General features: G+C 65.6%; 404 protein-coding genes, 4 pseudogenes and 1 riboswitch (1 of these 409 cut by a window edge). Of the genes and pseudogenes, 196 read left to right on the forward strand and 212 right to left on the reverse strand.

The window, feature by feature from the left end:
• The first annotated feature begins 71 nt into the window (after positions 1-71).
• A complete protein-coding gene (locus tag C8C94_RS16720) occupies positions 72-449 on the forward strand; it encodes a DUF4398 domain-containing protein (protein WP_055398468.1) in 378 nt (125 codons plus the stop codon).
• A gap of 108 nt (positions 450-557) precedes the next feature.
• Positions 558-1,478, forward strand: coding sequence for an OmpA family protein (locus tag C8C94_RS16725; RefSeq protein WP_055398498.1), 921 nt, complete (start codon positions 558-560; stop codon positions 1,476-1,478).
• 31 nt (positions 1,479-1,509) lie between these two features.
• Here C8C94_RS16725 and C8C94_RS16730 read toward each other — a convergent pair whose 3' ends face one another.
• Together C8C94_RS16730 and C8C94_RS16735 are read right to left on the reverse strand one after the other, a co-directional pair.
• Positions 1,510-2,466, reverse strand: coding sequence for a transposase (locus C8C94_RS16730; protein ID WP_121421500.1), 957 nt, complete (start codon positions 2,464-2,466; stop codon positions 1,510-1,512).
• 327 nt (positions 2,467-2,793) lie between these two features.
• Positions 2,794-3,810 carry an aldo/keto reductase gene (locus C8C94_RS16735; protein WP_121421501.1) on the reverse strand — a complete coding sequence of 339 codons (1,017 nt, stop codon included), beginning with the start codon at positions 3,808-3,810 and terminating at the stop codon, positions 2,794-2,796.
• Positions 3,811-3,994: 184 nt separating this feature from the next.
• Between C8C94_RS16735 and C8C94_RS16740 the strand changes: the two genes are divergently transcribed.
• The gene (locus tag C8C94_RS16740) at positions 3,995-5,449 is read left to right on the forward strand and encodes an ATP-binding protein (RefSeq protein ID WP_121421502.1); all 1,455 of its coding nucleotides are present in this window, start codon (positions 3,995-3,997) and stop codon (positions 5,447-5,449) included.
• 281 nt (positions 5,450-5,730) lie between these two features.
• Here C8C94_RS16740 and C8C94_RS16745 read toward each other — a convergent pair whose 3' ends face one another.
• Together C8C94_RS16745 and C8C94_RS16750 are read right to left on the reverse strand one after the other, a co-directional pair.
• On the reverse strand, positions 5,731-6,336 hold the full coding sequence (locus tag C8C94_RS16745; protein WP_121421503.1) for a YdeI family protein: 606 nt from the start codon (positions 6,334-6,336) through the stop codon (positions 5,731-5,733).
• A gap of 64 nt (positions 6,337-6,400) precedes the next feature.
• Entirely contained in the window at positions 6,401-7,228 is an 828-nt protein-coding gene (locus tag C8C94_RS16750; RefSeq protein WP_121421504.1) for a sigma-70 family RNA polymerase sigma factor, read from the reverse strand.
• Positions 7,229-7,387: 159 nt separating this feature from the next.
• Between C8C94_RS16750 and C8C94_RS16755 the strand changes: the two genes are divergently transcribed.
• The 4 genes from C8C94_RS16755 to C8C94_RS16770 all read left to right on the forward strand — a co-directional run bounded on the left by C8C94_RS16755 (position 7,388) and on the right by C8C94_RS16770 (position 11,031).
• Positions 7,388-7,741 (forward strand): FlxA-like family protein, encoded by a 354-nt coding sequence (locus C8C94_RS16755; protein ID WP_121421505.1) that lies wholly within the window; start codon positions 7,388-7,390, stop codon positions 7,739-7,741.
• A 124-nt stretch (positions 7,742-7,865) separates the two neighbouring features.
• Positions 7,866-9,185, forward strand: coding sequence for a flavin-dependent oxidoreductase (locus C8C94_RS16760; RefSeq protein WP_121422921.1), 1,320 nt, complete (start codon positions 7,866-7,868; stop codon positions 9,183-9,185).
• A gap of 68 nt (positions 9,186-9,253) precedes the next feature.
• On the forward strand, positions 9,254-9,853 hold the full coding sequence (locus C8C94_RS16765; protein WP_121421506.1) for an ATP-dependent Clp protease proteolytic subunit: 600 nt from the start codon (positions 9,254-9,256) through the stop codon (positions 9,851-9,853).
• 128 nt (positions 9,854-9,981) lie between these two features.
• Positions 9,982-11,031, forward strand: coding sequence for an ISAs1 family transposase (locus tag C8C94_RS16770; RefSeq protein ID WP_121421507.1), 1,050 nt, complete (start codon positions 9,982-9,984; stop codon positions 11,029-11,031).
• A 120-nt stretch (positions 11,032-11,151) separates the two neighbouring features.
• On the opposite strand, the gene C8C94_RS16775 is transcribed toward C8C94_RS16770, so the two are convergent.
• From C8C94_RS16775 to C8C94_RS16810, 8 genes are all read right to left on the reverse strand, one after another.
• A complete protein-coding gene (locus C8C94_RS16775; protein ID WP_121421508.1) occupies positions 11,152-12,105 on the reverse strand; it encodes a Gfo/Idh/MocA family oxidoreductase in 954 nt (317 codons plus the stop codon).
• Positions 12,106-12,118: 13 nt separating this feature from the next.
• Positions 12,119-12,985, reverse strand: a complete 867-nt coding sequence (locus C8C94_RS16780; protein WP_121421509.1) for a class III extradiol dioxygenase subunit beta — start codon at positions 12,983-12,985, stop codon at positions 12,119-12,121.
• A 2-nt stretch (positions 12,986-12,987) separates the two neighbouring features.
• Entirely contained in the window at positions 12,988-13,428 is a 441-nt protein-coding gene (ligA, locus tag C8C94_RS16785; RefSeq protein WP_055398479.1) for a protocatechuate 4,5-dioxygenase subunit alpha, read from the reverse strand.
• Between the two features lie 4 nt (positions 13,429-13,432).
• Complete coding sequence (locus C8C94_RS16790) at positions 13,433-14,362, reverse strand: amidohydrolase family protein (protein WP_121421510.1); 930 nt, start codon at positions 14,360-14,362, stop codon at positions 13,433-13,435.
• A gap of 34 nt (positions 14,363-14,396) precedes the next feature.
• Complete coding sequence (locus C8C94_RS16795; RefSeq protein ID WP_121421511.1) at positions 14,397-15,404, reverse strand: tripartite tricarboxylate transporter substrate binding protein; 1,008 nt, start codon at positions 15,402-15,404, stop codon at positions 14,397-14,399.
• A gap of 97 nt (positions 15,405-15,501) precedes the next feature.
• Positions 15,502-16,185 (reverse strand): 4-carboxy-4-hydroxy-2-oxoadipate aldolase/oxaloacetate decarboxylase, encoded by a 684-nt coding sequence (ligK, locus tag C8C94_RS16800; RefSeq protein WP_121421512.1) that lies wholly within the window; start codon positions 16,183-16,185, stop codon positions 15,502-15,504.
• Position 16,186: 1 nt separating this feature from the next.
• Positions 16,187-17,221 (reverse strand): amidohydrolase family protein, encoded by a 1,035-nt coding sequence (locus C8C94_RS16805; RefSeq protein WP_121421513.1) that lies wholly within the window; start codon positions 17,219-17,221, stop codon positions 16,187-16,189.
• Between the two features lie 35 nt (positions 17,222-17,256).
• A complete protein-coding gene (locus C8C94_RS16810) occupies positions 17,257-17,949 on the reverse strand; it encodes a substrate-binding domain-containing protein (RefSeq protein ID WP_121421514.1) in 693 nt (230 codons plus the stop codon).
• 170 nt (positions 17,950-18,119) lie between these two features.
• Here C8C94_RS16810 and C8C94_RS16815 point away from each other — a divergent pair, with 170 nt between their 5' ends.
• Complete coding sequence (locus C8C94_RS16815) at positions 18,120-19,070, forward strand: LysR substrate-binding domain-containing protein (protein ID WP_121421515.1); 951 nt, start codon at positions 18,120-18,122, stop codon at positions 19,068-19,070.
• Between the two features lie 105 nt (positions 19,071-19,175).
• Here C8C94_RS16815 and C8C94_RS16820 read toward each other — a convergent pair whose 3' ends face one another.
• The 6 genes from C8C94_RS16820 to C8C94_RS16845 form a co-directional block, all read right to left on the reverse strand.
• Entirely contained in the window at positions 19,176-20,123 is a 948-nt protein-coding gene (locus C8C94_RS16820; protein WP_233573601.1) for an NAD(P)-dependent oxidoreductase, read from the reverse strand.
• 14 nt (positions 20,124-20,137) lie between these two features.
• On the reverse strand, positions 20,138-21,100 hold the full coding sequence (locus tag C8C94_RS16825; protein WP_055398486.1) for a tripartite tricarboxylate transporter substrate binding protein: 963 nt from the start codon (positions 21,098-21,100) through the stop codon (positions 20,138-20,140).
• Entirely contained in the window at positions 21,100-22,419 is a 1,320-nt protein-coding gene (locus C8C94_RS16830; protein ID WP_055398487.1) for a TRAP transporter large permease, read from the reverse strand. Before C8C94_RS16830 ends, C8C94_RS16825 begins: the two co-directional genes overlap by 1 nt.
• Positions 22,416-22,904 carry a TRAP transporter small permease gene (locus tag C8C94_RS16835; protein ID WP_121421517.1) on the reverse strand — a complete coding sequence of 163 codons (489 nt, stop codon included), beginning with the start codon at positions 22,902-22,904 and terminating at the stop codon, positions 22,416-22,418. Before C8C94_RS16835 ends, C8C94_RS16830 begins: the two co-directional genes overlap by 4 nt.
• Positions 22,905-23,006: 102 nt before the next feature.
• Positions 23,007-24,044 carry a TRAP transporter substrate-binding protein gene (locus C8C94_RS16840; RefSeq protein WP_121421518.1) on the reverse strand — a complete coding sequence of 346 codons (1,038 nt, stop codon included), beginning with the start codon at positions 24,042-24,044 and terminating at the stop codon, positions 23,007-23,009.
• 215 nt (positions 24,045-24,259) lie between these two features.
• Positions 24,260-25,048 carry a GntR family transcriptional regulator gene (locus C8C94_RS16845; RefSeq protein WP_055398490.1) on the reverse strand — a complete coding sequence of 263 codons (789 nt, stop codon included), beginning with the start codon at positions 25,046-25,048 and terminating at the stop codon, positions 24,260-24,262.
• 289 nt (positions 25,049-25,337) lie between these two features.
• Here C8C94_RS16845 and C8C94_RS16850 point away from each other — a divergent pair, with 289 nt between their 5' ends.
• Together C8C94_RS16850 and C8C94_RS16855 are read left to right on the forward strand one after the other, a co-directional pair.
• Positions 25,338-26,393: an aromatic ring-hydroxylating dioxygenase subunit alpha gene (locus C8C94_RS16850; RefSeq protein ID WP_121421519.1), complete on the forward strand. Its 1,056-nt coding sequence runs from the start codon at positions 25,338-25,340 to the stop codon at positions 26,391-26,393.
• Positions 26,390-27,355 carry a PDR/VanB family oxidoreductase gene (locus C8C94_RS16855; protein ID WP_121421520.1) on the forward strand — a complete coding sequence of 322 codons (966 nt, stop codon included), beginning with the start codon at positions 26,390-26,392 and terminating at the stop codon, positions 27,353-27,355. The genes C8C94_RS16850 and C8C94_RS16855 overlap by 4 nt, the downstream gene beginning before the upstream one ends.
• Positions 27,356-27,653: 298 nt before the next feature.
• On the opposite strand, the gene C8C94_RS16860 is transcribed toward C8C94_RS16855, so the two are convergent.
• The 3 genes from C8C94_RS16860 to C8C94_RS16870 all read right to left on the reverse strand — a co-directional run bounded on the left by C8C94_RS16860 (position 27,654) and on the right by C8C94_RS16870 (position 33,834).
• Positions 27,654-28,004, reverse strand: coding sequence for an HPF/RaiA family ribosome-associated protein (locus C8C94_RS16860; RefSeq protein ID WP_121421521.1), 351 nt, complete (start codon positions 28,002-28,004; stop codon positions 27,654-27,656).
• A 279-nt stretch (positions 28,005-28,283) separates the two neighbouring features.
• Positions 28,284-30,293: an adenylate/guanylate cyclase domain-containing protein gene (locus tag C8C94_RS16865; protein WP_121421522.1), complete on the reverse strand. Its 2,010-nt coding sequence runs from the start codon at positions 30,291-30,293 to the stop codon at positions 28,284-28,286.
• The gene (locus C8C94_RS16870) at positions 30,265-33,834 is read right to left on the reverse strand and encodes a TonB-dependent receptor domain-containing protein (RefSeq protein WP_121421523.1); all 3,570 of its coding nucleotides are present in this window, start codon (positions 33,832-33,834) and stop codon (positions 30,265-30,267) included. Before C8C94_RS16870 ends, C8C94_RS16865 begins: the two co-directional genes overlap by 29 nt.
• Positions 33,835-34,128: 294 nt before the next feature.
• On the opposite strand from C8C94_RS16870, the gene C8C94_RS16875 reads away from it, so the two are divergent.
• Positions 34,129-35,004, forward strand: coding sequence for a gamma-glutamyl-gamma-aminobutyrate hydrolase family protein (locus tag C8C94_RS16875; protein ID WP_121421524.1), 876 nt, complete (start codon positions 34,129-34,131; stop codon positions 35,002-35,004).
• Between the two features lie 9 nt (positions 35,005-35,013).
• On the opposite strand, the gene C8C94_RS16880 is transcribed toward C8C94_RS16875, so the two are convergent.
• Positions 35,014-35,955, reverse strand: a complete 942-nt coding sequence (locus tag C8C94_RS16880; protein WP_199731282.1) for a LysR family transcriptional regulator — start codon at positions 35,953-35,955, stop codon at positions 35,014-35,016.
• A gap of 58 nt (positions 35,956-36,013) precedes the next feature.
• Between C8C94_RS16880 and C8C94_RS16885 the strand changes: the two genes are divergently transcribed.
• The 4 genes from C8C94_RS16885 (at position 36,014) to C8C94_RS16900 (ending at position 39,653) form a co-directional block, all read left to right on the forward strand.
• The gene (locus tag C8C94_RS16885) at positions 36,014-36,361 is read left to right on the forward strand and encodes a protocatechuate 4,5-dioxygenase subunit alpha (RefSeq protein ID WP_121421525.1); all 348 of its coding nucleotides are present in this window, start codon (positions 36,014-36,016) and stop codon (positions 36,359-36,361) included.
• A gap of 12 nt (positions 36,362-36,373) precedes the next feature.
• Complete coding sequence (locus C8C94_RS16890) at positions 36,374-37,219, forward strand: class III extradiol dioxygenase family protein (protein ID WP_121421526.1); 846 nt, start codon at positions 36,374-36,376, stop codon at positions 37,217-37,219.
• A 136-nt stretch (positions 37,220-37,355) separates the two neighbouring features.
• Positions 37,356-38,648 (forward strand): putative DNA modification/repair radical SAM protein, encoded by a 1,293-nt coding sequence (locus C8C94_RS16895; RefSeq protein ID WP_121421527.1) that lies wholly within the window; start codon positions 37,356-37,358, stop codon positions 38,646-38,648.
• 15 nt (positions 38,649-38,663) lie between these two features.
• Complete coding sequence (locus tag C8C94_RS16900) at positions 38,664-39,653, forward strand: TIGR03915 family putative DNA repair protein (protein ID WP_233573495.1); 990 nt, start codon at positions 38,664-38,666, stop codon at positions 39,651-39,653.
• Here the strand turns inward: C8C94_RS16900 and C8C94_RS16905 are convergent.
• Both C8C94_RS16905 and C8C94_RS16910 read right to left on the reverse strand, forming a co-directional pair.
• On the reverse strand, positions 39,547-40,548 hold the full coding sequence (locus C8C94_RS16905; protein ID WP_121421528.1) for a pyridoxamine 5'-phosphate oxidase family protein: 1,002 nt from the start codon (positions 40,546-40,548) through the stop codon (positions 39,547-39,549). The genes C8C94_RS16900 and C8C94_RS16905 overlap by 107 nt on opposite strands.
• A complete protein-coding gene (locus tag C8C94_RS16910; RefSeq protein ID WP_121421529.1) occupies positions 40,545-41,186 on the reverse strand; it encodes a glutathione S-transferase family protein in 642 nt (213 codons plus the stop codon). Before C8C94_RS16910 ends, C8C94_RS16905 begins: the two co-directional genes overlap by 4 nt.
• Positions 41,187-41,303: 117 nt before the next feature.
• Here C8C94_RS16910 and C8C94_RS16915 point away from each other — a divergent pair, with 117 nt between their 5' ends.
• Entirely contained in the window at positions 41,304-42,227 is a 924-nt protein-coding gene (locus C8C94_RS16915; protein ID WP_121421530.1) for a LysR family transcriptional regulator, read from the forward strand.
• Positions 42,228-42,528: 301 nt separating this feature from the next.
• On the forward strand, positions 42,529-43,098 hold the full coding sequence (locus C8C94_RS16920) for a PleD family two-component system response regulator (protein WP_121421531.1): 570 nt from the start codon (positions 42,529-42,531) through the stop codon (positions 43,096-43,098).
• A gap of 59 nt (positions 43,099-43,157) precedes the next feature.
• Here the strand turns inward: C8C94_RS16920 and C8C94_RS16925 are convergent, their stop codons facing one another.
• A complete protein-coding gene (locus C8C94_RS16925) occupies positions 43,158-43,751 on the reverse strand; it encodes a TetR/AcrR family transcriptional regulator (RefSeq protein WP_121421532.1) in 594 nt (197 codons plus the stop codon).
• Between the two features lie 136 nt (positions 43,752-43,887).
• On the opposite strand from C8C94_RS16925, the gene C8C94_RS16930 reads away from it, so the two are divergent.
• Both C8C94_RS16930 and C8C94_RS16935 read left to right on the forward strand, forming a co-directional pair.
• The gene (locus C8C94_RS16930) at positions 43,888-44,724 is read left to right on the forward strand and encodes an SDR family oxidoreductase (RefSeq protein WP_121421533.1); all 837 of its coding nucleotides are present in this window, start codon (positions 43,888-43,890) and stop codon (positions 44,722-44,724) included.
• A 44-nt stretch (positions 44,725-44,768) separates the two neighbouring features.
• A complete protein-coding gene (locus C8C94_RS16935) occupies positions 44,769-45,902 on the forward strand; it encodes a thiolase family protein (protein WP_121421534.1) in 1,134 nt (377 codons plus the stop codon).
• Between the two features lie 13 nt (positions 45,903-45,915).
• Here the strand turns inward: C8C94_RS16935 and C8C94_RS16940 are convergent, their stop codons facing one another.
• The 6 genes from C8C94_RS16940 to C8C94_RS16965 all read right to left on the reverse strand — a co-directional run bounded on the left by C8C94_RS16940 (position 45,916) and on the right by C8C94_RS16965 (position 49,986).
• Positions 45,916-46,392, reverse strand: a complete 477-nt coding sequence (locus C8C94_RS16940) for a peptidylprolyl isomerase (RefSeq protein WP_121421535.1) — start codon at positions 46,390-46,392, stop codon at positions 45,916-45,918.
• Between the two features lie 90 nt (positions 46,393-46,482).
• A complete protein-coding gene (locus tag C8C94_RS16945; protein ID WP_121421536.1) occupies positions 46,483-47,565 on the reverse strand; it encodes a pirin family protein in 1,083 nt (360 codons plus the stop codon).
• A 287-nt stretch (positions 47,566-47,852) separates the two neighbouring features.
• Complete coding sequence (locus C8C94_RS16950; protein ID WP_055397674.1) at positions 47,853-48,221, reverse strand: DUF1428 domain-containing protein; 369 nt, start codon at positions 48,219-48,221, stop codon at positions 47,853-47,855.
• A gap of 89 nt (positions 48,222-48,310) precedes the next feature.
• The gene (locus tag C8C94_RS16955) at positions 48,311-48,802 is read right to left on the reverse strand and encodes a DUF1579 domain-containing protein (protein WP_370449747.1); all 492 of its coding nucleotides are present in this window, start codon (positions 48,800-48,802) and stop codon (positions 48,311-48,313) included.
• 60 nt (positions 48,803-48,862) lie between these two features.
• Positions 48,863-49,522 carry a glutathione S-transferase family protein gene (locus tag C8C94_RS16960; protein ID WP_121422923.1) on the reverse strand — a complete coding sequence of 220 codons (660 nt, stop codon included), beginning with the start codon at positions 49,520-49,522 and terminating at the stop codon, positions 48,863-48,865.
• A gap of 35 nt (positions 49,523-49,557) precedes the next feature.
• Positions 49,558-49,986, reverse strand: coding sequence for a VOC family protein (locus C8C94_RS16965; protein ID WP_121421538.1), 429 nt, complete (start codon positions 49,984-49,986; stop codon positions 49,558-49,560).
• A gap of 138 nt (positions 49,987-50,124) precedes the next feature.
• Between C8C94_RS16965 and C8C94_RS16970 the strand changes: the two genes are divergently transcribed.
• Positions 50,125-50,808 (forward strand): TetR/AcrR family transcriptional regulator, encoded by a 684-nt coding sequence (locus tag C8C94_RS16970; protein ID WP_121421539.1) that lies wholly within the window; start codon positions 50,125-50,127, stop codon positions 50,806-50,808.
• On the opposite strand, the gene C8C94_RS16975 is transcribed toward C8C94_RS16970, so the two are convergent.
• The 3 genes from C8C94_RS16975 to C8C94_RS16985 form a co-directional block, all read right to left on the reverse strand.
• Entirely contained in the window at positions 50,805-51,617 is an 813-nt protein-coding gene (locus C8C94_RS16975; RefSeq protein ID WP_121421540.1) for a cupin-like domain-containing protein, read from the reverse strand. The two genes, C8C94_RS16970 and C8C94_RS16975, sit on opposite strands and share 4 nt — an antisense overlap.
• Positions 51,617-53,074 (reverse strand): metal-dependent hydrolase, encoded by a 1,458-nt coding sequence (locus C8C94_RS16980; RefSeq protein WP_121421541.1) that lies wholly within the window; start codon positions 53,072-53,074, stop codon positions 51,617-51,619. The genes C8C94_RS16975 and C8C94_RS16980 overlap by 1 nt, the downstream gene beginning before the upstream one ends.
• A 214-nt stretch (positions 53,075-53,288) precedes the next feature.
• On the reverse strand, positions 53,289-54,269 hold the full coding sequence (locus C8C94_RS16985) for a YafY family protein (protein WP_121421542.1): 981 nt from the start codon (positions 54,267-54,269) through the stop codon (positions 53,289-53,291).
• A gap of 141 nt (positions 54,270-54,410) precedes the next feature.
• On the opposite strand from C8C94_RS16985, the gene C8C94_RS16990 reads away from it, so the two are divergent.
• From C8C94_RS16990 to C8C94_RS17000, 3 genes are read left to right on the forward strand one after another with little or no spacing between them, the layout of a single operon-like run.
• Complete coding sequence (locus C8C94_RS16990) at positions 54,411-55,139, forward strand: NIPSNAP family protein (protein ID WP_121421543.1); 729 nt, start codon at positions 54,411-54,413, stop codon at positions 55,137-55,139.
• 19 nt (positions 55,140-55,158) lie between these two features.
• On the forward strand, positions 55,159-55,782 hold the full coding sequence (locus C8C94_RS16995) for a glutathione S-transferase family protein (protein WP_121422924.1): 624 nt from the start codon (positions 55,159-55,161) through the stop codon (positions 55,780-55,782).
• Between the two features lie 48 nt (positions 55,783-55,830).
• The gene (locus C8C94_RS17000; RefSeq protein ID WP_121421544.1) at positions 55,831-56,352 is read left to right on the forward strand and encodes a hypothetical protein; all 522 of its coding nucleotides are present in this window, start codon (positions 55,831-55,833) and stop codon (positions 56,350-56,352) included.
• Between the two features lie 141 nt (positions 56,353-56,493).
• On the opposite strand, the gene C8C94_RS17005 is transcribed toward C8C94_RS17000, so the two are convergent.
• Positions 56,494-57,393, reverse strand: coding sequence for an oxidoreductase (locus tag C8C94_RS17005; RefSeq protein ID WP_121421545.1), 900 nt, complete (start codon positions 57,391-57,393; stop codon positions 56,494-56,496).
• Between the two features lie 171 nt (positions 57,394-57,564).
• On the opposite strand from C8C94_RS17005, the gene C8C94_RS17010 reads away from it, so the two are divergent.
• Both C8C94_RS17010 and C8C94_RS17015 read left to right on the forward strand, forming a co-directional pair.
• A complete protein-coding gene (locus C8C94_RS17010; protein ID WP_121421546.1) occupies positions 57,565-58,539 on the forward strand; it encodes a LysR family transcriptional regulator in 975 nt (324 codons plus the stop codon).
• Positions 58,540-58,731: 192 nt separating this feature from the next.
• Complete coding sequence (locus tag C8C94_RS17015) at positions 58,732-59,244, forward strand: SRPBCC family protein (protein WP_055401106.1); 513 nt, start codon at positions 58,732-58,734, stop codon at positions 59,242-59,244.
• Between the two features lie 38 nt (positions 59,245-59,282).
• On the opposite strand, the gene C8C94_RS17020 is transcribed toward C8C94_RS17015, so the two are convergent.
• Both C8C94_RS17020 and C8C94_RS17025 read right to left on the reverse strand, forming a co-directional pair.
• On the reverse strand, positions 59,283-60,158 hold the full coding sequence (locus C8C94_RS17020) for a hypothetical protein (protein WP_233573496.1): 876 nt from the start codon (positions 60,156-60,158) through the stop codon (positions 59,283-59,285).
• Positions 60,159-60,274: 116 nt separating this feature from the next.
• The gene (locus tag C8C94_RS17025; RefSeq protein ID WP_121421547.1) at positions 60,275-61,075 is read right to left on the reverse strand and encodes an SDR family oxidoreductase; all 801 of its coding nucleotides are present in this window, start codon (positions 61,073-61,075) and stop codon (positions 60,275-60,277) included.
• Between the two features lie 140 nt (positions 61,076-61,215).
• Here C8C94_RS17025 and C8C94_RS17030 point away from each other — a divergent pair, with 140 nt between their 5' ends.
• Positions 61,216-62,139 carry a LysR family transcriptional regulator gene (locus C8C94_RS17030; RefSeq protein ID WP_121422926.1) on the forward strand — a complete coding sequence of 308 codons (924 nt, stop codon included), beginning with the start codon at positions 61,216-61,218 and terminating at the stop codon, positions 62,137-62,139.
• 191 nt (positions 62,140-62,330) lie between these two features.
• Here C8C94_RS17030 and C8C94_RS17035 read toward each other — a convergent pair whose 3' ends face one another.
• From C8C94_RS17035 to C8C94_RS17050, 4 genes are all read right to left on the reverse strand, one after another.
• Entirely contained in the window at positions 62,331-62,906 is a 576-nt protein-coding gene (locus C8C94_RS17035; protein ID WP_055401110.1) for a hypothetical protein, read from the reverse strand.
• Between the two features lie 184 nt (positions 62,907-63,090).
• Positions 63,091-63,342: a hypothetical protein gene (locus C8C94_RS17040; protein ID WP_055401112.1), complete on the reverse strand. Its 252-nt coding sequence runs from the start codon at positions 63,340-63,342 to the stop codon at positions 63,091-63,093.
• A 167-nt stretch (positions 63,343-63,509) separates the two neighbouring features.
• Complete coding sequence (locus C8C94_RS17045; RefSeq protein WP_121421548.1) at positions 63,510-63,995, reverse strand: GNAT family N-acetyltransferase; 486 nt, start codon at positions 63,993-63,995, stop codon at positions 63,510-63,512.
• 63 nt (positions 63,996-64,058) lie between these two features.
• Positions 64,059-64,937, reverse strand: coding sequence for a PA4780 family RIO1-like protein kinase (locus tag C8C94_RS17050; protein WP_121421549.1), 879 nt, complete (start codon positions 64,935-64,937; stop codon positions 64,059-64,061).
• A 192-nt stretch (positions 64,938-65,129) separates the two neighbouring features.
• Here C8C94_RS17050 and C8C94_RS17055 point away from each other — a divergent pair, with 192 nt between their 5' ends.
• Positions 65,130-65,972, forward strand: a complete 843-nt coding sequence (locus tag C8C94_RS17055; protein ID WP_121421550.1) for a hypothetical protein — start codon at positions 65,130-65,132, stop codon at positions 65,970-65,972.
• A 150-nt stretch (positions 65,973-66,122) separates the two neighbouring features.
• Here C8C94_RS17055 and C8C94_RS17060 read toward each other — a convergent pair whose 3' ends face one another.
• From C8C94_RS17060 to C8C94_RS17070, 3 genes are all read right to left on the reverse strand, one after another.
• On the reverse strand, positions 66,123-66,545 hold the full coding sequence (locus C8C94_RS17060; RefSeq protein ID WP_121421551.1) for a hypothetical protein: 423 nt from the start codon (positions 66,543-66,545) through the stop codon (positions 66,123-66,125).
• A 358-nt stretch (positions 66,546-66,903) separates the two neighbouring features.
• Entirely contained in the window at positions 66,904-67,683 is a 780-nt protein-coding gene (locus C8C94_RS17065; protein ID WP_233573497.1) for a tRNA-uridine aminocarboxypropyltransferase, read from the reverse strand.
• Complete coding sequence (locus tag C8C94_RS17070; protein WP_121422928.1) at positions 67,680-68,288, reverse strand: class I SAM-dependent methyltransferase; 609 nt, start codon at positions 68,286-68,288, stop codon at positions 67,680-67,682. Before C8C94_RS17070 ends, C8C94_RS17065 begins: the two co-directional genes overlap by 4 nt.
• A 124-nt stretch (positions 68,289-68,412) precedes the next feature.
• Here C8C94_RS17070 and C8C94_RS17075 point away from each other — a divergent pair, with 124 nt between their 5' ends.
• Together C8C94_RS17075 and C8C94_RS17080 are read left to right on the forward strand one after the other, a co-directional pair.
• On the forward strand, positions 68,413-69,648 hold the full coding sequence (locus tag C8C94_RS17075) for a helix-turn-helix domain-containing protein (protein ID WP_121421552.1): 1,236 nt from the start codon (positions 68,413-68,415) through the stop codon (positions 69,646-69,648).
• A gap of 120 nt (positions 69,649-69,768) precedes the next feature.
• Entirely contained in the window at positions 69,769-70,455 is a 687-nt protein-coding gene (locus C8C94_RS17080) for a hypothetical protein (protein ID WP_121422929.1), read from the forward strand.
• Between the two features lie 40 nt (positions 70,456-70,495).
• Here the strand turns inward: C8C94_RS17080 and C8C94_RS17085 are convergent, their stop codons facing one another.
• Complete coding sequence (locus C8C94_RS17085; protein WP_055401124.1) at positions 70,496-70,885, reverse strand: VOC family protein; 390 nt, start codon at positions 70,883-70,885, stop codon at positions 70,496-70,498.
• 172 nt (positions 70,886-71,057) lie between these two features.
• Between C8C94_RS17085 and C8C94_RS17090 the strand changes: the two genes are divergently transcribed.
• Complete coding sequence (locus C8C94_RS17090; protein ID WP_121422930.1) at positions 71,058-71,657, forward strand: flavin reductase family protein; 600 nt, start codon at positions 71,058-71,060, stop codon at positions 71,655-71,657.
• Positions 71,658-71,689: 32 nt separating this feature from the next.
• Here the strand turns inward: C8C94_RS17090 and C8C94_RS17095 are convergent, their stop codons facing one another.
• The 3 genes from C8C94_RS17095 to C8C94_RS17105 all read right to left on the reverse strand — a co-directional run bounded on the left by C8C94_RS17095 (position 71,690) and on the right by C8C94_RS17105 (position 74,655).
• Complete coding sequence (locus tag C8C94_RS17095) at positions 71,690-72,031, reverse strand: DUF1330 domain-containing protein (RefSeq protein WP_055400741.1); 342 nt, start codon at positions 72,029-72,031, stop codon at positions 71,690-71,692.
• Between the two features lie 188 nt (positions 72,032-72,219).
• On the reverse strand, positions 72,220-73,629 hold the full coding sequence (locus tag C8C94_RS17100; RefSeq protein WP_121422931.1) for a DUF2130 domain-containing protein: 1,410 nt from the start codon (positions 73,627-73,629) through the stop codon (positions 72,220-72,222).
• A 105-nt stretch (positions 73,630-73,734) separates the two neighbouring features.
• Positions 73,735-74,655: a LysR family transcriptional regulator gene (locus C8C94_RS17105; protein ID WP_121422932.1), complete on the reverse strand. Its 921-nt coding sequence runs from the start codon at positions 74,653-74,655 to the stop codon at positions 73,735-73,737.
• Positions 74,656-74,771: 116 nt separating this feature from the next.
• Here C8C94_RS17105 and C8C94_RS17110 point away from each other — a divergent pair, with 116 nt between their 5' ends.
• The 3 genes from C8C94_RS17110 (at position 74,772) to C8C94_RS17120 (ending at position 78,009) form a co-directional block, all read left to right on the forward strand.
• On the forward strand, positions 74,772-75,608 hold the full coding sequence (locus C8C94_RS17110) for a pirin family protein (protein WP_121421553.1): 837 nt from the start codon (positions 74,772-74,774) through the stop codon (positions 75,606-75,608).
• Between the two features lie 82 nt (positions 75,609-75,690).
• Positions 75,691-76,335, forward strand: a complete 645-nt coding sequence (locus C8C94_RS17115) for an NADPH-dependent F420 reductase (protein WP_121421554.1) — start codon at positions 75,691-75,693, stop codon at positions 76,333-76,335.
• Positions 76,336-76,653: 318 nt separating this feature from the next.
• On the forward strand, positions 76,654-78,009 hold the full coding sequence (locus tag C8C94_RS17120; protein WP_121421555.1) for an MFS transporter: 1,356 nt from the start codon (positions 76,654-76,656) through the stop codon (positions 78,007-78,009).
• 782 nt (positions 78,010-78,791) lie between these two features.
• Here the strand turns inward: C8C94_RS17120 and C8C94_RS17125 are convergent.
• A complete protein-coding gene (locus C8C94_RS17125; RefSeq protein WP_121421556.1) occupies positions 78,792-79,550 on the reverse strand; it encodes a tyrosine-protein phosphatase in 759 nt (252 codons plus the stop codon).
• 127 nt (positions 79,551-79,677) lie between these two features.
• Between C8C94_RS17125 and C8C94_RS17130 the strand changes: the two genes are divergently transcribed.
• Positions 79,678-80,520 carry a helix-turn-helix domain-containing protein gene (locus C8C94_RS17130; protein ID WP_233573498.1) on the forward strand — a complete coding sequence of 281 codons (843 nt, stop codon included), beginning with the start codon at positions 79,678-79,680 and terminating at the stop codon, positions 80,518-80,520.
• Here C8C94_RS17130 and C8C94_RS17135 read toward each other — a convergent pair.
• From C8C94_RS17135 to C8C94_RS17160, 6 genes are all read right to left on the reverse strand, one after another.
• Complete coding sequence (locus tag C8C94_RS17135; RefSeq protein WP_121421558.1) at positions 80,481-80,819, reverse strand: DUF2834 domain-containing protein; 339 nt, start codon at positions 80,817-80,819, stop codon at positions 80,481-80,483. The genes C8C94_RS17130 and C8C94_RS17135 overlap by 40 nt on opposite strands.
• A 149-nt stretch (positions 80,820-80,968) precedes the next feature.
• On the reverse strand, positions 80,969-81,319 hold the full coding sequence (locus C8C94_RS17140; protein WP_121421559.1) for a DUF4124 domain-containing protein: 351 nt from the start codon (positions 81,317-81,319) through the stop codon (positions 80,969-80,971).
• A 71-nt stretch (positions 81,320-81,390) separates the two neighbouring features.
• A complete protein-coding gene (locus tag C8C94_RS17145; protein WP_233573499.1) occupies positions 81,391-81,993 on the reverse strand; it encodes a YbhB/YbcL family Raf kinase inhibitor-like protein in 603 nt (200 codons plus the stop codon).
• Between the two features lie 115 nt (positions 81,994-82,108).
• A complete protein-coding gene (locus C8C94_RS17150) occupies positions 82,109-82,885 on the reverse strand; it encodes a helix-turn-helix transcriptional regulator (protein WP_121421560.1) in 777 nt (258 codons plus the stop codon).
• 89 nt (positions 82,886-82,974) lie between these two features.
• Positions 82,975-83,205 carry a hypothetical protein gene (locus tag C8C94_RS17155; RefSeq protein WP_233573500.1) on the reverse strand — a complete coding sequence of 77 codons (231 nt, stop codon included), beginning with the start codon at positions 83,203-83,205 and terminating at the stop codon, positions 82,975-82,977.
• Positions 83,205-86,141 (reverse strand): DNA topoisomerase III, encoded by a 2,937-nt coding sequence (locus tag C8C94_RS17160; RefSeq protein WP_121422934.1) that lies wholly within the window; start codon positions 86,139-86,141, stop codon positions 83,205-83,207. The genes C8C94_RS17155 and C8C94_RS17160 overlap by 1 nt, the downstream gene beginning before the upstream one ends.
• A 131-nt stretch (positions 86,142-86,272) precedes the next feature.
• Between C8C94_RS17160 and C8C94_RS17165 the strand changes: the two genes are divergently transcribed.
• The 3 genes from C8C94_RS17165 to C8C94_RS17175 are packed head-to-tail and all read left to right on the forward strand — an operon-like array spanning position 86,273 to position 88,528.
• Positions 86,273-86,875 carry an SET domain-containing protein gene (locus tag C8C94_RS17165; protein WP_121421562.1) on the forward strand — a complete coding sequence of 201 codons (603 nt, stop codon included), beginning with the start codon at positions 86,273-86,275 and terminating at the stop codon, positions 86,873-86,875.
• Positions 86,872-87,735: a biotin--[acetyl-CoA-carboxylase] ligase gene (locus tag C8C94_RS17170; protein WP_121421563.1), complete on the forward strand. Its 864-nt coding sequence runs from the start codon at positions 86,872-86,874 to the stop codon at positions 87,733-87,735. Before C8C94_RS17165 ends, C8C94_RS17170 begins: the two co-directional genes overlap by 4 nt.
• A gap of 46 nt (positions 87,736-87,781) precedes the next feature.
• Positions 87,782-88,528: an SPOR domain-containing protein gene (locus tag C8C94_RS17175; protein ID WP_121421564.1), complete on the forward strand. Its 747-nt coding sequence runs from the start codon at positions 87,782-87,784 to the stop codon at positions 88,526-88,528.
• Between the two features lie 45 nt (positions 88,529-88,573).
• Here the strand turns inward: C8C94_RS17175 and C8C94_RS17180 are convergent, their stop codons facing one another.
• The 5 genes from C8C94_RS17180 to C8C94_RS17200 form a co-directional block, all read right to left on the reverse strand.
• Positions 88,574-89,575, reverse strand: a complete 1,002-nt coding sequence (locus tag C8C94_RS17180; RefSeq protein ID WP_121421565.1) for an MBL fold metallo-hydrolase — start codon at positions 89,573-89,575, stop codon at positions 88,574-88,576.
• 106 nt (positions 89,576-89,681) lie between these two features.
• Positions 89,682-91,133, reverse strand: coding sequence for a sensor histidine kinase (locus C8C94_RS17185; protein WP_121421566.1), 1,452 nt, complete (start codon positions 91,131-91,133; stop codon positions 89,682-89,684).
• Between the two features lie 76 nt (positions 91,134-91,209).
• On the reverse strand, positions 91,210-91,884 hold the full coding sequence (locus tag C8C94_RS17190; RefSeq protein ID WP_055394601.1) for a response regulator transcription factor: 675 nt from the start codon (positions 91,882-91,884) through the stop codon (positions 91,210-91,212).
• Between the two features lie 139 nt (positions 91,885-92,023).
• Complete coding sequence (locus C8C94_RS17195; RefSeq protein WP_121421567.1) at positions 92,024-92,953, reverse strand: N-formylglutamate amidohydrolase; 930 nt, start codon at positions 92,951-92,953, stop codon at positions 92,024-92,026.
• Between the two features lie 121 nt (positions 92,954-93,074).
• Positions 93,075-94,040, reverse strand: a complete 966-nt coding sequence (locus tag C8C94_RS17200; RefSeq protein WP_121421568.1) for a tripartite tricarboxylate transporter substrate binding protein — start codon at positions 94,038-94,040, stop codon at positions 93,075-93,077.
• Between the two features lie 108 nt (positions 94,041-94,148).
• Between C8C94_RS17200 and C8C94_RS17205 the strand changes: the two genes are divergently transcribed.
• The 3 genes from C8C94_RS17205 to C8C94_RS17215 all read left to right on the forward strand — a co-directional run bounded on the left by C8C94_RS17205 (position 94,149) and on the right by C8C94_RS17215 (position 95,970).
• On the forward strand, positions 94,149-95,126 hold the full coding sequence (locus tag C8C94_RS17205) for a LysR substrate-binding domain-containing protein (RefSeq protein ID WP_121421569.1): 978 nt from the start codon (positions 94,149-94,151) through the stop codon (positions 95,124-95,126).
• A 70-nt stretch (positions 95,127-95,196) separates the two neighbouring features.
• Positions 95,197-95,427 (forward strand): helix-turn-helix domain-containing protein, encoded by a 231-nt coding sequence (locus C8C94_RS17210; RefSeq protein ID WP_121421570.1) that lies wholly within the window; start codon positions 95,197-95,199, stop codon positions 95,425-95,427.
• A 15-nt stretch (positions 95,428-95,442) separates the two neighbouring features.
• Positions 95,443-95,970, forward strand: a complete 528-nt coding sequence (locus C8C94_RS17215; protein WP_121421571.1) for a Clp protease N-terminal domain-containing protein — start codon at positions 95,443-95,445, stop codon at positions 95,968-95,970.
• Positions 95,971-95,976: 6 nt separating this feature from the next.
• Here C8C94_RS17215 and C8C94_RS17220 read toward each other — a convergent pair whose 3' ends face one another.
• A complete protein-coding gene (locus C8C94_RS17220) occupies positions 95,977-96,489 on the reverse strand; it encodes a MarR family winged helix-turn-helix transcriptional regulator (RefSeq protein ID WP_121421572.1) in 513 nt (170 codons plus the stop codon).
• Positions 96,490-96,630: 141 nt separating this feature from the next.
• On the opposite strand from C8C94_RS17220, the gene recA reads away from it, so the two are divergent.
• Together recA and recX are read left to right on the forward strand one after the other, a co-directional pair.
• Positions 96,631-97,707 (forward strand): recombinase RecA, encoded by a 1,077-nt coding sequence (gene recA, locus C8C94_RS17225; protein WP_121422935.1) that lies wholly within the window; start codon positions 96,631-96,633, stop codon positions 97,705-97,707.
• Between the two features lie 82 nt (positions 97,708-97,789).
• A complete protein-coding gene (recX, locus tag C8C94_RS17230; protein WP_121421573.1) occupies positions 97,790-98,269 on the forward strand; it encodes a recombination regulator RecX in 480 nt (159 codons plus the stop codon).
• A gap of 33 nt (positions 98,270-98,302) precedes the next feature.
• On the opposite strand, the gene C8C94_RS17235 is transcribed toward recX, so the two are convergent.
• Positions 98,303-100,996 carry a chemotaxis protein CheW gene (locus C8C94_RS17235; RefSeq protein WP_121421574.1) on the reverse strand — a complete coding sequence of 898 codons (2,694 nt, stop codon included), beginning with the start codon at positions 100,994-100,996 and terminating at the stop codon, positions 98,303-98,305.
• Positions 100,997-101,159: 163 nt separating this feature from the next.
• On the reverse strand, positions 101,160-102,092 hold the full coding sequence (argC, locus tag C8C94_RS17240; RefSeq protein ID WP_121421575.1) for an N-acetyl-gamma-glutamyl-phosphate reductase: 933 nt from the start codon (positions 102,090-102,092) through the stop codon (positions 101,160-101,162).
• Between the two features lie 215 nt (positions 102,093-102,307).
• Between argC and sucC the strand changes: the two genes are divergently transcribed.
• The 9 genes from sucC (at position 102,308) to C8C94_RS17285 (ending at position 113,769) form a co-directional block, all read left to right on the forward strand.
• Complete coding sequence (sucC, locus tag C8C94_RS17245; protein WP_121421576.1) at positions 102,308-103,468, forward strand: ADP-forming succinate--CoA ligase subunit beta; 1,161 nt, start codon at positions 102,308-102,310, stop codon at positions 103,466-103,468.
• Positions 103,469-103,483: 15 nt separating this feature from the next.
• Positions 103,484-104,380: a succinate--CoA ligase subunit alpha gene (gene sucD, locus C8C94_RS17250; RefSeq protein ID WP_056056609.1), complete on the forward strand. Its 897-nt coding sequence runs from the start codon at positions 103,484-103,486 to the stop codon at positions 104,378-104,380.
• A 359-nt stretch (positions 104,381-104,739) separates the two neighbouring features.
• Positions 104,740-107,370 (forward strand): CHASE2 domain-containing serine/threonine-protein kinase, encoded by a 2,631-nt coding sequence (locus C8C94_RS17255; protein ID WP_121421577.1) that lies wholly within the window; start codon positions 104,740-104,742, stop codon positions 107,368-107,370.
• A 17-nt stretch (positions 107,371-107,387) separates the two neighbouring features.
• On the forward strand, positions 107,388-108,176 hold the full coding sequence (locus C8C94_RS17260) for a Stp1/IreP family PP2C-type Ser/Thr phosphatase (protein ID WP_121421578.1): 789 nt from the start codon (positions 107,388-107,390) through the stop codon (positions 108,174-108,176).
• A 44-nt stretch (positions 108,177-108,220) separates the two neighbouring features.
• Complete coding sequence (locus tag C8C94_RS17265; RefSeq protein WP_121421579.1) at positions 108,221-108,874, forward strand: FHA domain-containing protein; 654 nt, start codon at positions 108,221-108,223, stop codon at positions 108,872-108,874.
• 63 nt (positions 108,875-108,937) lie between these two features.
• Positions 108,938-111,199, forward strand: a complete 2,262-nt coding sequence (locus C8C94_RS17270; RefSeq protein ID WP_121421580.1) for a CHASE2 domain-containing protein — start codon at positions 108,938-108,940, stop codon at positions 111,197-111,199.
• Between the two features lie 28 nt (positions 111,200-111,227).
• On the forward strand, positions 111,228-112,019 hold the full coding sequence (locus C8C94_RS17275) for a 3',5'-cyclic-nucleotide phosphodiesterase (protein WP_121421581.1): 792 nt from the start codon (positions 111,228-111,230) through the stop codon (positions 112,017-112,019).
• 311 nt (positions 112,020-112,330) lie between these two features.
• A complete protein-coding gene (locus tag C8C94_RS17280; protein ID WP_121421582.1) occupies positions 112,331-112,858 on the forward strand; it encodes a pilin in 528 nt (175 codons plus the stop codon).
• 95 nt (positions 112,859-112,953) lie between these two features.
• The gene (locus tag C8C94_RS17285) at positions 112,954-113,769 is read left to right on the forward strand and encodes a hypothetical protein (protein ID WP_147433271.1); all 816 of its coding nucleotides are present in this window, start codon (positions 112,954-112,956) and stop codon (positions 113,767-113,769) included.
• A 61-nt stretch (positions 113,770-113,830) separates the two neighbouring features.
• On the opposite strand, the gene C8C94_RS17290 is transcribed toward C8C94_RS17285, so the two are convergent.
• The 6 genes from C8C94_RS17290 to moaC form a co-directional block, all read right to left on the reverse strand.
• Entirely contained in the window at positions 113,831-116,902 is a 3,072-nt protein-coding gene (locus C8C94_RS17290) for a fused MFS/spermidine synthase (protein WP_121421584.1), read from the reverse strand.
• Positions 116,903-117,116: 214 nt separating this feature from the next.
• On the reverse strand, positions 117,117-118,982 hold the full coding sequence (locus tag C8C94_RS25485) for a hypothetical protein (RefSeq protein ID WP_147433272.1): 1,866 nt from the start codon (positions 118,980-118,982) through the stop codon (positions 117,117-117,119).
• A 137-nt stretch (positions 118,983-119,119) separates the two neighbouring features.
• On the reverse strand, positions 119,120-120,076 hold the full coding sequence (locus tag C8C94_RS17295; RefSeq protein WP_121421585.1) for an acyltransferase family protein: 957 nt from the start codon (positions 120,074-120,076) through the stop codon (positions 119,120-119,122).
• Between the two features lie 101 nt (positions 120,077-120,177).
• Complete coding sequence (locus C8C94_RS17300) at positions 120,178-120,906, reverse strand: bifunctional 2-polyprenyl-6-hydroxyphenol methylase/3-demethylubiquinol 3-O-methyltransferase UbiG (protein WP_121421586.1); 729 nt, start codon at positions 120,904-120,906, stop codon at positions 120,178-120,180.
• Positions 120,896-121,825 carry a glycosyltransferase family 2 protein gene (locus C8C94_RS17305; RefSeq protein WP_121421587.1) on the reverse strand — a complete coding sequence of 310 codons (930 nt, stop codon included), beginning with the start codon at positions 121,823-121,825 and terminating at the stop codon, positions 120,896-120,898. The genes C8C94_RS17300 and C8C94_RS17305 overlap by 11 nt, the downstream gene beginning before the upstream one ends.
• Before the next feature lie 47 nt (positions 121,826-121,872).
• Positions 121,873-122,364, reverse strand: coding sequence for a cyclic pyranopterin monophosphate synthase MoaC (moaC, locus tag C8C94_RS17310; RefSeq protein WP_121421588.1), 492 nt, complete (start codon positions 122,362-122,364; stop codon positions 121,873-121,875).
• A gap of 156 nt (positions 122,365-122,520) precedes the next feature.
• Between moaC and C8C94_RS17315 the strand changes: the two genes are divergently transcribed.
• Positions 122,521-124,029, forward strand: a complete 1,509-nt coding sequence (locus C8C94_RS17315) for a M48 family metalloprotease (RefSeq protein ID WP_121422936.1) — start codon at positions 122,521-122,523, stop codon at positions 124,027-124,029.
• Here C8C94_RS17315 and C8C94_RS17320 read toward each other — a convergent pair.
• The 3 genes from C8C94_RS17320 to C8C94_RS17330 form a co-directional block, all read right to left on the reverse strand.
• A complete protein-coding gene (locus C8C94_RS17320) occupies positions 123,997-124,350 on the reverse strand; it encodes a phage holin family protein (protein ID WP_055394559.1) in 354 nt (117 codons plus the stop codon). The two genes, C8C94_RS17315 and C8C94_RS17320, sit on opposite strands and share 33 nt — an antisense overlap.
• Before the next feature lie 86 nt (positions 124,351-124,436).
• On the reverse strand, positions 124,437-124,895 hold the full coding sequence (locus C8C94_RS17325; protein WP_121421589.1) for a hypothetical protein: 459 nt from the start codon (positions 124,893-124,895) through the stop codon (positions 124,437-124,439).
• A 78-nt stretch (positions 124,896-124,973) separates the two neighbouring features.
• Complete coding sequence (locus C8C94_RS17330) at positions 124,974-125,708, reverse strand: TerC family protein (protein WP_055394555.1); 735 nt, start codon at positions 125,706-125,708, stop codon at positions 124,974-124,976.
• 488 nt (positions 125,709-126,196) lie between these two features.
• On the opposite strand from C8C94_RS17330, the gene C8C94_RS17335 reads away from it, so the two are divergent.
• Both C8C94_RS17335 and C8C94_RS17340 read left to right on the forward strand, forming a co-directional pair.
• Positions 126,197-126,637 carry a DUF3717 domain-containing protein gene (locus C8C94_RS17335; RefSeq protein ID WP_121421590.1) on the forward strand — a complete coding sequence of 147 codons (441 nt, stop codon included), beginning with the start codon at positions 126,197-126,199 and terminating at the stop codon, positions 126,635-126,637.
• Positions 126,638-126,732: 95 nt separating this feature from the next.
• On the forward strand, positions 126,733-127,038 hold the full coding sequence (locus C8C94_RS17340; protein ID WP_055394551.1) for a hypothetical protein: 306 nt from the start codon (positions 126,733-126,735) through the stop codon (positions 127,036-127,038).
• 75 nt (positions 127,039-127,113) lie between these two features.
• On the opposite strand, the gene C8C94_RS17345 is transcribed toward C8C94_RS17340, so the two are convergent.
• Both C8C94_RS17345 and purB read right to left on the reverse strand, forming a co-directional pair.
• The gene (locus C8C94_RS17345; protein WP_008903834.1) at positions 127,114-127,674 is read right to left on the reverse strand and encodes a YaeQ family protein; all 561 of its coding nucleotides are present in this window, start codon (positions 127,672-127,674) and stop codon (positions 127,114-127,116) included.
• Positions 127,675-127,753: 79 nt separating this feature from the next.
• Positions 127,754-129,133, reverse strand: a complete 1,380-nt coding sequence (gene purB / locus C8C94_RS17350; protein WP_121421591.1) for an adenylosuccinate lyase — start codon at positions 129,131-129,133, stop codon at positions 127,754-127,756.
• A 119-nt stretch (positions 129,134-129,252) separates the two neighbouring features.
• On the opposite strand from purB, the gene C8C94_RS17355 reads away from it, so the two are divergent.
• From C8C94_RS17355 to C8C94_RS17390, 8 genes are all read left to right on the forward strand, one after another.
• Positions 129,253-129,867: a glutathione S-transferase N-terminal domain-containing protein gene (locus C8C94_RS17355; RefSeq protein WP_055394547.1), complete on the forward strand. Its 615-nt coding sequence runs from the start codon at positions 129,253-129,255 to the stop codon at positions 129,865-129,867.
• A gap of 69 nt (positions 129,868-129,936) precedes the next feature.
• On the forward strand, positions 129,937-130,653 hold the full coding sequence (locus C8C94_RS17360) for a TetR/AcrR family transcriptional regulator (RefSeq protein ID WP_121421592.1): 717 nt from the start codon (positions 129,937-129,939) through the stop codon (positions 130,651-130,653).
• A 179-nt stretch (positions 130,654-130,832) separates the two neighbouring features.
• A complete protein-coding gene (locus C8C94_RS17365; RefSeq protein ID WP_121421593.1) occupies positions 130,833-131,420 on the forward strand; it encodes a TRAP transporter small permease in 588 nt (195 codons plus the stop codon).
• A 23-nt stretch (positions 131,421-131,443) separates the two neighbouring features.
• Positions 131,444-132,724 carry a TRAP transporter large permease subunit gene (locus tag C8C94_RS17370; protein ID WP_121421594.1) on the forward strand — a complete coding sequence of 427 codons (1,281 nt, stop codon included), beginning with the start codon at positions 131,444-131,446 and terminating at the stop codon, positions 132,722-132,724.
• Between the two features lie 73 nt (positions 132,725-132,797).
• Positions 132,798-133,802, forward strand: coding sequence for a TRAP transporter substrate-binding protein (locus C8C94_RS17375; RefSeq protein ID WP_055394539.1), 1,005 nt, complete (start codon positions 132,798-132,800; stop codon positions 133,800-133,802).
• Between the two features lie 83 nt (positions 133,803-133,885).
• Complete coding sequence (locus C8C94_RS17380; RefSeq protein WP_121421595.1) at positions 133,886-134,794, forward strand: shikimate dehydrogenase; 909 nt, start codon at positions 133,886-133,888, stop codon at positions 134,792-134,794.
• Positions 134,795-134,830: 36 nt separating this feature from the next.
• Entirely contained in the window at positions 134,831-135,730 is a 900-nt protein-coding gene (locus tag C8C94_RS17385; protein ID WP_121421596.1) for a VOC family protein, read from the forward strand.
• Between the two features lie 15 nt (positions 135,731-135,745).
• Complete coding sequence (locus C8C94_RS17390; RefSeq protein ID WP_121421597.1) at positions 135,746-136,651, forward strand: sugar phosphate isomerase/epimerase; 906 nt, start codon at positions 135,746-135,748, stop codon at positions 136,649-136,651.
• A 30-nt stretch (positions 136,652-136,681) separates the two neighbouring features.
• Here C8C94_RS17390 and C8C94_RS17395 read toward each other — a convergent pair whose 3' ends face one another.
• The 15 genes from C8C94_RS17395 to glnE form a co-directional block, all read right to left on the reverse strand.
• The gene (locus tag C8C94_RS17395; RefSeq protein ID WP_121421598.1) at positions 136,682-137,137 is read right to left on the reverse strand and encodes a nuclear transport factor 2 family protein; all 456 of its coding nucleotides are present in this window, start codon (positions 137,135-137,137) and stop codon (positions 136,682-136,684) included.
• Positions 137,138-137,142: 5 nt separating this feature from the next.
• A complete protein-coding gene (locus tag C8C94_RS17400) occupies positions 137,143-137,925 on the reverse strand; it encodes an SDR family oxidoreductase (RefSeq protein ID WP_121421599.1) in 783 nt (260 codons plus the stop codon).
• Entirely contained in the window at positions 137,922-138,464 is a 543-nt protein-coding gene (locus C8C94_RS17405) for a DUF3833 domain-containing protein (RefSeq protein WP_121421600.1), read from the reverse strand. Before C8C94_RS17405 ends, C8C94_RS17400 begins: the two co-directional genes overlap by 4 nt.
• Positions 138,465-138,490: 26 nt before the next feature.
• Positions 138,491-139,786 carry an MFS transporter gene (locus C8C94_RS17410; RefSeq protein WP_121421601.1) on the reverse strand — a complete coding sequence of 432 codons (1,296 nt, stop codon included), beginning with the start codon at positions 139,784-139,786 and terminating at the stop codon, positions 138,491-138,493.
• Positions 139,783-140,280, reverse strand: a complete 498-nt coding sequence (locus tag C8C94_RS17415) for a chalcone isomerase family protein (protein ID WP_121421602.1) — start codon at positions 140,278-140,280, stop codon at positions 139,783-139,785. The genes C8C94_RS17410 and C8C94_RS17415 overlap by 4 nt, the downstream gene beginning before the upstream one ends.
• A gap of 89 nt (positions 140,281-140,369) precedes the next feature.
• A complete protein-coding gene (locus C8C94_RS17420) occupies positions 140,370-141,593 on the reverse strand; it encodes a cyclopropane-fatty-acyl-phospholipid synthase family protein (protein WP_121422937.1) in 1,224 nt (407 codons plus the stop codon).
• A 26-nt stretch (positions 141,594-141,619) separates the two neighbouring features.
• Positions 141,620-142,411 (reverse strand): DUF1365 domain-containing protein, encoded by a 792-nt coding sequence (locus tag C8C94_RS17425; RefSeq protein WP_121421603.1) that lies wholly within the window; start codon positions 142,409-142,411, stop codon positions 141,620-141,622.
• Positions 142,408-143,727 carry an NAD(P)/FAD-dependent oxidoreductase gene (locus tag C8C94_RS17430; protein ID WP_121421604.1) on the reverse strand — a complete coding sequence of 440 codons (1,320 nt, stop codon included), beginning with the start codon at positions 143,725-143,727 and terminating at the stop codon, positions 142,408-142,410. Before C8C94_RS17430 ends, C8C94_RS17425 begins: the two co-directional genes overlap by 4 nt.
• Positions 143,728-143,971: 244 nt before the next feature.
• Positions 143,972-144,565: a glutathione peroxidase gene (locus C8C94_RS17435; protein ID WP_233573502.1), complete on the reverse strand. Its 594-nt coding sequence runs from the start codon at positions 144,563-144,565 to the stop codon at positions 143,972-143,974.
• Positions 144,566-144,887: 322 nt separating this feature from the next.
• On the reverse strand, positions 144,888-146,093 hold the full coding sequence (locus C8C94_RS17440; protein ID WP_121421606.1) for an HD-GYP domain-containing protein: 1,206 nt from the start codon (positions 146,091-146,093) through the stop codon (positions 144,888-144,890).
• A 92-nt stretch (positions 146,094-146,185) separates the two neighbouring features.
• A complete protein-coding gene (locus C8C94_RS17445; RefSeq protein ID WP_121421607.1) occupies positions 146,186-149,293 on the reverse strand; it encodes an efflux RND transporter permease subunit in 3,108 nt (1,035 codons plus the stop codon).
• A gap of 12 nt (positions 149,294-149,305) precedes the next feature.
• On the reverse strand, positions 149,306-150,505 hold the full coding sequence (locus C8C94_RS17450; protein WP_121421608.1) for an efflux RND transporter periplasmic adaptor subunit: 1,200 nt from the start codon (positions 150,503-150,505) through the stop codon (positions 149,306-149,308).
• A gap of 71 nt (positions 150,506-150,576) precedes the next feature.
• Positions 150,577-152,013 carry an efflux transporter outer membrane subunit gene (locus C8C94_RS17455; RefSeq protein WP_121421609.1) on the reverse strand — a complete coding sequence of 479 codons (1,437 nt, stop codon included), beginning with the start codon at positions 152,011-152,013 and terminating at the stop codon, positions 150,577-150,579.
• Positions 152,010-152,738 carry a TetR/AcrR family transcriptional regulator gene (locus C8C94_RS17460; protein WP_121421610.1) on the reverse strand — a complete coding sequence of 243 codons (729 nt, stop codon included), beginning with the start codon at positions 152,736-152,738 and terminating at the stop codon, positions 152,010-152,012. Before C8C94_RS17460 ends, C8C94_RS17455 begins: the two co-directional genes overlap by 4 nt.
• Positions 152,739-152,843: 105 nt before the next feature.
• Positions 152,844-155,591, reverse strand: a complete 2,748-nt coding sequence (glnE, locus tag C8C94_RS17465; RefSeq protein ID WP_121421611.1) for a bifunctional [glutamate--ammonia ligase]-adenylyl-L-tyrosine phosphorylase/[glutamate--ammonia-ligase] adenylyltransferase — start codon at positions 155,589-155,591, stop codon at positions 152,844-152,846.
• A 98-nt stretch (positions 155,592-155,689) separates the two neighbouring features.
• On the opposite strand from glnE, the gene C8C94_RS17470 reads away from it, so the two are divergent.
• The 4 genes from C8C94_RS17470 to C8C94_RS17485 all read left to right on the forward strand — a co-directional run bounded on the left by C8C94_RS17470 (position 155,690) and on the right by C8C94_RS17485 (position 163,479).
• Entirely contained in the window at positions 155,690-159,850 is a 4,161-nt protein-coding gene (locus C8C94_RS17470; RefSeq protein WP_121421612.1) for a YhdP family protein, read from the forward strand.
• Positions 159,850-160,665 (forward strand): carbon-nitrogen hydrolase family protein, encoded by an 816-nt coding sequence (locus tag C8C94_RS17475; RefSeq protein WP_121421613.1) that lies wholly within the window; start codon positions 159,850-159,852, stop codon positions 160,663-160,665. The genes C8C94_RS17470 and C8C94_RS17475 overlap by 1 nt, the downstream gene beginning before the upstream one ends.
• Positions 160,662-162,707, forward strand: coding sequence for a nitrogen regulation protein NR(II) (locus C8C94_RS17480; RefSeq protein ID WP_370449748.1), 2,046 nt, complete (start codon positions 160,662-160,664; stop codon positions 162,705-162,707). Before C8C94_RS17475 ends, C8C94_RS17480 begins: the two co-directional genes overlap by 4 nt.
• Positions 162,708-162,849: 142 nt before the next feature.
• Positions 162,850-163,479 carry a response regulator transcription factor gene (locus C8C94_RS17485; RefSeq protein WP_121421614.1) on the forward strand — a complete coding sequence of 210 codons (630 nt, stop codon included), beginning with the start codon at positions 162,850-162,852 and terminating at the stop codon, positions 163,477-163,479.
• A gap of 41 nt (positions 163,480-163,520) precedes the next feature.
• Here C8C94_RS17485 and C8C94_RS17490 read toward each other — a convergent pair whose 3' ends face one another.
• The 3 genes from C8C94_RS17490 to C8C94_RS25750 all read right to left on the reverse strand — a co-directional run bounded on the left by C8C94_RS17490 (position 163,521) and on the right by C8C94_RS25750 (position 164,548).
• Positions 163,521-164,168, reverse strand: a complete 648-nt coding sequence (locus tag C8C94_RS17490; RefSeq protein WP_055394716.1) for an OmpA family protein — start codon at positions 164,166-164,168, stop codon at positions 163,521-163,523.
• A 78-nt stretch (positions 164,169-164,246) separates the two neighbouring features.
• A complete protein-coding gene (locus C8C94_RS25990; RefSeq protein WP_255424242.1) occupies positions 164,247-164,375 on the reverse strand; it encodes a hypothetical protein in 129 nt (42 codons plus the stop codon).
• The gene (locus tag C8C94_RS25750; protein ID WP_199731485.1) at positions 164,372-164,548 is read right to left on the reverse strand and encodes a hypothetical protein; all 177 of its coding nucleotides are present in this window, start codon (positions 164,546-164,548) and stop codon (positions 164,372-164,374) included. Before C8C94_RS25750 ends, C8C94_RS25990 begins: the two co-directional genes overlap by 4 nt.
• Here C8C94_RS25750 and C8C94_RS17495 point away from each other — a divergent pair.
• Positions 164,481-165,704, forward strand: a complete 1,224-nt coding sequence (locus tag C8C94_RS17495; RefSeq protein ID WP_121422939.1) for a murein transglycosylase A — start codon at positions 164,481-164,483, stop codon at positions 165,702-165,704. The genes C8C94_RS25750 and C8C94_RS17495 overlap by 68 nt on opposite strands.
• A gap of 114 nt (positions 165,705-165,818) precedes the next feature.
• On the opposite strand, the gene C8C94_RS17500 is transcribed toward C8C94_RS17495, so the two are convergent.
• From C8C94_RS17500 to C8C94_RS25995, 3 genes are all read right to left on the reverse strand, one after another.
• On the reverse strand, positions 165,819-166,262 hold the full coding sequence (locus tag C8C94_RS17500; RefSeq protein WP_121421615.1) for a hypothetical protein: 444 nt from the start codon (positions 166,260-166,262) through the stop codon (positions 165,819-165,821).
• 4 nt (positions 166,263-166,266) lie between these two features.
• Positions 166,267-166,512 carry a hypothetical protein gene (locus C8C94_RS17505; RefSeq protein ID WP_055402226.1) on the reverse strand — a complete coding sequence of 82 codons (246 nt, stop codon included), beginning with the start codon at positions 166,510-166,512 and terminating at the stop codon, positions 166,267-166,269.
• A 616-nt stretch (positions 166,513-167,128) separates the two neighbouring features.
• Complete coding sequence (locus C8C94_RS25995; protein WP_255424243.1) at positions 167,129-167,260, reverse strand: hypothetical protein; 132 nt, start codon at positions 167,258-167,260, stop codon at positions 167,129-167,131.
• Positions 167,261-167,357: 97 nt separating this feature from the next.
• Between C8C94_RS25995 and C8C94_RS17510 the strand changes: the two genes are divergently transcribed.
• Positions 167,358-167,912 (forward strand): hypothetical protein, encoded by a 555-nt coding sequence (locus C8C94_RS17510; protein ID WP_147433274.1) that lies wholly within the window; start codon positions 167,358-167,360, stop codon positions 167,910-167,912.
• A 142-nt stretch (positions 167,913-168,054) separates the two neighbouring features.
• Here the strand turns inward: C8C94_RS17510 and C8C94_RS17515 are convergent, their stop codons facing one another.
• The 4 genes from C8C94_RS17515 to C8C94_RS17530 form a co-directional block, all read right to left on the reverse strand.
• The gene (locus tag C8C94_RS17515) at positions 168,055-169,815 is read right to left on the reverse strand and encodes an MFS transporter (RefSeq protein ID WP_121421616.1); all 1,761 of its coding nucleotides are present in this window, start codon (positions 169,813-169,815) and stop codon (positions 168,055-168,057) included.
• A gap of 107 nt (positions 169,816-169,922) precedes the next feature.
• Complete coding sequence (locus tag C8C94_RS17520; RefSeq protein ID WP_121421617.1) at positions 169,923-171,407, reverse strand: DUF3999 domain-containing protein; 1,485 nt, start codon at positions 171,405-171,407, stop codon at positions 169,923-169,925.
• Positions 171,404-174,352 (reverse strand): DUF2339 domain-containing protein, encoded by a 2,949-nt coding sequence (locus tag C8C94_RS17525; protein ID WP_121421618.1) that lies wholly within the window; start codon positions 174,350-174,352, stop codon positions 171,404-171,406. Before C8C94_RS17525 ends, C8C94_RS17520 begins: the two co-directional genes overlap by 4 nt.
• A gap of 386 nt (positions 174,353-174,738) precedes the next feature.
• A complete protein-coding gene (locus C8C94_RS17530; protein ID WP_094289647.1) occupies positions 174,739-175,224 on the reverse strand; it encodes an Lrp/AsnC family transcriptional regulator in 486 nt (161 codons plus the stop codon).
• Positions 175,225-175,412: 188 nt separating this feature from the next.
• Here C8C94_RS17530 and C8C94_RS17535 point away from each other — a divergent pair, with 188 nt between their 5' ends.
• From C8C94_RS17535 to C8C94_RS17560, 5 genes are all read left to right on the forward strand, one after another.
• Positions 175,413-178,988, forward strand: a complete 3,576-nt coding sequence (locus tag C8C94_RS17535; RefSeq protein WP_121421619.1) for an indolepyruvate ferredoxin oxidoreductase family protein — start codon at positions 175,413-175,415, stop codon at positions 178,986-178,988.
• 301 nt (positions 178,989-179,289) lie between these two features.
• Entirely contained in the window at positions 179,290-179,625 is a 336-nt protein-coding gene (gene yajC, locus C8C94_RS17540) for a preprotein translocase subunit YajC (RefSeq protein WP_055400362.1), read from the forward strand.
• Between the two features lie 161 nt (positions 179,626-179,786).
• The gene (gene secD, locus C8C94_RS17550) at positions 179,787-181,670 is read left to right on the forward strand and encodes a protein translocase subunit SecD (protein WP_121421620.1); all 1,884 of its coding nucleotides are present in this window, start codon (positions 179,787-179,789) and stop codon (positions 181,668-181,670) included.
• A gap of 12 nt (positions 181,671-181,682) precedes the next feature.
• A complete protein-coding gene (secF, locus tag C8C94_RS17555; protein ID WP_121421621.1) occupies positions 181,683-182,633 on the forward strand; it encodes a protein translocase subunit SecF in 951 nt (316 codons plus the stop codon).
• Between the two features lie 17 nt (positions 182,634-182,650).
• Positions 182,651-185,023 (forward strand): DUF1631 domain-containing protein, encoded by a 2,373-nt coding sequence (locus C8C94_RS17560; protein WP_121421622.1) that lies wholly within the window; start codon positions 182,651-182,653, stop codon positions 185,021-185,023.
• Positions 185,024-185,086: 63 nt separating this feature from the next.
• Here C8C94_RS17560 and dprA read toward each other — a convergent pair whose 3' ends face one another.
• Positions 185,087-186,274, reverse strand: a complete 1,188-nt coding sequence (dprA, locus tag C8C94_RS17565) for a DNA-processing protein DprA (protein ID WP_121421623.1) — start codon at positions 186,272-186,274, stop codon at positions 185,087-185,089.
• Between the two features lie 87 nt (positions 186,275-186,361).
• Positions 186,362-187,579 (reverse strand): LysM peptidoglycan-binding domain-containing protein, encoded by a 1,218-nt coding sequence (locus C8C94_RS17570; RefSeq protein ID WP_082437542.1) that lies wholly within the window; start codon positions 187,577-187,579, stop codon positions 186,362-186,364.
• Between the two features lie 199 nt (positions 187,580-187,778).
• Between C8C94_RS17570 and def the strand changes: the two genes are divergently transcribed.
• The 12 genes from def (at position 187,779) to C8C94_RS17630 (ending at position 198,025) form a co-directional block, all read left to right on the forward strand.
• Positions 187,779-188,288 (forward strand): peptide deformylase, encoded by a 510-nt coding sequence (gene def / locus C8C94_RS17575; protein ID WP_121421624.1) that lies wholly within the window; start codon positions 187,779-187,781, stop codon positions 188,286-188,288.
• A gap of 23 nt (positions 188,289-188,311) precedes the next feature.
• Positions 188,312-188,803: a hypothetical protein gene (locus C8C94_RS17580; protein WP_121421625.1), complete on the forward strand. Its 492-nt coding sequence runs from the start codon at positions 188,312-188,314 to the stop codon at positions 188,801-188,803.
• 31 nt (positions 188,804-188,834) lie between these two features.
• Positions 188,835-189,902 (forward strand): methionyl-tRNA formyltransferase, encoded by a 1,068-nt coding sequence (locus tag C8C94_RS17585; protein WP_121421626.1) that lies wholly within the window; start codon positions 188,835-188,837, stop codon positions 189,900-189,902.
• A complete protein-coding gene (locus C8C94_RS17590; RefSeq protein ID WP_055400344.1) occupies positions 189,899-190,723 on the forward strand; it encodes an AzlC family ABC transporter permease in 825 nt (274 codons plus the stop codon). The genes C8C94_RS17585 and C8C94_RS17590 overlap by 4 nt, the downstream gene beginning before the upstream one ends.
• Positions 190,723-191,061 carry an AzlD domain-containing protein gene (locus C8C94_RS17595; RefSeq protein ID WP_121421627.1) on the forward strand — a complete coding sequence of 113 codons (339 nt, stop codon included), beginning with the start codon at positions 190,723-190,725 and terminating at the stop codon, positions 191,059-191,061. Before C8C94_RS17590 ends, C8C94_RS17595 begins: the two co-directional genes overlap by 1 nt.
• 238 nt (positions 191,062-191,299) lie before the next feature.
• A complete protein-coding gene (locus C8C94_RS17600) occupies positions 191,300-192,499 on the forward strand; it encodes a phosphoglycerate kinase (protein ID WP_121421628.1) in 1,200 nt (399 codons plus the stop codon).
• 209 nt (positions 192,500-192,708) lie between these two features.
• Positions 192,709-193,398, forward strand: a complete 690-nt coding sequence (locus C8C94_RS17605) for a hypothetical protein (RefSeq protein ID WP_055400342.1) — start codon at positions 192,709-192,711, stop codon at positions 193,396-193,398.
• Positions 193,395-193,952 carry a FlgO family outer membrane protein gene (locus C8C94_RS17610; RefSeq protein ID WP_055400340.1) on the forward strand — a complete coding sequence of 186 codons (558 nt, stop codon included), beginning with the start codon at positions 193,395-193,397 and terminating at the stop codon, positions 193,950-193,952. Before C8C94_RS17605 ends, C8C94_RS17610 begins: the two co-directional genes overlap by 4 nt.
• A 191-nt stretch (positions 193,953-194,143) precedes the next feature.
• Positions 194,144-194,971, forward strand: a complete 828-nt coding sequence (gene pyrF, locus C8C94_RS17615; RefSeq protein WP_055400338.1) for an orotidine-5'-phosphate decarboxylase — start codon at positions 194,144-194,146, stop codon at positions 194,969-194,971.
• Between the two features lie 56 nt (positions 194,972-195,027).
• Complete coding sequence (locus C8C94_RS17620; protein ID WP_121421629.1) at positions 195,028-195,924, forward strand: LysR family transcriptional regulator; 897 nt, start codon at positions 195,028-195,030, stop codon at positions 195,922-195,924.
• A gap of 125 nt (positions 195,925-196,049) precedes the next feature.
• The gene (locus tag C8C94_RS17625; protein ID WP_121421630.1) at positions 196,050-197,024 is read left to right on the forward strand and encodes a tripartite tricarboxylate transporter substrate binding protein; all 975 of its coding nucleotides are present in this window, start codon (positions 196,050-196,052) and stop codon (positions 197,022-197,024) included.
• Complete coding sequence (locus C8C94_RS17630; RefSeq protein WP_121421631.1) at positions 197,021-198,025, forward strand: succinylglutamate desuccinylase/aspartoacylase family protein; 1,005 nt, start codon at positions 197,021-197,023, stop codon at positions 198,023-198,025. The genes C8C94_RS17625 and C8C94_RS17630 overlap by 4 nt, the downstream gene beginning before the upstream one ends.
• 119 nt (positions 198,026-198,144) lie before the next feature.
• On the opposite strand, the gene C8C94_RS17635 is transcribed toward C8C94_RS17630, so the two are convergent.
• Positions 198,145-199,119: an EamA family transporter gene (locus C8C94_RS17635; protein WP_228897157.1), complete on the reverse strand. Its 975-nt coding sequence runs from the start codon at positions 199,117-199,119 to the stop codon at positions 198,145-198,147.
• The gene (locus C8C94_RS17640) at positions 199,116-199,556 is read right to left on the reverse strand and encodes an acyl-CoA thioesterase (RefSeq protein WP_055400328.1); all 441 of its coding nucleotides are present in this window, start codon (positions 199,554-199,556) and stop codon (positions 199,116-199,118) included. Before C8C94_RS17640 ends, C8C94_RS17635 begins: the two co-directional genes overlap by 4 nt.
• 259 nt (positions 199,557-199,815) lie before the next feature.
• On the opposite strand from C8C94_RS17640, the gene C8C94_RS17645 reads away from it, so the two are divergent.
• The 4 genes from C8C94_RS17645 to C8C94_RS17660 all read left to right on the forward strand — a co-directional run bounded on the left by C8C94_RS17645 (position 199,816) and on the right by C8C94_RS17660 (position 205,566).
• The gene (locus tag C8C94_RS17645) at positions 199,816-201,798 is read left to right on the forward strand and encodes a methyl-accepting chemotaxis protein (RefSeq protein WP_121421632.1); all 1,983 of its coding nucleotides are present in this window, start codon (positions 199,816-199,818) and stop codon (positions 201,796-201,798) included.
• A 144-nt stretch (positions 201,799-201,942) separates the two neighbouring features.
• The gene (locus C8C94_RS17650) at positions 201,943-203,595 is read left to right on the forward strand and encodes a class I SAM-dependent DNA methyltransferase (protein ID WP_121421633.1); all 1,653 of its coding nucleotides are present in this window, start codon (positions 201,943-201,945) and stop codon (positions 203,593-203,595) included.
• A 35-nt stretch (positions 203,596-203,630) separates the two neighbouring features.
• A complete protein-coding gene (locus C8C94_RS17655) occupies positions 203,631-204,962 on the forward strand; it encodes a restriction endonuclease subunit S (protein WP_199731283.1) in 1,332 nt (443 codons plus the stop codon).
• 112 nt (positions 204,963-205,074) lie between these two features.
• Positions 205,075-205,566 (forward strand): hypothetical protein, encoded by a 492-nt coding sequence (locus C8C94_RS17660; protein WP_158603833.1) that lies wholly within the window; start codon positions 205,075-205,077, stop codon positions 205,564-205,566.
• Positions 205,567-205,610: 44 nt separating this feature from the next.
• Here C8C94_RS17660 and C8C94_RS17665 read toward each other — a convergent pair whose 3' ends face one another.
• Complete coding sequence (locus C8C94_RS17665) at positions 205,611-206,366, reverse strand: conjugal transfer protein TraN (RefSeq protein ID WP_121421635.1); 756 nt, start codon at positions 206,364-206,366, stop codon at positions 205,611-205,613.
• An 86-nt stretch (positions 206,367-206,452) separates the two neighbouring features.
• Here C8C94_RS17665 and C8C94_RS17670 point away from each other — a divergent pair, with 86 nt between their 5' ends.
• Both C8C94_RS17670 and C8C94_RS17675 read left to right on the forward strand, forming a co-directional pair.
• Positions 206,453-209,734, forward strand: a complete 3,282-nt coding sequence (locus C8C94_RS17670; protein WP_121422942.1) for a type I restriction endonuclease subunit R — start codon at positions 206,453-206,455, stop codon at positions 209,732-209,734.
• 1 nt (position 209,735) lies between these two features.
• Entirely contained in the window at positions 209,736-210,458 is a 723-nt protein-coding gene (locus C8C94_RS17675) for a M48 family metallopeptidase (protein WP_233573503.1), read from the forward strand.
• An 81-nt stretch (positions 210,459-210,539) separates the two neighbouring features.
• On the opposite strand, the gene C8C94_RS17680 is transcribed toward C8C94_RS17675, so the two are convergent.
• Complete coding sequence (locus C8C94_RS17680; protein ID WP_121421636.1) at positions 210,540-211,928, reverse strand: ATP-binding protein; 1,389 nt, start codon at positions 211,926-211,928, stop codon at positions 210,540-210,542.
• Positions 211,925-212,686, reverse strand: a complete 762-nt coding sequence (gene ompR / locus C8C94_RS17685; protein WP_121422944.1) for a two-component system response regulator OmpR — start codon at positions 212,684-212,686, stop codon at positions 211,925-211,927. The genes C8C94_RS17680 and ompR overlap by 4 nt, the downstream gene beginning before the upstream one ends.
• A 212-nt stretch (positions 212,687-212,898) precedes the next feature.
• On the opposite strand from ompR, the gene C8C94_RS17690 reads away from it, so the two are divergent.
• Positions 212,899-213,495, forward strand: a complete 597-nt coding sequence (locus C8C94_RS17690) for a hypothetical protein (protein WP_121421637.1) — start codon at positions 212,899-212,901, stop codon at positions 213,493-213,495.
• A 53-nt stretch (positions 213,496-213,548) separates the two neighbouring features.
• Positions 213,549-214,520 carry an alpha/beta hydrolase gene (locus tag C8C94_RS17695; protein ID WP_121421638.1) on the forward strand — a complete coding sequence of 324 codons (972 nt, stop codon included), beginning with the start codon at positions 213,549-213,551 and terminating at the stop codon, positions 214,518-214,520.
• Between the two features lie 67 nt (positions 214,521-214,587).
• Here the strand turns inward: C8C94_RS17695 and uvrA are convergent, their stop codons facing one another.
• Positions 214,588-217,638, reverse strand: a complete 3,051-nt coding sequence (uvrA, locus tag C8C94_RS17700; RefSeq protein WP_121422945.1) for an excinuclease ABC subunit UvrA — start codon at positions 217,636-217,638, stop codon at positions 214,588-214,590.
• A 579-nt stretch (positions 217,639-218,217) separates the two neighbouring features.
• Here uvrA and C8C94_RS17705 point away from each other — a divergent pair.
• From C8C94_RS17705 to C8C94_RS17760, 12 genes are all read left to right on the forward strand, one after another.
• A complete protein-coding gene (locus tag C8C94_RS17705; RefSeq protein ID WP_233573504.1) occupies positions 218,218-218,964 on the forward strand; it encodes an N-acetyltransferase in 747 nt (248 codons plus the stop codon).
• Complete coding sequence (locus C8C94_RS17710; RefSeq protein ID WP_121421640.1) at positions 218,961-219,479, forward strand: phage tail protein; 519 nt, start codon at positions 218,961-218,963, stop codon at positions 219,477-219,479. Before C8C94_RS17705 ends, C8C94_RS17710 begins: the two co-directional genes overlap by 4 nt.
• Positions 219,480-219,491: 12 nt before the next feature.
• Entirely contained in the window at positions 219,492-220,007 is a 516-nt protein-coding gene (locus tag C8C94_RS17715; protein WP_121421641.1) for a phage tail protein, read from the forward strand.
• Positions 220,008-220,022: 15 nt separating this feature from the next.
• Positions 220,023-220,565, forward strand: a complete 543-nt coding sequence (locus C8C94_RS17720; protein ID WP_121421642.1) for a phage tail protein — start codon at positions 220,023-220,025, stop codon at positions 220,563-220,565.
• A gap of 52 nt (positions 220,566-220,617) precedes the next feature.
• Complete coding sequence (locus C8C94_RS17725) at positions 220,618-224,115, forward strand: S-layer family protein (protein WP_121421643.1); 3,498 nt, start codon at positions 220,618-220,620, stop codon at positions 224,113-224,115.
• 215 nt (positions 224,116-224,330) lie between these two features.
• Entirely contained in the window at positions 224,331-224,708 is a 378-nt protein-coding gene (gene cysC, locus C8C94_RS25910; protein WP_233573604.1) for an adenylyl-sulfate kinase, read from the forward strand.
• Positions 224,709-225,011: 303 nt separating this feature from the next.
• Positions 225,012-226,190 carry an MFS transporter gene (locus tag C8C94_RS17735; protein ID WP_121421644.1) on the forward strand — a complete coding sequence of 393 codons (1,179 nt, stop codon included), beginning with the start codon at positions 225,012-225,014 and terminating at the stop codon, positions 226,188-226,190.
• Positions 226,191-226,318: 128 nt separating this feature from the next.
• Positions 226,319-226,879, forward strand: coding sequence for a single-stranded DNA-binding protein (gene ssb, locus C8C94_RS17740; RefSeq protein ID WP_055400317.1), 561 nt, complete (start codon positions 226,319-226,321; stop codon positions 226,877-226,879).
• 314 nt (positions 226,880-227,193) lie between these two features.
• Entirely contained in the window at positions 227,194-227,769 is a 576-nt protein-coding gene (locus C8C94_RS17745; RefSeq protein WP_055400315.1) for a hypothetical protein, read from the forward strand.
• 86 nt (positions 227,770-227,855) lie between these two features.
• Positions 227,856-228,569 carry a Bax inhibitor-1 family protein gene (locus C8C94_RS17750; protein ID WP_121421645.1) on the forward strand — a complete coding sequence of 238 codons (714 nt, stop codon included), beginning with the start codon at positions 227,856-227,858 and terminating at the stop codon, positions 228,567-228,569.
• Positions 228,570-228,991: 422 nt separating this feature from the next.
• Positions 228,992-230,632: a hypothetical protein gene (locus C8C94_RS17755; RefSeq protein WP_233573505.1), complete on the forward strand. Its 1,641-nt coding sequence runs from the start codon at positions 228,992-228,994 to the stop codon at positions 230,630-230,632.
• Positions 230,633-230,878: 246 nt separating this feature from the next.
• Positions 230,879-232,120, forward strand: coding sequence for an ISL3 family transposase (locus C8C94_RS17760; RefSeq protein WP_121419550.1), 1,242 nt, complete (start codon positions 230,879-230,881; stop codon positions 232,118-232,120).
• 130 nt (positions 232,121-232,250) lie between these two features.
• Here the strand turns inward: C8C94_RS17760 and C8C94_RS17765 are convergent, their stop codons facing one another.
• From C8C94_RS17765 to C8C94_RS17800, 8 genes are all read right to left on the reverse strand, one after another.
• Positions 232,251-236,573 (reverse strand): cellulose biosynthesis protein BcsC, encoded by a 4,323-nt coding sequence (locus tag C8C94_RS17765; RefSeq protein WP_233573506.1) that lies wholly within the window; start codon positions 236,571-236,573, stop codon positions 232,251-232,253.
• A gap of 90 nt (positions 236,574-236,663) precedes the next feature.
• The gene (bcsB, locus tag C8C94_RS17770) at positions 236,664-238,988 is read right to left on the reverse strand and encodes a cellulose biosynthesis cyclic di-GMP-binding regulatory protein BcsB (protein WP_121421647.1); all 2,325 of its coding nucleotides are present in this window, start codon (positions 238,986-238,988) and stop codon (positions 236,664-236,666) included.
• 30 nt (positions 238,989-239,018) lie between these two features.
• Complete coding sequence (gene bcsA / locus C8C94_RS17775; protein ID WP_055400303.1) at positions 239,019-241,205, reverse strand: UDP-forming cellulose synthase catalytic subunit; 2,187 nt, start codon at positions 241,203-241,205, stop codon at positions 239,019-239,021.
• Positions 241,202-241,984 carry a cellulose biosynthesis protein BcsQ gene (gene bcsQ, locus C8C94_RS17780; RefSeq protein WP_055400301.1) on the reverse strand — a complete coding sequence of 261 codons (783 nt, stop codon included), beginning with the start codon at positions 241,982-241,984 and terminating at the stop codon, positions 241,202-241,204. The genes bcsA and bcsQ overlap by 4 nt, the downstream gene beginning before the upstream one ends.
• Positions 241,981-242,517 carry a cellulose biosynthesis protein BcsP gene (gene bcsP / locus C8C94_RS17785; protein ID WP_121421648.1) on the reverse strand — a complete coding sequence of 179 codons (537 nt, stop codon included), beginning with the start codon at positions 242,515-242,517 and terminating at the stop codon, positions 241,981-241,983. Before bcsP ends, bcsQ begins: the two co-directional genes overlap by 4 nt.
• Before the next feature lie 44 nt (positions 242,518-242,561).
• Positions 242,562-243,038, reverse strand: coding sequence for a cellulose biosynthesis protein BcsD (bcsD, locus tag C8C94_RS17790; RefSeq protein WP_233573507.1), 477 nt, complete (start codon positions 243,036-243,038; stop codon positions 242,562-242,564).
• A gap of 332 nt (positions 243,039-243,370) precedes the next feature.
• Complete coding sequence (gene mnmA / locus C8C94_RS17795; protein WP_121421649.1) at positions 243,371-244,501, reverse strand: tRNA 2-thiouridine(34) synthase MnmA; 1,131 nt, start codon at positions 244,499-244,501, stop codon at positions 243,371-243,373.
• Positions 244,498-245,439, reverse strand: a complete 942-nt coding sequence (locus C8C94_RS17800; protein ID WP_055398073.1) for a LysR family transcriptional regulator — start codon at positions 245,437-245,439, stop codon at positions 244,498-244,500. Before C8C94_RS17800 ends, mnmA begins: the two co-directional genes overlap by 4 nt.
• Positions 245,440-245,618: 179 nt before the next feature.
• Here C8C94_RS17800 and C8C94_RS17805 point away from each other — a divergent pair, with 179 nt between their 5' ends.
• The 3 genes from C8C94_RS17805 to C8C94_RS17815 are packed head-to-tail and all read left to right on the forward strand — an operon-like array spanning position 245,619 to position 248,877.
• Positions 245,619-246,710 carry a 4-oxalomesaconate tautomerase gene (locus tag C8C94_RS17805; protein WP_121421650.1) on the forward strand — a complete coding sequence of 364 codons (1,092 nt, stop codon included), beginning with the start codon at positions 245,619-245,621 and terminating at the stop codon, positions 246,708-246,710.
• Between the two features lie 39 nt (positions 246,711-246,749).
• Positions 246,750-247,748, forward strand: coding sequence for a Bug family tripartite tricarboxylate transporter substrate binding protein (locus C8C94_RS17810; protein WP_370449749.1), 999 nt, complete (start codon positions 246,750-246,752; stop codon positions 247,746-247,748).
• A gap of 55 nt (positions 247,749-247,803) precedes the next feature.
• Positions 247,804-248,877, forward strand: coding sequence for a porin (locus tag C8C94_RS17815; RefSeq protein ID WP_121421651.1), 1,074 nt, complete (start codon positions 247,804-247,806; stop codon positions 248,875-248,877).
• Between the two features lie 7 nt (positions 248,878-248,884).
• Here the strand turns inward: C8C94_RS17815 and C8C94_RS17820 are convergent, their stop codons facing one another.
• The 4 genes from C8C94_RS17820 to C8C94_RS17835 are packed head-to-tail and all read right to left on the reverse strand — an operon-like array spanning position 248,885 to position 253,105.
• Positions 248,885-249,718 (reverse strand): SDR family NAD(P)-dependent oxidoreductase, encoded by an 834-nt coding sequence (locus tag C8C94_RS17820; RefSeq protein WP_121421652.1) that lies wholly within the window; start codon positions 249,716-249,718, stop codon positions 248,885-248,887.
• A complete protein-coding gene (locus C8C94_RS17825) occupies positions 249,715-250,509 on the reverse strand; it encodes a citryl-CoA lyase (protein WP_121421653.1) in 795 nt (264 codons plus the stop codon). Before C8C94_RS17825 ends, C8C94_RS17820 begins: the two co-directional genes overlap by 4 nt.
• 17 nt (positions 250,510-250,526) lie before the next feature.
• The gene (locus C8C94_RS17830) at positions 250,527-252,044 is read right to left on the reverse strand and encodes a class I adenylate-forming enzyme family protein (RefSeq protein WP_121421654.1); all 1,518 of its coding nucleotides are present in this window, start codon (positions 252,042-252,044) and stop codon (positions 250,527-250,529) included.
• Between the two features lie 29 nt (positions 252,045-252,073).
• Positions 252,074-253,105 carry a tripartite tricarboxylate transporter substrate binding protein gene (locus C8C94_RS17835; protein ID WP_121422949.1) on the reverse strand — a complete coding sequence of 344 codons (1,032 nt, stop codon included), beginning with the start codon at positions 253,103-253,105 and terminating at the stop codon, positions 252,074-252,076.
• A gap of 104 nt (positions 253,106-253,209) precedes the next feature.
• On the opposite strand from C8C94_RS17835, the gene C8C94_RS17840 reads away from it, so the two are divergent.
• The 5 genes from C8C94_RS17840 (at position 253,210) to C8C94_RS17860 (ending at position 259,098) form a co-directional block, all read left to right on the forward strand.
• Positions 253,210-254,037, forward strand: a complete 828-nt coding sequence (locus C8C94_RS17840) for an IclR family transcriptional regulator (RefSeq protein ID WP_121421655.1) — start codon at positions 253,210-253,212, stop codon at positions 254,035-254,037.
• Positions 254,038-254,257: 220 nt separating this feature from the next.
• Positions 254,258-255,250, forward strand: coding sequence for a LysR substrate-binding domain-containing protein (locus tag C8C94_RS17845; protein WP_121421656.1), 993 nt, complete (start codon positions 254,258-254,260; stop codon positions 255,248-255,250).
• A 192-nt stretch (positions 255,251-255,442) separates the two neighbouring features.
• A complete protein-coding gene (gene tcuA / locus C8C94_RS17850; RefSeq protein WP_121421657.1) occupies positions 255,443-256,909 on the forward strand; it encodes an FAD-dependent tricarballylate dehydrogenase TcuA in 1,467 nt (488 codons plus the stop codon).
• Positions 256,896-258,077, forward strand: a complete 1,182-nt coding sequence (gene tcuB / locus C8C94_RS17855; protein ID WP_121421658.1) for a tricarballylate utilization 4Fe-4S protein TcuB — start codon at positions 256,896-256,898, stop codon at positions 258,075-258,077. Before tcuA ends, tcuB begins: the two co-directional genes overlap by 14 nt.
• Positions 258,078-258,117: 40 nt before the next feature.
• Positions 258,118-259,098 (forward strand): tripartite tricarboxylate transporter substrate binding protein, encoded by a 981-nt coding sequence (locus tag C8C94_RS17860; RefSeq protein WP_121422950.1) that lies wholly within the window; start codon positions 258,118-258,120, stop codon positions 259,096-259,098.
• 44 nt (positions 259,099-259,142) lie between these two features.
• Here C8C94_RS17860 and C8C94_RS17865 read toward each other — a convergent pair whose 3' ends face one another.
• Positions 259,143-260,087, reverse strand: a complete 945-nt coding sequence (locus tag C8C94_RS17865; protein WP_121421659.1) for a LysR substrate-binding domain-containing protein — start codon at positions 260,085-260,087, stop codon at positions 259,143-259,145.
• Positions 260,088-260,193: 106 nt separating this feature from the next.
• On the opposite strand from C8C94_RS17865, the gene C8C94_RS17870 reads away from it, so the two are divergent.
• A complete protein-coding gene (locus C8C94_RS17870; protein ID WP_121421660.1) occupies positions 260,194-261,078 on the forward strand; it encodes an N-formylglutamate amidohydrolase in 885 nt (294 codons plus the stop codon).
• A gap of 21 nt (positions 261,079-261,099) precedes the next feature.
• Entirely contained in the window at positions 261,100-262,098 is a 999-nt protein-coding gene (locus C8C94_RS17875; protein ID WP_121421661.1) for a tripartite tricarboxylate transporter substrate binding protein, read from the forward strand.
• 76 nt (positions 262,099-262,174) lie between these two features.
• Here the strand turns inward: C8C94_RS17875 and C8C94_RS26075 are convergent, their stop codons facing one another.
• The 6 genes from C8C94_RS26075 to C8C94_RS17905 form a co-directional block, all read right to left on the reverse strand.
• Positions 262,175-263,836, reverse strand: a complete 1,662-nt coding sequence (locus C8C94_RS26075) for a DUF692 family multinuclear iron-containing protein (RefSeq protein WP_121421662.1) — start codon at positions 263,834-263,836, stop codon at positions 262,175-262,177.
• A 152-nt stretch (positions 263,837-263,988) separates the two neighbouring features.
• Entirely contained in the window at positions 263,989-264,282 is a 294-nt protein-coding gene (locus C8C94_RS17885) for a hypothetical protein (protein ID WP_121421663.1), read from the reverse strand.
• Positions 264,283-264,429: 147 nt separating this feature from the next.
• Entirely contained in the window at positions 264,430-264,918 is a 489-nt protein-coding gene (locus C8C94_RS17890; RefSeq protein WP_121422951.1) for an NUDIX hydrolase, read from the reverse strand.
• A 35-nt stretch (positions 264,919-264,953) separates the two neighbouring features.
• Positions 264,954-265,454 carry a GNAT family N-acetyltransferase gene (locus tag C8C94_RS17895; protein WP_121421664.1) on the reverse strand — a complete coding sequence of 167 codons (501 nt, stop codon included), beginning with the start codon at positions 265,452-265,454 and terminating at the stop codon, positions 264,954-264,956.
• A 17-nt stretch (positions 265,455-265,471) separates the two neighbouring features.
• On the reverse strand, positions 265,472-266,176 hold the full coding sequence (locus tag C8C94_RS17900; RefSeq protein WP_121421665.1) for a riboflavin synthase subunit alpha: 705 nt from the start codon (positions 266,174-266,176) through the stop codon (positions 265,472-265,474).
• A 78-nt stretch (positions 266,177-266,254) separates the two neighbouring features.
• Positions 266,255-267,610, reverse strand: a complete 1,356-nt coding sequence (locus tag C8C94_RS17905; protein ID WP_121422952.1) for an esterase-like activity of phytase family protein — start codon at positions 267,608-267,610, stop codon at positions 266,255-266,257.
• A gap of 189 nt (positions 267,611-267,799) precedes the next feature.
• On the opposite strand from C8C94_RS17905, the gene C8C94_RS17910 reads away from it, so the two are divergent.
• Positions 267,800-268,051: a hypothetical protein gene (locus tag C8C94_RS17910; RefSeq protein ID WP_121421666.1), complete on the forward strand. Its 252-nt coding sequence runs from the start codon at positions 267,800-267,802 to the stop codon at positions 268,049-268,051.
• 99 nt (positions 268,052-268,150) lie between these two features.
• Here C8C94_RS17910 and C8C94_RS17915 read toward each other — a convergent pair whose 3' ends face one another.
• The 7 genes from C8C94_RS17915 to C8C94_RS17945 form a co-directional block, all read right to left on the reverse strand.
• Positions 268,151-269,527, reverse strand: a complete 1,377-nt coding sequence (locus tag C8C94_RS17915) for an MATE family efflux transporter (protein WP_121421667.1) — start codon at positions 269,525-269,527, stop codon at positions 268,151-268,153.
• Positions 269,524-270,045 carry a L,D-transpeptidase gene (locus C8C94_RS17920; RefSeq protein ID WP_121421668.1) on the reverse strand — a complete coding sequence of 174 codons (522 nt, stop codon included), beginning with the start codon at positions 270,043-270,045 and terminating at the stop codon, positions 269,524-269,526. The genes C8C94_RS17915 and C8C94_RS17920 overlap by 4 nt, the downstream gene beginning before the upstream one ends.
• A gap of 6 nt (positions 270,046-270,051) precedes the next feature.
• Positions 270,052-271,758, reverse strand: coding sequence for an NAD(P)-binding protein (locus C8C94_RS17925; RefSeq protein ID WP_121421669.1), 1,707 nt, complete (start codon positions 271,756-271,758; stop codon positions 270,052-270,054).
• Between the two features lie 149 nt (positions 271,759-271,907).
• Positions 271,908-273,470 carry a polyamine aminopropyltransferase gene (locus C8C94_RS17930; protein ID WP_199731284.1) on the reverse strand — a complete coding sequence of 521 codons (1,563 nt, stop codon included), beginning with the start codon at positions 273,468-273,470 and terminating at the stop codon, positions 271,908-271,910.
• Between the two features lie 50 nt (positions 273,471-273,520).
• Positions 273,521-273,742, reverse strand: coding sequence for a DUF350 domain-containing protein (locus C8C94_RS17935; protein WP_055398038.1), 222 nt, complete (start codon positions 273,740-273,742; stop codon positions 273,521-273,523).
• Positions 273,743-273,840: 98 nt separating this feature from the next.
• Complete coding sequence (locus C8C94_RS17940; protein WP_055398036.1) at positions 273,841-275,331, reverse strand: DUF4178 domain-containing protein; 1,491 nt, start codon at positions 275,329-275,331, stop codon at positions 273,841-273,843.
• Between the two features lie 104 nt (positions 275,332-275,435).
• Positions 275,436-276,488: an SPFH domain-containing protein gene (locus tag C8C94_RS17945; RefSeq protein WP_055398033.1), complete on the reverse strand. Its 1,053-nt coding sequence runs from the start codon at positions 276,486-276,488 to the stop codon at positions 275,436-275,438.
• A 280-nt stretch (positions 276,489-276,768) separates the two neighbouring features.
• Here C8C94_RS17945 and C8C94_RS17950 point away from each other — a divergent pair, with 280 nt between their 5' ends.
• Positions 276,769-277,035: a DUF2061 domain-containing protein gene (locus C8C94_RS17950; protein ID WP_121421670.1), complete on the forward strand. Its 267-nt coding sequence runs from the start codon at positions 276,769-276,771 to the stop codon at positions 277,033-277,035.
• Positions 277,036-277,252: 217 nt separating this feature from the next.
• On the opposite strand, the gene C8C94_RS17955 is transcribed toward C8C94_RS17950, so the two are convergent.
• A complete protein-coding gene (locus C8C94_RS17955) occupies positions 277,253-277,558 on the reverse strand; it encodes a flagellar basal body protein (protein ID WP_055398029.1) in 306 nt (101 codons plus the stop codon).
• A gap of 67 nt (positions 277,559-277,625) precedes the next feature.
• Positions 277,626-278,576, reverse strand: a complete 951-nt coding sequence (locus tag C8C94_RS17960; protein ID WP_055398026.1) for a LysR family transcriptional regulator — start codon at positions 278,574-278,576, stop codon at positions 277,626-277,628.
• A gap of 129 nt (positions 278,577-278,705) precedes the next feature.
• Here C8C94_RS17960 and C8C94_RS17965 point away from each other — a divergent pair, with 129 nt between their 5' ends.
• From C8C94_RS17965 to C8C94_RS25490, 6 genes are all read left to right on the forward strand, one after another.
• Positions 278,706-280,067 (forward strand): aspartate aminotransferase family protein, encoded by a 1,362-nt coding sequence (locus tag C8C94_RS17965; protein ID WP_121421671.1) that lies wholly within the window; start codon positions 278,706-278,708, stop codon positions 280,065-280,067.
• Between the two features lie 138 nt (positions 280,068-280,205).
• Entirely contained in the window at positions 280,206-281,723 is a 1,518-nt protein-coding gene (locus C8C94_RS17970) for a CoA-acylating methylmalonate-semialdehyde dehydrogenase (RefSeq protein ID WP_121421672.1), read from the forward strand.
• 242 nt (positions 281,724-281,965) lie between these two features.
• Entirely contained in the window at positions 281,966-284,308 is a 2,343-nt protein-coding gene (locus C8C94_RS17975) for an NADP-dependent malic enzyme (RefSeq protein WP_121421673.1), read from the forward strand.
• Between the two features lie 154 nt (positions 284,309-284,462).
• Entirely contained in the window at positions 284,463-284,870 is a 408-nt protein-coding gene (locus C8C94_RS17980) for a ribonuclease domain-containing protein (protein WP_055398013.1), read from the forward strand.
• A gap of 140 nt (positions 284,871-285,010) precedes the next feature.
• Positions 285,011-285,436, forward strand: a complete 426-nt coding sequence (locus C8C94_RS17985) for a barstar family protein (protein WP_010464776.1) — start codon at positions 285,011-285,013, stop codon at positions 285,434-285,436.
• Positions 285,415-285,627: a hypothetical protein gene (locus C8C94_RS25490; RefSeq protein WP_147433275.1), complete on the forward strand. Its 213-nt coding sequence runs from the start codon at positions 285,415-285,417 to the stop codon at positions 285,625-285,627. The genes C8C94_RS17985 and C8C94_RS25490 overlap by 22 nt, the downstream gene beginning before the upstream one ends.
• 194 nt (positions 285,628-285,821) lie before the next feature.
• Here the strand turns inward: C8C94_RS25490 and rsmA are convergent, their stop codons facing one another.
• The 3 genes from rsmA to C8C94_RS18000 are packed head-to-tail and all read right to left on the reverse strand — an operon-like array spanning position 285,822 to position 290,446.
• Complete coding sequence (rsmA, locus tag C8C94_RS17990; RefSeq protein WP_121421674.1) at positions 285,822-286,601, reverse strand: 16S rRNA (adenine(1518)-N(6)/adenine(1519)-N(6))-dimethyltransferase RsmA; 780 nt, start codon at positions 286,599-286,601, stop codon at positions 285,822-285,824.
• 30 nt (positions 286,602-286,631) lie between these two features.
• Positions 286,632-288,047, reverse strand: coding sequence for a peptidylprolyl isomerase (locus C8C94_RS17995; RefSeq protein WP_121421675.1), 1,416 nt, complete (start codon positions 288,045-288,047; stop codon positions 286,632-286,634).
• 26 nt (positions 288,048-288,073) lie between these two features.
• Positions 288,074-290,446 carry an LPS-assembly protein LptD gene (locus tag C8C94_RS18000; protein ID WP_121422954.1) on the reverse strand — a complete coding sequence of 791 codons (2,373 nt, stop codon included), beginning with the start codon at positions 290,444-290,446 and terminating at the stop codon, positions 288,074-288,076.
• Positions 290,447-290,610: 164 nt separating this feature from the next.
• Here C8C94_RS18000 and C8C94_RS18005 point away from each other — a divergent pair, with 164 nt between their 5' ends.
• The 3 genes from C8C94_RS18005 to C8C94_RS18015 all read left to right on the forward strand — a co-directional run bounded on the left by C8C94_RS18005 (position 290,611) and on the right by C8C94_RS18015 (position 294,068).
• Complete coding sequence (locus C8C94_RS18005; protein ID WP_121421676.1) at positions 290,611-291,753, forward strand: aminoglycoside phosphotransferase family protein; 1,143 nt, start codon at positions 290,611-290,613, stop codon at positions 291,751-291,753.
• Between the two features lie 90 nt (positions 291,754-291,843).
• Positions 291,844-292,581, forward strand: coding sequence for a 16S rRNA (uracil(1498)-N(3))-methyltransferase (locus C8C94_RS18010; RefSeq protein WP_121421677.1), 738 nt, complete (start codon positions 291,844-291,846; stop codon positions 292,579-292,581).
• Positions 292,582-292,913: 332 nt separating this feature from the next.
• A complete protein-coding gene (locus C8C94_RS18015) occupies positions 292,914-294,068 on the forward strand; it encodes a diguanylate cyclase (protein ID WP_228897118.1) in 1,155 nt (384 codons plus the stop codon).
• A gap of 28 nt (positions 294,069-294,096) precedes the next feature.
• Here C8C94_RS18015 and C8C94_RS18020 read toward each other — a convergent pair whose 3' ends face one another.
• Positions 294,097-295,386 carry an acyl-CoA dehydrogenase family protein gene (locus C8C94_RS18020; protein WP_121421678.1) on the reverse strand — a complete coding sequence of 430 codons (1,290 nt, stop codon included), beginning with the start codon at positions 295,384-295,386 and terminating at the stop codon, positions 294,097-294,099.
• Between the two features lie 197 nt (positions 295,387-295,583).
• Between C8C94_RS18020 and C8C94_RS18025 the strand changes: the two genes are divergently transcribed.
• Positions 295,584-296,354, forward strand: a complete 771-nt coding sequence (locus tag C8C94_RS18025) for an SOS response-associated peptidase (RefSeq protein ID WP_055395818.1) — start codon at positions 295,584-295,586, stop codon at positions 296,352-296,354.
• 40 nt (positions 296,355-296,394) lie between these two features.
• On the opposite strand, the gene C8C94_RS18030 is transcribed toward C8C94_RS18025, so the two are convergent.
• The 9 genes from C8C94_RS18030 to C8C94_RS18070 all read right to left on the reverse strand — a co-directional run bounded on the left by C8C94_RS18030 (position 296,395) and on the right by C8C94_RS18070 (position 305,319).
• Complete coding sequence (locus tag C8C94_RS18030) at positions 296,395-297,642, reverse strand: branched-chain amino acid ABC transporter substrate-binding protein (protein WP_121421679.1); 1,248 nt, start codon at positions 297,640-297,642, stop codon at positions 296,395-296,397.
• Between the two features lie 67 nt (positions 297,643-297,709).
• Entirely contained in the window at positions 297,710-299,350 is a 1,641-nt protein-coding gene (locus C8C94_RS18035; RefSeq protein WP_121421680.1) for a long-chain-fatty-acid--CoA ligase, read from the reverse strand.
• Between the two features lie 163 nt (positions 299,351-299,513).
• A complete protein-coding gene (gene ubiD, locus C8C94_RS18040; RefSeq protein WP_121421681.1) occupies positions 299,514-301,001 on the reverse strand; it encodes a 4-hydroxy-3-polyprenylbenzoate decarboxylase in 1,488 nt (495 codons plus the stop codon).
• A 66-nt stretch (positions 301,002-301,067) separates the two neighbouring features.
• Positions 301,068-301,664 carry a UbiX family flavin prenyltransferase gene (locus C8C94_RS18045; RefSeq protein WP_121421682.1) on the reverse strand — a complete coding sequence of 199 codons (597 nt, stop codon included), beginning with the start codon at positions 301,662-301,664 and terminating at the stop codon, positions 301,068-301,070.
• A complete protein-coding gene (locus tag C8C94_RS18050) occupies positions 301,657-302,070 on the reverse strand; it encodes a putative zinc-binding protein (RefSeq protein WP_121421683.1) in 414 nt (137 codons plus the stop codon). The genes C8C94_RS18045 and C8C94_RS18050 overlap by 8 nt, the downstream gene beginning before the upstream one ends.
• Before the next feature lie 2 nt (positions 302,071-302,072).
• Positions 302,073-302,609 (reverse strand): SCP2 domain-containing protein, encoded by a 537-nt coding sequence (locus tag C8C94_RS18055; RefSeq protein WP_121421684.1) that lies wholly within the window; start codon positions 302,607-302,609, stop codon positions 302,073-302,075.
• A gap of 17 nt (positions 302,610-302,626) precedes the next feature.
• The gene (locus tag C8C94_RS18060) at positions 302,627-303,247 is read right to left on the reverse strand and encodes a hemolysin III family protein (protein ID WP_055395829.1); all 621 of its coding nucleotides are present in this window, start codon (positions 303,245-303,247) and stop codon (positions 302,627-302,629) included.
• Positions 303,248-303,265: 18 nt separating this feature from the next.
• Positions 303,266-304,228, reverse strand: a complete 963-nt coding sequence (locus C8C94_RS18065; protein WP_121421685.1) for a U32 family peptidase — start codon at positions 304,226-304,228, stop codon at positions 303,266-303,268.
• 38 nt (positions 304,229-304,266) lie between these two features.
• Positions 304,267-305,319: a peptidase U32 family protein gene (locus C8C94_RS18070; protein ID WP_199731285.1), complete on the reverse strand. Its 1,053-nt coding sequence runs from the start codon at positions 305,317-305,319 to the stop codon at positions 304,267-304,269.
• A gap of 240 nt (positions 305,320-305,559) precedes the next feature.
• On the opposite strand from C8C94_RS18070, the gene C8C94_RS18075 reads away from it, so the two are divergent.
• Positions 305,560-306,744 (forward strand): MFS transporter, encoded by a 1,185-nt coding sequence (locus C8C94_RS18075; RefSeq protein WP_121421686.1) that lies wholly within the window; start codon positions 305,560-305,562, stop codon positions 306,742-306,744.
• Here C8C94_RS18075 and C8C94_RS18080 read toward each other — a convergent pair.
• Positions 306,730-307,656 (reverse strand): LysR family transcriptional regulator, encoded by a 927-nt coding sequence (locus C8C94_RS18080; RefSeq protein ID WP_121421687.1) that lies wholly within the window; start codon positions 307,654-307,656, stop codon positions 306,730-306,732. The genes C8C94_RS18075 and C8C94_RS18080 overlap by 15 nt on opposite strands.
• Before the next feature lie 157 nt (positions 307,657-307,813).
• Between C8C94_RS18080 and C8C94_RS18085 the strand changes: the two genes are divergently transcribed.
• Together C8C94_RS18085 and C8C94_RS18090 are read left to right on the forward strand one after the other, a co-directional pair.
• Positions 307,814-309,184, forward strand: a complete 1,371-nt coding sequence (locus C8C94_RS18085; protein ID WP_121422957.1) for a M20/M25/M40 family metallo-hydrolase — start codon at positions 307,814-307,816, stop codon at positions 309,182-309,184.
• 212 nt (positions 309,185-309,396) lie between these two features.
• Positions 309,397-309,879 carry a YidB family protein gene (locus tag C8C94_RS18090; RefSeq protein ID WP_121421688.1) on the forward strand — a complete coding sequence of 161 codons (483 nt, stop codon included), beginning with the start codon at positions 309,397-309,399 and terminating at the stop codon, positions 309,877-309,879.
• Positions 309,880-309,953: 74 nt separating this feature from the next.
• Here C8C94_RS18090 and C8C94_RS18095 read toward each other — a convergent pair whose 3' ends face one another.
• The 5 genes and pseudogenes from C8C94_RS18095 to otnI all read right to left on the reverse strand — a co-directional run bounded on the left by C8C94_RS18095 (position 309,954) and on the right by otnI (position 317,063).
• Positions 309,954-310,832, reverse strand: coding sequence for an alpha/beta hydrolase (locus C8C94_RS18095; RefSeq protein ID WP_121421689.1), 879 nt, complete (start codon positions 310,830-310,832; stop codon positions 309,954-309,956).
• Positions 310,833-310,987: 155 nt separating this feature from the next.
• Positions 310,988-312,468 (reverse strand): annotated as a pseudogene (locus tag C8C94_RS18100) (M20 family metallopeptidase).
• Positions 312,469-312,652: 184 nt separating this feature from the next.
• Positions 312,653-313,909, reverse strand: a complete 1,257-nt coding sequence (locus C8C94_RS18105; protein WP_121421690.1) for a diguanylate cyclase — start codon at positions 313,907-313,909, stop codon at positions 312,653-312,655.
• 120 nt (positions 313,910-314,029) lie between these two features.
• The gene (locus C8C94_RS18110) at positions 314,030-316,090 is read right to left on the reverse strand and encodes a methyl-accepting chemotaxis protein (RefSeq protein WP_121421691.1); all 2,061 of its coding nucleotides are present in this window, start codon (positions 316,088-316,090) and stop codon (positions 314,030-314,032) included.
• A gap of 142 nt (positions 316,091-316,232) precedes the next feature.
• Positions 316,233-317,063 carry a 2-oxo-tetronate isomerase gene (gene otnI, locus C8C94_RS18115; protein ID WP_121421692.1) on the reverse strand — a complete coding sequence of 277 codons (831 nt, stop codon included), beginning with the start codon at positions 317,061-317,063 and terminating at the stop codon, positions 316,233-316,235.
• A 191-nt stretch (positions 317,064-317,254) separates the two neighbouring features.
• Here otnI and C8C94_RS18120 point away from each other — a divergent pair, with 191 nt between their 5' ends.
• Together C8C94_RS18120 and C8C94_RS18125 are read left to right on the forward strand one after the other, a co-directional pair.
• Positions 317,255-317,725: a MerR family transcriptional regulator gene (locus C8C94_RS18120; RefSeq protein ID WP_108498589.1), complete on the forward strand. Its 471-nt coding sequence runs from the start codon at positions 317,255-317,257 to the stop codon at positions 317,723-317,725.
• 72 nt (positions 317,726-317,797) lie between these two features.
• Positions 317,798-318,439 (forward strand): NAD(P)H-dependent oxidoreductase, encoded by a 642-nt coding sequence (locus C8C94_RS18125; RefSeq protein WP_121421693.1) that lies wholly within the window; start codon positions 317,798-317,800, stop codon positions 318,437-318,439.
• On the opposite strand, the gene C8C94_RS18130 is transcribed toward C8C94_RS18125, so the two are convergent.
• From C8C94_RS18130 to C8C94_RS18145, 4 genes are all read right to left on the reverse strand, one after another.
• Positions 318,417-319,553 carry a glycerophosphodiester phosphodiesterase gene (locus C8C94_RS18130; RefSeq protein WP_121421694.1) on the reverse strand — a complete coding sequence of 379 codons (1,137 nt, stop codon included), beginning with the start codon at positions 319,551-319,553 and terminating at the stop codon, positions 318,417-318,419. The genes C8C94_RS18125 and C8C94_RS18130 overlap by 23 nt on opposite strands.
• A gap of 68 nt (positions 319,554-319,621) precedes the next feature.
• Positions 319,622-320,206 (reverse strand): methionine biosynthesis protein MetW, encoded by a 585-nt coding sequence (metW, locus tag C8C94_RS18135; protein WP_108498592.1) that lies wholly within the window; start codon positions 320,204-320,206, stop codon positions 319,622-319,624.
• Positions 320,203-321,333, reverse strand: coding sequence for a homoserine O-acetyltransferase (locus C8C94_RS18140; protein ID WP_121421695.1), 1,131 nt, complete (start codon positions 321,331-321,333; stop codon positions 320,203-320,205). The genes metW and C8C94_RS18140 overlap by 4 nt, the downstream gene beginning before the upstream one ends.
• Positions 321,334-321,465: 132 nt before the next feature.
• Positions 321,466-322,032: a TMEM165/GDT1 family protein gene (locus C8C94_RS18145; protein ID WP_121421696.1), complete on the reverse strand. Its 567-nt coding sequence runs from the start codon at positions 322,030-322,032 to the stop codon at positions 321,466-321,468.
• A gap of 16 nt (positions 322,033-322,048) precedes the next feature.
• Positions 322,049-322,234: riboswitch (yybP-ykoY riboswitch) on the reverse strand.
• 333 nt (positions 322,235-322,567) lie between these two features.
• Here C8C94_RS18145 and C8C94_RS18150 point away from each other — a divergent pair.
• Entirely contained in the window at positions 322,568-322,957 is a 390-nt protein-coding gene (locus C8C94_RS18150; RefSeq protein ID WP_121422959.1) for an RNA-binding protein, read from the forward strand.
• Positions 322,958-323,229: 272 nt separating this feature from the next.
• Positions 323,230-323,769 (forward strand): RNA-binding protein, encoded by a 540-nt coding sequence (locus C8C94_RS18155; protein ID WP_121421697.1) that lies wholly within the window; start codon positions 323,230-323,232, stop codon positions 323,767-323,769.
• 132 nt (positions 323,770-323,901) lie between these two features.
• Here C8C94_RS18155 and C8C94_RS18160 read toward each other — a convergent pair whose 3' ends face one another.
• The 4 genes from C8C94_RS18160 to C8C94_RS18175 form a co-directional block, all read right to left on the reverse strand.
• Entirely contained in the window at positions 323,902-324,681 is a 780-nt protein-coding gene (locus tag C8C94_RS18160) for an SDR family oxidoreductase (protein ID WP_121421698.1), read from the reverse strand.
• 27 nt (positions 324,682-324,708) lie between these two features.
• Positions 324,709-325,332, reverse strand: coding sequence for an LPS export ABC transporter periplasmic protein LptC (gene lptC, locus C8C94_RS18165; RefSeq protein WP_121421699.1), 624 nt, complete (start codon positions 325,330-325,332; stop codon positions 324,709-324,711).
• 67 nt (positions 325,333-325,399) lie between these two features.
• Positions 325,400-325,963 (reverse strand): HAD family hydrolase, encoded by a 564-nt coding sequence (locus C8C94_RS18170; protein ID WP_121421700.1) that lies wholly within the window; start codon positions 325,961-325,963, stop codon positions 325,400-325,402.
• Between the two features lie 120 nt (positions 325,964-326,083).
• The gene (locus C8C94_RS18175; protein WP_121421701.1) at positions 326,084-327,085 is read right to left on the reverse strand and encodes an SIS domain-containing protein; all 1,002 of its coding nucleotides are present in this window, start codon (positions 327,083-327,085) and stop codon (positions 326,084-326,086) included.
• Between the two features lie 125 nt (positions 327,086-327,210).
• Here C8C94_RS18175 and C8C94_RS18180 point away from each other — a divergent pair, with 125 nt between their 5' ends.
• The gene (locus C8C94_RS18180; protein WP_055401241.1) at positions 327,211-329,196 is read left to right on the forward strand and encodes a monovalent cation:proton antiporter family protein; all 1,986 of its coding nucleotides are present in this window, start codon (positions 327,211-327,213) and stop codon (positions 329,194-329,196) included.
• A 219-nt stretch (positions 329,197-329,415) separates the two neighbouring features.
• Here C8C94_RS18180 and C8C94_RS18185 read toward each other — a convergent pair whose 3' ends face one another.
• Positions 329,416-332,469, reverse strand: a complete 3,054-nt coding sequence (locus C8C94_RS18185) for an EAL domain-containing protein (protein WP_121421702.1) — start codon at positions 332,467-332,469, stop codon at positions 329,416-329,418.
• A gap of 194 nt (positions 332,470-332,663) precedes the next feature.
• Between C8C94_RS18185 and C8C94_RS18190 the strand changes: the two genes are divergently transcribed.
• Positions 332,664-333,218, forward strand: coding sequence for an adenine phosphoribosyltransferase (locus C8C94_RS18190; RefSeq protein WP_121421703.1), 555 nt, complete (start codon positions 332,664-332,666; stop codon positions 333,216-333,218).
• Positions 333,219-333,258: 40 nt separating this feature from the next.
• Here C8C94_RS18190 and C8C94_RS18195 read toward each other — a convergent pair whose 3' ends face one another.
• The 7 genes from C8C94_RS18195 to rpmH all read right to left on the reverse strand — a co-directional run bounded on the left by C8C94_RS18195 (position 333,259) and on the right by rpmH (position 339,212).
• The gene (locus tag C8C94_RS18195; RefSeq protein ID WP_055401235.1) at positions 333,259-334,176 is read right to left on the reverse strand and encodes a hypothetical protein; all 918 of its coding nucleotides are present in this window, start codon (positions 334,174-334,176) and stop codon (positions 333,259-333,261) included.
• Between the two features lie 110 nt (positions 334,177-334,286).
• Entirely contained in the window at positions 334,287-334,778 is a 492-nt protein-coding gene (locus C8C94_RS18200; protein WP_055401233.1) for a Crp/Fnr family transcriptional regulator, read from the reverse strand.
• Positions 334,779-334,921: 143 nt separating this feature from the next.
• Positions 334,922-336,346 carry a tRNA uridine-5-carboxymethylaminomethyl(34) synthesis GTPase MnmE gene (mnmE, locus tag C8C94_RS18205; RefSeq protein ID WP_121421704.1) on the reverse strand — a complete coding sequence of 475 codons (1,425 nt, stop codon included), beginning with the start codon at positions 336,344-336,346 and terminating at the stop codon, positions 334,922-334,924.
• 146 nt (positions 336,347-336,492) lie between these two features.
• Complete coding sequence (gene yidC / locus C8C94_RS18210) at positions 336,493-338,202, reverse strand: membrane protein insertase YidC (RefSeq protein WP_121421705.1); 1,710 nt, start codon at positions 338,200-338,202, stop codon at positions 336,493-336,495.
• Entirely contained in the window at positions 338,199-338,492 is a 294-nt protein-coding gene (gene yidD / locus C8C94_RS18215; RefSeq protein ID WP_121422960.1) for a membrane protein insertion efficiency factor YidD, read from the reverse strand. The genes yidC and yidD overlap by 4 nt, the downstream gene beginning before the upstream one ends.
• A complete protein-coding gene (locus C8C94_RS18220; RefSeq protein ID WP_121421706.1) occupies positions 338,489-339,004 on the reverse strand; it encodes a ribonuclease P protein component in 516 nt (171 codons plus the stop codon). The genes yidD and C8C94_RS18220 overlap by 4 nt, the downstream gene beginning before the upstream one ends.
• A 73-nt stretch (positions 339,005-339,077) precedes the next feature.
• Positions 339,078-339,212: a 50S ribosomal protein L34 gene (gene rpmH / locus C8C94_RS18225; RefSeq protein ID WP_005798102.1), complete on the reverse strand. Its 135-nt coding sequence runs from the start codon at positions 339,210-339,212 to the stop codon at positions 339,078-339,080.
• Between the two features lie 431 nt (positions 339,213-339,643).
• Between rpmH and dnaA the strand changes: the two genes are divergently transcribed.
• The 4 genes from dnaA (at position 339,644) to C8C94_RS18245 (ending at position 345,947) form a co-directional block, all read left to right on the forward strand.
• Positions 339,644-341,068 (forward strand): chromosomal replication initiator protein DnaA, encoded by a 1,425-nt coding sequence (gene dnaA / locus C8C94_RS18230; protein WP_121421707.1) that lies wholly within the window; start codon positions 339,644-339,646, stop codon positions 341,066-341,068.
• A 130-nt stretch (positions 341,069-341,198) separates the two neighbouring features.
• The gene (dnaN, locus tag C8C94_RS18235) at positions 341,199-342,317 is read left to right on the forward strand and encodes a DNA polymerase III subunit beta (RefSeq protein WP_055401227.1); all 1,119 of its coding nucleotides are present in this window, start codon (positions 341,199-341,201) and stop codon (positions 342,315-342,317) included.
• Positions 342,318-342,460: 143 nt separating this feature from the next.
• Entirely contained in the window at positions 342,461-345,076 is a 2,616-nt protein-coding gene (gene gyrB / locus C8C94_RS18240; protein ID WP_055401225.1) for a DNA topoisomerase (ATP-hydrolyzing) subunit B, read from the forward strand.
• A gap of 16 nt (positions 345,077-345,092) precedes the next feature.
• The gene (locus tag C8C94_RS18245) at positions 345,093-345,947 is read left to right on the forward strand and encodes a DUF3800 domain-containing protein (RefSeq protein ID WP_121421708.1); all 855 of its coding nucleotides are present in this window, start codon (positions 345,093-345,095) and stop codon (positions 345,945-345,947) included.
• Positions 345,948-346,112: 165 nt separating this feature from the next.
• On the opposite strand, the gene C8C94_RS18250 is transcribed toward C8C94_RS18245, so the two are convergent.
• Both C8C94_RS18250 and C8C94_RS18255 read right to left on the reverse strand, forming a co-directional pair.
• Positions 346,113-347,063 (reverse strand): helix-turn-helix transcriptional regulator, encoded by a 951-nt coding sequence (locus C8C94_RS18250; RefSeq protein WP_121421709.1) that lies wholly within the window; start codon positions 347,061-347,063, stop codon positions 346,113-346,115.
• A gap of 381 nt (positions 347,064-347,444) precedes the next feature.
• A complete protein-coding gene (locus C8C94_RS18255) occupies positions 347,445-348,206 on the reverse strand; it encodes an NYN domain-containing protein (protein WP_121421710.1) in 762 nt (253 codons plus the stop codon).
• Positions 348,207-348,277: 71 nt separating this feature from the next.
• Here C8C94_RS18255 and C8C94_RS18260 point away from each other — a divergent pair, with 71 nt between their 5' ends.
• From C8C94_RS18260 to C8C94_RS18285, 6 genes are all read left to right on the forward strand, one after another.
• Complete coding sequence (locus tag C8C94_RS18260; RefSeq protein WP_121421711.1) at positions 348,278-349,774, forward strand: DUF3375 domain-containing protein; 1,497 nt, start codon at positions 348,278-348,280, stop codon at positions 349,772-349,774.
• Positions 349,774-350,520: a DUF4194 domain-containing protein gene (locus C8C94_RS18265; protein ID WP_199731286.1), complete on the forward strand. Its 747-nt coding sequence runs from the start codon at positions 349,774-349,776 to the stop codon at positions 350,518-350,520. The genes C8C94_RS18260 and C8C94_RS18265 overlap by 1 nt, the downstream gene beginning before the upstream one ends.
• The gene (locus C8C94_RS18270; RefSeq protein ID WP_121421712.1) at positions 350,517-353,819 is read left to right on the forward strand and encodes an ATP-binding protein; all 3,303 of its coding nucleotides are present in this window, start codon (positions 350,517-350,519) and stop codon (positions 353,817-353,819) included. Before C8C94_RS18265 ends, C8C94_RS18270 begins: the two co-directional genes overlap by 4 nt.
• Complete coding sequence (locus C8C94_RS18275) at positions 353,816-354,997, forward strand: Wadjet anti-phage system protein JetD domain-containing protein (protein WP_121421713.1); 1,182 nt, start codon at positions 353,816-353,818, stop codon at positions 354,995-354,997. The genes C8C94_RS18270 and C8C94_RS18275 overlap by 4 nt, the downstream gene beginning before the upstream one ends.
• Positions 354,998-355,013: 16 nt before the next feature.
• On the forward strand, positions 355,014-355,427 hold the full coding sequence (locus C8C94_RS18280; RefSeq protein ID WP_121421714.1) for a YkgJ family cysteine cluster protein: 414 nt from the start codon (positions 355,014-355,016) through the stop codon (positions 355,425-355,427).
• 137 nt (positions 355,428-355,564) lie between these two features.
• Positions 355,565-356,311 (forward strand): DUF72 domain-containing protein, encoded by a 747-nt coding sequence (locus C8C94_RS18285; RefSeq protein ID WP_121422962.1) that lies wholly within the window; start codon positions 355,565-355,567, stop codon positions 356,309-356,311.
• 11 nt (positions 356,312-356,322) lie between these two features.
• On the opposite strand, the gene C8C94_RS18290 is transcribed toward C8C94_RS18285, so the two are convergent.
• Positions 356,323-356,625 (reverse strand): acylphosphatase, encoded by a 303-nt coding sequence (locus C8C94_RS18290; protein WP_121422963.1) that lies wholly within the window; start codon positions 356,623-356,625, stop codon positions 356,323-356,325.
• Positions 356,626-356,695: 70 nt separating this feature from the next.
• On the opposite strand from C8C94_RS18290, the gene C8C94_RS18295 reads away from it, so the two are divergent.
• The 3 genes from C8C94_RS18295 (at position 356,696) to C8C94_RS18300 (ending at position 358,677) form a co-directional block, all read left to right on the forward strand.
• On the forward strand, positions 356,696-356,941 hold the full coding sequence (locus C8C94_RS18295; protein ID WP_121421715.1) for an ATP-binding protein: 246 nt from the start codon (positions 356,696-356,698) through the stop codon (positions 356,939-356,941).
• 71 nt (positions 356,942-357,012) lie between these two features.
• Positions 357,013-357,159: a hypothetical protein gene (locus C8C94_RS25660; RefSeq protein WP_158603834.1), complete on the forward strand. Its 147-nt coding sequence runs from the start codon at positions 357,013-357,015 to the stop codon at positions 357,157-357,159.
• Positions 357,160-357,285: 126 nt separating this feature from the next.
• The gene (locus tag C8C94_RS18300) at positions 357,286-358,677 is read left to right on the forward strand and encodes a homoserine dehydrogenase (protein ID WP_121421716.1); all 1,392 of its coding nucleotides are present in this window, start codon (positions 357,286-357,288) and stop codon (positions 358,675-358,677) included.
• 179 nt (positions 358,678-358,856) lie between these two features.
• Here C8C94_RS18300 and C8C94_RS18305 read toward each other — a convergent pair whose 3' ends face one another.
• Positions 358,857-359,483 carry an FMN-binding negative transcriptional regulator gene (locus C8C94_RS18305; protein WP_121421717.1) on the reverse strand — a complete coding sequence of 209 codons (627 nt, stop codon included), beginning with the start codon at positions 359,481-359,483 and terminating at the stop codon, positions 358,857-358,859.
• 1 nt (position 359,484) lies between these two features.
• Positions 359,485-359,964, reverse strand: a complete 480-nt coding sequence (locus C8C94_RS18310) for an OsmC family protein (protein ID WP_121421718.1) — start codon at positions 359,962-359,964, stop codon at positions 359,485-359,487.
• A 108-nt stretch (positions 359,965-360,072) separates the two neighbouring features.
• Here C8C94_RS18310 and C8C94_RS18315 point away from each other — a divergent pair, with 108 nt between their 5' ends.
• Complete coding sequence (locus C8C94_RS18315) at positions 360,073-361,533, forward strand: PLP-dependent aminotransferase family protein (protein WP_121421719.1); 1,461 nt, start codon at positions 360,073-360,075, stop codon at positions 361,531-361,533.
• A gap of 1 nt (position 361,534) precedes the next feature.
• Here the strand turns inward: C8C94_RS18315 and C8C94_RS18320 are convergent, their stop codons facing one another.
• Positions 361,535-362,644, reverse strand: coding sequence for an MBL fold metallo-hydrolase (locus C8C94_RS18320; RefSeq protein WP_121421720.1), 1,110 nt, complete (start codon positions 362,642-362,644; stop codon positions 361,535-361,537).
• Between the two features lie 152 nt (positions 362,645-362,796).
• Here C8C94_RS18320 and C8C94_RS18325 point away from each other — a divergent pair.
• The 3 genes and pseudogenes from C8C94_RS18325 to C8C94_RS18335 form a co-directional block, all read left to right on the forward strand.
• Positions 362,797-363,411, forward strand: a pseudogene (locus C8C94_RS18325) (TetR/AcrR family transcriptional regulator); the annotation flags it as partial.
• A 210-nt stretch (positions 363,412-363,621) separates the two neighbouring features.
• Positions 363,622-364,149, forward strand: a complete 528-nt coding sequence (locus C8C94_RS18330) for a gamma carbonic anhydrase family protein (protein ID WP_121422964.1) — start codon at positions 363,622-363,624, stop codon at positions 364,147-364,149.
• Positions 364,150-364,338: 189 nt separating this feature from the next.
• Positions 364,339-366,207 (forward strand): radical SAM protein, encoded by a 1,869-nt coding sequence (locus C8C94_RS18335; protein WP_121421722.1) that lies wholly within the window; start codon positions 364,339-364,341, stop codon positions 366,205-366,207.
• 15 nt (positions 366,208-366,222) lie between these two features.
• On the opposite strand, the gene C8C94_RS18340 is transcribed toward C8C94_RS18335, so the two are convergent.
• Positions 366,223-367,302 (reverse strand): ankyrin repeat domain-containing protein, encoded by a 1,080-nt coding sequence (locus C8C94_RS18340; RefSeq protein ID WP_121421723.1) that lies wholly within the window; start codon positions 367,300-367,302, stop codon positions 366,223-366,225.
• A 49-nt stretch (positions 367,303-367,351) separates the two neighbouring features.
• Between C8C94_RS18340 and C8C94_RS18345 the strand changes: the two genes are divergently transcribed.
• The gene (locus C8C94_RS18345; RefSeq protein ID WP_121421724.1) at positions 367,352-368,041 is read left to right on the forward strand and encodes an HAD family phosphatase; all 690 of its coding nucleotides are present in this window, start codon (positions 367,352-367,354) and stop codon (positions 368,039-368,041) included.
• A 64-nt stretch (positions 368,042-368,105) separates the two neighbouring features.
• Here the strand turns inward: C8C94_RS18345 and C8C94_RS18350 are convergent, their stop codons facing one another.
• Together C8C94_RS18350 and C8C94_RS18355 are read right to left on the reverse strand one after the other, a co-directional pair.
• On the reverse strand, positions 368,106-368,405 hold the full coding sequence (locus C8C94_RS18350) for a hypothetical protein (protein ID WP_121421725.1): 300 nt from the start codon (positions 368,403-368,405) through the stop codon (positions 368,106-368,108).
• Between the two features lie 105 nt (positions 368,406-368,510).
• On the reverse strand, positions 368,511-369,872 hold the full coding sequence (locus C8C94_RS18355) for a hypothetical protein (protein ID WP_233573509.1): 1,362 nt from the start codon (positions 369,870-369,872) through the stop codon (positions 368,511-368,513).
• Positions 369,873-370,100: 228 nt separating this feature from the next.
• Between C8C94_RS18355 and dinG the strand changes: the two genes are divergently transcribed.
• The 5 genes from dinG to C8C94_RS18380 all read left to right on the forward strand — a co-directional run bounded on the left by dinG (position 370,101) and on the right by C8C94_RS18380 (position 375,494).
• Complete coding sequence (gene dinG / locus C8C94_RS18360) at positions 370,101-372,263, forward strand: ATP-dependent DNA helicase DinG (protein WP_121421726.1); 2,163 nt, start codon at positions 370,101-370,103, stop codon at positions 372,261-372,263.
• A gap of 62 nt (positions 372,264-372,325) precedes the next feature.
• Entirely contained in the window at positions 372,326-372,685 is a 360-nt protein-coding gene (locus tag C8C94_RS18365) for a zinc ribbon domain-containing protein YjdM (protein ID WP_121422966.1), read from the forward strand.
• Between the two features lie 246 nt (positions 372,686-372,931).
• A complete protein-coding gene (locus tag C8C94_RS18370; protein WP_121421727.1) occupies positions 372,932-373,435 on the forward strand; it encodes a pyridoxamine 5'-phosphate oxidase family protein in 504 nt (167 codons plus the stop codon).
• Between the two features lie 297 nt (positions 373,436-373,732).
• Entirely contained in the window at positions 373,733-374,158 is a 426-nt protein-coding gene (locus C8C94_RS18375; RefSeq protein WP_121421728.1) for a CopG family transcriptional regulator, read from the forward strand.
• A gap of 64 nt (positions 374,159-374,222) precedes the next feature.
• Entirely contained in the window at positions 374,223-375,494 is a 1,272-nt protein-coding gene (locus C8C94_RS18380) for a PHB depolymerase family esterase (RefSeq protein ID WP_121421729.1), read from the forward strand.
• A gap of 30 nt (positions 375,495-375,524) precedes the next feature.
• On the opposite strand, the gene C8C94_RS18385 is transcribed toward C8C94_RS18380, so the two are convergent.
• Together C8C94_RS18385 and C8C94_RS25755 are read right to left on the reverse strand one after the other, a co-directional pair.
• Positions 375,525-375,809 (reverse strand): hypothetical protein, encoded by a 285-nt coding sequence (locus C8C94_RS18385; protein WP_121421730.1) that lies wholly within the window; start codon positions 375,807-375,809, stop codon positions 375,525-375,527.
• 357 nt (positions 375,810-376,166) lie between these two features.
• Entirely contained in the window at positions 376,167-376,460 is a 294-nt protein-coding gene (locus C8C94_RS25755; protein ID WP_199731287.1) for a M28 family peptidase, read from the reverse strand.
• Between the two features lie 124 nt (positions 376,461-376,584).
• Here C8C94_RS25755 and C8C94_RS18395 point away from each other — a divergent pair, with 124 nt between their 5' ends.
• The 4 genes from C8C94_RS18395 (at position 376,585) to C8C94_RS18410 (ending at position 378,790) form a co-directional block, all read left to right on the forward strand.
• A complete protein-coding gene (locus tag C8C94_RS18395) occupies positions 376,585-377,196 on the forward strand; it encodes a PolC-type DNA polymerase III (protein ID WP_121421731.1) in 612 nt (203 codons plus the stop codon).
• Positions 377,197-377,373: 177 nt separating this feature from the next.
• A complete protein-coding gene (locus tag C8C94_RS18400; RefSeq protein ID WP_121421732.1) occupies positions 377,374-377,955 on the forward strand; it encodes an NnrU family protein in 582 nt (193 codons plus the stop codon).
• A gap of 103 nt (positions 377,956-378,058) precedes the next feature.
• On the forward strand, positions 378,059-378,316 hold the full coding sequence (locus tag C8C94_RS18405) for a DUF3297 family protein (protein ID WP_121421733.1): 258 nt from the start codon (positions 378,059-378,061) through the stop codon (positions 378,314-378,316).
• 3 nt (positions 378,317-378,319) lie between these two features.
• Positions 378,320-378,790 carry a ribonuclease HI family protein gene (locus C8C94_RS18410; RefSeq protein WP_255424244.1) on the forward strand — a complete coding sequence of 157 codons (471 nt, stop codon included), beginning with the start codon at positions 378,320-378,322 and terminating at the stop codon, positions 378,788-378,790.
• 54 nt (positions 378,791-378,844) lie between these two features.
• On the opposite strand, the gene C8C94_RS18415 is transcribed toward C8C94_RS18410, so the two are convergent.
• The 4 genes from C8C94_RS18415 to C8C94_RS18430 all read right to left on the reverse strand — a co-directional run bounded on the left by C8C94_RS18415 (position 378,845) and on the right by C8C94_RS18430 (position 381,637).
• Positions 378,845-380,137, reverse strand: a complete 1,293-nt coding sequence (locus C8C94_RS18415) for an RNA polymerase sigma factor (protein ID WP_121421734.1) — start codon at positions 380,135-380,137, stop codon at positions 378,845-378,847.
• Positions 380,138-380,183: 46 nt separating this feature from the next.
• Complete coding sequence (locus C8C94_RS18420; protein WP_121421735.1) at positions 380,184-380,591, reverse strand: VOC family protein; 408 nt, start codon at positions 380,589-380,591, stop codon at positions 380,184-380,186.
• A 71-nt stretch (positions 380,592-380,662) separates the two neighbouring features.
• Positions 380,663-381,199 (reverse strand): SRPBCC family protein, encoded by a 537-nt coding sequence (locus C8C94_RS18425; protein ID WP_121421736.1) that lies wholly within the window; start codon positions 381,197-381,199, stop codon positions 380,663-380,665.
• A 24-nt stretch (positions 381,200-381,223) separates the two neighbouring features.
• Positions 381,224-381,637 carry a YciI family protein gene (locus C8C94_RS18430; RefSeq protein WP_121421737.1) on the reverse strand — a complete coding sequence of 138 codons (414 nt, stop codon included), beginning with the start codon at positions 381,635-381,637 and terminating at the stop codon, positions 381,224-381,226.
• A 236-nt stretch (positions 381,638-381,873) separates the two neighbouring features.
• Between C8C94_RS18430 and C8C94_RS18435 the strand changes: the two genes are divergently transcribed.
• The 4 genes from C8C94_RS18435 to C8C94_RS18450 all read left to right on the forward strand — a co-directional run bounded on the left by C8C94_RS18435 (position 381,874) and on the right by C8C94_RS18450 (position 389,369).
• Positions 381,874-384,681 carry a WG repeat-containing protein gene (locus tag C8C94_RS18435; protein ID WP_121421738.1) on the forward strand — a complete coding sequence of 936 codons (2,808 nt, stop codon included), beginning with the start codon at positions 381,874-381,876 and terminating at the stop codon, positions 384,679-384,681.
• Between the two features lie 192 nt (positions 384,682-384,873).
• Entirely contained in the window at positions 384,874-386,898 is a 2,025-nt protein-coding gene (locus C8C94_RS18440; RefSeq protein WP_233573510.1) for a TonB-dependent siderophore receptor, read from the forward strand.
• Positions 386,899-386,901: 3 nt separating this feature from the next.
• The gene (locus C8C94_RS18445; RefSeq protein WP_055393673.1) at positions 386,902-387,447 is read left to right on the forward strand and encodes a YfiR family protein; all 546 of its coding nucleotides are present in this window, start codon (positions 386,902-386,904) and stop codon (positions 387,445-387,447) included.
• A complete protein-coding gene (locus C8C94_RS18450) occupies positions 387,444-389,369 on the forward strand; it encodes a bifunctional diguanylate cyclase/phosphodiesterase (RefSeq protein WP_121421739.1) in 1,926 nt (641 codons plus the stop codon). Before C8C94_RS18445 ends, C8C94_RS18450 begins: the two co-directional genes overlap by 4 nt.
• 19 nt (positions 389,370-389,388) lie before the next feature.
• Here the strand turns inward: C8C94_RS18450 and C8C94_RS18455 are convergent, their stop codons facing one another.
• Positions 389,389-389,751 (reverse strand): YciI family protein, encoded by a 363-nt coding sequence (locus C8C94_RS18455; protein WP_055393669.1) that lies wholly within the window; start codon positions 389,749-389,751, stop codon positions 389,389-389,391.
• A gap of 412 nt (positions 389,752-390,163) precedes the next feature.
• On the opposite strand from C8C94_RS18455, the gene leuA reads away from it, so the two are divergent.
• The 3 genes from leuA (at position 390,164) to C8C94_RS18470 (ending at position 393,750) form a co-directional block, all read left to right on the forward strand.
• Complete coding sequence (leuA, locus tag C8C94_RS18460) at positions 390,164-391,843, forward strand: 2-isopropylmalate synthase (RefSeq protein ID WP_121421740.1); 1,680 nt, start codon at positions 390,164-390,166, stop codon at positions 391,841-391,843.
• 132 nt (positions 391,844-391,975) lie between these two features.
• Positions 391,976-392,482, forward strand: coding sequence for a C40 family peptidase (locus tag C8C94_RS18465; RefSeq protein ID WP_121421741.1), 507 nt, complete (start codon positions 391,976-391,978; stop codon positions 392,480-392,482).
• 167 nt (positions 392,483-392,649) lie between these two features.
• Positions 392,650-393,750: a 3-deoxy-7-phosphoheptulonate synthase gene (locus C8C94_RS18470; RefSeq protein WP_055393663.1), complete on the forward strand. Its 1,101-nt coding sequence runs from the start codon at positions 392,650-392,652 to the stop codon at positions 393,748-393,750.
• A gap of 29 nt (positions 393,751-393,779) precedes the next feature.
• Here the strand turns inward: C8C94_RS18470 and C8C94_RS18475 are convergent, their stop codons facing one another.
• Both C8C94_RS18475 and C8C94_RS18480 read right to left on the reverse strand, forming a co-directional pair.
• Complete coding sequence (locus C8C94_RS18475; protein WP_176887660.1) at positions 393,780-394,238, reverse strand: PaaI family thioesterase; 459 nt, start codon at positions 394,236-394,238, stop codon at positions 393,780-393,782.
• On the reverse strand, positions 394,235-394,678 hold the full coding sequence (locus tag C8C94_RS18480) for a MerR family DNA-binding transcriptional regulator (protein WP_121421742.1): 444 nt from the start codon (positions 394,676-394,678) through the stop codon (positions 394,235-394,237). The genes C8C94_RS18475 and C8C94_RS18480 overlap by 4 nt, the downstream gene beginning before the upstream one ends.
• A gap of 333 nt (positions 394,679-395,011) precedes the next feature.
• On the opposite strand from C8C94_RS18480, the gene C8C94_RS18485 reads away from it, so the two are divergent.
• Positions 395,012-399,898, forward strand: a complete 4,887-nt coding sequence (locus C8C94_RS18485) for an EAL domain-containing protein (RefSeq protein ID WP_121421743.1) — start codon at positions 395,012-395,014, stop codon at positions 399,896-399,898.
• Between the two features lie 1,036 nt (positions 399,899-400,934).
• On the opposite strand, the gene C8C94_RS18490 is transcribed toward C8C94_RS18485, so the two are convergent.
• Positions 400,935-401,531 carry a Spy/CpxP family protein refolding chaperone gene (locus tag C8C94_RS18490; protein ID WP_121421744.1) on the reverse strand — a complete coding sequence of 199 codons (597 nt, stop codon included), beginning with the start codon at positions 401,529-401,531 and terminating at the stop codon, positions 400,935-400,937.
• A 416-nt stretch (positions 401,532-401,947) separates the two neighbouring features.
• Here C8C94_RS18490 and C8C94_RS18495 point away from each other — a divergent pair, with 416 nt between their 5' ends.
• From C8C94_RS18495 to C8C94_RS18505, 3 genes are all read left to right on the forward strand, one after another.
• Complete coding sequence (locus C8C94_RS18495; protein WP_121421745.1) at positions 401,948-403,012, forward strand: recombination-associated protein RdgC; 1,065 nt, start codon at positions 401,948-401,950, stop codon at positions 403,010-403,012.
• A gap of 213 nt (positions 403,013-403,225) precedes the next feature.
• Entirely contained in the window at positions 403,226-404,311 is a 1,086-nt protein-coding gene (locus C8C94_RS18500) for an acyltransferase (RefSeq protein ID WP_147433276.1), read from the forward strand.
• 114 nt (positions 404,312-404,425) lie between these two features.
• On the forward strand, positions 404,426-406,357 hold the full coding sequence (locus C8C94_RS18505; RefSeq protein ID WP_147433277.1) for an acyltransferase family protein: 1,932 nt from the start codon (positions 404,426-404,428) through the stop codon (positions 406,355-406,357).
• Positions 406,358-406,407: 50 nt separating this feature from the next.
• On the opposite strand, the gene C8C94_RS18510 is transcribed toward C8C94_RS18505, so the two are convergent.
• The 9 genes from C8C94_RS18510 to C8C94_RS18550 form a co-directional block, all read right to left on the reverse strand.
• On the reverse strand, positions 406,408-408,273 hold the full coding sequence (locus tag C8C94_RS18510) for a beta-galactosidase (RefSeq protein ID WP_121421748.1): 1,866 nt from the start codon (positions 408,271-408,273) through the stop codon (positions 406,408-406,410).
• 199 nt (positions 408,274-408,472) lie between these two features.
• Complete coding sequence (locus C8C94_RS18515; RefSeq protein ID WP_121422970.1) at positions 408,473-409,207, reverse strand: gamma-glutamylcyclotransferase; 735 nt, start codon at positions 409,205-409,207, stop codon at positions 408,473-408,475.
• A 173-nt stretch (positions 409,208-409,380) separates the two neighbouring features.
• On the reverse strand, positions 409,381-410,178 hold the full coding sequence (locus C8C94_RS18520) for an enoyl-CoA hydratase/isomerase family protein (RefSeq protein WP_121421749.1): 798 nt from the start codon (positions 410,176-410,178) through the stop codon (positions 409,381-409,383).
• 86 nt (positions 410,179-410,264) lie between these two features.
• Positions 410,265-412,067: a long-chain fatty acid--CoA ligase gene (locus tag C8C94_RS18525; protein ID WP_121421750.1), complete on the reverse strand. Its 1,803-nt coding sequence runs from the start codon at positions 412,065-412,067 to the stop codon at positions 410,265-410,267.
• Positions 412,064-412,882: an ABC transporter ATP-binding protein gene (locus C8C94_RS18530; RefSeq protein WP_121421751.1), complete on the reverse strand. Its 819-nt coding sequence runs from the start codon at positions 412,880-412,882 to the stop codon at positions 412,064-412,066. Before C8C94_RS18530 ends, C8C94_RS18525 begins: the two co-directional genes overlap by 4 nt.
• A gap of 13 nt (positions 412,883-412,895) precedes the next feature.
• Entirely contained in the window at positions 412,896-414,077 is a 1,182-nt protein-coding gene (locus C8C94_RS18535) for an ABC transporter substrate-binding protein (RefSeq protein WP_121421752.1), read from the reverse strand.
• Between the two features lie 17 nt (positions 414,078-414,094).
• Positions 414,095-415,132, reverse strand: a complete 1,038-nt coding sequence (locus C8C94_RS18540) for a branched-chain amino acid ABC transporter permease (RefSeq protein ID WP_110960613.1) — start codon at positions 415,130-415,132, stop codon at positions 414,095-414,097.
• A gap of 176 nt (positions 415,133-415,308) precedes the next feature.
• Entirely contained in the window at positions 415,309-416,187 is an 879-nt protein-coding gene (locus C8C94_RS18545) for a branched-chain amino acid ABC transporter permease (protein ID WP_121421753.1), read from the reverse strand.
• Positions 416,187-417,050: an ABC transporter ATP-binding protein gene (locus C8C94_RS18550; RefSeq protein WP_121421754.1), complete on the reverse strand. Its 864-nt coding sequence runs from the start codon at positions 417,048-417,050 to the stop codon at positions 416,187-416,189. Before C8C94_RS18550 ends, C8C94_RS18545 begins: the two co-directional genes overlap by 1 nt.
• 156 nt (positions 417,051-417,206) lie before the next feature.
• On the opposite strand from C8C94_RS18550, the gene C8C94_RS18555 reads away from it, so the two are divergent.
• Positions 417,207-418,046, forward strand: coding sequence for a TetR/AcrR family transcriptional regulator (locus C8C94_RS18555; protein WP_121421755.1), 840 nt, complete (start codon positions 417,207-417,209; stop codon positions 418,044-418,046).
• 66 nt (positions 418,047-418,112) lie between these two features.
• Here C8C94_RS18555 and cueR read toward each other — a convergent pair whose 3' ends face one another.
• Entirely contained in the window at positions 418,113-418,631 is a 519-nt protein-coding gene (cueR, locus tag C8C94_RS18560; RefSeq protein ID WP_233573511.1) for a Cu(I)-responsive transcriptional regulator, read from the reverse strand.
• A 36-nt stretch (positions 418,632-418,667) separates the two neighbouring features.
• Positions 418,668-418,871 carry a heavy-metal-associated domain-containing protein gene (locus C8C94_RS18565; RefSeq protein WP_121421756.1) on the reverse strand — a complete coding sequence of 68 codons (204 nt, stop codon included), beginning with the start codon at positions 418,869-418,871 and terminating at the stop codon, positions 418,668-418,670.
• Positions 418,872-419,041: 170 nt separating this feature from the next.
• Between C8C94_RS18565 and C8C94_RS18570 the strand changes: the two genes are divergently transcribed.
• The 4 genes and pseudogenes from C8C94_RS18570 (at position 419,042) to C8C94_RS18580 (ending at position 424,176) form a co-directional block, all read left to right on the forward strand.
• Positions 419,042-421,303 (forward strand): cation-translocating P-type ATPase, encoded by a 2,262-nt coding sequence (locus C8C94_RS18570; protein ID WP_121421757.1) that lies wholly within the window; start codon positions 419,042-419,044, stop codon positions 421,301-421,303.
• 120 nt (positions 421,304-421,423) lie between these two features.
• Positions 421,424-422,986 (forward strand): annotated as a pseudogene (locus C8C94_RS18575) (methyl-accepting chemotaxis protein); the annotation flags it as partial.
• 123 nt (positions 422,987-423,109) lie between these two features.
• A pseudogene (locus C8C94_RS25925) lies at positions 423,110-423,418 on the forward strand (CZB domain-containing protein); the annotation flags it as partial.
• Between the two features lie 170 nt (positions 423,419-423,588).
• Entirely contained in the window at positions 423,589-424,176 is a 588-nt protein-coding gene (locus tag C8C94_RS18580; RefSeq protein WP_121421759.1) for a hemerythrin domain-containing protein, read from the forward strand.
• Positions 424,177-424,433: 257 nt separating this feature from the next.
• Here C8C94_RS18580 and C8C94_RS18585 read toward each other — a convergent pair whose 3' ends face one another.
• Entirely contained in the window at positions 424,434-425,537 is a 1,104-nt protein-coding gene (locus C8C94_RS18585) for an alkene reductase (protein WP_121421760.1), read from the reverse strand.
• Positions 425,538-425,707: 170 nt separating this feature from the next.
• Here C8C94_RS18585 and C8C94_RS18590 point away from each other — a divergent pair, with 170 nt between their 5' ends.
• Positions 425,708-426,934, forward strand: a complete 1,227-nt coding sequence (locus C8C94_RS18590; RefSeq protein ID WP_121421761.1) for a YbfB/YjiJ family MFS transporter — start codon at positions 425,708-425,710, stop codon at positions 426,932-426,934.
• A gap of 165 nt (positions 426,935-427,099) precedes the next feature.
• Here C8C94_RS18590 and gstA read toward each other — a convergent pair whose 3' ends face one another.
• Entirely contained in the window at positions 427,100-427,708 is a 609-nt protein-coding gene (gene gstA, locus C8C94_RS18595) for a glutathione transferase GstA (protein ID WP_121421762.1), read from the reverse strand.
• 355 nt (positions 427,709-428,063) lie between these two features.
• Here gstA and C8C94_RS18600 point away from each other — a divergent pair, with 355 nt between their 5' ends.
• Both C8C94_RS18600 and C8C94_RS18605 read left to right on the forward strand, forming a co-directional pair.
• Positions 428,064-431,030, forward strand: coding sequence for a hypothetical protein (locus C8C94_RS18600; protein ID WP_121421763.1), 2,967 nt, complete (start codon positions 428,064-428,066; stop codon positions 431,028-431,030).
• A 4-nt stretch (positions 431,031-431,034) separates the two neighbouring features.
• The gene (locus C8C94_RS18605; RefSeq protein WP_147433278.1) at positions 431,035-431,463 is read left to right on the forward strand and encodes a hypothetical protein; all 429 of its coding nucleotides are present in this window, start codon (positions 431,035-431,037) and stop codon (positions 431,461-431,463) included.
• Between the two features lie 422 nt (positions 431,464-431,885).
• Here the strand turns inward: C8C94_RS18605 and C8C94_RS18610 are convergent, their stop codons facing one another.
• The 5 genes from C8C94_RS18610 to C8C94_RS18630 form a co-directional block, all read right to left on the reverse strand.
• On the reverse strand, positions 431,886-432,659 hold the full coding sequence (locus C8C94_RS18610) for a class II aldolase/adducin family protein (RefSeq protein ID WP_121421765.1): 774 nt from the start codon (positions 432,657-432,659) through the stop codon (positions 431,886-431,888).
• Between the two features lie 189 nt (positions 432,660-432,848).
• Complete coding sequence (locus C8C94_RS18615) at positions 432,849-433,574, reverse strand: Ig domain-containing protein (protein WP_121421766.1); 726 nt, start codon at positions 433,572-433,574, stop codon at positions 432,849-432,851.
• On the reverse strand, positions 433,571-435,190 hold the full coding sequence (locus tag C8C94_RS18620; RefSeq protein ID WP_147433279.1) for a tail fiber domain-containing protein: 1,620 nt from the start codon (positions 435,188-435,190) through the stop codon (positions 433,571-433,573). The genes C8C94_RS18615 and C8C94_RS18620 overlap by 4 nt, the downstream gene beginning before the upstream one ends.
• A gap of 110 nt (positions 435,191-435,300) precedes the next feature.
• Positions 435,301-436,920 carry a tail fiber domain-containing protein gene (locus C8C94_RS18625; RefSeq protein ID WP_158603835.1) on the reverse strand — a complete coding sequence of 540 codons (1,620 nt, stop codon included), beginning with the start codon at positions 436,918-436,920 and terminating at the stop codon, positions 435,301-435,303.
• A gap of 164 nt (positions 436,921-437,084) precedes the next feature.
• Entirely contained in the window at positions 437,085-437,540 is a 456-nt protein-coding gene (locus tag C8C94_RS18630; RefSeq protein ID WP_121421769.1) for a carboxymuconolactone decarboxylase family protein, read from the reverse strand.
• A gap of 218 nt (positions 437,541-437,758) precedes the next feature.
• On the opposite strand from C8C94_RS18630, the gene C8C94_RS18635 reads away from it, so the two are divergent.
• Complete coding sequence (locus tag C8C94_RS18635; RefSeq protein WP_158603836.1) at positions 437,759-438,214, forward strand: DUF4265 domain-containing protein; 456 nt, start codon at positions 437,759-437,761, stop codon at positions 438,212-438,214.
• 25 nt (positions 438,215-438,239) lie between these two features.
• Here C8C94_RS18635 and C8C94_RS18640 read toward each other — a convergent pair whose 3' ends face one another.
• Positions 438,240-439,163, reverse strand: coding sequence for an RNA polymerase sigma-70 factor (locus tag C8C94_RS18640; RefSeq protein WP_121421771.1), 924 nt, complete (start codon positions 439,161-439,163; stop codon positions 438,240-438,242).
• A 155-nt stretch (positions 439,164-439,318) separates the two neighbouring features.
• On the opposite strand from C8C94_RS18640, the gene C8C94_RS18645 reads away from it, so the two are divergent.
• Together C8C94_RS18645 and C8C94_RS18650 are read left to right on the forward strand one after the other, a co-directional pair.
• Entirely contained in the window at positions 439,319-439,777 is a 459-nt protein-coding gene (locus tag C8C94_RS18645) for a DUF4087 domain-containing protein (RefSeq protein ID WP_228897030.1), read from the forward strand.
• Between the two features lie 106 nt (positions 439,778-439,883).
• Positions 439,884-440,252: a VOC family protein gene (locus C8C94_RS18650; protein WP_121422973.1), complete on the forward strand. Its 369-nt coding sequence runs from the start codon at positions 439,884-439,886 to the stop codon at positions 440,250-440,252.
• 31 nt (positions 440,253-440,283) lie between these two features.
• Here the strand turns inward: C8C94_RS18650 and C8C94_RS18655 are convergent, their stop codons facing one another.
• The 4 genes from C8C94_RS18655 to C8C94_RS18670 form a co-directional block, all read right to left on the reverse strand.
• Positions 440,284-440,562, reverse strand: coding sequence for a YkgJ family cysteine cluster protein (locus C8C94_RS18655; RefSeq protein ID WP_121421772.1), 279 nt, complete (start codon positions 440,560-440,562; stop codon positions 440,284-440,286).
• Between the two features lie 79 nt (positions 440,563-440,641).
• Positions 440,642-441,253, reverse strand: a complete 612-nt coding sequence (locus C8C94_RS18660) for an NADPH-dependent FMN reductase (protein ID WP_121421773.1) — start codon at positions 441,251-441,253, stop codon at positions 440,642-440,644.
• A gap of 110 nt (positions 441,254-441,363) precedes the next feature.
• The gene (locus tag C8C94_RS18665) at positions 441,364-441,891 is read right to left on the reverse strand and encodes a DUF1772 domain-containing protein (RefSeq protein WP_121422974.1); all 528 of its coding nucleotides are present in this window, start codon (positions 441,889-441,891) and stop codon (positions 441,364-441,366) included.
• Between the two features lie 53 nt (positions 441,892-441,944).
• Positions 441,945-442,544, reverse strand: coding sequence for a Crp/Fnr family transcriptional regulator (locus tag C8C94_RS18670; protein ID WP_233573512.1), 600 nt, complete (start codon positions 442,542-442,544; stop codon positions 441,945-441,947).
• A 151-nt stretch (positions 442,545-442,695) separates the two neighbouring features.
• Between C8C94_RS18670 and mnmG the strand changes: the two genes are divergently transcribed.
• The 11 genes from mnmG to C8C94_RS18725 form a co-directional block, all read left to right on the forward strand.
• Positions 442,696-444,675: a tRNA uridine-5-carboxymethylaminomethyl(34) synthesis enzyme MnmG gene (gene mnmG, locus C8C94_RS18675; RefSeq protein WP_121421775.1), complete on the forward strand. Its 1,980-nt coding sequence runs from the start codon at positions 442,696-442,698 to the stop codon at positions 444,673-444,675.
• Positions 444,672-445,349 (forward strand): 16S rRNA (guanine(527)-N(7))-methyltransferase RsmG, encoded by a 678-nt coding sequence (rsmG, locus tag C8C94_RS18680; protein WP_121421776.1) that lies wholly within the window; start codon positions 444,672-444,674, stop codon positions 445,347-445,349. The genes mnmG and rsmG overlap by 4 nt, the downstream gene beginning before the upstream one ends.
• A gap of 108 nt (positions 445,350-445,457) precedes the next feature.
• The gene (locus C8C94_RS18685) at positions 445,458-446,072 is read left to right on the forward strand and encodes a LysE family transporter (RefSeq protein WP_121421777.1); all 615 of its coding nucleotides are present in this window, start codon (positions 445,458-445,460) and stop codon (positions 446,070-446,072) included.
• A 42-nt stretch (positions 446,073-446,114) separates the two neighbouring features.
• Complete coding sequence (locus tag C8C94_RS18690) at positions 446,115-446,927, forward strand: ParA family protein (protein WP_121421778.1); 813 nt, start codon at positions 446,115-446,117, stop codon at positions 446,925-446,927.
• Between the two features lie 34 nt (positions 446,928-446,961).
• Positions 446,962-447,504: an alpha/beta hydrolase gene (locus C8C94_RS18695; RefSeq protein WP_121421779.1), complete on the forward strand. Its 543-nt coding sequence runs from the start codon at positions 446,962-446,964 to the stop codon at positions 447,502-447,504.
• On the forward strand, positions 447,501-447,782 hold the full coding sequence (locus C8C94_RS18700; RefSeq protein WP_121421780.1) for a hypothetical protein: 282 nt from the start codon (positions 447,501-447,503) through the stop codon (positions 447,780-447,782). Before C8C94_RS18695 ends, C8C94_RS18700 begins: the two co-directional genes overlap by 4 nt.
• 20 nt (positions 447,783-447,802) lie before the next feature.
• Entirely contained in the window at positions 447,803-448,099 is a 297-nt protein-coding gene (locus tag C8C94_RS18705; protein ID WP_121421781.1) for a cupin domain-containing protein, read from the forward strand.
• A gap of 38 nt (positions 448,100-448,137) precedes the next feature.
• A complete protein-coding gene (locus C8C94_RS18710; protein WP_010465109.1) occupies positions 448,138-449,055 on the forward strand; it encodes a ParB/RepB/Spo0J family partition protein in 918 nt (305 codons plus the stop codon).
• A gap of 500 nt (positions 449,056-449,555) precedes the next feature.
• Positions 449,556-450,638 (forward strand): hypothetical protein, encoded by a 1,083-nt coding sequence (locus C8C94_RS18715; RefSeq protein ID WP_233573513.1) that lies wholly within the window; start codon positions 449,556-449,558, stop codon positions 450,636-450,638.
• Positions 450,639-450,648: 10 nt separating this feature from the next.
• Entirely contained in the window at positions 450,649-451,392 is a 744-nt protein-coding gene (locus C8C94_RS18720) for a class I SAM-dependent methyltransferase (RefSeq protein ID WP_121421782.1), read from the forward strand.
• Positions 451,393-451,719: 327 nt separating this feature from the next.
• Positions 451,720-453,226: the 5' portion of a COG3014 family protein gene (locus C8C94_RS18725; RefSeq protein WP_121421783.1), read on the forward strand. The gene runs 20 nt beyond the window's last position; the window shows 1,507 of its 1,527 coding nt (coding positions 1-1,507); the start codon lies at positions 451,720-451,722; its stop codon lies off the right edge, out of view.

The raw sequence follows: 453,226 nt of genomic DNA on the forward strand, positions 1-453,226 counted from the left end.
AACACCGCTGGCTGCCCGCCCGAAACCTCGGTGCGGCACATCCCACAACCTCCACAGGAGTCCACCACACCATGCATTCATCCGCACTGATCCGCACCGCCACAGCGGCACTCGCACTGGGCGCACTGGCCGCCTGTTCCTCCACCCCCGCACCCACCGAGCAAATGGCCGTGAGCCGCACCACCGTGAACCGCGTTGCGGCTGCCCCGGCTGTGGCCACCAGCGCCCCCGTGCAGTTGCAACAAGCGCGCGAGAAGCTCATGCAGGCCGAAAAAGCCATGGCTGAAAAGGACTATGTGGCCGCGCGCCGCCTGGCCGCTGAGGCCGAGGTAGATGCCCGCGTGGCCGAAACCCGCGCCGACGCCGCCAGCAATGCCGCCAACCTGACGCAAGTGCAAGACGGCATCCGAGCGCTGCAAGAAGAAATCAACCGCCGATCGCCGCGCTAGGCCAGCGCCAGACGTTGGAGCCCTAGCGCCCAACCTGGCTTCGACTCACGCCCAACACCGTTGAGGCCCCGCGATTGACCTCCCCCCCATTTCAAGGAACACCTGACCATGCATCGCTTTTTTCACCGAACCACCGCCCTGTGCACCAGCCTGATTGCCGTAGGCCTGTTGGCCGCCTGCGCCAGCACCACCCCATCGCCCGCGCTGGAAGAGGCCCGTACCGCAGTGAGCACCGCTGCAGGAGACCCGGCCGTCAACCAGTACGCGCAGCTCGAACTGAAGCAAGCCACCGACGCACTGGCCAAGGCCGACCGCGTGTGGGCCGATGACCGCGACACGTCCGAGACCAACCACTTGGCATACATCGCCCGCCAACGCGCCGAGATCGCCACCAACGCGGCCCGCGCGCGCCAGCTCGATGCCAACATCCAGCAAGCGGGCAGCGAAGCCGACCGCATCCGCCTGCAGGCCCGCACCCAAGAGGCTGACGCAGCCCGCCTGCGCGCCCAGCAAGCCCAACAACAGGCGATGAGCGCAGAGCAACGTGCGGCCCAACAGCAGGCCCAGGCCACGGCCGCCATGGCCCAGGCCAACGCCGCACAAGACCGTGTGCGCGCCCTCGAAGCACAACTGCGCGAACTCGAAGCCCAACAAACCGAACGCGGCCTGCTGGTCACTCTGGGCGATGTGCTGTTTGCCTTCAACAAGGCCGAGCTCTCCGCCCAGGCCGGCCCGCGCCTGGACAAGCTGGCCAACTTCCTCAAACAGTTCCCGGACCGCAAACTGCTGATCGAGGGCTACACCGACAGCGTGGGTAGCGACAGCTACAACCAGGACCTGTCAGACCGACGCGCCCAAGCCGTGCGCGACGCGCTGGTGCAGCGCGGTGTGGACACCAGCCGCATCACCGCACGCGGCTACGGCAAGGCCCACCCCGTGGCCGACAACGCGTCGCCCGAAGGCCGTGCGATGAATCGCCGCGTGGAGATCGTGATCGCCGATGACAAGGGCAACCTGCGCGGCAGGTAGAGAACACCCCCCTGAGCAACCGTCTTGGAAGTCAAGCGCAATGATGATTTGGATTCCAAGTGCAGCCGTGCTTGGCGATGGCGTTGAGCATCGTCAGCAGCTTGCGCATGCAAGCCACCAAGGCGACCTTCTTGCGCTTGCCTGCGGCCAGCAAATGCTCGTAGTACGGCTTGAGCACGGGGTTGTAGCGAACCGCCGTGAGCGTGGCCATGTAGAGCGTGCGACGCACTTGGGCACGACCTCCCCAGATGGAGCGCTGACCGCGCATTTGCCCGGAGTCCCGATTGAGCGGAGCAACCCCAACCAAGGCTGCCACGCGGCGGCGGTCGAGTTTGCCAAGCTCGGGCAACTCGGCCAGCAACACCGCCACGCTGGCTGCGCCAATGCCAGGCACGCTGGTAAGCGCCTGAGCCAGTTGGGCGTGATGGTGCTGCACATGGGCTGCCACCTCCGTGTCGCTATCTCCAAGCTCCTGCTTGAGGAATTCGATCACGCGCTCAATGCTAGGCCGCGCAGCCGCGTGCGAGATACGCAGTCGCTGGCGTTCACCGGTGAGCATTTGCACAATCTGGCGGCGGCGCAGTACCAGAGCCTGCAGCTGCTGCAATTGGGCATCGGCCAGAGGCTTGACGAAGCGCTCACGCTCGGGATGCTGATGCAGCACCCGCGCGAACGCAGCGAGCATGTGGGCGTCCAGCGCATCGGTCTTGGCCAGTGCTCCCATGGCGCGGGCAAAGTCGCGAGCCATGCGGGGGTTGACCACAGCTGTGGGCAGCCCCGCAGCCTGCAGCGCGCAGGCTGCCTCGAACTCATAGCCGCCAGTGGCCTCCAGCACCACCAGCGCAGGCCCCAAGGCGGTCAACTGGCTGCACAAAGACTCGATGCCATGGGCATCATTGCTCGCTTGCCAAGTCTTGGCCTGGGCACTGCTGGCCACCTCCAGAGTCTGGCTGGAGACGTCGATACCGATAAAAACAGAGTCGGACATGTCCTTTCGCTCCCATCCTTGTCTATGCGAACTAAAAGTTCCTACAACCGTTCGGGTTGCAAGAAAGGACGGTCCGGCCCAGGTGCCCAAAGCTCAGGGGCGGGCTTAAATCAGATTAACCCAGAGGCGCGTCGGGCTACCTGTGCCAGTCCGAGCCCCAAAGATACAAGGCGCTGCGCGCCTTCCCCCTTCTCTCGAATCGCTGGCGCGATTCGGGAAGGGGGACACCGCCAGCGCGGCGGGGCGGCCCTTGCGCGGCGGCCGCGACTTTAAGCCATGCCAGTTTCGGCGGCCAATATCAATAGAACGGAACGAAGATCGCTCTGCTCAGGCGCGGTCTTCAAACGTTTCCGTATCCACTTCGCGCGCGCTCTGGGCGTTGTAGCGATTGCCCACCACCGTGCGCTCATTGATCAGCGCGCCCAGACGCTCCATGGTGGCCGCATCCAGTCGCACGTTCACGGCACCCAGGTCGTCGTGCAGATGCTCCACGTTCGTGGTTCCTGGGATGGGGATGATGTGCTCGCCTTGGTGCAGCAGCCACGCCAGGGCCAGCTGGGCGGGTGTGCAGCCCACATCGCGTGCAATCGCCTGGTAGCCATCGAGCAGCTTCAGGTTGGCCGCATACGCCTCGGGTGCAAAACGCGGCATGGCACGGCGGATGTCCTTGGCGTCCAGCGTGCTCACATCGGTCAAGCCGCCACACAAGAAACCCCGCGCCACCGGGCTGAACGCCACAAAGGCCACGCCCAATTCTCGGCAGGCGTCGAGCACGGCAATCTCGGGGTTGCGCGTCCACAGCGAATACTCGGTCTGCACCGCCGTGATCGGGAACTCGGCATGCGCGCGGCGCAGCGTGGCAGCAGACACCTCGGAGAGACCCACAGTGCGAATGTGCCCGCGCCGCACCAGCTCGCCCAGTGCGCCTACGCTTTCCTCAATTGGCACGCTCTTGTCCCAGCGGTGCAGGTAATACAGGTCGATCACATCGGTCTGCAGGCGGCGCAGGCTGTCTTCGCAGGTCTTTCGCAGCGTATCGGGCCGCCCGTCGATCACGCGCACCAGCTTGCCGTCACCCGCCACATCCACGCCCTGCATGCCGCATTTGCTGGCCAGCGTGAAGCGGCTGCGGTGCTGCTTCAACACACGGCCCACCAGGTTTTCGTTGGCTCCAAAGCCATAGAGCGTGGCGGTGTCGAACAGCGTCACGCCCGCATCAAGTGCAGCCAGCAGCACGCGCTCGCCCTGCTCGGCAGACACCGGCGCGCCATAGGCGTGCGACAGGTTCATGCAGCCCAGGCCAATGGCCGAGACGGAGAAAGGTCCAAGGTTTCTTTGTTGCATGCCGCGAGCTTACGGCAAGCGCGGCAACCCAGCGGGTGGCTCGGGCTTGGGCTTTTGGGGCGGGTGTGACGACGACTGCGGCAGGAATGCAAAAAGTCCCGGCAGACCATAGCTATTTCCGTCCGCTTGCATCCGGTGAAAATGAAGGTCGTTTTACCCACGAAGCCGCCTTCGACTCCTCACCATGAACTCTGCTCGCGACAGCGCCCTCATCGACCAATTACGTGCCGAATCGGCCGAGACGCCATGGCTGGAGTTCAAGAGCAACAACACCGACCCTGAGATGATCGGCAAGCGCTGCTCGGCCCTTGCCAATTCGGCGCGCATCGAAGGACGAGACATGGCTTACATGGTGTGGGGTGTAGATGACGAGAGCCACGCCATCATCGGCACCGACTTCAAGCCCGACGCCAAGAAGGTAGGCAACCAAGCTCTATCTTTGTGGCTAGCCAACAGTTTGCAACCCAGCATTGCATTCAACTTTCGGACTGTCGCGCATCCGCAAGGCCGCGTCGTGCTACTGGAAATTCCGGCAGCTACAGGCGCACCGGTGGCATTCAACGCCGTGGCTTACATTCGCATCAGCAGTGCAACGCCTCGCCTTACAGACTACCCCGACCGCTATCAACAACTGATCGAGCGGCTGCGACCCTACCGATGGGAGCAAGGCATTGCTCGCCAGTACGCCAGCGGGGACGAGGTGCTGAGCCTGCTCGACTACAGCCAGTATTTCCGCCTGACGGGGCAGCCGTTGCCGGACAACCGAGCAGGCATCTTCGACAAGTTGGAGGCAGACCGCCTGATCGTGCGCGACGTGGGCGAGCGCTGGAACATTACCCATCTTGGCGCCATCCTGTTCGCAGTGCGTTTGAACGACTTCGAGGCCAGCTTGGCACGCAAAGCGGTGCGCTTTGTGGCGTACAGCGGCAAGAATCGAGCGAGCCCCGTGACCCACCGGCTTGACGGGCAGCGGGGCTATGCAGTGGGGTTCGAGGGGTTGATCGACTACGTGAACAACCTGCTCCCCAAAAACGAGCACATTGGTGCAGCCCTGCGGGAAGACCGCCCCTTGTTTCCCGGTATCGCGGTACGGGAATTGGTGGCCAACGCGCTGATCCATCAGGACATGACCATTACCGGCGCTGGCCCGCAGATCGAGCTGTTCGAAGATCGATTGGAAATTAGTAACCCGGGCGCCACACTGGTGCTGCCCGATCGCATGATCGACCTACCTCCACGCTCGCGCAATGAGGCACTGGCCTCGCTGATGCGTCGCATGCGCATGTGCGAAGAACAAGGCAGCGGGCTGGACAAGGTGGTACAGGCCTGCGAGGTATTTCAGTTGCCGGCCCCGCTATTCCGGACGGAGGGCGACGCAACACAGGCTGTGCTGTACGGGCCACGCAGTTTTGCCGAGATGACGCAGGACGAGCGGATGCGCGCTTGCTATTTCCATGCGGTACTGAAGTTCCTCAGTGGTGACAAAATGAAGAATGCCAGCCTGTGTGCCCGATTGGGCATTGCCACAAAAAACGCAGCCCAAGCGACTGCAGTGATCAATCGAGCGCTGGACGCAGGCCTGATCCGGGTGGCAGATCCGGATCACCCCAGAGCAGGCTATGTTCCGCATTGGGCTTGAAGCTTCTTGATCGGGTTTTGATTTATCCGGGCAGGCGAACCATACAAGAGCACACAACTCTTTATAAATCAACGACTTACGAAAATTTTTGGAAGTTATTTTTCTTGATCGGGTTTTGATACCTTAACCGCTGCGCCCATCGCATAAGCAAGGTTGCACCCGGCACAAAGCATATAGAGCCACGCCCGGCCAAGCAAAGCCGTTGAGCGTGCAGCCCATGTTGGCAAGCGCGGCAATCGACCGGATGAGTCGAGCTTGTGGGGATGGCTATGGCTTGGCGGCTAGCCCCGCAGCGGAGGCCGCTTCGCCCACAGCTCAATGCGCTCACCCGCAGCGCAGGCGGCCACCAACTCCGCAAACCGTGCCTCGCGGGTCGCATCGCGCTTGGCGGATGTGACCCAGTGCAGCATGCTCTTGCGATAGCTGGGTGGCGTGGACTCCTGAAAAAACCGCCACGCGGCCTTGTTGCGCTGGAAGGCGCGCTGCAGCGACGCCGGCAGCTCGACCACTGCCGCCTGCTCGTGGGAATAGATGGCCGACTTGTGCGCCTTGCGGTGGGCAAAGGCCGCGAGCCCCGCGGGCGTCATGCGGCCCGCCGCCTGCAACTGCTCCACCTTGGCGATGTTGACAGCGCTCCAGATGGACGACGGCTTGCGCGGGGTGAAGCGGATCGAATACGCGTGCTCGTCAATGCGCCGCCGGATGCCATCGATCCAACCAAAGCACAGGGCTTCGTCCACCGACTCCGACCAGCCCATGCTGGGGCGGCCCGAACCCACCTTGTGAAAGCCCACCAGCAACTCCGGCGCGCTATCTGCATGGCGCTCCAGCCACTGGCGGAACGCCTTCGGGGTGGCAAAGAAGGTGGGGGTGGTCTGGGAGGCCATGGTGCTGCGAACGTCTTTTTGTGCAAGCGGGCGGCTGGCAATTGCTGTTGTGCGGGTGCGTCGGCTAGGCCACCACGCCTTCGTGTGCCAGCTCGGCGCATGGCCCCAGGGGCAACACGCACAGTGTCACGCCATCCAGCGTAAGCACCAAACCCAGTTGCCCGCCTACCTGCACCACACCACCCGCCTTGGCCCGTGGGCGTCGGGCTTGGTGCTGCAACGGGAGCACGGCATGCACCGCACCATGTATGGCCAATGCACTGACCGGCGGCTGGCGCAGCAGGGCCCACAGGCCCTGTGCGTCCCGCGATTGCAGCGACTGCAGGTACAGGCGCAGCACCGCAGGGTCGGCGTCCTTGGATTCATCGCGCCCATCACCACGGCGGGCCTCCTCTTCGGCCCGCCGCAGGCGTTGCAACGCGCGGCGCAATTGCTGGCGGCTGGCCGCTTCCGTCCGGCCGGTAGCCTGCGCCAGCTCGGCGTGGCTGGCATCGAACACCGCATGCAGCAGCACCGCAGCCCCCTCCACGGGCGTCACACACGCCGCCAGTCGCCGCAGCGCGAGCGTGGCTTGCTGCGCCAGCGCGGCATCGGCCTCTGCCGAAGGCGCGACCGAAACGAGGGCATCCCCTTGCGCTGCCTGGATGGTCTCTGCCGCCCACTGCGCCATCCACTGACGGCGACGCAGTCGATCAATGGCCAGGTTGCGCACCACCGTCAGCAGCCACGCCTGGGCCGCATTGAGCGCCGGGGCGTTGGCCTCCAGCGCACGCACATAGGCGTCCTGCACGGCGTCCTCGGCCTCGACCGGGCCCAGCAGGCGCGTGGCGGCACGCAGCAGGGTGCTGCGGCTGGCGTTCACCAGCGCCATCAGGTGTTCATCGTTCTGCATCGGGGCATGGTGCCACAGGCTGACGCAGGCCGCACATCGGCAGACAATGGCTCGCAGGCTGTTGTCACTACCTCCGTCACATGGGTTGGCGGCGTTCAACAGCCCGCAGCGCGAGGGGGCGGCCGGTCAACTTTCCCTGCGCCTTGCCGATAACCAGGGATGCAAATTGCCAGCACCACCTCCACCACCGGCACGGTCTCTTCCTCCAGTGGCAGCAGCGACATCGCCAAGCTGCAAAAGCAGCTGCGCGAGCTGACCGAGCAGCTCAAGGGCTTGGCCAGCTCCGACATGGATTCCAAGGCCAAGCAACAGAAGGCCAAGTTGCTGCAGGCCCAGATTCAGATGGTGCAAGCCCAGATCACGGCAATACAGCGCGCGCAACAGCAAGAGCAGCAACGGGCCCAGGCAGCGAAGGCCGAGGGCGCTGCGGCCAGTGCCGCGCAGCAGCAGAAGGCCGTATCCGCAAAGAATCAACCCGCTGGACTGGGCAACAACGTCGATACCTACGCCTGACAAGAATGGCTTGCTGAGGGGGCGCTCCCAGCCTGCAAGACCCCGCACCCGGCATGCACCAGCGCCGCATTCGCCTGCGGCGTCCGCGACAAGCTCCGCCCGCCATTGCATGGACAATCTCGGCATGTCTGGCGCACCTACTACCACTTCACCCCCCTCTTCCGTCCACCCCGTCTTGATCGCCGGTGGTGGCATTGGTGGCATGGCCACTGCCCTGACCCTGCACCAGATCGGCGTGCCCTGCATCGTCTTTGAATCGGTGTCGGAGCTGCAGCCGCTGGGCGTGGGCATCAACCTGCAGCCCAACGCTGTGCGGGAGCTGCACGACCTGGGGTTTGGCAACGAAGTGCTGGACACCATTGGCCTGCAGGCGCGCGAATGGGCCCTGGTGGGCCGCAACGGGAACGAGGTGTACGCCGAGCCACGCGGGCTGGAGGCGGGCTACCACTGGCCGCAGTATTCGGTGCACCGGGGGCAGCTGCAGATGATGCTGTTCAACGCCGTGCGAGAACGCCTGGGTGACGATGCTGTGCAATTGGGACAGCGGGTGGTGGGCTACCGGCAAGATGCCGACGGTGTGACGACGATCATCGAGACACGCGATGGTGAACGCCGGGAAGTGGACGGATCGCTGCTGATCGCCGCCGATGGCCTGCACTCGGCCGTGCGGGCGCAGATGCACCCCACGCAGCCGCCCATCCAGTGGGGCGGTGCCATCATGTGGCGCGGCACCACGCCGGGGGTGCCGGTGCGAACGGGCGCTTCGTTTGTGGGCGTGGGCTCGCTGCGGCACCGTGTGGTGTTCTACCCCATCACACCGCCCGACCCGGCCACAGGGCTGGCCACCATCAACTGGATCGCCGAGATCACGGTGGACAACCAGGGCGGCTGGCAGCAGGGCGACTGGAACCGGCGTGTGGCGCTGGAGGAATTCGCTCACCACTTTGACGGCTGGAACTACAGCTGGCTCGACGTGCCCGCCATGCTGCGCGGCGCCAAGGACATTTTTGAGTACCCCATGATCGACCGCGACCCCGTGCCCACCTGGGTGGACGGCCGCGTGGCGCTGCTGGGCGACGCGGCGCATGTGATGTACCCCGTGGGCTCCAACGGCGCCAGCCAGGCCATCGTGGATGCGCGCGTGCTGGGCGCACAGCTGATTGCGCAGGGCGTGGGCCCGCAGGCGCTGCGTGCCTATGACGACCAGCTGTGCAAGGACATCTCGGCGCTGGTGCTGCGCAACCGGGGCTCCGGCCCCTTTGGCCTGCTGGGGCTGGTGGACGAACGCTGCGGCGGGGTGTTCGACCACATCGACGACGTGCTGCCGCGCGAAGAGCGCGAAGGCTTCATGGCGCGCTACAAGGCGGCGGCGGGGTTTGCGATCGAGACGCTGAATGCGGCGCCGCCCACCATCGCGCCGGGGCAGCGCGTGGCCGCAGGCTGAGGGGTGTCACGCCCGGCGTGTCTCGTTCGTCATGGCAGTCCTGTCACTCTTTTCAAGGACCTGCCCCCATGGACACGCCAGACACCAACACCCCACCTGCCACCCCAGGCTCCGAGCCACGCACGTCGTACCTGGAAGAAAAGGCCTTCAAGGCCCGCACCCTGCTGGTCTTCGGCACCATCACCGACACCCTGGCCGCCGATGTGGCGCGGCGGCTGATTGCGCTGGATGCCGAGAGCGCCGAGCCCATCGACATGCTGGTGAGCTCGCCCGGTGGGCACCTGGAGTCGGGCGACACGATGCATGACCTGGTGCGCTTCATCACCGCGCCGGTGAACATGATCGGCACCGGCTGGGTGGGCAGCGCGGCGACGCACCTGTACCTGGCGGCGCCGCGCGAGCGGCGGTTCTGCCTGCCCAACACGCGCTTTTTGATCCACCAGCCCAGCGGCGGCGCAGGTGGCCCGGCCAGCGACATTGCCATCCAGGCGCGGGAGATCGTGAAAGCCCGCGAGCGCATTGCGCGCACCATCGCCCGGCAGACGGGCAAGCCGCTGGAGGTGGTGCTGGCCGACATCGAACGCGACCACTGGCTGTCGGCCGAAGAGGCGGTGGACTACGGCCTGGTCTCGCGCATCATCGAGAACAAGGCCGCGTTGAGGGCGTGACGCTGCCCCATCGAATTGCTATCAAAACAATAGCTTATAGCGCTTGATACCAGGGCAATCGCATCTAAAAGTGCGCCTTAAACCCGGCGACACTGCAGCGCTTGAGTCATTTGCCAAACGCTGTTGAGATGAGCCTGCTGCAATACCTGCAAAACATCCCCGATCCCCGCGTGCAGCGCACACGCCGCCATGAACTGCAATCGATCTTGGTAGTGGCGCTGTGCGCCACCATTGCAGGCGCAGACAACTGCGTAGAGATGGCCGAGTTCGGCCAGCAGCACCAAGACTGGTTTGAGCGCTTGGTGCCACTTCCCTCTGGCATTGCCTCGCACGATACCTTTGCACGGGTGTTTCGCCTGCTCGATGCCAACGAGTTGGAGCTGGCCTGTCAACAATGGCTCGCCCAGGTGGCAGGCAGGGTGCACGGCACGGTGGCTATTGACGGTAAAAGCGTGCGCGGCAGCAGCAAAGGAGATGCTCGCAGGCCACTGCACATGGTCAGCGCCTGGGCAGCTGACATGGGATTGCTGCTGGGCCAGTGCAAGGTCGATGGCAAGAGCAACGAGATCACGGCCATCCCCGAGTTGCTGCGCTTGCTGCACCTCAAAGGCTGCATCGTCACCATTGATGCCATCGGCTGCCAAAAGAGCATCGCCCAGCAACTGCACGAGCATGGCGCGGACTATGTGCTGTCGCTCAAGGGCAATCAGCGGCACATGCACCAAGTGGTGCAAAAGCACTTTGAAGGCAAGGGTAGCCAAGAGCGCTTCGATGAGAACACCTATACCGAGAGCTGCAGCGGGCACGGGCGCCAGGAACTACGCAGCTACCGACTCAGCCCTGTGCCCGAGGCGTTGCAACGAGCGGCAGCCCACTGGCCGGGGCTGGCCAGCGTGGTGCAGGTCGTGCGCCAGCGCCAGCAGGCGGGCCAGCCGGACAGCGAAGAGGTGAGCTACTACATCAGCAGCCTGCCTGCGCATACCCAGGCACATGTGCTGGCGCACAGCATCCGCGCGCACTGGAGCGTGGAGAACCAGTTGCACTGGAGTTTGGATGTAGCGATGCGCGAGGATGCGGCACAGTCATACAAGGATCAAAGTCCGCACAACCAAACGGTGCTGCGACGCATGGCGCTGCAGGTGCTCAAGAATGACACCTCGGTGAAGATCGGCCTGTAGGCCAAGCGCAAGCGGGCGGGGTGGAGTCTGGGTTATTTGGAACTCCTCTTGGGCATCGCCGTTTAGATGCGATTGCCCTGCGCTTGATACACAGGCGGTAGCGGCCGGTTTCTCTTGAAATCAGCCTGCGTTGAGCTGCAGCTCCAGGTTGTGCAGCACCTGGTAGCACGGCAGCACCTGCGCCACGCTGGCGTTGGGCTCGCGGCCTTCTTTGATGGCGGCGAAGAACTCGCGGTCCTGCAGCTCAATGCCGTTCATCGACACATCGACCTTGCTCACATCGATCTTCTCTTCCTTGCCGTTCACCAGGTCGTCGTAGCGCGCGATGTAGGTGGCGGTGTCGCCGATGTAGCGGAAGAAGGTGCCCAGCGGGCCGTCGTTGTTGAAGCTCAAGCTCAGCGTGCAGATGGCGCCGTTGGCCGCCTTGAGCTGGATGCTCATGTCCATCGCAATGCCCAGCGTGGGGTGGATAGGACCCTGGATGGCGTTGGCCTTCACGATGGGGCTGCCCGCCTGGTAGGCGAACAGGTCCACGGTGTGCGCAGCGTGGTGCCACAGCAGGTGGTCCGTCCAGCTGCGGGCCTGGCCCAGCGCATTCATGTTGGTGCGGCGGAAGAAGTAGGTCTGCACATCCATCTGCTGGATGTTGAACTCGCCCGCCGTGATTTTCTTGTGTACGTACTGGTGGCTGGGGTTGAAGCGGCGGGTGTGGCCACACATGGCCACTAGGCCGGTCTGCTTTTGCAGGGCAACAACCTTCTCGCCATCGGCCAGCACGTCGCACAGCGGGATCTCGACCTGCACGTGCTTGCCCGCTTCCAGGCAGGCGATGGTCTGGCTGGCGTGCATCTGCGTGGGCGTGCACAGGATCACTGCGTCCACTTCCTTGATGGCCAGGCTGTCGGCCAGGTCAGTGGTGACGTGCTTGATGCCGTACTTGTCGGCCACTTCCTGGGTCTTGGCCAGGTCGCGGCTGATGAGGGAGACGACTTCAACGCCGTCAATGTTCTTGATGCCGTCCAGGTGCTTGATGCCGAAGGCGCCAGCGCCTGCGAGTGCGACTTTGATGGTCATGGTGTGTGTCCTTTTACGTGTTCTCAAGAATCAGATGGCCCACGGCGGTGTTGGACGCGGGCACATGGTAGAAGCGGTGCGCCAGCTTCGGTGGCTTGCCACCGGCCACGTCAGCCATCGCGCCACGCGCGATGAGCCACATCACCAGCTCGATGCCCTCGCTGCCCGCTTCACGCACGTAGTCGATGTGCGGAATGCTGGCGGCGGCCTCGGGGTCGTTGATGAGCTTGTCGAGAAAGGCGTTGTCAAACTCCTTGTTGATGAGGCCTGCGCGCGGGCCCTGCAGCTGGTGGCTCATGCCACCCGTGCCCCAGATGTGCACGTTGATGTCTTCGTCGTAGCTTTCCACGGCCTTGCGGATGGCCTGGCCCAGGTTGTAGCAGCGGCGGCCGCTGGGCACGGGGTACTGCACCACGTTGACGGCGAACGGAATCACCGGGCAGGGCCAGGCGCCCTTCACGGGGTCTTGTTCGCCAAACATCAGCGACAGGGGCACGGTCAAGCCGTGGTCCACGGCCATCTTGTTGACGATGGTGAGGTCAAAGTCCTGCTGGATGACCGACTGCGCAATGTGCGCGGCCAGGTCAGGATGACCAATGACCTTGGGCACGGGGCGCGGGCCAAAACCTTCATCGGCCACTTCATATTCGGCAGCGGTGCCGATGGCGAACGTGGGGATCAGGTCCAGGCTGAAGGCCGTGGCGTGGTCGTTGTAGACCAGGAAGATCACGTCGGGCTTGTGGTCCTTGATCCACTGCTTGCCAAAGTCATAGCCCGCGAACACGGGCTTCCAGTAGTCCTCGTGGGTCTTGCCCAGGTCCATGGCCGCGCCAATGGCTGGCACATGCGATGTGAACACGGAGGCGGTGATTTTGGCCATCGTCAAATTCCTTTCTTGCCCGCGCTGCCTTGCGGCTGGCGGTGGGCCTGAGCGTCGCCATCTTCGCCCACGTAGCGGTTGCCTTCGGCGCTGCGGCCGCCGTTGATCATCATGTTGCGGTATTCCTCTTCGGTCATGCCGGTCATGCTGCCCGCCATCTGCTGAAAGCTCTTGCCGTCGGTCGAGCCGATCTTGGCCAGGAAGTAGATGTTGCCGCCCAGGCGAATGCACCAGTTCAGGTCGCGCGCCAGCACGGCCTGCTTCTGCTCTTCGGTCATCGCCCATTCGTCCAGGTAGGCACGTTCGTTGGCCTTGAAGCGGACGCGGTTCTCGGCCTTCATCAGGCTCATGCAGAACTGGTTGAGCCAGTAGCCCTTGCGGCTTTGCTCGGCGTCGAAGATGGTCGTGCCAGGCACATCCAAGTAGGGTTTATCGAGCGACATGGTGTCAGTCCTCCACGGTGACTTCTTCGGGCCAGTACAGGCGCATGGGGTTGTCCACCAGCAGCTTCTTTTGCAACTCCGGTGTCGTTGCGATGTGCGGAATGAAGTCCACCAGCAGGCCGTCGTCGGGCATGTGGTCCTTGAGGTTGGGGTGCGGCCAGTCGGTGCCCCAGAGCACGCGGTCGGGGAACTCCTCGACCACGCGGCGGGCAAAGGGCACCACGTCCTGGTACGCGTTCTGCTCGCCATTCAGAGCCTTGGGGCCCGTCACGGAGAGGCGCTCGGGGCAGCTCACCTTGCTCCACACATTGGGGTGCTGGCGCATGAACTTCAGGAACAGCTCGAACTCCGGCCCATCCACCGGCTTGTTCGCATCGGGGCGGCCCATGTGATCCACCACCACCGTGGTAGGCAGGGCGGTGAAGAAGTCCCACAGCTCGGGCAGGTCCACCGCTTCAAAGTAAATCACCACATGCCAGCCCAGCTGGTGGATGCGCGCGGCAATCTCCATCAGCTCGTCCTTGGGCGTGAAGTCCACCAGGCGCTTGACGAAATTGAAGCGCACGCCGCGCACACCGGCCGCGTGCATGGCCTGCAGTTCTTCATCGCTGACCGAACGCTTGACGGTGGCCACGCCACGCGCCTTGCCGCCCGAGTGCACCAGCGCATCGACCATGGCGCGGTTGTCCGCGCCGTGGCAGGTGGCCTGCACCACCACGTTGCGCGAAAAACCCAGGTGGTCGCGCAGCGTGTACAGCTGGTGCTTGCTGGCATCGCAGGGCGTGTACTTGCGCTCGGGGGCGTAGGGGAACTCGGCCCCGGGGCCGAACACGTGGCAGTGGGCGTCCACCGCACCGGCAGGCACCTGGAACCGGGGCTTGCTCGGGCCCGCGTACCAGTCGAGCCAGCCAGGGGTTTTTGTGAATTCGCTCATGCGCGTACTCCTTGGTTTCTTGCAGGCTCGCAGATCAGTCGAGCGACACGTTGGCCTTGCGGATCACGTCGCCAAAACGCTGGCTCTCGTCCTTGACGAACTGGTTGAACTGCGCGCGGGTGGTGGGGAACTGCTCGTAGCCAAAGGTCTTGAACTTCTCGGCCACTTCGGGGCCGGTCAGGGCCTGTTCGATGTCTTTGCGGATCTTGTCGGCCACGGCGGCGGGCAGGCCGGGCGGCACGGCAATGGCGTTCCAGCCCGTGACGGCAAAGTCCTTGGGGCCACCCGATTCGGCCACGGTGGGCACGTCGGGGAACTCGGCCGAGCGCTGGGGTCCGGCAAACGCGAGCAGGCGCAGCTTGCCAGCGCGGTACAGCGGGCCTGCGGTGGCGGCGCTACCCAGTGCAAAGTCGATCTCGCCGGTGGAGACCGAGGTGTAGAGCTGCGTGGTCTCCTTGAAGATCACGTGCTCCATCTGCGTGCCGGTGGCCGATTCGAACAGCTCCGAGCCCAGGTGCACCGGGTTGCCCACGGACCAGCTGCCGTAGTTGAGCTTGCCAGGTCGCGCCTTGGCGTCGGCCACGATATCGGCCACGGTCTTGTACTTGCTGCCCGTGCCCACGGTGAAGAAGAAGTGCGTCTTGAACAGCGGCAGCAGCGTGTCGAAGTCCTTGGCGGGGTCGTAGGGCAGCTTCTTGAACAGGCTGGGGTAGGCGGCCAGGTGCACGTTGTCCAGGATGAGCAGGTCGTGGCCGTCCTTGGCGCCGCGTTTCCAGGCGTCGATGGCGATGAAGCCGTTGCCGCCGGGGCGGTTTTCCACGATCACGCCCGTGCCCCAGGTGCGCGAGAGCTTGTCGGCCACCAGGCGGGCCACGCCGTCGGGGCCGCCGCCCACGGGGAAGGGGCTGATGATGCGCACCTGCTTGGTGGGGAACTGCTGCGCGGCAGCGAATTGCGGAGCCAAAGCTGCGGCCGCGGCCACGCCCAATGCCAGGGACAACGTGCGGCGGAGACGGAAAGAGGGAGACACAGAGAACGTCATGGAATACAGAACAGAAGAATAACGATAGCTATAAAATTAATAGCTACTAGCGCTTATTGAATAAGCGCTAGAGGCCAAAAAGACTTGAGACCGGGGTTCAGTCGATGTACCTGAGGCCTGCCTTCTCCAGGCCGGGGCGCATGTTGTACATATCCAGGCCCAGCACGCCGCTGGCCAGCTTGGCGCGCTTCTCGCCTTCAAAGCTTTCGCGCTTTTGCGCGGCGGCCAGGGTCTCGACCGCGCGGGCGGCAGGCACACACACCACGCCGTCGTCGTCGGCCACGATCACGTCGCCCGGCGTGACCAGCGCACCAGCGCACACCACGGGGATGTTGACCGAGCCCAGCGTGGCCTTGATGGTGCCCTTGCTGCTGATCGCGCGGCTCCACACGGGGAAGTTCATCTCCTGCAGCGTCTTCACGTCGCGCACACCGGCGTCGATGATGAGCGCGCGGGCGCCACGGGCCTGGAAGCTGGTGGCCAACAGGTCGCCAAAATAGCCGTCGGTGCACTCCGAGGTGACGGCTGCCACCACGATGTCGCCGGGCTGGATCTGCTCGGCCGCCACATGCATCATCCAGTTGTCGCCGGGCTGCAGCAGCACGGTGACGGCTGTGCCGCTGACCTGCTGGCCGCCGTAGATGGGGCGCATGTAGGGCTTGAGCAGGCCCACGCGGCCCATGGCCTCGTGCACGGTGGCCGAGCCGAGGGCAGCCAGGCCGTCAGCGGCTGCGCGGTCGGCACGGGTGATGTTGCGGTAGACAACGCCAAGTTCAAACATGTCAGAGCCCCTTTGCCTTCAGGCGTGAATCGAGTCGGGAGAAAACACGGCGCGTGTTGGCTTCGTAGATCTGGTGCTTGTCTTCGGCACTGAGGATCTTGGACGCCTCGATATAGCGCTTGGTGTCGTCGTAGTAATTGCCGGTGGTGGGGTCGATGCCCCGCACCGCGCCGATCATTTCGCTGGCAAACAGCACGTTCTTCACCGGGATCACGGTGTTGAGCAGGTCAATGCCGGGCTGGTGGTACACGCAGGTGTCGAAGAACACGTTGTTCATCAGGTGCTCGTCCAAGAGCGGCTTCTTCATTTCCTGCGCCAGGCCCCGGAAGCGGCCCCAGTGGTAAGGCACCGCGCCGCCGCCGTGCGGGATCAGGAACTTGAGCGTGGGGAAGTCCTTGAACAGATCGCCCTGGATCAGCTGCATGAAGGCCGTGGTGTCGGCGTTCAGATAGTGCGCGCCGGTGGTGTGAAAGCACGCGTTGCAGCTGGTGCTCACGTGGATCATGGCGGGCAGGTCGTACTCCACCATCTTTTCGTAGATGGGGTACCAGTGCTTGTCGGTCAGCGGGGGGCTGGTCCAGTGGCCGCCGGAAGGGTCAGGATTCAGGTTGATGCCCACGGCGCCGTATTCATGCACGCACTTTTCCAGCTCGGGAATGCATGTGGCGGGATCGACACCGGGGCTTTGCGGCAGCATGGCCACGGGCACGAAGTGGTCGGGGAACAGCGTGGAGACGCGGTAGCACAGCTCATTGCAGATAGCCGCCCAGGTGCTGGACACATTGAAGTCGCCGATGTGGTGGGCCATGAAGCTCGCGCGCGGGCTGAACAGCGTGATGTCGCTGCCGCGCTCTTTCATCAGCTTGAGCTGGTTGGTCTCGATGGACTCGCGCAGCTCGTCGTCGCTGATGTGTAGGTCTGCCACTTTGGGCATGGCCGCCGGGTCTTTGATGCCGGCGATCTGCGCATTGCGCCAGTTCTCCAGCGCCTTGGGGGCCGTGGTGTAGTGGCCGTGGCAGTCGATGATGAGGCTCATTTTTGGGTGCTCCTGGAAGGTGTTCTTGTGATTGGTCAGGCAGGGGTCATGCCCTGCTTTTGCTTGGCTTCGGCCGCAGCGGGCGAAGCCAGGTAGGCCAGCAGTGCATGCGCGGCATCCACCTGCTGCGACAACGCGCCGATGCCCGCTGAAAACGTGGTGGTGATCTGGATGGCCGGTGGCAGCGGGCCCACGATCTGGATGCCCTGCACATGCAGCAACTCGCTCAGCTGCTGAAAGCCCAGCGCCACCTCGCCCTTGGCCACCAGCGAGCCCACCGGCACCCCGGGAGGCGCCTGCACCATGCGCGGTGCGATCTGTTCGGCAATGCCCCAGCGCTCAAACAGCTTGGCCAGTGCCACGCCACTGGGGCCGGTGGACAGGCTGATGCTGGGCGCGGCCAGCACGGCTTGGCGCACTGCGTCTTCGGTGCGGATGTCGGGCAGCGGTGCGCCTGCAGGCACGGCCACGGCCACGCCAGAGTGCACCCAGTCCACCTTGCTGCCGGGCAGCAGGTGGCCTGCGGTCAACAGCTTGTCGATGGCGTCGGCAGCGAGGATGACCACGTCGAACACCTCGCCTGCCGCCACGCGCTTGGCCGCATCCACACCACCCACCGATTCGATGGTGGCCTGGGTGCCCGATTGCTGCGCAAACCCGGACACCAGTTCGGCCAGCACCTGGCGCGTGGCCATGGACGAAATGCCGCGAATTTCTGGGGGGGTCATGTGTGTCTCCTGCCGGGCTGCGGGTGGCCCGCGCGTTGCGTGCGCTGGGGTTCCATGGCGCTGATTGTGGTCAGCGCTGGACCAAACAAGAAGGCGGCACCGGCACTACCAGATATATCATTCCGTGATCGTTGACTTGGAGCTATTCAAATAGCAGAGAGCATTCCCCCATGGACCTCAAGCAAATCGAATACTTTGTGCGCGTGGCCGAGCTGGGTAGCTTTACCCGGGCTTCGGTGGTGCTGGACATTGCCCAGCCCGCCCTGAGCCGCCAGGTGCGCCTGCTGGAGGTGGAGCTGCGCCAGAACCTGCTGGTGCGCAATGGCCGGGGTGCCACGCCCACCGAGGCGGGCAAGCTGCTGCTGGAGCATGGGCGGGGCATCCTGCACCAGGTAGAGCGTGCGCGCGAAGAGCTGGGCCGCGTGCGCGGCGCCCTCGCCGGGCGTGTGGCCATTGGCCTGCCGCCCAGCATTGCCAAGGTGCTGACCGTGCCGCTGACCCGCGCCTTCCGCGTGAAGCTGCCCGATGCGGCGCTGGCCATCAGCGAAGGGCTGTCGGTGGCCATGCGCGAGTCGCTGACCACAGGGCTGCTCGACATTGCGCTGCTCTACAACACGCCCCCTGCGCCGGGCATCGAGATCACTGCTCTGCTGGAGGAAGACCTGTTTCTGGTGCAGCGCCGCGCCGTGGGCCAGAGCGAGGCGGAGGCCGATACCCTGGCCCGCACGCCCCTGCCGCTGGACGAGCTGCCCCGCTTTCCGCTGGTGATCCCCACACGCCCCAACTCGATCCGCATGCTGGTGGAGTCTGAACTGGCCGCGCGCGGCAAACGCCCCCAGATCAGCCTGGAGATCGACGGTGTGGCCGCCATCCTGGACCTGGTGGCCGATGGCGCGGGCTGCGCGGTGCTGCCCATGAATGCGGTCACCACGTCGGGCAAGCCCGAGGTGTTCATTACGCGGCCGATTCTGAGTGCGAGCATGGATGGCGAGGACAGCGCACGGCTGCGCAGCAAGCTCTTTTTGGCAGTGAGTTCGCAGCGCCCGGCAACGCTCACGCAGCAAGCGATGGCGGAGCTGATTCGCAGCACCTTGCAAGCGTTGTACAGGAGCCCCCCCTGAGGCGCTGCGCGCCCCGGTGCAGCCGCCCGAGGTGGCAGCTCTTCGCGAACATCCAAGCCTGTGCAAGCAGGCTTGGAGCAGAGGCCCATCAAAGGAAGCGAGGCGTCAGCCCCCGGCCGCCGGTGATGACAAACTTTCTAACAAACGATCCGCATAGTCCTGCCAGCGCGCGTCCTGGGGCAGACCTCGAAAGATGCCTTCGCGCGCCAGGTCGGCCACCCACTGCTGCTTGTCGGCGATGGCTGATGCCATCAGCGGCGCCATGCCTGCTTCACCCACGGTGCGGGCCGACTCGCGCATCTCTTCGGCGCGGCGCTGGCCGTGCTGCACCACGCGGCTGAAGAAGTAGCTGCCCTGCTTTTGCCAGTCGATGGACGGAAAGGTCTCAGCCAAGGTGGGCAGCACATGGTCTTCCACACCGTAATGGCGGGCCGTGGCATAGCTCTCCATCACCAGCGCCTCCAGCCCCTTGATCATCACGCTGCGACACATCTTGATGGCACTGGCCACGCCCAGCTGGTCGCTGACCGGCTTGGCGTCCATGCCCCACCCGTGCAACACAGGCGCCAGCGTGGCGGCGTTGGGGCCTCCGAGCAGCATGGGGACGGCGATGCCATAGGGCGGCACCGACGTCATCACCCCCGCCTCGACGTACCGGGCGCCACGCGCATGGATCAACGCGGCGGCCTGCTGCTTGGTACCGGGGGATGCGGAATTGAGGTCCAGAAAGAACGCGCCAGGCGCAATGTGCAGCGCCACCGCCTCGGCCACCGCCAGCGTGTTGCTGGCCGTCACGGCCGACACGATGAGCCGGCGCCCGGCGCACAGGGCCGCAACGCTGTCGGCCGCAACCGCGCCCGCCACCTGTGCGTGAGCGAGCGGCTCGGGGCCCTTCGCAGGGTCGATGAACTTCAGGTCCCATACCGCCACATCGCTCACACCGGCTTTGCGCAGGCCCGCTGCAAAGATACGGCCCACCTCGCCGTAGCCGACGATACCCAGGCGGTCCACCCGGTCCACAGGGGGCAAGACTGGGTTCTCTTCGGTCTGCATGGTGCTATCAGGTTTCATTGCTTGGGGATGCCCGCGCGCTCCATCACGGCGCGCCAGCGGTCGATGTCGGTTTTGAGCAGGGCAGCGGCCTGCTCGGGCGTGGAGGTGCGGGGCTCGACGTTGAGCGCGCGCAGCTGCTGCTGCACGGCGGGTGTCGCCACGGTGGCCACCACCTCGCGCTGCAGCCGGTCCACCACCGCGCGCGGTGTGCGCGAGGGCACGGCCAGCGCGTTCCATGAAGCGGCCACAAAACCCTTCACGCCCAGCTCCACCGCCGTGGGCGCATCGGGCAACACCACAGAGCGCTGCTCGCCCGTGACCGCCAGAACGCGCAACGCCCCGGCGCGCACCTGCGGCAAGGTGGGGCCCAGAATCTCCACGCCCACATCCACCTGCCGACCCCGCAGCGCGGTGATGAGTGCGGGCGTGCCGTTAAACGGCACCACCTGCGCATCAATGGCCGCGCTGCTTTTGAACAGCTCGGCCGCCAGGTGCTGGGTGCTCCCGATGTTGATGCTGCCGATATTGAGTTGGCCTGGATGGGCCCGCGCATGCGCCAGCAGTTGGGCCAGCGTGCGGTGGGGCGAATCGGCTGGTACCAGCACCGCGATATCGAAGAAACCCAGCGTGCTGACCGGAGCGAAGTCGGCCAGCGTGTCGTAGGGCAGCGACTTGAAAAGGCTTGCGGATACCGCCGTGCCGTTGGACAGGAGGAACAGCGTATGCCCGTCGGGCTCCGCGCGTGCGACCGCATCGGCAGCCGCCACGCCCCCGGCGCCGGGGCGGTTGTCGATGACCACGGGCTGCCCCAGCCGCGCGGCCAGCCCCGTTGCCACAGCGCGTGCAGTGAGGTCACCCACGCCGCCCGCCGCAAAGGGCACCACGATGCGCAGCGCCTTGGTTGGAAATGCGGGCTGCGCACGCAGCACGGTGCAGGGGGTGAGGCCCAGCGCGAGGAGTGCTGCCCGGCGATCCATCAGCCGACGAACTGCACCAGCCACAAGGAGATGGGCGGAAACACCAGCAGCAGCGTGGTCCGCACCACATCGCTGGCGAGGAAAGGCATTACGCCCTTGTAGCTCTCAGCGATGGGTACGTCTTTCGCAAGGCCATTGACCACGTACACATTCAGGCCCACGGGCGGCGCAAGCAAGCCAAACCCCACCGTCATGAGCACCATGATGCCAAACCAGATGGCTGTGTGCTCCTGCGACATGCCGAAGTCCAGGCCCATGATCACCGGGAAGAAAATGGGGATGGTCAACAAGATCATGGACAACTCGTCCATCACCGCACCCAGCACCACGTAAAAGAGCAGGATGCCGGCCACCACCATATAGGGCGAAACGTTCCAGCCCTGGATCAGGCCCGCCAGCTGACCAGGCACCTGCGTCAATGCGAGCGCCGTGTTCATCATGTCGGCGCCAATGAAGATCATGAAGATCATGGCGCTGGCAGACGCGGTGGACAGGAAACACTGCTTGATTTTCTCCAATGTCAGTTCGCGCTTGAGCAGCGCCGCAAGGAAGGTGCAGGCCACGCCTACCCCCGCGCCCTCGGTGGGTGTGAACAGGCCGCCATAGATGCCGCCAAACACCACCAGGAACACGATGGCAATGGGCAGCACGCCCAGCAGGGCCTGCAAGGACATCTTGGGAAGATCGACGGTGTGGTCCGGCGCATGGCCGGGGCGGATGCGCACGTAGATCGCAATCGCGATCATGTAGCCCAGCATGGCGATGATGCCGGGGATGGTGGCCGCAGCAAACAGCTTGGCGATGTTCTGCTCGGTCAGGATGGCGTAGATCACAAGGGGCACCGAGGGCGGGATCAGAATGCCCAGCGTGCCTCCCGCCGCCAGCGTGCCGGTGGCCAGGCGGCCGGAGTAGCCGTGCCGCTTCATCTCGGGCAGCGCCACCGACGTGATGGTGGCTGCGGTGGCAATGGACGAGCCGCAAATGGCGCCAAAGGCCGCACTCGCCGCCACCGCTGCCATGGCCAGCCCGCCCTTGAAGCGCGCCATGAGCACGCTGGCAAACTGGAACAGCGCCTTGGAGATGCCTCCCTGCGTGGCGAAGTTGCCCATGAGGATGAACAGGGGGATCACCGACAGGTCATAACTCGCAAACCGCGCAAAGGCCAGGCCGTTGAGGTTGTTGAGAAACGGCGGTAGCCCTACCTGGTAGAGGTAGCCAAAGGCACCAGCGCCAAACATCGCCGCCGCAATGGGCACACGCACCACCATGAGCGCAAGCATCACACCAAAAATCGAAAGAGCGAGGGCCAGCGGGCTCATGCGGCATCCTCTTCTTCAATTTCAATGTGCGCCGGGCCGAAGGCCTGCACCAGGGCAATCACCCCCGTCAGCAACAGGGGCGGCACCATGGCAGCGTACGTGATCCATTCAGGAAACCCAAGCATCATGGTGGTGGTCATGGAGTTGCGGGCACTGAGCCCACCTGTGGCCGTGCGCCAGGCCAGCACGAGGAACATAGCCGATAGCAGCAGTGCGCCGAAGCGGTCCAGCCGGGCATTCACGGCCGAGGAGGCCCGGGCGGTGAAAAAGTCCACGATGATGTTCTGGCGGCGCAACTGGCACCAGGGCATGAACAGCGCGATCGCGGCCCCTGCGGCCACGGCCGTGAGTTCGTAGTCGCCCAGGACAGTCCAGCCTGTGGTGTTGCGGCCCACAATGCTCGCACAGGTGACCAGCGTCACCCCCGTGAGAATGACCCCGGCCAGCACCGCGCAAGCCTGGGCGAGAAATGATAGGAACTTCAAGGCAGGGTCCTGTCAAAAAATCAAACCGATCCATTCCGGTACCCACCAGAGCGGATCGGCATGGAGCAGCGCAACCGGGTGCGCCTGGCGACACCGCCGAGGTTATCGGCTGTGCTTTTCGATCAGGGCCCGCGCCTCAGCAGCAAGCTTGGCACCGTCGATGCCCTTGCCCTTCACCTCGTTGATCCAGTCGGTTTCCACACTGGCAGCCGTGCGGCGCCAGCGCTGCGTCTCGGCCAGGTCCAGGGCCACGATGTTGTTCTTGGCGCGCTCGGCAATCTGGCGGCCCACCTTGTCGCCCTCGTCCATGGCGCGGCCAAACATGGCGGCGGTCTCGATGCCGGAGTTCTTGTCGATCACGGCCTTGAGATCGGGCGGAAGCTTGTCATAGCTGGCCTTGTTCATCGAGAACGCAAAAGTCTGCGTGTACAGGCCTTCCTTGCCAGCAAAGGTCGTGTGGTTGCGCACCAGCTCGGTCACCTTGAGCGACGGCGTCACCTCCCACGGGATGGTGGTGCCGTCGATGGTGCCCTTGCTCAGCGCATCGGTCACCGCAGGCACGGGCATGCCCACGGGCGTGGCGCCCAGCTTGGTGAGCATGTTGCTGATGATGCGCGAGCCACCGCGCACCTTCATGCCGCGCAGGCTTTCCAGGCCGGTGACGGGCGTCTTGGTATGGAACAGGCCAGGGCCGTGGGTGTGCACGGCGATCAGCTTGACGTCCTTGAACTCATCGGCCGCGAACTTCTCGACGTATTCCTGGATGGCGCGCGAAGACGCTTCAGCGTTGCCGCTCATGAAGGGCAGCTCGAACACTTCCGTCTTGGGGAAGCGGCCCGGGGTGTAGCCCAGCACCGTCCAGGTGAAGTCCACCACGCCATCGCGCGCCTGGTCAAACAGCTGTGGCGGCGCACCGCCCAGCTGCATGGCGTGGAACAGTTGCACCTTGATCTTGCCGCCCGACTCGGCCTCGACCTTCTGGGCCCAGGGCACCAGGGCCTTGGCCGGGATGGTGGCCTGGGGTGGGAGCATCTGGTGCAGCCGCAAGGTCACGGTCTGCGCCATGGCACTGCCAGCCACCGTTGCCAGGGCCGCCGCCCCCAGGGCCGTCAATGCGGCGCGTCGCTTGAAGAAGTTCATTTTTTGTCTCCGGTCTCGATTTATCTGCACATCTGCGAGGCCACACCCCAGGGCCGCAGAGAACCTGCGGCATGGAGCAGGACACTGTCCCGCCCCCACTGTGCATGCAGTCGCATCCACATGCCAGTTCTATGACGGACTTTCAGCTATGCCGTAACGTTATGAAACCGGTGAAACCCGCAGACCTGCAACCCTCGCGCTTGGTGGGTTGTCCGTCACCCCCGCCGAATGAGCGTGAGGGCGGGCATGTCGGCATGCACCTGCCCACCGGCCTGGCCCGACAAGGCTGCACGCAGGTTGCGCTGCGCGAGGCGCGAATGCTCGCGCATGATCGCCTCGGCCCGCGCGCCCTCGTGGTGCTCAATGGCGTCCAGCAGCTGGCGATGCTGGTCTTGGGCCACCACCAGCAAGTCGCGCGCCTGCGGCGAATGGGTCTGCACCATCACAAAGGCCGAGGGCGACGCAAAAGGCAAGCCCTTGACCCGCTCAAGCTCCCGCGCCACCACATCGCTGCCCACCATGCGGCCCAGCAGCAGGTGAAAACGTGCGTTCAGCTCCACATAGCGCGAGAAACCCACGTCGTCCAGCGTGGAAGGGGCCAAGGTGGTGTCGATGGCATCCAGGCAGGCATGGGCGTCGGCCAGCACGGCGGCATCCACCCCGCGCTCGGCCGCCAGGCGCGCGGCCAGCCCCTCCAGCGTGCCGCGCAGTGCAATGGCGTCGGCCACATCGGTTTCGGAAAAGGTGCGCACGGCGTACCCGCCCCCGGGCAGCAGCTGCAGCAGGCCCTCTTGCTCCAGCCGCATGAGCGCGGCGCGGATGGGCGTGCGCGACACCCCCAGCTTCTCGACGATGGCCAGTTCGGCAATGCGCGCACCGCCCGGCAACTCGCCCGCCAGGATCATTTCACGCAGGCGCAGCTGCGCCTTCACCGACTGCGAAGCGCCACCTTCGGCAGCGTCGCCCGGGGCGGAATCCGCCAGGAGGGGCTCAGAGAGGTTCATGTGGAGTGTGCGGAGAGGTGATCAGAAAAAACCATGCAACTAAGGCTTGGGTCAGCCCGGCAACCCATTAATGTATACAAACAAAAACTAACCCAACTAAAAAATTCAAAAAATAGCTTCAAAAACAATGACATATGCGATATACCAATTCGCAATAGCTGCTTTTCAACGATTGAATGTATACATCGAACGGCCTTTTTTGCACAATCCGCTTCACAACACCAAAGCGCTGAAGGCGGCCTGCGGGCCAGGCCAACAACATCCCACCACCCCACGGAGAGAGACAAGCATGTTTCCCAAAAACGCCTGGTACGTAGCCTGCACCCCTGACGAGATCGCCGACAAGCCCCTGGGCCGCACCATCTGCGGCGAGAAGATCGTCTTCTACCGCCCCGCGCCCGACCAGGTCGCCGCGCTGGACGACTTCTGCCCCCACCGGGGCGCACCACTGTCGCTGGGCACGGTGTGCGAAGGCCACCTGCAATGCGGCTACCACGGCCTCAGGGTGGAATGCACGGGCAAGTCGGTGTCCATGCCCGGCCAGCGCGTGCAAGGGTTCCCCAAGGCGCGCAGCTTTCCGGTGGTGGAGCGTTACGGCTTCATCTGGGTGTGGCCCGGCGACGCCGACAAGGCCGACCCCGCCACCATCCACCACCTGCCCTGGGCCAACAACCCCGAATGGGCTTACGGCGGCGGGCTGTACCACATTGCCTGCGACTACCGCCTGATGATCGACAACCTGATGGACCTGACGCACGAGACCTACGTGCACTCCACCAGCATCGGCCAGAAGGAAATCGACGAGGTGCCCTGCAAGACCCGCGTGGAGGGCGACGAGGTGATCACCAGCCGCTTCATGGAAGGCATCGAAGCGCCGCCCTTCTGGAAGATGGCGCTGCGCATGAACGGCCTGCCCGACGACCAGCCGGTGGACCGCTGGCAGATCTGCCACTTCACACCACCCAGCCATGTGCTGATCGAGGTGGGTGTGGCGCTGGCGGGCAACGGCGGCTATGACGCCCCGGCGGACAAGAAGGCATCGAGCATCGTGGTGGACTTCATCACGCCGGAGACGGACACCTCCATCCACTACTTCTGGGGCATGGCGCGCAACTTCAAGCCGCAAGACCCCTCGCTCACCACGCAGATCCGCGAGGGCCAGGGCAACATCTTTGCCGAAGACCAGGACATGCTGGAGATGCAGCAAGAGAACCTGCTGCGTTACCCCGACCGCAAGCTGCTCATGCTGAACATCGACGCAGGCGGCGTGCAGTCGCGCAAGATCCTGGACCGCATCATCGCGGCCGAGCAGGCCGCCGCTGCACCCCAGGCGGTGGCCGCATGACAGCGCAGGAAACGATCCAGGTCCGCGTCGTCAAAAAGCAGGCCGAGGCCGAAGGCATTGCCAGCTTCGAGCTGGCGCGCGTGGACGGCGCCGCACTGCCCCCGTTCAGCGCGGGTTCGCACATCGATGTGCACCTGCCCGGAGGTTTGACGCGGCAGTATTCGCTGTGCAACGCCTCGCACGAATCGCACCGCTACCGCATTGCCGTGCTGCGCGATCCAGCGTCGCGTGGCGGCTCGGTCGCCATGCACGACAGCGTGCACCAGGGCGATGTGATCACCATCAGCACACCCCGTAACCACTTTGCGCTGCACCCAGCGCAGCGCACGGTGCTGCTGGCCGGTGGCATTGGCGTCACGCCGCTGCTGTGCATGGCCGACCGGCTGGCGCGCACGGGCGCCGACTTTGCGCTGCACTACTGCACGCGCTCTGCCGAACGCACGGCGTTTGCTGCCGAGATCGCCGCATCGGCCATGGCACCGCGTGTGCATTTCCATTTCGATGCGGGCCCGGCCGAACAGAAGCTGGACATTGCCGCTGCGCTGGCCGCGCCAGGGCCCGACAAGCGCCTGTATGTATGTGGACCGGCAGGCTTCATCGACCACGTGGTGAACAGTGCCAAGGCCCTGGGCTGGGCGCAGGACCACATCCACCTCGAATACTTTGGCGCCCCTGCGCAGGACACCTCGGGCGATCAGGGCTTTGACGTGCGCATTGCCAGCACGGGCAAGGTCTACGCGATTGCGCCCGATGTGTCGGTGGTGGAAGCCCTGCGCAAGGAGGGCATCGACATCCTGACCTCGTGCGAGCAGGGCGTGTGTGGCACCTGCCTCACGCGCGTGCTGGAGGGCGAGGTGGACCACCGCGACATGTACCTGACGGACGAAGAAAAGGCAGCCAACGAACAGTTCATGCCCTGCTGCTCGCGCGCGCGCAGCAAGCTGCTCGTGTTGGATTTGTGAAGTTGAACACCCCCTGAGTCGCCTGCGGCGGCGTCCCCCGCGTGGGGCTCGCGGGGGTTTGGCTGAAAACTCCTGAATTGATAGCTTCTAGAGATGTCCTGCATAACCCTCGCGAGTCGGTGGTAGTGCGGATCGGGATGGGGCGCAAGGCGTCTTTTGGCAGCCAATAGCCGGGCTATTGGCAAGAAAAGCAACGCAGCGAACCGCCCGAGGCCGCGCTATCACAGACCGCAGGGAGTTATGCAGGTCATCCCTAGCGCTTATCCATCAAGCGCTAGCAGCCAATTTCACTCAAAACTCACTCTTCCACCGTCGTGCGGATCGTGTCGCGGCCGTGCCGGTCTTTGACGCGGCCCAGGTCGGTGTCGAGCGCGCGGGCCAGTTTGTCCACAGCGCCGATGAAGGCATTGGCCATCTTGTCGGCTTCGTCGGTCACAGTGACGGGCTGGCGGCCGGTCACGCGGGCCTCGATGCGGCAGCGTTTGTCATTGGCGCCGGACTTGCCCGCATCCAGATCTGACAGAAACACCTCCAGCCGCGTGATGTGGTCCTGAAAGCGCGTGAGGCGGCTCTTGGACTCGTCCGTGATCCATTGCGCGAGCGACTCGCCGCCGTGGATGTGGTCGTCGGTGTTGACTTGTACTTGCATCAGAGTTCCTTTCAGATGACGTTGCTCAGGGGTCCATGATGGCACCGCAGGCCTTGACCCCGGTAAACACATGTCAAAACATCCTCAGAACCTGTTCAAGGTCTTTTCGGGGATCGCATTGGAGTGCCATCGGGAGGAGTGGATGCTTCAGATGCGCCGCATGGGCTCGTGCCCATGCAAGCAGCCGGGGCGCCAAAGCTCCGAGTTCATCGGCCCGATTTCACTCCAACCCTTCGGGCAAGTGCCTTGTGCGACCCCGAAAAGACCTTGAACAGGCTCCTACAACTTGTCCAGCGCCACGGCGGGCGACCAGTCGCTGCCAGCGGGCAAGGCGCGCGCCTCTGCCACGCGCTGCTGCAGGCGCAGCGCCGCCGCATCCCCAGGCACGCGTGCCAGCACCTGCGCCAGATAGCCGCTGGCACCGTCCCAATCGCGCGCGTGGAAGGCACTGAGCGCGGCCAGGCTGGCATCCCGCACAGCGACATCGTCACACGGTGTGAACACACGCACGGGCTCGGTTTTTCCCTTCACGACCACATCATCGAGCGCGCGCAGAGCCACCGAGGAAGGCAGCTGCGCGGCGGTGGCGGCAGAGAGCAGGATGCCGGTGCCAAAGGCCTTGTTGGCGCCCTCCAGCCGTGCGGCCAGGTTCACCGCATCGCCAATCGCGGTGTACGAAAAGCGCTGCTCCGACCCCACGTTGCCCACCACCACCCGCCCCGTGTGCAGGCCAATGCGCATGTGGATGGGCGGCAGGCCCCGCGCACGCAGGTCGGCCACCAGCACCTGCATGGCCTGCTGCATGGAGATGGCCGCAGTCACCGCGTGCTCGGCGTGCTGCGGGTCGTCGAGCGGCGCCCCCCAAAAGGCCATCACCGCGTCGCCGATGAACTTGTCCACCGTGCCACCCGTGGCGTGCACGATGGGCGTCATGGCGTTGAAATACGCGGTGAGCACTTCCACCGTCTGCTCGGCACTGAGCTGCTCGGACAGCGTGGTGAAGTTGGCCAGGTCGGTGAACATGAGCGTGACCTCGCGCGCCTCGCCGCCCAGGCGCATCAGCTCGGGCTGCGCAATGAGGCGCGAGACCACGGCGGGCGGCACATACTGCGCAAACATCACCCGCGTCTGTCGCGCGCGCCGGCGCACAAAGGCATAACCCGCCAGCGCCGCTGCGCCGTAGACCGCCACTGCCGCCGCCGCAGGCAGCAAGGGCGGCCACCACAGCTGAAAGCGCCCGAACAGCCACCACGAGGCCCCCGCTATCGCCGCCACCAGCGCCGCCGCCAGCGCTGCGGCGCCCGCCGGGTGCAGCCTGCGGTTGCCCCACAACAGCAAGGGCACCAGCAACAGCACGAGCGCCAGCGTCCAGCCATCCGAAACACTGCGCAGCCCGGCCCCCATGAGGTAGTTGTCCACCAGCGTGGCCTGCAGTTCCACGCCGGGAAACAGGCGCTCGCCCCCTGCGGTGCCAAACGGTGAATTGAACAGGTCGGCCTGCGACCGCGACAACTCGGTCGCGGTGCGCGCCGAGCGCCCCACCAGCACGATCTTGTTCTTGAAGAAGCCCGCTGGCAGCAGGCCCGGCTCCAGCGCCTGGTAGTAAGAGCGCGTGTCAAACGTGCCGCGCGGGCCCCGGTAGCCGATCCAGTCGAAGTGGCGCAGCACCGGCAGCTTGCCGCGCGCCTCGGCCGCGCGCTGGGCCAGCCGCAGGGCAAAACCCTCGCGCGCCACGGGCACACGGCGCACCACAAAGTCATCGTCGGGCTCCACCCCGGCATCGCCCGCATCGGCTCCGGCGTCCAGAAACCGCTGCAGTGGCATCACGTCCAGCCACAGCGCAGCGTTGCTGCTGTCGATCTTTTCACGGGTGGCGGCCAGCACCACGGGGCCGGTCTCTGCGATGGCCTGCGCCAGTGCGGCATCTTCGGCTTCGGTTGATGGGTCGGCGAACACGATGTCCAGGCCCACAGCGGCGGCACCCTCGTCGTGCAAACGCTTCAAAAGCGCTGCATGCACGCTGCGCGGGAAGGGCCAGGTGTGTTGCAGCTCTTGAAACGTGGGTTCGTCAATCGCCAGGATCACCACGGGCAGCGCCGTGCGCTGCGGCGCAGTCCAGGCCGTGAGCACGTCGAAGGTCTTGAACTCCAGCGCGTGCCAGGTGCGGCTGAACGTGGCCGCCCCCACCAGCAGCAGCGCCAGCGCGCAGGCTGCCAGCGCGTAGACCTGTTGCTGGCGCCGGACCGCTGGCGATGCGGAATCAGAAGCGGTAGCGCGCGTCCAGAACATACCGGGTCTTTCTGCGGTCTGACTTCGGCGCCCACAGGTTCAATGCGGCCACCCCCACCACCCAGTGTTTGTCCTGCGATTCCCAGAAACCCATCAGGTCCAGGCCCCAGCCGGGTGCCATGCGCGTGAGGTTTTCCTTGTCTTCAAAACGCTCCGACCGGTACACCGCACGGCCGCTGACATAAAACCGCTGCGGGCTGACCCAGGTGGCGCCCAGCACTGCGGTGTGGCGCGGAATGTAGGGGATGCGCCCTGCCGGCCCCTCCGTGTCGTAGATATGGCTTTCGCTGCCCTGGTAGAGGTACTTGGCGTAGCCCGACCAGCGCCGGTTGAACATGTGGTTGACACCGGCACCCAGTGTCTTGAGGGTGCCAGCATCGAAGCTGGGCGTGTCTTCCAGCAGGTCGGTGGTGGAAAGGTTGACCAGCTGGACGTTGCGCATTTCTTCCAGGAACGGCAGGCTGGGGGTGCGCAGGTCTACGCCTACGGTACCGGGGTTGCGCACCCGCAGATGGTCTGCGCGCAGGCTCAGGAACGTATTGGCTCCCAGTTCCATGCCCAGTTGCGCCACGGTGCGCTTGTGGCGGCCACCAGCTTCCACCAGCCGGTCTTCCACGGGAATGCCTGCCGTTTCCACGCTGGTGAGGGTGGAAACGCTGAGTGGCCGCAGCCAGTCCTGGTAGGCCATGCGCACGGTGGTGCCTGCGGCGGGTTGCCACACCATGCCTACGCGGGGGGTGACGACGCGCTCCATCTCTGCGCGGCCAGCAGTTTCTTCGGTAAGTACATCAAGGTTCGCCAAGTAGTAGCTGGTGAGGCCATCGACGCGGTGGCGAATCTGCTGAAGCCCCAGTGCGGCGTCCAGGTTCAACGCGGCGTCCAACCGCTGGGTGGTCGCCAGGGTGAGGCCGGTATACCGCCGGTCAATCCGGTTGTAGCCCAACGCAATCAAATAGTCCGTGTAAAGCCCCACACCGGGGATGTCGGCCGCCACCACGCTTTCGCCTGCCAACACATTGTTCTGCCGCTCACGCACGTGCTCCAGCGCAAGGCTCCAGCGACTGCCCGGTGCCGTGTCCACGGTGTGGCGCAACTGCAGATCGGTCAACTGTTTACGTGGTGCAGTGCTGAAGTTTGTCACCGTCACCAAAGGCGGGTCGATATACGCCGTGGGGTAACGCAGATACTCGTTGTTTTCCACGCTGCGGCCCAGCTTGATCCATGTCTGCTCCGTCGGCCCCCAGCGGTACGCCAGGCCCAAAGCGCCCTGGCTGTTTGTGTTGTCGATGGACGTCTCAGGCAGGTTCTGGCTCCGCATGCGGGCCTCGAACTGGTTCACATAGGCAAACAGATTGATGCGTTCCGTGGGCTGCATGCCAACACCTGCAGTCACGGCGCGCCCGTTCAGATCGCCATAGCCACCCCGCACCGCCGGGGCCTGGTTGTTCAGCAGATCAAACGGCAACTCGCTCACGCTGACCGACTGCGCCTTGAAGAACCAGGAAGTGGGCACATAGCTGTTGTTCATGCCATTGAGCGTGATGGCCGGTGCACGCGACCGTGCATCCTCCTTGTCCAGCGTCACCCCCACCGCCCCATGCGCCCCGGGTTGCTGCAGCAGCGACGAATACCGTTGGCTTGCGCCGAACGCCATCGGGTCCGTAAGAAACCCCTGGAATAGCGCCGAGTTCTTGTTGAACTCACCCGCATACCGGTCCGCCAGAAACAGGTGGCTGCCGCCCCAGTAGGGATAGAAGCTCTGCTGCGCCAGCTCCAGCGCCCAGTCTTCCATGCCAAAGAAGGCCATCGAGGCACCCAGGTTGGCGCTGCCCTTCTGGTCGTTGGCCACCTGGTTGAGCGACTTGAGGTAGGGCATGCGTTGCACCGCTGCGCGCGCAGCCTCCACCGCTTCGCCGGGCTGGAACAGGTCGGTGTGGATCTGTGCGAGCAGCATGTAGGGCACGGGGTCCTTGTCGTCCAGGCTGCTGGCCTGGCGCAGCGTGGCCAGTGCGTCCTGGGGGCGGCCGAGCTGGTAGTACGCCACGGCCGTCCAGGTCTTGGCGCGGGCGTAGCGGGGCTCCATCACACCCGCGCGCAAAAAGGCATCCAGCGCCGCCTGCGGGTTGCCCTGCTTGAGGTGCAGCAGCCCCTGGCCGGTGAGTGCCACGTAGTCCGCCGGGTTGTCGCCCAAAGCGGTGGCAAAGGCTTGGCCCGCCTCGGTGAACTGGTTGGTGAAGGTTTCCAGCGTGCCCAGTTCGCCCCAGGCGTCGGGGTTTTGGGGCGACAGCGCCAGCGCCTGCTGCAGATTGGCGCGGGCGGGGCGGGCGTCTTCGCGTTCGGTGTGGGCACTGCCCAGGCCCTGCCAGCCCCGGGCGTCTTGCGGCGCGAGCTGCGTGGCCTCGGTGTACGCACTCAGCGTGCCGGGGGCATCTCCCCGGCGGCGGGCCAATTCAGCCCGCACCATCGCAAGCTCTGCATGCGCCGTGCCCTGTGCCGGAGCCAGCGTGGCGGTGGCCTCGTCCACGCGGTCGCTCAGCAGTTGCACCCGGGCCAGCTGGGCCACCAGGGCCGGGTGCGCGGGCCAGCGCTGCAGGGCGGCGCGCAGCGTGGTGGCCGCAGCGGCCGCGTCGCCTTCCATGAGCAACACGTCCGACTGCATGAGCCAGACCGGCAGCGGGGCGGCCGGCGTGGCCGCCTGGCGGGCCAGCTGTTCGCGCGCAGCGAGGACATCGCCCGCCTGCAGCGCGATGGCAGTCTCCATCACGGCCACCCAGGGTGCGGGTGCGCTGCCGTTTGCTTTCGCCTGCGCCAGCGCGGCACGCGCGGCGGGCAGATCGCGGGCCACCAGCGCGGTGTGCACCGGGGCCAGCGCTTCGGGCACGGTCTCGGCGGCAAGGTGCGGCAGCGGGTCGGCGCGCAGGGCGTTGACCCACTGGATGCGGTCGCGCGGCTGGCTCAGCACCAGCTTGACCGGTGCCTTGCCCACTTCGGCATAGGCGGCCTCGTTGGCGCCCACCGACACCTGCCCCTGCGCATTGGAGAACTCCACCGTGCCCGACAGCACGGTCAGCAAGGTGCGGCCGTCGTCCTCCACGCTGATGTCCCAGTCGGTGCCCCGGATCGCCGCCGTGGCCGCCGGGGTTTCCAGGTTCAGCCGGGAGCCATCGGCGCGGCGCGTCTGCGTCCAGGCCCGGCCCGCGTTGAGCAGCAGCGTGGTCACCGGCTGGGCGGGTGTGGCCACGCCCTTGACCTGCAGCACCGTGTTCTGGTGCAGGCGCAGCTGGGTGTCGTCGGCAAACAGCAGGGCCATCCGCGCGGCTTGCCGGGTGCGCACGAAATCGCCCGTGGCGAGGGCCTGGGCCGGGCGAGCGGGCTGCCAGTCGGCTGCAGCTGCGGCACGCTGGTCGCCCGTGCCCTGCAGGCTGACGATCTCGGCGGCAGCACCTGCGGGCACAGCGGCCTGGGCCAGCAGCGGCCAGGCCAGGGCGGTCAACGTGGCCAGCGCCGTGAGCGCGGGCAGGCAATGCTTCTTGTGGGACATGTCGTGGGCTTTCGGGGAAGGCTGGAGGGGCACCACCTGGCGCAGCCTCCCTGGCGCCCGGCGAGCAGAAATTATGGCCAGCCCACCGCCCCAACCGGCCTCTTGCGAGACACCGCACGGTTGCATTTTCATGAAGAAAGCCACATTTCGTAGCACTGCTTTACCGGCGGCAGGCCTCGCGCAGCCCTGCACGGCCCCTTCCTACAGACGTGGCGCGGGGGCGGTGCTACAAATTGGTAACCCAAGATTGCATTGATCACACGCCCCGCGCGTGTTCCCTGGAGCCCACCACCCATGCCCGCCGCCCCCCGCCTCAAGATTGGCCTGTCCGCCTGCTTTCAACACGCCGACCCCGCCCGCCCGTTGTTCACCGGCAAGACGCTGCAGTACGTCGAGCAGTCCATCGCCCACTGGCTCATGTCGGCCGGTGCCATGGTGGTGATGGTGCCCTGCCCCACGGGCGAGACGGCACGCGGTGACGTGACGCTGGACCACTACGCCGAATGGCTGGACGGCATCGTGATGCACGGTGGCGCCGACGTGTGGCCGGGCAACTATGGCGAGGAGCCCCTGCGCGAAGAGTGGGTGGGCGACCGCGTGCGCGACCTGTACGACCTGGCCGTGGTGAAAGCCTTTGCCCAGGTGGGCAAGCCCATCTTTGGCGTGTGCCGGGGCCTGCAGCTCATCAACGTGGCCTTTGGCGGCGCGCTGTACCAGGACATCGAGACCCAGCACCCCGGTGCGCAGCAGCACCGCAACGCCAGCACCTACGACCAGCACTTTCACGACATCCACATCCTGCCCGACTCGCACCTGGCCAAGCTGTACCCCAACATGCCGCGCGCGCGGGTCAACAGCATTCACCACCAGGGCATCAAGCGAGTGGCGCCCGAGTTTGTGGTCGAGGCCCTGAGCGAGCCCGACGGCGTGCCCGAGGCGATTCGCCTCAAGCCCGCGCCGGGGCGCGGCTACATCGCCGCCACGCAATGGCACCCGGAGTTCCACAAGCAGGGTTCAGACACGCTGGACGACACGGCCATCCTGAATGACTTTCTGGCGGCGTGCGAACAGGCCAAGGCCCACCCACGGCCGGTGCTGCGCCCCGCGCCTTCGTTGCGGGAACGGGCGGCGCGACGGCTGCGCAAGGCACTGTCACGGCAGCGCGACTGACCCTGCGGGTCAGGCTCCTTCCACAGGCAACACAGCGGCCAAGACATCTTGCAGCTGCGCCCGCAGCCAGCGGTGTGCCGCGTCTTGCTGGTAGCGCACATGCCAGATCAGGTACATGGGCAGACTGGGGCAGGCCACGGGCACCGGCACGCCCGCCAGCGCGGCCAACGCGGTGCGCCCCATCAGCGACGGCGCTGTAGTGAGCAGCGAGGTGCCCCGCACAAACGCGGGCAGCGCGGCAAAGCCCGGCACCCGCACCACCAGGCGGCGGCGCACGCCACGTGCTTCCAGTTGCCGGTCCAGTTCCAGCCCCCGGTGCACCTCGTAAGCCACCGTGGCGTGGTCCGCCCCCAGGTACTCCGCCTCTGAGGCCGGAGCGCTGCGCACGGCCGGGTCATAGAAAACGCGGTATTGGTCTTCAAACAGACGCTTCTGCACGATGTCGGTGCCCTCGGGCGGGCGGGGGCTGATAACCAGTTGGCACGCGTCCGAGCGCAGCAGCACGGCGCTGGGCGCGCCGCTGGGCACGATGCGCAGCGTGACGCCCGGTGCGGCAGTGCGCAGGCGCGCGGCCAGCGCGGGCAAAAGCAGGTCGCGCTGAAAGTCGTTGGCGGCGATGGTCAGCTCGGTCTGCCAGGCGCTCGGGTCAAACTCGGCCCCTTGGGCAAACCGCTGCATCTGGTGCAGCATGTCACGCGCGGGCTGGGCCAGGGCCTCGGCCCGGGCGGTGGGCACGATGCCGCGCCCGCGCTTCACAAACAGCGGGTCGCCGGTAATGGCACGCAACTTGTCGAGCAGGTGGCTCACGGCCGACTGGGTGACGCCCAGGCGATCAGCCGCCGCCGTGATGCTGCCCGTCTCCAGCACGGCCAGCAGCAGCTTCAGCAGGTGTCCGTCCAGCGCTGATCCATCGAAATTGCTCATGCATTCGATGATGTTTTGAGGCTTCATCTTTGGCAATGCCGTCGCGACACTGCGGGCTGACTTACATCAAGCCCCGGAGACTTCCATGCCTTCCCCACTGCCCCCGATCCCCGGCACCACGCCGTTCGATGGCGACCAGGCCCGCAAGGGCTATGCGCTGAACAAGATGTGCTTTTCGTTCAACGACGAGGCCAACCGCAAGGCCTTTCTGGCCGACGAAGAGGCGTACATGAAGAAGTACGGCCTGAACGAGCAGCAGGCCGCCGCCATCCGCGCCAAGAACGTGTTGCAGCTGATTGCCGCGGGCGGCAACGCCTACTACCTGGCCAAGTTCGCGGGCATCTTCAAGCTGGACATGCAGGACATCGGCGCGCAGCAGACGGGCATGACCAAAGACGAATTCAAGGCCAAACTGGTCGCAGCGGGCAAATAAGGAGACAAACCCATGGCACAACTCATCGGCGGCCTCGGCACCTCGCACATCCCGGCCATTGGCAACGCGATCCACAAGGGCTTGCAAAGCGACCCTTACTGGAAGCCTTTCTTCGATGGCTTTCCCCCCATCCGCCAGTGGCTGGGCGAAAAGCAGCCCGACGTGGTGGTGATGTTCTACAACGACCACGGGCTGAACTTTTTTCTCGACAAGATGCCCACCTTTGCCGTGGGCGCAGCAGCGCAATACAACAACGCCGACGAAGGCTGGGGCATCCCCACGCTGCCGCCCTTCCCGGGCGAGGTGGACCTGTCGTGGCACCTCATCAACACGCTGATCGACCAGGAATTTGACGTGACCACCTGCCAGGAGATGCTGGTGGACCACGCCTGCACGCTGCCGCTCAAACTCTTCTGGCCCGAGGGCGATTGCCCCGTGACGGTGGTGCCGGTGTGCATCAACACCGTGCAGTTCCCGCTGCCATCGGCCAAGCGCTGCTACGCCCTGGGCAAGGCCGTGGGCCAGGCGATCCAGAGCTGGGACAGCAACAAGAAGGTGGCAGTAATTGCGTCAGGAGGCCTCAGCCACCAGCTCGACGGCGAGCGCGCGGGCTTCATCAACAAGGCGTTTGACCTGCAGTTCATCGAAAGCCTGACCAGCAACCCCGAATGGGCCACGCAGTTCAGCGTGCACGAACTGGTGGAAAAAACCGGCACCCAGGGCGTGGAACTGCTGATGTGGCTGGCCATGCGCGGGGCGCTGTCCACCGCCAGCGCGGGCGTGCGGCGGGTGCACAGCAACTACCACATCCCGATCTCGAACACGGCGACCGCAGTCATGGCACTGGAAACGGTCTGACCTCGTCAAGTTCAAGCCTTTTTGGCTGCCTGCACCTATCCATCATGCGCAAGCAGCTATCAATTCAGGAGTATTGACCTCCGCCAGCTTTCCCACAGGCTGGCGTCAGACATTGTATTTACTGTAAATTCATACAGTGAATTTACAATCCAAACTCGCCATCCTGGCCGACGCCGCTAAGTACGACGCCTCGTGCGCATCCAGCGGTGCTGCGCCGCGCAACTCGGTGGACGGGCGCGGCATGGGGTCCACCGAGGGCATGGGCATCTGCCACAGCTATGCGCCGGACGGGCGGTGCATCTCGCTGCTCAAGATTCTGCTCACCAACTTCTGCCAGTACGACTGCCTGTACTGCGTGAACCGCGTGACCAGCAACGTGCCCCGGGCGCGCTTCACGGTCGATGAGGTGGTGCAGCTCACGCTGGACTTTTACCGCCGCAATTGCATCGAGGGGCTGTTTCTGTCCAGCGGCATCATCCAGAGCCCGGACTACACCATGGAGCAGGTGGTGGAGGTGGCCCGCGTGCTGCGCGAAGAGCACGACTTTCGCGGCTACATCCACCTCAAGACCATCCCCGATGCAGCGCCGGAGCTGATGGAGCGGGCTGGCCGTTATGCCGATCGCCTGTCCATCAACATCGAGCTGCCCACGGCCGAAGGCCTCACGGCCCTGGCGCCAGAAAAAGACAGCGCCGCGATTGACCGCTCCATGGCCCGCATGGCGGTGCACATCGGCGAGTCGCGCGCCGCGCGCAAAGAGCAGGCTGCACAGGCCATCGTGTCGATGCCCCAATCGCGCACCACGCGCCGGGCCAGCGTGCCGCACTTTGCGCCCAGCGGGCAGAGCACGCAGATGATCGTGGGGGCCGATGCCACCAGCGACCGCATAATCCTCGCCACCAGCGCGCGGCTGTACGGCGTGCACCGGCTGCGGCGCGTGTACTACTCGGCCTTCAGCCCCATCCCCGACGCGGCCCGCGCCCTGCCACTGGCCGCGCCACCCACGGTGCGCGAGCACCGGCTGTACCAGGCCGACTGGCTGATGCGCTTTTACGGTTTCACCCACGACGAGATCGTGCCGCCCAGCCAAGGCAACCCAGGCAGCCAGGCCGGCATGCTGGCGCTGGACATGGACCCCAAGCTGGCCTGGGCGCTGGCGCACCGCGAGCGTTTTCCGGTCAACCTCAACACCGCCCCGCGCGAACTGCTGCTGCGCGTGCCCGGCTTTGGTGTGCAGACGGTGGAGCGCCTGCTGGCCGCGCGCCGCGTGCGCCGCCTGCGGCATGCGGACCTGGCGCGGCTGCATGTGCCGCTGAAGAAAGTGCTGCCCTTTGTGGAAGCGGCCGACTACCGCCCCGGCCGTGCGCTGGACGCTGCCGACCTCGCCGCGCAGTTGACGCCGCCGCCGGTGCAGCGCAGCCTGTTCTGAGCTGGAGCGGCACGGATGCAGCGCCACACCATCACGCTGGACCACGCCACCGACTGGCCCGGTTTTCGCCAAGCGGCACGCGCCCTGGTGCACGCCAACGTGCCTCCGCAGGCTGTGGACTGGCGCTGCCAGGCGGATGCCGCTGAGGACCTGTTCGCGCCCGAGCCTGCAGCCAGCGACACCCGGCCCAGCCCAGCCCCCGATGCGCCGCCGCTGCGCGTACCGCCCGACTTTGTGCACCTGTGCGAGCAGCTCATCCTGCACCGCGACCGGGGCCGCTTTGCGCTGATGTACCGCCTGCTGTGGCGCATGGCGCAGGGCGGCCATGAAGCCGACAGCGCGCGACACGACCCGCTGGACGCCGACCGCATGTTGGCCCACCACATGGCCCGTGCCGTGGGGCGCGACAAACACAAGATGCACGCCTTTGTGCGCTTTCGGCCCGTGGTGGAACCCGACGGCCAGACCCTGCACATGGCCTGGTTCGAGCCCGACCACTACATCACCGTGGCCAACGCGGGTTTTTTCATCCGCCGCTTCACACAGATGCGCTGGGCCATCCTCACCCCCGACGCCAGCGTGCGCTGGGACGGCCACCAGCTGCACACCGGCCCCGGCGCGCAGCGCAGCGACGCGCCGCCGCCCGATGCGGGCGAGGCGCTGTGGCTCACCTACTACCGCCACATCTTCAACCCCGCGCGGCTCAAGCTGGCCATGATGAAGAAGGAGATGCCCACGCGCTACTGGCACAACCTGCCCGAGGCCGCGCTCATCACCGAGCTGGCGCAGACAGCGCACGAGCGCAGCGCCAAGATGGTGGAGGCCGAGGCCACCGTGCCGCGCAGGCGCATCGCGGGGACAACGGCACCCCGTGCGCGGCCCGCTGGTGGTGCCCCACTCAGTCCAGCGCCGCCTCGCGCATCACCCGGAACTGAGGGGCCGACACCGGCGGTGTCCAGCGCCACGGCAGCACCTGCGGCCGCCACAGGGCGCGCAACACCGTGAGCCGCAGCACACGCTGTGCGCCGGGCCAGGCAGTACGCGCTGCGCGGTCCCACAGCACCTCGGCCTGCGCGGCAATGTGCAGCAAGCCGCCCTCTTCATAGTCCACCACCAGCAAGCCTGCCAGCGGGTGCAGCGCAAGGTTGCCCAGGGTGTTGAAGAACTGGTTGCCAGGGTAGTCCGGCAGGCTCAGCACCACGCCGGCCTCCGTGTGCGCCACCTGCACAAAGCCTGGCTCGCCGCCCCGGTGCGATACATCCACGCCTTCGCTGTGCCCGGCACCAGGGCGTGGCGCCGAGGCACTGGCAATGAACAGGGTGTCGGCACGCTGCACGCGCGCAATGGCGTCGGCGTCCAGTCCGGCGCCCAGCCACTGCACCGGGCCCGGAGCGGCCAGCGCAGCGCGCAGGCCTGGCTGCCGCGCCTGGATGTATTTGGGGCAGTTGCCAAAGCTCTGCACCACCTGCACGTCCAGGCCGCTATCGCCAAACGCTGCCACCCGCCCGTTCATGCGGTTGCGCCGCCGCGTGTGCGGCTCCAGCCCCAGCACGCCCACGGCCGCGCCAGGCGCCAGGTGTGTGAGCACCGGGTCCTGGGAATCCGGCGCGGTCGCGATCTCCATGCGCTGCGCATCGGGGGTGTGCACAAACCCAGGTGGGCCAGCGAGCATCGTGGCCCACGGCTGGCCTTGTTCATCCAGCGTCCCCAGCAGCAAGGTGGGCAGCTTTTCAAACAGCTCACGGTGCTGGTCGGGCATGTGGTCGCGCAGCACCATCGCACCCACGGCCGCCATGCGCTCGCGCACACCCACGCGCGCCTGCAAGGCCTGCTCACCGGGGTGGAATGCCTCGGGCGGCACCGGCACCACAACCGATGCAGCGGGCACGGTGGCTGTCATGCCGCCACCTGCTCGGCAGCGGGCAGCTGGTCGGCCAGCACCGGATAGCCCGGCAAGGCCTGCATGCGCGCCACCCAGGCCGCAATGCGCGGGTAGGCATCCAGCGGCAGCCCCGCCAGGTGGGCCTGCGAGGTGTAGCTGACCATGGCCACATCGGCCAGGCTGGGCGCTGAACCCCCGAGCAACCAGGCCCGCCCCTGCAGTTCGTCCTCCATGAAGGCGAGCAGGCGCTTGCCGGTGGCCTGCGCCACCTCGTTCACGGCACGGCCCGTCAACGTCGCAAAGCGCGGCCCTCCGATGCCCGGCGCCAGAAAGCCCGCCGCCAGGCTGAACCAGCGCTGCAACTGAGCCTGCCCCACGGCGTCTTGTGGCAGCCAGGCACTGCCGGGGGCGTAGCGCTGCACCAGGTACACCAGGATGCCATTGCTGTCACTCAGCACCTGGCCCGCGTCCACCAGCACGGGCACCTGGCCCAGCGGGTTGAGCGCCAGAAACTCCGCGCGCTGGTGTTCGCCGCGCAGCAGATTCACATCAATCAGTTCATAGGGCAAGCCGAGCAGGGACAGCATCAGCTCCACGCGATGGCAATGGCCCGAGATGGGCATGCGGTACAGCTGGAGCGGGGTGGAGGGGAACATGGTGAAGCCTCGTCGGTGGGTGAGTGAAAAGATGGCTCGACGATATCTATTGCAATCTGCGATGTGAATAGCCAATCACCGCTTTTCATAATTGCGGCATCCGCAATAATGGGTCGCATGGACTACCTCGACACCTTGCGCTGTTTTGTGACCGTGGCCGATGCGGGCGGCTTTGCCGTGGCAGGCCGTCGGCTGGGCTGCTCCGCCACGGCCGTCACGCGCGCCATTGCGGCGCTGGAGGCGCGGCTGGGTGTGCTGCTGTTCCAGCGCAGTACGCGTTTGGTGCGGCTGACCGAAGCGGGCGAGCGCTTTTTGCAGGACTGCCGCCCCATCCTGAACGACCTGCACGAGGCCGAGCAGGCAGCCAGCGGTGCACAGGCCGAGGCCCAGGGGCTGCTGTCCATCACCGCACCGCAGATGTTCGGCATCCAGCACGTGGCGCCCATCGTGCAGGGCTTTTTGCACGCCCAGCCGCGTGTGCAGGTGCGCACGCTGTTCGTCAACCGGCTGGTGCATTTGCTTGATGAAGGCATGGACGTGGCCATCCGCATCGCGCACCTGCCCGACTCGGGCCTCACTGCGGTGCAGGTGGGCGCGCTGCGCCGCCTGGTGGTGGCGTCACCCGCCTACCTGGCGCAACACGGCGAGCCCCGGCACCCCGACGAGCTTGCCGCGCACCGCGCCATCGGCTTCTCATTCGATGCGCGGGCCGTGGCGCCCTGGAAGTTCAAGGACGGCGCCACGGGCCAGCCGCAGTTTGCGTGGATCAGCAACAGCAACGAGGTGGACATCGCCGCTGCCGAAGCAGGCCTGGGCCTCACGCGCTGCCTGGCCTACCAGGCCGCCGCCAGCCTGCGCGCGGGGCGGCTGCGCATCGTGCTGGCCGAGCACGAACTGCCGCCCGTGCCCGTGCACATCGTCTACCCCGCCGGGCGGCGCGCACCGGCCAAGGTGCGCGCGTTTGTGGAGTTTGCGCGCGAGCGGCTGGCGGCAGAGCCGGTGCTGCGCGGGCGTGGGCTGGTGCGCGGCGGTGCGCAGTGACAGGCCATGCTTCGAGTATTTTTGGCCTCTAGCGCTTATCTATCAAGCGTTGGTAGCTATCAATTTTGAAGTTTTTGCGAGGCGACGTTGTTCGACTGGGATGGGACCGTCGCCCGCTCTTTCACCATGACACGGAACACGCTACCCGGAGCGGCGGCCGCATCTGGAATACTTGCGCCCTGTGGACACGAGATGTGCGAACGCGCCCGTCACTTACCCATCCAGCGGCCATCCGCTGGAACCCAGCGAACGCAATGACCCGCCGCCCGCCATCCAAGAACGAAAGAAACGAGACAGCACCATGAGCATCTTCGACCGGCTTCTGGGCAGTGTGCGCAAACCGACGGGGAAGCCCGAAGCCCCCGCCGTCCCACCAGCGGCACCCGTGGAACGCCGCCAGCGCAAACGCGTCAACGCCCGCAAGGGCACCACGGTGCTGATCATTGACGACTCGCCGACTGTTGTGGCCGTGCTGCGCAAGGCACTTCGATCTGCAGGCTATGACACCCGCGAGGCGCTCGACGCCGAGCAGGGCCTCGCCCTGATCGCAGAGGAAGCGCCCGAACTGATCTTCCTCGACATCATCCTGCCGGGCATGAACGGGTTCAACGCGCTGCGCGCGATCCGCAAATTGCCCGCTTCGCAGCACATCCCCGTGATCATGATCAGCGGCAACGAGCATGCCACCGAGCAGTTCTACGCCAACCGTATCGGCGCGGACGATTTCATGAAGAAGCCGTTCTCGCGCCACGAGATCTTTGCCCGCATCGAGGCGCTGCTCGACGAGCAGTTCGTCCCCCGGCGCAAGGTGGACGCCGCGCCAACCTCCCCGCCCACTGCGGCCGCTCCAGCCACGCCCACCGCGCCCTGAGATGCAGGCCGATCACGCCGCTTTCTCAGCCGCGATCACATGAACAGCCCTCCAGGGTCTCAAGCTGCAGGTGGTGCACAGACGCGCAGCGCCGCCGCCGTGGCCTGCAGGATCTCGTCCGAAAGGTCCGAATCGTCCACCGCGCGCGCCAGCACCATGGCGCCGACCATGCTCGCGTAGTCGGCCAGCGCGCGCTGGCGTTTGGCCGCCTTGGTGCGGCCGGGCATCAGCGTAGCCAGGGCGTCCACCTGTTTTTGCACCCCATCGGTCACGGCCTGCCGCACGGCGGGGCCCTGGCGCGCGGCGTCGCTGCCCAGCGCGGCCAGCAGGCAGCCGTGGCCGGGCGCGTCGCGATGTCGGGCTGACAGGTAGGCAGATTCCACCGCTCCCAGCGGGTCTTGCCCGTTGTGTGCAGCGTCGCGCGCCAGCGCAGCCCAAGCGGTGTGCAGCTTGCCCAGCGCGCGTTCGGTGGCCTGCGCCATGAGGTCGTCCTTGGATGCAAAGTGGCCATAGAAGCCACCGTGCGTCAGCCCCGCGCTCTTCATGAGGTCGGCCACGCCAATGCCATCGAAACCTTTCTCACGGAACAGCTGCGCGGCCGTGTCCAGGATGCGCTCGCGGCTTTCTGCCATCTGTTCCTTGCTGACTTTCATCGCATTCCCCTTGTTTGCTGCGCTGTCTGAAATCACCCGCTTGACATTTTAAATGATGATCGTCATATAATTCAAACATGATGATCATCATGTAAAACATCTTTCGCCTTTTTCTGTTTTCTTCAGGAAGCCTTTCATGTCCATTGCTGCATCCCATTCATCCCGCACCTCTATGCCCTCCCTGGGCACGGCTGTTGTCACCGGCGCATCGTCCGGCATAGGAGCGGTGTATGCCGACCGCCTGGCCCGGCGCGGCTATGACCTGGTTCTGGTGGCCCGCGACGCTGCACGCCTGACGGCTCTGGCCGACCGCCTGGCACGCGAGACCGGCGTACGCACCGAGGTGCTGCAGGCCGACCTGACCAACCCCGCCGACCGGGCCCGCGTGGAGCAGCGCCTGCAGTCGGACGCCAGCATCACCTTGCTGCTCAACAACGCAGGCATGGCCGTGAGCGGCACGTTCCTCGAGTCCGACATCGATGCGGTGGAACGCATGATTGCGCTCAATGTGGTGGCGCCCACGCGGCTTGCAGCGGCCGTGGCCAAGGGGTTTGCAGCACGCAAGGCGGGCACGCTGATCAACATCGCATCGGTGCTGGCGCTGGTGCCCGAGATGTTCAGCGGCACCTATAGCGGCACCAAGGCCTATGTGCTCAACCTCTCCAAGTCACTGCAGGCCGAACTGGGCCGCCATGGCGTGCGCGTGCAGGCTGTGCTGCCGGGCGCTACACGCACGGAGATCTGGGATCGCGCGGGCACACCCATCGCCCACCTGCCGCAAGAGATGCTGATGGATGTGGACACCATGGTGGACGCAGCGCTGGCAGGCCTGGACCAGGGTGAAGAGGTGACCATCCCGTCGCTAGAAGCCGTGCATGAATGGACCGCACTGGAAGACGCCCGCCGCGCGCTGGGCCCCTTCCTGTCGCTGCGCGACCCGGCACGCCGCTACCTGGCTGCCGCTGTCGCCTAACCCGCAACCCACCCCACCAAATGTCACCCCCGAAAGGCATCCCCATGAAAGCCCTGATCACCGCCTATGCCCGCTCGCCCTTTCACTTTGCGCGCAAGGGCGCGCTGGCCGGCATGCGCCCTGACACCCTGGCCGCACAGGTGGTCTCCGGCCTGCTGCAGCGCACCGGCATTGACCCCTCCACACTCGAAGACGTGATCGCCGGCTGCGCCTACCCCGAGGCGGCGCAGGGCAACAATATCGCGCGCATCGTGTCGCTGCTCGCGGGCCTGCCGCAGGAGCTGGGCGGCATGACGGTCAACCGCTTCTGCGGCTCGTCCATGTCAGCCATCCACATCGCCGCCGCGCAGATCGAGGCAGGCCTGGGCGAGGCATACCTGTGCATCGGCGTCGAGTCGATGACCATGGTGCCGCAGGGCGGCTTCAACTTCTCGCCCCACCCCGCGCTGTACGAACACAGCGACGCCTACATCAGCATGGGCGAGACGGCCGAGAACGTGGCGCAACGCTACGCGGTGACGCGCGCCGACCAGGAGGCGCTGGCCGTGGCATCGCACCGCAAGGCGGCCGCCGCGCGCGATGCAGGCCGCCTGCAGGCCGAGATCGTGCCGATCACGCTGGCATCCGGCGACATGGTGGCGCAGGACGGATGCATCCGTCCCGGCACCACGCCCGAAGCCCTGGCCGCGTTGCGCCCCGCGTTCAGGGACGATGGCGTGGTCACCGCAGGCACCTCATCGCCATTGACCGACGGCGCCGTGGCCGTGCTGGTCACCACCGAAGCGTATGCCACCCGCCATGGCTTGGCGCCCCTGGCCCGCATCCTGGCCATGGCGACTGCGGGCGTGGACCCCGCCTACATGGGCATGGGCCCGGTGCCCGCCACGCGCAAGGCACTTGCGCGCGCAGGCATTGCGGCGCAGGACCTGGATGTGGTGGAAATCAACGAAGCGTTTGGATCACAGGCCCTGGCCTGCATCCGCGAACTGGGCCTGCGCGAGGACGCGATCAACCTGGACGGTGGCGGCCTGGCCATCGGCCATCCGCTGGGCGCCACAGGTGCGCGCATCACCGGCAAGGCGGCGGCGCTGCTGCAGCGGGAGAAGGGCCGCTATGCGCTGGCAACGCAGTGCATAGGCGGCGGGCAGGGGATTGCGACGGTGCTGGGGGCCGTGTAGCAATCTTTCGTGATCAGTGCTGGTGGCCGTGTGCCCCGTGCACATGGCGGTGTGCAATTTCTTCAGCACTGGCAGCGCGCACTTCGGTGACCTTGCAGCTGAACTTCAGCGCCTGCCCGGCCAGCGGGTGGTTGCCGTCCAGGTGCACTTCGGGGCCCTTGATCTTGACGACGTTGAACAGGGCGGGCTGGCCGTCAGTGCCCATGCCCTGCAGCTGGCCGCCCACCTTCACGCCCGGGGGGAACTCGGTCTTGGGGATGGTGCGCACCAGGCTTTCGTCGCGGGCGCCGAAGGCGTCTTCCACGGCCAGGTCCAGCGCGGTGGTGAAGCCGACGGCCTGGCCTTCGAGGGCGGCTTCGACCTTGGGGAAGATGTTTTCATAGCCGCCGTGCAGGTATGACAGGCTGCCCGCGTCCAGCGGCTTGCCCTGCGGTGTAGTGACCTTGTACGTGATGGTGACGGCGGTGTCTTTGGTGATGTTGGTGGCCATGGTGGTATCTGCTTGCGCTAAAAGCGTGCATTGTCCACGAGGCGCCCGGTGGCCGCCGGGCACCTCGGGGGCGGGGCGCGCCGCCCCGGCTTACGCGCCAGCCGTCGCCTCTGCCGGCCGCTCTTCTTCCGCCTGCCCCGGATACCGCGCAAACCGCCGTGCCTCGGTGCCATGCACCGGGTCCTGCTGGGCCCAAGGCCACCCGCCGAACTGGGTGCGGCGGTAGTCGTTCATGGCCTGCATGATCTCCGCCTGCGTGTTCATCACAAACGGGCCGTACTGCGCCACGGGCTCGCCAATGGGGCGGCCCTGCAGCACCAGGCATTCGACGGCGGTGGTACCGGTGTTGGTCAGGGTCCAGTCCTCGGTGGCCCGCACCTGCAGCGCGGCGTGGCGGTCCACGTCTTGCGGGCCGACGCGCAGGCTGTCGCCCACAAAGAAGTACAGCATGCGCTGCGTGGTCTCACCCTTCGCCGCAGGCAGTGTCCATTCAGCACCGGGCTCCAGGTGCAGCGTCCAGATGGCGACGTCGCCTTCGGGCTGGGAGGCCCAGGATTCGGGCGGCGGCGACAGCGGATCGGGCGCGCCGGGCAGCGCACCGGCCACCACCGTCACCGTGGTGGCGCGGCTGGCGGCGTCGTGGTGCACCAGGCGCGGGATGCGCTCGTTCCACAGCATGGTGAAGTGCGGCGCCACCATCTTGCTCTTCGCGGGCAGGTTCAACCAGATCTGGAACAGCTCCAGAGGGTTGGGCTCCGTGGCGTTGAGCAGCGGGAACATCTCGGAATGCACGATGCCCTTACCAGCGGTGACCCACTGCACATCGCCGCCACCAAAACGCGCGGCCGCGCCCAGCGAATCGGAATGGTCGATGAGGCCCTTGCGCACCAGCGTCACCGTCTCAAAACCCCGGTGCGGGTGGCCCGGAAAGCCCGGCACGGTGTCGCCGTGGTACATGCTCCAGCCGTCCTTGCCGCTGAAGTCGCTGCCGATCTGGCGGTCTTCAATCGGCACGGCGGGGCCGAACGCTGCGTTGCCTGCGGGGTAGGCATCGTCGTGGTGGGCGCAGAAAAGAAACGGGTCGAGCGTGGGCCACTGCGGACCGAGCAGCTGGGCGCGCACGATGGGCACCAGAGCGGTGCTTGCAGTAGCAGCAGGTGTGGGCGACGACATACGGGGGCTCCTCATGTTGTGCACCGCCACGATCGGGCGGTATGCCTGTGGAATATGGAGCCTATGGTGCCTGAGCAGAAGTGCTGTGGGTGGAACAGTGCGATGCGGCGGGCAGGACAGTGGGGGCTTGCACCGCGCGCTCTTACAGAACACCCAGGGATGACCTGCATAACTCCCTGCGGTCTGTGATAGCGCGGCCTCGGGCGGGTTGTGCAGGACATTCCTAGCCAAGTCCGGCCCTGGCGCTTGTCCACCAAGCACCGATTGCTATCAGTTTCGACGGCTGATCAAGCCTTCACCTCCACCACCTGTTCAAAGCCGCCGAAGATCATGCGTTTGCCATCAAAGGGCATGGGAGGGTTGCCGGGTTGGGACGGGTCCATACGCGGGTCTTCCATCATCTTCTTCATGCCCGCGTCGCGCGTGGCTTTGTCGGGCCATTCGACCCACGAAAAGGCCACCGTCTCCTCGGCCGTGGCCTGGACCGCGCGGCGGAAATCGGTGACTTTGCCGTCGGGGACGTCGTCGCCCCAACCTTCGATCACACGGATCGCGCCCAGCTCGATGAACATCGCGTCGAAATGGCGCGCGTGCTCAATGAACTTCTGCTTGTTGGCGGTGGGGACCGCGATCACGAAACCATCGATGTAGGACATAGCTTGACTCCTGTGAGGTTGACCATGGGATGCGCCCGCCTGTGGGCGCCACGTATTCGTTCGGTGGACGCGGACCGGGGCTCGCCCCATCACTTGCGCCGGTACGTTGCCTGCATCATCTGCGACCAGCTGCCATCCGGCTGCAGCCCGAACGATGTCAAGGTGCGTTCGTTTGCGCTCACCAGCGTGATCACGTCGCGGTAGCGGGCGGTCTTGCCGTCGTCCTTGAAGCTGGGGCCTTCGGTCTCCAGCGTCAGCACCTTCTGGCTGGCATCGAGCGTGCCTTCGTACACGAACATGTGGGTCATCATCGAGCCCACCCAGGTGCCGCGAAACACGCTCTTTTCGGGGTCGTAGCCCAGCGTCATCAGCATGTGGGCTTCGCCCCCGCCGGGCATAGTGCCCGTGCCTTCGCACAGCACCCACAGGTCGCCCAGGGCGCGCACATGCTCGGAGCCGGTGGATTGCTCTTGAGCGGGGGCGCCGGACTCGCCGGGTGGAGCGTCGCAGTTGGCGTCGCTGGTCCAGTCGCCAATCAGCTGCTGCAGCCAGCGGTGCATGGCGTGGGGTTCGACATTCATCATTTCGGTCTCCTTGGTAGTTGGGGTTTGGCAATTCAGTCAGCTTGGGGGTCGATCCCGTCAATCACGGTCTGGCGCCCCGAGCGGAAAGTAGTGGCGGTAGGGGCGGCCGCCCTCCACGGCTTGCGCAAATGAGGGTCGCGCCAGCAGTCGCGCGCGGTAGGCGCGCAGCAGGGGGTAGCTGGCGGCAATGGGGTGCGTCCAATCGGCATAGAACAGCGCGGGCGCCGCTGCGCAGTCGGCCATCGTGAAGCCGTCGCCCGCAGCCCAGGTGCGGCGGGCCCATTCGCCTTCCAGCCATGCATAGGCCTTCTCCAGCTTGTCGGAGGCCCAGGCCACGCCGTCAACGCGCTTGGCGGGGTCGCCAGTCAACGCAGCGTTCACCGCGTGCTGGACGGGTGCCATCACGTGCAGGTCAAAGAAGCGGTCCATGAAGCGCACCTGCAACGCCGCTGCAGGGTCGGCCGGTATCAGCTGCACAGGCCCCGGGTGGGCCATCTGCAGGTGCTCGATCACGATGCTGCTTTCCACCACCGTGTGATCGCCATCCACCAGAAGCGGAAACTTTGCCAACGGCCAGCGGCGCAGCCATTCGGGCGCATGGTTGCCCGGCGCAGCGGGGTCGAGATTGCGCAATTCAAAGGGAGTCCCGTTTTCATACAGCGCAGTCAGCACCTTCTGGGTGTACGACGAGAAAGGGTGTCCATAGAGGGCGAGCATGGCAGTACCTGTGTTGGGGCTCTGGTGCGCTTCGCTCATTCGGGCGCCACCACCATCCACGGCACGCCAAAGCGGTCGGCCACCATGCCGAAGGCCTGCGAGAAGAAGGTCTTGGCCAGCGGCATCTGCACCTGGCCACCGTCGGCCAGCGCATTGAACAGGCGCTGGGCCTCCGCTTCGCTCGCGGGGCTCAGCGCCAGCGAGATGCCCTGGAAGCTGGCCTTGCCCGACCCCATGCCGTCCGATGCCATCAGCGTCGTCTCGCCCACGGTGAATTCGGCGTGCATGACCATCTCGGGCGTGGGGCCTGGGCCGCTGCCGTCGGCGCAACCCTGTCCTACAGCGGGCCCGGGGTTGTCCTTGTAGCGCATGAGGGTGCCGACCTTGGCGCCCAGGGCACTGCGGTAGAAGTCCAGCGCTTCCTCGCAACGGCCTTCAAACATCAGGTAGGACTCGACTTTCATGGGGTCTCCTTGCAAACCAGGCCGTTCATCGCATGAAGGCCTGGGAGGGTCATAAAAAAAGAAAGTGTCCACCTCATTGTGAACACCGTCCACAAACAATAGCAAAGATAATGGACAGTGTCCACATCCAAGTCCGCCATGCCCGTAACCAATCGCAACGCCCCCGCCGCTAGCACTGCCAAGACTGCCAGCGCAGGCCCCGCCCCGCGCGCCACCTACCGCCATGGCGACCTGCGGCGCGCGCTGCTGGACGCCGGTGTCGAGCTGGCCCGACAGGGTGGCCCCGACGCTGTGGTGCTGCGCGAGGCCACACGCCGCGCGGGGGTGGCGCCCAACGCGGCCTATCGCCACTTTGCCAACCGCGACGATTTGCTGGCCGCCGTGCGCGCCGCCGCCGTGGCCGCTGCCGCGCACTTCATGGAGGCCGAACTGGCCCAGGTACCCACCACCGGCACCCGCACCGAACAGGCCCACGCCAAGGTGCGCGCCGTGGGCGCAGGCTACATGCGGTTTGCGCATGCCGAAACGGGCTTGTTCCGCACCGCGTTCGGAGGCCGCTTCACCGTGCAGACCCATCCCGACCCGGCCATGGGCGGCGCCACGGGCCTCAATCCTTTTCAGCACCTGAGCGCCGCGCTGGATGACCTGGTCACCGCTGGCGCCCTGCCAGCCGAGCGCCGCCCCGGCGCGGAGTACCTGGCATGGTCCACCGTGCACGGTATGGCGCTGCTCAGCATTGACGGGCCACTGCGCGGCACGCCGCAGCCCCTGCTGGACGGGCTGGGGCAGCGGCTGCTGGACATGGTGGAGCGGGGGATTTAGATCCGCGCCGGATGGCAGGTGCAGTGCCCACGCCGCCACAGGCCTGCAAGATGCGCCCCCTGCACAGCCTGGCGCCACGCCCACTGCGCGTACACCGTCGTGCGGGTGCCAAAAAACCCGCTCAGCAATACGCTGGGGGTGTGGTTCACCACTTCATGCCACCAGCGCGCGGGCACATAGAGCACGTCCCCGGGCTCCAGGTCCACCACCCAGGCGTCGCCTGCAACAACACCTCGGTCCACCACGGCATCAGCATTCAGTGAAGCCAGGGCCGCCCAGCGGTCATGCTTGGCGGCAACGGCACCCAGCCGCTCCACCGCCCCGGGGCGCAGCAGATAAAAGCGCTTGCGCCCCACCAATTGCACGGCAAGGTTGTCGAGGTAGTCGTGGTGCAAGCCCGTTCTGGCCCCTGCGGGGCCGATCCAGGTCTGGGCATCGTGCAGTGCCCCGGGCGGAAACAGCTCTTGCGGACGCACATCGGCGCGCAGCGTGGGAAAGGCACCCAGAAGATTGAACTCCTTGAGGTACAGCGGCGCTTCGCCGGCGGTGGCGGGGCCTTGCAGGGACTGGAGATAAGCGCCCAGAGTGGAAGACTGGAACACGGTGGCGCCCAGCTCGCGGTTGCCCTGCACCAGCCGCACGGGCATGTCGGGGGCCAGCGCCCCCAGGCGCTCCCAGGTCCACTGCGCCACTGCGGGCCAATGGGCCGCGCGCTGGCGCAACACACAGGGCTCGCGGCGGCCGACGGCCTCGGCCACGGAAACTGCCTGCGCGCCCAATGGCTCCCACGCGCTTTCATGGTCTGCCATCACAGCCCCCTGGCCATGCAGCGTTGCATCCCCCGCAACCAGGGCAGTGGCACATGGCGCCACAGCGGCGCCAGGGACGACAACGGGATGCGCCCCCGCACCACCACCCCGTAGTCCAGCGACGCGGCATGCGGAAAGTAGTCTGGCTTGCAGGCCACGATGGTCTTGAAGCCCTTTTGCCAGTAGTAGCGCAGCTGCGGGTCTTGCGGCATGCCCCGGCGGGTGGCGTAGACGTACGACTCCACCGGGGCATGGGTCTCGCTCCTGCGCCAGCGGGCCAGGCCCGGCACGGGCGAGCCCAGGTAAATCTGGCGCCAGCCAGCCTTCAGCGCACGCGGCCAGAAGAACGCAAAGATCGCCTCCACCCCTTGCGGGCTGACGCTGCTCAGACTGATGCCAAACAGGTCACGGCTGGGCTGTGCCCCGTCCTGGCTTCCAACCTCCGCGCAATCGGCCCAGGTGCGGGCGCTTTGCAACTGTGCCGCTGAAATGGGCTTGAGGAACAGCGAGGCCAGCGCCTCGCCCGTGCGCGGGCAGAACGCCCCCATGCACAGCTGCGGGTGGGCCGCGATGCGTTGCGCCATGGCCTGCGCGCTGGCGGCCTGGTCGTCGCTCCACTTCCGGTGCTCCAGCACCAGCAGGCGGGGAATGTCGTGGGCCTGCAGCGGGCGCACTTCGATGCGGGTCTTCTCTGCGTTTCGGCCCGCGTGCGGCGCTGGCACCAGGCGGTGCAGCGGCAGCCCGTAGCCCAGCCACCCCACCGCCATGCGGGCCAGGCCCATGCCCTGCCGCAGCACAAACTCCGCCGCAGACCGGACACCACCCCCCCAGGTCAACCGGCCCTGCGCGCGATCGGTCTGAAAGAAGTCCCAGGTGTGGCGCGCCACATCGCCCAGCAATATCAGGGACGCCAGCACATACAGCCCCAAACGGCGCCCATAGCCCACCTGGCCCACCTCATTGAGAAGGCGCAGCGCCACGCCATGGTGCGCCACCTCTTCTTCGCAGTGCCAGCGCCACAGGCTGGACTGGCGGGACGCGTTGTGAACCAGCCAACCCTCGCCGCGCAGTGCCTGGCGCGAGATCAGCGCTGTCAGGTATTCCAGCGCCGCCGCCAGGGCCAGGCGCTCCTTCCAGGCCAGCGCCTGCTCCAGGCCCTGCACGGCGCGCCCGATGCGCGCCTCCAGGGCCACGGCGTTATAGCCCTGGGCCGCCAACTGCGTGTTGTACAAGCGGTGCGCGCGCTGGTGGGCGCGCTCCTCGCGGACGAACTGCGCCACCTCTTCCTGCAAGGGCACCCCTTCGGGCAGGCGCGTGGCAGCGTCTTCCATCGCCCGGATCACAAACTGCTCCCCGGAGGGCAGCAGCAGCGAAAACGCATTGAACAAATACGAACGAAAGGGGGTCTGGTTCCAGAACCGCTCGGACGCCCCCGACACCACCATCACTGTTTGCATCACCGCAGGCCATTGTTAAAGCCTGTTGAAGGTAGTGGGGGCACGTGTCGCGCATGTGACACCCCCAACACTACCCAACCGGCAGGGCGGCTGCAGTGGCAGGGCACGGTCTGCGGTGAAGTGCCTGCTCAGCTTCAGAATATTTTTAGGCCCTCGCGCTTATCTACATTGCGCAAACAGCTGCAAATTTAATAGCAACCCCTTACAACCCAGATCACGGCAATCCATACAGGCGCGCCGTGGCCACCACCCGCTCCATGAGCGCGCGGCGCAACGCCGCAGGCCGTAGCACCTCCACCTGCGGAGACAGCCGCATGAGTTGCCCGCAGGCGTGTTCCACCGACTCAATGGGAATGGTGACGGCCACGCGCCCGTCCTTGCGGCGGGGCGGCGGGGCCGCAGCCACCGCGCGGGCCACGGCGCTGCTGAGCGCGCGCAGGCCCTTGAGCCCGGCCGGTGTGGCCAGCAACGCCGCCTCGCCGGTGTAGATCCCTGCTTCAAAACGCTGGATCGACTGCGCCCAATAGCTGGCCAGGTCAAACCGCGCCGGGCGGCGCACGGGTGTGGCCAGCGCCGTGGCAGCCCGGATGTTCGACACGCGGTAGGTGCGCGGTCCGCCTTCTGTCGTACCGGCAGGCCCTGCCACCAGGTACCAGACACCCGCCTTGAGCACCAGCCCCAGCGGGCTCACCGTACGCTCCACCGTGTCGGCCCAGCTCTCGTAGCGCATCGCGATCTGGTGACCGCTCCACACCGCAGCGGCCACGGTGGGCAGGTGGGGCGTGGGGTCGCTCTCGCGGTACCAGTCCACCGGGTCCAAATGCAGGCGGGTGCTCACGCGCTGGGCGTCTTCGCGCCACGAAGCGGGCAGCGACGACAAAAGCTTCAGCCGCGCGCCCTCCACATCGCCGCCCAGCCCCAGGTCCTGCGCGGGCCCGGGCAGGCCGCTCAAGAACACGGCCTGCGCCTCGGAAGGCGTGAGCCCGGTGAGCGTGGTCTTCCAGCCTGGCAGCAGCGCAAAGCCACCGTTGCGCCCACGCTCGGCATAGATGGGCACACCGGCCGCGCTGAGCTGGTCCACATCGCGGTACAGCGTGCGCACCGAGACCTCCAGCGCCTCGGCCAGCGCCTGCGCACTCATGCGGCCCTGGGTTTCGAGCAGCATCTGAAGGGACAACAGGCGGCTGGCGCGCATGGGCAGGCAGGTTGTGCGGGTAACTGGGGGGGTACTAGGGTGAAGGCGAAAGATAGCGCAAATACCTGCCATAGGTTGGCAGGTATTGCGGCGCAGACTCCGATCATGAGCTTGTCTTACCCCCACGAACCCGGAGCCCGCATGCCCACCGCCGACCACCACCCCATCGTCGAACTGCGCCAATACACCCTGCACCCAGGGCAGCGCGACGCACTGATCGACCTCTTCGACCGCGAGTTCGTTGAAACACAGGAGGCCCATGGCATGCGCGTGCTGGGCCAGTTCCGCGACCTCGATCAGCCCGACCTGTTTGTCTGGCTGCGCGGCTTTGCCGACATGAACGCACGCCGCCGCGCGCTTGAAGCCTTCTATGGCGGCCCCGTGTGGGCGGCGCACCGCGCTGCCGCCAACGCCACCATGATCGACTCTGACAACGTGCTGCTGCTGCGCCCCGCGTGGCCCGGGGCGGCGTCCACGTTGCCGCAACACGCCCGGCCCGCGCCGGGCGCCACAGGCACTGCGGCGGGTGTGCTGGACGCCACGGTGTTCTATCTGCACGAGCCCGCCACCCCGGCCTTGCTGGACTATTGCCGCCACCGCATGGCCCCCGCGCTGCAGCGCGGCGGCGCGCGCCAGGTGGCGTGGTACAGCACCGAAGCCAGCCCCAACACCTTTCCCCGCCTGCCGGTGCGCGGGGGCGAGCATGTGCTGCTGGGGCTGGCGCTGTTTGGCGATGCAGCGGCGCTGCAGTCCTTTGCCAACAGCGGCGCCTGGGCGCGGGACGTAGCCCCGGGGCTTGCCCCCTGGCTGGCCCGGGCGCCCGAGGCGCACCGGCTGCAGCCCACGGCGCGCTCGGCGTTGCATGCCTGATCGCAAAGGAGAAGAGCCCATGTCCACACCCGCCTCCCTGCTGCTGTACGGCGCCGCAGGTTCCGGCCACTCGTACAAGGTTCGGTCGCTGCTTTTACTGACTGCCACCCCGCACCGCTACCAGCCCATTGCGCTCGATACGCCCCGGGCCGAGCGCCCCGCAGACTTTGTGGCCGCCAGCCACTTCGGTGAAGTGCCGGTCCTCGTCGATGGCGGCACCGCCTATTGCCAATCCAATGCCATCCTGCTCCATCTGGCGCAGCGCACCCGCGCCTTCTGCGGCGCTGCGGCGGAAGGGAGCGCCATCCTGGAATGGCTTTTCTGGGAGACGAACCGCATTGGCTTCAGCGTGCCCAACCTGCGCTTTGCAATGCGCTGGGCGCCACAGCCTGGCGAGGTTCTGGCGTACCTGCGCGCACGCGCCATGGCAGACCTTGCCACGCTGAACGAAACACTCGCAAGCTCGGCGTTCCTGGTGCCCTCCGGCCCCACCATCGCAGACCTCGCCTGCTCGGCCTATCTCTTCTGGCTGCCCGAAGCGGGCCTCGCCGCCGAAGACTTCCCCTGCGTGTCGCGCTGGCTGAATGCTCTGCGTGCCCTGCCCGGCTGGGTTCATCCCAACGAGGCCATGGCGTCGCCCTGATCGTCGTTCTGATCCTTCTCCCCTCACGCAACCAGGTCACCGAACACCATGCAAGACACCATCACAACCCCGACCACTGGCCACCACGCCGCCCGCGACTTCGACTTCCTCATGGGCTCCTGGCACATCCGCAACACGCGCCTGGTGCACCGGCTTCAGGGCTGCAACGACTGGGAGGTGTTCGACGCCACCGGCACCGCACGCCCGCTGCCCGGCGGCATCGGCAACTACGACGACTTCATCACCGCCACCTGGAAGCCCGGCTTTGTGGGCATGGCGCTGCGCGTGTTCAGCCCTGAGGCACAGCGCTGGAGCATCTACTGGCTCGACAACACCACCGGCGGCGTGGACGCGGCCACCGGGCTGCTGCATCCGCCCGTGGTGGGCGGGTTTCGCGATGGCGTGGGCATCTTCGAAGGCCAGGAGAACTTCGAGGGTCGCCCCGTGCGCGTGCGCTTTGAGTGGTCGCAGATGCACACCGGCGCACCGCGCTGGCAGCAGGCTTTTTCGGACGACGGTGGGGCCACCTGGGAAGTCAACTGGGTGATGGAGTTTGCGCGGCCGGTGTGAGGCCCTGCACACCATTGCAGGGGTGGGCGGCTGGCACGGCATCCGCCATTCCATCCAACCACACCATCGCCACTGATTGAGAACAAAAATAGCATCCAGCGCTTATCCCATAAGCACTAACAGCTATTAAATCAGGAGCTTTTATCCAGCAGACAGCGCCTGGGCCTCCTCACGCTCCTGCACCGGAAAATCCGTGGACGCCGCTACGGCCCGCCACTGCGCGGTCTCTTGCGCCACGAAGGCATGCGTGTCGGCAATGGTCTGCAGCGTGTCGGTGCCCAGTGGCAGGCGCAGCGGCGGTGTGGGGCTGGCCACCAGCTTCATCACGGCCTGGGCCAGGCGCACGGGGTCGCCAGGCTGGTTCAGGTTGATGCGGCGCGCAGCCTCGCGCACGGCGCCCGCGCTGGCGGCGTAGTCGTCCAGCACACGTGGCGCCACGGCCAGCGAGGCACCATCAAGGAACTCGGTGCGGAAGTACCCGGGCTGCACCGCCGTGGCATGGATGCCCAGCGGTGCCAGCTCGGCGTGCAGCGCCTCGGTCAGGCCTTCCACCGCGAACTTGGTGGCGCAGTACACGCCAAAACCGGCACTGGAGCGCACGCCACCCAGCGACGAGATGTTGATCACGTGCCCTGCGCGGCGCGCGCGCATGGCGGGCAGCACGGCCCGGGTCACATGCAGCAGGCCGAACACGTTGGTGTCGAACAGTCGCAGCACTTCGTCGGCGGTGGATTCCTCCACCGCACCCAGCAGGCCGTAGCCCGCGTTGTTGACCAGCACGTCGATGCGGCCAAAGTGCTCCAGCGCGGCGCCCACTGCGTGGCGCGCCTGGGCTTCGTCGGTCACGTCGAGCGCCACAGGCAACAGTGCGTCGCTGGGGCCCAGGCGCCTTTCAATCGACGCGGCGTCGCGGGCCGTGGCGACCACGGCGTCGCCCTGGGCGAGCGCCGCCTCGGCAATGCGGGCGCCAATGCCGCGCGAGGCGCCGGTAATCATCCAGACGCGGGGGAAGGAGGAAGGGAGAGCAGTCGAAGCCGTCATGGCGGAAGTCCTTGAAAGGGATTGAAAGCGGGGCTCTGGCAAACGCAACACGCTGAGATGCAAAGGCGCGGCCATGGAGGTGAACTGTAGGCAGACCATTGCCATCGCACTAGCCCATAATTGCTGACTTCATTCACAAGTAAAACTTGCCAATATCTCGGAACGGACACCATGGCCATCAATGAACTGCGTGCCATTGCCACGTTTGCCAAGGCCGCCGAGCTGGGCAGCCTGCGGCAGGCGGCCTCGGCCCAGGGCATCACCCCGCAGGCCGCCAGCCTGGCGCTGGGGCAGCTCGAATCGCACCTGGGCGTGCGGCTGTTCCACCGCACCACGCGCAGCCTGAGCCTGACCGAGGAGGGGCGCCAGTTTCTGGAGGCCGCGCAGCCGGGCCTCGCGACCCTGCAGCGGGCGGTGCACGGCGCGCGGCGCGGGCGCGAGGAGATTGCGGGGCCGCTGCGCATCGTGGCACCACGCTCCATCATGCTGGAGGTGGTCTGGCCCGTGCTCGACGTGTTCTGCCGCCGCCACCCGCTGGTGGAGCCCGATGTGCAGCTGGACGACCGCATCGGCAACTGGGTGGAGGACCGGGTGGACGTGGGTTTCCGCTCGGGCTACCCGCCCGAGGGCGGCGTGATTGCGCGGCGCCTGATGGCGCTGCAGCTGGTGGTGTGCGCCACGCCGGACTACCTGGCCCGGCATGGCACACCCACCCGCATCGAAGACCTGGCGCAGCACCGCTGCAGCGGGTTTCGCCACCCCACCACCGGCAAGCCCATGCCGTGGGAGTTTCAGGTGGGCGATGACATCGTGGCCCATGCCATACCGCCAGCGTTCTGCGTCAACGACATCGAGCTGGAAGCGCGCGCGGTGCTGGGCGGCCACGCCATCGGCCAGCTTGTCGGCGTGACGGCGGCGCCACTGGTGCGCAGCGGGCAACTGGTGCCCGTGCTGACCGAATTCGTGCCCCAGCACCTGGGCCTGTACGTGTACTACGGCAGCCGGGCGGCGCAGCCGGCCCGCGCGCGCGCCTTCATCGATCTGGCGGTGGAGATGCTGGCCGACAACCCGGCGTTCGGACTGAGCGTGCAGGAGCTGCGGGGCCCGGCTCCAAAGCCCCGGCGACGCAAAGCTTCGGCCACCTGAACGGGCGCAGGCCGCCGATGGCTGCCGTGTGCGCCCGCCGCGTTGGCGCACAGCGTTTTCGCCCGGGAAAGGGGCGATTGCGGGTCATATCGCAAACAGTCCGTTGCGGAGAAGGGTATTTATCGGTGTGGTCGCACGCCCTACAGTGACTTGACTGCCCGAGAGGGCGGAAGCAACGCACCGGATTCACCCATGACCACCTTCTCTGCCACGGTCCAGACACACATCAAGGCCTCCCCGGCACTGGCGTTCCAGCACATCGCGCCCATTGACCCGCGCGCCCTGTTCACCGGCTACGGGCCTTTGCCCGCAGTGATCGGCACGCGCGACCAGACGGGCGCCTGGGACACGCCGGGGCAGACGCGCACCGTGGCGCTGTCCGACGGCAGCGTGGCCGAAGAAAGGCTCAAGCACTACCACCCGGCGCAGTACTTCAGCTACACCGTCAGCGGCTTCACCGGGGCACTGCGCTGGCTGGCCACCGGGGCCAATGGGGCCTGGTGGTTTGACCCGCAGGCGGGTGGCACGCAGACCACGGTGCGCTGGCGCCACGCGTTTCATCCCCGCTCCAAATGGGCCGCGCCGGTGCTCTGGCTGCTGGCCAACGTGCTGTGGCGCGGCTACATGCGCAAGGCGCTGCGGCTGGCCAAGATGCAGATCGAGACCCCACTGCGTGCGCCCGGAGGCCCAGCGATTTCAGCCTGAGGCGGCCCTCATCCGACCCGACGACTGCCCACCACGGCTCAGTTGCTTTTGGCTTCGAAGAATGGCGTGCCCTGAATGGCCGACGGGCTGACGGTAAACGTTCTCAGGGGCTCCAGGGGCGGGGTCTCGCCTGGTTTCGGCGCAGGGCGCGGGGCGCCAGGATTCAGCGCGGGGGCTATGCAACCCGTGCGCACTGTTTGCACCACTTCAGGGTCCAGCGCCCGGCGTTTGCCCAGGCGGCTGCCTGACAGAAACAGCATGTCTCCTTTCAGCTCGGCCCGCTGGCTCATCAGCGGCAAGGCCTGCAGCGGATCAAACCCCACACGCACTGAATTGGCACCGTCCAGCCGGTACTGCACCACCTTCACGACCGCTGGCTTGCCCGGGGCTTCCTCCACCACGTCGCCCAGGTAAAAGTAGCGCACGGCCTCTGCAGGCAGTGGGGGCAGCGGATAGTTTTCAGACCAGCTACTGTGGTCCGGGCCAAACAGCGGGCGCAGCGTGGCCGGGGCCTTGTCATCCGCCGACACCGCAAACACCGGCGCGCGGGCACTGGACAGCGTGGGGCCGTGGAAGTCGAACTCCACCATGGCGCCCAGCGCTGCCACCTTGCGGGCGTAGGCCGGGAACAAGGTCTGGTCCTGCCGCACCTGCTGTAGCCGGACTCCGCTGCCTTCCGCCTTCCAGCGGCCCGCCATCAGCATGTCCAGCACCCCGCCCGTCACCGCAAAACAAAAGGTGTTGTCGTCCAGCAGCGCCAGTTGCGTGATGGTGTCCACGGAACGCCCCCGGTATTCGCCCACATAGCCCGACTCGGCGGGCGTGGCGGCGTGCAGGGAGACGCTGACCGTCAGCGCGGCCAACGCTGCTGCAAGGGCGCAGGCATTGCGCAAAGTGCGGAGGGTGAGGTTCACAAAAGGGTCCCAGGTGGAAGGGTGGGCCACTATATCGCCCTGGGCGCAACCCGCGCGCGCAACGCCACCCACCAGCACAAAGTCCCCAAAGTCCCGCGAGCCAGAGCTACCTTGGCTCAGGCAGCAAACCCGCCATCGATGAGCAGGCTGGCCCCGGTCACCATGCCCGACTCCGGCCCCGCCAGATAGGCCACCATGCCCGCGATCTCTTCGGGGTGGGCATGGCGGCCGAGCGCCATCATGCCGTGCATGTTGCTGGCCAGGGGGCCGTCGGCGGGGTTCATGTCGGTGTTGACCGGGCCGGGTTGCACGTTGTTCACCGTGATGCCACGCGGCCCCAGGTCGCGCGCCAGCCCCTTGGTGAGGCCCACGATGGCGGCCTTGCTCATGCCATAGACGCTGAAACCTGCCCATGGCACACGGTCGGAGTTGGTGCTGCCGATGGTGATGACGCGGCCATAGGCACCGCCCTGGCCCATGTGGCGCACGGCAGCCTGCGTGGCCACAAACACCGCGCGCACGTTCACGTTGAGCGTGTGGTCGAAATCGGCGAGGGCAAAGCTGTCGATCTCGCCCGCCACCGCCACGCCGGCGTTGTTGACGAGGATGTCCAGGCGGCCCAGCGTGCGCGCGGCCGTGTCGATGGCTTGCGTGAGGGCGGCGGCGTCTGCACTGTCGGCGCGCAGCGCCAGGGCCTTGCCGCCGGCCGCTTCAATAGCCGCCACCAGCGCCTGCGCGGGAGCTTCGGAGCTGCTGTAGGTGAAGGCCACGGCCGCTCCGTCGCGCGCCAGGCGCTGGACGATGGCGGCGCCGATGCCACGCGCGCCGCCGGTGACAAAGGCAACCTTGCCCGCCAGCAGGCGTGACGCGCTGGCAGGCAGCGTTGTGGGGGCGGATGTATCGGGCACAGAAGACATGGTGTTTTTCCTAAAAAAATCAGATGGTTGAAAAGGTTCTTCACGGAACCAGGAACACCTGCAGTTTCAGAAAAACATTGCTTTGCGGGTAGCCATGAATGGGCTGGATCTATTTCAACCTGCAGTTGAAAATGCAAACCATGCAACCCCTGAGCCACCTCGAATCGTTCGTCAAATCCGCCGAGTGCGGCAGCTTCTCGGCCGCCGCGCGGCTCATGGGCCTGACGCCTGCCGCCGTGAGCAAGAACGTCGCGCGGCTGGAGGCAGGCCTGGGCGTGCGGCTGTTCCAGCGCAGCACGCGGCGCCTCACGCTCACCGAAGGCGGGCAGCGCCTGCTGGCGCAGATCAGCCCGCCGCTGACCGCGCTGGCCGATGCGGTGGACCACGCGGCCGAGGCCGAGCAGCAGCCTGCGGGCACGCTCAAGGTGAGCATGGGCCAGGCGTTTGGCCGCGCTTACATCGTGCCGCTGCTCACCGAGTTTTTGCAGCGCTACCCGGCCATCCAGCCCGACTGGCGCTTTGAGAACCGCCAGGTGGATCTGATCGGCGAGGGTTTTGACGCCGGCATTGGCGGTGGCCTGAACCTGAACCCCGACATGGTGGCGCGCACGCTGGGGCCGATCCACCTGGTGGTGGTGGCCGCCCCCGCGCTGCTGCAGGGCCGCAAGGCGCCGCGCCACCCGGCAGACCTGGCGCAGTGGGACGGCATTGCGCGCCGCGCCATCCGCACGGGGCGCGTGCCGGTGACCACGCTGCGCAACAAGGCGGGCGACGCTGCAGCGGCAGTGTTCCGCCCCCGCATCGTGTTCGACGACCCCGAGGCCATGTGCCAGGCCGCGCTGATGGGCCTGGGCCTGGCCGTGCTGCCCATGCCGTTTGCGCAGCCCTGGCTGGCGCGCGGCGACCTGGTGCGGGTGCTGCCGGGCTGGTGGGCGGATGCAGGGCCGACATCGCTGTACTACCCCAGCAAAAAGCTGCTGCCAGCGCGCACGCGGGTGTTTGTGGATTTTGTGGTGGAGCAGTTCGCGCTGCGCGGGTTTGCGCAGCGGGTGCGGGGCGATTGAGCGCAAGCCCCTGCGCGAGACTGACCTGCGCAACCTGCGCCACCCTCGGCCCAGCCTTGGTGGGAGAGGGCGGGGAGAGGGAGAACAAGCGCGGCGCCCCCGAAGCCCCGTCTCCCCCACCCGCTCCCACGAGGGGAAAGGGAGTTAACCCCGGCGCTGCGGCGATGGAAGGCGGCCGTGCCCAGCGGGCGTCATGGCTGCTTGCCCACAAACGCCACGGTGAGCCCCTTGGCCGTCACCGTGATGGGCCCGGGCTGCAGCCCCAAGCCGTCGAACATGGCCGTGTCCTGCGGGCGCAGCTGGTGCAAGGTGACTTCGCGCAGGGATTGTTCGGCCAGCACGGGGGCATAGGCATTGATCAGTTCGGTGACGGCCGGTTTGAGCGTGGGGAAATCCAGCCGCCCCAGCCGGATCTGGTGGGCGCGCAGCGTGCGGTCACTGGCTTCATAGCGCAACGCAAACTCCACATCGAACGTGCCCGCGTGGCTGCGCCGCAGCGCAGCGCCCGCCGCGTCCACCGCCATGACGGCGCCCAGGCGATTGACCTCAGGCAGCAGGCGCAGGCGCGGGGGTTGCAGGGTGAGATCGAACAGGCCTTGCACCGGCACACTGCGCGGGAACTTCGTGGCCACCATCTCCTGCAGCTGCGCGAGCGGCACGGTGTAGCTGGGCTGGGCCCACGCGGCACGCCCTGCCAGCAGCAACGCGGCGCCGCCCAGGGCCAGGCCGCTGCCGGTGGTTCTCAGAAATCGTCTGCGGTGCAGCATGAGGCTATCTCCTTGATAGGCCTGTGTGACACGCACGAGATGAAAAGGTGCCCCATTTGTGGGCCATGGCTGTGTATCCGTTCGCACAGCCCTGCAAGCCGTTCGCAGCCATGGGTTGGAACCCAAAATGACCGCTGGCGCTTATCCAACAAGCGCTGACCTCTCTCCATGGAGATGCGATTGCTTATCGCCCCACCACCGACCAGCCTGCCTTCTGGTTGCCCTTGTCGTTCTCATACTCCCACGCCGTGCCGCAGCGGTCGCACACATAGCGGGTGATGGTGACGGAGCCCGTCTCGCGGTCTTCCTTGCGGTTGCCGCGCTGCACCAGCTCGGCGTGGCCCGGCGCTTTGCGCCAGTTGCGCTGAATGCCCTGGCAGGGCTCGCACAGCGCCATGGGTTTGAGTTCGTTCTGTCGGGCCAGGTCTTTGGTCATGGGGTGTCAGCCGTCGTGGGCCGGTGTGGGTGGGTTTGTCTGCTGCGGGGCGGCTACTGTAAGGCACCTGCGGGTGCAAAGACACAGCGTGATGGCTGAATTACAAGCAAAATCAGCCTCTAGCGCTTTATACACAAGCGTAACCAGCTATCAAATCAGGAGTTGCCTTAGCCCATCACCAGCGCCTTGGCCATGCGCGCGTTGTGCAGCACCACGCCCGCGCGCTCCACCTGCTGGCGCGCTTCCACCGCGAAGCCCTGGGCGGCAAAAAAAGGCTCGGCCGTCAGGCTCACATGGGCGTTCAAGCGGGTGATCCCGCGCTGCACCGCCTGCGCGTGGAGGTGTGCCATCAGCGCCCGGGCCACGCCCTGGCCTGCAAACGCCGGGGCCACAAAAAACATGTCGATGGTGCCGCTGGCCTGCAGATCGGCAAACCCAGCTATCGCCCCGCCGTCAATGGCTTGCGCGATGAAAGGCTTGTTGGCCCGCATGCGCTCGGCCCATTGCGCGGCGTCGTACTCCAGCGGCGCCCAGGCGGCCAGCTGTTCGCTGGTGTAGTCCTTGTTGGCCAGGCTATGCACCGAGGCATGAAAAACGGCGCGCAACGCGGGTTCGTCGCCAGGGCAGAAGTTGCGGATGTGGAAGGAAGACATGGCGAGCGAACTGCCGAGAAAAAGAGGCGCGATGGTGCCACAGCGCTGCGCGGTGGAGAAATCTCAGCCCGCCGCCATGCGCAGCCTGCGCGCTGCATCTTCGTCGCGCGCGTCGTCGATCTCGCGCAGCACGGCTTGCATGTCCACATCAACATGCTGCGGCGCGTAGCGGCCTGTCAAAGGCGTCTCGTTGCTCAGCAGGCCGCTCTGGTACAGGCTCCAGATCTCGGGGCCGTATTGGGTGGCGCGCAGCTCGGGGGCAAACTGGCCGAAGAAGTCGCGCAGGTTGGCCACGTCGCGCAGCAGCATGCGCTGGGCGTGGTTGTTGCCCGCAGCGTCCACGGCCTGGGGCAGGTCGATGATGACGGGGCCATCGTGGCCGGCTTCTCCACCTTCTGCGCCCGGCAGGTGGGCCAGCAGGATGTTGAACTCCGACAAGTCCCCATGCACCACGCCCGCACACAGCATGCGCACCACCTCGGCCACCAGCGTGGCGTGGTGGGTGCGCGCGTCTTCGGGGGTAAAGCTCACATCGTTCAGGCGCGGGGCGGCGTCACCGTGGGCGTCGGTCACCAGCTCCATGAGCAGCACGCCGTCATGAAAGTTATAGGGCTGCGGCACGCGCACGCCGGCAGCGGCCAGGCGGTAGAGCGCATCGACCTCGGCGCTTTGCCATGCGGCCTCTTGCTCTTGCCGGCCAAACTTGCTGCCCTTGGCCATGGCGCGGGCCGAGCGTGAGTTCTTGACCTTGCGGTTTTCGGTGTAGTCCACCGCCTGCCGAAAGCTGCGGTTGTTGGCCTCTTTGTAGATCTTGGCGCAGCGCGTTTCATCACCACAGCGCACCACATAGACCATGGCCTCCTTGCCGCTCATGAGCTGCCGGACCACGGTGTCGATCAGGCCTTCCTCAATGAGGGACTGCAGGCGGGGGGGAGCTTTCATCGGGTCAGTGCGGTAGAGGGGGAATGGTCCATTGTCGTTGCAAGGCCACAAGAGCACGGCGTGCCCAAGGCCTTGAACGACAATCCGACGGCTTTTCAGTGTGATGACGGGCCGCCCCTGGGCACGCCGCCGTTCCACCGCCTTCTCTTTTTCTTGCGCCGTACCAGGCGCTGCCGCCCGGAGACACCCCCCATGCCCTTCGCCATTGCGCTCCCCGCCACCGCCCCGCGCGCTGCTGTGTTGGTGGGGCTTCTGATCGGGGGCGTTGCGGTTTCGCAGCCTGCGGCGGCTGCCGGGTTCCGCCAGGGTGCCTATGCGGACTCCTTGGGCAGCACCGCAGTGGTGTGCGTGACAGCGCAGCACATGGCCAGCCTGACGGCCCCCGCCTGGAAGAACGCCATGCAGCAGCGCGGCATGGACTGCACGGTCAGCGAGTCTGACCAACCCATGCCCGGCCATGAGACCTGGAAGGCCCGCTGCGTCGCCCCTGCCCAAGGCGCCAGCGCCGCGCATCTGTACCAGTTCACCGTGCACGCCGATGGCGAGCAGCTCGTCATCGACAGCGGCATGCAGACTTCGGCGGGCCGGCAGATGATGAAGACGGCCTTTTTCGGCACCTACCAGGGGGCGTGTGCGCCCGGCACCCCACCCCTGGACGTGTGGGCCTACCTGGATGGCACGCACGGCATGGGGACACCTGCGCAGGCCGACGCACGCAAGGCGGTCGCCATCGACCTGATCCGCTGCGGCAATGTGTTCAACGGCCTGTCGCTGAGCGTGGCAAAAGCCCGGCAAGAAGGCATGCGCGCCGCTGCGGCGGCCATGCTGGAAGCAGCGGTGGAGCTGCACCCGGGCGAGGGCGACTTCCACGTCGACGCGCTCAAGAAATCGGCGCCCGAAGTGTCGGCCGAACTGGTTGGTACGTCGGCAGAAAAGAAGTTTGCGCTGTACCAGACCTGCAGCCCGTATCTGGAACCAGACGGCATCACCAAGGCGGTACAAAGCCGCGTGGCCGCGGGTGCCACCCCACGCTAGTGGGGTGTTGCACGCTATCCGGCACGTAGAACGGCGATTCGTTCGCAACTGCCGCACCCTGATTCAGGCACCTCACGGCGCCTACAAACACCAACGCCCCGCACCACGCACAGTGGTGTCGGGGCGCTGCTTGGGGCTAGGAGTCTGCGCTTATTTGTCCAGCTCGGCGGCCAGCATGTCCCAGCTGGGGTACGAGCTTTCATCGAGAGTGATCGCACCCTTGCCTGCGGCAAACTTGAAAGCGGTGGTGCCGGTGCGGGCAAATTCCAGGGTCTTGAGTTGGCACACTGCGGCCTTGGAAGAGGCATCGTTGCAGTAGCGCGGGGCGTTGTCCACGATGGTGCCGGCCGCGTAGCGCACCTGGCGCAGATGGTCCACGGTCTGAAAGCTGTCCTGCTTCACATCCATCTTCACATCGCAGCCGCACGATTGCTTGAGGGTGCTGGCGGCGGTTTTCAGCGCGGGGGCCACCTCGGCAGCAAAAAAGTCGCGCTCGGCCTTGCCGGCATGGGCCAGCGATGCGACAGCCAGGCTGAGGGTTGCGACGAGCAACAGGGGGATCTTGTTTTTCATGGTTCTCCAACGGGTTGGCTTTGGGTGTGCAGGCCCCTGCCCCTCCCGGACAGACGGGCCGCGCCAGAGGTGGTGGCGCCAGCGCCGAATTTTGCGGGGGGCCAGGTGCAGCGCTTGTAACAACGCGGTAACAGCGCATGCTTTTTGGGCAACAGGTCATGCACGCACGCGGCCCGGCAGTCCGAGGGGCGATGGCTCAGAGGCTGAGAGTTTTTTAGCCGAGCCCGAAAGGCGCGCGAAAACGCCTCGGATCTAGGCACAAAGCACAGCCATAGCTCGGGCTAGGGCGAGCATGTGCAACGACGAGCCGGGGCGTTTCGGCGTGCAAGGCGAGCATGGATAAAAGACTCTCAGACTCTCAGCCGCGGCCCTGCGCCAGAAGCCGGAGCCGTGCGTGCGCCGCCCCGTTCACGTCCGGCGGCAGCTGGTGCTTGGCCTGCAGGTAGTGGTGGGTGAACACGTCCAGGTACGCCTCCAGCGCCTGCGCGGCCTGCAGCTCGCCCGCCAGCTCCAGGCACAGCGCGCCCACCTCGGAGGTGCAGAAATGGTCCGTGCGCGTGGAGCGGCGCAGGTGGTAGCGTGAGAGCTGCTCGGGCTGCAGGCTCAGCACGGGCAGACGGTCCAGGTACGGGCTTTTGCGGAACATCTTGCGTGCCTCGGGCCAGGTGGCATCGAGCAGGATGAACAGCGGGCGCTTGCCCGTCGGCTCGGTGCTGCCCACCTGCGTGACCACGCGCCCAGGCTCCACAAACTCACCCGGAAACACCACATACGGCTGCCACTGGGGGTCTGCCAGCAGCGCCAGCAGGTCGGGGTGCACCTCGGTGCGCGCCCAGCCAAACGCGTAGGTGTCGGCCACCACATCGGCAATCAGCCAGCCGGTGTTGCTGGGCTTGAGCGGCTCGATGTCCGCCATCAGCAGGCACATGCCCGCGCGCGTGGGCAGCACGGGGCGCAGCGCGCAGATGCAGTGGCTGGGCACCAGGCGGCAGCCCGCGCAGCGCTCGCCCTTGGGGCCGCCGCGGGCCAGAAAAGGTTTGGCGCTGCGGGCCAGGCGCTCGGTGCGCAGGCGCGATACCGCATGGGGCGGGCACGGCACCGCCTGCGGCTGGAGCGGCGGCACAGGGGTCGTCGTCACTGCCCGCCCGCCTGCTCCAGCGCAAACAGCGGCAGCTCGGCCCGGCGGCTGAGCCACACGCCGCCACCCAGTTCGATGGCGCCTTCGCGCAGGCCACGTCGGTACAGCTCGGCACGGTGGCGGAATACGCGGCTGTCGGTGATCTCTTCGTCGATGATGTCGCGCTCAAAATCCTCGCGCGACACGGCCTCGACATACAGCGCGCCCTTGGTCAGGCGCCCCAGGTTGAGTAGCGCGGCCTTCAAGTCCGGCGGGCTCAGGTAGGGCAGCACGCCCTGGCAGATGACCAGGTCATACGGCGCATCAGCCGCATAGTCCACCACCGAGCCCTGCTGCCAGCCAAAGCGCTCGCACAGGTAGGGGCTGAACTCCACGCCCTGGTAGCTGGCCTCTGGAAAATGCTGCGCCACGATGCCCTTCCACAGCCCGATGCCGCAACCCACATCCAGCACGCGGTTCACCGGCACGCGCAGGTACTTGAGGTAGCTGCACACGAAGGTGCCCAGGCGCTCCATGTGCGCCGGGTCCACCACGCTCGTTTTTTTGTCGAAGTAAAAGCGCTGGTAGTAGGCCTCGTCAAAAGTGGTGGCGCTGGCGGATTTCAATGGCGGGTCCTTGTGTCTTTTGGTGGGATGCGCACCACCCATGGTGCGACCGTGCGAAGCGTCCAAGTATCCACCACGTGTTCTCACACACCATCCCAAAGGCACGCTGCGTTAGTCTGTCGCCATGGATTCGCTGATCTCCGCCGCCGCCCGCGCGCTGGCCGCAGGCGACGCCCTGGCCGCCCTGCAGCGCGTGGCCCTGCGCGACGACCCACCGGCCCTGGCCCTGCGCGGCATTGCCATGGCCCAGCTGGGCGAGCACCCGCGCGCCCGCGATCTGCTGCGCCGCGCCGCACGCAGCTTTGGCACGCACGAGCCCGTGGCCCGCGCCCGCTGTGTGGTGGCCGAGGCTGAGGTGGCCCTGGCCCAGCGCGACCTGGGCGGGCGAGCGCAGGCGCTGATGTCGGCAGGGGCTACGCTGCAGGCCCACGGCGACATCGCCAATGCGCTGCAGGCACGGTTGGTGGCAGCGCGCACGCTGATCCTGCTGGGCAAGCTGGACGAAGCATCGGCTGCGCTGGCAGGCGCTCCCACCACCGACGCCACAACGCGACTGCCCCCTTCCCTTGTCGCGGTGGCCGAACTTGCCGCCGCAGAGCTGGCCCTGCGGTCACTGCACATCGGCGCAGCACGCACCGCCCTGCAACGCGCGCAACAGGCTGCCGCCCAATCCGGCGTGCCCGCGCTGCTGACCGAGGTGGCGCAGGCCCATGCGTTGCTCGAACAGCCCGCTGCGCGCTGCCTTGCGAACGGCGCCGAGCACACGCTGCGGCTGGACGACGTGGCCGCGCTGCTGGCGTCCCCCGCGCTGTGGGTCGTGGACGCCTGTCGCCACGGCGTGCGCGCGGGCGAGGTGTGGCACCCGCTGGCACGCCGCCCTGTGCTGTTTGCGCTGGTGCGCGCGCTGGCTACCGCGTGGCCGGGCGGCGTGGACCGCGAAGCCTTGATCGCCAACGTGTTCCGCACCCGCCACCCCGACGAAACCCACCGCGCCCGCCTGCGGGTGGAAATCGGCCGCCTGCGCGCCCTCATCGCTCCGCTGGCCGGGGTGGAGGCCACGCCGCGCGGCTTTGTGCTCCGGCCCCACGGCGGACGCACTGTGGCCGTGCTGGCCCCGCCGGTGGAGGGCGAGCAGGGCGCGCTGGTGGCGCTGCTGGCCGACGGTGCGGCATGGTCCACATCCGCCCTGGCGCTGGCCCTGGGCGACAGCCAGCGCACCGTGCAGCGCGCGCTGGCTGAACTGGAAGCTACCGGCCGCGTGCGCGCCATCGGCCAGGCGCGCGCACGCCGCTGGCTGGCCGCGCCCCTGGTGGGATTCACGACGATCTTGTTACTCCCCACCGCGCAGCCGATTGCCTAAAGTGGCTTCACCGCCCAACGCACAGCGCCCTTGCCGTGCACCGGGTACCTACCCTTAGGAGCTACCGAGATGACCACAGCCACCCCTACCGCCACCCACGACACCGCCTGCGGCAGCGACATGGCGGGCACCCCGCCGTCCACCAAAAACCCGCCCATTGCGGCCCGCCAACCCGCCGAGGTCGTGCGCGAATACGGCCCCTTTGGCGGCGCCAGCACCATCCACGGCGTGACGCACGATGGCCAGCGGGTGTGGGCCGCCACGGGCGAACACCTGGTGGGTTTTGACCCGGCCAGCGGCGCCACCACCCGCACGCTCAACGTGGTATGCGACGCAGGCACCGCGTTTGACGGCACGCACCTGTACCAGATCGCCGAATCACGCATCGACAAGATCGACCCCGCCACGGGCCGGGTAGTGGCCACCATCCCCGCACCGGGCGGCGGCAACGATTCAGGCCTGACCTGGGCCGAAGGCAGCCTGTGGGTAGGCCAGTACCGTGACCGCAAGATCCACCAGATCGACCCGGCCACAGGTGCGATCCGCCGCACCATCGAATCCAACCGGTTTGTGACCGGTGTGACCTGGGTGGACGGCGAGTTGTGGCACGGCACCTGGGAGGGCGAAGAAAGCACTCTGCGCCACATCGACCCCACGAGCGGCGCCGTGCTGCAGCAGCTCGATATGCCGCAAGGCGTGGGTGTGAGCGGGCTCGAATCGGATGGGGCCGGGCTGTTCTACTGCGGTGGTGGCGGCAGCGGCAAGGTGCGCGCCGTGCGTCGGCCCGGCGCACACACGCCCGCTTGAAGATCAGAAAACCGATGCGCTGAGCCGGTCGGCCCGGCCGTCACGCCGCTGGCTTGGGTGGGCGGTGCAACGCGCAGATCTTGTTGCCGTCCGGGTCGCGCAGGTATGCCAGGTAGAGCTTGCCGCCAGGGCCTTCGCGGTAGCCCGGTGGGTCTTCGCAGGTGGTGCCACCGTTGGCCACACCGGCCGCGTGGAACGCATCGGCCTGCTCGGGCGACTGCATGGCAAAGCCGATGGTGCCGCCATTGGCAAAGGTGGCGGGCTCGCCATTGATGGGGGTGCTGATGCAGAAGGTGCCGGTGGGGCCCCGGTAGAAATACCGGTTTTTGTTGGCGACACCCGGGGGCACACCGATGGTGCCGAGCAGCGCGTCGTAGAACTTCCGGGACACCTCCAGATCGTTCACACCGACCATCACATGACTGAACATAGCTTCTTGTCTCCGTAGTGCCCCGGGGGGCGGTGGTTGATAGGCCCGGGGATGTTACCGGCCCTGCACCCACCCGGCGCGCACGCTGGCGACACGGCCACACACGGCAGTCTGGTTTCAGATCAAAATGCCATCTACCGCTTATCCAAAATGCGCCACCAGCTATGAAATCATGAGCAACCCCGGACCACAACATTCGCCCCTGAGCCCCCACATCGCCCCCGTCCCCCTCGACAAAGCCTACCGCCTGCTCAACCACGGCCCCACGGTGCTGGTGTCGGCAGAGCATGCGGGCCAGCACAACGTGATGGCTGCATCGTGGGCCTGTGCACTGGACTTTGCACCGCCCAAGGTGACGGTGGTGCTCGACAAAGCGACACGCACGCGCGAGCTGGTGGAAGCCAGCGGCGAGTTCGCATTGCAGTTGCCCACCCTGCCCATGGCGGCGATGACCGTAGCCCTTGGCACCGACAGCGCCAAGACCCACGCCCACAAACTGCAGCAGCACGGCGTGGAGCTGTTCCACGCCCCTGGCCATGCCACCCCGCTGGTACAGGGCTGCGCCGCCTGGCTGCTATGCCGCGTCATCCCCGAGCCCCACAACCAGCAGACCTACGACCTGTTCATCGGCGAGGTGGTGGCCGCCTGGGCGGACGAGCGCGTGTTCCACCACGGGCACTGGGAGTTCGACACCGCGCCCGATGCGCTGCGCACGCTGCATTACGTGGCGGGTGGGCAGTTTTATGCGACGGGGGCGTCGGTGACGGTGTAGCCCCGGGCCCGTGTCTGTGCCCGGAGGAGCATTCAGGCCTTGACTCCCAGCTTGGCCAGCAAGGACTCTGCGCGGTAGTTCGGTTCCGCCACCCCATCCAGCAGAAACACCGTGGATTGCGCGTGCTGCGCACGCAGTGGAATCAGCTCGGCATAGGCTGGCGATTCGTACCAGGCACGCGCCTGCTCCATGGCCGGGAAGCTGATGATGATGCAGTCCCCATCGAACACGCCTTCCTTGACCTCTGCCCGGGTGCCATGCACGAGGAAGGCCCCGCCATAAGGCGTGAGGGTCGCGTCGATGCGCTGCAGGTAGGTGACGATATCGGGGCCGAATTGCAGATTGCTCAACAGGCCAACGGCATAGGCAGACATAACTGGGGCTCCTTTCTGGTCTCTCAGTGAGTTGGTTGGCTGCGGTTTCGGTGTGCATGCACAGACGCAGCGCGCGTCTTCAATGCCGCTTTACGCTGGCAACCGACCCGCGAGGACCACTGTAGAAAAAGGCGCTCCGCTTGGCGATTACCTCAGAGGTCAAGGTTTGGCGCCACGATGCTCTTGCATCACTCCCCGTCCAAAAGCCCCACCTGCTTGAGCTCTGCAAACTTGGCCGCCATCGTCGGGTTGCCGCGGGTCAGCTTCTTGATCGTGAGGTCTTCTGCCTTGTCGTTGGCCAGGCGCAAATTGTTGGCCGACTTGTGCAGCGCCTCCTTGGTCTTCTCCAGGTCCTTGATGGCCTCGTCAATGCGCCGCACGGCCTCCTCAAACCCGTCTGACGCCAGGCGCCAGTTGCGCCCAAACGCGCCCTTGAACTCCTCCAGCTGCGATTCGAACTTGGTGATGTCCAGGTTCTGCGCCTTCACCAGCGCCAGCTCCGACTTGTACTGCAGCGACTTCATCGCAGCGTTGCGCAGCAGCGTGATGATGGGGATGAAGAACTGCGGCCGCACCACGTACATCTTGGGATAGCGGTAGAACATGTCCACGATGCCGGTGTTGTACAGCTCGCTTTCGGGCTCCAGCAGCGACACCAGCACCGCGTACTCGCAGCCCTTTTCATTGCGGTCCTTGTCCAGCTCTTTCAAGAAATCTTCGTTGCGCTTCTTGGTGGCGGTCTCGTCGCTCTCGTTCTTCATCTCAAACATGATCGAAACGATCTCGTTGCCCGCCTCGTCCGCATCGCGAAAGATGTAGTCGCCCTTGCTGCCGCTGCGTGCGTCGTTGTCCTTCTCGAAATACGCACGGGGGAATGCCGTGGCGCGGATGCGGTTGAACTCCGTCTCGCAGTGCTGCTCCAGCGTCTCGCCCACCATCTTGGTCGACAGGCGTGCCTTCATGTCCCGCAGCCGCGCAATCTCGCCGTCACGGTCGCGCAGCTGCAGGGCGAACTGCTCCTTAATGGCGGCCTCCTCCAGCTGCTTTTTCACCACCACCAGGTTCAGGTCGTTCTTGAGTTCATCGCGCTCCCGCGCCACTACCGTGACTGCCTCGGTCACCGCCAGCCTGCGCACTACCTCGCCTGCTTCCAGCTGCGATTTCAGCTGCTGAATCTCCGCGTCCTTTTGGGCAGCCACACCTTGCAGCTCCTGCGCCAGCCGGGCTTGTGCCAACTGGTCCGCTGCCTGCTGCGCCTGCCGCGCACGCTCCAGTTCATTGGCCAGCGCATCGCGCTGCTTTTCTACCGCGCTCAGGGCGTGCGCCACCGCCAGGTCGCGCTCCACCGCGCCTGCATCCAACTGCGCCTTCAGAGCTTGGATCTGTGCATCCTTGGCGGCTGCCGCCTTCTGCAGCTCATTGGCCACCTGGGCCTGCGCCAGCGCCACCGCATTGCGCTTGTCCTGCTCGGCCAGCTCCAGCCGCTCGTGCAACTGCGCATGGAAATCTGCGTCGCGCACCTGCTTGAGGATGTCGGCGTAGCCGGTCTCGTCCACCTTGAAGGCCTTGTTGCAGTGGGGGCAGATGATGTCGTGCATGGCGGTCACCGTGTGTCGTGTTGCGTTGGTGGGGGAGCATAGCGGGCAGGAGCATGAGCGGATTCATGCTGCATCAGCCGAAAGTCTGCGGCGGCAGTTCCTGCATCAGCCGCAAGTCTGCGGCGGCAGTTCCTGCATCGCGCCCATCTTGCCGATCACCAGGTCCATGAAGGCAGACACCGCCAAGGGCAGGTAGCGCCGGCTGGGGTACACCATGTGCACGCCGTGGCCCTGCCGGTGGTACTGCGGGAGCACGGGCACCAGCAGGCCAGCGCGCAGATCGCGCTGGGTTAGCGTGGAGGGCAGCAGTGCAATGCCCAGGCCCGCCAGCGCGGCCTTGCGCAAGGCCTGCGCCGTGTTGCCACTGAAACGGCCCGCCACCTGCACCTCGGCCTGCGCTCCATCCGGTCCTGTCACGCGCCAGGTGGCCTTGCCGCTGGGGTGGCTGAACACCAGGCAGTCGTGGCCTGCCAGGTCTTGCAGCGTGTCCGGCACGCCCTGGCGGGCCACGTAGGCCGGGCTGGCCACCAGGCCGTCGTTGCCCGCATCCAGCACCTTGCGGGCAAAGAGGCTTGAGTCCTCCAGGATGCCGCCCCGAAGGGCCACATCAATCCGGTCTGTAATCAGGTCGGCGCGCCCGTCGCTCAGTACAAAGTCCACCCGCACCTTGGGGTGGGCTGCCAGAAACTCGGTCAGCCACTCCATCGCAAAGAAATCAAAAAAATCGGCCGGTGCCGCCACCCGCACCAGGCCACTGGGCTCCCGGTTCACCGCCAGCAACTCCTCGCCCGCATCCATCAGCCCCTCTACCGCGCCACTGCAGCGCTCCAGAAACACCTGGCCCGCGCTGGTAAGCGTGAGATGGCGGGTAGAGCGCTGCATCAGCCGGGTGCCCAGCTGCGCTTCCAGCTGCTGCACCCGGCGGCTCAGGGTGTTGGGCGGCACGCCCAGGCGGCGCGCAGCCTCGGCAAAGCTGCCACAGCGCACCACCTGCACAAAGATGGCCACGTCGTTCAGATCCAGCATGGTCGTGCTCATTCATTCAATTAATGGACGAGTTCAATCATATTGCACCATCTAGTCAATCAATCGATGAATTTTTAAGCTACAGGCATCAGTTCAACACCTCCAAGGTTCTCTTGATGTCTGCACCCGCCACAGCCCCCCGCGCCATCGCCCACCGCACCCGTGGCACCGCGCACGGCCCCATCACCCGTCTCATGAGCCCCGGGGACCTGGGCCAGGTGCTCAAGCCCTTCATCTTTTTGGACCTGGTCCACTTTCAGCCCGGCGCCGCGCAGCAGGGCTTTGGCATGCACCCGCACTCGGGCATCGCCACCGTCACGTTCTTGTCAGAAGGCGATGTGCGCTACGAAGACAGCACCGGCCAAGCGGGCCTGCTGCCTGCGGGCGGTGTGGAATGGATGCGGGCGGGCAACGGCGTATGGCACACCGGCGCCCCCGTGGGCGACACACCGGGCCGGGGCTTTCAGCTGTGGGTGGCCCTGCCCGCCGCGCTGGAAAACGCCCCCGCCCAGAGCCAGTACCTCGCCCCCGGGCTGGTGCCCCAGGTCGGCCCGGTGCGTGTGCTGCTGGGCGAGTACGGCGCAGCGCACAGCCCGGTGGCGGCGCCCGAGGGCATGACCTATCTGGCCGTGCAGTTGGCCCAGGGTGAGCGCTGGACCTACACCCCGCCCCCCGGCCACACCGTGGCATGGGCAGCAGTGGCCACCGGCGCGCTGACGGCAGGCGAAGCCATTGACGCTGGCGAGCTGGTGGCGTTTGAGCCCAGCAGCCAGGGCATCGACTTTGTGGCCCCCCAGGCCACCAGCTTTGTGCTGGGCTCTGCCGTGCCACACCCGCACGACCTTGTCATGGGCCGCTACTCGGTGCACACCAGCCCGGCCGCACTGGCACAGGGCGCCACAGAAATCCGGCGCATTGCCACGCAACTGCGCCAGGCCGGGCGGCTCGGGTAGTCGTCTAGCCCTTCCATCACGCTTTCTCACCTCACCCCTTCCACCTCACTTCAACCCACTTCATTTCAACAAGGAAAACATCATGAACATCGGCATCATCGGTTCTGGCGCTCTCGGCTCCAACGTGGCCCGCGCATTGGCCAACAAGGGCCTGTCGGCCACCCTCTCCACCCGGCGCGGTCCGGAATCTTTGGCCCCGCTGGTGGCCGAACTGGGCCCCACCATCAAGGCGGGCACCGTGGCAGAGGCCGCAGCCGCAGACATCGTGCTCATCGCCGTGCGCTGGGAAGACCTGGGCCAGGCCCTGGGCCCCCTGCCCGCCTGGAACGGCCGCATCGTCATCGACGGCACCAACCCCGTGGCATTTCTGGACCCCAACTCGCCCGACGCCCAAGACCCCACCAACCCGCTGGCGGCCTACGGCATCAAGGCCATCGACCTGGGCGGGCGCTCGTCCAGCGAAGTGTTCAGCGAATTCGTGCCCGGCGCCCGCGTGGTCAAGGCGTTCAACCACCTGGATGTGAACGTGCTGGCCCAGCCCCAAGTGTCTGGCGGCCAGCGCGCCATGTTCTACGCAGGCGACGATGCCGCAGCCAAGGCCGAAGTGCGCAAGGTGCTGGACGCCATCGGCTACTTTCCGGTGGACCTGGGCACGCTGGCGGTGGGCGGGCGTTTGTCGGAGCTGCCGTTTGGCGCGTTGTCGAGCACGCAGTTCATCAAGATTTGAGCGGGGTGCCTGCCCAGGCACTTTCAGGGCCCCAGGTGCACCTTGTCTAGCCCAAGGTACCTGGGGTCTAGGCATTTATTGCAAGCGCTGGTCACCGCCGAATTGGTATCCATGGAGGAGGTGTCGGGGCAGACTCCCTCAGCCCCGTGGGTGTGGCGCTGTGAGACTTGGGTTTTGGATCGCTGGATGACAACACGCTGGAGATGGCGCTGACCGCGATGGACACTGAATACCAGCGGGAAGATGATCGGGATCATTGGCCATGTGGATGCGTTGACGGAGCGGCGTCATGCGCAGATCAGGGTTAAATTGCACCGCATGCCTACCACCCCTGCTTCTGCACACATCGCCGCCCCGGCATCCCTCATCGATTCACCCCAAGCCGCCTGGCGACTGCTGACCACCCTAGGCCTCGTGGTGCTGGGCAACAGCAGCATGTATGTGGTGTCGGTGGTGCTGCCGGCCGTGCAGGCCGAGTTCGGCGTGGGCCGCGCGGATGCATCCCTGCCCTACACGCTGATGATGGTGTGCCTGGGGCTGGGCGGGCTGTGGACGGGGCGGATGGCCGACCGGCATGGGCTGATGCCGGTGCTGTGCGTGGGGGCGGTGGCGGTATGTGGCGGCTTTGTGTGGGCGGGGCTGTCGGGCAGCATCTGGATCTTTGGGCTGGCGCATGGGTTGATGGGGCTGGTGGGCAGCTCGGCCACGTTTGCGCCGTTGATGGCCGACACGGCGCTGTGGTGGAACAAGCGGCGGGGCATTGCGGTGGCTATTTGCGCCAGCGGCAACTACATTGCCGGTGCGCTGTGGCCGCCCATCGTGCAGCACGGCATCGAAGCCATTGGCTGGCGCCATACCTATGTGCTGATGGGGCTGGTGTGTGGCGCGGGCATGCTGCTGCTGGCGCTGCGCATGCGCCAGCGGGCGCCGATGGTGCTAATGGATGCTGCGGCCGTGGTGCCTGCGTCGTCGTCACCTTCGGCAGGGGGTGCTGCACTGGGTGCTGCTGCTTCACCAGCGACTGCGTCCGCACCTTTGGTTCCCTTGGCACTGGACCGCAGCCGCCCGTTTGGCTTGCGCCCGGTACACGCGCAGTTGCTGCTGTGCGTGGCGGGCGTGGCGTGCTGTGTGGCCATGGCGATGCCGCAGGTGCACATCGTGGCCTATTGCACCGACCTGGGTTTTGGCGCGGCGCGGGGGGCCGAGATGCTGTCGCTGATGCTGGCGTGCGGCATTGTCAGCCGCCTGGTGTCGGGCGTGATCTGCGACCGCATTGGCGGCGTGCGCACGCTGCTGCTGGGGTCGGCGTTGCAGGGGGTGGGGCTGATGCTGTTTTTGCCGTTTGACGGGCTGGTGCCGCTGTATGTGATCTCGGCGATGTTCGGGCTGTTCCAGGGCGGCATCGTGCCTGCGTACGCCATCATCATCCGCGAGTATTTCGCGCCGCAAGAGGCGGGCGCCCGGGTGGGCGCGGTGATCATGGCCACGCTGATCGGCATGGCGCTGGGGGGCTGGATGTCGGGCTGGATTTTTGACGTGACGGGCAGCTACCAGGCGGCGTTCATCAACGGCATGGGGTGGAACCTGCTGAACCTGTCGATCATGGGCTGGCTGTACTGGCGGGTGCGGCGCCAGGGCGCGACTGGGGGACGGATGCAGCCCAGTGCGGGGTGAGTGTGGCGGGCGCTAGTGTGGTGTTGCACGCTTGACGGCACATTGAAAACCGATGGATTTTTGGTCAGGGCAAGGCGCAAACCACAGCGATACCCGTAGGTATCGCGCGGATTTGCAACGCAACCCTGGCCGAAAAGACGCGGTTTTAAGTGCCGGATAGCGTGCAACACCGCACTAGGGGCTTGCTGGCCCTGCGCCGCCTTCATTTCGTTGAGAATTTTGATCAAATAGGCCTCTAGCGCTTGGTAGTCAAGCGCCAGCAGCTATTGATTTATGAGCAATTGAGCGCTGCAGCATTCGCTCAACAGGCCCCGGCAGGTGCAACCCGATTTTTTTATCGGCCTGCACCTGCCGGGGCCCCACGGGACCGCAGTAGCAGCTGCGGTCCCTGAGCAGGTCGTCGTTGCCTTCGACCCTGTGTTCGGGCTGCTCAGCAAGGCGTTTCTCACCAGGCTGCATGCCTTCATCCCGAAGGTATGCGCCCGGTGCTAGTAGCAACCCTGTCTGTCGCCTTTGCTGTCAGCCTCTCCTCCCTGTTCCCGCCCTTGTGTGCATTTGTTACTTGACTGTAGGGGGTGAGGGAGCGCGGCACAACCTGCGAAAGTTGGTAGGTACGGCGGGCTGTGCGGGGCGAGAGTACGGCAAAAAGAATCAGCCAACATGGCTCTATCGCCTTGCTGTATTGCATTGGCAGCTTCTGCTTTGATAGCAAACGGAATTTGCACGGCACAAACCCACGTACAGGGTGCCGCGCGATTCTTCGAGGTCTTGATGCGAATTGGCTACACCGCCGCCTGCAGATAGCGCCCCGCCAGCTCTGTCTGCGCGGCGGCGTCCACGCCCAGCACGTCCACCAGATACGGCTGCAGGCCGCCAAACTCGGTGTCTACCTTGTGCAGGGCGGCGTCCAGAAATTCTTCTTGCACGCGCCACAGCACGGCCAGCACTTCCTCGGGCGCGTGGCTGCCCATGCCTTCGGGGCGGCGGTAGAGGGTGTTGGTGAGCAGGTAGTCGTGCATGACCACGTCGCGCGGCACGCCCAGGGTGAGCAGGATGAGGGCGGCGGCAAAGCCGGTGCGGTCTTTGCCAGCGGTGCAGTGGAAGACGGTGGGGGTGTCGCTGGCCAGCAGCAGCTTGAACAGTTCGGCAAAGCGCGGGGCGTTGTCGTGCACAAAGCCGCGGTAGGTGTCTTGCATGAGCCCCACGGCGTCTTGCGCGGTGAGCTGGCGGCCGGTGCGTTGCAGGTCGAGCGCGCGCTGCACCACGGTGGGCTCGATGGCGAGCGGGTGGTAGGCGATGCCGGGCAGCGCGTAGGCATAGGCAGCGCTTTCGGCCTTGCCGCGAAAGTCCACTGCGCGGGCCACGCCCAGTTGGGCCAGCAGGGCCTGGTCCTCGGGGGTCAGGGCGGCGAGGTGGTCCGAGCGAAAGATGCGCCGCCACTTCACGGGCCGCCCGCCCTGGCCGGTGTAGCCGCCCAGGTCCCGAAAGTTGGTGGCGCCTGCGAGGGGGAGGGATCGGGTGGGGGCTTGCTCTTGCTGCATGGTGCGGGCGGGGAATGTGGTGGGTGGGGGTGTTGAAGCAACAAGGATAGTCGGGCGGTGCGGCAGGCGCATGTCGCACGGGTGGCTGGAGGAATGCATGGGGTGCGACCGTGTGCAGAATCCAGGCATGCAGCGTTTTGTGCCCGTGCCCTCTGATTTGCAGCCCTGGCTGATGGCGGGGGTGGTGGTCGACGCCCCGGCGGAGCTGGCGCAGTCGCATTTTCCGGCGATGGTGTCGAGCATGCTGGTGGTGCGGCTGGCCGGGCAGGTGCATTGCCGGGGCGCACTGGTGCCGCCAGCGGCCTGGATCAGCGCCAGCACCACGGCCACGGTGTACGAACACGGTGGGCCGGTGCGGGCCGTGGGGCTGGTGCTGCAGCCTGAAGCCGCGGCGGCGCTGTTTGCCAGCGCACGCGGTTTGGTGAACACGCTGCGGCCGCTGGCAGAACTGGTGGGCCCTGGGTGGACCGAGGTGGAGCACGGCGTGCATGCTGCGCGGGATGATGCCGCGCGGATCGCGGTGCTGTGCCAGTTCGTCCGGCAGCTGGTCGCACCGCCGTCACCGTGTGAAGCACGGCGACTGCAAGCCCTGGCCCTCTTGCAGGCGGCCCACGACGATGCCCCAGGCGCGGATCAGCACATGGGCCTGAGCCAGCGGCAGTTTGAACGACGCTTTGTGGCGCACTGGGGCATGGCGCCCAAGCAGTTTCAGGTGATTGCGCGGCTGAACAGCACGCTGGGCAACGCCCTCGCCACGCCCGGCGGCACGGTGGTGGACCTGGCGGCCGACCAGGGCTACTACGACCAGTCGCACATGGCGCGCGATGTGCGCAGGCTGGCGGGCCACCCGCTGCAGGCCCTGGTGCAGGGCACGCGCAGCCCGCTGACCGCACACTGGCCCTTGCAGATTGGGGCACAGACCCTACCGAATCAACCTGCCCCACCCTTGGAGCCCACGCGCAAGCGCTGAGCCAGGTACAGCGGCATCACAAACGCGAGGCCAATGCCAAAGCAGGCCGCGATGTAAGCCCAGCGCCACGCGCCCAGGCTGCGGTCTGCCGCCACCCAGGCGGAGAACGCCACGGCGGCCAGGTACACGTCGCAGGTGATGCCGGTGGTCAATGCATTGGCAAAGGCATCGCGCCAGAAAACGTCGGGCATCACGCTGCCACCCGCCAAAAAATACACGGTGTTGAAGTACCAAGGGACGGCCAGACCCAGAAGGGCCAGCAGAAGAAAAAATGCGCGCAGGCGGGTGTGGTTTTGCATCGGTGCATCTGGCCCTCGAAAGAGAAAGAGAGAGGCCTTGGGTAGTGAATCAATGCACCGATTGAATCCGCGCAGCCCCCTGGCGGGCTAGGAAAAAAACGACATGCCTCGCACCGGCGGACGAGCCGCTGCACGCCATCTTCATGAACTTACTGCGCGCGCGGCAGCGATGTCACAGCGCCATCCACCGGCAGCTCCTGCGTGCCCTTGGGGCAGGGCTGGTCGGTGTAGGTCGTGCGGCCGTCCTTCACGCACTTGCGCGGCTGCAGGGCCACGGGCTCAGACGCTCCACTGTTCGCAGAGCGGGCCTGTGCGGCAGGCTGCTGCTTGCCGGGCGGCAAGGTGTCGGGGCCGGGGCGGGTGATCTTCTTCCAGGCCTGCTCGGTCCATGGCCCGGCGTGGGGCAGCCACTGGTCGGCCGTCCACCATGCGGCGGTTGCGGCAGCCAGCAGCAGTGCGGCCAGGATGGACCAGAGGGTGCGTTCGCGGGTGCTGCGCATGGGGTGGGTCTGTGGTGTGGTGGGTGACCACCAAGCTTAAAACATCACGACGCCCACCCGACCACGCGGTATCACGGCTGCTTGCCTTTGGCCGCAGGGCGCCCGTAGCGCGCCGTGAGCGTGGCCTTGCCCAGGCTGTTGGCGTTGATCATGTAGCCGGCCAGCGCGGCGGTAGCGTCGGCAGGCAGGTCCAGGCGCGGCACCTTGAGCGCGTGCACGGTGAAGATGTAGCGGTGCGGCGCATCGCCTTCGGGCGGGCAGGCCCCACCCCAGGCGGCCACGCCGTAGTCGATGCGCACATGGCTGGCGCCTGCGGGCAGCTTGGCGCCGCCGGCAGCACCCGCGTCGGGCCGAAGCTCGGTGGTGCTGGTGGGGATGTTGACCACCGACCAGTGCCACCAGCCCGAGCCTGTGGGGGCATCGGGGTCGTAGGCGGTGACGGCGAAGCTTTGGGTGCCTGCGGGTGCACCGCTCCAGCGCAGGGCGGGTGATTGGTTGTCGCCCGCACAGCCAAAGCCCTTGAACTCGAAGCGCTGGGGCAGTGTGCTGCCTTCGGCAAAGTCGGGGCTGGTGAGCGCGAAGGCCTGGGCGTGGGCGGCAGGGGCCAAGCCGATGGTAGCGAATGCTGCGATGGCGGCGCCAACGCGAAGGGGGCGTGAAAGTGGGTGGGTCATCTGAAAAGCTCCTTGCAGTAGCGGTGTGAGACAAGGGCTTGATGGTGCTGCGCGCCGCGCCTTCGCATTGGCCCGGCGGCGTCAATGGCTGTGCGCTGCGCGTCAGCCGCAGCCATCAGGGCCGCAGCTGCGAAGGCGGAAAGCCGAAACGTTCGCGGAAGGCCGCGCTGAAGCGGCTGTGCGATTCATAGCCGCAGCGGGCCGCAATCTCGGACACCTGCAGCGTGGAGCTTTGCAGCAGCACCAGCGCCGTCTCCAGCCGCACATCGCGCAGGCACTGGCTCACGGTCTCGCCCTCTTGCGCCAGGCGGCGCTGCAGGGTGCTCGCGCTGGTGGCAAACGCGGCGGCGATGCGCTCCACCGTCCAGTCGGCCTGCGGGCTGGGGCCGACCAGGCGGCGCACGCGGTCAGCCCAGCCCAGCTCGCCCGGCGGGGCGAAGACGATGCCCGCCTCGGCCAGCATCAGCAGCACTTCGAGCGCTCGGTGTTCGCGCAGTGCCTGCGAACTGGCATCGCTCTCCAGCGCGGCCACGGCGCGCGTGAAACTGTCTTCAAAGGCGGCGTCGGCCGCCAGGCCTGCGCAGCCCTGCACCGGCGGGACGGCTGCAAACTGGCCGAACTGGCGGTGGAACTGCTCCACCAGCTCGGGCGCAAAACACAGGAGCCGCGCCACATAGCGGCCCTGGGGCGCCGGGTCGTTCACCACCTCCCACTGCGCGCCACGCGGCAGCACAAACACCCGACCGCGGGGGTAGCGGTGGCCGCCGCCGGGCGTGACCAGGTGCTTGGTGCCCGAGACCACCCAGCCCACCGAATCCATACGTACGGTGACGGTGTGGATGCGGTGGTGGACCGTGGTGGCAATCTGCAAGGACAGTGCGGGTTCGCCCATCGTTCTTTCCCCTGGGGCTCAAGCGCCATCATCTGCGCAGCGCTGTGCCGGATGATGGCAGTCTTCACCCGACAGCAGCACAAGCACCGTCAGCGCGTGCGCTCTTTCGTTACGCCGACATCGATGTCGCCAAACACGGTAACGCCGCTGGCACCCTGAGGCTGCTGCTGGCTGGCAGGGTCGCCGGAGCGCGCGGAGCCTGCGGTACTGCTGCAACCACCCAGCACACCGACAACCGCCAAGGCCACCAGCGCGGTGCGCCAGAAGCCTTGTGCGAACCGTGCGGGCGATGCTGCGTGTTCCGTGTGGAGCGGCTGCATCATTCGCCGCCCAGGTGGTTGCCCAGAATGCCCGCCAGCTCGAACATGCCCGCGCTGTCCTTGCCGAACACGGCGCGCAGCTTGTCGTCGGCGACGATGGTGCGCTTGTCCTTGGGGTCTTGCAGGTTGTGGGCCTTGATGTATTCCCACATCTTCTTCACGGCCTCGGGGCGCGCCACGGGTTCGTTGCCGATCACGGCAGCCAGCGCGGCACTGGGGGCCTTGCCAGCGGCGGCCTTGCGCGGTGCCTTGGTGGCAGCGGTCTTGGTGGCCGGGGCCTTCTTGGCTGCGGCAGGTTTGGCGGATTTTTTGGCTGCAGCGCTTGTCTTTCCTGCCTTGGCAGCTATCGTTTTAGCAGCAGCGCCTGCCGCAGCAAGTTTACGGGGCGGGAACTTGCTCGGCGCAAACTCAAAGTTGACCTTCCCCGCCTCCTTGTCCCACGCCAGGTGGGCCTTGAAGGCGCGGCGCGTGCGCATGCTCACGAACTTGTCGAGCAGGTCGGTCTTGCCGGTGTCCAGCAGCTTGGTCATCTGCTCGCGCTCCACAGGCTGTTGCAGGATGATCTTGCCGCTTTTGAAGGTGCAACTCGGTGTGGGCTGCGCAGCGGTGGGCACGGCCTTGCTGCACACGTAGTTGCTGCCGTGCTCGTGCACTTCCGATCCGCAGATGGGGCAGGCACCCAGCGACGCGTCTTCAAACTCGACGATCTCGCCAGATTCTTCGCCCTTCTTGTCGTCGCCAAAGTCGAATTCGAGCTTGTAGTTGTGCGCTTCGTCGTCGTACTTGATGACGATCTCGGACGTGAAGGGCCAGCCCGCCTTGGAGCGGAAGCCTTCCAGCGGGCCGATCTTCTTGTCGCGCAGCAGGGCGTTGGCCTCTGCGGTTTCAAACGTGCGGCCTGCGGGCGACTTGCCAAAGCTGAAGCCGCAGCCTTCCGAGCCGGGCTTGCCCACGCAGGCAAAGCGGCGGTAGTTCTCTTTGACCACGCCGCCGCAGTTGGGGCACGGCGATTCGAGCGTGGCGTAGTCGCCGGGGATGGTGTCGCGGTCGTATTCCTTGGCCTTCTTGACCATGCGCTCGGTCATGGCGGCGATCTCGGCCATGAAGGATTCGCGGCTGAGCAGGCCCTTTTCCATTTGCGAGAGCTTGAACTCCCACTCGCCGGTCAGGTCGGCGCGGCAGAGTTCTTCGACCTCCAGCCCGCGCAGCAGCGTCATCAGTTGAAACGCCTTGGCCGTGGGGATGATCTCGCGGCCTTCGCGCAGCATGTACTTTTCAGTCAGCAGACCTTCAATGATGGCCGCGCGCGTGGCTGGCGTGCCCAGGCCTTTTTCCTGCATGGCTTCGCGCAGTTCGTCGTCGTCGATCTGCTTGCCCGCGCTTTCCATGGCGCCCAGCAGCGTGGCTTCGGAATAACGTGCGGGCGGTTTGGTCTTGAGGCCCTTGGGGTCCACCTGCAGGGTGTTGACCATTTCACCGGGCTTCACGGGCACCAGGTTCTGGCCCTTGTCGCCGTCCCTGCCGCCTTCGACCTCGTCGGCCGCTTCCTTGCCGTAGATGGCCAGCCAGCCCGGCTTGACCAGCACCTTGCCTTCGGTCTTGAAGCTGTGCGGGGCCACGGTGCTGATGCGCGTGGTCACCGTGTATTCAGCGCTGGGGAAGAACACCGCCATGAAGCGGCGCACGACCAGGTCGTACAGCTTTTGTTCGGCCTCGCTCAGCCCGCTGGGCGCCTGCAGCGTGGGGATGATGGCAAAGTGATCGCTCACCTTGCTGTTGTCAAAGATGCGCTTGGACGGGCGCACGTAGTTGTTGTTCAGCGCGGTGAGCGCGTGCGGCGCCAGGTGGCGCATGCCGCTGTCGGCCAGCATCTCGAAGGTCTGCTTGGCCACGGGCAGATAGTCTTCGGGCAGCGCGCGCGAGTCGGTACGTGGGTAGGTCAGGGCCTTGTGGCGCTCGTACAGGCTCTGCGCCAGCGCCAGCGTGGTCTTGGCCGAGAAGCCGAACTTGCCGTTGGCCTCACGCTGCAGGCTGGTCAGGTCGAACAGCAGGGGCGAGGCTTGCGTGGTGGGCTTGCTCTCTTCGGTGACGGTGGCCTGCTTGCCGCGCACGGCGTTGGCAATGGCCGTGGCTTCGGCGGCAGACCACACGCGGTCGGCGCGGGCTTCCACATCCTCGCCCTTCTTCCACTTGGGGTCGAACCACTTGGCGGGGTATTCACCGGCCTGCGCACCGAAGGTGGCGTGGATTTCCCAATAGTCGCGGCTGATGAACTTGCGGATCTTTTCTTCGCGCTCCACCACCAGCGACAGGGTGGGCGTCTGCACCCGGCCCACGGTGGTCAGGAAGAACCCGCCGTCGCGCGAGTTGAACGCCGTCATGGCGCGCGTGCCGTTGATGCCCACCAGCCAGTCGGCTTCAGAGCGGCTGCGGGCTGCACTGGCCAGGCCCGCCATCTGCTGCTCGGTGCGCAGGGCGTCAAAGCCGTCCCGGATGGCCTGGGGCGTCATGGACTGCAGCCACAGGCGCTTCACAGGCTTGCCCAGGGGCTTGGCGCCGCCAGCGTATTGCTCGATCAGGCGGAAGATCAACTCACCCTCGCGGCCCGCGTCACAGGCGTTGATGAGTTGCGTCACGTCCTTGCGCTTGGCTTGCTTGACCACGGCGTTCAGGCGCGTCTTGGTCTTGTCCACGGGCTTCAGGTCGAAGTACGGCGGGATCACGGGCAGGTGCGCAAAGCTCCACTTGCCACGCTTCACGTCAAACTCTTCGGGCGCCTGGATTTCTACCAGGTGGCCCACGGCGCTGGTGACTACATAGCGGTCGTTCTCGAAGTGGTCTTCGTGCTTGTCGAACTTGCCGGCCACGGGGGTCAATGCGCGCACGATGTCTTGCGCGACAGAGGGTTTTTCTGCAATTACCAGGGTCTTGGTCATTTTGGGGCTCTCGCCAGTCATTCTGGTTGCCCGGGTTCCGGGCGCTTCTACAATTCGGGTCTCACGCGCATGCACACGCATACACGCGCACGCACACATGTGTGCACTATCAAGTTAACAGAGTTTTTGCCATGCCCCGCTCCGCATCGCCTGCCGCCCCCACCCTTGCACCGGGCCGCCGCATCCAGACCCGGCGCTCTGGCGTCCATGGCAAGGGCGTGTTTGCCGTGCAGGATATTGCGGAAGGCGAAGTCCTTGTGGAGTACACGGGCGAAGTGATTGGCTGGCAGGAAGCGCAGGACCGGCACCCACACGACCCCCTGCAACCCAACCACACGTTCTACTTTCATGTGGATGAAGACCACGTGATCGACGCAAAGTTCGGCGGCAATTCGTCGCGCTGGATCAACCACAGCTGCAACCCCAACTGCTACGCCGATGAGCGGGAAGGCCGCATTTTTATCACCGCGCTGCGCAATATCAAGGCGGGCGAAGAGCTGAACTACGACTACGGCCTGATCATCGAAGAGCGCTACACCAAGAAGCTCAAGGCCGAATACCCCTGCTGGTGCGGCAGCAAGAACTGCCGGGGCACGCTGCTGGCGCCCAAGCGCGGCTGGGCACCACCGGTGCCGTTGCCACCATCCAAACCCTCTCCAACCAAGTCTTCCGCCAAAAAAGCCAAAGCCCCCAACGCGCCTTCAACCACCAAGCCACGGGGCCGAAGCCAGTGAGCGCCGCCTCCCCCATCCGCTGGCCCGCCGAGGCCATCTGGGAAGCGGTGTCACCGCTGTTACCGGGCTTTACCGTCGAGGTGCTGCCCACCATCGACTCCACCAACACCGAGCTGATGCGCCGCGCGCGCAACGGCCAGTGCGAGCCCACGCTGCTGGTGGCCGAGCAGCAGACCGCCGGGCGCGGGCGGCTGGGGCGGGTGTGGCAAAGCGATGTGGGGGCTTCCCTCATGATGTCGCTGGGGCTGCCGCTGGCGCCGCAGGATTGGTCGGGTCTCTCGCTCGCTGTGGGGGTGAGCGTGGCTGAAAGCCTGCAGCCCGTGCTGCCCGCTCTGGGCGCCGACCAGCCCGCGCGTGTGGGGCTCAAGTGGCCCAACGACCTCTGGCTGGGCGGCGCGGCGGGTGACCGCAAGCTGGGCGGCATCCTGGTGGAGACTGCTAGTTTTGTGGCGCCCCAGGCGGCTTCTGCTGCAACGGCCAGTGCCAGCACCGCACGGTATGTGGTGGTGGGCATCGGCATCAACGTGCTGCCGCGCAGCGCCGAGGGCATGAGCATGCCGCCCGGCAGCTTGCAGGACGTAGAGCCCGGCTTGGACGCCCCCACCGCGCTGCTGCGCATCGTGCCGCCACTGGTGGCCATGCTGCGCTCGTTTGAAGGCTACGGGTTTGGCCCCATGCAGCCCCGCTTTACAGCCCGCGATGTGCTGCAGGGCCGGGCCGTGACGCTGAGCGACGGCCACACCGGCACGGCGCACGGCGTGGGGGACGATGGTGCGCTGCTGGTGCACACTGCGGGCGGCATGCAAGCCATCACGAGTTCCGAAATCAGCGTGCGGCCCACTGCGGTGCCTCCGGTGTGAAGAAGCTCCCTTTGTTGATCTCGATGTTCCTGAAAGGCCGCGCTCCATGCTACGTCTTGCCGTGATCGCACTGCTGCTGGCCAACGCGGGCTACTACGCGTGGTCGCAAGGGCTGCTCAAGGACTGGGGCTTTGCCCCCGAGGAACAGGCAGAGCCGCAGCGCATGAACCAGCAGATCCGGCCCGAGACGCTGCAGATCCTGCGTGTGAACCCCAGTAAAACATCTTCCTCTTCCTCCTCCTCTTCTTCTTCGTCCTCCCCCCCACCCGCTCCCTCCACCCCCGGCACGGCCACCGCATCGGCCGACGTGGCGTCTTCCGCCGCTTCCTCCCCACCCCCTGCCGATGCCGCCGAATGCCTGCAGGCCGGTGTATTTGACGAGCGCCAGGCCGACGCCCTGCGTACCGCCGCCGCCAACCTGCCACCGGGCAGCTGGCTGCTGGAGCCCACGCCCATCCCGGGCCGCTGGATGGTCTACATGGGCCGCTTTGAAGACCTGGAAACGCTGGACCGCAAACGCGCCGAACTGCGGGCCCGCAAGGTGGACCACGACCGGGCAGGCGGCACACTGGAGTACGGCCTCTCGCTCGGCCGTTTTTCGTCCAAAGAGGCCGCAGAGCGCGAACTGGCCAACCTGGGCAACAAGGGCGTGCGCACGGCCCGCGTGATCCAGGAGCGGCCCGAGTCCCCCGGCTTCACGCTGCGCCTGCCCGCCGTGACCGACGCACTGCGCCCGCAGTTCGACGCGCTGCGCAGCGCCATGGCGGGCAAGACGCTGCGCAACTGCGCGTAACGGCAGCAGCTGCGATGGCGGGGCCATCGCTTGCGCCGCCGGTTGTCACATCGGGACGGCGCGCGTCTCGCCGTGGCGCATGAGCCAGACCCGGTCCTGCGCCAGGCCGCGCTGCGCCAGCGCTGCGGCCACGTCGCGCGGCGGGTGGTCAAACGCCTCCTGCGTCAGCATGAACGTGCCCCAGTGCACGCCCATGGCCTGCTTGGCGTCCACATCCAGCATCAGCTGCACGGCGTCCTCGGGGTTCACGTGCATGGGTTTCATGAAATCGCGCGGCAAGTAGGCGCCGATGGGCAGGGCCAGGAAATCGACTGCCCCCAGGCGCTGGCGGATGGCCTTGAAGTCGTCGCTGTAGCCCGTATCGCCCGGAAACAGAAAACGCCAGGGGTCCCCAGCGTCCGGGCGCGCCCATTCCAGCGCGTAGCCGCCCCACAGCGAGGCGTTGGTATCCCACGGGGTACGGCGGCTCCAGTGCTGGGCGGGCGTGAAGTGCACCCGCACACCCGGGGCGATGTCGGTGTGTTCCCACCAGTTCAGCTCGGTCACGGGACCCATGCCGCGTTGGGCGAACCAACCTCCCAGGCCCAGAGGCACCACAAAACGCGGCGATTGGCCCGCGTCGCGCAGGCGGCGCAAGGTGCCGTAGCACAGGTGGTCGTAGTGGTTGTGCGAGATCAGCACCACGTCGATGGGCGGCAACTGCTCGGGGGTCAGCGGTGCCGGTACGCGGCGTGGTGCGCCAAAGCGGCCGAGTGGCCCGGCAAAGCCGCACAGTGTCGGGTCCATGAGCACGTTCAGGCCCGCCACCTGCAGCAGGATGGACACATGGCCCAGCCAGGTGATGACCGGTGCCTGCGGGCGCTGCGCCAGGCGCGCGTGGTCCACGGGCGCGCTCCACTGCCGGGCAAAGGCTTCATAACCCCCGGCGGGGTCCGAGCGGGGTTTGAAATCGCCGCGCAGCGAGCGCCACACCATCTCGTACCAGGGGAAATTGCCAATGACGACGCCGGGATGGGTGTTGGCAAAACGGCGGGGTGATGGGGTCATGGTGGCGGCTTCGGGTCAAAGAGGTCGCATGATGCCGCAGCCCAGTGCGGGGCGGTGGGGTGTAGTGCATCGCCCCTGTGGCGTGCCCGTATTCGGGCGTTGCTGTTCAGCCGCCCGCCACCTCATCGCGCGCGGCAAAACGCACGCTGAAGCGCGCGCCCGGCGGCTGCTGGCCCGGGCGTGCGTCCTCCAGCGTGACCTCCGCCTCGTGCTTGCGCGCAATCTCCAGCACGATGGGCAGGCCCAGACCGGAGCCGTCGGCCTCGCTGCCCAACGCACGGTAGAACGGCTGGAACACCAGTTCGCGTTCGGCTTCAGGCACGCCAGGGCCCGAGTCTTCGACCTGCAGCAGCAGCACATGGCCAAACGTGTCGGCCAGCACCCGGGCGGTGACCACGCCGGGCTTGTCGGGCGTGGAAGGGGTGTAGTTGAGGGCGTTGTCCACCAGGTTGCGCACCAGTTCCTTGAGCAGCGTGGGGTTGCCGTCGAGCATCACGCCGGACGAGCCCGGCTCTGCACCGTCGTAGCCCAGGTCGATGTGCCTTTCCAGGGCGCGGGGCACCGAGTCGCGCACCACCTCGATGGTGAGCCGGGCCAGGTCGCAGGGCTGGCGCGCAAAACCCACGCCGCTGCCCTCGGCGCGCGCCAGCGCCAGCAGCTGGTTGACGGTGTGTGTGGCGCGGATGCTGGAGCGGCCAATCTGCTGCAGCGAGCGCTTGAGTTCCTCGGTGCTGGTGCCCTCGCGCTGGGCCAGGTCGGCTTGCATGCGCAGGCCTGCCAGGGGCGTCTTGAGCTGGTGCGCCGCGTCGGCCAAAAAGCGCTTTTGCGTGGCCAGCGAGTCGTTCAGGCGCTGCAGCAGGTCGTTCACCGAGGCAACGAGGGGCGCCACTTCGAGCGGCACCGTGCGGTCGTCCAGCGGGGAGAGGTCGTCGGGGTTGCGCGCGCGGATGCGCTGCTCCAGCTGGTTGAGCGGCTGGATGCCCCGCGCCAGCGCCAGCCACACCAGCAACACGGCCAGCGGCAGGATCACGAACTGCGGGAGCATCACGCCCTTGATGATTTCGGTGGCCAGCACGCTGCGCTTTTCGCGCGTTTCTGCCACCTGCACCAGCGCCACGGGGGTATCTGGCAAGGGCAGGCGCACCCAGATGTAGGCGACGCGGATCTCAATGCCGCGCATTTCGCCGTCGCGCAGGCGCACCTCGCCGGACATGGGCACCTCGTCGGCGGGCGGCTCGGGCAGCTCGCGCTCGCCGGAGAGGAACTCCCCGCCGGGGCCCAGCACCTGGTAGTAGACGATGTCGGACTCATCGGCTCGCAGGATCTCGCTGGCAGGCTGGGGCAGGTTGAACTGCACCTTGTTGCCCGCCACGCCCACCAGCTGGGCGAGGGCGTGGGCGTTGTATTCGAGCGCCCGGTCAAACGGCTTGTTGGCCAGGCCCTGCGCCACCAGCCAGGTCAGCGCCAGGCTGACGGGCCACAGCAGCAGCAGCGGCGTGAGCATCCAGTCGAGGATTTCGCCGAACAGGGATCGCTGCTCTCGCTGGAATATTTTCAAGGCGCTTGCCGTGGTGGTTTTGAATGAAATTGGCCTCTAGCGCTTATCCATCAAGCGCAAGCAGCTATCATTTTTACTATCCTGGAATCTTCTCAAGGCAGTAACCGAGGCCGCGCACGGTGGCGATGCGGATGGGGCCACCCTCGATCTTCTTGCGCAGGCGGTGGATGTAGACCTCGATAGCGTTGTTGCTGACTTCTTCGCCCCACTCGCACAGGCGCTCCACCAGTTGCTCCTTGCTCACCAGGCGGCCCGCGCGCTGCAGCAGCACCTCCAAGAGGCCCAGCTCGCGCGCCGACAGCTCGATCATCTTGCCGTCGATGGTGGCCACTCGGCCGGCCTGGTCGTACACCAGCGGACCGTGTTTGATGGCGCTGCTGGTGCCGCCCATTCCCCGCCGCGTGAGGGCGCGCACGCGGGCTTCGAGCTCCTGCAAGCTGAAGGGCTTGGCCATGTAGTCGTCGGCGCCAAAGTCCAGGCCCTTCACACGCTCTTCCACGCTGTCGGCAGCGGTGAGGATGAGCACGGGCAGGGCCGAGCCTCGGCCGCGCAGCTTTTTGAGCACCTCCAGCCCGTGCATCTTGGGCAGGCCCAAGTCCAGGATGAGCAGGTCGAATTCGTTGTTGGTCAGGAGCGCTGCATCGGCCTCGGTGCCGCTGGCCACGTGGTCCACCACGGCTCCCGAGGCGCGCAGGGTGCGCAGCAGGCCATCGGCCAGCACCTGGTCGTCTTCGGCAATGAGAATGCGCATGCGTTGTCTCCTGGTGGGGTGGCGGCGGTCTGGTGCCGCGCCTGTGCCACGATTTTAGGCGCCGCAGTGCCCCGCTGCGCCGAGAACACGGCGCCTGTGGCGCGCGTGTTCCCCGGCGGCCTTGCCAGTGAGCACAAGGTTAGCGCGGGTCGTGCGCCAGCAGCTTGCTGACCAGGGTTTTCAGGTCGGCCTGCAAGCGCACCATGCCCTCGGGCACCTGCGCCAGCGTGCGCTCGTCCATATAGAGCTTGCGGTTGATCTCGACTTGGATGCTGTGGCGGTGCTGCGCAGGGTTGCCATAGCGGCGCACCAGCTCCACGCCTTTGTAGGGGTGGTTGTATTCCACGCTGTAGCCACACGCGCGCAGGTGATCGCAGATCAGTGCGGACAGCGCGGGGCTGGCCGTGGTGCCGTCGCGGTCGCCCACCACGAAATCGGCGTGTTCGAGGCCCGGAAACTCGGTGGCAAAGCGCCCGGCCACGGCGGGCATGGAATGGCAGTTGAGGTGGATGCTGTAGCCGTGGCGCGCATGGGCGGCATCGATGGCCTGGGCAACTGCCGCGTGGTAGGGGCGCCAGCATTGGTCGATGCGCGCACGCACTTCGGCCACGGTGAGCTGTCGGTGGTAGATGGGCTCACCCTCGTCGGTGAACTTCCAGATCAGGCCCTTGCCCAGGCGCACCTTGCTGAGCACCTTGGGGTCGGTGGAAATGGGGTCGGTCCATTCGCCGTCGATCAGGCAGGTATCCAGCTCGGTGGTGTCGCGGTTGGCATCCAGGTAGATGCGGGGGAAGTGGGCCTCGACCCAGGCCACGCCCAGCGCCGGGGCAAAGGCGTAGATTTTTTCGACGTGGGTATCTTCCGCACGGCGCAGGGTGGCCAAGGCGAGGGCGGAGCCAAAGTCGGCGGGGTACTGAGTGCCGCTGTGGGGAGAGTCAAGCACCAGCGGTGTGCTGCCGGACACCGCAGTGACGGTGGCAGATGGTTGCGTGGCCTGCCCGGGTGAACCGGTGGCTCCCGGTTGGGCGTGCTGAAAGCGGTGGTGGATCAGTTTCAAGGCTGAATGCATAGGCAGAGTGTGCGCAAAATGGGGCGGCTGGCCTAGCCGTCCAGACCGGGCGAAGACCATGGTTATCCCTGTGACGGTCTTCCCCGGCTATGGCCGCCGGGCCCGCGGGCCCGGTGTGGGTTCAATCGAGCACCACCTTGGCGTAGGCGGCAACACCCTTCATTTTCTCGATCTCACGGGCGATCTGTGCGGTGAATTCCTTGGAGGTTGTACCGGAGGGGTACAGGCCCTGACCCGCCAGGCGTTCGCGCACGGCAGGTTCCTTGAGGGCCTGGGCCACGGCCTGCTGGATGCGGTCTATGGCCGCGGCGGGCGTCCCCGCCGGGGCCACCATGCCAAACCAGGAGGGCTCGTTGGCCTGTTTGTAGCCCACCGCAGCATAGGTGGGCACATCGGGCAGGACTTCCAGCCGCACCGGCCACGACACGGCCAGCGCCCTGAGCTTTCCAGCCTTGATGTGGGGCAGCGAGGAAGCCACCTGGTCAAAGTACACCCCCACCTGGCCAGCCAGCACGTCGTTGATGGCCGGACCCGCACCGCGGTAAGGGATGTGAACCATGGAGACACCTGCGCTGCGCTTGAACAGCTCGCCCCACATGTGTCCGATGGTGCCGTTGCCCGGAGTGGCATAAGCCACTTTGCCGGGGTTGGCCTTGAGATAGCTCACCAGCTCGGCGAGGTCTTTGACGGGCAGGACGGCCGGGTTGACCACCACCACGCCGGGCGCTTTCACGATCTCGGTCACGCCCACAAAGTCCTTGATTGGATCGTAAGGCAGCTTGCTGTACACGGCAGGGTTCACACCGTGGGTGGACAACGTGGCCACGCCCAGGGTCAGACCGTCCGCAGAAGCCCGCGCCACTTCAGCCATGCCGATGGAGCCGCCTGCGCCGCCCCGGTTTTCCAGCACCACGGGCTGCTTGAGGATGCGGGCCAGTGACTCCTGCAAGCTGCGGGCGGTGATGTCGGTAGCCCCGCCGGGGGGAAAGGGCACGATGATACGCAGAGGCTTGACCTCTTGCGCCAAGGACATTCCAGGAACGAAAGATACAGCGGCCAGCGCTGAAAGCATGTGACGGCGTTGCATGGGTTCTTCTCCTATAAGGAGCGACAAGGTTAAGTGAGGCATACACAACCGCCAAGCAATGGATACGCCTGATAACATTCCATTGTGGAATGATTAAATCCAACAACCATGTCCTCTCTTCGTCGGCTGTCGCCCCCTTTGCACCTGTTGCGCGCGTTTTCCATGGTCACGCGGTTTGGTAGCGTCTCGCGCGCTGCCGAGGCCTTGCACCTCACGCAAAGCGCGGTCAGCAAGCAGGTCAAGGAGCTGGAGGGCTGGGTGGGCGTGGCATTGTTTGAGCGCAGCCGCAAGCGCTTGGCGCTGACGCCCGCGGGCGAACGCTACGAGAAAGCCGTGCGCGCTGTGCTGGCGCAGCTGGAGGCCGCCACCCTGGAGCTGATCACCAGCGACGACGGTGGCGGGGCGCTGCACCTGTCCAGCCTGCCCACGTTTGCGGCCAAGTGGCTCATCCCCCGCCTGCCGCAGTTCCAGCAGCTTCACCCGCAGGTCACGCTGCACTTCGTGCCCTACGTGCACAGCTACGACTTCGAGCGGCCCGAGCTGGACTGCTCCATCCTGTTCGGTGAAGGCCACTGGCCCGGCGCACACGCGCACTACATCACGGGCAATGAGGTGGCCTTGATCGCCCCGCGCACCCGCGTGGCCGACTGGACCATCGACACGCCAGGCGATGTGGCCCACCACACACTGATGCGCCACGTGACGGTGCCTGAAGCATGGCTGCGCTGGAGCGAGACGCACGGGGTGGAGGCCCTCATCGACCCGCTGGCTGGGCCGCAGTTCGACCAGTTCCAGACCATGATCCGCGCGGTGATGGCCGGCATGGGCCTGGCGCTGGTGCCGCGCTGCCTGGTGCAGGATGAAATCACGGCGGGCCTGGTGCGCGAGCCCCTTGCCGACCATCCGCTGCGCGGCGGCTACCGCAGCGACATGGGCTACTGGTTTTGCTACCCGGAGGGCCGCACGCAGCTGCAGGCGCTGCAGTGCTTTCGACAGTGGTTGCTGGCGTGTGAATCGCCCGGGGGTGAGACAGTGCTTTCGCCACCCACACCGGGTGCAGGGCCGATCGCGCTCGCTCCGCGGTGACGCCTTGCTGACAACAGGCCGTCGTCAACATGGGTTGACGAGAGAGATGTTCGTCAACTATAGTTGACGAATGCAAGCGCCACCCGCACTCCCCTCACCCGACAACCCCGAGGCCGCGCTGGCTGCCGTAGTCGCCTTGCGGCTGATGGCCGACCGGCTGGAAGCCGCCGCCGTGGCTGCGGCGCTGGAGCAAGGGTGGTCGTGGGCACAGATTGCCCAGGCCCTGGGCGTGAGCAAGCAGGCAGCGCACAAGCGCCTGTCACCCCACATGCCCCAGGCCCCACAGCGCCCCCGTTCTTGAGAAGGAGTTATCACCATGTTTCGCCAATTGCAGCACCGCTTCCAGAGCATGCGCACCCTGAGCCGCCTGTGCACCGGCGCCGAGGCACATGCCCGCGCAAGCGGCCAAGCCGCACCGGGGGCAGAGCATTTTTTGCTGGCCGCCATCGACCTTCCCGACGGGTCGGCCCGGCGTGCGCTGGAGAGCGTGGGCGTCGCACCCGCCGCCGTGCGGGATGCGATCGAGCAGCAGTACCGCGATGCGCTACGCAGCGTGGGGCTGGATGCAACCCTGCCGCAGGCGCCAGCCCTCGCGCCACCGGCCCCAGGCCTCTACCGGGCACAGCCATCGGGCCAGGAGGTCATGCAGACGCTGGCGCGCTCCCGCAAGAGCCAGGGCGGCCCCCTTCTGGGCGCCCACGTGGTGGCAGCCGTGGCCACCATGCCGCACGGCGTGGCGGCACGCACGCTGCGTGCCATGGGCATTGACGCTGACCAGCTGGTGGCAGCGGCGCAGGCCCAGGTGTCAACGGCAACAGCAACCGCAACGGGTACAGCCGACTAGCCGGGTTCAGCGCATCAACATGCCCGCCCCATCGCCGCCCGCATAGGCTTCCAGCCCAATCGCCACCACAGTGGCCACGTCATGGCCCACTTCGGCCCGGAACTCGGCCTCCGCCTGCGCCACAGCATCGCGAAACGCCTGCAGCCAGGCCAACCCCGTGGACGTAAAACACACGCGGCGGGCGCGCGCGTCCAGCGGGTCGGCCTCGCGCGTGACCAGGCCCCAGGCCTCGCACTGGTCCACCAGGTTGGCCATGGCCTGCTTGGTCATGCCCGCGCGCAGGGCCAGGTCGGTCAGTCGGTCGCCCTGCAAGGCCAGATGCCGTGTGATGTGCACGTGCGCGGCCGTCACCTGGTCGCGCGCCGCCAGGTTGGACAGCGCCAGCGGCACCTCCACATTGCGCGCCATGAGCTGCAGCACGCGCGCGTCAAAACGCCGCATGGCGTGGCCGAACAGGCGACCCAGGTGGGTCTGGCGCCAGCCGTCTTCGGCAGGGGATGGAAGGGGCGAATCAGGCATCACCGAATTGTCAGGCAAACTGACTAAATTATCCTTGAAGACCTTGCAACGGCTCGCATAAACTACTGTTCAAGCATCCAGCCTGTGATTAATCGCAGAGCAGTGCAAACATCCAACCTGTTGTTTTTCAAGGAGTTTCTCATGGACGTCGCAGTCAAAGGCACCAACCCCGCATTGCCCGTGAACACCGAAAAGGCCAAGGCCCTGGCCGCTGCGCTCGCCCAGATCGAGAAGCAGTTTGGCAAGGGCACGATCATGCGCCTGGGTGAAGGTGAGGTGATCGAGGACATCCAGGTTGTCTCCACCGGCTCGCTGGGCCTCGATATCGCGCTGGGCGTGGGCGGTCTGCCCCGTGGCCGTGTGGTCGAGATCTATGGCCCGGAATCGTCGGGCAAGACCACGCTCACGCTGCAGGTGATTGCCGAGATGCAGAAGCTGGGCGGTACCTGCGCGTTTGTGGATGCCGAACACGCGCTGGATGTGCAGTACGCCCAGAAACTGGGGGTGCAACTGTCCGACCTGCTGATCAGCCAGCCCGACACCGGCGAGCAGGCGCTGGAAATTGTGGACAGCCTGGTGCGCTCCGGCGCCGTGGACCTGATCGTGGTGGACTCGGTCGCCGCGCTCACGCCCAAGGCCGAAATCGAAGGCGAGATGGGCGACGCCTTGCCCGGCCTGCAGGCCCGCCTGATGAGCCAGGCGCTGCGCAAGCTGACCGCCACGATCAAGAAGACCAATTGCATGGTCATCTTCATCAACCAGATCCGCATGAAGATCGGCGTGATGTTCGGCTCGCCCGAAACCACCACCGGCGGTAACGCGCTCAAGTTCTATGCCTCCGTGCGCCTGGATATCCGCCGCACCGGCACCATCAAGAAGGGCGACGAAGCCATCGGCAACGAAACCAAGGTCAAGGTGGTCAAGAACAAGGTGTCTCCCCCGTTCAAGACAGCAGAGTTCGACATCCTGTTTGGCGAAGGCATCAGCCGCGAGGGCGAAATCATCGACATGGGCGTGACCGCCAAGATCGTGGAAAAGAGCGGTGCCTGGTATGCCTACAACGGCGAAAAAATCGGCCAGGGCCGCGACAACGCGCGTGAGTTCCTGCGCGAGAACCCCGACCTCGCCCGCGAGATCGAGAACAAGGTGCGCGAAGGCCTGGGCATTGCGCTGCTGCCTGGCGCACTGCAGGCCCCTGCCGCCACTGCGGACGAGTGAACTCCGAAATTTCAAGCAAAATTGGCTGCTAGCGCTTGATTGGCAAGCACCAGCAGCTATTAAATTTGAAGCAAATAGATTCATGGGGTTCACCACGCTCTCGCTCAAGGGCCGGGCCCTGCGCCTGCTAAGCCAGCGGGAGCATTCCCGCAGCGAGCTGGCCGCCAAGCTGGCGCCCCATGCAGAGAGCCCCGAGGAGCTGGCCGCCCTGCTGGACCTGCTGGTGGAGCAGGACTGGCTGAGCGACAAGCGCGCGGCCCAATCCCTGGTGCACCGCCGTGGCCCCCGCCTGGGTGCAGCCCGCCTCGTTCGGGAACTGCGCAACCGGGGAGTGGCCGATGAGCTGGTGCGCGAGGCCACGGCCCCGCTGCTGGCCACCGAGGTGCAGCGTGCCCGAGAGGTATGGCAGCGCAAGTTTGGCCAGGTGCCGCTGGACATGAAAGAACGCTCGCGCCAGGTCCGCTTCCTGATGGCACGCGGCTTCACGATGCATGCCATCCAGAAAGCCATTGGTGGCGATACGGGCGGCGACACGAATGACGAGAACCCTTGCGCCACCTGACCCAACCGGGCAGCGTCCACAAGCCAGCCCCGGTCAGCGCTGTGTTGTCAACTCTGCAGAGGTACTGCTGGCTGAGGGTGCCGCAAGCACCTCGGGTGGCAAGGGTACCCACCGGGCATCCAGGCCATTGGGGTCCACCACATACACGATGGCCTGCCCCGAGCCTCGATCGCTCAGGATGCCCGTGATCCATGGGGCATGTGCGGACACGCTGCCCGGCACAGGGTGCACGTTGTCCTGCGACACCACGCCCACCAGACGCTCCACCAACAGCACCACCGGGCGGCCTTGGCTCTTGACCACGACCGCCACGGCCCGCCGAGGGTCGGCCAATGCAGACAGGCCCGCAATGCGGCAGGCGTCATAGGCGGGCGCCATGCGGGTGCCGCCTTCGTGGGCAATCTCCAGCATGCCGGCCAGCTGCGCCGGGCCCGGCACCTGCACCAGGCGCGCGGCCGACATGGCCTGCTGCACGTGCATGCTGTCAATGGCCAGCAGCAGGGCGCCACAGGCCACCACACCATAGCGGCGCACATTGCCGCCCGCCCCCTGCACAGATGACTGCGGCAAGGCCAGGGCACCGCCGCTGACCACGGCGGGCTGCACGGGCATCAGCAATACGGAGTACACGGGTTCCCGGTATCCATCGTCGCGCTTGAATTCCCGGTATCCGGTGCTGACCGCCACACCCGCCAGATAGTCCTGCCCTTGCCAGTGCACGCGCTGCGCGGTGGCGGGCAGGACCGACGCAGTCGCCGCAGAGGAAGTTCTTGCGCCCTGCCCGGGCTGCCGCCCTGCGGCGGCGGGTGGCACTGCGGCCCGTGCGATATCTGCCACAAAAGGCAACACAGGTTGCGCACCGCCCAGAGCGGCATCCGGGCCATCCTCGTCGGCGCTGGCCAGCACACGCCCCTGCGCATCGGTGAAGAAGCCGCGCATGCCCTGGCCCTGCGGCAGGGCGTCGCACAGCACGGCCTTCAGCTCGGTGGCGCAGTTGAAGGCCAGCGCGATGCCGCCCACCACCGGGCCGCCCGGCGCAGCGCGCAGCGCGGCGCAGTACACATAGGCGGGCAGCCCATCGGCCAGCGCCTGGGGCTGCATGGGCGACACGGCGTAGGCCTGCGAACCTTGCAAGGCCAGGGTGCGCCGGACCAGGTCGGCATCCAGCTGCAGGTCGGCGGGCAGCGTGTTGGCATCGCAGGACACGGCCACCACGAGCCCCTGGCGGTCAAACAGCGCCACGCGCCGGTACACCGTGTAGAGGCTGTTGAGGTGCGCGAGGATCTGTGCCGCGCGCTGTGCTGCAGCGGCTGATTGCCCGGGCGCGCCCCGCGCCTGGATGTCACCCAGCGCATGGGCCAGTTCTTCGGACAGCGCCCACCAGCGGCAGTCGTTGGCGCGTTCGTAGAGGTTGCGGTCCATGATGCGGACCGCCAGGCCCGCATGGGCCTTCATCTCGGCGCGGCGCCCTGCCAACAGCAGTCCGCGCAGTTCCTGGATGGCACCGTCGAAGACGGCAATGGTGTCCTTGCCCGTGCGCCCGATCTGGTCAAACACGGCATGGATCGACGAGCCTGCACTCACTGCCGATTCGGCCACCTTGCCATTCCAGATCACGCGGGTAAGCCCTTCTTCGATGGCGCGGGCGCGTTCCACAATGGCGCGCAGCATGGGATCGTCCACCTCCATGCGCGCTGCCTCAGCCGTCGCCGGCGCGCCACCGCCCCCTGCCGACTCCTGCATACCTTGCTCGCCCTTGAACGCCGCATCCAGCCGCACCAGCGCCACCGCCCGCCAGGGCAGGCCTTGGTAGCCCTGGTAGCCCCGGGTGGTGCGCGCCTGCGCCAGGTAGTCGTGGCCCCGGTGGGTGCAGGGGCGGGCGTCAAGCGACTGCAGAGAGCCAGTGACCACGACCTCGCCCACTGAGAATTCAGCGGGCTTGCTGGACGCAATGACACGGTCACTGCCATCCACGAGCAGCAGCGCCACGCGGTCCTCGGGGTCGCGCAGGTCGGCAAAGATCGACTCCAGCTCGGAATGGAGTCCAAAGCGCAGCACCACGGCCCCGCAGGCGCGCCCCTGCGCCGATACAACGCGGTGCACATACAGCAGCAGATCGCCTTCGCCGGGATACCAGTCCGAGGCACCGTAGTGCTCGCCATAACCGGGCCTGTCCATCGCACCCCGCCACCACGAGGGCTCCTGCACAACCAAGGCCTCAGTCACCTGCCGGTCTTGCAGGCCCAGCAACGGATGGGCACAGGCATCCAGCAGCAGGATGTCGTCATAGACGGTGTATTTGGCGCGGTACTCTTGCAACCGCTGGCGCAGCAGCGTGGCGGCATCGGGGTCGCCTTGGACTGCCGCAGCCTCCACAAAAGCCACCAGCGGTCCATCGGTGGCGATGAAGCCGACATCGGCCGTGCGCTCGAAAAGGTTGCGCACCAGAATATCGATGGCCACCTGGGCGCGGGACGCCAGGTCGCCCATGCGGTTGCTCAGGTGGGTGGTGGCAATGTGCTCCACCATCTCCTGGGCCAGCGTGGCGAATGCGGTGCGCGTCTGGTCCAGGGTATGCAGGAAACCCGCCGCCTCGCCCGGGCACACGATGCGTGCAGTGGTGTCGATGACCTCCCAGCGAAGATCCAGGCGCTGCAACGCAGCTTCGAGCTTCTGCAGCGACCGCATCTGCGGCGCCACGATGTCATAAGACAGTGGAAAACCCATCAGCCCCCCCAAACATACGGCGTGCGCCAGTGGGCCTGGCGTGGTCAGCGGTCTGGAATCAGCTTAAACGATTCCGCCAGGGACGCCCACAGAAAAAACGCGCCAGGTCTGGCGCGTCGAAAACCTGCCGGGCAGACAGGAGTGTGGGGAAACCCGTAGCGGTTCAGAGACCGAGCATCAGCTGCAGGTTCTGCACTGCGGCGCCACTGGCGCCTTTGCCCAGGTTGTCCAGGCGCGCAATGACCACGGCCTGCCGGTATTGCTCGTTGGCAAACACGCGCAGCTCCAGCTTGTTAGTGTCGGTCAGCGTGTCGGCGGCGAGCTTCAAATCATCGGTGGGCGGCAGTACGCTGACCCACTGCTCGGGCGTGTTGGTGCGGCTGTAGTGACCGGCCAGCGCGTCGTGCAGGTCGCTGGCCTTGGGGGCTCCGGGCAGCAGGTCCAGGTGCAGCGGCAACTGCACCAGCATGCCCTGGCGGAAGTTGCCCACGGCGGGGATGAACACCGGGCGGCGTGTGAGGCCGGTGTAGCGCAGGATCTCGGGGATGTGCTTGTGCGTCAGGCCCAGGGCGTAGGCCTCATACGGCGCTGCAGTGCCTGCCTCGTACGCTTCAATCATGGTGCGGCCGCCGCCGGAATAGCCCGACACCGAAGGCAGGCTCAAAGGGTAGTCCGCAGGGATCAGGCCGGCGTCCACCAGCGGGCGCAGCATGGCAATCGCGCCCGTGGCGTAGCAGCCGGGGTTAGAGACACGGGTGGCGTCGCGCACCGCCTGCGCCTGCGATGCAGCGAGTTCTGGAAACCCGTACACCCAGCCATCGGCCGTGCGGTGGGCCGTGCTGGCGTCGATCACCTTGACCTTGCGGCCCGAGCTGCGCTCGATCTCATCGACCATCGCCACGGTGTCGCGTGCCGCATCGTCGTGCAGGCACAGCACCACCAGGTCGACCCCCGCGATCAGGTCGCGCTTGGCGGCCGGGTCTTTGCGCAACTCGGGCGCAATGCTGACCAGCTCGATCTGCGGCATGGCCTGCAGGCGCTCGCGGATCTGCAGGCCCGTGGTACCGGCTTCGCCATCGATAAAGACTTTGGACATGAAGGTGCTCCTGCAAAAAGGCGGCAGCGGCTGCCGGAATAGAAAAGAGAAAAAGGGGGGATGGGAAGCCTACCAGCCCAGCCCAGGGTGTAAGTTAGGCACAAGGATGGTGCGTTGCAACATGATACAGTCGCGGGTTGCCATGTCCCAAGCCCGCGGCCAGACATCTGTTCATGGTAAACGGGTAACTACCACCCTTCCCTGAGAGAGACCTCATGAAGATTCACGAATACCAAGGCAAGGAAATCTTGCGCAATTTTGGTGTGCCCGTTCCGCGTGGCATTCCCGCATTCACGGTGCAAGAAGCCGTTGAAGCAGCCCAGAAGCTCGGCGGCCCCGTGTGGGTGGTCAAGGCCCAGATCCACGCCGGTGGCCGTGGCAAGGGCGGCGGCGTGAAGGTTGCCAAGACCATTGACGACGTGAAGGCACGCGCCAGCGACATCCTGGGCATGCAGCTGGTCACGCACCAGACCGGCGCTGAGGGCCAGAAGGTCCGCCGCCTGTACATCGAAGACGGCGCCGACATCAAGAACGAACTGTATGTGTCGCTGGTCACCGACCGCGCCACCCAGAAGGTCGCCCTGATCGCTTCGAGCGAAGGCGGCATGGACATCGAGGAAGTGGCCCACTCCACCCCCGAGAAGATCATCACCGAGATGATTGACCCGCTGACCGGCATCACCGAAGAACAGAGCCGCAAGGTGGCAGCCGCCATTGGCCTGACCGGCGCCTCCATCGACCAGGCCGTAGACATCTTCGCCAAGATCTACAAGTGCTACATGGACACCGACGCGTCGCTGGTGGAAATCAACCCCCTGAACTGCGACTCCAAGGGCAACCTGATGGCCCTGGACGCAAAGTTCAACTTTGACGCCAACGCGCTGTTCCGTCACCCCGAAATCGTGGCCTTCCGCGATCTGGACGAAGAAGATCCAGCCGAAGTGGAAGCCTCCAAGTTCGACCTGGCCTACATCAGCCTCGATGGCAACATCGGCTGCCTGGTGAACGGCGCCGGCCTGGCCATGGCCACCATGGACACCATCAAGCTGTTCGGCGGCGAACCCGCCAACTTCCTGGACGTGGGCGGCGGTGCCACCCCCGAGAAGGTGACTGAAGCCTTCAAGATCATGCTGAAGAACCCCAAGGTCGAAGGCATTCTGGTCAACATCTTCGGCGGTATCATGAAGTGCGACACCATCGCCACCGGCGTGATCACCGCTTGCAAGGCCGTGAACCTGAATGTGCCGCTGGTCGTGCGCATGAAGGGCACGAACGAAGAGCTGGGCAAGAAGATGCTGGCCGAGTCTGGCCTGCCCATCATCGCTGCAGACACCATGGCCGAAGCTGCGACCAAGATCGTTGCTGCCGTCAAGTAAGCCCGGAGAATACACATGTCGATCTACATCAACAAAGACACCAAGGTCATCACCCAGGGCATCACGGGCAAGACGGGCCAGTTCCACACCGAAAAGTGCCAGGAATACGCGAACGGCAAGAACTGCTTCGTGGCGGGCGTGAACCCCAAGAAGGCGGGCGAGTCGATCTTCAACATCCCGATCTACGCCTCCGTCAAGGAAGCCGCCCAGCAGACCGGCGCCACCGTGTCGGTGATCTACGTGCCTCCAGCAGGCGCTGCAGATGCCATCTGGGAAGCCGTGGAAGCCGACCTGGACATGGCCATCTGCATTACCGAAGGCATTCCGGTCAAGGACATGCTGATGGTGCGCAACAAGATGAAGGCCAAGGAAGCTGCTGGCGGCAAGAAGACGCTGCTGCTGGGCCCCAACTGCCCTGGCCTGATCACGCCTGACGAAATCAAGATCGGCATCATGCCCGGTCACATCCACCGCAAGGGCCGTATCGGCGTGGTGTCCCGCTCGGGCACGCTGACGTACGAAGCCGTGGCCATGCTGACCGAAGTCGGTCTGGGTCAATCGAGCGCCGTGGGCATTGGTGGCGACCCCATCAACGGTCTCAAGCACATCGACGTGATGAAGGCTTTCAACGACGATCCAGACACCGACGCCGTGATCATGATTGGCGAAATCGGCGGTCCTGACGAAGCCGAAGCCGCCCAGTGGTGCAAGGCGAACATGAAGAAGCCTATCGTGGGCTTCATCGCTGGCGTGACGGCCCCTCCCGGCAAGCGCATGGGCCACGCTGGCGCGCTGATCTCTGGCGGTGCCGACACGGCCGACGCCAAGCTGGCCATCATGGAAGAGTCGGGCTTCATCATCACCCGCAATCCTTCGGAACTGGGCAAGCTGCTCAAGGCCCAGCTGAAGTAAATCTCGCTGCGCCCGTCCGCGTCACCGCGGACACCTTGGGCTTGAGGGCTCGCAGAGGAACGCGAACTCCAAAAAAAGCGTCCGGAACCAAGGTTCCGGGCGCTTTTTGCATGGGTGGGCCAAAGTGTGCCCGGGTGGCTCGTCGCATTCGGGTGACAAAAATGACACACCCGATTCATGCGTCCTGCCTGCCCCGACAAGAACCGCCATCGAATCCTCGATGAACCACCCGTCGCATGCGGTTGGGGGTCACACCAAGCCCCCTGCAGCCCCGGCTTAAATATTGCTTTGAACAGCTCTCAATACAGAGAGTGGAATATCAGCAAGTGGGACGAACAACCTCGGGGCGGTGGCTTGGCATGTGGCGTACCGATGGTTTGCGGGGCGCATTGGCTGCGGCGGTGCTGGTTGCACTGTGCGCAGCCACGGGTGTGTTCAAGTGGCTGGAGTACCGCGTGTATGACGCTGCGACCAGCATCCACACGCCAGCCCCGTTGCCTGAAATTGCCATCATTGGCATCGACGATGCCAGCCTTGAAAGCTTGGGCAACGGCCCCTGGTCACGAGATGTCTACGCCAAGCTGATCGATCAGCTTTCGGCGGCTGGCGCCAAGACCATTGTCCTGACCCCGTCTTTTGCCGAACCCCAGTCCGACCGTGGCCTTGCCTACCTTCGCAAAATGCGGGACACGATGGCGCGGGCGGGGGACACATCCCCGCTGGCGACGGAGTTGAGCCGCACCGTAGACGAGGCGGAGAAGGCTCTGGATTCTGACGCGCGCCTCGCCGCCAGCATCCAACGGGCCGGCAACGTATTCCTGGCTTCGCGCTACACCCTGGCGGGCGGTGCCCGCACGCCGCTGCCCGCCTATGCGCACCGCAGCGTTTTGCCGAACCCTGCGAGCTTTGCGATCCCCGCCACATCGGCGCAAAACCCGGTAGCCGGGATCGGTTCGGTGGCGGCAGGCGTTGGTCATCTTTCGGTCGCCCTGGACGAAGATGGTCACCTTCGCGGCATTCCCCTTCTGCTGCGGTACGACGACGTCGGCGTGCCCTCCTTGGCCTTGCTCGCGGCGAGGCACAGTCTGCATCTGGGCCAAAACGAACTGCGGGTTCAGACGGAGCCTCAGGGCATTCGCATGGGTGGGCTGCACGTTGTGACCGACGGTTCGGCGGTGATGCACCCGCGATTTCACGCAGCGCCGGACGGTGCCTCCGCATTCCCTGTGGTGTCTTTTGCCCAGGTATCCAGCGGCAAGATTCCGCCGCAGGACTTCAAGGACAAAGTGGTACTGGTGGGTGAGACAAGCAACGCGCTGGTCACCCCATGGGTCCAGTCCAGCGCGCGCACGATGTATCCCGTGGAGATGCTGGCGCAAACGCTGTCGGCCATACGGCTGGGCCTCGGGGTGCAACGACCTGAGTGGGCATGGACGGCGTCCTGGGGCAGCGCACTGGGAGCATTGCTCTTTGTTGCGCTGGCCCTTCCGAGACTCTCTCGTCCAGCCGGGGGAGTGCTGGGCGCAGGGCTCCTGCTCCTGCTCGTCGCCACTGAGTGGGGCCTGCTGCGTTACGCAGGGCTCTGGATTCCTTTGGCGCCCGGCGTGCTGGCTTTGTTGGGAGGCATCACAGCCTTTGCCGTGCTGGGCAAGCTCGGCGCAAGAGGTACACCCCCATCAGCGGAAACCGCCGAAACCGATCGCATGATGGGGCTTGCGCTGCAGGGGCAGGGCCAATTGGACATGGCCTTCGAGCGCTTGCGCCGGGTGCCGCCCAGCGATGCCCTGATGGACAACCTGTACCACCTGGCGCAGGACTTTGAGCGCAAGCGCAACTTTGCCAAGGCCAAGTCCGTCTACAAACACATCCTGCAGCACAACAAGGGATACAAGGATGCCCATGCACGGTACAAGCGTGTGCGGGCGCACCTGCAGAAGGAAACTGGCGCCCCGTCCAGCACACCCGCATCGATTCCCCCCACCCCAGCGCCGCGCCTGCCAGGTGATGCCGCAACCGGCATACCGATGCTGGGCCGCTATCAGATAGACAGGGAGATTGGCAAAGGGGCGATGGGCGTGGTCTACCTGGGAAGAGACCCAAAGATTGGACGCGTGGTTGCCATCAAGACCCTGGCGCTCGGCGAAGAGTTCGAGGGCGACGCACTCATCGATGCCAGAGCCCGGTTCTTTCGCGAGGCAGAAACAGCGGGGCGCCTGCAGCACCCCTGCATCGTGACGATCTTTGATGCTGGCGAGGAACACGATCTGGCCTACATCGCCATGGAGTTCCTCAAGGGCGCAGACCTGGCGCGGGCCTGCCATGCTGGGCATCTTCTACCGGTGGCCACGGTGCTTTCCATCGGAGCGCGCGTTGCCGAGGCGCTGGACTACGCCCACGCGCACAACGTGGTGCACCGCGACATCAAGCCTGCCAACATCATGTTCGACGCCGCCACGGATGCCGTGAAGGTGACGGATTTTGGCATTGCACGCATCACGGATTCCAGCAAGACACGCACAGGACTGGTTCTGGGGACCCCGAGTTTCATGTCACCGGAGCAACTCGCGGGCAAGAAGGTGGATGGCCGGTCAGACCTCTACTCATTGGGTGTCACGTTGTTTCAGCTGCTGACGGGCTCGCTGCCGCTGCGCGGGGAGTCGATGACGGAGCTGATGCACAAAATCGCCAACACGGAGGCGCCCGACATTCGGCAGCTGCGCCCCGAGCTTTCCCCCGCCGTGGCGCGCGTGGTGGCCCAGGCCCTTCAGAAACGCCCGGAGGCCCGGTACCAGACGGGCCGGCAATTTGCCGCCGACCTGCGGCAGGCGGGCGTGGCAGCCGGACAGGCGGGATCGCCGGAGCCGGGAGCAGTCGTCTATGATGCGGACCGCGATGCAACAGGGCATGAAATGGCGGATTTTCAGAGAACCGTGATGGAGCAACCCGCTGGGCGGGGCGCGGCATCCCCGCCGATTTCAGGCGCCCGATGACGCTCGCCCCAACATCCATGACCTACGAATTTTTCGCACGCACCGACAAAGGCCGCGTGCGCACCAATAACGAAGATGCGGTGGCGGTCGACCGGGATGCTCAGGTCGCCATCCTCGCCGATGGCATGGGCGGATACAACGCTGGTGAAGTGGCAAGCGGCATGGCCACCACGTTCATCCGCACCGAGATGGCCCGCTGGTTGGGGCAGGCCGGCAGCACTCCCCAATCGACCGACGTGCGGCGAGCCCTGGAGATCTGCGTCGAGAACGCCAACCATGCCATTCTGGGTGCCTCGCTTTCCAACCCCCAATATGCGGGAATGGGCACCACGCTGGTGGTCGGGGTTTTCCACGGCAGCCGCCTCATCCTCGGACATATTGGCGACTCCCGCTGCTATCGCCTGCGCGATGGCACCCTGCAACAGATCACACGCGACCACTCCTGGCTCCAGGAACAGGTTGATGCCGGCCTGCTTACAGCGCAGCAAGCCGCGCTGTCGTCCAATCGCAATCTCGTTACCCGTGCGCTGGGCGTAGAACCCAATGTCATGATGGAAGTCAACGAGTTTCAGGTGGCCCCCAATGACTTGTTCCTAATGTGTTCAGACGGCCTCACGGACATGGTCGCTGACTCAGACTTGGCGGAGCTGGTGCGAACACCACTGCCTTTGGAGGAAAAAGCCACATTGCTCATCGACACTGCCAATGCGAACGGTGGGCGTGATAACGTCAGCGTACTGCTGGTGCAAGCGGCTGCGGGGGGCAAGAAACGCGGCCTTATGTCCCGATTGCTAGGGGCCGCGTAAGTGGCGCCGACTACAACAATTACTCATCACATCAGGAGTGGATCATGCCCAGAATGATCGTTTCAATCGACGGGGTTGTCATCAAGGAAGTGCAACTGACCAAAGAGCGCACTACGCTCGGCCGCCGCCCTTACAACGACATCGTGATCGATAACCTCGCCGTGAGCGGCGAACATGCCGTCATTCACATGGCAGGCCAGGATGTGGAAATTGAAGACCTGGGGAGCACCAACGGCACCTACGTCAACGCCAAGGCTGTCAAGCGCCAGGAACTGCGCAATGGCGACACCGTTGAGGTGGGCAAGTACAAGATCCGTTTCCTGCACGAGGCTGAAGGGCAAAACTTCGAGAAGACCATGATCTTCAAACCGGGAATGGTGCCTCCGTTGGGCACGGCCTCCCGGCCTGCCCCGCTGGGTGCTGCCACTGCCCCGCCCATCTCCGGGGTCATCCGTGTGATGTCTGGTGCCGCTGCGGGACGGGAAGTGTCGCTGCAAAAAGTGGTTACCACCATCGGCAAACCTGGCGTTGCCGTGGCCTCCATTACCAAGCGGCATCAGGGCTTCGTGCTGGCCCATGTCGAGGGCCCCGACATGCCTCTGCTCAATGGTGCTTCCATCGGCACATCTCCTGTACCTCTCAAACACGGTGATCGGCTGGAGTTGGCAGGTACGGAAATGCAGTTCGAACAAAGCTGACGGCCGCACCCGGGCCTCGCGCCCCATCTGGCAATTTATCTGCCGACCTTGTCGCCGGAACCCATGCAATCCAGACTCTTGCATCTGTTCCGACGGCACGCTCGCCGCACGGCAGTCACCCTGATTCCGTTAGCGTTTGCACTGCTGCACATTTCAGGCGCCCTTCATCTCCAGGTGCTGGAGCGGCTCGAAAACATCATCTACGACACCCGGCTGCGTGCGACCATGCCGCGTACGCTGGACGAGCGCATCGTCATCGTTGATATTGACGAAAAAAGCCTTGATAGGGTGGGGCATTGGCCTTGGGGACGGGACAAGCTTGCTGCTTTGACGCAGGAGCTGTTTGAACGGCAACAGGTCGCGCTGGTGGGGTTTGACGTCCTCTTCGCGGAAGCAGACGGAAGCTCGGGTCTCGCAAACTTGGAGCGTTTGGCCAAAGGGCCTTTGCGGGCGCAGACGGGCTTCAAGGAACAACTGGCGCGCCTGGCTCCCGCTCTTGACTACGACGCACTCTTTGCCCGCGCTCTGCAAGGCCGACCTGCGGTTCTGGGCTACTACTTCACCAGTGACCGGGACGGGAGAACAAAAGGTGTTCTACCCCCTCCTGCCTTGCCCACCGAGAGACTTCGTGGTCTCCCATTGCGGGCCACCTCCTGGGGTGGATACGGCAGCAACATTGAAAAACTGGCCAATGCTGTGCCTGCTGCGGGTTTTTTCAACTCGGTTACCGATGACGATGGCGTAGTCCGTTCCCTTCCTCTCCTTGCGGAGCACCAGGGAAAGTACTACGAATCCTTGGCGCTTGCGATGTTTCGCACTCTGCTTGGCTTGCCGGAAGTACATCCCAACTATGTCAGCGCCGTCCCCCAAGGCACCCACGACACCTTGCACAGCATCGTGCTGCGCCAGCATGGCCGCGAACTTGCGCTGCCTGTAGACGACCGGCTAGCAACACTCATACCCTTTCGCGGCCCCGGCGACGTGAGCGGAGGGTCATTCCGCTATGTTTCCGCGTCGGATGTACTGGAGGGCAAACTGCCTGCCAACAACCTGCAAGGCCAACTGATTCTGGTGGGCTCAACAACCCCCGGTCTGCTCGACCTGCGCGTAACCCCCGTAGGCCGAACCTATCCCGGCGTGGAAACCCACGCCAATATGCTGTCCGCCTTTCTTGACGGCAAAAGCATCGTGCGACCGGACTACGCGGTAGGCTTTGACGCTGCACAGCTGCTCTGCGCAGGTGTTTTACTGGCCGTCGCCCTGCCCGCGCTGTCAGCCACCTCGGCGGTGCTTCTTAGCCTGGGGGTCGTTGCAGCGCTGGCAGGCCTCAACCTGTGGCTCTATCTGGCTCAAGGCTTGGCAATGCCACTGGCGACGGTAATCGTGATGGCGGTACTGGCATTCGCGCTCAACATGGTCTACGGCTACTTTGTAGAGAGCAAATCAAAACGTGAGTTGGCGGCCCTTTTCGGCACCTACGTCCCCCCCGAGCTGGTGGACGAAATGGTCAAGGAACCCGAGAACTACAGCATGGAGGCCACGAGCAGGGAGCTGACGGTGATGTTCTGCGACATGCGCGGATTCACCGCCATGTCGGAACGGATGGAGCCTTTGCAATTGCAGGCTCTTCTGAATGACGTATTCAGCAAACTCACGCACATCATTCGCGGCCACCGTGGCACCATCGACAAATACATGGGCGACTGCGTGATGGCGTTCTGGGGCGCTCCCGTATCCACACCCGACCACGCCCACCTGGCTGTCTCTGCCGCCATCGACATGGCGAGCGCCATTGCGCAGATCAACGAAGGCCATCGCCAGCGGGGGCTGCCTGACATTGGCGTCGGCATCGGTCTGAACACCGGGATGATGTGTGTGGGCGACATGGGTTCGGACATCCGTCGCAGCTATACGGTGATCGGCGACGCGGTCAATCTGGGATCGCGCCTGGAGGGGCTGTCAAAACACTACGGCACATCCATCGTCGTGAGTGCGAGCACACAAAGATTGGCACCACAGTTCGCGTGGCAGCAGCTGGACCTGGTCCGGGTTAAAGGCAAAGCGCAGGCGGTGGCCATTTACCGGCCCCTCTGCAAACTCGAGGCGTTGACCGAATCGCATGCGAAGGAACTGAAAAGTTGGAGCCAATTCCTGGCAGCCTACAAAGCCCAGGATTGGGCACAATGCGAGCATTGGCAATTGCGCTTTAAGGCATACAGCCCGGACAGCGTGCTTTACCGCTTGTACGGAGACCGGGTAACGCACTTGCGGAAACAGCCATTTGTCGCGAATTGGGACGGCGCCACCAATTTCGACAGTAAATAGTCGGGCCAATAAACTCTGAAAGCTACCCATGAAGGTTCGCGTGCTCGGATGCTCCGGCGCCATCGCCAAAGACTGCCGCACGACCTCGTTCCTGATTGACGACAACATCCTTATTGATGCTGGAACGGGAGTAGGAGACCTCACGCTAGAGGAGATGAGCAAGATCGACCATGTGTTCCTGACACATTCGCACCTGGATCACATTGCGGCGTTGCCGCTGATGCTCGACGCAGTGACCTCAATGCGCAGCGCGCCCGTCCGGGTCCACGCTCTATCGGGCACTATTGCCGCCTTACAGGCCCATGTGTTCAATGACGTCATCTGGCCTGACTTTAGCGCCATCCCGTCGGCTCACCAGCCTTTTATGCGGTACCACACCATCCGGACGGGCCAGCAGATCAATGCGGGCGGCATTCTGATCGAGGCTCTGCCGGCCTTGCATACCGTTCCCGCAGTGGGATATGCAGTACGCGGCGCCGACGGCTGGTTGGCGTTCAGTGGGGACACTGGGCGCAACCCTGCGTTCTGGACTCGCGTTAACGCTTTGCCAGTTGCCCTCCTTATTATCGAAACCGCGTTCAGTAACCGCGAAGTCGAGCTTGCTAACCGTAGTTTGCATCTGTCGCCTTCCACCTTGGCCGAAGAGCTCACTAACATACTCCCGGGCCAGCGGTACCCAATCTATATCACCCACGCAAAACCTTCGGAGACTGGACTCATCATGGAAGAGATTCGAGAGTTTGAAGTGCATATGCCCCAAGGGTTTACAGCACCGCACAACATTCGTTGGTTGCAAGCGGGTCAGAAGTTTGTTGTATAGCCACGGGCTGAGCAAACGAGCGGACTGCTGCGACTTGTTTGTGCATGTATAGCGATGGACTACGATGAACCCCGGTTTGGTCGCACCCGCGCCATCCGGTACCCACGACATCGCAGACGTGGCGGGGAGAAATCTGACATTCTTGATCGGTCAAAAATGTCACTCATCACAACAATGGACACACCCCGTTACAACACTCGTCCTTTTTGCCGCAAACTGGTGCCAGCTGCTGTCTGGCACGAAAACTGCGTCAGATCTGCAACCTGATATGTTCTTCAGGTTCAATTGCAATTGACCTCCAAGGAGTTTTTATGAAGCGTTTCATGCAAAAGGGTTTTACCCTGATCGAACTGATGATCGTTGTGGCGATCATCGGTATCTTGGCTGCCGTGGCGCTGCCTGCCTACCAAGATTACACAGTCCGTGCGAAGGTCTCTGAAGCAGTCATCGCAGGCTCTTCCGTCAAAGGCATGTTTAGCGAAGCATTCCAAACCGATGGCACGCAGGGACTGATCAACGCGGCAACTGCTTACGATGCCGTTCCCATTGCGGAAAAGTCTTCGAAGTACGTACAGAATATCGTTGTCAATAAGGCCTCGCCATGGACGATCACCGTTCAGGTTGATGCAACTGCCGCAAACGGTATTCCCACGGGTCTGGATGGTCAAACGATCACTTTTTCTCCAAATGTGAACGGCAAAACTCCAGCAGTCACTTCTCAAGGTGCCGTAGATTGGGCTTGCGGCTCTGTGACGACTTTGAATGCTGCAGCCCGCAAGTTGGCTAACGTTGCGAAGGGCACGTTGCCCGCCAAGTACGCTCCTTCCGAGTGCCGTTGATTTTCTTGCGCTGAACTGCGCTGGAATTTTGGTTTTCACAACGCCCGCTTTTGCGGGCGTTGTTGTTTACTTCGAGCTTTTTTAAGTTTCCACATATGACTACGCGAAGTCTGCCAGTACTTGTTCGTCTTGCAGAAACCTTGCCTTGGGCATTCCGCCACTTACTGCTGTCGTTGACGATTGCGGGGGCGACTTCTGTATTGGTTTTCGGCGTCTGGTTTCCCACGCCCTACCGCGAAGTTTCGGGTGGGCTTGCGCTGTTTGTCTTAATGTTGGGAGTGGACGTGGTCTGTGGGCCATTGCTGACCCTGCTGCTGCTGCATCCATCCAAGTCACGCAAGGCGCTGGCCGTGGACATAGCATTGATCGCCTGCGTGCAGCTTGTAGCATTGGCCTATGGCCTGCACACGCTGAGTCAAGCACGGCCGCTGGCCGTGGTTTTCGAGGTAGACCGTTTCCGGGTTGTGACGATTGCCGACATTCTTGAGCGCGATTTGGCGGCCGCGCCGCCCTGGGTACGTCCCTGGAGCTTTAAGCCGCCTCAAGTGCTGGGTACGCGCACAGCCCGCAGCGGCGTTGAAAAACTCGACAGCGTCGATGCATCACTTCAGGGAATAGAGCCAGCACAACGGCCTAGCTGGTGGCAAGACTATCTCCTGAGTGCTGCCAGCGCCAAGGAGCGGTCCTTGCCGCTGAGCGCGCTGCAACAGCTCAATCCCGGACGAATCCACCATATTCAGATGGCTGCGGCCCAGGCCGCACAGGCGCCGCAACCGGGGGAAACCAGTAGTCCCAACGCGCTGCGCTGGCTGCCGCTGGTGAGTCGCCAGGCGATGGATTGGGTAGTACTTTTAGACCCTGCCACTGCACGCATCCGTGGCTATGTAAAAGCAGATGGCTTCGGATCCTGATGCCTCTTTGTGGGCGGAGCTTAATGCATGACAGGTACGGAAATTTAGAGCTCTAACGTAATCAGCGCACGGGAACTTCGACCTGTCGCGCTGGCGCTGTTGCTTCAGTGTGGCTTTGAGCGATCGCCACTAGTAGCCCCAACCCGGTGGTCTGATTGGCATCCAGCGTTACCTTAGGGCCGTACGACTCCGCTGTTTGCAGCAACTGGTCCCAGCGTTTCTGGTGGGCTAGGCTGTACAGCACGGCTGAAAGCGCCATTGAGCTGAAGTCTGTTTGCAGGGCAGCGATCTGCGGTGGCCGTTCAAGCCATTGTTGGCCAAACTTCTCCATTGCTGCATAGTCTCGTCGCGCATGGGCATCCAATATCTCAAAAACGGCTCTGAACTCGACGGGCATACTGACACATCGGGCCCACTCAGGCTCAATCAGAACGCCTCGGAGCTCTTGAGTGCTCAAGTGCCCGAGAGTCCGCTCTGCTAGTTCGCGTAAACGCAAAGAAAATGAAGATGTTCGCTGGGCGCTCCAAGTTGTAGAGCATTCCGCTAGCAAGGCTTTTATCTGCAGCGCAGGGAGTGTGGCCTTGTCGTTCAGCCGCCCATCGGCGTGTTCTTTTATAGTCTGATTGCGCATTGCGCCTGCCAATGCGCGCGCTCGAAGGGTGTAGACGTCAGCGATGAAGTGATCCAGCGGTGAGGGCGACATCTCTGCCGGCAAAGGCAGGCGCACGGCCAGCGTTTCCAGCAGCTGCGGCAGATAAAAGGGCAAAGTTAAGATTCCGTCGGCAGAAGATTTGAGGTAGCGCGCTTTGGGCGCATGCAGACCAAGTACAGGGTAAAAGTCAGAATTGGTAGGCAGGCTGCCGTAGTAACGGGCGATGCCGCGCAGCAAATCGGCATTGGCGACCTTCCGAAATGCCAATCGTTGCGTGCTGTCCAGCTGTAGCCGTGCGAGCTCTGCCTTCAGCTGGGGCGACTCCAGAACCCGCTGGGCGTCCAACTCTGGAAGTGGGCCGTTTTTGGTGGCGATGATCAGTAGATCTGTGGTGTTGGACAGCCAGGCACCGTAGTCGCTGAACGACGATGTAGTGAGTCCCTTCAATATGGAAGCGACCAGCTGGTCGTTGATCTCGTAGAGCTGCACCCACTGTACAAACAGACCGTTGTCAGTCAAATGGCTGGGGATGAACCGATAGAACTCCTCGGAAAAAAGCGCTCCAACGCCGCTGATCCAGGGGTTTGATGGCTCAGAAATAATAATGTCGTACTGCTTTTTCTGACCGGAAAAGTACGACTTGGCATCGTCAATGACGATACGCGAGCGTTTATCGGTATAAGCCCGCTCTACGCGGGGCCCGAAAGATCGCGCGCCTTCCACCATAGCTTGCTCAATCTCAATGGTGTCCACCCCCTCCAGGCGCGGGTCGCCGAGCAGCGTGTGGGTGGTAAGGCCCGAGCCGAATCCGATGACGCCGACTTGTTTGGGCTCGTCCAACATGGCCAGCGGCAGGACTGCCGCCATGGTCATCGTGGGCTCGTCGTCGGATGGCGGCACGTCACCCTTCATTTGAATGGCTGCATCCGGCTTGCCATTGGTTGATATGCTGAGGCCGCCATTTTCAGAGAGCACGGCCGCTACGCTCGCGGTTTTGCCATCCTTGTAATAAAGAATGCGATCGTCATTGAAAAGACTAGATCGCCCGTGCCGGTACACGCCCGAAGCCATGGTCATCGGGTCAAACGGTATGCGCACGGCCAGTATGAGTGCAACGGCCGCCAGCCCTGCTGCAATTCCAAAGCGCAGCATGGAGCGCTGATCCTGAACCTGCCCCCGCAGCAGGAACAAGCCAATGCCGATGTCCACCAGCGCCGCAATACACAACGCCAATTTAAGCCCTACAGAGGGAATCAGCAGGTGAATGGCGACCAACACGCCGAGGATGGAGCCCAGGGTGTTCCAGGCATATACCCGTCCAATGGACCGTTCGCCGTGCCCGGCACGGAGCAACGCTACCGTGAACAGCGGCAAGGTGGTACCTGCAAAAAAAGCGGCGGGCATCATGATGGCGATGGCGATGGTGGCGGTGCCCAGGTTGAACAGCGTATAACCGCCATCGGTTTTGGCCAGTGCCTGCATCAGCCAACCCACCCACGCAAAGGCGTTGGCGTAGACGGCCAGCGAAGCCAGTGCGGCGATGCCCATGAGAACCTGCATCCAGCCCACCAGTCGCAAAGGAGACGAGGTGCTGTCCGCGTGCCTGCGCACCCAGAGCCCGCCGAGCGCGATACCCGCAATGAAGGATGCCAGCATCAGCTCGAAAGCATGCATGGTGCTGCCCACGGCCATGCTGAGCATCCGGATCCAGATGATTTCATAGGCAAATGACGCCGCGCCGGACAAGGCAGTGCCAAACAGCACAGTGCGCAGCAAGGCGTTCTTACGCAGTGATTGTTCCGGCGCAATTGCACCCACAACCGCCGGAGCAGGGATAGGCTCGGGCTCCCTAGCCAGCCACCATGCCAGCGCCGCCACACCGAAGTTCAAAACCCCCGCTGTGACCATAGCACCTGGCAGCCCAACCCAAGGCAGCAGCACAAACACGGCTGCCAGCGCCCCGATCGCGGCGCCGATACTGTTAGTGAAATACAGCCCGCCGAGAAGATTGCCAGCGCTGCCCGGATAGCGCCGGATCAGGCCACCGCTCATCAGCGGGAAGGTCATGCCCAGCAATATCGTCTGGGGAAGGATAAGCAGGGCTGCTATGCTCCATCGGGCGATATCCACTGCCACTGGCGAGCCCAATGCGGGAATCAGGGTGTCGTAGCTGAAACCCGCCACGCCAGTAAACACCTGATGAAACACTAGGCCGAGCACGCCGATGATGGCCTCAATGACCGCATAGCCGCGAATCAGGTTTCGCCACTTCTGGCCGGCCCGGGCAATCCAAGCCGCCCCGGCCGCCATACCGCCCATGAAGATGGCTAACACCAGAGCCTGCGCATAGGCTGCATGGCCCAGGAAAAGTCCCAGATAGTGAGACCAGATGGATTGGTAGATGAGCCCCGCAAAACCCGAAAGGATAAATATAGCAAGCAGCCCGCCCCGCTGGCGGTTCTTTGTGATCTCGGAACTCATTCGTTGTCTCTCTCGGGTATGTTGCAGTTTAAAGATTGCAGCAAGATTGATGCCGTATGCAAATTTACTGCACCATCAGACAGGCGATTCTCGCTGCAGACGGGGGGATTGAACTCTACCAATGCCCGGCTCATCGCACTCGGATACAGAGCGAGTTTGGCGTCACACACCACGGCCCAGCCGACCTCAACTCCGCGCTGGGGCGAGTTACGCTTCATTCAAGGTTGTCTCCGGGCGGCTGCCGATGCCCCCACGGTGTCAGCAGGGCGCGGCATGCGGAGGACGGGGCCGCAGCATCCAACGCAATGAAAGTATAGGGATGGGTCTGACTTTGCATCAATACACATAGACGGTCTCGAGTTTGGCGTGTGGCAGTGGCATCTTGAGCCTCGAGCACGATCTCGAACTTCATGTCCTGGACCGCAGGGTTTTCTAGACGTGCCTGAGCCGTCACTTTGGATGACACCAATCTTGATGGCGCCCAGCCGGCCAATATCAGAAGATGTCCAGCGCCTTCCGAAGGCGCCGTACCGGATACATGCAATTGCTTGCCCTTCACATGCATCTCGGGACTAGGCCCTCGGTAGGCATCTGCCAGTGGGTGCATGCCTGGCAACAGTAGCCCCTTTTCGGACTGCGCCCTGGCAAGTGCTGCCTGACGCTCACCCATTGTTAGCGACAGGAATGACCGAAAGCAGTTGCAGAGTGCGTCCCAGACCTGCACCCCCGCTTGCTCGGCAGGGTCGCTGGAAATGGCACGCAGAAATTTCGGTGGGTTGCCCACAGCGTGGCCGCTGCGACGCAACGCTTCGTGGGCGGCGTAAGTCACAAACGTAACGTAGCCCGCACCGTTGAACTCTGCTGGTACCCAATGTGTTACCTCCGAAGTCGGCTGCAAAATCGTCCTTGAATGGGCGTCGAACAGCGCTTCCCGCTGCTGATCGTCCGGGCGCAGGATAGTCATTTGCCACACGGCCAAAGTTGAAAAAAGCAGGCAGGCGAACCACTGCATGCGGCGGAGCGGGCCCTTCCATGGCGCGGCCCATACCAAACAAACCAGAATCCATGGGGCCCAGAGATAACGTGCGTGTAGCGCCCACGGCGGATCACTGCCCGCCAACACAACCAGGGGCAGTAGCGTAACGACAACCGCGGACGCGCATACCGCGACCCAAGCGCTTGAATAGCGTACTCTTGCAAACAATGAGATGCAAACTAGTGCCAGGGCTGCCAGGCCGTGTACACCTTCTCCAAACAGGACGCTAGGAATCGAAGCGAGACTGCGCATAGCATTAGTAACGTTCCAACTGCTTACGCCGCCGCCATAGTAGCCCCCTGCACCGTCAAAAACATGCAAGCGCGCCAGGGTGTACGCCAAGGCAACCAGCATGGCTGGCGCAGCGCAAACCGCAACTCTGCGCGCTGATGGCACGAACACCCATGGCACAACAAGCCACATCAATATCCAGGGGACATAGATCTCCTTACATAGACATGCCAATCCATAAAGCAATGCTCCAGCAAGGCTCATGCCCAGAGCGTTACCTTGGGCAGTTTCCCCGGCATTGACAGCGCGTATCTGCAATACAAGTCCGAAGCTAGCAAATACCAGCCCGTCAATGTAGTGCCCCACCATCAATTGCTGAGCCATCTGAGCTGCCGGGACGCCGACCAACAACAAAGCCGGGGTCGCCCATGCGCGATGTGCCGGAAGCCACTGCCGCAAGAGCACGTACAACCCAGCAGCTGCAGCCCAAAGTGACAGAAGGTGATGGGCGTAATACCAGCGTACGTTGGCACCAAAGAGCGCGCTATTGACGTAGTACAAAAAAAGATTCCATGGAGCGAACTGGTTGCCTGAAACCGATCGCATGACCTCTGGATCAGAAAACACACTGGTCCACGGATACTGAGTCGTATGGAGCAGATGCATCCCGTCGTCCCAGCGCCACGAGCCCGACAAAGCACTATGGTGAAGTGCGAGGACGAGCAAGGCCAAGCAAAGTAACGCAAGGCCATCCGAGTATGGCTGTTGAAGCTTTATGTGCGCGGCAGACGAAGATTTGATACCGTGGGACATATGTGAATGGCGGAGTCATCGATAGGCGTGTTGCAGGGCATATGTGCAACTATTGCCACGCTACTTGCCCGTACATCCGTTAGCTGTCACATTCCGGGCAATGTCATGCGGGCTCCGAAGTTCTTTTAAGTACCCACTTACAATATTATTTTTAATTTGCGATTCACCTTCACCAAAAGCATCGATGCAAATACGGAAAAGAAAATCACCACCAAGGTCAGCAATGAACCTGAAATATCGACAAATACAAAAACCAAATGAATAACAAATACATGAATAAAATAAATCGCTGAAGAATACTCAGAGAGCCTTTTCCCACGACCTTCAAAATGTAACTTCAAAGTCAAAATGAAAATAGCAGGACACACCAATGCGAGCGATACATAATTATCAAACTCTCCATCGCGGCTTGGCTGGGTAAAATTCAAATATGATTCAGACATTAATAGCACGCCCCCTACAGCCACTCCCAAAAAAGCAGAGCGAAGTGATACACAGTCTTGAATTGAATATTTATTAATCAAATAACCGATACAGAAAAAAGGGAATGAAAAAAATACAGCATTTCTATGGGATGGATGAAAATTAAATGCGGCATCATACACTGTGCCGGAGAGCATATGGTAGTTTCCGGCGTACTGGATCATCACACCAAGCACAAACGCCATTGCAGCAAGGGTCATCATTAGTTGGGGACTTCTGTTTTTTAGAAATACCATTAACAATGCCGCCCCCAGCATGCCAGAGATATACCACAAATGCCAATATCCAATCAAAAAAATAGAAACCATCTGACCGACTGCAAAAAAACCCCCATCCGGAAGATCAATCCAGAAATATGAATAAAAACCCATCCATATCAAATATAGAACCGCGCCCCTCTTAAACCAGGCAGACTGGCAATTTTTTTCTGTTGCGACAAAGAAATAAAATCCGTTAATCATCAAAAACAACGGAACCGCAATCCTAAAAATTCCATTAACCGCAAGATAACTAGCCAATTTATTAAATTCACTCAAAAATTCAGTGTGCAAACCGACCACCATGATGGCCAAGCAAATTTTGAGAACATCCAGGGAGGTGTTTCTGAGCAAATCAAACTTTCGACAGAGCTTGTCAATTCAATTTATAAATAATGAAAATTTTGAATCACGCACAGCACTAAAAAATACTTCAACTGGTGAGTTCGAAATATCTACCGACGAACCAACACAGCAATGATGGACGCTCCCCAAGGAAAAGTGTGTTGGCGTAACCAGTGTGCTTCTGACGCAAAAACGCACTGGAGCAACGAATTAATCCAGTGCGCAGGTAAGCGGGTATCACTGTGCGGGTTGCTCTTGGAAAGAAGTCGCTGTTTGATGCGATGTGCTACCACCAGAGGTAACAGCCAAGTGTTGAAGTGACCTAATCGCTGGACTTGCCATCCAGACTGCTCGGCGAGAGCGCGCAAGGATCCAGCACGATATCTTCGCTGATGATGGTGAACAATGTCATGCCCACTCCAAAGCCACTGGTATGCCGGAACGGTCAGCACCAAGTGCCCGCCGGGTTTGACAATTTTCAGAATACTCTGAAGCGAGGCAAAATCGTCAGGGATATGTTCCAGCACATCAAAAAGGCACACAAGATCAGCTGAAGACAGAGGGGGGAGATCGTAGGGTAAATGTCCCGGCAAAACACTGCAAGCATTGCATTTTTCTGCATATCTGCGAGCAAACTGATCCATTTCCACCGCTGTAACTGCTCCGAACTCCTGCAACATTGCAATATTACCCCCCGTTCCACATCCAAGTTCCAAAATCTGCGGGGTGGCAGGTAATGGTAACGCCTGCAAGACGCTTCGCAAAATTGCCCGCCGAGCGACGAACCACCAGTGTTCATACTCAAGCCGGGCCATTTCCTTGTAGACTTCAGGTGACATCGTGGGGATATATTGAGCGGACTATGTATATAGGTCTTTGCTTAGACTCAGCGTGAATTCGACCGATATATTCCCCCAAAACACCTATTCCGATCAATTGCACTCCGCCCAAGAACAAGATAGCAGTGAGAAGGGATGCATATCCCGGCACATTCACCCCGCCCAACAAAGTGTAAATCACGATAAATATACCATGACAAAATGATGCAAAAGCCACAATAAAACCAATATAAGTCCAAATTCGAAGTGGAGCAGTGCTAAATGAAGTGATACCCTCCAGGGCGAAGTTCCATAATTTCCAAGCTGAAAATTTTGTAGTACCTGCTGCACGAGGTTCACGAACATAGTCGACAATAGTGGTCTGAAAGCCTACCCACGAAAGCAGCCCTTTCATGAAGCGACGACGCTCAGGAAGCCTTTGAATAGCGCGTATCACCTTACGGTCCAACAACCGGAAATCGCCGACATCTGCAGGTATTGGCCTCTCAGCTACAACGTTGTGAAGGCGATAAAAAGCATGCGAGGTACTTCGCTTGAGCCAACTATCGTTGGAACGGTCCTTGCGTCGGGCCAGCACCACTTCATTGCCTGAGAGCCAACGGGTGATCATTTCCGGGATCAGTTCGGGAGGATCTTGTAGATCGGCATCAATAAGGATAACCGCAGCACCTCTCGAGTGATCGATAGCAGCCGAGAGCGCGGCCTCTTTTCCAAAGTTGCGAGACAAATCAATAACACGCACAGCCGGATTTATTCGGGCATGCGCACGCAGCAACTTCAGCGTATCGTCAGTACTCCCATCATTGACGCAAACAATTTCATATGCCATACCCAGGCTCTGCATAACAATCGCCACCCTTTCAATGAAGGAGTCAACTACGGCGGCTTCGTTATAAAAAGGGCATGCAAGTGAAATCATGAATAATTTTCTGGCCTATGTTTTTAGGGTCCGTCCGGCGCACCCATTCAGCCCAACGCAACAAAACTCCCCGACTTCCCCCCCCGCTTCTCCGCCACCCGCACCCCGTTGATCACCATCCCCCGATCCACCGCCTTGCACATGTCATAGATGGTGAGCAGTGCCACCTGCACCGCCATCAACGCCTCCACCTCCACCCCGGTCGGCCCCACGGTCTCAACGGTGGCGGTGCATCGCACGGCCTGTTCGGCGGGGAGTAGTTCAAACTCCAAGGCCACGCGTGTCAGTGCCAAGGGGTGGCACAGCGGGATCAGATCGCTGGTCTTCTTGGCCGCCATGATGCCTGCTAGGCGGGCAATGCCCAGCACGTCGCCTTTCTTGGCGGTGCCTGATTCGATGAGCGCCAGCGTCTGCGGCTGCATGTCGATACGCCCTTTGGCGACGGCCACGCGGTGGGTCGCGGCCTTGGCGCCAACGTCCACCATGTGGGCTTGGCCTTGGGCATCGAAGTGGGTGAGGGGTGAGGCGGGGGTGGACATAGACAATGGAGCGAACGTTTTTGGGGCGAAGGCATCATAAGGCGTTAGTCGTACAGGGCAAGCCCGGTGCATGGCCCTGAGGGTGGACAAAGGACCTTCGTGCAAAAATTTCAACAAAAATGGCTTGTAGCGCTTGTTCAGAAAGCGCTAACAGCTATAATTTTTATAGCAAACAGCATTTTGTACGCACCAGTGGCGAGTGCCCAGACGGCCTTGCCCACCCTCGGCGACCCCAGCGACCTCACCACCAGCGCCGAGCGCCGCCTGGGCGACCGCATCATCCGCGAACTCTACAGAGACCCCGACTACATCGACGATCCCGTCATTGCCGACTATGTGCAAGGTATCTGGCGCCCTTTGATGGCTGCCGCCAAGGCGCGCGGGGAGCTCTCGCCGGAGCTGGATGAGCGCTTCGCGTGGGAGATCCTGTTGGGGCGCGACCGCACGGTGAACGCGTTTGCGTTGCCGGGCGGCTATCTGGGCGTGCACCTTGGCCTGATTGGGGTCGTTACCACCCGCGACGAGCTGGCCTCGGTGCTGGCCCACGAGCTCAGCCACGTCACCCAGCGCCACATCTCGCGCCTCATCACCCAGCAAAGCAAGCAGACGCCCCTGCTGCTGGGGGCGATGATTCTGGGCGCGCTGGCGGCCAGCAAGAATCCGGGCGCCACGCAGGCGCTGGTGGTGGGGGGGCAGGCGCTGGCCATGCAGAACCAGCTGAACTTTTCGCGCGACATGGAGCGCGAGGCGGACCGCATTGGCTACGGCCTGATGGCTCCTGCCGGGTTCGCGCCGCAGGGCTTTGTCAGCATGTTTGACAAGCTCCAGCAGGCCAACCGGCTCAACGACAACGGTTCGTGGCCATATCTGCGCAGCCACCCGCTGACCACCGAGCGCATGGCAGACATGCATTCGCGCCTTCCGCCCGGAGAGGCTGCCGCAGCGGCCACAGTGCCATCGACCTTGGAACACGCCATGGTTGCAGCGCGTGCCCGGGTATTGGCCAACCCCGGCGTGGACACCTTGCGCCAGTGGATTGCCGAGCCGCAAGGTTCCGGTTTTGCAGCCCTGCCCGCCTCCCGGCGCGTGGGCGTGCTGTACGCGGCTGCGCTGGGCAGCAACCAGCTTCGAGACGCTGCAGGTGCACGCGCTGCCGCAAAGAAGCTGGAGGACCTGGTGCGCAATGATGCCGCGGCCCACCGACTGGCAAAGCTGCTCGCCGCCGAGATCGAACTGGCAGCAGGCGACGCTGCGGCCGCTGTCAACGCACTGGCTGCCGATGCGAACAACACCAGCAGCGGCAGCAGCAGCAACCGGCGCCCTGAACTGGTTTTGCGCACACAGGCCTTGCTGCGCGCCGGGCGCGCTGGTGAAGGAACCAGCGCCCTGCAGACCTGGGTGGCCACGCACCCCCGGGATGCGACGGCGTGGCAGCTTTTGGCGTCCACCTGGCAGGCTCAAGGCCAGGCACTGCGCGCAGTGCGCGCCGAGGCAGAGGCCCACGCCGCGCGCTATGACTATGCGGCTGCGGTAGACCGCTTCAAGGCGGGCCAGGATCTGGCACGGCGGGGTGGACCGCAGGTGGACCACATTGAGGCGTCCATCATCGACACCCGGCTGCGCGCGGTGGAGTCACTTCTTCGCGAACAGGCCGCCGAGCGCTGATTCAATCAGCACACCCAGCAGCGAATAGATCAGCGACCCAAGCAGTGCCGCGCCGAAGCCATTGACGTGGAACCCGTCCAGTACGCTGGCGGCGGCCCAGAACATGAGCGCGTTGATGACGAAGAGAAAAAGGCCGACGGTGACGATGGTGACCGGCAGCGTCAGCACCACCAGCACGGGCCGCAACACCACGTTGAACAGGCCAATGACAAAGGCCGCGATCAGCGCGGAGGTGAAGCTCTGCACTTCCACACCGCTGTAGACATAGGCCACAAACAGCAGCGATGCAGCGCTGAGAAGCCATTTCAGGAGGAGTTTCATGGCCGGAGAATAGCACCGGCCGAGGGAACCAAGAAATGCGCAAAACGGGAGCCAAGCCCCTGGCAGTCAGCCCCCGCGCTGACTGCCTATTCGAAAGCCAGCATCCACAACGCTCCGCAACCCGTGAGCAGGCTGCCCAGCGTTCCTGGCATTGGCGACCAGCCTTTGTCCAGGCGCACAGGCGCAGGCTCCTGGGCCAAATCCGTCTTGGGCCGGCGCGCATCTACCACCTGGGCCATGGAGGCGCCTGCAGCCTGCAACTGATCGGTCAGCTCCGCCAGCGGCCCCTTGGCAAGTACGGTGGTCACTCTGTCCGTGGGGACCCGCAGCACGGGAAGGATCTGGGCAAACAGCTTGTCAGCCCACTTGGCGCGCCAGTTTTCACGGGCGCTGTGGCTTACCCACTTGCTGATGCGATGGGTCATCCGTGGCGCGCAGGCCACCAGCACCCATTGTGTTCTCGCGGCCGCGTCGCGCGCGAACAAAGGTGCCAGCACCTGCTGCGCATAAACCGCGTCGTCCACATACACGATGACTCTGTCCATACCGACTCCCATTGAGGACCAAGGACAAAAGGGGGCATAGAGCCCCCTTTTGTAATGGTCGGTTCCGTATGTCTGCCTTTAGCCCTGCTGCTCGGCAGGTGCCGCCGCCGCGCGGCGCGCAACGATGATCTTGCCAGCCAGCAGAACCAGCAGCGCACCCGCCACGCTGGCACCGTACTTGATCATGTCTGTCTGTGGCAGTTTCAGCATCCACTGCCACTTGTCGGGGTTCGAGAAAGCAGGGTCCGTCACCAGCATGCCGCCAGCGATCCAGCCCAGCAGCATGCCGCCCGCCGTGATGATCATCGGGAAACGCTCCATGAGCTTGATGACCAGCTGGCTACCCCAGACGATGATCGGGATAGAGATCAGAAGGCCCAGCACGACCAGCAGGAACTGGTGCTCGCCCGCATTCTGCGCAGCGCCCGCAATGGCGATCACGTTGTCCACGCTCATCACCAGGTCGGCCACGATGATGGTCTTGATGGCGGCCAGCAGCTTGTCGCTGCCTTGGACGTCACCGTGGCCCTCTTCATCGGGAGCCAGCAGTTTGACGCCAATCCACACCAGCAACAGCGCGCCCACGAACTTGAGGAACGGCAGCGCCAGCAGGGTCATCGCAAAGGCGATCAGGATCACACGCAGAACAATGGCCCCGGCAGTGCCCCAGATGATGCCCTTGGTACGCTGGGCCGGAGGCAGCTTGCGGCAGGCCAGCGCGATGACCACCGCGTTGTCGCCGCCCAGCAAGATATCGATGATGATGATCTGGCCGAGTGCGAGCCAGAATTCGGGCGAAGCCAAAAAGTCCATAAATTCCTCAGTATCAATACACGCGAAGGGGGAGTTCGCCGCCACTGTAGCGCCGAGTCCACCCAAGGGATAAAGGGCCTGCGGTCGGGGGATCAAGGACTGCCCTGACAGGGCAAGCAACGAAAGGACGGCCTTGATCAGCCCCAGCGGGCCCATCAAAGGTCTTGCTCAGCCCGGCGCCCTTGCGGTATGCGCTGAACCCGGACCGCCGGAAGCGATGTTTCGCTTCGTACTGACGACGGTTCCGATGCCTCGCGCCCCCACGCACCAAAATTTGGCAATGCCGGAATGCAAGTCGGGAGCTACTCCCCTTCGAAGCGTCGATTGGAACATCGCCCGCACGGTCGCGCAAGGGCAGCATGGTTGTGGTTATTGCGTACACGCCCCCTCAAGGGCCGCCAAAAAGGGGCCGAAGCTCCCTGCAAAACACCTTTGCCAGGGTTGCCTTGTCCGCGCGGCTATGATCCAGCCCCTTCGCTCAAACCTCCATGGCCGCCATCCACATCACCGACATCGAAGCTGCCATCAACCACTGGCGCAGCCGGGTGCCTTCGCCCGACGGAGTCTCCCTGGCCCCGGAGATCCGCGCGCTGGCTGAGGTCTATGCGCAGATGGTGTTCCGGCGCGAGGACGTGGTGGAAGAAGACCGCCTGCCCCCGGATGCCCTGGATGCCTGGCATGCCTGGTACAGCACCACGCCCGACACACCCTGTATCGCCATCTGCTCCACCAGCCAGGGCGACGACCTGTGCAAGGGGTGCGGGCGCACGTTTGACGAAGTGCAGTTCTGGCCCGCGATGGGCCCTGCCGAAAAACGCGCGGTGTGGCGACGCATCACGCTGGAGCACTCTGCGTGGCGGTTCAACCGCTATGCAGAACGGGCGGCCGAAGGGGTTTCCAAAGCGCCGGCGCCAGCGGGCGCGGCGTAACCCGTTCATTTTCTTTTCAACACGTCGCCCCGCCTCGCAAGCGTGCAAACACGCGGGGGCTGTACGCCCGGCGGTCAAACGGCTATGGTGGGCCCATGCTGCGCCTCACCCAAGCCCCGAACATCGCCATCGCCACGCTGTGGGCGGACTTGTTGTGCGAAGCGGGCATGACGGCCTCCGTGCAGCGCCAGTATCTGGGTGCCGCAGCGGGGCACCTGCCGCCGGACCAGTGCCTGCCCGAAATCTGGCTGGACTACGACGAACACGCCACCCGCGCACGCGCGCTGCTGCAGGAGCTTCAGGATTTGCCACAGCGCCGCTGGGCATGCCAGTGCGGCGAGACGGTCGAAGGCGGATTCGAGCAGTGCTGGCAGTGTGGCGCGCTCATGCCACGAGACTGAGTCAGAAACTACCAAATTGATAGCTGTTAGCGCTTATCCATCAAGCGCCAGAGGCCATTTTGACCAGTATTCCAGTCACTTCCAGCGCACGGGCTCCACATGCACACTGCCCTGCGTGCTGCTCAGGGTGATCGCGCCTTCCTGCACCGTAGCCTGCAGTTGCATGCTGCGCTCGGCCAGTTGCGCCAGTGCCTGGGATGCCTCCGTGGGGATGCGCCAGACCTGCAGCTTTTCCAGGCGTGACAGTTTGGTCTCGATGCCTTTCCACCAGATCTCGGCGGCGTGGTTGAAGCAGTAGACGATCACAGAATCGGCCTTGCTGCAGGCCTTGGTGAGCGGCTTGTCTTCGGGCTGGCCCACCTCAATCCACACGCGCTTGCGGCCGGTGAAGTCGGTCAGTGAGGCATCCGGGTCATCCGGGTCCGACAGACCCGCACCAAATGCCAGCGTGGCGTCGCCGTTGCAGAGGTCGTTGAGCTGGTGCGCCTGGATGGCCAAAGCAGCCAGCCGGACCATCATGCGCTCGTCGGTCTCGCTGGGGTGGCGGGCCAGCGTGAGGGCGTGGTCAGCGTAGTAGCCGTGGTCGATGTCGGCGATCTGGAGGTTCGCCTTGAAGATGGTGGATTTGATGGCCATGCAGCCTCACTACTAAATAGATAGCTGCCAGCGCTTTATCTACAAGCGCTGGAGGCCAGAAAGGCTATAAATCTGCAGGCTAGACGCGCCGTGCGAGTTCGGCGGCTTTGCCCACATAGCTGCCGGGCGTCATGGCCAGAAGACGGTCTTTTTCGGCCTGGGGGATTTCCAGCGAGGCGATCAGGCCGTGCAGCGCCTCGGCGGTCACGGTCTTGCCACGGGTCACTTCCTTGAGCTTTTCGTAAGCGCCCTGCACACCAAAGCGGCGCATCACCGTCTGGATGGGCTCGGCCAGCACTTCCCACGAAGCATCCAGGTCTTCGGCCAGCGCTTCTTCGTTCAGCTCCAGCTTGTTCAGGCCGGTCAACAGCGAGGCATAGGCCAGCGCCGCGTAGCCCAGGGCCACGCCCATGTTGCGCAGCACGGTGCTGTCGGTCAGATCCCGCTGCCAACGGCTGATGGGCAGCTTTTCAGACAGGTGCTTGAGCAGCGCGTTGGCCAGGCCCAGATTGCCTTCGGCGTTTTCAAAGTCAATCGGGTTGACCTTGTGCGGCATGGTGCTGGAACCAATCTCGCCCGCCTTCAGGCGCTGCTTGAAGTAGCCCAGGCTCACGTAGCCCCAGATGTCGCGCGAGAGGTCGATCAGGATGGTGTTGGCGCGGGCCACGGCATCGAACAGCTCGGCCATGTAGTCGTGCGGCTCGATCTGGATCGAGTACGGCTGGAAGGTCAGGCCCAGGCCCAGCGGCTCGGGTGTTTCGATGACCTTCTTGCTGAAGGCTTCCCAGTCAAACTCAGGCCAGGCGGACAGGTGGGCGTTGTAGTTGCCCACAGCGCCGTTCATTTTGCCCATGATCTTGACGGCGGCGATCTTCTCGCAGGCCGTTTGCAGGCGCATCACCACGTTGGCCATTTCCTTGCCCACGGTGGTGGGGCTGGCGGTCTGGCCGTGGGTGCGGCTGAGCATGGGCACGTCGGCAAAGGCGTGCGACATTTCGCGCAGCTTGAGCACGATGCGGTCCAGGCCCGGCAGGATGACCTGGTCGCGGCCCGAACGCAGCTGCAGCGCATGGCTGGTGTTGTTGATGTCTTCGCTGGTGCAGGCAAAGTGCACAAATTCGGAGGCCTTTTCCAGCTCGGGGCGCGCCTCGAACTTGCTCTTGATCCAGTATTCGACGGCTTTGACGTCGTGGTTTGTTGTTTTTTCGATCTCTTTGATGGCGGCGGCGTCAGCTTCGGAGAAGTTCTTGATCAGGCCGAGCAGATAGGCGCGGGCGCCCGTGGTCAGGGGCTTGAACTCGGCAAAACCGGCATCCGACAGGGCAATGAACCAGGCCACTTCCACCTGCACACGGCGGTGCATGTAGCCGTGTTCGCTCATGATGGGGCGCAGGGCGGCAAGTTTGCTGGCGTAACGGCCGTCAAGCGGCGACAGGGCGGTAATGGTGGACAGGCTCATGGCGCGCCATTGTAGGCGTGGTGTGTAAGCGCCACGCAGCCGTCAGCTTGCGGGCGGGCAGCTGCCGATAGAATCAATCTCGAATCGTTCAGCCTATCCCGCGCCCTGGAAGACACACCATGAAATTGATCGGAGCCACCGCCAGCCCCTACGTGCGCAAGGTACGTATCGTGATGGCCGAGAAAAAGCTCGACTACCAGTTCGTGCAAGAAAACGTCTGGGCAGACGACACCCATATTTCCACCTCCAACCCCTTGGGCAAAGTGCCCTGCTTGGTAATGGAAGGCGGCGAGGCCGTTTTTGACTCCCGCGTGATCGTCGAATACCTCGACACCCTGTCGCCCGTGGGCAAGCTGATCCCGTCGCAAGGCCGCGAACGCGCCGAGGTCAAGACCTGGGAGGCACTGGCCGATGGTGTGATGGATGCCGCCATCCTGGCCCGCCTGGAAGCCACCTGGGCCCACCGCAAGGACAGCGAGCGCAGCCAGGCCTGGATCGACCGCCAGCTGATCAAGGTGAACGACGGCCTCAAGTCCATGAGCCAGGGCCTGGGCGACAAGCCGTATTGCAGCGGCATCCACCTCAGTCTGTCCGACATTGCCGTGGGCTGCGCCCTGGGCTGGCTGGAGTTCCGCTTCCCCGACATCGCCTGGCGCAGCGAGTACCCCAACCTGGGCAAGCTGCTCGACAAGCTGATGCTGCGCCCGAGCTTCGCCGATACCAAGCCGTCCTGAGCGGCCAGCGAGAGCGGGCATTGGTTTTTTGAACCCCCTGCGCCGGGCTTGCCGTATGCTTGGGCGCTTATGAACGAAATGGTTCAAAACCCTCCGAAACCCGGTGATGTACGGGCCACCCGCCAGCGCGCAGCGCGCGAGGCCGCCACCACGCCCGGGGCGGACCGCGTGCGCGTCAACGACCCCGACCGCACGATGGCCAACATCCTGCAGGTGGCCACGGCGGAGTTTGCCGACAAGGGCCTGGCTGGGGCGCGCATCGACGAGATCGCGGCATTGACCAGCACCAGCAAGCGCATGATCTACTACTACTTCGGTAGCAAGGAAGGTCTGTATGTGGCGGTGCTGGAGGAGGCCTACCGCCGCATCCGGCGCATCGAATCGGAACTGCACCTGGAAGACCTGGCACCCGAGCAGGCCCTGCGCACGCTGGTGGGGTTCACGGTGGACTACCAGCTCGCCAACCCCGACTTCATCCGCCTGGTGATGAACGAGAACATGCACCGGGGCGAGTTCATCAGCAAGTCGGCCACGATCCAGGAACTGAACATCCCCGTCATCCATGCCGTGCGCGATGTGTACCAGCGTGGTGTGGCGGCGGGCGTGTTCCGACCGGACGTGGACCCGGTGGACCTGCACATGTCCATCTCGGCCCTGTGTTTCTTCAACGAGGCCAACCGCCACACCTTTGGCGCAATTTTCAAGCGCTCCCTCGACACCCCTGCCGCCACGGCGCAACGCCGTGAATCGATCATCGAGATGATCGTGCGCTTTCTGCGGCCCTGACCCTCCCGGCCTGGGCGCGCACACCGGCCCGCGTCAAAAAGCTCCTCATCAGCACCCTGCGCGCGCCGTGCATGGCTGCGTGCTGCCATGACAAACCATGCAGGGTTTGCACCTAGATCAAATACTAACCAGTTCGTACAAAATTCTTTCAGCGTTTCAATACAACGACTGGAGACACCATGTTTGCACTGGCCGACCGCGTGCTGCGGGGATACACCCGCGTGCTGGATGTACTGGCTGGCCTGTGCCTGGCGGTGATGGTGGTGCTGGTATTTGGCAATGTGGTGCTGCGCTACACCCTGAACTCCGGCATCACGGTGTCGGAAGAGCTCTCGCGCTGGCTGTTCGTGTGGCTGACCTTCATGGGCGCCGTGGTCGCGCTGCGCGAACACGGCCACCTGGGCACGGATGCGCTGGTGTCGCGCCTGCCCGCTGCGGGCAAGAAGGCCTGCCTGGTGCTGGCACAGATCGCCATGCTTTATGTGTCGTGGCTGCTGCTCAGTGGCAGTTGGGCCCAGATGCTCATCAACTGGGAAACCGAAGCGCCCGTGACCGGCGCCTCGGTGGGCATCTTCTACGCCAGCGGCGTGCTGATGGGCGGGTCGGGGATTGCCATCTTGCTGCACGACCTGCTGCGCACCCTGTTCGTTCCGCTGGCTGAGCACGAGCTGGTCATGGTGCAGGAGAGCGAAGAACTGGCGGCCCTGGCGCACCGCCCTGCGGGCACCGATGCATCCCACGAAGCGCCCGGCAACCACCGCCCCTGAACCCTCCGCACAGGCTCTCCACCATGACCGTCACCATCTTCCTCGGCTCCCTGCTGCTCGCCATGGCGATCGGCATTCCCATCGCGTTTGCGCTGCTCATCAGCGGCGTGGCGCTGATGTGGCATCTGGACCTGTTCGATGCGCAGATCCTGGCGCAGAACGTGATCAACGGCGCCGACAGCTTTCCGCTGCTGGCCGTGCCCTTCTTCATGCTGGCGGGCGAGATCATGAATGTGGGCGGCCTGTCCAAGCGCATCGTGAAGCTGGCGCTCACGCTGGTCGGCCATGTGCCCGGCGGCCTCGGCTATGTGGCCATCATGGCGGCGGTAATCCTGGCTGCCGTGTCGGGCTCGGCCGTGGCCGATGCTGCAGCGCTGGCCTCCCTGCTGCTGCCCATGATGGTGGCTGCGGGCCACAACAAGGAACGCTCGGCCGGGCTCATTGCGTCGGCCGGCATCATCGCCCCGGTGATCCCGCCGTCCATCGGTTTCGTGATCTTTGGCGTGGCGGCCAACGTGTCTATCAGCAAGCTGTTTCTGGCAGGTATCGTTCCGGGCATCCTGCTGGGGGTGGCGCTGGCCCTCACCTGGTGGTGGCTGGTGCGGCGCGAAGATGTGGCGCCCCCCAAGCGGGCCACCCGTGCCGAACTGGCCGTGGCCCTGCGCGAAGCCGTGTGGGCGCTGGGCCTGCCCATCATCATCCTGGTGGGGCTGCGCATGGGTGTCTTCACCCCCACCGAAGCCGCCGTGGTGGCCGCCGTGTATGCGCTGTTCGTGTCCATGGTGGTCTACCGCGAGCTGAGCTGGCACCAGCTGGCCGATATCTTCCGCGCCTCGGCCCGCACCAGCGCGGTGGTGATGTTCCTGGTGGCTGCCGCCATGGTGTCTGCCTGGCTGATCACCGTGGCCGACCTGCCCTCCAAGGTCATCGGCATGCTGGAGCCGTTCATGGGCAACCCAACGCTGCTGCTGATCGCCATCATGCTGCTGGTCATGGTGGTGGGCACGGCCATGGACATGACGCCGACCATCCTCATCCTTACGCCCGTGCTGATGCCGGTGGTCAAGGCTGCAGGCATCGACCCGGTGTACTTCGGCGTGCTCTTCATCATCAACAACGCCATCGGGCTCATCACCCCACCCGTGGGCACGGTGCTCAACGTGGTGGCCGGGGTGGGGCGCATGTCCATGTCGCAGGTCACACGCGGCGTCACGCCCTTCATGCTGGCCCAGTTGGCCGTGATGTTCCTGCTGGTGCTGTTCCCCTCCATCGTCATGGTGCCGCTGCGCTGGTTGAGTGGTTGACCCCCATCTGCGCCCCGGCCCTTTTCTTTCCGCTCCGTTTCTGCCCCGCCTAAAAACCCAAGGAGACATTTCCATGAAGCTGCTCAAAACCCTGCTCGCCACCGCCCTCGTTGCCGCGTCGCTGCTGTCCGCCGCGCATGCCCAGGAGCGCACCATCAAGTTCGCCTTCCAGAACCAGAAGGACCACCCGCAGGCCCAGGGCGCGCAAAAGTTCGCCGACCTGGTGGCGGCCAAGACCGGCGGCCGCATTGCCGTCAAGCTCTTCCCCGGCGGCACGCTGGGTGGCGACCTGCAGACTGTATCGGCGCTGCAGGGCGGCACGGTGGAAATGACTGTGCTCAACGCCGGTATCCTGGCCGCCCAGTCCAAGGAATTCGGCATCTACGACTTCCCGTTCCTGTTCGCCACGCCCCAAGAGGCCGATGCCGTGACCGATGGCCCCTTCGGCAAGAAGCTGCTCGACAAGCTGCAGGCCAAGAACCTGGTGGGCCTGGGCTACTGGGAGCTGGGTTTCCGCAACCTCACCAACAGCAAGAAACCCATCACCAAGGCCGAGGACATCGCGGGTCTCAAGATCCGCGTGATCCAGTCGCCGATCTACATCGACCTCTTCAACGCGCTGGGCGCCAACGCGGTGCCCATGCCTTTCCCCGAGCTGTACACCGCCATGGAACAGAAGGCCGTGGACGGCCAGGAGAACCCGTTCTCCACCATCCTGTCGTCCAAGTTTGCCGAGGTGCAGAAGTACCTCACCGTCACGCGCCACATGTACAACCCCCAGGCCGTGATCGTGAGCAAGAAGTTCTGGGACAGTCTGAACCCCGCTGACCAGAAGGCGCTGAACGACGCCATGGCCGAAGCCACGACCTTCCAGCGCGGCGTGTCGCGCGTGCAGGCCAACGTGGCGCTCGAAGACCTCAAGAAGGCGGGCATGCAGGTGTCCGAGTTCTCGCCCGCCGAGCTGGACAAGCTGCGCGCCAAGGTGAAACCCGTCGTTGAAAAACACAGCGAGAAGGTGGGCGCCGAGACCGTGCAAGAGGTCTATTCCACGCTGGCCAAACTGCGCGGCGGCAAGTAAGCCACCACTGCAACCCCTGCGCTGCCGTGCGGTGAACACACCACCAACCCGGCAGCGCGCTCACCCCGCATTCCGCCCGCCCCATGAGCCTCCAGCTCCTCGATCCCCCGGTCATCCCCACCACGTCCACCATGTCTTCCACTAGCCCCCGCAAGGTGCTGATCGGGCTGATCGGCGCCGGCATCCAGAAGTCGCTGTCGCCGGCCCTGCACGAGGAAGAGGCGCGCCACCACGGCATGCGCCTGCACTACCAGCTCATCGACCTGGACCGCTCGGCGTCGTCGGCGGAGCATCTGCCCACGCTGTTGTCGGCGGCGCGCATCATGGGCTATGCGGGCTGCAACGTGACCTACCCCTGCAAGCAGGCCGTGATCCCGCACCTCGACAGCCTGTCGGAAGAAGCGCGCGCCATGGGCGCAGTGAACACGGTGGTCATCCGCGACGGACAACTGGTAGGACACAACACCGACGGATCGGGCTGGGCCTGGGGCTTTACCCGCGCGTTGCCCGGCGCTGACCTGCGCCGCGTGGTGCTGCTGGGCGCGGGTGGCGCAGGCGCCGCCATTGCGCACGCCGTGCTGCGGCTGGGCGCCGAGCACTTGAGCATCGTCGATGCGCAACCCGAGCGTGCGGCGCAGTTGGCAGCCGACGTGAATGCGCTCTACGGAGCCCGTGCCGAAGCCTCCGACATCCAATCGGCCATGGCGCAGGCCACCGGCCTGATCCACGCCACGCCCACGGGCATGGACAAGCTGCCCGGCCTGCCGCTGGATGTGGGCCTGCTGCGCCCCGCCATGTGGGTGTCCGAAGTCGTTTACTTCCCGCTCGACACCGCCCTGTTGCAGACCGCACGCGCGCTGGGCTGCCGGGTGTCGGACGGCGGTGGCATGGCCGTGGGCCAGGCCGTGGGCGCGTTCGAGCTGTTCACTGGCGAGGCCCCGGATGCGGCCCGCATGGACGCGCATTTTCGCCGCCTGGTCAGCGCCCGCTGACCCGTTCCGTGCACGACAACACAAGGAGCTGAACCCATGAGCACCCCGATGGTGGCCACCCGCGAAGCGCTGGGCGACATGCCCAACCCCCTGGGCCTGCAGGGCATCGAGTTCATCGAATACGCCACCAGCCGCCCGCAGGCGCTGGGCCAGGCGCTGGAGCGCATGGGCTTCCAGCCCGTGGCACGCCACCGCTCGCGCGAAGTGCTGCTGTACCGCCAGGGTGACATGAACATCATCGTCAACGCGCACCAGGACACCGAACGCACCGGCGTGCATGCGCCGCCCGCACTCACGGAAACACCGGTGCTGGCCGCCATCGCCTTCCGCGTGAGCAATGCAGCCGCAGCATTTCGCCGCGTGCTGGAACTGGGCGCGTGGGCCGTGCACACCGAGGTCGAGGTGATGGAGCTGAACATCCCCGCCATCCACGGCGTGGGCGCGAGCCGCATCTACTTTGTGGACCGCTGGAAAGAGTTCTCGATCTACGACGTGGACTTTGTGCCCATCCCCACCGTCAACCCGCGCCCGCCCGCGCTGCAGGGCCTGCACCTGTTTGGCGTGGTGCAGTACATCGGCCTGGGCCGCGCAGCAGACTGGATTCACTTCTACGCGGAGTTGTTCGGCTTTGCCGAGCTGGCACCTGACCAGTCGTTTGGCGTGCTCACCCATGGCCGCATCCTGGCCAGCCCCTGCGGCACGCTGCACTGGCAGCTGATTGAACCGCTGGTCGATGCGCTGGATGCCGACCCCGAGGAGCTGCTGCAGCGCGTGGCCTTTGGCACACCCGACGTGCTGGCCACGGTGCAAGCGCTGCGTGCGCGCGGCGTGGAGTTTGTCGAGTCGCCCACGGGCGTGCACACCGGCACGCGCGGTGCCCTCACGCGCGCCGACACCGCATCGCCCAGCTTCGAGCTGGTGCTCGACGCCCGCTGAGCCTGGAGACCGCCCATGCGCCAATCCACCATGCAACGCAACATCGCCGATTTCGGCATGGACACCATCAGCCTGGCGGGCCCACTGGAGGCCAAGCTGGCCGCCGTGAAAGCCGCCGGCTTCGGCCAGATCATGCTGGCCGCGCGCGACATCGTGGGCCACCCTGAGGGCATCAAAGCCGCTGTGGACGCGGTACGCAACAGTGGCCTGCGCGTGACGGGCTTTCAGGTGTTGCGCGACTTCGAGGGCCTGTCGGGCCACCTGCACAGCTACAAGGTGGACATTGCCAAGCAGATGATCCTGATGGCGCGCGACCTGGGCGCGCCCGTGCTGCTGGCCTGCAGCTCCACCTCATCCCACGCCACGGCCGATGCCGAGGCGATTGCGCGCGACCTGCGCAAGCTCGCCCTGCTGGCGCTGCCCCATGGCATCCGCGTGGCGTTTGAAGGACTCTCGTGGGGACGGCACATCAACGAGGTGCACCAGGCCTGGGCTGCAGTGGAGCAGGCCGATTGCCCCAACCTCGGTCTGGCCATCGACTCGTACCACCAGTTCGCCACCAGCACGCCACTCTCGGCCCTGGAAGACGTGGACCCCGCCAAGATCTATCTGGTGCAGCTGTCAGACTTCATGTGGCAGGAGACTCGCACGATGCAGGAGCGCATCGAGACCGCGCGGCACTTTCGCGTGTTCCCTGGCGAGGGCGTGCACAGCCAGGCCCTGGCCGAGCTGGTGCGCACGCTCGATGGCATGGGCTACCAGGGCGACTACAGCTTCGAGGTTTTCAACGACGACTACCAGCAGCTGCCGCTGCCTTATGTGGCGCAACGCGCGTGGAACAGTGCGCTGTGGCTGGCGGAGGGGGTGCTGCAGCGCGCCGTGCCGCTGCCCGGACACCCGCGCATCAAGACCCTGGCGTGACCAACAGGTCGAAGCGGCAGCGGCCAACGATCAGCTGTTGGCGCGCTTCTTGAGCCAGCGCATCAGCGCGCCCACCACGGGCAGTTTTTCGTACAGCTCTTCGGCCGCGTCCCAGTAGTCGCGGTGCAAGGTCACCAGGCCTTGTTCGTCCAGCACCAGGTGCGAGGCGCCGCGCACGGTCTGCATCACGCCCTTCTCAAAGTTCTTGAAGGCAAACAGGAAATCCCAGGTCAGAAAACATTGCTGACCCTGCACCACGCGGCCGGTGACCACAAAACGCGGCTGCTCCAGTGCCTCGAACATGTGAGCAAAAATGCCCTGGATGGCGGGCATGCCCACCACCTCGTTGAACGGGTCCTTGAAGCGCGCCTGAGGCGCATAGAACTGGCCGATGGTCGCCACATCGGCGGGCGACAGGTTTTCAAAGAACGCAATGACGCGCGTAACGGATTCTTCCGTAGCGATCGTGGTTTCCGGTGGGTACATACAGTTCAAAGACCTGTGAATTTGCGAACCGCCGGAAAGTACCACCGATACGGCAGCACGCGCAGCAGTTTCATCACCCGGGTGAAGCGCTTGGGAAAGTGGATGTCGAAATGCCCCCGCTCCCAGCCCTGCACGATGGCCGCCGCCGCTGCTTCGGGTGAGATGAGGGCCGGCATGGTGAAGTCGTTGCCCGCCGTGAGCGGCGTGGCCACAAAGCCCGGGTTGATCACGCTCACGCCCATACCCAGGTCATGCAGGTCCAGGTAGAGCGCCTCGGCCAGGTTGATGAGCGCGGCCTTGGTGGGGCCATAGGCCAGGCTCTTGGGCAGCCCCCGAAAGCCCGCCACGCTGCTGATCAGGCTCACATGGCCCGGGCGCCCGGCCTGCGCTGCGGTCAGCATGGCGGGCAACGCACCAGCCAGCACATGCAGCACGCCGTTGTAGTTGATCTGCTCGTGGCGCAGCATCACGTCCAGATCGAAGTCGGTGGCGCGCATGTCGCGGTAGTAGCCCGCGCAATAGCACACCATGTCGGGAACACCACCCGCCAGCACCTGCGCGGCGGCGGCCTGCACCTGTGCCGGTTCGGCGGTGTCAAAAGCCAGCGCCGTGCTGCCGGGGTGCTGCCGGGCAAAGGCGTTCAGCGCATCACCACTGCGCGCCGACACGATGACCTGCGCGCCGCGCGCATGCAGCGCAGCCGCTGTGGCCCGGCCAATGCCGCTGCTAGCCCCGATGAGCCAGGCCCGGCGGCCATGCCAGTCGCGCAGGGGAGGATTGAGGCTCATGGTGCGCGTTTGGTGAAGGACAGGGTGATCTCGCCCAGGCGAAATCCGAACTTACTCATGGTGGCGCGGTTGAGCATCACACGGTCATCGATGAGGTACATCCAGTCGTCCAGGTCCACGTTGTAGACCTTGCCATCCACAGGCAGGGCCAGCGTGTAGTTCCAGCGGAAGGCATTGCCACGCGTCTGGCCGTTGGCCGTACCCACCACATCGTCGGCGGTGCCGGTGTAGCGGCCGTCGGCATGCTTCGTCAGCCGCCAGATGCGGCGTTGCGTGGTGCCGTCGGAGTAGGTGAAGGCTTCGTCGAGCACGCCCTCGTTGCCTTTCCAGCTGCAGTCCATGACCACGGTGAAGCGCTTGACGATCTGGCCGCTGCGGTCCTGGAAGATGCCGTAGGCGTCGATCTTGCCGTTGAAATACTGGGCCAGGTCCAGCACCGGTTTTTCGCTGGCGTAGCCATCGAGGTTCTGGCTGGCGCAGCCAGACAGCACCACAGGTGCGGCCACAGCGGCCGAAAGGAGGAGACGTCTTTGCATCATGGTGGTGGGCCTTGGTCGGTTCGAATTCAAACAATCGCCGCGCCACGCGGGCGCCGCAGAATGAGGAGATAGAGCGCGGCCGCAGCGGTGAACTTGAGCACGCAGGGCAGCACCGCATAGGCCAGGCCGAGGGTCTGCAAACCGTCATCGCTTCGCATTCCAGGGCTGTAGCCCAGCCATCCCAGCAGGGGCAGCGCCAGGCCTGCCGCCAGTGCCAGGTTGAGCTTGGTGGCAAAGTTCCACCAGCCAAAGTACGCGCCCTCGTGCTGGCCACTGTCGCCCTCGGCGGCAATCACGCCAGCCAGCAAGGCGCTGGGCAGGGCCAGGTCGGTGCCCAGGGCCACGCCGGACAGCGCGCAGACGACGAGAAACGGCACCACATCACCCGCGCCCAGAAACGCAGTCCACACAAACACGGCAATCGCCAGCAGCATGCCCGCCAGCCAGGTGCGCGCCAGGCCCCAGCGCGCCACGGCATGCAGCCACAGCGGGATGGACAGCGCAGCGCACACGAAATAGGCCGCGAGGAACATGGGCTCCTGCGCGGGCGGGGCCTGCAGCCGGTCCTGAATAAAAAACAGCACCAGCGTGGCCGGTATGGCGCTGGCAATGCCGTTGAGCATGAACACCGCCAGCAGGCGGCGGAAGGCAGGGCGGCCCCAGGGCCGCCACAGGCTGGCGCGCTGCGGGGGGCGGTACACACCGGCCACGGCGACACCCGCATGCGCTGCGGGGCGCGGGGCTCTGGTCCAGGCCCACCAGCCTAGCAGCAGGGTGATGGCAAACACACTGAGCATCATCGGCAGGCCCAGCAGCGCGGGCAGCACCGATGCCAGTACCACGCCGACCAGTGCAGCACCCTCGCGCCAGGCCACGATGCGGCCACGCTGCAGCTCGTCACCGCCCAAGCGTGCGCCCCAGGACTGGTGTGCGATGCTGAGCTGGCTGTAGGCGGTGTAAGTGATGAGCAATGCCACCAGTGCCCAGGCAATGAGCGCATCGGCCCCGCGCACCAGGGGAAAGAACAGGCTGGTCAGCCCCAGTGCCAGCACCACCGCCGACACTGCGCCCACCGCCAGTACGGCGCGCACCGAACGGCCGAAGAGGTAGTCAGACAGGCGGCCCAGCAGCGGGTCGGTGAACGCATCAAACAGCCGCGCCGCCAGCAGCACCGAGCCCAGCGTGGCCAGTGGCATGCCAAATTCGCGCGCATAGTGGTTGGGCAGCAGCACATACAGCGGCAGCGCCACAAACGCCAGCGGCAAGCCCAGCAGCCCATAGGCCAGGCCTGCGCTGGCGCGGATGGGCTGCGTGGAGGTCATGGTTGGCCTGCAGTGCGGGTGGCGGCCAGCAATTCCTGGCGCAGCCCTGGTTCGGAGGTCTGCGGAGACAGCCAGATGCCAAAGAACAGGCGCGAGAACTCGGCGTCCGGCACCTCACCGACGACACGCCCCGCCATCTTGAACACCGCACCCACGCCCGGCTGGTGAATGCCCAGCAGGCGGTCGCCCGACTTCACATCCGGCAACGCGGCCTGCAGCGCCTGCTGCCAGCGCGTGGCCTGTTGGGGCGTGAAGCTGCCCACGCGGCGCATCTCTTCCAGTGAGCGTTTGGCGATGGCCTCGGCCGTGAAGTCGCGGTGGTAGGTCAGCTCCAGCGCCAACGGCTGGGCGCCGTAGTTGTCTGCGTCAAAGCCGGGCTGCACCCACAGGCGGGCGCGGTAGATCTCGAAGCCCAGAAACCGGAGCACGCCCTGGCCCGCCAGGCGCACGCCTGACAGGGGCGTGGCGGTGGCCGACTCTGCCGCCTGGGCCATTGGCACGGCCTGCGCGATAGCGGAATTTGAATAAAAACAGGCTCCAGCGCTTATCCATAAAGCGGTAATAGCTATGTTTTTCATAGCATTCAATCCTTCGCCAGCGTGTACTGCACCAGGTCGATGTTGCTCATCGCAAATGCCGCTTCGCAGTACGCCAGGTAGAACTCCCAGATGTGCAGGAAGCGCTGGTCAAACCCCAGCTGCAGGATTTGCGTGCGCTGCGCCAGAAAGCGCTCGCGCCAGCGCTTGAGGGTTTCGGCGTAGTCCTGGCCAAACGCAAACTCGTCGACCACGCGCAGGCCTGCCGCCTCGGCCTCTCGGCGGAACTCGCGCGGACACGGCAGGCAGCCTCCGGGGAAGATGTACTGCTGGATGAAATCCGTGGAACTGATGTAGCGCTCGAACAGGCTGTCGTCGATCACGATGCTCTGGATGCAGGCCTTGCCACCGGGCTTGAGCAGGCGGTTCACCGACTGGAAATAGGTGGGCCAGTATTCGCGGCCCACGGCCTCGACCATCTCGATGGAGCAGATGGCGTCGTACGGGCCGTCCTGGATGTCACGGTAGTCCTGCAGGCGCAGGTCGGCGTGCTCGGCCACCCCCTGCTGTGCCATGCGCTTTTGCGCGAATGCGAGCTGCTCAGTGGAGAGTGTCACTCCCGTCAGGTGGGCGCCGAATTCCACGGTCGCCATCTCGGCCAGCGCGCCCCAGCCACAGCCAATTTCCAGCACCCGAGAATTTGGCTGCACCCCCGCCATGCGCAGCGCGCGGCGCACCTTGGCGTGCTGGGCTTTGCGCATGTCGCCGCCTGCATCGCCCTCGAACCAGGCGGACGAATAGTTCATTGTGTCGTCCAGCCAGAGTTCGTAGAACGCGTTTCCCAGGTCGTAGTGGGCGTGGATGTTCTTCTGGCTGTTGGCGCGTGTGTTGCGGTTGAGCAGGTGTTTGATGCGATACAGCAGACGCCCGGCCCAGGTGCCGTAGATCACGCCTTCCACCTGCTGGCGGTTGGCGATGAAGAGCTTGAGCAGGTCGGTCAGGTGCGGCGTGGTCCAGTCGCCCGCGATGTAGCTCTCGGCAAAGCCGATGTCGCCCGACCGGAGTGCGGCACTGCACACGTTCCAGTTCTTGAGCGTGATGGCCGCCGAGGGGCCATCACCGTGGCCGAAGTGCTGCAGCGTTCCGTCGGGCAGCTGCACCGTGAGGTGGCCATGCTGCAGGCGCTGCAGCAGCTTGAGCGCCGTGCGGGCGGCAGCGGGGGTGCCAGCGGGCAGGGCCAGGGCGGTGCGGGGGGCGGTGGTGGAGTTCATGGCGGCGTTCTCGTTCGTCATGGAATTCAGCGGGTCACGATGGATGCAGGCGCCTCGGGCTTGCGGTGGAAACGCACGCGCTTGAGCCACAGCTGCAGCGCGTGCCAGTGAATGCGGGCAATGATGGCCAGCGTCATGGCGGGGTAGCCCCAGAGCGCCTGGCGCAGGGTCTGCGGGGTGATGGCCTGCAAGGTGCCGCTCACGCTGGTCTGGAGGAGTGGGCCGGTGTCGTCGTCGTGGTCGATGCGCACCACAGTGCGGCCCGCGTCCTGCGCCCCCGCCTCGGTGCGCATGAAGCGGAACCGGTAGCCCCCGTTCACCTCGCAGAACGGCGAGACGTGGAACACCTTGCGCGCCTGCTGTTCCACGCCGTACTGCGGCGCATCGAGCAGGTAGCAGTGGCGCTCGCCAAAGGTGTTGTTGACCTCCACCACGATGGCGCGCAGGTGGCCGTCGGCGCGGTGGCAGTACCAGAAGCTCACGGGCTTGAAGGTGTAGCCCAACACACGCGGGTAGCAGTGCAGCCAAACCTCGCCGGTGGCGTCGGTGATGCCTTCGGTACGCAGCAGCTCGTCCAGCCAGGCCAGCGCACCACCCTGTGCGGCACTGCGGCCGTCGCCGTGGTCCACGTCATGGAAGCTGATGGCGCCACGCCGGTTCACCGCCAGCGCGCTGCCCAGGCCGGGCAGGCTGCGCATGGGCAGCATCAGAAAAAACGTGGAGTAGGCAAACGCATGCCGCCGGGGCCTCAGCCGCGTGTGGCGCACCTGGCCGAAGCCGATGAGGGGCGCTGCGGGTGGGGCCGGGGCGTGGCTCACGCAGCCTCCGCCAAAGGCGCTGGCAGGGCCGCCAGCAGTTGCTCGGCCACGGCCAGGCCGGACTTGAGGCCGTCTTCGTGGAAGCCGTAGCCCGTCCAGGCGCCGCAGAACCAGGTGTGCTGCTGCCCTTGCAGCTTGCCCACCTGCTGCTGCGCGCGGATGGCGGCCATGTCGAACACCGGGTGGGCGTATTCGTAGCTGCCGATCACGTGTTCGGGCGCTATGTCGCGCACCGGGTTGAGCGACACCACCACAGGCTGCGCAAAGGGCACGGGCTGCAACTGGTTGATGAGGTAGTGCAGGCACACGCGGGCCGACTCGCGGCTGCGCTGCGGGGCACGTTCGTAGTTCCACGCGGCCCAGGCGGCGCGGCGCTCGGGCAGCACGGACGTATCGGTGTGCAGCACGGCGCGGTTGGCCTGGTAGCGAACGGAACCCAGCACCGCGCGCTCGTGCGGCGTGGGCTGTGCCAGCAGGGCGAGCGACTGGTCCGAATGGGTGGCCAGCACCACCTTGTCAAAGTGCTCGGTGTGGCCTGCAGTCACCACGCGCACACCGGCGGCGTCACGCTCGATGCGGCGCACGGGGGTGTTCAGGCGCTTGTCGGCAATGCCTGCGACGATCTTGTCCACATAGTGACGCGCACCGCCAGACACCGTCCACCACTGCGGCCGGTTGCTCACCTGGATCAGGCCATGGTTGTGGCAGAACCGGATCATGGTGGCCACGGGGAATTTCAGCATCTGGTCGGTGGGACAGCTCCAGATGCAGCCCAGCATGGGCAAGAAGTACCAGTCACGGAAGGCGTCGCCAAAGCGGTGCTCGCGCAAGAAGTCTCCCAGGGGCTGCATCAGCGCGGCCTCGGCCTGCTTTTCGGCAATGCGCGTGCAAAGCTTGTTGAAGCGCAGCAGGTCGCGCAGCATGCCCAGAAAGCGCGGGTTGACCAGGTTGGAGCGCTGGGCAAACACGGTGCTGAGATTGGTGCCGCTCCACTCCAGCGCGCGGCCGCCGCCAGGGCCGCTCAGGGCGCCCGGCGCCTGCACCGAGAACGACATGTCCGACTTGGCGGTCTCCACGCCCAGCTCGGCCAGCAGGCGGATCAGTTGGGGGTAGGTGCGCTCGTTGAACACCAGAAAGCCGGTGTCCACGCCGTGGGTGACTGGGTTGCCTGACGCATCGGGCAGGGTGACATCGACGGTGTGGGTGTGGCCACCGAAGTAGTCGCCCGCCTCAAACAGCGTGATGTCCGCCTGGCCGCGCAGCTGGTGCGCGACCGAGAGCCCCGAGATGCCGGAGCCGATGATGGCGATTTTCATGACCGGCTCCCTCTGGCCGGTGCACGGAATAAAAAGGTTGCGAAGCGTCCCGAAACGAATAAGAGAGGGAGGGAGGAGAAGCGCTCCAGGAGGTCAGTCGGAACCCGGGGGCCCGAAAGGCTTCGCAACGTTAAAACTGTACGCTGCGCAATCGTCTTGCGCAATGGATAGAGTGGGGTCACGCTGGCGAAGTTCCAGAGGCTCACTGTATTTTTTTTCAAGAAATGTAAAGAAGTCATGGCGGTCACCGGGGCACAGGCTGGTTCAGCTGTTGTTCGATGGCCCGCACCAGGCCCTTGTTGTCTGGGGCGGTCAGGCTGGAGTAGCTGTCCACCAGCTTGCCGTCGCGGCCTAGCAGGTATTTGTGGAAGTTCCAGCGCGGCGCTGTGCCCGACAGCTGCGCCAGTTGCTGGAACAGCGGCGAAGCCTCGGGGCCCTTCACGCTGCTCTTGGCGAACATCGGAAATTTCACGCCAAAGGTGTTTTCGCAGAAGTCAGCAATCTCCTTGTTGCTGCCTTTTTCCTGGGCAAAGTCGTTCGACGGGAAACCCAGCACCACCAGGCCCTTGTCTTTGTAGCGGGCGTACAGCTCCTCCAAGCCCTTGTACTGGCCCGTAAAGCCACAGAAGCTGGCCGTGTTCACCACCAGCACCACTTTGCCGCTGTACTGGCACAGCGACTGAGGCTTTTCGTCCTGCAACCTCGCAAACGTGTGCTGCAGCGTGGCCGGGCAGCTTTCGGAACCCGCCGCGCGGACCGGGGGGGCATAGCCGACCGCCACCGCAACCAGCAACAGAAGGCTGGCGGCCGAAAGAAAGTGTCTTTTAGAGGTGTTCATAGGACTTGGGATCGCAGTGGGTGTGGGCAATTTAACCATTCCATCATTTTTTGTCCACATGAGTTTTTATTTGGACTGATTGGTTTACGGGAATGGGAACCGCTCGGATTCAAAGTCCTGCAAAAGGAAAGGGTATTGCGGGCGCGCTCGGGAACGGGGCGACAGGTGTCGCACGGCTGAAGGTTTGCCATCGTGGTGGCAAGAGAGGGGGAGTTCCGGGCACAAGCTGCCCGCCAGTGGCGCTGGGCGCCGTTGGGTGGCGTGGGCCTGCGCCAGCCCACCCGCTGCAGGTGGGGGGATGCGCCCGCAGCCCGGCGCGGGGTCAGACCAGGTTGAGCAGGCGGTCCAGCGAGAGCTTGACTCTCACGTCCTTGAAAGCCACCACGCCCGTGACCTTCCAGGGGGGCATGCCGGTGTCACGCGGAATGGGCTCGCCCGTGGGCATGCCGTCACGGTTGGTCACCACCGCCACCTTGGGCGTGGTGGCCGTGGTGCCCCGGCGAACGACCACGCCCACCTCCTGGCTGGCCAGCCGCACGAAGGCCCCGGGCGGGTATACACCCAGGGTCTTGACGAGCGCGGCACCAGCCTCGTCCACCTGGTGCTCTTCGTCGTAGTAGCTGGCCTGCATGGCCGCCGTGACGGGCATGGGCAACCGGGCCGCGCGAGGTGCCATGCGGGCGCCAAAAATGTCGGCACGCTGCAGCAGGCGGGCCATTTGCTGGGCCTCCGTCTTCTTGGCCAGCGGGCCGGGGGTGCGGTGGTGGTGGGAGCGCACCGCCTCCAGCCACACCGGGTCGGCCACGCCGAGCGTGCGCAGCAGCGCCTCGGAACGCTCCGCGTGGCTCTCGACCGCCGCAATCTGCTGGGCGGTGAGCGGATGGGTCTGCTGGGCCAGCTGGTCCTGCAGCTCGGACATGGCTATGTTCATGGAGAGCGCCGCGTGGCCCAGCTGCTGCACGCGGGAGGCGGGCCAGCGCAGCATCTCGCGCGCCACCACCATGCACACACAGCACACCAGCATCGAATGCGTGGCGCTGTACATGCGCGTTTCCTGCGCAGACAGGTAAATCAGGCCCAGCAGCGTCGCGTCGGGCGTCTGCTCGCAGTGGCGGGCCAGCTCGTCGTGCAGCGTCTGGAAGCGCCCGCCAAAATCAGCGGGCGAAGGTGCACGCAGCAACTGTGTGGCACGCAACTGCAGTTCGGGCCAGTCAGGCAGCGTCTTGCCAGTGCGGCCCCGCCCTCCTGCGTCGTCGGCCGCCGTCATCTTCATCGCGGCAATTTCGCCCAGGTTGGTGTCGGCGATCAGCATGCGCTGCAATTGCGCGAGGTAGGCCCGGTGGCTGTCACCGGACTCATCGGTATCCACACACAGCTGCCGCCCCCGGCCCACCATCTTGGCCAGCTCTTCCCGGGTGCGGATGACATAGCCTTTTTGCGCCAGCAACACGCCATCAGCACCCCGCAGCACAAACGGCAGAGGGTGGCCCAGCTGGATGGATTCGATGTTCAGGCTGACGAGGTTCATGGTGGTCGTTACATTATCTAACGGCCACACGCCCGGCTAAGCCGGGGCAACCCCGGGGATTGCCTGCTTTTTCAAGCAACCACCGGCCTCCATCATCCCGCTGGGGGTGTAGCGGGCGCCTCTGGGGCGGGCACCGGGTGGGCACCCCGCAAGCGCCGCAGCATGCGACCAAACCACTGCCCCAGATCATCCACCCCCGTGAACACGGCGGGGATGACCAGCAGGCTCAGCAGCGTGGACGTGATCAGCCCGCCAATCACCGCCACCGCCATGGGCGAGCGGAAGCTGGCATCCGCCGCACCAATGCCCAGCGCAATCGGCATCATCCCCGCACCCATGGCCAGCGTGGTCATGATGATGGGCCGTGCGCGCTTGTGGCAAGCGTCGATCAGTGCCTCAAAGCGCGTCATGCCATGCTCGCGCCGCGCCAGGATGGCGTATTCCACCAACAGGATGGAGTTCTTGGTGGCAATGCCCATAAGCATGATCAGCCCGATGAGCGAGGGCATCGAGAAGCTCTTCTGCGCGATCAGCAGGCCCACGAACGCCCCGCCTAGCGACAGCGGCAGCGCCGCCAGGATGGTGACCGGGTGGAGGAAGTCCTTGAACAGCAGCACCAGCACGATGTAGATGCACAACACCCCGGTCAGCATGGCCAGGCCGAAGCTGGCGAACAGCTCCCCCATCATTTCGGCATCGCCAATGGTGATCTGGCGCACGCCCGGCGGCAGGTTCTGGATGGAGGGCAGCGCTTCGACCGCCTTCGTCACGTCGCCCAGCGGCTGGCCTGACAGCTCGATCTCAAAGTTGACATTGCGCGCGCGGTCATACCGGTCCACCACGGCCGGTCCGCCGCTGAACTCGAGCGTGGCCACCTGGCCCAGCATCACTGGGCCTTTGCTGCCCGGCACCGACAGGCGCTCCAGCAGCGACAGGTCCTTGCGCGCGTCGTCCTGCAGCTTGACCACGATCGGCACTTGGCGCGAGGCCAGGTTGAGCTTGGGCAGCGACACGTCGTAGTCGCCCACGGTCGCAATGCGCAGCGTTTCGGCAATCGCGCTGCTGGTCACCCCCAGGTCGGCGGCGCGCGCAAAGTCCGGGCGCACCGCGATCTCGGAGCGCACCAGGCTGGCGGTGGAAGAGATGCTGCCCAGGCCCGGGATGGTGCGCAGGTCCTTCTCGACCGCCAGCGCGGCCGAGGTCAGCGCCTGCGGGTCGTCGCCCGAGAGCACCAGCACGTACTTCTCGCCGGAGCCCCCCAGGCCCACCTTGCTGCGCACGCCCGGCAGCGTCTCCAGCGCGGCGCGGATCTGGTTCTCGATGCCCTGCTTGCGCGGCCGGTCGCCGCGCTCGGCCAGCAAGATGGTGAGCGTGGCCTTGCGCGTTTCGGCATTGGCGCTGCCCATGAACGGGTCGCCACCGGCCGAGCCCCCACCGATGATGGTGTACACGCTTTGCACATGGTCCACCTTGGCGATGCGCTGGCGCGCGTCCTCGGCCACGGCGCGGGTCTGGGCCAGCGTGGCGCCAGGTGGCAGCTCCAGGTACACCTGGGTCTGCGAGTTGTCATCGGCCGGGATGAAGCCCGTGGGCAGCAGCGGGATCAGCGCCAGAGAACCGATGAAAAACGCTGCCGTGGCAATGAAGGTCATCCAGCGGTGTTTGATGCACCAGGCCGCCCAGCGCAGGTACACCGTCATCCAGCGCGGGTCCTTGTGCGTGTCCACGATGGGTTTGAGGATGTAGGCCGCCATCATGGGTGTCAGCACCCGCGCCACCACCAGGCTGGCAAAGACCGCCAGCGACGCCGTCCAGCCGAACTGCTTGAAGAACTTGCCCGCAATGCCGCTCATGAACGCGGTGGGCAAAAACACCGCAATCAGTGTGAACGTGGTGGCCACCACGGCCAGGCCAATTTCGTCGGCCGCCTCCATGGCCGCCTGGTAGGGCGTCTTGCCCATGCGCAGGTGGCGCACGATGTTCTCCACTTCCACGATGGCGTCATCCACCAAAATGCCCACCACCAGCGACAGCGCCAGCAGCGTGATCACGTTGATCGAGAAGCCCAGCCAGTGCATGCCGATGAACGCCGGGATCACCGACAGCGGCAGCGCCACAGCCGACACGAACGTGGCGCGCCAGTCGCGCAAAAAGAGCCACACCACGAGCACGGCCAGCAACGCGCCTTCGTACAGCAGGTGCATGGAGCCGTCGTACTCCTCCTGCACAGGCTGCACAAAGTTGAAAGCTTCGGTGATCTCCAGATCGGGGTGCTGAGCGCGAATTTCCTTGAGGGCCGCCTGCACCGCAGAGCCGACTTCCACCTCGCTCGCGCCCTTGCTGCGCGCTACCTCGAAGCCCACCACGGGCTTGCCGTTGAGCAGGGCCAGGGCGCGCGGCTCGGCAATCGTGTCTGTCACCGTGGCCACCTGATCGAGCCGCACATGGCGGCCGTCGGACAGTGCCAGCGTGAGCCCTGCGAGCTCCTGCGCCGACTGCACCGTGGCCAGGGTGCGTACAGGCTGTTCGCTGCCGCCCAGGTCGGTGCGGCCACCGGCACTTTCGGTCTGCACCAGCCGCAGCTGGCGCGAGACATCGGCCGCCGTGGCGTTCAACGCCTGCAGCTTGACCGGGTCGAGCAACACATGCACCTCACGCTGCACACCGCCCACGCGGTTGACCGCGCCCACACCCCGCACCGTGAGCAGCTTCTTGGCCACGGCATCGTCCACAAACCAGGACAGCGCCTCGTCGTCCATGCGGGTGGAGGCAATAGTGAACGCGAGCACCGGCTGCGCGGCCAGGTCCATCTTGGTCACGATGGGGTCGCGCACGTCGCCAGGCAGGTCACCGCGCACGCGGGCCACGGCAGAGCGCACGTCGTCCAGCGCTTCCTGCGTGGGCTTTTCCAGGCGGAACTCGGCCGTGATGGTGGCGCCACCGTCCTGCACCTTGGTGTAGATGTGCTTCAGGTCTTGCAGCGTGGCGATGCTGTTTTCAATCTTGCGCGCCACATCGTTTTCGAGCTGCGCGGGCGAGGCGCCGGGCAGCGCCACGGTCACGGAGATCGTGGGCAGGTCAATGTCCGGAAAGTTCTGTACCTTCATGGCGTTGAACGACAGCAGGCCGCCGAAGGTCAGCAGCACAAACAGCATCAGCGCCGGTATGGGGTTCTTGATCGACCAGGTGGATACATTCATGTCGAATGCTCCTCAATTGATAGCTGTTTGCGCTTTATTGGTAAGCGCTAGAGCCATTTTTTGCTTGAAATCCGGAGCTTGCGAGGTGCTGCTGGCGGGCGGCGTGCTCACCACCCGCACCAGATCGCCGTCGTTCAGGAAGCCAGCGCCACGCACCGCTACCGAGGCATTAGCGTCCAGACCCGAGAGCACCTCGACCCGGTCAGCCACGCGGCGGCCCGTCTGCACCTTGCGCATTTGCACACGCTGCTCGGCACCCACCACAAACACGTACGAGAAGCCGTCGCGCACCACCAGCGCCTCTTGTGGCACGGTGAGTGCATCGCTGGCGCCCAGCGCGAACTCACCACGCGCAAACATGCCCGCACGGAAGTCTGTGTTCAGGGGTAGATCAACGTACACCAGCGCATTACGCGTCTGCGGGTCCACCGTCGGCGCAATCATGCGCACCGTGCCTTCTGCCACCGCACCACTGGCCGCCGTCACGCTGACCTTGGCGCCCGGCGCAATGCGGCGCAGCTCGGTAGACGTGACTTCAGCGCGCCATTCGAGGCGCCCCTTGCGCACCATGCGGAACAGCTCGGTGCCCGCGCCCACCACCGCGCCCACGGTGGCCGTGCGGGCCGAGATCACGCCGCTGTCGGGCGCCACCACCTGGGTGTACTTCAGACGCAACTGCTGTGCGTTCAGCGTGGCCTTGGCCGCCTCCACGCGAGCCTGCGCGGTCTTCTCGGCCGTGGTGTACTGCTGGATCTGCTGCTGGCTCAAGGCGCCCGTGGCCTGCAGCGAGCGGGCCCGGTCGGCATTGGCAGCGGCTTCGGCCGCATTGGCCTGGGCTTCGAGCAGGCTGGCGCGGACCTGGGCCACATCGGCCTGTACGGTTTCGGCAGAGAAAGTTGCCAGCACCTGGCCGGCCTTGACCACGTCGCCCACGTTCACACGCACGTCGGTCAGGCGCAGACCGTTGCTCTCGGCGCCAATGCTGGCCTCTTGCCAGGCGGCCACATTGCCATTGGCCGCCAGGCGCAGCGGCACCGAGGTGCGCTGGGGTTGGGCCGTGCTCACGGTGAGCGCGGGGCGGGGCTGGCCCGCCTTGGGCTCATCGGCGGCGCGCGATGCGCTGGAGAACACCAGGGCGCCACCGGTGGCCAGTGCGCAGGCAGCGATAACGGCGAAGGCCGTGGGAGAAATCTTGAAACCTTGCGTTTGCATTGTGTGTATCCGTTCATCCAGTCGGTGTCAGGAGAAAGGGTGAGCGATCAGCCCACCCCCCGGTTTTTCATTCAGCGTGCGGCGGTAGCCGCAGCAGAAGGGGAGGCTGCCGTGGTGGTGGTCTGCCCGTCCCATCCACCGCCTGCGGCGCGGTACAGCGCAACCCAGGCGGCCTGGCGTTCATGCTGCAGCGCGATCAGCGCGTTCTCGGCCGCCAGGGATGTGCGCCGTGCGTCTTCCAGCTCCACCAGACTCGCCAGGCCGCCGCGCCAGCGCGCTTCGGTGGCATCGAAAGATGTGCGATAGCCCGCAGCCGCCGTTCGCGCGCTGGTGCTGCGCTCGGCCGTGCTCTGCAGCCGCACCAGCGCCTGTTCGACCTCGCTCACGGCCTGGCGCACCTTGGCGCGGTAGAGCGCGGCGGCTTCGTCATAGCGCGCCTGCGCCGCGTCCACCTGCGCGCCGCGCCGGCCACCATCGAACAGCGGCACGCTGAGCGCCAGCGGGCCGATGGTCCAGGTGTTCAAGTCGGTGGTCACGCCACCGCTGCGCACCCACGCCGTGCCCACCGAGCCGCTGAGAGACAGGCGCGGGTAACGCTGGGCCTGGGCGCTGCCCACTTCGGCACTGGCAGCGGCGACTTCGCGCTCGGCGTTGTACACATCAGGGCGCTGGGCCAGCACCTGGGCGGGTAGCGTGGCGATGGCGAACAGGGTGTCGGGGGCTGTGGCGGCAGGCGTGGACAGGCGCGAACGCAGCGCCGGCTCCTCCCACCCGGTCAGTGCCACCAGGGTCTTGACCTCCACATCGCACTGCATGCGCTGCTGCGATGCACGCGCCTGCGCTTCGGCGGCACTGGCTCGGGCCAGGGCAGCCGTGGCGGGCGCCGTGAAGCCGGCGCGTTCGCTAAGACCTGACAGGCGCGAGGTTTCGCCACGCGACTGCGCATCGCGCTCGGCCACGCGCAGCTGCTCCAGGCAGGTGCGCAGGCTGCTCGTCTGCTGCGCCACCTCGGCGGCCACGCTCACGCGCGCCTCGTGCCACAGCGCCTGTGCGCCCGCCAGCCGCTCATCGGCAGCGGTCTTGGACGCGCGGTTCGCACCAAAGAGGTCAATCTCCCAGCTCGCCTGCAGCCCGGCCTGCGCCGTGGTCGCGATGCCTGCAAGCTGTTCGTTGAAACCTCGGCTGGCGCTGGCCTGCGCATCGAGCGACGGCAGCAGCGCGGCGCGGCTGGCCACCTGCGTGGCCCGGGCCTGCGCAATGCGGGATTGGGCCTGCGCCACACCGGGGCTGACGGCCTGGGCCGCGTCGATCAACTCCACGAGCAGCGGGTCGCCCAGCTGCGTCCACCATCGGGTCAGATCCCCCAAAGAGCCCTGGTGCGGCAAGGGCGCCTGCCACGCCACAGGTGGAGTGGTGGGCACTTGGGCGGGAGGCGCTGTGATGGCACAGGCGCCCAGGGCCAGGGGCAGGCAGGTGGCCCAGAAGAATCGGGTCTTGCTCAAAGTCATGCGTTGGATTCCTTGTGCGAATTCCGTGAAGTACTGCGGCGCGCGGGCTGTTGTACGGCCTGCCGCCTGGCGATCTCGCCCTGCACCATGCTCAGGGCGTAACCGGTCAGCCGGTCCACCCATTCGTCCACAGCCCCAGACCCCGCCAGCTGCGGTGCAATAGCCTGCAGCGGGTCGCGCTGGGTCCACATCTGCATAACCAGCCCGGCCAGCGAGAAGGCGAGGCGGTGCATGTCGTCGTCCACCTCGGCCACGCCCATGTGGCGGCACAGCACCTCAACCAGGGCGAGGTGGGGGGCACGGCACTCGCGCTCAATGAGCTCTGGCCACACATGGGTGGGGTCCAGCAGCTCGCGCACATGCAAGCGCAGCGACTGGGTCACGAGGTCATCGTGCTTGAGCGGCTCCAGAAAGCCACCGAAGTAGGCGGCCAGCGCCTGCTGCAAGGTCAGCGCAGGGTCGGCAAACACCGGGATGAGGTCGCTGCCGCTGCCGAAGGGCTCGTAGAACGTGGCTGTGTAGAGGCGCGCCTTGTCGCCAAAATGGTAGGCGATCGCTGCCACGTTGGTGCCGGCGGCTTCGGCAATGGCACGCACCGAGGTCTGTGCAAAGCCCCGCTCGGAAAACAGCTGCAGCGCGGCGCGCAGCAGGCGCACGCGCGTGTCTTCTCCGTCGCTGCGGGCGGTGCGCTGGGCTGCGGGAATGAAATGGGCGCCGAAACTCATGGCACCGGATTACACACCAGAATTCAAACAACCGTTTGAATTAGCGATGCCACGCGGAAAATTCAGCCCGCAAAAATGCAACAAAACGTCACACCTTGGTGCGACTCAACCGAACACGGACCTCCACAGGGCCAGCACCGCATCGCGCTCGGCCAGCAGTGCGGGGGGGGCAACCTGGGTGGGCGCCTCGTCCAGGCGCGCCACGTGTTGCACGCGCCGCAGTTCGCGGTACGCATCCGCAGCCGCCACACCCACGCCAGGGGGCAACAGCCCCACCTGCTCGGCGCGCTGCAGCAGCGCGATGTTGCCCACATTGCCCACCAGCTCCGGGTGGTTTGCAGACTGCGAGAGCACCAGGTATTGAACGGCAAACTCCGCATCCACCATGCCGCCCGGACTGTGTTTCACATCGAACTGCCCGTCGCGCGTGGGGTGCGCTGCGCGCACACGCTCGCGCATGGCCACGATCTCCTCACGCAGGGCGGCAGCGTCGCGTTCGGAGGTGATGACAGCCTCGCGCACGGCATCGAAGCGCGCCTGCAAGGCCTCGCTGCCCATCACAAACCGCGCGCGTGTCATGGCCTGGTGCTCCCAGGTCCACGCGGTGTTGCTGCCCCGGCGCTGCTGGTAGTTGGCGTAGGCCTCGAAGCTCGTGACCAGCAGACCTGAGCTGCCATTGGGCCGCAACGCAGTGTCGATCTCGTACAGATCGCCTTCACCCGTCTTCACGGTGAGCCAGTTGATGAGCTTGCGCACAAAGGCCGCGTAGACCTCGGGGGCGCGTTCGTCGTCGTCATCGAACACAAAGACGATGTCCAGGTCGCTGCCGTAGCCCAGTTCCTTGCCGCCCAGCTTGCCGTAGCCAATGATGGCGAATTGCGGGCTCTCGCGGTGGCGCGTCTTGAGCCGGCTCCAGCACCACTGGGCCGTGATGCGCAGCACGCTGTCAGCCAGGGCGGACAGGTCATCCGCCACCTGCTCGACGGTGATGCGCCGCTCCACGTCGCGCGCGAGGGTGCGGAAGGTTTCCGCGTGCTGGGCACGGCGCAGCAGGTTGAGCAAGGTTTCGTCATCGTCCTCGCCCGTGGACTGCAGCGACGCGAGCCGCACGGCCAGTTCGCGCTCGAAGTCGGCCACCACAAAACGTTCGGCGAGCAGCGAATCCCCCACCAGTTCATCGATGACGCCGGGGTGCTGCAGCAGGTAGCGGGCGGGCCATTTGGCCGCACCCAGGAGGTGCAGCAATTGCTCGTGCACAGAGGGGCGCTCCAGCAGCAGCGCCAGATAGCTCTCGCGGCGCAGCAGCGGCTCCAGCCAGTTGGCAAGGCGCAGGGCGGCCTCCTCGGTGACGCGGCCTTCCTTGAGCCACTGTGCGGTGCGCTGCACCAGCCGGAACAGGCGGGCACGGGCTTCGTCGCGCAGCCCCGCCACGCGCGGGTGGTTGCGCCATTCGGCAACGCGCTCGCGAAATCCGGGCGGCAACTGCTCCAGCAGCGTGTCGAATTCGGGGGGGGCTGCTGCCGCAGCGCGGGGGCCGCCACAGCCTCCGCCATTGCACTGCTTCTTGCCCGCCCCGCCCAGCAGGGTGTCGAATTCCTGGGCCACCAGTTCACGGTGTGCGTCCAGCTCGTGCAGGAAGGCGCAGCAATCGGGATACCCCAGGGTGTGCGCGATCCACGCAAGATCGTCATCGCGCGTGGGCAGCACATGGGTCTGCTGGTCATCCAGGTACTGGATGCGGTGCTCCACACGGCGCAAGAAGACGTAGGCCCGCGCGAGCGCATCAGCCGTTTCCTGCGGCATCAGACCCGCCTGGGACAGGCGGGTGAGCGCATCAAGCGTGGGGCGGCGGCGCAACTCGGGGAACTGGCCGCCCCGCACCACCTGCAGCAGCTGAACCGTGAACTCGATCTCACGAATGCCGCCCCGCGAGAGCTTGACGTCGTTGGCGCGCTCCGGGTGGCCCGCGCTGCGCTTGGCGGCATGGTCCCGGATCTGGCGGTGCAGCACCCGCAGCGCATCGAACACGCTGTAGTCCAGGTAGCGGCGGAACACAAAGGGCAGCACCACACCGCGCAGCGCCTGAACCTCAGGGCTGGCAATGCAATCACGCGGTGCCACCACCCGGCTCTTGAGCCAGGCAAAACGCTCCCACTCGCGCCCATGCAGCTGCAGGTATTCCTCCAGCGCCGACAACGAGACCGAAGGCGGGCCGGAGTTGCCATTGGGGCGCAGCGCCAGGTCTACGCGGAACACAAATCCGTGCTCGGTGGTGTCGCCCACCAGGCTGTAGATGGCCTTGACCGCACGTGCAAAGTATTCGTGGTTCGAGATGCGCCCCCGGCCATCAGCCGTGCCCGCCGTTTCGCCATCGTGCTCGTACACGTAGATCAGGTCGATGTCGCTGGAGACATTCAGTTCGCGGGCACCGAGCTTGCCCATGCCGATGATCCACAGCTGCACGGGCTGGCCGTCCGGCCCGCGCGGCGCGCCGTGGCGCTCGTCCAGCTCCTGGCGGGCATGCTGGCAGGCCCTGTCCAGCGCCAGCTCGGCCAGCTCGGTGACCGCGCTGGTAATGTCCGCCAGCGGAGCCTGCGCCTCGCAATCCATCTGGATCAGCCGCTCCATGACCAGCTGGCGCAGCACCCGGAGCGCGGTGCCCGTGTCACAACCGCGTGCGCGCAGCGCGTCGTAGGCCTGCTCCATGCTGGGCCACCGGGGAACACCGGGCGGCAGGAGCAGCAGGTCAGCCTCGTAGCGGCGATGCAGGCGCTGATAGAAACGCGAGTGCGCGGCCCCGTGAACAAAGGTCGCGGAGGGATTGCAGGGGGATTCAGGATACGGGATCGACATGGCAGCCGCAGCGCAACGCTGCGTACATAAGAACACTGGTTTGTAGTGAACCCGCGCTAAGCCTGCGGGTCATAATTCCTGCCACATTCAATCCCACCATGATCGATCCCACCACGCACCCCACCCGCCTGCTGAAAATTGTGGCAGGTCTCGCGCGGTGGTCACTGGGCTTGCTGCTGGCCTTCTGGCTGCTGCTGACCATCGCGTGGGGGGCCCTTCATGGCTGGATTGTGCCGCGAATCGGTGATTTCCGCCCACAGCTGGAGGCGCATGCCGCACGGGCGCTGGGGGTTCCTGTCCAAATCGGTGCCATCGCGGCGCACACCGAAGGCCTGATCCCTTCCATTGAACTCTCGGATGTCACCCTGCTGGACGCAGCCGGCCGCTCTGCCCTGCGCCTTCCACGGGTGGTGGTGGCGCTGTCGCCGCGCTCCCTGCTCAAGGGCGGGTTCGAGCAGCTGTACATCGAAGAGCCCGAGCTGGATGTGCGCCGCACTGCGGACGGCCGCATCCAGGTGGCGGGCCTGGATTTCTCCCAGCAGCAGGGCGAGGACAACGCCGCCGCCGACTGGCTGTTTTCACAGGGCGAGGTGTTCATCCGGGGTGGCACGGTGCGCTGGACCGATGAGCAGCGCGGCGCCCCGGAGCTTGCGCTGGAGAAGGTGGACCTGCTCTTGCGCAACGGCAACTGGCACCATCACATGCGGCTGGATGCCACGCCGCCCGAAGCCTGGGGAGACCGCTTCACGGTGACGGGGCTGTTCCGCGCCCCCTTGCTGCGCGCGCGCGACGGCAACTGGAAACACTGGAATGGGCAGGTCTTCGCCGACTTTTCCCGGGTGGACGTCTCGCGGCTGCGCCACCATGCCGATGTGGGCGTGGATATCGCACAGGGCCGGGGCGCGCTGCGAGCCTGGGCCGATGTGCAGCGCGGGCAGATTGTGGGCGGCACAGCCGACCTGGCGCTGGCCGATGTCAATGCCACACTGGGTGCAGGCTTGCAAGCGCTGGTGCTGCCGTCCATTCAGGGGCGGCTGGGTGGGCGCCGACTGAACGGGGGGTTCGAATTCTCGACCCAGGCGCTGCAATTCAAGACGGACGATGGTCTCACCTGGCCCGGAGGCAACGTCAGGCTTGTGCACACGGCGGCGGCCGGCAAGGCACCCGCGCAAGGCGAGTTCCGCGCCGACCGCCTGGACCTGGCTGCCCTGGCGCAGGTCGCCAGCCGCCTGCCCCTGGGCGCCACGGCACATGAGGCCGTGCGCACCTATTCACCCCACGGGCTCGTGGACGAAATCCAGGCCACCTGGAAAGGCCCTCTCGAAAACCTGCAGCAGTATCAGGTACGCGGGCGCATTCGCGGATTGGCGCTGGCAGGCGACACTCCCGCCAGCGCTTCCACCCAACTGGGCCTGCGGGGTGCCACGGTGGACATCGACATGACCCAGGCGGGCGGCAAGGCAGCGCTGACCATTGCCTCCGGCGCGCTGGTGCTGCCCGGCGTGTTCGAAGACCCAGTGCTGCCGCTGGACCGGCTCAGCGCCGATGTGCGCTGGCAACTCGATGGCGACCGCATCGCCGTGCAGGCCACCGACGTGCAGTTTGCCAATGCCGACGCCCAGGGCGAGGCCCGGGCCACTTGGCATACCAGCGATGCGGGCAAGGTGGCACACCGCTCTCGCTTTCCGGGGGTGCTGGACCTCACAGGCACACTGAACCGGGCGGACGGGACCCGTGTGCACCGCTACCTGCCGCTGTCCATCCCCCAGGAGTCGCGCCACTATGTGCGCGACGCCGTGGTGGCGGGCAGCGCGAGCAACGTGCAGTTCCGCGTCAAGGGGGATCTGCACCACCTGCCTTTCGACGACCCCAAACAAGGCGAATTTCGCATCGCAGCCCGCGTGAAGGATGTCACCTACGCCTACGTCCCTACGCAGCTGCAACCGGCCAATACGTTGCCGTGGCCTGCATTGACGGAGCTGGCGGGGGAGCTGGTCTTTGAACGCTCCTCCATGCAGGTGCGCGGCGCCAGTGGCAGTTTTGCGGGACGCCCGGGCCTGCGCCTGTCGAAGGTGGATGCCAAGATTCCAGACCTCTCCCATACCGTGGTGGGTGTCAGTGCCGATGCCCGGGGGCCGCTGACCGAGCTGCTCACGCTCATGAACACGTCGCCTTTGGGCCGGATGACCGGCAATGCACTGGAGCAGGCCAGCGGCACCGGCAACGCAGATTTCAAGTTGCGCCTGACCTTGCCGATCAGCGACATCGAAAAATCCAAGGTCCAGGGCAGCGTCACGCTGGCGGGCAACGAACTGCGCATTACCCCCGACACCCCGACGCTGAGCCGGGTGCGGGGCGTGGTGCAGTTCACCGAAGGCGGTTTTTCGCTCAATACCGTGCAGGCCCAGGCACTGGGAGGGCCTGTGCGGCTGGAGGGCGGCATGCGCGCTCTGCCCTCCAATGCCCCGGCTACCGAATCGGCCGTGCAGCTTCGCGCACAGGGCACCGCCACGGCCGAAGGGCTGCAGCAGGCATCACAACTGGGCATGCTCTCGCAGCTGGCGCGCCGCGCCACGGGCAGCACCGCGTATTCCATGGCGCTCGCGTTTCGCCGTGGCGTGCCGGAGGTGCAGGTGACCACCAGCCTACAGGGGCTGGCGCTGGCGCTGCCCGCCCCGCTGGGCAAGACGGCCGAAGGCAGCCTGCCACTGCGGTTTGAAACCCAGGTGGCCCGCGAATCGCTGGTGGGCCTTACGCAGACTGGAAATGGCACCGAAGCCCCGCCTTTGCGCGATCAGATGACGCTGGACCTGGGCGCACTGGGCTCGGCCACCTACATTCGGGATCTGGGCGGGCCCCAGGCCCGGGTGCTGCGCGGTGCCATCGGCATCGGCCTGTCGGGCGGGGAATCCGCCCCGGTGCCCGCGCAGGGTGTGGCGGCCAACATCAGCCAGGGCAAGCTCGATGTGGATGCCTGGGAAGACGTGCTGACCCAGGCAACCGGCAGCGAACCCGCTGCACGCCCCGCAACCGCACCCGGATCGCCAGGCTCAACGGGGACGCCCAGCACGGCGCAGGACTACCTGCCCACCACACTGGCCTTGCGCGCCCGCGAACTCACGTTGCAGGGTCGCACCCTGCACAACATCGTGGCCGGCGCGCTGCGGGACGGCACCACCTGGCGTGCCAACCTCGACGCCACGGAACTCAACGGCTATCTGGAATACCGCCAGCCAGGCGGCGCCGAACACCCCAATGGGCGCTTGTTTGCGCGGCTCTCGCGCGTGAACATGCCCCAGAGCGACGTCACCCAAGTCGAGGCCCTGCTGGACGAGCAGCCCGGCGCCCTGCCCGCGCTGGACATCGTGGTGGATGACTTTGAACTGCGCGGCAAACGCCTCGGGCGTGTGGAGATAGAAGCGCAGAACCGGGGCGGAGATGGCACGCAGCGCGAATGGCGCCTCTCCAAATTCAATATCCTGGCGCCCGAGGCGAACTTCACTGCCAACGGCAACTGGGCGGTGCTGAACACTGCAGGGGTGGGGCCTCGCACACCGGAGCGGCGCACGGTGCTCAACTTCAAGCTGGACATCCGCGACTCGGGCGACCTGCTGGGCCGCATGGGCATGGCCAATGTGGTCCGGCGCGGCAAGGGCCGCATGGAAGGGCAGGTGGCCTGGATCGGCGCGCCGTTCAGCCCTGACTACCGCAGCATGACCGGGCAGATCAACCTGAACGTGGAGTCCGGCCAGTTCCTCAAGGCCGACCCAGGCCTGGCCAAGCTGCTGGGCGTGCTGAGCCTGCAATCGCTGCCACGCCGCCTGACGCTCGACTTCCGCGACGTGTTCAGCGAGGGTTTTGCGTTCGACTTTGTCCGGGGCGATGTGCGCATCGAGCAGGGCGTGGCCACCACGAACAATCTGCAGATGAAGGGCGTCAACGCCGCCGTGCTGATGGAGGGCAGCGCCAACATCGATCAGGAAACCCAGGACCTGCGCGTGGTGGTGGTGCCCGAGATCAACGCCATGACCGCGTCCCTGGTGGCCACAGCCATCAACCCGGTCATTGGGCTGGGCAGCTTCCTGGCCCAGGTATTTCTGCGCGGCCCGCTGATCGAGGCGGCCACGCAGGAGTTCCGCATCGATGGCACCTGGACGGACCCCCGCGTGGTGCGCGTGGCCCGCCGCAACCGCGAGGCAGGCCCTGCAACCGGCACGCCCACACGCCCCAGCGCACCCCGCACCGGAGAACCGTCATGATGAAAGTTGCTGCGATCCAGATGGTGTCCTGCACCCGGCTCGACGACAACCTGCGCGCTGCACGCGCCCTGCTGGAGCAGGCCGCCAGCGCAGGTGCCGAGCTGGCCGTGCTGCCCGAATACTTCTGCGTGATGGGCCACAAGGACACCGACAAGCTCGCCCTGCGCGAAGCACCGGGCGAGGGCCGTATCCAGCACTTTCTGGCCAGCGCGGCACGCGAGCTGCAGATGTGGATCGTGGGGGGCACCTTGCCGCTGGTGGCCACCACACCCGACCGGGTGCGCAACACCACCCTGGTGTTCAACCCCGCTGGCAACTGCGTGGCACGTTACGACAAGATTCACCTTTTCTACTTTGACAACGGGCGCGAGCAATTCCACGAAGGCCGGGTTATCGAAGCGGGCAACACCCCCGTGCAGTTCGAGCTGCCATCGCGCGACGGCCACTGCTGGCGCGTGGGCCTCTCGGTGTGCTACGACCTGCGCTTTCCCGAGCTGTACCGCGCCCACGCCAGCGCGGGTGCAGACCTGCTGCTCGTGCCCAGCGCGTTCACCCACACCACCGGCCAGGCGCACTGGGAGCTGTTGCTGCGCGCCCGCGCCGTGGAAAACCTGGCGTATGTGCTGGCGCCCGCACAGGGCGGTGTGCACGAAAACGGGCGGCACACCTGGGGCCACAGCATGCTGGTTGACCCCTGGGGCACCGTGCTCGCCCAGCAGGACCAACTGGCGGGCGTGGTGTCAGGTGTGGTGGACCCGCAGCGCCTGCGCGACATTCGCCTTCAGTTGCCCGCCTTGTCGCACCGCGTCCTGTGAAGATCCCGCAGCAGCGCACACTCTTCAGACGCTGGCGCGGCGCATGGCGGCGCTGGTCGCTGTGGACCCTGCTGGTAGCCCTGGTGATCTCCATGCTCGCCACCATGGTGTGGCTTGCGGGGCGCTACGAGGCCAGTCAGGTGCAGTCGCGCCTGGAGCGTGACACGGCCGACGCGGTGTCCGACATCCGCGTGGCGCTTACGCGCAACCTGCAAAGCCTGCAGGCCCTGCACGCGGGCGACCCGGGCCAGCTGGCCTGGGAGGTAGATGCAGCCGAGCTGCTGCGCAACCGGCGGGAGCTCGTGCGCATCGAGTGGCGCGATGCCGACCTGCGGGTACGCACCCATGCACAGTCGCCCTACCGCCCCGTGGCCTGGGACGCCCGGCTGCGTGAGGGTAACCAGTCCGACGCCGCCATTGCCTGTGCCAACGCACGCCGCCTGAGCAGCCCAGCCTATTCAAGCAGCTACTTTCAGCCCCACGGCGACGGGCTGGGCTCGGAGATGATGGAGCTGTGCCTGCCGCTCACCTCGGGCGGGCGCAGCACGGGTTTCCTGGTGGTCACGTATTCGCTGCAGGACGTGCTGATCAACCTGGTGGCGCACAACCTCACCCGCAGCCAGGAGGCCTCGTTCACCGAGGCCGACGGCACCCGGCTGGCCGTGCTGGGCGCCGCGCGCCGCGGCTCGCGCATGTTCACGGCCACGCACCTGCTGGATCTGCCCGGCAGCACCCTGGTGCTGCGCATGGACACCTGGCACAGCGCGCCCAGCCTGTTCCCCAACGTGCTGACCGCGCTGGTCACCGCCATGTCGATTGCGCTGGTCACCGTGATGGTGGTGCTGGTGCGCGACAACCGCAGGCGCCTGCGCGCCGAGCGCGATCTGGCCGACGCGCTGGCGTTTCGCAAGGCCATGGAGGACTCGCTGGTCACAGGCCTGCGCGCCCGCGATCTGGAAGGCCGCATCACCTATGTCAACCCGGCCTTCTGCGCCATGGTAGGGTTCAGCGCGCCGGAGCTGCTGGGCCAAAGCGTGACCGCGCCCTACTGGCCCCCCGAGCGGGTGGAGGAGTATCGCCAGCGCCAGGCCATCCGCTTTGCGGGCACCATGCCGCCGCGCGAGGGTTTCGAGTCCGAATTCATGCGCAAGGACGGCACCCGCTTCCCTGTGCTGATCATCGAGGCCCCGCTCATCAACGCCCAGGGCCTGCACACGGGCTGGATGAGCGCGTTCCTCGACATCAGCGAGCAGCGGCGGGTGGAAGAGCTGTCGCGGGCGTCACAAGAGCGGCTGCAGGCCACCGCCCGCCTGGCCACCGTGGGCGAAATGGCCTCGCTGCTGAGCCACGAACTCAATCAGCCCCTGGCCGCCATTTCCAGCTATGCCACCGGCTCCATCAACCTGCTGGAGGCGCCCGCACCGGCAGAGCAGGGCGCAGGCGCCGCTGCCCATGCCGAGCAGCTGCAGGATGTGCGCATGGCCATGCAACATATTGCGCGGCAAGCCGAGCGCGCAGGCAAGGTGATCAAGAGCGTCCACGACTTTGTGCGCCGCCGCGACCAGGCGCGCGAAGCGGTGTACGCGCAGCAGTTGCTCGATGCCATCCTGCCGCTGGTGAGCCTGCAGGCACGCAAGCTGGGGGTGCGCGTGAACACCTCGCTGGAGCCCCACCTGCCCCCCGTGTTGTGCGACCGCACCATGGTCGAGCAGGTGCTGCTCAACCTGGCGCGCAATGCCATGCAGGCCATGGACGACCCCGCCCTACCCACGCGCATTCTGGACGTTCGGGTGCGGCGTGCGGCGTCAAACCAGCACAGCGGCTGGATCGAGTTTGCGGTGACCGACCTGGGATCGGGCATTCCCCAGGAAGTAGCCGAAAGGCTTTTCACCCCGTTTTTCACCACCCGCCCCGAGGGCATGGGTCTGGGGCTGAGCATGTGCCGCACGGTGATCGAGCAGCATGGCGGTTTTCTCGGATTTGCGCCCCATGAACCGCGTGGTACGGTGTTTACCTTCACGCTACCAGCAACAAGCCCCTGAGCGACTACGTCGCTTCCCCCTTCTCTCGCGCTGCGCGCGGGAAGGGGTACGCCGCTAGCGCGGCGGGGCGGCCCCCGCCCAGGTCGCGCCGGTTGCGTCGACCGCGCGTAACCGACAATGCACTAGTTAACCGAGTTAAACCATGGAGCCCACCACCAACGCCACCGTGTACATCGTGGACGACGACGCCAGCGTGCGCGAAGCGCTGGCGTGGCTATTGCGTTCGCGCAGGCTATTCAGCGAGTCCTTTGAAAGTGCCGAGGCCTTTGACGCCATGCTCTCAAGCCGGCCCGCGCAGCGCCAGCCCTGCTGCCTGCTGCTGGACGTGCGCATGCCCGGCATGAGCGGCCTGGCGCTGTTCGACCTGCTGGCGGTGCGTGGTGACCTGGCCACCATGCCGGTGATCTTCCTGACCGGCCACGCGGACGTGCCCACTGCCGTGGACACCGTCAAGCGGGGTGCGTTTGATTTCTGCGAAAAACCGTTTTCCGACAACGCGCTGGTAGACCGTGTCGAGCAGGCGCTGACCAAGTCGGCCGAGCGCCTGGCGCAACTGCGTGAGCGCAGCGACCTGCAGGTGCGCCTGCGCGATCTGACGGACCGCGAGCGCGATGTGATGGACCTCGTGGTAGCGGGCCTGCCCAACAAGCTGATCGCTGACCAGCTCGATATCAGCGTGCGCACGGTGGAGGTGCACCGCTCACGCGTGTTCGACAAGATGCAGGTCAAGTCGGCCGTGGAGTTGGCCAACCTGCTGCGCACAGAGAAGTAGGGCTCTGCGCGCCCGCCCCACGCCCTCTCGGGTGTGGTTGCTTACCCGCGTGGCCGCTCGCCCACAAAGATCTCCACGCGCCGATTGCGCGCCCGGCCGTCGGCCGACTCGTTCGTGGCGATGGGATACCGCTCCCCCATTCCGTCGATGGCGATGCGGCGCCCGTCCACGCCCCGCCCCGTGAGATAGCTGCGCGTGCTGGCAGCGCGGTCCATCGAGAGCGGGTTGTTGATGGCGTCGCTGCCGGTGTTGTCGGTGTGGCCCACGATGCGGACATCGGTGTTGGGGTTGTTGCGCAGCCCGGCAGCGAACTGGTCGAGCACGGGCGCGAAATTGGGCTGGATGTCCGAACGGCCCACGGCAAACGAAATGTCGCTGGGGATGTTGAGCATGAGCTGGTTGTCGGCGGTCTGCGTCACGCCGATGCCGGTGCCTCGCGTGGCCTGCTCCATCTCGCGCTTCTGGCGCTCCATGTTCTGCGACCAGATGTAGGTGCCCAGGGCCCCCACACCGGCACCTACCACTGCCCCGGTGCCTGCGCTGCCGCCGGTGGCCGAACCGATGACGGCGCCTGCCAGCGCGCCCACGCCGGCCCCGGTGGCGGTACGGCGCTGGGTGTCGTCCATGCTGGCACAGCCAGTGGCCAGAACGATGACGGCGGTGGCGCCGAGAAGAATGTGTTTGCGCATGGTGGTGCTCCTTGAAAGATTCAACGGAGCTGGGCGCTTCGGGACTTCCGATCGCGTGCCGCATGGCCTGTGGTGGGCCTAGGCATGGGGTGCGCCCAGCTCATCGCCATCGTGGCTGCAGCCGGGCCGGGGCACCATCGGCACAGCGGCACCCTGGCTGTAGGACGAAGCCGCCTGGGCCCGCTGCCCGCACGCGGGCAAGGTCATTGCGCCGGAGGTGGTGGGGGAGCTGCCTGGGGGGATGCCGCTGGCGGTGGTGGCAAAGGCTCCTGCGGCGGCGGCTGCAGCTCGCCACCCTTGCGGCCCGAGAACATCGTCCACCAGACGATGGCCACCAGCAACACCAGCGCCAGCAGCGCTTCAAGCAAAATCAGCCCCATGAAATTGACACTCCTGCGCGTTGCTTTGACGGCGCTGATTGTAGGAACGCTGGCCGCCTGCTCCACGCCCCCTGCCCCAAGCCCCTCCCGCCCCGGGGCCATCCCCGCGCCACCACCGCCCAGCACCGTGGTGCTGCCCGGCGACACCGGCCCGCTGCCGCCACCGATGTCACAGCCCAAAAGCCGCTGGATTCCCGTGCGCTGGGCCGAGCTGCCGGGCTTTGCCGACGATGCGTTGCACGAGGCCTGGAACGCCTGGATCAAGAGCTGCGAACGCCCCCAGCCCCCCTTCACCGCGCTGTGCAGCGAAGTGCGCCAGCTCAGCATTGCCACCGCCGACGAGCAACGCGCGTGGCTCATCGCCCGCCTGCAGCCCTACCGCGTTGAAGCAACCGACGGCAACCCCGAAGGCCTGCTCACCGCGTACTACGAGCCGATGATGGAGGCCACCCGCCAGCCAGGCAATGGGTTTACCGTGCCCATCTACCGCGTACCGACCAGCCTTGGGGCCCGCAAGCCCTGGTACACGCGCCAGCAGATCGAGACCCTGCCGGAAGCGCAGGCCGCGCTGGCGGGCCGCGCCATCGCCTGGCTGCGCGACCCGGTGGAATCGATGGTGCTGCACATCCAGGGCTCGGGCCGCCTGCGCATCGCCGAGGCAGACGGCACGGTGTCGCTGGTGCGCGTGGCTTACGCGGGCACCAACGACCAGCCCTACCAAAGCATCGGCCGCTGGCTGCTGGACCAGGGCTACACCCGCGACGCCACCTGGCCCGGCATCCGCGCCTGGCTGGCCGCCAACCCCCAGCGCACCAACGAACTGATGTGGACCAACCCGCGCTACGTGTTCTTTCGCGAGGAGCCTCTGAACCCGCTGGACGCAGGCTTCGGCCCGCGCGGCGCCCAGGGTGTACCGCTCACCCCCGGCCGCTCCATCGCCGTGGACCGCCAGAGCATCCCGTACGGCACACCCGTCTGGCTGGCCTCCAGCGGCCCGCAGGTACAGCTCAATCGCATGGTGCTGGCGCAGGACACGGGCAGCGCCATCCTGGGGGCGGTGCGTGCAGACTTCTTCACTGGCTGGGGCCCGGAAGCGGGCGACATCGCCGGGCGCCTGAAGCAGAACCTGCGTCTGTGGGCGTTGTGGCCCCGATGATTGTTGGATGATTATTGCCGCCAGCGCTTATTCAGCAAGCGCCAATAGCTATTATATTAATAGCAAACTCTCAACCCCTCTGCGAACCTACGCCCAGTGGTTGGCCGCCGGGGTTCACGGGCACGGCGCCCTTGCCGCTTCGGTTTCCACCCGCTGGGCCGCAGCCGCCGCCGCGAACGCCATGGCTGGGGGCACGGTCACAGTGCGCAGGTGATCGCCCGTGATGCGGTACTCGTACTCGCGCGTCGAGCCCACCATCTCCGTCCTGAAAGTGCTGCCCGCCATGGTAGCCGCATACACCTGGGGGCGGACGACCTGGTAACGGTACGTGGTAATGGCCGTCCCGCTGGCGGTCTTGCAGGTCGATTCGAACTGATCTTCCTTAAACTGCAGGGTGCAGCGGCCGGAGGTGTCTTCGGCCTTTTCGCCATCGGGGGTGGTCAGCACGATGTTGGTGGCGCGCCAGCAGCCGAGCAGGGCTGGGTCGGAGGCGGCGTGGACGCAGGGGACGATACACAGGAAAGAAAGCAGCAGGCGGGAGCGCGCGAGGAGATTCATAGGTTCATCTCACCCCATACAGAACAAGAACCAAGACCGACGCTGCGGCAAATGCGGCCCACGAGATCACGGTATATCTCGCGCCGATCTGGCCGTGCTTGGCCAACGACCAGATCTTCGTGATGTCATACGGGATACCGCGCGCGGCGCAATAGATAGCGGGGGCGAGAACCCCGTTCCCCAGCACGATCAAATACGCGAGTGGAAGCAGCGGATGCACTTGGTAGAGCATCTGAAAAATGAAGGTCATGGGCCGGGATTTTCAACCGAGTCGCACTGGCCGGGGGCGTTCAGCCCGAAGGGCGGAGTGAGGCGAGCCACAATGCTACAAAATTTATAGCTTATAGCGCTTACCTCACAAGCGCTAGCGACCAAAAACATCTCAAATCGCACAAAACCCAGCCCACGGCCCAACGCCCACCTTGTCCCCCTCGGCGGCGCATCCCCCATAAAGCCCCAGCGTGTGGCCCCGCTGCGCCACGTCATACAGCCATCACCCGATAAAGCACAGCAGGTATTCCGTCCGGGCTTCCTCGCGGATGCGTTCCACAAACCGAACGGACTGGCTGATGCCATGCAGCAATGGCCAGCCCCACATGCCCCGGAGCAGGATGGTGAAACCGATGGAGTTTTTGTGACGCGTTGTAAGAGGCACTCGCGGAACGAAGTAACGCCGCCGCCCGCATCGACGCGCGTGCGGAGGTTGTAAACCCTCCTGTGAATGGCCATACCTGCGGGCCAAGTGCATTTACAGATGACTACAAAGTCAACGGCACCACTACCAGATTGGCCCTTGAGAATCTGCGCTCGTCTTCGGCAGGTAGTGGCTCTCTGGGCGACCAACGGCCTATCGCCGCCGTAACCCTTCAGCCAGCCAAGAATCGCGCGAAGCGCACGGATGGCACAAAGCCGCCGCTTTTGACAGCGGAGTGCAGGGGCGCCGAACCTGCCAGGCCTGCGTCGGCATGGGCTTCATTGCGGTGCCATGGTGGCGTCATGGCGATGGCAGTTGTTCTGTTCCAGCGCCGAAGACAGGGAGGAGGTCTGTGCCCCAGCACAGATCGTGTTTGTTATTAACAATGAGAGGATCGCACCATGCGACAAGGTATTTTGAAGAGTGTTTTGGGAATGAGCTTGGGCCTGGCGATGGCCACGGGTGTGCATGCAGAGCTGCTCAACATCAGCACGATTGCGGTGCAATCGCAGAACACGCTGACAGCGGCGTGCACGATTGTGGGCGCAGGTGGGAAAACGTTGCCGGACGGCAGCAAAGTGTTCGTCGTCCTGGCAGAAGGCATGGCTGCCGATTCCAACCCCACGCTGGTGATCCGATTCAGCGACAACTCCACCGGGAGCAACGACGACTGGAATTCCACATCTATCGACGCTAGCGGCAAACCCATCCGGACGAATACTGCAGGATGGCTGGGCCGCAACCCAGGGCGCGAAAGTGATGCTGGCACAGTGGTCGCGGCGATTCCAGGCGAATGGTTTTGTGTGACTTCGCGTGAAGTTTCCGGCGGCGATGCGCTTCGTCCGGTGGCGATCTCCGTGACCGACGTCACGGCAAAGGCGGCGAGCGCGAAGTCTGCAGCCGTGGGCGCAGATGCGGGCTTGCGTTCCGATATCTGGGCCGGTTCGCCCGACTGATCCAACAGCCGCTCATTGGCTTCGGGGCGTTGCACGCTCCTATTGAAAGGGAACACCATCGTGTGTTCCCTTTTTTTCGGGCTACCGCATTGTCTGCACCAGCGGCATGTGCGGGTGATTCATAGCTACCCGGGGAGGCCCCTCATTGCTCCACCGTCCACCGCGTCACGCGCGGCGGCGCATCGCCCACATGGAAGGCCAGCTTGCGGTCGCGCAGCGCCACATCCGAGGCGGTCACGCGGTCAAAGCGGCGCAGGTGCTCCGTCCAAGACTCGTCCTCGATGCGCTCCACATACCGCGCGGGCTGGCTGATGTCGTGCAGCAGCTGCCAGCCCAGGGCGCCCTGGCGCAGACGGCTCCTGCGGCTTTCCTGCATCACGGCGCGAAATTCAGCGGCGCGGGCGGGGTCGATGAAGTATTCGATGGTGACCACCAGGTGCCCTGATCCCGGCGGTGTGTCGGCCACGGGCGCCTTGAAGGCGCGCGAGGGGCTCAGGTCTTCCTCCATGCTGCGGTCGGCCACCAGGCGCTGCACCAGCAGCATGGCCACCACGCCGGTGGCGGCGGCAATGCCCAGGCTCACATGCACATCGGTGAGCGTGGCCACCTGGCCCCACACGGCGGCGCCCAGCGCGGTGGAGCCCATGATGGCCATCTGGTAGATGGACATGCCACGCGCGCGCACCCAGTTGGGCAGCGCGAGCTGGGCAGACACCGACAGCGAGTTGGCCGTGGTGATCCACGCCATGCCCGCCACGAACATCGCGGGCACGGCCACGTACACATTGGGCGCCACGGCCATTACGCCCGTGGCGGCGGCCTGCAGCGCCGTGCCGCGGATCACCAGCACATCGCGCGCCATGGCCTGGCGCAGGCGCGGCAGGAACATGGCCGCCGTGATGGCGCCCGCGCCCATGCTGGCCAGCAGCAGCGTGAAGGTGCCCGCGCCGCCGCCTTCGAGCCCCTTGGCGAGCAGCGGCAGCAGGGCCAGCAGCGCGGTGGCGTGCAGAAAGAAGATGGAGATGCGCCACAGCACGGCGCGCATGCGCGGCGACTGGCGCACAAACTGCAGGCCCACGCGCATGGCGCTGGTCAGCTTTTCGCGCCCCAGCGGGCTGGGCGTGTGCACCCGCTTCCAGCGCATGATGGTGAAGCCGGAAATGAGGGACAGCACGGCGTTGAGCACAAACACCCAGGCACTGCCCGCGCTGGCGATGATGGCGCCCGCCAGCAGCGGGCCGATGATGCGCGAGGCGTTCATGGCCACCCCGTTGAGTGCCAGCGCGGCGGGCAGCTGCGGGCGGCTGACCAGCTCGGGCACGATGGCCGCAAACACCGGCCAGCGCATGGCCAGGCCAATGCCGTTGGCAAAGGTCAGCGCCAGCAGCAGCGGCGCCGTCATGCCCCCGGCCAGGATGGCCACACACAGCACCAGCGCCACGGCAGCCACCCAGAACTGCGTGGCGATGAAGTAACGGCGCCGGTCTAGGATGTCGGCCAGCGCACCGCTGGGCAGGCCGAGCAGGAACACCGGCAGCGTGGAAGCGGTCTGCACCAGCGCCACCAGCACGGGCGAGGTAGTGAGCGTGGTCATGAGCCAGGCGGCCGCCACGTCGTTCATCCACATGCAGGTGTTGGCCGCCACCCAGGTGAGCCAGAGCATGCGGAACACGGGCACCGACAAGGGCGCAAACGGTGAGAGCGAAGCCGCCTGGTTCAGCGCCGCGCTGTCCCCCAACTGGGCGGCGACGGACTCTTCGGTGCCATGCGCCAGATCCGCACGCGCGGCACGGTCTGCAGCCGCATCGCTTTGCGGCGGGGCGCCCGGGCTCAAGTCCGGGGCATCAGGGGAGGGCGGGGGCGCAACGCTGCGCGTGCTTTCGTGGGACGGCAATGGCGGCATGTCTGCGCATTGTGCGACGGTTGGCGCGGCCGTGGTGGCTCAGCGCCTAATAGCCCACTGCGGGCCTGCGCCAAACATCGCGCCTTTTCACGCCTTTTCACGTCTCGTCACGCCGCATCGGTCGGCGCAGCCGGGGCCTGGTGGCCCGCCTGCCGGGTCTGCCGCAGCAGCAGCCAGGCCATGAGCCCGAGTGCCGCCACGCCCGCCAGCAGCACGCCCCACAACACGGCGCTGCGCGTGGAGATGCCGCCGCTGGCCGCCGCAGCGGGCACCTGCGCGCCGTCTGCGGGCTGGCCGCCGGTGATGTCAGCCCGTGCCACATCGGCCAGCGCCACGGGCAGTTGGTTCTCCTGCGCGGGCTGGTAGCCCGGCACCAGGCTGGCCAGGGGCAGGAAGGCGCTGGCCGCAGCCGTGGCCCCGGGCAGCCCTGCCGCCAGCGTGAAGGGCCCCTGTCCGCTGGCCAGGAACACCAGCTGCGCGGGCTCGAACTGCAGCGCCAAAGCGGGCGCGGCAGCAAAACCGGGGGTCTTGGGGTCGGCTTCGATCTTGATCTCGCGCACTGAGATGCCGCCCAGCTCCACGGGCCCGCTGGCCTGTTCCTTGCCGCCGGTTGCCATCTTGTAGACCACGGCACTGGCCAGTGGCGACCAGGGCTGCTCGCGGTGGTTGCGGCCCAGCACGCGCACCGGAATCAGCACATTGCTGCCGGGCGGCGTGATGGCGAGCGCGGCGACCGGTGTGGCAAACGGCAGCGCAAACACCAGCTCGCGCGGGTTGGCCAGGGCGGGCGTGGCCATGCTGGCGCTGACGCGCTCGCGCGGGCCCGCGCTGCGCGAGGTGGCCAGCGTGGCGCCGCGCAGGGTCACGGCGGCGTCGCCCCAGGTCACGCGCAGGTAGTGGCCCTTCAGGTCGGCGCGCTGCAGGTCGATCTGCTCGTTGCCCAGGCGGCCTGGTGCCGTGGGCGCCGCTGCCGCGTCGGCACGGTAGAGCACGGTCTCGGCCAGTGGCTGCCAATGTTTGAGGTCCTTGCTGGCCTGCACCCGGAACGTCACGGGTTGGCCCGCAGGCAGATCCACGTCCAGAGCCATGCGGGCCACGGGCAGCTGCACATTGCGCGCGTCGAGCAGCGCGCCGCGCACGGCCTGCGGGGTGGCAGGGCCTGCCGTGGTGGTCGTGGCGGCCGTGTCGATCTGCACCACACGCTGGCCCTGGCGCTCCTCGATGCGCAGCGACAGCCCCTCCAGCCCGGCCGTGCCCGTGCTGGCGGCGCCCAGGATGGGATACGCGGGCAAGGTCACCAATTCCTCGGGCGCGCTGGCCGCCGCCACACCGGCCAGGGCCATCGGCACGGGCTGGCCCGCGCCGTTGAAGAGGCGCACATCGGCATAGCCCGGGCTTTGCAGGCGCACCAGCACCTCGGCGGGCAGCACCACGCGCTGCAGCGGCGCATCGGCCGCGAGCGTGACAGGAACGCGGATGGCGTAGGCCGCAGGGCTGTTGGCATCGGCCGCCGCCTGGGCCACGCCGGCGCACAGGGACAAGGCGGCTGCGGCCAGCACCAGGGGCAGGTTCAGGGCGACAGGCTTCTTCATGGCAGTGTTTCTGGTTGCGATGGCGGTGGCGCAGCAGGCTCCGCAGGGGCCGCAGCCTTGGGCGGCAGCGGCGCAAAGTAGCCCACCACCAGCATCAGCACACCCACGGCGATGAAGGCAATGATGCGTTCGGCCCCCCCCGCGTTGGACAGATCGATCAGCAGCAGCTTGACCACCACCACGCCCAGCAGGCCCGCGCCCACCAGCCACAGCGGCCGCTGCACGCAGCGGTGTGCCAGCACCATCATGCTGAGCGCCAGCAGCGTCCACAGGATCGCGTAGCCGGTCTGCACCACAAAGCTGTTGAACAGCGCCGAGGCATCCCAGCGTACGCCAAAGAAGTGGTGGGCCACCCGCAGCCACACGGTGTTGATCACGATGAACGCGAGCAGCGCCAAGGCCACCAGCGCATGGCGCCCGGTGAGCCCGCCCGAGCGGGCCGGGGGCGGCAGCGCTGCGAGCAGCACGCGCCGCCAGAACACCAGGCCGCCCAGTGCGAGCGCCAGGGTCAGGTCGGTGGGGTTGAGCAGCGGGATGTAGGGCAGCGGCGCCGTGTGTCCGGACGAATGCACGGCGGCCAGCAGCGCGCCCCCGAACACCAGCACCGCCAGGGGCAGGGCGGCCAGCCAGTAGTAGGCCTCGGCATGGGGGTTCAGCGGCCAGGGCAGCGCCGCGCGTGCCGCAGGCTGGTTGCCACGGCCTGCCCAGAGCGCGAGCAGCATCAGCACCGCAATCGCGCTGACCAGCAGGACCACACCGGCCCACGAGGTGCGCCACAGCTCGGCCTTGCCGATGCCGGACCACAGGCAGTCGGCCAGCAGCAAGGTCACCAGCCAGGCCGTGGCGGCGTGGAACCAGCCGAAGCGCGGCGCGCTTTGGGCGGACGGGCCCTCAGCGTCCGCCGCCTGCCAGCGATCGGTCTGCCGCAGCATCCACCCATGCAGCGCCAGCACAATGGGCCACACGGCCCAGGCGGGCGTGTTCAGCACGCGGTGGCCGTCCACCACCTGCGCCACGAACCCCAGCGCCAGCACGCCGATGGTGGCGCGCGCAGGCCAGGTGGCCACGGCCCAGCGCGTGCGCAGGCCAAGCACCATCGACAGCGCGGCGCTCAGCACCACGGCCAACATGCCCAGCAGTTCGGCAACGCGGTCCGAGAACACCGGCACGGGCCACTGGCCCGCCTCCAGGCTAGGCACGCGCCGCGTGATCTCCAGCCACCAGGCCAGGCACCAGAAGACAAAGCCGTAGAGGTAGGCCGGATTGGGCAGCAGCACCTCCACCCTGGCATAGCCCTGGGCCCAGGCCGAACCGCTGTGTGACAGCGGCTGGCGCAGCCACCAGGCCAGCAGCAGCGCGGGCAGCGCAATCAGCATCGCACCCAGGAAGGCCGGGTTGGCCAGCGGCAGGGGCGAGACCTGCAGGCCCCCGCCGTCCACACCGCTCATGAACGCCAGCATGGCGACGACCTGCAGCACCAGGCCAAAGGCCCGCGGCATCCAGCGCGCCTGGCGCATGCCGACCCAGAAGGCGCCCGCGCCTTCGAGCGCCCACACCGCCGAGGTCCACTGCGCATCCAGCGCGAGCGGCACGGCCAGCGTGGCAAAGCCCACGCCGATGGCGATGAAACATTCGGTGAGCAGGCGCCAGCTGGCTTGCGCGCGGCGCACCAGCACGGTCGCGGTCAGCAGGTAGAGCGCAGCAAAGGCCAGCGCCGAGAAGGCCGCGCCCAGCTCAAACGGCTGCACCAGCCCGGCCTGCAGCCCAAAACCCACCAGCGGCGTGCCGAAGACCAGCATGCTGTCCACCGTCTTGCCCAGCTTCGTGGGCGTGTTGCGCGCATAGAGGATGGCGGTGGCGAGGTAGATCAGCACAAAGCCCGCGAGGAAGGGTTGCGTGCTGGCGTAGTGAGCGGGCACATACTTGAGCGCCCCCCAGGCCGTGGCCACGCCAAAGGTGGCGACAAAACCCACCACGTTGAGCACGCGCCAGGAGCGCTGGTGGGCGATGAAGAGAATCGCCAGGTTGAGCAGGGTGTAGTAGCTGAACAGGCCCACGTGGCTGCCCTGGCCGGTGGACAGCAGGATGGGCGCCGCAAAGCCCCCGGCGAACGCCGCCACCGCGAGCGCGCGCGAATCCTGCAGCAGCGCCAGCGCGCAGCTGGCCGCGCAGACCGCGATCATCAACCCGAAGGCCCAGAGCGGCGGCAGCAGCCCATAGAGCCGGAAAGCCGCAAACACGGTGAGGTACATCACCGCCACGCCGCCGCCCTGCAGGGCCAGCGCAAAACCGGGCTTGTCGGTGCGCTTGCGGAACCCCACCCCCAGCAGCGCAATGCCCACCGCGGCAACCGCCGCCAGGCGGAACTCGACCGGCAGCAGCCCGGCCGAGGCGGCGTAGCGTGCGAGGAAAGACAGTCCGATGAAAAGGATCACCAGGCCCACACGCACGATGGTGTTGCCGCCCAGGAGCCAGTTCTTGGCTGCGAGCACGGCCAGCTCGACGGGGTTGGGTGGGGCGGGCTGGGCTGTTGTCTTGCGGGGCGCGGCAGGCGCGTCCGTGCGGTTGGCCACCGGGGCCGACGAAGGGACGCGCGGCAGGCCTTGGGGCGTGAGTTCGCCGGCCCAAAAAGCGTCGTCCGCATCCCGGGGATCGTCGCTGGGGGTGGGTGGTGGAGGGGGTGCCTGTAGCACGGGCCCTTGCGGCACGGGCGCCGCCGCCTCAGGCCGGTCTTCGGCAACCGCCGCCTGCGGTGCCCGCGTGGGCTGGGCGGTGGCCTTGGTGGCGTGCGCCTGCAGCTCGGTGCGGATGGCCGAGCGGATCGCCCAGCGCAGCGACAGCCCGGCGAAAAAGCCCAGGATGCCGCCCACAAATGGCCCGAAGTCGCCGTAGCCGCCGAACCACGAGCCCAGCACCGCGCCCCAGAAAATGCCCCAGATGATCATGCCGCCCTCGCCCTCTTTTTTGGGCTCCGGTCGGCAGGCCCTGGGGCTGTGCGCGAAAGAAGCCGTTGTATTGGTAGACCCACCGGCAACCGCTCGCGCAGCCACCTTGCGAACCAACACCCCGGTCAGGGACACGAGGTGCAGGGCCTTGCAGGCGCGTGGCGGAGAGGGTGCGCGCGGCAGCTTGGCAGCCCCGCTGTGGTTCCGCAGGCTTATACAGCACACCCTGCGCAGGAACCATTCCCTAACGCCTTGTTACCTTGCAGGGCGCCCAGCCACATCAAGCCCCTCGCCCCGGGGCGGGGGGTTGTGCTGCCCGGATTTGAGGCAAAAACAGGCCTCTGCGCCCGTCCATCAATCCATAGCAGCTATCAATATAGTAGCAATTATCCTTTGACCCGCGCCAGGTGCGTGAGCGGCAGCGCCCCGCTGGCCTTCACCTCGCCCAGCGAGAAGCTGGTGTGCATGTCTTTCACATTAGGCAAGTTCAGCAGCACATCGCGCGCAAACTGCGAAAAGCTGTCCAGGTCGCGCGCCACCACCTGCAGCTCGAAGGTGCCGGTGCCGCTGATGTAGTGGCAGGACACGACCTCGGGGATCTGGCGGATGGCCTCTTCCATCTTGCGCGTGAGGTTGCCCGTGCTGCGGTCGGCATCGAGCCGCACAAAGGCCAGCACCCCCAGGCCAATCTTGTGCCGGTCGATCTCGGCGCGGTAGCCCTTGATGAAGCCTTGCTCTTCCAGCGCCCGCACGCGGCGCCAGCAGGGCGCGGCCGACAGGCCCACGCGCTGGGCCAGCTCGGCGTTCGTCAGGCGGGCGTCAGCCTGCAGTTCGTTGAGGATGGCGATATCGAATTTGTCGAGAGTGTTCACAAAATGGCAGATAGAAGAAAGATCCTTTCTCAGAATAGCCCAAACGCGGCACAGAACGCAAAGACATATCAGCGGCGCAGACATACACTTCTCTCCACACTGGAGTCACTGCCCTAAACGGGCGGATGAACTCTGCCCCACCGGCCCACAAGGCGCGGACCCCACAAAAAGCCATTGGAGACATAGCCATGAATGCCCCACTCCCCGAATCCGTCCGCAAGGCGCTGGAAACCGTCACGCTTGACGACAAGTATTCCCTGGACCACGGCCGGGCTTTCATGAGCGGGGTGCAGGCCCTGGTGCGCCTGCCCATGCTGCAGCGCCAGCGCGACGCGGTCGCCGGGCTGAACACCGCCGGTTTCATCAGCGGCTACCGGGGCTCCCCGCTGGGCACCTATGACCAGGCGCTGTGGGCAGCCAAGAAGCACCTGGCGGCCAACAACATCGTCTTCCAGCCCGGCGTGAATGAAGAGCTGGGCGCCACGGCCGTCTGGGGCACGCAGCAGCTGGACCTGTACCCGCAGAGCAAGAAGTTCGACGGCGTCTTCGGCATCTGGTACGGCAAGGGCCCGGGCGTGGACCGCTGCTCGGACGTGTTCAAGCACGCCAACATGGCGGGTACCGCCAAGCATGGCGGCGTGATCGCCATTGCGGGCGACGACCACATCAGCAAGAGCAGCACGGCCGCGCACCAGAGCGACCACATCTTCAAGGCCTGCGGCACGCCGGTGTTCTTCCCGAGCAGCGTGCAAGAGATCCTGGACATGGGCCTGCACGCCTTTGCCATGAGCCGTTTCTCGGGCGTGTGGTCGGGCATGAAGACCATCCAGGAGGTGGTGGAGTCTTCCAGCAGCATCAACATCGACCCGGACCGCGTGAAGATCGTGATGCCCGAGGACTTCGTGATGCCACCCGGCGGCCTGCACATCCGCTGGCCCGATGCGCCGCTGGAGCAGGAAGCGCGTCTCATGGACTACAAGTGGTACGCGGCCCTGGCGTACATCCGCGCCAACAAGCTCAACTACAACGTCATCGAAGGCAAGAACGACCGCTTCGGCATCATTGCCAGCGGCAAGGCCTACAACGACACACGCCAGGCGCTGGTGGACCTGGGCCTCGATGACGACACCTGCCGCCAGTTGGGCATCCGCGTGCACAAGGTCAACGTGGTGTGGCCGCTCGAAGCGACCATCACCCGCGACTTTGCACAAGGCCTGCAAGAGATCCTGGTGGTGGAAGAAAAACGCCAGGTCATCGAATACCAGCTGAAAGAAGAGCTGTACAACTGGCGCGCCGACGTACGCCCCAATGTGCTGGGCAAGTTCGACGAGCCCGAAGGCGATGCCACGGGCGGCGAATGGAGCATGCCCAACCCCAGCCAGAACTGGCTGCTGCGTGCCAAGGCCGACCTGACCCCCGCCATCATCGCCAAGGCGATTGCCAAGCGCCTGAAGAAGCTGGGCGTGTCGAGCGACATCATCGCGCGCATGGATTCGCGCATCGCCGTCATCGAAGCCAGCGAGCGCGCGATGACCGAGCTGAAGGTGGACACCGGCGAGCGCGCCCCGTGGTTCTGCAGCGGCTGCCCGCACAACACCAGCACGCGCGTGCCCGAGGGCTCGCGCGCCGTGGCCGGCATTGGCTGCCACTACATGGCCAACTGGATGCCCGACCGCAACACGTCCACCTTCACGCAGATGGGCGGCGAGGGCGTGACCTGGGTGGGCCAGGCGCCGTTCACCACCGACCAGCATGTGTTCGCCAACCTGGGCGACGGCACCTACTTCCACAGCGGGCTGCTGGCCATCCGCCAGTCGATCGCGGCAGGCACCAGCATCACCTACAAGGTGCTCTATAACGACGCCGTGGCCATGACCGGCGGCCAGCAGGTGGGCGAGCGGCCTGAAGGCCACTCGGTGCTGCAGATCATGAACAGCCTGAAGTCCGAGGGCGTGGTCAAACTCATCATCGTGACCGACGAGCCGCAGAAGTACGACGGCGTACCGCTGGCCGAGGGCGTGACGGTGCACCACCGCGACGAGCTCGACACGCTGCAGCGCCAGTTCCGCGAGATCAAGGGCTGCACGGTCATCATCTACGACCAGACCTGCGCCACCGAAAAGCGCCGCCGCAGGAAGCGCGGCACGCTGGCCACGCCCGACAAGACCGTGGTCATCAACGAGCTGGTGTGCGAGGGCTGTGGCGACTGCTCGACCAAGTCCAACTGCCTGAGCGTGGAGCCGGTGGAGACGGAATTCGGCCGCAAGCGCCGCATCAACCAGAGCACCTGCAACAAGGACTACTCCTGCGTGAACGGCTTCTGCCCGAGCTTCGTCACGGTGGAGGGCGGCAAGCTCAAGAAGCCCAAGAAGGAAAAGAAGGGCGATCTTTCGTCGCTGCCCTCCATTCCTGAACCCATCCTGCCCGTGGCCGAGACGGCCTGGGGCATCGTGGTCGGCGGTGTGGGCGGCACGGGCGTGATCACCATTGGCTCGCTGCTGGGCATGGCGGCGCACCTGGACGGCAAAGGCGTCATCACGCAGGACGCTGGCGGCCTGGCGCAAAAGGGTGGCGCCACCTGGAGCCACATCCAGATCGCCAACCGCCCCGAAGCCATCTACACCACCAAGGTCGATACGGCCAAGGCGGACCTGGTGATTGGCTGCGATTCCATCGTGGCGGCCCACAAGTACACGCTGGCAGTGATGCAGCCCGGCCGTACCTTTGTGGCGCTCAACACGCACGGCACGCCCACGGCGGCGTTTGTGACCAACCCGGACTGGCAGTTCCCCGGCGCCAATTGCGACAGCGCGATTGCCGCGGCGGTCGGCGCAGGCGGTGTGGGCAGCTTCGATGCTGAGCAGGTGGCCACCCAGCTGCTGGGCGACAGCATCTACACCAACCCACTGATGCTGGGCTACGCCTGGCAAAAGGGCCGCGTGCCGCTCACGCTGGCATCGCTGATGCGCGCCATGGAACTCAACGGCGTGCAGGTGGACAACAACAAGGCCGCGTTTGAATGGGGCCGCCGCTGCGCGCACGATCTGGCGTCGGTGCAGGCGCTGTTCCAGGCAGCGCAGGTGATCCAGTTTGTGAAGAAGCCCTCGCTGACCGAGATGATCGCCAAACGTGTCGAATTCCTCACTGGCTACCAGAACGCGGCCTACGCGGCCGAGTACCACGCGTTTGTCGAGAAGGTGAAGGCGACCGAGTCGCGGCTGGACGTCGGCACCCGCCTGAGCGAAGCCGTGGCCCGCTACCTGTTCAAGCTCATGGCGTACAAGGACGAGTACGAAGTGGCGCGCCTGCACACCGACAAGGCCTTCACGGACAAGATCGCGAATATGTTCGAAGGCGACTACAAGCTGGTGCACCACCTGGCACCACCCATGACGGCCAAGAAGAACGACAAGGGCGAACTCGTCAAGCAGCCCTTCGGCCCCTGGATGCGCAGCGCTTTTGGCCTGCTGGCCAAGATGAAGGGCCTGCGCGGCACGGCGCTGGATGTGTTCGGCAAGACCGAGGAGCGCCGCATGGAGCGTGCGCTGATCGTGGAATACCGCGCCTGCATCGACGAACTGCTGTCCACGCTGAATGCGGACAACCTGGCCCTGGCCGTGGAGATCGCCCGCATCCCCGAAGAGATCCGGGGCTATGGCCACGTGAAGGAGCGCCACCTGAAAGCGGCACGCCCCAAATGGGACGGCCTGATGGCCCAGTGGCGCAGCGGCAAGGTGACCGAGCCCCGGCGCCAGGCGGCCTGACACACGGCCCGCAGCGGCCGTTTGGGGCGGAGAGCCCGCGCCTGGCGCGGGCTTTTTGCTATTAATTGATGAGCTATAAATGCATAACCATCAAGCGCTAGCAGCCATTTTTACCCAAATAACTGTCAATCCATCCCTTGCGCCGCCTGGCGCGGCAAACACCCGCTGCCGCCTTGGGTCTTCCTCCTGGGGACACAGGCGAGGCGCCGCATACAATGCCCTGTTCTGCCCTGACAGGCGCTATGGCGCTTGCCTCTGGCGGGTTGTGTGAATTTTGAACATCCGTTGTGGAGTCCAGTCCGTGTTTATTTCTTCCGCTTTTGCCCAAACCGCACCCGCAGCAGCCGCTGGCGGCGGCGACATGATGTCCACGCTCACGGGCATGCTGCCCCTGGTGCTGATGTTTGTGGTGCTGTACTTCGTCATGATCCGCCCCCAGATGAAGCGCCAGAAGGAACACCGCGCCATGATCGAAGCCATTGCCAAGGGCGATGAAGTGGCCACCGCAGGCGGCATCGTCGGCAAGGTCACGCGCCTGTCCGAAGGTTTCCTGCACATCGAGATCGCCAGCGGCGTGGAAGTGCAGCTGCAGCGCAGCGCCGTGGTTCAGGTGCTTCCCAAGGGTTCGGTGAAGTGAGGATCAACCCCCTGAGCGGCTGCGCCGCTTCCCCTTTCTCTCGCGCTGCGCGCGGGAAGGGGGACGACGCCCGTGGCCTGGTAACGCCAGTTCCACGGTGTCCGCTGGCATGAGGGGATCGGCGCACACAGCGCCTGAAATACTGAGATAAGAGCGCGATCATGAACCGTTATCCGGTCTGGAAGTACGCGATCCTGGTGATCGTGCTGCTGGTGGGGGTGTTGTACACCCTGCCCAATTTCTTCGGCGAGGCACCTGCCGTGCAGGTTTCGTCGGCCAAAGCCACCGTCAAGGTGGACACCGCCGTGCAGCAGCGGGTGGAAGAGGCACTCAAGGCGGCTGGCGTCACGCCAGACTTCGTGGAACTGGAAGGCAACTCGGTGCGCGCGCGTTTCGATGCGCCCGACACGCAGCTCAAGGCCAAGGACGCGATCCAGAAGGCCCTGGTACCCGACGCCAGCGATCCCTCGTACATCGTGGCGCTGAACCTGGTGTCCCGCTCGCCCGTCTGGCTCAAATCCCTGCACGCCAACCCCATGTACCTGGGCCTGGACCTGCGCGGCGGCGTGCACTTCATGCTGCAGGTGGACATGCAGGCGGCCTTGACCAAAAAAGCCGAGTCGTACGCAGGCGACATCCGCACCGCACTGCGCGACAAGAGCATCCGCCACGGTGGCATCAGCCGCGAAGGGCAGAACATCGACATCAAGGTGCGCGACGAAGCCACGATGACTGCAGCCCGCAACCTGATTGCGGACCAGTTCCCCGACCTCCAGGTCACCAGCACGCCCGAGGGCACTGAATTCAAGCTGCGCGTTGCCATCAAGCCCGAAGCCACGCGCAAGGTGCAGGAGCAGGCGCTCAAGCAGAACATGGTCACGCTGCACAACCGGATCAACGAACTGGGCGTGGCCGAACCCGTGATCCAGCAGCAGGGTCTGGACCGCATCGTGGTGCAGCTGCCCGGTGTGCAGGACACGGCCAAGGCCAAGGACATCCTGGGCCGCACCGCCACGCTGGAAGTTCGCCTGGTGGACGAGGGCACCGAAGCCCGCGCCGCCGAGACTGGCCGTGGCCCCGTGCCGTTCGGCTCGGAACGCTATCTGGAACGCAGCGGCCAGCCGGTCATCGTCAAGAAACAGGTGATCTTGACCGGCGAGAACCTGACCGATGCCCAGCCGGGCTTTGACGGCCAGACGCAGGAACCCACTGTGAACCTGTCCCTCGACGCGAAGGGAGCGAAGATCTTCAAACAGATCACTTCGGAAAACATCGGCAAGCGCATGGCCATCGTGCTGTTTGAAAAGGGCAAGGGCGAAGTGGTGACCGCGCCAGTGATCCGCACCGAAATCGGCGGTGGGCGCGTGCAGATTTCGGGCCGCATGACCACGGCCGAAGCCAACGACACCGCGCTGCTGCTGCGCGCCGGTTCGCTGGCGGCGCCCATGGAGATCATCGAGGAATACACCATCGGCCCCAGCCTGGGCGCCGACAACATCGAGCGCGGCATCAACAGCGTGGTCTGGGGCCTGGCGGCGATTGCCGTCTTTATGTGCATCTACTACATGCTGTTTGGCGTGTTCTCCAGCATTGCGCTGGGTGTGAACGTGCTGCTGCTGGTGGCCATACTTTCGATGCTGCAGGCCACATTGACCTTGCCGGGTATTGCCGCCATGGCCCTCGCGATTGGTGTGGCCATTGACTCGAACGTGCTGATCAATGAACGCATCCGCGAGGAGTTGCGCTCGGGTGTATCGCCACAGGCGGCCATCCATACGGGCTACGAGCGTGCCTGGGCGACGATTCTCGACTCCAACGTGACGACGCTGATTGCAGGCCTGGCCCTGCTGGCCTTTGGCTCCGGCCCGGTGCGCGGGTTTGCCGTGGTGCATTGCATCGGCATCCTGACCAGCATGTTCTCGGCCGTGTTCTTCTCGCGGGGCCTGGTGAACCTGTGGTACGGCCGCCAGAAGAAGCTCAAGAGCGTGTCGATCGGTACGGTCTGGAAGCCAGATGCCGACACCGCCGTGGCCAAGACGAACTAAAGGACAACGGCCATGGAATTCTTCCGCATCAAAAAAGATATCCCCTTCATGAAGCACGCGTTGATCTTCAACGCGATCTCCTTCATCACCTTTGCCCTCGCAGTGTTCTTCCTGCTGACCCGCGGCCTGCACCTGTCGGTGGAGTTCACCGGCGGTACGGTCATGGAAGTGGCCTACAGCCAGCCCGCCGAACTGGCCAAGGTCCGCGAGACGGTTTCCGGCCTGGGCTATCCGGACGTGCAAGTGCAGAACTTCGGCACCGCCCGCGACGTGATGATCCGGCTGCCCGTGCAAAAGGGCGTCACATCCGCGCAGCAAAGCGAGCAGGTACTGGGCGCGCTCAAGGCCGCTGACCCCGAGGTCACGCTGCGCCGCACCGAGTTCGTCGGCCCGCAGGTGGGTGAGGAACTGGTGCACGGCGGCCTTATGGCGCTGGCCATGGTGGTCGTAGGCATCGTGATCTACCTGGCCTTCCGCTTCGAGTGGAAGTTCGGGGTCGCCGCCATCATCGCCAACCTGCATGACGTGGTGATCATCCTGGGCTTCTTCGCGTTCTTTCAGTGGGAGTTCTCACTGTCGGTGCTGGCTGCTGTGCTGGCCGTGCTGGGATACTCGGTCAACGAGTCGGTCGTGATCTTCGACCGGATCCGCGAGGCCTTCCGCAAGTACCGCAAGATGAGCACGCACGAGGTGATCGACCACGCCATCACGAGCACGATGAGCCGCACCATCATCACCCACGCTTCGACCGAGGCCATGGTGCTGTCGATGTTCTTCTTTGGCGGCCCCAGCCTGCACTACTTTGCGCTGGCGCTGACGATCGGCATCCTGTTCGGCATCTACTCGTCCGTGTTCGTGGCAGCCGCCATCGCCATGTGGCTGGGCGTAAAACGCGAGGACCTTGTCAAGCCCGTCAGAAAAGATGGGGATCCGAATGATCCCCATGCCGGAGCCACCGTCTGACCCGCTAATATCTGCCCATGCAGCCCACGCCCTCTTCCGTTCCGCAGCGCCGCCTGGCCCGCCAGGCGCGCCAGCGGTTCGTAGAGGGCATCTGTGCAGGGCTCCCGGACCTGGACAAGACGGTCCTGGACCTCCTGACAACGCTGATGACCCAGACGGGCACGGCGCGCGAAATGCAGTCGCACCGCGATGCCTGGATGCGGTACCAACAGCACCACGCAGCCTGGACAGATCGCACCGGCAAGGCTTGGCGCGATGCGTTGGCCCCCCACAGCAGCACCACCCGGGGTGCCCTGGCAGCCAATGGCGCAAACCCCCAGTTCGAACTGTTGAGCGACGACGTGGTGGAAAACAAGATCCTGGCTTCACGCATGGCCCTGACGGTCAGCGAACAGGTGAGCCAGCAGTTCGACACACTGCGCCAGCGCACCCAGTCGCTGGAAGGCCAGGAACTCGACAGCAGCGATATCCTCCGTCCGGAAGCCGTGTGCCTGCTGCTGGTCGAGCAGTGGGTGGAGGCCGGACTGCCCCGCACCGACCTGCAGACCGTGGTGGACCCGCTGCAGCGGGAACTGGCCAACTTGCTCCAGAAACAGTACCAGGCCGTCAACGTGTTCTATGTGGAACAGGGTGTGACGCCACAGGCGGACCTGAAGTCCCGCGTGCGGCGCACGGCAGGGGGGGCGATCACCGGCAGCGGTGGGAGCAACGACTCCGGGGCCGGAGGCCTGGCCTCCCAGGCCCTGGCCCAGACCCGGGATGCCATGGCGGCAGCGCGCGGGGGCATGATGCCCCCCCAAGGCGGTCGGCCCATGCCCCAGCATCCGTCCCGCATGCCCCCACCGGGCTACCCGCAGCACGGAATGCCCACTGCGTTTGCCACCGGCATGACTCCGCTGGCACGCGCCCGCCAGCGCGCCCACGGTGTGATGGGGCAACTGCGCAGGCTGCTCACACAGCCCGCCACCGGCTTCGACATGGTCAATGCCCCACCAGCGTCCGCGGCGCTGGCCCATGCACTGACCGCCCACCGTGTGCACGCCGACACGTACTACAGCGGTGTCGCCACCCTGATGGAAGACTACAGCCCTGCGGCCGTGGTCCAGTTGGCAGGTGCCGTGCGCGAACGCTCGACCGAACTCAAGAAAAAAGCCTCGACGGCCGGTGAAAAAGCCATCATTGAAGTGGTGGCCCTGATGTTCCAGAGCATCCTGGCCGAAGACCGCATCCCGCCAGCCGTGCGCGTGTGGTTTGCGCGGCTTCAGGTGCCTGTGCTGCGTGTGGCACTGGCCGAGCCAGAGTTTTTCAGCAACCTCAACCACCCAGCGCGCCAGCTGATCGACCGCATGGGCGCCTGCGTAATGGGTTTTGATGCGACCAGCATCAATGGCAGCGCACTGGAGGCGGAAATCCGCCGCGTGGTACAGGTGATTGAGCAGTACCCTGAAACCGGCCGCCGGGTGTTCCAGCTCGTCTACGACGAGTTCGAGAAATTCCTGTCCAAGTTCCTCACCGAAAAACAGGCTACGTCCCGCCTGGTTACGGTGGCTCAACAGGTGGAGCAAAGGGAGACGCTGGCGATCCAGTACACCATCGAGCTGCGCACCATGCTGCGCGACATGCCGGTGCGCGACGAGATCCGCGAGTTTCTGTTCAAGACCTGGGCCGAAGTCCTGGCCCTCTCGGCCGTGCGCGACGGCCCCCAGCACGCAGACACCATCTCGCTCAAGCGCACAGCCGCCGACCTCGTCTGGGCCGCCAGTGCCAAGCCCAACCGCAGCGACCGCGCGCAGGTCATCCAGAATCTTCCTGGCCTGCTGCAGCGACTGCGCCAGGGGCTGGCCCTCATGGGCGTGAACGGCGCGCCGCAGGACGCCCAGATCAAGATCCTCACCGACACCCTGGCCGATGCCTTCCTGTCCAAGACGGCCTCCATTCCGCAGGCCCACATTGACGCCATGGCCAAGCGCCTGGCCAATCTGGAGGACTTTATTAGCGACGCCACGCTGGGCGACATGCCGCTCAATGCCGACAACATCGAAATGATGCTGGGCATCGACGCTTCGTCCATTCACGTGGTCGCCGACAACGGCGCCCCGGTGGAAGACGCCATGGTGGCCTGGGCCCAGGAACTGCAGCCTGGCACCTGGTACACACTGGACCACAACGGCGCATCGGCCCAGGTGCAGTACGCGTGGCAAAGCCAGCGCAAGCAGCTGCACCTGTTCGCAGCCGTGGATGGCAGCAGCTACCTGATCCAGCTGCGCAGGCTGGCTGCGTACTTGCAAGCGGGCTTGCTCGTGGCCCAGGACGAAGAAGGCCTGACCTTGCGCGCCACGCGCGATGCACTGGCCAAGCTGGACGCAAACCCCGAGCGGCTGCTGGACTGACGCGGTTTCAGGGGCATCAAGACGATGCCTGTGCCACCGGGCAACGAGAGGTCACCGCCAGCGTCAGGCGCTGCCCAGCCGCTGGTACAGGCCGCCGGGCAGACGCGCCACCTGGCCATCCAACTCCAGCTCCAGCAATTCCACCTGCAGCGACGCCGCATCCATGCCCGTGCGGGCCACCAGGGCATCCACCCCCATGGGGTCAAAACCCAGCGCCTGCAACAAGGGGCTTTCAGTCTGGCGAGTGTCGATATCCCTGCTGCCTTCTTCGTCAAGCACGGCAGCGCCAGAAGAGGCGCTCTGCTTGCCTGCCGCAGGGGGCATGCGCAGTTCTTCCAGCACATCCTGCGCGGACTCCACCAGCTTGGCGCCCTGGCGTATGAGCGCATGGCAACCCCGCGATTGCGGTGCGTGAATGGAGCCGGGGATGGCAAAAACCTCACGGCCCTGTTCCGCCGCCATTCGGGCGGTGATCAGCGAACCAGACGCCAACGCCGCCTCGACCACGAGAGTGCCTTGAGAGAGGCCGGAGATGATGCGGTTGCGCTTGGGGAAATTGGCGGCCAGCGGTGGCGTGCCCAGGGGGTATTCGCTGACCAACACCCCGTGAGCTGCGATGCGGTGGGCCAGGTCAAGGTTCTTGCGGGGGTAGACGCGATCCAACCCGGTGCCCACGACCGCAATGGTGGCAGGTGTTGCCTCCGCAAAGGGGTCGGAGGACACATCCAGCGCACCTTCATGGGCTGCCGCATCCACACCCAGCGCGAGCCCCGAGACGATGGTGAAGCCCGCCCCCCGCAGCGCGCGCGAAAAGAGCCGCGCGTTGTCCGCGCCCTGTGCCGTCGGGTTGCGGCTGCCGACCACGGCCAGGCACCGGCCGGTCGGGAACGGGTTTTGCGCCACCAGCCGGGCCGCCCCCATCAGGTACATGAGCAGCGGCGGATCTTCGGTGTCCAGCAGCGACTGGGGATACCGGGCATCCCCCAATGTGATCACCGCACGGGCAGGTCCTTGTCGGTCTGCTCCCTCCAGCCAATGCCAGGTGGTCTCCAGCAACGCCTCCCATCCGCTGGGTACGGTACACAGCGCCTTGGCCTGGGCCAAGGTCACACAGTCCTGCAAGGCAGATTCGGGTTGGCGGAAGATGTCCTGCGGCAGCCCAAAACGGCACAGCAGGCGCCGCGCGGCGCCATTGCCCACGCCCTGGGAAAGCGTGAGGCGCAACCAAGCGCCCAGCTCGTCGCGGTCCATGGAGGCAGTTGATAGAAGAACCACGGCAACGCCAGCCCCGCCGCCGCGCCACCCACAGGCAGCCGTGCGGCTTCAGCCAGTCCGCCGTTATTCCTGAGGATTGATCAGGCGGTCGCCCACGCGCACGCCGCTGCGGATTTCCAGCAGCAGCGCGTACGAGACGCGGTCGAAGGTCCGGAACACCATGGCCGTCCCGTTGCTCTCGCTGGGTAGCTTGATCATGGTCTTCCCCTCACCAGTCACATCCTTGATGCGGTCGCCCTGGGTCAGCAGCGACAGGACATGACCTGGCTCAATGCCGTCTTGCGAACCCATGTTGATCGCAACCACCTGGTTCTGGGCGGCATAGGCTGCCGAGAAGCTGCCGTAGATGGAGACGATGCGCGCGTCCACATCGATGTGGGGCGCTCGTGGGGTGTAGCTGGTGAAGACCCGGGCAGGCGCTGGCAGGATGCGATCCCCTGCGCGTATCTCTTCCTTGGTGCCGGACAGATCCACAGTGGCAGGCACATATTCAGAGACATAGCCGCCCTTGCCGTTGGGAATCTCTTCAAAAGACTCGCCACGCACCAGCTCGGCCTTGCCCAGGTACTGTGCTTCGTACCCCAGGATTTCACCCGTCACCGGATCCTTCATGGCCACGGCATCGCGGAAAACACGGAAAAAGCGGGGCTCGCCAGGTTCTGAACGGACGGGGGCGGATGCATCGCCGCGCACATAGGCGCGGTCGCCACTGGCCATGAGCACGCGATCTTCGGTGGTGGCCACAATGCGGGGAGCCCGTTGCAACACGTCGGCATCCACCACCAGAGGCTCCACGAGGAAGGGCTCAATCAGGTGAGACTTGAGAGTGGGGAGCGCCGTGCTGGCCAGACTGTCGCTGCGGGTGCGGGGCGACACGCGCACCGTCTGAGGCTCTGAATCCGACACGCCAGGGGGTGTCGTCCGCAGGCGGGCGTAGCTGCCATCCTTGTCCAGGTAAAGCGTCTGGCCCGGATAAATCAGGTGCGGGTTTGCAATGGCCTTGAGGTTCATGCCCCACAGTTCGGGCCAGCGCCAGGGCCGCTTGAGGTACAGACCCGAAATACCCCACAACGTGTCGCCGCGCTGCACCGTGTAGGTGTCCGGAGCGTTAGGCGCCAGCTCGGACAGCGGGATGCCACGCTCCGACACTTGCTGTGCCGTGGCGCGCTGACCGCTGGAGATGGGAGGGGTCTGGGCCTGAGCCGGTGCGACCAGCAAAGCGCCAGCGATGATGGTGAGCGCGCCCAGGGCGGTCCGCCGCACGCTGGTGAATGCTGTCATGTTGTTCCTTTTCTCATGCATTGGGAAACGCCCCCTCGCTGGCACCTCGACGCACGGAGCAACCGCGCAGCCGGGCAAATACGTTACAAAGCTTCTTAGATTCTCTGCTCAAGCCCTTGATTCGGCAACGATTATTGGCTGGCGGCGCTGCAGCAGGCCTTAAAAGTGGCGAAAATAGCGACATCTCTTGGCAGCTTTCATGGCAATCCTTCCCATTCTCTGTTACCCGGACCCCCGGCTTCACAAGGTTGCACGCCCCATTGCGGCGGTGGACGACCGCATCCGGACGCTGGTCTCCGACATGCTGGCCACCATGTACGACGCCCATGGCATTGGCCTGGCCGCCACCCAGGTGGACGTGCACGAGCGCCTGGTGGTCATCGACGTTTCTGAGGAACGCAACCAGCCGCTGGTGCTCATCAACCCCGAACTGGTCTGGACCAGTGCCGAAAAGCACCTCAACGAAGAAGGTTGCCTCTCGGTACCCGGCATCTATGACGGCGTTGAACGCTTCGATGCCGTGCATGTGCGGGCACTGGACGCCCAGGGCCAGTCCCGCGTCATTGAGGCCGATGGCCTTCTGGCGGTGTGCATCCAGCACGAGATGGACCATCTCATGGGCAAGGTGTTTGTGGAATACCTCTCCCCACTCAAGCGCAACCGCATCAAGACCAAGATGGTCAAGCAGCAGCGGGGGGCGCGCGAGTGACCGGTCCGGCGCTCTGCACCCACATGGGTGGCGGAGTGCTGGCGCGCCTGGCGCTTCTTGTGCTGGCGGTGCAAATTTCGGGCTGTGCGCTGCCAGCCCGCGAAAAAGCCGGCGCGCTGCGCGCCGAGGTGGTTGCCCGTCTGGGGCCGCCCACCGCCTCCTTCCCTTTGCCAAGCGGCGAGCGGCTCCTGTACTCCGAGCTGCCCGCGGGGTTTGCAGCCTACAACCTGGATTTCGACGCCCGCGGCAGGCTGGTGCGCAACGAGCAGGTGCTGACGCAGGCGCGCTTTGAGAACCTTCCCGTGGGCGTATGGACCGCCGCCGATGTGCAGCGCACCTTTGGCGCGCCTTTGCGCGTGGAGCGTGTGGCGCGGTTCGAGGGCGACATCTGGACCTACCGCTTCCGCCAGAACTCCGACCCGCGCCTTGCCCACGTCCACCTGGACCGCCAGGGCGTGGTTCGGCTGGTCATGTTCACGGACGAGCTTCCCCATTTTGACAACGCGCGCGACTGAGTGCGTACTTACCTCCTGACAACGGTTTCCCATGAGAGTCATTTTTGCCGGCACGCCCGAATTTGCCCGCGTGGCGCTGGAGCGGCTGCTGGCCGCAGGGTTCACGGTGCCCCTGGTCCTGACCCAGCCCGACCGCCCCGCGGGGCGCGGCATGAAGCTGCAGGCCTCCCCCGTCAAGCAATGCGCGCTGGAGCATGGCATCGCCGTCGCGCAGCCCCGCAGCCTGCGCCTGGACGGCAAGTACCCCGATGATGCGGCCGCCGCCCGCGATGCCTTGTTGGCTGCGCGGGCCGACGTGATGGTGGTGGCCGCCTATGGCCTCATCCTGCCCCAGTGGGTGCTGGATTCCATGAGCGCCGCACGGCCGCCCGAAGGCGCGAAGGCCCCCTCGGGGGGCAGCGAACCACGCGCAGCGGGAAGCGTGGGGGCGCGTTTGGGATGCCTCAACATCCACGCCAGCCTGCTGCCGCGCTGGCGCGGCGCCGCGCCCATCCATCGCGCCATCGAGGCCGGGGATGCAGAAACCGGCGTCACCATCATGCAGATGGATGCCGGCCTGGATACCGGCGACATGCTGCTGATGGAGCGGCTGGCCATTGCGCCCACAGACACCACCGCCACCCTGCACGACCGGCTGGCCGCGCTCGGGGGCCGCATGATCGTGGAGGCTCTGGAACTGGCCGCCTGTGGAGGGCTGAAGGCCGTGCCCCAGCCCGCCGAGGGCATCACCTACGCCCACAAGATCGAAAAGGCCGAGAGCACCATCGACTGGTCGCTGCCCGCCACGGTGATCGGCCAGCGTATTCGGGCGTTTGACCCGTTCCCCGGAGCCAGCACCGAATGCGCGGGGGAAACGATCAAAGTGTGGAGTTATGAAATTGATAGCAATAAATCGAATACGGATAAGCGACAGGGCCAAATTTTGTCGGTAAATGGTGACGGAGTGACGGTCGCCTGCGGCGAAGGCACGCTGCGCCTGACCACCTTGCAGCGGGCGGGGGGCAAGCGGCTCGCAGCGGCCGATTTCTTGCGGGGCTTTGACCTGCAGCCCGGCATGGTGCTGGGCGCTGCGCCCACCACCGCCGCGACACCGGCATGAGCCGCCGGGCCGCCATCGGCAACACACTGCGCCACCCCTCCTTTCGCGTGGCCGCTGTCGACATGGCGGGCACGGCCGTGGGCATCGGGGCCTGGGGCCTGGTCACCGGAGTGGTCATGGTCAAGAGCGGGCTGCCCGTTGGGATGGCCATCTTCATGTCGCTGGTGGTGTATGCCGGCAGCGCGCAGCTGGCGGTCATCCCTTTGATGGCGGTGGGCGCACCGCTGTGGGTGGTCTGGCTCACGGCGAGCTGTGTGAACCTGCGTTTTGTGATCTTCAGCAGTATGTGGCGCAGCTACTTCGCGCACCTGCCGCTGCGCCAGCGCCTGGCGGTGGGCTATTTCAGCGGCGATGTGATCTACGTGGCCTTCATGAAGCGCTTTCCGGAGCCGCGCCCCCAACCCGAGCAGGTGCCGTATTTCTGGGGCGCGGCCAGCACCAACTGGCTGGCCTGGCAGGTGCCGTCCATCGCTGGCATCCTGCTGGCCAATGCCGTGCCGCTGTCCTGGGGCTTGGGGTTTGCGGGCGTGCTGGCGCTGCTGGGTGTGCTGCTGTCGCTGCTGTTCGACCGGGCCACCTGGCTGGCCACCGGTGTCGCCGCCACGGCTGCGATTGCCGCGTTTGCACTGCCGCTCAAGCTCAACATCCTGGTGGCCATTGCGGCAGCGGTGGCTGCGGGCCTCTTGATGGAAGCAGTGGACCGCCGCCGCCACAAGCCCGAACTGGTCCTGCTGCCCGCCGACAGCGTGCTGCCCCCTGAAGAACGCGAGCAGGTTGAGGCGGGCGATGTGGTGCCACTGCGCGAGGAGCGCCATCCATGATGAACGACTGGTCCTGGATCGAACCCGCCATCGCCATCTTCGGCCTGGCCGTGATCACGGTGGTGTCGCGGTCGTTCTTCATGATCCCCGAGCGCGAGCTGCCCCTGCCCGACTGGCTCAAGCGCGGGCTCAAGTACGCACCGCTGGCCGCCCTCACCGCCGTGATCGCGCCCGAGATCCTGATGACCCAGGGCGAACTCATCGGCACGTTCATGGACGCGCGCATCCCTGCCGTCCTGTGTGCCACTGCCTACTACTTCTGGCGGCGCGGCATCCTGGGCACCATCGTGGTTGGTATGGTGGTGTACCTGCCGCTGCACATCGGCTGGAATTGGTAGAAGAGCACCCCCTGAGCCGTGTGCGTCAGTGCCGCCGCCAGAGGCGGTGGCTCTTCGGTGCAGTCCAAGCCTGCGCAGGCAGGCTTGGAGCCGCTGCCCCTCAGCCCCCAGGTGGACGACTCCAGTGGCCTGGCAGAGCCAGTTCCACGGGTGCACTGGCACGGGCGCGGGAGCCGCATGGGCTTCGCTCACTAAAATGACAGCCCTCAAGAGCCCGATTCAATCCACCCCTCCCGCCATGAACATCCTCCGCTTTTCCGATCTGTGCGCCCAAGGCAAGGCCCAAGGCCAGCGCGTTTTCATCCGTGCCGACCTGAACGTTCCCCAGGACGATGCTGGCCGCATCACCGAAGACACCCGCATCCGCGCATCGATCCCCTGCATCCGCATGGCGCTGGACTCCGGAGCGGCCGTCATGGTGACCAGCCACCTGGGCCGGCCGACCGAAGGCGAATTCAAGCCCGAGGACTCGCTGGCCCCCGTGGCCGCACGCCTGGCCGAGCTGCTGGGCCGCGATGTTCCGCTGGTCTCGAACTGGGTGGACGGCGTCACCGTTGCCCCTGGCCAGGTCGTGCTGCTGGAAAACTGCCGCCTGAACGTGGGCGAGAAAAAGAACAAGGAAGACCTGGCCCGCAAGATGGCTGCGCTTTGCGACATCTTCGTGAACGACGCCTTTGGCACCGCCCACCGCGCCGAAGGCACGACCTACGGCATCGCACAATTCGCCCCCATTGCCTGCGCCGGCCCGCTGCTGTCGGCCGAGATCGACGCCCTGACCAAGGCCCTGGCCCATCCCCAGCGCCCGCTGGCTGCCATCGTGGCGGGCTCCAAGGTCTCGACCAAGCTGACCATCCTCAAGAGCCTGGCCGACAAGGTGGACCAGCTCATCGTGGGCGGCGGCATTGCCAACACCTTCATGCTGGCGGCGGGCCTGCCCATCGGCAAAAGCCTGGCCGAACCCGACCTGCTGGACGAAGCGCGCGCCGTGATCGCCGCCATGAAAGCGCGCGGCGCCGAAGTGCCGATCCCCACCGATGTGGTTACCGCCAAGGCCTTTGCCGCCGATGCCCCAGCGACCGTCAAGGCAGCCAAGGACGTGGCCGAGGACGATCTGATCCTGGACATCGGCCCCGAAACCGCCGCCCGCCTGGCCACCCAGCTCAAGTCCGCAGGCACCATCGTCTGGAACGGCCCGGTGGGCGTGTTTGAATTCGCGGCCTTTGAAAACGGCACCCGCGAGATTGCCAAGGCCATTGCCGAATCCCCCGCGTTCAGCATTGCAGGCGGTGGCGACACCCTGGCGGCCATCGCCAAATACGGCATCGAAAAACAGGTGGGCTATATCTCCACCGGCGGCGGCGCCTTTCTGGAAGTGCTGGAAGGCAAGACGCTGCCCGCGTTCGAAATCCTCGAAAAACGCTTCGTTACCATCGTTTGAAATTTGTTACACGCGCCGGTACAAGCAAATGCAGCCACGCGTAAGCAGGCACGCCAATCTGTGACCAAAAACAACGAATTGCGTGTGTCTGGGCGCAGTTACCTCAATTTTTTCTTGTTTTTGTTGAGTATCGCGCCCAGAATTATTTTTCAATCGCGTGGGATGTATCTGTTCATGTCCCCGCCTCTCAAAGTCCGTAGGAGGGAATCATGAAATTTTCAAAGGCAGTCAGCTTGGCGGTATTGGCCGGCGCTGTGGCTACTTTGGCGGGATGTGCTTATCGTTCGCCCATTCCCCTGGCGGAGAACTTTGAGCTGACGGTACAACCCAAGGTCCGCTCGGCGGGCCACTGGGAACTGGTCTCGAACGACGTGGTGGCGCAAACCCTCAGCACGCTCGACAAGACCGGCATGGCCCCTGGCACGCAATTGCATGTCGCGCTGCCCCCCAACCCGAGCGCATTCGATCTGGCATTCCGTGATTTCCTGATCACCAAGCTCGTGCAAAGCGGTGCGCCTGTTTTGCAGGATCCTGGCCAGGCACTCAACGTGACGTACAACACGCAGGTGGTGCGTCACAACAGCCCCCGCCCCCACTTCATTCCTGGCCAGTTCACGATGATCGCTGCGGGCCTGATGGCGGCCTACGGCCTGCGTCACGAGCACCTGGATCTTCAACTGCTGGCCGCACTGGGTGCCACGTCGCTGGCTGACTACGGCGCTAGCATCAACTCGGGCGGCCCCACCAACACCGAGCTGATCCTGACCACCACGGTCACACGCGGTGGCCAGTATGTGGCCCGCAAGACCGATGTGTACTACCTCGAGAACGCGGACACGCCGCTGTTCATGCGTCCGTCGTACTACAAGAACGTCAATATGAAGGTAGTTTCGCAATGAAAACCGCAGCACTTCTGACCGCGCTGGCCGCAGCAGCTTTGCTGGCCGGCTGTGCCAACAATGGCGCGCCCACGCGCACCGATCCGACCTACCAGGAAGCCGCCAACAACCAGTTCCTGACCAGCAGCCGCGATGCCGTGGCCAAGCTGACCGCCGGTTTCGACCTGAGCGCTGCAGGCAGCGGCCCCGTCCTGGTGGCCACCGTGGTCAACGTGAACGACCTGAGCCGCTCGGCCCCTCTGGGCCGCACGCTGTCCGAGCAATACGCCTCGCACATGGCGGCCAGCGGTTTCAACGTGAAGGAAATCAAGCTGCGCGGCGACGTGTTCGTGCGCGAAGGTGCTGGCGAGTTGCTGCTGTCCCGCGAAATCAAGGATATCGCCCGCAGCCACAATGCCTCGCTGGTGCTGGTGGGCACCTACTCGGCCGCTGCCAATTTCACCTACGTGAGCCTCAAGCTCGTGCGCACGGAAGACAGCCGCATCATCCGAGGTCACGACTACGCACTGCCCAACGACCGGGATGTGCAGCGCCTGCTGGCGGTACCGCGCTGAGTGAATGCGAATTCGGTAGGGGTGCTCCCGCTGCGTACGGGGACTCCCGAACCACCCCCAAAAAGGCCGTCTCGACGGCCTTTTTTGTTGCCCACTGCGGGCTCGTGACCACACCCCGGAGTCCTCTGCGCCGCAGCGGTGGGCAGAAAACCGTGCGGCGGTGCTTGTCACCCCACCTAAAATCACGCCCCATGACCTTCACCGACATGCTGCGCGACGCCACGGCGCAAAACAACTCCCTGCTGTGCGTGGGCCTGGACCCGGAGCCCACGCGGTTTCCTGCGGGAATGCAGGGCGATGCGCACAAGATCTATGACTTCTGCGCCGCCATCGTGGACGCCACGGCCGATCTGGTGTGTGCCTTCAAGCCACAGATCGCCTACTTTGCCGCCCACGGCGCCGAAGACCAGCTCGAACGCCTGATGCAGCACATGCGCGCCAACGCGCCGCATGTGCCGGTGATCCTGGATGCCAAGCGCGGCGACATTGGCTCCACGGCCGAGCAGTACGCCAAGGAGGCCTTCGAGCGCTACGGTGCCGATGCGGTCACGCTGTCGCCCTTCATGGGCTTCGACTCCATCGAGCCCTACCTGGCCTACCACGGCAAGGGCGCCTTTTTGCTGTGCCGCACCTCCAACCCGGGCGGCGACGACCTGCAGACCCAGCGCCTGGCCAGCGTCGAGGGCCAGCCGCTCATGTATGAGCATGTGGCACGGCTGGCGCAAGGCCCCTGGAACAAGAACGGCCAGCTGGGCTTGGTGGTGGGTGCCACCTACCCACAGGAGATCGAGCGCGTGCGTGCCATTGCGCCCACACTGCCGCTGCTGATCCCTGGCGTGGGCGCCCAGGGTGGCGACGCCGCTGCCACCGTGCGCGCCGGGCTGCGCGATGGCGGGCCGATCATCGTGAACTCGTCGCGATCCATCCTGTACGCATCCAAGGGCGACGACTTTGCAGCGGCGGCGCGCACCGAGGCCCAGCGCACCCGCGCGGTGCTCGAAGCAGCCCGCGCGCGCTGACACCCCACTTTCAGCTCCGACAACCTTCGCGCCCCAGCTGCACCCGGATCACACCCATGCAGCTCAAGTGGCTCGAAGACTTCATCGTGCTGGCGCAGGAGCGCAGCTACACGCGGGCAGCCGAGCTGCGGCATGTCACGCACCCCGCCTTTGGCCGCCGCATCCGCGCGCTGGAGGCCTGGGCGGGTACGCCGCTGGTGGAGCGCGGTGGCGGCCCCGTCACCCTGACGCCTGCCGGGCAGAGCTTTCTGGAAACTGCGGGCCACATGGCGCGCAGCTTGGCGCAGTCGCATGAGGAGCTGCAGAGCCTGGCCGGGCGGCAGGCCCGCACCGTGACGCTGGCCACCGGCCGCACGCTGGCACGCACGGTGGTGGCCGACTGGCTGGTGCGGCTGCAGCCCATTTTGCAAAACGCCGAGCTGTGCATACGCACCCGCGCCCTGGCAGACACCGTGGCCCTGCTGGAGAGGGGTGAAGCCGACTTCTCGCTCGTGTACCACCACCCGGCGCTGGCGATACGGCTGGATGCGCGCCAGTTCATGCATGTCACGGTGGCGTCCGACCGGCTGGTGCCCATTTCGCGGGCGACGGCACAAGGGCAGGCGCTGCACCGCTTCGGGCACGACCACCTGCCCGTGCCCTACCTGGCCTATGCCCCCCAGCTCGCGCTGGGGCGGCTGGTGGAAGACCATCTGTCCCAGAACCCGCATGCGCCCCGGCTGCAGCGGGTGGTGGAGTGCGACTCGGCCGACGCGCACTACGAATACGTGCAAAAAGGCCTGGGCGTGGCGTGGCTGCCCTGGTCCATGGTGCACGCCGATTGCCAGGCCAAACGGCTCGCGCCTGCGGGCGATGCGCGCATGGAAGTGCGTTTCGACGTGCGCCTGTACCGACCCAAACGCCGACTCGGCCCCGTGGCCGAAGCGCTCTGGAAAGCCCTGGCGCAGCGTTGACCACCCCAGGGTTTGCCCGAGGGGGCAGAACCCATTTGGCACACCTCGGTGCCATTTCAGCACCACAGACGTGTGCCCGCCTTTTCACAATGGCTCCACCCACAAGAACTTCACTGGAGCCCCGCATGCAAAACACTCCCTCCCTGCGCCGCACCGCCTTGCTGTGTGGCATGGCCCTCTTGGCGGCCCCTGCGTTCGCACAGGATGTGTATCCCTCCAAACCCATCACCATTGTGGTGGGCTACCCACCCGGCGGCAGCACCGACCTGACCGGCCGCAACGTGGCCCTGGAGCTGAGTGCCAAGCTGGGCGTACCGGTGGTGATTGAAAACATCGGCGGCGCAGGCGGCGCGATTGGTGCACAGAAGGTGGCGAGCAGCGCACCCGACGGCTACACCTTTCTGGTGGGCGCCAGCAACGAGATTGCCATCAACAAGCTGGTGACCAAGAAGGTGAAGTACGACGTGAAGGACTTCACCGCCATCGGCCTCATCGCCTCGCAACCGCTGGTGCTGGTGGCATCCACCGGCGCGGGCGTGAAGAACCTGGCCGAGTTCACGCAGAAGGTGTCCAAGAACCCGGGCAAGTTCAGCTACGGCAGTTCGGGCGTGGGCACCTCGCTGCACCTGGCGGGCGAGATGGTCAAGGAGCAGGGCAAGCTCTTCATGACGCACATCCCTTACCGGGGCGTCGCGCCGCTCACCAACGACCTCATGGGCAACAACCTGGAATACGGCGTGTTCGTGCTCTCCAGCGGCCTGCCACACATCAAGAGCGGCAAGGTGATCGCCCTGGGCACCACCGAAGCCAAACGCTCCGCCGCCACACCGGACATCCCGGCCCTGGCCGAAACCCCGCAGTACAAGAACGTGGACATTGGCGTGTGGTTTGCGCTGATGGGCCCGGCCAACCTGCCCAAGCCGGTGTTCGACAAGGTGAAGAAGGCGCTGAACGACACCCTGCAGTCGCCCGAGTTCAAGAAGAAGATGGAAGCCAGCGGCTCCACCGTGGCTGCGACCACGGTCAACATCGACCAGTTCCTGGCGGCCGAAGTCGCCAAGTACAAGAAGATTGTGGAATTCGCCAAGATCGAAGAATGAGCAGCAGCACCGCCCCCCAAAACACGGCCGTTCCACCGCTGGCCTTCGAGCTGCCCGCGCCCGACATCACCGCCTGGCGCGTTGGCAACACCGGCACCGAAGGCGTCTGGCATTTCGACTCGGGCGAACCCGGCCGCCACGTGATGGTCAGCGCGCTGGTGCATGGCAACGAGCTGTGCGGCGCCTGGGCCTTGAAGGGCCTGCTCGAAGCGGGCGTGCGGCCGCAGCAGGGCACGCTCACGCTGGCGTTCTGCAACCTCGATGCGTTCGACCGGTTTGACGCGAGCAACCACGACGCCTCGCGCTTCACCGACGAAGACCTCAACCGCCAATGGCTGGACGAGCGCATCAACGCAGCCGATACCAACGAGCGCCGCCGCGCCGCCGCGCTGCGCCCGTTTGTGGCGCAGGCCGACTGGCTGCTCGACATCCACTCGATGCACGAGCCCTCGGCCCCGCTGCTGCTCACCGGCATCCAGCCGCGCAACCTGGAGCTGGCGCGGGCCATGCGCTCGCCCGAGCACATCGTGGTGGATGCGGGCCACAAGGACGGCGTGCGCATGCGCGACTACGGCCGGTTTGGCGCGCTGGAGGACCACAACGGCAACAGCACCCGTTCGCTGCTCATTGAATGTGGCTTCCATGGCGACCCGGCCAGCCGCGTCGTGGCGCAGGACCAGTGCGTGCGCTTCATCGAACAGTCCGGCGCCCTGAGCGCCGACGCCCTGGCGCAGCAACTGCCCGGCTGGCGCCTGCCCGATGCGCCCCGCCAGTGGGCGCTGGAGGTGACCGGCCCCGTGGTGGCCACCAGCAGCGCCTTCCGCTTTGTGGCGCCCTACACGGGGCTGGAGCTGTTTGAAAAGGCTGGCACCGTGATTGGCGACAACGACGGTGTGCCGGTGACCACGCCGTATGACAACTGCGTGCTGGTGATGCCGTCGGTGCGCCAGGCGCGCGCGGGCGTGACGGTGGTGCGGTTCGCGCGGCGCAGGGCGCTGTAAGCGCTTAGCAACAGCTCAGTAGCGGCGCAACAGGCGCACTGCAGAGGCGGTGGGTGGCAGGAGCCCCCGCCTCTTCCTATTCAGATACTATAAATTTAATAGCTTCTAGCGCTTATCTATCAAGCGCTAGAGGCCATTTTTGCTTGTATTTTTGGCCCCAGCACCACACAGGCCAGAGCTGCCACCACCAGCACAATCCCCGCCCACTGCCAGGGCGCCACTCCCTCGTCCAGCAGCAGCCAGCCTGCGGTGAGCCCCACCACCGGCACCGCCAGGCTGAAGGGGGCCACGCGGTTGGCAGGGTAGCGCTGCAGCAGGTTGGTCCACAGCGCATAGCCAACAATGGTGGCCGCCCAGCCCAGGTAGGCCACAGCCGCCCACGACAGCAAGGGCACGTCCGCCAGCGTTTGCCACTGCAGCCAGCGTGCGGCGTCAGGGTCGAACACGGCAGACAGCGCCACAAAAGGCAGCACCGGCACCAGGCTGCTCCAGATCACAAACGCCAGCGGATCAAACCCCGGGCTTTGCTGCTGCGCCAGGCGCGCCACGATGTTGGACGAGGCCCACATGGCAGCGCCGCACAGCGTCAGCAGCAAACCGGCCAGCGTGGTGGCCGCCGCCACACCCACCCCGGAGCCCGGCCCCACGTAGTTCATCGCAAAACACACCAGCCCCAGCGCGGCCAGCACCATGCCCCACCGCAAGGGCAACCCCGGCCGCTCGCGCAGCAGTGCAAAGCCGAACAGCGCGGTGAAGAACACCTGCGTCTGCAGCAGCACACTGGCCAGCCCGGCCGTCATGCCCACCTTGAGCCCGACAAACAGAAAACCGAACTGCCCCACGCCCTGGAACAGCCCGAACAACAGCACCCAGCGCCAGTGCATGCGCGGCGGGCGCACCAGCAGCACCAGCGGCAAGGCGGCACACAGGTAGCGCGCGGCGCCCAGCTGAAAGGGGCTGAAGCTGCGCAGCCCCCATTTCATCGCAACGAAGTTGACGCCCCACAGAACCACCACCACCAGGGCGGCCAGCAGGTCGCGCGCACGCAGCGGGCCACCTACCGGGCCTGGAGGGCCGGATACAGGCGCCGTCACTGCGCAGCCCGCGCAGCGTCAATGTGTGCCTTCACCCGCTGGGCCAGGGCCATGTCGCCGGGGGTTTCGGGGCTCCATTTGTCGATGGCACGGGGCTGCTCGTCGGCATCCACGGCGGTGTAGACCGCTACGCAGTGCAGCACCTCTTGCAGCGGCTCGCCATGGATGCCACCGCTGCGCACCTCCACGGCCAGGTGCATGGCGGTGTCGGTGGTGGACGCCAGGCGCGCATGCACCTCCACCAGATCCCCCGGGCGAATGGGGTGCACAAAATGCGCGCCGCCCACAAACTCGGTGATGCACGGCCCCTTGGCCCAGGCGCTGGCGCAGGCAAAGCCGGCCTCGTCCACCCAGCGCAGCACGGTGCCACCGGGCACACGGCCGGCCTGGGGCAGGGTGCTTTGCGACGCCAGGAAACGCAGGGTGATCGATTGCATGCCAGGTGCTCCAAGGGGCGGATGTTGGAGCCATTATTCTCCAGCGCGCCCTCTGCCGCCGCCCCGCCTGCATGCCTCCAAAGACGCCCCGCAGGTCGGCGAAAATTGACCTGAGTCAAAACCCTACTCAAAACAGCCCCCTACATTGCGTTACATCCCGCGCGGCCTGATGGAGGGCCGCATCCCAGTCGGCGGGTGCCGACACCCCGCCCCCTGAGGTCTACCCTTTTGCGCACACACCCACCGTGCGCCTACTGCCATGTCCCTTCTTCACCGCTTGAACCTGCTCGAAAAATTCCTCATCCTGGGAACCCTCGGGCTCATGATGAGTGCGCTGCCCACCTACCTGACGGTGCGCGATGCGCTGCACGCCATTGGCCATGCGCGCCACGAGGCGCAGGGCATGGTCCCTGCGCAGGCACTCACCCGCCTCGTGCAGCAGATGCAGGTGCACCGGGGCCTGTCGGTGGGCATGCTGGGCGGCGACGAAACCCTGGCAGCACGCCGCCCCGCTGCGCGCGATGCCGTCAACGCGGCGCTGGACGATGCCACCACCCGCTTTGCGGCCGCCAAGGTGCCCGCCACCCAGATGGCCGCCTGGACCCAGGCCCAGCAGACCTGGCGCACGCTGGAGCAGGCCGTGGCCGCACGCAGCATCGAGCAGGCCCAGAGCACGGCGCAGCACACGCAGCTCATCGCGTCGCTGCTGCAGCTCAACGAATCCTTGCTGCATGCCTATGGCCTGCAGATCGACCCCGACGCCGACACGCACGCGCTGATCCAGGCCTCGCTGGTGCAGGCGCCCATGCTGGGCGAAAAGCTGGGCATGCTGCGCGCGCAAGGCGCCAGCGCCTTGGGCAAACACGAGCTGACGCCCCAGGGCAAGGGCCAGCTGCTGGTGCTGCAGCAGCGTGTGGCCGAGCTGCAGGCCGACACCTTCCGGGGACTGGACCGCGCCCTGCAGGGCAACACCGATTTGAAGCGCGCCCTGGGCAGCAGCGCGCAGGCCGTGCAGGGCCAGATCCAGCAATCGCTGCAGATGGCCGAGCGCGATGTGATCAACGCCAGCGAACTCCAGCTGCCTTCCAAGGACTATTTCGACGCCTTCACCCGCACCATCGAAGCGCTGAACGCACTCAACAACCTGTCCATGGCCAGCCTGGACCAGGCGCTGCAGGCCCGGGTGTCCGACCTGCAGCGGGGGCTGTTGTGGGAGGCTCTGGCGCTGGTCGTAGCGCTCTCGGCCACCTGCGGCATGGCGCTGGTGTTTGTGCGCTCGATGACGGTGCCGCTGTCGCAGGCCGTGGCGCTGTCACGTGCGGTGGCGCAGGGTGACCTGAGCGGCGCCCCGCTGGCCCACGGCACCAACGAAGTCGGCCAGCTGCTGCAGGCGCTGCAGCAGATGCGCAGCCAGCTCACGCAGGTGGTGCGCCAGGTGCGCAACGGTTCTGAAAACGTGGCCACGGCCAGCGTGCAGATCGCCCAGGGCAATACCGACCTCTCGGCCCGCACCGAAAGCCAGGCCAGTGCGCTCGAAGAAACCGCCGCCTCGATGGAGCAGCTCAACGCCACCGTGCGCCAGAACGCCGACAGCGCCCAGCAGGCCAGCCAGCTGGCCGCGAGCGCGAGCACCGTGGCCACCCAGGGCGGCGAGGTCGTGGCCCAGGTGGTCAACACCATGCAGGGCATCAACGCCGCGTCGCAGAAGATCTCGGACATCATCGGCGTGATCGATTCCATCGCCTTCCAGACCAACATCCTCGCGCTCAACGCGGCCGTGGAAGCCGCCCGCGCGGGCGAGCAGGGCCGGGGCTTTGCGGTGGTGGCCAGCGAAGTGCGCAGCCTGGCCGGACGCAGTGCCGAGGCCGCGCGCGAGATCAAGGCCCTCATCAGCGCCAGCGTGGAGCGCGTGGAGCAAGGTACGGCCCTGGTGGACCGGGCGGGCAGCACCATGACCGAGGTGGTGGCGTCCATCCGCCGCGTGACCGACATCGTGGGCGAGATCAGCGCGGCCAGCCACGAACAATCGCTGGGCGTGGCCCAGGTGGGCGAGGCCGTGACGCAGATGGACCAGGTCACGCAGCAAAACGCCGCCCTGGTCGAGGAAATGGCCGCCGCCGCCAGCAGCCTGCAGAACCAGGCCGAAGACCTGGTGCAGGTGGTGTCGGTGTTCCGTCTGGGGGACGAAGGTGCTGCGCATCACACGGCACCGCGCAGCACAGGTTCGCTACAAATTCGATAGCTTCTTGCGCTTTTCCATCAAGCGTTGGCGGCCAATTTGATCCATATTTCAGGGTGAAGCAGCCCTGCGTCTTGCCGGCACGGCAGAATTCAGGGTTTACCTGCCTGCCTGGCCGCCATCTGCGGCCACCCGCTGCCACCCGCCATGTCCACCGCTTCCACTGCAGCCCCCGCACCCAGCACCCCCAACCGCCTCACCCTCGACACCCTCGAAACCTGGCTCTGGGAATCCGCCAACATCCTGCGCGGCTCCATCGACTCCAGCGACTTCAAGAACTACATCTTTGGCCTGCTGTTTTTGAAGCGCTACAACGACGTGTTTGACGAACGCGTGCAGCACCTCATGACCGCTGAGGGCCTGGACGCCCACACCGCCGCCGCCGACGTGCAAGCCACCCGGGGCGAGTTCCCGCCCAGCGCCCGCTGGCCCAGCCTCATCGCACGCACCCAAAACATTGGCGAGGCGCTGGACCAAGCCTTCGCCAAAATCGAAGAGCACAACCCCGACCTGCAACACGTGCTCACCGCCACCCAATACGGCGACAAGCGCGTGCTGAGCGACGCCACCTTGCAGCGCCTGCTGCGCCACTTCAACCAGTACAAACTGGGCAACGCCGACCTGTACAAGGCCGACATGCTGGGCGACGCCTACGAATACCTCATCAAACAATTTGCCGACGACGCGGGCAAAAAAGGCGGCGAGTTCTACACCCCCAAGGCCGTCGTGCAACTGGTGGTCGAACTCATCGACCCCCGCCCCGGCCACAGCGTGTACGACCCCACCTGCGGCAGCGGCGGCATGCTGGTCGAAAGCGCCCACCACGTGGCCGCGCTGCCCGGCGGCACCGTGCTGGGCCAGCCCGATGTCACCCTGTTTGGGCAAGAGAAAAACCTGGGCACCTGGGCCATCGCCAAGCTCAACCTGTATTTGCACAACATGCGCGCCGACATTGCCCACGGCGACACGCTCGACGACCCCAAGCACCTGAGCGGCGGCCACCTGCAAACCTTTGACCGCGTCATTGCCAACCCGCCCTTCAGCGCCAAAGCCTGGTGGCCCCGGCTGGAGATCGAGGCCGAGACCGAGCAAAACGCCGACAACGGCAAAAAGCACAAGTCACCCAACTACAAAACCATTGCCGACCCCTACAGCCGCTTCCTCTACGGCACACCCCCACGCGGCTATGGCGACCTGGCCTTTGCCCAGCACATGCTCGCCAGCCTCAAGGCCGATGGCCGCATGGGAATCATCCTGCCGCACGGCGTGCTGTTCCGCAGTGGCGAGGAAGGCAAGATTCGGGAAGGCCTGCTCTTTGGCACCAGCGCCGCCCAAGGCCACCAGCCGGGCGATTTGATCGAGGCCATCGTCGGCCTGCCATCGGCCCTGTTCTACAACACCGGCATCCCCGCCTGCGTGCTGGTGCTCAACAAGAAAAAGCCCACGGCCCTGCAAGGCAAAGTCATCATCATCGACGCCAGCCGCGACTACGCCGAAGGCAAAGCGCAAAACAGCCTGCGGCCCGAGGATGTGCAACGCATCGTCACCACCCACCAAGCCGCGTTTGAAAAACAAGCGGAGGTTGACCACTACTGCCGCGTGGTCCCCCTGGACGAAATCCGCGCCAACGACGGCAACCTCAACATCGCCCGCTACATCGACAACGGGCAAAAGGAAGACGTGGTGGACGTGCCCGCCACCCTGGCGCTGCTGCGCGAACTGGCCGAGGAAGAGAAGGCGGTGGATGCGCGGTTGAATGGGTATTTGGCGGAGCTGGGGTTGGTGGAGGGTGGGTTGTGAGCGGGGTGGGCAAGCCGGGGTACAAGGAGACTGCGGTGGGTTGGATTCCGGTGGAGTGGACGCTTGGCAAGCTGGGGGACTTTGTTGCTGCACTTCAAGCAGGTGTGAGTGTCAATGCAAACGAGACAGAAACAGGCTGTCTGGATGGGCAGGTGGGCGTCTTGAAAACCAGCGCCGTATTGGGCGGCAAGTTCTTCGCGCACCAGCACAAGGTCGTTGTTCCCGAAGATGTTGACCGCGTCGCTTCGCCGATTCTCGCGGACCGCGTTGTGATCAGTCGAATGAACACTCCGGCCCTTGTCGGGGAGTCTGGGTATGTGCCGACAGCGCAACCGCATCTGTTCCTGCCGGATCGGCTATGGCAAACCGTTCCTTCTGATTGCCCGCACTCGCAACGCTGGTTGTCGTACTGGCTGCAGTTGCCTGCCATCAAAAGTTTGATCGCTGCGGGAGCAACTGGAACGAGCAACAGTATGAAGAACATTTCCAAAGATGTTCTGCTCACGCTGCCTACGCCTCATACACCTTTCCCCGAACAACAAAAAATCGCCGCCATCCTCACCGCCGTGGACGACAAGCTGGACCTGATCGCCCGCCAGATCAGCGCCACCCAGGCCCTCAAACAGGGCCTGATGCAAACCCTCTTCACCCGTGGTGCAGGCACCCCAGACGCCCAAGGCCGCTGGCACCCGCACACCGAGTTTCAAGACACCGAGCTGGGGCGGATTCCGGTGGGGTGGCGGGTGACGACGTTGGAGCAAGTGGCCAATGTGGAGCGTGGCAAATTCTCCGCACGGCCGCGCAATGATCCTCAGTACTTTGAAGCGGGCGACATTCCGTTTATTCAGACAGGCGACATTGCTGGGGCGACCCGCTACGTCAGCCAAAGCTCGCAGTTCATCAACGAAGCTGGTTTGACCGTCAGCCGCCTGTTCCCAGTGGGTACGATCTTCATCACCATAGCCGCCAACATTGGCGACGTTGCGATGGCAAAGATACCAATGGCGTGCCCGGATAGCTTGGTGGGAATCCTTCCAAGCAGTGCTGAGTGCGATGGCATGTGGCTCTACTACTTGCTCAAGAACAGTAAGGAGTACTTTGACAGCCAGTCAACGCAGAACGCGCAGAAAAACATCAACTTGCAAGTGCTGCGTCCTTTCGCATTCGGGCTGCCACCGCTTGCAGAGCAAGCGCACATTGCTGGCAGTTTGGGTTCTATTGACGACAAACTTGAAGTACTCACCACCCAACAAGCCCACTACCAATCCCTCAAACGCGGCCTGATGCAAAAGCTGCTCACCGGCCAGTGGCGGGTGCAGGTGGATGCGGCTGCGCAGGCAACTGCGCACGAAGAGGCCCCTGCATGACGGGCCTTGTAGAACTTGGCACCCCGCTAGTTTTACCAATACAACGCACACCGATGCGAGCCGCCGCATGGTGATTGACAAGCCTACCGCGCAGCGCTTTATCGCAGCCTATATGCATTTCTTGGGAAGCCTACTGACGCCCCAGGAAACCAAGGGTCTGGCGGTCATCCCCTTGCTGAACAAGGGCCGCGCCCGCTTTTTGGCCGACCGCACGCTGCTGGACCGCTACCGCCAAAAGCACCCCCAGACCGACGCCGAGATGCTGGACGCTGTTGCCCAAAGCCAGTTTGGCCGCTGGGTGCACCTCAAGGACACACGCGGCTATTCGGTGCTGCTGGACGACGCGGCCACCCGCGCCTATGGCGTGCTGGGCCTCACGCAGCCGCTGCGCACCATCGACGCGGGCGAGGGCTATGTGATGGGCAGCGGCCTGGTCATGCAGGCCGCGCTGGTGCCACTGAAGGGCCGCTGGGTGTGCGACGGTTTGATTCAAAAACCCGTATGGCTGGGCCCCGGCTACAAGCGCAGCTATACCGAAAGCTACACGGCACTGCGCAAGGCGGGTGGGTTCAGTCTGGGGCCGGTGGCTGGGGTGAATGAGTGAGGAGGAATTAAACAGCCTCTCAGGCTGTCTGCTTTTTCAGTTGGTCAAGCTTGGGCTGGACCACCGTGGCGAATTCCCTTTGCACGTAGGCGGAGATGGATCTCTTGCCCTGCCTTAGCGACTCGATTTCGGAGCTCGTCAACGGTACGGAAGCCCACGAGGTACTGTGCTTCGTTGGCTGTGAGTGCGCGGACTTCGATGCCAAAGATGTCTGGGATTTCATGGGCATACCTCGTTTCCAGTTTTCGCAGCACCATGCGGTCTGCGTGCAGTGATTTCTTTCGCCCTGCGTTCACAAGTACAAAGACATCGTGAACCACGCCCCCTTGCGCCTGTATGTAGTGCGCAAGCTCTGCGAGGGTTCCACCCAGGCTGGTCACATCATCCACAAGCACGTAACGCGCTCCGGCATTTACGGCCCCCTCAAAAGCAGGGCGGGAGATCAGCCGTTCCATCGGGTCTGCGCCGGTATGGTACACCTTGGTCGTTTGGACGATGTTCTGGTCGGCCTTTGCCCCGCAAACGATTGCAGCTACTTCGGCAAGCACCTGTGGGATGGCATTGTCACCGCTGGCTTCCTTGGCATGCGGCGCGACAAAGATGCAATCGGCAGGAAAACGGTCACGGTGTTGGTAGATCTGCGCTAACGCAATGTCGCTCACCAAAGTCAGAGCCGACGGCACGTCACCTGCTTTGGCCTGGGCATAAGCTGCGTGTTGCTTGATGGCTTGGTCTACATCAAACAGGTACAGAGCACTCACTTCAGCGGGGATGGGAAGACTGCGGACTTCAGGGCGCATGGAATGTGGGCGACGAATGCAACTGCGGCCAAGTGTTGCACATTGCCCCGCAAAATACAGCCATTCAAGGGAGCTTGGAAAACCGCATGAGCGCAGAACAACAGGGCGTGGAACTGCCCGCCATTGCCTGGCTGCAAATGCTGGGCTACACGCATGTGCCGGGCAGTGCGGTGCAGGTGGATGCACGCCACCAGGCCCCAGTGCTGGAAGATGTGCTGCGCCCGCGCCTGCTGGCGCTGAACCCCTGGCTGGCCACTGCGCCGGGCGGGGTGGGTGCGGCGCTGCTGGAGCTGCGCAAGCGCATTGCCAGCGGCCTGGCGGCAGACCTGCTGGCGGCCAACCAGGCGCTGTGGCAGCAGGTGCTGCACCGCAGCGACATCCAGCTGGCCGACGCCCAGGGCCGCATGCGCAGCGTGCAGTGGCTGGACGCCAGAGACGCCGCGAACAACGACTTTCATGTGGTGAGCCAGTACGTGGGCCGCAATGCCGATGGGGCGGTGTTCCGGCCCGACTTGTTGGTGTTTGTCAATGGCTTGCCGCTGGCCACCATCGAGTGCAAGGCCAGCCACCACCGGCTGGACGAGGCGCTGGCCCAGCTGGACGGCTACCAGCGCAGCTTTGGGCCGCAGTTTGTGTTCAACCAGGTGTGTGTGGCGCTGAACGCCCGCGCCGGGCGCTACGGCGCGGTGGGCAACAAGCCCGAGGCGTATGCGCGCTACCGCCTGCAGGCCGATGAGCTGGCCACGGTGGCCGGGTTGCAAGGCTTGCCGCCGGGTGAGGAGCCCACCGAGCAAGACCAGTTGCTGTGGGCGCTGTTTGAGCCCAGCCGCTTTGTGCAACTGGTGGTGCACTTTGTGCTGTTTGAAACCCGTGACGGGACCACGGTGAAGAAGCTGCCGCGCTACCAGCAGTGGCGCGCGGTGCGCAAGGCGGTACAGCGCCTGACGGCCCCTGTGCCGCAGGGCGGCGTGGTGTGGCACACGCAGGGCAGCGGCAAGTCGCTGACGATGGCGCTGTTGGCGCGCATGCTGCGGGCCGACAGCACCGGCCTGGGCAACCCAACGGTGCTGGTGCTGACGGACCGCAAGGACCTGGACAAGCAGATTCTGGACACCTTCCACGCCGTGGGTATCAAGGCGGTGCAGGCGGTGTCGGTGGACGGGCTGGTGAAGTTGCTGGGCAACGACTATGGCAGCGTGTTTACCAGCACGGTGCAGAAGTTTCAGGAGGGTGAACGTGAGGGTGGGGCCGACCCTGCGCCGCCCACCGCAGCGCAGGCGCTGCCCGATGAGGATGACCCTGGCCACGCCGAGCGCCGCCGCCGTGTGCGCGAGGGCAAAGAGTTTTTCATGCTGTACGAGCGCAATGTGCGCCACGGCCAGGTCGATGCCGATGGCGTGCTACAGCCCCCGCATTGGGTGGAGCTGGGGCGTGAAAAGGTGCACTTTCGCGTGCTGAGCAGCAAGCCCAACTTTTATGTGCTGGTGGACGAGGCGCACCGCAGCCAATACGACTTTTTGGCGGCGTTTATGCGCGCCAGCCTGCCGCAGGCCCAATTCATTGCCTTTACCGGCACGCCGCTTTTGCAGGACGACAAGCACACGCTGGGCGAGTTTGGCGGGGGTTCGTACATCGACGAGTACCGCCTGCACGAGGCGGTGGCCGACGGGGCAACACTGCCCATCAAGTACATCGACGCCTGGGTGGCGCTGGCCGCAGACGCGGGGCTGGATGCCGCCTTCAAAGAGCAGTTTGCGCACCTGCCCGAGGCCAAGCAACTGGCCCTGCAGCGCGTTCTGCTGGGCCGCTGGCGCGAGGCCCAGGGCCGCATGCAGCAGGTGGCCGCGCACCTGGTGGCGCATTTCATCAGCAACGTGCAGGCCAAGGGGCTCAAGGCCATGCTGGTGTGCGACGGGCGCGACCGGGCCGTGGCCTACAAGGACCTGCTGGACGCCTTGATGGTGCAGCGCACGGCACAGGGCCTGCCGACGTTTGAGAGCCGGGTGGTGGTATCGCTGGCGGGCATGACGGCGGCGCGCACGGGCCTGTCGGTGCAGGAAGAGGCCGCGAGATATGGGGTGGACCTGCGCAAGGTCATCACCATCGAAGAGCGGGTGCGCCAGGAGCGAGACGCGGGCCTGGAGCCCGTGGCCCTGCCCGCCGAGCAGGTGGCCGACTTTGTGGGCAAGCAGTTTGCGCAGGCGGACAACCCGGTGGGGCTGGTGATTGTGTCGGACATGCTGCTGACGGGCTGGGACGCGCCCATTGTGGGCACCATGTACCTGGACAAGCCCATCAAGGAGCACACGCTGCTACAAGCCATTGCGCGGGTAAACCGCACGCTGCCGCCGCACAAGAACGCGGGCTACATCGTGGACTACCACGGCGTGGTGGACGAGCTGGACGCGGCGCTGAAGCTGTATGGCGGCGACGTGACGCCCCAGCAGGTGTGGCAAAGCGTGGAGAGCGAGCTGCCCCGGCTGCAAGCCACGCTGGAACGCATCTTGCGCCTGCTGCCCCGCCAGCACGACCCGGTGCGCGAGCGCGAGGCCTACAAGCTGGCCGCCGAGCGCTTTCTGGACCCGGCCACGCGGCTGGATGCGGTGGAGGACTTTTTGGAGCTGGTCAAACAGTTCAACCGCAGCGTGGACATCATCTTGCCGGACGTGCGCGGTGTGCCGTTCAAGCCCTACTTCACGCTGCTGGCCGAGATCCGTCTAATGCTGCGCGACAAGCTGCCCGAGGGCGCGCAGCGCGAGCGCATTACCCGGCTGGAGAGCGTGCTGCTGCAGCGCCTGCTGGACGAGCATGTGGACGCCAGCCCGGCGCGCAGCCTGCTGGGCAAGGAGGTGTCCATCCTGAACGCGGGCGACATGGCGCGGCTGAAGGCGCTGGCCAGCCCCGGCAGCCAGGCGCTGGTGATGAAGAACCAGCTCAAGCACACCATTGCCACCGGGCGCGACAAAGACCCCGGCTTTTTTGACAAGCTGGCCGAGGAGCTGGACCGGCTGCTGGCTGAAGAGAAGGCGGGCCGCATCAGCCAGGCGCAGTTTCTGGAGCAGCTGGAGCTGTTTGGGGCACGCATTCGCGACAAGGACAACACGGGCTTTGCATCGGCCGCCCAGTCTGCCGTGTACCACTACCTGGGCACGGTGCTGGATGCCGACACCGCCAAGGCGGCCACTGCGCAGTTGTTTGCCAATGCAGAACTGGCCCGCACCCTGGCGGCCAACTGGAAGCAAATGCCGCAACTGCACCCCGACCTGAAAGACCTGCTGCGCCAGTTGCTCGTGCCGCTGGCAGGTTGGGAGCGCAGCGTGGCGCGCGACCACGCGGGGCGCGTTCTGGACATCCTGCTCAAAAACTGAGATGGCGGCCCCCATTCACACGCTGCAGTACGGGCAGACGCGCATTGCGTGGTGCTTTCGTGCGGATTCGCGCCTGAAGCGCCACTACGTGACGGTGGAGCGCGGCCAGCCGGTGCTGCTGCGCGGCCCGCGCGTGGAGCTGGCCGAGCAAGAAGCGCTGGTGCGCCAGCGCGCGCGCTGGATCCGCGACAAGCAGGCACAGGTGGAGCAACCCCAGGTGCCGGGTGATGTGATTACCGGCAGCCGCCTGCGTTATGCCGGGCGCACCTGGTTTACCGAGGTGCGCCATGTGCCGGGGCTGCCCCTGCCGCGGCTCACGTTCACTGCGTCGCGCTTTGTGCTGGAGTGCCCCACGGGCCGCAGCGTGGCGCCCCCGGTGCTGACGCCGTTGCTTGAGGACTTCTACCGCCAGCGCGCGCTGGGCAAACTGCCGCTGCGCGTGCGCCACTGGGAGCGGCAGACGGGCCTGCAGGCCCATGGGGTGCGCGTTCGCACGTTCCAGGCCCGCTGGGCCCACTGCAACACACATAACGTGCTGGAGTTCCACCCGCGTGTGATGGAGCTACCTGCCAGCGTGCTGGACTACGTGATCGTGCACGAGCTGTGCCACACGGTAGAAAAGAGCCACACCCGCGCGTTCTGGGCCTTGGTGGCGCGGCACCTGCCTGGGTGGCAGGTGCATCACGCGGCGCTAGAGAGCGCTGCGCTGGGGGCGGCGGTGTAGGTGTAGAGCGTCGAAAACAGCGCTCTTTAGGTTTCTTGGTTTTTGGGCTCTGCTCACAAAAAAGCCCCACCTGCGTGGGCTCTACACCACCGCCACCGGCAGCACCAGCCGCGCACGCAGCCCCTGGCCGAGGGCGCTGTGCAACTCCAGCGCACCCCCATGGGTGCGCGCCACGCGCTCGGCAATCGCCAGCCCGAGCCCGGCCCCCGGTGCGCCCGCACGCGCCGTGCCGCCGCCACGTGCAAAAGGCTGGCGCATGCGGTCGATCTCTTCGGCGGTGATGCCGGGGCCCTGGTCCTGCACCTCCAGCCATACCTGGGTGGCGTCTGCCCCCGTGCGCAACACCACCGGCGGCGCACCGTGGCGCCAGGCGTTTTCCACCAGGTTGTCCAGCGCGCGGCGCAGGGCCTGGGGGCGCACGGGCACGTCGGGCAGGGCACCCAGTTCCAGCACCAGCGCGCGGCCATGGTCGGCCTGCGCCTCGGCCACGGCCTGGGCCAGGTCGTTGAGCGATGCGGTGGTGGGCGCCTCGGCCTCACCGCTGCGTGCGAACTGAAGGAATTGGCCCACGATGCCATCCATCTCGTCAATGCTGCGCGCCATGCTGGCCGCCAGCGGCGCATCGACCTGCGGACCCGCAATCTCCACCCCCAGGCGCAGCTTGGTCAGCGGCGTGCGCAGGTCGTGCGACACACCGGCCAGCATCAGTGCACGCTCGTGGTCGGCGGCGGCCAGGCTCTGCGCCATCTGGTTAAAGCTGCGCGCCACGGTGGCGATTTCTTCAGGCCCATCATCCGGCAGGGTTGCGGGCGACTGGCCGTGCGCCAGTTGCTGCGCCGCGCCCACCACCTGCACCAGCGGGCGGTTGATATGGCGCTGCAGCCACCACGCGCCCAGCAACGCCAGCAGCATGCTGGCCAGTGTGGCCACCAGCCAGGCGCCGGTGAACTCACGGCTGGGGAACACGCTGGGCAGGTTGAGCCAATAGCTCTCGGGCCCCTCCGCGCCCTCGTGCACCACACGCAGGGACAGCACGCCGGTGCTGTCGCGGCGCCATATCGGTTGCGGCGGCTGCGTCGGTCGCGGTGTCTGTGTTGCAGCATCGTCCGCACCCAGACGGCGCGACACGGCCTGCACAAACTGCCGCTCCAGGGGCGACAGCAGCGCACGCCGCGCAGCGCTCTCCGGCGCAGCCGGCGGTGCGGACAACACGGCCTGCCGGTTGAACGCCTCGACAAATGCCACACGCTGCGCCGGGGACAGTGCCTGCAGCCCCGCACGCAGCGCGGCCACATTGCGCGCCACGCCATCGGCCACCTGCGCCACACGGGGCTTGAAGATCATCTGCCGCACCAGCACCGCCGCCACCAGCTGCCCCAGCACGATGAGCGCGGCCATCAGCAGCAGGTTGCGCCCGAGCAGGCTGCGTGGCCAGAGCCCCCAGCGGCGGGTGGTTGCAAAGGCCATCATGGCTGGCGCCCCCCGCCCGGCGCAGCGCCATCGGGCACAAACACATAGCCCACGCCCCACACCGTGCGGATGTGGCGCGGCTGGGCCGGGTCTGCCTCGATGAGCTTGCGCAGGCGCATCACCTGCACGTCGATGCTGCGGTCGGTGGCGGTGTGGTCGGGCCCATAGGCCAGCGCGATAAGCCGGTCGCGCCCGAGCGGTCGGTGTGGCTGCTGGGCCAGCGCCTGCAGCAGTGCGAACTCGCCGGTGGTCAGGGGCACGTCCTGCGCACCCTGACTGTGGTTGTCGTTGCGCTCCAGCCGGCGCTCATCCAGCCACAGCGTGAAGGCGCCAAACACAATTCGCCCACCCGCCTGGCGCGGCCCGGTGTGGGCGCCCAGCACGCGCTGGCGGCGCACCATGGCCTGGATCCGGGCCAGCAGCTCGCGCGGGTTGAAGGGCTTGGGCAGGTAGTCGTCTGCGCCCATCTCCAGGCCCACGATGCGGTCCACCGGGTCGCCGCGTGCGGTGAGCATCAGGATGGGAATGGTCTCGCCCTGTGCGCGCAGGCGGCGGCAGATGGCCAGGCCGTCCTCGCCGGGCATCATCACGTCGAGCACCAGCACATCGAAGCGCTCGCGCTGCAGCAGCACATCCAGCGGGCCCGCCCCATCGACCGTGCGCACGGTGTAGCCCTGGTCGCTGAGGTAGCGCTGCAGCAGGGCACGCAGGTCGGGCTCGTCATCGGCGACCAGGATTTTGGCCAGGGGGTCGGTCATGGGTACCAAAGGGGGCGAGTAGGCAAAAGGCGACAGCGTTTGCCAATGGTAGGCGGTTGCCGCGCGCATGCACTCCCGGCCATGACAAGGCATGGCGTTGCCACTGGCGTCTGTCATGGTTTGTCATACCTGGGCGCGCGTTTGCCATCACTGGCACACACCTGCCCGCCACAGTCGGTACCTGTTCACCGACTTACCAAGGAGCTGCCGCCATGACCCCGCTGAACCGCCCCACCGTGCACGACCTGTTGCAGCGCCCCGCGATGGCAGCGGGCGTTTTGATGTTCTCGGCCTCCATGGCCGTGCTGCTGGCTGCCTTGCTGGCATTGGCCGCCCCGGCAGACGCCAACGCCCGCACCCGCCGCAGTGTGGAACACAACGCCGATGGCAGTACCACCACCCACACCGGCGTGGCCCGCAGTGGCCCGAACGGCGCGATGCTGCGCGGCCGCACCGCCACCACCGATGGGCAGGGCAACGGCAGCGTGACCCGCCGCGGCGCCGCAGTCGGCGTGCAGGGCGGGGTGGCCGCACGCCAGGGCAGCACCACCCGCAGTGTTGACGGCAGCGCCAGCCACAGCGGCACGGTGTCCGCCCAGAATGCCCAGGGCAGCCTGCACAGCAGCGGCGGGGCGAGCCGCAATGCCGACGGCAGCGTGGAGCAGGCCCGCAGCACCACCGCCACCAGTGCGGCCACCGGCAACAGCGTGCAGACGCAGAGCAGCTACAGCAAGGACAGCGGCTTGAGCCGCAGCGCCACCTGCTACGACGCGAGCGGCACAGCCATGGCTTGTCCGACGCGGCCTTGACGCCGCCTGTACCCAGCCATCGATTGCCGCCCTCTGAACTCAGGAGCCTTGCCATGTCCCTGCGCCGCACCCTCACCTTGACCACCCTCGCCGCGCTCACGCTGGCCACTGCCAGTGCGCAGGCCCAGACCACCGCGCACAACGGTGGCCGCCTGCGCGCTCTCATCGCGCAAAAGCAGGCAGCCGCCGCACCGGCAGCCCTGTCTGCAGGCGTGCAGCGCATCGCCGATGTGCCCTACGGCACCGACCCGGCACAGCGCATGGACGTGTATGTGCCCACCAGTCCCACCACAGGCACCAACAGCCTGGTAGCCAGCGCGGTGCGCGCGCCGGTCATCTTCATGGTGCATGGCGGCGGCTGGCGGCATGGCGACAAGGCCATGGGCCGCGTGGTGCAGGAGAAGGTGAACCGCTGGGTGCCCAAGGGCTTCATCCTCATCTCCATCAATTACCGCATGCTGCCCGACGCGCCCGTGGCCGTGCAGGAGCGCGATGTGCAGGCCGCCCTCATGGCCGCGCAGCAGCGCGCGGGCACCTGGGGGGGAGACCCGAGCCGCTTCATCCTCATGGGCCACTCGGCCGGAGCCCACCTGGTGGCCCTGCTCAATGCCCGCGCCCCGCAGGCACTGCGCGAAGGCGCCTGGCCGTGGCTGGGCACGGTCTCGCTGGACAGCGCCATGATGAACGTGCCCGCCCGCATGCGCGCCCCGCACCTGCCGCTGTACGACGACGCCTTTGGCACTGACCCGGCTTATTGGGTGGCCATGTCGCCCTTCCACCAGTGGACGGTAGGCGCCCCGCCCCTGCAGATGGTGTGCTCCACCCAGCGGGCGGACGACCCCTGCCAGCAATCCGATGCCATGGCCCGCCACGTGCGCAACCAGGGCGGCCGCGCCGAGGTGTTGCCGCAGGACCTGGACCATGGCGAAATCAACGCCCAACTGGGCCTGGACAGCGACTACACCCGCGCGGTGGAGGCCTTCATGGGATCGCTGGATGCGGAGGTGGCCCGTCGCTTGCAGTGATGCAGTGGCAATTTGCTACTGCATCAATAGCTATTAACGCTTGATAGATAAGCGCTAGCAGCCATTTTCATTCAGATTTCGCCTGCAGGTAGGGCGCCAGATACCGCCCCGTATGGCTGGCCGGGTTGGCTGCCAGCTCCTCCGGCGTGCCCACGCCCACCACGGTGCCACCGCCCGCACCACCCTCCGGCCCCATGTCGATGAGCCAATCGGCGGTTTTGATCACGTCGAGGTTGTGCTCGATGATGACGATGGTGTTGCCCGCGTCGCGCAGCTGGTGCAGCACCTTGAGCAGCAGGTCAATGTCGGCAAAGTGCAGGCCCGTGGTGGGCTCGTCCAGGATGTAGAGCGTGCGGCCGGTGTCGCGCTTGGAAAGCTCCTGCGCCAGCTTCACGCGCTGCGCCTCGCCGCCCGACAGCGTGGTGGCCGCCTGGCCCAGGCGGATGTACGACAGGCCCACATCCAGCAGCGTCTGCAGCTTGCGCGCGATGGTCGGTACGTCCTTGAAGAAGGCGGCGGCGTCTTCCACCGTCAATTCCAGGATCTGCGCGATGTTCTTGCCCTTCCACAGCACTTCCAGCGTTTCGCGGTTGTAGCGCTGGCCGTGGCAGATGTCGCAGGGCACGTACACGTCGGGCAAAAAGTGCATCTCCACCTTCACCACGCCATCGCCCTGGCAGGCCTCGCAGCGGCCTCCGGCCACGTTGAAGCTGAAGCGCCCGGGGCCATAGCCGCGCTCCTTGGCGGTATTGACCTCGGCCATCAGCTCGCGGATGGGTGTGAACAGGCCGGTGTAGGTGGCCGGGTTGCTGCGCGGCGTGCGGCCGATGGGGCTCTGGTCGACGTTGATGACCTTGTCGAAGTACTCGATGCCCACGATCTCGTCGTGCGCGGCCGGCTCTTCGTGCGCGCGGTACAGCTGGCGGGCCACGGCAGCGTACAGCGTGTCGTTGACCAGCGTGCTCTTGCCCGAGCCCGACACGCCCGTCACGCAGGTGAGCAGCCCTACGGGGAAGTCCACTGTGACGCCCTTCAGGTTGTTGCCCGTGGCGCCTGCCACGCGCAGCGCCTGCAGGGCACCCTGGCGCGCGTGGTGTTCGGCCATGCGTTCGGCGCGGCGTTTGCTGGCCTCGGTTTGCGGAAAGCGTGACTTGGCCTTGGCCTCGACCACGGGAGCGGCCTGCTCCAGCACCGGCAGCCAGGGCGTGCGGCGCGGGGGCACGGCAATCGAGCGCGCGCCCGACAGGTACTGGCCCGTGAGCGACTGGGTGTTGCCACGCACTTCGTCGTACGTGCCCTGCGCCATCACGCGCCCGCCGTGCACACCCGCGCCGGGGCCCATGTCGATCACGTGGTCGGCGGCGCGCATCATGTCTTCGTCGTGCTCGACCACGATCACGCTGTTGCCAATGTCGCGCAGGTGCTTGAGGGTGGCGATCAGGCGGTCGTTGTCGCGCTGGTGCAAGCCGATGCTGGGCTCGTCCAGCACATACATCACGCCCGTGAGGCCCGAGCCGATCTGGGACGCGAGGCGGATGCGCTGCGCCTCGCCGCCGCTGAGCGTTTCGGCGCTGCGGTCCAGGCTCAGGTAGCTCAGGCCCACGTCGTTCAAGAACTGCAGGCGCGTGGCGATCTCACGCACCACCTTGTCGGCGATCTCGGCCTTGGCGCCGGTCAGCCTCAGGTCGTTGAACCAGCCATGGGCGGTGTTCAGCGTGGCGTGGCTCACTTCGTAGATGGCGCGGGCCTGATCGCCCTCGCCCAGGCGCACATGGCGGGCTTCGCGGCGCAGGCGCGTGCCGTGGCATTCGGGGCAGGGCTGGGTGCTGCGAAAGCGCGCCAGGTCCTCGCGCACCACCACCGAATCGGTCTCGCGGTAGCGCCGTGACATGTTGGGGATGATGCCTTCGAAGGGGTGCTTCTTGGCATACACCTTGCCCTTGGAAGCACCGCTGTCCATGATGTAGCTGAAGGCGATTTCTTCCTCGCCCGAGCCGTGCAGGATGGCGTGCTGCACCGGTGCGGGCAGAGATTCAAACGGCGCCTCGATGTCAAACGCGTAGTGCTTGGCCAGGCTCTCCAGCATCGCAAAGTAGTAGCCGTTGCGCCGGTCCCAGCCCTTGATGGCACCGCTGGCCAGGCTCAGCGTGGGGAAGGCCACCACACGCGCCGGGTCGAACACATCGCGCTGGCCAATGCCGTCACACGCGGGGCACGCGCCCATGGGCGAGTTGAACGAGAACAGGCGCGGCTCCAGCTCCGGCAGCGAATAGCTGCAGACGGGGCAGGCGAACTTGCTGCTGAACAGGTGCTCTTGCCCCGTGTCCATCTCCAACGCCAGCACGCGGCCATTGCCCTCGTGCCCGCCCACGCGCAGCACCGCCTCGATGCTCTCGGCCAGGCGCTGCTGCAGGTCGGCCCGCACCTTGATGCGGTCGATCACCACGTCGATGTTGTGCTTCTCGGTTTTCTTGAGCGCGGGCAGGTTCTCGTGCTCGTAAATCTGGCCATCCACCCGAAAGCGGACGTAGCCCAGCGCCTGCATCTGCGCGAACAGCTCGGTGAACTCGCCTTTTTTCTCGCGCGCCACGGGGGCCAGCAGCATGAGCTTGGTGTCTTCGGGCAAGGCCAGCACGGCATCCACCATCTGGCTCACCGTTTGCGCGGCCAGCGGCAGGTTGTGGTCGGGGCAATACGGCGTGCCAGCGCGGGCGTACAGCAGACGCAGGTAGTCGTGGATCTCGGTCACCGTGCCCACGGTGGAGCGCGGGTTGTGGCTGGTGGCCTTCTGCTCGATGGAAATCGCGGGCGAGAGGCCTTCGATCAGGTCTACATCGGGCTTGTCCAGCCGCCCCAGAAACTGCCGCGCATAGGCCGACAGGCTCTCCACATAGCGCCGCTGGCCCTCGGCATACAGCGTGTCGAACGCCAGGCTGGACTTGCCCGAGCCCGACAGCCCGGTGATCACCACCAGCTGGTTGCGCGGGATGTCGAGGTCGATGTTCTTGAGGTTGTGCGTGCGCGCCCCCCGGATGCTGATGCGCTGCTCGCGCAGGGCGCGGGCGAGGTAAAGGCCGTCATCGGGACGTGCATCAAGGGGAAGATCGGAAACGGGCATGGTGCGGCAGAAAAGGTCGAACCCACCATGATAGGCGCGGACCATCTTCTGCAGAGGCGGTGCGGTCGAAGGCGCATCCGGGGGCGGGGGCAAACCCTCCTTGGCACTCTGCACAGGGGCCTACCCTGGTTGGACCGCAGAGGTCCACCCGGTTTTCGGTCATTTGCTTGAAAGCAGCACCGCACAATTTCCTGCCGTGCCGCGCACCGTGGCCCGCGCGGCGGGCCTCGTTGCAATTACTTTCAATTGCAACGAGTTATACGCTCGCCGACGCCGGTCCCCCTTTCATCCGGGCCCGCCGCCTTGCGCAGACTCATGCAGCGTCGCCAGAGGTCCTGTGTGCGCTGCGCTTCCACCCCCGGCCCATGCGCAACCGTTTCTTGCGTGTTTGGAAATGCTGTGCCTATACTGATTTTTAATAATTCTTCACAATTCGACCCGCTGGCTGAGAGAGTGTGAGCAAGAGGAGGCCGGGGTCGATCTTTTTGTATGAGTACTGCCCCTGCCAGCGACTCTAGCCCTTGCGTTGCCCCGGCCAACTTGGCCCTTCGTCCCATTCAGTCCGAGGACGAAAATTTATTGCTCGCCATCTTCGCCTCCACGCGTGAAGAGGAGCGCCAACTGCTGGGCTGGCCCGACGCAGCGTGGGACGCGTTTGTGCGCCAGCAGTTCTCCTTTCAGCACACGCAGTACCAGACCGCCTACGCCAACCCCTCATTTCTGCTGGTGTTGTGCGACGGCGAAGTGGCCGGGCGCCTGTACCTGGACCGCAACCCGGGCGAAACCCGTCTGGTGGACATCGCGCTGCTGCCGGCCTGGCGCCGCCGGGGCATCGGGAGGCTGCTGCTCGAATCGCTGGTCGTGGAGTCCGACACTAACGGAATCCCCATCGGCCTGCATGTTGAAAGAAACAACCCCATCCTTGGCTACTACCAACGCCTGGGATTCCAGCTGGAGGCGGACAAGGACGTCTACCTGTACATGCGGCGGCCCAGCGCGCTCGGCCCGCTGCCCCCTGCGCAAGACTTCGCGCCGTGGGTGGGAACGGACTTCGTGCTTGTGCTTCCGAGCGGCGCTCCCCCCGCTTCGTTGCGCCTGGTGGAAGTCACGCCCTGGAAAGGCCAACGCAACCAGGTCTGCTCGCTGTACTTCACCGGGCCCGATATGGGCCGCCCGGCCCACGACACCTACACCTTGGTGCATCCCCACCTCGGGCGTTTTCCGTTGTTCCTCGGTCCCGTCACGGGCGGCGCGGCAGGGGACTTGTCCTACCAGGCGGTCATCACCCGCCTGAATTCACCACCCGAGGAGGAACCCCTGACATGAGTGAAGCATTCATTGGCGAAATTCGCCTTTTTGCGGGCAACTACGCGCCCCAGAACTGGGCCCTGTGCGACGGTAGGTCGCTGCCCATTTCAGAATACGACGTCGTTTTTGCCCTGCTGGGGACCACCTACGGCGGAGACGGGGTGACCACGTTCGCACTGCCCGACCTGCGAGGTCGGCTGCCAATCGGTGTTGGGCAGGGCACGGGCCTGAGCGTCCGCGTCCTGGGCGAGCGAGTCGGGGTAGAGCAAGTCACCCTGCTGCCCAACAACGCTCCGGCCCACACGCATGCGATGGTCGGGGGCGGTGCGGCCAGCAGTACCAACCCCGCCGGCCTGGTACCCGCCGCCGTGACCGGCTTCAACCTGTATGCGGCCAGCACCACCTCCCCGCAGACTCTTGCGGCGAGCACGGTGGACGTGGCGGGCGGGGGGCTGCCGCACAACAACGTGATGCCCTCGCTGCCGCTGAGTTTCATCATCTGCCTGAATGGCATCTACCCCAGCTCCAACTGAAAGGAACACGTCATGGAACCCTTCATTGGCGAAATTCGCGCGTTTGCATTCGGCCAGATCCCCAAGGGCTGGGCGCTGTGCAACGGAAGCCTGCTGGCCATTGCACAGAACCAGGCACTGTTTTCTCTGCTCGGGGTGCGCTACGGCGGCAACGGACAGACTACGTTCGCGCTGCCCGACCTGCGCGGCCGCACCCCCGTGGGGTACGGGCAGGTGGTGGGCGTCAGCCTGCCGCTGGGCACCAGCGCTGGGGCAGAAGCCGTGGCGTTGACGACCGCGCAAGTGCCATCGCATACCCACGCTCTGCGAGGCACCAGTGAGCAGGCAAGCACCAACAACCCTGCGGGCGGCGTGCTGGCACAGACGGCCAACGCCGCGTCTGCTGCATATGCCGTGCCCGGCAGCGCCACGCTGGCCGCGGCCGCTGTGGCCCCCAGCGGCACAGGCCTGGCGCACGAGAACATGCAGCCTTCGTTGGCCGTAAGCTGGTGCATCGCCACCGTCGGCCTCTATCCATCCCGCAACTGAGTCAGGAGTACCCGCATGGCAGACCCGTTCTACGGCGAGATCCGCGCCTTCGCTTTCGACTATGCGCCCGTGCACTGGGCTTTTTGCCAAGGCCAACTCGTTGCCATATCGCAGAACACGGCGTTGTTCTCGGTAATCGGTACGCAATTTGGCGGCAACGGCACGACCACCTTCGGCCTGCCCAACCTGCAGGGCACGGCCCCCATGGGCAGCGGCACGGGGCCCGGACTGACGCCGCGCACCGTGGGGGATGCGGCAGGCACGGCATCGGAAACACTGCAGCCCGGCGAGATGCCGCAGCACAGCCACGCCGTGACCGCGGAAGGCGGTAACGCGACCGCCGCCGTGCCACAGGACAATTTTCTGGCGAAAGGCCTTGTGCCGGGCGCGCGGCCCAGCCCTCGCCCCACTTATGCGGCAGGCGCCACCACCACCCCGCTGGCGGGCAGTGCGCTGGCGCCCTTCACGGGCGGCGGGCAGCCGCACACCAACATGCAGCCCTATCTGGCGCTGAACTTCTGCATTTGCCTTTCGGGCGAATTCCCCGTGCGCAGCTAACCCCCTCGCCGAGCCCATCGCATCCACCCTTGTCATTGTGAGAGCCCTTGCCATGCACCCCAACACCGCACCCGTCCCGGGCATAAAACCCGTGTCCCATTTCGTGCGCCTCTGGCTTGCATGGCTGGGGGCTCTGCTGCTGGCGCTGGCCCTGCCCGCGCAGGCTGCCGTCACGACAGGGGTGGTGGACTTTGGCACCGGACATACCAGCCTTTCCCTGGCCGGCATCCACAACGGAATCGCCTTCGATGGCTTAGCGGGACCGGACGGCCTTGGATGGCTTTACGGCGACTCTGCCGCCAGTACCAGTTGCACTAACTGCGCAGGACAGGGGGACTTCTTGCTCCCGGAAGCGACAGGGCCTTCCGTGGCTCATTTCCGCGCCGCCACCCCCGGCGACACGTTCAACCTCAGCGCCGTGCGGATCTACTACTACGGCATCTCCGACACCACCATTACGGTCACGGGTTACCTCAATGGCAACCCAGTAAAGACGGTACCGCTGGCAGTCACGACGGCGTCCTCGCAACTGGTGTCGTTCTACCTTGGACTGACCAACGTTGACCGCGTGAGCTTTGCTTACGACAACTTTGACTTCGCCATGGACGACCTGGGGATCGCCCCCACGCCCACGGTGACCGCCATTTCGCCCACCGCCGGGCCCACGGTGGGCAGCACCTCAGTCACGATCACCGGAACCGGCTTCAATGGAACCAACGCCCCCTCGGAAACGGTGGTGAAATTCGGCGCCACGACGGCCACCGCCTCGGTGGTCAATGACACGCAGATCACCGCCACCGCGCCTGCCGGTACAGGCACCGTGAATGTCACCGTGACCACCGCCGGAGGCCCCAGCGTCACCAGCGCGGCCGACCAGTTCACCTACGTCGCGCCGCCCACGGTGACCAGCATCGCGCCCACCAGCGGATCGACGGCGGGAGGTGCCTCGGTGGTCATCACCGGCACCAATCTCAGCGGCGCCACGGCGGTGGTCTTTGGTGCCACAGCGGCCGCGGGCTTCACCGTCAACAGTGCCACCCAGATCACCGCCACGGCACCTGCCGGCGCGGCGGGTACGGTGGATGTGCGGGTTGCCACGGTGGGCGGCACCAGTGCCACCAGCGCGGCCGACGAGTTCACCTACATTGCGGGCCCTACGGTGAGCGGCATTTCGCCCACCAGCGGTCCGACCAGTGGCGGCACCACGGTCGTCATCACCGGCACGGGTTTCACGGGCGCTACGGCGGTGTCTTTTGGAGGGACTGCGGCCACCGGCTTCACCGTGGACAGTGCCACCCAGATCACCGCCGCCGCGCCAGCGGGCACGGGCACGGTGGATGTGCGGGTCACCACCCCCAGCGGTACCAGCGCCACCAGCGCGGCCGACCAGTTCACCTACATCCCGCCCCCGGTGGCCAATGCCGTCAGCGCCACCGTGGCCTACGGTAGCAGCAGCAATCCAATCACGCTGAACATCACGGGCACGGCGACCAGCGTCGCCATCGCAACGCCCGCCAGCCACGGCACAGCGAGTGCCAGCGGCGTGTCCATCACGTACACCCCCACAGTGGGGTACGGCGGGCCCGACAGCTTCACCTACACGGCTACCAACGCCAGCGGCACATCGGCCCCCGCCACGGTGACCATCACGGTGAGCGCGCCCACCATCCTGTACTCACCAGGCAGCCCGCCCAGCGGTACGGTCGGCGTGGCCTACAGCCAGCCTTTGGCGGGAGCCATCGGCGGGACCGGCCCCTATACGTATTCGGTGACAAGCGGAAGCCTGCCCCCGGGGCTCAGCCTGGCAGCAAACGGCACCCTCTCCGGCACGCCAACGGCCGTTGTCAGCGCCAGTTTCTCAGTGCGCGCCACCGACAGCAGCAGTTCCACGCCGCCTGCCACCGGCCCCTACAGCAGCGTTGCCCAGCCTCTGACGCTGAACATCGTGGCACCCACCATCTCCATCGCACCAACCACGTTGCCCAATGCCACCGCCGGCACCGCCTACAGCCAGACGGTGACGGCCAGCGGCGGCGCATCGCCTTACAGCTATGCGGTGACTGCGGGGGCACTTCCAGCGGGCCTGGTGCTGAATACCACTTCGGGGACGGTCACCGGCACCCCCACGGCGGCTGGAACGTTCAACTTCACCGTCACGGCAACGGACAACGGCAGCTTCACAGGCTCCCGGGCATACACCGTGACGATAGCGGGGCCCACGATCACCGTGGCGCCAGTCTCGCTGCCCGCCCCGGTGGTGGGTGTGGCGTACAGCCAGGCGGTGAGTGCGAGCGGCGGCACCGCCCCTTACAGCTACGCAGTGGTGGCGGGCGCCCTTCCCCCAGGGCTCACTCTCTCCGCCGCAGGAACGCTCTCTGGCACGCCGACCGCAGCGGGTCCTTTCACCTTCAGCGTTCAGGCCACGGATTCGACCACGGGCACAGGAGCACCTTTCACGGGCGCGCGGGCATACAGCGTGACGATCGCGGTCCCCACGATCACCATTGCACCCAGCACCCTGCCCAACCCAACGGTAGGCACCGCCTATAGCCAGACGGTGACGGCCAGCGGCGGCCTGGCCGCCTACAGCTACGCAGTGACGGCCGGTACCCTGCCCGCCGGCCTGGCGCTGAACACCACCACGGGCGCCGTGTCGGGCACCCCCACCACGGCCGGCGCCGCCAGTTTCACCATCACCGCGACCGACGCCAACACCTTCACCGGCGCCCAGGCCTATTCGGTGACCGTGGCGCCTTCGGCGAACGCCGACCTGTCGGCGCTGGCGCTCAGCAGCGGGACGTTAGTCCCGGCGTTCAGTGCGGGCACCACGGCCTACACGGCATCGGTAAACAACGCGATCAACACCCTGACGGTAATCCCCACTGTCGCCGCAGCTGGCGCCACCGTGACGGTGAACGGAACACCAGTGGCCAGCGGCGCTGCGTCCGGCGCCGTCACACTCAACATCGGCAGCAATACCGTCACCGTGGTGGTCACCGCGCCCAATGGCACTACCACCAAGACGTTCACGCTGACGGTGACACGTGCGCCGCTGCAAAGCGTGGTGGATGGAGCGAGCGGAATGACGGTCTCCATCGCGAACAACAGCCCCACGTGCACCTTCACCAGCACGTCGTTCGCTCCCGCTGGGTCGGTCGGCACGCCGCCACCTGCGGGGTATTCCTACCCGTACAACATGGCGGCCTTCACCGCAGCGCAGTGCGACCCCGGTAGTGTGTTGACGGTGACGATCACGTTCCCGAACCCGGTGCCCGCCGGGGCCGTGTTGATGAAGTACAACCCGGCCGCGACGCCGCCCTGGCAGCCGTTCACGCCCGCGGTCAGCGGCAACCAAGTGATCTACACCATCCAGGACGGCGGAGCACGCGATGAAGATGCTGCGGTGAACGGCACGTTCGTAGATCCCGTGGTCCTGGCCGCGCCCCTAGCCGCCACGGGCATCCCCACCCTGAATGAATGGGGATTGCTGCTGCTGGCGGCCCTGGCTGGATTGCTGGGATGGCGGCAGCTGCGGCGGCGCACCTGCTGATGGCACAGGACGGCATGGCGCCTGGGCGCTCGCGACCCGCCGTCCTGCCGCTGCTTTTCTTCATACCGAAGCGCTCACCGTCACGCGCAGCGAGCGCGAGCACCTAGCGGGCCATCCCAGCCGGGTGGTGTGGCTGACGGGCCTGTCCGCACCAGCAAACCACCATTGCCAACGCGCTGGAGCGGGAACTGCATCGCCAGGGCAAACGCACCTACATCCTGGACGGCGACAACATCCGGCAGGGCCTGAACCCTGATCTGGGTTTCTCGGATGCGGACCGGGCAGAAAACATCCACCGCATCGCGCAGGTGGCACGCCTTTTTGTGGATGCGGGCGTGATAGTGGCGGTGGCGCTCATCTCACTTTTCCGGGCCGAACGCGATGCGGCCCGCGCGCTGTTTGCTCAGGGTGACTTTCCGGAAGTGTTCGTCGACGTGCCGCTTGCCGTTGCGGAGGGACGCGACCCCAAGGGTCTGTACCGCAAGGTGCGCTCCGGCGCGCTGCCCCAGTTCATAGGCATTGAGTCGCCCTACGAGCCACGGCAGACCACCGAACTGGTGCTGCCCACCGCCCACCTCACGCCCGCGGAATGAGTACAGAAAATCTGCGCCGCGTTGTGAGCCGTTGCGCTGACCGACTCCCTCCCAGACCGCGCTCCCCTGAGTCGGCAGGTGCAGCGGTAATCCCGGGCAGAACGCAGCCGCAGCGGGGCACCGTACGGCGTAGTCCTCCCATGGTAGGGGCGCGTGCATGGTGTGCTCTTGCCACCCTCAACGCGCGGATGGGCGAGAATCGCCGCTTTACCCCGCCCACAGGGCATCATCGTGCCGGAACCCTCTTCTTCCGTTTTGACGTCCGCATCCCAGCCCCTGCCACAGTCGCCTTCCAGCACCGCCATGACCCCGCAGGAGCGCCGCTCCAGCCTCAGCCTGGCGCTGATCTTTGCGCTGCGTATGCTGGGCCTGTTCCTGGTGTTGCCCGTGTTTGCCCTGGAGGCCCGCAAGTACCCCGGTGGGGATGACCCCGCGCTGGTGGGGCTTGCCATGGGCATCTACGGCCTGACGCAAGCCGTGCTGCAGTTGCCGCTGGGCATGGCGTCCGACCGGTTTGGGCGCAAGCGCGTGATCGTGCTGGGCCTGCTGGTGTTTGCGGCGGGCAGCCTGCTGGCCGCGCTGGCCGATTCGCTCACGGGACTGCTGGTGGGCCGCGCGCTGCAGGGCGCCGGGGCCGTATCGGCCGCCGTGACCGCCCTGCTGGCCGACCAGACCCGCGACGCCGTGCGCACCAAGGCCATGGCGCTGGTGGGCGGCAGCATCGGACTGATGTTTGCCGTCGCGCTGGTGGCCGCACCGGTGCTGACAGCCCACATCGGGCTGACGGGCCTGTTTGGCCTGACCTGCGCCCTGGCGCTGGCGGGCGTGGCGGTGGTGATTTGGTGGGTGCCTGCAGAAACCGCGCAGCACCAGAATGCGCCCCGGGGCCGCCTGGCCGATGTGTGGGCCCACCCCGACCTGCTGCGCCTGAACCTGGGGGTTTTCGTTCTGCACACCGTGCAGTTGTCCATGTGGGTGGCCGTGCCGGCCATGCTGGTGCAGGCGGGCCTTTCCAAAGACCACCACTGGCAGGTCTACCTGCCTGCGGTGGTGCTCTCGTTTGCGGCCATGGGCGGGCTCTTTGCGCTGGAGCGCGCGGGCCGCCTGCGCGCCGCCCTGCTGGGTGCCATCGCACTGGTGCTGCTGGTGCAGGCAGGCCTGGGCCTGCTGGCGGGCAGCGGCAGCACACCCACACTGTGGGTGCTGGGGCCGTTGCTGTTTGTGTTTTTCTGCGGATTCAACGCGCTGGAGGCCAGCCAGCCCAGCCTGGTGTCGCGCATGGCGCCGCCGCAGCTGCGCGGCGCGGCGCTGGGCAGCTACAACACGCTGCAATCGCTGGGCCTGTTTGCGGGCGGCGCGCTGGGCGGCGCCTTGGTGAAATGGGCCGGCGCGCCGGGCCTGTTTGCCGCCACCACCGTGCTCACGGCCCTGTGGCTGGTACTGACCTGGCCCCTGCGGCCCTTGGGGCGCGGCGGCCACTGAGTGGTGGATCGAGCCATGCCGCCAGAGCTTCCATTGCGAGCCGGTTGCGGCACAATGGCGCGTTTGGCGCCCGGAATCCTTCTCCAAATCCGGCGCTTCTTTCATCCCTTTAAGGCAAAAACAGCACCATGGCATCCGTAAACAAAGTCATCATCGTCGGCAACCTGGGCCGCGACCCTGAAATGCGCACTTTCCCCAGTGGCGATCAGGTGGCCAACGTGACGATTGCCACCACCGACAAGTGGAAAGACAAGCAGTCTGGCGAAATGAAGGAAGCCACCGAGTGGCACCGCGTGGTCTTCAACGGCCGCCTCGCCGAGATCGCTGGCCAGTACCTGCGCAAGGGCTCGCAGGTGTACGTGGAAGGCAGCCTGCGCACCCGCAAGTGGACTGACCAGAGCGGCGTGGAAAAGTACAGCACCGAGATCCGTGCCGACCAGATGCAGATGCTGGGCAGCCGCCAGGGCATGGGCGGCGGCCAGGGTGGTGGCCAGCAAGGCGGCGGATACGACGATGGCGGCTACGGCGGTGGCGACCAGGGCGGCGGCTACGACCAGGCCCCCCGCCGCGCCGCGCCCCCACCACGCCCCATGGCGGCCCCTGCCCAGCGCCCTGCGCCTGCGCCCGTGGCACAGCCACCCCGCGCAGCCTCGGGGTTTGACGACATGGATGACGACATCCCGTTCTAAAAGCCGCGCTTTCCAGCTTTTGCAAAAAGGCCCGCAGCACAGACGCTGCGGGCCTTTTTTTGCGCCCGCACGATGGTCAAGAAGCGCTGAGAGGCTGAGGCAACGGCACGCAGCGCTTCTTCTACAACGGCCAGCGCCCTCACCACCCCCTCAGTTTGTCCAGTGCGGCACGGGGACAACGGCGCCAACACTTTCTTACACCGGTTGCGCCCAACTCGAAGATCATCGGGCGCTTGTTGGCGGCTGGCCCGCGGTGCCGCCAGCAAATTCTGGTTAGTCACAACAACATTCAACAGCACAAGAGAGGGATAGCCATGCCAGGCTTTGTTCGCAAGATTTTGATTTTCATCACCGGTTACGCGTGGCTGCTGCTACTGGCCGGGCCCGGCCTGATCGGCCTGTCGCTGTACAGCGGCTGGAAGGCCGATGGCGACCATGCCTACGCAGCGCGGGAAAGCCTGCAGAGCGTGGCAGGCACGGTGACGCAGGCTTCGGAGGTCACTGTCAAGCGCAAGCGCCGCGCTACCAAGCAGTTCTACGAAATCAGCGTCCAGCCCGATGGCGCAGGCGCCGAGGCCCGCAAGCTGCGCATCGACTACAGCACACCCCAGGAACTGGTTGGCAACCTGATCGACGAAAAGATCACCGCTTTGGTGGACAAGAGCGACAACGACCTGGTGTACGAAGTGGCGGTCGATGGCAAGCCCGTGATCAGCTATGAGACCACCAGGCAGCGCCTGCAGGCCGAGGCAGCGTCCTCCGCCCGGTCCTTCAGCGGCGCTGGCACCTGGATCTTCGCGATCCTGCTGACGCTGATCGGCGCCGCCGGTGTGTGGTCCAACCGCAGGCTGCGTGCAGCGGACTCCAGCCAGCAGCTCAGCGCGGCCTGAGAAATTTTCACAGAGAGGGAGGGAGGAGGCGCCTGGTGCGCCCCTCCCGTGATTTCACAACCAACACACAGAGCGAGGAATACGCTATGAATCCCAATGTCCTGACCCCTTCGACGCCGGAAGGCGCACCGTTTGAACGGCGCGATTTCATCGTTGCTACCTACAAGCACCTCGGTGTGGCCATGCTGGCCTTCGTGGTGCTTTCCGCCGTCCTGATGGCGACCGGATTTTCCGGCACAGCGGCCAAGATGCTGCTGGCCAGCGGCAACAAGTTCCTGTGGCTGGGCGTCATGGGCGCGTTCATGCTGGTGGGCTGGCTGGCCTCGTACATGGCCGACAACGCAGAGAGCCCGCAAACACAGCTGATGGGCCTGGGCCTGTATGTGCTGGCCGAAGGCCTGATCTTCGCGCCGATGTTCGGCATCGCCCAGATCGTGGCCCCCGGTGCCATTGGCGCTGCGGCCTTCATCACGCTGCTGCTGGTGGGCGCGCTCACCTGGACGGCGTTCACCACCAAGACCAACTTCTCGTTCCTGGGGGGCATCCTGAAGGTGGGTGGCCTGGTGGCCCTGGGCACCATCATTGCCGGCGCCATCTTTGGCTTCAAGCTGGGCATCTGGTTCTCGGGGATCATGGTGCTGTTTGCCGGCGCCTGCGTGCTGTACGACACCTCGCGCATCATCCACGACTACCCCGCCGACCGCCCTGCGGGCGCTGCGCTGCACCTGTTTGCATCGATCGCGCTGATGCTCTGGTACGTGCTGCGCATCCTGATCAGCCTGGCGACCAACGACGACTGAGCCGCCATCCTCGAAGCCCCGCGCGGTGGCAAGGGCCGGCTCCTGCAAAGGGGTCGGCCCTTTTCTTTGCAGCAGGCTGAAATCCAAGAAAAAACAGGCTCTGGCGCTTGATGAACAAGCGGGAATAGCTATATTATTGATAGCAAATGATCGTAGATGCATTCAGGTGCACCTGACAGGCGTGGCCCAGCCGACATCCGAGCTCGCATTCCCCGTGGGCGCACCGCAGCCCCACAGCCTGCCGCCCAACTCTGGCATGCCATTTTCCTGTCGTCCCTTGCGCCCGCTGCTGGCACAATTAGAAACAGCAAGACAGCCAGCATGCACCAGTGCGCGCTCGCTGGCCCGTCGATAACGCCTCGCGCGCCACGGCGGCATCTCGAAGACTCCCCAATTACCTACTGATCCTCTTTCTGTCCATCATGCGCAAATACTTCTGGCTATCCTTGACCTGTGCGGCCCTGCTCGCCAGTTGCGGCGGCGGCTCGTCCGACGGCGAAGACGTGGGCCCCGCCCCTGGCGTACAGCAATACCCCGGCGGCATATGGGAGGGCACGGTGGGCACCGGCGCTGCGCAGCGGCAGGTGGTGGGCTACATCGATCCCGGCCCGCTGGGCACCGGGGGCGAGTTCTACATGGCACGCGAGGCCCCGGGCGCAGCGGGCTTTGATGCGATTTACGGGCGTTTGAATGTCAACGTCACGGCAGTGCTGGCCACTGGCGTCACGTACTACTCGGTCCAGGACGGCAAATTTGCCACGGGCCTGACGCTGCGTGGCACGGCATCGAACAGCGGCAAGATCGGCCGCACCGACGGCATCAGCGGCAATTACTCCGACCCGGTGCAGACGGCCGCTGCGTCCGGCGCGGTGGTGCCGATCAAGCTCTCGTACAGCAGCCTGAACTTCCACCCCGCACGCGCGAGCCTGGTCGAGGGCACCTACCGGGGTACCGGCCTGTTTGGCGGTGGATGGGTACTCACCGTCACCCCACAGGGCCAGCTCTCGGGTCGCATCGGCGGCTGCCTGGTCACGGGCACGGCCACGCCACGCGCCGCAGACTCTCCGCTGTATTCGATGACGCTCAATCTCTCGGGCGACACCACCTCCTGCGAGGCCAGCGGCACGCAGCAATCCGGCATCGCCGTGCTGCGGTTTGATGCGGCAGGGGTGCCCAACGGCATCTGGGTGTTCACGCGCAATGCGACGGGCCCGAACAACACCTTCACCCTCAACGGCATTGCCGACCCCCGCACCACAGTACCGCCTTCCACCACGCCGTTGTCGGTGGCAGGCAACTGGCAGGGCTCCTTCACGCTGCCTGCAGGCGTGATTGGCGATACGACCGTCTGGGGCAGCGTGCTGCCGGACGGTGGCCTGTTCTTCTACACCAACAGCAGCCTGGACCACAACGCGCTGTATGGCCGCCTTATCCGCTACGAGAACAACGTCACGAACAACCGTTTTGTGACGGCCAACGACGGCGTGTTCTTCAATCGCCTGCTGGCCAACACGGGCGCCTACAACGAGTCCGTGCTGATCGACGGCACGCTCCAAAGTGGCGATGGCACCAGCACCGCCGGCCTGTTCAGCGGCAGCTTCAGCTACCCAACGCAGCCAGGTGGTTTCCCCACCCGCTTCAGCGTGACGCCCGACCCGCTGTACGCCCTGCCCTCCGGCAAGGTGCCCAACGCGGCTCTGATCGTTGGTACCTACAAGATGGCTGGCACGGGTTTTGGTGGCGACACTACAACGCTGACGGTGTTTGCCGATGGCGCCATCACGGGCCTGACCACCAGCGGCTGTGAAGTGGCGGGCAAGCTCCTGGGCGAACTGGGCAGTGGTCTGAACCTGTACCGCGTCGAGGCATTCGGCTACCTCAACAGCCCCAACGCACCCATCACCTGCGGCCTGTCCTCGGGCCCGCCGCAGTCCGGCTCGGCATCGGCACAGTTCGATGCGAATGGCAAGGTCATTGGCCTGCGCATTCTGACTGCCGGGTTGTCCGTGGCTGGCACACGTGCCCACACCGTGTTTGTGGGCGCCAAGCAGACCACGCCGTAACGGCAAGGGAGCCCCCCTCGCGCTAGGCGGGGGGGTGCTCCAATCGAGCAATCACTGCGGTACCCCTGTGGTCGGCCCATGGGCCTTGGCTTACAGCGCCTTCACCCCGCGCAAGCGCCATTTAGCACGCAGACAGCGCTCCCGCCACAAGCGGGTTGCCCATAAAAAAGGGGCTCTCTTCCGTTTCGGGTGGAACACTACAGTTCAAATAAATCCATTGACACCCCCTGAACAGGAGCCCTCCCGATGCAAGAAGCGTTGTTCTGCCAAGCGTTGGGGCTGGCCGCGCCCTGGGCTGTGGAGCGTGTTGCACTGGATGTCGAGCGCAGCCGCATCGACCTGTACGTGGTCTGGCAATCGGGCAGTGCCGCCTGCCCCGTTTGCGCCGCAGCTGAGCAGAAACTGCATGACCACCGCCAGCGCAGCTGGCGGCATCTTGATTTCTTTCAGTTCGAAGCCTACGTGCACTGCGCGCTGCCTCGCGTGTCATGCAGCGCCTGCAGCTCTACGACCCAGCTGAGTGTTCCCTGGGCGCGAGAGGGCAGCCGCTTCACGCTCATGTTCGAGGCTCTGGCTCTGACGCTGGCCCGTGAGATGCCGGTGGCCGCGTGTGCACGCATCCTGCGCTGTGCGGACAACGCCTTGTGGCGCCAGATCGATGCCCATGTCAGCTTGGCGCGCGCCAAGGAGAGCTACGCGGGTGTGGCGGTCATCGGTATCGATGAGACCAGCTGCGCCAAAGGCCACAGCTACATCACCCTGGTGCACGATCTTGAGCGGGCGCGACTGATCTACGCCACACCCGGCAAGGATGCCAGCACCGTGCAGCGCTTTGCGGCGGACCTCAAGAGCCACCAAGGCAGGCCCGAAGCCATCCAGGTGGTGTGCATGGACATGTCCAAGGCCTTTATCGCAGGAGCAGGCCAGCACTTGCCCCAGGCGGCCATTGCCTTTGATGGCTTTCATGTGGTGCAGATGGCCAACCGGGCAGTGGACGCAGTGCGGCGGGAAGAGGCCCGGGGCGAGCGCTGGCTCAAGAAGACCCGTTGGTGCTGGCTCAAGGACAAAGCCAAGTGGACGGACAAAGAGCAGGCAAAGATGGATTGGCTGCCTCGCACCCGATTGAAGACCGCCAGGGCGTGGCGGATGAAGGAGGCGCTGCGCGATGTTTACAGGAACTCAGACGCGGATGCCGCCAGCAGTGCACAGGCACTCAAGAAATGGCTGCACTGGGCGCAACGCAGCCGCTTGCAGCCCTTCAAGGACTTGGCCAAGACCATCCAGCAACACTGGGCGGGAATACTCCAGGCGTTTGATGCTTCTCATCTGCACACCGGCTATGTGGAGGCGGTGAACTCACTGTTGCAAGCAGCTAAGGCCAAGGCGCGTGGCTATGGCACCACCGATCACTTCATCGCCATGGCGTTCTTGATTGCTGGCAAGCTCACTCACCTGCCAGGCAGTCCTTTGCGAAAAGCAAGGGCCTGACCATGGCTCTGGTGGGGAATGTGGCGTTCCACCCGAAATGGAAGAGAGCCAAAAAAGGCCCGTCGCACGTGAAGTGCGACGGGCCTTTTTGTGGACTGCAGAGAGCGGGTGAGTGAGCGTCCTGAAAAGTTCAGTAGCTATACGGTGACCGCAAGGGGTTCACCGGGAACGCCTGCAGGCCGTTGTAGGGCTGGAAGGCATAGCGCACATACAGGCCACCCGCGAACTCGCGGTAGTTGCGTGCGTTGTTGAGCGACAGGTGTCCACCCACGAACACCTGCGGATGCATCTGGTATTCCATGGCTGCACCCAGGTTGTAGCCCAGGCCCGTGCGGGACTGGCCGGGGTAGATGGCCGTGGCGCCCGTTTCGCCAAAGGCCAGCGCGTCGGCGGCTGCCTGGACTGCCGAGACTTGCCGCGATGGGCTGTTGGGGAAATACGGCGCCGCATCTTCCTTGAAATACTGCACGCCTACCGAGCCCTTGAGCTGGTAGGACAGGCGGCCATTGCGCTGCGCCCATTCGACGGGAATGCCAAAGGACACGAACTGCTGGGGACTGAAATAGCCACCATGGCCCACCGTGAAGTAGCGCAGGTTGCGCTGGTACGACAGCCCCGTAAAGCTCAGGCCCGCCGTGAGGTCGGCGTTCGATGTGCGGTGCACATGCCAGTACATCCCGCCACCCAGCTCGGCCCGCGCATTGCTGCGCACGCGGGTACCGGTCAGGCCATGCAGCGAACCGTACCCATAGATCCCCAGTTCACCATCGTCCCAGGTCAGATCAACGCGGCCCCCGGAAGCGGACACGCCGCCCCAGCGGTCGTCGGTCCGGGCATCACGGACACCGGCAAACGACAGCAGGCTGTCGGTCACCGGGCGGCGCGAGAGGTCCACGGCCACGGTCAGGTCGTCGGTGAGGGCTGTGCGGTATCTTGCGCCTGCCGTCACATCGGACTGGCCGAAGCCCAGCGGCGTGCTGCCGATGTCTGCCCGGAAGCCTCCGCTTTCATAGCCTACGCTCAGGCCGACGCCGCTGTCGCTTTGCGAGCCCGCACCGCGTTCGGGCATGGCCAGGGCCGTGACCGGACCACCACCAAAGCGGCTGATGGTGCCGTAGGGCGAGCCGGGCGAACCTGCGCTGGCGCCCGTGGGCGTTACGCCCAGCAGCAGGTGACCGTCACCCACGCTCATCTTGAGCTGCACGGGCGCTTCGATCTCGGAAAGCTGGCTCATGCCCGCCTCGCCCTGCCGTGCGCGCGCAACTGCGCCCACGGAGAACGAAGAAATCTGGCTTTGCTGCACTTCGCGCAGCTCATCGCGGGCCGTGCGGGGCCGCGTGGGGTCGGGCACGTTGCCCAGGCCCGCCGTGGACCAGGCAGAAGGTGCTGCAGGAGCAGGCATTGCGCGTTGCGCAGGCAAGGACTGGGCGCCGCCCGCATACCCACCACCGTAGGCCTGTGCAGGCGTGTAGTAGCCCGCCGCAGCCGGGGCCGTAGCGCCCATCGGCTGCATGGGTTGTGCTGGCGGCACGTACACAGGTGACATGGCCGGCGCCGCCGCCGCAGAGGCACCCACCGACCGTGGGGTCGAAGAAGGCAGTGCCGCAGCGTTGCGCCGCGCAGCGCTGGTCGAAGCCGCCGTGTCAGCCGCCGCCACCGGGCTGGACGCCTCGGGGTAGTAACTGGCGGGCGTCATGGGAGCGGCCTGCGCATAGGCCTGCGGTGCCGTGCCAAAGCGGCTTGCACCGGCCGGGTCGGGAATGTAGAGGCCTGCAGGTGCGTTGTTGCTGCGCGCTACTGGCTGGGGCGCGTACTGCTGGGGGGTGTAGCCCACCGGCGACCGTGCGACGGCTGCAGCACCAGGCACTGACAGGCCGCCCCCGGCACGCTGCTGCAATGCCGCGCGCTGGGCAAATGGATTGCCCGAACGTGCAGGCCCCGCCGCCACGCCACTGGCGGCCAGCACGGCATCGCGCTGCGCGTTTTCGGCAGCAACGGCAGCCGTGAAGAACTCGGTGGCCTTGGAATTCTTGCCCTGCGCCCGGTACAACCGACCAGCGGCCGTCAGCACTTCGGGATCACGCGGAGCGCGCGCGAGCGCCACGGACAGCAGCGACTCCGCATAGCCGTAGTCCTTGGCGCCCGTGGCCATGGCTGCGGTCTGCAGGATGAGGGGCACGTCATTGGGAGACCTTTCCAGCAACCGCGCATACAGCGCCTGCGCCTGGGCATAGTCGTTGTTGGCCGCGTACATGCGGGCCAGTGCCGCCATGGCCAGGGGCTCGTCGGGCTGCTCGGCCAGCAAGGGAACGAGCGTGTCGTAGGCCGCGACCAGGTCGCCCGCCTCGCGCAGGCCATCGGCCTGGCGCACGATGTAGGCGCGGCGGATGTCGCTGAAACTCTTGCGCTCGCGGTCATTCATCGGGGCCGTCTGCAGCTGCCGCAGGATGCCCGCCAGTTCCACATCCTGCTGGGTCTTGAGCAAGGTGGCAGCGTACTGCAGGCGCAGGCCGACATCGGGCCGGGGGGTGCGCGCCAGCACTTGGCGCACCATGCCGAGCGCGCGCTGCGGATCGCCAGCGTCCGCGTAGGCCAAGGCCATGGCGCCCAGCAATTCGGGGTCTTGGGTGGCAAAGGACTCGGCCTGGGCCAGGGTGGCCAGGGCTTCCGTCTGGCGACCTTCGGCCGCCAACGCCGACGCAGCTGATGCCTGCACATGCACCCACACCCGCTTTTGCAGCGCGGCGATGTCACGGGTGCGGTGCTTTTCTGGAACGCGGTCCAGCAGCGCCAAGGCGCTGGGCCAGTCACCAGCCTCCGAGGCCAGCAGGGCGCTGGCATACAGGGCCTCGGGCATGTTGGGGTTGGACAGCAGCAGTCCGTCCATCACGCCCCGCGCCTCGGCCACCGCGCCCATGCGCAGGTACAGGCGGGCCAGGTCCAGCCGCACCCAGGGGCTGGCCGGATCGTTCAGCAGGGCATCTTCCAGCGCTGCGCGGGCGGCGGCGGTATCGCCACGCTCCGTCGCTGCGCGGGCCTGGCCCAATGCCTGCGCAGCACGCAGGCGCCCCAGGGCTCCCACCTTTTCTTGCTGCGAGGGTGACAGCTTCTCCACCAGCGCCAGGGCTTCGGCCGCCTTGTTGTTCTGCGCCAGCACGCCCACGAGGCCCCGCACCGCGTCGGGGTTGTCGGCCTGGCGCGCGAGCACACGGCGGTAGGCCGCCTCGGCGGCGTCGTACTGGCCATCTTCGACCAACAGGTCTGCCAGGTCGGTTTCGGCCGTGACTTCGGCCGGATTCAGCCGCACAGCCTGCTCCAGCGAACGCCGCGCTGCCGCTGTCTCACCGCGTTCGCGTTCGGAGGTGGCCTGCTCGACCAGGCTCCAGTAGGTGGCACTGTCGAGCGCCTGTTTCCAGCGGCTGGCCGAGCCCGCACGCGAGGCCCGCTCCAGCAGCCCGCGCGCGTCGGCAAACCGTTCCTGGCGTAAACGCAGAATGCCCAGGCCACCCAGCGCATCGCCGTCGGTGGGACGGGATTCGAGCACGTTCAGAAATGCGGCCTCTGCAGCATCCAGCTCGCCATCGTCCAGGGCCTGGAACCCTGCTGTCGTCCGCTGGCGCAGCGGGTCGGCCGTCCGGACGGAAGCTGCCTGAGACTGTTTTTGCAGGTTCTGGGCCTGCACCAGGCGCGTCTGCACGGCCGTGTCTCCGGGATTGGCGCGCAGGAATTCCTGGTACAGCGGGATGTCGGCCGAGCGATTGCCCGTCCAGGCCAGCGCCTTGCGCCAGCTTTCCGTCGCCGCCTTGCCCACATCGGGGCGCCCGGCCAGCCGCGCCAGCTGGGCGATGCCTTCGCGGCGTGTGGATTCGCGGTAGGTCAGGTGTTGCGCCAGGGCCAGCGCAATCTGCGGGTCTTCGGGCGATTCCTGCGCCAGGCGGTTCAAACCCCGACGGGCCTCGTCCCAGCCGCCTGCTGTGGCGCCCAGCGTCTGGTAGTACTCCAGCGCCAGGGGGCCGGTGGGAGCGCGGTCTCCCAGTGCCGCCTGGTAGGTGCTCAAGGCCTGGCTGGCCTGCCCGCTGCGGGCCTGCTGGCGCGCAGTTTCGATCTGGGGTGCGCTGCGGCCCGTGCGGATGGATTCCTGCAACCGGCTGACCAGCGGGCTGCGCGGATGGGCTGCCTGCAACTGGTTCAGGTAGCGCTGGGCGCCCTCGGGGCGGCGGGCGTTGAGCTCCACCAACGCCATCCCATAGAGGGCCTGGGCGTTCTGGGGGTTGATGCGCAGCAGCTTCTGCCACGCCTCACCCGCGCGTTCCGTGTCGCCGCGCTCCTGCCAGTACTGCCCCTGGTCCAGCAGGGTCTGCTCGGCCCCGGTTTGCGCCCAGGCAACGGGGGCCATCAGCGAGGCCAGCAACCCCATGGCAAGTGTTTGATGACGACGACGTTTGGAGGACATGCCTTCCTTCTCCCTGCGAGGCTCCCGGCCACCGAGGTGCCGGGAATGTGTTGCGTGATTCAGAAACAGCCGGGCGTGCTTTGCACCGCCTCAGCCTTTTTGCTTCAGCCGGGCCCGTGCGCGCGCTCTCAGCGACAGGTACATGATGATCGCTATCAGCACCGCCGCCGACACGCCCAGGACAATCAGCAACAGCGGATTGCGCGAAAGAAACCACTGGGTATACAGCAAGGGGCCCAACTGACCCACATGGTAGTTTTTCTCGGCCACCAGGCTGTCCACCTGCTTGCCCCGGATGACCGTGGTGCTGCCCTGCACGTGTTTGAGCATTTCGGCATCCAGCAGTGCATCCATCACTTGCGACAGACCTGCAGGCTGGTTGCTGGCAACCAGCACCACACTGCGGCCACCGCGCAAAGGCGATTCAAAACCTGCCACCAGAGCATCGGTGCTGTCGCTGGAAAACGCAACCTGGCTGCGCCGTGCGTGCACGCTGGAGTCCTCGCCAAAGCCCCACCAGCGCAGCAGGCGGTTGGCAAAGTCCGACATCTGGAAACTCTTGGTTTCGCCCTGCAGGAGGGCCGGAATGGAACTGGCCCATTGCTTGAGCAGGGGCTGGTTGCCGCCGGAGGCAATGACCAGCAGGTCCTTGTCGGCAAGCCGCTCCACCTGCTGGGCCTGCGCCACGGTCACGCCCAGGGCAGGGTATCCCGTGACGCGCCCCATGACACCCATCAGGCCCAGATAGGCCGCATATTCCTGCGCACCCGGCTTGTCGGGCATCACCACCGCAGATTCTGAAAGGTCTGCCATGCGTGTGAACGGGAACCCTGCATTGCCAAAGGCCGCCAGATCCGGCATGGCGATGAAATGCGGAAAACCGGAGATGTCGATGGTCGAGTCGGCCTCGACAGAGCCCCGGACGTTGTCGAGTGGCACGTCCTTGCAGGCGCCCTGCTTGACCACGTCGTAGTAGTAATGCATCTGCAGCTGGGACTGGGCCGGCAGCTTGAACAGCGGGATGTGGAAAGTCTCGCGCTCCGGCGCCATCTCGCCCTTGGGGACCACTTTGGTCAGCAGGCGGTCCAGAGCGCCGGGTTCTTCATGGTTCACTGCGTGCAGGGGCAACGAACGCAGGAACTGCTGGTTCACATTGATGTTGAGGGTGGACTTGTCCGGGTTCGGGCGCGGGGTATAGCGATACCGCAGGTCCACCGGGATGCCCTTCTGGCGCCATGCGAACAGGTCGGGCGGCAGGAAGAAGTTCAGGCGGATCAGGTCTGGCGAGTAGCCGGACACGTTGAGCGCATCGGCCTCGACCAGTTCACCAAATTTCACGGGCCGGTCATTGGAAAGCCAGTTGGGCGCGTCGTACGGCTTGCGGGGCTTGAGTTCCGTGACCTCGGTGATCCGTGCCAGCGGGCCGGACAGGGCCGAGGAACCGATGGCCAGTGCCTTGGCGGCAACGCCAAGCTCGGCCTCGTCCCGCCCCATGACCAGCAGCAGCTTGCCATGGCGGTCTGCCGGGTGGCTCACCACGGCCACGGTGGGGCCCTGGATGTCTGGCAGGGTCAGCCCGGCGGGCGCTTGCGCCTTGCCCGCGATCATCACCACCGCGTTGCCGCGCGCGGGGAGTTCGCCCACCAGTGACGGGAACCTCGCTCCCCGGAAACCCGCTAGCGCGCCAAACCAGGACGACATCGTGCCTGCGGCCTGCAAGGTGCCCGTGTTGGGCACTGCGCCGAACACCATCGGCAGCTCCAGCGGGCGCACATCGCGGCGATCAAAGAAAGGCTGCGGCAGCAGCGCCAGATCGTTTGTCTGGGCCACGGGCGCCACCGTCAGTTCCAGCACGCTGTCGTTGCCGACGTTGGCCCACAGGCTGGAGTGCAGCGGGTCTTCGCACTCCATCGTGTAGTGGCCGATCAGCTGCAGGTTGAGCCGGTTGAACTCGGTGATGAGGCGCGGCGGGATGACGATCTCGCGCTGCAGGTTTTCGCCCGCCTGCTGCGTGGTCACCGGAATGGTGGCGGCCACCTGCTCGTTCACCAGCACCTTGATATGGGACAGGTTGGGGAGCAGGGCGGGCGAGTAGGAGTAGTTCAGCTTCAGTCGCGCGCCTGTGACCACTTCGTCGTTGCGCACGCTGAACGCCACACCGCTGGTGCCGTCCACACCCCGCAATTGCAGCGGAAACAGGGCCCCCAGGTCCTTGAAACTGGTGCGGTGTACACGCACTCCACTCTCGGTCGGTTGCGCCGCAGCCAGCATTTCCGCCCCAGCCAAGCCCGCTGGTGCAGGGGCCGCAGCAAGTTGGGATACGGGCACGGCCGTCCCTGTCAGTACCAAGGCCAGCATGGCAGGCAGCATGCGCTTGCGCGGCAGCCGCGCTGTCGGATGTCTTTTGGGAATCATGGTGTCGAGTCTTTGGAAACAGGGAAAGGCTTAACGGGGCTTGAGGGACTTGACGGCGGAGACGGTCAGTTGTCCCATGCCGCGCACTCCGATCGCAATCACGCTCCAGAGCGAGCGCAGCGGCTTGTCGCGCTGGCCCGTGCCCCAAGTGGCAATCCAGGCATCCGCCCGTGCAAAGGTCAGCGATGCCAGTTCGGCCTGCTGGCGCAGACTGAGGTTGTCGAACTTCACGCCCAGACGCCCCTTGCCACTGAACGTGACAACGGCCGGAAAAACACCTTCTTCGTCGGACCGGAACAGCGACACGGAAAGGCGGCTGCCCATGGGAATGTCGCTGTCCGCCGGAACGGACAGGCCCAGCCCGTGCTGCGAGAAATCTTCGGTCTTGCAAACCAGCGTGCGGCCGTTATCAAAGCGGATGACAGCGGGCAGGGCAGCCGCCACGCGCGGTGTGCCACGGATCTGGCGCGTCTCACTGGCCACCGCCACACTGGCGCCCAGCAGGATGACGTTGTAGGTGGTCCAGACCATGTTGATGACCAGCGTGGTGGTTTCGTCGCCTGCGGAGGAGAACAGCTTCCAGATCCCCACCGCAAAACCCACCAGATTGATCACCAACAGCACCACATAAGGCCGTGCAATGGTCCAGTCGAAATAGGCTTTCTCGATCACGCCCCCCTTGGCCGTCACGTTGAACTTGCCCAGCTTGGGGTTGATGAAGGCAACGATCACCGGGCGCATGATGTACCAGGCCAGCACTGACTCGTACACCTCATTCCAGAACGAGTGGCGAAAGCGCCCCTGGATGCGGGAGTTGGTCACGCTGGCGTGGGCCAGGTGGGGCAGCGCATAGGCGGTGATCATCAGCGCCGTGGCCTGGAACACGTGGGCCCCGAAGAACAGGTAGGCCAGCGGTGCAGTCAGAAACACCAGGCGCGGCAGTCCGTAGAAGAAATGCAGCATCGCATTCAGGTAGCACAGCCGCTGGCCGAACTTGAGACCCTTGCCAAAGAGCGGGTTGTCGGTACGCGCGATCTGCGCCATGCCCCGCGCCCAGCGAATGCGCTGGCCTACGTGGCCGGAAAGGCTCTCGGTGGCCAGGCCCGCAGCCTGAGGCACTTCGAGGTAAGCCGTGTTGTAGCCCAGGCGGCTGAGCTTGAGCGCCGTGTGGGCGTCCTCGGTCACGGTTTCTACCGCAATGCCACCCACTTCCAGCAATTCCTTGCGGCGGATGATGGCGCAAGAACCGCAGAAGAACGACGCGTTCCAGAGGTCGTTGCCGTCCTGGACGATGCCGTAGAACAACTCGCCCTCGTTGGGCATCCGGTGGAACGTGTCCAGGTTGCGCTCAAACGGATCGGGTGAGAAGAACACGTGCGGCGTCTGCAGCATGACCAGGTTGGTGTCCTTGAAGAACCAGCCCATGCAGACCTGCAGGAAGGAACGCGTGGGGATGTGGTCACAGTCAAAGATGGCGATGTATTCGGAACTCGTGACTTTGAGCGCCGCGTTGATGTTGCCCGCCTTGGCGTGGTGGTTGTTGTCGCGGATCAGGTAGCCGACGCCCAGCTCTTCGCAGAACTCACGGAACTCGGGACGGCGGCCGTCGTCGAGCACATACACGTGCAGGCGATCGGCGGGCCAGTCCAGGCTCATGGCCGAGAACACCGTCTGGCGCACCACTTCAAGCGGCTCGTTGTAGGTCGGAATGAACACATCCACGCTGGGCCAGGTGCTGATGTCCTGGGGCATGGGAACCGGGCGGCGCTGCAGGGGCCACGCCGTCTGGAAGTAGCCAATGAGCAGCACCGCAAAGGCATACAGCTCTGCCAGCACCAGGCCATAGCCGAATGCCGCATCCAGCCAGTTGGTAAAGCCGATGGTGTCGGTAAAACGCCAGTAGATGTAACGCGACGAGGCCGAGATCGACAGCACGATCATTGCCAGCGTGGACAGGCGGCCGGGGGTCCTGCTCAGCAGCAAGGCCGCACCAAACGAACCCACCGAAAAGAGAATCTGCCCCTGGAGATCCAGCGGTACGCTGATGACCAACCCCATCAGCAAGGCACTGAACACCACAGCCGCGACACGCGCTACGGGGTGCTGCCACAGATCCCACCCGGTGATGGCATGCACCACGGTGCGCCAGTGTGCCTGGGGACTGTGGGAATCGGCGTCAGCTACCTCGTCGGCCTGCGGGCGTTGGTCGATACTCATTGCGCGGCTCCAGCCAGTGGCAGTCGCAGGCGCTGCGCAAGGACGCGCGCGCACTTGCGCAGGTCATCGGCCGCCTGGCCTTGGGGGTCATACTCCAGCACGCTCTGGTCGTAGGCGAGCGCCTCGCGCACCGCCTGGTCTTCATGGACCACGCCCACCAGACGCTCACCCAGGTTGTCCTGCATCACACGCGTGATGTCTTTGGACAACTGGCGCGCGCCGTCCACCTGATTGAGCACGTACAGCGTTTCGGAAAAATCAGGGCGCGGTGTGCAATAGGTGTGCACCAGCCGCTGCATCAGGGCCAGCGCCGCATAAGATGCCGCATCGGGCAGGCTGACCACCACCACCACCTGGGCCGCCGACAGCGCCTGCTGCATATAAACAGAAGGACCCGGCGGCGTGTCGATCAGCACCACGGCATCCTCCGGCAGTTCCAGGCCCTGCAATTGCTGCTCCAGCCAGTTCGGGTGTGCGTCCAGGTGCCGCTCGAAAGCCACGCGGTCAGACTCGTTCACCACGCCATAGGGCAGCACATGCACACCCGATGGGCTTTGCACGCAGACCGAGCCCCAGTCTTCGCCTGCCAGGCTGGCGCGGGATACGCCGGCCAGAGAACGGGGATCGGCGCCGAAATGCAAGCCCAGCGCATTCTGGGGGTCCATGTCCACCACCAGCAACGTCGCAACACCTTCGCGCTGCAGTGCGGTGGCCAGGTTGGCAGTCAGGGTCGTCTTGCCCACGCCACCTTTGGCAGAAACGATGGCAATCACTTTCATAGGTGGCCCTTGCGAGGCTGCCAGGCGGGCGCTGGCGCAGCGCCGGCGGCCACGGGAGCACCCGCCAGACGCGCAAAAACCGATGGGAGGTCCACCGGCAAGGACTCCTGGTGCACGGCCTGCTCTTCAGCAACAGTCGGCGCAGCCTGTCCACGCAGGCCCGCAAGACCCGCCAGGGGGGAACGCGAGGCCAGCGCAGCCGCTGGCGGCAGACGGTCTGCCGCTACTGCTGCGGGCGCGGCCACCGGGCGGGGCAACTCGGCGGCGACGGGTGCAGTACGCTGCACTGCCACAACGGGCTCTGGTCGCGCCGAAGCGGAGGCCTGAGCCTGCTGGGGAAGCGGCGCCGCAGCGGTACCGGCGCTTCGGTCTACCGAGGGCACGTCATCGGCCACGGCATTGCGCACGGCGGAAACAAGGGGCCAGCGCTCGTTGGAGAGTTGGTGCTCCTGCTTGCGGGCCAGCTCATGGTAGGGGTCTGCCTTGGCCCCAAACTGCTGAAAGAGGTTCACGATGTCGTCTGAGTGTTTCATGGGTCACCGCCAATGCCGCAACATATAGATCCGATACCCGGTGCTCAGCGCGACAGCTGAAGGTGTACACACCCCCAGGCATCTGCAGGTACGCACTGCACCACCTTGAGTTGCCCGGCACCCGCTTGGTCGAACCAGCTTTGGTAGACCCCTTCGAGGAAACCACCCGACCACTGCACGTGGTCCGGCCCGAATGCAGCAGATACGGGCGAGAGGCTGTGGTGGATGTTCAACTGTGCAACTTCCTGCGTCAAATCGACCCAGCCCCAGTCGATGCTCGTCCAGACCGCCGTCATGCTGCGCTGCAGGTCTTCCACAGTGGCACACGCTGGCAAAGGATGGTCTGCCGCAAACCGCGCGCCCACCCGGAACATCAGCGCGCGAAGGTCTTCCGGTGGCAGGGCCGCGACAAATTCCGCCGCAAGAGCCTGGAAAAACCCTCGCCATTGCACCGAACACTGCTGCCGGACCAGGTGCGCGGCGATGTCGGGGCTCGAAGGCATGGAAACAATATGAGACATGGTGCAAGCACGAGCAAGCTTCGGGCCCGTTTTTGACGGCCGTCAGCAAGATGAACTAAGGGTTTACCACGTGCATTTTTTGATACATGTGGTTTCAAACAGCGTTTTCGGGAATTCTAGAAGCCACGCCGTGACAAATGACGCTTGTGGCGACGAACCAAAGGTCAACTTAGTTCAACTGGCGGTAACTACGTAGAAGTTTGTGGGTGTCACGCCACAAGAATTAATTATTTACTATTTGGATTAGTCAATCCATAGTCTTAATTAATTAGAAAACCCCATTTGTGGGGGTGCACCACAATCGGCTAGAGGGCTAATGTTTCCCAGATGTTTCAGTCTGTCGCACCAAAAATGACCCCGCCCCCGAGGCAGACCTCCCCGTCGTACAAGACCGCACTTTGCCCCGGCGTCACCGCCCACTGCGCCTGTGGGAAACGCAGCTGAAAACCCGCGCCGTCCGCACTGACGACGGTGCACGCGGCGTCCTGCTGCCGGTAGCGGGTCTTGGCGGCATAGTTCCCCGGCACAGGGGGGTGGCCGGACGTCCAGCTGGCATCTTGCGCATCCAGGGCGGAGGACAGCAGCCAGGGGTGGTCGTGCCCCTGCACCACGCGCAGCGTGTTCCTGGCCAGGTCCTTGCGGGCCACAAACCAGGGCGCATGCTCGCCGCCGCCACGCTGTGCGCCCTTCTCCTTGATTCCGCCGATGCCCAGGCCCTGGCGCTGGCCCAAGGTGTAGAACGACAAGCCCACATGCTGGCCCAGCTTGCGGCCCCGGTCGTCCAGGATGGGGCCGGGCTCATGGCTGATGTATCGGTTCAGGAACTCGCGGAACGGCCGCTCGCCAATGAAGCAGATGCCCGTGGAATCCTTCTTCTTGGCATTGGGCAGGCCAATCTCCTCGGCGATCCGGCGCACCTCGGTCTTGTGCAACTCGCCCACCGGGAACAACGTCTTGGACAGCTGCGCCTGGTTCAGGCGGTGCAGAAAGTAGCTCTGGTCCTTGGAGGGATCCAGCCCCTTGAGCAGCTCGAACAGGCCGGAGGATGGGTTCTGACGCACGCGGGCGTAGTGCCCCGTGGCGATCTTCTCCGCGCCCAGGCGCATGGCATGGTCCAGAAAAGCCTTGAACTTGATCTCGGCGTTGCACAACACGTCTGGGTTGGGCGTGCGGCCCGCCTGGTACTCACGCAGGAACTCGGCAAACACGCGGTCCTTGTAGTCGGCTGCGAAGTTGACGTGTTCGATCTCGATGCCGATCACATCGGCCACGGCGGCGGCGTCCACGAAGTCGATGTTGGACGAGCAGTATTCGCTGTCGTCGTCATCTTCCCAGTTCTTCATGAAGATGCCGACGACTTCGTGGCCCTGTTGCTTGAGCAGGTGGGCGGTCACGGCAGAGTCCACTCCGCCCGAAAGGCCCACGACAACACGTTGTTTGGGCGGTTTGGTATTGGCAGTCATTGCCCCGATTGTATTTTTTGCGCCGTGGCAGCACTGCGTGGGCGCACAGAACGCGTAGCCACCAGCAGGTCATAGAGCTGCTGCGCAGCGGGCGACAGCGATTTGCCTCTGCGTTTGATCAGCCCCATCTGGCGCGTCACCACGGGCTCGATCAGCGGAATGCTCACCAGCGTGGGATGGTCCTTGCCCGGCATGGCCAGGCTGGGCACGGCAGCCACGCCCAGGCCCGCCTCCACCAGGCCGAGCAGCGTGGTCACGTGCTTGGCCTCGTACAGGCACTGGGGGCGGTCGGGCACGTTGGCCAGCGCCAGGTCCATCAACAGACGGTTTCCCGAGGTCTTGCCCACCGACATGAAGTCGTGCTGGCCCAGCTCTGCCCAGGTGACCTTCTTGCGCCGCGCCAGCACATGGTCGCGTCGGCAGGCGGCTACGAAGCGCTCGGCCAACACGGGCTTGAACTCGATCTCGGCCTCCTGGCTGCCGATGAAATTGAGGCCAAAGTCCGCATCGCCCTGCGCCACGGCCACCAGCACCTCGTTGGCGCTGGCATCGTGCACCTTGACGCGGATTTTCGGAAACCGCTCGTGGTAGCGCTTGACCACCTGCGGCAAAAAGTAATACACGGCCGACGGCACGCAGGCAATCGTCACCTCGCCCATGCGGCGCGCGGCCACGTCGCCCAGGCCCATGAGCATGCCGTCCAGGTCATCCAGCCACACGCGGGTCTTGCGCGCAAAGTCACGGCCCACGGCCGTGAGCGTGACACGGCGGGTGGTGCGGTCAAGCAGGCGCACGCCCAGGGCTTCTTCGAGCTTGTCGATGCGACGGCTGAAGGCAGGCTGCGACAAGTGGATCGCCTCGGCCGCAGCACGAAAGCTCTGCAGCTCAGCCACCGCGGCAAAGGCCTGGATGTCAGCAAGATCGAATTTGTTGTTCATGGGCATGGGCTTTCAAGACGTTTCGCTGTTGCGCAGCACGCATCAAACGATCAGAACATTGCAATTCACGAACGTGATTTCACCATGTACAAGGGCTCATAGCCTATTGCGCTGCATGCATCAATCATTGTCAACAATGCAATTCACAGAACAGATGAAGCGTCGCACCATGCCGACCCATGAGCTACAACCTTCCTTGCGTTCTGATGCGTGGCGGCACTTCCCGGGGGCCGTTCTTCCTGGCCGACTGGCTTCCGCAAGACCCTGCGGCGCGCGACCGCACCCTGATCGCCGCGCTGGGCTCGCCGCATGAATTGCAGATTGACGGCCTGGGCGGAGGAAACTCGCTGACCAGCAAGGTGGCGATCGTTTCCAGGTCGGTACATGCCGACTGCGATGTGGACTACCTCTTCGCCCAAGTCAGTGTGGAAGAGGCCCGCGTGGACACGCGGCCCAACTGCGGCAACATGCTGGCGGGCGTGGGGCCCTTTGCCATCGAGCAGGGGCTGGTGCCCGCTTCCGGCCATGGAAACACCACCACGGTACGGGTCTACAACGTCAACACCCGTTCACGCATTGATGTGCATGTGTGTACCGCTGGCGGACGCGTGCACTACGACGGCGATGTGCATATTGACGGCGTGCAGGGCACTGCGGCACCGGTGCTGATGAACTTCCTGGACGCCTGGGGCGCCGTCACGGGCCAGATTTTCCCGACCGGCCAGCGCATCGACACCATCCACGGCCTGCAGGTCACCTGTATCGACGCAGCACAGGTCATGGTGCTGGTGCGCGCAGCCGACCTGGACCTGCGTGGCAACGAGAGCCCTGCGGAGCTGGATGCCAATGCCGAGCTGCTGTCCAGGCTGGAAGCATTGCGGTGCGAAGCCGGTCTGCGCATGGGCATGGGCGACGTATCGAACAGCGTGCTGCCCAAGCCCGTGATCGTGTCTGCGGGCGATCAACCGGGCAGCGTCGTCTCGCGCTATTTCACACCCCACCGCTGCCACCGCTCACACGCCGTGACCGGTGCGATTGGCGTGGCTGCTGCCCACGTGCTGCCAGGCACGGTGATCACCGACTCCCTGCAGCACGCCATTGCAGGCACACGCCGTGTGGAAGTGCTGCACCCCGCCGGCCGCATTCATGTAGACGTGGAACTCACCGAAGTGGACGGCCAATTCAAGCTGGTGCAGGCCGCGCTGGTTCGCACGGCGCGAAAAATTCTGGAGGGCACGCTGTTCGTTTCAGAAAACGCATTCACCCACTGATTTCACACCCCAACCCTTTGGATGACAGGAGACAAAAAAATGATTCGCCAACACTTTGCGCCATCGCGCGCACGCCGCACCCTGCTCACCGCGGCGGCCCTCGCCACCGCTGTGCAAATGATCCCCACCCTGGCACATGCGGCCTATCCCGATAAGCCCATCACGCTCGTGGTGCCGACCGCCGCTGGCGGTGGCAACGATGGCATGGCGCGCGTGGTAGCGCTCAAGCTGTCCACCCTGCTGGGGCAACAGGTCATTGTGGAGAACAAGGCGGGTGCCAACGGTGCCATTGCGGCGGAGTTTGTGGCCCGCGCGGCGCCCGATGGTCACACGATTCTTTTTGGCTACATCGGCACCCACGGGATGAGCCCTGCGCTGCAAAAGCTGCGCTACGACCCCATCACGCAGTTCGAGCCCATTGGCATGGTGAGCTACTCGCCCACGCTCATGGTGGTTCACCCCAAGGTGCCAGCCAAGTCGGTGGGCGAGCTGGTGGCGTTGACCAAAGCCAAGCCCCAGGACTTCAACTACGCCTCGGCCGGCAACGGCACAGCCCCGCACTTCTCCGCCGAAATTTTCAAGCTGGAAAGCGGTGCGCAGATGGCCCACGTCCCCTACCGGGGTGCCGCGCCCGCGATGAATGACACCATGGCCGGGCAGACCCAGGTCATGTTCCCCAGCCTGTTCTCAGCCTACCCCCACGTCAAGAACGGCAAGCTGCGCGCCCTGGCGCTGGCAGGCCCCAAGCGTTCATCGCTGTTGCCCGATGTACCCACGCTCGAAGAGGCGGGCGTGAAAGGCGTCGAGATCACGCAGTGGTATGCCCTGTTTGCCCCTGGAAAAACGCCCCGGCCCGTCATCGACCAGCTCAACAAAGCGCTCAACACTGCCCTGGCCGACAAGGACGTGGCACGGCGCATTGAAGAACAAGGCGCCGTGGTGGACCCCAGCACGCCCGAGCAATTGGCCCTGACCGTACGCCAGGAGATCGCCAAGTGGAAGGGCGTGGTGCACAAAGCCCAGCTCACCCCCGATTGAGGCCCCAGAAATACCCTCGCACCCCTTTCAGATTTCAATCAGGCAGGAGACATCTATGAGAAAAAGAATAGGCAACATCGGTGCGCTTTGTGCCGCACTGGCCAGCAGTTGCATCGCGGCACAAACCAGCGGCGTCACGCTGTATGGAACCGTGGACCTGGGGCTGCGCCACGGCAGCGGCCTCACGGCGGCCAATGCGGCAGCCCCAGGTTCGTCGCACAGCCTGGGCAGCGGCATACACACCACCAGCCGCTGGGGGCTTCGCGGCAGCGAAGACCTGGGGGGCGGTGCCAAGGCGCTGTTTCAGTTCGAGAGCGGACTGAACGCCGACACCGGCGCTTCTACCAACGCCAGCAAGACCTTTGATCGCGCATCCTGGGTCGGTCTGGAGGGCGGATGGGGCACGCTGGCCCTGGGCCGCCAGACCACCACACTGGCGGATGCCATCTCGCCCGTGGACCCGCTGGGCATGCGCTTTGCCAGCTTCAACCCCAGCATCGGCGTGGCCGCGCTCAGCCAGCATGGCCTGGGCATCGAGTTCGGCAGTGCGGGGTCCACATCAGGCTCGTACCGGCTGGACAACGCGATCAAGTACACAGCGCGATTTGGCGGCCTCACCGCACGGGCGATGTTGGGCACGGGTGAAGTGGCTGGAAAGACATCGGCCCTGTCGTCGCGCGGGGTCGGCATGGCCTATGCGGCCAGCGGCGTCACACTGTCGGGCGCATTCCAGACCTTCAAGGACACGAACCAGCGCACCCTGGACGGAGCCACCCTGGGCGCGGCCTACCAATGGAACACCGTGCGCCTGGCGGCCAACGCGGCACGCAGCGAGGCCGAGACAGCGGTCGGCAAACACACGGTGCAGCGCGTGTTCTCGGCAGGCGCGACCTGGTCCGTCACGCCCCTGTTCGATCTGACGGCGGCCTACTACAAGGTGGACCGCTCGCGCACCGGCTCCGCCGACGACGGCTATGGCCGCCTGGTGACGTTTGCCGAATACAAGCTATCGCGCCGCACCAAGGTGTATGCCGAGCTGGACAACACCCGCTGGCGCAGCGGCTTCCAGGGCGCGGCGAACAAGGCCACGGCCACCGGCATCTCCGCCGGTGTGGTGCATACGTTCTGAACCTGCCTTACACGAACTTGCCGGTGATGCCCCCGTCCACCACCAGCTCGGTGCCGGTCACGTAGGCGGCGGCATCGCTGGCAAGGAAGGCGCAGGCATGCGCCACATCCCACACCGTGCCCATGCGGCCCATGGGCACCTGCCGGGCGCGCGCGGCGCGGGCCTCGTCGAGGCTGGTGTCCGAGAACATCTTCACCACCGTGGTGGCAATGCGCGGCGTGTCGATGAGCCCGGGCACCACCGTGTTGGCGCGCACGCCCTGGCCCGCGTACTGCTGCGCCACCATGCGTGTGAAGTGCGTGACGGCCGCCTTGGTCACGCCATAGGCCAGGTGCGGGTAGCCGAGGTAGCGCATGCCCGCGATGGACGAGATCGCAATGATGGAACCCCGCCCGCGCTCCACCATGGCGGGCAGCACCTGCTGGCAGGCCAGCAGCAGGCTGTTCACATTGACGGAATGGATGCGGTCGAAGTCTTCAACGCTCGTCTCCAGCGGGCCGCCGGTCTTGCCGATGCCCACGTTGTGGTGCAGCACATCGATGGCGCCGCCAAAGCGCTCGCGTGCCTCGGCAAACAGGCGCTGCACATCGGCCGCGTCGGCCACGTCGCCCACCAGAGTTGCGGCCGTTCCGCCCTCGGCATGGATGAGCGCCGTGGTCTCTTCGGCCGAGGCTGCGTCGCGGTCCACCACACACACGCTGGCACCCAGGCGCGCGTAGGTCACGCAGGCGGCGCGGCCAATGCTCCAGCCCGGGCCGGCGGACCCGCCGCCTGCCACGAAGACCACGCGGCCCGACAGGTCGAGCGGCAGGGCGGGATGATGGCCTGGCTGCGCGCTCATGCGTCCGTGCCCTGGCCGGCACTGCCGCCAACGAAGGGAATGGCGTGCTCCACCGTGTCCCAGATGAAGCGGCCCGAGGGGCTCTGCTGCTCTTCCACAATGTGCGCCACCAGTCCGGCCGCGCGCGAGATCACGGCAAAACCGCGCATCACGGCCGTGGGCACGCCGATCTCGCCCAACAGCGCGGCCACAGCGCCCGTGGCGTTGATGGTGATGGGGCGGCCTGCCACCTCATCGACGGCCTTGGACAGCGTCTCCAGCGCGCGGATCTTGTCGCCCTGCAGCTCCGGCTCGGCACGGCCCATCTCCAGCAGTTTGTAGGCGCGCGGGTCTACCGGTTTGTGCAGGTGGTGGCCAAAGCCGGGCACGGGGGATTTGAGGCCCTTGTAGTGGCGCGCAATGGCCAGCGCCTCCGCCCCAGGGTCTTGCGCCGCTGCAATGCGGTCGAGCAGGCCCGAGCAGTTCTCCATGGTGCCCACGAAGGAGCTGCCCACGGCCAGCAGGCCCGCGCTCACGGCGCCCTGCAGGTTCTCGGGCGCGCTCATGTAGATGAGCCGCGTGGCAATGGCGCTGGGCGTGAGGCCGTGCTCCATCAGCACGATGAGCACCACGTCGGTGATGCGCAGGTCCACGCCGCGCGGCGTGCGGCCCAGGATCTGCATGAGCATCACCTCGGTGAAGGTCTTTTTGCCCATCAGGTCCTCGACCAGGTCCGCATCGCGGTAATGGAGGCTGGTGAGGGTGTGGGTGCACAGGCGGGTGACGGGGGTCTTGGAAGCAGGGTGGGTCATGAAATGGGTTCCTTCGTTCAGGCAGTGGCCGTACCAGCCAGGGCCGCATCGCGCACGGCAGACTTGAGCACCTTGCCCACGGGCGAGCGCGGCAGGCTCTCGTGAAAGTGGATGCGCTTGGGGGTCTGCACCGGGCCCAGGCGTTCGCGCACAAAGGCGATCAGCTCGGCCTCACTCGCGTGCTCGCCGGTGCGCAGTTGCACGGCGGCCTGCACGGTCTCGCCCCATTTGTCGTCGGGCAGTCCGAACACGGTGCATTCGTGCACAGCAGGGTGCTGGCCCAGCGCGTTCTCTACGTCCACCGGGTAGACGTTGAAGCCGCCGGTGATCACCATGTCCTTGAGCCGGTCCTTGAGGTAGAGAAACCCCCGCTCGTCGATCAGACCCCGGTCGCCGGTGTGCAGCCAGCCGTTCACCAGGGTCTCGGCCGTCTTCTCGGGCAGGCGCCAGTAGCCGGTCATCAGCAGGTCGCCGCGCGCCACCACCTCGCCCACTTCGCCCGGAGGCAGCAGGCGGCCATCGGGCGCCATGATGGCCACGTCGCTGCACCAGGTGGTGCGGCCCACCGAGGCCAGATTGCGCTCGTCCTCGAAATCCTCGGGGCACAGCACGGTGAGGATCTGCGGCGCCTCGGTCTGGCCGTAGGTGGTGCCCAGCACCGGGCCGAAGAACTCGCGCACCTGGCGGATCTTGTCGGGCGGCATGGGCGCGCCGCCGTAGATCAATCGGCGCAGGCGCGGAAAGTCCGCGCGCGACGCGCCGGGCAGCGCCATCAGCATGTAGACCAGCGTGGGCGGCATGAAGCACACGGTGCCGCCGCGCTCGCGGAAGGCCGTGCGCACCGCCTCGGCGCCCGCGCCGGCCAGCACCACGTGGCAGCCACCCTGCGCCAGGATAGGCAGGATGTACGTGGAGGTGCCGTGTGTGATGGGTGCGGCCACGATGTAGCGCTCGTGCTCGTCAAAGCCCCAGGCATGGATCTGGTTGGTGACATTGGCCATCCACGCGCGGTATGGCTGCATCACGCCCTTGGGTGCGCCCGTGGTGCCGCCGGTGAACTTGATGGCCTGGGTGGCGTCGTCCGGCAGGTCCAGCTGCGGGCGGGGTGCGCCAGCGTGCGCAGCGGCCAGGCTCGCCAGCGTGGTGGCGTCCTCGGTGGCCGGCGCCCCAGTCAGCACGCGGGCGCCGGGCGCGCCTTCGAGCAGGTCGGCGCACGCGGCGTCCAGCACCAGCAGGGTGGGCTCGGTGGCGTCGATGATGCGGCGGATCTCGGGCCGCGTGCTCTTGGGGTTGAGCGGCACCCACACCTTGCCGCAGGCCAGCACGGCCAGCAGCGCGGCGATGTGGTCGGCGCTGTTGCCCGCGCAGATGCCCACGCGGCTTTGGGGGGTGGGGTCGATGGCCGTAAAGCCCGCCGCGAGCGCGGCCACGCGGGCGGCCAGCGCGTCGTAGCGGATGGCGCCCTCGGGCGCGTCGATGGCAATGCGGTCAGGCCAGCGCTGGGCGGCCCGCCAGAAGAAGTCGATGGGGAACATGAAAGAGGTGATGTTGTGTGGGTGATCTGTCACTCGGCCGATGCGCCGGACTCCTTCACCACTTCGCGCCACCGCTTGATCTCGGCGGCGGCAAACTGGCGCATCTTGTCGGGGGTGCCACCGTCGGGCGTGGCGGCCAGCTCCTGCAGACGCGTGCGCACCTCGGGCTGGGCCAGCACCTTGTTCAATGCGATGTTGACCTGCTCGACCACGGCGCGCGGTGTGCCCGCCGGTGCGGCCAGGCCAAACCACGACTGCACATCAAAGCCAGCATAGCCCGACTCGGCCAGCGTGGGTACATCCGGCAACAGGGGGGAGCGCTGGGCACTGGTGATGGCAATGGCGCGCAGCTTGCCCGCCTGCACATGCGGCAGGGCCGACGGCGTGTTGTCGAACATCGAATCCACCTGGCCGCCCAGCAGGTCGGTGACGGCGGGTGCGCTGCCCCGGTAGGGCACGTGCAGCATCTTGAGCTTGGACTGCATCTTGAACATCTCGCCCGAGAGGTGGATGGACGAGCCGCTGCCCGACGACGCAAACGTGATGCCGTCCTTGGACTCCTTGGCGTAGCGCACGTAGTCGGCCAGGTTCTTGATGGGCAGCTTGGGGTTGACCACCAGGATGTTCGGAATCTTGGCGATCATGCCGATGGGCTCGAAGTCCTTGACCGGGTCGTAGCCCAGCTTGGGGTACAGCGTGGCGTTGATGGTGTTGGCGATGGTGTAGACGTACAGCGTGTAGCCATCGGCCGGCGCGCGCGCCACGGCCTCGGCGCCCACGTTGCTGTTGGCACCGGCGCGGTTGTCCACCACCACGGGCTGGCCCAGCTGGTCGCCGAGCTTGACGGCCACCAGGCGCGCAATCACGTCCGTGGCGCCGCCCGCTGCATAGCCCACCACCAGCTTGACCGGCTTGGCGGGCCAGCCCGAGGCATTGGGCTGTGCCTGCAATGGCATGGCGGCGCCGCAGGCCAGGGTGGCGACCAGCGCCAGCAGGGCGCGGCGCGGCAGGGATGGCGAAGCTTTGCGCTGACCCAGCGCGGCGGGGGTGTGTGGGCTCATGGTGTCTGTCTCCGGTGGTTCTTGGAAAAATGCCGTCGTGGCGCCCTGCTGCGTGCTCTGCGGCACACTGCGCACTGGTTGCGTTGACGAACAAATTCTTTCCCATGCCCTCCCGACCTGCGAATTCAAACGTCCGGCAGCCGGACGAACGTGCGAGTACACGCACCCCCGACGAGCCGGCCGACGACCCCGGCAGCCGCACTCTGCGCCGGGGTTTGCAGGTGCTGGACGCGGTCCTGGCCCACGGCCGTGACGGCGCGCGCGTGGTGGACCTGTGCCGTGCAGCCGCGCTGGAGCGCGCCACCATCTACCGCCTTCTGGCCACGCTGCTGGAGAGCGGCTACGTCGCACAACGGGGCCGTTTCCGATACATAGCAGGCCCCCGGCTGGCTGCTGTGGCCGAGCCCGCCGGCCAGCCCAACCTGGCCATGCGCCTGAAGCCCGTGCTGGAGCGTGTGAGTCGCGCCTGTGGTGACGCCGCCTTTGCCATCGTGCGCGAAGGCCCCACCTCGCACTGCATTGCACGCCATGTGGGCACGCACCCGGTGCAGATCCTGGTGATCCAGGTGGGCACGCGCCAGCCGCTGGGCGTGGGCGCTGCGGGCCTGGCGTTGCTGGCGGCGCTGCCCGATGCCGAGATGCAGGCCTGCATCGACGCCAACGCGCAAGAGCTGCCGCGCTACGGCGGCATGACGCCCGAGCGACTGCAGATCCTGGTGCGCGCCACGCGCGAGCGCGGCTGGTCGGTGGTGGGCAACCACGCCACGCAGGGCGTGCTGGCGGCTGGCATGGCCGTGCGCAACGCAGCGGGCGAACCGGTGGCGGCGATCAGCGTGGCATCGACCGTGGACCGCATGCCGCGCGACCGCCAGCAGCTCATCGCGCGCTGGATGCGCGAGGCGCTGGCGGCGCACCTGCCCAATGGCATCTGAGCGGGTCTGCGGCACACTCTGGCAAGCCGCAGACGGACGATGCCAGCCTGCTGACGCCCCGAACGCCACCGAGGCAATTACTACAAAAATGATAGCTTTCAGCGATGGATGGACCAGCGCCAGATGGCAATTTTGCTTCAAACCAATGCTTCCCCTGCCTTTCCACCACCCTGTTGACCGCCCTGCATCCGAGTCACGCCACGCACCCTGAGGCACGCCCATGGAACTGAGACAACTGCGCTATTTCGTGCGTGTGGTGGAGCAAGGCTCCATGAGCCGCGCTGCGCTGGACCTGGACGTGGTGCAGTCCGCGCTGAGCCAGCAAATCACCCGGCTGGAGAGCGAGCTGGCCACGCGCCTGCTGCAGCGCACGCCGCGCGGCGTCACGCCCACCGAGGCGGGGCTGGCGTTCTTTCGCGAGGCGCAGCTCACCCTGCGCCATGCCGACCAGGCCGTGCGCGCGGCGCAGCAGGCGCGGCTGTCGGGCACCGTCACCGTGGGGCTGGCGCCCACCACTTCGGGCGTACTCGGCCTGCCACTGATGCAGGCCATGCGCACACGCTACCCGGACGTGCGGCTGCACATGGTGGAGAGCATGTCGGGCCACCTCACGGCCATGCTGCATGCGCGCGAGTTGGACCTGGCCGTGCTGTTCGACACGCGCCTGCACCAGGCGCAGCAGGCCACCGGCGCGCGCCGCTGGGACATGGCGCCGCTGCTGGAGGAAGACCTGTTCCTCATCTGCGCCCGTGACCGAGGGGAGGGCCCCGGCAACTCCCGTGGCCGGCAGCTGCCGGAAACCATCACCGTCGCCGAGCTGGTGCAAGAACCGCTGATCCTGCCCACCGGCCCACACGGCCTGCGCAGCACCCTGGACACGGCCTTTGCCCGCGACCGCGTGGCGCCACACGTGGTGCTGGAGGTGGACTCGCTCGCCATGGTGATGGCCGCTGTGGACGCAGGCCTGGGCTCCACCGTGCAGCCCTGGGCTGCCATGGGCCGCTACCCCGATGCGGCCGAGCGCTTTCAGTGCGCACGCCTCACCGACGCGCCCGCGCGCCGCGTCAACCTGCTGTGCAGCCTGCCCGACGAAGAGCTCTCGCCCGCTGCGCTGGCCGCGCGGGTGGTGCTGACGGACTGCGTGCGTGAATTGGTGACGAGCGGCCAGTGGTTTGGCACGACATGGATAGGCGGACAAGGCACGAGCGCCTGAGCGTCCACCCCGCAGCCATCACGATCCGTGATACCCCCATGACCTGAACCCGCTGCACGGCGGGCCTGCGTCTCCCTACAGTCGCCATCACCCCGATGAACGACACGGCGACCGCGCCAGGAGACACCCCATGGGCCCCACATCCCCTTCTTCATTCCCCCGCGCGCAGCGCACCGCCTGGAGCCGCCAGCCATGAGCGGCGATGCTGTGGTCGATGTGCTGGTGATCGGTGGCGGCAACGCCGCCCTGTGCGCCGCCCTGATGGCACGCGAGGCGGGCGCCAGCGTGCTGCTGCTCGAATCCGCCCCGCGCGCCTGGCGCGGCGGCAACTCGGCCCACACGCGCAACCTGCGCTGCATGCACGATGCGCCGCAGGATGTGCTGGTGGATGCCTACCCCGAGGAAGAGTTCTGGCAAGACCTGCTCAAGGTAACGGGCGGCCTCACCAACGAACACCTGGCGCGCCTGGTGATCCGCGAGTCGAGCACCTGCCGGCCCTGGATGCGCCGCCACGGCGTGCACTTTCAGCCCGCGCTGGCGGGCACGCTCCATGTGGCGCGCACCAACGCGTTCTTCATGGGTGGCGGCAAGGCGCTGGTCAATGCCTACTACCGCAGCGCGGAGCAGCTGGGCGTGCAGATTCGCTACGAAGCGCCCGTGGAGCGCATCGAGATGGACGGCCCCCGCTTCGTCGCTGCCCACCTGGCCAACGGCGACCGCATTGCCTCCAAAAGCTGCGTGCTGGCCGCGGGCGGCTTTGAATCGAACCGCGAGTGGCTGCGCGAGGCCTGGGGCCAGAACGAGCGCGGCGAGTGGCCAGCAGACAACTTCCTGATCCGCGGTACGGCCTACAACAAGGGCGTGTTGCTCAAGCATCTGCTTGAAGACCATGGCGCGGACCGCATTGGCGACCCCACGCAGGCACACATGGTGGCCATCGACGCCCGCGCGCCGCTGTACGACGGCGGCATCTGCACCCGCATCGACTGCGTGTCGCTGGGCGTGGTGGTCAACCGCAATGGCGAGCGCTTCTACGACGAGGGCGAGGACTTCTGGCCCAAGCGCTATGCCATCTGGGGCCGCCTGGTGGCGCAGCAGCCGGGGCAGATCGGCTACTCCATCATCGACAGCAAGGCCATCGGCCGCTTCATGCCGCCCGTGTTCCCGGGCGTGAAAGCCGACACCCTGCCCGAGCTGGCGCAGAAGCTTGGCCTGCCCGTGGACACGTTCACCCACACGCTCGATGCCTACAACGCCGCCTGCCGCGTGGGCCAGTTCGACCACACCACGCTGGACGACTGCCACACCGAAGGCGTGACACCCGCCAAGACGCACTGGGCCCGGCCCATCGACACCGGGCCGTTCTATGGCTATGCGCTCAAGCCCGGCGTCACCTTCACCTACCTGGGCCTGCACACCGACGACACCGCTGCCGTGCGCTTTGGCAACGTGCCCAGCCCCAACCTGTTTGTGGCTGGCGAAATGATGGCGGGCAACGTGCTGGGCAAAGGCTACACCGCCGGGGTCGGCATGAGCATTGGCACCGCGTTTGGCCGCATTGCAGGCACGCAGGCGGCATTGGCATCAAAACAGGCCCCAGCGCACATCCCACAAGCGCAAACAGCTATAAAAACAGGAGTAAACGATGCAAACGCTTGAAGCCCTGGCGCGTGACGCTAAAGCGCTGGCGAATGGCGGCATTGTGCTGTCGGCCCCCGAAACCGAGGTGGCGCGCCAGCTGCAGATCTGCAATGCCTGCCGCTACTGCGAAGGCTTTTGCGCCGTGTTCCCGGCCATGACGCGGCGGCTGGAGTTTGGCAAGGCCGACATCCACTTCATCGCCAACCTGTGTCACAACTGTGGTGCCTGCCTGCACGCCTGCCAGTACGCGCCGCCGCACGAGTTTGCGGTGAACATTCCGCAGGCCATGGCCCAGGTGCGCGGCCAGACCTATGCGGACTACGCCTGGCCGCCCGCGCTGGGCCAGCTGTACCAGCGCAACGGCCTCACGTTGGCCCTGGCGCTGGTGGCCGGGCTCACGCTGTTCATGCTGCTGGCCGTGGCGCTGCACGGGCAAGGGCTGGCGGCGCTGTGGCACGCGCCCGTGGGCGGCTTCTACGGCATCTTCCCGCACAACCTGCTGGTGGGCCTGTTCGCGCCGGTGTTCCTGTTCGCCGTGCTGGCGCTGGGCCTGGGCGTGCGCCGCTTCTGGCGCGATATCACACCTGCCACCAGCGGCGCGCCGCTGAGCGCGCCCGCCACGGCCGAGGCCACCGATGCCGTGCTGCGCCTCAAGTACCTGGACGGTGGCCATGGCGATGGCTGCCACAACGAGGACGATGCCTACACCTTGTCGCGCAGGCGCATGCACCACCTCACCTTCTACGGCTTCATGCTGTGTTTTGCGGCCACCAGCGTGGCCACGCTGTACCACTACCTGCTGGCCTTGCCTGCACCGTATGACCTGCCCAGCCTGCCCAAGCTGCTGGGCGGCTTGGGCGGTGTCAGCCTGGCCGTTGGCACGGCCGGCCTGTGGCGGCTGAACCTGCGCCGCCACCCGCAACACGGCGACGCCGCGCAAAAGCCCATGGACCGCGCCTTCATCGCCCTGCTGTTCCTCACCGCCACCAGCGGCCTGGCCTTGTGGGCCGCGCGCGGCACCGCAGGCCTGCCGCTGCTGCTGTGCCTGCACCTGGGCGCGGTGATGGCGCTGTTCGCCACCATGCCCTACGGCAAGTTTGCGCACGGCATTTTCCGCACCGCTTCGCTGCTGCGCCACGCGGTGGAAAAGCGCCAGCCCCACCCCATCGGTTTGAGCGCCGACTGAGCCAACGATCCATACACCACCCACGATGAAGGAGACACCCATGAAAAAACGCACCCTCTTGATGAACGCGCTGGCACTTGCCACCGCTGCCGCAACACTGTCTGGCTCAGCCCACGCGCAGGATTTCCCGCCCAAGAAGCCCGTCACGCTGGTCGTGGGCTTTGCCGCAGGCGGCGCGGCCGATGCGGCAGCGCGGCTCATCGCCAAGAAGCTGGGTGAGAACATCGGCCAGTCGGTGGTGGTGGACAACAAAGGCGGCGCAGGCGGCAATATCGCGCACCAGTTCGTGGCCAATGCGGCACCCGACGGCACGGTGCTGCTGTTCGGGTCGGTGGGCCCGCTCACCATTGCGCCGCACTTGATGAAACTCACCTATGACCCGTTCAAGGACCTGGCGGCGATCTCAGGCGGCGTGAACTTCCCCAACGTGCTGGTCGTGCACAAGGCTGCAGGCGCAAAGACGCTGGCAGAGTTTGTGCAGCTGTCCAAGAAGAAGCCTGGCAGCGTTGACTTTGCCTCCACGGGCGCGGGCTCGGCATCGCACCTGGCGGGCGAGCTGTTCAACCAGCGGGCGGGCATCGACATGACCCACGTGCCCTACAAAGGTGGGGCACCCGCCTTGCAGGATTTGCTGGGCGAGCGCATCACTTCCTACTTTGCAGCCCCACCCACGGCCCTGCCGCACATCGAAACGGGCAGGCTGATCCCGCTGGCCACCACGGGTCTCACGCGGCCGGCCTATCTGCCCAATATCCCCACCGTGGCGGAATCGGGATTACCGGGCTTTGAGGCGCTCAACTGGTATGCGTTTGTGGCGCCGGGCAAAACGCCGGTGCCGCTGCTGGAGCGCTGGAACCAGGAGATCGTCAAGGTGCTGAACGACCCGGCCGTGAAGGACGCACTGAACAAGCACGGCCTGACGCCCCAGCCCACCTCACGCGCCGAACTCACCGCCTTCATGAAGAAGGAGTCGACCCAGTGGGCTGCCATCATCAAGGAGCGCAAGCTCACGGCGGACTGAGCTGGCCTCTGCGGCAAAGCGGTGCCCCCGCTGCCCCATGCAGGTCAGGCCATCTCCTTGCGCGCCGCGCTGCCGCGTGCTGAAAAGCCGGCCCGTCCGCTGCTGGCCTGGGCCTCACCCAGCAGCCAGCGTGTGAACTGCGCGACCGCTTCGTTCTCGGCCAGTGCTGCACGGCTGCACAGGTAATAGCCCCGGTCCGTGTTCACGGCCGGGCTGAAGGGCAACACCAGCTGGCCCGACGCCAGTTCGGCTTCGATCAGCATGGGCTGGATCACCGTGACCCCCATGCCCGCACAGGCTGCAACGATCAGGTTGTTGCCCAGATCAAACCCCGGGCCCAGTACGGGGGCTACGTCTATCCCTGCGGCCTTTTGCAGCCACAGCGCCCAATTGCCGGGAAAGTTGATGTGCTGCAGCAGCGTTGCCTTGAGCAGATCACGCGGTTGGCGCAGCTTGGCCGCCAGCGCCGGGGTGCAAGCGGGCACGATCTCTCGCCCCGCCAAGTAGCGTGCACGGATGCCGCGCGGCCAAGCGCGCCCGGGGCGCTTCACATTGACCCACAGGTCCACGTCGTCGCGCGTGAAGCTCTCATCGTGGTGGAACGGCCGCAGCTCGATCTCGATGTCAGGGTGCAGCGTGTGGAACTGGCCCAGCCGTGGGACCAGCCAGCGGGTGGCCAGGGTGGGTACTACGCTGACCCGCAGCCGACGCTTTGAAGCACGCACCCCGAACCGGCTCACGGCGGTCTCCAGGCCTGCCACATGGGCCTCCACCAATTGCTGAAACTCGCGGCCCCGCGCCGTGGGTAGCACCCGGGGGCCGGAGCGGTCCAGCAGCGTGCATTCCAGCCGCTGCTCCAGCCGCTGCACTGCCCGGCTGACAGCCGCCTGGGTCACGAACAGCACACCCGCCGCCTGTCGAAAACTGCCAAGCTGGCAGACCGCAAGAAAGGCGTGCAACTCGGGCAGCGAGGGGGACTTGAACTGCATGGTGGTGATTACATCCGGTTATCAGCGCAGATCAAATTGTCGTTTGCCCGCAGGCACCTGGCTCCCTACGCTTCGCCCATCTGTCCCACCTTGATTCCCGAGAACCATGCAGCTGCCCGAAGCCCTTCTCCCCGCCGCGCCCGTCCAGGTGCTCCTGCCCGCCACCGATGCCGCCATCCCCTTGGTCTGCGACTCTCCGCACAGCGGCACCGACTATCCGCCCGACTTTGGCTATACCGTCTCCACCGCCGATCTGCGCAAGTGCGAAGACACCCATGTGCACTGGCTGTGGGACGCCGTGCCGCGTGTGGGCGGCACGCTGGTGCACGCCACCTTTGCGCGCAGCTACATCGACCCGAACCGCCATGAGCACGACATCGACCCCGCCATGCTGGCCGATGCCTGGCCCGGCAATACCGCCCCTACCGCCCGCACCCTGGAGCTGGGCATGGGGCTGGTTCCCAGCCACACCCCCACGCACCAGCTCATCTACGCGCGCCGCCTGTCGGCCCAGGAGGTTGCGCACCGCATCACCCACTACTGGCGCCCATACCAACATGCGCTGGCGCAGGCACTGGAGGCCGCCGCCCAGCGTGGCCCGCGTTGGCACTTGAACTTGCATTCCATGCCCAGCAACGCCTACGAGCGACTGGGCCGCGTGGCGCCCGGCCCGCTGGCCGACGTGGTGCTGGGCGACCTGAACGGTCGCAGCTGCAGCAGCGCATTCACCCAGCGCGTGGCCGAAGCTTTCCGCCGCCGCGGCTACTGCGTGGCCATCAACGACCCCTATGCAGGCCAGGAGCTGCTGCGCCGGTTCGGGGCGCCTTCGCGGGGTCATGAAAGCCTGCAGATCGAGATCAACCGGGCCATCTACCTGAACGAGCAGACGCGGGAGCCGCTGCCACACGCCAACCGCGTGCGCGCGGACATCACCGACCTGCTGCACGAGATGGCCGCCCATATCCGCAGCGCTTGCCTGGACAACGCCTGATTTCAACCAAGAGGAGCCACCATGCCCACCCCCATGAACCGCCGCCGTTTTATCGCATCGACCAGCGCCGTGACGAGCGCCATTGCCCTGCCGGCACTGGCCCAGGCGCCCGACCGCTATCCCACACGTCCGATCACGCTGGTGGTGCCGTTTCCGCCCGGAGGCGCCGTAGACAACTCCGGCCGGGCGATAGCCGACAGGCTGGGCCGAGTGCTGGGGCAGCCCGTGATTGTGGAAAACAAAGGGGGCGCTGGCGGCACCATCGGCACCACACAGGTGGCCAAGGCCCAGCCCGATGGCTACACGCTGATCGTCACCTCGCAGACCACGCATGTGATCAACCCCGCCCTGTCGCCCAGCCTGCCCTACGACGCGGTCAATGACTTTGCCCCCATCACGCTGATTGATCGCCTGGCCAATGTGCTCTTGATCACCCCCGGCCTGCCCGTGAAGAACTTCGCCGAGTTCGTGAAATACGTGAAGGAGAACCCGGGCAAGCTGAACTACGCCTCCTCGGGCAATGGCTCGCTGGCGTACCTGAGCATGGAGCTGCTCAAGGCCAAGCTGGGGCTGTCCATCACCCACATCCCCTACAGGGGCGCTGGCCCCGCGCTGACCGACCTGCAGGCGGGCCAGGTGCACATGACCTGGAACAACCTGTCCTCCAACCTCAGCATGGCTCAGAACGGTCGCCTGCGCGCTCTGGCGGTGGCATCGCCAATCCGCGCTCCCCAGCTGCCGGATGTCCCGACCTTCGACGAGCTGAAGTTGCCGGAGCTGAACCTGACTTCCTGGACAGGTCTTGCCGCACCTGCAAAAACGCCGGAATCCATCGTTGCGCAGCTCTACGAAGCGATGCGTACCGTGTTGCGTGATCCGCAAACACAAAGGGCATGGAATGACCGCGGCGCTATGCTGCCTGATACCGTGAAGCCCGCAGAGTTTCGCAAGGAGATTCAGCAGCGCATCGGTTTTTACAAGAACATCGTGAAGACCCACAAGATCTCCGTGGATCAATAGTGCCCACTCCCCATCCGTGCGGAATGGACGAAACATATCCCCGACCTCGTGCGCATGCGGGCATGTGGGCAAGCCATCAGTACGTTGGAACATCGCCTTCAACTGGCCCATCCGCTCGCACCAGCCCATCATCCAGCAACTGCGCAAGCCAGCCGCCGAGCACGGTGGGGTCGCCTTGCCACAGGCCGCTGCCCAGCAGCGCCGCGCAGGCGTCGTGCACCGAGGCACCGGCGTGCAGCGCTTGCACCCAGGCGGCCTCGGCCGCGTCGAGCGTGCGAAAGTGCGGCTGGTGGCCTTTGCGCCAGACCAGCAGCGTGGCCGGTGCAGGCAGGGCCACGGCCTCGGGCACGTCGTCGTCGGTATGGATGGCGTTCCACACCCCCACAACGTTCGTCGTGATCGCGCGCAGCAAGGCGCTGGGGTGCAGTACACCAGGGCGGGTGGTCCAGGTGTCCGACGCCTGAGCAGCCGCAGTCTCCAAGGTCGGCACATCGGCACTGTCAAAGCGGGTGCGCAGATCCCAGTCGAGCTGGGCCAGTTCATGCAGCTCGGGGTTGTCGGGGTACGCCGCGCGCAGCGTGCCCACCAGGCCTTCGCCATAGCGGTTCAGGCTGCGCGTGCGCGGCGGATGGACCACGGCGTAGTCGCGCGCATGGGCCTCGAAGGTGTCTGACCCCATGTAGAGGTAAGTCTTGGCATAGGTGTCGGCCAGCACCTCGGCCAGCCGAGCGCGGTAGGCATGGTGGTAGATGGGCAGGCGACCTGTGATGAGGTCTTCGGGCATTTCGGGCGGCAGCGCATTCGCCAGCACGCGGTCGGCAAAGTGGCGCTGCACCGCAGCCAACCCAGTCAGGTCTGCCGTGGGGGCCAGGGTGATGGAGGTGATCGCGACAGGCTCGGGTGGGGCCCCATGCTCCGCGGCAACGCGCCGGGCGATGGCCATTTCATCCAGCAGCTCGGCCAGCGGCGGGATGTGGTCGTCGCGCTCGATCATCGCGGCCACAGCGCCAAAACGCTGGCAGGCCTGTGCGTACAGGTCCCACACCGGCTGCGCCACCGGGTGGTCGTGCGTGTCGATGATGTGGTCGCCGTTGTCGCTGTGCCCAGCCAGGTGAATTTGCTGCACCCGGTGCGCGGGCAGGGCATGCAGATAGGTCAGTGGGTCGAATCCATGGTTCACGCTGCTCACGTAGATGTTGTTCACATCCACGAGCAGCAGGCAGTCTGCCTCTTGCGCGATGTGGGCCAGAAACTGCCACTCGCTCGCGCTGTCATGCCGGTAGCGGATATAGCTCGACACGTTCTCCAGCACCAGCCTGCGTCCCAGCACATCCTGTGCGCGACGGATTTGCGCGATGACATGCCGTGCAGATTCGTCGGTGTAGGGCAGCGGGTACAGGTCGTGCAACTGCTCGGGGCCAGGGCCCGTCCAGCACAGGTGGTCGGACACCCACAGCGGCTCGATACGGTCAGCCAGCGCCTTCACGCGTTGCAGATACGGCACATCCACGCCCTGCGACGCACCGATGGACATCGCCACGCCATGCATGGCCACGGGGTAGTCGCGCCGGATGGCATCGATCACCGCCAGAGGTTTTCCACCGTCGATGAGGTAGTTGTCGGTGATGATTTCCAGCCAGTCGAGCGGCTGCTTGCGCGCGAGGAAATCGGCGTAGTGCTGCGTGCGCAGCCCCAGGCCAAAGCCGGTGCCGCGCGTAGCGATGAGGTCATGTGCCATGGCGAAATCAAGGTATCAAAGTGCGGGCACTGGGCATGATCGCCAAGACTGGCACGCCCTGATGCCAGCACCGCCGCGCAAGGGCCGCCCCGCCGCGCTGGCGGTGTCCCCCTGGGGGGATGGCGCGCAGCGCCTCAGGGGGGCTTGTTGCCTTATCCCTTGATGTCGCCGATGGTGCCCTTCTCCATCAGGCACTGGGCCGCGGTCTTGGCCTTGAAGCCGTGGCCCTTGCAAGCGTTCTGGCCCTTGCAGCTGTGCTCGGCCGTGGAGCAGTCGCTATTGCCCTTGCAGTCGTGCACGTTGTAGCAGTGCACCTTGTCGTTGGCGCCGATGGCGGCGCCTTTGGAGCCCTTGGGCGCGTCGGCTGCAAAGCTGCTGGATGCCAGTGCCAGCAGCGCGGCAGACAGGGCGAAAGATGCAGTGGTCTTGGTGTTCGTGGACAGCATGGCGGGTAACTCCGTAGGCGTTAAGGGATGAGTAATCAGGTGGTTAGATCGCGCTGCACCGTGCCGCGCTCTCTGCCTGGTAATTCGTCCCCCGCACGCTGCGGGTTACATGCAGTCCAAAAAACTTTTTTGCGTGGTGCCTCGGCGCTATTGCGCAGAAGGTTCGGTCACCGAAATGTCGGTGTGCACCAGCGTCAGCGGAAACCGCTGGCCCGCCAGGTAGTCCTCCAGGCAGCGCAGCAGCAGGGGGCTGCGATGGCGCTCGGGGCAGGCGCGGATCTCATCGGCCGTGAGCCACAGCGTGCGCACGATGCCGGTGTCGAGCGTGCGCCAGTCGTGGTGCGTGCCCAGCGAGCCCGCAAACGCAAAGCGCATGTAGGTGATGTCGTCGCCCGTGCGCGTCTTGGTGAAGCGGTTGAGGTACACGCCGATCAGCGCCGTGGGCTCGAAGTCGTGCGCGGTTTCTTCCAGCACCTCGCGGGCGCAGGCCTGGATGGGCGATTCGCCCGGGTCCAGGTGGCCGGCGGGGTTGTTGAGCTTGAGGCCGTCGGTGGTTTCTTCCTCGACCAGCAGAAAGCGGCCATCGCGCTCAATGAGGGCGGCCACGGTGACGTTGGGTTTCCAGCGGTGGGGCATGGCGCGCATTATGACGAGGGGCGGTGACGCCAAGCCTACAGCGTGCGCGCCATGTACACAGCGCCTTCGCCGTAGCTGGCCAGGCGGGCCTGCTGGGCGGCGTCCGGCAAGGGGTGCAGCGCGTAGCCCTGCCGCTGCCAGTAGGCCTGCGAGCCCTGCACCGAGACCAGCGCGCTGTGCCGCAGCCCTTCTGCGCGGGCCTGCGCCCACAGGGGCTGCAGCAAAGCGTGGGCCATGCCTTGCCCCGCATGGGCAGGCAGCACGGCCATGTCGTGCAGGTACAGCGTATCGGCGGGGGCAGCGGCTTCAAAGTGGCCGTGCAGCGGGGTGACCTTGCCGCGCACGCTGCGGTAGGCCGCCAGGTAGGCGCACACCGAGCCGCCGCGCTCCAGCACCAGCGAGCAATTGGCAGGGCTGGCGAGGCGGCGGGCAAACACCTCGCCACTTTCCACAAACCCCACGCCATAGCAGGCCAGCTGCACGGCCAGCAGGTCGGCCAGATCGCTCAGCGCCAGCGGGCGCACCACCACGGACATGAGTGAGCTTGGTTCAATCAGTGCGGCAGCACGGGCGCCTGCACAAAGTCGTCGAGCGACAGGCCCTTTTCTTTCAACAACGCCTCCAGCACCGGTTGCAGGCGGCCCAGGCTTTCCTGCACCGCCTCGCGCACGGTGTCCACCACCACCTGGGTGCTGCGCTCGATCTCGATATTCAGGCGGTCGCCCACCTTCTTGGCTTCAAACACCGTGGCGCGGCGCGTTTCGGGAATCATCCAGATCTCGAACCAGCCCTCCTGCCGGTTCACCTCGGCCACCGTCAGGCTGGCGCCGTGGATGGCAATGTAGCCCTTGGCAAAGATGTAGCGGCGAAACGCCTCGGGCACGGCCACGCGCCACACCAGGTTGTTGTCAAACTCGCGCCGCTCGATGAGCGTGCCGGTGAAGTCCACATGGCCCGACAGCGGATGGCCGCCAATCTCGGCACCGTCCTTGGCCGCGCGCTCCACGTTCACGCGGTCGCCCTGCGCGTAGCTGCCCAGCGTGGTGATGTTCAGGCTCTGCAGCATCACGTCGAAGTTGGCCTGCGTGGGCGACAGGATCTCGGTGACCGTGAGGCACACGCCATCGGTGGCCACGCTGGCGCCAATGGCCAGGTCCTGGCAGAAGCCCTCGGGGAAATCGAGCGTGAACGTGCGCAGCCCTGCGCGGTCGTGGATGGCGGCAATGCCTGCCGTGGCTTGGACGATGCCTGTGAACATGGTGGCGCGGCTTCCGGGTACGTTGGAACGGGAACCGGGAATTTTGCCACCCGGCCCCCACCGCGCGCTGGCGCCGGGTTACTTGGCTTGCAGTAGCCCGCCCACTTCCAGCAGCACCAGCTCGTTGTCATCCGCCTTGTTGGGGTCGCGGCTGCTGCTGAAGGGAAGGTTGTTGTCGTTGCCCACCACGATGTGCGTGCTGTCCACGATGTCCACGTTCTCGATGGTGAAGAACGGGAAGGTCAACACACCGTTGTTCAGCGGCTTCTTGGCCAGGCGCTGCGGGTCCTGGATGTTCATGAGGTCGATGTAGCCCACCTTGCGGATCTCGCCGCCCACGTTGGCGTCGCTCATCTCCACCTTGTAGACGCGCTTGAACTTGGCCAGGTCGTGGAAGCAATCCGTGCGCTTCTGGCCTTCGGGGCAGGCCTTGTCGGCCGTGCCTTCGCCGTTGTCGCGCTCGATGATGAGGCCCATGCTGGCGTCGATCATGTTGAAGTCGCCAATCGCGTGGTGGTTGGCCTCCAGCACGTACTTCCAGTGGCGGCCGGTCCATTGCTCGGTCGTCACGTCGAACTCCAGCACGCGCAGGTACTGCTTACCGCCCACGTTTTCATACGCCTTGGCATCGTCGTTCCACAGCGCGCCTTCCAGCAGCGCGTAGAGCTTGCTGCCATCCTTGCTGGCGGCCATGCCTTCGTAGCCCTTGGAGCGCTTGACCACAAACGCAGTGGGCTTGGCATCAGGCGCGCCGGGCATGAGCACGCCGGGCGCATCGGGCGAGCGCACGGTCTTGCCGTCCACCTGGGTCTCGAAAACGCCGAGCACCTTGCCATTCAGGTCGGCCTTGATGAGGAAGGGGCCGAACTCATCGCCAATCCACAGCGCGCCACCGGCGAACTGGAAGCTTTCGGGGTCGAAGTCGGCGCCGGTCAGGTAGCGGCTGCTGGTGCCTTCGTGCGTGATGCGAAACGGGATCTTCTTGTCCGGGTCGTGCAGGAAGATGGTCTTGTGGCGATTGAACTGGCCGCTTTTGAAGTCCACGGTGTAGTGGCTCAGGTGCAGCATGAAGTCGGGCGAGTTGGCCTTGGAACCGGCACCGTTGTCGGTCAGGATCCAGAACGATCCATCGGCCATGCGCTTGATGCCCGAGTGGCCCTGGATGGGCTGGCCCTGGAACGGCAGCGATACGCCGGTGTCGCGGCCGCCCGACTGGCCCATCACGCTGCCCACGGCGTCCACCCGGCGGGGCGTGGTGAACTTGCCCGCCACCTGCAGGTCGTGTGGCGCATCCTTGGGCGCGGCAATCATCGTCAGGGCGGGCAGCACCGCGTGGCCGGTCAGCGTGGCGGGGTAGGCCTGCTGGGCCAGGGCTGCAGAAGAGGCGGCGCACAGCAGGGCTGCACTGGCGGCGATGAAGGAGAGTCGGGACATGTTCATGGGGAATAAAGCCAAAACCCGCACGATGCCGCGCCCTTGTGACGCCACCATGAAAGGCAGGCACCAGGATATGCCCTGGCATACAGCCGATGGACACGGACCTTTTGCCAGGTTCGAGAGTCACACCCGCCTTGCGCTCCCCCACCATTCCCCACCCACAACGCTGGACAGCACCTATTCCCTATGGACACCCTTTCTGCATTGCAATCCCTCGGACTGGAACTGCCCAGCCCCGCCTACATCGCGGGCGCCATCGTGTTTGGCCTGATCGGCATGGCGGCTTTCTGGCACGGCAAAAGAGCGCAGCAGCCACGCACCCGCTGGTGGGGCGTGGCGCTCATGTTCTACCCCTACGCGGTTTCGCGGACCTGGATGCTGTTTGCGGTGGGCGTGGCGCTGTGTGCGGGTCTGTGGCTGGACATGCGGCGCGGCTGAAACGCAGGCCAGGGCTGCGCGCAAACGCTATGATTTTCATAGCTTATTGCGCTTGATGGATAAGCGACAGGGCCATTTTTGGTGCAAATTTCTGGCGCATCACACCAGCCGCTGCAATGCCTGGCGCCGCCATACCCCGTGGAAATACAGCCCCTGCAGCACCAGGGCGCACAGGTACGTGGCAGGGTAGGCCACCCAGGTGGCCACCAGCCCAAACTGGAGCCCCAGCAGCCAGCCCAGCGGCACGATGAGGCAGGCCAGGCACCCCAGTGAAATGAGCGTGGGTGCCAGCACCGTGCCACTGGCACGCATCACGCCGGAATACACGCTGGCCCATCCAAAAAACACCGCGCCCCACACCGTGATGGGCAGCACGCGTGCGGCGATGTCGATCACGCGGGCGTCGGCCACAAACAGGCCCACTACCCAGGGCGCTGCGCCAAACATCAGCAGGGCCAGGCCGCCGGTGAGGAGCAGGTTCATGCGCATGCCGGTGCGCGTGACGGCCGCCAGCTGCTGCCCGTGGCCCGCACCAATGGCCTGCGCCGCAAACACCGACGACGCAATGGCCACGGCCATCGCCGGGAACAGCACATACGACATCACCTGGCTGGCGGCCCCCCACGCCGCCGTGGCTGCCGAGCCATGCGCGTTGACCAGGCTGAGCAGGCCCAGGTCGGCCAGCGAGCCGGTGATGAAGAACAGGCCCGTGGGCACACCCAGCCGCACCAGGGTGCGCAGCAAGGCCGCGTCCAGCCGCACCTGCGCCAGCAGTGCCCGCGTGGGGGCCAGCACATGGGCGCGGCGCCGCAGGTGCCAGGCCGTGTAGCCCAGCGAGCACAGCGTGGCCAGCAGCAGCGCGGCCACGCCACCCAGGATGCCCAGCGCAGGCAGCCCGAGGGCAGGCACGCCCCGGATGAACAGCGGCGCGCACACCAGCGTGACCGACAGCGACACCACCAGCGCGCGCAGCGGCGTGACGGTGTCGCCCGTGCCACGCAGCAGCGCCGCCGTGAGCATGGAGGTGAACAGCACAGGGAACAGCACCATCATCCCCCGCGCATAGGCCACCGCCTGGGGCAGCACGTCGGCCGGCGTGCCCAGCAGCAGCATCAGAGGCCGCACGGCCAACAGCCCCAGGGCGGCCAGCACCAGGCCCAGCAGCACCCCGGCGCACAGCGTGGTGCCCGCCACGGCATGCAGCCGCGCGTGGTTGCGCGCGCCAAAGGCCTGGCCCACCAGGATGGACGACCCATTGCCCAGCCCAAAGATGAAGGCACTGAGCAGCAGGAACAGCGGCATGAACGAGGCCACCGCCGCCAGCGAGCCCGCACCCAGCAGCCGCCCCACGTAGATGTGGTTCACCGTGCCGGTGAGCGCCTGCAGGATGTTGGTGAGCACCAAGGGGCCCAGGAACACGAGAAAGCGCCGGTCGAGCGAAGGCGGCGGGCTGCCGGGGTGGGCCTTGTCCGTCATGGTGCTGCGCCCTCCATGAGCCCGGGGGTCTGGATGCTGTGGATGCACACCCGCGTGCCCACGGCCACCCGGTCAAACAGGTCGATCACATCGGCGTTGGTCATGCGCACGCAGCCGTGCGACCGCGGCACGCCCATGGGGCAGTCGTCCGGGCAGCCGTGGATGTAGATGTAGCGGCGCAGCGTGTCCACCGCGCAGCCCCGGTTCACGCCAGGCTCACAGCCGGTGAGCCAGAGGATACGGCTCAGGATCCAGTCGCGGCCAGGGTGTGCTGCAGCCAGCTCGGGGGCATACAACTCGCCCGTGGTGCGCCGCCCCACAAAAACCGTGCCAGGCGCACAGCCCGCGCCCACCTTTGCGCGCACGCGGTGCAGACCGCGGGGAGTGCAGCCGCTGCCGTTGTGTTCGCCCACGCCGTTCAGGGCGGTGGATACCGGGTAGGTGCGCAGGATGGCCCCGTCCAGCATCAGGTGGAGCTGCTGCCGCGCCACGTCGATGTGCACCTCGGGGCCCGCCATCGGGGTTCAGCCTGCCGCCACCAGCCCGGCACCGTGCCCGCGCGTGAAGGCCTCTTCAAACACCGAATAGCCCGACCAGTCGCTGTGCGCAAACGCGAGCCGCGCCGTGGTGGGGGTGGGAATCCAGGGCGATTGCTCACCATTTGATAGCTGTTTGCGCTTACCTGATAAGCGCTGGAGGCCAATTTGGCTTAAAAAGCCCTGCATGCCAGGTACCGGGATGGCCATGGCGTGGCCGTAGCGGGTGATGTCCACGCGTGTGGCGCGCTGGCGCAGGTCGGGGTGGGGCACGGCCAGGGTGGCCAGCGCGGCCTCAGCCCATAGTTGCCAGGGCTGGGTGGCCAGCTGCTGGCGGCCGCCCTGCACATCGCCCAGCGCCTGGTAGTAGGTGAGCACGGTGGGCCCGGCCAGCGCGGCCCCTGTGTCCAGCCGCTGGTGCCCGGCGTTCACGTAGCCCAGGCCGCCGGCGGTGGGGTCGGCGTAGAGCACGTTGTCCCACGCGGGGGCAGCGCCGGGGCGGTCGGTGAGCGGGCTGTCGATGTGGATGTTGGCCACCAGCCAGGGGGCCGACTGCAGGCGCTGCGCAGCGCCGGTCAAAAAAGCGGGCGGGTTGTGCACCACCCGCGCCGCCACGAACACGGGCAGCGCCACGACGCAGCGCGGCGCCTGCCAGCGCTCCACGCTGTCAGTGGCATGGTTGAAGGCGTCCACCTCCACGCCGTGGCGGGTTTCGGCAATGCGCAGCACGCTGGTGGCGGTGCGCAGCTGGCCGCCCCCATTCACAGTGTTGGCAAGCGGCTCGGCCAGGCGCTGGGTGATCCAGCCGTTGCCTTCAGGCCAGGTGAGCACGCTTTCGCGCGCCTCATCCACCGCCTCGCCCGGCGCGTGAAAACCGTGGCGGCTGGCAAAGTAGTGGATGCCCGCCCAGGCCGACACGCGCGCCACGCCCGCGCCGTAGTCGTCGCGGCAGCAGTAGTTCAGGTACCAGAGCAGGTGCTCGTCATCCAGGCCCTCTTGCGCCAGCCAAGCACTGAAAGTCATGGCATCCAGCGCTTGATGGGCGGGCGCTAGAGGCTTTTTTGGCCCCAACAGCTTGAGCGCAGGCATGGCAAACCGCGCGGCCTTCGCCTCTCGCTCCACCGCCTGTGCAAAGCGGCGGTATTGGGCCAGCGTGGCTTCGCCCACACCGTGCACGGGCAGCAGGCCTTCTTGCCACTCGCCGTCAAAAAACAGGCGCTCCTGCGGGCTGTGGCACAGGTGGCGTTCGTCGTACTGCCAGCGGCCAGCCACGCGGCGGCGCAGGCCCAGCTCTTCCAGCAGATCCTGCACCTCGCGCGCATCGTCGCCGGGCACGGGCAGGTAGTGCGCGCCCAGCGGGCAGGCAATGCCGCTCACGGCCCCGCCCCGGCTGTTGCCGCCAGCACCGTCTTCCAGCTCCAGCAGCGCAAAGTCCTCCACCCCCGCCAGCCGCAGCGACCGCGCCGCAGCGAGCCCCGCCACGCCACCGCCCGCGATGATGACCTGGGCACGGCGGACTACGCTGGGGGCGGGCAAGGTGCCGGTCTTGAGCAGGTTGCGCAGCTGGTGGCCACGCGCCATGTCGATGCCGGTGAAGCCGCCTTCCAAGACGCGAGGGGCCTTGTCGCAACCCGGCAGGAGCATGCCCGTGGCGGCCGAGGCTGCAGCGGTGGCAAGGAAGTGGCGGCGTTGCATGGGAGGCTGACTCTGATTCAGCGTTGAAGGGCGCAGCGCTCGCAACCGGCACGCTCCGATGCCAGCGCACCCGTGGAACTGGCTCTGCCAGGCCACCGGGTGCGTCCCCCTGGGGGGAAGACGCGAAGCGGCTCAGGGGGGTGTCCCATCTAGTGCTTTCCCCATTCGCGTTCGTACGTGTGCACCAGCGCCTGGTTCGACAGCCGGTTCACCTCGGCAGGCACGCGCGCCATGTCGAGCGGAAAGTCGAACAACAGCGGCAGCGTGTCGGCACCCAAGAACCGCAAATCGGCTGGCAGTGCCTCCGGCAGGCGCCAGGGCCTGCGGCTGGCGATGATGAAACCCCATTCGCCAAAGCTGGGCACATGCGCGTGGTAGGGCGCCGTCTGCAGGCCGCTGGATTCGATGGTCTGCGCCACCGTCCAGTAGCTTTTGCGGGCCACCAGCGGGGAGGTGGTCTGCACCACCGCGTAGCCGCTGGCGGCCAGGCGCTTGTCCAGCAGCGCGTAAAAGCTGTTGGTGTAGAGCTTTCCGATGGAGAAATTGGTAGGGTCGGGAAAGTCCACCACGATGACATCAAACGCGTCCGATCCTTCCTGCAGCCAGCCAAATGCATCGGTGTTGACGATCTTCACCTTGGGGTTCTGCAGCGCGTGGCCGTTGAGCTGCGCGAGGCGTGGGTTCTCGCTGAAGATCTTCGTCATGGCCGGGTCCAGCTCCACCAGCGTCACGGACTCGACCGAGGGGTACTTGAGGATCTCGCGCACGGCCATGCCGTCGCCGCCGCCCAGCACCGCCACCTTCTTGGGCGCGCCGTGGGCGGCCATGGCGGGGTGCACCAGGGCCTCGTGGTAGCGGTACTCGTCGGCCTGCGCAAACTGCAGGTTGCCATTGAGGTACAGCCGGTGGCCCGCGCGCCCCTGCGTGACCACGATGCGCTGGTAGGGCGACGCAGTGCTGAAGACGATGCGGTCCTGGTAGAACTTGTCTTCGGCCACGCTGGTGATCTGCTCGGCCCCCGCCAGCGCGGCCAGCAAGATGCCCAGCACCATCACGCAGGCCGCCAGGTGCGCCTTCAGGCGCCGCAATTCGTGCCGGAACAGCCACACCGCCCACAGCGCCACGGCCGCATTCATCACCCCAAACAGCAGCCCCGTGCGGATGAGCCCCAGGTGCGGCACCAGGAGCAGCGGAAACGCCATCGACACCGCCAGCGCGCCCAGGTAGTCAAACGTGAGCACCTGCGAGACCAGGTCCTTGAGCGCCACGTTACGCTTCAAGATGCGCATGACCAGGGGGATCTCCAGCCCCACCAGCGTGCCCACCATCAACACCATGCCGTACAGCAGAAACCGGAAAGCGCCAGGCGTGTACGCATTGGCCAGGAACAGCGTGGCTGGCAAGGCTCCGCCAATCAGCGCCACCAGCAATTCGATGCGCAAGAAGTGCGCGGGCAGTTGCCGCTCGAAGTACCGCGACAGCCACGAGCCCACGCCCATGGCAAACAGGTAGGTGCCGATGATGGTGGAAAACTGCAGCACCGAGTCGCCCAGCACATACGACGCCAGCGCGCCCGCCGCCAGCTCGTACAGCAGGCCGCAGGCGGCCACCACGAACACGCTGATGAGCAGGGCGATTTCGATGGGGCGGGGGCCGGCGGTGGCGCCCGGGGCCTCGGACGGCGAGGCAGGAGAAGTCAGGTCGGATTGCAAGGCAGGTACCGGCGCGCCGCAGGCGCGCGCGCCGTTTCAGGCAAGGTGCGTCAGTGAATGGCCGCCGCCACGATGATGCTGATCCCCAGGCACATCGCCGCCACCACCATGGCCAGGGCCTTGTTTTGTTTCTCGACGATCTCGCGCCACAGGTCGTAGGGCGTGATCTTGTCCACGATGACAAAACACAGCCAGAAAATGACCACGCCAATCAGCGCGTACAGCATGGACCCGAGGAAGGCTGCGGGCCGGAGCCATTCGATTCCCATCATGGTGTGAACTCCTTGAAACGGTGGTGTGTAGGTGGTGGTGGGGTGGTGAAGACGGGGCTCATGGATCTGTCTGCAGGCAGGCGCCTTGGAGCGCCCGCCTACTTGTGGCTTCCGCCGGACGAGTATCCGCCGAACGAGCCGCCCGAGCTGCGGTAGCCGCTGCCCGATGACCCCGAACAATTGCTCAGGATGATCAGCAGGATGATGATGATGATCGCAATCAGGATGATGGTGCCGCAGCCCAGGCCCGACTTGGCGGTGAAGGGGCCGGGGTCGTCGCGCTGCAGTACATCGGCCTTGTCTTCGAGCTTGAAGGCCTTGGCCACGGTGTCGCTGGCCAGCTTGTCACCGGCGGACCAGGTGACTTCGTTCGGCGTCTGCTCCAGCGACAGCAGGCCCTTGGCGCTCGCAAAGTCGCGGTTGCTGGTTTTCTGGCCCCGCGTGACCTGCCAGTAGAACTCGCCCAGCACGTAGGTGGTTTCAGCCTCGTAGGTGTACTTGAGCTCGTATTTGGTGCCCATGTAGGTGGCGGTGCGACCGTTGGAGGAGAGCTGCGGCGCGCCGGTGGTGGGGCGCACCATGCTCCAGCCTTCTTCGGAATCGACCAGGAAGGCAAACCCGCGCTTCTGGTTGTAGAGCAGGTATTCGCTCCAGCCAAAGTGCTCGTCGTCGCCCGGCTCCACGCCCATGCGGTGCTGAAAACCCACCACCTGCCAGTGCACACCCTGCAGCTGGCCCTTGCTGCCCAGCGGAATGAGGGGCTGCACGGGCTCGTCCTGCTCGGCCGAGCGCAGTTCGCCGCCCACGCCGCTATCGAGGCTGATGATGCTGGCGCAGGAACCGCAGGTGATGCTTTTGGTGCCCGCCAGCTTCACCTGCACGGGCGCGCCGCAGTGCGGGCAGTTGAACTGGCGGCCTTTTTCGTCCTTGGCGGATTCGTCCTTGAGGCCCTGGAGCTGCAGGTCTTCCAGCAGTACCGACTTGCCGCGCTCCACGTTGGGCGGGGTGTGGCCGTAGTCGATGCTGACCACTTCACCGTCGGCGCTGCGCAGCTCGACCATGCCAAAGGGCTGGCCCAGCGGCGGCAGCTTGGGCAGCTCGCCCTGGGCAGAGATCAGCGATGCCTGGCCGGTGTAGGCCACGCTGTAGGGCTTGCCGTTGATGGCGGTGGTGGTGCCGATGCGAAAGCGCTCGGGCGCAGGCATTTCGCGGCCGGGGTCGATGGGGCGCGTGAAGACATAGGCACCGTTGTCCTCGCCCAGCGTGGCCAGGGTGCCGTCGTTCAGGAAGGCGGCCCATTCGGTCCAGACCCCTGCATCGCCTTTGTATTGCAGGCGACCCACCAGGGTGAAGGGCACATCCTTGCCGTCGAGCTGGATGCGCCCGCTGGCCATGAGCTGCAGGGGGCTGTGGTCGTCGAACAGCTCGGCCATCTTGCCCAGGCGCGTGAGCACGTCGCCGCTGCGCACAACGGTGCTCTGGCAGTAGCCGCAGACGGCGTGCGTGGACTGCGCGCTGCGGAATTCAACCGGCGCGCCGCAGCCCGGGCAGGGCGCGCGGTAGTAACGCTGTGTGGGGTCGGTGGCCATCGTGGGGCTGCTGCCTGCGCCGCGCTACACGGCTTTGAGGCCTTTTTGGCCTCTAGCGCTTATCCCTCCAGCGCAAACAGCTATATTTATGATAGCAACCGAGTTCAGACCAGCTTCTTGAGCAGCTCAGCCTTCTTGGCGTCGAACTCTTCCTGCGTGAGGATGCCCTTGGACTTGAGTTCGCCCAGCTTTTCCAGCGTTGCCATGACCTCTTCGGGCTTGACACCCACCGGGGTCGCAGCGGCCTGCGCTGCCGCAGCAGCAGCGGGAGCCACCGGGGTCTGCAGGCCCTGCTGCAGGTTTTGCGCCAGCACCTGGCCCAGCGCCACGCCCGCGCCGAGGCCCATCGCATCGCCCGCAATGCCGCCACCACCGCCACTGGCTTCGGCGAACTTGGGGATGGCCTGCGCCGTCTGGTACTGCATGAATTTGGCCATGTCGTTGCCCACCATGCCCATGCCGATCTTCTGGTCGAGGATCTTTTGCAGCTCTTCGGGCAGCGAGACGTTCTGCACCGTGAGAGATTCGATCAAGATGCCCAGCTTGGCAAAGATGGGCGCCAGTTCCTTGACCATCGCCTCCGCAAACATCACCTGGTTGGCCGCCAGGTCGAGGAACGGCAGGCCGCTGCCCGCAATGGCGTTGCTGATGTTCTGCAGCACCAGGCCGCGCAGCTGGCCTTCCAGGTCGGCCACGGGATACGACTCGCGCGTGCCCGAGATTTCGGTGTGGAAAGCCTTGGGGTCGGCAATGCGGAAGGCGTAGTTGCCGAACGCGCGCAGGCGCACGGCGCCAAAGTCCTTGTCGCGGATCGTGATGGGCTGGGGCGTGCCCCACTTCTGGTCGATCTGCTGGCGTGTGCTGAAGAAGTACACATCGCTCTTGAAGGGGGACTCGAAGAGCTTGTCCCAGTTCTTCAGGTACGTGAGCACCGGCAGCGTCTGCGTGGTGAGCTTGTAGGTGCCGGGACCAAACACGTCGGCCACCTGGCCTTCGTTGACGAAGATGGCCATCTGCGACTCGCGCACCACCAGCGTGCCGCCGTTCTGGATTTCCATGCCCGCCATGGGGAAGCGCCAAGCCAGCGTGCCGTCCCCCTCTTCGGTCCATTGAATGATGTCAATGAACTGTTTCTTGATGAAGTCCATGAGGGCCATGTGTGCTCCCAAAGCAAAAGAGGGGGTTGAAAAGAGCGGCCATCATAGCAACGGGGGCATGGCGCGGAGCGGCTTTTTTTGAGCCCCATCGGTGAACTGGTTCACGCGCTGAACCAGTTTGGTTGGCATGGCGCCGCCCGACCGGGATGCATGGCCGCTTGATAGTGGCTATCTCCGGCTTAGTGATGATCAATTAGCCAACGCTATTGAGAATTACTACCATTTCAACATCCCTGCTCACCACGGCAGGCCCTGATGAAGAAGTGAAAAGGAGTCCGCCATGTCCCACGTCCGCCGCGCTGCCCGCCAGAACAAAACCATGCTGATGAAAACTGGCAGCTACTACGTGATCCACATTTGCGTGGCCGCCCTGGTGGCCTATGCCGTCACGGGCAACCTGTGGGCCTCGCTCACGCTGAGCCTGCTGGAGCCCACGGTGCAGGCGGTCGCGTTCTTCTTCCATGAAAAGGCCTGGGACCGGGCTGCCCGGCGCGGCGCTGACGACGCCACACAGGCACCCAGCCCAGCCGCCTTGCAGGCCGTTTGAACCACCGTCTGAACCACCCGTACGAAGGAGCCCCCATGTATAGCATTCCCTTGCGCAGCCGCACCGCTACCGGCTTGGCCTTTCAACGCTGGCTCGTTCACCGGCTGGCCGGGCTGGTTGTAGCCAGCTGAGGTCGCCCGAGGCCACTCCAGCGCTGGCGCTGAAAACAACAATGCCCCGGCTGGCGGGGCATTGTGGGGAGCGCGGGAGAAACGACTCAGGCCTTTACGTCCAGCAGCGAACCCATCATTTCGTCTTGTGCCTTGATGGTCTGCAGATTGGCTTTGAAGGCGTAGGTGGCCGACATCTGCTCGACCGCCTCCTTCTCCAGCGCCACGCCCTCGGCCTCTTGCTGGCGCTGCACGGTGGCGCGCACGCCAGCGCTGTCGGCGGCCTCTTCCTGGGCCACCACTTGGCGGCGGTAGTTGGGGGTGTTCATGTTGGCCACGTTGTTGGCCGAGGCATCCAGCCGCAACTGCGCGGCCTGCAGGCCGGAACTGCCAATCGAAGAAATGGTTGCCATGGTGTGCCCCGCTCAAAAGCGCCAAAGAGTTGGCATTGTCTGCCTGCGCCGCGCTGCGGGCAAGTCATCAACCATGGGCCTCCAGTAGGCATTGTGCAAACGCCTGCGCCGCCCTCGGCGGTTGCGGCGACTTGCGCAGCACGCTCACAAACTGGCAGCGGTAGTGGAACTGCGCGGGCAGAACGGCCTGCATGAGCCCCTGGCGCTCGAAGCCTTCGGCGTAGTGGTCGGGCAGAAAACCCAGGTAGCGGCCTGAGAGGATCAGCGTGGCAATCGACTCCTGGTCGAACCCGGTGGCCTTGCGCGGCAGGCGGGTGCTGTGGCTCAGCTCCATGTTGGGCGAGTGGTAGCCCAGGCCCGCAAACTGGTAGGCGCGCAGGGATTCCCAGGTGAGCGCAGCATGGTCGGTGCCGTACAGCGGGTGGCGCGCGCCGCAGTACAGCAACATCGTTTCGGCGAACAGGTCGGCATAGACCAGGCTTTGCGACGTGCGGTGCGCCGGGATGATGCCAACGTGGAAGCTGCCGTCGATCAGCCCGCGCTCGATGGCCGGGATGGACGCCACGTGCATCTGCAGGCTGACTTCGGGCGCTTGGCTGGCAAAGAGCGCAATCGCATCGCCGATGTGCGCGGCCGGGTTGCTGGCGGTCTTGTCGAACACCGCCACCTCCAGCCGCCCGCCCATGCGGCGGTGGATGTCGTCGATGCTGCTGCGAAAGGCGTCCACGGCCGACAGCAGGCGCAGGGTCTCGTCGTACACGCGCTGCCCCTCGGCCGTGAGGGCAAAACCGGCCCGGCCCCGGCGGCACAAGGTGAGGCCCAGGCGGGTCTCCAGGTCCTTCATGTGGCGGCTGACGGTGCTGGTGCCGATGTTCAGCTCCAGCTCTGCGGCCGACATGCCGCCGCACTCGACCACGCTCTTGAACACCTGCAGCAGGCGCAGGTCCATGTCGCTGAGCTGGCCCAGTACGGCGCGGTGTTTGGGGGAAGGGTGGGGTGGAGGTGTTTTTACTTGCATAAACCGTCAAGTAAACATTGATATTGGAGTATTGGAGAGATTAACAGGCAGCGCAACAATGCCCTACGTCAAGCCCCAGACCGCTGGGGTTGTCTGCCTTTTGTCGCCGCCTTTGCACTGGAGAACCCCATGAGCTTCGTCAACATCGAAAAACCCGACGCAGGTGCCGAAGGCCCCCGCATGGACGCCGAGTGGCTGGACGCGCACTGGATGCCCTACACGGCCAACCGCCAGTTCAAGGCCAACCCTCGCATGATCGTGGAGGGCAGCGGCGCCTACTACACCGACGCGGACGGTCGCAAGATTTTTGATGGCCTCTCGGGCCTGTGGTGTGCGGGCCTGGGCCATGGCCGCCGCGAGATCGCCGAGGCCATTGGCAAGCAGGCGATGAAGCTGGACTACGCGCCCGCCTTCCAGTTCGGCCACCCCCTGTCGTTCGAGCTGGCCAATCGGGTCAAGGAACTGACGCCTGCGGGCCTGGACTATGTGTTCTTCACCGGCTCTGGCTCCGAGTCGGCCGACACCTCGCTGAAGATGGCACGCGCTTACTGGCGCAACAAGGGCCAGGCGAGCAAAACCCGCCTGATCGGCCGCGAAAAGGGCTACCACGGCGTGAACTTCGGCGGCATCTCGGTGGGCGGCATTGTTGCCAACCGCAAGATGTTCGGCCAGGGCATTGAAGCCGACCACCTGCCCCACACCCAGCCACCCGCTGGCTCGTTCCACAAAGGCATGCCGCCCACGGGCAAAGAGCTGGCCGACCGCCTGCTGGACGTGATTGCGCTGCACGACGCATCGAACATTGCCGCCGTGATCGTGGAACCTTTCTCGGGCTCGGCCGGCGTGGTGATCCCGCCCGTGGGCTACCTGCAGCGCCTGCGCGAGATCTGCACGCAGAACAACATCCTGCTGATTTTTGACGAAGTGATCAGCGGCTTTGGCCGCAGCGGCGCCTGGACCGGGGCCGAAGCCTTTGGCGTGACGCCCGACATCCTGAACTTTGCCAAACAAGTGACCAACGGCGCGCAACCGCTGGGCGGCGTGGTGGCCACCAAGGAGATCTACGACACCTTCATGGCGGCGGGCGGCCCGGAGTACATGCTGGAGTTCGCGCACGGCTATACGTACTCGGCCCACCCCGTGGCCTGCGCGGCGGGCATTGCGGCGCTCGACATCCTGCAGAAGGAAGACATGATCGGCCGCGTGAACGCGCTGGCGCCGTACTTCGAGCAAGCCGTGCACAGCTTGAAGGGCGCCAAGCATGTGGCTGACATCCGCAACTTTGGGCTGGCTGCTGGCTTCACCATTGCCGCGCTGCCGGGCGAGCCGGCCCGCCGCCCCTATGAAATTGCGATGAACTGCTGGAAGAAGGGCTTTTACGTGCGTTACGGTGGCGACACTATCCAGCTGGCGCCGCCCTTCATCAGCGAGAAGGCCGAAATCGACCGCCTGATCAACGCACTGGGCGATGCCCTGGCTGAAACGGCGTGATGACACACTCCGGCCCGTGCACGGCGGCCGCTGGCTTGGCGCGCGCCGTTTCATCCGCCAGCGGGAATACTCCTGATTCAATAGCTGCTAGCGCTTTCTAGATAAGCGCTAGCGGCACTTTTTACCTATATTTTTGCCATGAACCACGACAAGAACGTCACCACCACCGTCGGCCACCTGATCGACGGCAAGATCGTTGCGGACACGGCGCGCACGCAGCCGGTGTTCAACCCCGCCACGGGCCAGTCGACCACCAGCGTGGCGCTGGCCAGCAAGGCTACTGTGGAGGCCGCCATCGCTTCAGCCGAAGCCGCCTTCCCCGCCTGGCGCAACACGCCGCCCCTGAAGCGCGCCCGCGTGATGAGCAAGCTGAAAGTCCTGCTCGAAGAAAACGCCGACAAGATTGCCGCCCTGATCACCGCCGAACACGGCAAGGTGCTGGCCGATGCACACGGTGAGCTGCAGCGTGGCATTGAAAACGTCGAATACGCGAGCTACGCGCCCGAGCTGCTCAAGGGCGAGCACAGCCGCAACGTGGGCCCCAGCATCGACTCGTGGAGTGAGTTCCAGGCGCTGGGCGTCACCGCAGGCATCACGCCCTTCAACTTCCCGGCCATGGTGCCGCTGTGGATGTGGCCCATGGCCGTGGCCTGCGGCAACACCTTTGTGCTCAAGCCCTCGGAGCGTGATCCGAGCAGCACGCTGTTCATCGCCCAGCTCGCGCTGGAAGCGGGCCTGCCGCCCGGCGTGCTCAACGTGGTCAACGGCGACAAGCTGGCCGTCGATACGCTGCTGCAAGACCCTCGCGTGAAAGCCGTGAGCTTTGTGGGTTCGACCCCGATCGCTGAATACATCTACGCCGAAGGCTGCAAACACGGCAAGCGCGTGCAGGCCCTGGGCGGCGCCAAGAACCACGCCGTGCTCATGCCCGACGCGGACGTGGACAACGCCGTGAGCGCCCTGATGGGCGCGGCCTACGGATCGTGCGGCGAGCGCTGCATGGCCATCCCGCTGCTGGTGGCCGTGGGCGACGAAGTGGGCGACGCCGTGATCGCGGGCCTGAAGACCGAGATCGCCAAGATGAAGGTCGGCCCAGGCACCGACAACAGCAACGACATGGGCCCGCTGGTCACGAAGCCGCACTTCGAGAAGGTGAAGGGCTATGTGGACCAGGGCGTGGCGGAAGGCGCCACGCTGGTGGTCGATGGCCGGGGCGTTCAGGTGGCGGGCCATGAGGAAGGCTACTTTTTGGGGGCGTGCCTGTTCGACAACGTCAAGCCCGGCATGAAGATCTACCAGGAAGAGATCTTCGGCCCCGTGCTCGGTGTGGTGCGCGTGAAGACCCTGCAGGAAGCCATGCAGCTCATCAACGACCACGAGTACGGCAACGGCACCTGCATCTTCACGCGCGACGGCGAGGCCGCCCGCTACTTCACCGACCACATCCAGGTGGGCATGGTGGGCGTGAACGTGCCCCTGCCCGTGCCGGTGGCTTACCACTCGTTCGGCGGCTGGAAGCGTTCGCTGTTCGGCGACCTGCACGCCTACGGCCCCGACGCCATGCGCTTCTACACCAAGCGCAAGACCATCACCCAGCGCTGGCCCAGCGCCGGTGTGCGCGAGGGCGCGGTGTTCAGCTTTCCGAGCAGCCGCTGAGCAGGCACCCCGTCGCCTCCATCTGCCAGCGCCCCGAAGCCCCAGAGGTCTCGGGGCGTTTTTGCTGGGGCAGGATTGCTGCGGCACAGGTCATCACTGATGTACCCATATAAGCAGATTCGCTTACTAGGGTTTTTACCGTCTCCGCCCTACAATCGCAGACCCTTACAAAGCTGACAACCGCTGCGGAGTCTCTGCGGCATGGTTTTTTGCACCCATCCTGACTGAGTTGGAGACACTGAATGCCCGAGAACACCACGGCCCAGAACAACAACGATTCCGACAAGCGCGCCCAGTTGCGCCGTGCCGCTCTCGAGTACCACGAGTTTCCCAAGCCCGGCAAGATCGCCATTGCCGCCACCAAGCAGATGGTCAACCAGCATGACCTGGCGCTGGCCTACTCGCCCGGTGTGGCCGCACCTTGCGAAGAAATCGTCAAGGACCCGGCCAATGCCTTCCGCTACACCTCGCGCGGCAACCTGGTGGCCGTCATCACCAACGGCACCGCCGTGCTGGGCCTGGGCGACATCGGCGCGCTGGCCTCCAAGCCTGTGATGGAAGGCAAGGGCGTTCTGTTCAAGAAATTCGCCGGCGTGGATGTGTTCGACATCGAGATCGACGAAAAAGACCCCCAGAAGCTGGTGGAAGTGATCGCCGCGCTGGAGCCGACCTTCGGCGCCATCAACCTCGAAGACATAAAGGCCCCTGACTGCTTCTACGTGGAGCGCGAGCTGCGCAAGCGCATGAAGATCCCGGTCTTCCACGACGACCAGCACGGCACGGCCATCACGGTGGCGGCGGCCATCGTGAATGCGCTGAAGGTGGCGGGCAAGAAGATCGAGGAGGTGAAGCTGGTCACCAGCGGCGCGGGTGCAGCGGCGCTGGCCTGCCTGAACCTGTTGCTCAAGGTGGGTGTGCAGCGCAAGAACGTGTTTGTCACCGACCTGGCTGGTGTGGTCTACGAGGGCCGCGAAGAGCTGATGGACGACGACAAGCGCCAGTTCATGCAAAAGACCGACGCGCGCAAGCTGGCCGAGGTGATGGTGGGCGCGGACGTGTTCCTGGGCCTGTCGGCGGGCAACGTGCTCAAGCCCGAGATGGTGGCCACCATGGCCGAGCGCCCGGTGATCTTCGCGCTGGCCAACCCTAACCCCGAAATCACGCCCGAGCTGGCGCACAGCGTGCGCAGCGACATCATCATGGCCACGGGGCGTTCGGACTACCCGAACCAGGTCAACAACGTCCTGTGCTTCCCGTATATCTTCCGCGGCGCACTCGACTGCGGCGCCACCACCATCACCGATGAGATGGAAATCGCGGCCGTGCACGCCATCGCCGAGCTGGCCCAGGCCGAGCAGAGCGAAGTGGTGGCCGCCGCCTATGTGGGCGAGAAGCTGTCGTTCGGCCCCGAATACCTGATTCCCAAGCCGTTCGACCCGCGCCTGATGATGAAAATTGCGCCGGCCGTGGCCCAGGCCGCCATGGACAGCGGCGTAGCCCAGCGCCCCATCGCCGACATGGACGCATACCGCGACCGGCTGCAGACCTTTGTCTACGCCTCCGGCACGACGATGAAACCCATCTTCGACGCCGCCCGCACTGCCGCCAAGAAGCGCGTGGCCTACGCCGAGGGTGAGGAAGAACGCGTGTTGCGCGCCGCGCAGATCGTGGTGGACGAAAAGGTGGCCCGCCCGACGCTGATCGGCCGCCCCGCCATCATTGCCCAGCGCATCGAAAAGTTTGGCCTGCGCCTGAAGGAAGGCGTGGACTACGACGTGGTCAACACCGACTTCGACCACCGCTACCGCGACTTCTGGCAGACCTACCACCGCATGACCGAGCGCAAGGGCATCACCCAGCAGGTCGCCAAGATCGAAATGCGCCGGCGCCTCACGCTCATCGGCGCCATGATGCTGCACAAGGGCGAGGTGGACGGCCTGATCTGCGGCACCTGGGGCACCACGGCCAACCACCTGCTCTACATCGACCAGGTGATCGGCAAACACGCCGGCGGCGCCGACAGCACTGCGCAGGATGTGCCGGTATACGCCTGCATGAATGGCCTCATGCTGCCCGGGCGCCAGGTGTTCCTGGTGGACACCCACGTCAACTACGACCCAACCCCCCAGGAGCTGGCCGAGATCACCGCCCTGGCTGCCGAGGAAATGATGCGCTTTGGCGTCAAGCCCAAGGCCGCGCTGCTGTCGCACTCCAACTTCGGCACCAGCAACCACCCCAGCGCCGTCAAAATGCGCCAGACGCTCGAACTGCTGCGCCAGCAAGCCCCCTGGCTGGAAGTGGACGGTGAAATGCATGGCGACGTGGCGCTGGACGGCAAGGCCCGTGCGGCCCTCATGCCCAGCAGCGAACTGACGGGTGACGCCAACCTGCTGGTGTTCCCCAACATCGACGCCGCCAACATCGCCTACAACCTGCTCAAGACCGCCGCAGGCGGCGGCATCGCCATCGGCCCCGTGCTGCTGGGTGCGGCCAAGCCGGTCCACATCCTGACGCCCAGCGCCACCGTGCGCCGCATTGTGAACATGACAGCACTTACCGTGGCCGATGCCAACGTGTCAAGATAAGCCAAAAATTGATAGCAAGCGCTAACTTAAAGAGCTTGTTTTTCCCTTCAGCGTCTGCCCAATCTTTGTGCAGACGCTTGCTTTTTGGGGGCCGTTGAGCGACACTAGCGGCTCGAAATTTCGGGTTAACCCGTAGTTTCTGAAAGGTTCGTTGATGCTGAAGGCTGTAGCCACCCGGGCGCGCAAAGCAGGGTTTTTGTGTGTTTTGGGTGTTGCGTTCGTGTTGTCCCCGGTAGCGGGGCATGCCCGGAACTCCCCGTCCACCGACGGCTCCATCCCCCCTATCGCATTGGCCGAGTTGCCGCCCCAAGGGCGGGCGACGTATGCGCTGATCCGTGAAGGAGGGCCCTTTCCGTATGACAAGGACGGAACAGTTTTTGGCAATCGCGAGCGGCTGTTGCCCGCCCACAAGCGGGGCTACTACCGTGAGTACACCGTCAGAACACCAGGATCGCGCAACCGGGGAGCCCGGCGCATTGTGTGTGGCGGCAAGCCCCGGGTTCCGGACGCCTGCTACTACACCAGCGATCACTACGCCAGTTTTCGCGAGATCGTCGAGTGACCCCCGTTGCGCTGCACGCAGGCCAGAGATACGCTGGCAGCGGTAAGCGCGCCCCCTTGAATCCCCCACCCGCAGGCTGCATCCCGCAGCCCTGCGAAATGCCAGAAGTTTGTGGACTTTAAAAAGAAAGAGTAGCGGAGATGCAGACGCCACTTCGTAAAGACCTGGAAACGCCACTGCGTGGCGTGCGCACCAACATCGTGCAGTCCATTCGCGCTTTCCGCGTGCAGGACCTGCAGGATGCGGCCACCTCCATGGGTCACCATTTCTTGTACGCCAACCTGGCCCACGCACAGTCCAAGCAGGATGTGCTGGACCTGATTGCCGGGCAATTCACCTTCCCGTCGCACTTCGGCAAGAACTTTGATGCGTTGTACGACTGCATGACGGATCCCTTGCATAAATCGGGCCCGCAGCCTGGTTTCATCGTGGTGCTGGAGCAGATCCCCGCCACGGGCAAGTTCGACAAGGAAGCGCGTGAACAACTGCTCGATATCTTCCGCGACGCCGCCGACTACTGGGGCGACCGCAAGATACCGTTCCGGTGTTTCTATTCTTTTCTGTAGCCCGTTCTGCATCCACCAGCCAAGCAGAACGGGCGAACGAGGCTACCGGCACCCAACAAGGTGTCGAGGGCATAGAAATCGGCACGGATTCCGCCGAAAAAATGCCGACCGACAAGCTTGTCGATGTCTCCCCGATGGCGCTGCGCATGAGCAGCCCTTTCAACGCGGGTTACTGGCTGAGCGCGGCGTAACAGAGACATCCCCCTGAGGCGCTTTGCGCCTTCCCCCTTCTCTCGAATTGCTGCGCAATTCGGGAAGGTGGACGATGCCCTCGCGGCGGGGCGGCCCTTGCTTGGCATCTCTCGCCTGGGGCGCGCCAGTTGTTGACGCTTTGCAGCCAAATCAGGCACTAGCGCTTATGCATCAAGCGCTAGCAGCTATTGATTTATGAGCATTCCTGCGCCAGAGCGACAAACTCGCTCACCGGCACTTCCTCGGCGCGGCGCTGGGTGTCGAAGGTGCCGGCGAACTGGCGCGCTTCGAGCCAGCGGCCCAAGGTGTGGCGCAGCAGCTTGCGGCGCTGGCTGAAGGCGACCTGCACCAGTTCTTCCAGCAGGGGCACCGACAAAGGCGCAGGCTCTGCGTGCGGCACCATGCGGACCACGGCGCTGTCCACGCGTGGGGGTGGGTCAAAGCTCTCAGGCGGCACGAACAGCACGTTTTCCATGGCGTAGCGCCACTGCAGCATGACTGACAGGCGCCCATAGTCGCTGGTGGCGGGCTCGGCCACCATGCGGTCGATCACTTCCTTTTGCAGCATGAAGTGCTGGTCTTCGATGACCTGCACATGGTCCAGCAAGTGGAACAGGATGGGCGTGGAGATGTTGTAGGGCAGGTTGCCCACCACGCGCAGCTTGAGGTCGGGCAACGCGGCTTTCTCGCGCATCGCCAGTGCCAGCGCGGTGAAGTCCACCTTGAGCACGTCGGACTCGATCACTTCCAGCTGGCCGTGCAGACGCAGGCGCAAGGCCAGATCGCGGTCCAGCTCGATGACCGTGAGGCGCCCCAGGCGCTCGACCAGGGGCTGGGTCAGCGCCGCGAGGCCCGGCCCGATCTCAACCATGGGCTGGCCCGGATGGGGTGCAATGGCCTGCACGATATCTTCGATGATGCCCTTGTCGGACAGAAAATGCTGTCCGAAGCGCTTGCGGGGGATGTGTTTCAACGCGTGCTTACCTGTCTGATCATCGATCGGTCACTGCGGTGGGTCGCGGTATTCGACATACGCGCGTCCGCGCAGCTCCTGCGCCCAGGTGGCGTAGGCCTCGTCCAGTTTCTTCTCGCGCACGGTGTCGCGCGCCATGTCGCGCTGCTCGCGCTGGGTGAGTTTGGCCTCGCGGCGCTCCAGCAGCTGGATCAGGTGCACGCCGAAACGCGAAACCACGGGTTCGCTGATGTCGCCGGGCTTGAGGGCGTTCAGGGCCTGCTCGAACTCAGGCACATAGCGGCCGGGGGTGGCCCAGCCCAAGTCGCCACCTTCCTTGGAGCTACCGTCCTGCGAGTGCTCACGGGCCAGCGCCGCAAAATCGGCCTGCCCCATCTGCACACGGCGGCGGTAGTCGGCCAGGCGAGCGGCGGCGGCGCTTTCGGAAAGTTGCGGCCCCGTGCGCAGCAGGATGTGGCGGGCATGGTTTTGCACCACCGTGGTGGGCACGCCAGCCGTGACTCGCTCGATCACCTTGAGCACGTGGAAGCCCGCTGGCGAGCGCACGGGCCCGACGATGCTGCCCACAGGCAGGCCCAGCGTGGAGTTCACAAACAGCTCGGGATACCGGTCGGCCGGGCGCATGCCCAGCTGGCCGCCCGCGCGCTGTCCCTCTGGCGCATCCGAAAACTCGCGGGCCACGGCCGCAAAGTCTTCCCCCGCGCGCACCTTGTCGGCCGCGCGCTGGGCGCGTGCCTGGCGCTCGGCCACCTGCACGGGGCTCGCGTTCTCGGGCACCAGCACCAGCACATGGCCCAGGTTGATCTCCATCGAAGCGACGTCGTTGCCCTTTTGCTGCTCGCGCAGGTACTGGTCGATGTCCAGGTCGGTGACTTTCACGCGCGCCTCCACCTCGCGCTCGCGCAGGCGCTGCAGCAGCAACTGGTTGCGCAATTCCTCGCGGAAGCGCTCCTTGCCCATGCCGTCCCGCGCCAGGCGGCGGTAGAGGTCATCGACCGACATGTTGTTCTGGCGGGCCACGCCCTGTTCGGCCTGCGACACGGCGTAGTCATCCACCTTGAGGCCCGATTCCTTGGCTTGCTGCAGCTGTGCGCGCTCCAGGATGAGGCGCTCCAGCACCTCGCGCGCCAGCAGCTCCCGGGGCGGCATGGCACCCCCTTGCTGGGCCAGCTGGGCTTCGGCGCGGGCCAGGCGCGCGCGGACCTCGTTGTTGGTCACGGGCTCGGAATTGACCACGGCGACAATGAAATCCGCCTGCCGGGGTGCCGAGCTGCTGCTACCACTCGCCGTTTCTGCAGGCAGCGTGATCGATGGTGCGGCCGCCGGGCGCGCCGTCAGCCCTTTGCCCGACGGTGCGCCGGAAGGGCGCAGCCCTTGGGCCAGGACGCCCTGGGAGAGCAGGGAAGCCAGGGTGGCAATGGCCAGTGCAATGACACGGTGATTCATGGCGTTAAGCGTAGGAGCGTTGGGCGTTAGTCGTAGTTGCTGAAACGGCTGGGCGTTGTGACCTGCTCGCGCAGGTTCTGGTAACGCGGCACATTCTGCTTGAAGGTGTCCAGGGGGCTGGAGCCCAGGCTCAGGCGCGAGAAGCCGACGAACTCGATCTGGAACAACAGGCGGGTGTTGGAGGTGGTCACGCTGCTTTGCAGGCGCTCCAGCACCACACGGCCAATCCAGCAGCAGCTGTCGTACTCCAGTCCCACCACGGTGTCCACCAGCTTGCGGTCCTGCAGGCTGTAGTTCAGACGGCCTACGCTGTACCAGCGCCCGCCGCCCTGCCCTCTGCCCGCGCCCAGGTCCTTGCCCTTGTCGCCCCACAGGTCGTTCAGCGGCCACTGCCAGCCGATGTCGATCTGTTCGCTGGTGCCGCGCTGCAGGCGGTAAGCCGCGCTCACGGTGCGGTAATTGCCGGGGCTGTAGCGCGCGCCGATGGTCGAGCGGATGGAGCGGCCCGTCTTGGGGTTGTACTGCACGGTGGAGTCAAAGCCCCACTGGGGCGTCCAGCTGATGCCCGCGCCCAGCAACAGGTCCGACAGGCGCTCGCTCACGGGGGTACCGCCGGGCAAGGTGACCTTCTGGTCCGAGAACCGCAGCCGCTGGGCAATGCCAAAGCGTGCGGCCTCGGCGCCCGTGTTCGGGTCCAGCAGCCGGGTGGTCACGCCCAGTGTGAGCAGGTTGTTGTCGGCCAGCCGGTCGTTACCCCCGAAAGCGTTCTCGGTGTAGATGGTGGCGAAGTTGAAATCATTGGCCGCCGTGTCGTACACGGGCAGCATGCTCTGGTCGCGGTAGGGCGTGTAGGTGTAGAACGCGCGCGGCTCCAGCGTCTGCAAAAAGGCGCGGCCAAAGTAGGCGGCATCGCGTTCGAACACCAGCCCGCTGTCCAGGCTGAAGGTGGGCAGGGTGCGGTTGGCTGAACGCTGCCCGTTGGACAGCGCCGAGTCAAACTGGTACTGCGTGGCGTGCAATTGCAGGCGCGGGGTCACGAAGCCGCCCGGCGCCAGAAACGGCCGGCTGATCTGCGCCATCGCATAGCTGCGGTTGGCATTGGGCTGGCCTGTCAGCTCGCGGGCGGCCTGGAAGCGGGTGGTGTCCAGCTCCACGCTGGCATCGAGCCCGCCACCCAGCTGCGACGGTGCATAGCGCCACTGCAACTGGGGCAGCCGGTCATACGGCGGCACGATGGGCGAGGTCACGTCCTGCAATGTCTGCCACTTGAGGGTGCGCACGCTGGCGGACATGTCATTGCGCGCCCACGACAGCGTGGCGTCGCCCGGCAGCAGGCGCTGGCGCAGCAGGTCGGACGCCCGGCCAAAGTCGCGCCAGTAGTTGTCATCGCTCACGCGATTGACGTTCAGATTGAGCCCCAGCCCGCCGATGGCGGTGTCAAAGGCGCCCTGGTGCTGGCCCGAAAAGCTCCAGCGCATGCGGTCGCGCAGGCGGTCGGTGGGCATGACATCGGCGCTGATCTGGCCGGTGTAGCTGGGCTCCAGGTAGCGGAACTCGCCCCCTAGATTGGCGCCACGCTTGGTCATGAGCGCGGCGCGCAGCGTGGCGTCGCGGTTGGGTGCGATGTTCCAGTAGTAGGGCTGGATGTACGCCACCCCGTCGCGGCTGTCCAGCCCGATGGTGGGCGGCAGCAGGCCGGACTTGCGCTTGTCCGACAGCGGGAAGGTGATGTACGGAATGGGCAGCACAGAGACGCCCTTGAACTCCAGCACCGCGTCTTCGGCGGTGCCGACCTCTTCCTCGTTGTCGATGCGAATGGTGGCGGCGCGCAGCACCCAGTCGGGCTGCCAGCTTTCTTCATTGCCGCGCTCGCAGGTGGTGTAGGTGGCGTTGTGCACCACGGCACGGTCGCGGTCGATGAAATCCACGCGCGTGGCGTCGCCGTGCGCCTGGGTGGCCAAAAATCGGTAGCGCGCGTCGCTGAAGAAACCCTCAAAAGCATCCACCCGCAGCTCCAGCGCCGTGCCTTCGTACACGTTGCCCGCGCGGTTGATGCGCACCTTGCCGTTGGCCTTGGCCAGGTCTTCGGGCACGTTGTAGTCCAGGCGGTCGGCACGGATCACGGTGTCGCCCCGGCGCAATTCGGCATTGCCTTCGATGACGGCGTTCAGGTCGGTCTGGCCGCTGATCCGGTCCCCCGTCACAAAAACGGGGAGCTGGGGCCGGACCGCCTCGGGAATCTTTTCCTGAAGCAGGGGCGAGGTGCGCAGCGCAGGAGGTGCATCCCAGGCGCTGGCAGGCGGGTCGGCGTCAGGCGCCTGCGCCAGCACAGAGAGCGGCAGACCGCACCAGGCCAGCGCCACGCCATAAGCCAGGGCCCGGGGTACGGGAGCGCGCAGCCGCTCGGGCTTCGCCTTGGCGGGCCGGGGCCGGAGGGAGGATGTCTGCACGGTGGGGGGCTTGCAGCGTGGCACGTGGGGCGGTGGGCAGGGGCGGATCAAAGAAGGAGGAACCCGCCCACCTCAGAGCCTGGGGGGAGCGGGTTTGTAAAATCGGATTATCCATGAGCCACCCATCTTCCCCTTCTCCCGCCTGCCCGCCCCCGGGCACGGCCGTGGCAACCCCCGCAACTTCCACCGTGGCCTGGCCCGATGCGGCCCGCCAGACAGCCTTCGAGGCCTGGCTGGCGCCCCTGGTGGGCCCGCACCAGCTACTGCCCGCCACGCTGCGCCCCGCCTCGGCGGACGCGAGCTTTCGGCGCTACCTGCGCATCGACAGCGCCATGGGCTGCAGCCGCATCGTGATGGATGCGCCGCCGGACAAGGAAAACTGCAAGCCCTTCGTGCAGGTGCAGGGCCTGATGGCCGCCGCCGGTTTAAACGTGCCCGAGATCCTTGCGTACGATGAACCGACCGGCTTCATGCTGCTGTCCGACCTGGGCCACCAGACGCTGATTGAGCTGCTGAACCCCGAAAAGCCCCAGGACGCCTACGCTTGGTACCAGCAGGCCACCGACGTGCTGCTGGACTGGCAAAAAGCCTCCCAGCCGGGCGTGCTGCCGGCCTATGACGAGGCGCTGCTGCGCCGCGAACTGGCGCTGTTCCCCGACTGGTACCTGGCCAGGCACCGCAGCGTCACGCTGGACGACAAGCAGCAGGCCACGCTGGCCAGCGCCTTTGATGCCATCGTCGCCCACAACCTGGCCGCCCCCCAGGTCTATGTGCACCGCGATTTCATGACCCGGAACCTGATGGCCCCCACCGAACAGGGCGCGCCCCTGGGGGTGCTGGACTTCCAGGACGCCGTCTACGGCCCTATCACCTACGACATTGCCAGCCTGCTGCGCGATGCGTTCATCAGCTGGGAAGAGGAATTTGTCATCGACATTACGGTGCGTTACTGGGAGAAGGCGCGCAAGGCCGGACTGCTGGGGGCCCGCAGCGCCAGCGGCTGGGGCGATGACTTCGGCGAGTTCTACCGTGCCGTGGAATGGATGGGCCTGCAGCGCCACCTCAAGGTCGCCGGCATCTTTGCGCGCCTGACCCTGCGCGACGGCAAGCCCAAGTACCTGGCCGATGCGCCGCGTTTCATGGCCTACATCCGCGCCACGGCCAACCGCTACCGGCAGCTGGGGCCGCTGCTCAAGATGCTCGACCAGATCGAAGGTACCGAGCCGGTGGTGGGCTTTGCCTACGGCCGGATGTAGCGGCGCGACTGGGCGCACACAGTAAAACAGAATAAAACTAGGCTCTAGCGCTTGTCTATCAAGCGCAAGTAGCTATAAATTAAGTAGCAAATGCCCCGTTTCCATTGCCCGGCCCTTCTGGCCACCGGCGCCGAGCTAGACCTGCCCCCCGGCGCTGCGCGCCACGTGCAGGTGCTGCGCCTGCAGCCGGGCGACACCATCACGCTGTTCCACGGCGGGCAAGCCGAGAGCGACCCGGGCGGCGAATTCGACGCCACCATACTGAAGATGGGCCGCAGTGACGTGCGTGTGGTGGTGGGCGCCCACCATGCCACCGAACGTGAAGCCCCGCGTGCCGTGCACCTGCTGGCCGGTATCACCGCCAACGAACGCATGGACTGGCTGGTGGAGAAAGCCACCGAGCTGGGCGTGGCGAGCATCACGCCCCTGGTGGCCGAGCGCAGCGTGCTCAAGCTCAAAGGCGAGCGGGCCGAGAAAAAAATCGCCCACTGGCAGGCCGTGGCCGTGGCCGCCTGCGAGCAGTGCGGCCGCAACCGCGTGCCCGTGGTGCACAACGCCGTGGACCTGGCCGGCTGGGTACGCGCCCAGGCCCAGGCCACCACAGTGCAGCGCCTGCTGCTGTCGCTGCGCGCGGGCACGGCGCCGCTGCACACGGCGGCGGGCCCGGCCGGGCCCGTGGTGTTTCTCTCCGGCCCCGAAGGCGGGCTCTCCAGCACCGAGGAAGACCTGGCACTGCAACACAGCTTTGCCCCGGTCACGCTGGGCCCCCGTGTGCTGCGCGCCGAGACCGCACCGCTGGCCGCCTTGGCGGCACTCACGCTTCTTTAAGGATGACCTGCATAACTCCCTGCGGTCTGTGATAGCGCGGCCTCGGGCGGTTCGCTGCGTTGCTTTTCTTGCCAATAGCCCGGCTATTGGCTGCCAGAAGACGCCTTGCGCCCCATCCCGATCCGCACTACCACCGACTCGCGAGGGTTATGCAGGACATCCTTAACGGGGTCAGGGTCCTTCGGCGAAACCCCAGGCCGCGCCTGGGCAGGGCTGTACGCCGGGCGATGACCCTCCTAGAATGAAAAGCGCACGGCCAGGCCCCGTTGCACGCCGCAGCGCAGCCCCACCCATCCACACGCCACCCGACCGCCCGGGCAGGAGCACCCACCTTGCGCACACCTTCCCGCTGGCACCGCATTCGGGACGTGGTTCTCTCCACCGACCGTCGGCGGCGCACGCTGGTGGCCATGGCGTTGCTCGCGCTGGTGCTCATGACCAGCAGTGCGGGCGTCATGCTGATGGTGGCAACGGCGAGCAGCGCAGTGAACGCCGTTGCCGTGCAATGGTGGGCCGCCATCTCGGTCGGCGGGATGGTGGTGATGACCGCGTTCATCCGTTCGGGCGAGACCGCGCGGCTCAGCGACCCCTCACTCACCGTGCCCCAGATGGTCTGGACCATCACCAGCGGCGCCGTGGCTTATGTGCTGGCGGGCGACGCGCGGGGCGTGGTGCCCGCGGTGCTGGCCATGATCCTGTTCTTTGGCACCTTTGGCCTGACCGTGGCCGAGGTGATCGGCATCGGCGTGTATGCACTGCTGGCCTTCGGCTGTGCGGTGGCGGCCACCACGCGTTTTAACGCCAGCCCGTTTGGCTACCTGGATACCGCCTATGCGCTCATGGTGCTGATCGTGCTGGGGGGCAGCATTGCGCTGAACCTGCGCATCCAGCGCATCCGCGCGCGGCTGCAGGAGCAGCGCGAGGCGCTGGCCCAGGCGCTCGCCGTCAACCGCGATCTGGCCACCCGCGACGAGCTGACCGCCCTGCCCAACCGCCGCGCCATGCAGGACCTGATGGAGCTGGAACGCCGCCGCAACCTGCGCAACGGCCGCCCCCTGCTGCTGGCCCAGCTGGACATTGACCACTTCAAGCGCGTCAACGACACCCATGGCCACGCCACGGGCGACCGGGCGCTGCAGGCCTTTGCGGGCATCGTGCGGGCCAGCGTGCGCGACACCGATGTGCTGGCCCGCTGGGGTGGCGAAGAGTTTGTGCTGCTGCTGTCCGACACCCAGATGGACGATGCCCGCGACCTGCTGGAGCGCGTGCGCCAGGCCGTGGCCGCGATGGAGATTCCGCACGCTGCCGGCGTGCTGCGCATGACGGTATCGGCTGGCCTGGCACTGCACCTGCCCGGCGACATGGTGGAGCAGACGCTGGAGCGCGCCGACCAGGCGCTGTACACCGCCAAGTCGCTGGGGCGCAACCGCGTTGTGGTGGCGCCCTCCGGCCCGCGCGCCGCGCGGGCCTCGGCCGCGTCCTCCTGACTCCCGCCGCACTGTCCGGTGCAGGTGCTCAGGCACTAAGCCGTGGCGGCGCGCGCATCTGCTCCGGGGTGGTGAAGTAGGCTGCTAAGGTGCCGAGCTGCTCGCGCGCCTGACGCAGTTCGTGCCGCGCCACAGTGCGCAGGTGCACCTCGTCGGGCCCATCCATCAGCCGCAGCGCGCGGCCCCAGGTCCAGAACGCCGCCAGCGGCGTGTCGGGCGACAGGCCCATGGCGCCAAAGATCTGCATGGCGCGGTCCACCACGCGCTGCTGCAGGCGCGCGGCCACCACCTTGATGGCGGCAACCTGGGCACGCACAGTGCGCGCATCCGAAGCGTCGCCCTGGTCCAGCAGCCAGGCCGCATGCAGCACCAGCAGGCGCGCCTGGTCGATCTCGATGCGCGACTCGGCCAGCCATTCCTGCACATTGGCCTGCTCGGCCAGCGGCTTGCCAAACGCCGTGCGCTCCAGCGCTCGCTCAGTGGCCAGGTGCAGCGCCAGCTCGCACTGGCCGATGGTGCGCATGCAGTGGTGCACACGGCCGGGGCCCAGGCGCGCCTGCGCCATCGCAAACCCCGCGCCCCAGTCGCCCAGCAGGTGGTCCGCAGGCACACGCACGCCCTGCAGCAGGATCTCGCAATGCCCCTCGGGCGCATGGTGGTGCAGCACGCTGATGTTGCGCACGATCTGCACACCCGGCGTGTCCACGGGCACCAGCACCATGCTGTGGCGGTGGTGGCTGTCTGCACCATCGGCATCCGCATTGCGGCACAGCACGATGAGCAGTTGGCAGTGCGGATGCGCCGCGCCGGTGATGAACCACTTGCGGCCGCAGAGCACCAGGCCATCGCCCTCGCGCCGCACCGTGGTCTGCAGGTTGGTGGGGTCGGACGAGGCCACGTCGGGCTCGCTCATCGCAAAGGCTGATCGCATCTGGCCGTGCAGCAACGGCACCAGCCAGCGGGCGCGCTGCGCGGGTGTGGCAAAGCGGTGCAGCAGCTCGATGTTGCCGGTGTCTGGCGCCTGGCAGTTGAACACCTCGGCCGCCCAGGGCAGGCGGCCCATGGCCTCGGCCAGCGGCGCGTAGTCCAGGTTGGACAGGCGCGTGCCGGGCTCGTCGTCCTCAAGCGTGGGCAGGAACAGGTTCCACAGGCCTTCTTCGCGCGCCAGCGCCTTCAGGTCCTCCACAAAAGGCGGCGGGTAGTCGCCCGCCAGCACGGCCGCATGCCAGGCAGGGTTGTAGGGCAGCAGATACCGGTCCATGAACGCCAGCAGGCGATCACGGCATTGAAGGGCCAGAGGGGAAGGTGCGAAGTCCATGAGGGCATTGTGAAAACAGCGCCAGCGCGCGTCACAACGCAGGCGACAACGGGCTTGATACAAGTCAGGACCGGGCCGGATGGGTGACACAGCGGGCTCGAAAATGCTTCTGTTTTTATAGCTGTTAACGCTTATCAAACAAGCGCTAGAGCCCTACTTCATGCAAGAACCTCAACGCCACACGCTACCATCGCCCCATGAGCACCCATTACGAAACCCTGCCCCACGCCGACACCTACCGCGAGGCCTTTGCGGTCGAGCCACCGCAGGCCCTGGGTGAACGCCACCTGTGGCCACGCAAGCCCGGCTTCTTCATCGTGCATGCGGCCACGGCAGCCGCCATTGCCCAGCCAGTGGTGGCCAAAGCGGCGGCCGACGCCGAACCCAGCCCCCCGGCAGACACGCCCACAGACGCACCCGCCGCCAGCACGGAACGCGTGCTCGTGCCCGCGCAATGGGGCCTGGTGCCGCACTGGGTCAAGTCGGCATCCGATGCCAAGCTGCGCGCGCCCAAGCTGGTCAATGCCAAGTCCGACACCGCCTCCACCGGCACCGCGTTCCGCGACGCGTGGCTGAATGGCCAGCGCTGCATCGTGCCCATGGTGGCGTTTTACGAAGACGACCTGCGCAGCGGCAAGGCCGTGCCTACTCGCGTGGCGCGCGTGGACGGCAAGCCCATGGGCGTGGCGGGCCTGTGGGCGCGCTGGCAGGGGGCCGATGGCGAGGTGATCATCAGCTACTGCCTGCTCACGGTGAACGCCAACAACCACGCACTGCTGCACCGCTACGGCCAGCCCGGCAGCGAAAAAAGCATGCCCGCCATCCTGAACGAAGGCGCCTACGACGCGTGGCTCACGGCCCGGCCAGAGAAGGCCAAGGAGTTCATGCGCCAGTACGCGGCGCAGTGGCTCACGGCCAACCCGGTGGAAAAAAAGGCGGACAAGGTGCCCAAGGGTCTGCTGGGCTGATGCCGCGCCGCGTGAGCGGCACGGTGGCGCGGTGGGAGACTCAGGACGGCCGCTTCATCTGGCAGGACGTGGGCTGGGCGCTGATGTAGTTGTCCCAGGCCACTTCGGAGCGGAAGCCGTAGCCGGTCTTCTCCGCGTCGTACTTCACGCCCTTGCTGCCTTGCTTGGCCCAGATGCCCAGGTACAGCGGCGCTTCGAGCTGGTGGTCGGTCTTGCGCATGCGCACCTCGCCCATGGGGCTCTTGTAGGTCATATTTTCCAGCGCAAAGGCCACCTTCTTCGCATCGGTGGACTGGGCTTTGCGCATGGCCTCGCGCAGCATGTGCATGCTGTTCCAGTGCGCGGCAAACACAAAGTCGTCGCCGGTCTTCTTCTTGTAGTCCACGTAGATCTTTTCCAGATCGGGGGTGGGGGCGTTGTGCACCCAGTTCCAGATCACCCCCACCTTGCCTTCTCCCCAGGGCCCGATTTGCGCGGGCGTGCCGGGGTTGTTGGCGTTGAGGGTGAAGTAGTTGATGTTCAGGCCATAGTCGCGCGAGGACTTGAACAGCAGCGTCAGGTCGCTGCCCCAGTTGGAGGTGATGACCGTGTCGGCCTTGGCGGCAGCCATCTTGGCCACGTAGGGCGCAAAGTCGCGCGTCTGCGCGATGGGGATGAAGTCGTCGCCCACGATCTCGATGTCCGGCCGTTTGCGCGCCAGGTATTCCTTGGCGGCCTTGGAGACCTGGCGGCCGTGGGTGTAGTCCTGGTTGAGCAGGTACACGCGCTTCACGTCCTTGCGGCCTTGCAGGTAGGTGGTCAGCGCCTCCATCTTCATCTCACTTGATGGATAGAAGCGGAAGTGCCAAAAGCTGCAGCGCTCGTTGGTGAGCTGCGGGTCCATGGCGGCGTAGTTGAGGTACACGGTGGCGCGCTCCGGATCGCGCTCGGCGAGCTTGTTGAGGCCGTCCACCAGCGCCAGCGCCACCCCCGATCCGCCCCCTTGGGTGATGTAGCGTACGCCCCGGTCGGTGGCAGCCTTGAGTGCGTTCAGGCTCTCCTGCGGCGTGCCCTTGTTGTCGAAGTCCATCACCTCGAACTTGGGCTCGTTGGGCCCCGCCTTGGCATTGACCTGCGCCACCACCTCGCGCAGCTGGTTGAGCGAGCTTTGGCCGGTGAGCGCGAACGGGCCTGACAGCAGATCGATGAAGCCGATCTTCACCGTCTCGGCCGCGCCGGCGTGCGCCGCCATCACCAGCGCTGCGGCGCATGCGCCGACCTGAAGCCATTTCCTGGGAACCAAATTCATGTCTGTCTCCGTGGGGTGGGTGAGTGGAAAAGAAAGGAAAGCCGAAAGCCGTCAGTGCGTGGCTGCGTCACTCGCCGCCGAACACCGCGCCATGGCGTTGCCGCAGCTCGTTTTTCTGGACCTTGCCGGTGCCGCCCAACGGCAGGCTTTCGACAAACAGCACCTCGTCGGGCAGCCACCACTTGGCAACACGCTCTGCGAGGAAGTCCTGTATCTGCGCCTTGTCGAGCGACTGGCCGGGCTTGCGCACGATGAAGAGCAGCGGGCGTTCGTCCCACTTGGGATGCTTGACGCCGATGACAGCGGCCATGGCCACCGCCGGGTGGGCCACGGCGGCGTTCTCCAGGTCGATGGAGCTGATCCACTCTCCGCCCGACTTGATCACGTCCTTGGTGCGGTCGCGAATCTGCACCACGCCCTGGGGGCTGATGGTGGCGATGTCGCCGGTGGGGAACCAGCCATCGGCCAGCGCCGAACGCTCGGCCTTGTGGTACCGGTCCACGATCCACTGGCCGCGCACCATCAGCTCGCCCTGCGCCACCCCGTCGCGGGGCAGGCTGGCGCCGTTTTCATCCACGAGCTTGAGTTCGATGCCAAACACCGATTTGCCCTGCTTGGCCACCAGCGCATGGCGGTCTTCGGCCGGCAGTTCGGCATCGGCAGCGCCCAGCACGCTCATGGTGGCGATGGCGGTGGTCTCAGTCATGCCCCAGCCATGGCGCACCTCCACGTCGTACACGTCGCTGAACTTGGCGATGAGCGCCTTGGGCATGGCCGAGCCGCCCACGCCCGTGCGCCGCATGGTGGTAAAGCGCAGCTGGTTCTGCTCCACATGCTGGATCAGGCCCATCCAGATCGTGGGCACGCCCGCGCTGACGGTGACGCGCTCGGTCTCCATCAGCTCGTACAGGCTGGCGGCGTCCAGGCGCGGGCCGGGCAGCACCAGCTTGGCCCCGCCAATCAAAGCCGCATAGGGCAGGCACCAGGCGTTGATGTGGAACATGGGCACCACGGGCAGGATGGTCTCTCGCGCGCTGATGCTCAGCACGCCCGGCATGCAGGCCGACAGGGCGCTGAGCGCCAGCGCCCGGTGCGAATACAGCACGCCCTTGGGGTTGCCGGTGGTGCCCGAGGTGTAGCACAGCGCTGCGCCGGTCTTTTCATCACATTCGGGCCACGCAAAACGGTCATGCTGGCCGGCCACCAGGGTCTCGTAGGCCTCGACCCCGGGCACCCCTTGCAGGTCGATGGTGCCCAGCGTGTCTGCATCACACAGCGCCACCCAGTGCCGCACGCGGGGGCACGACGCCGCAATGGCGCGCACCAGCGGGGCAAAGCTGGTGTCAAACAGCACCACCTCGTCGTCGGCGTGGTTGACGATGTAGGCCAGCTGCTCGGGGTGCAGACGCGGGTTGCAGGTGTGCATGACCATGCCGCTGCCGGACACGGCGTAGTACGCCTCCAGGTGGCGGTGGTTGTTCCAGGCCAGCGACCCCACCACGCTGCCGGGGCGCAGGCCCAGCGCCTGCAGTGCGTTGGCCAGCTGCCGGGCGCGCCGGGCCATGTCGGCGAAACGGTAGCGGTGCAGGCTGCCATTGGTGTCGCGCGAGACGACCTGCTGATCGCCGTACTGGTTCTCGCCATGTTCGAGGATGGCCGAGACCAGTAATGGCCGGTCCATCATGCTGCCGGGCTGGTGCTGCTGCATTGCCGTTGTCTCCTAGGAATGTGCGCTGTGCTGCATCGCGGCAACCGTCGGTGCCGGTGCAGAGCCCTCTTTACCGGGGCTGGCACATCGTCGCAAACAACGCGGGGCGTGCTTGTCTTCTACGTGACTGGGGAGCGCTGCACCGCCGCGGTGCGCGATGGTGTCACAGGCCCAGCGCCGCAAAAAGCCCGTCCACGCGCGCCTGCACGGCGGCCTCCATGACCATGGGGCGGCCCCACTCCCGCTGCGTTTCCCCCGGCCACTTGTTCGTGGCGTCCATCCCCATCTTGCTGCCCAGGCCGCTCACGGGCGAGGCAAAGTCCAGGTAGTCGATGGGCGTGTGCTCCACCAGCAGGGTGTCGCGGGCAGGGTCCATGCGGGTGGTGATGGCCCAGATCACGTCTTTCCAATCGCGCACGTTCACGTCGTCGTCCACCACCACGATGAATTTCGTGTACATGAACTGGCGCAGGTGGCTCCACACGCCCATCATCACGCGGCGCGCGTGGCCGGCGTAGGCCTTGCGGATGCTGACCACCGCCATGCGGTAACTGCAGCCTTCGGGCGGCAGGTAGAAGTCCACGATCTCGGGGAACTGCTTTTGCAAGAGCGGGATGAACAGCTCGTTCATCGCCAGGCCCAGCACGGCGGGTTCGTCGGGCGGCTTGCCCGTGTAGGTGCTGTGGTAGATCGCGTCCTTGCGCAGGGTGATGCGGTCCACGGTGAGGACGGGGAACTCGGCGCATTCGTTGTAGTAGCCGGTGTGGTCGCCGTACGGGCCTTCCAGCGCGTGCTGCCAGCCGCTCGGGTGGCTCGCGTCGGGCTGGATGTGGCCTTCGAGCACGACCTCGGCGGTGGCGGGCACCTGCAGAGGCACGCCCAGCGCGGGCGTGACCTCGGTGCGGGCGCCGCGCAGCAGGCCGGCGAACTGGTATTCGCTTAACGCATCGGGCACGGGCGTGACAGCCCCCAGCAGCGTGGCCGGGTCGGCCCCCAGCGCCACGGCCACGGGGTAGGGCTGGCCGGGGTGGGCGGCGCAGTGGTCGGCAAAATCCAGCGCCCCGCCCCGGTGGGCCAGCCAGCGCACGATGACCTGGTTGCGCGAGAGCACCTGCTGGCGGTAGATGCCCAGGTTCTGCCGGGCCTTGCGCGGCCCGCGCGTGATGGTCAGGCCCCAGGTGATGAGGGGTGCCACGTCGCCGGGCCAGCAGTGCTGCACGGGCAGGCGGGCCAGATCGACATCCGGCCCCTCCCACACCTCCTGCTGGCAGGGTGCGCCGCGCGCCACGGTGTGCGGCGCCATGCTCCACAGGGTCTTGAGCAGCTGGCCCATGCCCAGCATGTCCTTGAAGCCTTTGGGCGCCTCGGGCTCCTTGAGCTTGGCCAGCAGTTCGCCCAGGGCGCGCACGCCGTGCAGGTCGGCCACGCCCATGGCGCGGGCCACGCGGTCTGTGGTGCCAAACAGGTTGGTGAGTACCGGCATGCGGTGGCCCGTGGGCTGGGTGAAGAACAGCGCCGGGCCGCCTGCGCGCAGCACGCGGTCGCTGAGCGCAGTCATCTCCAGGTGGGGCGACACGGGCTCCGTCACGCGGCGCAGGTCGCCCGTGGCTTCGAGCTGGGCCATGAAGTCGCGCAGGTCGCTGTAGGCCATATCGGGTCCAGAATTTGAATGAAATTGGCCGCTAGCGCTTGTTCAATGAGCGTAAACAGCTATCAATTAAGAAGCGTTCAGCTCCAGACCCTGCCACCGGGGCGCCAGGGCGTGCGGCACATCCATGAGGTCGAGCACGCGCGCCACGCTGTAGTCCACCACCTCGCCCACGGTCTGCGGGCGCAGGTAGAAGGCGGGCAGCGGCGGACAGATGATGCCGCCCATCTCGGTCACGGCCACCATGTTGCGCAGGTGCGTGAGGTGCAGGGGCGACTCGCGCACCATCAGCACCAGGCGGCGGCGCTCCTTGAGCGCCACGTCGGCCGCGCGCGTGAGCAGGTTGTCGGCCAGGCCGTGCGCAATGGCGGCGAGTGTGCGCATGGAGCAGGGTGCCACCACCATGGCATGGCACTGGAACGAGCCGCTGGCGATGGCCGCGCCCACGTTGGCCACGTCGTGCACGCATTGGGCCAGGGCCTCTACGGCGGGGCGGTCCATGTCCAGCTCGTGCTGCAGGTTGCGCCAGCCGGCGTCGGAGACGACCAGGTGGGTCTCGATGCCGCTTTGGCCCTGCAGCACCTGTAGCAGGCGCGCGCCGTACACGGCGCCGCTGGCGCCCGAGATCGCGACGATGATGCGGCGGGTGTGGGCAGCATCAGCCATGCGAGGGCTCCATGGCGGCAGAGTGAACCAAGGGCTGCGCCTGCTGATCGGCCTCCACCTGCTCCAGCACCAGCGCGGCCTGCACGGGGTCGAAGTCTTCGTGCGCGCGCTTCTTCACGCCGTACTGCTGCAGCTGGTAATGCCGGTCGGCAACGATGCCGTGGCGCGCGAGCGTGCTTTTGACGCAGACCAGCGGGCAGCCGTCGAGCGCGATGATGGGCCGGCCCGAGCGCACGGTTTTCATGAGGTGCGGCACATCGCCACCCACCCCGGCGATGCACGACATCTCGGCCACCCCGCGCCGGTCGAGCTGCAGCGCCACGTGGTTGGCCAGCTGGGCGGCGCTGGAGCAGCCCGAGCAGGAATAGACCAAGGGGTGGTTCTGGGGATGGGTGTCGGTGGTCATGCTTATCCTCCGTTGCGTGGTGTTGGGTCCAGGCGGCGCCGCAGGTGGCCCAGCACCTCGCGCGGCGCCAACTTCGGCGCCCACTGGCGCGGGTCCAGCACCGGCAACTCGATGGCATCGAGCGCGTTCTTCACCACCAGGCCCAGCTCGGTGTCGCCCTCCATCGACAGGCGGCGGCTGAAGAACAGCGTGTCCGGGTCTTGCTGGCGCTGGGCCAGCAGCAAAAAATCATGCGCTGTGGCGCTCAGCGTCACGTCGGCCACCGCCGGGGCCACCAGCGGGGCGTGGGGGGCGAAGCGCTGGCCTGTCCAGGCAAAGTCGAAGGCCAGACGCGCATCGCGCACTTGCACGCGCATCTTCTTGTGCAGCAGCAAGCGGCCCACGTCATCGGGCAGGTGCCGCGCGAGCGCCAGGTTGAGCGCCGTCACCAGCAGCATCGAGCCGGGGTAGGCGGGCAGGCGCGCCAGCAAAGCCCCCACGGGCGGCGGCACCAGCCGTGGGTTCGCGGCAGGCGTGGGCGAAGAAGGGAAAGCAGCCATAGGTAGAAGACGGGCCCTCAGGCCACATAGAAAAACACGGTGAAGAAGTGGCAGACGCTGCCGCCCAGCACAAACAGGTGCCACAGCCCGTGGCCGTGGCGCACGCGGTGGTCCAGCGCATAGAAAACGATGCCCAGCGTGTAGCAGGCCCCGCCCGCCAGCAGCCAGGCAAACCCGGCTGGCGTAAGCGCCTGCCACAGCGGCACCACGGCCACCAGCGCCAGCCAGCCCATGAGCACGTAGATGACCAGCGACAGCACGCGTGCACCCCGCGCCCACCAGATCTCCTGCGCGATGCCCAGCAGGGCCAGCCCCCACACCACGCCCAGCAGCGACCAGCCCCAGGCACCGCGCAGCGACACCAGCGCAAACGGCGTGTAGCTGCCCGCAATCAGCAGGTAGATGCTGCAGTGGTCCAGCTTTTGCAGCACGGCCTTGATGGTGCGCCGGCGCACGCTGTGGTACGCGGTGGAGGCGGCGTACAGCGCCACCAGCATGGCGCCGTAGATGCTGAACGCCACCACCTTCCACGGATCGCCCAGGCGTGCAGCAAGGGTGATGAGCACGGCCGTGCCTGCCATGGCGAGCAGGGCGCCCACCAGGTGGCTGATGCTGTTGAAACGTTCGCCGGGGTACATGCGGTGATTCGCTTCGCGTTATGGATGCATCGCAGGCCGCGCGGCAGCACCACGCGCTGCCCCTTGCAGCCCCTGCTCCAGGCCCGGGCGCCCGAACCAGTAGCCATTGCAGGGCAGATCGGGCATGAAGGGCTGCATGCGCTTCACAAAGTCGGGGGTCTTTTTAGGAGTCTCTTTCGCAACCACTGCGCGGCGGGCTTCGTCAAACGCGGCGATCACCTGCGGCATGTGCTGGGCCTGCGGGCTCAGGCGCACCACGTCCACGCCCCGGGCGCGCATCGCGGCCAATTCGTTGGCCAGGTTGTAGACGCGGGCCGATTGCGTTTGTGTGCCATTGAGCACCAGAAAACCCTCGCTCTCGCGCGTGCGCAGCGGCAGTCCGTCAGCATGGTCGAGGCAGCTGAACTGGCAGTCGTCCTTGGGCAGGTTGCGGTGGCGCGCGGTGAAGCAGCGTGCCGAATAGGCCAGTGGCATGCGCCCGTAAGCAAACACCTCGGTCTCCAACCCTGCGGGCCGCTGCGCCAGCACGGCGGAGAGGGCGTCCTGCGACATTTCGAGCGGCATCACCCAGCGGGTGGCGCCCAGCTGCGCCATCCATTGCAGCGAGTGCGCGTTGTACAGGTTCAGGTGCGGTCCGGCCACAAAGGCCTGCGGCCCGGCGGGAGCACGCGCAAGGCAGCTCACGGCCCCCATATCATTGGCCTCGACCAGAAACTCGCCGTTGCCCGTGATCTTGTGCATCACGCCCACGTCGGCGCTGGACTCGATGAGCACCTGGCTGGACAAGACCGCCTCCTTGCCCGAGTCCCGCAGCATGCGCGCCAACGCCAGCCAGTCGGCCAGGCGCAGCTCATGGCGGCGCGAGCATACCGTCTCGCCCAGGTACACCACATCCACAGGCGTGGCGGCCATGGCCTCGTAGAACGCGAACACGGTGTCGCGGGGCCAGTAGTACAGCAGCGGGCCGAGAGAGAGTTTCATGGGGCGGTCTCCGGGGGTTTTGTCATTGTGGAGAAACACTACTTCCAGGGGCGGTGGTAAGCGCCCAGCGTGTGCTGCTGGCCTTCTGCCACCTGGTCCAGGCTGGCCATCCAGCGCGTCTTGGGCACATAGCGGTGCGGGTAGGCCAGGCACTGGTCCATGGCCTCGCGCCAGACCTGGGTGACCTGCGCCACATAGGCGGGGCTGCGCTGCCGGCCTTCGATCTTGATCGCGCGCACACCCATCTTGAGCAGCTGGGGCAGCAGCTCCAGCGTGTTGAGGCTGGTGGGCTCTTCGATGGCGTAGTAGTTCTCGTCATCCCCCACGTCGAAGCGGCCTTTGCACAGCGTGGGGTAGCCCGCGTTCTCGCCGGGCGCATAGCGGTCGATGAGCACGCCGTTCAGGCGCGACTCGCGGCCCTGCGGGGTCTCCACCCAGCGCACGGCCTTCGGCGGTGAACACACGCCGTGCGTGTTGGGCGATTCGCCCGTCGCGTACGACGACAGCGCACAGCGCCCCTCGACCATTACGCACAGACTGCCAAAACCGAACACCTCGATCTCGACCGGCGTGCGGTCGATGACCTGGCGTACCTGCTCCATCGACAGCACACGCGGGAGCACGGCGCGCACGATGCCGAACTGCTCGCGGTAGAAGTTGATGGCCTCGTAGTTGGTAGCCGAGCCCTGCACCGATAGGTGCAGGCGCAGCCGGGGATGGTGCTGCACCGCGTAGTGCATGAGGCCGGGGTCGGCCAGGATGACCGCGTCCACGCCCAGGTCCACCGCCTTGTCCAGTGCGCTGCGCCACGGCCCGGGGTTGGCCGCCTGCGGGTAGGTGTTGAGCGCCATGAAGACCTTGCAGCCGCGCGCATGCGCATGGCCAATGCCCTGGGCAATGGCCGCCTCGTCGAAGTTGAGGCCCGCAAAGTTGCGCGCGTTGGTGGCGTCGCGCAAGCCCAGGTAGACACAGTTGGCGCCGTGGTCCACAGCGGCCTTCAGGGCGGGCAGGCTGCCGGCGGGGCAAACCAGTTCCATGGCAGGGCCAGCCGCCCCGGGCAAGGCGGTGGCCGTCGATTTCAAGGGATCCATCACAAGCATTCAAACGCTGGCCCCGGTGGGGAGCCACAGCACTGGGCGCCACCATACGGGGGGCTCTCCGCGCATCCGCTGATCTTCATCAACGGCAGTGCACAATGCCGGAGCAAAGCAGTCGGGTTTTGATGTGCTCCAGCCTTCCCGGCGTTCCACACTGCCCACCGGCCTTGACTTGCGTCCAGTGCCCTGCGTGCGACATCCATTTCATAAAGACGCCAAAAGGCGCCCTCTGCTGTGAACAAGAACCTATGGTTGCTGGCCCTGTGCCAAGGCCTTTTCCTCACCAACAACGTCGTCTTCATCGCCATCAACGGCCTGGTGGGCCTGCAGCTGGCGCCCTTTGGCTGGATGGCCACGCTGCCGGTGATGGGCTACGTGGTGGGCGGTGCGCTGTCCACGCCCCTGGTGGCCAGGACGCAGATGCGCTGGGGCCGCAAGGTGTCGTTCCAGATCGGGCTGGCCGTGGCCGTCGTGTCGGCTGCGCTGTGTGCCTGGGCCGCGTTCAGCGCCAGCTTCTGGCTGCTGTGCACGGCCACGGTGGTGGCGGGCTACTACAGCGCCAATGGCGGGCTGTACCGCTTTGCGGCCGCCGAGCTGGCGGCGCCGGACTACCGCGAGAAGGCGGTGTCGCTGGTGCTGGCTGGTGGCCTGCTGGGCGCCGTGGCGGGCCCCAACCTGGCCAGCGCCACGCGCACGCTGTTCCCGGTGCCGTTTGCGGGCGCGTACATCGCGCTCATCGGCGTGGCACTGCTGTCCATGCTGTGCATGACAGCCATCCGGTTCGAGGTGCAACCCGTGGTGCTCAACGCTGCGGGCCAACGCGAGCCAGGGCGCCCCCTTTCTGTGCTGATGCGCCAGCCTGCCTTCATCGTGGCCATTGTGGGCGCCGCGCTGGGCTATGGGGTGATGAACCTGCTGATGGCGGCCACGCCGCTGGCCATGCAGGTGTGTGGCTTTGACTTTGATGCCTCGGCGCTGGTGCTGGAATGGCATGTGATCGGCATGTTCGCGCCCGGCTTTGTCACCGGCCACCTCATCAAGCGCTTTGGCGTGCTGCCCATCATGGGTACGGGGGTGTTGCTCAATCTGGCGTGTGTGGCGGTGGCGCTGATGGGCGTGGAGCTGCACCACTTTGGCATTGCGCTGTTCTTCCTGGGCGTGGGCTGGAACTTCCTGTTCACCGGCTCCACCACGCTGGCCATGACGGCCTACCGCCCCGAGGAAAAAGACCGCGCCCAGGCGGCCATCAACTTCTGCGTGTACGCCACGCTGGCGCTGAGCGCGTTCTCGTCGGGCGTGCTGGTCACCACACAGGGCTGGACGCTGCTGAACGCCGGCTCGCTGGTGCCCATTGTGGTGACGGGGCTGGCGCTGGCCTGGCTGGGTCTGCAGCGCCAGCGTGTTTCAAGCGGCGCCTGAAGACCGGCCTACCGCAGCGCCTTCTGCCCGCGCCGTGGTGCGCAGCCACTGTGCAAAGGCCGCCGCCGCAGGGTCTTCCAGGCGCCCCGGCGCCACAAAGAGGCTGTAGCCCCGCGCACCGCTGTCGTGGTGCGGGTGGGCCAGCACCAGCTCGCCCGATTGCAGTTCGCGCTCCACAAAATACCGGGGCACCAGGCCAATACCCAGATCGGCGCGCACCGCCTCCACCAGCATCGAGAACAGATCAAAGCGGTGGCCGCCCAGGGTGTGGGCCGGCACGCGCGTGATGCCCGCGCGGCCCAGCCAGTCGTCCCACGCCCCCAGGCGGGAGCTGAGCTGCAACAGCGGCACAGCCCGGAAGTCGCCGCGCTCTGTCGCGCGCCGGTGGCGCGACTGCGGTGCACACACGGCCACGCAGACCTCGGGCATCAGGGGCGCTGGTACCACGCCGGGCCAGGCCGCGTCGTTGTACTGCACGGCCACATCAAACGGGATCTCCGCCATGTAGATCTGCGTGGGGTACACCTGCAGGTGCAGGCTGCAGCCTTTGTGCTGCGCAAGGAAGGCAGGCAGCCGGGGGAGCAGCCAGCGCTCGGCAAACACCGGCACGCAACCCACCAGCAGGCGCGCTCCATCGGGCCGCTGGGCCATGGCTTCGAGGGTGTGGTTCTGCAGCCGCAGCAAGTCGCCCACCACCTGCGCGTGGTAGCGGCGGCCTACGTCGGTGAGCGTGGAGCCGCGTGCGCCGCGCTGCACGAGCTGCAGGCCCAGCTGGCCCTCCAGCAGGCGCAGCTGCTGGCTCACGGCGCTGTGGGTGAGGCAGAGTTCTTCGGCGGCTTTGCTCACGCCGTGGTGGCGTGCCACGGCATCGAAAACAAGCAGGGCGCGGGTGCTGGGGATGTGTTTGCGCATGTAAGAAAAACTGTCGGCTGGGCAGATTAAAGCAGAGCCCAGGGGCAGGGTTCGGTCCAACAATTGCATGGCACTGCATGCCGGCCCACGGCTCCATCCACGATGGCTGGACAGGCCGGTCACCCTTCCGTTTGTGTTCGTGTTTCGCTGGATCACCATGACTCTCCCTCTCCATACCTTCCGTGCCACAGCCCTTGCGGGTGCCATGGCCCTCGTCTGCGCCGCCTTGCTGCCCGGTGCCGCCCATGCGCAGTTCGGCGCCGTGGCGCCCACACCCACCACGCTGCGACCCGCCGTGGACAAGGCCTACGGCCAGCTCATGGCTGCGCCCCAGATCCTGCAGCTGCTCGACGCCGTGAAGGCCGACCACGACCGCGCCACCGAAGACCTGCGCATGCTCACCGAGATCGAGGCGCCGCCGTTCAAGGAACAAAAGCGCGCCGAAGCCTTCCTGGCCCGGCTCCAGGCCCTGGGCCTGACCAACGCCGCCATCGATGCCGAAGGCAATGTCGTGGGCGTGCGCAAGGGCACGGGCAACGGCCCCAAGCTGGTCATCTCGGCCCACCTGGACACGGTGTTCCCATCCGGCACCGATGTGAAGGTGAAAGAGCGCGACGGCAAGCTCTATGCGCCCGGCATTTCCGACAACACGCGCGGCCTGGCCGTGCTGCTGTCGTGGCTCAAGGTGCTGAACGACCAGAAGATCGCCACCGTGGGCGACCTGGTGTTTGTGGGCAATGTGGGCGAGGAAGAGCTGGGCAACCTGCGCGGCATGAAGCACCTTTTCAAGGAACACCTGGACATCGACGGCATGGTGGCGCTGGAGCCCGCGCCCGATGGCACGGTGCTGGTGCTGGGCACGGGCAGCCACCGCCACGAGGTGACCTTCAAGGGCCCCGGCGGCCACAGCTACGCCGCGTTTGGCGAGGTGCCCAGCGCCATCCACGGCATGGGCCGCGCCATTGCCAAGATCGCCGACATCCGCACGCCCAAGAGCCCCAAGACCACGTTCACCGTGGGCACTGTGGGCGGCGGCACATCGGTCAACACCATCGCGCCGGATGCGCGCATGGCGGTGGACATCCGCTCCGACGAAACAGCCCCGATGCTGGCCACCGAAAAGCAGGTGCTGGCCGCCGTGGACAGCGCCGTGACCGAAGAGAACGCACGCTGGGGTGTGAACACCCTGAGCGCATCGACCAAACTCATCGGCGACCGGCCCGGTGGCCGCACGGCGGCGGATTCGGTCATTGTGGAAGCGGCCGTGCGCGCCAACACGGCGTTTGGCCGCAAGACCGTGCTGGGCGGCGCCAGCACCGACGCCAACGTGCCGATGTCGCTGGGCATCCCCGCCATCGTGATCGGGGGCGGCGGCAAGACGGGCGGCTTCCACGCACTGTCCGAGTGGATTGACCTGACGGACGCCTGGAAGGGTGCTCAGACCTCGCTGGTCACGGTGCTGGGGCTGGTGGGGGTGCAGGGTGTGAGCGCACCGCTGCTGGACAAGCGTCCACCCCGCACCAAGTAGTTGCGCGGCAGCGGGGCGCCCTCTCAGCGACACACACCAGCGCGGGAGTGGTGCGGGCCGTGGGTGGCGTGTTGCCGCGTGCCCTGCCGGGCAGGGCCCGCAGCACCACAATTCACGATTGTTGACATGAAGGAGACGCCAAGGTGCGTACCATGGGTGGTTCCGTCCGGGGCGGCGCACCGCCGTCTTTTATCCCTCTGCAGGAGAACACCATGGGTTTGCTCGATTCCGTTCTGGGTGCCGTTATCAACAATGCATCGCAAGGCGGCAATGGCGCCGCTGCAGCCGGTGGGGCCGGTGGTGGCCTGGGAGGGCTGATCAGCCTGGCTGCGCAGAACCCGCAGCTGGTGCAGGCCGTGATGTCCCTGATCAGCAACGACGGCCCGGTGGGTGGTCTGCCGGGGCTGATGGCCAAGTTTCAGCAGGCGGGGCTGGGCAATGTGATTGCGTCCTGGCTGAGCGCGGGGCCGAACCAGGCGATCTCAGGCGAACAGTTGTCCAACGTGCTGGGCAGCGGCCCGCTGTCGCAGATCGCATCGCAACTGGGCGTGGGCCCCGGCGCTGCAGCAGGCCAGCTGGCCCAGGTGCTGCCGGGCCTGATCGACCAGCTCAGCCCGCGCGGCGAGGCGCCGCAGGGCGGGTTTGGTACCTCGAACGACCTGTTCGGAATGCTGGGCGGATTGTTACAAAAATGATAGCTGCTAGCGCTTGATAGATAAGCGCTGGTGGCCATTTTGGCTTGAAATTTTGGGTAACCGCGACGACCCAGCTACCTCACTGCCGGACAGCGCCGCACCAGCCACTGCTGCAGCAGGTCGAACACCGGCTCGGCCAGTTCCGGGCTTTCATTGAACAGCTCGTGGAACAGGGGTTCAAAGCAGTGTGCATGCACGACGGCCTTGGGGGCTGCGGCCGCAAAGGCACGGCTGCCCGCAGGGTGGACCAGCTTGTCGCTGCCCGCCCACATCAGCAGCGTGGGCACGCTCCAGTGCGCGGCGCGGGCCACGGTGGCGGCGCCGCCGTTGGCGATGAAGCGGGCCAGGCGGGCGCTGATGCGGTCGTGGCACAGCGGGTCGGCCAGGTAGGCCGCGACCACGGCCGGGTCGTGCGAGAGGTACTGCGCATCGAGCCCATTGCCCACGCGCAGGTTGGGTGCGATGCGCGGCAGCGTGGCCAGCAGCAGCTTTTGCACGGCGCCCAGGCCCGCATCCAGCGCGGGGGATGACAACACCAGGGCGTCCACAGGCCGTATCTTCAACGACACAAAACGCGAAGCCACAAGCCCGCCCATGCTGTGGCCCAGCAACACCAGGGGCTGGCCTGCGGGCATGCGGGCGCGCGTGGCGTCCACCAGGTCGGCCAGGTCATCCAGCAGGCGCAGGTCCGAAGTGAGGCCGCCACGCGGCCCGCCGGATTCGCCGTGACCATACTGGTCGTAACCCCGCACGGCAAAACCCCAGTCGTTGAGGCGGCGGGCCACCGCGTCGTAGCGGCCCACATGTTCGCCCAGGCCATGCACCAGCAGCACGGTGCCCCGGCAGGGCTCGCCCTCGGGCAGGGGCCAGTCCTGCACAGCCAGGTTTTCGCCATCGCTGGCGGTGAAGGTGGTGAGGGTGGAGGGAGCGAGTTCGTCGGCGTCGAGGGTCATGGTGAAAGGGCTGGCACAGACAGGGGAGCAGAACGCGGATCAGGCGGGGCGCAACACGGGGGATGCCGAGCAAGGGCCGCCCCGCAGCGAGGGCATCGTCCCCCTTCCCGAAGTCACGCAGCGACTTCGAGAGAAGGGGGAAGGCGCGCAGCGACTCAGGGGGTTGTACCCGAGCTTTTCGCCATGCCTGCAATCACCTGCGCCACGGCGGCGGTGAGCTTCTTGGCGTAGGGCACATGCAGGAACTCGTTGGGGCCGTGGGCGTTGCTCTTGGGGCCGAGCACACCACACACCATCATTTGCGCGGTGGGGAAGCCTTCGCTGAGCATGTTCATGAGCGGGATGGTGCCGCCCTGGCCGATGTAGCCGCAGGGCGCACCAAAGTGGGCCTGCGAGGCGGCGTTGAGCGCCTGCTCGAACCAGGGCGTGGTGGCGGGGGCATTCCAGCCTGTGGCGCCGCTCATGCTCTGGAAGGTGACCTTGGCCTGGTAGGGCGCGTTGTCTTCCAGCAAGGCCTTGAGTTCCTGCACAGCCTGGGCGGCATCTACCAGGGGCGGCAGGCGCAGGCTGAGCTTGAAGGCGGTGTAGGGGCGCAGCACATTGCCTGCGTCCTGCAGGGCCGGGAAGCCTTCGGCGCCGGTCACGCTCAGCGTGGGCTCCCAGGTGCGCTTGAGCAGGGCCTGCAGCGGGTCGGTGGTGGTGGGCAATGCAAAGGTGGTGGAGCCGCCGCAGTCGTAGTGCGCCCAGGGGAAGCGCTTGTACACCTCTTCGCCCAGGATGCCCGCCGTGGCGCGGGCCTGGGCCAGGCGGTCGGCAGGCACTTCGCAATGAAAGCTCTGGGGCAGGAGACGGCCGGTGGCGCTGTCTTCGAGCCGGTCGAGCACCTGCCGCATGATGCGGAACGACGAAGGCACCAGGCCCGAGGCGTCACCGGAGTGGATGCCTTCGGTGAGGATCTCGACCTTGAGCGTGCCGGTGGCCATGCCGCGCAGGCTGGTGGTGAGCCACAGCTGGTCGTAGTTGCCGGCGCCCGAGTCCAGGCACACGACCAGCGCCACGTTGCCCATGCGGGGCTTCAGTGCATCGATGTAGGGCAGCAGGTCGCGCGAGCCGCTTTCTTCGCAGGTTTCAATGAGGCCCACGATGCGCGGGTGGGGCACGTTCTGGCGCTTGAGCTCCTGCACGGCGGCGATGCTGGCATAGACCGCGTAGCCGTCGTCGGCGCCGCCCCGGCCATAGAGCTTGCCGTCTTCGTACTTGGGCGTCCAAGGGCCGAGGTCGTTGCGCCAGCCGCTGAACTCGGGTTGCTTGTCGAGGTGGCCGTACATGAGCACGGTATCGGTGGCGCCGGCCTGGGTGGCGTCGATTTCAAAGAACAGCACGGGGGTGCGGCCTTCCAGACGCACGATTTCGAGCGTGAGGCCTTCAACCTTCTGCGACTCGACCCACGCGGCGGCGTTGCGCACCACGGTGTCGAGCAGGCCCTGCTCGGCCCAATCGGGCGAGAACATGGGCGACTTGGCGGGGATGGCGATGTAGTCGGTGAGCTGGCGAACAATGTCGTTGTCCCAGGCTTGGCTGACCCGTTCGAGGGCCAGGGCGGGTTGCAGGGCGTGGGGGGGACTCGGGCGTTCATGGGCAGCTCTCCTGAATACGGCGGATCTTGTGGACCGAAACCAGCATTCCAACACAACGCCTGTGCGGGCGCCATGGCAGGTATCCATACACCCGCGACATAGTCTGGCAGCGCTGTGGCAGGGGGCGCAGCTCTTCTTCGGGTGGTGTGCCCAGCGTGGCCCGTCCCGCGTCCCTCTTGGGGGTCAATACCGGGAAACAGGATGCGTGTCGGGATTGGCCTGTGCCGCCGCCAGGGAGGCGGGGCGCCGCAGGCTGGTGGACACCTCCACCCGGTTGCGGCCGTTTTCCTTGGCCTGGTAGAGCGCACGGTCGGCTGCGGCGATCAGCATGTCCCAGCTGTCGCCGGGCTCCAGCCGGCCGCCAAAGACGCCAATGCTGACCGTGACGGCAATGCCCAGGGCCGCGTCGGTGGTTGCATCTGGCGCGGCTCCGCCGACTGCGCGGATGCGGCAACGCGATTCCTCCACCGCCTTGCACAGTTCCCGCGCCAGCTGCTCGGCCCCCAGCAACGTGGTGTCGGGCAGCACCACCATGAATTCCTCACCCCCGTAGCGGCCCACCAGGTCCTGCGCCCGCACGCGCTCGCTCAGCACATTGACCACGCTGCACAGCACCTGGTCACCGGCGGGGTGCCCGTAGCGGTCGTTGACCCGCTTGAAGTGGTCGATGTCCACCATCATGAGCGCGATGGATTCGCGCGAGCGCACGGCGCGCGAGACGTCGCGGTCCAGCGCCGCGATCAGCGAGCGGCGGTTGGCCACGCCGGTAAGCGGATCCAGCGCCGCCATGATGCGGTTGTTCTCGTCGGCACGGTCGCGTGACATGAACACAAATCCCATGGAGCTGATGAGCACCACAGAAAACGTGGCCATGAAGGTCAGCGTCTGCAGCAGGCTGCCCTGGAGGATGCTGGTGGCCGTCTGGCTTTCGCCCAAGGCCAGCAGCGCGCGGCCGCCCAGCACCAGGGCCTCCAGGCCCAGCCCTGCCACCAGCAGCCACTGCCCGCGCCCCACGGTGGCATGGCGGCGCTCCAGGGCCGCTACCAGAGCCCACACGGCCTGCAGCCCGATGACCAGGCCCACAAAACTCGCGCGCGCCGGAAAGTTGTCGATAAACACGATGACAAAACACGTGACCAGCGCCGACGGTGTGAGCAGCAGCAGCCACCGTGGCGGGCGCCCCTGGAACTGGTAGATCGCGGCGATCATCCCCACAAACACGCAGGACAGCAGCAGGTTGCCCAGCACGATGGACACCACATCCGGCACCAGGCCCCGCAGCATGATCAGCAAATGCCCGACGGCATTGACCATCAGGGCGGCCGCCCACCGCCCCAGGCCATCGCGCCGACGCCCCCAGCCCACCACAGCCATGGAGGCGGCCATCATGAGCGAACTCACGATGATCATGACCAGCATGGTGGGAACGTGGGCGGCCATGGATGGGGGTGGGCGGTGTGGTGGGGGGTTTCAGATCAGCATAAACGAAGGTCTGCAGACCGCAAACCGCCAGATGACCACGCGCCCCCGCCGCACAGCCGATTGGTCGGATGCAGTGGGCTATTGCAACTGGGCGGGTGCGCGCGCGCCACTGCCGGGGGCGTGCACCACCTCGCCCTCGCCCTTTTGTGCCATGGGCGCGGCCAGGGCCGCGCGCTGGGTGTAGCCGATACCGCCACCGGCAGCGCCCTCGGTCCGCGAGAGCTTGAACACCTGCACCGCCCCCGCCAGGCGGGAGGCCTGCTCCCGCAGGCTTTGGGCTGCGGCAGCGGATTCCTCCACCAGGGCAGCGTTCTGCTGTGTCATCTGGTCCAGTTGGTTCACGGCAGTATTGACCTGGCCGATACCGTCGGACTGCTCGCTCGATGCCGCTGTGATCTCACCAATGATGTCGCCTACGCGTTTGACCGAGCCCACGATCTCGTCCATGGTGGTGCCCGCGTTCTGCACCAGGCGTGCGCCCGATTCCACCCGCTCCACCGAGGCGCCGATGAGCGCCTTGATCTCGCGCGCGGCCTCGGCACTGCGCCCGGCTAGGTTGCGGACCTCGCTGGCCACCACGGCAAAGCCCCGGCCCTGTTCGCCAGCACGGGCAGCTTCCACTGCCGCATTCAGCGCGAGGATGTTGGTCTGGAACGCAATGGAATCGATCACGCCGATGATGTCGGCAATCTTGCGCGAGCTTTGGTTGATGTCGCCCATGGTGGTGACCACCTCGCCCACCACCTGGCCACCGCGTGCGGCCACGGCCGCGGCGGTGCTGGCCAGCTGATTGGCCTGGCGCGCGGCGTCGGCCGACTGGCGCACGGTGGAGGTGAGGTGCTCCATGCTCTGCGCGGTCTGTGCGAGGCTACTGGCCGTGGCCTCGGTGCGGGCCGACAGGTCCTGGTTGCCGCTGGCGATCTCGGCGCTGGCGGTGGTGATGCTGTCCACCGCCGTGCGCACCTGCTGCAGCATCTGCGTGTAGCGCTGGCGCATGCCTTCCACCTCCTGCACCAGCGCGCCGATTTCGTCGCGCCGCGTGGTGCGGAATTCTTCGGTCAGATCGCCCTGCGCTACCAAGGTGATGGCCTGGGTCAGGTCCTGCAGCGGGCGGCTTACGCCCCGGCGCAGCATGAGGAACAGGCCGATGGCCAGCAGCACCACGGCCACGGCCATCAACCCCCACACGGCGAGCGTGACGCGGCGCTGGCTGGCCATGGCCTCGCCATCGGCCACCTCGGCCACCACCCACCAGCCGCCGCCGGTTTTGCGCACCAGGGCCCAGGGGTCTTCGGCGCCTGCGCCCAACACAGGGACGGCTTCACGAACAAAGCCATCGGGCGATGCGGCCAAGGCTTCAAAAAACGGGCGGGCCTGGGGGTAGGCCTCCAGCACACGCTTGCCGCGTGCGGTGGGGTGGTACACAAACACCGCCTTGTCGAGCGAGGTGCCGGGGTTGATCACGTACGTGCCGCCATGCTCGAAGAATTTGGTCTGCGCTACCTGCTTTTGCAGCATGGCGTGGAACACGCTGATGTCGTTGCCGATGAACAGCAGCGCAATCACCTTGCCCGAAGCGTCTTTGGCGGGCAGGTAGTGGCCCATGAAGGGCTTGCCGCCCACCACGGTGACGCCGGTGTAGGGCTCGCCCTTGGACACGGTGGCATAGGCCGGGTCGTCCTTGCCCAGCGGCGTGCCCTGCTGGCGCGCGCCCTGTTCGTTCTTGACCGAGGTGGTGATGCGCACGAAGTCATCGCCCTTCTTGGCGAACACGGTGGCGATACCGCCGGTCTCGCTGGCGAACTTGTCGACCGAGCCGTAGTCCTCATTGACCAGCGCGCCGTAGCTGCGCAGCTCGCCCGTGGCCTCGTCGAGCTGCATGGTGGCCTCGAAGTAGCGCTGAAAGCCCTTCATGGTCAGCTGCACCAGCTCGCGGTTGGTGTTGTCAGCGGCGTCCAGCGACTGCGCCACGCTCTGCGCGGTGTCGCCCACACTGGAGGCGACCAGGGCGCGGGTGCTGCGCTCGGTCAGCACGGCAATGGCCAGCCCCACCAGCACCAGCACCAGGGCCACCAGCGCAATGGCGGTCAGCGTGACCTGGCGCGCGACGGAACGGTTGTTGGCCAGGGATGCTGCCATGGGGGATGTCTCCTGCGGGTGAATACAAATGCACAAAACCAGCTGGGCCGGTCTGCTTTGAATCTACGGCCAGAGTCTTGTTACATTTATTCACGCATTCCCTTACGCAATTGCGCGGACTGGAGGCGCGGGGCAATTGCGCCTAGGAATCCGCTGCAGACTCCGCCAGCGCCCGGTCCCGCCACGCCAGACCGGCCGAGGTATCGGCCTCCGGGCGGTATTCACACCCCACCCAGCCGCTGTAGCCCAGAGCGTCCAGCATCTCGAACAGGAAAGGGTAGTGCAGCTCGCCCCGGTCGGGCTCGTGGCGGCCGGGCACACCGGCAATCTGAACATGCGCCACCCGGCCCGTGGGCAGGTACTGGTGCAGCTTGGTGGCCACGTCACCCTCCACGATCTGGCAGTGGTAGAGGTCCATCAGCACCTTGAGGTTGGGGGCCTGCGCCGCATCGAGCAGCTCGTGCGCGTGATCCTGCCGGTTCAGAAAGTAGCGCGGCACGTCGCGCAGGTTGATGGGCTCGATGAGGATGTCGCACCCCGCGCGCGCAGCCTCGGCCGCCGCCCAGCGCAGGTTGCCAACGCACAGGTCCTTGAGGGATTCGCGCTCCACGCCGGGCGGCACGATGCCCGAGAGCACGTGGATGCGCGGGCAGCCCAGCACCTCGGCATAGCGCAGGGCTTCTTGCACGCCCGCGCGGAACTCGGCCTCATGCCCAGGCAGCGCTGCGGTGCCGCGCGCGTTCTGGTCCCACGCCGCCGCCATGCGGCTGCGGTCGGTGCCGCCAGGCGGGGCATTGAACAGCACCAGCTGCAAGCCGTTGTCCGCAAGCCGGGCCGCCACCTCGACGGGCTCGAAGGCATAGGGAAACAAGAACTCCACCGCCGTGAACCGGTCGCGCGCCGCAGCGGCAAAGCGGTCCAGAAACGGCAGCTCGGTGTACATCAGGCTCAGATTGGCGGCAAACTGGGGCATGGCGGGCGCGGGCGGAAGGTGGAATCAGAGCGCAGCAGCTTATCGTGCAGCATCGGGGCCAGCAGCTCTTGACAAGCCTCAACCAGGCTCCACCCATGAAAAATATGAGCCAAATTGGCACCTAGCGCTTAATGGATAAGCGCCAGTAGCTACTAATTTGATAGTATTTTGCTCTCCTACCAGGACACCCAATGCGCATCGGAGAACTCGCCCAACGCACCGGCACCACGCCCAAGGCCATCCGGCTGTATGAGTCGCGGGGCCTGCTGGGCACGGTGGCGCGCGCGGGCAGCTACCGCCACTATGGCGAGGCCGATGTGGCCCGCGTGTTGCTGATCCGCCAGGCCCAGGCGCTGGGTTTTCGGCTGTCGGAGCTGGATGGCCTGCCCCACATCGACACCGCTGCAGGCTGGGAACGCATGGCCCAGCTGGTGGCCCGGCGGCGGGCCGCCGTGGCGCAGGAGCTGGCGCGCCTGTCAGCGCTGGACGCACAGCTGGCGCTGTTGGAAGCCGAGCTGCACACCTGCGACACGCTGGCCGTGCCCGTGGCACCCGAAGCCTGCGCTGCGCCCTCCACACTGGCGGTGGCACCTCCAGCGCACAACCCCGCGCAATTTGGTGCAGCTACCACGGCGGGCGCTGCGAGATTCACCGCGACTTGACCTGACCGCTTGACTCTGCCCCGTGGGGCAGGGTGACCATGGCGCCATCAACAACACCGTGATGGAGCGTCTGTGGCAGAGCAACAAAACATTCTGGTCATCCTGGGCCACCCCACCGCCGAGAGCCTGTGCGCAGGCATGGCACGTGCCTATGCCGAGGGCGCCCGGCGCGCAGGGGCGCAGGTGCGGTTTCTGGACGTGGGTCAGCTGACCTTCAACCCCCTGTTCCAGGGCTATGGCGCTGCCCAGCCGCTGGAACCCGATTTGCTGGCCGCGCAGGCCGACATCAGCTGGGCGCACCACCTGGTGTGGGTGTACCCCATCTGGTGGGGCGCCATGCCCGCGCTGCTCAAGGGTTTTATCGACCGCGTGCTGCTGCCGGGTTACGCCTTCAAGTACCGCAAGGGCTCATCGTTGTGGGACAAGCTGCTGGCAGGCCGCTCGGCCGAGCTGCTGGTGACCATGGACTCGCCGCCCTGGTACTTCCGCTGGGTCACGCGCATGCCGGGGCACCAGCAGATGAAGAAAGCCATCCTGGAGTTCTGCGGCATCCGGCCCGTGCAGGTGCACAGCTTTGGCCCCGTGCGCAGCGCCAGCGCTGACCGGCTGGCGCTGTGGGTGGAGAAGGCGCGGCAACTGGGGTTGCGCCAGGGGGCGCGTTCCGCACCGGGCAAGCCGCGCCCGGCACCTGTTACTTCGTCGCCTTCGCCGTGAAGGCCTGCACTGCAGCACGGCCCACCGCCGAGTCGTCGGTGAAGAAACCGTCGATGCCCGCGCGCAGATAGGCCGTGATCTCGGCCACGCTGTCGCCGCGCACGGTGCCATCGGTGGTGGGCGCCTTCTTCAGACCGGCGGGCAGGAAGGCGTTTTCGGGACGCAGCGTCCAGATATGCACTGCCAGCCCGGCGGCATGGGCCTGCGCGACCAGCGGCGTGGGCTCGCCGGGCACACCGTCCTTCACCGGCACCACCAGGGTCTTGAATGGCCCAATGGCGTTGGCGTAAGTGGCCACCTGCTTCAGGCCCTCGGGCGTGATCAGGTCGGCATAAGCGCGCGTGTTGGCCGCGCCCTGGGCCACAAAGTCATATGGCCGGCCCGAAGGGGCAACCAGCTGCACCAGGCGCACGCTGCTGAGCTTGCGGATCGCCTGCAGGTTGCTGACCTCGAACGACTGCACGAACACGGGCGCGTCCTTGTGGTTCCAGCCGTTCTTCTCCAGCACGGCCAGCAGCGGCGCCTCCAGCGGCAGGCCGATGGACTGGAAGTAGGTGGGGTGTTTGGTCTCGGGGTAGATGCCGATGGTGCGACCGGTCTTGGCCGTGGCCGCCTTGGCCAGGTCGATCACTTCCTGCAAGGTGGGCACCTCGAACTGGCCGTTGTAGGCCACGTTGGCCGGGCGCTGTGCAGGGATGCGTTCGCGGGCGCGCAGGGTTTTGAGCTCGGCCAGCGTGAAGTCTTCGGTGAACCAGCCGGTGATGGCTTGGCCGTCGATGGTCTTGGTGGTTTTGCGGCCCGCGAACTCGGTGCGGTCCACCACGTCGGTGGTGGCTTCCTTCACAGAGCCATCGGGGCCCAGGATGGCAATGGCGTTCTCGTGCCGGGCCACCAGCACGCCGTCCTTGGTGATCACCAGGTCGGGCTCAATGATGTCGGCGCCGTCGTCAATGGCCTTCTGGTACGCGGCGAGCGTGTGCTCCGGCCGCAGGGCCGATGCGCCCCGGTGGGCAATGACGGTGGGGGTGGGCAGCCAGGCCTGGGCGACGGCGCCCAGCGCCCAGGTGGTGAGCAGCGCGGCGGCAGTCACGGCGCGCAGTGCAATGCGTTTCATGCGGGTCTCCTACAAACGGAGCCCGCACCTTAGCCGATGCGCTTGACAGCGTCGTGTCGCGAGGAGGCCTACGCGTGTTCGAAGTGAAAAACGGCCGTGCCCGCGCGTGCATTGGGCAGCCAACGCACCTCTTGCCCGTCCTGCAGCCCGAAGGAGTCGAGGATGCGCAGGCTGTTCTTGGTGGCCAGCACTTCGAAGTCTTTGTAGGTACCCACGCGGATGTTGGGCGTGTCGTACCACTGGTAGGGCAGGCGCCGCGTCACCGGCATGCGCCCGCGCAGGATGGACAGGCGGTTGGGCCAGTGCGCAAAGTTAGGGAAGGCCACCACACCCGTGCGGCCCACACGCGCTGTCTCGCGCAGCATGGTTTCGGCATTGCGCAGATGCTGCAGCGTGTCGATCTGCAGCACCACGTCAAAGCTGTTGTCGTCGAACATGGCCAGCCCCTCGTCGAGGTTGAGCTGGATCACATCCACACCGCGCTGCACGCAGGCCAGCACGTTGGCGTCGTCGATCTCCACGCCATAGCCACTGCAGCCGCGCTCGCGCTGCAGGTAGTCGAGCATGGCGCCGTTGCCACAGCCCAGGTCGAGCACGCGCGAGCCGGGGGGCACCAGGCGCGCCAAGGCTTGCATCGCCGCTTTTTCGGTCATGGTTGCAACTCCTTGGCAATGCTATCAAAGTAAGAGCGCATGACGCCCATGTACCGGGCGTCATCGAGCAAAAAGGCATCGTGCCCGTGGGGCGCGTCGATCTCGGCGTAGCTCACGCTGCGGCGGTTGTCGAGCAAGGCCTTCACGATCTCGCGGCTGCGCTTGGGTGAGAAGCGCCAGTCGGTGGTGAAGCTCACCAGCAGGAACCTGGCCTGCGCCCGGGCCAGGGCCCGCGTGAGGTTGCCGGCATGGGTGCGCGCGGGGTCGAAGTAGTCGAGCGCGCGGGTGATGAGCAGGTAAGTATTGGCGTCGAAGTAGTCGCTGAACTTGTCGCCCTGGTAGCGCAGGTAGCTTTCGATCTGAAACTCGATGTCCTGGGTGCTGTATTTCAGTTCCAGGCCTTCGCGCAGCTGCCGGCCGAACTTCTCGTTCATCACATCGTCGCTCAGGTACGTGATGTGGCCGATCATGCGGGCGATGCGCAGGCCACGCTTGGGGATCACGCCGTGGCGATAAAAGTGGCCGCCGTGGAAGTCCGGGTCGGTCACGATGGCGCGGCGGGCCACCTCATTGAAGGCAATGTTCTCGGCCGTGAGGTTGGGGGCGCTGGCCACCACCACCGCGTGGCGCATGCGCTCGGGATACTGGAGCGTCCAGCTCAGCGCCTGCATGCCGCCCAGGCTGCCGCCCAGCACGGCGGCCAGTTGCTGGATGCCCAGACGGTCGAGCAACCGCGCCTGGGCGTTGACCCAGTCTTCCACCGTGACCACGGGGAAGTCCGCGCCATAGACCTCGCCCGTATCGGGATGGTTGTGCATGGGGCCGGTGGAGCCAAAGCAGGAGCCCAGGTTGTTCACGCCGATCACGAAGAATCGGTCGGTGTCCACGGGCTTGCCGGGGCCGATCATGTTGTCCCACCAGCCCTCACTCTTGTCCTGCCCGGCGTAGACGCCCGCGACGTGGTGCGAGGCATTGAGGGCGTGGCACACGAGCACGGCGTTCGAGCGGTCGGCATTGAGCGTGCCGTAGGTCTCGTAGGCCAGGTGGTAGTCGCGGATGGTCGCACCGCTTTGCAGCGGGAGCACCTCCGGAAAATGCATGGACTGGGGCGTGGCAAGAAACGACATAAAAAAACCCGGCGTCGCTAAAAACGAGGCCGGGCGGATGTGTCGGACGGGTCTTTAGCAGGATTTATAAAGCGCCCGCAAGCTGTGGCAAATCGGCGCGTCTGGCAAATATACCAAAACGGCCGCTGCTGCTCACCCGGCGGGCGTGAAGATCGCCACCAGCCCCAGCACCAGAAAAATCACCGCCGAGACCACATGGACAGCGCGAATGGGCACACGGCGAGTGATGCGCTCGCCCAGCCATACCACCGGCGCGTTGGCGATCATCATGCCGAGCGTGGTGCCCGCCACCACCCACAGGTAGGCGTTGTACTGCGCGGCCAGCATGACGGTGGCGATCTGGGTCTTGTCGCCCATTTCGGCCAGGAAGAATGCGACCACGGTGGTGCCAAACACCCCCCAGCGTGGCGATCCGTCGGCTTCGCCTTCGTCCAGCTTGTCGGGGATCAGCATCCACACCGCCATGGCGATGAACGATGCACCCAGGATCCAGCGCAGTACCTGGGGGCCGAGGAACGTGGTCACCCAGGCACCCAAAGCCCCGGCCAGGCCGTGATTCACCAGGGTCGCCACCAGGATGCCAAGCACGATCGGCCAGGGTTTGCGAAAACGTGCGGCCAGCACGAGCGCGAGCAGCTGCGTCTTGTCGCCCATCTCGGCGAGCGCGACGATGGCGGTAGAAATGAAAAAGGCTTCCATGGGGGAGGGGGTCCTATCCGGCCGGATGGGTGGAAAACGCATTGACTGCACCCCGACTCCGGCCATGTGGATCGGTTTGCAGTCAATGGTCTCGCCCAGCTCAAAAGCCGCATACGCCATAGGTTTCGAAGAACCCAAGTGTGTTGACGCATGCCCCCGGCGCATTGCGCGGCCGGGCGGGCTACTCCCCAAAGACTCGCGGATTTTACCCTGCTTCCGACACGGAAAACAGGCGGGTGGTTGCCGAAAGGTGGCGACGGGCCAGGTTCGGGTGGCTGTTCAGACCCTGCGGGTTTCCCCTGAAAACCGCCGTTGCACGCTCCAAAATACCCACAAATTTGTGCAGGATGGATGGCTTGATCCAGAAATAAACCCCACACGCCTCATAAAGTGATTAATAATGGGTTCGCTTTTCTGCTTGCAGGAAAGCAGTTAGCTTAGCGGTGAATGGTCAGTTTCGCGTCTTTGAAGTCGTCACAGGTTTGTTGATTGCGTCGGACTCCATCGCGTTTTTGTGTTTTTTCAGGAGTCCTTCATGGGCAACAAACTTTACGTGGGCAACCTGCCCTACTCTTTCCGCGACGAAGATCTGCAACAGACCTTCAGCCAGTACGGCTCGGTCGGCAGCGCCAAGGTCATGATGGAGCGCGACACCGGCCGCTCCAAGGGTTTCGGCTTTGTCGAAATGGGCAGCGATGCTGAAGCCCAAGCCGCCATCCAAGGCGTGCATGGCACCAATTTCGGCGGCCGTGACCTCGTGGTCAACGAAGCCCGTCCCATGGAGCCCCGCGCTCCCCGTAGCGGCGGCTTCGGCGGCGGCAACGGTGGCGGCGGCTACGGCGGTGGTGGCGGCGGCGGTTACGGCGGTGGCCGTAGCGGCGGCGGCGGTGGTGGTGGTTACGGCGGTGGCCGTAGCAGCTACTAAAAAGACCTTGCTGGCAGACCTTTGCGGTCTGCCAAAGGCAACACAAAGGAGCCCCTGGGCTCCTTTTTTCATGCCTGCGCGGCATCGCCACCACAGTCGGCATTGCCGCTTGCTTTTTCCGCAAAAGTGTGGCGCATAATGAGCCAGCGGGGTTTCCCCCGCTTAAAGTTTGCGGTGATCCGTCAGTTTCGCGCTGAGAGCGTCATTGAGATTAGCTGGCTGCGTTTTCGGGACTCCATCGCTTTTTCCATGTGTTTTTGAGGAGTCCCTCAATGGGCAACAAACTGTACGTCGGCAACCTGCCGTACTCGGTGCGCGACAGCGATCTCGAACAGGCCTTTGGCCAATTCGGCGCAGTGACCAGCGCCAAGGTCATGATGGAGCGCGACACAGGCCGCTCCAAGGGCTTTGGTTTCGTGGAAATGGGCAGTGACGCGGAAGCCCAGGCCGCCATCAATGGCATGAATGGCCAGCCACTGGGTGGCCGCAGCATCGTCGTGAACGAGGCACGCCCCATGGAGCCCCGCCCACCCCGCAGTGGCGGATTTGGCGGCGGTGGTGGCGGTTACGGCGGCGGCGGTGGTCGCAGTGGTGGCGGCGGTTACGGCGGTGGCCGTGAAGGCGGCGGCGGTGGTGGCTATGGCGGCGGCCGCGAGGGTGGCGGCGGTTACGGCGGTGGTGGTGGCGGTGGCCGCAGCGAAGGCGGATTCCGCAGCCCCTACGGTTCTGGCTCCCGCAACGGCGGTGGCGGCGGTGGCCGTAACGGCGGTGGTGGCGGCGGCTATGGTGGCGGTGGTGGCAACGGCTACTGAAGCAGACCTGCGACGTTTCTCTGAAAGCCCCCTCGGGGGCTTTTTTCATGCACAACCGCCACGCCTTGCTTCTATCGCAGCCAGGACCGCCCCGAACCGGCGGCCAAAAACCACCTCCGGTGGACCTAGGAGCTACTGCTCGCTCTGCCGCCGCTTGCGCGGGCGCCCGGCCAGCAGCTTGTCAAACAGCACGTTCGGCACCATGCGCAGCAACTTGGCAACCACCCCCATTTGCCAGGGGATGACCCGGTAGCTGACACCGGCCGTGATGGCCCGGAAGGCACGGCCCGCAAAATCATCGGCCTGCATCAGAAACGGCATGCTGTAGCGGTTCTGGCGGGTGAGCGGCGTGTCGATGTAGCCCGGAGAAATGGTGACCACACGCACTCCGTGGGGGCGCATCTCCCCGCGCAGGCTCTCGCAGTAGCTGATGACGGCCGCCTTGCTGGCGCAATACGCACCATGCCCGGGCAGGCCACGGATGCCTGCCACGCTGCCGATGCCCACCAGCGTGCCGCTGCCACGCTGCGCCATCGCGTCCGCAAAGGGATGGAAGGTGGCCGCCACGCCGATGTTGTTGGTGGCAAAGGTGCGTGCCATCACCTCGATGTCGTCGCGCACTGCCGTGTCCATGCCCACACTGATGCCCGCATTGGCAATGACCACGTCAGGCACCCCTTGGCGTGCGATGCAATCGCGGCCCGCAGCAACGATGCTGTCGGTCACGGCTACATCTGCACTATAAATTTCGTAGCTGTCAGCGCTTATTCCTTGAGCGCTAGCCCATGTTTTGACCTCAGAAGTGCGGCGCGCCACCAGGGCCAGGCGGTAGCCCGACCGGTGAAAGCGCAGGGCCAGGGCCTGGCCGATGCCGCTGGACGCGCCGGTGATGAAGACAAGGGGAGTGGTCATGCAGGTTCCGGACGTGGGCAACGCGTACTAGGGTTTGGCCGCGCCAGGCTGGAGCACGCCACGCACACGTCCGCGCAGCTGCAGCACCTGGTCGAGGTTGTCGTAGTCCATGCCGTCGGCCGTGAAGCGATCATTGCCGCGCGTGAGGGTAACGGGCTTGTCGGAACGCACGCGCTCGGTGTTGGTGTAGGCGTGCAGGAATTCGCTGCGGAACTCCAGCCGAGGCTGGGCGGGTGACCCTGGCTTGGCGGGCAGGGGCTCGCGCGTGACGATGGCATTGCCAAACAGCTGCACCTCCGAACCATCGGCGTTGGTCAGGGCGCGGTCTGCCGTGGCCACGGTGAGGCGACCCTGCGGCGTCACCGAGCGCATGCGCGCTTTGTCGATCTCCAGCGTGTCGGAGTCGGGGTAGTGCCGCGCTTCTTCGCCCTGCACTTCGCTTTGCAAGCGCCCGCTCGCGTCAAAGCTTTTTACCGAGAACGACTTCATGAAATAGTCGGGCTGGTTGCCTTGTTGGCGCTCGATGGCAGGCAGCAGGGGCATGGGCGCGTTGCGCACCAGCCACCAGGTGCCCAGCGCCAGCAGCCCCATGAGCACGACGGGCAGATAGAGCGAGAACTGTTCCCAGCCCTGGCGGACCCAGTTGCGCATCACGGTGTTGCCTCCGGGCCAGGCACGACAACCTGGCAGGTGGGGAAAGAGCGCAGAAAACCCCGGTTCATGCGGTGTACTCCGCCAGCAGTGCGGCATAGCGGCCCGAGGCCACCAGCAGCAGATCACACAGCTCGCGCGCGGCACCATCGCCGCCCCGGGCCTGCGTCACAAAATGGGCGGCGTGGCGCACTTCGGCCTGGGCGTTGGCCGGGGCGCACGCGAAAGCACTGCGGCACATCACCGGCAGGTCGGGCCAGTCGTCACCCATCGCAGCAGCCTGGGACCAGTCCAGCCCCAGCGTGGCCAGCATCTGTTCTGCGGCGGGGCGTTTGTCTTCGGTGCCGAACACCGCGTGTTCGACCCCCAGCGCCTTCAGGCGCACGCGCAGCGGCGCGGAGTCGCGGCCCGTGATGACCGCAGGCGTGATGCCCGCCTTTTGCAGCAGCTTGAGCCCATGCCCGTCCAGCGTATTGAAGCGCTTGAGCGTTTCGCCCGATTCGCTGAAATACAGGCCGCCATCGGTCAGCACGCCATCGACATCGAAGAAGGCAATGCGCACGCCTTGGGCGCGCAGCAGCAGCTCGGGGGGAAATTGCAGCACGGGCAGGGTCATTTCAATAAGGGGCATGCAGATCGAACGGGCACAGCCAAGACCAGTGCACCCGTGGAACCGGCTTCGCCGGGCCACCGGGTGCGTCCCTTAAGGGGGAAGGCGCGCAGCGACTCAGGGGGGTCATTTGAAGTGAGGTCATATGACTTTGGCTCGCATCAGGTCGCCGATGTGCACCACCCCCGTGAGCACCCCTCCCGCATCCACCACCAGCACGCTGGTGATGGCATGCGCCTCCATCATTTCGGCGGCGTCCACCGCAAGGGCGTCCGGGGCAATGCGGCGCGGGTGGGGGTGCATGACCTGGCCCGCCGTGGCAGTGCGCAGGTCGGCCCCGGCCTCGATGCGGCGGCGCAGGTCGCCGTCGGTGAAGATGCCCAGCACCTGGCCGGCGGCATCCACGACGGCCGAGGCGCCCAGGCCCTTGGCACTCATTTCGCGCATGAGGTCGCTGAAGGAGGCGTCGGGAGCCACACGCGGCACCTCGCTGCCGGTGCGCATGACATCGCTCACATGGGTGAGCAGCTTGCGCCCCAACGCACCGCCAGGGTGCGAACGGGCAAAGTCTTCAGGGCGGAAGCCCCGGGCGTCGAGCAGGGCCACGGCCAGCGCGTCGCCCATGGCCAGCTGGGCCGTGGTGCTGGCGGTGGGGGCCAGGTTCAGGGGGCAGGCCTCACGCTCCACGCTGCAGTCGAGCACCAGGTCGGCATGGCGGGCGAGCGTGGACTGCAGCCCGCCGGTCATCGCGATCAGCGGGGCGCCCAGGCGCTTGAGCACGGGCAGGATGGCCGTCAGTTCACCACTTTCGCCGCTGTTGGAGATCGCCAGGACCAGGTCGTCGCCCGTGACCATGCCCAGATCGCCGTGGCTGGCCTCGGCCGGGTGCACAAAAAACGCCGGCGTGCCCGTAGATGCCAACGTGGCTGCAAATTTGCGGCCCACGTGGCCGCTTTTGCCCATGCCCATCACCACCACACGGCCACGGGCCTGCAGCACCATCAACACGGCCTCGGCAAACACGCCATCGACGCGGGCCGCCAGCCCGGTCAGCGCCGCCGCCTCAATGTCAAAGGTCTCGCGGGCCAGGCGCAGGGCCTGTTCGGCGTCAAAAGGGGGCAGCGTGGCGGGCACAGGGGTCATCCGGTGGATTCTATCGACCGGGCATGCCTGCGCGGGTGGCAGATTTTTTGCCCTGGCTCTGGCATGGACCCTGCTTCGGACAGAAAACACCGAGGGCCGCAGGAAGGCTCGGATAGCATCGAACCATGTCCTCACTCGCCCTCACCTTGCTTTATCTGTTGGCCGCAGTGCTGGGTGTTGTGGTCTGCCGCAGCCTCAAGCTGCCACCCATGCTCGGCTACCTGGCTGCGGGGGTGCTCATCGGCCCCCATGCGCTGGCGCTGACGCAGAACTCGGAAGGGGTGCGGCACCTGGGCGAGTTTGGCGTGGTGTTCCTGATGTTCGCCATCGGGCTGGAGTTCAGCCTGCCCAAGCTGCGCGCCATGCGGCGCCAGGTGTTCGGCCTGGGGCTGATGCAGGTGGTGCTGACGATGGTGGTGGTCACCGGCGCGGCACTGGTGCTCTCCCGCTGGGTGGGCGGCGTGTGGGATATGGGCTGGCAGACGGCGCTGGCGCTCTCGGGCGTGATGGCGATGAGCAGCACGGCCATTGTGGTCAAGCTCATGGCCGAGCGGGCTGAGCTCGAAAGCGAACATGGCCGCCGCGTGATGGGCATTCTGCTGTTCCAGGATCTGGCCGTGGTGCCGCTGCTGGTGTTGATCCCCGCGCTGAGTTCCTCGTCAGACCAGCTGCTGACCGCGCTGGCGTGGGCGCTGGTCAAGGCCACGGTGCTGGTGGGCATTCTGCTCACGGGCGGGCAGCGGTTCATGCGCTGGTGGCTTACGCTGGTGGCGCGGCGCAAGAGCGAGGAGCTGTTCATGCTCAACCTGCTGCTGATCACGCTGGGCCTGGCCTGGCTGACCGAACTGGCGGGGCTGAGCCTGGCGCTGGGCGCCTTCATCGCGGGCGTGCTGGTGTCCGAGACAGAGTACAAGCACCAGGTGGGCACGGACATCCGCCCGTTTCACGATGTGTTGCTGGGGCTGTTTTTCATCACCATCGGCATGATGCTGGACTGGCACATCCTGGTGGACCGCTGGGCGCTGGTGCTGGCCCTGCTGACGGTGCCGCTGGTGGTCAAGCTGGGGATCATCCTGGTGCTGGCCCGCAGCATGGGGGCCACCACGGGCGTGGCCCTGCGCACCGGGCTCTACCTGGCCCAGGCGGGGGAGTTCGGATTTGTGCTGCTGTCGCTCACGCAGGCCAACGGGCTGGTGCAGCCCGCGCTGATGAACCCCATCCTGGCCGCCATGGTGCTGTCGATGCTGGCGACGCCGTTTCTCATCATGTACAGCAACCGCATCGTGATGAAGCTGGTGGCCAGCGACTGGCTGCAGCAGTCGCTGCAGATGACGTCCATCGCGCGCAAATCCATCAACACCAGCAAACACGTGATCATCTGCGGCTACGGCCGCTGCGGACAAAACCTGGCGCGCATGCTGGAGCATGAAGGCATCCCCTACATGGCGCTGGACCTGGACCCGGACCGTGTGCGCCAGGCCGCCGCTGCGGGCGATTCGGTGGTGTATGGCGACGCCACCCGCCTGCAGGCGCTGATGGCCGCTGGCCTGGTGCGTGCCAGCGCGGTGGCGATCACCTACATCGACGTGCCGGCCGCCCTGAAGGTGCTGGCCAACGCGCGCTCGCACGCACCACAGGTGCCCGTGGTGGTGCGCACGCAGGACGACCTGCACCTGGACAAGCTGCAAGAGGCGGGCGCCACCGAGGTCGTGCCCGAGGCCATCGAAGGCTCGCTCATGCTCGCCAGCCACGCGCTGGCCCTGGTGGGCGTACCCATGCGCCGCGTGCTGCGCCTGGTGCAGGACCAGCGCGATGCGCGCTACAACCTGCTGCGCGGCTACTTCCACGGCGCCGACGACGACACGGCCAACGAGCGCGACCAAGAACGCCTGTCCACCATCAACCTGCCGCCCGGCTCCACGGCCCTGGGCCGCAGCCTGGGCCAGCTGGCCCTGCCCGCCATGGGCGTTCGGGTGGTGAACCTGCGGCGTGGCAACGGCCACATCAGCGCAGCGGAGGACGACGCACAGCTGGCCGAAGGCGACACGCTGGTGCTCTCAGGGCACCCGGCGGCGCTGGCGCTGGCGGAGGACAAGTTGTTGCGGGGGTAGAGGCAGGGTACATTCCCCTGAGGCACCGCGTGCCTTCCCCCTTCTCTCTACGCGCTACGCGCTCCGGGAAGGGGGACGATGCCCTCGCTGCGGGGCGGCCCTTGCTTGGCATCTCTCGCCTAGTGCGTGCCAGTGGCTGAGGCTGGCGCCAAAATTTGAATTAAATATGGCTCTAGCGCTTATCTATCAAGCGTCAATAGCTATCCATTTAATAGCAAACTACAAAAGCTCGGCGGGCCCGGGCCGCCCGAACAGGTAGCCCTGGAACTGCTGGCAACCGTTACGCAACAGGAACGCGCGCTGCCCTTCGGTTTCCACCCCTTCGGCCACCACGTCCAGGCCCAGGCTGTGGGCCAGGGTGATGATGGTGCAGGCGATGGTGGCGTCGTTGGGGTCGGTGAGCACGTCGCGCACAAAGCTCTGGTCGATCTTGAGCTGGTCCAGTGGCAGGCGCTTGAGGTAGCTCAGGCTCGAATAGCCCGTGCCAAAGTCGTCCAGCGAGAAGCCCACGCCGAGCGTGCGCAGCGCCTGCATCTTGAGGATGCTGTCTTCCACATCATGCAGCAGCAGGCTTTCGGTCAGTTCGAGCTTGAGGTGGGCCGGGTCCGCCCCGCAATCGCGCAGCACGCTGAGTACTTCGTCGGCAAAGCCGGGTTGGCGAAACTCCTGCGCGCTCACGTTCACGGCCACGGTCCAGTCCGCAGTGTGCGGCGCTGTTGCCCAGAGCGCCAGCTGGCGGCAGGCCATGGTCAGCACCTGGCGCCCTAGCGCCAGGATCAGTCCGGTCTGCTCTGCCAGGGGGATGAAGTCGCCGGGAGGCACCATGCCGCGCTGCGGGTGGTTCCAGCGCACCAGCGCCTCGGCCCCCAGCACCTTGCCGGCCTCGTCCACCACCGGCTGGTAGTGCAGCAGGAACTCGTTGCGCAGAATGCCCTGCCGCATGTCGCCTTCCAGCGCCGACCTCGCAGACGCCGCCGCCTGCATGGCAGGGTCAAAGAAACACAGCGTGTTGCGGCCCTGCGCCTTGGCCTGGTACATGGCCAGATCGGCGCGCTGGAGCAGCTCCTGCACGGGCAGCTGCACACCGCGAAAAAGGGCAATGCCAATGCTGGGCGTGCTGTGCACTTCGCTGTTTTGCACCACGTAGGGCTCGTTCAGCGCCGCCAGCACCTTTTGCGCCACGGCCTCGGCTTCGGCGGCCGCAACGTCCACCTCGGCGTGGAGGCCCTGCAGCACCACCACGAACTCGTCGCCACCCAAACGCGCCACCGTGTCGGTGGCGCGCACGCACGCGCCGATGCGCCCGCCCACCTGCACGAGCAGCCGGTCTCCCCACTCGTGCCCCATGGTGTCGTTGATGCCCTTGAAGTTGTCGAGGTCCAGGAACAGCAAGGCCCCGTGGCATCCCTCCCGCGCACACGCGTTGGCCGCGCGGTCCAGCCGGTCCATGAGCAGCCGCCGGTTGGGCAGGCCTGTGAGTTCGTCATAGAAGGCCAGGCGCTGGATCTCGGCCTCGGCCAGCTTGCGTTCGGTGATGTCGCGCGCCACGCCCCGGTAGCCCGTGAACTGGCCGGCGTCATCAAAGATGGGCTCCCCGCTGATGGAGACCCACACGGGCTTTCCGTCTTCGGTCAGGCGCTGCATTTCAAAGTCGTGGAACACCTCGTGCGCCTCCAGTTGCCTGCGGTGCTCCCGCCATTGGCCCTCGCTCACAAAGGTATTGGGCAGCTCCCAGCGCGTGCGCCCGTAGTGCATCTCGTCGGGCACGCCGGCATCGTTGTAGGGGCTGCCGTCCAGGCGCACAAAGCGGAACTGCGCGTCCTGCTCCCAGTACCAGTCGGAGGACAGGTGGGTGAGACTGCGCCAGCGCGATTCGCTCAGGCGCAAGGCCTCCAGGGTGCTCAGGTAGTCGGTCACGTCCGTGAAAGTGCGCACGCGCCCCCCTGGCTCCAGGGCCCGGGTGCGCACTTCGATGTAGCGGCCGTTGTGGGTGCGCCGCACATAGGCGTCCGGCATGGTGAGCTTGCCACCGTGGGCCGCATATTCCGACGCCACATAGTTGCGCGCCGTGGGTTCTATCAGCTCAAACCCGGTGCCGAAATCGCCCCGTTCGGTCTGAAACCGCACCACGTCCTCGACTTTGGGCTGGGCGGCCAGCAGGGATTCGGGCAGGTCCAGCAGTTCCAGATAGCGCCGGTTGTAGACCCGGATACGTCCCTCCGCATCCACGTTGGTAATGCCTTGCGACACGCTGGCCAGCGTGCCTTCGAGGGCGCGCGTCTTCTCCGCCAGCAACGCGCTGGTGCGCGCGAGTTCCACCTCAACCGCGCTGCGCGCCAGCTCGGCTCGGCGGGCCATTTCCAGCTGGCCCACGGTGTTGAGCAGGGGCTGGAGAAACTGCACGTCTGCCGCCGAATACCCCTCGGGCCGATTGGCCAGGCCCACCATGGCCACCAGTTCGCCCGCCGCATGGATGGGCAGCCCCAGGTAGGTGTGCAGCGGGGGATGGCCCGGGGGCGTGCCCGCGCTGCGCGTGTCGTGGCCTGCATCGTTGGTGAGCACCGGCTCGCCCGACACCAGCGCCGCGCCCACCAGGGACTGCAGGTTGTCGAACACCATGCCTTCTTCTGCGTGCTGGGCATAGAGGGCATGGGAGGCCTCGTCCCAACTGATGTCCGTCATCGCATGCACCCGCAGGAAGGGATGCCCGTCGGCGGCCCGTTGTACCTGGCCCACCAGGCCAAAGGCACTTTGCGTGAGCGACATCAGCTCCTTGAGCAGGGCCTCGAACGCGGCGCGCGGGCCCGAACTGGCGATGAACATGGCCTGCGCGAGCGATATCGCCTGCAGCAACCGGTGCTGGCGCGTCAGCATGGCCTCTGCCACCAGCCGGGCACGGGCGCTGGAACTGCGCTCCAGCACCGCATCGATCTGCGCGGGCAGGGTCAGCAGGTAGTCCAGCGCAGGGTCCTGCACAGCATAGTCATCAAAGCCGTGGCGCAGGGCCTGGGCCGCATGGGTCTCGGCGCCCTTGCGCACGATGATCATGGCCGGGACGCCATCGAGCAGCCGCAGCAGGTCAAAGACCGAGCCATCGACGCTGCGCTGCGCCGCCAGCACAATGTCCGGCCTGCTGTGCTCCAGGTGGTCCCGGGCCTGCGCCAGCGACTGAGCCACATCCACCCGCCAGCCGGACCAGGGGTCTGCGAGCGCATCCACCACCGCCTGCGCGTGGTGGTGATCGCTTTCGATCAGCAGGATGGAGATGGGCATGGCCGATCGGCGTTGTGGAGTGGTCCAACGGGGGGCGTTACCAAGGGTGTAACAGCACGGAAACATTATGGGGGCTTGCAGCGCTCCGGGCACACCCCCACGGCAACCACCCCTGGCTGGATACACTTTGCCCCACAACGGCCTTTGGCCTGCGCACGTTTGCGCGTGCAGCCTTTCTTTACCCCCCCGACCCCATGCAGCCACTCAGCGTCAACGAATACCTCCGCCAGCACATCCGCACCGTACCCGACTGGCCCGCGCCCGGTGTGCAGTTCCGGGACATCACCCCGCTGCTGCAGGACCCCAAGGTGTTCCGCGTGCTGATCGACGCCTTTGTGCACCGTTACATGGACAAGGCGCTGCGCCCGGATGTGGTGGCCGGGCTGGATGCACGCGGCTTCATCCTGGGTGCCGTGGTGGCCTATGAACTCAACGTGGGTTTTGTGCCCATCCGCAAGAAGGGCAAGCTACCCTTCACCACGGTAGAGGAAACCTATGAACTTGAATACGGCAGCGCCACGGTGGAGCTGCACACCGACGCCGTAAAGGCAGGCGACCGCGTGCTGCTGATCGATGACCTCATTGCCACGGGCGGCACGATGATGGCGGGCCGCAAGCTGCTGGAGAAACTGGGCGCGACGGTGACCGAGGGCGCCGCCATCGTGGACCTGCCCGAGCTGGGAGGCTCCAAACGGCTGCGCGAATCCGGCCTGCCGCTGTACACGCTGGTGGACTTCGAGGGCCACTGATCACGGCCGCCCAGAGTCCGACGAGCTGCGGCCCGCAGGGTCAGTTCAGCTCGCCGTACTGGGTGCTGCTCAGGTCCGGCGCGGGGCCATCGGACCCGGGCATTTCGGTGTCTTCAAACCCCGTGGGCTGCGAAGGCGGCAGCAAAGGCCCCGAACGCACAGGCACACCGGGCTTGGCCGCTGCCAGCGGCACTGCGGCGGTGGTGCCTGCCGCCGAGGCCAGGGCGCGCTTGAACGCCGCCACTTCGTCCGCCTCGATGGGTTCGTACCGTGGTGCTGGGCGTGGTGCGGCGGCGGGCGCAGTGGGCGCCGCAGCAGGCGCAACCGCCGGAGCAGCCAGGGGAGGGCGCAGTGGCGCGGGGGCCGTGGCGGCGGCTGTCGGCACGGGCGCCACCGGGCGGGCCGGGGTGGCCACCACCGGAGCGGGTGCCGTAGCCACCGGAACCGGCCGCCGGGCCAGCGGTGGTGCTGCCTGCAGGGAAGCCCCCTGGGGCGCAACCCCCTTCTGGGGGATACCCACTGCCACGTGGTCATTGATGCGCCAGTACACGGCGGTTACCAGGATGTCGTAGCGGGTTTTGGCCGTCTGGGCAATCAGCGCCTCGATTTCGGACAGGCGCACAGTTTCTCCACCGTATTCACGCGCCAGGTCCATCATGACCAGAAACTGGCGCCCACGCTGGTCCAGCGACAGCACCTTGAACTTGTAGCTGGCCGACAGCACACCGGCCCGCACCATCGCGTCGCGGACCACCGTGTAGAGCAGCTCGCGGCGCTCCATGCGTTCGTTCTTGCGGTTGGCGGCGTGCTCGGGAGGCAGGGGCTCCACCAGCGGTTTGCCCTGGCGGCCTGGCGAGAGCGGTACCGTGGCATCGGCATTCAACAGGCCCGACGGTTCGGCCATGGGCCGGGGCTTGGGGGGAGCAGGTTTGCGGCTAAACCAACTGAACAGAGACATGGCTTGCTTTCTACGGGACGGCGCCAGAAAAATCCAAATTGAGTGTAACTTGCTGTACACCCATTCTTGCCCCGCAAAAGCCCGCAGGCCACCACCACATCGGTGGTCTGTCAGGTGGCCGCAACGCGGCGGCGGCGATTGCCCAGCCGCTTGGCCAGTACCGCCCCAGCGGCCATCACCAGGCCCAGCGCAATGGCAGGCTGGCGGATGGAAAGTTCGGTGAAGCGGATGGCGGTCAGGCTCCACAGCTTGCAGGGCGCGCTGGCCTGCACGGTGGCGCTACGGGAGCGGTGCGAGAAAAACGCACCTTCGCCCACCACGGAGCCTGCTCCGACGATCGCCAGACGCAAGCGCTCTTTTTCGTCCTGGTAGTGCACGCTCAGGCTGCCGCTTTCCACCAGGTACAAGGTACGGTCTGTAGCGCCCTGCGTGAACAACACCTGTCCGGCGGGCATGACCACGGGCAGAAGGTAAGACGAGAGGATGTCCCACTGCGCCTGGGTCAGTGGGTTGGTCATGCTGTCGTCGGCACTGGCCTGTGCGATGGCATCGATCAGACCTTGCAGGTCTACCTTGGAAACAACAGGCGTGGGAACATTCATGGTCTGCCGAAAGTACCCTTGTTACAGATTGCGCACAAGCGCTGTTTACGTCCATTTACAACATAAGCGACAGGCGGCGGCCTGTGTGCCCTGGTCGGAGGCCAGCCCGTTCAAACTGCACGAACAGTCGCACTTCTGCGGACCTATTTGCCAATACAAAAACTGGAAAAAATGACGCCCAGCAGGTCGTCCGAGCTGAACTCGCCGGTGATGGCGCTGAGGGCGTTCTGAGCCAGGCGCAACTCTTCGGCCAGCAGATCCAGCGCCGGGCCCTGGGCCTGCAGCTGGTCGGCCGCCTCTTGCAAGTGAGCCCCCACGGCCTGCAAAGCCTCCACATGCCGGGCACGGGCAATGTAGAGGCCTTCCGGCGCAGACTGCCAGCCGGTTACTTCCAGAAGCAGGCGCCGCAGACCATCCAGGCCCTCGCCCGTCCGGGCAGACAGGTGCACGCCAGGCCGGGCGTTTTCACCCGCCGCCGCAGCCGCCCCTGGCGCCCGGTCGAGCTTGTTCCAGACGTCAATCACGGGAATGCTCTTGGGCATTTTTTGGGCCATCGCGCTTGCTATATCGGCGTCACCAGCTATGTATTCAGGAGCATCCGCACGCTCTAGGTCATGCAGGAACAGCACCGCGTCGGCCCCGGCAATTTCGTCCCAGGCGCGGGCGATGCCGATGCGCTCCACCTCGTCGCTGCTGTCGCGCAGGCCGGCGGTGTCGATGATGTGCAGGGGCACACCTTCGATCTGGATGGTCTGCTGCACCTTGTCGCGGGTGGTGCCTGCAATGGGGGTGACGATGGCCAGCTCGGCCCCCGCCAGCGCGTTGAGCAACGAGCTTTTACCGGCATTGGGCTGGCCTGCGATCACCACCTTGATGCCCTCGCGCAGCAGCGCGCCCTGGCGCGCCCGCTGCATCACAGAGGCCAATGTTTGCTGCAAATTCGATAGCTGTCCATGCGCATCTGCCTTGCGCAGGAAGTCGATTTCTTCCTCAGGGAAGTCCAGCGTGGCCTCCACCAGCATGCGCAGGTGGATGAGGGCATCACGCAGGCCATGGATCTCGGCCGAAAAAGCCCCGGTCAGCGAGCGGCTGGCGCTGCGGGCAGCCGCCTCGGTGCTGGCGTCGATCAGGTCGGCAATCGCCTCGGCCTGGGCTAGGTCGATCTTGTCGTTCAGGAAGGCTCGTTCGGTGAACTCGCCCGGCTGGGCGACGCGCAAGCCGCGCAGATTGGGCTGGCCGGTAGCAGGGTCGGTGGCGGCACCCGCCTCCAGGCAGCGTGCCAGCAGCAGTTGCAGCACCACCGGGCCGCCGTGGGCCTGCAGCTCCAGCACGTCTTCGCCGGTGTAGCTGTGCGGGCCGGGAAAGTACAGCGCCAGCCCCTGGTCGATGGCCTGGCCCTGCGCATCGCGAAAGGGCAGGTAGGTGGCCTCGCGGGGCTTGAGGGTGCGCCCGCAAACCGCCTGCACCAGCGCATCCAACCCGCGCCCTGACACGCGCACGATGCCGACGGCCCCACGCCCCGGGGCGGTGGCAATGGCGACGATGGGGTCTTGGTGGCGGGCAAGCATGTGCGGCGATTTTGGGAAGAGAGCGCCAAAAATTGGCGCGGCCCAAGCGCGAGACACCGCGCAAGGGCCGCCCCGCCGCGCTGGTGTCGTCCCCCTTCCCGCGCGCAGCGCGAGAGAAAGGGGGCAGCGGCGCAGCCGCTCAGGGGTTACTTAAATTTTGGCAGGTTGAACTGCGGTGGCACGCCCATGCGGGTGTTGATGAGCCACTGCTGCGCAATCGACAGGATGTTGTTGGTCAGCCAGTACAGCACCAGGCCGGCCGGGAAGAAGAAGAACATCACGCTGAAGATCAGCGGCATGAACCACATCATCTTGGCCTGCATCGGGTCTGGCGGCGCGGGGTTCAGGGCTGTCTGCAGCAGCGAGCTGGCCGTCATCAGCAAGGGCAGGATGAAGAACGGGTCAGGCGTGGAGAGGTCGTGGATCCAGCCGATCCAGGGCGCGTTGCGCATTTCCACGCTGGACAGCAGCACCCAGTACAGCGCAATGAACACAGGGATCTGGATCATGATAGGGAAGCAGCCGCCCATCGGGTTGACCTTCTCCTCGCGGTAGATGCGCATCATCTCCTGCTGCATCTGCTGTGGCTTGTCCTTCAGGCGCTCGCGCATCTCCATGATCTTGGGGTTGATGGCCTTCATCTTGGCCATGCTGGCGTAGGCCTTGGCGTTGAGCCAGTAGAACGCGATCTTGAGCAACAGCACCAGGGCGACGATGGACCAGCCCCAGTTGTTCAGCAGCTTGTGCAGCTGGTCCAGCAGCCAGTACAGCGGCTTGGACAGGATGGTGAGCCAGCCATAGTCCTTGACCAGCTCCAGGCCGGGGTACAGCTTTTCCATCATCGTTTCGACCTGCGGGCCAGCGAACAGGCGCGCATCGATGGTCTTGGTGGCACCGGGCTCGATGGCGCCCAGCGAGGTCAGCATGCCCACGGAGTACAGGTTGGTGTCCACCTTGCGGGTGAAGGGCTCGCGCTGCACGCCGTCGGCCAGCAGCCATGCTGTGGCGAAGTAATGCTGCACCATGGCCACGTAGCCGTTGGGCGAGTCCTTGGGGATGTCGATCTTGCCGTTGTCGATGTCCTTGAACTCGATCTTCTGGTACTTCTTGGCGTCGGTGTAGACGGCCGGGCCGGTGAAGGTGGAGTAGAACGACGACTCTCCGGGAGGCTTGTTGCCATCGCGCACCAATTGCAGGTACAGCTGGGGCGACACCGCCGCGCTGCCCGTATTGACGATGTCGTGCTTGACCGCGATGTCATAGGCGCCACGCTTGATGGTCCAGGTCTTGACCAGCTTCACGCCGCCCTGCGCAGGCGATTCGAAGCGAACGCTGATTTCATCTTCACCGTCCTTGAGTTCACGCGGGCCGGGCACCACGGTCATGGCAGTCTTGTGGGTGGGGAACGTGCCACCGATCAGGCCGGTTTGCGCCACATAAACGCGCTGGGCGCTTTCGTCCAGCAACAGGAAATTGCGGGCCTTGTCGGCCATGTCGGCGTGCTTGAGCAGCTCGGCATGCGTGAGCGAGCCGCCTTCGCTGTCAAACACCAGGCGATACAGGTCGGTCTTGACTTCGATGCGCTCGCGGGGGGCAGGTGCTGCCGCAGCAGCCGCTGGCTGGCCCGGCACGGCGGAGGCCCCCGTCGCTGCAGCGGCCACGGGTGCACTCGTGGAAGGCACGCTGGCAGCCCCGGTCGCGCCCGACGCAGCGCCAGCAGCGGCGGGTGCCGTCACGGCGGGCGTGGTGGGGAAAAAGGTGGCTTTGTTGCCGTTGTGCAGCTGCCACTTGTCCCACAGCAGAACCATGGAAAAGCCAAAAATCACCCACAGGATGGTGCGGCGAATGTCGTTCATGAAGACTTCTTTGGTGAGGATGGTTGGGTGTTGGAAGGATGAAGCCGCGAGAAAAGCCGCATGCTGCGCGGCAATTGTTGCGGGACCGGGTCATGGCCCCCGTCACACCAGGGGTGGCAGCGTACCAGCCTGCACACCGTGAGATAGCTACCCGCCGCAGCGCCATGCTGCTCCAGCGCCTGCAGCGAATAGGCCGAGCAGGTCGGTTCAAACCGGCACGACGAACCCAGCCAAGGGCTCAGGAACAGCCGGTAGCCCTTGACGACACCGATCAAGAGGCGCTGCATCAGCATGGCACCACCGGCTCTGCAACACCACCTTGTTGCTGCGCGGGGGAAGCAGCACCGGCCCCACCTGCACGCCGTGCGGCGTAGCCAAACAGCTGCAACAGCTCTGCCCGCACCGCCTGCTTGAGCTGGTCGGACGTAGCGCTCACGAACTGCTTGCGGTCAAACGCCGTGCGCAGACGCACCACATGGGCAGCCTGCGGGAGCCGCGCTTCAAACGTGGCGCCCACGGTGTAGATCTGTCGCTTGATGGTGTTGCGCGTCACCGCGCGGCGCGCCCAGCGCTTGGGCACCATGGCACCCAGCCAGACGCCCTGCACGGCAAACAGGGCCTGCGGCCCTTGCTGTTGTGGCAAGGAGCCGGGCCCTGTGGGTAAAGCAGCACTGGCTTGGCGGTCAGTCGCAGCACCTTCGGCATCCAGCACCAGACGGTGCAGCACAAAATGCGCTGTACGGGAGACAGTGCCCCCCGCCATGGTGGCCTGGAACTGCGGACGGGTTTTCAGCCTGTGCATGCAAGCGCCCCGTTTGGAACCTGGCGGTACAAGCCGGGAACAGGCGGGGAGCAGGCCGTAGACCGTAGCGGCCTTAGACGGCCAGGCGCTTGCGGCCCTTGGCGCGGCGTGCGTTGATAACGGCACGGCCGCCGCGGGTCTTCATGCGGACGAGGAAACCGTGGGTGCGCGCGCGGCGCGTCTTGGAGGGCTGATAAGTACGTTTCATGGTGCTATTCCTTGAGGTTCAGTTCCGGACTGCTGCTCTTGAACCCCCTGCAATCTGCGCAGCCACGCCCTGTACAACAGGACTTTGGCGGCAGATCCACGGGGCAGAAATAACGGCGCGCCGGGTCAAATCACCCTGAACACATTCAGGGAAACCCGAGATTATCGCAGGCTAGCCAGCTGCTGGCAATGCCTTTTGGCTGGCAGGCTTATCTCCGGATCACGTTTCGGCTTGTTTTATCGCGGCTTATCGCGGGTTCGCGGCAATTACAGCGGCGGTTTTCAATGGGTACACGCCAGCACCACAGCGCCCCCTGAACGACTATCAACACCTCTGACCACCGCAGTTTTCAAATTGTGGATAACTATTTGACAAGCTACAATCCGCCGCCCAGCCCCGTTCCTCCTATCCACAACAAGAATCCCCCTGAAATGATCGAGGAACCCTCCCGCAGCCCCCAACATTCACCCGGTGCAGATGCCGGCCAGGGCCTGTGGCAAGCCTGCGTAGAGCAACTGGCGCAAGACCTGCCCGAGCAGCAGTTCAACACCTGGATCAAACCCCTGATTGCCCAGGTGGCCGAAGACTTCTCCAAGGTCACAGTGCTGGTGGGCAACCGGTTCAAGCTCGACTGGATCCGGGCACAGTATGCGGGCCGCATCGCCGCATTGCTCGAAGGCCTGTATGGCCAGCCCGTCACCCTGGAGTTAGCGCTCGCTCAGCGGGAATCCGTTGTACGCACTTACGCACGACCCGCAGCGTCTGAACCATCGAACACCGCAACGCAGTCCGAACCGCCATCGAGCCACAGCGATGAAGCCTCAGCGGGCGCCTTCCGCAACCGGCTCAATGCAGGCCTCACCTTTGAGACGCTGGTGGAAGGCACGGCCAACCGCATGGCGCGCTCGGCCGCCATGCACGTGGCGGGCATGCCCGGCCACCTGTACAACCCGCTGTTTATCTATGGCGGCGTGGGTCTGGGCAAGACCCACCTAGTGCACGCTGTGGGCAACCGCCTGCTGCAGGACAAGCCCGACGCCAAAGTTCTCTACATCCATGCCGAGCAGTTTGTGTCGGATGTGGTTAAGGCCTACCAGCGCCGCACCTTTGATGAATTCAAGGAGCGCTACCATTCGCTCGACCTGCTGCTGATCGACGATGTGCAGTTCTTCGCCAACAAGGACCGCACGCAGGAAGAATTCTTCAACGCGTTCGAAGCCTTGCTGGCCAAGAAGTCGCACATCGTGATGACGTCGGACACGTATCCGAAGGGCCTGGCCAACATCCACGAGCGGCTGGTGTCGCGCTTCGACTCGGGCCTGACGGTGGCCATCGAGCCACCCGAGCTGGAAATGCGCGTGGCCATCCTGATCAACAAGGCCCGCGTCGAAGGCACCGAGATGCCCGAAGAAGTGGCATTTTTCGTGGCCAAGAACGTGCGCTCCAACGTTCGCGAGCTCGAAGGCGCGCTGCGCAAGATCCTGGCTTACTCGCGCTTCAACCAGAAAGAGATTTCCATCCAGCTCGCCCGCGAGGCGCTGCGCGATCTGCTGTCGATCCAGAACCGGCAGATTTCTGTGGAAAACATCCAGAAAACGGTGGCTGACTACTACAAGATCAAGGTCGCCGACATGTACAGCAAGAAGCGCCCGGCCAGCATTGCCCGGCCGCGCCAGATTGCGATGTACCTGGCCAAGGAACTGACGCAAAAGAGTCTTCCCGAGATCGGAGAATTGTTTGGTGGGCGCGACCACACCACCGTTTTGCATGCCGTGCGCAAGATTTCGGGCGAGCGTCAGCAGCTGACCGAGTTGAACCAGCAGTTGCATGTGCTGGAACAGACCCTGAAAGGCTGACAACCGGTGGGAGAGACCCCGAAAAGAACCCGCCCGGTAAACGGGCAAAATGGCGGGTTATACAGCAGGGGGAGGCACGACCTGTGCCGCTGTCCACGCACCGTCCCAAAAACCACAAGAGGTTGAAGACATGATCGTCCTGAAGGCAACACAAGACAAGGTTCTCGCGGTTCTGCAATCCGTGGCTGGCATCGTGGAGCGCCGCCACACGCTGCCCATCCTGGCCAATGTGCTGATCCGCAAGACGGGCAATGCCCTGCAGCTGACGACCAGCGACCTCGAAATCCAGATCCGCACCACGGCTGAGCTGGGCGGCGACACCGGCGACTTCACCACCACCGTGGGGGCGCGCAAGCTCATCGACATCCTGCGCACCATGCCGGGCGACCAGACCGTTAGCCTCGAATCGGCACAGTCCAAGCTCATCCTGAAAGGCGGCAAGAGCCGCTTCACGCTGCAAAGCCTGCCGGCTGAAGACTTCCCGCTGGTGCAAGAGTCTGCCGCCTTCGGCCCCGTGTTCGCCGTGCCGCAAAAGACGCTGAAAGATCTGCTCGGTCAGGTGTCGTTTGCCATGGCGGTGCAGGACATCCGCTACTACCTCAACGGCATCCTGTTCGTGGCTGAGGGCAAGCAACTGTCCCTGGTGGCCACCGACGGCCACCGCCTGGCTTTTGCCAGCGCCACGCTGGATGTGGAAGTGCCCAAGCAGGAAGTCATCCTGCCGCGCAAGACCGTGATCGAGTTGCAGCGTTTGCTCAGCGATGCGGGCGGCGAGAACCAGCCCCACATCGAGATGCAGTTCGCCAACAACCAGGCCAAGTTCACCTTTGGCGGCATGGAGTTCGTCACCAAGCTGGTCGAGGGCAAGTTCCCCGACTACAACCGCGTGATCCCCAAGAACCACAAGAACAGCATCACCCTGGGCCGCGCCCCGCTGCTGGCCAGCCTGCAGCGCACGGCCATCATGACCAGCGACAAGTTCAAGGGCGTGCGCCTGAACCTGGAGCCCGGCACCCTGCGCGTGGCGTCGAACAACGCCGAGCAGGAAGAGGCCGTGGACGAGCTCGACATCGACTACGGTGGCGACACCATCGAGATCGGCTTCAACGTGACCTACCTCATCGACGCCCTGGCCAACATGGGCCAGGACATGGTGAAGGTGGAGCTTTCGGACGGCAACAGCTCTGCGCTGCTGACCATCCCCGAGAACGACAGCTTCAAGTACGTGGTCATGCCAATGCGCATTTGAGGCGGCCCCGCCCTGCTGCACAGCCTGACCACGACGACTACCGTTTTGATAGCTGCTAGCGCTTACTGGATAAGCGCTAGAGCCCAATTTGACCCATATTGACACATTGGAAACCCCGGTTTCCACGGATCCCAAGGCCCACCATGACCGTTGACAACATTCCCTCCGAGCCCGAAGACACCGGCGTCTCCGGCCATGTTGAGCCCACCCTCGCCAAGATCGACACCAACCAAGCCGGGGCCAGCGAAAGCTACGGCGAAGGCGCCATCACCATCCTCGAAGGCCTGGAGGCCGTGCGCAAGCGCCCCGGCATGTACATCGGCGATACCAGCGACGGCACCGGTTTGCACCACCTGGTGTTCGAGGTGGTCGACAACTCCATCGACGAAGCCCTGGCCGGCCACTGCGACGACATCGTCGTCACCATCCATTCCGACAACTCCATCAGCGTGACCGACAACGGCCGGGGCATTCCGACCGGCGTGAAGATGGACGACAAGCACGAGCCCAAGCGCTCGGCCGCCGAGATCGCACTGACCGAACTGCACGCGGGCGGCAAGTTCAACCAGAACAGCTACAAGGTCTCGGGCGGCCTGCACGGCGTGGGCGTGAGCTGCGTGAACGCGCTCAGCAAGATGCTGCGCTTGACCGTGCGCCGCGAAGGCAAGGTGCACGCGCTGGAGTTCAGCAAGGGCTTCGTGCAGAACCGCATCGTGCAGACGGTGGACGGCGTGGAAGTCTCGCCCATGCAGGTGCTGGACGACACCGACAAGCGCGGCACCGAAGTGCACTTCTTGCCCGACACCGAAATCTTCAAAGAGAACAACGAGTTCCACTACGAGATCCTGGCCAAGCGCCTGCGCGAACTCTCGTTCCTGAACAACGGCGTGCGCATTCGCCTGAAGGACGAGCGCAGCGGCAAAGAAGACGACTTCTCGGGCGCTGGTGGCGTGCGCGGCTTTGTGGAGTTCATCAACAAGGGCAAGACCGTCCTGCACCCCACCTCGTTCTACGCAGCCGGTGAACGCCCGGCCGAGACGTATGGCGGCATCCCCGGCACGCACATTGGCGTGGAAGTGGCCATGCAGTGGAACAGCGCCTACAGCGAACAGGTGCTCTGCTTTACCAACAACATCCCCCAGCGTGACGGCGGCACCCACCTGACCGGCCTGCGCGCCGCGATGACCCGCGTCATCAACAAGTACATCGAAGAAAACGAGTTCGCCAAGAAGGCCAAGGTCGAAGTGACCGGCGACGACATGCGCGAAGGCCTGTGCTGCGTGCTCAGCGTGAAGGTGCCCGAGCCCAAGTTCAGCAGCCAGACCAAGGACAAGCTGGTGTCGAGCGAAGTGCGCGCGCCCGTGGAAGACATCGTCGGCAAGCTGCTGACCGACTACCTGCAAGAGCGCCCCGCCGACGCCAAGATCATCTGCGGCAAGATCGTGGAAGCCGCCCGCGCCCGCGAAGCCGCCCGCAAGGCCCGGGAAATGACCCGCCGCAAGGGCGTGCTCGACGGCATGGGCCTGCCCGGCAAGCTGGCCGACTGCCAGGAAAAAGACCCCGCCCTGTGCGAAATCTACATCGTCGAGGGCGACTCCGCCGGAGGCTCTGCCAAGCAGGGCCGCGACCGCAAGTTCCAGGCCATCCTGCCGCTGCGCGGCAAGATCCTGAACGTGGAAAAGGCCCGCTACGAAAAGCTGCTGACCAGCAACGAAATCCTCACGCTGATCACGGCCCTCGGCACCGGCATCGGCAAGGCCGGGGGCACCACGGGTGGCGATGACTTCGACGTGGCCAAGCTGCGCTACCACCGCATCATCATCATGACCGACGCCGACGTCGACGGCGCCCACATCCGCACCCTGCTGCTCACCTTCTTCTACCGCCAGATGCCCGAGCTGGTCGAGCGCGGCCACATCTACATTGCCCAGCCACCGCTGTACAAGGTGAAAGCTGGCAAGGAAGAGCTGTACCTGAAGGACGCCCCCGCGCTCGATGGCTTCTTGCTGCGCATTGCGCTCAACCACGCCAGCGTGACCACCGGCGGCGCCAACCCGCAAACCCTGACTGGCGACACCCTGGCCGAACTGGCGCGCAAGCACCAGATCGCCGAGAGCGTCATTGCGCGCCTGGGCAACTTCATGGACGCCGAAGCCCTGCGCGCCATTGCCGACGGCGTGAGCTTGAAGCTCGACACCGTGGCCGACGCTGAAGCCAGCGCCGTGGCCCTGCAGGCCAAGCTGCGCGAACTGAACACCACCGGCGCCCCCGCCGAAGTGGCTGGCGAGTTCGACGCCCGCACCGACAAGCCCCTGCTGCGCATCAGCCGCCGCCACCACGGCAACATCAAGAGCAGCGTCATCACGCAAGACTTCGTGCACGGCGCCGACTACGCCGCCCTGGCCGAAGCTGCCGAGACCTTCCGCGGCCTGCTGGGCGAGGGCGCCAAGGCCCTGCGCGGCGAGGGCGAAAAGCAGAAGGAAGAAAAGGTCGGCGACTTCCGCCAGGCCATGAAGTGGCTGATCAGCGAAGCCGAACGCAGCACATCCCGCCAGCGCTACAAGGGCCTGGGCGAGATGAACCCCGAGCAGCTGTGGGAAACCACGATGGACCCCAACGTGCGCCGCCTGCTGCGCGTGCAGATCGACGACGCGATCGAGGCGGACCGGGTGTTCACGATGCTGATGGGGGATGAGGTGGAGCCGCGCCGGGACTTCATTGAAACGAATGCGCTGCGGGCGGGGAATATTGACGTTTAAACGCAGTTAGATAGCCATGGTAGGGGTGGGCTCGCAGTTTTCGCTGTTTACAGGGCAGGATGCGGCGCCCACCGAAGGGGCGCCCAGTTCGCCTCGTCAGTTCAGCGATTTCATCGTCTATGTCGATGAAAGCGGCGACCATGGCATGCAGACGCTGGACCCTGCTTATCCCGTCTTTGTTCTCAGCTTTTGTGTTTTCTACAAGAAGCACTACAGCGAAAAAGTGGTTCCCGCGCTCCACCAGTTCAAGTTTGACCACTTCGGCCATGACCTTGTGGTGTTGCACGAGCATGAGATCCGTAAGGAGAAGGGGGATTTCAAGTTCGCCCATCGCGCTGCGAAAGGGCAGTTCATCGAACAGCTGCACGGCCTGATTGAACAGAGCAACTTCATCCTCATCAGCTCGGTAGTGAACAAGGAGCAGCTGCGGGTCAAGCACAGCGGCTTGCACTCCAATCCGTATCACTTGGCGCTCGGCTTCTGCCTGGAGACACTTTTTGAGTTTGTGCAAGAGAAAGGGCAGCAGGACCGGCTGACCCATGTCGTTGTGGAATGCCGAGGCAAGAAAGAAGACGACGAGCTCGAACTGGAATTCCGACGCTTCTGTGATCGCGCTGATCGGCTCGGCCGCTCCTTGCCGTTCGACATCATCTTTGCGGATAAGAAGGTGAACTCCGTGGGACTGCAACTCGCCGATCTGGTCGCTAGACCTGTCGGGCTGAGTGTCCTTCGCCCCGGTCAACCTAATCGGGCCTTCGAGGTGCTGAAAAGAAAATTCTTCTGCAGCGGAGGCAGGAACCGGGTGGGAGAGGGCTATGACGGGTGGGGCTTGAAGATACTCCCCACGCCAGAAAGCGAAAAGCCCCGGTGAAACCACCGAGGCTGCGACGCCGACCAGGAACTCCCAATCCACTTAGGGCGCGAGTATAGGCCAACTAGGGATCTACCTGTCAACGCCTGGGCTCTGCAGCTGCGCAACGCAGTTGTTAAGAAGCAGCTGGCATCCCGCGCGGAGACGGGGGCGTGGAGGCAGACTTCATCGAAGCCGCAGCTTCGATGGGTCAAGCTCGAATGTATCCATTCCTAATTTTTCCATGATCGCTGGCAGAACTTGGTGAATGACACGCATGCCGACCAGCAATTCGTTCATGTAGATGTCCGGGTGCAGTCGCGATTCATGGAATCCGAGGCTCTCGGCTTCTGCTTCCGCCCCTAAGCTGTCATGGGTTTCATAGACAAGTTCGAGCAATTCTGCCCGCAGGGGGAGCCCGGCTTGGAACGCCTTCTCCTTCACAAAAGTCAGTCGCTCCGTATAGGCCTTGATTGTTTCGCGCTTAAACCCGCTGAACCTTGTTGCCATGGCAGGAGGCTCTTCGATTTTGGAAGCAGCAAGTTCCATGAGGCAAGGCTCGATGTCGCATGCGGGAGAGTCGTACAGCTCTAGTTCTTCAATGATATGGTCGAGGTAGGCCGCGTAGAACCCATAGACATCCGTGTATGACTTATAGATCGCCATGATGAGCGAGACATGTGGCTGGGAAAACATGTCATCCAGACGCTCATCAAGCGCATCACTGTCCTGATAGTCAAACTCCAGCTCTGGTGGGAATGGCTTGGGAATCTCGACGCCCATCTGCTGAAGAACGTGGAAGGTGTGCCCATTCAAAAGATCGGCTTCCTCCTCCTCTTCTAGTCGATAGGTGTGATATCCCGTTTCCGCCTGCTGGACCGCCATATCGGCCAAATATCGCAGCAACAACGCCCATTTCTCTGCGTCGCGCACCGACCCCGCCAAGAGCACAAAGTCGGGATCGTTTCTTCCGATACCGGCCAACTCAACCAGCTTTGTGCTCATGTCCATCGAGATGTACTCGCCGTTTTTCCATTTGCTGATCTGTGCGGGCGAAACCCCAAGGCGGAGTGCCAGGTCCTTCTGGCTACAGCCCTGATGGGCGAGCGCCAGGGCAATCAGTGACTTTGTGCTCATGCGGACTTCTTGGTGATGATTTACTTTATTTTATTACTATTAAGTAAATTTCCATCCTGATGCGAGTAACTGGAGCGCTCCACTGATGCGCTGACAAGCAGTCCTACGCATCAGTCGTCAGGGCTACAGCGGCTCGGGACAAGGTGAACCCCGAACAGCTACAGAAACCACGATGGCCCCCATACGCCAGTTGCTACGCGTGCAAATCAACAATATGTGCGGCGGACCGGTTGTTCGCGATGCAGCAGGGGAGGAGGTGGAGTCGCGGTGGGACCTCATAGAAACAGGTGCCCCGCTAGCGGGAAATATCGACACTTGGAAGGGCTTTTCGCCATGAAAATCGAAAACGCCACTTTCGATTTTCATGGTGCCCGGCGTAGCTCACGCCATCGGCTTATCGGCCAGTCGCGCCGTCCAGTGACCGCCAGTCTCCTGCTGCACCTTGAGCAGATCGTAGGTCTTGAGCATGTCCAGCAATCCGGAGTGGCCATAGCTCTTGGGAGAAAACGACGGGTCGGCCCGCTTCAGATAGGAGCCCAGCCCACCCACGCTGACCTTGCCCTCTGCGGTGTCTGCTGCCAATAGGGTGACAGCCTCAACAATGAACCTGGGACGCAGCTTTGGGACGGGTTTGACGGCTTCCGCCTTGTGGGTGGGCTTGGTCACTGCAGACTCAGCCGATGCGGGCTCAACCTCCGGCGCGGGTTTCGTCCATTCAAAAAACTGGTCACTCGCGTTGCGCAGCGCATCGGGCGACTTGGCTTCTCCCACGATGTGCACCGTTGCGCCGCGTTCACGAAGCTTGCGACACAAGTAGGCAAAGTCGGAGTCGCTGGTGACGATGCAGAACGTGCTGGCCCGACCATCAAACAGCGCCTCAACGGCATCCAGTGCCAGCGCGATGTCAGAAGTGTTCTTTCCCGCCGCGTACTGATATTGCAGGCAAGGAGTAAACGCCAAGCGCACCAGCGCTTCCTGCCACTTGTTCGCCAGGGTGCTGTGGTTGCCATAGCCACGCCGCAGGACCACGCGCCCAAACTGCGCGACCACGCGCAACGCGTATTCCAAAATTTCAGGCGTCGTGTTGTCGCAGTCCACCAGTACCGCAACCCGCGACTCGGCATCACTCATGTGATTTGCCATCTTGTGTGTCCTCCCGTGCGAAAAGTGTTGAATACTTGGCGCAAGCCATTGGAACATCTCCGGCTTCGCACATGCCCACCCTCAACCAGCAGCGCACCCAAAAATACATCGCAGCCCGCCAGCAGCACCCAGCCTGGCTGTTGCTGGCCTCGCGGCGAGCACCGTTGGTGCTGAGCTGTCTGGATGCCCTGTTTGAACACCAGCGCGATGGAGTCCCGTTCGACGCCGCCGTGCAGGCGCTGGCGGACATGTTGGCAGTGCACGCCAACGAGGTGGACTTTGAAATCGATAGCACCGACACGCTGAGTCAGGCCCGGCGCGAGGTGCGCGAGTGGATACGGCGCGGGCTGGTGGTCGAGCGCGAGGGGCGGGTGTTTGAGACCGATGCGCTCAAGACCGCGCTGCGTTTTATCGCGCAACTCGATGGGCGGATGATGACCTCCACCGCATCGCGCCTGGCCGTGGTGCAGCGCGAAATCGACAACCTGGCCGCCGCGCTGAACCCCGACCCGCAAAGCCGCACCGAGCATTTGCAGCGCCGCATGGCCGATCTGCAGCAGCAGCTCGATGACGTGCAGGCGGGGCGCATCGCTGAGCTCACGCCAGAGCAGGCCATTGAGGGCATTCGCGAGGTGTATGCACTCTCCGTCAGCCTTCGCGCCGACTTTCGGCGGGTGGAGGATTCGTGGCGCGAAGCCGACCGTGCGCTGCGCGAGGCCATCATCAGCGCCCGCCACCACCGGGGCGCGGTGATGGACCAGTTGCTCGATGGCCATGCCAACTTGCTGAACACGCAAGAGGGCCGTGTGTTCGACAGCTTTCACCAGCAACTTTCCAACCAAACCGAGCTGACAGAAATGCGCCAGCGCATTCGCCAGATCCTGGAGCACCCGGCAGCGGACAAGGCGCTCGATGGCCTGCAGCACAGCACGCTGCATCTGCTGGTGCAGCAGCTGATCAAAGAGGCCAAGGTGGTGCAGGCCGTGCGCGCGCGCAGCGAGCGCGAGGTCAGCCAGTTCATGAAAACCGGCCAGGTGGCCGAGAACCAGCGCGTGGGCCAGCTGCTCAACGACGTGCTGGAGCAGGCCCTGCGCATCGACTGGCAGCGCCAGGCCGTGCGCCGCCAAAGCACACCGCTGCCGCCGCTGGGCGTGGCCCTGGGCAGCGTGCCGCTGGTGGAACGGCTGCGCGCCAAATCGCTGGACGGCGGCGATCAGGCCGCGCTGCTGCTCACCACCCAATACACCGACCTGGGCGAGATGGACGGTGAGTTCTGGCAGGCGTTTGAAGGGCTGGACCGCGATGCTCTGGTGCAGCGCACCTTGCAAACGTTGGCCGAGCGGGGCCAGCCTATGACCCTGGCCGAACTGGCCGCCGCGCTGCCGCCGGGCGAGCACGACCTGGAGACCTTTGCGCTGTGGCTGGCCATGGCGCGCGAGGCGGGTGTGGCGCTGCAGCCGGGCGAGGAGCACATCGACACACAAGACGACATCCAGCACTGGCGCTTTACCGTGCCGCGCGTGGCGCTGGATGGTGCGCAGCTGGCGCAAAGAGAGTGGGAGCTGTGATGCAGCAGGAGCCGGATATTTTTGACCGCATGGCCGCGCAGGGTGCGGGCGCGCAACCAGAACAATCGCTATCAGAAGAAGAGCTACCTGCGCTGGTTGAAAGCGGCATTGCGGCACAAAGTAGCTCAAGAACGCCGCCCAACGTGCGCCAGGCGCTACAGTTTTTGCTAGCGCACGGCTGGCTCGAATCTGCGACCAAGCCGAAGCTGTTTAACCTGATTGCGGCGCAAACCACGCTGCTCGATGCGCTGCTGGAGTCCCTGGACTTGCGCGTGGTGGTGGACGACGTGCGTGGCCTGGCCTTTCTGGCCGTGGTGCCCGACTACGCGGGCGACGATACCGACGAGAGCGAGCAAGATGACTGGACGCACCCGCTGATGAAGCGCCAGCGGCTGACGCTGGAGCAGTCGCTGCTGCTGGCCCTATTGCGGCGCGAGTTCTTGCAGCGCGAGCAGGAAAGCGGCACCGGCACGGCGGTGCGCGTTACCGTAGACAGCCTGCTGCCGCAGCTCGAAACCTACCTCGGGGCCACTGGCAGCGACATGCAAGAGCGCAAGCGCCTGGGCCAGCTGCTGGAGAACCTGCGCACGCACGGCATGGTGACCGAGGTGGATGCGCAAGACTGCATCACCATCCGCCCGATGATCGTGCACCTGCTCAACCCCGAGAACCTGCAGACACTGCTGCTGCGCCTGCGTGCGGTGGCGGAACCAGGCGGCGCAGATAACGCAGAGGGCACGCCATGAGCGCTGACGCCTCCTACATTCTGCAAGAGCTGCACCTGTACAACTGGGGCGCGTTCGCGGGCCGCCACCAGGTGGCCATCGACTCTGGCAACAGCGCCATCATCGGCCCCACGGGCAGCGGCAAGACCACGCTGGTCGATGCGCTGATGACGCTGCTGTGCGCCAGCCCGCGCTACAACCTGGCCTCCACCGGTGGGCACGAAAGCGACCGCGACCTGGTGAGCTATGTGCGCGGCGCCAGCGGCCAGGGCAACGACAGCGGCGACCACATTGCGCGCGCCGGGCGCTGCGCCACGGGCATCGCCGCACGGCTGGTGCGCGGGGCTGAATCGGTCTGGCTCGGCGCGCTGCTGTGGTTTGACGGCAGCAGCCAATCTGCCGCCGACATGCAAAAGCGCTGGTTCTTTGCGCAGGGGCAGAATCACAGCCTGGACCTGTGGCTGGAAGAGCAGCACAGCGGCGGCGCACGGGCCCTGACGCGGCTGGCCAAGGACAGCGACGGCCTACAGATGTTCAGCAGCAAGGCGCCATACCTAGCCAAGCTGCACAGCTTCTTCGAAGTGGGGCCGAATGCCTTCACGCTGCTCAACCGCGCGGCGGGGCTCAAGCAGCTCAACAGCATTGACGAGATTTTTCGCGAGCTGGTGCTGGACGATCACTCGGCCTTTGAAGACGCACAAAAGGTGGTGGATGGGTTTGCCGAATTGGCTTCCATCCACGCCGACCTGGAGCTGGCCAACGCGCAGTATGTGTCACTGCTGCCGCTGCGCGATCTGGCTGCGCGCGAGCAGCAGCAAGCCCAGCACCTAGCGCGCTTGCAGGCGCTGCAGCAACAACTGCCGCAATGGTTTGCCGCGCAGGGCGTGCAATGGTGGGGCGATCGCATCACGCAACTGCAGGCACAGATGGCAGCGCGGGGTGACGCGCTGCATGCCGCGCAAGAGCGTGTCAACACCACGCGAAAGGTCGAACAGGACTTGCACGGCCACTACCTGCAAGCCGGTGGCGCCAACATCGACGTGCTGCGCGAGAACATTGACCACGCACGCAAGGAGCTGGCGCGCGTCCAGAGCAACCTGGCGCAATACCAGGCACTGGCGCGCAACCTGGGGCTGGGGGCCCACGCAGGGGCTGACCACCTGGCCAGCCACCAGGCCCAAGCCCAGGCGGCGATGGCGCAGATTGACGCCCAAGACGCCGGGCTGCAGGCCGACGCCGAACGCGCCATCGCCCAGGCCCACAACGCCCACACCCGCCTGAACGAGATCCAGGCCGAATACGACGCCGTGCGCCAGCGCCCCGGCTCCAACCTGCCGATGGAGCACCAGCGCTTTCGTGCCGAGCTGGCCGACCACCTGGACTTGCCGGAAAGCGATCTGCCCTTCACCGCCGAACTGGTGGAGGTGCGCAAGGCCGAACAGGCGTGGCGCGGCGCCATCGAGCGCGCACTGGGCAGCCACCGGCTGCGCATTTTGGTGCCCCACGCAGCGATGCACGCCGCCCTTCAGTGGGTGAACCAGCGGCACAACAAGCTGCATGTGCGCCTGCTCGAAGTGCGCGATGCCACGCCTGCGGCCTTCCTGGCCGACGGCTTTGCACGCAAGCTCAACCTCAAGCCCGCAGCGTCCACGGCCCACCTGAACACGCTACGCCAACTGCTGCACGGCCTGGACCGCCACTGCGTGCCCGACGTGCAAACCCTGGAGCGCACACCCCACGCCATGACGGCGCAGGGGCTGATGTCCAGCCAATCTGGCCACTTCGACAAACAAGACCAAAAGCGGCTGGACCAGGACTGGATGACGGGGTTTGACAACCGTGACCGGCTGGTGCATTTGCTACAACAAAAGGAGCTGCTAGCGCTTGACCATCAAGCGCTGGAGGCCAAAAAGACCAAAACTTTGCACGCCCAGCGCCGCGCGCAAGAGCAGCGCCAGCTGTGGGCCGCGCTCCAGGCACTGCGGACCGAAGACCTGGACACCACCGCCGCCCAAACGCAGTTGCAGCACAAAGAGCAGCAACTGCAGGCGCTGCTCCACCCCGACTCCGACACCGCACAGGCCCAGCAGCGCTGGGAGGCCGCGCAAACCCACACCCGCGCTGCGGAGGGCCAACTGCGCGATCTGCAAGCGGCACAGACGCAAGACGAGACCTTGCGGGCGGCGGCACAGAAGCAGCACGGCGCGTACCAAGCGCGCAGCACCGACACATTCGCCATCGACACCGACTTTGCCGCGCAACTGGCCAGCACCGGGCACCGCTTGCCTCTGCTCGATGGCGACAACCTCGAAGCCCAGGAGCGCGACGCAGGCACTGCGGTACAAGCCAAAACCTCCGACGCCAGCAAAAAGCTCAGCACCCTGCACACCGACATCGTGCGCCAGATGGGCAAGGCCAAAGGCGAAGACCGGGGCGCACTGGCCGACCACGCGCAAGAGGTGGACGCGCTGCCCCACTACCTTCAGCGCCTGCAGGTGCTGGAGGAAGAAGCCCTGCCGCACAAGCGCCAGCGGTTTCAGGAATACCTCAACAACACCTCGCAGCAGGGCGTGGACACGCTGCTCAACGGCATCGCCGCGCAGGTGGCCGACATTGAAGAGCGCATTGCCCAGCTCAACCACACGCTCCAACGCGTGGACTTTCAGCCCGGCCGCTATTTGCAGCTGGAGCCCCGCGCCGTGGTCCACCAAAGCTTGCAAGAGCTGAACCGCGCCCAGGCCCAGTTGCGCACCGAGAGCCTGCGCGACGATGGCGGCCAAAGCCACTACCGCGCGCTGCGCGCCATCGTGGAGATTCTGCAAACCCACGTCAGCAACCGCCGCAACAAGGCTGCGCAAGCGCTGCTGGACGCCCGCTACCGCCTGCAGTTTGCCGTGCTGGTGCTGGACCGGGCCAGCGGCCAGATGCTGGAGCGGCGCACCGGCTCGCAAGGCGGCAGCGGGGGCGAAAAAGAGATCATCGCCAGCTACGTGCTCACCGCCTCGCTGAGCTACGCGCTGTGCCCCGATGGCGCCAGCCGCCCGGTGTTCGGCACCATCGTGCTGGACGAGGCGTTTTCGAAAAGCTCGCAGGCCGTGGCCGCGCGCATCATCCAGGCGCTGCGCGAGTTTGGCCTGCACGCTCTGTTCGTCACGCCCAACAAGGAAGTGCGCCTGCTGCGCAACCACACGCGCAGCGCGGTGGTGGTGCACCGACGCGGCGCACAGGCCACGCTGGCGTCGCTGCGCTGGGAAGAGATTGACGCATTCCGCCGCAGCGCTCCAAGCACTCCACGCGGCTCTACCGGTATAGAGGCATGAAGTCGCCCCAGGAACTGGCCGCACGGCTGGCACAGCAATGGGCCAGCGCCGATTGGCGTGAACGCCAGCTTCTGGGTGCGGCTGCTGCGTGGCCGCTGACACTGTCTATCGGACAACCCGATTCTGCTGTCTTCATCGGAGACGCCGTCGCGCTGCGCAGCCATCTGCAACAGTGGCGCGCAGTGGAGCAGCACGGCTTGGGCAGCGTGCAATGGCAAGAGCGGCGCTACCGGGGCAGTAGCGATGCCATTGCCGTGCCCACCCACTGGCAACTGGCCAAGCCCTCGCAGTGCGTGGCGGCCATCGTTCACTTCAAGGTGCCGGGGCATGCGCAGGTGAAAAGCGACTACGCCCGACTCAGCACCCTCATCGCCGAGGTAGAGCGCCCCGGCTTTCAGCGCCTGCTGGTGCGCCGCCTCGTGCAGTGGCGCGACGCCCCCGCCGAAGCGGTCATCGCCGCCGCACGCATGGCGCTGCAACTGGAGCCCGGCTGCGCCCAAGGCAGGCCCCTGCGTGCCTTGGCCGTGCAAGGCAACGACAGCAAATTCTTCGAGCGCCATGCCAGCCTGCTCACCGCCTTGCTGGACGAGCGCTTTGACGGCGAGGCCAGCCGCCAGGGGCTGGTGGGCTTTTTGGGCGCGCTACCCGAGGACGACCACTGGCTGCTCATCGCCCCGCTGTACCCCGGCCTGCTGCCTTTCGCACGCCTGCGCGTCCGCGCCAGCGAGCTGCTGACCACACCGCTGCCCGCCCGCCGCATCCTGCTGGTGGAAAACGAGCGGTGCCTGCACCAGTTACCGCAGCCCGTGGCGGACACCATCGCCGTGCTGGGCGCGGGCCTCAACCTGGGCTGGCTGGCCGCGCCCTGGCTGCAGGCGCGCAGCGTGGGCTACTGGGGCGACCTGGACACCTGGGGCTTGCACATGCTGGCCAAGGCACGCAGCCATTTGCCGCACCTGCAGGCACTGCTGATGGACCGCGCCACCTTCACGGTCCATCAGAGCTTGGCCGTGGCCGAACCGGTGCATGCTCTCAATACCGCTACAGGCACGTGGACGCCCGAGGAGAGAGCGCTGGACGCGCACCTGCGCGCACAGGACAAGGGCCGACTGGAGCAGGAGTTTGTGCCCACAGACGCTGTGCACCGCGCCGTGTGCGCCTGGGCAGATCGAGATTAGGCACAATCCCACCCCCATGCGCTCCCCCATTGCCATCGTTGACGTAGACCGCCTGGACACCTGGTCCCGCTACCGCGCGGGCCTGTGCGACACCTGCGCGGCCAACTGCTGCACGATGCCGCTGGAGGTACAGCTGCCCGACCTGGTGCGCCTGGAGCTGGTGGACCCGTTCGAGGCCGAGCATGAAGAAATCCGCCACATTGCCAAGCGGCTGCAGAAGGCGCGGCTGATTGATCACTTCAACCACAAGAACGCGGTCTTCACGATGGCGCGGCGGGCCAGTGGGGACTGCAACTTTCTCGCCCCCAAAACGCGGCTCTGCACGGTGTACGACAAGCGTCCCGAGACCTGCCGCCTGCACCCGCAGAAGAAGAGCCCCAAGCCGGGCTACTGCGCCTATGGCGCAAGGGATCTGCAGCGCCGGGGTTGAACAGAGGCTGCCCAGTGCCACCTCGCACCGCGCCTGTTGGCCACTGCTACAGTGGCCAGTCCGCAAACCCGCGACGGGGAACGCCATGCAAACCAGCGCTAACCACCAGCGCTAACCACCAGAGCAACAACCCACGCATCCGCATCGGCATCGGCGGCTGGACCTTCGAGCCCTGGCGCGACAACTTCTACCCCGCAGGCCTCGCGCACAGCAAGGAGCTGCAGTACGCCAGCCGCCAGCTCACCTCCATCGAGGTCAACGGCACGTACTACAGCACCTTCAAGCCGCCCACCTTCGCCAAGTGGCGGGATGAAACGCCCGAAGGTTTCCTGTTCTCGCTCAAAGCCAACCGTTTTGCCACGCACCGGCGCGTGCTGGCGCAGGCAGGCGAGTCGATCACGCGGTTTGTGGAGAGCGGCATCTCGGAACTCAAGCACAAGCTCGGGCCCATCGTGTGGCAGTTCATGCCGACCAAGGTGTTTGAGCCACGGGACTTCGAGGCCTTTCTGGCCCTGCTGCCACAACAGGTGGATGGCCTGCGGCTGCGCCACGCCCTGGATGTGCGCCACCCGAGTTTTGCCACGCCAGAGTTCGTGGCGCTGGCCCGCCAATACGGCTGCGTGCCTGTCTACACGGACTCCGAAAAGTTTCCCGCCATCGCAGATGCAGAGGCCGATTTTGCCTACCTGCGGCTGATGCGCAGCCAGGCCGATGTGCCCACCGGCTACACGCACGAGGCGATTGCACAGTGGGCCGATGGCGTGCGCACCTGGACCGGCGGCGAGCGGCCGCGCGATGTGTTCGTGTACTTCATCAACGGCGCGAAAGAGCGAGCGCCTGCGGGCGCGATGGAGTTGCTGAGGCAACTGGGCCTGCGCGCTTAGCAGCGGCGCAGCTACAGCGTTTCTCGCTGCACAAACCCCTGCGGGGCCTCGCCACCATCGGGCACATTGCCCACCACCACACGTTCCACCCGCGCATGCACAGGCCCCTGATGCGCCCAGTCGATGAGGGCCAGCACGGCCTGCTCGGTGCCCCAGGCGCAGGCCTCCACGCGGCCATCCTGGCGGTTGCGCACCCAGCCCTTTACGCCCAGGCGTTCGGCGGCCTGCACCATGGACCAGCGGTAGCCCACGCCCTGCACATGGCCGGTGATCAACAGATGGCGGGTGATGGTGGAGTGGGGTTCTGCGTTCATGAGGGGCACTGTAGCGCGCTCCTTGTGGGGAGCCCGCTCCAGGGGCACACTGCCAGCAGCACCGCACCCCATGACCACGACCCCCCCCAAGGCACTGCCCACCATCGACCCCCAGCGCTGCACCGGCTGCGGCTGGTGCATTGCGGTGTGCCCGCCGCATGTGCTGTCGCTGCAGGTGCAAGGCACAGGGCCCTGGGGTCCCAAGTGTTCCACCCTGCACGATGCGCCGGGCTGCACCGGGTGCGCGCTGTGTGCGGTGCGCTGCCCGTTCGATGCGATCCGCATGGTGCGCGTGGCAGCCACCGAAGGTCGGTGAGTCCTTCGCGCCACAGGCCCACAGAAACGGGTTGACGGGCCCCGGCACGCATCCGGTACACTGTGCCCTTCATGTCGTACACCTCCATCCCCTTCACCGCACGCGCCGCTGCCTTCCAAGGCATGGGCATGATGCCGCCCGCATTCACGCGGGCCAATGGTGAACAGCGGGCACTGGGTGCACGAATGATTACCACCATTACCACCGCGGCCACCTGAGCACGCGCAGGTGGCCGTTTCGGCAGCCACCTGGTGATCGCTCTCTTCTCCCCCAAGACGAATGCACGAAACCCAGCTCTGGCAGCTGGGTTTTTTTGTTTGTTCGTTCGTTAGCCGGAGAAGTCCATGTACCGCGATCCCGTCCAGTCCCTCGAAGCCCCGTCGTTGCAGTCGCCCACTGCGGCCATGCGCCCCCTGCGCGTGGGCATGATCGGCATTGGCACCGTGGGCGCGGGCACCTTTCGCGTGCTGGCACGCAACCAGGCGCTCATCGCAGGCCGCGCAGGGCGGGACATCAAGCTGGTGGTGGTCTGCGCCCGCAGCCTCGCCCGCGCCATGAGCGTGGTGGGCAAAGATGTGGCCCTGACCAACGACCCCATGCAGGTGGCCACACACCCCGATGTGGATGTGCTGGTGGAAGCCGCTGGCGGCACCGGCCCTGCGCGCGACTGGGTGCTGGCCGCCATCCGCGCGGGCAAGCATGTGGTCACGGCCAACAAGGCGCTGCTGGCCACGCACGGCAACGAGATCTTTGCCGCCGCCCGCCAGCACGGCGTGGCCGTGGCCTATGAAGGCGCGGTGGCGGTGAGCATCCCCATCGTAAAGGCGCTGCGCGAGGGCCTGACGGCCAACCGCATCGAGTGGGTGGCGGGCATCATCAACGGCACCACCAACTTCATCCTGAGCAAGATGCGCGATGAGGGTGTGGGCTTTGCCGAAGCGCTGGCGCAGGCCCAGGCGCTGGGCTATGCCGAGGCGGACCCGACATTTGACATCGAGGGCGTCGACGCTGCGCACAAGATCTCGCTGCTGGCGGCCAATGCGTTTGGCATGCCGGTGCGCTTTGCCGATGCGCAGGTGGAGGGCATCACCCGCCTGCAGGGGCTGGACGTGTCCTGCGCCGAGCAGCTGGGCTTTCGCATCAAGCTGCTGGGCGTGGCCAAGCGGCGCAAAGAGAGCGATGTGGACGGCGTGGAGCTGCGCGTGCAACCTGCGCTGGTGCCTGCCGCGCATTTGCTGGCGCAAGTGAACGGCTCCATGAACGCGGTGATGGTCAAGGGCGATGCTTCGGGCGTGACGATGTTCTACGGCGCGGGTGCGGGGTCCGAGCAAACCGCATCGGCCGTGATTGCCGACCTGGTGGACGTGGCGCGCCTGGATGGCACCCGTGCACAGCAGCGCGTGCCGCACCTGGGGTTTCACCCCCAGGCGATGGACGAGCAACTGGCCGTGCTGCCCAGCGCAGCCGTGCATACCCGCCACTACCTGCGCGTGCCTGTGCACAGCGCCCAGCAGATCGAAGCCGTGGGTGCCTGGCTGGCGGCGCAGCACGTGCCCGTGCAGCGTGTGGAGCTGGCCTGCGACAAAGCGCTGCCCACGGGCAGCGAGCCCCAAGTGCTGGTGCTGACCGATGCCGTTGCCCAAGCCACGGTAGACCTGGCCGTGCACGCACTGGCCGCCCACCCTGCGGTGGCCGGGCCAGTGGTGGCGCTGCGGGTGGAGCTGCTGGAGGGATGATTCGTCCATAACCCGTTCACGCTGAGGCTGCCGAAGCGCCGCGCACGGCTTCGACAGGCTCAGCCCGAACGGTGATGAACGATTTCAGCCACCTAAAAAATATGATCAAAACAGGCTCTAGCGCTTATCTATCAAGCGCCACAAGCTATCAATTTTGATACTGGCGTGTACTCAAGGCATCAAGCCGCCAGCACCAGCGCGGCCATGTCTTGTGCTGCAGATGTGCCCTCGGCCATCAGGCCTTGCACCACGCCCGCGCGGTCGGTGTCGGTGCGGTTCTGGCTCACCTTCCAGACGCCTTCCCAACGCTCCACCGCCAGCTCGATGCCCACGATGGCGCCCAGCAGCTTGTGGATGTAGTCGGGCGGGGCATCGTCAATGCGCCAAGGGTCGGGGCGGTGCGCCTCGTGCCGCTCGCTCAGAATGTGCAGGATGGCGCGCAACTGCACTGGATCGTCCACCGCGCTGAGCGTGCCGTGGGCGTGCACGGTGGCGTAGTTCCAGGTGGGCACCTGCTTGCCGTCGATGGCCTTGGACGGATACCACGAGGGCGACACATAGGCCTGGGGGCCGTGGAAGACCGCCACCGCTGTTTGCGGCAGCAGCGGCCACACGCCGTTGCCGCGCCCCACATGGCCCACCAGCGTGCCGTGCGGTCCGCGCGAGGGGTCCAGATACAAAGGCACATGGTTCACGTGCAGCGTGCCCTCGTGCGACACGACCAGGGTGGCCAGGGGCTGGGCCTGCAGCAGTCCCCGCTGCGCGGCCGGGTCGGTGACTTGAAACTGGCGGTTGGCAATGGTCATGTCAGGCTCCATCCACTTCGAGCACGGGCGCGCAGTCGATCTGCGTCTTGACCGAGTTGGCCAGAAAGCACGATGTGTGGGCGCGGTGGTGCAGGTCGTCCAGCTGGGCAGCGCTGGGCGCGTGCGCCGCATCAAAGCGCGCGACGGGCCTCAGCTGCACATGGGTGACCACTAGCTGGCCCTCTGCGTTCTTGGCCATGGTGCCCACGGCCGCGTCGGCATAGTGGTTGAGCCGATAGCCCGCGCGGCTGGCGAAGTCCATGAACCACAGCATGTGACAGCTCGACAGCGCGGCGACATAGGCTTCTTCCGGGTCCACCGCTGCCGCGTCGGAATACGGCAGCGGCACGACATGGGGTGACGACGACGCGGCCACGGTGGCGCCGCCATCGAACTGCCAGGTGTGGGCGCGGTGGTAGCGCTTGTCCAGAAAGTCATCGTTGCCACGGGACCAGGTGATAGTGGCGGTGTGCTCGGCCATGGATAGGTCTTTCTTGCGGTGGCCGGGCCTTGGAGGAAACACAAGCCCGGGATTTCTAAAATGGCTCTTCAGTTTATGGTTGCACTACCACAACCAAGGGGCCAATTCATGCCAGTTGCCGGAGCCAATCCCAAAACCACAGCCCCCCGGGACGGGCGCCTGGGCCAGTTGCGCCAGCAGGTGTACGAGCAGCTGCGCAGCGCCATCGAACAGGGCCGGCTGCCGGCGGGCACGCGCCTGCCGCCGTCGCGCGAGCACGCAGCCAGCCTGGGCGTGTCACGCAACACCGTGCTGTGGGCCGTGCAGCGCCTGCAGGCCGAAGGATATGTGGAGGCGCGTGTCGGCGACGGCACCTATGTCTCGCAGGCCGCGGGCGCACCGCCCACGCAAGGGCTGGTGGCGCCTCCGCGTGGGCTCTCGCGGCGCGGGCAGCTCATTGCCGAGACGGCTGCCCGCTGGCGGCCGCCGCATGTGGCGGCACGCGCGTTCCGCATCGGCGCGCCCGAGGTGGACACGTTTCCGTTTGCGCTGTGGGACCGCCTCGCGCGCCAGGCCCGCCCCGGCCAGCGCAGCGCACGCGCGCAGTACCTGGACCCTGCGGGCGACCCCGAACTGCGCCAGGCCGTGGCACTGTGGCTGTGGGCTTCGCGCGGCATCCGCTGCGATGCGGCGCAGGTGGTGGTGTGCTCGGGCTCGCAGCAGGGCATCGACCTGATCGCGCGGCTGCTGCTGGACGTGGGCGATGAGGTGCTGGTGGAAGACCCTGGCTACCCAGGCATCCGCGCCAGCCTGCTGGGCCACGGCGTGCTGGCGCGGCCCGTGGCGCTGGATGCGCAGGGCCTTCGCATCGACGAGGGTGCGGCCCAGTGGCCCGGCGCGCGCATGGCGGTGGTCACGCCCACGCACCAGTTCCCCACCGGCGTGTGCATGGGCCTGGCCCGGCGGCAGGCGCTGCTGCAATGGGCGCGCACGCACGACGCCTGGGTGGTGGAAGACGACTACGACGGCGAGTTTCAGTACGGCGGCGCTGCCCAGCGCGTACCCGCCCTGTGCAGCCTGCCGGGCTCGGAGCGCGTGCTGTATGTAGGCACCTTCAGCAAGACACTACACCCCGGCCTGCGCCTGGGTTTTGTGGTGGTGCCGCCCGCACTGGTGGAGGCCTTTGCCATGGCCCGGGCCATCACCGACCGGCACGCGCCGGGCGACACCCAGGCGGTGCTGGCGCGCTTCATTGCAGAAGGCCACCTGCTGCGCCATCTGCGGCAGATGCGCGAGCTGTACCAGGCGCGCCAGCGGGTGCTGGTTGACGCGCTGGCCGATACGAGCGGTGGGGCCCTTCAGCTGGCGCCCAGCGACCGGGGCATGCACCTGCTGTACGAAGCCGCCCCAGGCAGTGACGACGAGACCCTGAGCCGCAAGGCGCTCACCGCCGGGGTGATGCTGGCGCCACTATCGCGCTATGCGATGCAGTCCACGCGGCGTGGCTGGCTGTTGGGGTATGCAGGCTATAGCGAAGCCGAGATCGTGGCCGCCGCGCGCGTGGTGGGCGGGCTGGCGCGCATGCGGTAAATCACCACGCGCCGGGCTGCGGGGCCAGGGCCACGCTTCGGTCCACTGTCGTGGCCTCGGCCTGCGGCTCCACCTTGCGCCACCAGTGGGTGGACAGCGCGGGCGCGCGGATGTCCAGCCGCTCGCCCATGATGGGCGCCACCAGCGGCACCTGCGCTGCCGCTGCGAGCGCGGTGATGCGCTCGAACGGCTCCACCCAGGGGTGCAGCGACAGGTCGAACGTGCCGTTGTGGATGGGGAACAAATGGCGCCCCTTCACGTCCAGATGGGCTTGCAGGCTCTCCTCGGGGTGCATGTGGATGTCGGGCCAGTCGGCGTTGTAGGCGCCGGTTTCGATCAGCGTCAGATCGAACGGGCCGAACCGCTCGCCAATGGCCTTGAAGCCGTCGAAATAGCCCGTGTCGCCGCTGAAGAAGACGCGGACTTGGTCAGCGCCTTGACCCGCGATCAGCACCCACGAGGCCCACAGCGTGCTGTTGCCGTCCGACAAGCCCCGGCCCGAGAAATGCTGCGCAGGCGTGGCCACCAGCTGCAGCCCGCCAATGGTGGTGCCCTGCCACCAGTCAAACTGCTGCACCTTGGCCGCAGGCACGCCCCAGCCAATCAGCCGGTCGCCCACGCCCAGCGGCGTGATGAAGTGCTCCACCTTGGGCGCAAGCTTCTGGATGGCTGCGTAGTCCAGGTGGTCGTAGTGGTCGTGCGACAGGATCACGCCGGTAATGGGCGGCAGCTCGTCAATCGTGATGGGCGGCGCATGAAAACGCTTGGGGCCCAGGAACTGGAACGGCGAGGCGCGCTCGGAAAACACCGGGTCGGTCAGCCAGAACTGGCCGTTGATCTTAAAGAGCAGGGTGGAGTGCCCCAGGCGCCACAGGCTCAGGTCGGGCGCTGCCAGCAGGTCTGACCGCATCACCGCGTACACCGGCACGGGCTGGCGCGGAACCGAGTCGTCGGGCTTGCCGGTGGCAAAGCGCCACATCACCTCCAGCGTCTTGAGGGCGCCCAGCGCATGGCGGGGTGCCACGTTGCGAAATTTGCCACCCGCAAACTGCGGCGACTGTTCATAGGCGGCCACCGGCTGGGCGGCGCGGGAAAAGAGGCTGTAGGCCATGACGATCAGTACAACGAAGGCGACACAAAGTGCCGGGAGCAGACGGCGGCGGCGGGCGATGGAGAGTGACACCGGATCTGCGACATAGAAATTACACTGCACAGTGTAGTTCACTTTTTAGAAAAGTAAACTACCCGGTGTAAAATTTGCGCATGATCGCCTCCCAGCCCATCCCTCGCCTGACCGACCGCAAGCGCGATGCCATCGTGCAGGCCGCCATCGGCGAGTTCCGCGAACACGGCTTCAACGGCACCAGCATGGACCGCGTGGCCGCAGCGGCGGATGTGTCCAAACGCACGGTGTACAACCACTTCCCAAGCAAGGAAGAACTGTTCGAAGCCATCCTGCTGCTGATGTGGGAGCGCAGCCAGTCACCCGACGAACTGGCCTACACCCCCACGCGCCCGCTGCGTGACCAGCTGCTGGAGCTGCTGGCGCAAAAGATGCGCCTGCTCAACGACGCGAGCTTCATCGACCTGAGCCGCGTGGCCATGGCCGACATGATGCACACCCCCGAGCGCGCGCGCGGCATCACCGCCAAGCTCTCGGCCAAGGAAGAGGGCCTGCCGCGCTGGCTGCGCGCGGCCCAGCAGGATGGCCGCCTGCGCGCCACCATGGATGTGCCCTACGCCGCGCAGCAACTGCAGGGCATGGTCAAGGCCTTCGCGTTCTGGCCCCAGCTGGCCATGGGCCAGCCGCCCCTGAGCGCCGCACAGCAAGCGCAAGTGGTAGAGGATGCGGTGGACATGTTTCTGGGGTTCTACGCCGCGCCCACCAAGGAGGCCAAGTCCCCCGCAAAAAAGGCCCCGGCTGGAAGCACGGGCAAGGCAGCGACAGCCCCTATTGCAACCTCTGCGAAACCTGCCCCTCGCCGCGCCCCAGCGCGCTGACCCACGCCACCACCCTGGCCAGCAAACCGGCGTGAGGAGCGATTTGCACTACGCTCACCCGTTCTTTCCATGCAGCCTGACACCAAGATGCCCCTCGCTCCCTACCTCGACACCGCCCCGGTCCTGGACACCGGCGTTTTCATCCACGACTCTGCCCAGGTCATCGGCGACGTCAGGCTGGGCCGCGACAGCTCGGTGTGGTGCAACGCCGTGCTGCGCGGCGATGTGAACCGCATCACCGTGGGCGTGTGCAGCAACGTGCAGGACCTGACCATGGGCCATGTGTCGCACCGCAACGCCAGCAAGCCCGAAGGCTCGCCGCTGGTCATCGGCGACTACGTGACGGTGGGCCACTCGGTGATCCTGCACGGCTGCCGCATCGGCAACGAATGCCTCATCGGCATGGGTTCCATCGTGATGGATGACGCCATCATCGAAGACCGCGTGATGCTGGGCGCGGGCAGCCTGGTCTCGCCCGGCAAGGTGCTGGAGAGCGGGTACCTCTACATCGGCCGCCCGGCGGTGCGCCAGCGGGCGCTCACCGATGCGGAGATTTCTTATCTGAAGTATTCGGCCGAGCACTATGTGCGGGTGAAGAACAACTACCAGGGATGACCTGTGGCACACCCCACGCGGCTGCGGTGCCCCCGGCGCCCCCCGCCCACCAGGGATAAAGCCGGGCCGGGATAATCGGGGGTTCCACGACCCCTGCGGCGGCACCGCATCGCCCCATTGCCTGTTTCCACCATGTCTGCCGTCGCCCCCGCCTCACCCGTCCAGCGCGTCCTCTCCGTCATCCCCCCGATGACGCAGCTGAACACGCCATACCCCTCCACCGCCTACCTCACGGGCTTTCTGCGCTCGCGGGGGGTGACGGCGTTCCAGGAAGACCTGGCATTGGCGCTGGTGCTGCGCCTGCTCTCGCCCGAAGGGCTGCGCGCGGTGGCCGCCCAGGTGGATGCGCTGCCCGCCAAAAAGCAGAGCCCCGCCGTGCAAAGTTTTGCGGAGCAAAAGGACCGCTACCTCGCCACCATCGGCCCCGCCATTGCCTTTTTGCAAGGCCGCGACAGCACGCTGGCGCACCGCATCGTGGGACGGAACTACCTGCCCGAGGGCCCGCGCTTTGCCACACTGGATGTGTATGTGGATGACGAAGGCGGGGACCCGCTGGGCTGGGCCTTTGGCGCGCTCGGCCTGACGGACAAGGCCAAGCACCTGGCCACGCTGTACCTGAACGACCTGGCCGATGTGCTGCGCGACGCGGTGGACGAGCGCTTTGAGTTTGTGCGCTATGCCGAATCGCTGGCGGGCAGCCAGCCCACGTTTGACCCGCTGGCCAACGCGCTGGCGGCAACACCCACGCTGGTGGACACGCTGCTGGAGCAGCTCACGCACGAGGCGATTGCCAAGCACCAGCCCAGCGTGGTGCTGCTGTCCGTGCCGTTCCCGGGGTCCGTGTATGCGGCGTTCCGCGTTGCGCAGGCCATCAAGGCGCGGCACCCGCACATCGCCACCGTGCTGGGCGGCGGCTTTGTGAACACGGAACTGCGCGAACTGGCCGACCCGCGTGTGTTCGACTTTTTTGACTATGTGACGCTGGACGCTGGCGAACGCCCTTTGCTGGCGCTGCTCGAACACCTGCGCGGCGAGCGCGGCCGCCAGCGCTTGGTGCGCACCTTCGTGCGCGGTGACGATGGCGCGGTGCAGTACATCAACATGATGGAAGCCGACATCGCCTTTGCCGAGGTGGGAACACCCACCTGGGACGGCCTGCCGCTGGACCGGTATCTGTCGCTCCTGGACATGCTCAACCCCATGCACCGCCTGTGGAGCGATGGGCGCTGGAACAAGCTCACCGTGGCGCATGGCTGCTACTGGAAGAAGTGCAGCTTTTGCGACGTGAGCCTGGACTACATCAGCCGCTACGAAGGCGCCAGCGCCGCCGTGCTGGCCGACCGCATCGAGCAGATCGTGCGCGAGACGGGGCAGACCGGCTTTCATTTCGTGGACGAAGCCGCACCGCCCAAGGCGCTCAAGGCGCTGGCTACCGAGCTCATCGCGCGCAACGCAGGCATCAGCTGGTGGGGCAATGTGCGGTTTGAAAAAACCTTCACGCCCGACCTGGCCGAGCTGATGGCCGACAGCGGCTGCATCGCGATCTCGGGCGGGCTGGAGGTTGCATCGGACAGGCTGCTGCAGCTCATGAAAAAAGGCGTGTCGGTGGACCAGGTGGCGCGCGTGACCCGGGCCTTCACCGACGCGGGCATCCTGGTGCATGCGTACCTGATGTACGGCTTTCCCACCCAGACGGTGCAGGACACGGTGGATGCGCTCGAATACGTGCGCCAGCTGTTCGCCAACGGCTGCATCCAGAGCGGGTTCTTCCACCGCTTTGCCTGCACCGTGCACTCACCCGTCGGCAAGAACCCCGAGGAATACGGCGTGACGCTGGCGCCGCTGCCCCCCGGTGACTTTGCCAAGAACGACGTGGCCTTCATCGACCCCACCGGCGTGGACCACGACGCGCTGGGTGGCGCGCTCAAGAAGGCCATCTACAACTACATGCACGGCATCGGGCTCGAAGAGGACGTACGCACGTGGTTCCCATTCAAGGTGCCCAAGACGACGGTGCGACGTGACCGGATCGAGCGGGCGCTGCAGCAGCGCGGCTGAGCCCGCAGTATTTCTTCAAGCAGCCGCCATGAAATCCAGGATGTCGTCGAAGTCCTTGCGGTCCTTGGGCGTCAGGTACTTGTAGGCAGCGAACGACTGCTGGAGCATTCCGGTCAGCCGGTCACGGCGTTGCACGAGTTCGGCCTTCCACGCCGGGTCGCGCACCAGCAGTTTCAGGATAGCGAGCTTGCCGTCCAGGTTCTCATACATGGCGTCGAACGAGCGGGCCGTGAGCTCCAGCAAATTGGCCAGCTTGGGCAGGCCGCGGGTTGTGGCGCCCTTGTCCAGCAGCAACTGCACGATCTTGGCTTGGTGGTAGTAGATGGCGATCTCGATGGGGTAGCTGGTTTCCGATGCGCCCTGAGCGCGCCCATCGGGGTCGGCACCGTGCTGCAGCAGCAGGTCCACGATCTTGGGTGCAGAGAACCGACAGGCCTCGTACAGGTTGGGATAGCCCTTGTGCGGCAGGTTGGGGTCGGCGCCATGCTCCAGCATGAGCTGCACGACCTTCACGCGCTTGTCGGTGATGGCCTTGTTCAGGCAGGAGTAGCCGGAAGAGAATGTGCTGTTGGGGTCGGCCCCCTTCTCCAGCAGGGCCTGCACGGTGGCCTGGTTCTTGGAGAACCCGATGGCGCGGATGAAGGCATAGGTCGGGTCGTTCTGCTCGCGCTCGGCGGCCTCGATGATCTTTCCCACACGGCCGAGCTGGGCGGTCGGGGCCAGGGTCTTCATCAAGGCCACGACATCTACGGGCGGCTTTTTCTTGCCGTCGATGAAGCCATATTCAAGCTTGCGGGCGACCTCATCATCGACCAGTTCGGCATGCAGCGCATGGCAGACCTTGGACAAGGGCTTGATGAAATCACCAACATCGGCAGAGCCCGAGGTGAATGCCGCGTCGATCACCAGGCCCGAACGCTCGTAGTGGTCAAAGCCCAGGTGGTCCGTGGGGTGGATGCTGATCTTGCGGGCCGCGAAGAAGGCCCTGACTGCCGCTTCAAGCCCGGCACCACCGGGAGTGCTGAAAACCGCATGCAGTGTGTCGGCATCGGTATCGTTCTTGCAGACCAGCGTGAATCGCGTCGTGGCTTCCATGTTCCCTCGGATGGACTGAAGCAGTGGTTTTTGCAGGCATCATATTTCGATGCAGATACCCCGCCCGCCCTTCACCGCCGCCATCTTCGACATGGACGGACTGCTGGTCGACTCCGAGCGCGTGACCCTGCGCGCCTGGCTGGACGCCACGCGGGCGCGGGGCATTGCACTGGCAGAGGCCGACTACCTGCAGGTGGTGGGGCGCGCGTCCACCGACTCCGACACCATGCTCACGGCTTTGCTGGGTGGTCCGCAGATGTTCGAACAGGTGCAGTCCGATGTGGCTGCGCGCCTGTGGGACGCAGGGCCAGAGCCCCTGTTTCCCCTCAAACCCGGCGCCGCATCGCTGCTGCACGCCTTGCGGCAAGCAGGCGTGCCCTGCGCGGTGGCCTCATCCTCGCGGCGCGACGAGATCGAGCACCGCCTGGGCAGGGTGGGCGTGCTGCAGCACTTTCACGCCTGGGCTGGCGGCAACGAGGTGCCGCGCGGCAAACCCGACCCCGCCCTGTACCAGCTGGCGGCTGTGCGCTTGGGCGTGGACCCCGCACAGTGCCTGGCGTTTGAAGACAGCGAGAACGGTGCACGCGCAGCGCAAGCCGCAGGGGTCGCGGTAGTGATCGTGCCGGACCTCAGAGCGCCGGGCATCGAGGTGGTGGAGCGCAGCCACGGCGTGCTCGAATCGCTGGTGCACGCCCATGACCACCTGCCGCGCTGGTTCAGGGCGGCGCGGGTGCCGTAAAACTGATAAGAATCGGCCTCTAGCGCTTATCCATCAATCGCAAACAGCTATCAAATTTGTAGCATTACCGTTTCTGCTTCTGGTACGCCTTGTCGGCCGGTGGCCCCCGGTCGGTGTCCTGCAGGCCACGTTTCACATCACGGTAGGCCTGCTCCATCTTGGCGTCGGGTTCGCCGTCGGTCATGTTGACCGCCTCGTCGCGCTCGTGGGGCAGGCGGGGTTCGGGCCCGCTCAGGTCTTCGGGTCCGCTGCCAGGGTGCGGCTGGGGCTGGGTGGTGTTCACGCGCCGCTCGGTGCGGGCGGGCACAGGAGCGGAGGGGATGATCTCCTCTTCCTTGCGGGGGGCTGTGGGGGTCGTTTTCATGCGGGGCCTTGGTATGCAACGTGGAGTCCCTTCACCCTAGCGCCGCTGGCCTCCCCGCTCTGTAGGCCCAGGCCCTGCGCCGCTGCGGGCGTGCGGAGCCTGCTGTCACCAGAACAACCACCGCTCCAGCGCATGGAGCACGATGACCACGATCACGCCGAGCAAAAAGAGGATCGCCTTGCGGCGCGCCCGCGCGCTCACCACCAGCTTGTAAACCGTGTACGCGGTGAGCGTGCCCACAAAAGGCGCAGCGATGGCGGCCCCGGACAGGACGATGGCCACGAGCTTGCCCCAGCCGTCGGTCCCGCCCATGGTCCAGATCGAACGCAAGTAGATCGCGCTCGGAATGGCCAGGCCCAACCACAGCACCCCGGACGCCACTGCCACGCTGACGTGGTGCGCGAGCAGGCCATAGAGCACCAATGCGCCCACCACCCCGCCCAAGAACGCCACCCGCTTGAGCCAGAGCGGTAGCGGCTCAGCAGAGCGGCGCGCTGGCGTGGCTTCACGGGCCTTCTTCGCCGCTGCGGCCTCCGCCTGGGCCCGTTCTTTTTGCAGTTGTTGCTGCTTCTCGGTGGATTCACGGGCACCACGCAGGAAGTCGTCCACCGCTGGGTTGTCCACCTGGCCCAGGATCCGGCCCGTGCGCGACAAGGCCTGGTCGCGCTGGGGCAGTTCGGTCTGCAGGGACGCCCCCTGGCTGAACCACTCACCCATCTGCGCCAGCCACCCCACGCCGGGCGGCGGCAGCCCAAGGCCACCCTCGCCCGCGCGGCACAGGTAATGCTGCGTGCTTTGCGGCGGGATGAGCTGCCGCGTGCTGTACCGGGGCAAATAGCATTGCATCAACGGCGCAGCCGCCTGCTGGCCGGGGCGGCCCAGGCGCAGCGCAAACTCCGGCAAAGGCACGGGCTCGCCCAGCCCATTGCGCACGCCCAGCCAAAGGTAAAGGCCCCGAGGCCGGCCATCTTTGGCCCGGTGCACCCAGAGGCCAGGGCCTTCTTGGGCAATGCTGTCCGCGCCCAGGGCATCCAGCTCGGACGGCAGCGGAACATCGGGGCCGTCCATGTCCCATAGCGGCCGCAGCTGGGCTTTGAGGAGGGAGGGCCAGACCGCACGCGCTCGGCGCTGCAGATCGTCCGCATCGACCTCGCGCCCGTGAGCGATGGCAACTTCGATGGTGCGACTGGCCTTCGCCGGCCGCCCTTCCAGGGCGAGCAACCATTCGTCGAGCAATGCAAGCCGCAGATAAAGCGCATCGGCCCCTTGTCCCTGGGCCTCTGCCGCACGCATCCATGCGTACCGGGCAGGGTGCTGCGGCACCAGCTCCTGCGCCAGCAACTGCTGGCGCGCAGGGCTGCCTGCCTGGGCAGCCGACGATGCGGGTTGTTGTGCCCATGCGCCCGATGCACCCACCATGCACAGCACCACCGCAAACCACAGCACCCGCAGCAGGATGCGTTGCACACTTTTCGCCCCACCCGGAACACAGCTTGCGCTTGCCATTGCCCATGGCCTGCAGCGCAGCAGCGGACCGCAGTTCAGCGCAAATCCCCACGCATTTCCCCCCTGCATCTTTGCTCTCCTGTAGCTGTGCGGGGATTTTCTTTCAAGGCAGCAGCAGGGGGACAGCCCGCCCATCTGCCACAAGGCACTGCCCAGCGTCAACCTGTCTTCGGCATGCGACACTACTGTATGTCTCAACAGGTGTGGGCCGCGCAGGCCCTTGAATCTTTCGATGCGGTGGTGTCAGCCACCGAGGGTTTTCGCAGCCGTGCCGGCCAGCGGCTGATGGCCGAGCAGGTGGCGCGCACGTTCAGCAGCGCCACGCTGGGCAAGGTGGATGAAGAAAGCGGTGAAGACGCGCCTACGCGGTCCATCGCCGTGATCCAGGCGGGCACGGGCGTGGGCAAGTCGCTGGCGTACTGCGCGCCCGCCATCGCCCTGGCGCTGTCGCGCGGCACGCGGGTGCTGATCTCTACCGCCACCGTGGCGTTGCAAGAGCAGCTGGTCAACAAAGACCTGCCCGCGCTGGCCGCGCTGCTGCCCCAGCCCTTCAAGTTTGCGCTGGCCAAGGGGCGCGGCCGCTATGTGTGCAAGCTCAAACTCGACCGCCTGGCGGGCACGGGCGAGGCCGAGGAAGAGGCCGACGACGACCTGTTTGCCGAGGAGGAAGCCGCCGCCCGCGCCAAGCGCCCCCGGCACGAGACCGAGGCGCGCATCCAGTTCTATTCGACGATGGCGCAGACGCTGTCGAAAGGCGCCTGGGATGGCGACCGCGACAGCCTCGATACGCCGCCCGAGCCCGAGGTGTGGAGCCCCGTGGCGGCCGAGGGCGCATCGTGCACCGGCAAGCACTGCCCCGCCTTCAGCCAGTGCACGTACTACGACAAACGCAAGGAGCTGGTGGGCGCGCAGGTGATCGTAGCCAACCACGACCTGCTGCTGTCGTCGCTGGGCGCGCGCGTGCTGCCCGAGCTGGACAACTGCCTGCTGGTGCTGGACGAAGCCCACCACCTGCCCGCCACGGCGCTCGACCAGTTCGCGTGCAGCATGGACCTGTCGCGCATCACCTGGATCGAGCGGCTGGCCAGCCGGGGCCTGCGCATCGGTGCGCTGCTGGAAGTTGAGGAGATTGCCGACATCCCCAAACATTCGGCCCAGCTGCGGCAGACGCTGCAGGACCTGGCGCGCATCGTGATGGATGTGTACGGCGCCCAGCTCAAGAGCCAGCCCAGCGCCTGGGGCCCGGCGCGCGTGCGCGTGCCACGCGGCGAATTGCCAGAGCAATTGATTGCCCCGCTGGGCCTGCTGGCCGCCAGCGCTGAGGGCTTCCTCGACGCCCTGCGCGCCATCAGCAAAGCCCTGCGCGCCGAGATGCGCGACAAGCCCGACGAGGCCAAGCGCCTGTCCACGCTGTACGCACAGATCGGCATGCTGGCCCCGCGCCTGGAAGCGCTGCACGCCACGGCCCAGTTGCTGCTGCAGGATGCGCCCGAAGGCGCGGTGCCCGCCGCCAAGTGGTTCACACTGGAGGTGGATGGCGACTTCATCGTGGTCAAGGCGCATGCCAGCCCCATCCTGCCCGGGACCACGCTGCGCAACCACCTGTGGAGCGCCGTGCGCGGCGCGGTGCTGACATCGGCCACGCTCACCAGCTGCGGGCACTTTGACTTCTTCTTGCGCGAGGCGGGCCTGCATGGCGATGAAGCCACCACCACGCTCGAAGTGCCCAGCCCCTTCAACTACGCCGCGCAGGGCACGCTGATTGCGGCCGAAACCCGCGCCGACCCCAAGAACGCCGCGCAGTTCACCACCGAGATGGTCGATGCGCTGCTGCACGACATCGCCCGCGTGGAATACGGCGCGCTGGTGTTGTTCACCTCGCGCGAGCAGATGCGCCAGGCCGTGGATGCATTGCCCACCGCCATGCGCAGCGTGGTGCTGGTGCAGAACGCGCTGCCGCGCACACAGCTGCTGCGCCGCCACCGCGAGCGGGTGGAAAACGGCGAGCCCTCGGTCATCTTCGGCATGCAGTCCTTCGGCGAAGGGCTGGACCTGCCGGGGCGGCTGTGCGAGTCGGTCTTCATCACCAAGCTGCCCTTCGCCCCGCCCGACGACCCCGTGGGCGAGGCCCGCGCCGAGTGGCTGCGCGCCGTGGGACGCGACCCGTTCAGCGAGCTGGTGGTGCCCGCCACCGCCATCCGCTTGGCGCAATGGGTGGGCCGCGCGATTCGCACCGAAGAAGACATGGCGCATGTGTACTGCTACGACAAGCGCCTGACGCGCACCAGCTACGGCCAGCGGCTGCTCAAAGGGCTGCCACCGTTTGCGCTGGAGCAACGCGCGCCGCTGTGAAGCGGCGACACTTTGCGCACCGATTTCACAACCACTACAACAACGACAGAGAGGACCCCACCATGCCCCACACCACCCCTGCCTGCCCCCAATGCGGCCTGGAGAACACCTACCCCGATGGCAGCAACTATGTGTGCCCCGACTGCGCGTTTGAATGGCCGCAGGTGGCCGATACTGCCGAGTCCGATGCCGCAGAAGCAGGCGACGGCGTGGTGCGCGATGCCAACGGCAATCCACTCGCAGACGGCGACGCGGTGATCCTGGTGAAAGACCTCAAGGTCAAGGGTTCGTCGTCCACGCTCAAGAAGGGTACCAAGATCAAGAGCATCCGCCTGGTGGATGGCGCCGATGGCCACAACGTGGACTGCAAGACCGACCTGGGCAGCATGCTGCTGAAGTCGGAGTTTTTGAAGAAGGCGTGAAGCGCCTTCCCTCCACCTGGCGTACCACGCTTTACCGTGACAGCACGGCAGGTGCTGCGCAAGGTGGAGGTACCGGTGCAGCCGCACGGGCGGCATAGGTAACGCCCGGTCCTGGCCCATCCTGTCTGGGCGGGTCGGACGGGATGTCGGACAAGCGCCCACGCACAGGCGGGCAGGGGGACGACGCGGCGCATGGCGCGGGCGGCCTAGAGTCGTAGCACCCCCTCCATTTCACGGAAGCCCCCCATGCACCACGACACCCCCGGCCACGAAACCTTGTGGAAGCTCATCAAGGACATTCGGTTTGGCATGCTCACGCACCGCACCTCCACGGGCATGCTGCACGCGCACCCGCTCACCACGCAAAACCGCCAGTTTGACGAACACGGCGAGCTGTATTTCTTCATCCCCAAGTCGGGCGAGCTGTACGAACGCCTGCTGACCGATGGCGAAGTCAACGTGTCGTATGCCAACCCGGACGACGACAGCTACGTGTCGCTGTCGGGCCAGGCACGCGCTGTGGACGACCATGCGCAAAAACAAGCCCTGTGGTCCCCCATGGCCCAGGCGTGGTTCCCTGGTGGCGTGTCCGACCCCAACCTGGCGTTGCTGGCCGTGCGCATCCGCCATGCCGAATACTGGGATGTGGATGAAAGCAAGATGGTGCAGCTCTTCAAGATGGCCAAGGCCGCCATCACGGGCGAACCACCGCGCAGCCTGGGCGAGCACAAGGAACTGACCTTGTATTGAGCTGAGCGGCAGGCCCCCGGGCGGCTGTTTCCCCAAGGTGGGGCAGGGGCCGGAGGCACGCCGCACCCTGCCGCGATGCCAGGAAGAGCGTCAGCGTCTTGCACAGAAATTCAAGAAAAAATGGGCTCCAGCGCTTTTCTATCAAGCGCTAATAGCTACATATTTCATAGCAAAACCATCGAACCATGGAGCCCACGGGCTCCTTTTTCTTTGGGCCACGGCTCTTGAAACAGCGCGCCAAGGCATCCACATGCCATCCATACACCATCCCATTGGATGTTTTATGGAGTTCCCCCGATGAACAATATCGTTCCCATCGCCCCGTCGCGCGGCAAGGTGCCCGAGTCCGAGAAGGTCACGATCAACCTGGGCTTCGTGGACCTGGGCCACATTGATCTGCTGGTCTCCGAAGGCTTTTACGCCAACCGCACCGACTTCATCCGCACCGCCATCCGCAACCAGCTGACCGCCCAGAACGACGCCGTGCGCCAGGTGGTGGCCCGCAAGATGCTTGTGCTGGGGCTGCAGCGTTTTGGCCGGGCCGAGCTGGAGGCCGTATTGGCGGCGGGCCAGGCGCTGGAGATCCGCGTGCTGGGCCTGGCCAGCATCGACGACGACGTGCCGCCCGCCCTGGCGCAGGCCACGATTGCCTCGGTGACGGTATTGGGCGCATTCCATGCCAGTGCGGCCGTCAAGGCCGCCCTGGCCGGGCGCATGCATTGAACACCACCGACCCGGACCGCAGCGCGCCGCCGCTGCCGGACGCACCAACCACCAAGGAGTCCCCATGGACTGGAACCTCAATCTCAAGCGCCTGATGGGCGAAGCCACCCAGCTGGTGCGCAGTGGCCAGCTGGCCGACGCCACGCGGGCCATCCAGCAGACCCTGGGCGCAGCCGTGGCGCGCCACAGCAACGAACCGACACCTGCCAGCGCAGAGGCTATGCCGTTGCAAGCGCCATCACCCGCAGGCGACGAGGCCCCACGCTGGCGCAGCGCCGCCGCCGCGCAAGATGTGGAAGACGCCGTGGTCATCGACCGCAGCGCCCCCACCCCCCAGGCCGAGCCAAAGGCCCCCACAGCACCACGCCCCGCCGCCAGCAATCACCCGCTGGCGGAGCCGCCCGGCAGCTTCACCCGCGTGGTCTTCACCCACCCGAGTGCACGGCACCACCCACACCACTACCACCTGTACGTGCCCCCGGGCGCCACGGCAGGCACCCCCATGCCGCTGGTGCTTATGCTGCACGGCTGCACGCAGAACCCCGTGGACTTTGCCACCGGCACAGGCATGAACGACGCAGCCGCCCCCGCCAACGCCCTGGTGCTGTATCCCGAGCAACCCCACAGCGCCAACCCCAACGGCTGCTGGAACTGGTTTCGCCCTGGCGACCAGCACCGGGGCAGCGGCGAGCCCGCGCTGCTCGTCGCCATGCTGCAGGACGTGATGGCGCGCCACCCGGTGGATGCGCAACGCGTTTACGTGGCGGGCCTGTCGGCTGGCGGCGCCATGGCCGCACTGCTGGGCCGCGAATACCCCGAGCTATTTGCCGCCGTAGGCGTGCACTCCGGCCTGCAGGCGGGCGCGGCACACAACGTGATGGGCGCGCTGTCGGCGATGAAGAACGGCGCCAAACCCGGCGCCGCCACCCACGCCACCGCCGAGGCCCCTGCACTGCCGCCTCCGCCGATGATCGTGTTCCATGGCGACGCCGACACCACCGTGCACGCCCACAACGGCGAGCAACTGGTCCAGGCCACGCTCACCGCCCTGGCCACCGCCCCGGGCGGTGCAGCGCAGACGGTGGAGGCCGTGCACACAGGCCAGTCCGCCAGCGGGCAGGGCTACACGCGCAGGGTGTATGCGCGGCCAGGCCCGGCCTCTTCCAGCAGGGCATCGCCCAGCCCCGTGGTGGCAGAACACTGGGTGCTGCACGGCGCAGGCCACGCGTGGGCCGGCGGGCACGCGGGTGGCAGCCACACCGACCCACGCGGCGTGGCTGCCACGCAGGAGATGCTGAGGTTTTTTCTGGAGCATCCGCGCGCTGCGAGGGATTGACAAGCACCCGCGCAAGATCGCGCACAACATTCAATAGGTGACGGTGATGCCGGCATCCCTGGCGCCGACGCGCACATGCTCCGATTCAAGATCCGTCTTGAGGACGGCCTTGGTGCCACCGGCGGGCACCGTAAACGGATTGCCATAGCCGGCCGATCCCTTGATCGCGCTGCTGTAGTTTCCAGAGCCCGCCGGATTCTGATAGTCGACGTGCACGCTGGCCTTGGCACCCGGAGCAGCAATGCTCATGCCGTTGGAATTGCCGAGATCGATTTCGCGGGTGGTGTCTTGGGCGATGGTGACGGTGGTAGCCATGTGGAACTCCTCAAAGATGAAGCTCGACGATGTGTCGGGCCGGGGGAGTCAATGTAGGCAGCCGAATGCGCGCTGACGATTACAGGCCATTACAGGGCGCCAAGAAAAGGCTCTCCGTGCCAGAGAGTCTCGCCACCGTGTGCGATGGCATCACTCCCCCCACCGCGACTCCTCGGTCTTTGGTGCGCCCGGCTAAGGCGACGCTGAACAAGTCCCCGCGATGGCGCGCGCCATGGTTTGGGATGGGATGCAAGGCGCAAGCCACAGCGATGGCCGTAGCTATCGCGAGGATTTGCAACGCGGCAGACCGCCCAAAGCAGGGATGCGCGGTGCGCGAGGGACTTGTTCAGCGTTGCCCTAATGCGCGAGGTCGCGCACCACGCCTTCGAGCCCCTGAACCACGCGGGCCAGCCGGTCGAAATCCACCTTGTCCGGGGTGTCCTGGCGGGTGTGATAGTGCGGATAGCGGTAGGGGGCGGTGTCGGTCACCATCAACGCGGGATAGCCTGCGTCGAGGTAGGCCGCGTGGTCTGAATAGTCCACGCCGGGGATGCGCCGGGGCGCCGCAATGCCCTCGGACGCAAACGCGGCGTGGGACCGAAAAGACCGCACCACCTTGCGCACCAGGCCCAGGTCGCCGGGCGTCGCCAAAAAAGCAATGAAATCGCCCTTCCAGAAAAGTGCGTGGGGCAGTGTAGAACGCGCATTCCCGTCCGGTTCACACAACGATGGCCAAGTGCAGCGGCACAATTCTTTCTTTTTGCACCTCCACTCCATGCCCCCCATCGCCGTCATCGACTTTGAAACCACCGGCATCTCGCCCGGCCAGGGCGCGCGTGCGACCGAGGTGGCGATCGTGCTGCTGGAAAAAGGGCAGGTGGTGGACCGTTTTCAAAGCCTGATGAAAACGGGGGTGTGGATACCGTCGTTCATCACCCAGCTCACCGGCATTACCAACGCGATGGTGAACGCCGCGCCCGATGCGGCGGGGGTGATGCAGGACGCGGCGCGTTTTGTGGGCGATGCGCCCATGGTGGCGCACAACGCTTCGTTTGACAGCAAGTTCTGGCAGGCCGAGCTGGCCCTGGCCGGGCTGCCCGCGCCGCAGCCGTTTGCGTGCACGGTGCTGCTGTCGCGGCGGCTGTACCCGCAGGCGCCCAGCCACAAGCTGGGCTCGCTGGTGGACTACCACGGCCTGCCGCGCACGGGCCAGGCGCACCGGGCGCTGGCCGATGCCGAGATGGCCGCTGCGCTGCTGGCCCGCATGCAGCACGACCTGCGCACGCGTTGGAGGGTGGCGGAGCCCAGCTACACGCTGCTGCAAACGCTGCAGCGCTGCGCCAAGCCCAAGGTGGGGGCGCTGCTGGCGCAGCATGCGGTGGCCTAGCGAGAGCCCGCTGAGGGCACGTCAAGCAACACCCATTAACTATCAATTTGATAGCTATCAGTGCATGATGGACGAGCGCAGAAGGCCATTTTTATTCAAATTTCTTGCATACTGAGGCCGCGACAATCCCACACAAGGTGGCTGCGCCCACAACAACCCCCGATGAAAGGTCTTGCCATGGAAATTCTGGTTCTTGGACTGGTGCTGTTTCTGGGTGTGCATTCGGTGCGCATCGTGGCCGATGGCTGGCGCACGCAGACGCTGGCACGCATGGGTGAGATGCCGTGGAAGGGGTTGTATTCACTGGTCTCCGCCGTGGGCCTGGCACTCATCGTGTGGGGCTATGGCTTGGCGCGGCAGCAGCCGGTGGTGCTGTGGGTGCCGCCCATTGGCATGCGGCACGCTGCGTCGCTGCTGACGCTCATTGCCTTCATCCTGCTGGCCGCCACCTACGTGCCGCGCAATGCCATCAAGGCCCGGCTGCACCACCCCATGGTGCTGGGCGTGAAGGTGTGGGCGCTGGCGCATTTGCTGTCCAACGGCAACCTGGCCGATGTATTGCTGTTTGGCAGCTTTTTGCTGTGGGCCGTGCTGAGCTTTCGGGCCGCACGGCAGCGCGACCGGGCGATGAACACCGGCTACGCGCCCGGCACTGCGGCGGGCACGGGCGTGGCCGTGGTGGTGGGCGCTGTGGCCTGGGTGGGCTTTGCGTTCTGGGCGCATGCCTGGCTGATCGGCGTTGCGCCTCTCGCGCGGTAGGGCGGTAGGGGCTTGGCGCAGCACTGCAGGACCAAATCCCGGAGAATCCGCGCTTTCCGTTTTTGTTTTCTTTCCCATTGCCTTTTCACACTGAGCCTTCTGCATGACCGACGCAACCACCTCCACCACGCCACCCCCCTTGCCCGATCACCTGTCGGTGGACCCCCGCAGCCCGCACCATGTGGCGGAGGTGTTCAAGCACGACATCGGCATCCGCTTCAACGGCAAGGACCGCAGCGATGTCGAGGAATACTGCGTCAGCGAAGGCTGGGTGAGAGTGCCCGCAGGCAAGACGGTGGACCGCAAGGGCCAGCCATTGATGATCAAGCTCAAGGGCAAAGTCGAAGCTTTCTACAAATAGGCCGTGGCCACCGAACCCGCCCACTGGGTGGTGCACTGCGACGGCAGCGCCGTGCCCAACCCCGGGCGCATGGGGCTGGGGGCAGTGCTGGTGGGGCCCGGTGGGGCCACGCAACACACCATTTCTGAAGCCACGACCTTCACCGGTTGCAACAACGAGGCCGAACTGCGCGCGCTGCTGCGGGCGCTGCAGTGGCTGGAACCCCAGGTGGTGGCGACGGCAACCACCGTGCAGGTGCTCAGCGACAGCAGCGTGCTGGTGGAGCAACTGGGCAAGCAGGCCGTAGCGCCTATCGAGCGGCTGGCACCGCTGTTTGACGAGGCGCGCCGTGTGCTGCAGCGGTTTGCACAGGTGGACCTGCAATGGGTTCCCCGCCACCGCAATGGGGCGGCCGATGCGCTGGCGCGTGCCGCGCTGGGCCTGGCGCCCAAGGTGGCCACGCCACACGGCCGCACCCAGAAGCGGCGGCGCTGATCCTGCCCTGCTCCGGCCTGCTTCACGCAGCGCGCGGGCTGGAATGCATGTCCATCACGCTCGCGCTCGCGCCAGCAGCAAGGCCTTTTCCTGCGCATTGCGCGTCAGGCTGGCGGCCCGTTCAAACTCTGCACAAGCTTCCGTCTGGCGCCCCAGCTTGGCCAGCAGGTCACCCCGCACACTGGGCAGCCAGTGGTAGTGGCGCAGGCTGGGTTCTGCGGCCAGTTCATCCACCAGGGCCAGTGCTGCGGCCGGACCCAGGGCCATGCCCACCGACACGGCGCGATTGAGAGCGACCACAGGCGAGGGCGCCACCTGCAGCAGTGCGTCATACAGCGCCACGATATGGTGCCAGTCGGTGTCTTGTGCGCGGTGCGCGCGCGCATGGCAGGCCGCAATCGCACCCTGCAGCGCATAGGGCCCCCAGGCATGGCCTGCGCGTGCCAGCTGCTCGGCCTTGTCGAGGGCCACCAGCCCCCGTCGCACCAGCAGGTGGTCCCAGCGCGCACGGTCCTGGTCCATCAGCAGCACGGGCTGGCCTTGTGCGTTGGTGCGTGCGGGCAGGCGGGAGGCCTGGATTTCGAGCAGTGCCACCAGCCCCTGCACCTCGGGCTCATCGGGCACCAGGCTGGCCAGCACGCGCACCAGTCGCTGCGCCTCGCCACACAAAGCGGGGCGCATCCAGTCATCGCCCGCCGTGGCGGCATAACCTTCGTTGAAGATGAGGTAGATCACCTCCAGCACCGAGGCCAGTCGCGGCGCGCGCTCCGCAGGGCCGGGCACTTCAAACGGGACGTGGGCCGCAGACAGGCTTCGCTTGGCGCGAACAATGCGCTGGGCCACCGTGGGCTCGGGCACGAGAAACGCGCGTGCGATTTCAGCCGTGGTGAGCCCGCCCAACAGCCGCAAGGTGAGCGCCACACGCGCCTCGGTGGGCAGCACGGGGTGGCAGGCGGTGAAGATGAGGCGCAGCAGGTCGTCACCAATGTCGTCCTGCTGTACGTGCATCAGGGTCTCCACCACGTCGGGCGCGTACTGCGCTTCGAGCGCTTCGAGGTCGTGGCCCAGGGCTTCGTTCTCGCGCGTGTGCAGCGCCTGCTGGCGCAGGTGGTCGATGGCGCGGCGCTTGGCCGTGGTCATCAGCCACGCCGCCGGATTGGCGGGCAGGCCGGTGGTAGGCCAGTGCTCCAGCGCGGCCACCAGCGCGTCCTGCGCCAGTTCCTCGGCCCGGCCCACGTCCCGCGTCATGCGCGCCACGCTGGCGATGATGCGCGCGGCCTCGATACGCCACACCGAGTCGATGGTGCGGTGCAGGGCATCGCGGTCGGGAAGGGTAGAGGGTTTCACGCGATCAAAAGGTGTGAATGAATCCGGCGCATTCATTCACACGTTCTCATCCCAGCGCCTTGCTGGCGTCCACCATGTGCACAAACTCCCAGGTGTGCCCATCCAGGTCGTCAAAGCTGCGCGAGTACATGAAGCCCAGGTCCTGCGCGGGGCGGGGGGTGGTGCCGCCCGCAGCCACGGCCTTGTCCACCAGCGCATCGACTTCTGCACGGCTTTGGCAAGAGAAGCACACCAGCACCTCGGAGGTAGTGCGTGCATCGGCAATCGTCTTGCTGGTGAAGGTCTGGTAGAAGTCCTTGACCAGCAGCATCACGAAGAGGTTTTCGCCCACCACCAGGCAGGCGCCCTGGTCGTTGGTGAACTGGGGGTTGAAGTCATAGCCCAGTGCGCGGAAGAACGCCTGCGAGCGGGCCATGTTCTCGATGGGCAGGTTCACGAAGATTTGTTGGTGCATGAGGTGCTCCTGAGGAGTAAGGAAGGTAAAGCGAAACGAAAGGTTTTGCAAAGCGCAACAGGGGATGGGGCTCAGCCGGCAGGCTTTTGCGCCACAGCCTGCAGGTTGACCAGGCCGTCTTCAAAGTCCTGGCCCACCATGCGGTCCATGTTGAAAACCAGGTGCGCAATCTTGGCCAGGTAGGGCACAGGGCCGTACATGGCCCAGGTGACGCGGGTGGCGCCTGCCCCTTCGGGCTGCAGTGTGAACTCGACCTGGTTGTGGGCTTCGAACGGGGCCACAAAGTCGAGCTTCATGGCCACGCGCGCCGGGGCCGTGGCATCGACGATCTCCATGCTGCCGGTGCCCAACTTGTCGCCCTGCCACGCATAGCGCGCGCCGGGGCCGATGGTGTTGGCGCTGTACTCGCCCTTGGCGGCGGGGTCCTTGCGTTCGTACGGGTTCCAGGTGTTGAACTGGCGCAGGTCGTGGATGAGGCCGTACACACGCTCGGGCGGGGCGGAGATGACGCGGCTGCGCTCCACGCGGAAGGTGTCGGGGCGGGTGGCAGCAAACGCCAGGAAAAGTCCCAGCGCCGCCAGCAGCACAAGGGCAACGGTCTTGATCATGGTAGAGGGTCCTCCCGGATGGTTTCAGCCGCGCATCGCTTCGAGGTCATGGAATTTCTCCACGCCTTCGACGTCGGCAAAGTCCTCCATCTCAAAGAGCTGGCGCACTTCGATCTCGGCATCGAGCCCCTCACCCCGCGGATTGGGAAAGCGGCGCGACCACTCCAGCGCCTCGCCCTTGCTGCGCACCTGGATCAGGGTGTAGCCGGCAATGAGTTCCTTGGTTTCTGTGAACGGTCCGTCGGTCACGGTGCGGCCGCTGGCGGTGTAGCGCACGCGCCAGCCCTGCGCGCTGGGCTTGAGGCCGCTGCCGTCCAGCAGCACGCCCGCATGGGCCAGTTCTTCGTGGTAGCGGGCCATCTCGGCCATCAGGGCGGCGCTGGGCATGCAGCCTTGTTCGGATTCGGCGGTGGCTTTGACAATGATCATGAATCGCATGGGGTTCTCCAGAAAGTGATGGGTTGAGGGCCCATGGGTGGACCTTCACTTGCACGACGAACGAAGGCCGGGCAGATCGACAGGACGGTTCAAAAAATCAGGGTAACTACGTAGAAAAAAGTCGCCAAGGTGTCAGGTGCAGCCCAAGGTGTGGGGCATTTGCCAAGGCGTGCAAATGGTTACGCGCCCGGCCAGACACCCTCGGTAGGATGCCGCGCGGAGAGCCCCCGAGCACAATGAACGAAGACAGCGACATCACCACCGAACCGGCCCCTCCCTGGCTGGCCAGCATTCCGCTGGAACCCAGCTGCCAGACCCCGGCCCTGGTCATCGTCCACCCAGGGCGGGCCGTGGTGCCACCAGAAGGCTTGAAGGCGGTATTGCGCTTCAACGCCGACGGGCGCGGCGGCTGGGTCAGCGCTGCCCAGGCCGACAACTCGCTGTGGGGCTATATCGATGGCGAAGGCTGCTGGCGCGTGCCGCCCGCGCTGCAGAACGCACGCAACTTTTCAGAAGACGGACTGGCGCGCTTTTGCGACGGGGGCCGCTGGGGCTTTGTGGACCTGGCGGGTGCGGTGGTCATCCCCCCGACCTTCGACAACGCCCACCCATTCCGCAACGGGGTGAGCGCCGTGCAGGTGGGCCAGGATGCATGGCGCCCCATCGACCGCCAGGGCCAGCCCACCAGCGACGAAGTTTTTCATGAACTGGGCCTGTTCGGCGCGAACGGCCTGGCCCGCGCCACGCTGTGGAAAAAGGATAGCAACCAGCGCACCCAGGGCTTTGTGGACCGCGCGGGCCGCTGGGTGATTGAACCCCGCTTTCGCGATGCCAAGCCGTTTGGCGAGTCCCCCACCACGGCCGCATCGCTCGATGGAGAACGCTACGGGCTGATCAATGCCCGGGGCGATTGGGTGCTGAAGCCGCATTACCCCAGCATCGACGCCTTCAACAGCGATGGCCTGGCCTACTTTGACGAACCCAACGCCTGGGACAACGGCCACGGCTATCTCGACGCCCGGGGCAAGGTGGTGGTCAAGGGTGGCCGCCACCTGTCTCGGCGCATGGTCTGCGGCGTGGTGGCCAACAGCTACGACGGCACGGGTTTTCTCACAGCCGAAGGCAAGCCCTTGCCCGGCCCGCGCCTGAGCTATGGCTCGGACTTTTCTGCCGAGAGCGGCTTTGCCGTGGTGCGCACCGCCGCGCAAGGTCCGTCGGCCTGCGCCACCTGGGGCCTGCTGCATCCCGATGGCCGTTTCGTGCCGGCACCGGCGCATCTGCTGGAGCCGCTGACCAACGGCGATGGCTGGCTGGTGGGCAATACGCCCGATACCCCGCTGGTGCCGTTCCTCACCCGCGATGGTCAGCTGGCGTACATCGACGGCGAAGGGGTTGTGGTCTGGCGCGCGCACTATGACGGCCAGCAGGTGGCCTTGCTCGGCGCCGAAGGTGCGCCCCTGTGGCGCAGCGGCGTGCGCGAGAACTGCTGGCCGCCCCGGCCCTTTTTCCATGCCCCCCTGACCGACCACCTGGAAGGCCTGGACACGCTCGACGGCATCGTGCCCCTGGCCAGCCGCCTGCTGGCCCAGGCCGAGACACGCCTGCACCAACTGGCTGCGGGCGACATGCTGCAAGCTGACCGCGCGGGCACGGAAAAGGACGATGACGGCACCGACGATGAGGAAGATGCGGACGACCCAGACCAGGTGCAGGCCGACCGCACCGTGGTCGTGCGCCGGGTCATGCGCGCCTACCTGAGCGATTCGCACAACGGCCCGTATGAATTCCTGTCTGCCGACCTCCACCGCGCGGTGAACGAAGCCCGCGAGGCCATGGTGCAGCGCCTGTCAGCGCGCTTTGGCCCGGCCGACCCGGACCCCGAACACGCCGCCCCCTGGCACCGCAGCGGCGACCACACCCAGGCCTGGGCCTCGCCGCTGGCCAGACCCCTGCCCGGTGATGGCGGAGTGCTGCGCGAATCGCGAGAGCAGTGGCTCACGCTGTACCAACACGCGGATTCCGGCGATGGCGACGCATGGTGGGAGCTGTGGCTGATGGCAGCGCCCAGCGTGGATGCGCTGCAGCTGGCGCAACGTGCGCGTTCTGCACAGCCAGCACCCCAGGCCCAAGCCGCCGACGAGACCACGCTGATGGCACAGCTGCAGTCGCACCCACGTACGCTGGCCGATGTGCCGCGTGAACACATCACCCACGCCATGGTGGACGCCGCGCTGGCCGCCGATGAAGACACCGTGCGCTTTGTGCCCAGGCGGCTCATGACACCCGCACGCTATGCCACCGCGCTGCGGCAGGGTGTGAAGAGCTTTGCGCAAATACCGGCCGGGATGCTCAGCGAGGACGCCTGCATCGCCCACGTGCAGGGCGGTGGCTGGCACCTGGAACAGGTGCCCGAGACCTTGCGCACCGTCGCTGTCTGTGCGCACGCGCTGCGCCGCAGCCCCAGTGCGCTGGAACACGTGCCCGAATCCCTGCGTGCACAGGCGCGCGAAGCGATGGCCCAGCTACCCCCGGATGCACAGGAAGAAGACCCGCCACGCGCGGGTGGCGACCTGGGCGACTGGTTGTCGCGCCGCGTGGTGGGCTCGGCCCTGCGAGGCCAGGACACCACGGCACGCAGGCTCCAGCACAAGTGGTTTTTGGCAGCGTTTGTGATGCAGGCAGCACTGACCGCCAAGTCAGACACGCCCCCCACCCTCCGGGGGATGGCGGGGTGGTTCGAGCAGCGGCCAGTGCTGGCGCTAGTGGCCCACCTGCTGCTGGGCCTCGCAGCCTTGGTGGGCCATGCATTCGTCTCGGTCGCGGCCTGGCGGGCCGAGGGCCCGTGGATCGGGCTGGGCACCTTCGCACTGATGGGATTTGCGGAGCTGTACTGGGCGTGGCGTTTTGTAGCGTCCAGCCCCTGGAGCCCCTGGCTGGCGCTTGCGGCCACCCTGGTGGTGGTGTACGTGTTCGGCTGGCGCCGCCTGTACCGCCGCGTGGGGCTGGCCTACGCGGCACGTGAGGGCATCACGCCCGTCGAGTGAGCACCGGCAGGGGTTCACAGGGGCGGCCACTGCATTTTTTACAGTTTTCTAGGGGTCATCACCGATCCCCGGAGGGACTGTTCGGTCCCGGCGATGGATACACTTTGTAAACCTTTCGCCCCACTGATTCACGAACCTCGAGAACGCCTTGGCCTGCATGCGCGGGCCCTCACCACAGCGGGAGCACCACCCATGCAAAGAGGATCGGAACCCAATACAACCCAGCGGACACAGCAGCTGGTGCTGGCGCTGCTGTGTGGCTTTGCATCCCACGCTGCCGCGCAGGCGGACATTGCCCAGCTGCCGCTGGAACAGCTCATGCAGATGGAGGTCCGGACGGCCAGCCGGTATGCGCAAACCGCCCTGGAAGCGCCCGCCGTGGTGAGCGTGGTGACCGCAGACGACATCCGGCTTTTTGGCTACCGCACGCTGGCGGAAGTGCTGGGCAGCATGCGCGGGCTGTATGTCTCGTACGACCGCTCTTACCATTACCTTGGCACACGCGGCTTTGCCACACCGGGCGACTACAACACCCGGGTGCTGCTGCTGGTCAACGGCGTGCGCTTTAACGACAACCTCTACGACCAGGCCACCATCGGCACGGATTTCCCGCTCGACCTGGACCTGGTGGACCGCGTGGAGTTCGTTCCCGGGCCGGGCTCGGCGGTGTATGGCGCCAATGCGTTCTTTGGCGTGGTCAATGTCATCACGCGCAACGGCCGCCAGCTGGCCGGGCCGCAGATCAGCGTGGAGGCGGGCAGCCAAGGCAGCGCCAAGGCACGCTTCTCGCTGGGCACGGTGGATGCCCAGGGCAGCGACTGGCTCATCGCGGTGACGCGCTCCAGCAGCCGGGGGGCAGACCAGTACTTTTCAGCGTTCGACGCGCCCGAGACCCACCATGGTGTGGCACACCGCCTGGATTTCGACCGCAGCACGCAGCTGTTTGCCCGCATGCAACGGGAGGGGCTCACGCTCACCCTGGCCCATGGCGAGCGCACCAAGGGCACGCCCACGGCTTCGTTCTCACAGGCCTTCAACGACCCACGCTCGCGCTACATCGACACCACCACCCGCCTGGCGGCCGAAACCACGCACCAGATTTCGTCCTCACTGGCGCTCACCGGCCGCGTACACGCCGGGCGCTACCGCTTCGTGGGCGACTATGTGTACGACTACCCACCCCTCACGGTCAACCGCGACGTCGGCACCGGGCAGTGGTGGGGCACCGACTGGCAGTGGGTCAGCACGGCGTTTGCACGCCACAAGCTCGCCTGGGGCATCGACTACCGGCGCGACACCCGCATCCAGCAGCTCAACGTCGATCTGGACCCACCCGCCCAGTACCTGGACACCCGCCGCTCGGGCGATGCGCTGGGCATCTACATGCAGGATGAATTTGCGCTGGCGCCCACACTCACGCTGCACACCGGGCTGCGCTGGGGCAAGCAGTCCGGCAGTGCGGGCAGCTTCCATCCCCGGCTGGGCCTGGTGTATTGGTGGACCCCCTCCACCGCCCTCAAGCTGCTGCACGGCACGGCCTACCGGCCCCCCAATGCCTACGAACGCGACTACCGCGTGGACCTGCCCGGCGGCATCGTCAGCTCGGAGGGGCTTCGGTCGGAAAAGGTGCGCACCACAGAGCTGGCCCTCGAACATGCCCCCACCGGCGCCACCCGCATGCTGCTGACGGCGTTCCGGTCGCAGGTGACCGACCTGATCGCGCTGGGCGATGCGAACGCAGCGGAAAGACTGACCTTCGGCAACACCGGCAGCGTGCGCGTTCACGGGCTGGAAGCCGAGGTGGAACAGCGCTGGCAAGGCGGCTCGCGCCTGCGTGTGGCCTATGGCTGGCAAAAGGCACGCAACACCAGCACCCCCCAGCCGCTGACGAACTCTCCCCGGCACTTGCTCAAGGTCCAGTGGTCGGACACCCTGGCGCTGGGCGCGTGGGGAACGCAAGGCGCTGGCAGGCCGGGCCAATATGCCGTGGAGGCCATCGGCGTGGGCGCGCGCGCAACCCGTTCGGGCGCACGCCTGCCGGGGACCATCGTCACCAACCTCGTCTACACACAACGCTTTGCGGATGTGGACGTGTCGATGGGCGTCTACAACCTGTTCAACCACCGGCATGCAGACCCCGCCTCGTACGAGATCCGCGAAGAATCGATCCGGCAGGATGGACGGACCTACCGGCTCAAGCTCACCTACGCGTTCTGAGCCATGTACAACGCCATCCACCTGGGCAAGATACTGTGGTTCGGCCTGTGTTTGCTGGGCGGGTTGGTCGGCCTGGCGCATGCCACCAACCCCGTGGAAGAACCCGACCTCAAGGCCGCCTATATCTTCAACTTCATCCAGTTCATCGAATGGCCTGACAACGACAGCGCCATGGGCAGCGAACTGACCGTCTGCGTCTCGCCCTTCAGTCCACTCAAGCGCCCCCTGACCGCCCTGGAAGGCAAACAGGCCGCCAAAGGCCGTACCGTGCGGATCAGGCTGCTGGAGATGGCCAGCCTGCGCGACTGCAGGGTGCTCATCCTGCAAAACGCAGACGTGGAGCAGGCATTGCGAGCGCTTCGAACCCTGTCTCAGGGCCATGGCGTGTTGACGGTCTCGGACGAGCTGACCTTCGTCAACCCGGAGATCGTCATCGCTCTCACCCAGCAGGAAGGGCGTATCGTGTTCGGCATCAGCCCCGACGCCGCCGCCAAGGCGGGTCTCACGATCAGCTCCCGACTGCTGCGGCTGGCCAAGGTGAACCGATGAGAACCCAGGCCCCCGAACCCCAGATTGCCATCCCGGCGCCACCGCTGCCGCCCGTGCTGCTGTCGTCCAGGCTGGTGGTAACGGGCATCCTGGCGGCGGGCCTGGCGCTTTTGACGGTGGTGCTGGCACTCACGGGGTTGGACTACTGGAGCACGCGCCAGTCCATGCTGCAGGACAGCCGCGTGGAGGCCGCCATCGTCGCGGACAACATTGCGGCCGCTGTCATGTTCCGAGATGCGCGCACGGCCAACGAGATGCTCGCGGCGCTGAAGTCGTCGCCCATGGTGCTGGGCGCCGGGGTGTACGACGCGCAGGGCCTGCTGCTGGCGCACTACACACGCGGGCCAGGCGACAGCTTCCCCGCCACGCTGGCGGCCGCTGGCATGGGCGGGTTGACCGAGCGTGCGGGGGTGAGCGTGCTGGAGATTGCCCGGCCGGTTGAAACGGCGGGCGTGGCAGAGGGAACCCTGTACTTTCGCAAGTCCATGCGTGCGGTGTACTCGCGCCTGGCCATTCGTTTTGTCAGCGCGTTGCTGATTGCCGGGTGTGTGATGGCCATGGCCGCCGCCATGGTGCTGCGCAGCCAGGCGGCCGTGCGCAACGCCGAGAACCGGCTGCACGCGCTCGCCCATACCGATGCCGTCACGGGCACGGGCAACCGGCACGCCTTCAATGAACGCTTGGCCGCAGCGATCGAAGCCGCCCGGGACCAAGGCACCCGCGTGGCCCTGGTGTACATCGATCTCGACAATTTCAAGACGCTCAACGACACCTTCGGGCATGCGGCCGGAGATGGTTTGCTGCGCCAGGTGGCGCGGCGCCTGCAATCCGTGGTGCGCAGCACCGATGCGATCTCGCGCCTGGGGGGCGACGAGTTCGCCGTGATCCTGCCGCTGGACATGGACGACGCAGCGCTCAACACCTATGGCCAGCGGATTGTCGGCACCTTCCACCATTCGTTCACCGAAGTCGGCCAGCAGATGACCATGACCTGCAGCGCGGGCATCGCCACCTTTCCGGGTGATGCGGCCGACATGGACGGCCTGGTCAGCAATGCCGATACGGCCATGTACCGCGCCAAGGAAATGGGCAAGAACCGCTGTGTGCGGTTTGACGCGTCGATGAACCAGGCGGTGGTCCGGCGCCAGGCCATCGAGCATGCACTGCGCGCCGCGCTCCAGCAGGGCGAGGGCCTCGCGCTGCACTACCAGCCGCTTTTTGCCGCCACCGACCGCGCCCTGGTGGGCGCCGAGGCGCTGCTGCGCTGGTCGCATGCGGAACTGGGCAACGTTTCGCCGCTGGAGGCCGTGATGGTGGCCGAGGACTGCGGCCTCATCGTGCCGCTGGGCTACTGGGTGATGCGCACGGCCTGCCGCGATGCCGCCCGGTGGCAGGCGGGCGGGCCGCTCCGGGTGTCGGTCAACATCTCGGCCCGGCAGCTGGGCGACCCGCAGTTTCTGGAGCGCGTGATGGACATCCTGCGCGAAGAGGGCCTGCCCGCTCACCTGCTCGAAATCGAACTCACCGAAACCGTGCTGATGGACAACATGGAGGCCGGTGCGCACACCCTGCACCGCCTGAGCCAGCTGGGCATCCACCTGGCCATTGACGACTTTGGCACCGGCTACTCCTCCCTGGCCTACCTGCGGCAGTTGCCGATGCGGCGCCTCAAGATCGACCGCAGCTTTGTCAAGGACCTGCCCGGCCAGGAACACAGCCGCACCATCGTCACCGCCATCGTGGCGCTGGCCCACGGGCTGGGGCTGCAGATCACAGCCGAAGGGGTGGAAACGCCCGAGCAGGCCGACTACCTGGTGCGCCAGGGCTGCGATGTGCTGCAGGGCTACCTGTTTGCGCGGCCCATGCCAGTGGGGGAGTTTCAGGCACAGCTGCAGGAAGGCACTGCGCGCCGGGGAGTGTGAAAAGCGTCAGCGCCCCGGATCACAAAGCCCCGTGGTAACACGGCGCCACTTCGCGCACCTCGACAGTGGCCCATTCGGCGGCCGGGCATTCACGGGCAATGGCCACAGCCTCCTCGCGCGTGGCGCAGTCGAGCAGGTAAAAGCCACCCACCATTTCTTTCGTCTCGGCAAAGGGTCCATCGACCATGCGGGCCTGGCCTTCGCGCACCTGCAGGCGCACGGCCTGCTCGGTGGAGGCCAGCGATTCGGAGGCACGCAGCAGGCCCCGGGCCTGCAGGCCTTCGCCAAAACGCAGCATGCGCGCATAGGCCTCCTGGCCCCCCGCCAGCCCCCGCTCGGCCCGTTGGCCGTGGGGTTCCATGATGAGCAGCATGTAGGCCATGAAAAGATCTCCTGACGAAACAGATGGGGAGGACACACAGCGAAAGGCGCCATCCTATCAGCAGTATTCACTATTATTTTGATAGCTACCAGCGCTTATCCATCAAGCGCTATCGGCAATTTTCATCAAAATTATTGCGCACCGCAGCAAGCCTGTGCTATCTTTGCCCCCTATGCAACGCAGCATGCTCCTATCCACCCTATCGCTAGGCCTAGTGCCTGGCCGGGGTCTGCCTGCGTTCGCCACCGTTGCCTGATCCGCTCAGCGCAACACCTGATCTCCCCCTGACCCCGGCCCGCGAACCAGCCTTTGCACATGCAAAGGGCTGCAGGGGATGTCATTCGTTTCTAGATTCGTTTGACCTGTGCACCGTGTCTTTCACACCGCACACACCGTTCGTGGAGCCTTTGTCATGATTTCCAAACCCGCCACCAAGTACCAGCCCATTGCCCCGGTCGCGTTGACCGACCGCCAGTGGCCCACTCGCAGCATCACCCACGCGCCCGTGTGGCTGTCCACCGATTTGCGCGACGGCAACCAGGCCTTGTTCGAGCCCATGAACGGCGAGCGCAAGATGAAGCTCTTTGAAGAGCTGGTGCGCATCGGCTTCAAGGAGATCGAGGTCGGTTTTCCGGCAGCATCGCAGACGGACTTCGACTTTGTGCGCCGCCTCATCGACGAGAACCTCATCCCCGATGACGTGACCATCATGGTCATGACCCAGTCGCGCGAAGACCTCATTGCGCGCACCGTGGAGGCCGTGAAAGGAGCCCCCCGCGCCATCGTGCACCTCTACAACGCCACGGCCCCCGCATGGCGGCGCATCGTGTTCGGCATGAACGTGACGCAGGTGATGCAGCTCATCGCGCACCACGTGGGCTACCTCAAGCAGCTTACCGATGCACAGCCCGAAACACAGTGGACCTTGCAGTATTCGCCCGAAACCTTCAGCGCCACCGAGCTCAGCGTTTCCCTCAAGGCCTGCCAAACCGCGATTGCCGCATGGAACGCGGGCCCCGGCCGTCCCATCATCATCAACCTGCCCACCACGGTGGAGAACGCCACGCCCAACGTGTTCGCCGACCAGATCGAGTGGATGGACCGGCACCTCAGCCCGCGCGAGCACATCACGCTCTCGGTGCACCCGCACAACGACCGGGGCACCGGCGTGGCGGCGGCAGAACTCGCGATGATGGCCGGCGCCGACCGCGTGGAAGGCTGCCTCTTTGGCAACGGCGAGCGCTGCGGCAACGTGGACATCGTGACGCTGGCGCTCAACCTTTACACGCAGGGCGTACACCCGAACCTCGATTTTTCGGACATCACCTCGGTGGCGCGCATTGCGGAGGAATGCACCTCGCTGCCCGTGCACCCGCGCCACCCCTACGCGGGCGACCTGGTGTTCACCGCATTCTCGGGCTCGCACCAGGATGCGATCAAAAAGGGCTTTGCCGCGCAGGACCCGAACGCCTTGTGGGAAGTGCCGTACCTGCCCATCGACCCGGCGGACCTCGGCCGCACCTACGACAGCGTGATCCGCGTGAACAGCCAATCGGGCAAGGGCGGCATTGCTTTCCTGCTCGAACGCGAACACGGCGTGGTGATGCCGCGCCGCATGCAGGTCGAATTCAGCGCGGTAGTGCAACGGCAGACGGACGCGAGCGAGGGCGAAATGAGCGGCGAGGCGCTGTGGGACTTGTTCCAGACCACATACCTGAAAGCGCCTGCGCACGCCGCCATCACCTGCCACAGCCACAAGCTCGATGAAGACGGGCAGGGCATCGAGCTGGACGTGACCATCGACGGCACGCGCCAGCATTTGCGCGGCCAGGGCAACGGGCCGATTGCCGCCACGGTGGATGCCCTCGGCCTGCCGCTGCGCGTGGACCACTATGAAGAGCGCGCCACCGGCACGGGCGCCAACGCCCAGGCGCTGGCGATTGTGGAAGCGGCCATGGACGGCGTGGCGGGCTCCACCTTTGGCGCGGGCGCGAGCCACAACATCGTGACGGCGTCGGTACAGGCCATCGTGAGCGTAGCCAACCGGTTGCTGCTGCGGCGCCAGACGGCCGAAATCACTGCGACGGCATGAGCTCCCAAGTGTTGTAAAAAAGATAGCTGCCAACGCTTGATGCACAAGCGCTGGCGGCATTTTTGACCAATATCCCCAAGGCAGGAACGGGGTCAGCGCATGCGCCGGGCTCCATCCGTTACCCTTCGGTCTATGCGCGTTTTTCACAGCCTGGCCTCTGCCGCCTGCACCGCCGCCCTGCTGGCCCTGGGCGGCTGTGGCACCTCACGGCCGCCTTCGACGTCTTCTTCTTCGTCCGCCCCGATCCGCACCACGCCGCCCCTGACCGCCGAGCAGGCACACGACATCGCCATCCACGCACTGGGCCTGGTGGGCACGCCGTACCGTTACGGCGGCAACACGCCCGACTCGGGTTTCGACTGCAGCGGGCTGATTGGTTACGTGTACCGCAACCAGGTCGGCACACCGCCGCCGCGCACGGTGGCGCAGCTCAACAACTGGGGATACCGAATCGACGGTGGCGAGTTGCGCGCCGGAGACCTGGTGGTGTTTGGCACCGGCCGCCAGCCCAACCATGCGGGCATTTATGTGGGGGAAGGGCGTTTTGTGCACGCGCCCTCCACGGGCGGAACGGTGCGGCTCGACCATTTGCAGTCGCGCCATTGGGCGCGGCAGAATGCGGCGTTCCGCAGGCCATAGAGGCTCCCCCTGAGTCGCCTTCGGCGCCTTCCCCCTGAGGGGGACGACGCACTCGCTGCGGGGCGGCCCTTGCTCTGCGTCACTGGCCTGGGCCGCGCCAGTTCCGAGCCGTGTGACCACCTCCTTGACCAGCAGGCAACGGCGGCTCCGCGACAATCGGGGCCACCATGACCCACGCACACCGCTCCGCCAACCCCATTTCCACCCACGACACCACACGCATTGATGACACGCGCATCAAGGCCGTGCGCCCGCTGATTACGCCTGCGTTGCTGCAGGAGTGGCTGCCCGCGCCCGATGCGGCGCAGGCGCTGGTCGAATCGAGCCGCGCCGCCATCTCACGCGTCCTGCACGGGCAGGACGACCGGCTCATCGTGGTGGTGGGGCCCTGCTCCATCCACGACCACGACCAGGCCATGGACTATGCGCGCCAGCTCAAGCAACAGGCGGATGCGCTGCAGGCCGACCTGCTCGTCGTGATGCGCGTGTACTTTGAAAAGCCGCGCACCACGGTGGGCTGGAAGGGCTACATCAACGATCCGCACCTGGATGGAAGTTTTGCCATCAACGAAGGGCTGGAGCTGGCGCGCCAGTTGCTGCTCGATGTGCTGGCCACGGGCCTGCCGGTGGGCACCGAATTTCTGGACCTGCTCTCGCCACAGTTCATCAGCGACCTGGTGAGCTGGGGCGCGATAGGCGCGCGCACCACCGAGAGCCAGAGCCACCGCCAGCTGGCCAGTGGCCTGTCGTGCCCCGTGGGCTTCAAGAACGGCACGGATGGCGGCGTGAAGGTGGCCAGCGACGCCATCCAGGCCGCGCAGGCATCGCACGCGTTCATGGGCATGACCAAAATGGGCCAGGCCGCCATTTTTGAGACGCGCGGCAACCAGGACTGCCATGTGATCCTGCGCGGCGGCAAGCAGCCTAACTACAGCGCTGCCGATGTGGATGCTGCCTGCGCCATGCTCAAGGCGGCGGGCCTGCGCGAGCAGGTGATGATCGACGTGAGCCATGCCAACAGCAGCAAGCAGCACCAGCGTCAGATCACGGTGGCGGCAGAAGTGGCCGAGCAGATTGCAGCCGGTGATGCGCGCATCACTGGTCTGATGATCGAAAGCCATCTGAACGAAGGCCGACAGGACATCGTGCCCGGCCAGCCGCTGCAACACGGTGTGTCGGTGACTGACGCCTGCATCAGCCTGGCGCAGACCGTGCCGGTGCTTGAAGGGTTGGCGGCCGCCGTGCGGGCGCGGCGCTCGCGGGCGTAATCCCACCGCAGAACGGGACGGCCCGCCACCTACCGCGCAGCGGCGGGATCGATATTGCGCGCCGTGGCCAGGAGCGTGGCGCACAGGGTTTCCTGGCCGTTCCCGTCCACCGCAAAAACGTCGGACGCGCAGACGGTGAGTAACCGCCCCGCATCCACCACACGCCCGCGCGCGCGCAGGCAAACGCCCCGGGCAGGCGCCACGAGTTTCACGGTCGCGTCCACCGTGGCATTGGTCCACCCCGGCGGCAACACGCTGCCCGCTGCCGCCACCGCCGCAAAGTCGGCCACGGCAAACACAGCCGTGGCCTGCAACTGGCCGGGGCGAAAACTGAAGGCCTCACTCACCGGAATCTCCATCTCGACCCGGCCCGGTTCGGCGTGGACGAAGCGCAGCCCGAGCGTGCGGGCCATGGGCATGGCCAGCACAAAGGCCTGCAATGCGGCGATGGAGGCCGTGGGCAAAGGGGATGGCGAAGACAAAGTCATGGCGTTTTCCTGGAGGTTGGGGTTTGGGAGGGGGACTTGGTGGATGTGCTGGGCCGCACGCGCGGCCAGGCGCGGGGGGTCTCTCGCTTGCGTGTCTGTTGCGCCTGCAGCCACGCCTGGTGGTCGAGCACCACCTGCTTTTGGGCCTGCAACTGGCCGATCTGCTGCTCCAGCATGGCCACGCGTTCCTGCAGGGCCAGCACCATGTCGTCGATGCCCAGCGTGCCGGCGCGGTAGTCGTCAAGCCGCCGGGCAATCTGCGGCAGCGCAAAGCCCAGCTGGCGGGACATGGCGATGAACACCACCTCGCGCTTGATGCTGGCGGGATAGTCCCGGTATCCGTTGGCCCGGCGGTGCGGGCGAATCAGCCCCAGCCGTTCATAGTGGCGCAGGGCGTGGACGGACACAGAGGCCTGGCGGGCAAGTTCGGAGATCTGCATGGCACACAGGCTAGCAAGCCTGATGCTGCGCGAAGGTTGCCTTGGCGACTGTTTCCGCGCTGCCCGTGGTCGCTGGGCCGGTTTCCCCTTTGGGGCAAACCCGCATGCTGCGGTGCGTCAACATGGGTCTGTGCGGTGTAGCATTGCTGCTTTATTACAAGTTGTGGCCCCGGCGTTTGCGACTTCCTGCAGCGGCTGGGCCGTCCGGCATGTGCCGCCTTACCGCTCCACTTCCTTGTTGACGCAACTCCGGCCCTCCTACAACCCTCCCCAGGCAGCAAGGCGCCTGGAGGTCGGATGCGTGCCCCTGGGCCTGGCCCCAGCGTAACCACCATGCCGCCTGCGCACGCACCCCAAGAGGCCGCGCGGCTCCACGCACTGCAGTCCTACGCCATCCTGGATACCCCCCCGGAAGACGCGTTTGACCAGTTGGCCACACTGGCCGCGCGCGTCTGCGGCTGCCCCATGGCCGTGGTCAACTTTGTAGACAGCGAGCGCCAGTGGTTCAAGGCAGCTGTGGGCGTGCCTTTCGCGCAGACCGACCGTGCCATTGCCTTTTGCGTCCATGCGCTGGATGGCAACCGCGATGCCGTGGTGGTGCCGGACGCCCGCCAGCACCCCGCATTTGCGGGCAATCCGCTGGTGGTGGGCGAACCCCGTGTTCGTTTTTACGCCTGCGTGCCCCTTGTTACGCCGGAGGGCTTTGCACTGGGAACGCTGGCGGTGCTGGACACCGTGCCCCGCACGCTGGGGGACGAGCAGCTCGACGGTCTGAAGATCCTGGCAGGCCAGGCCATGGTGCAGCTGGAGCTGCGCCGCCAGAAGCGCCTGCTGGCCCAGCTGGTCCAAGAGCGCGACCAGATGCATGCGGAGATGCTGGCCCAGAGCGATGCGCTGCGTGTAGCAGGACAGATTGCGCGCATCGGGGGATGGACGGTAGAGCTCCCCAGCCTCCAACTGACCTGGTCACAGGAGATCGCTGCCGCCTACGGGCTCACCCACCGCGTAGGCAGCCTGGCCCAGGTGCTGCAGCTGTACACCCCGCCCTACCGGGTGCTCATGCAAAAGGCCTTTGATGAATGCATGCACCATGGCACCCCCTTCGACGTCGAGGCTGAGGTGGCCATGCCTGGTGGCGGGCGATTCTGGGTGCGCACAGCAGGACAGGCGGCGCGTGATGCCCATGGCCAGATCATCCGCATCCAGGGCGCCTTCCAGGACATCTCGGTCCAGCACCAGGCGCGGCAGGCACGCCGCGAAAGCGAAGAACGCTTTCACCTGGTCTCGCGTGCCACGGCCGATGCCGTGTGGGACTGGAACCTGCACACGGATGCCATGTGGTGGAACGAGGGCATGCAGAACCTGTTCGGCGTACCGCTGGACGAGCTGCCCCCCGACAGCACCTCCTGGACCCTGCGGCTGCACCCCGACGACAGCCAGGAAATCCTCCACAGCATCCACGCAGCCATTGATGGCACCGACAACCACTGGTCGGCCGAGTACCGCTTTCTTCGGAAGGACGGCACGTATGCCTGGGTGCTGGACCGGGGCTTCCTGATCCGCGACTCCTCCGGCAAGGCCGTGCGCATGGTGGGCGGCATGACCGACATCAGCGTACAGAAGCTGACCGAGCTCGACGCGCAGCGTGATGCGCAGAACCATGCCGAGCTGCTGCATGTGCAGCAGCGCATCTCGTCGCTGGACATGCCCCTGCCCGACGTGCTGCAACTGGTGGCCGACACGGTGCTGCGCCAGACGCTGGCCCGGGGCGCGCTGGTGGAGCTGTTGCAGGGCCACCAGCTGGTGGCGCAGGCCTCGGCAGGCGACCATGTGCGGCCCGTGGGGCACCTGCTGGCCGTGGACCAGAGCCTGCTCTGGCCCGCACTGCGCGAAGGGCGCACCGTGGTGTGTAACGACACCGAGGCCGAGGGCTGGGACATGGCTTCGCTGCCCCACCGCCATGGCGTGCGCTCCGTGATGGCGGTGCCGCTGCGCACGGCGCAGGGGGTGGTGGGCTCGCTCAAGGTGACGTCTGACAAGCCCAACGCGTTCTCGCGTCGCGACGTGGCGCACCTGGAGATCCTTACCGAATCCCTGGGGGCCATGGTGCAGCTGCGGCATGTGGCCGGGCAGCTCAAGGCGTCGGAGCAGCAGTACCGCATGCTGTTCAACGAGCATCCCCATCCCATGTGGGTGTACGACAAGGAAACGCTGCGCCTGCAGGCTGTGAACCAGTCGATGGAAACCCACTACGGCTACAGCGAGGCCGAGCTGCTGGCCATGGACATGACCGATCTGTGGCCCGCCGAGCGGCACGCAACCATCCGGGAGGCCCTGCATGCGATTGCGATCGACCAGCGCAACAAGCCAGTGATCAGCCGCCACGTCAAGAAGGACGGCAGCTTCATGGATGTGGAGATCACGGCTGGCAGCATCAGCTTCAATGGCCGCCCGGCACGCCAGGTGCTGGCCACCGACGTGACCGAACGCCTGCGCACCGAGCGCGAACTGGCCCGCATGGGCCGTGCGCAGCGCCTTCTGAGCGCCTGCAACGAAACCCTGGTGCGCGCCACCTCCGAAACCGCGCTGCTGCAGGCCATCTGCCAGATTGCCGTGGACATTGGCGGCTACCGCATGGGCTGGGTGGGGTTTGCGCTGGACGACGAACGCAAGTCCATCCAGCCTGTAGCCCACGCGGGCTACAACCAGAACTACCTCGAAAACCTGCAGCTTTCCTGGTCGGCCGATGACCCCTACGGCCGGGGGCCGGCGGGCATGGCGGTGCGTTCGGGCAAGCCCGTGATCGTGCAGGACATCCGCACCGAAGGCGACTTTGCCGACTGGACCGAGCGCATGCTGGACCACGGCTTCCACGGTGTGATCTGCCTGCCTTTGCAGGACCGTGATCGCAATCGCGACCGTACCTTTGGCCTGCTGTACCTCTACGCGCCGGACATTCTGCAGATCAGCCCTGAAGAGGCCGCCCTGCTGCAGGAACTCTCCAACGACCTGGCCTTTGGCATCACCAGCCTGCGCGCGCACAAGGCGCAGCAGCGGCTGCAGGCCTCGGTGCTCAAGGTGGCGGCGGCCGTGTCGGCCAGCACGGGCACCGAGTTTTTTGTGCAGCTGGTGCGCAACATGGCCGATGCCCTGGGGGCCCAGGGCGGCTGCGTGGTGCGGTTGCTGCCCCAAGCGCAAGGGCAACCACCCCGGGTGGTCACGCTGGCGGCGGTGCTGGACGGCCAGATGCTGCCCAACGACGAATACAGCCTGGAGGGCACGCCCAGCCTCATGCTGCTGACGCAGCGCGAGTACGTGGTGACCGACAAGGTGCAGCAGCGCTACCCGGATGCGCCCGTGCTCCGTTACGTGGGCGCTCAGGCCTACGCAGGACAACAGCTGTGCAATGCCGACGGCGAGGTGGTGGGCATTGTGTTCGTGCTGTTCCGCCAGGCCATTGCAGAGACGGATTTCATCGCCTCCACGCTGCAGATCTTTGCCGCGCGCGCTTCGTCCGAGATCGACCGACAACTGGCCGACGCCCGCATCCGCCACCAGGCCTCGCTGCTGGACAAGGCGCAGGATGCCATCCTGGTGCGCGACCTGGAACACCGCATCATCTTCTGGAACAAAAGCGCCGAGCGCCTGTACGGCTGGTCGCAGCTGCAGGCGCTGGGCCAGTCCATCGAGACCCTGCTTTACGACGACCCCGCCCACTTTCGCCATGCCACCCAGTCGGTGCTGGAGCAAGGCGAGTGGACTGGCGAGATCGTGCAGCGCCACCGCGATGGCAGCACCATCGAGGTCGAGGGCCGCTGGACCCTGGTGCGCGGTGATGACGGCCAGCCGCAATCCATTCTGGCCATCAACACCGACATTCGCCAGCGCAAGGCCAGCGAGCGCGAAATCCAGCGTCTGGCGTTCTACGACGCGCTCACCGGCCTGCCCAACCGCATGCTGCTCATGGACCGCATGGCCCATGCGCTGGCCAATGCCCAGCGGCGCCAGCAGGGCGGGGCGCTGCTGTTCATCGACCTCGACAACTTCAAGACCCTGAACGACACCCTGGGCCACGACCAGGGTGACCTGCTGCTGCAGCAGGTGGCGCAGCGCCTGAACACCTGCGTGCGCAGCGTGGACACGGTGGCCCGGCTGGGCGGCGACGAGTTTGTGGTGATGCTGGAAGAGCTGAGCCCCAAATCCCACGAACTGGCCCTGCACGCGCGGGGGGTGGGCGAGAAGATCTTGGCCATGCTGGCCGTGCCCTATGCGCTGGCAGGCTACCAATACCGCAGCACACCGAGCATCGGCATCGCGCCCTTCACCGGCGAGTTGACCAGCGTGGGCGAGCTGCTCAAGCAGGCCGACCTGGCCATGTACCAGGCCAAGACGGCAGGGCGCAACACCCTGCGCTTTTTCGACCCCGACATGCAGGCCGTGGTAACGGCCCGCGCCGGGCTGGAAACCGACCTGCGTGCCGCACTGGCGCAGGAGGAATTTTTGCTGCACTTCCAGCCGCAGATGCACCAGTCGGGCCGCTGTGTGGGCGTAGAGGCCCTGGTGCGCTGGGCCCACCCGCAGCGCGGCATGGTGCCCCCTGCCGTATTCATACCGCTGGCCGAGGAAACCGGGCTCATCCTGCCACTGGGCCGCTGGGTGCTGCACACGGCGTGCAAGCTCCTGGCCACCTGGCAGGCCGACCCGCAGCTGGCCCACCTGACCATGGCGGTGAACGTGAGTTCGCGGCAGTTCCGCCACGCCAGTTTTGTGGACGACGTGGCCCGGGTGCTGGCCATCACCGGGGCACCGGCCCACCTGCTTAAGCTGGAGCTGACCGAAAGCCTGCTGGTGGAAGACATGGAGACCACCATCGCCACCATGGCCGCGCTGCGTTCGCACGGCGTGGGCTTCTCGCTGGACGACTTCGGCACCGGGTACTCGTCGCTGAGCTACTTGAAGCGCATGCCGCTCGACCAGCTCAAGATCGACCAGAGCTTTGTGCGCGACCTGCTGACCGACCCCAACGACGCCGCCATTGTGGACACCATCATCGGCCTGTCGCGCAGCCTGGGCCTGGAAGTCATCGCCGAAGGCGTGGAAACCCCCGAGCAACGCGAGCTGCTGGCCCGCGCGGGCTGCCAGCTCTACCAGGGCTACCTCTTCAGCCGCCCCCTGTCTGCGGACCTCCTGGGGGCCTTCCTGCGCCCTGCGGCTGCGTAGACGGCCTGCACGGCCCCGCGTTTTCCCCGATCGCCTTGCCGCAACCGGCCCATGTGCACGGTGGTCGGCTGCGTTTTTCTCCCTGGGGTTGTGTCCCGTGCGCCCCCAAACATCGTCCCGTCCAGATGACAACCCATGCCCTCGGGTGTGCACCAAGTTGTCCCTCTGTCTTCTTCTTATGTTGTCTATAAATACATAGTCGTAGTAGTAGAAGGCGGCACGGAATGTGGACAACCGCTTTTTTCCCAACCGCAGCGCGCACTTGCAGGTGCGCCAACCCTGTGCACCGATCCCTCTTGCCGTTGTCACGGGAACGGGGACAAAACACAGCGGCTGTCTTTTTCTGTGGATAACCACGTGGTTGTGCCAGAACTATCCCCAGTCTTGCGCACCGGCCCTGGTTCGTCATGAATTTTTGCCAAAAATTGGCTGTAGCGCTTGCTGCATAAGCGCTATTAGCTATCTTATTGATAGTAAACACACATTCGCAGGTGCCGTGCTGCGAGTGCCGCTCCACCTCCACCTCAGCAAAGCGGTGCCCAAAAACGGAGGTCCGCACCCAGGTCTTGTTCATGCCCCCTGCTTTTGGGGCAGCCCACCAGAACGCGTGTGCGCTGCGGAATGGTGTTTCGAAGGGTTCTGGTTATTCTTCTATAGTTCTATATATAAATAGCAGTAGTAGTAGAGCAAGCCACTTTCTGTGGACAAGGCCAATTTGTTCAATGTTGGCGCGGGGTTGCGCAGCTGCAAAGTCTGTGTGGCGGTCTGCACAAAGGGCGGGGCTCGCAGACAACAACTTCGGGCCATCGCCGTTTTGTGTGGATAACTGTTCAGTTGTGCCAGAACTGTTCCCAGTGTTATCCACAACGGGTGCCCGTCGGCAACCTTTTCCATCCCACAAAGCACAAAGCACAAAGCACAAAGCACAAAGCCCGGGGTCCGGGGAGGACTCCGGGCTTTGTCAGGCAAGAAGAGAGGGGAACCGCCGCCCACCTTGGAGCCGCCCCCTGCGTCAGGGCGGTCCCAGGAGGGGGATTTACTTCGCGGGTGCTGCCTGAGGTTGCTGATGGCGGCCTTCGCCACCCCGCATGCCGTGGTGCCCGTGTCGGCCTTCGCCGTCGCCCTTCATGCCTGCCATGCCTCCCATACGGTGGCCGTGGTGGGCCTGGGCGTCAAAGGTTTTTTGCTGCTCGGGCGTCAGTGCCGCGTAGAAGGCCTTGGTGGCCTCGCCACGGCGGTCGGCCTCGGCGGCGTGCTGGGCGCGCATGGCCCGCATGCGGTCGATGCGCTCGGGGGTGGTCAGTTTGTCCATGTTCTGGCGGTCCAGACGGGCAGGGCGTTCGCCCGGTTGCATGGCCGCAGTGAACGTTGTCCACGCGGGTTCTTGCGCGGCGGTCAGCTTGAGTTGGCCCTTGAGGGCGGCCAGGCGTTTGGCATGGTGTTCGGCACGTTTTTCTGCACGGTCGCCATGGTGGCGTTCGTGCCGTTCTCCGGCCTTGTAGCGCGGGGCGGCTTCGGTTGTGGAGGCGCCAGCAGCGGGTGGGGTGGCCGGGGCTGGCTGGGCCAGAACAGGCAGGGCCAGCGCGGCCAGAACAGCGGTGGCGGCAAGGCGGTGTTGGAAGCGGAAAGCCATGGTGTGGGTCCTTTAACGGGGGTGGCTCGCTGGAACGACCGTTCCGGCGATTGAGAGTCAGTGTCCGCCCCGCATGTATCGTGGCCGTGCGCGTTGGATGACGCTGTGTAAAGTTGTGCCAAGAACCTGCAGGCCTGCGCGATCAAGGTTTTGATAAATAATGGCCGCTAGCGCTTATCCATAAAGCGCTAGTAGCTATTATGTTTATAGCTAATTCAGGCGACCATCGTTGCTTGTGCGCTCCGGCGGCAGGCTGCGTGCCGACGACCACCGACAATGGCATGTTCCGTGTCGGGCGGGCTGTTTTGTTCGCGGGTTCGATCGCTCGATCATCCGTTGGCAACAGCTTCACCCATAGAGAAAGTGCTCTCGCTGAAAGCGCTTCACCACCAACGCTCCCGAACAAAAGGTTATCTGTGTTCAAGAACATGATCGTGTACCGCATTGCCCCGCAATGGCAGGTTGAATTGACGCAAGTAGAAGAAGCCCTGGCAAAGGCGCCCTTCATGGAATGTGGCGCCACCCAGGAAAAGTCCCTGGGCTGGGTGCCCCCGCGCGGTGATGCACACGGCCCGCTGGCCGAGTCGGTCGGGGGCCAGTGGATCCTGCGCTTCATGGTCGAATCCAAAGTGCTGCCCGGCAGCGTGCTGGCACGCCGCGTGAAGGAAAAAGCAGAGCGCATTGAAAAGGAAACCGGCCGCAAGCCCGGCAAGAAGGAAAGCAAGGAGCTGAAAGACGAGGCCAAGCTGGACCTGCTGCCCATGGCCTTCACCAAGCAGGGCTCGATGTGGGTGTGGATCGACACCACCTCGCGCCTGCTGGTGCTGGACACCTCCAGCCAGGGCCGCGCGGACGAAGTGGTCACCCTGCTGGTCGAGGCGCTGCCCGGCCTGTCGGTGTCGCTGCTGAACACCCAGACCAGCCCGCAGGCCGCCATGGCCCACTGGCTCAAGGAACAGGAGCCGCCCGTGGGCTTCACGGTGGACCGCGAGTGCGAACTCAAAAGCGCCAACGAGGAAAAAGCCGTGGTGCGCTACGCCCGCCACCCGCTCGATATCGAAGAGGTGCAGGCCCACATCGACGCCGGCAAGCTGCCCACCAAGCTGGCACTGACCTGGGACGACCGCGTGTCCTTCATGCTCACAGAGGGGCTGCAGATCAAAAAAGTGTCGTTCCTGGACACCGTGTTCGAGGGGACCAAAGCGGATGACGGTGGTTTTGACACCGATGTGGCGATTGCCACCGGCGAGCTGGTCAAGCTGATCCCGGACCTGATCGAGGCGCTGGGGGGAGAGGCGGAGAGTGGCGTGGCCAGTGCGGCAGCTGCGGTGGCTTCGGAGGGGGCCAGCATGCCGGCGCCTTCAGTGGAATCACGCGCCCCCACGAATTCAGCGCCTGCGCGAAAGAGTGGCGCTGGTGGCGTGGTGACGGGGCCTGCGCAAGTCCCGGTGGATACGGATCCGGAGTCGGCGCCGTTTTGAGGGCGTGAGCGGAAGTCTCTGATGGGATAAGCGTCTTGCAAATACCCCTGATCAAAAATCTGCGCTTAGCTTCTCTATATTGATCCAGGAAAATCGGATTGAGCGCGAAGATGAAGTTGTAAACAATCCTGAATGCAGAGTGACCCTACCAGAATTGGTAGTTGCGCACTCTTTATGAATATTTTTTAATAAGCATCGCTTTTAGTATGTGTCGTGAAAATTTTAAAAAATCATCATGATGCCCACGCGTTGCATCAGGAAAAAATGAACAACCTTTCAAAATTGAAGCACCCTTCCATTGAAACTTTGCGGGCCTTGGCTGTGGTTTTGGTGTTTATTCATCATCTTCATTCTATAGCCAATATTACACTGCCTTATATTGCACACTTCGGTGGTTGGGTGGGGGTGCAAATATTTTTTGTAATCAGTGGTTATTTGATAATTTTGAGCGCACTGCGCTATTCAGCAAAAGATTACGTAATTCATCGAGTTTTTAGAATATACCCTGCATACTTGTTCTGGTTCATTGCGTTTGCAATTTTTTTCAATCAACTTGTGTGGATGGATATCGATTTTAAAGCTTTGCTGATTCATCTGACTTTTCTGCAGCATCTGTTTCCTGGCCAGTATTTCAAATATGATTCTCTGCACGTCAGCTGGACCTTGACCATAGAGTTGGTCTGGTATTTTGTTGCATTTTTATGTGCGGCCCGTTTCAAGAAAAATCCAGCTGGTATTACCTTGCTGTTCATGGTGTTTTCATACGTCTGGATATTTTGGGGCTCGTCGTACTTCCCGTCTCAGGCGACGATGGAGCCTGGATTGAAATATTTCTTTGTCAATAATAATTTTATCAACCAGCTGCCCTTCTTTTTCTTCGGCGCGTACATCGCTGTAAAGAATCCTCGCTTTGATAAAGCGGGACTGGCATGCATCTTTTTGGTGACAGTCGTCTTGTCGTCTGCGTGGAAAGTCCATTTTCCAGATCCAATATTTATCACCGGTTTTGGAATTGCGGCTCTTTTTCTTATTCTGAAGGATATGGAGTACACCAATAGAAAGTATGTTGTGTTTTTGTCGGAAATTTCATATTCTTTTTATCTGATTCATTTCCCAGTCATTTCCATAGTTTCGGAAAAAATAGAAAATGACGCCCTGGTGGTAATTGTATCGATTGCTGCCACTCTGGGTTTTTCATATTTGAGCTATCGATGGATTGAACAGCCATTTATGAGAATGGCGAAACGCAAATCAGAAAATTCTATGCTGAAAGGCAAGGCAGCGGATTCGATTGCTTAGCTATATTTCAGAGGTTTAATATAATTTGTTAAGCCATCGAATTCTTACTTAACAATTTTGCCATCCAGTAGAAATGGCAACGTCGCTAGTGACAGGTCGCGCAGCAGGGAAATTGTGAGTCTTGATAATAAACTAGAATATCGACCAGACATCGACGGCCTGCGCGCTATTGCGGTGCTAATGGTGCTTGCGGTTCATGCCTCTCCGCTCACTCTGCCCAATGGGTATGTAGGCGTAGACCTGTTTTTCGTCATCTCCGGCTATCTCATTACAGCCATCCTATGCAGAGAATTGGCAGAGGGCCGATTTTCCATTCGCGATTTTTATGTTCGTCGGGTGAACCGGATTTTTCCCGCACTGGTCTTGGTACTGCTCTTATGCATGTTGATAGGCCCCGCGTTGATGTACCCGGGCGAGTATGGGCAGATGAGCAAGTCGGCGCTTTTCAGTGCCTTGTTCTCAGCCAATATTCATTTCTATATGGAGTCGGGTTATTGGGATGTGGCGAGCAAGCTCAAGCCGCTGCTGCATCTGTGGTCACTAGGGGTGGAAGAGCAGTTCTACCTCGTGTGGCCGTTGATCTTGCTGTGGGCCCACCGCACCAAGTGCTCGATGGTGTCCGTGGCGCTGGCGGTGTTGTTTGGTTCGCTGGTTGTCAATCTGCTGCTTACGAGCAAAAGCCAGGCTGCTGGGTTTTATTTGCCGTTCGGGCGGCTGTGGGAGCTGGCTTCGGGTGGGCTGATCGCATGTATCCAGTGGAATCGCCGCCAGGAGTCCGGCGGCGGGTCCAATGGCGAAATCCAGGGGCTGGGTGTCCGGAACGTGATGGGATGGTCGGGCATTGCGTTGTTGGCGGCCACGCAGGGTGCGTCGATGAATGCCGACGCTTTCCCGGGCTTCTACGCGGTGGCTGTTGTACTGGCTGCGGCCCTGCTGATACTGGCGGGGCCGGACGCTTGGTTCAACTGCAAAGTGCTGGCGCATCCCGCGCTGGTCTATGTGGGTAGGCTCAGCTATCCGTTGTACCTGTGGCATTGGCCCCTGCTTGTCTTTGCACGTCTGGTCGGTGACGGGCAGTGGTCGTCTTCCCATCGAAATCTGGCCGTCGCAGCGTCGGTGGTCCTGGCGGTACTGACGCACCACGGTGTCGAAAGACCGCTGGTCCAGCGGGTGGGCCGCAAGAACCTGCTCGCTTTGAGTCTGGTGTTGTTGATGGCCGTGGTGACAGCGCTCGCTTGGATGGGCTCCAGTGGCAAGATTCCACTGACTGCAGCACCGTATCCGAATGCGGCTTTGGTGGCCTATGACAAGCCTGAGGTGAAAAGCCAGGGCCGCGTGGCTTTGCTGGGGGACAGCAATGCCGGGCACTTTTCGTATGGCCTTTCGGTGCTTTACGGAGACCGGCTTGACGTCACTGCCACACCCGGCTGGCCATACTTTGATGGTGTCAAGTACCGCGATGGACACACTCGTCATCCAGAGCATGTGGGCGCTCCGGAGATGACCGAGCAGGTGTTGCGCCGCATCGAGTCCGATCCTGAGATTCGGTTAGTTATCTTGTCCAATGTGTACCGGATTTATTTCGTGGGGAACAGCCTGCGCAGCATCCAGGGAGCAGGGCCGGACGAAACGTCAACCCAGGCTTATGAACGGGGGCTGCAGCGTACCGTGCAACGCCTGCTGGCAGGGCAGAAAAAGGTGGTGCTGGTCAAGTCCATTCCCACCCATTCGGTGCTGCTCAATGTGACTGGCTGCCTGGATGAGGTCCGGCCTACCTGGCGGCGGCAACCCGTTGAGTGCGTGCGTTCCAGAGATGCTGTCGAGGCAGAAAGACGAGAGTACGACGCCATGGTAGACCGTTTGATCGCTGGGCTCCAAGGCGTGTATGTCTTCAATACGTTGGATGAGCTTTGCGATGCGCAGTATTGCTACATCAACCGCGATGGGGTCCAGATGTACATTGACTCGGGGCATTTCACTACGGCTGGCAGCCAGATCATGGGTGCTGCCCTCGCACGAAAAGTCGAAGAAGCGCTAGGGAGGTGAAAGCGCTGTGGCGCTGGCTACATCGTCCCGGTACCGGTCTGCTGAACCTGTCAGAGGCTGGAAGGTCCTGACTTTCTGGGCACCACGTCCATGATTTCGCGAACGAACAGCTTTCGCCAGTCGTTTTTGCCCTGGTCTTCAATCAGCTGGGGCATGAAGCCGAAGACCAGCGTGCGATCCCCACGCACCATGATGCCGTGGCCGCTTTGCAGGGGTTCAGTGGCCAGCACTTTGTAGCCGGGGCGGGGCGTCATGGAGGCATAGTTCGTGTACATGCGCTTTGAAGGCTTGAGCCGGTATACCTTGCCGTCGATCAGGAAAACGCCCCCGCGGTTTTTCCACTCAACATTGGCAATGCCGAACACCTCATGCATCCAGTCAAAGGTGGGTTTGCCGTTTTCGTCGAACTCACCCAGGCGCATGTCTTGGATGAGTGCGCCGCCGTTCTTCCAGTAGGCGGTTAACTTAGCCTTGATGCTCTGCGGCATGGCTGCCTGGTGGGGCACCAGGATGGCATCCAGCTGCCCGATGATGGGGTCGTCCGCGAGAAGGTTCTTTTCGCCGATGATGTGGACCTGCACGCCGGGTTCGTTGCTCAGGATCTTGTAAGACGCGAACAGTGCATCGCGGTGGATGTTTCTGCCTGTGCTTCTCTCACCGTGCCACACGTGGAAGTTGGTGGTAGAGCCTAGGATTCCAATGTTGATCTGTGGTTTTGCGCTTGCCGCCGTGGCGTGGCCTTGTTTGGCAATACGGGCGTGAAGCTGATTGAGCTGCAGACCAGCCAGCGCACCCCCACCTGCTTGGTGGCGAAAGCCCCCGATCTCGTAGCCGATCACATGGGGCTGGGTCAGCGATTGCACCACTGTTTGCCGGATGATGGGCACCAGCTCTGGGGTCTTCTTGGCGGACTCCCACCATTCACCGTAGGCACCCACCATGACTTTCTTGTAGCCCAGTGAACCCATGTAGTTGGCCAGGGTGGGTAGCACTTCAGCGTCTGGCACCAGGCTGTAGCCGTCGTAGAAGTTGAAGTCGATGACCGCGATGTCGATGCACGGGGCCAGCTTTTCGACAATGCCCGTGGCATAGATGGCGTCGTGCGATGTGAAGGTTTCTGCGAAGTAGCCAATCGCCTCTGCCCCCTTGCTCCGGATCACATTGGCGTAGGCGCAGGTGGCTTCCTGGAGCCGGGTTTCCCGGAACTCCTTGTGGGCGTGCAGCAAGGGCTCTGCTTTTGGCACACCTGCTGCGATGTGGGTGTTGTAGTTGATGATGGGCTGTTTGGCGTTGTACTTTTTGGCAAACGCAGCCTGGGTGGAGTCTTTGTAGTCCCGCCACTGGTAGTTCGTTTGCCCGTACTTGATCTCGTGCTCCTCTTGCAGGCCGATGGCGTAGCCCAGGATCTTGCCGGGATAGCGCTTTGAGAAGTGATCGATAGTCTGTGCAATGAACGGTTCAGCGTACTTCCTGATCGACGCATCGGTGAAGTCGGGCTGCCAGGTGGGCTCACCCGAGAAGTCACGCATGGCCGTTTCGGGATGTCCCGTAATGATCCATAGCGGTAACGAGGACATGTTGTGCATCAACTGGCTGGGGTCGTCCTTGAAAGTGCGTCCACCCATGTCAATGACCAGCAGCAGCGACAGGCCGCTGTTGACGATGGCGTCCAGATGGCGGTGGTAGTGGGCAAATTCGTACTGGCCCTTGCTGGTCTCGATGTCGGACCAGTTGAGATAGAAGGTGGCGTGGCTGAAGCCCTGGGCCTTGAGTTCGCGGGGCAGGTTCTGGTTGTGATTCAACTCCCAGGGCATGACGATGGTGCTGGAGACAGGGGCGGGTGGAGGTGGGGTTGCATGGCTGGCCAGCGCAACCAGCGAAACAAGGAGGGCGACAATGCGGAGAATTTTTTTCATGAAAGCGCTGGAAGAAGGGTTCCGTAGGAGGCGTTGGGCTGCATGGATTCACAAAATGCGCCCCTCGCTGGGCGGTCAAAGCGCTGGCAACAAGAGGGATTTCCATTCCATTGTTCCATGAACAACAGGGGTACCTTGATCATGTGCTGCGCACACCGGCACGGGTAGGTAGTGCACCACCACCTGCTCGGAAGCCCTTTCAGCAGGCCGTCTGCACCATCTCCGCCAGCGCATGCACATAGGGGTCTTCGATGCCCAGCACGCCGAATTGCGTGACCAGCTGATCGAGGTATTCGCGGTTGCTGCCGATGCGGCCACAGGCGCTGGCTATGGTGGCGGCGGTGGCCTGCATGGACAGGTCGCCCCGGTAGTGTGGATGGGCTGTATTGGCTGTCAGCACCAGCGCCTGGTTGACAGCACCCTGTGGCGTCTGCAACGGCAGCAGGGCGGGGCTGTAGGCGCCGGTGATCATCTCGCGACGCCAGAGCAGGCGTGACTCCTCTTCAACCGCACAGGCCGAAATGCGGAACACCAGCCCGTCGCAAGACTGCGCTGCGTCGCGCTGCAGCGTGAGCACGAGGCCGGGGCAATCCGGTGTGCCCCGGCCGATGGTGGTGCTCAGCGCAAAGCGCCGGGCGAATCCCGGCAGGTGCGCCCTGCGGACTTCGGCAAACTCCAGGCCGGGGTTCCACATCAGCGAGCCATATGCAAACACCCACAGGTCGTCCCGGCGTTCGGACACGCCCGCCAGCACCTGGCGGCGCGAGCGCTCGACGTCGCCGTCGGGCAGGCGCCAATCGATGGGCAGGCCCTGGCTGCGCGCCTGCGCGTCCCATTCCGCCAGGACCTCGTCGGTCAACCGCAGTCCGCAGGCGTGGGCGGGGATGAGCCGTCCTTGAAGTTCGGGAAGGTGCACAAAGGCAGGGGGCGTCATGTGCTGGGGCTGCAGGAGATCGTGGGGCAAGCTCTACTGTAGTGGTCCGAGAACGGTTGGATCAATGGGCCGACTGACAACTCAGTGTTCCAGCGATGGTGTTGATGGCGGCGCGCGGTGACGTGTTACGGCAGAGGCCATGAAAGAAGGGGGCGCCGCCGTGGCGAGGGCCGTCAGCGGCCCACAAATTGTGCGCTTTGGCGTTGGTGAAAAGCCTCCACCCCCGCACGGAAGTCGTCGGTGCCCGCGCAATGCACAAAGGCGTCTTTTTCGGCCGCCAGTTGTTCGGGCAGAGTGCGGTCCATCGATGCGCGCATGAGGCGCTTCATTGCGCCGTAGGCCACGGTAGGTCCGGCGGCCAGGCGCTGGGCCAGGGTGGTGGTGGCACTGTCCAGTTCAGCGGCAGGCACGACGCGGTTGATGAGGCCCAGGCGCAGCGCGTCGTCGGCGGTGAAGGCTTCGCCCAGCAGCGCGATCTCCAGCGCCTTGCGCACGCCCACGGTACGCGGCAGCGCCCACGAGGCGCCCACGTCGCAGCTGGTGCCCAGGTTGATGTAGGCCAGGTTCAGGCGTGTGCCTTCGGCGGCGATCACGTAGTCGGCCATGAGCAGCAGGCTCAGGCCCGCGCCAGCGGCCACACCGTGCACTTGCGCAATGACGGGCGCGTTCATCTGCGCCAACAGGAGCAGTGCTGCGTTGAGCGGCGTGAGAATGTCGATGGCACCCTGCACCGGGTCGGCGCGCAGCGTGGCCAGGTCGCCACCGGCCATGAAACCCCGGCCGTTGCCACACAACACCACTGCGCGCACGCCAGGGTCGGCGGCAATGGTCTGCACGGCGGCGAGGACGGCGTTGGCCATGGGCACGTCGATGGCGTTGAGCGCATCGGGCCGGTTGAAACGCAGCGTGGCGATGGCGCCGTTTCGTTCCAGCAGCAGGGGGGCGGTCGGGTCGGCGGCGGTGGTTTTCATGTCAAATTGGCCTCTAGCGCTTGCTATATACGCGCAGATAGCTCCTGTTTTGATAGTAATCTACGCGACAAGTGGTGAGCCCCGGGCTAGTGGTACAGCGCCTCGATCTCGGCCGCATAGGTCTTGTAGATGCTGGAGCGGCGCACCTTCATGGTTGCGGTCACCTCGCCGTCGTCGTGGTCCAGCTCCTTGGTGAGCAGGTGGAACTTGCGGATCTGCGATACCTGCGCGAGGCGCTGGTTGCCCTGGTTGATTTCCGCATCGATGAGACTGCGCACCTCGGGGTGCTCCACCAGCGAGCGAAAGTGCGTGAACGGAATGCGCCGCGCCTCGGCCCACTTGCCCACGGTCTCGTAATCGATCATCACCAGTGCGCCGACGAACTTGCGCGCCTCGGCCACGATGATGCATTCCTTGATGAAGGGGCTGCCCTTCATCGTGTTCTCGATCTCGGACGGGGTGAGGTTCTTGCCACCCGCCGTGATCATGATGTCCTTGAGGCGGTCTACGATCTGGATCTGGCCTTGCGATTCACGCACCACGTCGCCCGTGTGCAGCCAGCCGTCGATGATGCTGCTGGCCGTGGCCTCGGGGTTCTTGTAGTAGCCCGCAAACACCATCTCGCCTTTGAGCTGCAATTCGCCGTTGTCCGCAATGCGGTGCTCCACGCCCTGCGTGGGCACGCCCACGGTGCCCACCACTACATGGTCCAACCGGTGGCCCGTGACCATGCCGGTGGATTCGGTCAGGCCATACACCTCGATGAGCGGCACGCCCAACACGCGGAAGAAGCGCACCACATCGGGCGGAATGGGCGCGGCGCCGGTGAGCGCCACATGGGCATTGCGCAGGCCAATGAAGTTCTGCAGCGCGCGGAAAACCAGCCAGTAGCTGGCAGCAAAAGTCAGCTTGTCGGCAGCGCTCCAGGCACTGCGCGGCTTTTCGGCCAGCGGCTTGCAGGCGTTGTAGGCCTTGTGGAACAGCGCGCGGCGCAGGCCACCGGTTTCCTGCACCTTGATGTGGATGGCGGCGTGCAGCTTTTCCCAGATGCGCGGCACGCCCAGGAACATGGTGGGTGCGACCTCGCGCAGATCTTCCTGCACGGTGCGGATGGACTCGCCAAAGTTCACCTGCGAGCCGATGTACACCGGCACAAAGCTGGTCAGCATCTGCTCGGCCACATGGCACAGGGGCAGGTACGACAGGTGGGTGGTGCCTTGCGACAGCTCCAGCCGGTCCATGATGCCGGGCACCACGCCCCGGATGTTGCGGTACGAAATCATCGCGCCCTTGGGCTTGCCGGTGGAGCCCGAGGTGTAGATCATCAGGCCCACATCGTCCAGCGTCTGCCGCGCCAGCGCGTCGTCAATGGGCGCCTGCTGGCCCGATGCCGCGCCCAGCTGTTCCACTTCGTCGAACGTGGTGATGAACCGCCGCACCTCCGGTGTAAAACTGCGCAGGCCTTTGGTCTCCATGACCACGATCTTTTTCAGGCGCGGCAGCTCGGGCAGCGCGGCCAGCAGCTTGTCGGTCTGCTCCTGGTCTTCGCAGACCATGATCTCGATGTCGGCATGGCCCACCACGTAAGCCACCTCGTTGGTGGGGCTGGTGGGGTACACACCCACCGTCACGGCGCCCACCAGGCCTGCGCCCATCTGGGCCAGCACCCATTCGATGCGGTTCTCGGAGATCACGCCCACATGCCCGCCCACCGGCAGGCCCAGTGCCTTGAGGCCCAGGCCGAAGTGAGTGGCACGCTGGTGGTACTGCGCCCAGGTGAAGGGCTTCCAGATACCGAAGTCCTTTTGCCGTATGGCGATGCGCTGCGCGTCGGTGCGTGCGCGCTCGCGCAGCATCTGGGGCAGGGTGAGGTCGGGGAGTGTGCTCATGACAGCCAGCGTTTGCGACGCTTGTAGTGCTTGATGTCCTTGAAGCTTTTCGCCTCGCCACCACCGCCCATGCCAAGGTAGAACTCGCGCACGTCCGGGTCATTGGCCAGGCGCTCGGCCGTGCCGTCGATCACGATCTTGCCGTTCTCCATGATGTAGCCCCGGTGCGCCACGGCCAGCGCCACGGTGGCGTTCTGCTCCACCAGCAGCATGCTCGTGCCACGCTCGGCATTGATGCGCGCGATGATGGTGAAGATGTCTTCGACCAGCTTGGGGCTGAGGCCCAGCGAGGGCTCGTCGAGCAGGATGAGCTGGGGCTGCGCGATGAGCGCGCGGCCAATGGCCAGCATCTGCTGCTCGCCGCCCGACAGGTACCCGGCCAGGCCCTTGCGCCGCTCATGCAGACGCGGAAAGTAGCTGTAGACCAGGTCGAAATCCGGTTTTGCGTCTTTCCGCCCCGTGAGCGCATAGGTCGCGGCCACTAGGTTTTCTTCGACCGTGAGGTCTTCAAACACGCGGCGGCCTTCCATCACATGGCTCAGGCCGTTGCGCACCAGCTGCTGCGGCGCCAGGGCCGCTGTGGGCTGGCCATTGAAGTGGATGCTGCCGCTCTCCACCGTGCCATCTTCGAGCGCCAGCAGCCCCGACACCGCTTTGAGGGTGGTGCTTTTGCCCGCCCCGTTGCTGCCCAGCAGCGCCACGATCTGCCCATGTGGCACGGCCAGCGACAGGCCGCGCAGGGCCTGCACCACCTTGTTGTAGATGACCTCGATATTGTTGACTTCGAGGACGTTGGCCGGGGTTGGCTGGGTCATGGCAAAGGCGAGGTCAGAGCTTGATCCAGTCCGAGGCGGCAACCATCTTCTGGGCCTTCATGTCCGCGCGGTACACACGGCCCACGGGGATGGAGTTGCCACTGATGGTGATCGGCACGCCGATCAGCCCGCCCGTGTCGAAGTCCTTGATGGAGTTGAGCGCGGCCTTGAGGTTGGGGCCGGTGAGCGGTTTGCCCGCATCCAGGCAGCGCTTGGCCGATTCGGTGAACAGCATGGCGGCCAGGAAGCCCTGGATGTAGGCCGTGCTCTGGTACTCGGGCCGCAGGGCGCGGATCTTCTCCAGCATGGGCGCCTTCTCGGTGTCGTAGTAGTAGCGATACGGCATCACACCCATGAAGCCGTCGGCGGCTTCGCCCATCTTCATGACGGTGGAGCTGTCCATGGTCCAGAAGGTGCCCATCCACTTGCTGGTCATGCCCTGCTGCTTGCCCTGGGTGATGAACTCAGGGATGGGCGCGAGGATGTAGCCGTGAAAGATGGTGTAGTCGGGCGCCGCGCGGCGCAACTTGATGACCTCGGTGGACACGTCCACGCTGCCGGCGGGCGTCATGATCTTGATGGGCACCGACAGGCCCAGCTGCTTGGCCATGGCTTCGCTGGACTCGATGGGGTCGCGGCCGAATTCCGAATCGGAGTACACGAAGGCCACCTTGGCACCAGGCTTTTCCTTGGCGATGTGCTTGAGCAGGATGCCGAACATCTCGGTGTAGTCGGGGCCCACGAGGAACTGGTTGGGGTATTTCTTGGGGTCGTTGAGTTCGGTGGCAAACGATGCGCCCGCCATCAGGATGTTGCCGTTGCGGTCCAGCTCGGGGTTGATGGTTTTGGAGAAGCCCGTGGAGTCGCCGTAGTACAGATTGACCTTGTTCTGGCTGGTGATCTTCTTGAACGCAGCCACCGACACATCGACTTTGTAGCCCGTGTCCTCGGGCACGTACTTGACCTTGCGGCCCTTGATGCCACCCGCGTCGTTGAGCATCTTCACGTAGTCGCCCATGCCCGCGTTGATGCCCACGCCCGCAAACGCGAACACGCCGGTGAGCGGGATGGAGCCGCCGATCACGATCTCGTCGGCGCTTTGCGCCAGCACCGACAGCGGGCTGGTGAGGGCGGCGGCGCCAGCGGCTCCGAGCAAGAGTTGGCGGCGCTGGAAGGAAGTGTGTGGTGTGTCCATGGTTGTCTCCTGTAGGTTTAGTTGCGGAAAGGCCAGAGATGGAAAAAACGACGGACGCGCCGCCACACTTCGGCCAGGCCATGGGGCTCGAAGACGAGAAAACCGATGATGAGCAGGCCAAAAATGACGGTGCGCACAGGCGAGAGGAACACGGTGAGTTCCGCACCCCCGGGCAGCAGGCCCACCACGAGCTTGAGCAGCTCAGGCACCATGGTCATGAACACCGCGCCCAGGATGCCGCCCAGGATGGAGCCCATGCCGCCGACGATGATGGCCGCGAGGAAGAAGATGGACATGAGCAGCGGAAAACTCTCGGGCGTGACCACGCGAAAGAAGTAGGCCCACAGCCCGCCCGCCACGCCTGCGTAGAACGAGGACAGGCCAAACGACAGCAGCTTGTAGCGCAGCAGCGGAATGCCCAGCACCTCGGCCGAGATGTCGCGGTCGCGGATGGCGATGAAGGCGCGGCCTACGCGCGTGCGGAACAGGTTGGCCGCGCCCAGCAGCATGAGGAGGGTGACCGGCACGATGAGCCAGTACAGGCGGAACGAGGTGTCGAGCGCCATGCCGAACAGCTTGGCGGGCGGCACGCTCAGGCCACCGGTGCCGCCGGTGAACTTCCAGTTGGCAAAGATGAAGTGCGCGATGAACGATGCGGCAATGGTGGCAATCGCCAGGTACAGCCCCTTCACGCGCAGCGAAGGGATGCCCACCACGATGCCGCCCAGCATGGCGACAAAGCCACCGGCCAGCAGGTTGAGCACAAAGGGCGTGCCCACCTTGGTTTCCAGCACGGCCACCGTGTAAGCCCCCAGGCCCATGAAGGCGGCCTGCCCCAGGCTGACCAGCCCCGTGTAGCCCGTGAGGATGTTGAGGCCCGTGGCGCTGGCCACATTGATGCTGACCAGGCAGGCCAGGTACAGCCAGTAGTCGCTGGCCATGAAGGGGAACAGCACCAGCAGCGCAGCGCCCACGGCCAGCCACACTTTTTGCGTGCGCGAGTCGAACAGCGCCGCGTCGGCGATGTAGGTTTCCTTGAGGGTTCCGATGCGCATGGATCAAGCCTCCAAGGCGCAGATGTGTTTTGGCATCGTCGGCCTGACATTTGCCAAGCCTTTGTGCGAAAGGCCGCGGAGCAGGCCATGCGAGTGACCGCCGTGGAACCGGCTTTGCCGGACCACCGGCGGTGTCCCCCTTGAGGGGGAAGACGCGAAGCGGCGCAGGGGGTGTTTCATAGTCTTTCGATTTCGTGGGTGCCGAACAGGCCGTACGGGCGCACCAGCAGCACCGCGACCAGCACGATGAACGTGGCCAGCAGCTTGTATTCGCCACCCAGGTAGGCGCCAGCCAGCGCCTCGATCAGGCCGATGAGGATGCCGCCGACGAGCGCGCCCAGCACGCTGTCGAGCCCGCCCACGATGACTACCACCAGCACCGACAGTCCGAACACGCCCATGCTGGAAGAGATGCCGCCAATCGAGCCAACGATGATCCCGGAGATGGCCGCGAGCATGGCCGACGCCACCCAGGCCAGCGAGAACACGCGCGGCACGTTGATGCCCACCGAATACGCGGCCGCCTGGTCGCTGGCCGTGGCGCGCAGGGCCACGCCGCCGCGCCAGAAGCGGAACACCACCAGCACCGCTGCGATGAACACCACCGCGATCAACGCGCCCCAGAACACCTTGGGCGCGAGGAAGGCCTCGCCGATCATGATCGGCTTGGTCGGCATGAACTCGGGCAGGCGGCGCTGGTCGGCTGTCCAGATCATCTCGACCAGGCCCACCAGCACCGAGGCCAGGCCCACGGTGACCATGAAGACCGAGATCGGCGGCTCTCCCAGCAGCGGGCGGATCATGGTGCGCTCGATCACCGCGCCCAGCAGGCCCGTGCCCAGCACGGCGGCCGGAATGGCCAGCCACAGCGGCAGCGCAAACGTGGCGGCAAAGGTGAAGAACAGGTAGGCACCCACCATCAGCATTTCGCCAATGGCAATGTTGACCACGCGGGTGGCCTTGTAGACCATGACGAACGCGAGGGCGGCCAGCGCATAGAGACCGCCGCCCGCAATACCGGTAAGGCTGATTTCAAAAAGGTACGCCCAGTCCATCACGCGGCTTCCTGTGCGGTGGCAGGAGTGTTGCCGGAGCGTAGCCTTGCGCGCAGGTCGCCCACATCACCGGCACCCAGGTAAGCGCGGACGACTTCGGGATCCGCCTGCACGGCAGCGGGGCTGCCTTGGGCAATGACCTGGCCGAAGTTGAGCACCACCACGTGGTCCGACAAGTCCATCACCATGCCCATGTCGTGTTCGACCATGAGCACCGTCACGCCCCACTCCTCGCGCACGTCGAGGATGAAGCGCGCCATGTCTTCGGTCTCTTCACGGTTCATGCCAGCCACGGGCTCGTCCAGCATCAGGATCTGCGGCTGCATGGCGAGGGCCCGGGCCATCTCCACGCGTTTTTGCAAGCCGTAGGGAAGGGCCGAAACAGGCGCATGGCGAATGTGGTCGATTTCGAGGAAGTCGATGATGCGCTCCTCGATGTCGCGGCGCAGTGCGGCCTCTTCGCGGCGCGCGCGGCCCAGGTAGAACAGCGCGTCGAGCACGTTGGTTTTGAGGTGCGCGTGGCGGCCCAGCTTGATGTTGTCGAGCACGGTCATGCCCCGAAACAGCGCAATGTTCTGAAAGCTGCGTCCCAGGCCCAGCTTGGCGCGCTGCGGTGCGGGCACGCGGGTGATGTCCTGCCCCTGAAAGCGGATGGAGCCCTGGCTGGGCCGGTAAAAGCCCGAGATGGTGTTGAACAGCGAGGTCTTGCCTGCGCCGTTGGGGCCGATGACGGCGGTGATGGAGCCCGGCTGCACATCAAACCCCACACCGGTCAGCGCCTTCACGCCGCCAAACGCCAGGGTCACGCCCTGCACCTGGAGCAGGGGCGTGGCAGCAAAGGGGCCGGAAGGGGTTGTCTCCATTGGCTTTCTAATACGGGTTGTTCGCAGCTTCTGAACAGAAATTTCTTGCAGACCCTGCAGAAATTTCCTACTTGTGCGTAAACTGTTTACTCGTGAGTAGATTCTGGAAGCCGCCACCCCGTTCAGCATCCGTACTTTCCCGAGGAATCGCCCCCCATGCCCCAGGCCAAAGCGGCATCGACCCGACGCAGCAGCAAAAGCAGCACGAGCAGCGGCAGCAGCCCCCAGCGCGCGGCCCCCAAGCCCTCATCCGCAGCCCCGGCCCCCGGGCCCGAAGACGCGCCCGACGCCGCTTCGCCCTGGGCTCCTGTCTCGCACCGCGAACGACAGCGTGAGGCCAAGCGCAACGCCGTGCTGCAGGCGGCGGCCCAGCTGTTCAATGAACGCGGCTTTCACGCCACCTCGCTCGACGACATCGCCGCGCGCCTGAACGTGACCAAGCCCACGCTGTACTACTACGTGAAGAACAAGGACGAGATCCTGTTGCAGTGCGTGGGCAAGGGGCTGGCGATGATGCTCGAAGGCATCGACGCATCCCGCGCCGCAGGCGGCAAGGCCATCGACCAGCTCATGACCTGCATGCAGGTGTATGCGCGCATCGTCACCATGGACTTCGGCATGTGCCTGATCCGCGTGGGCGACGAGCAGGTGCCCCCCGAAAGCCGCAAGGAGCTGCGCCGCCTCAAGTCCGCCATCGACCAGGAGTTCCGCCGCCTAGTGGCTGAGGGCGTGGCCGAGGGCTCGATCCAGCCCTGCGACCCCAAGATCACGGCCTTTGTGATTGCAGGTGCGCTCAGCTGGATCGGCCGCTGGTACCAGCCCGGCGGCGAGTACACGGCCGAGCAGGTGGCACAGCAGTGCATTGCGACGCTGTGTGACGGGGTGTTGCGGCGGCCAGCTGACAGCACTGCGCTGAACACCGCCGCTGTGCCCACCCCCAAACGCAGGGCGGCGAGCAGCAAAGCCAAGACCGCTGTTCGGCCCAGCGGGGGCTGATGTGCCTCGGTGGGTCGGATTTTAAGCAAAACTGGCCTCTAGCGCTTTATGGATAAGCGCTAAATGCTATTGATTTGGTAGCGTTTTGCGCGGTGCCCTGGGGGCTTGGTGTTCCGCCTGCCCTGCCGCCAGGTCATCCAATATCGGACAGTCCGGCCGGTCGTTGCCCTTGCAGCAGGACACCAGGGTTTGCAGACTGCGCTGCATGGCCTGCATCTGGGCGATGCGTTCGCTCAGGTCGTCGATGTGTTGCTGGGCGATGCGCTTGACCTGGCTGCTGGCGCGGCTGCGGTCGTGCCACAGGCCCAGCAGCTCGGCGATTTCTTCCATCGAAAAGCCGAGGTCGCGGCTGCGGCGGATGAAGTGCAGGGCGTGCACGTCGGCCTCGGTGTACTGGCGGTAGCCGCTGTCGGTGCGCGCGACGCCGTTGATGAGGCCCAGCGATTCGTAGTGCCGCACCATGCGCGCCGAGATGCCTGCGCGCTTGGCAGCGACGCCGATGGGCACGGGCCAGGCGATGGGGCGGGGCGCTGTGGCCCGGGTGCGCGGGGCCTGTGCTGTATCAGGGGAATGGGGCGTGGTCATGGTGTGGCCCTCGCTGGGTGTGTGGTGGCGCGGCGCTCAGGCCGCGACGGTGTAGCCTTCTTCGGCAATGGCGGCGGCCAGGGCTTCGCGGGGGGCGGTGCTGTCCACGTCCACCTTGCCGCTGGCGCGGTCGATGCGGACCTGGGCGTCGGGGTCTACCTGCTGCACGGCCTGGGTGACGGCGCGTTCGCAGTGTCCGCAGGTCATGCCCTGCACTTGGAATGTGGTGGTGGTTGCCATGGTGTGTCCTTGTTGGGGGTGGAAAAAAAGTGGCCGTGGATGCGACCGAAGCGAATGTTGAAGCTTGACATCGTGGCAGAGTCAAACACCGCTCAAGACACTCATGATGTGAGGGTTGATCAATATCAATGCTTGACCTTGCCATCACGTCAAGGATCAGCATCCCCGCCATGAACACCATCACCACCCCCCCCAACACCGCGCCCGGGTCTGTGCACTCGCTGGACCTGGGCATTTCTGGCATGACCTGCGCAAGCTGCGTGGGCCGTGTGGAGCGTGCACTGCGCAAGGTGCCGGGCGTGCAGGAGGCCTCGGTCAACCTGGCGACCGAGTCCGCACGCATTGCCTTTGTCACGCAGGTGGGCGCCGACGCCGCCGCCATGGAGGCCGTGCTGCGCCGCGCGGTGCGCAATGCGGGCTACGAGCCGCGTGCGGCGGGGCAGGAGGATGCTCCGGAGGACTTGTCACCCTGGGCGGGCTTCATGCCTGTGGGCATTGGCCTGCTGCTGTCTGCGCCGCTGGTGCTGCCGATGAGCGGCGACCTGTTCGGCCAGCACTGGATGCTGCCCGCCTGGGTGCAGTTTGTGCTGGCCACGCCGGTGCAGTTCATCCTGGGGGCGCGGTTTTACAAGGCGGGCTGGCATGCGGCCAAGGCGCTGAGCGGCAACATGGATTTGCTGGTGGCGCTGGGCACCAGTGCGGGCTGGGGCCTGTCGATGTGGCTGTGGCTCACGGCCCCCACCGACCACCCTGGGCATGTGCCGCACCTGTACTTCGAGGCCTCGGCCGTGGTGGTCACGCTGGTGCTGCTGGGCAAGTGGCTGGAGGCACGCGCCAAGCGCCAGACCACGGCGGCCATCCGCGCGCTGCATGCGCTGCGGCCCGATGTGGTGCATTTGCTGACCAAGCAGGGCGAGGTGGATGTGCCGGTGTCCGAGGTGCTGGTGGGCGATCAGCTGGTGGTGCGGCCGGGGGAGCGCATCCCCGTGGACGGCACAGTGCACGAGGGCCACACGCAGGTGGACGAATCCATGCTGACGGGCGAGCCCTTGCCCGTGGCGCGTGATGTGGGCGCGGCGCTGACGGGGGGCTCAATCAACGGCGATGGCCGCATCGTGATGGCGGTGACGGCCGTGGGCGCCGAGACGGTGCTGGCCCAGATCATCCGGCTGGTGGAAGACGCGCAGGCGGCCAAGGCGCCCATCCAGCGGCTGGTGGACCAGGTATCAGCCGTGTTTGTGCCCGTGGTGCTGGTGGTGGCGGTGGTCACGCTGCTGGGCTGGCTGTGGATGGGCGTGGGCATGGAGGCCGCGCTGATCCACGCCGTGGCCGTGATGGTGATTGCCTGCCCCTGTGCGCTGGGATTGGCCACGCCGGCGGCCATCATGGCGGGCACGGGCGTGGCGGCCAAACACGGCATTTTGATCAAGGATGTGCAGGCGCTGGAGCTGGCGCACAAGGTGGACACGGTGGCCTTTGACAAGACCGGCACGCTGACCGTGGGCCAGCCCCGGCTCACGGCGTTTGAGGTGGTGCCCGGCCTGGACGACGCTGCGGTGATGGCGGCTGTGGCGGCGGTGCAAAGCGGCAGCGAACACCCGCTGGCGCGCGCGGTGGTGGCGGCCGCGGGCGAGCGCCAGATCCACGTGTCCACCGCGCAGGATGTGCGCGCCGTGCCGGGGCGCGGCACCGAGGGCGAGGTGGACGGCCAGAGCTACCTGGTGGGCAGCCTCCGCTGGATGCAGGAGCTGGGGGTGGGCCTGGGCCCGCTCGCGGTGCGGGCACAGCAGCTGCAGAACGAGGGGGCCACCGTATCGGCTGTGGCCCAGCGCGTGACGGAAGGGTTAGCGCTTCGGGCCCTGATGGCTTTTGGTGATGAACCCAAGCCCGGTGCGCGCGAGGCGCTGGCGGCACTGAAGGCGCGTGGCATCCGCACCGTGATGATTTCGGGGGACAACCGCGGCGCGGCCGAGGCCATGGCCCGGCGCCTGGGGCTGGACCCCGACGCGGGCGAGGTGATGGCCGAGGTGCTGCCGGGTGACAAGGCTGCGAAGGTGGTGGCATTGCAACAAGGGCCTGATGGCAAGCGCCATCAAGTGGCGATGGTGGGCGACGGCGTTAACGATGCCCCGGCCCTCGCGGCTGCGGATGTGGGCATGGCCATGGGCAATGGGACCGACGTGGCCATGCACGCGGCGGGCATCACGCTGATGCGGGGCGACCCGATGCTGGTGGCAGCGGCGCTCGATATCTCGCACCGCACGGTGATGAAGATCCGGCAGAACCTGTTCTGGGCGTTTGCATACAACGTGGCGGGCATCCCGCTGGCGGCCCTGGGCTTTCTGAGCCCGGTGGTGGCGGGGGCTGCGATGGCGCTGAGTTCGGTGAGCGTGATGGCGAATGCCCTCTTACTCAAGCGGTGGCGCATGTGATAAATACGTACAACACGGTCATCGATGTCTGGCAAACTGCAACGATTTGTTGCGAATCCGTGGCCTCGGGGGAGGTGCGACGGGCGCACAGGCATACCAATATATGAAGGACGACAGATCATGAATCTCTTCTCGCTCATGCGGCAGTTCACCATACGTTTGCGCATGCTGGGGGCCATTGGCGTGGTGCTGGGGCTGCTGGGGCTGCTGGGGGGCGCGGGCATGCTGGGCATGTTCCGCATCCACAACATGAGCCAGGACTTCATGGACCACTCGTTTGCCGAGGTGGGCTACATGGCTGAGCTGCGGGGCGAGATGGGGGCCATTCGCCAGTTCGAGAAGGACATGATCATTGGCTACGAAAAGCCCGAGGCGGTGAAAGCGGCACACGCCAAATGGCTGGAAAGCCAGGACAAGGCCAAGAAGATTGCGAACAAGTTCCTGGAAGGCGAGGAAGACTCTGACAACCCTGTGGTGCGCAACATCGTCAAGCGCCTGGACAGCTACCGCGAGCTGTTCGCGCACGTGGCGCGCCAGCTGGAGGCCAGCGGCTATGACACGGCCACGATTGCCAACCGCATGAGCGGCAAGGCCGTGGCCGAGTTTGCCGAGGCCGACAAGCTGATGGCTGAGCTTGATTCCGTGCTGCGCGCCGAGGTGGCCAAGTCGGTGGAGCAGCAGGGCGAGGTGTCTGACCAGACCAAGTGGCTGTTTGTGCTGGCCGTGCTGATCACCGTGGTGGTGGTGGTGCCCACCACGCTGATGAACATGAACTCCATCTGCCGCCCGTTGGAAGACGCACGCAGGATGGCGCAGGCGATTGCGGGGGGTGACCTGTCGCAGAACATCGCGGCCGAGGGCAAGGACGAAGTGGCCGACCTGCAGCGCGCTCTGCGCGACATGCAGCAGGGCCTGGGCGCGCTGGTGGCGCAGGTGCGCGATGCCAGCGGCAACATCGCCACGGCCAGCCAGGAGATTGCCACGGGCAACCAGGACCTGTCGCAGCGCACCGAGCAGACGGCCAGCAACGCCCAGGAGGCCGTGTCTTCGCTGTCGCAGCTGACCGCCACGGTGCAGCAGACGGCGTCGTCGTCGCAGATGGCGAACCAGTTGGCGGCCTCGGCCTCGCAGATGGCCACGCACGGCGGTGGCGTGGTGCAGCAGGCCGTGGCCAGCATGCACGAGATCTCCACCTCCAGCCGCAAGATCGGCGACATCATCGGCCTGATCGACTCGATTGCGTTCCAGACCAACATCCTCGCGCTGAATGCTGCCGTCGAGGCCGCCCGCGCGGGGGAACAGGGCCGGGGCTTTGCGGTGGTGGCCAGTGAAGTGCGCAGCCTGGCGCAGCGCTCTGCCGCAGCAGCCAGCGACATCAAGGGGTTGATCCAGAACAGCGTGACTGCCGTGGACGGTGGCGTGCGCCACGTGGAAGAAGCGGGCACGGCCATGAAGGACATCGTGAGCAGTGTGCAGCGCGTGGGCGACATCATTGGCGAGATCACGGCAGCGGCGTCCGAGCAGTCGGCCGGCATCGGCCAGGTGAATGGCTCGGTGGGCGAGATCGACCGCATGACGCAGCAGAACGCGGCGTTGGTGGAAGAGTCCGCCGCCGCCGCCGAATCACTTCGCGAGCAGGCCGCGCGGCTGTCGCAGGTGGTGCAGCAGTTCCATCTGGCTGACGATCGGCATTCCGTTGGCGTGCGGCAGACCGTCGCCCTACAGCACGGTACATCCATGGCGCTGGCGGCTCCATCCGTCCAGGGTGTTGACCTTGATTCGGCCATCAAGGCCCATGCGCAGTGGCGCACCAAGTTGCGCGACGCCGCCAAGAAGCATCAGCAGCTTGATGCCGACACGATCAGGCGCGATGACTGCTGCGAGCTGGGCCGTTGGCTGCATGGGAAAGGACAGGGGTCTTATGGCGCCTTGCCTGCCTTCCAGTCGTTGCTGGACAAGCACCGCGATTTCCATGAAGTGGCAGGCGCCATTGCCCAAACCATCAACCGGGGCAACTACGCGGACGCCGAACAGGCATTGGCGGGCAATACCCCGTTCTCGCAGGCCTCCAGCGCGGTCGGTGCCGCCATCATCCAGTTGCGCAACAGCCTTTGAAGATCGGGTATCCGGGCCGCAGCTGACGGACCGGATGATCCTGGCCTCGGATGGGTGAGGCGTCTTGGGGCCCCGGGCGTGGCAGCCCCGGTATCTCTTGATCTGCGTCAGGCGGTGTCGGCGCGCATCGTGGCAATCTTGAAACCCCGTATCACCCTGGGGAGTGCACCATGCCGTCGATCAGCCTGCGGACCATTCGCGAAGAGCATGCGTCGCTTGCGGCGGTGCTCCATTCCTTGCGCCTGATGCTGGACCAGGGCCCGGGCGATGCGCCTGCCGCGTTCTTTGACGTGATGCGGGCCATGCTGTTCTACATCGACGAGTTTCCCGAAAGGCAGCACCACCCCAAAGAGTCGCAGTGGCTTTTCCCCAAAGTGGCCGAGCGCGCGCCCCAGGCCGCTGAGGCCATTGCGCAGCTGGAGCGCGACCACGAAGGTGGCGAGGCAGCGGTGCGGGAGCTGCAGCACCTGCTGCTGGGCTGGGAGCTGATGGGTGATGGCCGCCGCGAGGCCTTCGCCGACGCGCTGCAGCGCTATGTGCGCTTTTACCTGGAGCACATGCGCACCGAGGAAACCGTGGTCCTGCCTGCTGCGCAGGAGTGCCTGCAGCCCGGTGATTGGGTGGCCATTGATGCGGCCTTTGCCAGCAACACCAACCCGCTGGCCCCGGGCAAGCCGCGCGATGCGGCGTATGACCGGTTGTTCACCCGCATCGTGATGCGGGCGCCCAGCCCGATAGGATTGGGTTCACCCCCCTGAGCGGCTTCGCCGCTCGGTGCTGGTCGCCAGAGGCGACAGCTCTTCGGGCCGTCCAAGCCTGCGCAGGCAGGCTTGGAGCCGCGGCCTTCAGCCCCCGCTCTCGCTACGCTGCGCGGGCAGTGGGACGCCGCCAGCGCACGCAAGCGCAGCGCTGCCTAAGCCGCTTGGCGGCCCTTGCGCGGCGGCCGCGTGCCTGGGCAGCGCCAGTTTCATCCGGCGTATGCCAAGCACCGCAGCTTTGGCTTTATCCCGCAGTCTCAGGCGCTCAGCGCCGGATAGTCCGTGTACCCCTCCGCCCCACCGCCGTACAGCGTGGCCCGGTTCACCTCGTTGAGCGGTGCGTTGGCTTTCAGGCGCGCCACCAGGTCGGGGTTGGCGATGAAGGGGCGGCCAAAGGCCACGATGTCGGCACCGTGGGCCAGGGCGGCATCGGCCAGTTCGCGGGTGTAGGCGTTGTTGACCATCCAGGCGCCCTTGCCACCGGCTGCGCGGTAGGCGGCCTTGAGAGCAGCGTAGTCAAACGGGCGGCCTTCCACCTCGCGCGGGCCGCCGGTGGCGCCTTCGATGATGTGGATGTAGGCCAGGCCCAGGGGCGCGAGCTGGCGCACCACGTGGTCGAACAGCGGCTGGGGGGCGGCGTCCACGATGTCGTTGGCGGGGGTGACGGGCGACAGGCGGATGCCGGTGCGGCCACCGCCGATTTCTTCGACGATGGCGCGGGTCACTTCCAGCAGCAGACGGGCGCGGTTGGCAATGCTGCCGCCGTAGTCGTCGGTGCGCTGGTTGGCACCGGTCTTGAGGAACTGGTCGATCAGGTAGCCGTTGGCCGCGTGGATCTCCACACCGTCAAAGCCTGACGCAATGGCGTTGCGTGCGGCATGGCGGTAGTCCTGCACGATGCCGGGGATCTCTTCGGCATCGAGCGCGCGGGGCATGGAGGTGGGTGTGAAGGTGGGCACGCCGTCCTTGATGAGCACGGTCTTGGTGTTGGCCTGCACGGCCGAGGGCGCGACGGGGGCGGCGTTGCCGGGTTGCAGGTCGGTGTGCGAGACACGGCCCACGTGCCACAGCTGCACAACGATCTTGCCGCCGGCGTCATGCACGGCGCGTGTCACCTTCTTCCAGCCATCCAGCTGCTCGGTGCCGTACAGACCGGGCACATCGGCATAGCCCTGGGCTTGTGGGCTGATGGCCGTGGCCTCGGAAATGATGAGGCCGGCACTGGCGCGCTGCGCGTAGTAGGTGGCAACCAGGTCGGTGGGGATGGCCTCGGGCGAGCGGTTGCGCGTCAGGGGCGCCATGGCAATGCGGTTGGCCAGCTGAAGGTCGCCCGCGCGGGTGGGTTCAAACAAAGAGGTCATGGTGAGGGTGTCCTGAGGGGCTGTGTGCAAGAAAAGCAGCCTTTCAGCTTAATGCTGCAGCGCAAAACGTGCAGCACACTTGCGTCAACAAGGGCACAGGTTTTGTGTTAGCCCGGTCCGCTGACTGTCGTGCCAGCGGCGCGGGGGCTGTTGCACGAGAATGGACCGCCATGCCCTTGCCACCGCCTTCCGCACCGTTGTTCGTCTCCCCGTTGCGCAGCCTGTGGCTGGCCGTTGCCTTGTCGATGGGCGCCGCTATCTCGCTGGGCATCACGCGGTTTGCCTATGCCTTGTTGTTGCCGCCCATGCGGGAAGACCTGGGCTGGTCGTACACGCTGGCGGGCGGCATGAACACGGTGAACGCGCTGGGCTATCTGCTGGGGGCTCTTGCCACGCCGCTGCTGTTGCGGCGCGTGGCCCCGGGGACGGTGCTGGTGGCAGGTGCGGTGATGGCCACGGTGTTCATGGGCCTGAGCGGATTTTTCACGCAGGCAGCGCCCCTGCTGGTGCAGCGACTGCTGGCCGGTGGTGCCAGTGCGCTGGTGTTCATTGCGGGTGGCTTGCTGGCGGCGCGGCTGGGCGCCCAGGTGCCGGGGCGCAGCGGTTTGCTGCTGGGCCTGTACTACGGCGGCACGGGCTGGGGCATCAGCCTGTCGGCCTTGCTGGTGCCTGCGGTCCTGGCAGCGGCCCCCGCACCGCACGGCTGGACCTGGGCCTGGTGGGCTCTGGCGCTGGCCTGCGTGGCGGCCACGGCGGTGCTGCTGTGGCCTGCGCGGGTGCTGAACTGGTTGGCCCTGCCCGTGGCTGCCGGTCTGGGCGCCCCATCGGCGGCCGCATCGCCCGAGCGGGTGCGTTGGCGGGCGCTGGCCCCGGCGCTGCTGGGTTATGGCCTCTTTGGCGTGGGCTACATCGGCTATATGACGTTTGTGGTGGCGCTGCTGCGCGAGCAGGGCCGGGGCGCGGGTGAGGTGACGCTGTTCTACGCCCTGCTGGGGCTGGCCGTGGTGCTGTCGTCACGCATCTGGGCTGGGTTGCTGGACCGCAGCAGGGGCGGTGAGGCGCTGGCCCGCCTGAATGCGCTGCTGGGCGTGGCCACGATCCTGCCCGCCATCACGGGCGCCTGGCCCGTGGTGCTGGCCTCGGGGCTGTTGTTTGGCGGGGTGTTCCTGTCGGTGGTGGCCTCGACCACGGCGCTGGTGCGGCACAACCTGCCGCAGGCGCTGTGGGCCAGCGGCATCAGCGCGTTCACCATCGTGTTTGCGGCTGGGCAGATCGTGGGGCCCACGGTGGTGGGCTGGATTGCCGATGGCGCTGGAGGCCTCGCGCGCGGGCTGGTGTTCTCAGCCTGCGCGTTGTGGGTGGGGGCGCTGGTGGCGTGGCGGCAGAAGCCGCTGTAGCGCAACTGGGGTTTTGGCCGCGCGTCGAGCTACGTGCTCCCAATCGATACTGGCGGGGCCTAGGCCAGGAACGCCGAGCAAGGGCCGCCCCGCAGCGAGGGTGTTGTCCCCCTGCCTGCGTAGCGAGAGCGGGGGGAAGGCGCGCAGCGCCTCAGGGGGGTGTCCCTATTTCAGCAGGCCTTCTGCCTTCATGGCCGCCTGCACCGCAGGCCGTGCACCCACACGCTCGCGGTAGGCCGCCAGATTCGCCAAGCCGGAGATGTCGAGCTTGGTGGGTTGGGTCCAGTTGGTCACGGTGAACAAGTAGCCGTCGGCCACGGTGAACTGGTCGCCCATCAGGTACTGCTTGCCCGCCAGCTGGCCATCTACCCACTGCAGGCGTTGCAGCAGCCGCTCGCGCACCATGGGTTTGTAGTCCTCGGGGGTGGCGGGGTTGAACAGGGGGCTGAAGCCTTTGTGCAACTCGGTGCCGATGAAGGTCAGCCACTCCTGCAGGCGGTAGCGCGCCAGGGTGCCGTTGGCGGGGGCCAGTTGCTTGTCGGGCACTTGGTCGGCGATGTATTGCACGATGGCCGGCCCTTCGCGCAGGCGCTCGCCGTTGTCCAGCTCCAGCACGGGCACGTAACCCAGCGCATTGATGGTGTAGTAGTCGGTACCATCCTGCAGCTTGTGGCTCTTGGTGCTGGCCAGCACGGGGGTGTAGGCCAGGCCGGCCTCTTGCAGGGCGATGTGGGGAGACAGGGAGCAGGCGCCGGGGGAGTAGTAGAGCTTCATGGATCGGTCCTTGAATTCGTGAAAGAGTGACAAACGGTGAAGCTGTCGATGCTATGCGCTTCGCTGTTTTTATGTCGGCCGACAGTGCGTGGTGGCCTCGGTCATTCCTCTGCGGCCCTCACCCTGGTAAAAATCTGTAACCCGCGCAGCCCGCCTCCTGCATTCCCCGCGCGTAGAATGCTCCTGATTTAGTAGCTGCTTGCGCATTCTCCACAGCCCCTACAGCACGATTCCTTGCATTCACCGCCGCCCACACTGGCCCGTCCCATGTAGGGGTCATTCCTAGCTAGGAACACTCCTAGCTAGGAGCCTTCCCAGTTTCGCGCGCTGATGCCTGTAGGCACAGTCGCGCGCCATGCAAGTCGCCCCCTCAGCCTCCACCTACGCTCCCGCCCCTGGCGACCTGGCCAGCCAGCCCGCCCCTGGCAGCGCATTCAACAGCTACACAGACCAACCCCAGGACAACGCTGGCGCCTTCACCGACAGCGGCCCAGGCGGCTACGCCCAGCCCGATCCTCAGTACCCCCAGGCTGACCACGCCCTGGCCAGCACCTCCCTCTTCGCCCCCACCGACCACACCCCCAGTACCACGCTGGCCCTGATGGTGCAGGCACAGACCAAGCCTCTGCTGGTCACCCCTGAGAACGCAGCGGGCCTGGGCATCGACCTGGTGAGCACCAAGCCCCTGACCGTCACCCCTGAGAACGCAGCGGGCCTGGGCATCGACCTGGTGAGCACCAAGCCCCTGACCGTCACCCCGGAGAACGCAGCAGGTCTCGGCATCGAGCTGGTGCAGACCAAACCCCTGCAGATCACCCCCGAGAACCCAGCCATTGGCACCGTCGGCGCCCAGGCAGCAGCCCCCAACGCCAGCCCCACCGAGATCGCCGCCCTGGAACTGCTGCTGGCCGAGCCCGCCAACCAGGACATCATTGCCCAGTACGGCCCGCCCCTGCGCCCGCTGAACACCGACACCAACGTCGGCCAAGGCATCCTTGCGCGCTTTGGCCCCGACCTGGGCGCGCGCCTGACCCAGCTGCAAGAAGCCCAGGATGGCGTGCGCAACGAATACCTGCACGCACTCGACCAAGCCACCCAGAGCCCCGGCCCCGACACCCCGGGCAGTCAATGGGTCCCTGGCACCGGGCAAGGCGAGACCGCCGAGCCTGGGCGCTGGACACTGGACCCCGCAGCGTTCTCGCGCCACTACGCCCAAGGCGACAGCCTGGCCCAACGCGCCTTTGCCGACATGCACGGCCAAGACCCCCTGGTGTTCCATGAGGGCAGGGAAGGTGACGCCCACAGCGAACCCAGCTACCACACGCTAGGCCCCTTCAGGCTGGCCCAAGGCCAGCCCTACGGCAGCGACTCCAGCCTGCCTGACGCCTGCCTGCTGCGGGACTACACCCAACTCAGCCCAGAACACAGCGCAGACCTTATCAACAAGGAATACCTGTGGTTTGACCCCGTCAACGGCTGGAGCACCAGCGCAGACAACATCCAGGCCCCGACGGGCTTTCTGGACAAAGCCCTGCCCGTCGCATTCAGCGCACTGATGTGCATGGTGGCCTTGCCGCCTGTGGGCACCCTGCTGTCACAGGCAGGGGCAGGCACCTTCGTTCAAGGCGCTGCCATGGGGGCCATGGGCAGCGCGATCTCCCAGACGGTGATGACCGGCGGAATCGACTTCGGCAACCTGCTGCGCTCGGCCCTGACGGGAGGCATTGCAGGCAGCGTCATGCAATACACAGGCCTGAAGGACATGCTCGACAGCGCCGACCTGGCCAAGAGCAGCCTCGCACATCTGGGCAAGGCGGGCCTCACGGGGTTATTGCAAGAAGCCACGGGCGGCCAATTCAAAGACGGCTTCATGAACAGCGCCCTGGCCAGCATCGCGCAAGGGGTGGGAGACCATCTGAATCAGCAGATCGGCGAGCTCCAGGACATCAGCCCCGAGCAGGTCAGCGTGCTCAAGCTCCTGAGCAAAGCTGCCAGCAGCGCATTGAAGATCGCGGGCACCAACGACCCGGCGGCGGGGTTTGCGAGCGAGTTTCTGAGCGGAGTGCTGGGCGACGGGCTCCAGGGGGCGCAAGGAACGGGGCAAGGGCAGGAACAGAGCCAGGTGGGGAATGAGGGACAACCGGGACAAGCTGCACAGCCAGGAGACAGGCCCTCCAGCGACTGGGTGAAGAACCTGGGGGCCAGTGAGGTGGATGCGCAGACGGCGCAGTGGGTAGAGGCATTTGCCAACCCCGCCACATTGCCATCGTCGCAAGGCATCCAGGTCGCATCAGCCCCCAACGGTACAGTGGGTGATGCGGGTTACTTTGATGACAGTGGCGCTTACATAGAGCCCGCCCAACTGATCTGGCCTGACGGCACCACCAGCACGCTGGCACAAAGCAGCAATGGCGAGCCCATGCTGTCAGAGACCGAGGTGCGTGAGACTGCGCAGCCGATGCTGCCAGAGGACTTTCGCAGACAAGAGATCGAGTATCGCAACAGCACAGAGGTACAACCACCACAGTACAGCTTCACGGAACTGGTGGAGATGTCCCACAGCCCCGTTGACAGCTACAGTGCCCAGGAGTACCGGGACGCCGCCGCGCAGTACCGAGCGAGCATGGGAGAGGACTTCCGGCGGGACAGCATCTACAACGGCCTGTGGACCCGAGCCGCAGCGTTGGACGCTGCAGCAGGCGGCGGATGGGGGCAAGAGGTGATCAATGACATCACCGGCTTTGCGACGGAAGAAGGGCTGCATGCACAGACGGGGGTGGCGATAGGTGGTGCGCTGGGTCGAGGTATCGGCAATGGGCTTGGCAACAGAGTTGACAATGCGCTGGGGGCCGTCGACAAGACGCCGGATGGAGGGCCTCAGGCGGGGTCGGGTATTGGCGGTGTGGTGGCCGAAGGCGCAGGGGATGCTGCCGCAAGAGGAGCTAGTAGGTCGCTGTCAGAGTTGATCTTAGAACGTCCATCGAGCAACCAATGGGGGACTCTTGAAAATGGCACTAACCAGGGCGTAAAGCATTTTGCTGGCTATTGGGAAAAATTTCCTGAACGTATTCCATCGCTTGAGACCCGACTTGGATTGGAAGCCGGGACTTTTGGTAAGTCTCAAGAAGGATTTGATGCATTCACCAATGCCGCCGAATCAGTGGTTAAAAATGGTGAAGCAAGACACTTAGATAATGGAAAATCCATTTATTTCGTTAAAGGTGTCGAGAATTTAAATAAAGGTGTTCTTGTTATCGTGAAAGATGGGAAATTTCAGACAATCATGCCAAGCGATCCAAAGACCTTTATGAAAATGGAGTGATGTCATGAAAATTAGTGGAAAAATTAAGAGCATTGACGTCGACGGATATGAGCGACTCTTATCAATTCAGACGGACGATCGATTGGTTTGGTGCAATCTTGTCCAACCAAATGAATATTTAGAGCCAGGGCAGTCGTCCATTTATTTAAAGATGGATGAGCCTGTTCAATTGAAAGTTGGATTATTTTTTATCGCCGATCATAGGGTGCTTGAAGGCAGGGCTGATAACGCGATGAGCCAAGACGCTTATGGGTCGCCTCATGCGATTGTGATCGGTGAAGTTATCGGGAAGATATCCTCGGACACCTATTTAATTGAAATTGAAAAAAATGATCAAATTGAAGCTCAGTTTGAGTCTAATTTGGAACTGAATATTGGAGACTACATTCGCGTAGCAGGAGAGCTAGCTGTCCAGGACGGTGTCTCTCTGTAAATGAGTGCGGAGTGCTGGAGGGCGGTTTCAAATCTGAAGTGCAACACCCTCACCGAGGGTAATGTACGCAAATGGGAACGAGATACGAACACTTGCAGCCAGAAGAGAGAGCGGGCGCCGGGGTCAAGTCTTGCATCTTGCCCCCTGGCATTCATGCACTTCAAGCCAAATCAGGCTACAGCGATTAATCATCAAGCGCAAGAAGCTATCAATTAGATAGCGTTTCTCAGCTAGGTGTCGCATCTCCGACGATCATATGGTCGCTCCTGCACAACGGCCCAACTGGCAAAGGGTGGCCCATCTTTCCAGGCACCCTCCCGCTCAACTCGCACAACCAGATCGGCCTTGTGGTCACCCTCGGCATCAGCGTTGACACCGTTAGGGCCTTCTGGTGCGTCCGCTGTCGGGGGCTGTAGGACGTCTCAGGTATTCCAGCCTGGCAGGTCGCGCTGCACCTTGCGCAGCAGTGCAGGCCAGGCAAAGGCGCCGCCCAGGCCGCCCGTCTGCACACGCATGGCCTGGGCCACGCCGCTCACGATCTGGGGGTTTACGGCGATCAACTCGCCACCTGCCTGCGCGTCGATCTGAATGCGGCAGGTGTTCTCGAAGGTGTACATCGACAAGAACGCGTCGGCAATCGTCTTGCCCACGGTGAGCAGCCCGTGGTTGCGCAGCATGAGGAAGTTGGCCTCACCCAGGTCGGCCTGCAGGCGTGGCTTTTCTTCGTCGCGGAAGGCCACGCCCTCGTACGCGTGGTACGCCAGCGAGCCCAGCACGAAGGTACTTTGCTGGCTGATGGGCAGCACGCCGCCCTTCTGGGCGCTGACGGCCACACCGGCACGCGTGTGGGTGTGCAGCACGCAGCCCGCCTCAGGCCGCGCCTCGTGCACGGCGCTGTGGATCACAAAACCGGCCGGGTTCACCGGGAAGTGCGAGTCGTGCAGCTTGTTGCATTGCATGTCCACCTTGATCAGGCTCGATGCCGTGATCTCGTCGAACATGAGGCCATAGGGGTTGATGAGGAACTGGTGCTCGCCCGGACCCGACACCGATTCGGGCAATTTGGCGCTGATGTGGGTGAAGACCAGGTCGCTCCAGCCGTACAGCGCAACGAGCCGGTAGCACGCGGCCAGGTCGCAGCGCAGCTGCCATTCTTCGGGGCTGACGCTTTCTTGCAGCGAAGGGATGTTAAGCATGGGGTGTCTCCGATGGTGGGGGTAGGAGACCCCACTGTAGGGCGGTAGGGCGGGCGGGTCTGTCAGGCAGGCTACAGGTGTTGCGCTTTTTGTGGATGCTATGGAAATAATAGCTTCCTAAGTCCATCCATCAAGCGCCAGGGCCGAATTTTGTTCAAATTCCTGTGCCCTGGGGCCCTGCCCGGTCTATCAGCGCCCGTGTCCTTGCTGCTGCCGTATCTGGCGCCGCCCCAGCCAGCCCAGTCCCAGGGCCGCCAGCACCAGCATCCATGGATCGTTCACCGGAATCCCCGTGGAGAGGGCCATCACTTGGAGGTTCAGTGTGATGGTGGAGGACAGGCCGTTGGCGTCCGTGACCTGGATGACCAGGACATAGAGTCCCGGTGTGGTCGGTGTTCCGCTCAGCAGGCCGTTGGGCCCCAAGGTCATGCCCGGGGGCAGGGGGCCGGAGTTCACGGTGAAGGTGTAGGGGCCGGTGCCGCCGGTGACCTGGATCTGTCCACTGTAGGCGGTGTTCGCGACCAGCACGGGCGGAGGGGTGATGGTCAGCGCACCTGTCACGGTGCCTGCACCCAGCAGGTCCAGCTCGCGCCCCAGGGCGTCGGACACCGTGATGGTGAAGCTGTAGGGCGCCGAGCTGGTGGGCGTGCCCGTGAGATCGCCCGTGCCCGACAGGCTCAGGCCCGCCGGAAGAAGCCCTGCGCTGACGAGGAACTGGTAGGGCGCCACACCATCGCTGCCGACAAAGGTCACGCTGTAGGGCACGCCCAGCGCGGGGGTGGGAATGCTGGACGGGGTAACGGTGATGTCCTGCGCGGCGGCGCTGGCGGCCCACAGCACCAGGCTGGCAACGCCGAGCCATGTGGTGAAGCGGCGCAAGCCGTGGCGCAGTGCCTGCGCTGCGCGGGCCATCATCGCGCGCTCCCGTTTTTGCGTGCGAGCTGTTGCTCCAGGGCCGAAAGGCGTTCCGCCAGGGCCATGAGTTCTGCATCCTTGGCGTCCAGCTTCTGGTGGAGGGCCTGGACCGTGGCGGCCGCAAGGCCGGCGACATCGCTGGGCGCAAGCGTCCGGGGGCTGGCGCCCACCTGAAAGCGCTGGTGTACATCCTCGGCCATGGGCCCCAGGTGCAGGCTGGCATTGAGATCGCTCAGATAGCGCCAGGCATACAGCGGCAGGTTCAGCACTTCGCCAAGGACTGCATGGACCGGGGCCGGGCTGATGTCGTGTTTGAGCGTGCGGCTGGAGCCCTGGCTGAGCGTGCCGGCCACCACCAGGCCGCCGCCTGTCTGCATCGACAGCGCATTGCTGCCACTGCCGCTGGGCGCCAGGCTGAAGGCCGAAGCCGTAGCGTGTTGCGTCCAGTACGCGGTGCCTGTGCCATGTGCAAGCCGCGCAGCGATGGCGCCGTTGTTCTGCAGCTCCATCTGCACGCGGGGCAGGGCGGTGGCGCTGGTGTTGTCCACCAGCAGGGCTCCGCTGCCGTCCGCGCGCCGCAGGTGCAACGGGGCAGCAGGGCGCGGCGTGCCCAGGCCCACGCTGCCGTTGCCCGCAATATCAACGCTGGCATGTGGCGCCCCCGGCCGGATGCGCAGGGGAAGGAGGGAGCCTCCGGTGACATCGCGCACGAAGAAATTGGCTTCGTTGCCCGCCACATCCCAGGTCTGGGCTGTGTAGCCGTCAGTGTTGTTCTGCTCTTGCCGCAGCGCCGGGGTGTTGGAGGACAGCACATGCAGATCAAGCACGGGTACGCCGGTGCCCACCCCCACGCGCCCTTGCGGGTCCACAACCAGACTGTTGGCGGGCGCTCCGGCCAGCCAGCGCACGGGGGTCAAGCTGCCTGTGACATCGTCGATGCCGAGGTAGCTGGCCCCGCCGCTGGCGCTGTCGTTGGCGATGATCTGCCAGTCGTTGCCGGGAAACGCGCCCGCACTGGTGTCTTCAAACTTGATGCGCAGGTTGTTTTCCTTCAGGCGCAGGGTGTCGAAGCCAAAGCTCTCGTTGTTGACGCAGTCAAACCCCATGCAGATGCTGCCTTGCACGATCTGGTCGTCGGCGACCAACTGGTCTTTGGTGGCAAGGCGGAGGGTGCGGGCGGCCTTTGAAGATGGGGCGGACTGCGCGGCGGGGCCGTCGGCTGTATCCCCTTCGCCCGGGGGCAAAAGTGCGGGTGGCAGCACAAACGCACCGCCCGCCACCGACACGTTGCCGGCCAGCATGGCGCCCCTGGGCCCGGCAGCGCTGGAGGCACCCACGGGGTTGGCCGCCACGGGGGTTGCATCGTCGGGCCGCACGGCAGCGGTGGTGGGGGCCAGCGTCAACTCGTAGGTGTAGCGCCCGTCGGGCAAGGGATGGTCTTGCAGCGACAACACCAGCGGGCCGGACAGCACCAGGTCCTGGGGCGCATCGCCCTCGCGGGCGATGCGCAGCACGGCGCGGCCATGGGGTGCGGTGGGGGTCCACTCCAGCCGGGTGGCCTGAAGCCGTGCCGCAATGGCGGGGGGCTGCACTTCGCTGCCGGTTTGTGCGTGCACGAGGGGTGGGCTCAGCAGGGATGCCAGGGTGGCGGCAACCAGGGCGGCAGCGCGCGGCCGCAGCCTGGTCAGGAGGGGCAAGCAATGGTGGGCAGGCATGTTGGCAATCCCTAGCGTGCTGCGGGCGTGGCGTTCTTGGTGGGCACGCCCGAAGCGCCCGGAGCACCCGTCGGGGCCATCTGCGCTTCGAGCAGGGAGATGCGGGCCCGGATCGCGGCGATGTCTGCCTCGCGCTCGTTCACCTTGCGGGCCAGCGCCTGCACGGCGCCCAGGGTCACGCCGGCCAGATCGCCGGGGGCCAGGCTTTTGTCGTCCTGCCCCAGCTGGAAGATCTTGCGGAAGTCCTCGGCCATGGGGCCGACGTGGCGCTCTTGTGTGGGGCTGGATTTGTAGCGCCAGTGGTAGAGCGGCAGGGCCAGCACTTTCTCCAGCAGGGCGGTGCCATTGACCGGCTCGATGCCGGTCTTGAGCGTGCGGCTGGAGCCTGTGCTCAGCGTGCCGGTGATTGCCAGGTTGCCGTTGGCCGCCAGCGTGAACTGGGGGGTGCCAGCGCCCTGGGTCGCCAGCGTGAGCGCGGTGCCTGACGTCATGTCCCAGCCCGTGGCCGGTGCCGTGGTAAAGCGCAGCACGGCAGGCCCGTTGTTGGCCAGATTCAGCAGCGTGCGCGGGGCCGTTGTGCCGCTGGTTTCCTGCACCAGCACCTGGGCCGTGCCATCGGTGCGCCGGACGTGCAGCGCCGCGCCGGGCGAAGCGGTGCCTATGCCCACTGCGCCCGAGGCCGCAATGTCCAGGCTGCTGGTGGGCGCGCCGGGGCGAATGCGCAAGGGCAGGCGCGAGCCGTTGGTGACGTCGCGCACGAAGAAGTTGGCCTCGTTGGCGCCGATGTCCCAGGTCTGCGCCGTGAAGCCGCCTGCCGAGGACTGCTCCAGGCGAATGGCGGGGGTGTTGCCGGTCAGTGTGTGCACGTCCAGCACTGGCGTGGCAGTGCGCAGGCCCAGCCGGCCCGTCGAGCTGACGTACAGGCTGTTGCTGGGGGCGCCAGCACTGACGGTGAAGACCTGGCGGTTGGCCGTGGCATCCTCGACCGTGAAATACGATGCCCCGCCCGAGGCGGTGTCATTGACACGGATCCGCCAGTCGTTGGCCGGAAAGGTGCCAACGCTGGTGTCGTCGAAATGGATGCCGAGGTTGTTCTCCTTGAGCCGGAGCGTGTCAAAGCCGAAGGATTCGTTGTTGACGCAATCAAAGCCCGCGCACAGGCTGCCCTGCACGATCAGGTCGTCGGCCACCACCTGGTCCTTGGTGGTGAAGGTGCTGCCGGTCTTGGTGGGCAGCACAGGGGCGCCTGGCTCGGTCGCATCCACCACCAACTGGCCCTGAATGACCACGAACGAGCCCGCCGTGATGCGCTGCTGCATCGTGGCCTGGGCCTGGGCGGGGTCCATGGCCGCAGGGGGCTCCAGGCTCAATTCATAAAAATAGCGGCCATCGGCCAGCCCTGCACGCTGGGGCTCCAGCACCACGGGGCCGCGCGCAAACGGCAGGTCGCTGACCGTGCCATCCGGGCGGGCCAGCCGCAGCTTGGCAGCGCCGTGGGGGGCCGCAGCCGTCCAGGTGATGCGGTCAGCCTGGCGCGTGGTGGAGATGGCCTGGGCCGGGGATTGGGCAGCACAGGTGGCAGCCGCGAGGGTTGCCATCAGGGCGATGGTGGCTCGGTGCAGGGGTTTCATGGGGCTTTCTCGAAGGTGGGCATGGGCTGCCCAGGGCGCCAATATGGCCATTGCCGCCCGCAGAACCAGCGGCCCATCAGTGGCGACGAGTCTGGCCGAGCGATGCCAGATCGTCAATCGAGTAATGCCAGGGGTCGCGCTGCGGAAAAGCCCTGCGCCTGTGCTCAGCCCGCTTGCGGAATCGGCGCCCGCATGCCCGCGTTGATGAGGTTCCACGCGTTGATCACGCCAATGGCAAAGCCCAGTTCGGAGATTTCCGCTTCGTCGAACACCGTCTGCAGCTTGGCATATTCCTCGTCGCTCGCATCGCTGTGGGGCGTGGCGGTGATGATCTCGGCCCAGCGGAACGCAGCGCGTTCACGTTCGCCGAAGAACGGCGCCTCGCGCCAGCCCGCCACGGCGTTCAGGTGGCGCGGGTCCATACCGTCCTTGACCAGGTAGGTCCAGTGCATGTCCATGCAGTATGCGCAGCCGTTGATCTGCGACACGCGCAGAAACACCAGCTCGGCCAGGCGCGCGCCCAGCGGGCCCTTCTTGATGGTTTCGGAAAGGCCCACCAGGCCCATGAAGGCTTTGGAAGACAGCTTGTGATAGGGCAGGCGGGCGGTGTGTTGGGACATGGAAAGCTCCTGAAGGGATGGAAAGAAAACAAGGCGGGCTGGAAGAAGGCGCAGCGAACCGGCTGTTGCCGCCTTCCATGTCCTTCAAGACGTTGCGCTGTGCGCGGTTGTGACAGGTTGGCCCCTTGTTGGTCGAAACGTTGCCGTGAGGCTGTAGGGGCTCCGCTTAACATTGATCGTTATAGGAGGCGTTGGCGATGATAAAAGTTGGATTCGAAGTGGATGCTGATGATTGGCACGGACACTCCAGTGAAACGCTATGGGCCAGCCACACCGATACGCCTGATGAATTCGTGATTGAGAACGCCCCTTTTTTTGTTCGCGGTGTTTCATATGGCGACCGCGTGGCCACTCAACTTCGTGGCGGTGCTCGCATGTTCCTGCATGTCGTCGCGCGCAGCGGACACTCCACCTACCGTGTCATTCCGCAGCGTGTGGACGGTGTGCTTGTCCCTATGGAAGTCACGTTGGAGTTCCTCAAGACAGAGGGGTGCAGATTCGAATCAGGCCAAATCGGCAACATGCCGTTTGTGGTGATTGATGTTCCAAAAGACTCCTCTGCGGACCGTTGCTACCTTGCATTGAAAGCCGCCGACGATGCTCAGCTGCTGCATTTCGAGGTTGCGCATGACGGCCATCCTCCACCCGAAGACGACCAGAGCGCGGAAGAGTGATGTATCTGCCGGGCCGTGTTAGCCATCACAGCACGGCCGGCACCCCCGCCAGCTTGTCCGGGTTGCGCACCGCATAGATCGCCACAATCTGCTCCCCATCCGTCACAAATGCCTGTGCGGAGTCGAGGCGGCCGTTGGCGTAGTACAGCAGCCCCGGCTCGCCGTTGATGAGGGCGATGCGGTAGGCCAGCTGTTCGCCCAAGCGGCGGTGTTGCGCCCAGTACAGCATGGCAATACGGAACCGGCCCTGCAGCGGCTTGGGGAAGGACGGTACCTTGCCGCCGCCGTCGCCAATCAGCTGCGCGTCTTCGCTCAGCAGCGCCTCGATGGCGTTGCGGTCGCCACTTTTGGCGGCCAGCATGAAACGCTGCAGCAACTGGTGATGCACGGCGTGGGGCACCTCAAAGCGTGTGCGCGCCTGCTGCACACGTTCGCTGGCGCGGTGCACCATCTGGCGGCAGCTGGCCTCGGTTTTGCCCAGCTGCGCGGCAATCTCGGGGTAGTCGTAGTCAAACACCTGGCGCAGCAAGAATGCAGCGCGCTCCTCGGGCCCCAGGCGCTCCAGCACATACAAGAAGGCCACCGACAGCTCGCCCGCCAGCTCGGCGGCTGCCTCCGGCGTGTTGTGGTGTTGCGCGTCGCCGGTGGTGTGGTCGCGCAGCTCCACCAGCGGCTCGGGCAGCCACCAGCCCACATAGGCCTCGCGCTCGGCCTTCAGTGCCCGCAGCCGGTCGATGGACAGCCGCGTGACCACCGTCACCAGCCAGGCCTCGGCCGACTGCAGCGCGGTGGGGTCCTGGCGGCTCCAGCGCAGCCAGGTGTCCTGCAGCACATCCTCGGCATCGGCGCGCACGCCCAGCATGCGGTAGGCAATGCCGAAGAGGCGGGGGCGCAGGGTGGTGAAGGGGTCGGTGGCGGGTGGGGCGGCGGATGCGGGCTGTGTGGTCATGGTGGTGTACGTGAGAGACCTGCGGGTCTTTTACAGACGTTGGAGGTCGCTGTCTTGTGACAAGGTCTCCGCAGTCGCTTTTGTTTTGATAGCTGCCAGCGCTTGCTGTATAAGCGCTAGAAGCACTTTTGATCTGAAATGGAAAGGATGCAGAGATGGCCGCTTTGTACGCAACCCAGCGCGCGCAAGCAACCCCGCGCGTGGGCCGGATGGGGAATGGCGCGAAGGCGGCGGTGGCAATGCTCTTGTTCGCGCTGGTGCCGTGGGCGACCCCAGTCCAGGCCCAAACGCAAACACCGCTATCCGCCGCTGGTGTTGCCCAGCCGCTGGAAAACCGCTGCGGCTGGTTTCACAACCCCACCCCCAACAACGCCACCCTGACCGACCGTGATGGCGAGTGGGTGGTCTCCACCCAGGGTGGAGACAGTGCCGAAGGCGACTGGCCCGTGTTCACCGACGCGCAGTGGAAGAAAACCAATGGCCACTATGGCTACGGGTGTGCGTGCATGAAGGTGGTGGTGGACCGCAGCGACGGGCGGGTGCTGCGCATTGCATCAGCCACGGCAAAGCCTTTGAAGGCGTGTCGGCAAGATAGGGCTTTGCCGAAGCCTTGAGGCAGTCGGTAAGCGGATGCCCCCAAAAAATATGCTTGTGGTGCTGCGCCACTCTGCGCAAATATCCGACTGCGGTTCCCAATTTCACCCACCCAAGGAGAGCACCATGTCCCACGCATTGAATTGGTTCGAGATCCCTGTGACCGACTTCACCCGCGCCAAGACCTTCTATGAAATGGTGCTGGGCATCACCATTGCACCCATGGAAATGGGCCCGACCAAAATGGGCATGTTGTCCACAGACCCCACTGCCGTGGGCGGCGCCCTCGTGCAGGGCGAGGGCAGCATGCCCTCCCGGAACGGGACCATGGTGTATCTCAATGGCGGAGAGGACCTGGCCCCGATGCTGGCGCGCGTAGCGCAGGCGGGTGGGGCGGTGGTGGTGCCCAAGACGGAGATTGGCAACGACTTTGGCTTTTTTGCCCATTTTGTGGACACCGAGGGCAACAAGGTTGGGCTGCACTCGATGAAGTAGTGGGTACCCCGCCCGATGGAAACAGGACCGCCTACGCCACCCGTTCGCCAACACTTCCCGGCTGCGTGAGGCGCTCCAGCCGCGTTAGATACGCCAGCGCCTGCCCATTGCTGGTTCCGCACATTTCCACCGACGGCATCAACCCGCCGCACACCGCCGGTCGTTCAGGCTGCCCAAAAATGCGGCAGCGCGCATCGTCCCCCAGTTGAACGCACCGCACCCCCGCAGGTTTGCCCTGCGGCATGCCCGGGATGGGCGAGCTGATGGAGGGGGCGGTGCAGCAGGCGCCGCAGCCAGGGCGGCAGTTCATGGGTATTTGCTATTGTTTGTGTAGCTTCTGGCGCTTGTCGGGTAAGCGCTAGAGGCCAATTTAACTCAAATTTTGGTGTTCACTGGCCAGCGGCAGCGTCGCCGTGCAGGCGGCTGGATGCCCACAGCACCTGGTCGACCACGGCGCGCACGCGGTCGCGGTGGGCTTGCTGGATGAGGGCGCCGCTGTCGTCAAACGCGCTGCCCGCCGAGCCCAGCGCAAACGCCTTGGGCGCCAGCCAGCATTCGGCGTTGATGAGCAAAGGGGCCAGATGGCTTTGCGAGCGCAGGCCGCCCAGTGCCCCCGGCGACGCGCTGAGCATGCCCACCACCTTGCCGCGAAAGCTCTTGCCGCCGTCCTGCCAGTCAGGGTTGCCCTTGACCGGGCTGGAGGCCCAGTCGATGGTGTTCTTGAGCAGGGCGGTGTAGCTGCCGTTGTACTCGGGCGAGCAGATGACCCAGGCGGGGTGCTGCCACAGGATTTTCTTGAGCCGGATCACGTCGGCGGGCGTGCCCTGGGCTTCGAGGTCGGCGTTGTACAGCGGGATGTCGAACTCGGACAGCTCCAGCAGCGTGACGCTGGCGCCCGCGTCGCGTGCGATGGCGGCTGTGGCGTGGGCCAGTTTGCGGTTGAAGGATTGCTGGCGCGTGCTGCCGGCAAAGATGAGGAGGGAGGGAGTGGTGTGTGGCATGGTGCCTGCGATTGAATCACAGGCGTACGGCAGGAATCCTGCAAGCGAGGCATGCCGGGCAGGGTTATTCCGTGGTGTGGCTGCACGGTGTTCGGGGCAGATGTAGCGATCTACGTGCCGCGACCGGCAAGCCGCCCCACCAGCGTCCCCAGCGCTGTGGCAAAGCAACCCAGGCTGAGCAGCGCACGCCACAGGTTGGCGGCATTCCACTGGTCACGCACTTTGGCCCAGTCGGCGGGCAGGGCCTTGGGGTTCCAGGCTTCTGTTGTGTAGTTCAGGGGCAGGTTGACCTGCTGGGTGAAGAACACAATGCCCAGCAGGTAGGCCACGCCGACCACGGCCAGCAGGCGCCACCACAGCGTGCGGTGTTCACGCCAAGCCGTAGCCACGGCCAGCGCGCACCACAGCGGGGGGCCAAAGAACAGCGCAAAGAACAGGGCGTGCCGGACGTTGCGGTTGAAGGCGGACTGCACGGTGGTGTAGGTGGCGCCGTCCATCTGCAACATGGCCAGGTTGACGTTGGCGCTGTAGGTGCCGAAGAACCCCGCCATGAGGCCGAGCCACAACACGGCGAAGGCGTGCGGGATGAGGACGAGCAGGGCAGGCGGCGGGTTGTGGGGGCGTGGGATGGTGGTCATGGCGGGCATGTAGAACGATGCCCGCAGTCTGCCGATGCCCCGCACCCCGCGCCTTATCCTTTGATAAGCCCCATCTCGCTGCGCAGGCGCGACAGAGAGACATCGGTCACGCCCAGGTAGGACGCGAGGTGTTTGAGGGCGATGCGATCCGCCCACTGCGGGTGCTGCTCCAGCAAACTGGCGTAGCGCTGGCGGGCGCTGAGCTGCAAGAACTCCTGTTCGCGTTGCATCTTGCCGTCGAGCAGGGCGCAGAGCACCCGGTGCTCCAGCGCGTCCCACGGTGCCCAGCCCGCGCTGGGCAGTGGGTCACTGGGATGGGTGGGCAAGGGCAGCGCCCACACCACGCTGTCTTCCATCGGTTCCACGTGAAACATCACCGGCTGCTGGCGCAGTGTGGGGGTGATGGGCCAGCACAGGGCGCCGTCCAGAAAGAAGTTCTTGTTGGACTCGGCCCCGTCGCGGTCCAGGTAGTACAGCCGCAGGGCGCCGCGCTCTACCCACCACAGGTGCCGCCAGTGTTCGCCCGCCCGCAGCAGGGGCTGGCCACGCTCCAGCAAGCGCCGTTCGGCGCGTACCCACCAGGTCTCCACGGCCGGAGGCGGGACGCCAAGCAACTCGGTCAGGAAGAGGGTGAGGGGGCTGGAAACAGACACGGCCTGCGCAAAGTGGGAAAATCGCGGGTTGCCTGCTGGGGCGCCAAGTGCGCCCACCACCAGCAGGGCCGGTGTGCGGCGCCTTTGACAGGGCACCCTAGCGCACCGGGTGTTTTGATTATCGGGCCCGCCAGGCCCCGGAGTGTTCCCCATGTTGTACCCCCAGGAATTTGATGTGATCGTTGTCGGCGGTGGCCATGCAGGCACCGAGGCCGCGCTGGCCGCTGCGCGCTTAGGGCAAAGAACCCTGCTGCTGACCCACAACATCGAGACGCTGGGCCAGATGAGCTGCAACCCCAGCATTGGCGGCATCGGTAAGGGCCACCTAGTGAAAGAGGTGGATGCGCTGGGCGGGGCGATGGCGCTGGCCACGGACGAGGGCGGCATCCAGTTCCGCATTCTCAACAGCTCCAAAGGCCCTGCCGTGCGTGCCACGCGCGCCCAGGCCGACCGCATTCTGTACAAGGCCGCCATCCGCCGCATGCTGGAGAACCAGCCCAACCTGTGGCTGTTCCAGCAGGCGGTGGACGACTTGATGGTGGAGGGCGACCGCGTGGTGGGCGCCGTGACGCAGGTGGGCATCCGGTTCCGCTCGCGCACGGTGGTGCTCACCGCCGGGACGTTCCTGGACGGCAAGATCCACGTGGGGCTGAACAACTACGCGGCGGGCAGGGCGGGTGACCCACCTGCCGTGTCGCTGTCGGCACGCCTCAAGGAGCTAAAGCTGCCCCAGGGGCGCCTGAAGACCGGCACGCCGCCCCGGCTGGATGGGCGCAGCATCGACTTCTCGCAGTGCACTGAGCAGCCCGGAGACGGCATGCCCGGTGGTGTGAACGAGGGCACGGTGCCCGTGTTCAGCTTCATGGGCAACGCAGAAATGCACCCGCGCCAGATGCCTTGCTGGGTGACGCACACCAACGAGCGCACCCACGAGATCATCCGCAGCGGCTTTGACCGCAGCCCCATGTTCACCGGCAAGATCGAGGGCGTGGGCCCGCGTTACTGCCCCAGCGTAGAAGACAAGATCAACCGCTTTGCCGACAAGGACAGCCACCAGATCTTCCTGGAGCCCGAGGGTCTGACCACGCACGAGTTCTACCCCAACGGCATCAGCACCAGCCTGCCATTCGACATCCAGTACGAGCTGGTGCGCAGCATGAAGGGGCTGGAGAACGCGCACATCCTGCGCCCCGGCTACGCCATCGAATACGACTACTTTGACCCGCGCTCGCTCAAGAGCAGTTTTGAAACGCGGCAGATCCAGGGCCTGTTCTTTGCCGGGCAGATCAACGGCACCACCGGTTATGAAGAGGCGGCGGCCCAGGGCCTGTTCGCAGGCATCAACGCCGCCCTGCAGTGCCGGGGCGACGCGCCTTGGCTGCCTGGCCGCGACGAGGCCTACCTGGGCGTGCTGGTGGACGACCTCATCACCAAGGGCGTGACAGAGCCCTACCGCATGTTCACCAGCCGGGCCGAGTTCCGCCTGCAACTGCGCGAGGACAACGCGGACATGCGCCTGACCGAAGTGGGGCGCCGTATGGGCCTGGTGGACGATGCGCGCTGGGATGCGTTCAGCCGCAAGCGCGATGCGGTTTCACGTGAAACAGAGCGCTTGAAGGCGACCTGGGTGAACCCGCGCAACCTGCCTGCGGCGGAATCCGAGCGCGTGCTGGGCAAGAGCATTGAGCACGAGTACAACCTGTTCGAGCTGCTGCGCCGCCCCGATGTGAGCTATGCCAATCTGATGTCCATGGACGGCGGCAAGTACGCATCGGCCGATGTTTCACGTGAAACCCTGGGCGAGCTGAGCGAGCCGGTGCTGGAGCAGGTGGAGATTGCCGCCAAGTACGCGGGCTACATCGACCGGCAAAAGGGCGAGGTGGAGCGTGCCGCGCATTTCGAGAAACTGCGTCTGCCGCCCGACCTGGACTACATGCAGGTCACGGCCCTGAGCATCGAGGCCCGACAGGTTTTGAACCGCCACCGTCCGGAAACGCTGGGCCATGCCTCGCGCATCACGGGCATCACACCGGCGGCGATCTCGCTGCTGATGGTGCATCTCAAGAAGGGCGGGTTCAAGGAGTTTGCCGTGGCTGCGGCTGTCAAGGCAGAAGGGGAAGTGGCGGCATGACGATGGCAGTGACAAACGACAGCTTGCGCCAACAGCTGCAGGCAGGGGCCGATGCCTTGGCCCTGGGTCTGACCGATGCCCAGATCACCCTGTTGATGGATTTTCTGGCCCTGCTGCAGAAGTGGAACAAGGTCTACAACCTGACCTCGGTGCGCGATCCGCAGGAGATGATGACGCACCATCTGCTGGACAGCCTGGCCGCTGTGCCGCCGCTGCGCCGCCATGTTGCTGTGCTTGCAGGGGAGGGTCATCACGCTGTGCGCTTGCTCGACGTCGGCTCGGGCGGAGGTTTGCCCGGTGTGGTGTTTGCCATCTGCTGCCCGGAGGTGGATGTGAGCTGCGTAGACACCGTGGGCAAAAAGGCTGCGTTCATCCAGCAGGCGGCGGTGGCGCTCAAGCTGCGCAATCTGCATGGTGTGCACGCACGGGTCGAGACGCTGACCACCCCCTTTGACATCATCAGCTGCCGCGCATTTGCTTCGTTGCCTGACTTTGTGACCTGGTCACGCGCTGCGCTGGTGGCGTCGCACGGGGTCTGGCTGGCCATGAAGGGCAAGCACCCCGAGGATGAAATTACGGCCCTGCCCACCGATGTGTCGGTGTTTCACGTGGAACAGCTCACCGTCCCACGCCTCGACGCCGAGCGCTGCATCATCTGGATGAAGCCGGTCTGACCGTCGGCCGCTAGCTTGTCAGCGGCCGGGGCGGAGTGGTCGCGTAAACTCGGCACCTCACTTCGGGTGCATCCATCTGCGCACCCGTCCAGCACACCGGGAGAGATCATGTTCGGCATCGCAGACTACGGCGCCTTTGTCGCCGCCATTGTGTTGTTCCTGCTCATTCCGGGCCCCGGCAATCTGGCGCTCATCACCTCCACCAGCAAGGGCGGCGTGCGGGGCGGCCTGGCGGCCACGATGGGGGTGATCGCGGGTGACCAAGTGTTGATGTGGGCCGCGGTGGCCGGTGTGGCGGCGCTGCTGGCCACGTACCCCACAGCGTTCAATGCAGTGCAGTGGTTGGGCGCGGCCTACTTGGCTTGGCTGGGCTTCAAGATGCTGACGGCCAAGCCCGGCGCGCAACCCATCCTCAACATCCAGCCGCGCCACTACTTCAAACAGGCCGGCCTGATCACCTTGCTCAACCCCAAGGCCATCGTGTTTTACATGGCGTTCTTCCCTCTGTTTGTGGACCCGGCCCTGCATCAGGGGTTGCTGACCTTTGGCGTGATGGCAGCGACGGTGGCGGTGCTGACGTTTATCTACGGGTTGGTCGCCGTGCTGCTCACGCACCACCTGGCCGAGCGCATGCGCGCCAACCCACGCATCGGCCGCGTGCTGGAAAAGGTGGCGGGCGTCTTTCTGATCGGCTTTGGCATCAAGCTCGCCATCTCCAAATAAAACAACGACAACGACAACAACAACACGGACTGCAACACCCACATGGCCAAAATTTTCTGCGTTGCCAACCAAAAGGGTGGCGTTGGCAAGACCACCACCACCGTCAACCTTGCTGCGGGCCTGGCCAAGATCGGCCAGCGCGTGTTGATGGTGGACCTGGACCCGCAGGGCAACGCCACCATGGGCTCGGGCGTGGACAAGCGCAGCCTCGACCTCACGGTGTATGACGTGCTGCTCGAATCCGCCTCGGTCAAAGAGGCAGCCGTGCTGTCGGAAAAATGTGGTTACTGGGTGCTGGGCGCCAACCGCGAACTGGCGGGCGCCGAGGTGGAGCTGGTGGCGCTGGAGCACCGCGAAAAGCGCCTCAAGGCCGCGCTGGCCGAGGCCGATACCGACTTCGATTTCGTGCTCATCGACTGCCCGCCGTCGCTCTCCATGCTCACGCTCAACGGCCTGTGCAGCGCCCATGGCGTGATCGTGCCCATGCAGTGCGAGTACTTCGCGCTCGAAGGGCTGACCGACCTGGTCAACACCATCAAGCAGGTGCACGCCAACCTCAATGCCGACCTGCAGATCATCGGCCTGCTGCGCGTGATGTTCGACCCGCGCATCACCCTGCAGCAGCAGGTCAGCGACCAGCTCAAGGGCCACTTTGGCGAGAAGGTGTTCAACAGCGTCATCCCGCGCAACGTGCGCCTGGCCGAAGCGCCCAGCTACGGCTTGCCCGGCGTGGTGTTTGACCCGGCGGCCAAGGGCAGCCAAGCCTTCGTCGAGTTTGCGCAAGAGATGGTGGACCGCGTGAAAAACATGCCTGCTGCTGCATCTTCCATGGCAAAAATGGCACCTGGCGCTTGATAGACAAGCGCTAACAGCTATTAAATTGATAGTAATGAAGGCAACCAACATCCTGTTGCTGCCCGGCTGGCAGAACTCCGGCCCCGACCACTGGCAAAGCCGCTGGGAGGCTGTGCACGGCTACCAGCGCGTAGAGCAGCACGACTGGATGCGCCCGCTGCGCGGTGACTGGTCGGCGCGGCTGGAAGAAACCGTGGTCGATGCCGACGGCCCCGTGGTGCTGGTGGCGCACAGCCTGGGCTGCGTTCTCACCGCGTGGTGGGCTGCGCATTCGGCCAACGCGCACCGCGTGTTGGGTGCGTTGCTGGTGGCACCGGGCGATGTGGAGCGGCCCGATCTGGCCGCGCAGATCCACGGCTGGGCGCCCATTACACGCCAGCCGCTGCCGTTCCCGGCCCTGCTGGTGGGCAGCCGCAATGATCCGTATTGCAGCCTGGAGCGCGCTGAGGGTTTGGCGCAGGCTTGGGGCGCTCGCTTCATCGACTACGGCGAGCGCGGCCACATCAATGCCGAATCGGGCCTGGGCGATTGGGACGAGGGGCACGGCTGGCTGATGCAGCTGGCCAACCCGGCATGAGCCGCTGGGCCTTGTGGCGCAAGCGCCCGCCGGTGACTGCAGACGTCACTGCACCGGATGCTGTCCCCGCAACCCGGCGGCGCCCCGTCGATGCCTACGGGTTGGTCGATGCCTTGCAGCTGGTGCTGGCCTGGCTGCTGCCCAGCGGGGCCGTGGTGGTGGGCGCGCTGGGGCAGTTCATGCTGGCCCTGGTGCTGTTGGCCATCGCATTCGGTGTATGGCTTCGTTTGTGGCGCAGCCGCAAGAAGCGCCGAGCGGCGCGCCGCCCCACGTTTTGAAATACTTGTGCTTCTGACCCATGACCAAAATCAACCTGTCCGCCATCGCCGACCAATTGCCCCGCGCCTGGAACTCCACCATCGTGGGCCAGGCCGCAGGCGCCAACGTCAAGGTGCTGCGCATGGACGACGCCGCCTACCCCGACGAGTCGCACGACTTTGACGAGGCGCTGCTGGTGCTCGACGGCTGCATGCGCCTGGACCTGCAAGGGCAGGTCACCGAGGTGAATGCGGGCGAGGTGTTCATCGTGCCCGCGGGTGTGCCCCACGCCGTCGCGCCCGGCAGCCATGGCACGCTGGTCATCATCGACCGCTGAAGACTCTTTCCCCCATTCCTTTTCGCGAGAAGCATTTCATGGTCACCAAAAAACCCAAGGGCCTCGGCCGAGGCCTGGAAGCCCTGCTGGGCCCCAAGGTCGAAGAAAAAGTGGAGCAGGCCCAGGCGGCCGAAGCCGGGCTGCCCAGCAGCCTGCCGCTGTCCGAGCTGGTGCCCGGCGTGTACCAGCCCCGCACGCGCATGGACGAGGGTGCGCTGTACGAGCTGGCCGAATCCATCAAGGCCCAGGGCATCATGCAGCCCATCCTGGTGCGGCGCCTGACGGGTGGGGACAACGCGGGCAAGTACGAAATCATTGCGGGCGAGCGGCGGTTCCGCGCCTCGCGCCTGGCGGGCCTGGCCGAGGTGCCAGTGCTGGTGCGCGACGTGCCCGACGAGTCGGCGGCGGCCATGGCGCTCATCGAGAACATCCAGCGCGAAGACCTCAACCCGCTGGAAGAAGCCCATGGCCTGCAGCGCCTGGTCAAGGAGTTTGGCCTCACGCACGAACTGGCCGCGCAGGCCGTGGGCCGCTCGCGCAGCGCCGCCAGCAACCTGTTGCGCCTGCTCAACCTCGCCGAGCCCGTGCAGACCATGCTGATGGCGGGCGACATCGACATGGGCCATGCGCGCGCGCTGCTGTCGCTGGACCGCGCGGCCCAGATCACCGCGGGCAACCAGATCGCGGCCAAGAAGCTGTCCGTGCGCGAGGCCGAAGCGCTAGTCAAGAAGATCGGTGCCGAGTTCAGCCTGGTGCCGCAAAAGCCCCAGAAGGAAAAGTCGCGCGACTTGAAGCGCGTGGAAGAAGAACTCTCGGACCTGCTCATGGCCGAGGTCGAGGTGCGCGTGAAAAAGCGCGTGAAGCGCCATGGCCGGGTGGAGGACATGGGCGAGCTGGCGATTCAGTTCGGCTCGCTCGAAGCTTTGAATGGCTTGATCGACCGCCTGCGCGGCTGATCGACCGTTGGTCCGGGGCGCGGCGCTGTCGCCGCGCAAACATGCGTGAAATAGCGCACACAAACGGTTTCCACAGGTAACTTGCGCAGGCAAAATGCGTCTGTGCGGGGCCTACACTGCGCTGCGTTCAACACACCCGGGTTGGCCGCAAGGCCTCTTCACAGGGCGGCGAAGGTGCCGCCCTGTGGCCCACGATGGTTTGCCGGGTGATCCATGTATCTCCTGGAGCAGACCCCCATGACCTCTTTGCGCTTCGTCCTGACCCCCGCCTGCCTGGCCATTGGCCTGTGCATCGCCAGCCTGGGCGCCCAGGCCCAAACCACCAAGGCCCCCAAAGTCCAGCTGTGGATGGATGTCTCCACCGGCACCATGGCGGGCATGCCTGAGATGGACAGCCTGCCCGGTGGCGGCGGCATGCTCGGCGGCCTGATGGGGGGGTGGGCGGTGGCGCGCAGGGCAGGGCGGGTGGTGGTAACACGTCCTATGGCCACGCCCGCGCCATGTCCATCATGCCGCCGCGTGTCATCGACATCGCCTTGCACAACACCCTGCGCCCCGGCGTCGAAGCCAGCCAGGCCATACCGCCTGGCATGCGCATGGGCGAATCCCTTCCGCTGATCCCGCCCCGTGCCCAGCCCACCCAGACCGAGCCGGGCGAGGTGCCGCAGGAATACCAGCAGCACCAGCCCAAGGGCCGCATCCTGCTGTACTGGGGCTGCGGCGCCTCGGTGCGTGCGGGCCAGCCGCGCGTCATCGATCTGGCGCGCGCCAAGCCGACCGACTACGCACAGGCCTTTGCCGGCCGCGCCGTGCCCGACCGGGGGCCGCGCGTGGGCCCGGCCTATGCGCTGTACCCCAACGAACGCAACCAGGTGAGCCTGTCGCGGGACAGCTCGCTGGTGGGCGAACACCAGGTGCGCGGCGACGGTGTGCCTGCGTCCATGAAGTTCACGCTGGGTGCGGCACAAGACCTCATGCCCGCCATCGACCTGCGCACCACCGGCAAGCCGCAGGACAGCATGGGCACCAGCTGGCAGCCCGTGCGCAATGCGCGCGCCTATTACCTGCATGCCATGTCGCAAAGTGGGGACGACCTCATCATGTGGTCCAGCGCCGAGACGCCCGACACGGGCATGGGCCTGTTCGACTACCTGTCGCCCGCCACCATCGACCGCTGGCTCAAGGAGCGTGTGCTGCTGCAGCCCGAAACCACGCAGTGCGCCATTCCGCAGGGCATCTTTGCGGGCGGCGGGCGTGACGCCACGCCCATGCTGCGCATGATGGCCTATGGCGGCGAAAGCCACATCGTGCACCCGCCGCGCCCGGCCGACCCCAAGGCCGCGTGGGAGCCCGAGTGGGCCGTGCGCGTGCGCGTCAAGTCGCACACCATGGCGATGCTGGGCGAAGAGATGCAGGGGCGGCGCGGCGGCATGGGGGCTGCTCCAGCGGCTGCCTCAGGCGGTGCCTATTCGAGTGGCATGGGTGGCGCGCCGGCAGGCCAACAGCCGGCGGGCGAGGGTGGCACGGATGCGGGCAACGTGGTGAACCCCGTCAACCTGCTGCGCGGCATTTTTGGCCGCTGAGAACGAACCCATGTTGGCTCTGCGCATGCCCTGGCCCCTGCCCGCGTTGGTGGCGTGGGCGTGCGCTTGGCTGATTTTTGTGGCCCTGCAGCGCGCGGTCCCGCCCGTGGCGGCCTTGCTGGCTGCCTGCCTGCTCGGGACGGCGGCCAGTGTGCTGGGCGAGAGCTGGTGGCGGCGCGGGCTGATTGCGGCGGGCTTTCCGCTGTCGCTGGCGCTGCTGGGCGCGGCCAGCCTGCCGACCTGGGCGTGGCTGGTGCCGCTGGCGCTGCTGCTGCTGGTGTACCCCCTGAACGCCTGGCGCGATGCGCCGCTGTTTCCCACGCCCCACCATGCGCTGCAGTCCCTGGCCTCGCAGGCCCCGCTGCCGCTGGGGGCCCGGGTGCTGGATGCGGGCAGCGGCGTGGGCGATGGCCTGAAGGCGCTGCGCCATGCCTACCCGGCTGCGCAACTGGAGGGCATCGAATGGAGCTGGCCCCTGCGCCTGCTGTGCGCCCTGCGGTGCCCCTGGGCCCGGGTGCGGCGCGCCGACATGTGGGCCGAGGACTGGAGCCCCTACCGCATGGTGTACCTGTTCCAACGGCCCGAGAGCATGGCCCGCGCCGCCGCCAAGGCCCAGGCCGAGCTGGCACCCGGCGCGTGGCTGGTGAGCCTGGAGTTCGCAGTGCCCGGCGTATTGCCTTGCGCGCAGCTGCGCGCGCCCGGTGGCCGCGTGGTGTGGCTGTACCGCCTTCCCCTGAACCGCCTGGAGGCATGAGATGCCCATGTTCCATTGCGATTTGAGCTGTTCGGCGCGGTTACAGAAAAGATACAAGCTTTTGCTACATTGCGTCCCTGGCTACAACCCCATACAAAACTACCAAGAAACTCACAGCCAGAGGGGGCTGCCAGCAGCACGTGAACGCGCCGGGAGGGGGCGCACCGGCCGCCAGCACCTTCCTTGTCCGGACTTCCCATCCTGCAGGCCACACCGGCTTCTGCGGCGCACCACCCTGACGGGTGTGCCTGCAATGCGGTGCCGTCTTGCGCGTGGACATGGCCGGGGTTTTCTGGTGCACAACCGACCGATCTGCAAGGAGCATTCATGACCGCCCACCCATCCCGTTTCCGCCCACGCCTTCTGTGGGTGCTGGCCCTGAGCGCCGCCCTGACCGGCTGCGCCACCATGCAGAGCCATGACAAGCTGGCGACCGACATGCAAAACGCTGGCCGCAGCGGCGGCATTCCCGCCGCCATCGCCCAGCTCGAAAGCACGGCCAAGAGCGAGGAAGAAAAAACCGCGCTGCTCTACAACATGGAACGCGGCGAATTGCTGCGCATGGACCGCCGCTACCCCGACAGCACCAACGCTTTCTTGCTGGCCGACATCAAGGTCAAGGAATGGGAAGAGACTGCCAAGACCAACCCCAGCAAGCTCATGGGCACCGTGGGCGCTGCGCTGATCAGCGAACGCCTGAAGGTCTATGAAGGCCAGGACTATGAAAAAGTGTGGGTGACCACACGCCTGGCGCTCAACCGCATGGCCGTGGGCGATTTCGAAAACGCCCGCGTGGATATCAAGCGCACCCACGAGCGCGAAGCCATCATTGCCGAGTTCCGCGCCAAGGAAACCCTGGCCGCTGAAGAAGAAGCAAAGTCCAAGGGCGCCACCTCTGGCGGCAAGGAACTCAACGGCTACCCCGTCGAGACGCTGAACGATCCCGAAGTGCTGGCGCTCAAGAACGGCTACCAGAACGCGCTTTCGCACTACCTGGCCGGTTTTCTGTACGAAATGCTCAACGAGCCCGGCCTGGCCGCGCCCGGCTACCGCAAGGCCATCGAGCTCAAGCCCGAAACCGGCGTGCTGGAAGAAGGCCTGCGCGGCCTGGACACGCGCACGGGCTTCACCTGGAAGCGCCGCCAGCGCATGACCGACGTGCTCTTCATCGTCGAAGCCGGTGACGCCCCGGCGCGCAAGCCCAAGGCCTTCACCATTCCCGTGCCCACGGGCCGTGGTTTGGTCACGGCCAGCATCTCCTACCCCGTGATCGAGCCGTCTTCCGATCCACTGCTGACCACCATCTCCGCTGCTGGCACCGACCTCAAGCTGGAAAAAGTGGTGGACGTGAACGTGATGGCGCGCCGCGCGCTCAAGGACGAAATGCCCGGCATGGTGCTGCGTGGCTTCACCCGCGCCGTGGCCAAGGGCGTGCTGCAGAACGAACTGCAAAAGCGCGGCGGCCTCATCGGCGGCATCATCGGCGCGGCCGCCTCGGTGGCCACCGAGCAGGCCGACGACCGCATGTGGCGCATGCTGCCCGGCCGCGTGTATGTGGCCCGTGGCTACCTGCCGCCCGGCGAGCATGTGGTGAGCGTGAATGGCCGCCAGCTGCCCCAGCCCATCAAGATCGACGGCCAGTACGCCCTCGTGCCCCTGCGCATGTATGAAAACAGCGTGCTGACCGGCGACGTGGCCATGCTCGGCCAGCTGCCCACCGTGGCGGCGGCACCGCAGCCCGCCGCAGAGCCTGCCACCACCGTGCGCACGACGACCACCACCACCACCCGCACGCGCTCGGTGCCCAAGTCGGCGGTCAAGTCCACCTCGGCCA

Origin of the sequence: Acidovorax sp. 94 (genome assembly GCF_003634645.1) — a bacterium.
Taxonomy (GTDB): Bacteria; Pseudomonadota; Gammaproteobacteria; order Burkholderiales; family Burkholderiaceae_C; genus Acidovorax; species Acidovorax facilis.

Coding starts and splice junctions, on each gene's coding strand:
- gstA (WP_121421762.1), bottom strand. CDS start 427,708: ATGAAGCTCTACTACTCCCCCGGCGCCTGCTCCCTGTCTCCCCACATC.
- C8C94_RS16730 (WP_121421500.1), bottom strand. CDS start 2,466: ATGTCCGACTCTGTTTTTATCGGTATCGACGTCTCCAGCCAGACTCTG.
- C8C94_RS16830 (WP_055398487.1), bottom strand. CDS start 22,419: ATGAGCCCGCTGGCCCTCGCTCTTTCGATTTTTGGTGTGATGCTTGCG.
- C8C94_RS18630 (WP_121421769.1), bottom strand. CDS start 437,540: ATGTCCCAACACACCGCCCGCCTGCCCTATCACAAGCTGTCTTCCAAA.
- C8C94_RS16930 (WP_121421533.1), top strand. CDS start 43,888: ATGTCCATTGCTGCATCCCATTCATCCCGCACCTCTATGCCCTCCCTG.
- C8C94_RS17220 (WP_121421572.1), bottom strand. CDS start 96,489: ATGCCTGATTCGCCCCTTCCATCCCCTGCCGAAGACGGCTGGCGCCAG.
- C8C94_RS18255 (WP_121421710.1), bottom strand. CDS start 348,206: ATGGCAAATCACATGAGTGATGCCGAGTCGCGGGTTGCGGTACTGGTG.
- C8C94_RS18380 (WP_121421729.1), top strand. CDS start 374,223: ATGGACTGGAACCTCAATCTCAAGCGCCTGATGGGCGAAGCCACCCAG.
- leuA (WP_121421740.1), top strand. CDS start 390,164: ATGATTTCCAAACCCGCCACCAAGTACCAGCCCATTGCCCCGGTCGCG.
- C8C94_RS18665 (WP_121422974.1), bottom strand. CDS start 441,891: ATGACCACCATCCCACGCCCCCACAACCCGCCGCCTGCCCTGCTCGTC.
- C8C94_RS17695 (WP_121421638.1), top strand. CDS start 213,549: ATGTCCCTGCGCCGCACCCTCACCTTGACCACCCTCGCCGCGCTCACG.
- C8C94_RS17650 (WP_121421633.1), top strand. CDS start 201,943: ATGTCCACCGCTTCCACTGCAGCCCCCGCACCCAGCACCCCCAACCGC.
- C8C94_RS18270 (WP_121421712.1), top strand. CDS start 350,517: ATGAGCGCTGACGCCTCCTACATTCTGCAAGAGCTGCACCTGTACAAC.
- C8C94_RS17325 (WP_121421589.1), bottom strand. CDS start 124,895: ATGGACAGAGTCATCGTGTATGTGGACGACGCGGTTTATGCGCAGCAG.
- C8C94_RS18520 (WP_121421749.1), bottom strand. CDS start 410,178: ATGAAAACCACCGCCGCCGACCCGACCGCCCCCCTGCTGCTGGAACGA.
- C8C94_RS18175 (WP_121421701.1), bottom strand. CDS start 327,085: ATGACCCCTGTGCCCGCCACGCTGCCCCCTTTTGACGCCGAACAGGCC.
- C8C94_RS18640 (WP_121421771.1), bottom strand. CDS start 439,163: ATGACCACACAGCCCGCATCCGCCGCCCCACCCGCCACCGACCCCTTC.
- C8C94_RS18715 (WP_233573513.1), top strand. CDS start 449,556: ATGTCCATCATGCCGCCGCGTGTCATCGACATCGCCTTGCACAACACC.
- C8C94_RS17820 (WP_121421652.1), bottom strand. CDS start 249,718: ATGAGCGCGCAGCCAGGCCATCATCCCGCCCTGCCGCTCGACCTGTCG.
- C8C94_RS18440 (WP_233573510.1), top strand. CDS start 384,874: ATGCAAAGAGGATCGGAACCCAATACAACCCAGCGGACACAGCAGCTG.
- C8C94_RS17360 (WP_121421592.1), top strand. CDS start 129,937: ATGAACGAAATGGTTCAAAACCCTCCGAAACCCGGTGATGTACGGGCC.
- C8C94_RS17045 (WP_121421548.1), bottom strand. CDS start 63,995: ATGTCTTCCTTCCACATCCGCAACTTCTGCCCTGGCGACGAACCCGCG.
- C8C94_RS17440 (WP_121421606.1), bottom strand. CDS start 146,093: ATGAACCTCGTCAGCCTGAACATCGAATCCATCCAGCTGGGCCACCCT.
- C8C94_RS16920 (WP_121421531.1), top strand. CDS start 42,529: ATGAGCATCTTCGACCGGCTTCTGGGCAGTGTGCGCAAACCGACGGGG.
- C8C94_RS17290 (WP_121421584.1), bottom strand. CDS start 116,902: ATGAGTTCCGAGATCACAAAGAACCGCCAGCGGGGCGGGCTGCTTGCT.
- C8C94_RS17345 (WP_008903834.1), bottom strand. CDS start 127,674: ATGGCCATCAAATCCACCATCTTCAAGGCGAACCTCCAGATCGCCGAC.
- C8C94_RS18430 (WP_121421737.1), bottom strand. CDS start 381,637: ATGCGATTCATGATCATTGTCAAAGCCACCGCCGAATCCGAACAAGGC.
- C8C94_RS17910 (WP_121421666.1), top strand. CDS start 267,800: ATGGACACCCTTTCTGCATTGCAATCCCTCGGACTGGAACTGCCCAGC.
- C8C94_RS18260 (WP_121421711.1), top strand. CDS start 348,278: ATGCCCACCCTCAACCAGCAGCGCACCCAAAAATACATCGCAGCCCGC.
- C8C94_RS16815 (WP_121421515.1), top strand. CDS start 18,120: ATGGACCTCAAGCAAATCGAATACTTTGTGCGCGTGGCCGAGCTGGGT.
- C8C94_RS18660 (WP_121421773.1), bottom strand. CDS start 441,253: ATGCCACACACCACTCCCTCCCTCCTCATCTTTGCCGGCAGCACGCGC.
- C8C94_RS17630 (WP_121421631.1), top strand. CDS start 197,021: ATGAGCAGCAGCACCGCCCCCCAAAACACGGCCGTTCCACCGCTGGCC.
- C8C94_RS17945 (WP_055398033.1), bottom strand. CDS start 276,488: ATGGCCCTCATGGACTTCATCAAGAAACAGTTCATTGACATCATTCAA.
- C8C94_RS17375 (WP_055394539.1), top strand. CDS start 132,798: ATGAAGCTGCTCAAAACCCTGCTCGCCACCGCCCTCGTTGCCGCGTCG.
- C8C94_RS25750 (WP_199731485.1), bottom strand. CDS start 164,548: ATGGGGCTGATTTTGCTTGAAGCGCTGCTGGCGCTGGTGTTGCTGGTG.
- yidC (WP_121421705.1), bottom strand. CDS start 338,202: ATGAACGACATTCGCCGCACCATCCTGTGGGTGATTTTTGGCTTTTCC.
- C8C94_RS18570 (WP_121421757.1), top strand. CDS start 419,042: ATGAACACCATCACCACCCCCCCCAACACCGCGCCCGGGTCTGTGCAC.
- C8C94_RS18110 (WP_121421691.1), bottom strand. CDS start 316,090: ATGGCAGCATCCCTGGCCAACAACCGTTCCGTCGCGCGCCAGGTCACG.
- C8C94_RS18025 (WP_055395818.1), top strand. CDS start 295,584: ATGAGCACCCATTACGAAACCCTGCCCCACGCCGACACCTACCGCGAG.
- C8C94_RS18590 (WP_121421761.1), top strand. CDS start 425,708: ATGCCCTTGCCACCGCCTTCCGCACCGTTGTTCGTCTCCCCGTTGCGC.
- C8C94_RS17865 (WP_121421659.1), bottom strand. CDS start 260,087: ATGCAGTTCAAGTCCCCCTCGCTGCCCGAGTTGCACGCCTTTCTTGCG.
- C8C94_RS16870 (WP_121421523.1), bottom strand. CDS start 33,834: ATGTCCCACAAGAAGCATTGCCTGCCCGCGCTCACGGCGCTGGCCACG.
- C8C94_RS17525 (WP_121421618.1), bottom strand. CDS start 174,352: ATGATCATCTGGGGCATTTTCTGGGGCGCGGTGCTGGGCTCGTGGTTC.
- C8C94_RS18535 (WP_121421752.1), bottom strand. CDS start 414,077: ATGGACACACCACACACTTCCTTCCAGCGCCGCCAACTCTTGCTCGGA.
- C8C94_RS18475 (WP_176887660.1), bottom strand. CDS start 394,238: ATGACTTTGTCTTCGCCATCCCCTTTGCCCACGGCCTCCATCGCCGCA.
- C8C94_RS17050 (WP_121421549.1), bottom strand. CDS start 64,937: ATGAAAGCTCCCCCCCGCCTGCAGTCCCTCATTGAGGAAGGCCTGATC.
- C8C94_RS17720 (WP_121421642.1), top strand. CDS start 220,023: ATGGCAGACCCGTTCTACGGCGAGATCCGCGCCTTCGCTTTCGACTAT.
- C8C94_RS16890 (WP_121421526.1), top strand. CDS start 36,374: ATGGCACAACTCATCGGCGGCCTCGGCACCTCGCACATCCCGGCCATT.
- C8C94_RS18045 (WP_121421682.1), bottom strand. CDS start 301,664: ATGGCTGATGCTGCCCACACCCGCCGCATCATCGTCGCGATCTCGGGC.
- C8C94_RS16810 (WP_121421514.1), bottom strand. CDS start 17,949: ATGACCCCCCCAGAAATTCGCGGCATTTCGTCCATGGCCACGCGCCAG.
- C8C94_RS16755 (WP_121421505.1), top strand. CDS start 7,388: ATGCAAATTGCCAGCACCACCTCCACCACCGGCACGGTCTCTTCCTCC.
- C8C94_RS18525 (WP_121421750.1), bottom strand. CDS start 412,067: ATGAGCACACTCCCCGACCTCACCCTGCCCCAGATGCTGCGCGAGCGC.
- C8C94_RS17260 (WP_121421578.1), top strand. CDS start 107,388: ATGACCTACGAATTTTTCGCACGCACCGACAAAGGCCGCGTGCGCACC.
- C8C94_RS17760 (WP_121419550.1), top strand. CDS start 230,879: ATGCAAGAAGCGTTGTTCTGCCAAGCGTTGGGGCTGGCCGCGCCCTGG.
- C8C94_RS18245 (WP_121421708.1), top strand. CDS start 345,093: ATGGTAGGGGTGGGCTCGCAGTTTTCGCTGTTTACAGGGCAGGATGCG.
- C8C94_RS17950 (WP_121421670.1), top strand. CDS start 276,769: ATGTCCCACGTCCGCCGCGCTGCCCGCCAGAACAAAACCATGCTGATG.
- C8C94_RS17355 (WP_055394547.1), top strand. CDS start 129,253: ATGAAATTGATCGGAGCCACCGCCAGCCCCTACGTGCGCAAGGTACGT.
- C8C94_RS18540 (WP_110960613.1), bottom strand. CDS start 415,132: ATGCGCATCGGAACCCTCAAGGAAACCTACATCGCCGACGCGGCGCTG.
- C8C94_RS18400 (WP_121421732.1), top strand. CDS start 377,374: ATGGAAATTCTGGTTCTTGGACTGGTGCTGTTTCTGGGTGTGCATTCG.
- C8C94_RS17035 (WP_055401110.1), bottom strand. CDS start 62,906: ATGCTGCACCGCAGACGATTTCTGAGAACCACCGGCAGCGGCCTGGCC.
- C8C94_RS16840 (WP_121421518.1), bottom strand. CDS start 24,044: ATGAACTTCTTCAAGCGACGCGCCGCATTGACGGCCCTGGGGGCGGCG.
- C8C94_RS16805 (WP_121421513.1), bottom strand. CDS start 17,221: ATGAGCCTCATCATCGACTGCCACGGCCACTACACCACGGCCCCCAAG.
- purB (WP_121421591.1), bottom strand. CDS start 129,133: ATGAGCCTGTCCACCATTACCGCCCTGTCGCCGCTTGACGGCCGTTAC.
- C8C94_RS17815 (WP_121421651.1), top strand. CDS start 247,804: ATGAGAAAAAGAATAGGCAACATCGGTGCGCTTTGTGCCGCACTGGCC.
- C8C94_RS17255 (WP_121421577.1), top strand. CDS start 104,740: ATGTGGCGTACCGATGGTTTGCGGGGCGCATTGGCTGCGGCGGTGCTG.
- C8C94_RS18515 (WP_121422970.1), bottom strand. CDS start 409,207: ATGACGCCCCCTGCCTTTGTGCACCTTCCCGAACTTCAAGGACGGCTC.
- C8C94_RS16745 (WP_121421503.1), bottom strand. CDS start 6,336: ATGGCCTCCCAGACCACCCCCACCTTCTTTGCCACCCCGAAGGCGTTC.
- C8C94_RS17580 (WP_121421625.1), top strand. CDS start 188,312: ATGGGTGGCGGAGTGCTGGCGCGCCTGGCGCTTCTTGTGCTGGCGGTG.
- sucC (WP_121421576.1), top strand. CDS start 102,308: ATGAAGATTCACGAATACCAAGGCAAGGAAATCTTGCGCAATTTTGGT.
- gyrB (WP_055401225.1), top strand. CDS start 342,461: ATGACCGTTGACAACATTCCCTCCGAGCCCGAAGACACCGGCGTCTCC.
- C8C94_RS16970 (WP_121421539.1), top strand. CDS start 50,125: ATGCCCGTAACCAATCGCAACGCCCCCGCCGCTAGCACTGCCAAGACT.
- C8C94_RS18705 (WP_121421781.1), top strand. CDS start 447,803: ATGACCAAAATCAACCTGTCCGCCATCGCCGACCAATTGCCCCGCGCC.
- C8C94_RS17125 (WP_121421556.1), bottom strand. CDS start 79,550: ATGCAGCAAGAGCAAGCCCCCACCCGATCCCTCCCCCTCGCAGGCGCC.
- C8C94_RS17980 (WP_055398013.1), top strand. CDS start 284,463: ATGCTGAAGGCTGTAGCCACCCGGGCGCGCAAAGCAGGGTTTTTGTGT.
- dinG (WP_121421726.1), top strand. CDS start 370,101: ATGTCTCAACAGGTGTGGGCCGCGCAGGCCCTTGAATCTTTCGATGCG.
- sucD (WP_056056609.1), top strand. CDS start 103,484: ATGTCGATCTACATCAACAAAGACACCAAGGTCATCACCCAGGGCATC.
- C8C94_RS17960 (WP_055398026.1), bottom strand. CDS start 278,576: ATGCAAGTAAAAACACCTCCACCCCACCCTTCCCCCAAACACCGCGCC.
- C8C94_RS17430 (WP_121421604.1), bottom strand. CDS start 143,727: ATGAAAATCGCCATCATCGGCTCCGGCATCTCGGGGCTCTCGGTCGCG.
- pyrF (WP_055400338.1), top strand. CDS start 194,144: ATGACCTTCACCGACATGCTGCGCGACGCCACGGCGCAAAACAACTCC.
- C8C94_RS18615 (WP_121421766.1), bottom strand. CDS start 433,574: ATGATGGCCCGCGCAGCGCAGGCACTGCGCCACGGCTTGCGCCGCTTC.
- C8C94_RS18690 (WP_121421778.1), top strand. CDS start 446,115: ATGGCCAAAATTTTCTGCGTTGCCAACCAAAAGGGTGGCGTTGGCAAG.
- lptC (WP_121421699.1), bottom strand. CDS start 325,332: ATGCGCAACTGGGTCCGCCAGGGCTGGGAACAGTTCTCGCTCTATCTG.
- C8C94_RS17130 (WP_233573498.1), top strand. CDS start 79,678: ATGCAGCGTTTTGTGCCCGTGCCCTCTGATTTGCAGCCCTGGCTGATG.
- C8C94_RS17970 (WP_121421672.1), top strand. CDS start 280,206: ATGAACCACGACAAGAACGTCACCACCACCGTCGGCCACCTGATCGAC.
- C8C94_RS17710 (WP_121421640.1), top strand. CDS start 218,961: ATGAGTGAAGCATTCATTGGCGAAATTCGCCTTTTTGCGGGCAACTAC.
- C8C94_RS17235 (WP_121421574.1), bottom strand. CDS start 100,996: ATGGGTTTTCCACTGTCTTATGACATCGTGGCGCCGCAGATGCGGTCG.
- C8C94_RS18465 (WP_121421741.1), top strand. CDS start 391,976: ATGCGCGTTTTTCACAGCCTGGCCTCTGCCGCCTGCACCGCCGCCCTG.
- C8C94_RS18395 (WP_121421731.1), top strand. CDS start 376,585: ATGCCCCCCATCGCCGTCATCGACTTTGAAACCACCGGCATCTCGCCC.
- C8C94_RS17340 (WP_055394551.1), top strand. CDS start 126,733: ATGCTGCGCCTCACCCAAGCCCCGAACATCGCCATCGCCACGCTGTGG.
- C8C94_RS16750 (WP_121421504.1), bottom strand. CDS start 7,228: ATGCAGAACGATGAACACCTGATGGCGCTGGTGAACGCCAGCCGCAGC.
- dnaN (WP_055401227.1), top strand. CDS start 341,199: ATGATCGTCCTGAAGGCAACACAAGACAAGGTTCTCGCGGTTCTGCAA.
- C8C94_RS17300 (WP_121421586.1), bottom strand. CDS start 120,906: ATGTCACCTGAAGTCTACAAGGAAATGGCCCGGCTTGAGTATGAACAC.
- C8C94_RS17625 (WP_121421630.1), top strand. CDS start 196,050: ATGCAAAACACTCCCTCCCTGCGCCGCACCGCCTTGCTGTGTGGCATG.
- C8C94_RS17435 (WP_233573502.1), bottom strand. CDS start 144,565: ATGAACACCTCTAAAAGACACTTTCTTTCGGCCGCCAGCCTTCTGTTG.
- C8C94_RS18095 (WP_121421689.1), bottom strand. CDS start 310,832: ATGACCCTCGACGCCGACGAACTCGCTCCCTCCACCCTCACCACCTTC.
- C8C94_RS16820 (WP_233573601.1), bottom strand. CDS start 20,123: ATGCAGACCGAAGAGAACCCAGTCTTGCCCCCTGTGGACCGGGTGGAC.
- C8C94_RS16850 (WP_121421519.1), top strand. CDS start 25,338: ATGTTTCCCAAAAACGCCTGGTACGTAGCCTGCACCCCTGACGAGATC.
- C8C94_RS17670 (WP_121422942.1), top strand. CDS start 206,453: ATGAGCGCAGAACAACAGGGCGTGGAACTGCCCGCCATTGCCTGGCTG.
- C8C94_RS18375 (WP_121421728.1), top strand. CDS start 373,733: ATGAACAATATCGTTCCCATCGCCCCGTCGCGCGGCAAGGTGCCCGAG.
- C8C94_RS26075 (WP_121421662.1), bottom strand. CDS start 263,836: ATGGCACATGACCTCATCGCTACGCGCGGCACCGGCTTTGGCCTGGGG.
- C8C94_RS17825 (WP_121421653.1), bottom strand. CDS start 250,509: ATGACCCACCCTGCTTCCAAGACCCCCGTCACCCGCCTGTGCACCCAC.
- C8C94_RS18365 (WP_121422966.1), top strand. CDS start 372,326: ATGCCCCACACCACCCCTGCCTGCCCCCAATGCGGCCTGGAGAACACC.
- C8C94_RS18120 (WP_108498589.1), top strand. CDS start 317,255: ATGCGCATCGGAGAACTCGCCCAACGCACCGGCACCACGCCCAAGGCC.
- C8C94_RS18370 (WP_121421727.1), top strand. CDS start 372,932: ATGCACCACGACACCCCCGGCCACGAAACCTTGTGGAAGCTCATCAAG.
- C8C94_RS16915 (WP_121421530.1), top strand. CDS start 41,304: ATGGACTACCTCGACACCTTGCGCTGTTTTGTGACCGTGGCCGATGCG.
- C8C94_RS18340 (WP_121421723.1), bottom strand. CDS start 367,302: ATGGAAGCCACGACGCGATTCACGCTGGTCTGCAAGAACGATACCGAT.
- C8C94_RS18435 (WP_121421738.1), top strand. CDS start 381,874: ATGAACGAAGACAGCGACATCACCACCGAACCGGCCCCTCCCTGGCTG.
- C8C94_RS17605 (WP_055400342.1), top strand. CDS start 192,709: ATGAAATTTTCAAAGGCAGTCAGCTTGGCGGTATTGGCCGGCGCTGTG.
- C8C94_RS16825 (WP_055398486.1), bottom strand. CDS start 21,100: ATGGATCGCCGGGCAGCACTCCTCGCGCTGGGCCTCACCCCCTGCACC.
- C8C94_RS17810 (WP_370449749.1), top strand. CDS start 246,750: ATGATTCGCCAACACTTTGCGCCATCGCGCGCACGCCGCACCCTGCTC.
- C8C94_RS16990 (WP_121421543.1), top strand. CDS start 54,411: ATGCCCACCGCCGACCACCACCCCATCGTCGAACTGCGCCAATACACC.
- C8C94_RS17890 (WP_121422951.1), bottom strand. CDS start 264,918: ATGCCCCACCGCTGGAAACCCAACGTCACCGTGGCCGCCCTCATTGAG.
- C8C94_RS17660 (WP_158603833.1), top strand. CDS start 205,075: ATGCATTTCTTGGGAAGCCTACTGACGCCCCAGGAAACCAAGGGTCTG.
- C8C94_RS17870 (WP_121421660.1), top strand. CDS start 260,194: ATGCAGCTGCCCGAAGCCCTTCTCCCCGCCGCGCCCGTCCAGGTGCTC.
- C8C94_RS16765 (WP_121421506.1), top strand. CDS start 9,254: ATGGACACGCCAGACACCAACACCCCACCTGCCACCCCAGGCTCCGAG.
- C8C94_RS18105 (WP_121421690.1), bottom strand. CDS start 313,909: ATGGCCGCCCACGTTCCCACCATGCTGGTCATGATCATCGTGAGTTCG.
- C8C94_RS18320 (WP_121421720.1), bottom strand. CDS start 362,644: ATGGCCTACAGCCTCTTTTCCCGCGCCGCCCAGCCGGTGGCCGCCTAT.
- C8C94_RS18005 (WP_121421676.1), top strand. CDS start 290,611: ATGAGCCACCCATCTTCCCCTTCTCCCGCCTGCCCGCCCCCGGGCACG.
- C8C94_RS17925 (WP_121421669.1), bottom strand. CDS start 271,758: ATGCAACGCCGCCACTTCCTTGCCACCGCTGCAGCCTCGGCCGCCACG.
- C8C94_RS16985 (WP_121421542.1), bottom strand. CDS start 54,269: ATGCGCGCCAGCCGCCTGTTGTCCCTTCAGATGCTGCTCGAAACCCAG.
- C8C94_RS17750 (WP_121421645.1), top strand. CDS start 227,856: ATGAATCCCAATGTCCTGACCCCTTCGACGCCGGAAGGCGCACCGTTT.
- C8C94_RS18650 (WP_121422973.1), top strand. CDS start 439,884: ATGTCCCACGCATTGAATTGGTTCGAGATCCCTGTGACCGACTTCACC.
- C8C94_RS17365 (WP_121421593.1), top strand. CDS start 130,833: ATGTTTGCACTGGCCGACCGCGTGCTGCGGGGATACACCCGCGTGCTG.
- C8C94_RS16855 (WP_121421520.1), top strand. CDS start 26,390: ATGACAGCGCAGGAAACGATCCAGGTCCGCGTCGTCAAAAAGCAGGCC.
- C8C94_RS17995 (WP_121421675.1), bottom strand. CDS start 288,047: ATGAATCACCGTGTCATTGCACTGGCCATTGCCACCCTGGCTTCCCTG.
- C8C94_RS16975 (WP_121421540.1), bottom strand. CDS start 51,617: ATGGCAGACCATGAAAGCGCGTGGGAGCCATTGGGCGCGCAGGCAGTT.
- C8C94_RS18085 (WP_121422957.1), top strand. CDS start 307,814: ATGACTCTCCCTCTCCATACCTTCCGTGCCACAGCCCTTGCGGGTGCC.
- C8C94_RS16740 (WP_121421502.1), top strand. CDS start 3,995: ATGAACTCTGCTCGCGACAGCGCCCTCATCGACCAATTACGTGCCGAA.
- C8C94_RS16950 (WP_055397674.1), bottom strand. CDS start 48,221: ATGTCCTACATCGATGGTTTCGTGATCGCGGTCCCCACCGCCAACAAG.
- C8C94_RS17475 (WP_121421613.1), top strand. CDS start 159,850: ATGAAAGTTGCTGCGATCCAGATGGTGTCCTGCACCCGGCTCGACGAC.
- C8C94_RS16880 (WP_199731282.1), bottom strand. CDS start 35,955: ATGAAGCCTCAAAACATCATCGAATGCATGAGCAATTTCGATGGATCA.
- C8C94_RS18350 (WP_121421725.1), bottom strand. CDS start 368,405: ATGAAAACGACCCCCACAGCCCCCCGCAAGGAAGAGGAGATCATCCCC.
- C8C94_RS17445 (WP_121421607.1), bottom strand. CDS start 149,293: ATGAATGTATCCACCTGGTCGATCAAGAACCCCATACCGGCGCTGATG.
- C8C94_RS17665 (WP_121421635.1), bottom strand. CDS start 206,366: ATGCGCCCTGAAGTCCGCAGTCTTCCCATCCCCGCTGAAGTGAGTGCT.
- C8C94_RS16725 (WP_055398498.1), top strand. CDS start 558: ATGCATCGCTTTTTTCACCGAACCACCGCCCTGTGCACCAGCCTGATT.
- C8C94_RS18145 (WP_121421696.1), bottom strand. CDS start 322,032: ATGGAAGCCTTTTTCATTTCTACCGCCATCGTCGCGCTCGCCGAGATG.
- C8C94_RS18685 (WP_121421777.1), top strand. CDS start 445,458: ATGTTCGGCATCGCAGACTACGGCGCCTTTGTCGCCGCCATTGTGTTG.
- C8C94_RS17455 (WP_121421609.1), bottom strand. CDS start 152,013: ATGACTTTGAGCAAGACCCGATTCTTCTGGGCCACCTGCCTGCCCCTG.
- def (WP_121421624.1), top strand. CDS start 187,779: ATGGCAATCCTTCCCATTCTCTGTTACCCGGACCCCCGGCTTCACAAG.
- C8C94_RS17030 (WP_121422926.1), top strand. CDS start 61,216: ATGCAACCCCTGAGCCACCTCGAATCGTTCGTCAAATCCGCCGAGTGC.
- C8C94_RS18030 (WP_121421679.1), bottom strand. CDS start 297,642: ATGAATTTGGTTCCCAGGAAATGGCTTCAGGTCGGCGCATGCGCCGCA.
- C8C94_RS16885 (WP_121421525.1), top strand. CDS start 36,014: ATGCCTTCCCCACTGCCCCCGATCCCCGGCACCACGCCGTTCGATGGC.
- ligK (WP_121421512.1), bottom strand. CDS start 16,185: ATGTTTGAACTTGGCGTTGTCTACCGCAACATCACCCGTGCCGACCGC.
- recX (WP_121421573.1), top strand. CDS start 97,790: ATGGGGTTCACCACGCTCTCGCTCAAGGGCCGGGCCCTGCGCCTGCTA.
- C8C94_RS17005 (WP_121421545.1), bottom strand. CDS start 57,393: ATGACGGCTTCGACTGCTCTCCCTTCCTCCTTCCCCCGCGTCTGGATG.
- C8C94_RS16945 (WP_121421536.1), bottom strand. CDS start 47,565: ATGTCGTCGCCCACACCTGCTGCTACTGCAAGCACCGCTCTGGTGCCC.
- C8C94_RS18710 (WP_010465109.1), top strand. CDS start 448,138: ATGGTCACCAAAAAACCCAAGGGCCTCGGCCGAGGCCTGGAAGCCCTG.
- C8C94_RS16980 (WP_121421541.1), bottom strand. CDS start 53,074: ATGCAAACAGTGATGGTGGTGTCGGGGGCGTCCGAGCGGTTCTGGAAC.
- bcsP (WP_121421648.1), bottom strand. CDS start 242,517: ATGAAACACTCAGACGACATCGTGAACCTCTTTCAGCAGTTTGGGGCC.
- C8C94_RS17120 (WP_121421555.1), top strand. CDS start 76,654: ATGCCTACCACCCCTGCTTCTGCACACATCGCCGCCCCGGCATCCCTC.
- bcsD (WP_233573507.1), bottom strand. CDS start 243,038: ATGTCTCATATTGTTTCCATGCCTTCGAGCCCCGACATCGCCGCGCAC.
- secF (WP_121421621.1), top strand. CDS start 181,683: ATGGAATTCTTCCGCATCAAAAAAGATATCCCCTTCATGAAGCACGCG.
- C8C94_RS17600 (WP_121421628.1), top strand. CDS start 191,300: ATGAACATCCTCCGCTTTTCCGATCTGTGCGCCCAAGGCAAGGCCCAA.
- C8C94_RS17765 (WP_233573506.1), bottom strand. CDS start 236,573: ATGTCCTCCAAACGTCGTCGTCATCAAACACTTGCCATGGGGTTGCTG.
- C8C94_RS17985 (WP_010464776.1), top strand. CDS start 285,011: ATGCAGACGCCACTTCGTAAAGACCTGGAAACGCCACTGCGTGGCGTG.
- C8C94_RS17205 (WP_121421569.1), top strand. CDS start 94,149: ATGTCCTCTCTTCGTCGGCTGTCGCCCCCTTTGCACCTGTTGCGCGCG.
- C8C94_RS17010 (WP_121421546.1), top strand. CDS start 57,565: ATGGCCATCAATGAACTGCGTGCCATTGCCACGTTTGCCAAGGCCGCC.
- C8C94_RS25660 (WP_158603834.1), top strand. CDS start 357,013: ATGTCGTACACCTCCATCCCCTTCACCGCACGCGCCGCTGCCTTCCAA.
- C8C94_RS17520 (WP_121421617.1), bottom strand. CDS start 171,407: ATGAAGAAGCCTGTCGCCCTGAACCTGCCCCTGGTGCTGGCCGCAGCC.
- C8C94_RS17645 (WP_121421632.1), top strand. CDS start 199,816: ATGTCCCTTCTTCACCGCTTGAACCTGCTCGAAAAATTCCTCATCCTG.
- tcuB (WP_121421658.1), top strand. CDS start 256,896: ATGCAAACGCTTGAAGCCCTGGCGCGTGACGCTAAAGCGCTGGCGAAT.
- C8C94_RS16960 (WP_121422923.1), bottom strand. CDS start 49,522: ATGCTCGCCCTCTATGGACACCCTTTCTCGTCGTACACCCAGAAGGTG.
- C8C94_RS17515 (WP_121421616.1), bottom strand. CDS start 169,815: ATGCCGCCATTGCCGTCCCACGAAAGCACGCGCAGCGTTGCGCCCCCG.
- C8C94_RS16780 (WP_121421509.1), bottom strand. CDS start 12,985: ATGGCCAAAATCACCGCCTCCGTGTTCACATCGCATGTGCCAGCCATT.
- C8C94_RS17190 (WP_055394601.1), bottom strand. CDS start 91,884: ATGCGCATTCTCATTGCCGAAGACGACCAGGTGCTGGCCGATGGCCTG.
- C8C94_RS17160 (WP_121422934.1), bottom strand. CDS start 86,141: ATGACCAAGACCCTGGTAATTGCAGAAAAACCCTCTGTCGCGCAAGAC.
- C8C94_RS17040 (WP_055401112.1), bottom strand. CDS start 63,342: ATGACCAAAGACCTGGCCCGACAGAACGAACTCAAACCCATGGCGCTG.
- C8C94_RS17900 (WP_121421665.1), bottom strand. CDS start 266,176: ATGTTCACAGGCATCGTCCAAGCCACGGCAGGCATTGCCGCCATCCAC.
- C8C94_RS17405 (WP_121421600.1), bottom strand. CDS start 138,464: ATGATGCAAAGACGTCTCCTCCTTTCGGCCGCTGTGGCCGCACCTGTG.
- C8C94_RS17675 (WP_233573503.1), top strand. CDS start 209,736: ATGGCGGCCCCCATTCACACGCTGCAGTACGGGCAGACGCGCATTGCG.
- ligA (WP_055398479.1), bottom strand. CDS start 13,428: ATGTCGCTCGATAAACCCTACTTGGATGTGCCTGGCACGACCATCTTC.
- C8C94_RS18265 (WP_199731286.1), top strand. CDS start 349,774: ATGCAGCAGGAGCCGGATATTTTTGACCGCATGGCCGCGCAGGGTGCG.
- C8C94_RS18070 (WP_199731285.1), bottom strand. CDS start 305,319: ATGGATCCCTTGAAATCGACGGCCACCGCCTTGCCCGGGGCGGCTGGC.
- C8C94_RS17845 (WP_121421656.1), top strand. CDS start 254,258: ATGGAACTGAGACAACTGCGCTATTTCGTGCGTGTGGTGGAGCAAGGC.
- mnmE (WP_121421704.1), bottom strand. CDS start 336,346: ATGCTTGCCCGCCACCAAGACCCCATCGTCGCCATTGCCACCGCCCCG.
- C8C94_RS18555 (WP_121421755.1), top strand. CDS start 417,207: ATGCCCCAGGCCAAAGCGGCATCGACCCGACGCAGCAGCAAAAGCAGC.
- C8C94_RS18310 (WP_121421718.1), bottom strand. CDS start 359,964: ATGGCCGAGCACACCGCCACTATCACCTGGTCCCGTGGCAACGATGAC.
- C8C94_RS17135 (WP_121421558.1), bottom strand. CDS start 80,819: ATGCAAAACCACACCCGCCTGCGCGCATTTTTTCTTCTGCTGGCCCTT.
- C8C94_RS18315 (WP_121421719.1), top strand. CDS start 360,073: ATGCCAGTTGCCGGAGCCAATCCCAAAACCACAGCCCCCCGGGACGGG.
- C8C94_RS18130 (WP_121421694.1), bottom strand. CDS start 319,553: ATGAAACGCATTGCACTGCGCGCCGTGACTGCCGCCGCGCTGCTCACC.
- C8C94_RS16845 (WP_055398490.1), bottom strand. CDS start 25,048: ATGAACCTCTCTGAGCCCCTCCTGGCGGATTCCGCCCCGGGCGACGCT.
- C8C94_RS17860 (WP_121422950.1), top strand. CDS start 258,118: ATGAAAAAACGCACCCTCTTGATGAACGCGCTGGCACTTGCCACCGCT.
- C8C94_RS17450 (WP_121421608.1), bottom strand. CDS start 150,505: ATGCAAACGCAAGGTTTCAAGATTTCTCCCACGGCCTTCGCCGTTATC.
- mnmA (WP_121421649.1), bottom strand. CDS start 244,501: ATGACTGCCAATACCAAACCGCCCAAACAACGTGTTGTCGTGGGCCTT.
- C8C94_RS18300 (WP_121421716.1), top strand. CDS start 357,286: ATGTACCGCGATCCCGTCCAGTCCCTCGAAGCCCCGTCGTTGCAGTCG.
- C8C94_RS17805 (WP_121421650.1), top strand. CDS start 245,619: ATGAGCTACAACCTTCCTTGCGTTCTGATGCGTGGCGGCACTTCCCGG.
- C8C94_RS18305 (WP_121421717.1), bottom strand. CDS start 359,483: ATGACCATTGCCAACCGCCAGTTTCAAGTCACCGACCCGGCCGCGCAG.
- C8C94_RS17180 (WP_121421565.1), bottom strand. CDS start 89,575: ATGACCCCATCACCCCGCCGTTTTGCCAACACCCATCCCGGCGTCGTC.
- argC (WP_121421575.1), bottom strand. CDS start 102,092: ATGTCCAAAGTCTTTATCGATGGCGAAGCCGGTACCACGGGCCTGCAG.
- C8C94_RS17305 (WP_121421587.1), bottom strand. CDS start 121,825: ATGATTTCACTTGCATGCCCTTTTTATAACGAAGCCGCCGTAGTTGAC.
- C8C94_RS18150 (WP_121422959.1), top strand. CDS start 322,568: ATGGGCAACAAACTTTACGTGGGCAACCTGCCCTACTCTTTCCGCGAC.
- C8C94_RS17915 (WP_121421667.1), bottom strand. CDS start 269,527: ATGACGGACAAGGCCCACCCCGGCAGCCCGCCGCCTTCGCTCGACCGG.
- glnE (WP_121421611.1), bottom strand. CDS start 155,591: ATGTCGATCCCGTATCCTGAATCCCCCTGCAATCCCTCCGCGACCTTT.
- C8C94_RS18200 (WP_055401233.1), bottom strand. CDS start 334,778: ATGAATGTTCCCACGCCTGTTGTTTCCAAGGTAGACCTGCAAGGTCTG.
- C8C94_RS18385 (WP_121421730.1), bottom strand. CDS start 375,809: ATGGCTACCACCGTCACCATCGCCCAAGACACCACCCGCGAAATCGAT.
- C8C94_RS18170 (WP_121421700.1), bottom strand. CDS start 325,963: ATGCCCCTTATTGAAATGACCCTGCCCGTGCTGCAATTTCCCCCCGAG.
- C8C94_RS18220 (WP_121421706.1), bottom strand. CDS start 339,004: ATGCACAGGCTGAAAACCCGTCCGCAGTTCCAGGCCACCATGGCGGGG.
- C8C94_RS18490 (WP_121421744.1), bottom strand. CDS start 401,531: ATGGCTTTCCGCTTCCAACACCGCCTTGCCGCCACCGCTGTTCTGGCC.
- C8C94_RS17385 (WP_121421596.1), top strand. CDS start 134,831: ATGAGCACCCCGATGGTGGCCACCCGCGAAGCGCTGGGCGACATGCCC.
- C8C94_RS17875 (WP_121421661.1), top strand. CDS start 261,100: ATGCCCACCCCCATGAACCGCCGCCGTTTTATCGCATCGACCAGCGCC.
- C8C94_RS18545 (WP_121421753.1), bottom strand. CDS start 416,187: ATGGACTGGGCGTACCTTTTTGAAATCAGCCTTACCGGTATTGCGGGC.
- C8C94_RS18455 (WP_055393669.1), bottom strand. CDS start 389,751: ATGGCCTACATGCTGCTCATCATGGAACCCCACGGCCAACGGGCCGAG.
- C8C94_RS17500 (WP_121421615.1), bottom strand. CDS start 166,262: ATGAATCTCCTCGCGCGCTCCCGCCTGCTGCTTTCTTTCCTGTGTATC.
- C8C94_RS17210 (WP_121421570.1), top strand. CDS start 95,197: ATGCAAGCGCCACCCGCACTCCCCTCACCCGACAACCCCGAGGCCGCG.
- C8C94_RS16905 (WP_121421528.1), bottom strand. CDS start 40,548: ATGACAGCCACCGTGCCCGCTGCATCGGTTGTGGTGCCGGTGCCGCCC.
- C8C94_RS17330 (WP_055394555.1), bottom strand. CDS start 125,708: ATGGACTTTTTGGCTTCGCCCGAATTCTGGCTCGCACTCGGCCAGATC.
- C8C94_RS17025 (WP_121421547.1), bottom strand. CDS start 61,075: ATGTCTTCTGTGCCCGATACATCCGCCCCCACAACGCTGCCTGCCAGC.
- C8C94_RS18580 (WP_121421759.1), top strand. CDS start 423,589: ATGCCGTCGATCAGCCTGCGGACCATTCGCGAAGAGCATGCGTCGCTT.
- C8C94_RS18345 (WP_121421724.1), top strand. CDS start 367,352: ATGCAGATACCCCGCCCGCCCTTCACCGCCGCCATCTTCGACATGGAC.
- C8C94_RS17395 (WP_121421598.1), bottom strand. CDS start 137,137: ATGTACCCACCGGAAACCACGATCGCTACGGAAGAATCCGTTACGCGC.
- C8C94_RS18695 (WP_121421779.1), top strand. CDS start 446,962: ATGAAGGCAACCAACATCCTGTTGCTGCCCGGCTGGCAGAACTCCGGC.
- C8C94_RS18510 (WP_121421748.1), bottom strand. CDS start 408,273: ATGAAAAAAATTCTCCGCATTGTCGCCCTCCTTGTTTCGCTGGTTGCG.
- C8C94_RS18645 (WP_228897030.1), top strand. CDS start 439,319: ATGGCCGCTTTGTACGCAACCCAGCGCGCGCAAGCAACCCCGCGCGTG.
- C8C94_RS16940 (WP_121421535.1), bottom strand. CDS start 46,392: ATGGCCACCAACATCACCAAAGACACCGCCGTCACCATCACGTACAAG.
- C8C94_RS18275 (WP_121421713.1), top strand. CDS start 353,816: ATGAAGTCGCCCCAGGAACTGGCCGCACGGCTGGCACAGCAATGGGCC.
- C8C94_RS18445 (WP_055393673.1), top strand. CDS start 386,902: ATGTACAACGCCATCCACCTGGGCAAGATACTGTGGTTCGGCCTGTGT.
- C8C94_RS17165 (WP_121421562.1), top strand. CDS start 86,273: ATGCCCCGCTCCGCATCGCCTGCCGCCCCCACCCTTGCACCGGGCCGC.
- C8C94_RS18020 (WP_121421678.1), bottom strand. CDS start 295,386: ATGGACTTCGCACCTTCCCCTCTGGCCCTTCAATGCCGTGATCGCCTG.
- C8C94_RS17570 (WP_082437542.1), bottom strand. CDS start 187,579: ATGACAGCATTCACCAGCGTGCGGCGGACCGCCCTGGGCGCGCTCACC.
- C8C94_RS18335 (WP_121421722.1), top strand. CDS start 364,339: ATGACGCAGCTGAACACGCCATACCCCTCCACCGCCTACCTCACGGGC.
- C8C94_RS16795 (WP_121421511.1), bottom strand. CDS start 15,404: ATGACGTTCTCTGTGTCTCCCTCTTTCCGTCTCCGCCGCACGTTGTCC.
- C8C94_RS25995 (WP_255424243.1), bottom strand. CDS start 167,260: ATGACGCCACCATGGCACCGCAATGAAGCCCATGCCGACGCAGGCCTG.
- C8C94_RS17410 (WP_121421601.1), bottom strand. CDS start 139,786: ATGACCTCCACGCAGCCCATCCGCGCCAGCGCAGGCCTGGCCTATGGG.
- C8C94_RS16860 (WP_121421521.1), bottom strand. CDS start 28,004: ATGCAAGTACAAGTCAACACCGACGACCACATCCACGGCGGCGAGTCG.
- C8C94_RS17370 (WP_121421594.1), top strand. CDS start 131,444: ATGACCGTCACCATCTTCCTCGGCTCCCTGCTGCTCGCCATGGCGATC.
- bcsQ (WP_055400301.1), bottom strand. CDS start 241,984: ATGAAAGTGATTGCCATCGTTTCTGCCAAAGGTGGCGTGGGCAAGACG.
- C8C94_RS18155 (WP_121421697.1), top strand. CDS start 323,230: ATGGGCAACAAACTGTACGTCGGCAACCTGCCGTACTCGGTGCGCGAC.
- C8C94_RS17595 (WP_121421627.1), top strand. CDS start 190,723: ATGAACGACTGGTCCTGGATCGAACCCGCCATCGCCATCTTCGGCCTG.
- C8C94_RS17270 (WP_121421580.1), top strand. CDS start 108,938: ATGCAATCCAGACTCTTGCATCTGTTCCGACGGCACGCTCGCCGCACG.
- C8C94_RS16720 (WP_055398468.1), top strand. CDS start 72: ATGCATTCATCCGCACTGATCCGCACCGCCACAGCGGCACTCGCACTG.
- C8C94_RS17940 (WP_055398036.1), bottom strand. CDS start 275,331: ATGGCCACCGACCCCACACAGCGTTACTACCGCGCGCCCTGCCCGGGC.
- C8C94_RS18290 (WP_121422963.1), bottom strand. CDS start 356,625: ATGAACGCAGAACCCCACTCCACCATCACCCGCCATCTGTTGATCACC.
- C8C94_RS18140 (WP_121421695.1), bottom strand. CDS start 321,333: ATGTCGTTTCTTGCCACGCCCCAGTCCATGCATTTTCCGGAGGTGCTC.
- C8C94_RS18655 (WP_121421772.1), bottom strand. CDS start 440,562: ATGAACTGCCGCCCTGGCTGCGGCGCCTGCTGCACCGCCCCCTCCATC.
- C8C94_RS17110 (WP_121421553.1), top strand. CDS start 74,772: ATGTCTGCACCCGCCACAGCCCCCCGCGCCATCGCCCACCGCACCCGT.
- ubiD (WP_121421681.1), bottom strand. CDS start 301,001: ATGGCCTACAGCGACCTGCGCGACTTCATGGCCCAGCTCGAAGCCACG.
- C8C94_RS17905 (WP_121422952.1), bottom strand. CDS start 267,610: ATGTCCCGACTCTCCTTCATCGCCGCCAGTGCAGCCCTGCTGTGCGCC.
- C8C94_RS25990 (WP_255424242.1), bottom strand. CDS start 164,375: ATGACCTTGCCCGCGTGCGGGCAGCGGGCCCAGGCGGCTTCGTCCTAC.
- C8C94_RS17840 (WP_121421655.1), top strand. CDS start 253,210: ATGCCCTCCCGACCTGCGAATTCAAACGTCCGGCAGCCGGACGAACGT.
- C8C94_RS17175 (WP_121421564.1), top strand. CDS start 87,782: ATGCTACGTCTTGCCGTGATCGCACTGCTGCTGGCCAACGCGGGCTAC.
- C8C94_RS18605 (WP_147433278.1), top strand. CDS start 431,035: ATGAAAATTAGTGGAAAAATTAAGAGCATTGACGTCGACGGATATGAG.
- C8C94_RS18700 (WP_121421780.1), top strand. CDS start 447,501: ATGAGCCGCTGGGCCTTGTGGCGCAAGCGCCCGCCGGTGACTGCAGAC.
- C8C94_RS17935 (WP_055398038.1), bottom strand. CDS start 273,742: ATGATGGGAATCGAATGGCTCCGGCCCGCAGCCTTCCTCGGGTCCATG.
- C8C94_RS17735 (WP_121421644.1), top strand. CDS start 225,012: ATGACCCCGCAGGAGCGCCGCTCCAGCCTCAGCCTGGCGCTGATCTTT.
- C8C94_RS18530 (WP_121421751.1), bottom strand. CDS start 412,882: ATGACCCAGCCAACCCCGGCCAACGTCCTCGAAGTCAACAATATCGAG.
- C8C94_RS16865 (WP_121421522.1), bottom strand. CDS start 30,293: ATGTTCTGGACGCGCGCTACCGCTTCTGATTCCGCATCGCCAGCGGTC.
- C8C94_RS18450 (WP_121421739.1), top strand. CDS start 387,444: ATGAGAACCCAGGCCCCCGAACCCCAGATTGCCATCCCGGCGCCACCG.
- C8C94_RS18055 (WP_121421684.1), bottom strand. CDS start 302,609: ATGGCTGCTTTCCCTTCTTCGCCCACGCCTGCCGCGAACCCACGGCTG.
- C8C94_RS17955 (WP_055398029.1), bottom strand. CDS start 277,558: ATGGCAACCATTTCTTCGATTGGCAGTTCCGGCCTGCAGGCCGCGCAG.
- C8C94_RS18625 (WP_158603835.1), bottom strand. CDS start 436,920: ATGAAACCCCTGCACCGAGCCACCATCGCCCTGATGGCAACCCTCGCG.
- C8C94_RS18250 (WP_121421709.1), bottom strand. CDS start 347,063: ATGAGCACAAAGTCACTGATTGCCCTGGCGCTCGCCCATCAGGGCTGT.
- C8C94_RS17470 (WP_121421612.1), top strand. CDS start 155,690: ATGATCGATCCCACCACGCACCCCACCCGCCTGCTGAAAATTGTGGCA.
- C8C94_RS17080 (WP_121422929.1), top strand. CDS start 69,769: ATGGCGGGCACCCCGCCGTCCACCAAAAACCCGCCCATTGCGGCCCGC.
- C8C94_RS17745 (WP_055400315.1), top strand. CDS start 227,194: ATGCCAGGCTTTGTTCGCAAGATTTTGATTTTCATCACCGGTTACGCG.
- C8C94_RS17460 (WP_121421610.1), bottom strand. CDS start 152,738: ATGAGTTTCGGCGCCCATTTCATTCCCGCAGCCCAGCGCACCGCCCGC.
- C8C94_RS16735 (WP_121421501.1), bottom strand. CDS start 3,810: ATGCAACAAAGAAACCTTGGACCTTTCTCCGTCTCGGCCATTGGCCTG.
- C8C94_RS18565 (WP_121421756.1), bottom strand. CDS start 418,871: ATGGCAACCACCACCACATTCCAAGTGCAGGGCATGACCTGCGGACAC.
- C8C94_RS18180 (WP_055401241.1), top strand. CDS start 327,211: ATGTCCTCACTCGCCCTCACCTTGCTTTATCTGTTGGCCGCAGTGCTG.
- C8C94_RS17115 (WP_121421554.1), top strand. CDS start 75,691: ATGAACATCGGCATCATCGGTTCTGGCGCTCTCGGCTCCAACGTGGCC.
- C8C94_RS17830 (WP_121421654.1), bottom strand. CDS start 252,044: ATGTTCCCCATCGACTTCTTCTGGCGGGCCGCCCAGCGCTGGCCTGAC.
- C8C94_RS18330 (WP_121422964.1), top strand. CDS start 363,622: ATGCCCCTCGCTCCCTACCTCGACACCGCCCCGGTCCTGGACACCGGC.
- metW (WP_108498592.1), bottom strand. CDS start 320,206: ATGACCGAAAAAGCGGCGATGCAAGCCTTGGCGCGCCTGGTGCCCCCC.
- C8C94_RS18470 (WP_055393663.1), top strand. CDS start 392,650: ATGACCCACGCACACCGCTCCGCCAACCCCATTTCCACCCACGACACC.
- C8C94_RS17215 (WP_121421571.1), top strand. CDS start 95,443: ATGTTTCGCCAATTGCAGCACCGCTTCCAGAGCATGCGCACCCTGAGC.
- C8C94_RS18405 (WP_121421733.1), top strand. CDS start 378,059: ATGACCGACGCAACCACCTCCACCACGCCACCCCCCTTGCCCGATCAC.
- C8C94_RS17195 (WP_121421567.1), bottom strand. CDS start 92,953: ATGCATTCAGCCTTGAAACTGATCCACCACCGCTTTCAGCACGCCCAA.
- C8C94_RS17390 (WP_121421597.1), top strand. CDS start 135,746: ATGCGCCAATCCACCATGCAACGCAACATCGCCGATTTCGGCATGGAC.
- C8C94_RS16965 (WP_121421538.1), bottom strand. CDS start 49,986: ATGAAAGTCGAGTCCTACCTGATGTTTGAAGGCCGTTGCGAGGAAGCG.
- C8C94_RS17535 (WP_121421619.1), top strand. CDS start 175,413: ATGAATGCCCCACTCCCCGAATCCGTCCGCAAGGCGCTGGAAACCGTC.
- ompR (WP_121422944.1), bottom strand. CDS start 212,686: ATGACCGACCCCCTGGCCAAAATCCTGGTCGCCGATGACGAGCCCGAC.
- C8C94_RS18550 (WP_121421754.1), bottom strand. CDS start 417,050: ATGGAGACAACCCCTTCCGGCCCCTTTGCTGCCACGCCCCTGCTCCAG.
- C8C94_RS17835 (WP_121422949.1), bottom strand. CDS start 253,105: ATGAGCCCACACACCCCCGCCGCGCTGGGTCAGCGCAAAGCTTCGCCA.
- C8C94_RS17920 (WP_121421668.1), bottom strand. CDS start 270,045: ATGGCGGGCCCCGAGGTGCACATCGACGTGGCGCGGCAGCAGCTCCAC.
- C8C94_RS17075 (WP_121421552.1), top strand. CDS start 68,413: ATGGATTCGCTGATCTCCGCCGCCGCCCGCGCGCTGGCCGCAGGCGAC.
- C8C94_RS17380 (WP_121421595.1), top strand. CDS start 133,886: ATGAGCCTCCAGCTCCTCGATCCCCCGGTCATCCCCACCACGTCCACC.
- C8C94_RS16955 (WP_370449747.1), bottom strand. CDS start 48,802: ATGAATGTCGAACCCCACGCCATGCACCGCTGGCTGCAGCAGCTGATT.
- C8C94_RS17885 (WP_121421663.1), bottom strand. CDS start 264,282: ATGCTGTCCACGAACACCAAGACCACTGCATCTTTCGCCCTGTCTGCC.
- C8C94_RS17000 (WP_121421544.1), top strand. CDS start 55,831: ATGCAAGACACCATCACAACCCCGACCACTGGCCACCACGCCGCCCGC.
- uvrA (WP_121422945.1), bottom strand. CDS start 217,638: ATGCCCGTTTCCGATCTTCCCCTTGATGCACGTCCCGATGACGGCCTT.
- C8C94_RS17060 (WP_121421551.1), bottom strand. CDS start 66,545: ATGAAAAACAAGATCCCCCTGTTGCTCGTCGCAACCCTCAGCCTGGCT.
- C8C94_RS17510 (WP_147433274.1), top strand. CDS start 167,358: ATGCGACAAGGTATTTTGAAGAGTGTTTTGGGAATGAGCTTGGGCCTG.
- C8C94_RS17095 (WP_055400741.1), bottom strand. CDS start 72,031: ATGTCTGCCTATGCCGTTGGCCTGTTGAGCAATCTGCAATTCGGCCCC.
- ssb (WP_055400317.1), top strand. CDS start 226,319: ATGGCATCCGTAAACAAAGTCATCATCGTCGGCAACCTGGGCCGCGAC.
- C8C94_RS17895 (WP_121421664.1), bottom strand. CDS start 265,454: ATGTCCGTGGTGGTGCGCCCGCTGGCGCTGAGCGATCTGGCCGACCTG.
- C8C94_RS16900 (WP_233573495.1), top strand. CDS start 38,664: ATGCAGCGCCACACCATCACGCTGGACCACGCCACCGACTGGCCCGGT.
- C8C94_RS17680 (WP_121421636.1), bottom strand. CDS start 211,928: ATGATGGCCTTTGCAACCACCCGCCGCTGGGGGCTCTGGCCACGCAGC.
- C8C94_RS17690 (WP_121421637.1), top strand. CDS start 212,899: ATGACCCCGCTGAACCGCCCCACCGTGCACGACCTGTTGCAGCGCCCC.
- C8C94_RS18050 (WP_121421683.1), bottom strand. CDS start 302,070: ATGACCACCGACACCCATCCCCAGAACCACCCCTTGGTCTATTCCTGC.
- C8C94_RS16775 (WP_121421508.1), bottom strand. CDS start 12,105: ATGACCATCAAAGTCGCACTCGCAGGCGCTGGCGCCTTCGGCATCAAG.
- C8C94_RS16995 (WP_121422924.1), top strand. CDS start 55,159: ATGTCCACACCCGCCTCCCTGCTGCTGTACGGCGCCGCAGGTTCCGGC.
- C8C94_RS18160 (WP_121421698.1), bottom strand. CDS start 324,681: ATGACCACTCCCCTTGTCTTCATCACCGGCGCGTCCAGCGGCATCGGC.
- C8C94_RS17725 (WP_121421643.1), top strand. CDS start 220,618: ATGCACCCCAACACCGCACCCGTCCCGGGCATAAAACCCGTGTCCCAT.
- C8C94_RS17100 (WP_121422931.1), bottom strand. CDS start 73,629: ATGCACGACATCATCTGCCCCCACTGCAACAAGGCCTTCAAGGTGGAC.
- C8C94_RS17415 (WP_121421602.1), bottom strand. CDS start 140,280: ATGGCCCAGGCGGCAGAGTCGGCCACCGCCACGCCCCTGTCAGGCGTG.
- C8C94_RS17320 (WP_055394559.1), bottom strand. CDS start 124,350: ATGAAACTCCTCCTGAAATGGCTTCTCAGCGCTGCATCGCTGCTGTTT.
- C8C94_RS17275 (WP_121421581.1), top strand. CDS start 111,228: ATGAAGGTTCGCGTGCTCGGATGCTCCGGCGCCATCGCCAAAGACTGC.
- C8C94_RS17145 (WP_233573499.1), bottom strand. CDS start 81,993: ATGACCCACCCACTTTCACGCCCCCTTCGCGTTGGCGCCGCCATCGCA.
- C8C94_RS17975 (WP_121421673.1), top strand. CDS start 281,966: ATGCCCGAGAACACCACGGCCCAGAACAACAACGATTCCGACAAGCGC.
- C8C94_RS25485 (WP_147433272.1), bottom strand. CDS start 118,982: ATGTCCCACGGTATCAAATCTTCGTCTGCCGCGCACATAAAGCTTCAA.
- C8C94_RS17585 (WP_121421626.1), top strand. CDS start 188,835: ATGAGAGTCATTTTTGCCGGCACGCCCGAATTTGCCCGCGTGGCGCTG.
- C8C94_RS18425 (WP_121421736.1), bottom strand. CDS start 381,199: ATGATCAAGACCGTTGCCCTTGTGCTGCTGGCGGCGCTGGGACTTTTC.
- C8C94_RS18480 (WP_121421742.1), bottom strand. CDS start 394,678: ATGCAGATCTCCGAACTTGCCCGCCAGGCCTCTGTGTCCGTCCACGCC.
- C8C94_RS17015 (WP_055401106.1), top strand. CDS start 58,732: ATGACCACCTTCTCTGCCACGGTCCAGACACACATCAAGGCCTCCCCG.
- C8C94_RS17140 (WP_121421559.1), bottom strand. CDS start 81,319: ATGCGCAGCACCCGCGAACGCACCCTCTGGTCCATCCTGGCCGCACTG.
- C8C94_RS17085 (WP_055401124.1), bottom strand. CDS start 70,885: ATGTTCAGTCATGTGATGGTCGGTGTGAACGATCTGGAGGTGTCCCGG.
- C8C94_RS18190 (WP_121421703.1), top strand. CDS start 332,664: ATGCAGCCACTCAGCGTCAACGAATACCTCCGCCAGCACATCCGCACC.
- C8C94_RS17090 (WP_121422930.1), top strand. CDS start 71,058: ATGAGCAACCCCGGACCACAACATTCGCCCCTGAGCCCCCACATCGCC.
- C8C94_RS18600 (WP_121421763.1), top strand. CDS start 428,064: ATGCAAGTCGCCCCCTCAGCCTCCACCTACGCTCCCGCCCCTGGCGAC.
- C8C94_RS16925 (WP_121421532.1), bottom strand. CDS start 43,751: ATGAAAGTCAGCAAGGAACAGATGGCAGAAAGCCGCGAGCGCATCCTG.
- C8C94_RS17590 (WP_055400344.1), top strand. CDS start 189,899: ATGAGCCGCCGGGCCGCCATCGGCAACACACTGCGCCACCCCTCCTTT.
- C8C94_RS17965 (WP_121421671.1), top strand. CDS start 278,706: ATGAGCTTCGTCAACATCGAAAAACCCGACGCAGGTGCCGAAGGCCCC.
- rpmH (WP_005798102.1), bottom strand. CDS start 339,212: ATGAAACGTACTTATCAGCCCTCCAAGACGCGCCGCGCGCGCACCCAC.
- C8C94_RS16875 (WP_121421524.1), top strand. CDS start 34,129: ATGCCCGCCGCCCCCCGCCTCAAGATTGGCCTGTCCGCCTGCTTTCAA.
- C8C94_RS17150 (WP_121421560.1), bottom strand. CDS start 82,885: ATGGGCGAACCCGCACTGTCCTTGCAGATTGCCACCACGGTCCACCAC.
- C8C94_RS16910 (WP_121421529.1), bottom strand. CDS start 41,186: ATGTTCCCCTCCACCCCGCTCCAGCTGTACCGCATGCCCATCTCGGGC.
- C8C94_RS18035 (WP_121421680.1), bottom strand. CDS start 299,350: ATGCAGCAGCACCAGCCCGGCAGCATGATGGACCGGCCATTACTGGTC.
- bcsB (WP_121421647.1), bottom strand. CDS start 238,988: ATGATTCCCAAAAGACATCCGACAGCGCGGCTGCCGCGCAAGCGCATG.
- C8C94_RS17105 (WP_121422932.1), bottom strand. CDS start 74,655: ATGCTGGATCTGAACGACGTGGCCATCTTTGTGCAGGTGGTGCGCTGT.
- C8C94_RS18585 (WP_121421760.1), bottom strand. CDS start 425,537: ATGACCTCTTTGTTTGAACCCACCCGCGCGGGCGACCTTCAGCTGGCC.
- C8C94_RS17335 (WP_121421590.1), top strand. CDS start 126,197: ATGGCCGCCATCCACATCACCGACATCGAAGCTGCCATCAACCACTGG.
- cueR (WP_233573511.1), bottom strand. CDS start 418,631: ATGACCACGCCCCATTCCCCTGATACAGCACAGGCCCCGCGCACCCGG.
- C8C94_RS17485 (WP_121421614.1), top strand. CDS start 162,850: ATGGAGCCCACCACCAACGCCACCGTGTACATCGTGGACGACGACGCC.
- C8C94_RS17755 (WP_233573505.1), top strand. CDS start 228,992: ATGCGCAAATACTTCTGGCTATCCTTGACCTGTGCGGCCCTGCTCGCC.
- C8C94_RS18090 (WP_121421688.1), top strand. CDS start 309,397: ATGGGTTTGCTCGATTCCGTTCTGGGTGCCGTTATCAACAATGCATCG.
- C8C94_RS18010 (WP_121421677.1), top strand. CDS start 291,844: ATGCCCCGTTTCCATTGCCCGGCCCTTCTGGCCACCGGCGCCGAGCTA.
- C8C94_RS18185 (WP_121421702.1), bottom strand. CDS start 332,469: ATGCCCATCTCCATCCTGCTGATCGAAAGCGATCACCACCACGCGCAG.
- tcuA (WP_121421657.1), top strand. CDS start 255,443: ATGAGCGGCGATGCTGTGGTCGATGTGCTGGTGATCGGTGGCGGCAAC.
- C8C94_RS17490 (WP_055394716.1), bottom strand. CDS start 164,168: ATGCGCAAACACATTCTTCTCGGCGCCACCGCCGTCATCGTTCTGGCC.
- mnmG (WP_121421775.1), top strand. CDS start 442,696: ATGTTGTACCCCCAGGAATTTGATGTGATCGTTGTCGGCGGTGGCCAT.
- C8C94_RS17400 (WP_121421599.1), bottom strand. CDS start 137,925: ATGAGCCTCAATCCTCCCCTGCGCGACTGGCATGGCCGCCGGGCCTGG.
- rsmG (WP_121421776.1), top strand. CDS start 444,672: ATGACGATGGCAGTGACAAACGACAGCTTGCGCCAACAGCTGCAGGCA.
- C8C94_RS17560 (WP_121421622.1), top strand. CDS start 182,651: ATGCAGCCCACGCCCTCTTCCGTTCCGCAGCGCCGCCTGGCCCGCCAG.
- C8C94_RS16770 (WP_121421507.1), top strand. CDS start 9,982: ATGAGCCTGCTGCAATACCTGCAAAACATCCCCGATCCCCGCGTGCAG.
- C8C94_RS16790 (WP_121421510.1), bottom strand. CDS start 14,362: ATGAGCGAATTCACAAAAACCCCTGGCTGGCTCGACTGGTACGCGGGC.
- C8C94_RS17285 (WP_147433271.1), top strand. CDS start 112,954: ATGACTACGCGAAGTCTGCCAGTACTTGTTCGTCTTGCAGAAACCTTG.
- C8C94_RS17800 (WP_055398073.1), bottom strand. CDS start 245,439: ATGAACAACAAATTCGATCTTGCTGACATCCAGGCCTTTGCCGCGGTG.
- otnI (WP_121421692.1), bottom strand. CDS start 317,063: ATGCCCCAGTTTGCCGCCAATCTGAGCCTGATGTACACCGAGCTGCCG.
- C8C94_RS18280 (WP_121421714.1), top strand. CDS start 355,014: ATGCGCTCCCCCATTGCCATCGTTGACGTAGACCGCCTGGACACCTGG.
- C8C94_RS18485 (WP_121421743.1), top strand. CDS start 395,012: ATGCCGCCTGCGCACGCACCCCAAGAGGCCGCGCGGCTCCACGCACTG.
- C8C94_RS18610 (WP_121421765.1), bottom strand. CDS start 432,659: ATGCTTAACATCCCTTCGCTGCAAGAAAGCGTCAGCCCCGAAGAATGG.
- C8C94_RS18720 (WP_121421782.1), top strand. CDS start 450,649: ATGTTGGCTCTGCGCATGCCCTGGCCCCTGCCCGCGTTGGTGGCGTGG.
- C8C94_RS18295 (WP_121421715.1), top strand. CDS start 356,696: ATGACCACGACCCCCCCCAAGGCACTGCCCACCATCGACCCCCAGCGC.
- C8C94_RS17640 (WP_055400328.1), bottom strand. CDS start 199,556: ATGCAATCGATCACCCTGCGTTTCCTGGCGTCGCAAAGCACCCTGCCC.
- C8C94_RS17420 (WP_121422937.1), bottom strand. CDS start 141,593: ATGAACTCCACCACCGCCCCCCGCACCGCCCTGGCCCTGCCCGCTGGC.
- C8C94_RS17620 (WP_121421629.1), top strand. CDS start 195,028: ATGCAGCTCAAGTGGCTCGAAGACTTCATCGTGCTGGCGCAGGAGCGC.
- C8C94_RS17155 (WP_233573500.1), bottom strand. CDS start 83,205: ATGCAGCCGCTCCACACGGAACACGCAGCATCGCCCGCACGGTTCGCA.
- bcsA (WP_055400303.1), bottom strand. CDS start 241,205: ATGAGTATCGACCAACGCCCGCAGGCCGACGAGGTAGCTGACGCCGAT.
- C8C94_RS18065 (WP_121421685.1), bottom strand. CDS start 304,228: ATGAAACTCTCTCTCGGCCCGCTGCTGTACTACTGGCCCCGCGACACC.
- C8C94_RS17715 (WP_121421641.1), top strand. CDS start 219,492: ATGGAACCCTTCATTGGCGAAATTCGCGCGTTTGCATTCGGCCAGATC.
- C8C94_RS18420 (WP_121421735.1), bottom strand. CDS start 380,591: ATGCACCAACAAATCTTCGTGAACCTGCCCATCGAGAACATGGCCCGC.
- secD (WP_121421620.1), top strand. CDS start 179,787: ATGAACCGTTATCCGGTCTGGAAGTACGCGATCCTGGTGATCGTGCTG.
- C8C94_RS17265 (WP_121421579.1), top strand. CDS start 108,221: ATGCCCAGAATGATCGTTTCAATCGACGGGGTTGTCATCAAGGAAGTG.
- dprA (WP_121421623.1), bottom strand. CDS start 186,274: ATGGACCGCGACGAGCTGGGCGCTTGGTTGCGCCTCACGCTTTCCCAG.
- moaC (WP_121421588.1), bottom strand. CDS start 122,364: ATGTCCACCCCCGCCTCACCCCTCACCCACTTCGATGCCCAAGGCCAA.
- C8C94_RS16935 (WP_121421534.1), top strand. CDS start 44,769: ATGAAAGCCCTGATCACCGCCTATGCCCGCTCGCCCTTTCACTTTGCG.
- C8C94_RS17505 (WP_055402226.1), bottom strand. CDS start 166,512: ATGACCTTCATTTTTCAGATGCTCTACCAAGTGCATCCGCTGCTTCCA.
- dnaA (WP_121421707.1), top strand. CDS start 339,644: ATGATCGAGGAACCCTCCCGCAGCCCCCAACATTCACCCGGTGCAGAT.
- C8C94_RS17610 (WP_055400340.1), top strand. CDS start 193,395: ATGAAAACCGCAGCACTTCTGACCGCGCTGGCCGCAGCAGCTTTGCTG.
- C8C94_RS17280 (WP_121421582.1), top strand. CDS start 112,331: ATGAAGCGTTTCATGCAAAAGGGTTTTACCCTGATCGAACTGATGATC.
- C8C94_RS16760 (WP_121422921.1), top strand. CDS start 7,866: ATGTCTGGCGCACCTACTACCACTTCACCCCCCTCTTCCGTCCACCCC.
- recA (WP_121422935.1), top strand. CDS start 96,631: ATGGACGTCGCAGTCAAAGGCACCAACCCCGCATTGCCCGTGAACACC.
- C8C94_RS18080 (WP_121421687.1), bottom strand. CDS start 307,656: ATGCGCAAACACATCCCCAGCACCCGCGCCCTGCTTGTTTTCGATGCC.
- C8C94_RS17055 (WP_121421550.1), top strand. CDS start 65,130: ATGCCCTTCGCCATTGCGCTCCCCGCCACCGCCCCGCGCGCTGCTGTG.
- C8C94_RS17200 (WP_121421568.1), bottom strand. CDS start 94,040: ATGCAACGCCGTCACATGCTTTCAGCGCTGGCCGCTGTATCTTTCGTT.
- C8C94_RS18060 (WP_055395829.1), bottom strand. CDS start 303,247: ATGTACCCCGGCGAACGTTTCAACAGCATCAGCCACCTGGTGGGCGCC.
- C8C94_RS18195 (WP_055401235.1), bottom strand. CDS start 334,176: ATGTCTCTGTTCAGTTGGTTTAGCCGCAAACCTGCTCCCCCCAAGCCC.